Raw genomic sequence first — 453,964 nt, 5'->3', positions numbered from 1 at the left:
CGCACCGCGACCCTGGAGCCCGCCGAGCTGCGGGCGGCCGGCTTCGCCGACGGGATCCTGGTGCTGTTCCGGGTGCGGGCGGGGCGGCTCGACGAGTGGACCCAGCGCCCGTCGACGCCGGTGCTGGCGCGCAGATACCTCAGCGCGACCCCGCCGCAGTGGCGCGCCTTCGCCGAGCGGGCCGCCGAGCTAGCGAGCCGCCTGCAGCACGAGTGACCACAGGCCGTCGAGGTCGTCGACGGTGTCCGCGGGCACGAACGGGTCCGGGTCGTCGCGGTGCGCGGCCGCGCCCGGGTAGCCCGCGTTCGTCACGAGCACCGGGCGCATGCCCGCCGCCCGGGCGCCCTGGTGCTCGCGGCTGCCGCCGTCGCCGACGTACCAGCACTCCCCCGGCGCCACCCCGAGCCGCCGCGCGGCGGTGGCGTACAGCCGCGGCTCCGGCTTGCGGGCGCCCTCCTCCCACGAGAACACGGTGGCGTCGATGAGCGGCGCGTACGGCGTCCCGGCCCACCCCTGGCACAGCTCGGCCCCGCAGTCGCTGAGCACCCCGAGGCGCAGCCCCCGCCCGCGCAGGTCCGCGAGCACCTCGAGCGCCCCGGGGCGGGGGCGCCAGAGCGGTACCGCACCCGCGTGATGGGCCTCGACGGCCGCGTCGAGGCTCGCCTCGTCCGGCTCCGCGCCGCAGCGGCGGGCCATCTCGGCCAGGATCGAGCGGGTGCCGCCGTGACGGCCCGTGATGCGTTCGGTGAACGAGGTCCCCATCGCGGTCCAGAACGGCTCGGGCGGCACCCCGAGCGCGGCCGCGGTGACGTAGGCCGCGTCGCGCCGGCCGGCCTCGATGCCGGGGTCGGTGAGCGTGCCGAAGAAGTCGAAGACGACCGCGCGCATCAGCCCACCAGCCGGGCGCGCAGGGCGCCGAGCTGCCGCTCGGACAGGCCGTGGGCGAGCAGGTAGGCGTCCACGTCCCCGTGCCGCTCGTCGACGCGCTCGAGGGCGGCCAGGATCGTGCCCGGGTCCGCCTCGCCGGGCCGGTCGCGGCAGACCGCGGAATACGCGTAGTCCTCGGCGATCACGTCGTCGGGCACGCCCGCGACCCGCAGCAGCAGCGCGACCAGGATGCCCGTGCGGTCCTGGCCCGCGGCGCAGTGCACGAGCACCGCGCCGGGCGGGGCGTCGGCCACGGCGGCGACCGCGGCGGCGGCGCGCGGGGCGTTGCCGATCACGCTGAGCCGGTACACCTCGGACAGCGGCGCCAGGTCGGCGAGGTCCCGGGCCGGGTCGTTGTCGGGGTCGACGAAGGGCAGCGGCCAGTACATCGCGTCCCCGGCGAGCGCGCTGGGCCACCGCGCGGTCTCCTCGCCGGCCCGCAGGTCGATGGTGCGCACGACCCCGTGCGCGCGCAGGGCCGCGACCCCCTCGGCGGTGAGCCGGTTGAGCGAGTCGGCCCGCACCAGCGCGCGCTCGCGCACGGTGCGCCCGCCGGCGGCGGGCAGCCCGCCGAGGTCACGGACGTTGCGGCAGTCGGGCCAGTGCAGGCGCATGGCCGACACCTTAGGCGCTATTGATAGGTGACGGTGACCATCTGCAGCGTGATCTCGGTCTTGGGCCGGCCGCCGCCGGCGCCCGGATCCTCGGCCCCGATGCCGCCCGCGGCGACCTGGTCGACGATCTCCATGCCCTTGGTCACGGTGCCGAGCATCGTGTACGAGGGCGGGATCTGCGTGTTGTCCTTGTAGTTGACGAAGAACTGGCTGCCGTTGGTGCCCGGCCCGGCGTTGGCCATGGCGACCGTGCCGCGCTTGTAGGGGGCGCCGAGGTTCTCGTCGGCGAACTGGTAGCCGGGGCCGCCGGCGCCGGTGCCGGCCGGGTCGCCGCACTGCAGCACCCAGATGCCCTCGGTGGTGAGCCGGTGGCACTTGCTGCCGTCGAAGAAGTGCCGCTCGGCGAGGTAGGCGAAGCTGCCGGTCGCGCAGGGTGCCTTGGCCCCGTCGAGCCCGATCTCGATCGTGCCGAGGTTCGTGGCGATCCGCATCGTGGCCGGGCCGGTCTTCGGGGTGGCGGGCGGCGTGCCGAGGTCCTTGCCGTTCGCGCTCGGCTCCCCCGGCGAGTAGACGCACGATCCGGGCCGGGCCGGGGCCTGGGACCCGGCGGACAGCGCGCGGCCCTCGGCCGGCGTGAAGGAGACGGTCTTCGTGGCGCACCCGGCCAGCAGCAGGGAGGCGGCGGCAACGACGGTCACGGCTCGGCGGCGCACAGTCACCTCGTCACCCTATGCCAACGGGGCGCGCCGGTCCCCGCGACGGGGACCGGCGCGTCCGACGCGACGGTCGGCTCAGCTCACGGAGCAGGTGGTGCCGTTGAGCCTGAACGCCGTGGGCCTGGCGTTCGCCGAGTTGTTCCAGTTCGCGAGGAACCCGAAGTCCACCGACCCGCCGGCGGCGATGGTCTTCGTGTAGTCGGCGTTGGTGACGGTCACGTTCGCCCCGGACTGCGTGTTCACGCCGCCCCAGATCTGCGTGATCGTCTGGCCGTTGGCGAAGGCCCACTGCAGCGTCCAGCCGTTGACGGCGGCGGACGAGGTGTTGGTGATCTTCACCGCGGCCTGGAAGCCGCCGCCCCACTGGCCCGTCACGCTGTACGCGACGCTGCACGCGCCGGCGGGAGCCGACGAGGAGGCCGACGGGGACGTGGACGCCGAGCGCGACGGCGACGCGGAGGCCGACGCCGAGCGCGACGGGGAGGCCGACGCGGACGGCGAGCGGGAGCCGGACGCCGACGGCGACGCCGAGTAGGACGGCTGGGGGCCGGTGCGGTCGCCGTAGATGATGCCGCGGCCGTTCGTGCCCAGGTACACGCGGCCGAAGATCCGCGGGTCGCCGGTGATCGCCTCGCCGATGTTGCCGTACTGGTGCTGGTCGTCGTTCACCCGCAGCCAGGAGGCGCCGGCGTCGTCGGAGCGGAAGACGCCCTTCTTGCCCTCGACCTGGCCGACGATGAACACCGCCGGGTTGGTGCGGCCGGGCGCCGCCTTGCCGAAGCCGACCGCCTGGGCCGCCGTCGCCGTGGTGAGCTTCGTGAACGACGCGCCGCCGTTGGTCGAGCGCAGCAGCCCGCCGGTGTCCCCGGCCAGCCAGACCTCGCCGGTCGCGCCGGCCACGGCCTTGAACTTGGCGGTCGTGGGCAGGCCGGTCGCGGCGGTGGTGAAGCTGGCGCCGCCGTTGTGGCTGACGTAGAACGAGCCGCCGGAGTAGCCGTAGAACGTGTTCGGGTCGACCCGGTCGGACTCGACGATCGCGTTCTGCGGGATGCCGGCGGACTGGGTCCAGCTGTTGCCGTAGCCGACGGAGTACACCACGGCGCTGTCCTTGGGCGCCCACAGGAAGCGGGAGCCGTCGGCGTTCGCCGCGATGGTGCCGCCCTCGTTGATGCCGCCCGGCTCGGTGCCCTGGAACCAGTTCGCGCCGCCGTCGGTGGAGAACGCGGCGTGGCTGTCGCTGGGGCGGTCCGAGTCGGTGAAGTTGCCCGCGCGCACCAGGACGCTCGGGTTGAGCTCGGCGTAGTCGAGGCTGGTGGTCGAGGTGAACGTCGGCTGCTTGAACATCGCCGCCGGCACCGCGTCGAGGTTGGTGTGGCGGAAGCCGCCGATGTCGCCGAGGGCCGAGATCAGCGGGGCGCCGGCCGGCGGGCTGATCAGGTCGAGCACGGCGGTCTCCTCCAGGCCCGGGGCCATCGGCTTGATGGTGATCTGGCCGCCGGTGTCCCAGGTGGTGAGGTCGGTGCTGCCGTAGATGGTGGCGCCGGTGCCGTACATGAAGCGGTTGGAGTTGAACGGGTCGATCTCGACGGACTCGTTCATCCAGCCGAGCTTCGGGGTGACCTCCGGCGGCTGAGGGTTGGTGCCGAAGTCGAGCCACGGCGACCGGGTGATGTCCATCTTGTAGCGGAAGCTGCGGTTCGGGTAGCTCGTCCAGTCCCAGATCCGGGTCCAGGTCGCGCCGCCGTCGGTGCTGCGGAAGAAGATGGCGTCCGGCCACCACGACACCTGGGTGGCGACCATGATCGTGTTCGGGTGCTGGCGGTCGATCGTCAGGCCGCTGTAGCCGAAGTAGTCGTCGGAGCTGCTGGACGGGATCGGGCTGATCTGCGTCCAGGCGCCGGTGGCGGTGTTGTACTTCCACACGTCGCCCTTGGCCCCGTCGTACGGGCCGCCGGTGTCGGACGTGGAGATGTACAGGTAGCCGCCGGAGGTGTCCAGGACGCCCTTGTGCGCGATGTACCCCGTCGGCTGCCCGGCCAGGCGGGACCACGTGGTGCCGCCGTCGGTGCTGCGGTACACCGTGTTCTGCTTGTCGGCCACGCCGACGTAGATGGTCTGCGTGGTGCTGCCGGCCGAGCCGGTGCGCTTGTCGAACGTGACCCAGACGATGCCCTGGTTGTCGGTCAGGTAGCCGTTGGGGTCGCTCGGGTCCTGGGCGTAGTTGCCCGGGTTCGGGAACGCGGTGACCTTGGACCAGGTGACGCCCGAGTCGGTGCTGCGCCACAGGCCGTTGCCGCTGGGCGCGCCGAGGTACAGGATCGAGTTCTTGTTCGGGTCGATCGCGAGCCGCTCGCCCTGGCCGCGGCCCGGCATGTTGCCGCCGAGCTTGAACGGCAGCGGCGTGGTCTGCCAGGTGACGCCCTTGTCGGACGAGCGCAGGATCGCGCCGTTGTTCGGGTCCCAGGAGTTGGTGTACATGCCGGCGGCCACGTAGACCTTGTTCGGGTCGACGGCGTCGGTGGCCAGGCTCACGACGCCGTTGTAGCCCCAGTTGTCCTGCCCGACCCAGTCGAGCAGCGGGACCCAGCGGTTGGTGGTGGTGTCGAGCCGGTACGCCCCGCCGATGTCGGTGCGGGCGTAGACCAGGCCCTGTTGCGACTGGTTGAAGATGATGCCCGGCACGAAGCCGCCACCCTCGATCTGCACGTTCTTGAAGGCGTACGGGTCGGCGGCAGCGGCATCGGCGGGCCGCACGGCGGTCTGGACGGCGACGCCGATGGCCGCGACCGCCACGGCCGCCACGGCCGCGGCGCCGAGCCGTTTCGGTCTGGTCCCGTTGAGTCCAATTGGCATGCGCGGATGGTGGGATCGGCCACTCTTGCGGGTCAACGCGCCCCAGGTCGGAGGCTGGTCAAGCGCTTCGACAGGATGAAACTCTCACGCGGTTGCTAAGTTGGCCCGGATGAGCAACCTGCGGCCGTTGATCGCGCTCGCCGTCGCGCTGACGGCCGGCGGTGTCCTGCTGGCGACCGTGCACCGAAGCCCGGAGGCGCCCCGGGCCACCTCGGCACCGGCACCGGCGCCGACCCCGTTCGCCGCCCCGGTGTCCGTCAGCGCCGAGCTCCCCGACGGGGCCGACTACACGCCGCTGTTCTACGCGAGCGCCGAGGTCTCCGTCGGCACGGCGCCGACGCCGGACGGGTCCGCGGACCGCCTGATGCTGCGCGCCAAGGCCGGCGACCGCGAGCTGCACCGGCTGGCGAAGGGCCGCTACGCGCAGTTCCTCGGCTTCACCGCCGCCGAAGGGCAGCTGTACTGGGCCGAGAGCTCCGCCCTGGCCGACGGCGCCTACGAGACCCGGCTGTGGCGCGCCCCGCTCGACGGCCCGGCCGCGCCCGTCTCGCTCACCGGGGACATGGGGGCCGCGGTGTTCTTCGATTCGGAGTACGACCTCGTGATCGCCGACGGCCGCGTGCACTGGGTCGCCGCCCCGCCCGACGACGGGGCCCGCACCGAGCTGCGCAGCGTCGCCGTCACCGGGGGCCCGGTCACGACCACCTCGTTCGAGGGCCGGTTCCGGCACACCACCTGGCCGTGGCTGCTCTCCGTCGACGACACCGCCCCGCTGACCCTGGCCAACCCGCGCACCGGCGAGCGGAGGGTGGTCACGAAGGCCGCCGCCGAGCAGGTGGTGTGCACGCCGGTCTGGTGCCGCTCGATGGTGACCGCGGCCGGCGACCGGTTCCTGTTCGACGCGCGCCACCCGGACGGCTCGGACCGCCGGCGCATTCCCGGCGACCTGACCGCGATCACGGTGGACAACGCGGTGGCGGGCCGCTACGAGATCTTCACCACCTACCGCGACGAGCGCAGCGCGCTGGTGGCGTACGACCTGCAGACCTCGGCGCTGCTGACGCTGACGGCGGACACGGGCGTGTCGGCGACCCGGGCCGGCGTGGTCTGGTGGCACGAGGGCGACGCCTGGAAGTCGGTCGACCTGCGCTAGACCGGCACCGCGCCGGCAGGCCGCCGGCGGGCAGGGTCAGCGGGCTGCGAGCACCGCGGCGAGGGCGAGGGCGCCGGGCAGCGCCTGGACGAGCAGGATGCGCCGGCTCGCGGTCGCGGCCCCGTAGAGGCCGGCGACGATGACGCAGACGAGGAAGAACACCTGGAACGCGAGGCTGCCGGCGACGAGCCCGTAGACCAGCCCGGCGACGAGGAACCCGTTGTAGAGGCCCTGATTCGCGGCGAGCGCCTTGCTCGCGACCGCGAACTCCTCGGTCGTGCCGAAGGCCGCCCGGGTCCGCGGGGCCGTCCACAGGAACATCTCCAGCACCAGGAAGTACAGGTGCAGGAGCGCGACGATTCCGACGAGGACGTCGGCGGCGATCTTCACGTCAGCGAGGGTACCCGCACGACCGGCTTCCCGGTCTTGTGCCACCGGGCGAAGTGCGTGAGGGCCGCGGCGGCGTCGGCGAACGCGGGCGGCGGCGGCAACGTGATCGTGAACAGCCGGCCGCCGGCCGCACCGCCGCGGCGAGCAGCGGCAGGACGGTGGTGCCGACGCCCCCGGCCTCAGGGAAAGCGGATTGGACGGTCAACTTCGTGCGCGTAAGTTTGGTCGCGTGACCCGCCCGATGCGCGCGGATGCCGCCCGCAACCGCCGCCTGCTGCTCGCGGCCGCCGCCGACGAGTTCGCCGAGGGCGGGAGCGGCGCGTCGATCGCCGACATCGCCAAGCGCGCCCACCCCCTGCCGTGACCGGCCCGCACCGCGACGACCGGGAGCTCCTCGCCTGGCTGGACGACCGGCTCGCCGCCGCCGGGCGGCGCCGCACCGGCGACGTGACCGTCCCCCGGGTCCGGCCGTGGGGCACCGTCATGCGCGCCGAGACCGACCGCGGGCCCGTGTGGCTGAAGCTGCCCGCGCCGGACACGGCCTTCGAGGTGGCGCTGTACCCGCTCCTGCACCGCCTCGCGCCGGACCACGTGCTCGCCCCGCTCGCGGCCGACCCGGCGCGGGGGTGGCTGCTGCTGCCGGACGGCGGCGAGACCCTGCGGGACCGCCCGCCGGAGGAGTTCGAGCAGGTGCTGCCCCGCTACGCCGAGCTGCAGCGGGCCCTGGCCCCGGCCGCCGACGAGCTCATCGCGCTCGGCGTGACCGACATGCGGCCCTCGGTGCTGCCGCGACGGCTGGACGAGGCCCTCGCCCTCGTGGACGGCGTCGCGGAGGTGCGCGCGCGGCGCGCCTGGTTCGCCGAGATCGCCGCGGGCCTGGCCGGGTCCCGCGTGCCGGCGAGCCTCGACCACGCCGACCTGCACCCCGGCAACGTGTTCGCCGCGGACGGCCGTTGCTACGACTGGGGCGACAGCGTCGTGGGGCACCCGTTCGGCTCCATGCTCGTCGCGCTGCGCGGCGCCGGCGACCGGGCGCGGGAGGCGTACCTCGAGGTCTTCACCGACCTGGCCCCGCGCGCCGAGCTGCGGCAGGATCTGCGCCGCGCCCGGATCGCGGGCAACGTCATCCGGGCGCTGACCTGGCACCGGGCCCTGTCCGCCGACCCCGGTCACGGGCACGGCACAGCCCATGCCGAAGGGCCCGCGAGGCACCTCCGGCAGTTGCTGTCAGCGTCCGCGTGGCAGTGCCCGTAGCCGGGTCACCGCTCGTCGGAGACCTGCGTGTCCTCGGTGTCGACGTCCTCGTCGTGCCCGTGGCCGATGAGCCCGTCGACGACCGCGTCCACGGTCTGGCCGATGTAGTCGAACGCCGGCACGGCGATCTCCTCGGCCTCGTCGCGGATGGTGTGCAGGTCGATCGCTTCGTCGACCCGCGGGACTCCATGACGATCTGTAGCAGGCATACCAACCCGATATCCCGCCCCGGCCACGGCCAAACCTGTCACGGCGAAACGCCGAGCGCGGTCGCGTCCCAGGTGCCGTAGTACTGGTTCACGAACACGTTCGTCAGGCGCGGGTTGCGGTAGTTGAGCACCTGGTCGTACAGCAGCGGCAGCATCGACGCGTTGTCCATCACCTCGGCGTCGACCTGCTGCCAGATCCCGGCCGCGCGGACCGGGTCGGCGACCGTGCGCGCGTTGTCGAGCTGCTCATTGATGAACGGGTCGTCGAGCTCGGCGTAGTTGTTGTTCCCGCTGGGCAGGATCTGCCGCCCGTCGATCAGCGTCGGGTAGAACCCGGAACCGGTCGGGAAGTCGGCGGACCAGGCCGACAGGATGATCCCGTAGCCCTTCGCGTGCACGTTGTCGGGGCTGCCGACGACGGACCGGGCATACAGCGACGGGTCGGACGGGTCGATCCGCGCGGTGATCCCGACCTTCGCGAGGGCCGCCTGCACCGCCTCGGCCGTCTTCAGCGAGCGCGGGCTGCCGGTGGTGGCGATGACGGTCGAGAACCCGTCGGGCTTGCCGCACCGGGCGAGCTCCTCGCGGGCCTTGTCCGGCTGCGGCTTGCCCGACTTCGTCAGGTACGGGTCGAGCCCCTCGTCGTGGCCGGGAATGCCGGGCGGGAGCATGCCGCCCGCGATCTGCCCGCCGCCGCGCGCCGTACGCACCGCGGCCTTGTCCACCGCGTACTGCACCGCCCGCCGGCAGTGCACGTCGCCGAACGGCGCCACCTTGGTGCTCAGCGCCGCGTACTGCACGAACCCCGTCGTCGGCTGGTCCGCGTGCGCCTTGAGCCCGGCGTCGAGCAGCACCGTGGCCTGGGTCGCCGCCTGCACGCCGCCCTGGCCCGCGTCGGCGTCGAGGTCGCCGTCGAAGAGCTGCCGGTCGATCTCGGCCGGGTCGGTGCCGATGGTGAGCTCGATGCGGTCGGGCAGCGCCTTGCGCACCGGGTCGGTCGAGGCGTCCCAGGCGCCGTTGCGCACCCAGACGACCTTGCGCCCGGGGTCGATGCTGTCGAAGCGGTACGGGCCGGAGGCGACGGGCAGGTCACCGTAGCGCTCGCCGGTGTCCCTGGCCTGCGGCACGGGCGCGGCGACGCCCATCGCGAGCAGGTACGGGAAGTCGGCGAACGGCTCGGCGAGGTGGAACACGATCGTGCGGTCGTCGGGCGTGGTCACCGAGCGCAGACCGTCGCCCTGCCGGTACGGCCCCGCGTAGTGCTGGCCCTGGTCCAGCCGGTCGATCAGGTACGTCGGGCCGCCGGACAGGACGTCCTGGGCGAAGAGGCGCTCGATGCCGTACTTGACGTCCTGGGCCCGGATCGGGGTGCCGTCCTCGAACTTCACGCCGTCGCGGAGGCGGAACGTGTAGGTCAGCCCGTCGCCCGACACGTCCGGCTGGTCGGCGGCCAGGTCGGGCACGAGCGCGGTGGTGCCGGGCTCGGCGGCCGGGGTGAGCAGCGTGCGGACGTAGAGCCGCTGGAGGTTGTAGACGGCGTTGATGTAGGAGCGGGCGGGGTCCCACGAGTCGACGTCGTTGGCGCTGGCCAGGCGCAGTGTGCCGCCGGGCGTGGCGCTCGGGTTGACCACGGCGGTGAGCCCCGCGTCGAACCCCTCCGCGGCCGTGCCCGCCCCCGTGTCGTGGGCGCGCCCGGCGCACCCGCCGAGGAGCAGGACAAGGGCACACAGACCGACACGCACCGTACGGCTCATACTACCCAGAGTAGTCATGGCTCCGGTCCGCCGTGGTCCGGACCGTCGCTCCCGTCAGACTCGAGGTCCGCGGTGGTCGCGCCGGTGGGAGGGGTCGCGCACCCCGCGGCCGCCCGGCGCGCGAGACTGGACGCTCCGACGACTCCGGAGGTGCACCGTGTGGCGCGAGTTCGAGATCGGCGTGGAGGGCGGAGGGCCGTACGGCATCGCCGCCGGCCCCGACGGCGCCCTCTGGTGCACCCTGATCCACGCGGGCCGGCTCGCGCGCGTCGCGCCCGGCGGCGACGTGACGCTGTTCCCGCTGAACAACCCGGAGGCGGGCCCGGCGATCGTCGCGACCGGCCCCGACGGCGCGCTGTGGTTCACCCGCTTCCGGGACGGCCGGGTCGGCCGGATCACGCCGGACGGCGAGCAGTCCTCGATCGCCGTGCCGTCCCCGTTCGGCCTGGCGGTCGCCCCCGACGGCGCCCTGTGGACGAGCGAGCTCGACGCGGACCGGGTCTGGCGCGTCACCCCGGACGGCGGGACGACCCCGTTCGAGCTGGGCACCGAGGGCGCGATGCCGTCGATGCTCGCCGCGGCCCCGGACGGCACCGTGTGGTGCACCCTCAACCAGGGCAACGCGATCGCCCGCGTGACCCCCGAGCCGGAGGTGTTCGCGCTGCCCACGCCGGGCGCCGCCCCGGTCGGCATCACGGTCGCCGGCGACGGGGCCGCCTGGTTCGTCGAAATCGGCGCCGGGCAGCTCGGCCGGATCACCGCCGACGGCACGATCGCCGAGTTCCCGCTGCCGGACCGCGCCGCCCGCCCGCACGCGATCGTCGCCGACCCGGCCGGCGGGTGCTGGTACACCGAGTGGGCCGGCAGCCGCCTCGGCCACGTCGACGCCGCCGGGACCGGCATCCGGACCTACGACCTGCCCACCCCGGACTCGGAGCCGCACGGCCTGGCCGTCGCCGCCGACGGCGCCGTGTGGGTCGCCCTGGAGCGCGGCTCGGTCGCCCGGTTCAGCCCTGCGCGGTGACCTGCGTCGTCGGCTCCTCGCGGGGCAGCCGGACGGTGACCTGCTCCGCGAGCGGCAGCGGAGACTCGGCCTGGGGATCGGGCCCGTCGCCGTCCGGCTCGGGCACCCACCGCGGCACGACCCGGTGGACCGTGGCCAGGACGGCCGCGACGACGAGGCCCGCGGTGCCGGCGATGCCGAGCGCGCCGCCCGCGTAGGCGACGAACAGCCGCCGCCGGCTCAGGTCGTCGACCGCCTCCGTGATCACCCCGTCGGTCAGCCACAGCGCGAACAGCGCGCCGAGCAGCAGCCCGGCCGAGACCAGGGCGAGGAAGACGGTGGTGTACCTGTTCGCCGCGCCGTAGCGCACCCCGCCGTGGCGCCGCTGGGCGATGAGGATGAACAGGCTCGCCGCCGCGGCCCACGCGCCCACCACGAGCAGGGCCGCCACCGCGTCGCTGGGCCGGTGCCAGCCCGCCGACAGGGTCGCCACGCCGACGAGGGCCGAGACGACGGCCCCGCCGAGCGCGACGGGGCCGCGGGTGCTGGGCGGCACGACGAGCACCAGGGCGACGGCGACCGACGCGGCGACCGTCGTGTGGCCGCTGGGCAGGCTGTTGCCGGCCGCGACCCGGTCCACGTCGACGCCGAGGTGCGGGCGGTAGATGAGCGTCTTGAAGACCTGCGTGGTCGCGTTCGCCCCGCCGATGAGCAGCACCGCGCCGACGCCCAGGGCCACCCGCCGGCGGGCCAGGGCGATGAAGCCGATCACGATCGTGGCCGCCGCGACCGACACGACGGAGATGGTGCTGAGCGTGTCGTGCACCAGCCCGGCCACGCGGTCGTGGCCGATGCTGTTGCCGGTGATGGCGACGTAGTCCAGAAGCTGGCCATGTTCGCTGTGCACGAAAAATCGCCACACCGCCACGACGCCGGCCCCCTGCGCGACCGCCACGACCAGCAGCCACGCGGCGAGCCCGAGAGGCCACCCACGCATGGCCAGCAAGATAACCCAATCGCGCCAATTGCGCTCATCGCGATATCTCTTGTGGCGGCGATCCACCCCGGGGTCACCTGAACGGCATGCGCTCCTCCCCCTACTGGCCCGTCGTGACCCACCCGGTGCTGCGGCGCGTCCTGCCCGGGATCGCGGTCTCCGCCCTCGGCGACGGCATGTCCCTGGTCGCCGTGAGCTGGCTGGCGCTGCAGCTCGCCCCGGAACCGGCGCGCGGCGCCTGGGTCGCGGCCGCGGTGGCGGCGTACTCGCTGCCGAGCGCCCTCGGCGGCGCGGTCCTGGGGCGGTACCTGCGGCATCGCCCCGGCGCCCAGCTCGCGGGCTGGAACGCGATCCTGCGCGCGAGCGCCCTGGCCGCGATCGTCCTCGTCCACGCGACCGGTGCGCTGACGCCGGGGCTCTACGTCGCCCTGCTCGCGGTGTCGTCGCTGCTCGCGGCGTGGGGGTCGGCGGGGCGGTACACCCTCATCGCGCAAACCGTCCCGCAGGAGCACCACCTGGCCGCGAACAGCGTGATGGGGACGCTCTCGGAGGCGGCCGCGCTCGCCGGTCCGCCGCTGGCCGGCCTGCTCATCGGCTGGACGGACGCGGCCGTGGTCCTCGCGATCGACGCGGCGAGCTTCGCGGTGCTGGCGCTGACCTACCGCCTCGCCGTGCCGGAGCCCGGTGACGCCCCGCCCGCCGGCGCCGCCCGGGTGCGCCTCGGGCGCGACAAGGCCGGCCCGCTCCTGGTGACGTTCGCGTTCTTCCTCGTCTTCGGCCCGTTCTACGTCGCGCTGCCGCTGCACGTGGCCGACGACCTGCACGCCTCCGCGACCCTGCTCGGCGTCTTCTACACCGCCTTCGGCGTCGGCGCGGTCGTGGGCGGCCTGGCCACGCCATATGTGCGCCGCCTGCCGCCCTGGCCGGTGATCGTCGCGTTCGGCCTGGCGGTGCTCCCGCTCGGCCTGGGCGCGCCGCCGGCCGTGAGCCTGCCCGCGTTCGCGCTCGCCGGGCTGTGCTGGGCGCCCTACATGCCGGTGATGATGGCCCTGTTCCAGCGCACCACCCCGAAGGACCACCTGCCGCAGCTGCTGGCCACGTTCGGCTCGATCACCGTGATCGCCGTCCCGCTCGGCACGGCGGCCGGTGGCCCGCTGGTGACCGCCGTCGGCGCCGAGCGCACCCTGCTGCTGAGCGCGCTGGCGACCCTCGCCCTGGGCCTGGTCACGGCGGTGGTCTCAGGCGGCCGGCTCCGGCTCCGCGAGCGACGCGTTCGTCCAGCTCAGAGCCGCGAGGAGTTCCCCGTGTAGGTCGCCGCCGGCGGGCCCGCAGGACCGCGGCACGGGCTCGCCGCGCTGGTAGGCGCGCACGTCGCGCAGCACGTCGCCGAGGTCGCCGTGGCCGTGCACGACCGCCTCGGCGACCTCCTCGGTCAGCGGCAGCTGCCCGGTCAGGGCGCCGACCGGCCCGCCCATCAGGTCGCCGAGCGCCGAGAGCAGGCCGACCATGAACGCCGTCGGGCCCGGCCCGGCGCCGCGGCGCTCGGCCACCGTCTGGCACATGCGCGCCCGCACCACGGCGTCGGTGAGCCGGGACTCGTCGCCGTCGGCGAGGTCGGCGACCATCATGAGCGTGGCCCACTGGCGCACCTGCGGGATGCCGAGCAGCACGACCGCCTGGAAGATCGACGAGACGGGCTGCTTGAGGCCGTTGGCGGCGGCGTTCACCCCGCGCAGGATGCGCACGGCCAGCGCCGGGTCGCGCTCGATGGCGGCCACGGCCCGGTCCAGGTCGACGTCCTCGGCCGCGAGCTCGGTCAGCAGCCGGACCCGGGCCAGCCGCGTCGGGTTCAGCGCCTGGGTGGTGACCAGGTGCGGGCGGGACAGGGCGTGGCCCTGGTACAGCTGGAAGTCGTGCCGGATCGCGAGCTCCAGCAGCTCGGGGGTCTCGATCCGCTGGGCGATGAGCCGGATGCGCGGGATGCGCCGGCACTGGTCGACGATTCGAGCGATCGCGTGCCGGTCCCCGGCGAGCATGTCGACCTTCACGTAGTGCACGTGGGGCAGCAGCCGGGCGGTGTCCGGGTCGCCGGTGTAGCCGTCGATCGCCAGCCGGTGGCCCTGCCCGGTCAGCGCGGCCGCGGCCGCCACGAGCTCGTCGTCGATCTCGAGGCCGGCCAGCAGCTCGAGCCCGACGCGGCCGGGCGGGAACGGCAGCGGCAGGTCGCCGACCAGGAACTCCCGGGTGAGGTTGATGAAGCACGGCCGGTCCCCGACCAGCTCCTCGATGCCGAACGCGGTGAACGCCTCGACGATGACCCGGCTCGTCGCGGCGCTGTTGCGCACGGTGGCCTCGTGGGCGTGCGGGCCGTCGCGGAACAGCAGTTCGTAGGCGGCGACGCGGCCCTGGGCGTCGTAGAGCGCCTGACGGCCGATGTGCACGGGGCCGGTGTGACCGATAATGCTGTCCACACCAGCACTATCGGTCACACCGGGCCCAATTCAAGCCGGGCGGGCCCGCGGGGCGATGATCTGCCCGGTGTAGGCGACGGCGTCGAGGTAGGCCCGCGCGGTGTCCTCCACCGGCAGCGGCGCGGCCAGCAGCATCGGCAGGTCGGAGGCCTCGTAGGCGGCGACGAGGGAGAGCAGCTCGCCGAGCGGGCCGGTGCCGCCGACGAGCGCCTCGGTCACCTCGTGACTGAGCGACAGGCGCAGCGCGAGGTCGGCGGCGGGCTGGCCGAGCAGCTCGGCGACGGCGGAGACGAGCCCGGCGGTGAACGCGGCCTCGGGCGGCAGGTCCATCCGCCCGGCGATGTTCTGGCACATCCGGGCGCGGGTGATCGCGGCCGAGAGCTGGTGGGTGCCGGGGTCGTCCGGGCCCTCGAGGTCGCTGACGAGCATGAGGGTGGCCCAGTCCCGCAGCCGGTCGACGCCGAGCAGCAGGACGGCCTCGTGGACCGAGGACACCTTGACCGGCAGGCCGAGCGAGTCGGCGTTCGCGGCCGCCATCAGCCGCAGGCTCAGGGCCGGATCGCTGGTGACGAGGCCGACCACGCGGGCGAGCGGGATGCTGGGGCCGACGAGCAGGCTCAGCAGCTCGACCCGGGCCAGCCGCGACGGCGACAGGGCGGCGGCGCTCACGACCTGCGGGCGGCCGAGGACGTAGCCCTGGAAGTAGTCGAAGCCGAGCGCCCGGGCGAGGTCGAGCTGTTCGGCGGTCTCGAGCCGCTCGGCGACGAGCTTCACGCCGGCGTACTTGCGGCACCGCTCCACCGTCGCGGCCAGCTCCTCCGCGGGGGTCTCGAGCACGTCGATCTTCACGTAGGCGGCGAGCTCGAGCAGCGGCTCGTGGCCGAGGCCGAAGACGTAGTCGTCCAGCGCGATGCGGTACCCCTGCCGGACCAGCTCGGCGACCGCGGCCACGACCTCGTCGTCGATCTCGACGGTCTCGAGGATCTCGAGGACCACCTGCTCGGCGTCGAACGGCAGCGGCAGGTCCCCGACCAGGAACTCCCGGGTCAGGTTCACGAAGCACAGCCCGCGCCCGCACAGCGGCTCGATGCCGATCTCGGTGAACGCGGTGATGAGCACCCGGCTCGTGGCGTAGGCGCCGCGCTCGTCGGCGTCGACCGCGCCCGCGTCGCCCCGGAAGAGCAGCTCGTACCCGTGCACGTCGCCGTCCCGGGAGAAGATCGGCTGGCGGCCCACGTGCACGGCGCCGGAAGCGGGGAACATACCGCACTCATCGACCCGCCCGGCCGGGATCTGCGGATTTCCGCCGGAGCGTTACGCGGCCGGTGACGCGGCTTCGGCCAGGGCGTGAATCCGCCAGCCCGGATCGGGGAAACCGGACGCGTCGGCCACGTGGGCGCTCGCGGTGTTCGCGGGGTCGTGCAGGTAGATCGCCACCGCCCCGGCGTCCACGATCCGCCGGGCCGCCCGGGTCACGAGCCGCCGGGCCAGTCCCCGGCCGCGGGCGCGCTCCTCGGTGCCGACGGAGATCTCGGCACCGGTCGGATCGTGCGGCTTGAGCCCGACGCCGGCCAGGTACTCCCCCGTGCCCGGCTCCCGCGCGATGAGCACCTCGCCGGGGAAGGGCCGCAGCCAGTCGGGGATGCCCGGGCCGTCCGACGGCTCCCACTCCCCCGCCGGCTCCATCGCCACCGGCGCCTCGCTCCAGCGGAACACCCCGGTGAAGCAGTGCTGCCCGGGCCGCCCGACGAGGGCCGGGAGGTGCTCGCCGAGGGCCGCCTCGAGGTCCCGCGGGGCGGTGGCGGCGACGAGCGCGGCGACGGCGTCGCGGCTGGACGGCGGCACGGACAGCACGCCGTTGCCGCCCGCGTCGGTCACGCCCAGGGCCCGCTGCTCCCCGCCGTCCCAGCGGGGCTTCTCCCGCAGGGGACTGCCGACGACGAGCAGGCCCCCGGGGGACGGCCAGCTTCCGAGCCACGCGCGCAGGAACCGATCGAGCACGGTGAGAATCCTACGTCTGGGAGCGGAACTGCGCGCTCATCACGTCGGCGACCCGCTTGGTCCAGTCCGCGGGGCCGTCGACCGTCCAGTTCTCCCCCAGGGCCATGAACAGCGGCCCGCGGCCGGCCCGGCCGGCCTCGGCGGACCACTCGGCCTCGACGTCGCCGCGCCCGGCGTAGACGCCGACGTCGACCGGGCCCCCGGCGGCCGTGCAGCGGCCCCGCCCGACGGCCTTGGCGGGCACGTCGGCCGCGACGCCGACGGCCTCGTAGCCGGAGCAGGGCAGCCCCCGCCGGTCCAGGTAGTCGACGAGGGCCTGCGGCGAGGTGAACGTCTGCGGCGCCGAGTCGGCCGCGGGGGCGTGCCCCCGGTCGATGCGCCCGATCAGCACGACGAGCACGGCCCCGACGACGAGCACCCCGGCGGCGAGCGTGGCGATCATCGCCGTCGGCGGGCGGTGCTCGGGGTGCGGCCGCGGCGGGGGCGGCGGCAGCGGCTGGGTGGCGTCGCCGGCCTCGCCGTCACGGGCCCGGACCGCGGCGGCGACCTCGGCCGCCGAGGGCAGCGGCTGGGTGGGGCGCGCCGCGGCGGCCTCCGCCTCGCGGGCGGCGGCCTGGGCCGCGGCGACCTCGGCGGCCCGCGCGGCCCGGGCGGCCGCGGCGGCGAGCTCGGCCGGGGACGGCAGCGGCTGGGTCGCGGCCGAGCCGAGCTCCGGGCCGGGGCCGATGGCGGCGGCCGGTGGTTTCGCGTGGTCGAGGGGCTGGTGTGGCTGCTCGGTCACGCGAGAAAAGCTACCTCGCCCGGTGCGCGGACTCAGCACGCCGAACGGGCAGATCTGCTGCTCCGATCCGCCCCGGGGCTTCCGGGCAGGTGCCCGCACCGGCGCGGAAGCCCCGGACCCCCGCGAATGCCGCGATTCAGGCCGCCGGCAGCTCCACGGCGATCTCCTCGCCCAGCGTGGCGCCGTGCTCCAGCTCCAGGTCGTCGCCGCTCCAGAACTTGCCGGGGTCGTACCAGTTGGCCCGCCGCCCGCGCGCGAGCAGGCCCATGTCCTCGTAGGTCACGGCGACGACCTCGGCGCAGTACGCGGTCTCGAGCGCGCCGCCGGCCGGCCCGCCGCTGCGCCACGCGTGGCGCAGCTGGGGCAGCCGGCCCTTGAACCAGCGCCCGGCCAGCCGCGCGGTGGACGGGAACGGGGTGCCGTCGAGGCGGGCGACGGTCTTGAGCACCGCGTCCTCCATCGCCGGCCCGGCCTCCGGGAACAGCTGCCGCAGCCAGGCGCGCTGGCCGTAGCGGCGGCCCCAGACCAGGACGGCGTCGCGCAGATCGTGCAGCTGGACGCCGCGCTGGCGGGCGCCGGTCCACATGTCGGGCAGCGACCGGCCCAGCTCCGCGTGCCACATGAGCGGCGGCATGTCGTCGAGCACGACCGCCATGCCCACGTGGTTGACCGGGCTGTTGGTCAGCGTCTGGATGGCGCGGTCGGCGGGGGTGCGGCCGCGGAACACCCAGAGGTCGCCCGTGCGTGTCATCCGTACGGCCTCATCGAGATCGACCTTCACCGGGACTACCCTAGGGCCTCATGCGGATGAAGTGGTGGAAGGTCGTCGGGCTCGCCGGTGTCGTCGGCGTGGCGGCGACGGGTGTGCTGGTGGCCCGGGCCGAGCGCCAGCGGCGGGCGTACACCCCGGAGGAGATCCGAGAGAAGCTGCGCAACCGGCACGCCACCGCGTCCCTGGGCGGCAAGCCTGACGGCACCTCCGCAAAGGGTGGGACGAGTCGCGGCTCACGTACCAGTGCTCCCTGAGGTCACCTAATGTGGGTGGTGTGCTGCCACTGACATCCCAGACCGGCCCCGTGCGGGTCCTGTTCCTCGAAAACATCCACCCGATCGCGGTCGAGCGGATGCGCTCCGAGGGCTACGAGGTCGAGACCGTCGGGCGGGCGCTCGACGAGGACGAGCTGATCGCCAAGCTCGACGGGGTTCACCTGCTCGGCATCCGCTCCAAGACCCAGGTCACCGCCAACGTCCTGGCCTCCGCCCAGCAGCTGCGCGCCATCGGTGCCTTCTGCATCGGCACCGACCAGATCGACCTGCGCGTCGCCGCCGAGTCCGGCATCGCGGTCTTCAACGCGCCCTTCTCCAACACCCGCAGCGTGGTGGAGCTGGCGATCGCCGAGATCATCGCGCTGACGCGGCGGCTCACCGAGAAGAACGCCGACATGCACAACGGCGTGTGGAACAAGGACGCCGAGGGCTCCCACGAGATCCGCGGGCGCTCCATCGGCATCGTCGGCTACGGCAACATCGGCACGCAGCTGTCGGTCCTCGCCGAGAACCTCGGCCTGCGGGTGTACTTCTACGACACCTCCGAGCGCCTGGCGCTGGGCAACGCCGTGCGCTGCAACTCCCTCGACGAGCTGCTCGAGGTCGCCGACATCGTCACCCTGCACGTCGACGGCCGGCCCGGCAACAGCGGCTTCTTCGGCGAGGAGCAGTTCGCCAAGATGCGCCCGCGCAGCATCTTCCTGAACCTGAGCCGCGGCTTCGTCATCGACCACGACGCGCTGCGCCGCCACCTCGACAACGGCCACCTCGCGGGCGCCGCGGTCGACGTGTTCCCGAAGGAGCCCAAGGCCAAGGGCGACGAGTTCGTCTCGGCGCTGCGCGGCCTGCCCAACGTCATCCTCACGCCGCACATCGGCGGCTCGACCGAGGAGGCGCAGTCGGACATCGGCTCGTTCGTGGCCGAGAAGCTGCACAAGTACGTCGCCGAGGGCTCGACCACGCTGAGCGTCAACCTGCCGTCGCTCAACCTGCCGTCGCTGCCGGACACGCACCGCATCGCGCTGCTGCACCACAACGTGCCGGGCGTGCTCGCCGACGTGAACAGCATCTTCGCCGGCCACAAGGTCAACGTCGAGGGGCAGATCCTGGCCACCCGCGGCGAATACGGCTACCTGCTGACCGACGTCGCGGCGCAGTACCCGCAGGAGATCCTCTCGCAGCTGGCGGAGATGGCCACGACGGTCCAGCTGCGCGTCCTGTCCTGACCCTGTCCCGACCCGCTTCCGACCCGCGCCCGTCCCGGATGCGGCTTTTCATCGAGTCATTTCGATCTAAAGTCACACCCGGGACGGGCTTCGTTCACCACCGGGCGACAGCGTGCTCCCATCACCTGCGAAGGGAGCACGCATGCTCAGGGTTGTTCGCGCGGCCGCCGTGGTCGTCGTCGCCGGGGCCGGGATCGCCGTCGGCCTCGCCGGGCCGGCCGGGGCCACCCCGCCCGCAATCCCGTCCAAGGCCACGGCCCAGACGCAGCTCAACGCGCTGACCGTGGCCACCGAGGGCTCGATGAGCGGCTACAGCCGCGACAAGTTCCCGCACTGGATCACCATCAGCGGCTCGTGCGACACGCGGGAGACCGTGCTCAAGCGCGACGGCACGTCGGTCGTCACCAGCAGCACCTGCGCCGCGACGTCGGGCCGCTGGTACAGCCCGTACGACGGCGCCACCTGGACCGCCTCCGGCGACGTCGACATCGACCACGTGGTGCCCCTGGCCGAGGCCTGGCGCTCCGGCGCGAGCTCGTGGACGACGGCCCGCCGCCAGGCGTTCGCCAACGACCTCACGCACCCGCAGCTCATCGCCGTGACCGACAACGTGAACCAGTCCAAGGGCGACCAGGACCCGTCGACGTGGCAGCCGCCGTTGACCTCCTACCGCTGCACGTACGCCCGGATGTGGATCACCGTGAAGTACACCTACGGGCTGAAGCTGCAGTCCTCGGAGAAGACGGCCCTGCAGACGATGCTCAACGCCTGCTGAGCCCGGGCCCGGACGCCGGTGGGCGGCGCACCCCGCCGCCCGCCCGCGGATCGACCGGCCGCCCGCGGATCGGCCGGCCCCCCGCGGATCGACCGGCCGCGCCGGTACAGTCGCCGGGATGTCGCCCCGTGAACTCGTCGTGCTCGGCACCGCCAGCCAGGTCCCGACGCGGCTGCGCAACCACAACGGGTACTTCCTGCGCTGGGACGGCGAGGGCTTCCTCTTCGATCCCGGGGACGGCACCCAGCGCCAGATGGCCCACGCCGGCGTCGCCGCGAGCGACATCACCCGGGTCTGCCTCACGCACTTCCACGGCGACCACTGCCTCGGCCTGCCCGGGGTCGTCCAGCGCATGTCCCTGGACAACTCGCCCCATGACGTGCAGGCCTACTTCCCCGCCTCCGGCGAGGTGTACTTCGACCGCCTCCGCCACGCCACCCCGTACTACGACACCGTCGCCCTCACCAAGCACCCGATCGACGGCGACGGTCTGCTCACGCTGGCCGAGACGGCGACGTGGCGGCTGGAGGCGCACCGGCTCGACCACGGCATCGACGCCTACGGCTTCCGGCTGGCCGAGCGCGACGGGCGGCGGATGCTCCCCGAGCGCCTGCGCGAGCACGGCATCGCCGGCCCGGACGTCGCCGTGCTCCAGCGGGACGGGCGGCTGCGCGGGGTGAGCCTGCAGGACGTGAGCGAGCCCCGGCGCGGGCAGCGCTTCGCGTTCGTGATGGACACACGCCTGTGCGCGGGCGTGCGGGCGCTGGCCGAGGGCGCCGACGTGCTCGTGATCGAGTCGACCTACCTCGCCGAGGACGAGGGACTGGCCGTCGCGCACGGGCACCTGACCGCCGCCCAGGCGGCGCGGGTGGCCGCGGATGCCGGGGTGGGCACGCTCGTGCTCACCCACTTCTCGCAGCGCTACGACGACCCGTCGCGCTTCCGGCGGGAGGCGGAAGCGGTGTTCGACGGCGAGGTTGTCGTGGCCGAGGACCTGATCCGGGTCAGGATCCGCGGCTAGGTCTCCGGTCCGGCCGGTCAGTCACAGTCCGGCACAGTCCGGTCCGTCAGTCACACTCGGTGCAGATCGGCGCGCCGTTCTTCTCGCGGGACAGCTGGCTGCGGTGGTGCACGAGGAAGCAGCTCGAGCAGCGGAACTCGTCGCCCCGCATCGGCACGACCGGGACCGTGAGCTCCTCGTCGGTCAGGTCGGCGCCGGGCAGCTCGAAGCCGGCCTCGTTCTCGTCCACGTCGACGGACGCCGACTGGCCGCTGCTGCGGCGCGCGGTGAGCTCCTCGAGGCTGTCCTCGGCGAGGTCCGCGCCGACCGGGTTGCGCGGCGCGTCGTAGTCGGTGCTGATGGCCATGGCGTTCACCCTCTCTTGGTGACTTGGTTGTGTAACGAACGCCGCCGGCCCCGGATGTGTTCCCGACCGACATGAATGAATCGCGGAGTGTCCCGAATCACGCCGGCTCATGCCGACCCGGCGCCGAATCGGTCCACTGTGGACATATCAACAGCGGCAGCGCCAACGAGGCTACCTCGCCGGGTCGCCCGTGTGGGCACTTTTGCGATTCTCGGTCCGCATGTCGTCGAACAGGGCAGAAAGCCGCAGGTCGCGGCGGCGGGCCGGCCGAACGGAGGAACGCCGCGGTGGCGGCCACTACAGTTTCGCCCATGAACCTTCCCCAGCGCGCGCGTGTGGTCGTCGTCGGCGGCGGTGTGATCGGCACGTCGGTCGCCTACCACCTGGCCAAGGCCGGCATCACCGACGTGCTGCTGCTGGAGCGCGACCGGCTCACCGCCGGCACCACCTGGCACGCGGCCGGGCTCATCGTCACCTTCGGCTCGCTGTCGGAGACCTCGACGCGGATGCGGCAGTACACCCGCGACCTGTACGCGAGCCTGGAGGCCGAGACCGGGCTGTCGACGGGCCTGCGGCAGTGCGGGTTCATCGAGCTCGCCGCGGACGAGGGGCGGCTGGAGGAGTACCGCCGCGTCGCCGCGTTCAACCGGCACCTGGGCGTGGACGTCCACGAGATCTCCCCCGCCGAGGTCCGCGGGCTGTTCCCGCTCGCGCGCACCGACGACGTCCTGGCCGGGTTCTACGTCGCCGAGGACGGCCGCGCCAACCCGGTCGACGTCACGATGTCCCTGGCCAAGGGCGCCCGGCAGATGGGCGTGCGCATCCTGGAAGGGGTGCCGGTCACCGGCACCCTGCGCCGCCGGGACACGGTCACGGGCGTGCGCACCCCCTTCGGCGACGTCGAGGCCGAGGTCGTGGTCAACTGCGCCGGCATGTGGGCCCGCCAGCTCGGCGAGGAGGCCGGCGTGAGCGTGCCGCTGCAGGCGGCCGAGCACTACTACCTCATCACCGAGCCCATCGACGGCGTCTCGGCCGACCTGCCCGTGCTGGAGGACCCGGGATCATACGGGTACTTCCGGGAGGAGACCGGCGGCCTCATGGTCGGCCTGTTCGAGGGCGCCGCCGCCCCGTGGAGCGTCGAGCGGGTGCCCGACGGGTTCTCGTTCGGCACGCTCCCGCCCGACTGGGACCGCATGGCGCCCTACCTCGAGCGGGCGATGAGCCGCATCCCCGTGACCGCCACCGCCGGGGTGCGGACCTTCTTCTGCGGCCCGGAGAGCTTCACGCCCGACCTGGCGCCGGTCTTCGGCGAGTCCCCGGAGCTGCGCAACTACTTCGTCGCGGCCGGGCTCAACTCGATCGGCATCCTCACCGGCGGCGGCATCGGCCGGGCCCTGGCCACCTGGATCGCCGAGGGCCGCCCCGACGTCGACGTGACCGGGATGCACATCGACCGCCTGCGGCCCTACCAGCGCAACCGGGAGTACCGCGCCGCCCGCACCGTCGAGGCGCTGGGCCAGGTCTACGCGACGCACTTCCCGCACAAGGCGTTCACCTCCGGCCGCGACGCCCGCCGCTCCCCCCTGCACGACCGTCTCTCCGCGCTGCGCCCCTACCGCCGGGACGTCTCCGGCTGGGAGATGCCCGACGTCTACGGGTTCGAGGGATCGCCGGAGCCCACGTGGGGCCGGCCGGAGTGGTTCGCCCAGTGGGCGGCCGAGCACCGGGCGGCCCGCGAGGACGCGGTCCTCATGGACATGTCCTTCATGGCCAAGTTCCTCGTCGAGGGCCGCGACGCCGCCGCCGCGCTGGAGGAGCTGTCGGCCGGCCGGGTCGCCAACCCCGGGCGGGTCACCTACACCCAGTGGCTCAACGAGGGCGGGACCATCGAGGCCGACCTGACCGTCACCCAGCTCGACGAGGAGCGGTTCTGGGTGGTCGCCTCCGACACCGCCCACCGCCACGCGTTCGCCCGCCTGCGCCGCCACCTCGACGGCCGGCTCGCCTTCGCCGCCGACGTCACCTCCGGCTGGGCCCAGCTCAACGTGCAGGGCCCCCGCTCCCGGGAGATCCTGGCCGAGGCCTGCGGCGCCGACGTCACCCTGCCCTTCCGCGGGGCGGCCGAGCTCGAGATCGGCTTCGCGCGGGTGCTGTGCCTGCGGATCACGTACGTCGGGGAGCTGGGCTACGAGCTCTACGTCCCCGCCGAGCAGGCGGTGCACGTCCACGACCGCCTGGTGGCGGCCGGGGCCGGGCACGGGCTGCGCCACGCGGGGCTCAAGGCGCTCGCGAGCCTGCGCCTCGAGAAGGGCTACCGCGACTACGGCCACGACATCGACAACACCGACGACGTGCTGGAGGCCGGGCTGGGCTTCGCCGTGGCGCTGGACAAGGAGCACTTCATCGGCCGCGACGCCGTCCTGGCCCGCAGGGCGCGCGGGCCGCTGACCCGCCGCCTCGTCCAGGTGCTCGTGACCGACCCGAAGGCGCTGCTGCACCACGCGGAGGTGGTCCGCCGCGACGGGCGGGACGTGGGCTACGTGCGCGCGGCCTCCTACGGGCACACCCTCGGCGGCGCGGTGGGGCTGGCGATGCTCGACGCGGGAGCGGAGGCGCTCGACCAGGCGTGGCTGGACGCGGCCCCGCTGACCGTCGAGATCGCGGGCGCGACATATCCGGCGCGGGCGTCGCTGCGGCCGCTGTACGACCCGTCGGGCGAACGCGTGCGGGCCTGACCCGTCCTCCGCGCGGGTTTGCGCCCCGTGACAGGAAGGTGACGATTTCGTTGCTTTCAGTTAATGTCTCCCTACTCTCGGTGAGGTCGGCCGCGCACGGGGCGGCCGCGGACACGGGAGGTCAGGACATGCGGATCAAGCAGCTGGGCGTCGCGGCGGCCATCATCGGGCTCGGCGTCGCGACGACGTCCGGGCTCGCGGCTCCGGCCGCGGCCTCGCCCGACGGCGCGTTCACCGTCGCCGGGGTGGCGGACTGGGACCACGACGGCCACCAGGACATCGTGGTGCGCGAGAACGCGACCGGCGACCTGTGGCTCTACCCCGGCCGCTCGACGCGCGGCTACAGCACCGTCCCACGGGTCAAGATCGGCAACGGCTGGAACGGCTTCACCTTCGCCGGCATCACCGACTGGGACCACGACGGCCACCAGGACATCGTGGCGACGCAGAACGCGACCGGCGACCTGTGGCTCTATCCCGGGCAGTCCCGGCGCGGCTACTCGGCCGCCCCGCGCGTGCAGATCGGCAACGGCTGGCAGGGCTTGCGCATCGCCGGCCTGGCGGACTGGGACCACGACGGCAGCCAGGACATCGTGGCGCGCGACGAGGCCGCCGGCGACCTGTGGCTCTACCCGGGCCAGTCCCGGCGCGGCTACTCCGGCATCCCGCGGGTGCAGATCGGCAACGGCTGGAACGGCTTCACGGTCGCGGGCCTCGCCGACTGGGACAAGGACGGCCACCAGGACATCCTGGCGCGCAACGACGCGACCGGCGACCTGTGGCTCTACCCGGGCCAGTCCCGGCGCGGCTACTCCAGCACCCCGCCGGTCAAGGTCGGCAACGGCTGGACCGGCTACACCTTCGCCGGCGTCGGCGACTGGGACCAGGACGGCCACCAGGACATCGTGGTGCGCAACGACAGCACGAGGGACCTGTGGCTCTACCCCGGCGAGTCGAAGCGCGGCTACTCCCTGGTCCCGCCCGTGCGAATCGGCAACGGCTGGTAGGAGCAATTCGGCGCATAGCCCCCGGTTGTGGACACATGCTGTTGAGGTGGACGGGCGTCCGGCGCCCGTCCACCGCGGCTCGCACCACGCGATCCGCGCGGTATCGCGGGTCGCGCGAGGTGACCCGCACGCAACGCGGGCATCGGCGCCCGCGGTGACACGGGGGAGCTGGACGGCATGCGGAACAGCAGACTCGGGCCGGTGGCGGCGGTCGCGATGGGACTGGCCCTCGCGACGGCCATCGGCGGCCCGGCTTCGGCCTCGGGCGCGTACACGTTCGCGGGCGTGACGGACTGGGACGGCGACGGCAACGAGGACATCGTCGCGCGCGACCCGGGCGGCGACCTCTGGCTGTTCCCGGGCTCGTCGGCGCGCGGCGTGACGAGCGTGCCGCCGGTGACGATCGGGACGGGCTGGAACGGCCTCACCTTCGCCGGCCTGGCGGATTGGGACAACGACGGCCACGAGGACATCGTCGCCCGCAACGTCGCCGGCGACCTGGTGCTCTTCCCGGGGACCTCGACCCGCGGCGTGTCGGGCGAGCCGCCGGTGACGATCGGGACGGGCTGGGCCGGGTACACCTTCGCGGGCATCGCCGACTGGGACAAGGACGGCGCCCAGGACGTCGTCGCCCGCGACCTGGACGGCACCCTGTGGATGTTCCCGGGCCAGGCGACCCGCGGCGTGAGCTCGGCGGCCCCGGTCGAGATCGGCACCGGCTGGAACGGCTACGACTTCGCCGGGATCATCGACTGGGACCACGACGGCAACCAGGACATCCTCGTGCGCGGCACGACCGGCGACCTCAGCCTCTTCCCCGGCCAGTCCGTGCGCGGCGTCTCGGCCGAGCCGCCGGTGCAGATCGGCACCGGGTGGAACGGCTACGACTTCGCGGGCCTGGCCGACTGGGACAAGGACGGCAATCCGGACGTCGTGGCGCGCAAGACGAACAACGACCTGTGGCTGTTCCCGGGCGAGTCCATGCGCACGGTGAGCGGCCAGAGCCCGGTGCAGATCGGCACCGGCTGGTAGCCGCGGCCCGACCGGCGGGGCCGGCACCTCGCCACGCACCCGCCGCCCGGCGCGAAGCCGCACCACGCATGCGGCCACCGCGCCGGGCGGGCGGGTCAGGCGGGTCAGGCGGGTCAGGCGGGTCAGGCCGGGGCGTTCGGGGCGTTCGGGGACGAGGACGGCGCCGGTGCCGCGCCGCAGATGAAGTGCGGCTCGGCGTCGTAGCGCCACGTGAAGCGCTCCCGGCGCAGCTCCTTGCCGTCGCGGCTGAAGACCCGGAACGCCTCCTGCGTGAAGCCCGGCTCGCCCGAGGTCGGGTTGCAGTCGGCCTCCTGCAGGTACACGGTCTTGGGCGCCACCGGCTTCGTGCGGGGACCGTAGACGGTGGTGATGTCGTAGCGCTTGGTCCCGTACAGCGTCACCGTGACCGAGTCGTCGCTCGTCGCGGTGTCGATGAGGATGCCGCTCGGGCCGTCGTTGCGCACCCGCAGGTCCAGCGACGGGAAGACCACGGTCGCCTCGATCACGGCCGGGTACCGGTCGAAGTAGTAGCTGTGCGGGTGGTGCTCGACGTCCTCGAGGCCGGCCAGGTACGCGGCGTTGAAGAGGGTCGTCGCGACCTGCGAGACGCCGCCGCCCGGGCTGTTCTTGATTTTGCCGTCCTCGATGCCGGGGGCGTCCACGTAGCCCTTGGCGTGCGTGCGCTCGCCGACCCGCTGGTTCAGGCTGAACGTCTCCCCCGGCTTGATGAGCGTCCCGCGCAGCGCCTCGGCCATCGTGCGGATGTTCACCACGCGCGGCCGGCCCGGCTCGAAGTGCGTCGTGAACGTTCCCACCGGCGCGGAGACGCCCAGGGTGGCAAGCCACGCGGCGGTCGTACCGGCATGCGAGGGCACCATCGGCACCTCCACCCGTCGCGGCGTGGCCGTCGAGCGCAGCGCGTCCAGCAGGCGGGGCGCGGCGAGATCGACCTGGCTGCCGTCCGACTCCGCGCGGATGACCGGGCGGCCGCCGGAGACCTCGAAGCGGGCGTCGGTCGCGGGGATCTCGACGCGCGCGAAGGCCGCCGCGGCCGACTTGCGCAGCGCGGCGGCGTCGAGCGCGGGCACGATCGCGCCGTCCGGGCCGGACTCGAGGCGCAGGGCGGACGCGATGCCGCCCGCCGGTACCGTCACCTCCCCCCGCGGCGTGGCCAGCACCAGCGGCGCGGCGACGGCCGGGGTGGCGAGCTCGCGCACGAGCCGGTCCACGTCGGCGCGGGTGTCGTGCGGCACCAGGTCCACCACCGGGAACTCCAGCACCGGGCGGCGCAGCCAGCCGGACTCGGCCAGCCGGGCGGCGCCGAGGCGGTCGAGGCCTCGCCCCTGCTCGGGGTACACCGGAATCGGGCGCAGACCGTCGAAGCGCACGGCGGGCATGACCGGCGCGTCGCCCTGCGGGCCGAGGTGGTCCATGAGCGCGGCGAACAGGCGGCCGGCGTCGACGTGCACGACCGGCTCGACGTCCACCCCGCCGAAGGGCACGGGCGTGGCTTCCACCGCGCGGTCGACGGTCGCGGGCACGTCGAGGGTCAGGCCGACCGCCGCCGGGTCCACCACCGCCGGCTCGGTGCCGACCTTGACCGCGACCGGCAGGCGCAGGCGGGCGGCGACCCCGGCCTCCAGCGCCTGGCGGGCCTCGGCGCGGGAGCGGCCGCCGAGGTCGACGCCGAGCACGCGGACGCCCCGGTCGACGTCGTGGGCGTACGTCCGCAGCGCCGCCAGGCCGGGCACGACGACGAGCAGCGTGACGGCGATCACCAGCCGGCGGCGGCGCACGGTGCGCCGGCGGCGGGCCAGCGGCGGGACCACGGGCCGCGCCCGGAGCTCGGTAGCCATACCGACAACCGTGCCCGATTTGTACCGTTCTTACTAAAAGTCAACCTTGATGTCCCCGAAAGTGTCATACCGGCGGCCCTCCGTGAGCATGTCCGTGCCGAAGGCCGGCCCGGCTGTGCCGTCTGTGGCCTCCGCCAACGACACTGACGAGGCTCGCTGGCAGGATGTGGGGGTGCGGCAGTTCCGGACCCTGGCAATGCGGGTGCGCTCACCTGGGGCGAGCGCCGCGCTGACGCATGCCGCCGAGCGCATCGGGCTGCCGGTGGTGCAGCTGCCGGGTGACCCGGCCGGGGTCCACGGGCTGCACTCCGCCGACGGGGTGGCGTGGCGGGCGGCCGGCGGCTACCTCACGACGCTCATCGCGGGCGGTGCCGACGTGTGCCTGTCCGGGGCGTCCCCGGCGTGGTTCGCGGCGCTGCCCAAGGACGTGACCGGGCGCGACATCCGGCTCATCAGCGTCGGCGAGGCGCCGGACTTCGTGGGGCCGCGCCCGGCCGTGGCCAAGCTCGCCGACGAGAAGCACCCGGCGTTCTCCGCGGCCTGGGTCCGCAACGCCGACGATTTGCGCAACCGGCTGCGCACGGCCCGGCTCCCGGCCGACAGCACGCTGATCATCATGGACCACTGGCTCGACCTCGCCTCGGAGTACCGCGTGTTCACCATCGGGCGGCAGCCGGTGGCGTGGTCGCCGTACCTCGTCGAGGGCGAGGAGTGGAGCCCGTCGCTGCGCATGCACCGCGCCTCCTGGCACGACGAGGCGGCCGCGTTCGTCGCGCTCATGCTCGCCGACCTGCCCGCGCCGGACGTGCCGCCGACCGCGGTGATCGACGTCGGGCGCACCGAGTCCGGCGAGTTCGCGGTGCTCGAGGTGAACAACGTGTGGAGCTCGGGGCTCTACAGCTGCGACCCCGACGGCGTCCTGCGCGCCGTGCTCGCGGCCAACGATCCCGACTGCGACCCGCGCTGGCGCTGGCAGCCCGCCCCGGCCCTGGGAGCGTAGTGCGCGGTCCCGACCTCGTGACCCGGCTGCGCGTCGGGTTCCACTGGCGCGGCGGCCCCGACGTGGCCTTCGCGGACATCACGGAGTGGTGGCGCGACCCGGCGGTGCTGCGGCAGCTGCCGCCGGCCGTGGCGGCCCTCGTGCCCGGGGAGCCCACCGTGGTCCTCGGCCCCGCGTCGCGCGGCACGCTGCTCGGCGCGCTCGTCGCCGCCCACCTCGGCGTCGGCCTGGTGGAGGTGCGCAAGAACGATCGCGTGGCGCTGCACTCCGAGTTCTACACACACCGCCGCCTGCCCGGCGACTACCACGAGGGCGGCGCCGTGCTGAGCTTCCGCCGCGCCCTGGTCCGCCCGCCCGACCGCGTCCTGTGCGTGGACGACTGGGTCGAGAGCGGGGGGCAGGCCCTGGCCATCCGCTCGATGGTCGACGAGATCGGCGCGACCTGGCTGGGGATGGCCTGCGTGGTCGACGACCTGGCGGAGCGCGCCGAGATCCGCGCACGCCTGGGCGTGCGCTCCCTGCTGAGCGCGGACGAGCTCTACTAGCCCCACGGCCACCGCCTGGGCGCCTGCGCGACCATGGCGCGCAGGACAGCAACGCCGGACGGTGAGAGCCGCCGGAGCGACCGGGTGACGGGCCCCGCGGCGTGTATGGTGCCGATCGATGACAGCATCCGGTGAGCAGGGACGGGTCACGATCCGGCAGGTCGCGGAGCACGCCGGCGTGTCGGAGGCGGCCGTCTCCTACGCGCTCAACGGCCGGCCCGGCGTCTCCGAGCAGACCCGGGCCCGGGTGCTGGCCGCGGCCCGCGAGCTCGGCTGGGCGCCGAACATCGCCGCCCGCTCGCTGGGCACGGCCAAGGCCAACGCCGTGGGCATGGTGCTGGTCCGCCCGCCGCGGGTCATGGTCGTCGACTCGTTCCTGACCCAGATGCTCAGCGGCGTCGAGGCGGAGCTCAACCGCAACGACGTGGCCCTCGTGCTGCATCTGGTCGACGACTTCGCCGGGACGGTCGACGTGTACCGCCGGTGGTACGCGGGCCGCCACGTCGACGGCGTCATCATGACCGACCTGCGCCACGCCGACCCGCGCCCCGCCGCGCTGCGCGAGATCGGGCTGCCGGCGGCGGTCATCGGGGGCGGTGACGTGACCGTCGACGGGCTCGACCTGACCGGCCTCAGCTGCGTCGACGCCGACACCACCGGCACCGCCGAGGGCATCGTGCACTACCTGCGGGCGCTGCGGCACCGCACGATCTCCCGCGTCGCCGGCCCCCGCGAGCTGCTGCACACCGTCCAGCGCGACGCGGCCTACACGGCCGCGGTGGCGGCGGCCGGGGACATCGAGTACCGCTGCGTCTACACCAACTACGCCGCCGCCGACGGCATGCGGGCGACCCGCGAGCTGCTGAGCCTCGCCGAGCCGCCGACCGCGCTCGTCTTCGACAACGACGTCATGGCCGCCGCCTCGCTCAAGGTCGCGCACGAGATGGGGCTCTCGGTGCCCGGGGACTTCTCCGTGGTCGCCTGGGACGACTCCGACCTGTGCCAGATCACCGTCCCCGAGATCACCGCGGTGGTGCAGGTGCCCGCACTGCAGGCCGAGCTGACGGCGCGCGCCCTGCTGACGGCCATCGGCGGCGGCGGGCCGACGCGGCTGACCCTGCCCCCGGGCACCCTGACCGCCCGGGAGTCCACGCGGCCGCCCGGCCACGCTAAGCGCTTCAGTTGACACTGCTGAGAACGCCGACCTAGGGTTCGGGAACAACAACTTATCCGGTTCAGTCGGGAGCTTGAACATGGCCCTCCTGCGTCCGCTCCACACCGGCTGGACGGTCCGCGCCGCCGCCGAGGCACCGGTCGGGGAGACGTTCCCCGCGACCGTGCCCGGATGCGTGCACACCGACCTGCTCGCCGCGGGCGCGATCCCCGACCCGCTCCTGGACGACAACGAGGAGCGGCTGCACTGGATCGGCCGCACGCCCTGGGTCTACTCGCTGGACTTCGACGCGCCGGAGGCGGCCGACCGCCTGGACCTCGTCGCCGACGGCCTCGACACGGTCGCGACCGTCACGCTCAACGGCGTCGAGGTCGGGCGCACCGCGAACCAGCACCGGGGCTACCGCTTCGACGTCACCGGGCTCGTCCGGCCGTCCGGCAACACCCTCGACGTGCGGTTCGACTCGGCCTACGCCTACGCGGAGCACGTCCGCGACACCCTCGGGACGCGGCCGAACGCCTACCCCGAACCGTTTCAGTACATCCGCAAGATGGCGTGCAACTTCGGCTGGGACTGGGGCCCGACGGTCGTCACGGCGGGGATCTGGCAGCCGATCGGGCTGCACGCGTGGTCGACCGCGCGGCTGGCCCGGGTGCGCCCGGTGGTCACGCCCGGGCGCGTCGAGGTCCTCGTGGACCTGGAGCGGCTCGACGACCGGCCGCTGACGCTGACGGCCACCTGCGCCGGCGTCGAGTCCACCGTCACCGTGGACGGGTCCACCGCCTCCGTGGTCCTCGACGTGCCCGACGCACAGCTGTGGTGGCCGCGCGGCCTCGGCGAACCGCACCGCTACGAGCTGACCGTGACCCTGCGCGCGGACGACGTCCTCGACACCTGGACGCGGCGGATCGGCTTGCGCACCGTCGAGCTCGACACCGCGGCCGACGCCGACGGCTCCCGGTTCGTGCTGCGCGTCAACGGCGAGCCGGTGTTCGTGCGCGGCGTCAACTGGATCCCCGACGACGCGTTCGTGACCCGGGTCGACCGCGCCCGCTACGCCGAGCGCATCGGCCAGGCCGTCGAGGCGGGCGTGAACTACCTGCGGGTGTGGGGCGGGGGGCGGTACGAGAGCGAGGACTTCTATGACCTCGCCGACTCCCTCGGCGTGCTCGTCGGGCAGGACTTCCCCTTCGCCTGCGCGGCCTACCCCGAGGAGGAGCCGCTCGGCTCGCAGGTCGCGGCCGAGGCGCGCGAGCAGGTCGTCCGCCTGATGCCGCACCCGAGCCTCGTCATGTGGGTCGGCAACAACGAGAACATCTGGGGCTACCACGACTGGGACTGGCCGGACGAGCTCGAGGGGCGCACCTGGGGCGAGGGCTACTACCTGCGCGTGCTGCCGCAGATCGTGCGCGAGCTCGACCCCACCCGGCCGTACTGGCCGGGCAGCCCCTACTCCGGCGACCCGCAGCGCCACCCGAACGACCCCGCCCACGGCACCACGCACATCTGGGACGTGTGGAACACGCACGACTACCGCCACTACGCGACCTACCGCCCCCGGTTCGTGGCCGAGTTCGGCTTCCAGGCCCCGCCGACGTTCGCAACCCTGCGCCGCGCGGTCTCGGACGACCCGCTGACCCCGCACTCCCCTGGCGTCGCGCACCACCAGAAGGCGACGGGCGGCAACGAGAAGCTCGCCCGCGGCCTGGACGGCCACTTCCCGGCGCCGGAGACGTTCGACGACTGGCACTGGGCGACGCAGCTCAACCAGGCCCGCGCGATCGCGTTCGGCATCGAGCACTTCCGCTCGCTGAAGCCCCTGTGCACCGGCACCGTCATGTGGCAGCTCAACGACAACTGGCCGGTCACGTCCTGGTCGGCGATCGACGGCGACGGCCGGCGCAAGCCCCTCTGGTTCGCCCTGCGCCGGGTGTACTCCGAGCGCTTCCTCACCCTCCAGCCGCGCGACGGCGGCGTGGCGATCGTCGCGGTGAACGACGGCCCGAACGCCTGGCACACCACGGTGTCGGTGCGCCGGCTCGCCTTCGACGGCACCGGGCACGCGACGCTCTCGGTGCCCGTGGTGGTGCCGGGCGGCGGCGCGACGACGGTGGCGCTGCCCCCCGAGGTGACCACGCCGGAGTCCCCGGCCGCGGAGCTGCTGGTCGCCGACGCCGACGGCGCGCGCGCCCTGTGGTGCTTCGCCGAGGACGTGGACCTGTCCTACCCGCGGGCGGCGGTGGACGTGCGCCCGGTCCCGGCCCCGGACGGCGTCGACCTGCACATCACCGCCCGGAGCCTGGTGCGCGACCTGACCGTGTTCCCGGATCGCGTGGACCCGGCCGCGACGGTCGACGGCGCGCTGGTGACCCTGCTGCCGGGCGAGTCCACGGTCCTGCGGGTCCGCGGCATCGCCGCGGCGGCACTGCCCGACGCGTCCGTCTGGTCGGCGCCCCCGGTCCTGCGCACCGCGAACGACCTCGTCAACCCCTGACCCACCCGGCCGGACGCCGGCGTGACGGCGGCGCGGCGCCCGGGGGACGCGCCGCGGCACTGCCCGACGCGTCCGTCTGGTCGGCGCCCCCGGTCCTGCGCACCGCGAACGACCTCGTCAACCCCTGACCCGCCCGGCCGGACGCCGGCGTGACGACGGCGCGGCCGGCCCGCTTCGGGCCACTTCGTCCGATACAGTGGCAGCGCGCAAAAGCCGCAAATCGACCACGGGGGGCTCGATGATCCGCTTCGCGGCTGCTCTGGCGCTGGTGCCGGCGCCGTTGCCGGTCGCGACGCTGCCGCCCGGGCTGGTCTGGGTCGACCAGGCACCGGGCGCGAAGGGCGCGACCCTGCACTCGGTCGGCCCCGACGGACGACAGACCAGGACGCCGCTGCGGTACGCCCTCAACGCCATCGCCTGCACGAGCGACGGGACGCTCACGGGCCTCGCGACGGAGCTGGACGGCAAGCGCCTCCCCCAGGCCCCGCACCTGGTCCGGTTCAGCACCGCCGGGGCCGTCACCGACCTCGGCCCCGCCCCGGGCCGCGCCGGCCTCGCGACGGCGTACGGCGCCGCGATCGACGCCCAGGGCCGGCTCCTGGTGAGCACCGGCGACCGCCTCCGCCCGCTGCGCCTCGGCCCCGGGGCCCCGGCGGCGCTCGCGTCGCACGCGCTGCCGCCGCTGCCGTACGCCGGCGACTGGGCCACCGACCCGCGCACCGGCGAGCTGGTCGCCGTCGTGGCGACCGACGGCGTGGCCCGCGTGGTGCGGCTGCGCTGGGACGCGGCCACCGGCGTCTCCGCCGTGGACACCGAGCGGGTGCCGGGCCTGCCGCCCAGCTCCGCGTACGGCGGCGTCGCGGTCCTCGCCGACGGCTCGATCGCCGCCGTGTTCAACCGCGACGCCGGCCCCGGCGCCGGGGCGGGGACGGGCCGCGCCCCCATGACCGGCGCCCTGTTCCGCATCACCGGCACGAAGGCCGAGAAGCTCGCCGACCTCGGCCCGCTCACGTCGTCGGACGCGGCGACGTGCCCGGTCCACGCCCCGCCGACGACCGCCCCGGTCGCGGCGCGGGCGATCCCCACGACTCCCCCACCCCCGGCCCCGGTGCCGTCCCCCGTCGCGCTCGCGTAGCGGAGGTCGTCGGAGCCCGGGCCGCGCAGATGCGGCAACCGGTCCCGCGGCGCGCCGTCGTCGGCGTCGGCGTCGGCGTCGGCGTCGGTCAGCTCCGGCGCCTCACCCAGGGTGCCCCCGACCTCCCGGGCGGGATTCCGGGGCTTGGCAACCGCCGGATTTCCTACTCGAAGCGGGAGGGGTCACCGGCCCCGACGCGCAGGATCTCCGGCTCGTCCCCGGAGAGGTCCACGACCGTGGTCGGCTCGGTGCCGCACTCGCCGTCGACGACCGCGTCGAGCTGGTGGTCGAGGGCCTCCTTGATCTCCCAGCCCTGCGTCATCGGCTCGTCCTCGCCGGGCAGCAGCAGGGTGCTGGACAGCAGCGGCTCGCCGAGCTCGGCCAGCAGCGCCTGGGTGACCGTGTGCTGCGGGATGCGCACGCCGACGGTGCGCTTCTTCGGGTGCAGCAGCCGCCGCGGCACCTCGGGGCTGGCCGGCAGGATGAACGTGTAGCTGCCCGGGGTGACCGCCTTGACCAGCCGGAACATCGAGTTGGAGACCTGCACGAACTGGCCGAGCTGGGCGAAGTCGCGGCACATGAGCGTGAAGTGGTGCCGGTCGTCGAGCCGGCGGATGTCCCGGATGCGGGTGAGGCCGGGGCGAGAGCCGAGCTGGCAGCCCAGCGCGTAGCAGGAGTCGGTCGGGTAGGCGATCAGCCCGTCGTCGCGCAGCAGCCCCACGATCTGCTGGAGCAGCCGCGGCTGGGGGTTGTCCGGATGCACGTCGAAGTACCTCGCCACGGCTTCAGCGTACGTGTAGGAATACCGCATGACAGATCTGGAGGCCGTGACCGGCTGGGTCGAGGGGTACCTGCGGGCGTGGGGCAGCAACGAGCCCGCCGAGATCGGGGCGCTGTTCGCCGAGAACGCGGCGTACTACCCGGCGCCGTACGCGCAGCCGTGGCGGGGCCGGGACGCGATCGTGGCCGCCTGGCTGGAGCACCGCGACGCGCGCGGCGAGTGGGACTTCACCTGGTTCCCGGTGACGGTCTCGCCGGAGCTGAGCATCGTGCAGGGGGTCACGGGGTACGGGGCGAAGACGTACAGCAACCTGTGGCTGCTCCGCCTCGACACCGTGGGCCAGTGCCGTGAGTTCACCGAGTGGTGGATGGAGCAGTCGTAACGGCCGGGCCGGGCCTAGAACGGCAGGTCGTCATCGCGGGCCGGCGGGTTGAGCCGGCGCCACACCACCACGACGAACCCGGCCAGCATCGCCAGCATCACGATGCGCAGCGACACGAACATGATCGCGGTGTGGTTGACGGCCAGGGCCTCCTCCACGAACGCGAGCCGCTCGGCCGGGCGGGGCTCGTCGCGGGCGGCGTCGGCGAAGAGATACACGACGAGCGGGATGAGGGCCAGGCGCCAGCCGAGGTACGTCCAGTGCCGCAGCACCGTGCGCCGGTCCCGCCCGAGCCGGTCGGCGACCCGCCCGACGACGCCGAACCACACGGCGAACATCAGCAGCGTCACCCACAGCGCCATGCTGACCGCCGAGCCGACCCGGTTCACGAGCGCGAAGACGGCCTGGGACGCCGGTGACTGCAGGGTGTGCTCGGCGACGGCGTAGTCCCGCAGCACCGCGTCCTCGCGGCGCAGGACGAGCACGTCGACCACGAGCAGCACGATGTGCACGGCCGTGACGGTGAGGAAGAGCCAGGTGAACGCCCGCAGCGCGACCGGCGCCCGGTCCTCGATGACCTCGTCGTCGTCCTCGCTCATCTCCGCGAGGGCGAGCGGGTCGGCCGGCTCGGTCCGCGACTGCTCCGGGATCCGCGCCGCGCTCTGCCCGGCGGGGTCGGGCCACTCCAGCCCGTCCGGGAGCCGGTCGGGCCACCGGGCGGCGCCCTCCCCCTCGCCGACGAGCGCGGCCACGAACTCCGCCGAGGGCACCCCGCCGTGCCGGATGCAGAGGTATCGACCGTTGGTGTCGTGCCCGGGGGCACCGCACGTCACGCAAACCATCGACACAAGGTCTGCAGCCTAGTCGGGGAAATGGGGCCGTGCCTGCCCCGGAACGGCCGAACCACCCGGCTGTTCGGCTCAGATTCACGCCTCTGACCTTGACGGTTCTACGCTTCGCAGCGAGCCGATCACCCAGCGCCATTGCGCGGCCCCGCTCAGTATCGTGACGCGGCACCCGGAAATCTCCGCCGCGGCTGTCCGGATCGCTCCCGCCCGTTCGTCACCCGGATGACAAGAAAGGAACAGCCCTGATGCAGTACATGATGTTCGTCTGCAGCGACTCCGAGCCCGACACCGACAAGTCGGACGAGCCCGACATCGACGCGTGGGTCCGGGAGCACGACGAGGCCGGCCGGCGCAAGCAGGGCGCGGTGCTCGCCCCGCCGGCCGCCGCGACCACGGTCCGGGTGCGCAACCGGGAACTGCTCGTCACCGACGGCCCGTTCACGGAGACGAAAGAGGTCATCGTCGGCTTCGACCTGATCGAGTGCGCCGACCTCGACGAGGCGATCGCGATGGCCCGCACGCACCCGATGGCCCGCGGCGGACGCATCGAGATCCGCCCCTTCGCCGACTTCGAGCAGTGACGAGGGTCGCCTCGGCCGTCGCCGCCGCGGCGGCCGAGGCGCACCCGCGCATCGTGGGTGCGCTGATCCGCATGACGGGAGACTGGGACTTGGCCGAGGACTGCGCCCAGGAGGCCCTGGCCACCGCGCTGCAGCGGTGGCCGTCGACGGGCGTGCCCGACAACCCGGCGGCCTGGCTCATGACCACGGCCCGCAACCGGGCCGTCGACGTGCTGCGCCGGGCCCGGGTGGAGCGCACCAAGCTCCAGGACCTGGCCGTCCTCGGCTCACCCGAGCCGGGCGCCGCCGACACCTTTGCCGACGACCGCCTCCGGCTCGTGTTCACCTGCTGCCACCCCGCCCTGTCCCTGGAGGCCCGGGTGGCGCTCACCCTGCGCACGATCTGCGGCGTGCCCACGGCCGACATCGCCCGCGCCTTCCTCGTCACCGAGGCGACGATGACCCGCCGCCTCACCCGCGCCAAGACGAAGATCGCGCAGGCCGCCATCCCGTACCGCGTCCCGGAGGGCCCGGCCCTGACCGAGCGCCTGCCCGGGGTCCTCGGCGTGCTGTACGTGCTGTTCACGAACGGGTACAACGCCGACGGCTCCCCCGCCTTCGCCGACGAGGCCATCCGCCTGACCCGGCTCCTGCGCACCCTCGTGCCCGCCCCGGAGCTCTCCGGGGAGATCGGCGGCCTGCTGGCCCTGTTCCTGTTCCAGCACTCCCGCCGGGCCGCCCGCCGCTCCCCCGACGGCCGCCTGCTGACCCTGGAGCAGCAGGACCGCGCGTTGTGGGACCACGCGGCGATCGCCGAGGCCCGAGCCCTGCTGGACGGTGCGGGCGACGGGCCGTACGCGCTGCAGGCCCGCATCGCCGCCTTCCACACGACCGACGGCCCGACGGACTGGGCCGGGATCGCCGCCTGCTACGACCGGCTGTGGGCGCGGCAGCCCACCGCGGTGATCGCGCTCAATCGCGCCGTCGCGCACGGCTACGCGCACGGGCCCTCGGCCGGCCTCGCCCTGCTGGCGCAGGCGCGGGCCGGGGGCGGGCTGGACGGCTATCCGCACGCGGTCGCGGCCGAGGCGGACCTGGTGTCCCGCACCGGCGACCACGCACGAGCGGCTTCGCTGTTCCGCTCGGCGGCCGCGCTGGCCCACAGCCCGGCCGAGCGCGACGCGCTGCTGGAGCGGGCCGGGGCGGAGGACGCCGAAGCCTGAACCACCGCTCCCTCACGGCTGCTACCTCCCGGCCGCGGCGCGGAGGTCCTCGGCGACGGGGCCGAGCGCCCGGCGCACGCGCACCCGGGCCGCCGGGTCGTCGGCGCCGGCCGCCAGGGCGCGCAGGTCCGGCTCCAGGGCGCTCAGCGCGTCCACCCAGCGCAGCTCGGGCCGGGCGTGGAAGCGGCGGATCGCCAGCAGCGGCGCGGCCGACTCCCGCAGCGCGGCGAGCCCGCGCAGGGCGGTCGCGTGGTCGCCGTCGCGGGCGGCGCGCAGGCACTCCGCGGTGCGTTTGCGCAGGACGGCGCCGGTGCGGATGGGAGCCACGAGCGCGGCGGGCAGCACCGCGCACAGGGCCCCGGCGCCGACCGCGAGCAGGCGGGCGGCGAGCAGGGGCAGCGTGGCCGTACCGGTGACGCCGACAAGGCAGTACAGCAGCGCCAGTGCGGCCGTGACGCTCGCGGCCCACCACGCGTAGCCGAACTGGCGGAGGAGGAAGCCGGCCGCCAGTACGGCCATCAGCAGCACGACCGCGATGGACCGGTGCTCGCCGACCGCCAGGGCCAGGACCGTCGCGACCAGGGTGCCGCCCAGCGCGCCCAGCGTCCGGTGGGCGCCCCGGAGCAGGGCGTCGCCGCGGGACCGGGCGGCCGCGCCGACGGTGTGGGCGCTGATCACCGTCCACGCCCAGTGCTCGCCGAACACGGTATGGCCGATCGTGAACGCCAGCGTCAGGGCGAGCGCGGACTGCACGCCCCGCCACACGTGGATCCTCGCCGGGGCGGTGCTCGATGGTCCGGGTTCCGCGTCGGTACCGCCCAGACGCCGGCCGATCAGCGCGTACCCCTCGGCCACGAACACCGCGAGGGTCGCCCAGGCCAGGGTGTGCCACGGATGACCGCCCGGGTTCACCGGCGCGATGAGCATGCCGATGAGCGGCAGCACCAGGGCCCGGCCGAGGTGCCCGGCGGCGGGGCCGAAGGCGCGCGCGGCGGTCGCGGCGGCCACGGTGAGCACGAAGAACGCGTCGCCGTAGGCGTGGGCGGCGCGGAACAGCACCGCGAAGGCGGCGATGATGAGGGCGCCGGCCGGCACCAGCAGCAGCCGCCAAGGGCCGTGCCGCCGGCCGGAGCGGGCCGCCATCATGCTCACGGCCGCGCCCAGCACGACGATCCCGGTCTGGCGGGTCAGCGGGATGAGCGTGACGACGGTCGCGAGCACCGGGGCGAAGCCGGCGAGCGCCTGCCGGATATTACGCACCTGCTGAATATCGCAGCACGATAGGTTGGAGCGCAACCATGAGCGAGCCGGATCCCGATCTCAGCGTCGCGCGGGCCGTGCGGCGGGCCACGCAGCGGCTCTCGCGCCGGCTGCAGCTGCAGCGCGACGCCGACGGGCTGAGCCTGACGAAGATCAGCATGCTGGGGCACCTGGCGCGCAAGGGACCGCTGACGGCGGGCGCGCTGGCCGCCGCCGACCGCCTCCAGCCGCAGTCGGTGACCCGGGTGCTGGCGGATCTGGAGGCGGACGGCCACATCGAGCGGCTGGAGAACCCGGCGGACAAGCGGCAGCGGGTCTTCTCGATCACCCCGGCCGGGCGGGCGGCGCTGGGCGCGGACATGCGGGTCCGCGATGAGTGGCTGGCGTCCGCGGTGGCGTCGCTGACCCCCGCGGAGCGGGACGCCCTGCTGCGTGCGGCGGCGATCCTGGAGCGGCTCGCCGACTAGTTGATGTTGGCCCGCTCGGCGCCGATCGTGGTGTCGGGGCCGTGGCCGGTGTGCACGACGGTCTCGGGCGGCAGGGTCATGAGCCGCTCGGTGATCGAGCGCAGGATCGTCGGCTTGTCCGAGAACGATCGGCCGGTCGCGCCCGGGCCGCCCTCGAACAGCGTGTCGCCGGAAAAGAGCACGCCCTCGTCCGGCAGGTGCAGGCAGACCGCGCCGGGGCTGTGGCCGGGGGTATGCAGCACCGTCAGCGCCACTCCGGCCACCACGATCTCCTGGCCGTCGGTAAGGTGCGTGTCGGGCTCGAGAGCGGGGTGCTTCATGTGCCACAGCGGCAGATCGTCCGGATGCAGCAGGATCGGCGCGCCCGTGCGCAGCGCGACCTCGGGCGCGGCATCGATGTGGTCGTCATGACCATGGGTGCACACGATCGCGACCGCGTGGCGACCGCCGAGCGCGTGCTCGATGGCCCGGGCGTCGTGGGCGGCGTCGATGACGATCGCCTCCGTGTCGTCGCCGACGATCCAGACGTTGTTGTCGACGTCAAAGGTCTCACCGTCGAGCGAGAACGTGCCCGACGTGACCAGCCGTTCGATGCGCACCATGGGTCCAGAGCCTATGCCTCTGCCCGGATGCGCGTCGCACGAGTGGACGATGTGCAGGTCGGGTCGTACACCTACCGGGTCCTGCGCCCCGCCCGCCCCATCCGCGGCGCGGTCGTCACCCCCGACGGCGAGCTGCGAGCCTCCCGCCGCGACGCCCTGCGCATGCTGGCCCTGGCCTCACTCGCGGCCGATCGCACACTTGCCGCCCTTCCCCTGCGCGACGAGCGCGGCCTGCCCTTCGACCTGGTGCTCAACTCCCTGCCGTTCCCGGTCTCGCGCTGGTCGGACGTGCGCGCCCGGCTCGGCCCCGGCCGCCTGACGCTGCTGGCGCCCGCCCCGCAGCGCACCGCGTCCGGCTCCAAGCCGCGCCTGGAGTCGACGCGCCACGCCCTGCTGGCGCCGCTCGCCGACGTGCCCCGCGTCCGCGCGGGCGAACTCGATCTCGCTACTTTCGGATCGTCCTGACTGACCACCAGTAGGGCTCTATTGCAATCCGGTCACGGGGCGGACAGCGCAGCGGCGGTCCGGCACGATGTCCGGCGTGGTTCGCCTCTATGGACTCCTGTTCCTCATCGACCTCATCATGCTCGTGTGGGCGCTGATCGACTGCCTGTCGACGGACGAATACCTGGTGCGCAACCTGCCGAAGGTCGCGTGGGTCTTCATCATCCTGCTGTTCTCGCCGGTGGGCTGGATCGCGTGGTTCGTGGCGGGCCGGCCGCAGCAGGCGGCGACGGCCCGGGCCGGCGCGCAGTGGCGGCCCGGCAGCGGCTTCCCGGAGAACGACCGCCCGCGGGCGCGTCAACTGGCCCCGGACGACGACCCCGAGTTCCTGCGCAACCTGGCGAAGACCCGCCGCGCGGACGAGGAGATGTTCTCGAAGTGGGAGGCGGACCTGCGCCGGCGCGAGGAGGAGCTGCGGCGGCGGGAGACCAAGGACCCCGAGTAGTTGCGGCATGGCTACACAGCGTTGTCGAGGGCAAGATCGGTTAGGTCGCATGGTGTATGGTGAATAAGAAGGAACGGCCACCCACCACCGGTACCACTGTGTTGCCTGTTTCGGGCGGCCCTGCTTCGACTTGCTGAACTCGGCGGCATTTTCCGGGTGCCGGGTCGCGTCTGGGGTTGCGCGGTGACCTTCGGTTCGCGGCGCGCGGTAGCTGGTCCGGGACGCGCGGCTTTGGCTCGCGACGCGCGGCATTTGTCCGCGGTGCGCGGCCACTGGCTCGGGACGCGCGGCGTTTGGTCGGCGGCGCGCGGCTTTGGTCCGCGGCGCGCGGGATTTGGTCCGCGGCGCGCGGCCGCGCCGGGCGGGTGGCAAGGTCCCTGCCGAGGGTGCGGCCAGCGGGCTTCTTGCGCCCGCACGGCAAGGACCGGGCGGCGCGCCGGCGCGCTTGGACCTGCGGCTGCGGTCGTCGTCGGATCGCGCGCTTCGACAGATCTCCGAGACGCTCTTGGTCCCCGAGACGCTCTTGGTCGACTCGACCTCGCCGAGCGATCCGCCGGTCTCGAACGCGGCACCCGTCTCGGGCGCGCGGGACGCGCACCGGCCCCATACGGTCGAGGCGGTCGGCTGCGGATTGCGTCAGCTGGTTGCGCGGCGCGGTCGGTGCTGCTCGACGGGTGGGCGGTCGAACCCGCCGCGACGGCTACCGGTGCCGCGACTCGCGCTCCGACCGGCGCCGGCAAGCCGGCGAGGTGGCGCTACGGCGCGGGCCAGGTCCAGCGCCCGATCGCGCGCCGCCGCCCACGACGGCCACTCCCAGAACCCGCACGAATCCTGCCGAAGCGGACAGCAAGGGCAGGCGCACCGCGAGGTCGGGGGCCCACGCGGAGGTCGGGGGCCCCACGCGGCCGAGCCAGTCGGCTGCGCTTCGGGTCGGCCGATCGCTCATCGAGGCGGCCACCCGCGCCGCCGCTCGCGTTCCGACCGCGCGCCACCGCCGAAGCCGGCAGGAAGGGCGGGAGCCCCACGCGGTCGAGCCGACCGGCTGCTCGACGAGCGAACGGGCGAACCCCCCGAGACCGCTGCCGGCACCGCGCCTCGCCCTCCGACCGGCGCCGGCAAGCCGGCGAGGTGGGGCTACGGCGTGAGCTCGCTGCGCGCCACGGGGTCGAGCCGGTCGCCCCGTCGAGGCGGCCGCCGCCGCGATCGCGCTCCGACCGGCGCCGGCATGCCGGCGCGGTGGCGCTACGGTGTGGGCTCGATGCGGCTCAGCAGGTCCAGCGCCCGATCGCGCGCCGCCGCCGAAGCCGGCAGCAGCGGCAGGCGCACAGCCGGCGACGCGATCCGGCCCCGGGCGTGCAGGACCGCCTTGATCACCGCCGGATTGGGCTCCGCGAACAACGCCTCGGACAAGGCCGCCAGCCGCCCGCCGAGCGCCCGGGCCGTCGCCACGTCGCCGTCGTGCCACGCGGTGTGCAGCGTGGCGTACGCCGCGGTCGCCACGTGCGCCGACGCCAGAATGCCGCCGTGCGCGCCCAGGGCCAGCAGCGGGGAGATCACCGCGTCGTCGCCGCCGAGCACCGCGAAGCCCGGCGGGGCCCCCGCGAGCAGGGCCACCGTGGCGGCCGAGACGGCGCCGTCGGAAAGCTTGACGCCCACCACGCCCGGCATCGCGGCGATCTCCAGCAGGGCGGCCGTCGACAGCGGCTGACCGGTCCGGTACGGGACGTGATAGATCACGACCGGCACCCGCGCACTCGCGGTGACCGCCCGGAAATGGGTGATCACGCCGGCCTCGCCCGGGCGGGTGTACGGCGGGACCACCACCATCGCCACGGTGCCCACCGGCAGCGCCGCCACCTCGGCCGCGCAGGCCGCCGTCGAGCTCCCGCCGACGCCGACCAGCAGCGGGACGCCGAAGTCGCGGCACGTCGCGACGACCGTCGCGCGCTCCGCCGGCGTCAGGGTCGCCGGCTCACCGGTGGTGCCGAGCGCCACGAGACCGGCGGCGCCGGCCGACAGCACCGACTCGGCGACTTTCCGCAACGACGGCTCGTCGACCGGACCGGCGTCGGTGAACGGTGTGATCAAGGGGACGAAGATGCCGCGCAACGTCATGCGTCCAGCGTCGGGCACGGGAAGCGTCAGAACCAGTTCACGTTCGCACCGTCGAGCGTAAGATCTGATGATGCTCGACGTCCGGCGGCTGCGGCTGCTGCGGGATCTGGCGCAGCACGGGACGATCGCCGCTGTCGCCGCCGCGCACACCTACACGCCCTCGGCCGTGTCGCAGCAGCTCGCCGCGCTGGAGCGGGAGGCCGGAGTCGCGCTGCTCGAGCGCACCGGGCGGCGCGTCGCGCTCACCCCGGCCGGCCGGACCCTCGTGGCGCACGCCGAGGAGGTGCTGGCGGCGCTGGAGCGCGCCACCGCCGCGCTGGCCGCCGGACGCGACGGCCTGTCGGGACCGCTGCGCATCGGCGCGTTCCCGACCGCGATGCGCACGCTGCTGCCCTCCGCCCTGGTCGCGCTGGGCGAGGCCCATCCGGCGCTCGAGCTCAGCGTGCAGGAGCTGGACCCGGCCGCCGTGCCGCACCTGCTCCGCGACGGCACCCTCGACGTCGCCCTGGTCCACGACTACGACCTCGTGCCCATCGAGCCGGACCCGGCCCTGCGCACCCTCCCCCTGCGCGACGAGACGATCTTCGTGGCCGCCCAGCGCCCGCGGACCCTCGCCGAGTGCCACGACGAGCCGTGGATCCTCGCCAGCCGCGGCACCCTGTGCCACACGATGACCGTGCGGGCCTGCGAGGCGGCGGGATTCTCGCCACGGGTACGCCACCACGCCGACGACTTCGTCACCGTCCTCACGTTCGTCGCCGCCGGCCAGGGCGTCGCGCTCGTGCCGGAGCTCGCCGCCGTCGACGTCCCGGCGGGCGTGGTCCTGACACCGCTCGCCACCCGCCGCCGCACCCGCCTCGCCTTCCGCGCCGGCGCGGCCCGGCACCCCGCCGTGACCGCGTTCGCCCAGGCACTCGGCATACGCGGCTGAACGCCCGCCGCCGCAAACGGCGCAGACACACGCGGCCCAGCACCCCGCCGTGACCACGTTCGCCCAGGCACCCGGCATACGCGGCTGAACGCCCGCCGCCGCAAACGGCGCAGACACACGCGGCCCAGCACCCCGCCGTGACCGCGTTCGCCCAGGCACTCGGCATACGCGGCTGAACGCCCGCCGCCGCAAACGGCGCAGACACACGCGGCCCGGCACCCCGCCGTGACCGCGTTCGCCGAGGCGCTCGGCATACGCGGCTGAACGCCCGCCGCCGGAAGCGGCGCGGAGACAGCGGGTGCGGGCCGGGTGCGGCGCCGGAGCCGGGCGGGACCATGTGTCAAGGGCCACGCCCGCCGTGCCGAAGCAAGACGCCGTGACCGCCTTCACCCCCGCCGACCCGGTCCTGCACCTGCTGCGCCGGGCCACCTACGGACCCACCGCCGAGTCCGAGGCCGAGCTGCGCAAGCTCGGCGCCGCGGCCTGGCTCGAGCGGCAGCTCGACCCCGCGTCCGTCGACGACTCGGCGTGCCAGGCGGTGCTGGGGAAGTACACCCTGATCGGCAAGGACATCGCGGGCGTGCGGGCGCTGGTGAAGGCCGGCTCGATGAAGCCGGGCGCGTGGGACGTCATGCAGCAGCTCGGCACCGCGGCCGTGGCCCGGGCGGCCTGGAGCAAGCGGCAGCTGTTCGAGCTCATGGTCGACTTCTGGTCGAACCATCTCAACGTCACGTGCCCGTCCGGCGAGGTGTGGGACAGCCGGGCGCAGTACGACACCGTGATCCGCGCCAACGCGCTCGGGCGGTTCGCGGACCTGCTCAAGGCCTCGATGCGGTCTCCCGCGATGCTGTCGTACCTGGACAACCGCTCCTCGACGAAGGCCAGGCCGAACGAGAACTACGCGCGCGAGCTGCTGGAGCTGCACACGGTCGGGCTGGTGTACTCCGAGGCCGACGTCAAGGACGCGGCCCGCCTGCTCACCGGGCTGACCGTCGACCCGGCCACCGGGCTGTACAGGTTCGACGCCGCCCAGCACGCGACGGGGCCGGTGACGATCCTCGGCTGGCGGCACGACAACGCGACCGCGGGCGGTGGCGAGGCGGCCGCGCTCGCCTACGCGGACATGCTGGCGATGCACCCGGCGACCGCCGAACGCCTGGCCCGCAAGCTGTGCGTGCGCTTCGTCGCCGACGAGGCCCCGGCGACGCTCGTGGCCCGGCTCGCGCAGGTGTACCTCGACAACCGCACGGCGATCGTGCCGGTCCTGCGGGCGCTGTTCACGTCGCCGGAGTTCGCCGCCGCGACCGGGGCGAAGGTGCGCACGCCGCTGGAGGACGTGGCCGCGACCGTGCGCGTGCTCGGCATCGGCCCGTCGGCCGACATGGACAGCGTGCGGGGGCTCTACCACTACCTGGTCGACATGGGCCACGCGCCGCTGCGGTGGGCGCCGCCGAACGGCTACCCGGACGTCGCCGCCGCCTGGGCCGCCCCCTCGGGGCTGCTGATCCGCTGGAACGCGCACCTCAACATCGCGGCCGGCTGGTATCCGAAGCAGCTGGCGCGGCCGGCGTCGATGCTGGCGTACCTCGTGCCGAAGCTCCCCGCGACCCACGGCGCGTTCGTCGACGCCCTCGCCCGCCGCCTCGTCGGGCAGCCCCTGGCCCCGGCGCACAGCGCGGCGCTGCTGAGCTTCCTCGGCAAGGCCGCGACCGCCCCGCTGAAGGCGACGGACGCGGCCGCGACGGGGCGGCTGCCGCACCTCATCGCCCTGATCCTCGACTCGCCGTACCACCTCTACCGCTAAGGGACACGAGCCATGGACTGCTGCATCTCCCGCCGCGGGGTGCTGACCATCGGGGCCGGCGCCGCGCTCACCGGGCTGATCGGCGAGGGCCTGTCGACCCGGCTGGCGTTCGCGGGCACCCCGTACACCGGCGACACCCTCGTCGTGCTGTCGCTGCGCGGCGGCTTCGACGGCCTGTCGGCGATCGTGCCGATCGGCGACGCCGACTACTACCGGGCCCGGCCGGCGATCGCGGTGCCGAAGGCGTCCGTCATCGCCGGCGACGGCACGTTCGGGCTGCACCCGGCGTTCGCGCCGCTGCGGGCGCGGTGGGCGGCCGGCACGTTCGGCGCCGTGCACGCCGTCGGGCAGCCGAACCCGTCCCGCTCGCACTTCCAGGCGATGGAGGACATGGAGCGGGCCGCGGCCGGCACCTCGATCCGCACCGGCTGGCTGGACCGGATGCTCGGCGTCGCCGGCGCCTCCTATCCGATGGCGGGCGTGGCGATGGGCACGAGCGCCCCGGCGCGGCTGTTCGCCGGCCCGGCGCCGTCGGCGAGCATGCTGAGCGTCGACGGGTTCAAGCTCAACGGCGAGGACGGCAGGACCCCGATGATGGGGACCCTCGCGAAGCTCTACGACGGCGCCCCCGACCTGCTGGCCGGCCCGGCGCGGGCGGTCGGGCAGACCCTCGCCACCGTCGGCGCGCTGCCCGCCTCCACGCCGGGCGCGACCTACCCGGCCACGGCGCTCGGCAATGCGCTCAAGGACGTGGCCCGGCTGGTGAAGGCGAACGTGGGTCTCATGGCCGCGACCGTGGACTTCGGCGACTGGGACATGCACGAGGCGCTCGGGGCGCCGGCGAAGGGCCAGCGGATGTACGACCACCTGACCGAGCTGGCCCTGGCGCTGGACGCGTTCGCGACCGACCTCGGGCCCGCGTTCGGGCGGGTGACGCTGGTGACGCTGAGCGAGTTCGGGCGGCGGGTGGCCGAGAACGGCTCGCGGGGCGTCGACCACGGCAGCGGCAACGCGATGCTGCTGCTCGGCGGCGGCGTGCGCGGCGGCAAGGTGCACGGCACGTGGCCGACGCTCGCCCCGGCGGCGCTGACGGCCGGCGACCTGGCCGCGACGACCGACTACCGCACGGTGATCGGCGAGATCCTGCAGCGCCGGTGCGGTCTGGGCTCCCTGGCCGACGTGTTCCCGAACGCGGCGGCCGGCACCGCGCTCGGCGTCGTGGCGGCGCGTTAGGCCCTGTCCTGCCTAGGCGCCGAGGCGTTCCCGCAGCCAGGTCAGCATCACGTCGGCCTGGGCCTGCTGGAACCTGCGCAGCGTGGGCAGGCCGGGCGGGACGGGCCGGCGGGCGCGGTCGGCGAACATGCCGGCCAGGCCCGCGACGCACCCGGTGACGTCCGCGGGGTCGCCGCCGATGACGTCGTCGGTGATGCGCCCGCCGTACAGCCGGATGTTCAGCACCAGGCACAGCGCGTCGAACCAGGGCGGCCCGGCGCAGCCGAACGGCCAGTCGACGACGACCACGGTGCCGTCGGGGCGGACGAGGAGGTTGTCGGCGCGCACGTCGCCGTGCACGAGCGCGTCGCCGGCCAGGCCCGCGTGCCCGCGCTCGGACAGCTCCGCCAGCAGGTCGAGGTGCCGGGCCGCCCACGGGTCGAGCGTCGCCGGCGGGTCGGCGGCGATGGTGCGCCACCCGGCGAAGTCCTCCACCGTGCCGTCCTGCAGCTTCGGAAGGTTCCGCACCGGTACGGCCAGTGCCCGCAACGCCTCCAGGACCGCCGCGATCTCGTCGTCGCGCCACGGGGTGTGCGGGTGGCGGCCGTCGACGTCGGCGTAGACCAGCGCGACCCAGTCGCCGTCGTCGTGCGCGCCGAGCAGCGGCGGCGTCGGCAGGCCCGGCGGCAGCTGGGCGACGACCGCGGCCTCGGCCCGGTGCAGGGCGGGGCTGTCCGGGTTGAGGGCGGCGCCGACGGCCTTCACGAAGGCGCGGCGCCCGGTCGCGGTGACGACCCGGTCGGCGGTGCCGGGCGAGAACCCGCCCGCCTGCGAGACGGCCGACGCGACCGGCTCGCCGAGGATGGCCTCGACGGCCGCGCGCACGCCGCCGGGCAGGTCGGCCCAGCCGATGCGTACTCCCGATGCCTGCACCATGCGGTGATCGTCGCAGAGCCTTCCCGGCCGGCGACACCGATTTCCGGTCCGCCGGGCCGTCACGTGGCGCACACGGCGCGTTCGCGCGCCGGCAACCCGCGACCGGCCCGCCAAGAGACTGCCGGACGTGAATACGAGCACGTGAGGCCGGATGTCCTCCGCGGGCAGACTGACAGGGTGTGACCTGTGGCACGTTCGGGGGATTCCGGAACGGGCCACAGTCCGTAACGTCGGCCGTATCGCAGTCTGACAGCACTGAGGGGGAAATCTCCATGAGCGACTTCGACGCCGCAGACACGGGCCAGGACGTCGACTACGGCCACTACGACGCGGGTCAGGAGCACAACTCGCTGGACCAGCTGCAGCAGGCGCAGGGCTCCGAGGCCGACGCCCAGTCGCAGTTCGGCGTCTACGAGGCCGACCACCACACGGCCGTGTCCACGGACTTCTCGCAGGGGCACCACACCGAGTACGACCAGCCCGCCGCGGTCCACTACGAGTCCGACGACTACACCAACTACAGCCACGACGCGACCTCCGACGACCACGTCTTCGCGGCCGAGGGCAGCGAGTCCTCGCACCAGGCCGAGTTCAGCGAGCTCAACGCGCTGCAGGAGCGCTTCGACGGCGCGTTCGCCGAGGGGACGGAGTTCCACGGCCAGGGCGGCGAGCAGCAGCTGGGCGTCGCCGACAAGTAGGCGGCCGACCGACCTGATCCATCGGCCGGCGGGGGCACATGCCACCGCCGGCCGATTGGCATCCGCGGCCGGGGCGCGTCCGCCATACGGTCGGCTGGTGGAGGCGCTGCGGTACACCGGCGAAGACCTCGATCCCGGGTTGCCGCTGCTGGCCGCGTTCGCCGGTGCCTGGCATCCCGTCGTGGCCCTGCGCAGCCGGGAGCGGCTGGCGGGGCTCGGCTACGACGAGCCGGCGCTCGGCGCGCTCATGGCCGAGCAGGGCTGGACGACCGTCGACGTGGTGTGGCGCGAGTCGGCGACGGTGTTCCACGCCCGCAACCCGTTCCCGCCCGGCGGGGTGTACGAGGACCCGGCGACGGGGGCGGCGGCCGCGGCGCTCGGCGGCTACCTGCGCGAGCTGGGCCTGGTCGAGGCGCCCGTGGCGCTGACGATCCGCCAGGGCGACGACATGGGCCGCCCGAGCCTGCTGCGGGTGGATCTGGACGACCGGGCCGGGGTGCGGGTCACGGGCCGCGCGGTCGCCATCGCATGACACCCCATCGCATGCACCCCGTCGCAGGACACCCCGTCCCGTGACACGCCAAGAGCGTTGACCGATGGACCGCGGGAAGGGGCTGCTCCCCGCGGGCCTCGGTCAACGCTCTACGCAGCCGGGGCAGGCGGTGCCCCGGGACGCAGGACGGTTCAGCAGCTCGACGCGAAGCCGATCAGGGCCGTCGAGTTGCAGGACACGTTGATCGGCGCCTGGATCGTGGTCGACGTCTGGTTGCCGTTGCCGAAGCCGGCGTTGAAGCCGGTGTTCCAGCCGCCGCCGCCCGCGTTGACCGCCCACGCGCCGCCGTTGCCGCCGTTGCCGCCGTTGCCGTTGCCGTTGCCGCGGTCGTCGTACGAGGCCGCGTTGGCGTTGCCGTTGCCGTTGCGGTGCTTCTTGTGCTTCTTCTTGTGGTTCACGCCGTAGGCGTTCGCGTTGCCGTTGCCGTTGCCGTTGTTGTAGCCGGCCCCGCTGAACGCACCGCCGCTGCCGTTGTAGGCCACCGCGCCGCCGTTGCAGTTCGCGCTCGCGAAACCGATGATCGCGATCGAGTTGCCGCAGATGTTGACGGGCGTCTGGATGGTGGTGGAGCTCTGGTTTCCGTTGCCGAAACCAACGTTGGGCCCGCTGTTCCAGCCATCGGCGTGAGCGGCGGTCCCGGTGAGCGCGAGGCCACCCATTGCCAGCGCGGCCACCTGCACCGACCGGATGAGCCAGCGTTTCATGATGACGACCTTTCGACGAGTGATCGACGGGGAACGTCCGTCGCGATGTCCACCTAACCCGAAATGCGAGCTGCGGACGGATATTTCGCGAAATCTCGTCACGCAATGCACCCACCCGGTGACATAACGTAGTCTTTTCCGGCACGCCTGCGGGGCCGTTCGGTCAGCGGCGGCGGCGCTTGAGCAGGTACCGCACCAGCAGCACGAGCGCGACGACGCCCGCGCCGCCGAGGATCCACAGTTGGTAGCGCCGCAACTGCTCCACGTTGTTGCCCACGACGGCGCCGACGGTGACCCACATCGCCGTCCACATCACGCCGCCGATCGCGTCGCGGGGCGCGTACTGCCGCCAGGGCAGCGCGGTGGCCCCGGCGATGATCCCGTTGGTCTGGCGCAGGCCGTCGATGAAGCGCGCGACCACGATGATGTTCTTGCCCCGGGTGGCGACGAACCGCTCCGCGCGCTCCAGGCGCTGCTCGGTCAGCCCGACGCGGCGCCCGAACCGCAGCACCGCGGGCCGCCCGGCGCGCCGGCCGAGCAGGTAGCCGAGGTTGTCCCCGGCGATGGCCGCGACCAGCGTGACGACGGCGACGACCACGACGTCCGCGGTGCTGCGGTGCGCGGCCACGGCCGACAGCGTGACGATCGCCGTGACCGCGGGGGTCGGGATGCCCAGACCCTCCAGCAGCACCAGGATCGCCAGCGCCGGGTAGCCGTACCGCTCCAACTGCTCCATCGATCAAGATCCTGCCACGGGTACACTCGCAGGCGATGCCCAGCTGGTATGAATCGCACATCGACCGGCAGATCCGCGAGGCCCAGGAGCGCGGCGAGTTCGACGATCTGCCCGGCGCCGGCCGCCCGCTGCCCGACCACGGCGAGCTGTACGACGAGGACTGGTGGGTCAAGGACCTGGCGCGCCGCGAGCGCCTGCCCTCGGGCATACCGCCGACCCTGCGCCTGCGCCGCGAGGTCGAGGACCTGCCGGAGTCCCTCGGCGCCTTCCGCACCGAGGAGTCCCTGCGCCGGGCGGTGGCCGACCTGAACGTGCGCATCGAGCGCGCCCGCCGCGGCCTGATCGAGGGCCCGCCGACCCTGCTGCGCCCCCTGGACGCGGACGCCCTGGCCGCCGAGTGGCGCAGGCGTTGACAGCGACCCCGCTGAACTGTTAGTCAGTCTTCCTATTAGTTGACCTGGAGGGCTGGCTCGTGAAGATCGCGGTTGTGGGCGGCGGCTCGACGTATACCCCGGAGCTCGTCGACGGCTTCGCCCGCCTGGCCCCGTTCGCCTCGGAGATCGTCCTGCTGGACCCGGCCGCCGACCGGCTGGCCGTGGTCGGCGCGTTCGCCCGGCGCATCCTGGCGGCCCAGGGCTCCCGCACCACGCTGCGCTGGACGTCGGACGTGCACGACGCCCTGGCCGGCGCCGCCACCGTGGTCATCCAGCTGCGCGTCGGCGGCCAGCAGGCCCGCATCAGCGACGAGACGTTCCCCCTGGCCTGCGGCTGCGTGGGCCAGGAGACCACCGGCGCCGGCGGCTTCGCCAAGGCCCTGCGCACGGTGCCGGTCGTGCTGGACATCGCCCGGCGGGCCGACCCCGGCGCATGGATCGTGAACTTCACCAACCCCGTGGGCATCGTGACGCGGGCCCTGCTCGACGACGGCCACAAGGCCGCGGGCCTGTGCAACGTGGCGATCGGCTTCCAGCGCCGCTGGGCCGCGGCCCTGGGCGTGGACCCGTCGGCGGTGACGCTGGACCACGTCGGCCTCAACCACCTGACGTGGGAGCGGGCCGTCTACGTGGACGGCACCGACCGCCTCCCGGCCCTCCTGGACTCCTCCCTGGAGGAGATCGCCGCGGGCGTGCAGATCCCCCCGGCGGTGGTGCGGGCCCTGGGCTGCGTCCCGAGCTACTACCTGCGCTACTTCTACTGCCACGACGAGGTGGTGGCCGCGGAGCGCCACGAGCCGACCCGGGGCGAGCGGGTCCTGCAGATCGAGCGGGAACTGCTGAGCATGTACGCCGATCCGGCCCTGGACCGCAAGCCGGACCTGCTCTCGCAGCGGGGCGGCGCCTTCTACTCGGAGGCGGCCGTGGGCCTGATCGCGTCCCTGCACGACGACGACGGCGGCGTGCACGCGGTGAACGTGCGCAACCGGGGCTTCCTGCCCTTCCTGCCGGACGACGCGGTCATCGAGACCACCTGCCGGGTCGGCGCCGGGGGCGCGACCCCGGTCCCGGCGCCCCCGCTGCCGGCCCACCTGGCCGGCCTGATCTCCGGCGTGTCGGCCTACGAGGACCTGGCGGTGCGGGCCGCGGTGTCCGGCGGGCGGGAGCGCGTCTACCGCGCCCTGCTCACCCACCCCCTGGTGGCCCAGCACGACAAGGCGGAGCGCCTGACCGACGACCTGCTGGCCGCGAACCGCGAGCACCTGCCGTGGCTGGCATGACCGCCCGCCCCGCCACCGCCCCGGCCGGCCGGCGATGACGGCCCGCCTCTACGCCGCGGCCGACGGCGGCAACTCCAAGACCGACGTGGTCCTCGGCGACTCCGACGGCCGCGTCCTGGCCCGCGTCACCGGCCCGACGATCTCCCCGCACGTGCTGAGCTTCGAGGGCGCCCTGGCCCAGCTGTCCGCCCTGGTCGCCCGGGCCCGCCGCGAGGCCTCCCTGCCGTCGTCGATCGAGCTGTCCCACCTGGCCGTCTACACCGCCGGCGCCGACCTGCCGATCGAGGTCGACCGCCTCAACACCGAGGTCTCGGCCCTGGCCCTGGCCGCCACGACGACCGTCGACAACGACCTCTTCGCCCTCCTGCGGGCCGGCTCCGCCACCCCCGACGCGGTCGGCGTCGTCTGCGGCGCCGGGATCAACGCCGCCGGCCGCCGGGCCGACGGCGCGACCTCCCGCTTCCCGGCCCTGGGCCAGCGCTCCGGCGACTGGGGCGGCGGCCACCACCTGGCCGCCCTGGCCCTGTACCACGCCGTCCGCTCCGAGGACGGCCGCGGCCCGGCGACGGCGCTGCAACCGGCCGTGCGCGAGCACTTCGACGCCCCGACCGTCGAGGCGGTGGCCATCGCGCTGCACCTGGGCGACCTCCCGGCGTCCCGGCTGGACGAGCTCTGCGAGGTCATGTTCGCGGTGGCCACGGCCGGCGACGAGCTGGCCACCCGGGTCGTGCGCCGCCAGGCCGACGAGATCGAGTCTCTTGTCCGCGTGTGCGCGAAGCGGCTGGACCTCCTGCAGTCGCCGTACACGATCGTCCTGGGCGGCGGCGTCCTGACGGCCCGCCACCCGGTGCTGCACGACGCTCTTCTGCCCCGCCTGCACGCACTGTCGCCCCGCGCCACGGTGAACGTCCTGTCCTCCCCGCCGGTGGCCGGCGCCGCGCTGCTGGCCCTGGACACCCTGCACGGCGGCCCGTGCCCACCGGCCCTGGAGTCCGCGGTGCGAGCGGCGCTGTAGCCACCGCCGGCCCAGTGCGGCCGCGCCCGTGTCGGTTCTGGTAGCCCCCTCGCACCGGTGGAAGGATTGGTGCCCATGACCGACGCTGGACCCCTGGGCGCCGAGGAGGCCGCGTTCATCGCGGTGGCTCGCTCAGGCGACTCGGCGCGGTTCGCGCTCATCACGGAGCGCCACCGGCGTGAGCTGCAGGTGCACTGCTACCGGATGCTCGCGAACTACGAGGATGCGCAGGACATGACGCAGGAGACGTTCCTGCGAGCGTGGCACAAGCGGGAGTCGTTCAAGGGCCACGCCGCGCTGCGGACCTGGCTGTACCGGATCGCGACGAACGTCTGCCTCGACTTCCTGCAGCGGCGCCAGGACCGCACCCCCGTGCCGTCCGGGCTGCCGGACGCCGGCTCGGAGGTGCGGTACCTGCAGCCGTACCCCGACCGGATGCTCCCCGAGGACCCGCAGGACTCGGTGGTGGCGCGGGAGACGATCGAGCTGGCGTTCATCGCCGCCGTCCAGCACCTGCCGCCGCGGCAGCGGGCGGTGTTCATCCTGCGTGACGTCGTCGGCTGGCCGGCGTCGAAGGCCGCCGACGCCCTCGAGCTGACCGTCGCATCGGTGACCAGCGCGCTGCAGCGGGCGCGCGTGACGATGCGCGAGCAGCTGCCCGGCCGCCGCCTCGACTGGCGCAGCCCCGCCGCCCACGAGCTGTCGCTTGACGAGCGCGGCGTGGTGCAGGCGTACATCGACGCCCACGAGCGCAACGACCTCGACGGGCTGATGTCCCTGCTGCGCGACGACCTGCGCTTCGTGATGCTGCCCCAGGCGGGCACCTCGGCCGGCACGGCCAAGGACGCGGTGGACGGCTGGGTCCGCGGTGGGCTCTTCCGGCCCGGCCACGACGACTGGCGCTGCATCGCCACGACGGTCAACCGGATGCCGGCCGCCGCGCTGTACCTGCGCACCCCCGGCGACCCGGCGTACCGGTTGTACACCCTCGCGGTCCTGCACATCGTCGACGGGAAGATCGCCGAGCTCACCGGATTCGACGCCACCGGCAAGCCATGGCTGGGCCTGCCCCCGGCACTGTGATCGGGCAGGTCCCCCGCCGGCGTCGCCGGCGGGGGACCTGCGCGTGCTCATCGCCTCGTCTCGTACCGGGTCAGCACCACGCCGCCGGGGAACGTCCGCGTCTCCACGAGGTTCAGGTGCACCCAGCTGTCCAGCGCGGTGAAGAACGGCGTGCCGCCGCCCACCAGGACCGGGTAGGTGACCAGCAGGTACTCGTCGATCAGCCCGGCCCGCATGGCCGCCCCGGCGAGCGTCGCACCGACGATGTCCATCGGCCCGCCGTCCTCCGCCTTGAGCCGGGTGATCTCGGTGACCGCGTCGCCGGTGACCAGGCGGGTGTTCCAGTCGACCGGGCCGAGCGTCGAGGAGAACACCACCTTCGGCATGTCCCGCCAGCGGCCGGCGAACTCGATCTCCGCCGGTGTGGCGCCGGGCCGCTGGTCGGCGGTCGGCCAGTGGGAACTCATCGCCTCCCACAGCTTGCGCCCGTACAGCGCCAGGCCCGTCGCCCCCACCCGGTCGGACCACCACTGGAACAGCTCGTCGCCCTGCGACGAGTCCGCTCCCTCATCCCCACTCCAGCCGAGGTCGTCGCCGGGCGCGGCGATGTAGCCGTCCAGGGTCACATTCATGCCGAAGGTCAGTTGTCGCACCATGCCAGCCTCTCGTCGGTCGGTTGCATACGTACAGACGGGCGCTGCGCGAAAACCTCATCGGTGCGCGCCGCCGGCGGCCGGCAGTTCCCGCGCGGGCACGCCCGGCCGCTCGACCGGCGTTCAGTCCCCGGTGAACTCCGCGAACGCCTCGAGGGCGTCCGCATCCCCGTACGGCCTGGTCACGTAGTGCTCGGCCCACCAGCCGGCCTGCGGGTGCCGGCCGGCGGCGATGCGCTCGGCCGCCGCCCCGGCGTCGTAGGCGGTGCGCCGCAACTGCACGACACCGTCACCGAGCAGGGCCCAGTACGCGCCGGCCGGGCCGTAGTTCATCCCGACGCTGCCCGGGTTCACCACGCGCCGCCCCGCGGCGAGCCGGTCGAACGGCATGTGCGTGTGCCCGCACACGACCAGCCCGGCGTCGACGCCTTCCAGCACCGTGTTCCACCGGGAGATCGGCGAGTCGACGAGGACGAACTCGTCGTCCCGGCGCGGGGTGGCGTGGCAGAACAGGGTCGGGCCGAGTCCGTCCACGTCGAGCGTCACGGTCATCGGCAGGCCGGCCATGAGGTCGCGGTGCCGCTGCTCGATCAGGGCCGCGCAGGTGGCGGCGTCGGCCGCGTTGCGGCCCCCGCCGGGCTTGCCGTCGAAGGCGTCGACGAGCTCGCGCTCGCCGTTGCCATGCACCCATGTGGCACGGTCGCCGAGGCCGGCGAGCACGTCGAGGGTCTCGGCCGGCATCGGGCCCCCGGCGATGTCGCCGAGCAGGACGATCCGGTCGGCCCCGTGCGCCTCGACGTCGGCGAGGACCGCCTCGAGCGCGGGAAGGTTGGCATGGACATCGGCAAGCACCGCCACTCTCATCCCTGCAACATACGTGTGCGGCGTCCGCCGCCGCCGCGATGATGAAGGCCGGGTTAAGCGCTCTGGACATGAACAGTTAACAAACCTAATAATGGCGACCACCGTCGATGGAGGTCGCCCATGAAGCCCACCAAGCGCGCCGCGCTCATCCTCGGCGCCGCAACCCTGCTGGTCACAGGCCTGTTCGTGGCCACCAACGCGTATGCGGCCAACCTGCTGTCCAACCCCGGCTTCGAAAGCGGCAACCTGTCGGGCTGGTCGTGCACCGGCTCCGGCTCGGGCGCGGTCACCTCGCCCGTGCACTCCGGCTCGTACGCCCTCAACGGCAACGCCACCAACGCCGACACCGCCCAGTGCACGCAGACCGTCACCGTCCAGCCGAACACCGCGTACACCCTCTCCGGCTGGGTCCGCGGCAGCTACGTCTACCTCGGCGTGACCGGCGGCGCGTCCACGTGGACCCCCGCGGCCACGGCCTACACCAAGCTCACCGTCCCGTTCACCACCACCGCCGGTCAGACCTCGATCCAGGTGTACCTGCACGGCTGGTACGGCACCGGCGCGTACAACGCCGACGACATCTCCCTGGACGGCCCCGGCACCCCGCCCACGACGACCCCGCCGACCTCGTCGTCACCGTCGAAGAGCCCCTCGGCGAGCGCGAGCCCGTCGAAGAGCCCGTCCGCGAGCGCGAGCCCGTCGAAGAGCCCGAGCACGAGCCCGACCACCCCGGTCACCGGCATCCCGAAGCACGCGCTCATCGGCTACCACCACGCCAGCTTCGCCAACGGCTCCGGCTACATCCGCATGGCCGACATCCCCGCCGCCTGGGACGTCATCGACCTCGCCTTCGGCGAGCCGACCAGCGTCACCTCCGGCGACATCCGCTTCAACCGCTGCTCCGCCGCCGAGTGCCCGGGCGTCGAGTCCGACGCCGAGTTCCTCGCCGCCATCAAGGCCAAGCAGGCCCAGGGCAAGAAGGTCCTCATCTCCATCGGCGGGCAGAACGGCCAGGTCCAGCTGACCACCACCGCCGCCCGCGACGCCTTCGTCAGCTCCGTCAGCGCCATCATCGACCGGTGGGGCCTCGACGGGCTCGACATCGACTTCGAGGGCCACTCGCTCTACCTCAACGCGGGCGACAGCGACTTGCGCAACCCGACCACCCCGGTCGTCGTCAACCTCATCAGCGCCCTGAAGTCCCTCAAGGCCAAGTACGGCGCCAAATTCGTGCTCACCATGGCCCCCGAGACCTTCTTCGTGCAGCTGGGGTACCAGTTCTACGGCGGCACCACCCAGGGCGACAACCGGGCCGGCTCCTACCTGCCCGTCATCCACGCCGTGCGGGACTTCCTCACCATCCTGCACGTCCAGGACTACAACTCCGGGCCGATCTGGGGCCTCGACAACCAGTACCACACCATGGGCGGCGCGGACTTCCACATCGCCATGACCGACATGCTCAAGGCCGGCTTCCCGGTCGCCAACACCGGCCAGACCTTCCCCGGCCTGCGCGCGGACCAGATCGCGATCGGCGTCCCGGCCGCGGTCAGCGCCGGCAACGGCTACGTCGCCAACAGCGTCGTGCAGTCCGCGGTCACCTGCCTGGTCAACGGCTCCGGCTGCGGCGGCTACACCCTGCGCGGCGGCCCCTCGCCCGCGCTGCGCGGCCTCATGACCTGGTCGATCAACTGGGACCGCTACTACAACTGGGAGTTCCAGAACGCCCAGCGCCCCTACCTGAACACCCTGCCGTAGACGCTTGCCGTAGGTTCGACGGGTGAGCGCACTCGACCTGGTGACCAGCTGGCCCGTACCGACCGCCGCCGTGGCGGTCGTGGACCCCAAGGGAGTCCGCGACCGCCACGGCCCGGACACCGCCCTGCCGTGGGCGTCGGTCACCAAGCTGCTCACCGCCCTGACCGTCCTCGTGGCGGTCGAGCGCGGCGACGTCCTGCTCGACGAGCCCGCCGGCCCCGAGGGGGCGACGGTCCGTCACCTGCTCGCGCACACCTCCGGTGTCGCCTTCGACACCGACCAGATCCTCGCCGGCCCCGGCCGCAAGCGGATCTACTCCAACACCGGCTTCGAGCTGCTCGCCGACTTCGTGCTCACCCGCACCGGCGGCACCTTCGCGGAGCTCATGACCGAGTCGGTGCTGCGGCCGCTGGGCATGGGCGGCACCCGCCTCGAGGGCTCCCCCGCCGCCGGCGCCGTCGGGCCCGTCTCCGACCTCGCCCTGCTCGGCCAGGAACTGCTCGACCCCTCGCTCGTGCCCGACCTCATGCCCGAGGCGGTCACCGTGCAGTATCCGGGCGTCACCGGCGTCCTGCCCGGCTTCGGCCGCCAGGACCCGAACGACTGGGGCCTCGGCTTCGAGCTGCGCGACCACAAGTCGCCGCACTGGACCGGCGCGAACAACTCGCCCCGCACGTTCGGGCACTTCGGCAAGACCGGCACCTTCCTGTGGGCCGACCCCGACGCGGGCCTCGCCCTGGCCTGCCTCACCGACCGGAACTTCGACACCTGGGCCGCCGAGGTCTGGCCGGAGCTGTCCGACGCCGTGCTCGGCGAGCACGGCGCCGGATCAGGCTCCGGGCACCACCCGGCGTCCTAGTACCAGCCCGCCGTCGACCAGTCGTCGGCCGACCAGTAGTGACCGCTCCAGTAGTGCCCCGACCAGTAGTGGCCGGTCCAGTACTGCTCGGACCACGCCGGGTCGCTCCACGAGCCGGTCCCGGTCCACGGCGTGCCGCTCCAGGTCGCCGCCGACCACGTCCGCGAGGTGTACGGCGGCACCCACCGCTGGTTGTCCTGGTCCAGGCAGTCCCACAGCTGCAGCTGGACGCCGTTGGCGGAGCTCGAGTCGGTGACGTCCAGGCACCGGCCCGAGCCGGCGTTGATCAGCTGCCGCGCCGAGGTCACCTTCCACTGCTGCGCCGGCGTGCCGTTGCAGTCGTAGAGCTGGATCTTGGTGCCGTTCTGGTTCGCGGCCGCGGTCACGTCCATGCACTTGCCCAGCGCGCGGACGGTGCCGTCGGACTGCAGCTGCCAGTACTGCGCCGGCGTGTTGTTGCAGTCGTACAGCTGGATCGGCGTGCCGTTGTTGTTCATCCGGTTCATGACGTCGATGCACTTGCCGGCCAGGCCCGCGATCTGCCCGGTGCCGCCGGTGCCCCCGTCGCCGGTCCAGGTGTCGCCGGCCATCCGGTTGCCCATCCAGACGCCGCCGTTCCACGTCTGCTTCTGCGCGGCGAGGCTCGCCCACGCCGCGTTGTTGAACGGGCCGAAGATGGTCCGCTCGCCCGTCAGGGCCACGTTGTCGACGGTCAGGTGGTTGCCGCCGCGGGTCGTCTCCACCGAGCCGGTGCCGGTGCCCTTCGCGAACGTCTGCGTCACGCTCGGCGTGCCGAGCGCGGCCGACGCGGCCACGTTGAGCTCCTTGAAGCCCTTGCCGGTGCCCGTGCTCAGCGCCGAAGCGCCGTTGACGAGCAGCGCCTTCACCTGGTCCGGGGTCAGCGACGGGCGCTGCTGCAGCAGCAGCGCCGCGGCCGAGGACACCACCGCGGCCGCCTGCGAGGTGCCGGAGCCCTTGAAGCCGGTGCTGCCGACGCGGGCGCCCGGGTAGGTCTGGTCGACGTAGGAGTTGATGTCCCGCAGCGACACGATCGACTCGCCCGGGGCCAGCAGGTCCACCTTGCGCGACCCGGCCGAGCCGTTGGTGAACGCCGCCAGCTCGTCGTCGCCCGTGCTCACCGTCTGCTTCGTCGTCGACGCGCCGACCGCCACCACGAACGGGTCCATCGCCGGGTTCGTCAGCGCCGTGGTCGAGCTGCCGTCGTTGCCGGCCGCGATGACGACCACGATCCCGGCCTGCCACGCCTGCTCGACCGCGTACATCAGCGGGTCGACGCTGGCGGCCGACATGCCCGCCGTGCCGTACGACAGGTTGATCACCCGGATCGGGTTCGCCGGGTCGTAGTTGCGGTTCTGCACCACCCAGTCGATCGCCGCGATCATCTGCGTGACGTCGGCGGCGCCGGTCGCGGTGCCGACCTTCACCGAGGTCACCTTGGCCTTGGGCGCGAGGCCGACGGTACCGCCGGCCGGGTCGTTGCCGACCATGATGCCCGCCATGTGCGTGCCGTGGCCGAACGTGTCGAGGTAGCGCAGCTGCGCCGACTGCGACTCGAACGACAGGTCGGGCCCGTTCACGACCTGCCCGGCCGGCAGCCCGGTCACCGGCGCGATGCCGGTGTCGACCAGCGCGATACCGACGCCCTGCCCGGTCAGCGGCGCCGCCGAGCCGGTGTCGGCCCGCACGATCGACCGGACGCTCTTCAGTGTCGTGCCGGCGCTCGTCGGCCACTCGTCGGCGAGGAACCCGCCGCCGGCCTTCCTCACGGCCGTGCCATCCCCGGGCAGTGCCGCCGCGGCCGGGGTGGCCGCGGCGAACAGCCCCAGCGTCGCCATCGCGGCCGCCGCACTCCAGCGCCGGCCCGCTCTCGTTTTGCTCATCAACCATCTCCCCGTCCATGGAGCTTCCGATGATCACGATGCGCCGCCGGCAACGGAAAGTCACGGCCTGACCACGAGAACGCGCCGAACGCCCGACAGGATTTCCTCAGCGCTGTCGTACGGCCGGTGAGCTGCGCAAACGATTCGCCCGACAGATCACCAGGCCCACGCCTCGGGCCCCGGTCCCCCGTTGCCGACCGGCGGGAAGATCGCGTTCAGCCGCTCCTCAGCGTCATCGGTGAGCGTCGTGCCGAGGGCCTCCAGCGCGTGGTCGAGCTGCTCCGGCGTGCGCGGCCCGACGATCGGCGCGGTCACCCCCGGCCGGGCGAGCAGCCACGCGAGGGCGACGGTCGCCGGGTGCACGCCGAGGTCCTCGCAGAACGCCTCGTACACCTCCAGGACGTGCCGGTGCTCGGCGACCCGCGCGGCCGCGTGGGTCGTGGTCCGCCCGGCCGCGGCGTCCCGGTGCTTGCGCAGCGCCCCCGACAGCAGCCCCTGCGCGAGCGGCGACCAGGGCAGCAGCCCGATGCCCAGCGCCTGCGCCGCGGGCACCACCTCCAGCTCCACGGCCCGGGTCAGCAGGCTGTACTTGAGCTGCTCCGACACCAGCCCGAGCGAGTGCCGCCGGATCGCCGCGGCCTGCGCGCCCGCCAGGTGCCAGCCGGCGAAGTTGGAGCTGCCGACGTACACCACCTTCCCCTGCGCGACGAGCACGTCCATCGCCTGCCAGATCTCCTCCCACGGCGTGCCGCGGTCGACGTGGTGCATCTGGTAGAGGTCGATGCGATCCGTGCGGAGCCGCCGCAGCGACGCCTCGCACGCGGCGACGATGTGCCGCGCCTGGACTACCTCAAGGACGCCGAGTACCCGCCGTGGTCCCTGGACGGCCACCCGCTGTTCCTGCTGCCGACCGCCTTCACCGGCACGAAGGCCTGGATCATGGACTCGGCCGCCGGGCGCGCGCTGTGGTATCCGCCGCGCGCCCTGGGCGCCCTGTTCGCCGCCCCGCCGGCGCCCCCGGAGCCCCTGGCGGCGCTGCTGGGCGCGACGCGGGCCGCGGTGCTCGCCCTGCTGGCCGACCCCGCCAGCACCGGCGACGTGGCCGAGCGGCTCGGCCTCGCCCCGGCCACGGCGTCGCACCACCTCACCGCCCTGCGCGACGCCGGCCTGATCGTGGCGGCCAGGTCGGGCCGCCGCCTGCACTACCGCCACACGGACCTCGGCGAGCGGCTCACGACCCTGGGCTGAGCGACCGGGCGGGCGCTCAGAACTCCGCGAGGTGCCGCAGCGCCTCCTCGACCAGCGGCTGCAGGGGCACCGGCGGGTCCGCGTGCAGCCAGCGGTGCGTGGCCGCGTCGCACGCGGCCGCCACCGCCCCGCCGACCACCTCGGGCAGCAGCGACGCCGGCGGCAGCCCGAGCCGCTCCGCGATCGCCGACGACAGCGCGTCCTGCATCGCCGCCCGCACGCGCAGATACTCCCCCTGCATCGCCGGCGTCGCCAGCACCATCCGCAGCCCCGCGAACCACACCCGGTCGGGCACGTGCTCCGGCACCGCCCCGCCACCGAACTCGGCCAGCATCGCCGCCTCGATCGCGGCGCGCAGCGGCTCGCCCGGCGGCCGCGCCCGCAGCGCCGCCCCGGCCCGCTGGGCCCGGTCCACGGCCAGGGCGCAGATCGCCTCCGCCTTCGAGGAGAAGTAGTTGTTGAAGGTGCGCGGCGACACGCCCACCTCGGCCGCGATGTCCTCGACAAGCACGCCGTCGAAGCCGCGCTCCACGCTCAGCCGCAGCGCGGCCAGCGCCAGCGCCCGCCGTGTCGCCTGCTTCTTGCGTTCCCGCAGGCCCGGTTCCATCCCACCAGCGTAGCAAAACGTGCCGGATCAGCAACTTTGCGTGGTGCGCAAGAAACAACCTCAACTCGGGACGAACCCGGCCGATCACCGGCTCATGGTGCGGGACCGGCTCTGGATCGGCCTGCTCGGGCTCGGGCTCGGGCTCGGGCTCACGGCCACCGCGCCGCGGGCGGGCCGATGTGCTGCCCGGGCCGGCGTTCCCGCTCGTCGGCACCCTCTCCGCACTTGCCGGCCGGGCTGTACCCGCTGCTGGACGTCGTCATCGTGCTGCCCGGGGTGAACCTGGCGTTCATTCGCCGGGGACCTCGGCCACGCCGTGGTCGGCCGCCAGGGCCACGTGACCGCGTCGCCGCTGCCGGACCTGCCCTACCTGCTCGCCTTCAGCGCCGGCGGGGCGGCCGCCCCGCACCCGAGCGCCGGCGCCCTGGCCAGGTCCATCCCGCTGCCGATCCAGGCCTGGTCGCCGGCCCGGATGCTCATCGCCGGCCCCGCGGTCGCGGCCCCGTTCGCGCTGACGGTACCGCTGCCACATCCGACGCCCCTGTCGCGCTGGACACTCGGCGTCGGCGCGGGAACGGGTCGCCGAACCCGTCGCCGTTCGGTCAGACTGATCGGATGCCGGACGACGATGACCTGAACCCGCCGCTCGACGACGCCAACCTGTGGCTCGAGGACGTCGAGGGCCCGGAGGCGCTCGCGTGGGTCCGTGAGCGCAACGCCGAGACCGTCGCCGCGCTGACCGGCGGGGAGCGGTTCGCCGCCCTGCGCGACGGCATCCGGGCGGTGCTCGACGCCGACGACCGCATCCCGATGATCGCCTGGCACGGCGAGCGCGTCTACAATCTGTGGAAGGACGCCGGGCACCCCCGCGGCCTCTGGCGGCGCACGACGCTCGAGTCCTACCGCGGCGGCACCCCGGACTGGCAGACCGTCCTGGACCTCGACGCGCTCGCCGAGGCCGAGGGCGAGAACTGGGTCTGGCAGGGCGCCACCTACCTGCGCACCGGCCCGCTCGCCGGGGAGCACCGCTGCCTCGTGGCGCTCTCGCGCGGCGGCGCCGACGCCTCCGTGGTGCGCGAGTTCGACCTCGACGCGCTCGAGTTCGTCAAGGACGGCTTCGAGCTGCCCGAGGCCAAGAGCAGCGTGAGCTGGATCGACGCCGACTCGATCTTCGTCGGCACCGACACCGGCCCCGGATCGATGACCTCCTCGGGCTACCCGCGCCAGGTGCGGGCCTGGCGGCGCGGCACCGCCGTCGCCGACGCGCCGGTCGTGTTCGAGGGCTCCCCCGACGACGTGTCCGTCCGCGCCACCTCCGACCCGTCGGTCGACGGCCGCCGCGCGATCGTCCGGCAGGCGACGGACTTCTTCAACGCCCGGCGGTACCTGCTCGTCGACGGCGAGCTCACCGAGCTCGACGTCCCCGAGGACGCCGGCGTCGACATCCACCGCGAGTGGCTGCTGGTGCGGGTCCGCACCGACTGGCCGGTCGCGGGCGTGACGCATCCGGCGGGCACCCTGCTCATCACCCGGCTGGAGTCGTACCTGTCCGGCGACCGCACGCTCACCCCGCTCTTCACGCCGGACCCGCACACCTCGCTCAGCTACGCGGAGTGGACCCGCACGGGCCTGATCCTGGTGCTGCTGGCCGACGTGCGCAGCCGGCTGGAGCTGCTGTCCTTCGCGGACGGCGAGTGGCGCCGTCAGGTGCTCGGCACCGAGCTCGGCCAGACCGACGTGTGGACCACGAACCAGGACGCCGACGAGCAGTACCTGCTGCTGTCCAGCGGCTTCACCCTGCCCCCGACGCTGCGCCACGGCGTGCTCGGGTCGGCCGAGGGGCCCACGATCCTCAAGCAGGGCCCGGCGTACTTCGAGACCGACGGCATCGAGACCCGGCAGTTCTTCGCCACGTCGGCCGACGGCACCCAGGTGCCCTACTTCGTGGTCGGGCGCCCCGGCGCCGGACCCGGCCCGACCCTGCTGTCGGGCTACGGCGGTTTCGAGGTGTCCCGCGTCCCGACGTACAACTCGATCATCGGCCGCGGCTGGCTCGCCCGCGGCGGCACCTACGTCGTGGCGAACATCCGCGGCGGCGGGGAGTACGGGCCCGCCTGGCACCGCGCCGCCCTGCGCGAGCGGCGCCCCCGCGCCTACGAGGACTTCGCGGCCGTCGCCGGCGACCTCGTCGAGCGCGGCATCACCACCCGCGAGCAGCTCGGCGCCGAGGGCGGCTCCAATGGCGGGCTGCTCATGGGCGTGATGCTGACCCGCTACCCGGAGCTGTTCGGCGCGATCGTGTGCGCGGTGCCGCTGCTGGACATGCGCCGCTACCACCTGCTGCTCGCCGGGGCGTCATGGATGGCCGAGTACGGCGACCCCGACGACCCCGAGGACTGGGCCTACCTCTCGCTGTTCTCGCCGTACCAGAACGTGCGCGACGCCGTGCCGTACCCGCCGACGCTCATCACCACGTCGACCCGCGACGACCGGGTGCACCCCGGGCACGCGCGCAAGATGGTGGCGCGGCTGCGCGAGCACGGCAAGAACGTCACGTACTACGAGAACATCGAGGGCGGCCACGGCGGGGCGGCCGACAACGCGCAGCTGGCCTTCAAGTGGGCCCTCGCGTTCGAGTTCCTGTGGCGGACGCTCGCGCCTTAGGCCGGGGCGAGCGCCAGGTCGTCCGCCGCGATCCTGCGGCGGGTGGTGCGGCGGTAGCGGTAGACCTGCACGGCGCCGGCGATCCACAGCAGGTACTGCACCGCGAACGCCCAGCGGAACGCGGACAGCGTCGGGTGCTCGGCGCCCGGCGCCGTCCGCACGTCCAGGATCACGCCGACGGCGATGACGAGCACGATCGAGGCCGCGAACCCGCCGACGTTCACGATGCCGGTCGCGCCGCCGATGCGGTCCGCGGGGTTGAACGAGCGCGCGTAGTCGAAGCCGATCATCGAGCCGGGCCCGTTCACCGTCAGGACCAGCACCAGCACGGTCAGCAGCCACAGCGGGGCGCGCCCCGGCCACAGCAGCACCACGGTCCAGGCCAGCGCGGACGCGCCGACGATGCCGAGGACGAGGGTCGAGCGGTGGTACGGCAGCCGCCCGCAGAAGTGCCCGATCGCCGGGCCCATCACGAGGCCGCCGACGGTGAGCAGCGACAGCAGCACCGCGGCGGTGTCCGGGGCGAGGCCCTCGCCCTGGGTCAGGAACGGATACCCCCACAGCAGCGCGAACACCGAGCCGGAGAACTGCGTGACGAAGTGCGTCCACAGCCCCAGCCGCGTGCCCGGGTGGTCCCAGGAGTGCCGCAGGCCGAGCTTGCGCGGCGGGCCGCCGGCGGTCTCGGCGGCCTCAGCGGTCTCCGCGGTCTCGGGCTGGTCGCGCAGGGAGACCAGGACCAGCACGACCGCCACGGCACCCAGCCCGGCCGCGCCGAGGAACGTCGCCGTCCAGCCGGCGTGGCGCAGCAGGAGCACCAGCGGTACCGCCGACGACAGCGCGCCCAGCTGCCCCAGCATGCCCGTGAGCTGCACCATGAGCGGGTTGCGGCGGGGCGGGAACCACATCGCGACGATCCGCAGCACGCTGATGAACGTCATCGCGTCGCCGACCCCGATGAGCACCCGGGCGCCGATCGCCGTGCCCACGTCGCCGGCGAAGGCGAACACGAGCTGCCCGGCGAGCATGAGCGCGCCACCGGCGGCGAGCAGCCGGCGGGAGCCGAACCGGTCCAGCAGCACACCGACCGGGATCTGCATCGCCGCGTACACGGCCAGCTGGGCCACGGAGAGCGTGGACAGCAGCGCCGTGCCGACGCCGAGACGCTGCGCGGCCTCGACCCCGGCGACGCCGAGGGAGGAGCGGTGGAAGACGGCGACGGCGTACGCGAGGAGCCCGACGGACCACATGATGTAACGGCGCATAGCGTGACCAACGCTATCGGCCCATGGGCGGGATGCGGGGTGAGTGTGACGGCCCTCAACTGTGGGTTTGCAGACACCGCCTACGCTGTCGGGGTCTGCTTTGCCGTTTCTCGTCCGGTTGACACGCACCAGGGGAACCCCGTCATGACCGACCCGACCGCCCTGACCGAGCGCCCGATCGCGTGGGAGCACTCGGGCGACGGCGAGTTCCCGTACCACGCCGAGGTCGACGGCCGCGCGCTGACCGTGCGCGTCAACGACTTCCCGGCGGAGCCGGTCTACACCCTCATCGTGGACGGCGCGGAGCTGGCCGATCTCGACGACTGGCCGCGGCCGTGGCGGCGGCCGCCGCTCCCGACCCATCTGCTGGACCTCGTGGCCCGCCCCGTGACGGCGGAGCTGCTGGGCACCTGGGCCCGCCGCGTGTGCGGCGTGACCACGGAGCACGCCGCCGAGGTCGCCGACCTGCTGGGCCTGCCCGCCCCGACCCAGGACGAGCTGGGCCGCCTGTTCGTGCAGCCCAGCCCGCCCGGGACCGCGTGGTTGCAGCTGTTCATGAACGACCGGGCGGGCCTGGCCTCGGTGGAGGTCCGCTTCGCCGAGCCGTCGCTGACCCGGGCCGACCTGGACGCGTGCTTCGGCCCGAGCGCGAACCTGCCGCGGGTGCACTGGGACTCCCCCCACGTGACCGCGCACCGCATCACCACGCCGGACGCCCCGCTGTCGTGCACCCTGTTCGCGTCCTTCGACGAGGCCGCGGGCCCGGCTTCCCGCGCCTTCCAGATCTCGCTGCGCCGCGACCACCACTGAGCGTGCCGACCCCTTCGACGCTCCGGATCGACCGCCATGATCAGTTAGGTGGCGGAGGGTAAGCTTAGGTAAGCAAGATGAGCCCCGGCCGACCGACCCGCATGCATCCGCGAGGCCGCGGGGTCACCAGCCCAACCACGCAGCGCCCGCTCGAACAGGTCCGTCTTCGCCGCCACCCCGACCACCCCGACCACTCCGACCACCTCGACCACTTCGACGACCTCGATCCGACCACTCCGACCACCTGGGCCGCCCGGTCGCGGTCCCCGGACGAGCCCGCCGCGGTCACCAGCCGCGCAGCGCCCGCTTGATCGGGGCCGCCTTCGCCGCCGCCTCGGCCACCTCGGCCACCGGGTCGCTGTCCCAGACGATCCCGCCGCCGGCCCACAGGTGCGCCCGGCCATCCGCGACCGCCACCGTGCGGATCGTGAGGCCCAGGTCGACCTCGACGCGGCCGAAAGGCGCACCGGGCCCCGGCGCCCCGTGCCCGATCCACCCGCAGGCGCCCATGCTCGGGCCGCGGCCGACGGGCTCGAGGCGCGTGGCCACGTCGATCGCGGCGAGCTTCGGCGCGCCCGTCACCGAGCCGCCCGGCCAGACCGCGGCCAGCAGCTCGGCCAGGCCCACGCCCGGCGCGAGCCGCGCGCTGACCGTCGACTCGGCCTGCCACAGGCCCGACCAGCGGCGCAGCGCGAACAGCTCGTCGACGCGCACCGAGCCGACCTCGGCCACCCGGCCCAGGTCGTTGCGCTCGAGGTCGACGATCATCACGTGCTCGGCGCGCTCCTTCGCCGAGGCCAGCAGCTCGGCCCGGCCCTGTGCCGTCGCCGGGCGGGTGCCCTTGATCGGGCGGGTGACGGCCCGGCCGCCGGCCACCGCCACCAGCGTCTCCGGCGACGCCGAGGCGACCCACCAGCGCTCGCCGCGCAGCACGCCGCCGTAGCGGGCGCCCGGGAGGGCCGCGACACGCGCGAGCGCGGGCCCGGGGCCGGCGCCGAGACCAGGGCCGAGGCTGCCTCCGGAGCCGGAGCCGGAGCTGAGGCCGGAGCCGGGGCCGCGGCTACCGCCGGGGCCGGGGTTGGGGCTACCGCCGAGGCCGGGGTTGGGGCTGCTGGGGCTGCCACCGGGGCCAAGGCCAAGGCCGATCCCGAACGGGGCGCTGGTGTGCCCGACGAGGTTCACGACGTACACGTCGCCGCGCGCGATCGCCGCCCGCACGCCGCCGACCGCCGCCGCGTGCTCGGCCTCGGTCCAGCTCGGCGTCCACGGGCCGAGGAAGGCGACACCCCCCGGTGAACCAGCCGAAAAATCGGATATTTCCGAAACGCCCGGGGAATCGGCAGCACGGGGCGGGGCCGATTCGCGCCATGTGCATGAAGAGGCAAGTCGCCCCGAATCCGGAGAATCCGCAGCCGGGGCCGGTGCAACGTTCATGGTTCCGGGTGACGAATAGGCGACAGTTGTCCCGGGCGCGGGTGACCGGCGAGGGCCGTGCGAGTACGCCACCGCCACCAGATCCGGCACGGAGGGTGCCGGCGACGGGGTCACGGAGGGTGGCGACAGGAGGACCGAAATCCCACAGGTGAACGCGTCGGTGACGGTGGGTGACGCCGAGAGATCCGCAAAATGCACGCCGTGCGACGCGGCGAACTCGATCAGTAATTGAAGAGGGTCTCCGCCGTCCCGGGAATACCATTCAAGGCGGGAGCGCTCCCAGACGCGGGCTCTACACGCGCCGGGTAACCCGGGCGGGTGAAGATCCACTGTCCCGGGCTCATACCCGACGACCGGTCCTAGTGTGCTCATACGAAGGGTGGATTATCCCCAAGTTGTGCCGTCACATGTTCGGAATAGTGTCGTTGGCCGTAGTAGCGTGCATCACTGGTCATGTGAAGAACCCCACAGACCTCAATTGAATCTCTCAAATCGGAGACCCCCGATGCTCTGCCAGCACCAGCCCCCCTGTCCCACCGCCGAAGACACCGACCGCGAGGCCGCCCGCGTCTCCGCGAGCCACCCCGAGCAGGGGTGGAGCCTGCTCTGCAACGGCGTCATCGTCTTCGAGGACACCGGAGAGCTTCTGCCCGATTGCTCCGTGATCGAGCCTCACCGCGGCTGGGCGCCGCACACGCTGGTGGGCGCCGCGCCGCGGTAACACTCCGTAGCTACGGGGAAGTCACTCTTCGTAAGCGGAGGCTGGAGGGCAGGAGCACACCAGGTTCCGGTCTCCGTAGCTGTCGTCGATGCGGCGCACCGGCGGCCAGTACTTCGCCTCGCGCGAGGCCGCCGTCGGGTAGGCCGCCACCGACCGCGGGTAGGCGTGCTCCCACGAGTCGTCCGTCACCACCGCCGCCGTGTGCGGCGCGTTCACGAGCGGGTTGTCCCCGGCCGGCCACTCGCCCGCCGCCACCCGATCGATCTCCGCCTTGATCGCGATCATCGCGTCGCAGAAGCGGTCCAGCTCGCCCAGGTCCTCGCTCTCGGTCGGCTCGACCATGAGCGTCCCGCTCACCGGGAACGACATCGTCGGGGCGTGGAAGCCGTAGTCGATGAGCCGCTTCGCCACGTCGGCGACGGTCACGCCGCTGGCCTTGGTGATCCCCCGCAGGTCCAGGATGCACTCGTGCGCGACGAGGTGCTCCGCGCCGCTGTAGAGCACCGGGTAGTGCTCGCGCAGCCGGGCCGCCACGTAGTTGGCCGCCAGCACCGCCGTCGCCGTCGCCTTCGCGAGGCCGTCGGGGCCCATCAGCCGCAGGTACGCCCACGGGATCGGCAGGATGCCGGCCGAGCCGAACGGCGCCGCCGAGACCGGGCCGACCGGCGCGTCCGCGGCGAGGAACGGGTGCGAGGGCAGGAAGCGCGCGAGGTGGGCGCGGACCGCGACCGGCCCGACGCCGGGGCCGCCGCCGCCGTGCGGGATGCAGAACGTCTTGTGCAGGTTGAGGTGCGACACGTCGGCGCCGAACTGCCCGGGCTTGGCGAAGCCGAGCAGCGCGTTGAGGTTGGCCCCGTCGACGTAGACCTGGCCGCCGGCGTCGTGCACCTTCCCGCACAGCTCGGCGATGCCGGTCTCGTACACGCCGTGCGTCGACGGATACGTGACCATGATGGCCGCGAGCCGGTCGCGGTGCTGCTCGATCTTGCGGTCGAGGTCGGCGAGGTCGACGTTGCCGAGCTCGTCGCAGGCGACCACGGCGACCCGCATCCCGGCCATGACGGCGCTGGCCGCGTTGGTGCCGTGCGCGCTGGACGGGATCAGGCACAGGTCGCGCTCGGTGTCGCCGCGGTCGTGGTGGTACGCCCGGATCGCCAGCAGCCCCGCGAGCTCGCCCTGCGATCCGGCGTTGGGCTGCAGGCTCACGGCGTCGTAGCCGGTGACCTCGGCGAGCCAGCGCTCGAGATCGGCGATGAGGCGGCGGTACCCCTGGGTCTGCGCGTCGGGCGCGAACGGGTGGACGTTCGCGAACTCGGGCCAGGTGATCGGCTCCATCTCGGTGGTCGCGTTGAGCTTCATGGTGCAGGAGCCCAGCGGGATCATGCCGCGGTCGAGCGCGTAGTCCTTGTCGGAGAGCCGGCGCAGGTACCGCAGCATCGCCGTCTCGGAGCGGTGGCTGCTGAACACCGGGTGCGTGAGGTAGTCCGACGCGCGGCGCAGCGGCGCCGGGACCGTGTCGGCCGTGTCGAGCGCGGTGACGTCGGCGTGGGCGAGGCCGAAGGCGGCGAGCACGTCGCGCAGGTGCCCGAACGTCGTGGTCTCGTCGCAGGCGATGCCGACCCGGTCGGCGTCGACGAGGCGCAGGTTGATCCCGCGCGCCGCGGCGGCCTCGACGATCTCGCCGGCCCGCCCCGGTACGACCGCCGTCACCGTGTCGAAGAAGGCCCGGTGCTCGACGGTCACCCCGCCCGAGCTGAGCCCGGCGGCGAGGCGCACGGCCATGTCGTGGGTCCGCGCGGCGATCTCGCGCAGCCCGTCGGGGCCGTGGTAGACGGCGTACATGCTCGCGACGACGGCGAGCAGCACCTGCGCGGTGCAGATGTTGCTCGTCGCCTTCTCGCGGCGGATGTGCTGCTCGCGGGTCTGCAGCGCGAGGCGGTAGGCGGGGGCGCCGCCGGCGTCCTTGGACACGCCGACGAGCCGGCCGGGCAGGGTGCGCTCGAGGCCCTGGCGGACCGCGATGTACCCGGCGTGCGGGCCGCCGAAGCCCATCGGCACGCCGAAGCGCTGGGCGCTGCCGACGGCGACGTCGGCCCCGATCGCGCCGGGCTCACGCAGCACGCAGAGGGCGAGCAGGTCGGCGGCGACGGTGGCGATCGCGCCCCGCTCGTGGGCGAGGGCGATGAGGGCCTCGTGGTCGCGCACGGCCCCGGAGGCGCCCGGGTACTGCAGGTGCAGCCCGAAGAACGCCTCGGGAAGCTCCTCGACGGCGAGGTCGAGCACGCGCACCTCGATGCCGAGCGGTTCGGCGCGGGTCCGGATGACGGCGAGGGTCTGCGGGAGCACGTCGGCGTCGACGACGTACACCTCGGACTTCACCTTCGACGAGCGCCGCGCGAGGGTCATCGCCTCCGCGGCCGCGGTCGCCTCGTCCAGCAGCGACGCCCCGGAGACCGGCAGCCCGGTGAGGTCGGCGACGACGGTCTGGAAGTTCAGCAGCGCCTCGAGCCGGCCCTGGGAGATCTCCGGCTGGTACGGCGTGTACGCCGTGTACCACGACGGGTCCTCGAGCACGTTGCGCAGGATCACCGGCGGGGTGTGGGTGCCGTGGTATCCGAGGCCGATCATCGACACCAGGGTCCGGTTCGCCGCGGCGAGGGCGCGCAGCTCGGCCAGCACCTCGGCCTCGGACGCGGCGAGCGGCAGGTCCAGCGGCTTGTGCCAGCGGATCGAGCCGGGGATGGCGGCGGTCATGAGGTCCTCGACCGTGGAGTATCCGACGGTCTTGAGCATCCGGGCCTGCTCGTCGGCGCTCGGGCCGATGTGCCGCGCGGCAAAACTGGTCATGGGCCACACTCTCTGGGCGGATCGCGGGACAGGGGGCGAACGTGCGCTCCTCCCCCTCTGTCGCAGACTCCAGAGGTGCCAACCCGCCGCGGTCCTTTTGCCTGAGAGGTTCCGGGGAGGATTTGCCCCTTCGGCGCCGCTGCTCGTGCTGCACAGCGGTCTCTCCCGCGCGGGTATTGCCGGCACGACTACCCTACCAACAGTGCAGGACTTGACCATCGTGGCGAAGCACACGATCTACTCCGCGGTGGTCGGCTCCCGCGCCTACGGGCTCGACGGCCCGGACTCCGACACCGACCGGCGGGGCGTGTTCCAGACGCCGAGCGACGCCTTCTGGTCGCTGGACAAGCCGCCCAGCCACGTCGAGGGGCCGCTGCCGGAGCAGTTCTCGTGGGAGGTCGAGCGGGCCTGCACCCTGGCCCTGGCGGCGAACCCGACGGTGTGGGAGTGCCTGTGGTCGCCGCTGGTCGAGCACGTCACCGACGCCGGCCGCGCGCTGCTGGCGCTGCGCCCCGCGTTCCTGTCCCGCCGCGCCGCCCGCAGCTACGGCGACTACGCCCGCGACCAGCTCAACACGCTCACCTCGGTGCGCGCCCGCACCGGCGAGGTCCGCTGGAAGCAGGCGATGCACATGGCCCGCCTGCTGCGCGCCGGCGCCCACGTCCTGCGCACCGGCGAGGTCCTGGTGGACGTCGCCCCCTGGCGCGACGAGCTCCTGGCGATCCGCCGCGGCGAGCTGGGTTGGGAGGACTTCCAGTCCCTGGCGGCGTCGCTGGCGGCCGGCCTGGCCGCCGCCGAGTCGGCGTCGACGCTGCCGCAGGAGCCGGACCGGGAGGCGGTCGAGCGTTTCCTGTTCGCACTGCGAACGGCCGCGCTCGCGCGGCCCGGGCCGGTGCGGGCCGCTCAGCCCCCGGCGCCGGACGGCATCCCGGACTGGGCCGGCGCGGTGGCCGACGAGCACCCGTATCCCCTCGCCTTCGCCACGGTCAGCGGCGCCCACCTCTACGGCTTCGCATCCGTCGACTCGGACCTGGACCTGCGCGCCTGCCACCTCCTGCCGCTGGACGAGGTCGTGGGCCTGGACACCGGCCCGGACACGGTGGAGATGGGCGGCGAGCGCGAGGGCATGGAGCTGGACATCGTCAGCCAGGAGCTGGCGAAGTTCATCCGCCTCCTCCTGCGCCCGAACGGCTATGTCCTGGAGCAGCTGCTCTCCCCGCTGGTCATCCGCACCAGCCCCTTGCACGACGAGCTCAAGGCCCTGGCCCCGCACTGCCTGACCCCGCAGCACGCCCGGCACTACCTGGGTTTCGCCTCGGGCCAGTGGCTGCTGTACGCCAAGACCGGCGAGCTGAAGCCCGCCCTCTACACCCTGCGGGTCCTGCACACCGGCATCCACCTGATGCGCACCGGCGAGATCGAGCCGGACCTGCGCGTGCTCAACACCCTCCCCTACGTCCCGGACCTGATCGAGGCCAAGAAGGCCGGCGAGCACCACGCCCTGCCCGCGTCGCTGGTCGCGCCGGAGACCCTGGCCGCGGACGTGGCGCGGCTGACCGTGCAGCTGGAGTCGGCGCGGGACACCTCGCGGCTGCCCGCGACCCCGTCGGCCGCCCCGGCGCTGAACGACCTGCTGATCCGCACCCGGTTGTCCCGATGACCGGGCCGCCGCCGAGCAGGCCGCCGGAAGGGTCGCCGGAAGGACCGCCGGGCCGGGCCGGGACCATCGCCGCCTTCCACGCGGGGCTCGGGCTGCACGGGCCCACGTGGCGGGCCGCCGGCTGGGGCAGCCAGGACCTGCAGCGCGTCCGCTTCGAGGCCCTGACCGGCGCCGCCGGCTACACGGGCGGCACCGTGCTCGACTGGGGCTGCGGCCCCGGCGACCTGTACTTCCACCTCCGCGCCATGCGCCTCCCCCTGCACTACACCGGCGCCGACCTGAACCCGGCCATGGTCGAGCTGGCCACGGCCCGCGGCGTCCCGGACGTCTCGCTCCTGCCGGTGACCGAGACCCCGGCGGGCCGCCACGACTACGTGTTCCTCAGCGGCGTCTTCCAGTTCGCCGACCCGGACGACCCGCTCTACTACCTCGGCATGTTAGAACACGCGTACGACATTGCCGGGCGGGCCGTGGCCGCGAACTTCCTCAGCGCGAACCGCCCGGCGGCCGCCCGAGCGCCCGACGAGCTCTACGCCGACCCGTCGGTCCTGATGCGGTTCGCGGCCGCGCTGACCGATCGGTGGCGCATCGACCACGCCTACCACCCGCAGGGCGCGGACTTCACGATCGCCCTGCTGCACGAGCCCCCGTTCAGCCGGCGCGGCACCGGGCCGAGTTCGGGTCCACCATGAGCAGCGAGGCGTCGACGGCCTCGAAGTCGGAGCCCTTCAGCGCCTTGAGCGCGTCGAGCTGGGTGTTGCTCCACTTCGCGTCCTCGGCGCCGGTGAAGTACCACGGGGAGCCGTTGTCGGCCAGGATCGCGCCGTAGGTCTTCAGCGCCTGCGCCACCGCCCGGGCCTGCGGCGGGAACTTCGCGATGTCCACCGACGCCTTGAGCCGGAACCGGGCGCCCATCGGCGGCAGCGCGGCGTCGGTGGCATCGGACGCGGCGTGGCGGGCCGGCCAGACGAAGGCCTTGCGGGTCTTCGGCGCGGTGAAGCGGATCGCGTGGTCGATCCGGCCCGCCGCGGCCTCCTCGGCGCGGGGCAGGCCGGGCAGGATCGGCAGGCCCGCGGCGTCGGCCGAGGTCCAGCCGCTCTTGCGCAGGGCGTTGCCGCGCAGGTCGTAGACGGCGCCGGAGCCCGCCTTCCAGGAGCCGTCCGGCTGCGGCGACGCGGCGTAGAGCTCGTACGCCTTGCAGGCCGCGGTGTCCTGGACGATCACGTGCCGGTCGCCGCCGGCGTTCGCGCCGCCCTCGACGCGCGCGTTGCGCGGGATCGGGTACGGGCCGGGGTCGCTCTCGCCGGCGTACTCGAAGGTGACCTTCACCTTGGCCTGGCCGGCCGGGACGTTCGTGACGGGGATGCCGGACGTCGTGCCGAAGTCGGGGTGGGCGTGCGCGGCGGCGCCGATGCTCGCCACCCAGGCCGCGGAGTCGCGGCTCACGGGCAGCCGGGACACGTCGGCGTGCCAGACGTTGTCGGCCGGGAAGATCGTGCACGGACCGGCGGAGGAGGGCGCCGGGGAGGCGTGCCCGAGGCCGCCCCCGGCCCCGGGGAGCGCGGGCGACGCGGCCAGCGCCGGCTGGGGCGTGGCCGGGGGCGGGGTCGCGGACGGCGAGCAGCCCTGCAGCACCGATGCCTGCAGTACCAGTGCCAGACCAACGGCCGTCGTCCGCCTCATGCCGCGCGACGCTACCCGGCGGGGCGCGGCGCCTCCACCAGGTCACCCGTGCGGGCTGTTAGCATTCCCCGCGTGGCAGACCGGCAGGGTCTCGGGCCGGTGCTCACCGTCCCGAACCTCATCAGCTTCATGCGCCTGCTCGGCGTGCCATTGTTCCTGTACCTGTTCCTCGCCACCGACGCCACCGGCTGGGCGGTCGCCGTGCTCGTCATCGGCGGGCTCAGCGACTGGGTCGACGGGTTCGCGGCGCGCCGGCTCAAGCAGGTCAGCCGCCTCGGCGAGCTGCTGGACCCGCTCGCCGACCGGCTGTACATCCTGGCCACCCTCTTCGCGCTGACGTTCAAGGACGTCGTGCCCTGGTGGTTCACGATCGCGCTGCTCGCCCGCGAGGCCGTGATGGTGCTGGTCCTCGTGGTGCTGCGGATCCTCGGCCACGGCCCGCCCCCGGTGCACTACGTGGGCAAGACCGCCACCGCGGTCCTGCTCATGGGCTTCCCGATGATGCTGCTGGCGCACTTCGCCGAGTCCACGCGCTCGTGGGCGCAGCCCAGCGGCTGGGCGCTGCTGTGGTGGGGCATCGTCCTGTACTGGATCGCGGCCGTGTTCTACGTGATCCAGGCCACCGTGCACGTGCGCGCGGGGCGGGCGGTGCCGTTGAAGGCCTCCAGCTCCTCGTGACCTCGCCCCGCCGCGACGACCTGCTCGGCGAGCTGTTCCGCAACCCGCTCGACCCCGGCTACGCGGCCGCGGCCGCCCGCCGCGGCGACGCCCCCGCGCCGCGCTCCGGCCGGTGGCTGACCGCCGTGGCGATGCTGGCCATCGGGTTCCTGCTGGCGGTGGCGTACCACCAGGTGGTGCAGGCCGCCCCGGGCACCTCGAAGGCGCGCGACGATCTCGTGGCCGACGTGCGCGCCCGCCAGAAGACCGCCGACGATCTGCAGCGGCGCGCCGCCGACCTGCGCGCGCAGGTCGACCGGGCCCGCGACGACGCGCTCGCCGACGGCGACAGCGCCGCCCGGCTGCGCGACCTGGCCGCCGGGACCGGCACCGGCAAGGTCACCGGGGACGGGGTGGCGGTCCGCATCGCCGACGCGCCGCCGCAGGTCGATCCGGTCACCGGCCGCACCCAGGACGAGAACCTCGGCGTCGTGCTCGACCGGGACCTGCAGGACATCGCCAACGGGCTGTGGCAGTCCGGCGCGGAGGCGATCGCGGTCAACGGCCAGCGGCTCACCGCGACCGGCACGATCCGGGCCGCCGGCGGGGTCATCCTCGTCGACTTCCGGCCCGTGACCAGCCCCTACGAGGTGACCGCGATCGGCCCGCCGGACCTCGCCGAGCAGTTCAACGCCTCGGCGACGGCGAAGCGGTTCACGCGGTACGTCGACGAGTACCGCATGCAGTTCGGCGTGAAGAAGCGCTCGAACCTCGCCCTCGCCGGGGCGGCCGAGCCGCCGCTGCGGTACGCCCGGACGCCCGCCCCGACCCCGTCGTCGACTCCCTCTGGAGGTCCCACGCGATGATCGCCGTGATCGCCCTGGCCATCGGCGTTGCGGCCGGTGTCTTCCTCGAGCCGTCGGTGCCGCTCGGGCTGCAGCCGTATCTGCCGATCGCCGTCGTCGCCGCGCTCGACGCGGTCTTCGGCGCCCTGCGGGCCAAGCTCGACGGCATCTTCGACGACAAGCAGTTCGTCGTCTCGTTCGTGTCGAACGTGCTGGTCGCCGCGCTGATCGTGTACCTGGGTGACAAGCTCGGCGTCGGCGGGCAGCTGTCCACCGGCGTCGTGGTGGTCCTCGGGGTGCGGATCTTCGGCAACGTGGCCGCCATCCGCCGGCACCTGTTCCGGGCCTAGCCGTGGGCAAGCCCGCGAACCTCGTCATCGCCCTGCTGCTGGCCCTGCTCGGCTTCGGCGTCGCGGTCCAGTTCAAGGCCGGCGGCAGCGATGCCGAGCTCTCCTCCGCCCGGCCCGAGGACCTCGTGCGCATCCTGTCCGACCTCGACGCCCAGCAGGACCGCCTGCGCGGCGAGATCAGCGACCTCGAGGACACCCAGCGACAGCTGGACTCGGGGGCGCAGGGGCGCGACGCGGCCCTGGCCGAGGCCCGCAAACGCGCCGACGAGCTGGGGATCCTCGCCGGCACGCTCCCCGCCGAGGGGCCGGGTCTGCAGATCGACCTCACGCCGGGCTCCGAGGCCATAAAATCCGAAACCGTGCTCGACGCCATCGAAGAACTGCGCGGGGCCGGGGCCGAGGCCATGCAGATCGCGGGCGCCGGCGGGCCCGCGGTGCGGATCGTGGCCTCGACGTACTTCGTGGACGCCCCGGAGGCGGGCAGGCTCGTGGTCAACGGGACGACGATCGCCGCGCCCTATACGATCACGGTCATCGGAGGTCCGGACACCATGCGGACGGCGCTGAACATCCCGGGAGGGGTCGTGGACAGTGTCCGCCAGCACGGCGGTACGGTTTCCGTGCGCGACATGGATCCCGTGCGCGTCAACGCGTTGCACAATGCCGGTGCGCTGCAGTACGCCAAGCCCGCACAGTAGTACCCAGCCGAGCGAAGAAGGACTTGACGTGATTCCCGACGATCTGCGGTACACCGCCGAACACGAATGGCTCGCCCCCGCCGGGGATGGCACGTTCAAGGTCGGCATCACGCATTACGCGCAGGACTCGCTGGGCGACATCGTCTTCGTCCAGCTGCCCGAGACGGGTGCCGCGTTCGAGACCGGCGGGTCGCTCGGCGAGGTCGAGTCGACCAAGAGCGTCTCGGAGATCTACGCACCGGTCGCCGGCGAGGTGGTCGCGGTGAACCCGGCTCTGGAGAGCGCGCCGGAGCTCATCAACTCCGATCCGTACGGCGAGGGCTGGCTCGTCCAGCTCAAGGTGGACGACCCGGCGGCCGTCGACGCGCTGCTCGACGCGAAGGCGTACGCCAACCTGACCGCCGGCTGATCACCCGGGAATTCGCCCGGCTTTTCACCGACACCCTTGCCGCGCGTCCGGTTGACCCGTGATTTCGCGCGTGACTAGGCTCGCTCAGTCAACCGTATGCGTTCCAAGGCTTCCCATGCATCCGGCTGACCCCGACATACGACCGTGAGGTGGTTCGATGACGCGCCCAGACGACGAGTTTCCCCCACTCGACGTCACGTCCACGCTCAACCTTGGCGCCATTGAGGATGCCATCGAGGGGCCGGACAACGACATGGTGCCCACCCGCATGTCGGGTTCCCTGCCGCCCGGCACGGCGCTGCTGGCGGTGCGCCGCGGGCCGAACGCCGGTGCGCGCTTCCTGCTCGACCACGACGTGACCACGAGCGGCCGGCACCCCGACAGCGACATCTTCCTCGACGACGTGACGGTCTCGCGCCGCCACGCCGAGTTCCACCGCGAGGGCGGCACGTTCACCGTGCGCGACGTCGGCAGCCTCAACGGCACCTACGTCAACCGCGAGCGCGTCGAGGCGGCGACGCTGAGCAACGGCGACGAGGTCCAGATCGGCAAGTTCCGCCTCGTGTTCGTCGCAGGACCGCGCCCCGACGAGAGCTGAGGCGATGACGGCGTCGGCGGCCGCCTGGAACAATCCGACCCCGGGTGAGGACCTCACCCGGGGCGAGCGTCTCATGAGCATCGGCGAGGTCCTCGCGCACCTGCGCGGCGACTTCCCCGACGTGACCATCTCCAAGCTGCGCTTCCTGGAGACCGAGGGGCTCGTCGAGCCGCGGCGCACCCCCGCCGGGTATCGCAAGTACACGTGGATGGACGTGTCGCGGCTGCGCTACGTGCTCACCGCGCAGCGGGACCAGTACCTGCCCCTGCGCGTGATCCGCGAGCACCTCGCCACCATGCGTGAGCCGCTGACCGAGGTTTCGGATTCGGTACCGGCCGAGGCCCCCGCCGAGATCCGTCTCACCCGCGAGGAGCTGCTGAGCAAGGCCGGACTCACCGAGGCGGCGCTCAAGGCCCTCGAGGACCACGGCCTGCTCAAGTCCCGCCCCGGGGCCGGCTACGACGCCGACGCCCTCGAGGTGGCCACGGCCGCGGCCCGCCTGGCCGAGTTCGGCGTGGAGCCGCGGCACTTGCGCGCCTACCGGGCCGCCGCCGATCGCGAGATCGGGCTGTTCAGCCAGCTCGTGACCCCGATGACCAGGCAGAACGGCCCGGCCGGCCGCGCCCGGGCGGCCGACACGGTGCACGAGCTCGCCGCGCTGACCCAGCGCGTGCACGCCGCCCTGGTCCGCGCCGGCCTGCGCGAGATCCTCGGCAAGTAGCCCCCCTTGCGGGCAAAACCTGGGTGAACGGGACGTTTCGAACGGCGCCGGATCGGCTCCATCCGCAGGCGATCTTCACCACTCGGCACGCCGGACGGGCATCGCGAGTGGCACGAGTGCCGTGGAGTCCGTGTAACGTGCAGGGAGAGGCAAGTCGACACGGAGGCGGCAGTGCGAGAGCTGAATGTGGTCGGAGTTCGCGTGGAGCTGCCTACCAATCAGCCCATCGTGTTGCTCAAGGAGGTCGACGGAGACCGCTACCTGCCGATCTGGATCGGCGCGGTAGAGGCCACCGCGATCGCCTACGAGCAGCAGGGGGTGAAGCCTGCGCGGCCACTGACCCACGATCTGATGCGCGACATGCTCGCGGCGTTGAAGGCCCCGCTGCACGCCGTCGAGATCGTGGAGATGCGCGACAACATCTTCTACGCGGAGCTCGTCATCGGCGACAACGTCCGCGTCTCGGCCCGCCCGAGCGACTCGATCGCCCTGGCCCTGCGCGTGGGCGCCCCGATCCGCTGCGCCGACCAGGTCCTGACCGAGGCCGCCATCGTCATCCCTGACGAGCAGGAGGACGAGGTCGAGAAGTTCCGCGAGTTCCTGGAGCAGGTCCGCCCGGAGGACTTCGCCGGCTGACCCGCCGGGCACCGCGACGACAGCCGCTCTGAACGGGCTGCCTGGCCCGCTGCGTTCGCCGGCTGACGCGCCCGGGCACCCACGACGACAGCCACCCTCGACGGACCACCTGGGCCCGCTGCGTGCGCGTCGCCGCCCCGGCGGCTCCTCGACGGCATGACACCTCTCAGTAGCGACCGGCCCAGTCTCGGGCGAGTCCACCATCTCGCGGGCGGCAACCGACCAATCTCACCCAGATACCGCCCCGGCCAGCACACGCCACGCGCCACAGCGGACGAACAGCGGCCCACGAGCGGCCCGTCACCGCCCGCGGCGGATGCGGACAGCACACGGCGGCGACACGGGCAGCCACCGACCAATCTCACCCAGATACCGCCCGGCCGGCACACGCCACGCGCCACAGCGGACGAACAGCGGCCCACAAACGGCCCGCCACCGCCCGCGGCGGATGCGGACAGCACACGGCGGCGACACGAGCAGCCACCGACCAATCTCACCCAGATACCGCCCGGCCAGCACACGCCACGCGCCACAGCGGACGGACAGCGGCCCACGAGCGGCCCGTCACGGCCCGCGGCGGATGCGGACGGCACACGGCGGCGACGCGGGCGGCAGGCTGCGGATGACACGCGGCGGCAACGCGAGCGGCACAGGCGACCGGCGCGCAGTCGGACAGCGGCCCGTCCAGCCGCCACGGTGCACGGCGGCGGCAACGGCGACCGAGCTGGCAGGCAGCGAGCAGCGACCGGCCCCGGATGCCGCGCGGCAAATGGCGGCAGCGAACCAGGCGGCGGGCAGCAGACAGCGAGCGCCAGGCGGACAAGCAGCGGACGGCGGAGCGCAGACCGGCAGCGAACGGCGGGGCCCAGGCCGGTAGCGGGCCAGGCCGACGGCGGACGGCGCACGGCGACGGTCCGGGCCGCGAGCACTGAGCAGCGGCCGCCGGCGTGCAGCAGGAAGGAGCCGGACGACGGCGGTGGCGGGCGGGTGATCTCGGGCGGGGTGATCTCGGGCGGGGCGTGGGTGGCGAGCGTGGCACGTGGTTTGGTAACAATCGGGCACACGCCCGTGTGACGAGGGCGGAAACGCCTGCGCAGTTCGGTGAAGACGCTTGCCTTCCGGAACGTGGCAGGTAGCGTCGGTGGTGGGTCAACCGCAGCGTCGGGGTGCCGTCGCCGACGGTCAACCAGTGCCGCGGGTGGACGCGCGCAAGGTTTCACGCACCGGCACGCGGCGTGTCGCGGCGTTACCTCCCCGCAGACCCTCAAGGTGCGCTATAGGGTTGCGGGTGTTGACGCTGGAGGTGGGTCGCAATGCAACAGCCCCCGGATCCCGGGATACCCGGCCATGCCGCTGAGGCCGCTGAGTACGCCCAGGTGAACCCGGCCGTGGAGCACCGCACCGCGGCAGGCGCCCCGATCGGCCACGAACGCGTTGCGGGGCCCGGTACCCAGATCGACCACCGTTCACACATCGGCTTCGCGATGACCGCCGATGACACGGTGCCGAACGTCAACCACCCGGCCGCCCACGGCGAGCAGCACGGGACCGCAACCGCGGGGTTTGGAGCGAACACCAGCGACATCGGAGGCGACGTGGACGCCTTTGGGGCGAGTGCAACCGCCGGGGCCGGCTTGAGCCCCGCGAACAGCACCGGAACGAGCGCCACCGGGCCGAGCACCACCGGTCCGAGCGCCACCGGCACGGGGATCGCCGACGCCGACGACGTCGGCTACCGCGGCCCGACCGCCTGCCACGCCGCCGGGATCAGCTACCGCCAGCTCGACTACTGGGCCCGCACCGGGCTCGTCGTGCCCTCCGTGCGCGACGCCAGCGGCTCCGGCAGCCAGCGCCTCTACTCCTTCCGCGACATCGTCGTGCTCAAGGTCGTCAAGCGCCTCCTCGACGCGGGCGTCTCGCTGCAGAACATCCGCAAGGCCATCGACACGCTGCGCTCGCGCGGGGTCGGGGACCTCGCCGGCATCACCCTGATCTCGGACGGGACCACCGTCTACGAGTGCCGCTCGCCCGAGGAGGTCGTCGACCTGCTCCAGGGCGGCCAGGGCGTCTTCGGCATCGCGATCTCCGGGGCGTTCAAGGAGATCGAGGGCACCCTGTCGCACCTGCCGGCCGAGGCGGCCACGACGGGCGAGGAAGTGCCCGCGCCGCCGGCCACCGGCAGCGCCGGGGACACCTACGCCGGGGGCGACGAGCTCGCGATGCGCCGCGCCCGCCGCCGCGCCGGCTGACCGAACCCACCATCGCATCCCGAGACCCCCGTTCGCCGATCCGTGCCCTCAGTTTAGAACAGAGGTACGACACAAACGGGCGTGTCGCGAAAGGTGAGCCGGTCGTCCGTTCGCCGCCGGCTCCGCCGAGCCGGCCCCGCCCGAGGCCGCCATCTCGTGGTGTCGTCGTAAGCTCCAGGGCGTGACGTTCCGTGGCTGGCCCGCCGAGGCGCTCGAGTTCTACGACGGACTCGAGGCGGACAACTCCAAGACGTACTGGACCGCGCACAAGCGCACCTACGAGGAGCAGGTGCGCGGCCCCATGAGCGAGCTGCTGGCGGAGCTGGAGCCGGAGTTCGGCCCGGCGAAGATCTTCCGCCCGTATCGCGACGTGCGCTTCAGCGCCGACAAGTCGCCGTACAAGACCTCGTGCGCCGCCTCGTTCGAGCGCGGCGGCTACGTCCAGCTGACCGCCGAGGGCCTCGCCGCCGGCGCCGGGGCGTACATGATGGACTCGCCCCGCCTGGCCCGCTTCCGCCAGGCGGTCGCCGCCGACGCGTCGGGCCGCGAGCTCGACGCCATCGTCGCGGACCTGGCCGCCCGCGGCTGGTCGGTGACGTCGCACCAGCAGCTCAAGACCGTGCCGCGCGGCTACGACAAGGAGCACCCGCGCGCCGGCCTGCTGCGCCACAAGGGCCTCATCGCCTGGCACCAGTTCCCGCTGAAGCCCTGGCTCGGCACCGCCAAGGCGCGCGGGCACGTCGAGACGTTCCTGCGCGGCTGCCGCCCCCTGCAGGAATGGCTCGCCGCACACACGTGACCTGCGTCAGCGCCGCCCGACCGACGCCGCCAAAAGCCCGCAGGCAAAGAAAGCCCGCGGGCAAGAAAAAACCCGCGGGCACCTGAGTCAGCGGCGCTCGACGGCCGCCATCAGCACGTCGAACGGGGCCGCGGCCGCCCGGGCCGCCGCGTCGCGGTCGGCGGCCTCGCGCGCCGCCGGCTCCGCCCACAGCCCGCCCTCCAGCGCGAGCGCCGCCCGCGCCGCGTCCGCGCCCGCCTGCCAGGCGGCCTCCTCGGCCGCCGCGCGGACCAGGCTGGCCGGCCGCTCGCCGACCGGCACCTGCGGCGGGTCGGCCAGCAGGTTGCCCGGCGGCACGAACACGACCGGCAGGCCGCTGCCGAGGACGGCGGCCCGGCGCCGGGCCTCGAAGGCCGGCGCGTCGTCGATCGCCGCGCCGTAGACGGCCGCGGTGCGGGCCGCGATCGCGTGCCACGAGTGCCGCTCGCGAGCCATGGCGCGGGCCCGGGTGGCGAGGGTCTGGGCAAACAGCGGGTCCTGCAGCAGCGCCGCGACGGCGTCGGCGAGGCCGTCGGGGTCGCCGGCCGGGAAGCGGATGCCCGTGACGCCGTGCTCGACGATCGAGGCCAGGCCGCCCGTCGAGGCCACGACGAGGGCGGCGCCCGAGGCGGCGGCCTCGAGGGCCACGGTGCCGGTCGGCTCGTAGCGGCTCGGCATCACGAACGCGTCCGCGGCGGCCAGGACCGCGGCCAGCGTCGGCTGGTCGAGGGTGCCGGGGAAGGAGACGGCGCGGTGCAGCTTGAGGCGGCGGGCCTCCTCGATGAGGGTGCCGCGGTAGGGGCCGTCGCCGGCGACGACCGCGCGGGTGCCGGGGTGGCGCTCGCGGATCGCGGGCATCGCGGCGAGGAGGTCCTGCACGCCCTTCTCGCTGACCAGGCGCCCGGCGTAGACGAGCAGCGGGCCCTCGCCGGCGAAGCGGAGGCGGGCCTGGAGCACGGCGCGGGGCTCGGCGGTCCACACGTCGGGGTCGATGCCGCTGGGCACGACGTCGACGCGCTCGGCGGGGACGTCGAAGAGGTGCTGGACCTCCCAGCGCAGGTATTCGGTCGGCACGATCACGCGGCAGGCCTCGGAGCCCAGCCACCACTCGACGGAGTGCACCGAGCGGCTGGTCTCGCCCTCGAGGTAGCCCTGGCGGCGGCCCGCCTCGGTGGCCTGCAGCGAGGCCACGAACGGGATGCCGAAGTGCTCCTTGAGGGTCACCGCGGCGTGCGTGACGAGCCAGCCGTGGGCGTGGATCACCTCGTAGCCGGCCGCGGGCGCGGTGCGGATGGCGGTCTCGGCCAGCATGTGGTTGACGGCCATGGTGTGGCTGAGGTCGGTGTCGTCGGTGGACGGCACCGCGCCGGCCCGGATGACCCGCACGTCGCCGAGCATCGATGTCGCCGGGGTGCCGGGCTCGTGCCGGGTGACGACGGTGACGTCGTGGCCGGCGGCGCCCAGCGCGGTCGCGAGCGCGGCCGTTCGTGTATCACTCGAAGGGAAGTCCCAGGCGATCATCAATACGCGCATAGCGGATACCTCTCGTCGCCGACTGTCACCGTAGCGCGTTCCGACGCTTCCGCGGAGCGGCTTCGCGGGCCAATTTCACTTTTCCCGATGTTGCGGGGCATGCACCTTGCAGGTTGCAGTTTTGCCTGATGACGGTGCGTGCGTGCAGCAGAGCGGCGACCGATCGGGCGGAGAACGGCGCCCCGGTCGGGCGGTACGGCGCGTCACCCTCCGCGATCTCGCTGACCGAGCCGAGTCCGCACTCGCCCAAATGTCCCTCAACCGCGGCGAGCAGCGCGTCCACCGGCCGGCCGGCGGCACACATCGCGTCGACGTACGGCCCGAGCCACCACGGCCACACCGTTCCCTGGTGATATGCCGTGTCCCGGGCGACGACTCCGCCCCGGTGCGCACCAAGGTACCCGTACTCGCGCGGGCCAAGCGTGCGCAGGCCCAGCGGCGTGAGCAGGCTCTCCCCCACGGCCCGCAGGACGTCGTCGCGCAGGCGGGGCTCGTCGGCGCCGGGGGCGTACGGCAGGCTGAACGCGAGCAGCTGGTTGGGGCGCAGCACCGAGTCGTCGTGGACGCCGGAGCCGCCCTTCGGGTAGGGCGCGGGGCCGGCGTCGACGACGTCGTAGAGCCAGCCGTCGGGCGCGCGGAAGCGCTTCACGAACTGGGCCCGCACGGCGTCGCGGCGGCCGTGCACGACGGAGGCGTCGCGGCCGCAGCGCTCCCGCAGCGCGGCGACGGCGCCGAGCGCGTTCGCCCAGAGCGCGTTGAGCTCGACCGGCTTGCCGCCGCGCGGGGTCACGGGCCCGCGCGGCAGGTGGGTGTTCATCCAGGTGAGACCGGCGTGGTCGGCGTCGAGGACGAGCAGCCCGTCGAGGGGGTCGACGCTCACGCCGTCGCGGGTGCCCTTCGTGTACGCCGCGACGACCCCCTCCACCGCGGGCAGCAGCTCCGCGGCGAGGTCCGCGTCGCCGGTGCGCGCGATGTGCCGGTCGACGGCGTGGACGTACCACAGCGCCCCGTCGGCGTCGCCGAGCTCCTCGCGGCGCAGTCGCGCGCCGAGGCCGGCGTGGGCCCGCAGCAGCTCGCGGCCCTCGGCGGCGCGGCCGGTGTGCAGGAAGAGCCCCTCGTAGGCGGTCATGGTGTCGCGCAGGTAGCTGCCGAACCACGGGTACCCGGCGATCACCTCGGGCACGCCGTCGCGCTCGATGACGAAGGCGTCCGCGGCGATCGTGAGCAGGCGCTCGGCGGCGGTGCGCACGCCGGCCTGGCGCACGAGCCGGCGGGCGCGGCGGCGGGCGGCCTCCACCACGGCGGGGCCGTCGGGCAGCGGCGCGTCGTTGCCGAGGTCGGAGCGGGCGGTGACGGTGACGGTCTCGCCCGCGCCCAGGTCGGCCGCGAACGTCCCGGCGGCCCAGAGGTCCTCGACCGCGTTGAGGCCGCGGGCGGTCTCCTCGCGGTGGTAGGCGTCGAGATACCACTCGCCGATCGGCGTCCAGCCCGGCCCGTCGAGCGCGTACGCGTCCTGGATGTCCAGCGGGCCGTCGGCGCTGCAGCGCTCGCCGTCGGCCTCGCGCCAGGTGCACAGGGCGGTGAGGCCGAGGTGGACCCGGGCGCCGGGCGGGGCCGCGACGAGGCGGTGCACGACGGCGACGGCGTTGCGGCCGCGGACCATCGCGACCTCGCGCTCGAGCACGTATTCGCCGAACCGCCAGCGCCAGCGCGGCACGCCATCGACGATCTCGAAGGATTCGAGGTGGAGGTGGCCCTGGGGGTCGATCGCGCCGGAGCCCCACTCGTGCACCGCGAGGCGGTGCTCGGCGCCGCCGGGCAGCCGCAGCACCGGGTCCAGCGCGGCGAGCGCGACGCGGCGCTGCGGGGTGACGAGCAGCGCGTGGTACCGGCGCGTGCGCAGACCGGCGACCGTCCCGGTCGCGTATCCCCCGAGGCCGTCGGTGACCAGCCATTCCGCTTCGAATCCCGCCGGGGTGGCGCAGGCATGCGGGCCGAAGGTCATCACCGATCCGGGGGGCATGTGCCCAACTATGATCTGAACCCCCTCGTTTCAAACACGCGCCACGGCTGAATTCGCCGGAGATTCATCCTGGAACCGTGTCGGGAATCCGACGCAGCGCCGAACACGATTCATTATTGGTCTTGGGGGGCATATGGCAGCCAGCTTCGCGCGTACCCGCGCGTGAACTTTCGACGCACGTAACACTGTGGCAACGAGGGCGCCGTTGGACGACGGTGCCGCGCAATAGAGCAGGAGCCGACATGCAGGTCTGGCCGGGCAACCGGTACCCGTTGGGCGCGACCTACGACGGGCAGGGCACCAACTTCGCCATCTTCAGCGAGGTGGCCGAGTCCGTCGAGCTGTGCCTCTTCGACGACCAGGACGTCGAGGAGCGCATCAAGCTGGTCGAGGTCGACGCGTTCGTCTGGCACGCCTACCTTCCGGGGGTTGAGCCGGGGCAGCGATACGGCTTCCGCGTCCACGGCCCCTACGAGCCGCAGCGGGGCCTGCGCTGCAACCCGCACAAGCTGCTGCTGGACCCGTACGCGAAGGCCATCGACGGCGACATCGCCTGGGATCCGGCGGTGTACGGCTACGACTTCAACGACCCCGAGCGCATGTCGGAGGCCGACTCGGCCCCGTTCATGCCCAAGGCGGTCGTGGTGAACCCGTACTTCGACTGGGGCAACGACTCGGCCCCGCGGGTGCCGTATCACCACACGGTCGTCTACGAGGCGCACGTCCGCGGCCTGACCATGCGCCACCCGGACGTGCCCGAGGAGCTGCGCGGCACCTACGCCGGCATCGGGCACCCGGCGGTCGTCGAGCACCTCAAGCGGCTGGGCATCACCGCCGTGGAGCTGCTGCCCGTGCACCACTTCGTGCACGACCAGCGCCTGGTCGAGCTGGGCCTGTCCAACTACTGGGGCTACAACACGATCGGCTTCTTCGCCCCGTACCACGGCTACGCCCACCGCCACCGCGGCCAGCAGGTCCAGGAGTTCCGCGGGATGGTCAAGGCGCTGCACGCGGCCGGCATCGAGGTCATCCTCGACGTCGTCTACAACCACACCGCCGAGGGCAACCACCTCGGCCCGACGCTGAGCTTCCGCGGCATCGACAACGGGCACTACTACAAGCTCGAGGACGACGACAACCGGTACTACACCGACTACACGGGCACCGGCAACAGCTTCAACGTGCGCAACCCGCACTCGCTGCAGCTCGTCATGGACTCCCTGCGCTACTGGGTGACGGAGATGCGCGTCGACGGCTTCCGCTTCGATCTCGCCTCGACCCTGGCCCGCGAGTTCTACGACGTCGACCGCCTGTCGACGTTCTTCGAAGTCGTGCAGCAGGACCCGGTGGTCAACCAGGTGAAGCTCATCGCCGAGCCGTGGGACGTCGGGCCGGGCGGCTACCAGGTCGGCAACTTCCCGCCGCTGTGGACGGAGTGGAACGGCCGGTTCCGCGACACCGTGCGCGACTTCTGGCGCGGCGAGCCGGCGACGCTGGGCGAGTTCGCGTCGCGGATCACCGGCTCGGCCGACCTCTACCAGGACGACGGGCGGCGGCCCTTCGCTAGCATCAACTTCGTCACCTGCCACGACGGCTTCACGCTCAACGACCTCGTCTCCTACAACGACAAGCACAACGAGGCCAACACCGAGGACAACCGCGACGGCGAGAGCCACAACCGCTCGTGGAACTGCGGCGTGGAGGGCCCGACCGACGACCCGGCGGTGGCGGCGCTGCGGGCCAAGCAGCGCCGCAACTTCCTCACCACGCTCATGCTCAGCCAGGGCGTGCCGATGATCTGCGCGGGCGACGAGCTCGGGCGCACCCAGGGCGGCAACAACAACGCCTACTGCCAGGACAACGAGATCAGCTGGGTCGACTGGGAGAACGTCGACGAGCAGCTGCTGGCGTTCACGCGCGGCCTGGCGCTGTTCCGGGAGCGCCACCGGGTGTTCCGCCGCCGCCGCTTCTTCACCGGCCGGCCGGTCGCCCGGGCCGAGGGCACCCCGATCCCGGACGTCGCCTGGTTCGCCACGGACGGGCGGGCGATGACCGAGGAGGACTGGGACAACCACTTCGGCAAGGCGCTCATGCTCTTCGTCAACGGCGAGAGCATCACCGAGCGCGGCTCGCACGGGGAGCGGCACGTCGACGACTCGTTCCTGCTGTGCTTCAACGCGCACTACGAGCCGCTCGAGTTCGTCATCCCGACGCAGGAGTACGGCAAGGAGTGGGAGCTGGTGATCGCGACGGCGACGGGGCCGGCCCGCGACGGCGTGAGCTACACCGCGGGCGGCACGATCACGGTGCCGGACCGCTCCCTCGTCGTGCTGGACCGCACGGTATGAGGGTGCCGACGGGGACGTACCGCGTGCAGGTGCGCCCGGACTTCGGGCTGGACGCGACCGCCGGCCTCGCCGGGTACCTGCGCGCGCTGGGGGCCTCCCACCTCTACTCCGCGCCGCTGCTCACCGCCACCCCGGGCTCGCCGCACGGCTACGACGTCGTCGACCCGCGCACGGTGAACCCGCAGCTCGGCGGCGCGCCCGCGCTGGACCGGCTGGTGGCGGCGCTGCGGCAGCAGGGGCTCGGGCTCGTGGTCGACATCGTGCCCAACCACATGGGCCTGTTCCAGCCCGCGGCCAACCCGATGTGGTGGGACGTCCTGGCGAGGGGGCGCGCCAGCGTGTACGCGGACTGGTTCGACATCGACTGGGACGCCGGCCCGATCGTGGTGCCGGTGCTCGGCTCGCCGGCCCTGGACGACCTGCGCGTCGAGGACGGCGAGCTGCGCTACTACGAGCACCGCTTCCCGATCGCCGCCGGCACCGGGGACGGGACCCCGCAGGAGGTGCACGCGCGCCAGCACTACCGGCTCGTGCACTGGCGCGAGGGCAACGAGCGGCTCAACTACCGCCGGTTCTTCGCCGTCACCGAGCTGGCCGGGGTGCGCGTCGAGGACCCGGCGGTGTTCGAGGCCACACACGCGGAGATCCTGCGCTGGGTCCGCGAGGGCCTCGCCGACGGCATCCGCGTCGACCACCCCGACGGGCTGCGCGACCCCGGCGGATACCTGGCCCGGCTGCGCGAGCGGGCCCCCGACACGTGGCTGCTCGTCGAGAAGATCCTGGAGCGCGGCGAGCCCATGCCGCCGTGGCCCGTCGACGGCACCACGGGCTACGACGCCCTGGCCGAGGTCTGCGGCCTGTTCATCGACCCCGGCTTCCCGCAGGCGTCCGGCAAGACCTGGCAGCAGGAGTCGTACGAGCAGAAGCTGGACGTCACCCGGCGCCTGTTCACCGCGGAGCTCGACCGCCTCGAGCGCCTGGGCGGCGACCGGGCGCGCCTGGCCGAGATCGCCGCGAACTTCGACGTGTACCGGACGTACCTGCCCTATGGCGTCGAGCACCTGGAGAAGGCGGCCAAGGGCGATGTGCCCCCGCGGCTCAAGGACCCCTCCGACGAGCTGGCGGCCAGGTTCCAGCAGCTCACCGGCGCGGTCATGGCCAAGGGCGTCGAGGACACGGCGATGTACCGCTGGAACCACCTCATCGCCCTGAACGAGGTCGGCGGCGACCCCAGCCGCGTCGGCGTCGAGCCGGGCGAGTTCCACGAGGCCCAGGCGCGCCGGCACCGCGAGTGGCCCAACGGCATGACCACCCTGTCCACCCACGACACCAAGCGCGGCGAGGACGTGCGGGCCCGCCTCGCCGTGCTCAGCGAGGTGCCGGACGAGTGGCGGGCCGCCGTCGCCGGGTGGCGCGAGGCCGCCCCGCTGGACGACCCGTCGTTCGAGGCCCTCTTCTGGCAGACGATCGTCGGTGCCTGGCCGATCTCGCAGGAGCGACTGCGGCTGTACTTCCAGAAGGCCGCCCGCGAGGCGAACCGCTCGACCTCGTGGGACGAGCCGGACAAGGCCTTCGAGGACGCCGTCGAGTCGAACCTGGCCCGGGTCTTCCACGACGCGGACCTGAACCGCTCGGTGCAGGACTTCGCGTCCCGGATCACCCCGTACGGCTGGAGCAACGCGCTGGGCCAGAAGCTCGTGCAGCTGACGATGCCGGGCGTGCCGGACGTGTACCAGGGCACCGAGCTGTGGGAGAACTCCCTCGTCGACCCCGACAACCGCCGCCCGGTCGACTTCGCCGAGCGCCTCGACCTGCTCGCCGCGCTCGACGCCGCCGCGGCGGCCGGGCAACCGCTGCCGCCGGTCGACGTGTCCGGGGCGGCGAAGCTGCTCGTGGTCAGCCGCGCGCTGCGGCTGCGCCGCGACCGGCCCGAGCTGTTCGGCGACTACCGGCCCGTCGAGGCCACCGGCGCGGCGCAGCGGCACGTCGTCGCGTTCGACCGGGGCGGCGCGCTCACGGTCGCCACCCGGCTCCCGGTCGGCCTCGAGGCCGCCGGCGGCTGGCGCGACACCGAGCTCACGCTCCCGGCCGGCGACTGGGTCGACGCGCTCACCGGTCGCGGGGCCACCGCGCGCCTCGCCGACCTGCTCGCCTCCTATCCCGTCGCGTTGCTGGTGAAGGGCTGACCGCATGGAGTTCCGGGTCTGGGCGCCGTCCGCGCGCCGTGTCGTCCTGCACAGCGGGGACGCCACCATTCCCATGACCGCCGACGGCCAGTGGTGGACGGCGCAGGACCCGTCGGCCGGCCACGGCACCGACTACGGCTTCGCGCTCGACGACGCCGCGACGGTGCTGCCCGACCCGCGCTCCCGGTGGCAGCCGGGCGGGGTGCACGAGCGCAGCCGGGTCTACGACCACGCCCGGTTCGCCTGGGGCGACGCCGGCTGGACCGGGCGTCAGCTCGCCGGGAGCGTCGTCTACGAGCTGCACGTGGGCACCTTCACGCCGTCGGGGACGTTCGACGGGGCGATCGAGCGGCTGCCGTACCTGCGCGACCTGGGCGTCGACCTGGTCGAGCTGCTGCCGGTGAACGCCTTCAACGGCGAGTACAACTGGGGCTACGACGGCGTCGGCTGGCACGCGGTGCAGGAGAGCTACGGCGGCCCCGACGGGCTCAAGCGGTTCGTCGACGCCGCCCACCAGGCCGGGATCGGCGTGATCATCGACGCCGTCTACAACCACTTCGGCCCGTCCGGGGCCTACACCCCGCAGTTCGGCCCGTACCTGTCCACCGGCGCGAACACCTGGGGCCGCTCGCTCAACCTCGACGAGGCCGACAGCGGCGAGGTGCGCCGGTTCATCATCGACAGCGCGCTGCAGTGGCTGCGCGACTACCACGCCGACGGCCTGCGCCTCGACGCCGTGCACGCGCTCGTCGACCGCGGCGCGACCCACCTGCTCGAGGAGCTCGCGGCCGAGGTCGAGGCGCTGTCCGCGGCGCTCGGCCGCCCGCTGACGCTCATCGCCGAGTCCGACCTCAACGACCCGAAGCTCATCACGGCCCGGGAGGGCGCCGGCTACGGCCTGCACGCCCAGTGGGACGACGACGTGCACCACGCCCTGCACGCCCTGCTGACCGGGGAGCGGCAGGGGTACTACGGCGACTTCGGCAGCCCCGAATGCTTCAAGACGGTGTGGGAGTCGGCGTTCTTCCACGCGGGCACCTGGTCCTCGTTCCGCCGCCGCGTGCACGGGCGCGCCGTCGACCGCGCGCGCATCCCTGGGTACCGCTTCGTCGTCTGCCTGCAGAACCACGACCAGATCGGCAACCGCGCGACCGGGGACCGGCTCACCGCGACCCTCTCCCCCGGCCTGCTGCGCGTGGGCGCCACGCTGCTGCTGACCTCCCCGTTCACGCCGATGCTGTTCATGGGCGAGGAGTTCGCGGCCCGCACCCCGTGGCAGTTCTTCACGAGCCACCCGGAGCCGGAGCTGGCCGCGGCCGTGGCCAACGGCCGCCGCGAGGAGTTCGCCGCGCACGGCTGGCCCCCGGGCGACGTGCCCGACCCGCAGGATCCGGAGACGTTCGCGCGCTCCCAGCTCGACTGGGCGGGCATGGACATGGAGATGCTCGAGCTGTACCGCCGGCTGATCGCGCTGCGCAAGTCCCTGCCGGGCCTGTCGGACCCGCGGCTGGACCGCGTCCACGTCACCCACGACGACGGGGTCCTGCTGATCCGCCGCGGCGAGCAGACGGTGGTGGCCAACCTGACGGCCGACCCCCGGACGGTGCCGCTGCGCGCCGAGTGCGTGCTGTTCGCGACCGACGAGGCGGTCCTGCTCCAATCCGGCCTGGTGACCCTCCCCGCGGAGTCGGCCGCGATCCTCTGACGGCTCCGGCGGTCCGGACCCGCCGTCATCCGTACGACACGACCGATAGGCGACAGCCCCGGCGGCGCTCCCGGCAGCACAATGCGATCATGACGAGCCTCATGCCGCGCGGCGGCCGGCGCCAGGCCGCGCTGCTGGTCGCCGCGACCGTCGTGGTCTGGCTGATCGCCGGCGTGGCGGTCGCGCTGGGCGGCCGGATGTGGTGGGCGGTGGCGGCGCTGCCGATCGCGGCCCTGCTCGCCCCGCCGATCCTGCTGTTCCGGCTCAGCGGCGAGCGGATGTGGCCGACCTGGGTGGCGTTCGGCTTCGTGCTCGTGCTGCTGCTGACCGCGTACGCCGGGCCGGGCGACTGGTACCTGCGCGCCGCGGGCACCCGCACCACCGCGACGGTCCGCGAGGTGTCCTGCCCGGCCCCGACCCGCGACGCCCGCACCGACCGGTGCCTGTACAGCTACAAGCTCTACGACGCGTCCGGCGCCCTGCTGCCGGGCGAGTTCCGCGACACGGTCGAGTACGAGTACGGCAGCCCGGTCGACGTGGTCGTCGATCCGCGCGGCCTGCTCGGCCCCCGCCTCGCCGCCGACCTCGACAGCCGGGTGTTCGACGTCCTGGCGCTGGCCGGATTCGCCGGCTTCGCCGCGACCGTCGCCGCCGCGACCGCCCTCGGCCGCCGCGCCCCGCGGCGGCCCGGGCCGCAACCGCGAGCCGGGCGGTAGCCTCAGGCCGGGCCGTAGAGCGGCTCGGCGGTCAGCTGCCCGCCGGGGTGCACGAGCACCGCCAGGGTCACCCCGTCCAGGCTGAACACCGCGCGGGTCCGGGCCGGCACCGCGACGCGCTCGCCGCGCTCCAGGTCGACGGCGACCGCGGCGTCGTAGCGGTCCCCGGCCGTCAGCAGCAGCGCGCACGGCCGGTCGAACCGGCCCGCGAAGCAACCGGCCAGCCGCGCGGGAGCCGGGACCGGGATCGGCTCGCCGATCACGTCGCCGGTGTGCGGGTCCCAGCGGTGCACCGAGCCGTCCCAGTCGCAGCCCACCAGCATCTCCCGGCCCGTCGGCGCCAGGGCGAGCCCCTGCAGCGCCGGGGCGGCCGTCGGCTGGGGCGGCCGCAGGGGCTCCCCCGCCGCCGCGTCCGCGCGGTACAGCGTCCCGTCCTCGCCGCCGCCGATGAGCGTCACGCCCCCGGGCCGCAGCGCGGGCACCACGGCGCGCAGTGGCGGGCCGAGCAGCGGTGGCCGGCCGAGACGTGCGCCGGTCGCGGCGTCCCAGCGGTGCAGGCCGCCCGGGCCGGCGCCGGCGAGCACGACCCGGCCGTCCGGCAGCGGGGCCACGGCCACGTCCCACACCTCGGCCCGGTCGGCGACCGGGGGCAGCTCGGCGCCCGCGGCCAGGTCGAAGCGGCGCGGCCCGGCCACCCCGGCGGCCAGCAGCAGGGTCCGGCCGGGCAGCGACGCCGCGGCTCGGGCGAGCGCGGGCCAGGTGCCGCGGGCGGCCTTCGTGCGGGCGTCGAACAGCCGCGTCCCGCCGTCGCCGTGCGGCGCGAGGAGGGGGCCGTCCGGCGTCGCCAGCACGGCCACCCAGGCGGCCATCGGACGGGCGGCATCGATTCGCACGGGGGACTCCTCTTGACCACATGTGGGACGAGCTGGTTAAGTAACCAACAGGTTAGATAACCACTTGGTTAGGTACGCGATGAGCGATGAGCACTGATCGGCTGAGTATGACCTTCGCGGCCCTCGCGGACCCGACGCGCCGCGCGATTCTCGCCCGGCTCAGCGCGGGCGAGGCGACCGTGAAGGAGCTGTCGGCGCCGTTCGCGATGAGCGGCCCCGCGATCTCCAAGCACCTGCGGGTGCTGGAGCAGGCGGGGCTGATCTCGCGCGGGCGGGAGGCCCAGTGGCGGCCCTGCCGGCTGGAGGCCGAGCCGCTGCGGGCGGTCGCCGCGTTCGCCGAGCAGTACCGGCGTTTCTGGGACGAGAGCTACTCGCGCCTGGACGCTTATCTGCAGTTTCTTCAGGACGACATCAAGGAGCCGGACGATGAGCACTGACACGCTGGGCGTGACCGGGTTCGAACTGGACGGCGAGCGGGGGGTGCGGATCACCCGGGTCGTGGCCGCGCCGGCCGGGCTCGTGTTCGACGTGCACACCAGCCCGGAGCACCTGCCGCACTGGATGGTCGGCCCGCCCGGCTGGACCATGGGCGTGTGCGAGATCGACCTGCGGCCGGGCGGGGCGTTCCGGTACGTCTGGAGCACCGCGAGCGGCGAGGAGCTGACGATCTCGGGCGCCTTCGAGGAGATCGAGCGGCCGCAGCGGCTGGTGAGCACCGAGGCCTGGGCGGGCTGGCCCGCGACCCGCAACACCCTGACGTTCACCGATCTCGGCGGCCGGACCCGGATCACGACCCACATCGCGTACCCGTCGGCCGAGGCCCGCGACAACGCCCTGCAGAGCGGGATGCGCGAGGGCATGGACGCCACCTACGCGAATCTGGACTCGTACCTCGCGGGACAGTTCACCATGCGGCTGGAGCTGGTGCCGATCCCGGTCGCCGACATCGACGCGGCCCGGGGCTTCTACGCCGACCGGCTCGGCTTCCACGTGGACCACGACATCGAGCCCGGCAACGGCGCCCGGATCATCCAGCTGACCCCGCCGGGCTCGGCCTGCTCGATGCTGCTGTCGAAGGGCCTGCCCGGCATGGACCAGGCGCCGGGCGTCGTGCGCGGCCTGCACCTCGTCGTCGACGACGTCCGCGCGGCCCGGGATGCGCTGCTCAAGCGGGGCGTCGACGTCGGCGAGGTGCAGGACATGGGCGGCATCCTCTACGCCGGGTTCGCCGACCCCGACGGGAACTCGTGGCTGCTGCAGGAGATCCCGCCGTCCTTCGCGACCGTGAGCGAGCCCCAGGACGTGCCGGCGACGTAGGGGGTAGCGGCCGGCTCGTTATCTCGCGAGACCGCACGACCGGGCTCGCGCAGAATGGACCGGTGACCGGTTCCGCACCGCCTCGGCTGCTTCGGCCCCGGGCCCTGAGGCCCGGCGATCAGGTCGTGCTCGCTTCGCTGTCCGGGCCGCTGCCCGCGGCGTACGAGCGCAACGTCGAGGAGACCGTCGTCGTGCTCGAGCGGATGGGGTTCCGCGTGCGCCGGGCACCGCTGCTGGAGGCGGGGCGGCGCCGGTGGTGGAGCGCGGCGACGCCGGCGGAGATCGCTGCGGAGCTCAACGGCCTGCTTCGTGATCCTGAGGTTCGTGCGATCATCGCGAGCGACGGCGGCCAGACGGCGTTCGGCTACCTCGATCTGATCGACATCGACGCGATCAGGGCCGACCCGAAGCCGATCCTCGGCTACAGCGACATCTCCCTGCTGCATCTGGTGCTCTATGCCCGCGCGGGCCTGGTCGGGTTCCACGCCGACATGGCCGTTCCCGGCTTCGGCGGCCACTGGCAGACGGCGCCGGCGGCGCGCCGGGCGCAGCTCGAGCGGCTGTACGCAAGGCTGCTGACCGACACCGAGGCGATCGGTCCGCTGCCCGCGAGCCCGTCGTGGGAGTGCTGGCGCCCTGGGCGGGCCGAAGGCCGGCTGATCGGCGGGGTGATCAATCGCATCGCGCTGGTGCAGGCCACGCGGTTCGCGGTGCCGCTCGAACGGTTCGACGGTGCCGTGTTGTTCTGGGAGGAGATGGGCGGCCAGGCGTCCTACGTGTGGAGCTATCTGCAGGTGCTGCGTCACTGCGGCATCCTCGACCGGATCTCCGGCATGGTCGTGGGCGTTCCCCGCGAGATCGCCGGACTCGGCTCGCCCGAGGGGTCCCCCACGCTGTCCGAGATCGTCCTGGACGTCCTCGGCGAGCGTGACATCCCGGTGCTGGGCAACGTCGAGTTCGGACACGCCGGCCCGAACCTGCCGATGCCGGTCGGCCTCCGGGTCGGCCTCGATACGCGGCAGCGGACGTTGTCGTTGCTCGAACCGGCGGTGCGCGGCCCGCACGCGGTGACGGAGCCGCCCGCCCGAGCGCCCTCAGGACCGGGCGCCGGGCGCGGGCTCACCTGACCATCAGGCTCGGGCGTCCAGGATCTCGGCGATCTGCAGCATGCGCGGGTCGGCCGTCAGCTCCTCCAGCTTCAGCGGCAGCGGAATGCGCCAGTTCGGGTACTGCTGCGACGTCCCCGGCAGGTTGGGCTGCCGCGGTTCGCCGAGCACGTCGTACGGCGACGCGAGCACGATGCGGCACGGCGTGCGGGTCAGCAGCCGGTGCATCGCCACCACGAGTTCGGCGTCCGTGCTCGTCTCGTCCGCCAGGCCCTCCGCGCTCAGCAGGGCCAGCAGCGCGGCGCGGTCCTGGTCCGCCGCGGCCTGCTCCTGCGGCACCGGGCGGGTCAGGACGCCGGCCTCGGCGCGGGCGTGGACGTGTTCGCCGGTCAGGAAGCCCGTCGCCGTCGGCAGGTCGTGCGTCGAGATGCTCGCCATGGCGTTCGCGGGCCACTGGGCCGGGGGGATGAAGGCGCCGTCGTCGTCGCGTGTGAACCACAGGACCGCCGAGCCCAGGATGTTGCGCGCCTGCAGGGTCTGCGTGACCACCGGCTCCACGGTGCCCAGGTCCTCGCCGACCACCACGGCGCCCGCGCGGACGGCCTCCTCGATCAGGACGCCGAGCATGGACTCGGCGTCGTAGTGCACGTAGGCGCCCTGCGCCGCGCCGTGGCCCGGCGGGATCCACCACAGGCGCCACAGACCGGCCACGTGGTCGACCCGCAGGCCGCCGGCGTGCTCGAAGATGCCGCGCAGGAGGGTTCGGTACGCCTCGTAGTCCGTCGCCGCCAGGCGATCCGGGCGCCACGTCGCCAGGCCCCAGTCCTGGCCCTGCTGGTTGAACGCGTCCGGCGGCGCGCCGACCTTCGCGCCCTGGGCGATCACGTCCTGCAGGGTCCACGCGTCCGCGCCGCCCGGGTCGATGCCGACCGCGAGGTCGTGGACGATGCCGACCGCCATGTCCGCCGCGGCCGCGTTGGCGGCGGCGAGCTGCTCGGCGCAGCGGCGCTGGAGCCACACGTGGAAGGCGGCGCGCTTCGGGTCGGCCGCGGCGTACGCGGCCGGGCCCGGGCGGCGCAGCTCCTGCGGCCACTCGCGCCAGTCGACGCCGTGGACCTCGGCGAGCGCGGTGTAGGTGGCGAAGTCGCGCAGCGCCGGCTCGACATCCGAGCAGTCAGCAATGTCCGGCAGGTCGGCGGCCAGCAGCTCCAGGGCCGACCGCTTCGCGCGCCACACGGTGTCGTAGTCGATCAGGTCGGCCGAGGCCGGGCGGAGCGCGTCGACCCGCGAGCGCAGCTCGGCATCCGCCGCGCGGTACTCGGGCAGGTCCTCGACGCGCAGGTAGACGGCGTTGACGAAGCGGCGGGAGGACGGCGAGTACGGCGACGGCGGCATCGGGTCGACGGGCGCCACGGCGTGCAGGGGGTTGACCAGGATCGCGCCGGCGCCGGTCAGGGCCGCCCAGCGCGCGAACACGGCCAGGTCCGCGAAGTCGCCCACGCCCCAGGAGGCGGCGGAGCGCACACCGTACAGCTGGATCATCCATCCCCACGTGCGCGGCACCTCGGGCAGCGTGACGGGTGCGGCGGCCGGCGCGACCCCGGCGCCCCGCGGCTCGAGCAGGGCCATGACGGACCGCACGACCTCGGGATCGATGTCGACGCGCCGGTGGCCGGCGGTCTCGTACCAGGTGGCGACCCCTCGGGCCGCGGCCTCGGCGGCCAGGGACTCATCAGACATAGGCGACACCTCGCCAGTCTTACCCCAAGGCCGCGATCACGAAGCGGCGAAACGCGCAATCACGAGGCGGTGGCGACCGGGCCGGCGGCGATGCGGTCGCGCAGCACCAGGCTCGGCACCGACTCGGCGCCGACGAGCTGTAACGCCTGGCGCACCCCGCGGCCGCAGCGCACGACCGTGTGCCGGTGCGGGCGCGACGCGGCGAAGCGGACGATGTGCGCGGCCCCGGCGGCGTCGACGAAGTCGAGGTCGCTCGCGTCGAGCATGACCACGGAGTCGGACCCCGCCACCAGCTCGAGGATCGACGGCAGCGACTCCGCGTTCGAGGCGTCCAGCTCGCCGGTGAGCCGCAGGTGCGCGCCCCAGCCGCCCAGCGTGAACGCCAGCAGCGGCCCGGGGTGCACCGCCCCGATGCGGGCCAGCAGCTCCTTGCCGAACCGCCGCCGGTCGTAGAGGCACAACTTCGTCACGCGCGCGTCGCCGAAGAAGCGGTTCACCTGGTGCTCGTAGGCGAACAGGTCGGTCGGTGTCCAGGCGGGCCGGTCGGTCCAGGTCATCTCGCCGGCGAGGGCGAGCGCCGGCCACCCGGCCCGCAGCGTGCCGTCGACGAGCCGGCCGATCAGGTGGAGCATGTCCGCCACGCCGAACAGCGGGCCGCCGAAGCTCCCGAGCGTGGAACCGGTCTGACCGGTGCCGTAGTGCACGGTGCTGAGCTGCCCGGGCGCGGCCCCGCTCACGTCGGCCGCCAGCGCCCGGGCCAGGTCGCCCGAATCGGTGTCGAGGAAGATCACAGCGCGGTGACCGGCGGTGACGGCGCGTTGCGCGAAGTCGGTCAGCAGCCCGCGGATCTCGTGGTCGCTTGAGTAAGACAGCGTCCCGTGCTTGCCGCACAACGCCGTCCCAAGCTTCCGCACGGGCAACACTTTACGACGTGCATTGCCGTGCCGTGCGTGCCGAAGGCGTGAATGCCCGACTTGCTCTACTCAACCCACCGGCGTGTCACTACTCCATGAAGATGACCTTGCTCAGAGCCGCGGCGCGTCGTCCGCCTTGTCGTCGGCGAGCGCGGCCGGACCCAGGATGAGCGGGTCGGGCGTGCCGACGAGATCGGCGTCCTTGTCGGCGTAGTCGAACCGGCTCAACACGTGCCGCATCGCCTCGAGCCGCGCCCGCTTCTTGTCGTTGCTCTTCACGACCGTCCAGGGCGCGTCGGCGGTGTCGGTGTAGAAGAACATCGCCTCCTTGGCCTCGGTGTAGTCGTCCCATTTGTCCAGCGACGCGAGGTCCATCGGCGACAGCTTCCACTGCCGCACCGGGTCCACCTGCCGGATCAGGAACCGGGTGCGCTGCTCGTTGCGCGACACCGAGAACCAGAACTTGACCAGCTTGATGCCGGAGCGCACGAGCATCCGCTCGAGCTCGGGGGCCTGGCGCATGAACTCGAGGTACTCGGCCCGGTTGCAGAATCCCATGACCCGCTCGACCCCGGCCCGGTTATACCAGGACCGGTCGAAGAGGGCGATCTCGCCGGCGGCGGGCAGGTGCTGGACGTAGCGCTGGAAGTACCACTGCGTCGACTCCCGCTCACTGGGCTTCTCCAGCGCGACCACGCGGGCGCCGCGCGGGTTCAGGTGCTCCATGAACCGCTTGATCGTGCCGCCCTTGCCGGCCGCGTCGCGCCCCTCGAAGAGGATCACGAGCCGATCGCCCCGGTCCTTGATCGAGTTCTGCAGCTTGAGCAGCTCGATCTGCAGGAGGCGCTTGGTGCGGTCGTACTCCGCGCGCGTCATCCGCTCGTCGTAGGGATAGTCCTCCCGCCACGTGTCGACCGGCTGACCGTCCTTGCGCAGCAGCACCGGGTCGTCATCGTCGTCGTCCTCGACCAGGTAGTCGTCGAGCGAGAGTTCCGTCATCCTTTCGATGTACCCCAAGCCCGGGCATTTGACCACTACCGGGGCTCGAACACCGGGTCACGATGAAGATCACCGATATCCGCGGATCTGCGTGAACGCCGCCGGCCGCGAGCCCGGGCGGGCGTCCGTCCACAGTGGAGTGCCACCGTGTCGGGCGCATCACCCTGCGTCGCGAAGTGCGGGAACGCTTCATCCGAACGGCCGAGCCTCGCCGCCGACCGGCTGGCCAGGGGCTGAATCCGCCTTGCTCGATGTCATACTGCCCGTCGGTCATGGGGAGGGTGGCGCGGATGGGAAGGCATCAGACGGCGGGCGGCGCGCTCGGCGTGGTGCTGCGCGGACTGGTGCTGCTGCTCGCCCTCGGGCTCGTCGGCGGCGCCGGCTGGTACGTGCTGCACGACACGCCGACCGGTGACGACGGCGGCCAGTGCCCCACCACGCTGCGGGTCGTGACCGCGTCCTCGTTCTCCACCGTCGTCTCCGCGGCCGGCCGGACCCTGCGCGCCGACAAGGACTGCATCCGGCTCGACATCACCACCGCCGACGGGCGCCCCGCGGCCGGCCAGCTCGCCCAGGTCAACGCCGACGTGTGGATCCCCGACGACGCCAGCTGGGCCACCGTCGCGGCGCCCGGGCTCCTCGCCCCCACGGGCAAGGACAGCCCCGCGCCCACGCTCGCGACCTCGCCGATCCTCATGGTCACCGACGAGGCCACCGCGGCGCGCATCAAGGGCGGGCAGGGGGGCGGCTGGCTGGCCCTCGCCGAGCTGCTCGACGCGAAGTCCTCCGGCGTGCGCCTGGTCGTGCGCGACCCGTCGCTGTCCGGCGACGGCCTGGTCGCGGCCGGGGCCGTGGGCGAGGCGGTCTGGCTCAAGGATGGCATGGACGCCTCCTCGCTCGCGCTGAACACCACGCTGGCGGTGACCCGCACCGTGACCCACGACCTGGCCGCGACCCCGGACGAGCCGGGCGAGGTCGGGCTGGTCCCGGAGTACGCGCTGCTGCCCATCATGAATCTCGCGCAGACCCGCACCTATCTGGCGGGGGCGGACCATACGGCGCTCATGCGGTACACCTGGCTGCCCACCGCCGCGGCGGCCCGCGACCCGAAGCGCGTCGCGGCCCTCAAGCGCCTCCTCGACAGCTTCGGCCAGACGGAGGTGCGCCAGGCCATCAGCGCCGCCGGCCTGCGCGGCCCCGGCCAGGTCCGCCCGCCGTTCGAGGGCGGCTCCGCCCTGCCCGAGCCGACCGCGCCGCCGTTCGACGTGCTGGCCGCCCACCACGTGCAGCACGTCTTCGCGACCTGGGACCCTGAGGACCGCCGCAGCAACCTGCTCATCGCCGTGGACATGGCCGGCGCGGGCAACGGCGCGAGCCCGGCCGGCACCCCACCGGGCAAGCAGGCCCCGATCGACGTGCTCAAGGCCGGCTGCCGCGTGGTCGGCGACCTCATGCCGGTCGGCTCCCGCCTCGGCCTGTGGGAGATCAGCCCCGGCCAGCCCGGCGGCTACCGCAAGCTGCTGCCGTCGGACCGCCTGGACGACATCTCGAAGGCCGCCTTCACCCGCTCCGTGAACACCCTGACCACGCACAAGGCCGGCCCCGGCCTGCTGGACACGATCGTCGCGGCGTACCAGTCCGTGCGCGACGACTGGCACGACGACATGTTCAACCAGATCTTCATCCTGACCGACGACGCGAACAAGGACAGCGCGAACGCGGCCGCGATGTCGGCGATGGTCGAGAAGCTCAAGGGACTGCAGGACCCGGAGCGCCCGGTCACGATCAGCGTGGTCGTGCTGGGCAAGAAGGACGCCGCGGACCGTCTGAAGACGGCGCTGCAGCCGCTGGGCGCGTACATCGACAACGCCCAGCAGGTCGACGACGTCCAGGCCGCGTTCATCCACGTCGTGGCGGGCGGCCTGCACGAATAGCCCGGCCACGTTGACGCCCTTTGCTAGGAAGGGGCAACGTCGGCGAGCGCGCCGCCCTGGGGATCGGCGGCGCCGCTGCCGACGCGGAGGGGCCCCGCGGCGCGCATCGGTGAGCACTCACCGGCAACGGGGGCGCGCCGCGGGCCACGACGCACTGGTCGCTCCGGCCCACCGCCGGCCGGCAGCCCCACGGGCCGGCCGGTCAGGAGGGTGTCGTCGGGGAGTCCAGCCAGGCGTTGATCAACGACGTGAAGTCGCGGCCGGTCTGGCGGTTCACGAAGGCGATGAAGTCCGCGCGGGTCTTGGCCGTGCCCGCGTTCGAGGCGGCCCACGCGCGGCCCAGGGCGAAGAAGCGCTCGTCGCCCAGGGCCTTGTGCAGCTGCCGCAGCATCAGGGCCGGGCACACGTAGACGTTGTTCTCGGCGAAGCTGTCCGCCCGCGGGTGGCCCGGCGGGCCGACGCGCCCGCGCAGGTCGGCGTCGGCGGAGCGGGCCGACCGTTCCCAGCGGGCCATCGCCGCCGGGTCGGAGCGGGTGCGGTACAGCTGCTCGACGTAACTGGCCCAGCCCTCGTTGAGCCACACGTCCTGCCAGGTCGCCGGGCCGACCGCGTCGCCGAACCACTGGTGGGCCAGCTCGTGGACGAGGACGTCGGCGGCGCCGGTGCCGTGGGCCACGTCGGCGCCGACGGTCATCATCTGCTGGGTCTCCATCGCGGACTGCGACGGCACGAGGACCACGCCGGTCGACGGGAACGGGTACGGGCCGAAGCGGGTCTCCAGCCACTGGACGTACGCCGGGAGCTGCCGCAGCGCCTCGAGCTGGCCGGCGTTGTCGGAGGGGCGGGTCCACAGGGTGATCGGGAGGTCGTTCGGGCCCCTGAGCTCGGTCTTCGTGTACTGGCCGACCGCCAGCGTGGTCAGGTAGGAGGCGACGGGCGTGGCCGAGGTGTAGCGGAAGGTGGTGCCGGAGACCGGGCCGGGCGTGCCGCTCGCGACGGCCGACCAGCCCTGCGGCACCGTGACCGAGATGTCGTACAGCGCCTTGTCCGACGGCTGGTCGTTCGCCGGGTACCAGGTGCTGGCCCCGTACGGCTCCTGCATCGTCCACAGCTCGCCGCCCGGGGTCACCGTCAGGCCGAGCGGCTCCACGTCCCCGCGGTGCGAGGGCATCGCGACGGTCGTGGGGGTCCCGCTGTACCGCACCGCGAGCGTCGCCACCGCCCCCGCCGGCAGCGCCTTGTCGACGACGAGATCGCCGTCCGCGACCCGGCCCGGCACGGTGGCTCCGTCGATGCTGATGGAGCTCAGGGTGTACGCGCTGGAGAAGTCGAGCCTGACCGCATCCACGGCGTGCACGGCGCGCACGCGGATCGTGGCGGTGCCGGTGAGCGTGCGCGGCTCGGGCGCCCAGGCCAGGGCCAGATCGTAGTGCAGGACGTCGAGCGCGGGGTTGCCGTAGGCCGGGTAGATCGGGTCGGCGACCGGCGACGAGGTGCCGTCGCGGTTGCCGTGCTCCTCGACGGTGGTGCTGCGGGTGGCGCTCGGGGAGGTGGCGGGCAGGTGCTGGGCGCGCGGCGGCTGGGGCGTGCAGCCGGTGACCAGCAGCACGGCCGCCGTCAGCACCCCGAGCGCGCGTCGCATCCGACGAAGATTAGCCGCAGCCGAGGGCGGCGCGGAGGGCCGCGAGGTTGGTGCGCATGGTCGTGATGTACGTCTCCCCGTCCTCGACGCCCTCGATCGGGTCGAGCACGGCCGCCCGGGCGCCGATCTCGCGGGCCACGGTCTCCGACAGCTTCGGGCTGACCAGCGACTCGAAGAAGATCGTGGTGACGCCGCGCTCCTTCGCCAGCCGGGCCACGTCCCGCACGCGCTGCGGGCCCGGCTCCTCGTCCGGGTTCAGGCCGGTGACGGGGACCTGGGTGAGCCCGTAGCGCGCGGTGAGATAGCCGAACGCCTCGTGACTGGTGACCACGTCGTGCCGGGCGCAGTCCGCCAGTCCGCGGCGGTACTCCCCGTCGAGCTCCCGCAGCTCGGCGTCCAGCCCCGCGGCGCGCTGCCGGAACTCGCCGGCGTGGGCGGGGTCGGCCTCGGCGAGGCGGTCCGCGACCCGGCCGGCGATGGTGGCCAGCCGCGTCGGGTCGAGCCACACATGCGGGTCGGCGCCGTGCAGCGAGGCCACGGTGGACACGTCGAACGTCCTGGCCTTCTGCTGCAGGTCGGCGCCCTCGTCGACGGCGGGCTGAAAGCCTCGCAGATACAGCACCAGGTCCGCGTCCTCGAGCGCCGCGAGCTGGCTGGGCTGCAGTTCGAGGTCGTGCGGCTCGGCTCCGGCCCGGGTCAGGTTCTCCACGGCGACGCGGTCGCCGCCGATCTCCTCGGCGACGAACTGCAGCGGGTAGAACCCGGCCACGACCCGCAGCCGGCCGTCGTCGGGCTGCTCGTGCACGGCGCACCCGGCGAGCGAGACGAGGGCCGCGCAGAGCACCGCCGTCGCCCTCCACCGCATGCCCCCAGTCTTCCGGGGATGACAATCATTGTCAAAAACGCATGGGTCGGCCGCGTGTCCCCCGCGTCAGAGCAGCTCGCGCAGCGCCTCGATCAGCAGCCACACGCCGAAGATCGCGAACAGGGCCGCCGCGCCGTACTTGATGGCCTTCTCCGGCAGGTGGCGCCCCAGCTGGCGGCCGACCACGATCGCCAGGGCGTCCGCCGCGACCATGCCGACCGTCGAGCCGATCCAGGTGCCGAGCCAGCCGTGCTGGGTGGCGAGCGTGATCGTCGCCAGCATCGTCTTGTCGCCCAGCTCGGCCAGGAAGAACGACACGCCCACGGCGATGATCGCGGAGCGGGTGGTGCGCTCGGCCTTGCCGCGCTCCTCCTCCGTCAGCTTGTCGCCGCGCAGGGTCCAGGCGCCGAAGGCGAAGAACGCCAGCGCGGCCACGAGCGAGATCCAGGCGGTCGGCAGGGCGGCGCCGAGGCCGTAGCCGACGGCGACGGAGACCAGGTGGACGACCGCCGTGGCGATGGTGATGCCGATGAGCACCGGCAGGGTGCGGAAGCGGGTGGCGAACGTCAGCGCCATCAGCTGGGACTTGTCGCCGAGCTCGGCGACGAAGATGACGCCGAAGCTGATGGCGAGGGCGGAGAGGAACGCGCTCAAGGTGAAACCCTTCCCGGGACGAACCGGGAGGCGAGGGCGGACGACCTCGACCCGGCCGTCCGACTCGTGAAAACACAGCCGACAGCGAGGCCGAAAGTCTCGTCCGCTTCCGAGAACGGAAGCCGCACGGCCGGGCCTGAAACTTCCAGCGCCAGTATGTCGACCGGGCAGTTGAGGACTACTCCCCTTCGTTCATGCTCACCCTAGCGGAACGCGCGGCCCCGCACGACGTGATCACCGGCACGTCGTGCGGGGCCGCGGCGCGCTCCTCGCGCTACTTGCGCTACTTGCGCTTCGAGGGCTTCGTGATGCGGTCGGTGCCGACCTTGTCCCGCAGCACCTCGGGGACCAGCACCGAGCCGTCGGGCTGCTGGAACTGCTCGAGGATCGCGGGGACGAGCCGGCTGGTCGCCAGCGCGGAGCCGTTGAGCGTGTGCACGAACTTGTTGTTCTTGGAGCCGGGCACGCGGTAGCGGATGCCGGCCCGGCGGGCCTGGTAGTCGCCGGCCCAGGAGACCGAGGAGATCTCCTTGTACTTGCCGGTGCTGGGCATCCAGACCTCGATGTCGATGGTCTTGCGCATCGAGGCGCTCGCGTCGCCGGCCGCCAGCAGCGAGCGGCGGAAGTGCAGGCCGAGGTCGCGCACCAGGCCCTCGGCGTAGTCGACCATCTCCTCGAGGGTCTTCTCGCCGTCCTCCTGGCTGGTGAACTGGAAGATCTCGACCTTGTTGAACTGGTGGCCGCGGACCGTGCCGCGCTCGTCGGAGTGCGAGCCGGCCTTCTCGCTGCGGTAGCAGGGGGTGTACGCGTACACCCGGTGCGGCAGGCTGTCGGTCTCGAAGATCTCGTTCTGGTAGGCGCCCAGGATCGCCGTCTCCGAGGTGGGCAGCAGGAACCGGCCCCGCTCGCCCTCCTGCGCGGCGATGTGGAACACCTCGTCGTAGAACTTCGGGAACTGCCCGGCGGCGTAGCCGGCCGAGTCCAGCAGCAGGTGCGGCGGGAGCATGAACTGGTAGCCGGCCGCGAAGTGCCGGTCGATGAACCAGTTCACCAGCGCGAACTCCAGCCGGGCGCCCCAGCCGGTGTAGATCCAGAAGCCGGAGCCGCCGAGCTTCACGCCGCGCTCGTAGTCCACGAGCCCGAGGTCGGTGGAGAGCTGGACGTGGTCGCGCAGGTTCTCGATCACCGGCGGCTCGCCGTAGACCTGCACGACCTGGTTTGCCTCCTTGCCGCCGGCCACCACGTCGTCGGCGGGGAGGTTCGGCAGCACGCTCATGGCGGCGTCGAGGTCGCGCTGGGTCTGCGCCAGGCGCTCCTCGAGCTCGGCGAGGGCGGCCTTGGCGTCGCGGGCGCCGGCCTCGATGGCCTGGCCGGCGGCCTTGGCCGCGGCGAACGCGCGCGCCTCCTCCTTGCGCCGGGCCCGCTCGGCGTCGATCTCGCCGATGAGCTCGCGCCGCTGCTTGTCGAGCTCGGCGATCGCACTCAGCGCGCGGGAAACCTCGGACGGCTCGAGCCTCTTGGACAGTCCGGCCTCGACGGAGGCCCGGTCCTTGCGAATCAAGTCGATGTCGAGCATGCTGCCGCGCACCTTCGCTTCGATTTTGGGAGAAAACCCGGACGCTCAGGATGCTACCGGGCGCCCCGCAGCCATGTTCTCCACCGCGCCCATGAGCAGGTCGATGCCGAAGGAGTAGTACCGCTCGAGGTCCGGCAGGGACCGGTAGCTCTCGGCGAGGCGGACCATGTGCGGGAACTGCTGCGGGGGCAGGCCCTCCAGGTGCAGGCGCTGCCGCCGGAGCCAGTCGCCGGCCTGGTCCGGGGGCACCGCGAGGGGGCAGCCGGGCTGGGCCTGCACCAGGCCGATCGCCGCGTGCAGGAGGTAGGAGGCGACCCAGTACGCCTCCTCGAGGGAGAGCCCGGCCCGCTCCAGCAGCCCGAGCGCGTCGTCGGTGGCCCTCATGAAGCCCTCGACCTGCTGCTTGTCGGCCGCGTGCAGCAGGTCGGGCAGGCACGGGTGGGCCCGCATCGCCCGCACGAGCGCCTCGACCATCGCGCGCAGCTGCTCCGGCCAGGGGTCGGTGGCGTGGCGGTCGGCGCGCACCTCGGCCAGGACGTGGTCGATCAGGCCGAGCAGCAGCTCTTCCTTGTTCTTGAAGTGCCAGTACAGCGCCATCGGGGTGACGCCGAGCTCCTGGGCGAGCCGGCGGATGGTGATGGCCTCGAGCCCGTCGGTGTCGCCGATGCGCAGGGCGCGCTCGGCGACGGCGGACTTCGTGAGGCGCTCGGCGGAGGTCTTGGGCGGCACTTGACAACTGTACAACGTATGGGTTCTCCTCTACAACGTACATGTACGACGTACAGGTACATCGTATAGGGGGAGAGCGCATCACCATGAGCAATCGCTGGCTGGCCCTGGTCGCCGTGGCCCTGGGCACCTTCATAACCTACCTGGACAACAACGTCGTCAACGTGGCGCTCCCGTCGATCCAGCGCGACCTGCACCTGAGCATCTCGGGGCTGGAGTGGATCGCGAGCGCGTACATCCTGGTCTTCGCCGGCCTGCTGCTGGTCGGCGGCCGCGTCGCCGACGTGTTCGGCATGCGCGGCATGTTCTTCACCGGCCTGGCCGTCTTCACGGCCGCCTCGGTCGCCGCGGGCCTGGCCGGCAGCCAGGAAATCCTGATCGGATCCCGGGCCCTGCAGGGCGTCGGCGCGGCCCTGCTGACCCCGACGGCCCTGGCCCTGCTCACCGAGCTGTTCCCGGACCCCAGGGAGCGCGGGGCCGCGGTCGGCATCTGGGGCGGCGTGGGCGCCCTCGCCCTCGCGATCGGGCCGCTGACCGGCGGGTACCTCAGCCAGCACGCCTCCTGGGGCTGGATCTTCCTCATCAACGCCCCGATCGGCGTGGCCACCGCCGTGCTCGGCGCGCTGACGCTGCCCGCGGGCCGGCGCAGCAGCAACCGCAGCCTCGACCTGCCCGGCCTGGCCACGAGCGCCCTGGCCCTGTTCGCGCTGACCTATGCGCTCATCGAGGGCGAGTCGAAGGGCTGGGCCTCGGGCACCATCCTCGGCGCGTTCGCGCTGGCCGCGTTCGCCGCGATCGGGTTCGTCGTGATCGAGCTGCGCACCGAGCACCCGATGGTCGATCTCAAGTTCTTTCGGATGCGGGTCTTCAGCGGCGGCCTCGCCACCATGGGCCTCTGGGCGTTCGGCGTCTTCGGCATCTACTTCTTCACCGCGATCTTCCTCCAGAACGTCCTCGGGTTCTCCCCGACCGAGGCCGGCTCGGCGTTCGTCCCCATGGCGATCGTCATGGCGGTCATGGCCACCGTCGCGCCCCGGCTGGAGGCGCGCTTCGGCGCCGGGCCCACGGTCGCGGCCGGCATGGCGCTGATGGCGGCCGGGGTCGGCGCGCTCGCGACCGTCGGTGAGGGCGCCGGGTACACCGACCTGCTCCCCTGGTTCGTGGTGTTCGGCCTCGGCGGCGGCCTGCTGGTCCCGCTCAACAACGTGATCCTCGGCGTGCTGCCGCCGGGCCGGGCCGGGATCGCCTCGGGCATGCTCAACGTGTCGCGCGAGGTCTTCGGCCTGCTCGGCATCACGATCCTCGGCGCGATCCTGGCCAACCGGCAGGGCGCGGCGAGCGGCGAGCCGCTGCACCGGTTCCTGGCCGGCTACCAGTTCTCGCTGGTCGTGGCCGCCTCGCTGGTCGCCGTCGGGGTGCCGATCGCGCTGGTGATGCTGCGGCGCGTCACGACTGCGCCGACGCCGGCGGTCGTGGCCCCGGGGCCTGAGCTCCAGCCCGTGTGAGCGAGGCCGGAGGGGCATCCAGGGCGCAGTGCCGCCAGGGCTGCTCCTCCGGCGGCTTCGGTTCGGCCCGCGGGTTGCGGATGCTCACCGCGGCCAGGCCGCCGGCGAACACGCACAGCGCCGCGCAGATCAGCACGGCCCGGTGGAAGCCCGCGGACAGCAGGCCGGGCGAGGCGTAGGCGGCCGCGGTGATGCCCGCGGCGGCCGGGAGCACCGCGACGGCGATGAGGCCGGCCGCCCGGGCGACGTCGTTGTTCACCGCCGAGGCCATCCCGGCGTGCGTCGCCGGCGCCGAGGACAGCGCCGTGGAGGTCAGCGGGGCGACGGTGATGGACAGACCCAGACCCAGCACCAGGACCGCCGGCAGCACCTCGGTCAGGTAGGAGCCCCCGGCGTCGATGCGGGCGTAGAGCGCCATGCCGGCCCCGGCGACGACCGGCCCGAGGCTCATCTGCAGCCGCGGCCCGATCCGCGCGGCGAGGGCGCCCGAGCGCGAGGACAGCAGCAGCATCACGACCGTCAGCGGCAGCAGGGAGACGCCGGCCTCCAGCGGGGAGTAGCCGGCGACCTGCTGCAGCTGGATCGGCAGCAGGAACAGGGCGCCGCCGAGCGCGCCGTAGAGGATGAACGTGACCACGTTGGTCGCGGTGAACTGGGCGGAGCCGAACAGCCCGAGCGGCAGCATCGGGTGCTCGAGCCGGGCCTGGCGCCAGAGGAACCCGGCCACGAGCAGGGCCCCGGCGACCAGGGCGGCGAGGACGGGCGCGCTGGTCCAGCCGAGGGCCTGGCCCTCGATGAGCCCGTAGGTGACGCCGATGAGCCCGGCGGTGATCAGCGCCCCGGAGACCAGGTCGACCCGGCCGCTCGCCTCCTCGTCGCGGGACTCGGGGACGTGGCGCCAGGTGAGGTACACCACCGCCGCCGCGATCGGCACGTTGATGGCGAAGATGAGCCGCCACGACGAGGAGCCGAGCCCGACGAGCCAGCCGCCGAGGAAGGGCCCGATCGCCGTGGCCACGCCGCCGAGCCCCGACCACGCGCCGATCGCCCGGCTGCGGTCCTCGGGCCGGAACGACGCCTGCAGGATCGCGAGGCTGCCCGGGGTGAGCAGGGCCGCGCCGACGCCCTGCAGCGCCCGGGCGGCGACGAGCGTCCACCCGTCCGGCGCGATCCCGCAGAGCACGGACGCGGCCGCGAACCACACCACGCCGAAGGTGAAGACCCGCCGCCGGCCGTACCGGTCGCCGAGCGCGCCCGCGAGCAGCAGCAGCCCGGCCAGGGTCAGCGTGTAGGCGGTCACGACCCACTGCAGCACCTGCAGGCCGGTGTCGAAGGAGCGCCCGATCGCGGGCAGGGCGATGCCGACGACGGTCGCGTCGATGGAGGCGATGCCGGAGCCGAGGATCGTGGCGGTGAGCACCCAGCGGCCGGTGGCACTACCGAAGGAGAGGCGCTCGTCCGCGGTGGTGGTCATGCGCCCAACCTAGACCGTCCCGCCCGGTGCGGTCTTGCCACCACGGACGCCGGGATTCCTGGCGGGAGCGACGGTCCGCAGGTGACGCGGCCCGAGCCATGGATCAACGCCTGAGGCCCTTGACCCTGACCTTGAACGACATCGCGGGCCCGGGGGTCGGGGCGGTCTTCGTCGCCAGGGTGTAGTCCGGCGACTCGAGCTCCAGGTCGAGGCGGTGGAACAGCCGTGCCATCGACAGGGCCATCTGGACGTCGGCGAAGCTCTTGCCGAGGCAGGTGTGGGGCCCGCGGCCGTACGGCGAGTACGCCCCCGGCCGCAGGTGCTCGGCCCGTGGCTTGCCGTAGCGGGTGATGTCGAACGTGAGCGGATCCCGGAAGTACTCCTCCATGAAGTGCGGGACGGTGGTGCCGATGTAGACCGTCTCGCCCTCCCGCACGGTGTGCCCGGCGAAGGAGAAGTCGCGGGTCGCGGTGCGGATCAGGGTGACCGCGACCGGGTACAACCGCATGGTCTCCATGAGCGCGTACCGCGTCGCGGGCAGCCGCCGCACGTCCTCGTCGGCGATCGGGCCGCCCGCGAACAGGGCGTCGGCCTCGGCCTGGATGCGCGCGAGGACCTCCGGGTGCTTGAGCACCGCGTAGACGAACGCCGCCGTCGTGTTGGCCACGGTGTCCAGCCCGGCCACGTAGGGGCCGGTGAGCGTGAGCACCAGGTCCTCGGCCGGCACCAGGTGGGGCCGGTTCAGGTGGGCGTCCATGAGGTCCTCGACGAGGTTGCGCTCGCCCTCGGGGGTCTGGCCGTGGCGCGCCTTGAGCTCGGCCGCCATTCGCTCGCCGAGCTCGAAGACCCGCGCCTTGGCCTTGCGGTACTTCGGGTTGCGCAGCAGGATGCGCGGGCGCTGGCGGGTGACCAGGACGTTGAGCACGTAGAGCGTCAGCAGCCGGATGTCGGGCACGTACTCGCGCGGCGCGGCCCCGGTGAGCAGCTCGCCGAGCTGTTCGGTGACGAGGTACTGCATGCCCTGCACGACGGGCACGGTCGTGCCCGGGCGCCAGTCGCGCTCGAGCACCCGGTCGGTGATGTCGAGCAGCTCGGGGCCGCGGCCCTTGATGGCGTCGCGGGAGTAGCCCCGGCGCATGAGCTCGCGCAGCTCCTTGTGGCTCTCCCCGTCCTCGCCGGTGATGGTCCGGGTGGCGCCGTACTCGTCGATCATCCCCTGCCAGAACTCCCGGGAGCGCAGGCACTCGCGGCCCTCGCGGGAGTTCATGAACTCGGCGGCCTCGGCGCCGGCGAGGACGGTGCAGGACCTGCCGAGCAGCTTCATCCGGAAGACCGGGCCGTGCTCGCGGTACGCCTTCACGAGGAAGGCCGCGGGGTCCTTGCCCATCTCGAGGGCGCTGCCGAGAATGGGCAGGCCCTTCACCGTCGGCGTCGGCTTGACCGGCGCCTCCTCCGTGATCGTCATTCGATCGAGGTTATCGAATGGGACTGCGCTTCGATGCCCTCCGCGTTACTGATTCGTGACGAACGGCTACCTGTTATGGTCGGCCTGCGGGCCGAGAGGCGCTGCGACGGGTGCCCCGCATCCGCCACGCTCGGACCGCCCCGCGGACACGAAGGGCGCCTCCGACGCGGAGGGCACATCCCCATGCGCGACCTCACCGAGTTCGTGGCCGGCCTGCCCAAGGTCGAGCTCCACGTGCACCACGTCGGCTCCGCCGCCCCGGCGACGGTGGCCCGGCTGGCCGAGCGCCACGCCGGCAGCACCCCCGTCCCCGCCGACGCGCAGCTGCTGGCCGAATACTTCACGTTCACCGACTTCGCCCACTTCATCGAGATCTACCTGTCGGTCGTCGATCTCATCCGCGACGCCGAGGACGTGGCGACGCTGACGTACGACATCGGCGTGAACCTGGCCGCGCAGAACGTCCGCTACGCCGAGCTGACCCTGACGCCGTACTCCTCGATCGCCCGCGGCATCCCGGCCGAGGCGTACTGCGAGGCGGTCGAGGACGCCCGGGCCCGCGTGGCCCGCGACCACGGCACGCAGCTGCGCTGGTGCTTCGACATCCCGGGCGAGGCCGGCATCCCCTCGGCCGACGTGACCCTGGAGACGGCGCTCAAGCACCGCCCGGACGGCCTGGTCAGCTTCGGCCTCGGCGGACCCGAGCGCGGCGTGCCCCGCGAGTGGTTCGCGCCGCACTTCGCCCAGGCCCGCGCGGCCGGCCTGCGCAGCGTCCCGCACGCCGGCGAGTCGACGGGCCCCGAGACGATCTGGGACGCCCTGCGCCACCTCGACGCCGAGCGCATCGGCCACGGCATCGCCGCCGCGTCGGACCCCGCGCTCATGGCGTACCTGCGGGACAACGACATCCCGCTGGAGGTCTGCCCGACGTCGAACGCGTGCACCCGCTCGGTGCCGTCCCTCGCCGAGCACCCGCTGCCGGCGCTGGTGGCGGCCGGCGTGCCGGTGACCATCAACTCCGACGACCCGCCGATGTTCTCGACCTCGCTCAACCAGGAGTACCTCGTCGCGGCCACCCTGCTGGGGCTGGACGCCGACGGTGTCGCCGACCTGGCTCGGCAGGGGGTGCGGTACTCGTTCCTCGACGACACGCGCAAGGCCGCCCTGATCGCGGAGATCGACGCCTACACCGAGGCGTTCCAGCGGTAGGCGCGCACCGCCCGGGCCGTCACCCGTGGCGGCCCGGGCGGGTCAGGGCTTGCAGGCGGCGCAGGTGCCGAAGATCTCCAGCGTGTGGCTCACGTCGGTGAAGCCGTGCTCCTCGCCGACGCGGTCCGCCCAGCGCTCCACCGCCGGGCCGAGCACCTCCACCGTGCGGCCGCAGCCGCGGCAGACGAGGTGATGATGGTGGCGGTCACTGCACCGGCGGTAACGCGTGTCACTGCCCGGCACCTGCATCACATCGATCTCGTTGGTCTCGGCGAGCAGCTGCAGGGTGCGGTAGACGGTGGTGAGGCCCACGTTCGCGCCGCGCTCGCGCAGCATCACGTGCAGCTCCTGGGCGCTGTAGAAGCCGTCGACGTCGCCGAGCAGCGTCATCACGGCGTCGCGCTGCTTCGTGTTGCGGCGGACCGGGTGCGCGTCCAAGTCGTGGGCATGGTCGTTCACCCGTAGAGCTTAGCGTAGCCTTAGTGGGTTGAACCTCCCCCGGTTCGGGCGTCCGTCCTGCGTTGCGCCACCGGCGTAAGCAGGGGATCTCGATCGCGGTCCGCAACACGGCCCGCGTAGGCTGACGCCGAAACCAAACACTTGTACGTGTCATTCGCACACGGTGGGGGGAGCAAGGACGTGGCTCAACCGGAAGCAGCCGCAGCCTCGGGTGGAGGCGCGGCGGCAGCGCCTGACAAACTCGACGCCGCCGTATTCAAGATCGCGGGCGTGGTCGTGCTCGGCGCGATCATGTCGATCCTCGACGTGACGGTCGTCAGCGTGGCGATCCCGACGTTCATGGACAAGTTCGACGCCACCTACGCGCGCGTCGCCTGGACGATGACCGGTTACACCCTGGCTCTCGCCACCGTGATCCCGCTGTCCGGCTGGGCCGCGGACCGGTTCGGCACCAAACGGCTCTACATGCTGGCGCTGTTCCTGTTCACGGTCGGCTCCGGGCTGTGCGCCACGGCCGGCTCGATCGACCAGCTGATCGGCTACCGCGTGTTGCAGGGCCTCGGCGGCGGCATGCTGATGCCGATCGGCATGACGATCATGACGCGCGCGGCCGGCCCGCAGCGCATCGGCCGGCTCATGGCCGTGCTCGGCATCCCGATGCTGCTCGGCCCGATCGGCGGCCCGATCCTCGGCGGCTGGCTCATCGACGTGGCGAGCTGGCACTGGATCTTCCTGATCAACCTGCCGATCGGTGTCATCGCGCTCATCTACGCCCAGTTCGCGCTGCCGAAGGACAACACCGAGCCGTCGGAGACCTTCGACTTCCTCGGCATGCTGATGCTCTCCCCCGGCCTGGCGCTGTTCCTGTTCGGCGTCTCCTCGCTGCCGGAGACCGGGACGATGAGCGCGACGAAGGTCTGGCTGCCGATGCTCATCGGCGGCCTGCTGGTGATCGGGTTCGTCCTCTACTCGTTCAAGCCCAAGCACCCGCTGCTGGACCTGCGGCTGTTCCGCAACCGGAACCTGTCGGTCGCGTCGCTCTCGCTGTTCGTCTTCATCATCGCGTTCATGGGTGCCGGCCTGCTCTTCCCGAGCTACTGGCTGCAGGTGCGCGGCGAGTCGACGCTGGACGCGGGCCTGCTCATGGCCCCGCAGGGCATCGGCGCGATGCTGACCATGCCGATCGCCGGCATGCTCGCCGACCGGATTCCGGTCGGGCGGACGGTGCCGTTCGCGATGGCCCTCATCGCGATCGGGTTCTTCTCGTTCACCCAGGTCGGCCCGGACACGTCGTTCCTGCTGCTGGAGGGCTCGCTGTTCGTGATGGGCCTGGGCATGGGCGGCACGATGATGCCGATCATGACCTCCGCCCTCAAGACGCTGACCGGCCACGAAGTCGCCCGCGGCTCGACGCTGGTGAACATCCTGCAGCAGATCGGCGGCTCGGTCGGCGGCGCGATCATGTCGGTGATCCTCACCAGCAAGACCGGCGACGCCCCGGCGGTCCCCGGCGCGACCAACCCGCAGACCGGCGCGCCGCTGAAGATCACCGACCTGGCGGTCGCCTCGCACCACGACCCGGCGCTGGCCGAGAAGCTCGGCCCGGCCGGCCCGGGCCTGATCGACCAGGGCCTGCACTACCTCGCGGACTCGTTCGCCTCGACGTACTGGGTGGCCTTCATCCTCGTGCTGGGCACGTTCATCCCGATCGCCTTCCTGCCGCGCAAGAAGGAGGTCTCGCACCTGCTGGACGACCAGCCCGCGGGTGCGCCGGCGGTGATGATCCACTAGGCGGCGACGCCACGACCAAGCGCTGTGAGGCCCCGCGGCCTCACAGCGCTTTTGCGTAGTACACCCGGTGCCAGCCGGCCTCGGTCGCGCGGTGGGTCTCGCGGTAGCCGTGGCGCGGGTAGTAGGCGAGGTTCTCGTGCATCGCGGCGTTGGTGTAGAGCCGGATCTCGGGCACGCCGAGCGCGCGGGCGCGCTCGTCGGCGAAGCGCAGCAGGGCCGCGCCGACCCCGCGGCCCTGCGCCGCCGGGTGCACGGCGACCGTGTCGAGCAGCAGGTGATCCGGCGCCGGCACGAGCACCAGGACACCCACGGGGTCCGGGTCGGCCCCGAGCCAGACGCGCCCGGCCGCGATGAGCGCCGGGTAGTCGGCCGTCATCGGGGCCGGCGGGCGGCCGATCCGCGGGACGTAGACCGCGAACGCGGCCGCCACGACGGCCCCGGCGATCGCCGCGTCGGCCGCCGTCGCACGGACGACCGCCGTCATGCCGCCGGGACCTCGGCGACGGAGGCGAAGACCGCCCTGCCCCCGGCCCGGGACCGCGCGACCATCTCGTCCGCGCCCGCCGAGGGGCCGCCGATGCGCAGCACGCAGCGGCAGGAGCCGGCCACGAGCATCATCATGCGGGAACTCCTTCGATCAGCGCGCGGCCGCGGCCCGCCCGGGCCGCGACTTTGGCCGCGGCCGAATCTGTCACATCTCACAAGCCGGCGCCGGGCTACCGCCCAAGGCTAACGGCGGGCGGCGAGCGCGGACGGCTGGACCGGCGGCGCGTCCGGGATCCTCCGCCCCCGGCGCAGGATGGCGTACGCGAGCAGGCCGAGCGGGATGATGATCCAGCAGGAGAGCAGGCGGTACACGAGCATCGCGGCCGCCGCGGGCCCGTGCCCGGCGCCGGCGGAGACGAGCCCGGCCAGCAGCGCGACCTCGACCACGCCGATGCCGCCCGGGCTCAGCGGCACCTGGCGGACGAGCTGCACCGTGAGGTACACCGTCGCCAGCCGCACCAGGCTCACGTCGATGTCGAACGCGGCGGCGGTCGCGGCCAGGCAGGCGAAGTCGAGGCCCCAGTTGACGGTCGCGTGGACCAGGGACAGCACCCAGGAGCGGCGCGGCAACCGGCGCAGGTCGTCCCAGGTGCGCCGCACCGAGGCCTTCGAGCGGGCCACCCAGCCCCCGGCGCGCACCGGCTCCTCGTCGTCGTCGAGCACCGGCGGCGGCACCGGGCGGCGCGGCGAGAGCAGGAAATCGAGCCCGAACACGAGACCGGCGACGACCAGCATCGCGATGACGAGCACGAGCGTGTCGGTGTTGCCGGTGGCGCCGCCGCGCGGGATGAGCACGACCGCGCCGTACATGACGACGAGCGCCACCCCGGACAGCACGCCGGAGAGCACCGCGACCGCGCCGGCCGTGCGCCGGGTGGCGCCCGCCGTGCGGAACTGCCGGAACGCGAAGCCGGCCGACACCGCCGAGCCGGCGGGCAGGCTGAACGAGATCGCCGAGCGGGTGAAGGTGACGGCGATGGCCCGCGGCACCGACATCCGCACCCCGAACCCGGCGAGCAGCCGCCGCTGCTGCAGGGCGAAGTGCCGCAGCGAGGTCATCTCCGCGGCGGCGGCGAGGACCAGCCACCAGGGCCGGGCGGAGCCCAGCACGCCGAGGGTCTGGCCGAAGTCGGGCAGGTTCTTGCGCAGGGTGAACCCCGCCACCGCGAGCACCAGCAGCAGGCCGGTGACGCGCAGCACGGTCCTGCGGCGCTTGCCCACGCAATCACGATCCCACCGCCGGGTAGCGAAACGGCGAAGATCCTCAGCTCGATCTCAGTTGCGCGCATCACGTCGCGGACGCGGACGCCCCGGCGCGAGGCGAGTGGCACGCCAACGCCGGCCAGGCGCCTCAGCGCACAGCGACGATCACGAACAGCGCCGCGTAGAGCAGCGCGAACAGCACCGGCACCCACTGCTCGAGGCTGGTCACCGACCAGTAGCGCCGCTTGTCGCGCCCGGCCCCCAGAGCGTTCCACTCCGCCCGCCAGTACGGCGAAGCCGGGAGCCGTTCTTCCAGAGCCCCGATCACCCGGAACTTCGCCGAGCTGAGCTGCCGGTACGACCTGATGAGCCAGAACCACGCCACGCACTGGCCGACCAGCACGATGCAGGGGATGACCAGCAGTCCCGCGCCCCGGCTCCACAGCTGCGGCACCAGCGTGCCGGCGGCGGTCAGGGTGGCGGTGTTGACGGTGAGCAGGAACGTGTTGGTCAGCCCGCGGCGGGCCGAGAGCCGATCGGCCATCTCGACATAGATCCGGTACTGCTCGAGGACGGCCGCCTGGTACTTCTCCCCGGCGCCCGCGTAGGCGTCGCTGTCGACGGCGGTCCAGAGATCCTCGCGGATCTCGTCGATGGCGGCACTCGTCCGACGGAACCCGCCGAGAAACCGATCGATGGCGCTCATGCCCACCAGTCTCGCGAATTCACGCCACTCCTCACCCGATATCGCTCCGGCACGGCATCACTGCGGGTATAACAGGCGCGTTAACCAGGGCAAGGAAATCGGACATAGCCGCACCAACCCACACTTCTCACATCTGGTGGTCGACTGCCGATCCCAGTAACGTATCCACCAATCGTAGACGCCCCGGGAGGGCCCGAGTGTCCGACGAACGAGCCACACACTGCACGGTCAAGGCTCGTGACCGCCGCGCTATCGCGGTAGAGATCTCCGGCGACCCGGACGGCGTTCCAGTCTTCCTGCTGCACGGCATGCCCGGCAGCCGGGTCGGGCCGAGGCCCCGCGGCAGCGTCCTCTACCGACTGGGCATCCAGCTGATCTGCTACGACCGGCCCGGCTACGGGGGGTCCGACCGCAACGAGAAGCGGACCGTGGCGTCGGCCGTCGAGGACGTCGAGGACATCGCCGCCGATCTGGAGCTCGACCGGTTCTCGATCGTCGGGCGTAGTGGGGGCGGTCCGCACGCGCTCGCCTGCGCCGCGCGGCTGCCCGACCGGGTGACCAGCGCCGCCGTCCTGGTCGGCGTCGCGCCTGCCAACGCGCCGGATCTGGACTGGTACGCCGGCATGACCGACGCCAATGTCCGCGAATACTCCACCGTCGGCGCCGACTGGCTCAAGCTCGTCGAACGCGTCCGGTTGCAGGCCGACCGCATCCGCCGCGACCCGGTGAGTCTCGTCAAGTCGCTCCAGCAGCAGATGACCGACCCGGACCTGCGCGTCGTCGACGACGTCGCCATCCAGCGCCTGCTCGCTGACACCTACGCGGAGGCGCTCCGTCCGGGGCCGTACGGTTGGATCGACGACCTTCACGCGCTGCGGTCCGACTGGGGCTTCGACCTGGCCGCCGTGCATCAGCCGGTGCTGCTGTGGCACGGCGCCGAGGACAACTTCACGCCGGTGAGTCACGCGCGCTGGCTCGCCCGGAAGATCCCCAACGCCGAGATCCGAGTCGAGACCGAGACCGCCCACTTCGGCGCGGTGGAGGTCCTTCCCGAGATCCTGCGCTGGCTGATGACGTCGGCGCTGGTCGGCCCCGGGCGGCCCAGAGGCTGATCCGCCCCGGGCCGATCCGGCTAGAACGGGTGCGGGTCCAGCACCCGATGCAGATGGCGGCGCTGGTGCAGCGCGACGACCGCCGGATGGCTGTCGCCGAGCGCCTGCCCCAGACGATCGAGGACGTCCGCGAGGACCGCCTCGTCTCCGATACCGAGGGTGCGGCGGATCAGCGCCAGGTTCGCCTCGCAGCGCAACGTGTCCGGGTGATCCGGCCCGGCCACCCGCCTCTGCCGCTCGAAGACCTGGGCGATCAGGTCGAGCGCGGCGTTCGGGTCGTCTCGCTCGGCCTTGGCCACGGCGAGGTTGAGGCGCGCGGCCAGCGTGTACGGGTGGTCGGCGCCCAGGACGGACTCCATCGCGGTCGACGCCCGGAAGGCGAATCGCTCCGCCACGTCGAAGTCTTCGCGGGCCCGGGCGATGGCGCCCAGATTGCTGAGGCAGGCGAGCGTGTGCGGATGGTGGCGGCCCAGGCTGACGGAGTAGGCGGCCTCGACCTCGCTCATCTCGCTGGCCGCGGTGTCGTAGGCGACCCGGCGCCGCTGCTCCGCCTCGTTGCCGCCGACGGCCAGGATGTTGCAGGCGCGACTGAGCCGCACGGCCAGCGTGTCGGGGCTGGCCGGACCGCGCAGCTCGTTGAGCTGCTCGTAGGCGTTCTCCAGCAGCGGCGCCGCCTCCGCGGCCCGCCCGGCGCTGCGCAGTGACACCGCGAGGTTCGCCTTCGCCTCGAACATTCGCACGGTGTCCGGCAGCACCTTCTCGAACTGGTTCGCGACGAACTCCAGCAGCCGGATGGAGCCCTCGTAGTCGCCGGCCTCGCGCAGGTCCCGGCCGAGGTTGCCGCCGGCCAGCAAGGTGTTCGGGTGCAGCTCGCCGAGCACCTTGCGCCGGCCCTCGTACGCGCCGGTGTCGCCCTCCCGCGCCTGACGGAAATCGCCGGCGAGCCGATAGGAGGCGGCCAGGTTGTTCAGGGCGGCGAGCGTGCGGACATTCTCGTCGCCGAACCGATCGGACCAGGTCCGGTATGTCGCCGCGTCCCGGACCAGTGCGTCGGCGTACTTCCCGAGGGCCCGGTAGTCCGCGCCCAGGCCGCCGGCGGTCATGAGCGTGTGGGGATGCGTCGGGCCCAGCAGCTCTTCCTGCTGGGCCAGCACCGCCTCGTCGAGTTGGCGTGCCTCCTCGAACAGGCCACCGGTGCGCAGGATGTTGGCCAGGTTGAAACGCAGGTGCAGCAGTTGGCGCAGCAGTGTCTTGCGCTCGGCCTCTCCGGTGGTGTGATCGAGCATCGCGGTCCAGGCGGTGTCGATGTCCCGGCCGAGCACACGTCCGTCGGTGGTGCCACCGGTGAGCCAGACGTAGCGCAGCCGATCGATCATCAACTGGCGGACGGCCTCGTCCTCGCACTGCATCGCCCCGGAGAACTCCAGGTGCGGCCAGAGCATCCGGAAACGCGGCCAGGTGTCGGGGTTGTCGACCTCGTCCTTCGCGTCACGGGGGCGCGACGCCGCGAGAATCCGGTGCACCTGGTGTTTTGCGGCGACGAGCTCCTCTTCGGTCATCCGGCTCCGGACGACGTGCTGCAGCAGCCGGTGCACCTGGATCTGCCCGCCGGCGACGTCGAGCTTGAGCAGCGCCAGCCGGTTGATCTCCTGGACCAGCACGCCGCGGTACATCGGCTCGGACATGGCCGGGTCCAGGTCGCTGACCGCGGCGGCGAGCTCGTCGCTGTACACCAGGTCGAGCGCGATCTCCGGGGCCATCACCGAGCACAGTTGCAACAGGCGGTACGCGGCCGGGGAGCGGTCCTGCAGCCGCTGCAGCGAAAGATCCCACGTGGCCGCGACCGACCGGCTGGTCGGCGGATCGGCGAGGTTCGCCGGGCCGTGCTGCTCGATCTGACGCAGATACTCGCCCACGTCGGTGCCGGTCTCGGCGATCCACGCCCCGGCCGCCGCGACGGCGATCGGCAGGTCACCGAGCAGCTCCGCGACCCGGTTGGCGTCTTCCAGCCGGATGGTCGGCACGCGCTGACGCAGGTGAGCGATGCTCTCCCGGCGCAGGAACACCTCGACCGGCATGGCGGTGGCCCGATCGGCCCACTTCGTGTTGCGCGAAGTGATCAGCACGTGGACGCGCTCAGTGGGCAGGAACGGCACCACCCGTGGCACGTCCTCCGCGTTGTCGAAGATCAGCAGGACCCTCGGGAACGGCCGGCCTCGGCCGAGCGCGGCGACCACGGCACGGGCCGTCTCGGGGATACCGCCCTGCACCGGCAGCTCCAGCCGCTCGGCGAGGTCGGCCAGCGCGGTGTCGACGAAGTTCACGGGGTCGGCCTGAATCCACCAGACCACGTCGTAGGCATTCTTGAACCGGTGCGCGTATTCGATGGCCAGCTGCGTCTTGCCGATACCGCCCATGCCTTGCAGCGCGATCGGCATGTCACCGGTCAGCAGCGCGGTGCTGCGGCGCTGCAGCAGATTGGCCCGGATCTGACGCAGGTCCGCCTCACGACCGGTGAACTTGGTGTTGCGGATCGGCACGTTGAACACCGCCGCCTCGGTGCCGGGGAACCGCACGCCGATGTCGGCCGGATCGGGCACGGGCCGGTCGGGCGGGAACCCGACCAGGCGCAGCACCCGGTCGGCGGCCTGCTGCAGCGGCTGACCGGCGAGGAAGGCTGAGCGCTCCATCGGGTAGCTCTGCAAAGGTCGGATGTCGGCTACGTAGATCGCCAGGGCGCCCCGGGTGTCGTGCCGGTCCGGCGCGGCCATGTGCACCTCGATGTCGGCGTTCGCCTGCGAGATGATGGTGAGCTGGCGAGCGAGATGGCTGGGCGGGTTCGCCGCGTCACCGTCGGCGGGGGCCGGCGCGCTCTGCGCGTCGTGGACCCGGATGCCGGCCTCTTGCAGCAGCTTCTCGACCCACTCCGCCCACACCTGGTCGAGCGGCGAGTAGCGCAGCGACACCACCTCCTCGGCGGCCACGATCTGGCGCGCGAATCGGCTCAGCGTGCGCTGACGCAGCGGCTCCTCCATCGCCGGCATGCGCTCGACCGCGCCGTCGGTGATCTGTGCGGCGAGCGCCTCGTAGGCGGCGAGCATCGTCTTGCCCGAACGCGGCCAGTCACCGAAGGCGGCGAGCGTCTCCTCGTAGTTGTAGAAGGCGCGGTACGGAACCTCGACGGCCGACCAGTAGACCTCCCGTTCCGACTTGCTCATCCCGTCCGGCAGCCCGGCGAAACGCTCCAGCGCCACCGCCCGCCCGACGTCGGCCTTCTCCTTCTCCGCCGGGTCGACCCGCATCGCCACAGGCAGCACCCGGATGGCCCGCCTGGGCCGTGTGCGGTGCACCGAGCGGGCCACCCGTGCGGCGCCGTCGATGCCCTGCTCGCTGTAGGTGAAGCAGGTGACGAGGATGTCGGGCAGCTGCTGGGTGCAGATGCCGGCCACGTCGCTGACCCCGGTACGGCTGTCGATGAGGACGTAGTCGTACTTGCGGCGCATGTCCTCGCGCATCGCGTCGAGGAACTGCCCGCCGCCGAGCCGCTCGTAGAAGTCGTCCCAGTTCATGCCGTTGAGCTCGCGGGCGTAGTCGGAGTTCTGCTGGCCCGCGGCCAGGAAGTCGATCCCGCCGTGGCCCGGGAAGTGGTCCCACTCCAGTGAGAACGCGTGCGGCTGGACCCTCGCGTACTGCCGGTACCAGCCCTCGCCGCGCGGCTCCTCACGAGTCGTCGCCCACTCGTAAGCGCGGATCATGCCGATCACGCCGGTGGCAACGTCGATCTGCTCCTGGCGGATGAACGGCTTGAAGAACCGGTGCAGGCCCGGCGAGTCGAGGTCCCAGTCGGCGACGAGGACCCGCTTGCCGTTGGACGCCAGGATCCAGGCCATGTTGGCCAGCGCCATCGTCCGGCCCGTCCCACCCTTGAACGAGTAGAACGTCACGATCTTGCCCGGCGGCTTCTCGTTCATCGCTCCTCATTCCCGGACGTGTCGTTTCCGGACGTTCCCGGCTCCGGCCGGCCGTTGAGCCTCGGGGGCTCCTGGCGCGGACCGGACGGGGGGAACACCTCACCAGTGCTCAGGTACTCCTTGCGGGTGCCGTCGACGATCGCCGGCAGGCGGTAGGCCAGTTCGTCGATGTCCTGCACCGCCGTGACCCGGCGCGCGCCGATCCGACCGAGCCTAGCGGTTACCTCCCCGTAGAGTTCCGCACCGCGCCCGGGGTGCTCCGGGTCGTGGCGGTCGATCACCACCATGAACGTGACCCAGTCGTGCAGATGCTTGACGATCGGCGCCAGGATGTCCCCGGCGCCGGCGGCGGCGAACGTCCACGGATCGACGAGCAGCAGCGTCGGGCAGGTGTCGAGCAGCCGCACGTCGTCGTCCACCGCGGAGTCGATGAGTCGCGTCGGCAGCCCTCGCCGCTCCGCGGCGTTGGCGGCGTATTCGGCCAGGGACAGCTCGCGCATCGCCGCGAACGGGCGCCACCACTGCCGGTTCGGGCCGTACGCCGCCGGCGACCGGCCCGGCGGCAGATGCTCCAGCGTCGGCGCGAGCACCCCGACGAGGAAGGGCTTCTCCGCGTCGGCGGCCGGCGGGGTGAACCGGACCTCGTCGATGGGGACGGCCGGCGACGGACGCAGCGACGACGAGCCGGCCACGGCGACGATCTGCCGGGCGAGGCGCTCGACGACGCGCCGGTACGCCGGCTGGTACACCTTCAGCATGCACAGCGCACGCAGCCCGTTCTCCTGATACTCGGGGACGCCGTGCCCGAGCGCCAGCGCCGCACCGCGCTCGGGGATGTCGTCCCACGTCGGCAGCGGCACCCACAGCACCGGCATGACGTGCCGCTGACGCTGCCCGGCCGGCAGGGCGGCGTCCAGGCGCTGCAGAAACGCCGCTCGCTCGCGCATCGGCCAGGACTTGTTGAAGTAGTTCGGCGAGTAGAGCGCGACGAACACGTCGGCCTGCGCCAGCATCTCCCCTTGCCTGGCCTTCCAGTCCGAGCCGGGCTCGGCGAGGGCGGCGAAGAACCCGACCCGGGTGCCGGGCTCGGCGCCGATGAGCCGGGCGACCTCCGCCGACAGGTCGCTGAACAGGGTCCGCACGTTGCCGTCGGTGTCGGTCTCCTCGCGGCCGGGCAAGGGCTGGGAGTGGGCGTAGCTCAGGAAGAACCAGCAGCGCCGCTGCGGTGGGGCCGGGCTCATCCGTCCTCCTCGGCGAACGTGGTGCGCAGGCCCTCGATGCCGTCTGGCACGGCCGGCTCCACGAGGTAGTTGTGGTGCAGCTGTTGGATGTGCATCGCCAGCTTCCAGACGACGGCGTCGTAGACGTCGTCGTTGCGCGTCCGGATCAGGCCGAGGATGCCGTTGTCCTCGTACGCGGCGACATCTGCCTGCGGTAGCCCGAGAGGGGTGAAACGGTTGATCTCGGCGACGGCCTTCGGCAGCGGCCGCAGCACTCGTGCCCACCGCACCAGCAGGATCGCGGTCTCCTCGCGGTCGGGCTCGCCGGTGGCGCGACGGACCACATGCCGGCGGGTGAACACATCCCATTCCCGGGGACACCATTCACTGCCGAAGAGATAATCGGTGGACAGCAGGCAGACCATGACCTGGCAGGTGCCGGCGGCCCGCAGCACCTGTCGATCCCACCGCGCGCCACCCGCCTGGGCCAGGTCGACGAATCCCGCTACCTGCCCCGAGGACGAGCCGATCAACTCGTTGACGTTGGCGGTGAGATCGTCGTAGAAGCGCTTCACGTGCCGGTACCGGTCCTGCGGTGGCTGGGCCTGATCGACGTGGTCGGGGCGCGCATGGCTGACGAAGAAGACCGGCACCCGCTGGTCGTCACCGTCCACCTGTCGCACTCCTCGTCGCGTCCGGTCGCTGGGACCAACCATAGGCGCCGGGCACCAACGGGTCGCGCCGTCGTTGCCCGCGCCGAATCCGGTTCCCCTTCGGCCGCGGTCAATCCCCCCACCGGTCGATGGCTCCGGCAAGGGCTTCGGCGAAGCGCTCCCCCGCCGCTGTCAGAGAGCCGCTTCCCTGAAGAACGCCGAGCGCGGCCGCCGTCCAGTCGCGGTACATCCGGTACACCGGCGCTGCCGAGCGATCGCGGCGCGCCCGGGCGCGCCACATGTCGGCGACGGCGAGGTGCGCGTAGGTCCCCTGCAGCACCCCCTCCAACGGACGCGGGTCGTCGCGCCAGCCGACGGCGAAGGTTCGCCGGTCGGCCGGGTCGGTCAGGTCCTGCAGGTCCAGGATGGCGCCCAGCTTGCTGTGCTGGAACTCGTGCACCAGCATGACCGCGAGGGCGGCGCTGTCGGCTGTGTAGGCCACGCCGATCGCGCCGAACGCGTCACGAGCGGTGGCGCTGTGCATCGCCTCGTCACTGCCCGAACGCAGGGGCGTGATCGCCCGCAGCCCGGCCCGCAGGCCCTCCGCGTAGTCCGGGGCGTCGCGGTGCACGAGCGCCCAGGCCTTGTCCAGGATCGTGCTCCAGGCGCGTGCTGCCGGGTCGGTCAGGGGTGAGGCCGCGCGGCGGTCGAAGCAGTCGCGGTAGGGGTCGGCGTCCTCCAGGAGCACCGCCGCGGCGTCGAGCGTCAGCGTGCGGGCCGGCCGCCAGCCGTCGGCCCCGTCGGCGAGGCCGGGCCCCACCTCGACCAGCACCCCCGGCGCCTTGACCGTGAAGCCGTTCCGTCCGCTTGACACGACTGCCCTCGCCGGGTGCGCGGACCGCAGCACGAGCGTGCCCAGCGTCGGCAGGTGCAGACGCCCCGCGCGCAGCGCCACCGTCACGTTCAACTCCGCACCGGCCCGGACCGCGACTGCCGCGACCAGGTCGGCGAGCCGGTCAAGGTCCGCCGGAGCATCCTCTGGGCCGGGCCGCAGGCACGTCGCCAGCCAGGGGCGTATGTACGGGTGTGCCAGGACGTCGGCGACCGCGCCGGGGCTCTGCCGCTCCAGGGCGTCCATGGCCGGCCAGGCAGCGGCCGCGAGTTCGGCACCGGGCGGCAGACCGGTGCCGACGTGGGCCAGCAGCGCCCGCGTGATCGCGAGCTGAGCGGCGGCGAGTGCTCGCACGGCCGGGGCGCCGCCCGGACCGGAGCCGAACTCGTCGAGCCAGGGCGGGGGCACCTCGCCGATCGCGGCTGCGGGCCGGGTCTGGGACTGAGGCTGGGTATTCATGGTGGTGATGAGCGCCTTGAGGTCCGCGCAATACGCCGACGGGTTGTCGAATCCGGCGCCACTGCGGTAGCGGTGGGCGTAGAGACCGCCGCCGCACTGGGCGACGACGGGGCACACGCGGCACTGAGCCGCCAGCCCGGCGAGGCCGGACCGGCGATGGCGCATGGCCGCGGTGGCCAGCACGGCTTCGGCGTCATGGGCGTGCACGTTCAGGCCCGTGCCTGCCGCGCCGTGGGCCACGGTCTTCATCGAGTCCGGTTGTTCCCAGTCGCCGTCGGTCTCGATGACGACGAGGTCGCCGACATCGATGCCCAGGGCTTCGGTGCCGCTGCCGCCGCCATGACGGGTCGAGGCGATCGAGTCGAAGAGGCGTATGGGCATCGGGCGGCCGTCGTGCAGCCACCGGCGGTGCAGACTGAGCAGCCACGACGCGTAGGGCGTCGGGTCCGGGCCCGGCCTCGGCGGCGGCCGGTCCCAGGTGGCATGCGGGAGCAGCAGGTCGAGGTGTGGCGGCTCCTGGGCGGCGAGCGCCTCGTAGACCGCCACGGGATCATTGCGCAGGTCGATCGTGCACAGGATGCCCGCATACAGCGTCCGGTAGCGGGGCAGGCGCAGCACGGCCAGGCCGCGCAGGGTTTGCTCGTAGCTGCCGGCCCCGTTGCGGTAGCGGCGGCGGCGATCGTTCGCAGCCGCGCCACCGTCCAGTGACACTCCGACCTTGACGCTGTGGGACAAGAGGATCTCGGCCACGGACTCGTTCAGGCGGATACCATTGGTCTGCATGCCCAGATCGAGGACGGCGACCGGCTCGATGGTGCGGCGCAAGCGCTCCAAGGTGTCGCGCAGCCGGTCCGCTCCGACGAGCAAGGGTTCGCCGCCGTGCAGCACCACATGGACCTGGGGCAGGGCGTGCCGAGCGGCGTGTTCGGCGATCCGGTCGGCGGCGGCCTGCACAGTCTCGGCCGACATCACCGCAGGACGGTCGCGCCAGGTCTGATCGGCGTGCTCGTAGACATAGCAGTGGTCGCACGCCAGGTTGCACCGGCTATGAATCTTGAGCACGAACTGCCGCAGCGGCGCTGCGGTCCTAGATGCGCGAGCTGAAGGCGGCAACGGCCGGACTGGCCTGGTCCCGGAGACCGACGACGCGCGAGACGACTTTCGCGGTCGCCGCGGCAGGAATCTGGTGCAGCAGGCAGCGGCCGGCCTGGTTCACGGGTGACACGGTGTCGGCGCCGTTGATCGCTTCGGGTTCTTTCACAACGCATTCCCCCAGGTATCGATCGACAAGTAGGCGTAGACCTCAATGTCTGAGCCAAGCATAGGCAACACCCGACGTGATGTCACCAGCACGGACGGGTCAGTGCCGGTAAGGCGGGGCCGATTCCGGCACCGGTTACCCAGGGCTCGGCGGCTCCTGGAGCCGGCGGTGGGCGCGGGTGGTGGCCCGGCCCGATGCGGGGCGATCACCACTGTGACAGGCTGAGGGCACGGGGACGAACGGCAGTCGGACGCCGGGCGAACCTTCCGGACCGGAGGCAGGTACTGCAGCATGAGCCGACTCTCCAAAGTCGATCTCTCGGCCGATCTCTCGCGCGAGAAGGGAGAGGAGCGGCTCGTCGCGGCGCAGGAGCGGCTCCTGCGCCTGCGCCTGCTGCTCGGCGGGCAGCTCGGCGAGCACAAGATCGGGCCGCCGCTCTGCATCGTCTTCGAGGGCTGGGACGCCTCCGGCAAGGGCGGGACCATCAAGCGGCTCGTCGCGCCGCTCGATCCCCGCCACGTGCGGGTCGCGCAGTTCGCCGCGCCGACCTACGACGAGAAGCGGCACCACTTCCTGCAGCGGTTCTGGGCCGTCCTGCCCGGCTGGGGCGGCATGGCCGTGCTCGACCGGTCCTGGTACGGCCGGGTCCTCGTCGAGCGCGTCGAGGGCTTCGCCACCCCGAAGCAGTGGAAGCGGGCCTACGACGAGATCGTCGAGTTCGAGCGCACGCTCACCGCCGAGGGCATGATCCTCATGAAGTTCTGGATGCACGTCTCGCCCGAGGAGCAGCTGCGGCGGTTCGAGGACCGCGCGAACGACCCGCTGCGCTCGTGGAAGCTCACCGAGGAGGACTGGCGCAACCGCGAGCGCCGCGCGGACTACGAGGCCGCGGTCGAGGACATGCTCGACAAGACCGACCGGCCGCGCGCCCGCTGGACCGTCGTGCCCGGCGACAGCAAGCGGTACGCGCGCGTGGCCGTGCTCGAGGCGGTCTGCCACACGATCGAGACGAAGCTGGCCAAGCGCGGCTACGACCTGGACGCCGCCGGCTGAAGGCGGTTTGAAAACCCCCCGGCCAGGTGATGAAGTCGGCATGGACGACATCACCGCGCTGATCCTGGACGACCACGCCGCCTTCCGCCGGGCCTTCGCGCGCCTCGACGACGCCGAGGGCGAGGAGCAGCTCGCCGCGATCTGGGACGCGCTCGCGCTGCACCTGGAGATCCACGCCGAGGCCGAGGAGCGGATCCTCTACCCGCACCTGCTGCGCCAGCACACCGACGAGGCCGAGGAGGAGACCGACGACGCGATCCGCGACCACAACAAGATCCGCGACGCGATCGAGGCGGCCAAGGAGCACAAGGCCGGCTCCGACGCCTGGTGGAAGGCGGTCTGGGACGCGCGCAAGGAGAACAGCGAGCACCTCACCGAGGAGGAGGACGAGGTGCTGCCCGACTTCCGCAAGCACGCGGGGATGCGGCTGCGCATCGAGCTGGGCGAGCAGTGGCTGACCTTCTACGGCGAGCACCCGAGTGGCAAGGGTCTCACCTTCACCGACAAGGACCCGAAGCGGTACATCCAGGAACACAGTTGAGACAACGGGGCATGATGGCCCGGTGAAGCGAGAGCGTATTCCGGACTGGTTCGCGGCCGGCCTCATGGTGGTGGCGGTCCTGTGCACCACCGCCGCGGTCAGCGTGGCGCTGGGCGCCCGGGTGCATCCGGTGCGCGCCAGCATCGACGCGCTGCTCCTGCCCGCCCCGGCCAACGTCGGCTACGCGGCGTTCCTGGTGACCCTCGCCGCGGGCGTGCACAACCGCAAACGGATCGCGTTCTGGCTGCTGGTCGTCATCTTCTCGGTGCAGGGGTTGTACGACCTGTTCGTGCTCTCCGACCTGGGCGAGCGCGGCGCCGAGGCCCGCGAGCTGCGGCTGCCGTTCCACGGCACGACGGCCGCGGCCGTGAACCTCGGGGTGACCGTGGTCCTGCTCGCGACGCTGTGGCTGGGCCGGCCCCAGTTCGACGCCCGGGTCCAGCCGGCCAGCCTGCCCAAGGCCCTCGCCACGCTCGGCATCCTGCTCGTCGCGTTCACCGCGGTCGGCTGGGGGCTGGTCGAGCTGTTCCCGGGCTCGCTCGGGCAGGGGATCCAGCGGCTGGAGTACAGCGGGCGCATCGTCCTCGGCGGCGCGTTCGGCTTCGACGTCGGGCGCCACGGCCGGGCCCCGGGCTGGGTCAACCTGGTGCTGGGCGCCTTCGGCGCGATCGCGCTCTTCGCGGCCCTCTTCGCCCTGCTGCGCTCCCAGCGCATGATCGCCTCGCTGGACCCGGACGAGGAGCGCGCGGTCCGCCGGCTGCTGGCCGAGCACGGCGAGCGCGACTCGCTGGGGTACTTCGCCACCCGCCGCGACAAGGAGGTCATCCTGTCGCCGTCGGGCCGCTCGGCGATCACCTACCGCGTGGTCTTCGGGGTGTCGCTGGCCAGCGGCGACCCGCTCGGCGACCCCGACTCCTGGGGACCGGCGATCGAGGCGTGGCTGCAGGAGGCGCGCGAGTACGCCTGGACGCCCGCCGTCATGGGCGCGAGCGAGGAGGGCGCGACCGCCTTCGCGCGGGCCGGCCTGCGCGTGATCGAGCTCGGCGACGAGGCCATCCTGCACGTGCGGGACTTCGACCTCGACTCGCCGCGGCTGCGGCAGGTGCGCCAGGCCGTGCACCGGGTCGAGCGGGCCGGCTACACGGTGCGCATCCGCCGGCACGCCGAGATCCCCGCCGACGAGATGGGGCGGATCATCGAGCTCGCCGCCCGCTGGCGCGACACCGAGACCGAGCGCGGGTTCTCCATGGCGCTGGGCCGCCTCGGCGACCCGAACGACGGGCGCTGCGTGCTCGTCGAGGCCCACGACGCGAGCGGGCGCGAGGTGGCGCTGCTGTCGTTCACCCCGTGGGGCGCCGGCGGGCTGTCGCTGGACCTCATGCGCCGCGACCGGCAGTCCGACAACGGCCTCATCGAGACCATGGTGGCCACGCTCATGCGGGAGGCGCCGCGCATCGGGGTGCACCGGGTGTCGCTGAACTTCGCGGTGTTCCGGGCGGTGTTCGAGGAGGGCGCCCGCATCGGGGCCGGGCCGGTGCTGCGGCTGTGGCGGGCGATGCTGCTCGTGGCGTCGCGCTGGTTCCAGCTCGAGTCGCTGTACCGCTCGAACGTGAAGTACAACCCGCAGTGGCTGCCCCGGTTCCTGTGCTTCGAGGACGTGCGCGACCTGCCCAAGGTCGGGCTCGCCTCCGGCGTCGCCGAGGGCTTCGTGGTCGTACCGTCGCTGCGCACCCTGCTGCGCCGGGGCAAGTCGTCGCCGTTCGCCGCCGACCGGCGCGATCTCGTCATCACCGACGAGGAACTGGCCGCCCTCGGGGGCCCCGACGCCGCCGGGGCCGGGCCGGACCTGCGCAAGCGGCCCGAGCAGGTGCGCATCCGCATCGCCAAGCTCGCCGCGCTGCGGGCGTCGGGGATCGAGCCGTACCCGCCCGGCTTCGCCCGCACCCACAGCGCGCTGCAGATCCGGGCCGCCCACCCGGGCCTGGCCGCGGACGCGCGCACCGGCGAGCGGGTCGCGCTCGCCGGCCGGGTGATCCGCCTGCGCGACCACGGCGGGCTGTGCTTCGCCACCCTGCGGGACTGGTCCGGCGACCTGCAGGTGGTGCTCACCGGCCGGCCCGATTTCGCCGCGACCGTCGACCTCGGCGACCACGTGGGCGTCGCGGGCGAGGTGGGCACCACCAGGCGCGGCGAGCTGTCGGTCTTCGCCGACGCGTGGGAGCTGACCGCCAAGTGTCTGCAGCCGCTGCCCGACAAGCACAAGGGCATGGCCGACCCCGAGGCGATGGTCCGCCGCCGCCACGTCGACCTCATCGTGAACCCGCCCGCCCGCGAGATGGTCCGCACCCGCTCCGCCGTCACGTTCGCCCTGCGCCGGGCGCTGCACGGGCACGCGTACGTCGAGGTCGAGACCCCGGTGCTGCAGCCGATCCACGGCGGGGCGAACGCCCGGCCCTTCGTCACCCACAGCAACGCCTACGACATGCGGCTCTACCTGCGCATCGCGCCGGAGCTGTACCTCAAGCGCCTCGCCGTCGGCGGGGTCGAGCGGGTCTTCGAGATCGGGCGCAACTTCCGCAACGAGGGCGTCGACGCGACCCACAACCCCGAGTTCACGATGCTGGAGGCCTACGAGGCGTACGGCGACTACACCACCATGCGCGGGCTGGTCCGCGAGCTGATCCTGGCCGCCGCGGGCGACGAGCCGGTGCTGCGGCGCGAGTTCGCGGGGCAGGAGCGGGTGGTCGACCTGCGCGACGAGTGGCCGGTGGTGCCCGTCTACACCGCGGTGTCGGAGGCGGCCGGGGCCGTGGTGACCCCGGACTCGACCGTGACCGAGCTGCGGGAGCTGGCCGACAAGCTCTCGATCGCCTGGCTCGACGGGTGGACCCACGGGCAGCTGGTGCTGGAGCTGTACGAGCACCTGGTCGAGGGTGCGACGGTACGCCCGACGTTCTACACCGACTTCCCCGTCGACGTCTCCCCGCTGACCCGCCAGCACCGCGACGACCCGCGGCTGGCCGAGCGCTGGGACCTCGTGGCCTTCGGCATGGAGCTCGGCACGGCGTACACGGAGCTCGTCGACCCGGTCGAGCTGCGGGCCCGGCTGACCGCGCAGTCGCTGCGGGCGGCGGCCGGCGACCCGGAGGCGATGGAGCTCGACGAGGACTTCCTGGACGCGTTCGAGTTCGCGATGCCGCCCAGCGGAGGGCTGGGGCTGGGCGTGGACCGGCTCGTCATGTTGCTGACGGGACGGACGATTCGCGAGACGCTGCCGTTCCCTCTGGTGAAGCCGGGGCGCTAGAGTGGAATGAGTCCAAAATCTTTGTTCGCGCCCGCGATGGGAACAGACGGCGAATGGCCGATGAGAGCCCGACCCTGGATCTTCTCGAGCGGCTGGCGGCGGCGTCCGATCGGATGACGATCGACGCCCTGTCTCGCCAGGTCGGACTGCCCGAGCCGATCCTGCGGGGGCGGCTGGCACTGCTGGTCGCGCGCGGCTGGGTCGAGGCCGACGCCGAGGGCTCCTCCTACGCGATCGGCGTCGGGGCGCTGCGGCCGCTGGACGCCTACCTCTCCGCCGACCGCACCGCCCGGCTGGCCGGGCCGATCCTGAGCCGGCTGCGCGACCAGCTCGGCGAGTCGGTCCGGCTCGTGCGCCTCGACGGCGCCGCGATCGTCTGCCTGGCCGTGCGCGAGTCCGCCCACGACCTCGGCGGGCCGGTCGTCGGCCGGCGCTTCCCGGCCGTCTCCGTGGCCAGCGGGCGGGCGATCCTGGCCGGGCGCGACGCCGCCGAGCTCGACACGATCCTGGCCGCGGGCGTGCGGGCGCACACCGCGGACTCCGTGGTCGAGCGGGCCGAGCTCGACGCCGCGATCAGCGAGTGCCGGGCGCGCGGGGTGGCCTACGAGCGCGGCGAGGTGCTCCCCGGCGTCGGGTGCATCGCCGCCGCGGTGCGCGTGGACGGGCTGCCGGTCACCGACGCGATCAGCTGCGGGGCGCCCCTGTCCCGGCTCACCCACGACCACGCCGAGGACATCGCCGCCGGGGTGCGGCGCGCGGCCGACGACCTGGCCGCCGCCATTCTCGGGTGAAACCGGCATTTGCGGAGCTTCTTCGCTTTTAGCATGGGTGCATGGATGTCGAGCGCATCGACCTGCCCGGGATCGGCACCAGCCACGTGGTCACCACGGCGCGCGGGCGGCGGATCGGCATCGTGTCGCACCGCAGCGGCCGGCGGGACCTCGTCGTCTACGACAAGCAGGACCCGGACACGAGCGTCGTCTCGGTGGCCCTGCACGCCGACGAGGCGAACGCCATCGCGGAGTACCTCGGCACCGCCCGCATCATCGAGCAGCTCGCCGAGATGCAGCGCCAGGTCGCCGGGCTGGTCACCGAGCAGCTCGTGATCGCGCCGGGCTCGCCCTACGCGGGGCGGACGCTGGGCGACACGAGGGCCCGCACGCGCACCGGCGCGTCGATCGTGGCGGTGGTGCGCGGCACCGACGTGATCGCGAGCCCGCGGCCGGACTTCGGGCTGCGGGCGCGCGACCTGATCGTCGCGGTCGGCACCGCCGCCGGGGTCGAGGGCGTCGCGGCGCTGCTCATCGACGGGTAGGGCCGCGTGCACCACGACACCATCCTGGTCGAGCTCGGCGCCGTGATCCTCGCCCTCGGGCTGCTCGGCGCCGTGTCGCTGCGGTTCTCGATCTCGCCGATCCCGCTGTACCTCGTCGCCGGCCTCGCCTTCGGGGCGGGCGGGGTGCTGCCGCTGAACACCAGCACGGAGTTCATCGCGGCGGGCGCGAAGATCGGCGTGATCCTGCTGCTGTTCACGCTCGGGCTGGAGTACACCGCGCCGGAGCTCGTCGGCACGCTGCGCACCTGCGCACCGGCGGGCCTGGTGGACCTCGTGCTCAACGCGGCACCGGGGGTCGCGGCCGCGCTGATCCTGGGCTGGGGCCCGGTCGCCGCCGTGGCCCTCGGCGGGGTCACGTACGTGACGTCGTCCGGCATCACCGCGAAGGTGCTCGGCGACCTCGGCTGGCTCGGCAACCGCGAGACGCCGGTGGTGCTGTCACTGCTGGTCTTCGAGGACCTCATGATGGCGCTGTACCTGCCGATCCTGACCGCGCTGCTGGCCGGTGTGGGCGTGCTCGGCGGCACCGCGACCCTGGCCCTGGCCGCCGCGACGATCAGCTTCGTGCTGCTGGTGGCCCTGCGTTTCGGCACCGTCGTGGAGCGCTTCGTGGCCAGCGAGAGCGAGGAGGTGCTGCTGCTCAAGGTGCTCGGGCTGACCGTGCTCGTGGCCGGGGCGGCGGAGCTGCTGCAGGTCTCGGCGGCGGTCGGGGCGTTCCTGGTCGGCATCGCGCTGTCGGGGCCCCTCGCGCACACCGCCCGGCAGCTGCTGACCCCGCTGCGGGACCTGTTCGCGGCGGTGTTCTTCGTCTTCTTCGGCCTGCAGACCGACCCGCGCGCGCTGCCGCCGGTGCTCGGCGTGGCCGCGCTGCTCGCGCTGTGCGGGATCGTCTCGAAGCTCGTCACCGGCTGGATCGCGGCGCGGCGGGCCGGGGTCGCGCTGACCGGGCGGGTGCGCGCCGGCGCCGCGCTGCTGCCCCGCGGCGAGTTCAACATCGTCATCGCCGGGCTCGCGGTCGCGGCCGGGAGCCACCCGAAGCTCGGCCCGCTCGCCGCCGCCTACGTGCTGATTCTCGCCGTCCTCGGCCCGATCGCGGCCCGCGCGGCCGAGCCGATCGCCCGGCTCTTCGCCCGGCGATTCGCGCACCGACGAACGGCCGCATAACTCTGCCCGAAATGCGGAATTTCCACCATCCGCAAGGCTTTGCCGGAATAAGCGTGTTTGGCTCACGTCGGAGGTGCCACGGCAGCGCAGCCGTGGCGGACGACGGGGGAACATGATGCTCAAGCACAACCGGTTCACGCCCAACCGGATCCTGCCCGCCATCGGCGCGGCGACGCTCCTGGCGACGCTCGTCGGCGCGCCCGCCCACGCGGCCGGCACGGGGCACGGCCCGGGTGGCGGCGGCGCCACGTTCGGTCAGCCCAAGCACGCGCACACCAAGGCCGCCCCGATGGCGTGCCGGGAGATGACCGTGGACGGCGGCTTCGAGTCGCCGAAGCTCGGCAGCCACGACTGGATGCAGTTCGACGAGAACGACGTGCCGGGCTGGCGCACCGACGACCCGGACGGCAAGATCGAGATCTGGGGCGGCGCCATGGGCGTCGCGCCGCGCTTCGGCAAGCAGTTCGCCGAGCTCAACGCGACCGGCTCGGGCAACTCGATCTACCAGGACATCAAGACCAAGCCGAACACGAAGATCTACTGGTCGTTCTGGATCCGGGCGCGGGATACCTCCGAGGGCAAGGACGTGGACGCGACCTCGATCCACTTCGGCCGCACGCCGAAGAACGACACGAGCGTCATGGGCGTCGGCTCGGCCTTCGCCTACGCCAACTCCGCGGACGACGTGCGGTGGAAGCGGCTCTACGGCTGGTACAAGACCGGCCCGGGCCAGACCTCGACCCGGGTCACGCTGACCGCGGACTCCAGCGCGTCGACCGACGACGGCTTCGGCAACCTGGTCGACGGCCTCACCATCACCGAGAGCCCCGACTGCATGTAGCCACCCGGTCCGGTTCAGTGACGCTTCACCGGGACGCCGGTCGCTGCGCATCAGCGCATCGGCCGGCGTCTCGTGCTGTCAAGCGGGGGTGAACTTGGCGACACCGCATAAGCCACTTCTATAAGTACGTGATACGAATTGAGGTATGCCCGCAGCTCGTACCGCCCTGGATCCTGCGCGCCTGACGGTCGCCGTCGAGCGCGTGTTCAGCCTCCTGCGGCAGGGCAACCCACCGAACGACATCAGCCTCACGGCCGCCTCGACGCTGCGGCGGCTGGAGCGCGAAGGACCGCGGCGGCTCACCGAGCTCGCCACCGCGGAGGGCGTCACCCAGCCCGCCATGACCCAGCTCGTCCAGCGCATGGAGCGGGAAGGGCTGACCGACCGGGCCGCCGACCCCGCCGACGGCCGGGCCGTGCTGGTCAGGATCACCCGGGCCGGGTCCGAGCTGCTCGAGCGCCGCCGGTCGGTGCGCGCCGCACATCTCGCCGCCCTGCTGCTCGACGTGTCCGACGACGATGAGGCGCTGATCGCGGCTGCGCTGCCGGCGCTGGAGAGGCTCGCCAAGTGACCGACACCCTTGAGGCGCCCGGGGGCAGCAAGTCCGGCTTCCGGGGAGCGTTGTCGGGTGGCAAGGACCACCCGCACTACAAGTGGGTGGCGTTGTCCAACACCACCCTCGGCATGCTGATCGCGACGATCAACTCCTCGATCGTCCTGATCTCGCTGCCCGCCATCTTCAACGGCATCCACCTCAACCCGCTCGCCCCCGGCAACGTGTCCTATCTGCTGTGGATGCTGATGGGGTACATGCTCGTCAGCGCCGTGCTCGTGGTGACCCTGGGCCGGCTCGGCGACATGTACGGCCGGGTGCGCATCTACAACCTCGGCTTCGCGCTGTTCACGGTCACCTCGATCGTCCTGTCGCTGGACCCGTTCGACGGGGGCGGCGGCGCGCTGTGGCTCATCGGCTGGCGCGTGCTGCAGGCCGTCGGCGGCGCGATGCTCATGGCCAACTCGGCCGCCATCCTCACCGACGCCTTCCCGGCCGCCCAGCGCGGCATGGCCCTCGGCGTGAACATCGTCGCCGGCATCGCGGGCTCGTTCATCGGCCTGGTGCTCGGCGGGCTGCTGGCCGAATGGAACTGGCGGGCGATCTTCTGGGTCAACGTGCCCATCGGCGTCATCGGCACGCTCTGGGCGTACCGCAGCCTGCACGACACCGGCCTGCGCCGGCCCGGGCGGATCGACTGGTGGGGCAACCTCACGTTCGCCGTCGGGCTGACCGCGGTCCTGGCGGGGATCACCTACGGCATCCAGCCGTACGGCGGCCACAGCCAGGGCTGGACCAACCCGTGGGTGCTGGCCGGCCTGGTCGGCGGCGCGGCGGTCCTGGGCCTCTTCGCCTGGATCGAGCGGCACGTGGCCGAGCCGATGTTCCCGCTCGGCCTGTTCAAGGTCCGCGCGTTCGCCTACGGCAACATCGCCGGCCTGCTCGCCGCGATCGCCCGCGGCGGCCTGCAGTTCATGCTCATCATCTGGCTGCAGGGCATCTGGCTGCCGCTGCACGGCTACACCTACGAGTCCACGCCGCTGTGGGCGGGCATCTACCTGCTGCCGCTCACCGTCGGCTTCCTCGCGGCCGGGCCGGTCGCGGGGCACCTGTCGGACAAGTACGGCCCCCGGCTCTTCGCGGCGTTCGGCCTGATCATCATGGCGCTGTCGTTCGGCGGTCTGCTCATCCTGCCGACCGACTTCAGCTACTGGGCGTTCGCGCTGCTGGTCTTCTGCAACGGCCTCGGCGGCGGCCTCTTCGCGGCCCCGAACACGTCGCTGATCATGTCCAGCGTCCCGGCCCATCTGCGCGGCGCCGCGTCGGGCATGCGGGCCACGTTCCAGAACGCCGGCATGGTGCTGTCGATCGGCGTGTTCTTCTCACTCATGATCGCGGGCCTGTCGACGTCGCTGCCGGACTCGCTCAGCACCGGCCTGACCGCGCAGGGCGTCCCGGCCCCGGCCGCGGAGCAGATCGCCGGCCTGCCGCCGGTGGGCACGCTGTTCGCGGCGTTCCTCGGCTTCAACCCGATCCAGTCGCTGCTCGGGCCGCAGCTGCTGGGCACCCTGCCGGCGTCCAACGCGGCGACCCTCACCGGCCGGGAGTTCTTCCCGCACCTGGTGTCCGGCCCCTTCCACGACGGCCTGGTCATCGTGTTCTGGCTGGCGATCGGCATGGCGCTGATCGGTGCCGTCGCCTCCCTCGTGAAGCCGGCCAAGCACCAGAGCGAGCCGGTCGCGCAGTAGAAGCTCCCTCCTGTGGGAAAGGCGTCGCCCGGTTCTTGCCACGGGCCGGCGTGACGCCGCGGATGGGCCGATCACCCTGGGGTGTTGGGTGCTCGGCCCATCCGTTGTCTGCGACGACGGCGCGGTGCAGGCGCCACGACCGGGGTCGGCCAGGCGGCCGTCCTCCTACGTCACCCGGGCCGGCACCGGATCGGCAACGCGGGCGCGCTTTCGGGTATACGCCAGCGCGCCCGCGGCGATGACGAGCACACCGGCGACGTACCAGCCGGTGACGAGCATCAGGCCGACGGACGAGACGAGCGCGATGACCGGCAGCGTCTTGTTCGGCAGCAGCTTGACGGCGGCGGCGGAGCCCACGAGGTACACCAGGACGAAACAGCCGCTCGTGAGCAGCACGAGCGCGCGGGTCCCGGTGCCGGTCGCGGCGGTCACCACGAGCGACACGGCGCCGAGGAGCGCGACGAACAGCAGGCTGCGGCGGGGCACCGCGCCCGCGGCGGCCCCGCGGGCGAACCAGGCCGGCAGCGCGCCGTCGCGGCCGAGGGCGGCGCCGAGCTTGGCCGCGCCGGCGTAGTAGGCGTTCATGGTGCCGAGCGTGAGCAGGACGGCCGCGCCGGCGGCGATCGTGCGCACCTGGCCGCCGACGCCGATGGCGAGCAGCTCGGCGAGGGGCGCGCCGCCGCTGCGGCCGTCCGCGGCGAGCCCGGGGCCGAGCACCAGGGTGCTGGCGGCGGCGATCCCGAGGTACAGCACCGCCACCACGACCAGCGCGATCCCGGTCGCGCGGGGCAGGTCGCGGCCCGGCCGGGCGAAGTCGGCGGCGAGCGACGTGACCGCCTCCCAGCCGGCGAAGCCCCAGACCAGCACGGCGGCGGCGGGCCCGATCGCCCACCACCCGTGCGGCGCGAACGGGTGCAGGTTCGCCGCCCGGGCGTGCGGCAGGGCGGTGACGGTCGCCGTGAGCAGCAGCGCGATGAGCAGCGCGGCGAGGCCGAGCTGAAGGCGGCCGGAGACGCGCACGCCGCCGAGGTTGCCGGCTGTCACCACGGCCATGAGGGCGGCGGCGGTCGCGATGGTCGTGGTCGTACCGCCGCCGACGGCCGCCGCGACGTACGCGCCGCCGAAGAGCGCCGCGGCCGGCGCGCCGAGCGGGATCGCGAAGTAGAACGACCAGCCGACGACGGCCGCGGCCCGGTGCCCGAAGGCGCGCCGCGCATACGTGGCGACCCCGCCGGCGTCGGGGTGCCGGGCGCCGAGTGCGGCGAAGGTGGCGGCGAGCGGCACGGACAGCACCACCAGAGCCGCCCAGGCAATCAGGGAGGCGGGTCCGGCGGTCTGCGCGGCGAGCGCGGGCAGCGCGATGACACCGGTGCCGAGCACGGCTCCGATGGACAGCGCCGCCCCTTGGGGGACGGTCATCACCAGCAGATTTTCGCCGCGGTACCGCCGATGCCTCCAGTGGCAGGAATGCCGTTCTGCGCTAGATTTCTGCCATGGGCCGACACGTCGTGGGAGTTGCCGTCACCGCCGACATGCCGGTGTTCGAGCTGGCCGTGCCGTGCGAGGTGTTCGGCATCGACCGCGCCGACCTCGCCGACCCGTGGTACGAGCTGCGCTTCGCCGCCTCGGCCCCCGGCCGCCACGCCGCGCGCTCGGGCCTGAGCGTCGAGGCGCCGTATCCCCTGTCGTCCCTGCCCGACGCCGACACCGTGATCATCCCGGCGTTCGCGCGGGCGCGGCAGGTCGATCCGCCCGGCGACCTCGTCGCCGCGGTGCGCGCGGCCCACGAGCGCGGCAAACGGATCGTGGCCATCTGCACCGGGGCGTATGTGCTGGCCGCGGCCGGGCTGATCGACGGGCGCCGCGCGACGACGCACTGGATGAACGCGTTCGACTTCGCCCAGCGGTACCCGCGCGTCACCTTCGACCCCGACGTGCTCTACACCGATGAGGACAACGTGTTCACCTCGGCCGGCACCGGAGCCGCGATCGACCTGTGCCTGCACCTGGTGCGGCTCGACCACGGCTCGGCCGTCGCCAACGAGGTCGCCCGGCGCATGGTCGTGCCGCCGCACCGCGACGGCGGGCAGTCCCAGTTCGCCACGCCGCCGCCGCGCCCGCGCGCCCACGACGGCCTCGGCGGCGCGCTGGACTGGGCCCGGCAGCGGCTCGACCAGCCGCTGACCGTCGCCGACCTGGCCCGCGAGGCGCGACTGAGCCCGCGCACCTTCGCCCGCCGGTTCCGCGAGAGCGTGGGGACGAGCCCGCTGCAGTGGCTGGTCGGGCAGCGGGTGCGGCTGGCGCAGGAGCTGCTGGAGACCACCGACGACTCCATCGAGCGCATCGCGCACCGCACCGGCTTCGGCACCCCGGCCAACCTGCGCGTGCACTTCGCCCGGCAGACGAGCGTGACGCCGACGACCTACCGGCAGGTCTTCCACCGGTGAGTCAGCACGGGATCAGCTCGGTGCGCCGGACGCGGACGCGGGTGCCGTCCGTCAGGGTCACCTCCACCCGGCCCACCATGTCGGTGTCGCCGAAGGAGTAGATCTCCTTGCCGTCGTGCTCGGCGAGCTCCGCGTGGCTCGGCCGCAACACCCACTTCAACTCACGCGATTTGCCCGATTTGCCCATAAAGTCCACAGTAAAGCAGGAGCCCGCCCGGCGCGCCGAAGCGCGCGGGACGGGCACCCGTGGGAGTGGCCGGATCAGTCCTCGCGCGTGAGCTGGTCGCGCAGCGAGCGCAGCGCGCCGGCGAGCAGACGCGAGACGTGCATCTGCGAGATGCCCAGCTCGGCCGCGATCTGCGACTGGGTCAGGTTGCCGTGGAAGCGCATCGCGATGATCTTCTGCTCCCGCTCCGGCAGCTTCGCCAGCAGCGGCCGCAGCGCCTCGCGATTCTCGACGTTGCGCATGTCGGGGTCGTCGCCGCCGAGCAGGTCGCCGAGGCCGTTCGCGCCGCTGTCCCCGCTGTCGCCGACAGGGGCGTCGAGGGAGAGCGCGCGGTACGCCTGCCCGCAGTCGAGCCCCTCGATGATCTCCTCCTCGCTGACCCCGAGCCGGTGGGCGAGGTCGGCGACGGTCGGCGAGCGGCCGAGGTCCTGGGCGAGGTCGCCGGAGACCTTGCTGATCTCCAGGCGCAGCTCCTGCAGCCGGCGCGGGACGCGCACGTCCCAGCCCTTGTCACGGAAGTGCCGCTTGAGCTCCCCGACGATCATCGGGATCGCGTAGCTGGTGAACGCCGCCCCGCGGGTGGGATCGAAACCGTCCACGGACTTGATCAGCCCGAGGTTGGCGACCTGGACGAGGTCGTCGAACTGCTCGCCGCGGTTGCGGAAGCGGCGGGCGAGGTACTCGGCGAGCGGGATGTAGAGCTCGATGAGCCGGGCCCGGACGCGGTCGCGGTCACTGCCGGCGGGCAGGTCGCCCAGCAGCGACAGCAGCGCCTTGGCCTGGGCGTCGGTCTCCCGGTTGGCCCGGGTGCCGTGCGTCGGGGCAGGCGCCTCGGCCCGGGTCTGAACGGACTCGTGCTGTTCCACGGTGATGCTCATGGCTGACGTGGCCTTCCATTTGGGTACCGCAACGACCGGCGCCACCACGCATGTGCGTTTCGGTGGCGTGCAGGCGGGAAACCCTGCTTCGAGGGCAGGGCGCAACGCCTTGGAGAAACCCCGGTCGAATTACGCATGCAGCGCCCGTGTCTTGAGCGCCGGCGCAGACCTCCGGCGTCGCCACGCTCCGGGGAGCCGCCCCTGTCTGGACGGGCCCGGCCGCACGGGGATATACGTCACCCGGCGGGGTGGGACGTGTCCACCTTACAAGAACTTGCCGCAGGACAAAAGACGAGTGACGCGTTCGCACCCCCGATGGCCCTATTGTGGCGCCCATGACGATCGATGCCACGGTCCCGAACGTCGCCCGGATGTACGACTACTACCTCGGCGGATTCCACAACTTCGCCGCCGACCGGGAGGCCGCGGAGAAGATCCTGGCGATCTTCCCCGACACGCCGGCGGCCGCGCGCGGCAACCGGCGGTTCATGCGGCGCGCGGTGCGGTACCTGTCCCGCGAGGCCGGCGTGCGCCAGTTCCTCGACATCGGCGCGGGGCTGCCCACCCAGGGCAACGTGCACGAGCACACGGACGGGCGGGTGGTGTACGTCGACAACGATCCCGTGGCCGTCGCGCAGGCCCGATCGCTGGTCGACGGCGAGGAGCGCGTGTCGGTGGCCCTGGCCGACCTGCGCGACCCGGAGGCGCTGCTGGCCGACCCGCACGTCTGCGGCCACCTCGACCTGGGCGAGCCGGTAGCCCTCATGCTCGTGTCGATCCTGCACTTCGTCCCCGACGAGGCCGACCCGTGGTCGATCATCGCCCGGCTGCGCGACGCCCTGGCGCCGGGCAGCCACCTGGTCGTGTCGCACCTGACCCTGGACGGCGTCGACGCCTCCCCCGCCCAGCAGGGCACACAGGTGTACCGCCGATCGAACGCCCCCATCGTCCCGCGCACGCACGCGGCGATCGAACGCTTCTTCGACGGCTTCGAACTGGTCGACCCGGGCCTGGTGTGGATCGGGCAGTGGCGTCCGGCCGAGGGTGAGGATCCGACGTCGCACGGGTACGGCGCGGTCGGCCTGAAGCGCTGACCGGGGTTCTCCTGCGCGGCCGGCACCTCGTTCCGTGTGCTCCCGCGGCGCGGCTATCGCCGCGGTCGGCACCTCGTTCGGTGCTTTCCCCCTGCGCGACTGCCGCCGCGGTCGGCACCTCGTTCAGTGCTTTTCCCGCGGCGTCGTTACCGTCCGCTCGGTCGTCAGCCGGACGGTAACCGCCCCGAGCCGGGGCAGGCGCAGGGCCGAGCGAGGCGGTATTCTGGGCCCGGGCAGTGCGCCTGCCCGAGCCTTCCCCGGCCGCCCACGCCGACCGGGACCGAGGCCAAGAGGCTCCGACTCAGCGCACCGGCCCGGGCAGCGCCAAACCCTGCCCGACGGGAGGCATCAGCCGTCCGATCGGTGCGAGCGTGGGTCGACGCCGGAGGACTCGAGATGGCCGACCAGCCGCAGGACCAGACCCCACCACCCCCGCCGGAGCAGCCCTCTCCCGCCCCCGCGACCTCATCTGCTGCGCTGCCCGCCGAGCCCGGCACCGGCCCGGCCGCCCCGGTCTCCACTCCCCCGGCGGCACCACGCACCCGCCCGAGGTCCCGCTCCGGCCGCGACCGGGCCCGCCGCCGAGCCGTGCGCGCCCATGCCGCCCAGACCGGCGTCGCCTACTCGATCGCCGCCCGCCAACTCGCCGCCGCGGCCCTGTCCCCCGGCGAGACCCTGGCCAACACGGGCCGCACCGTCTACCCGGCGGCCCTGTCCCGGGACCGCTGGACCGTCGCGGCCCGCGAGGCCCGCACACCCGCCGACAAGCTGGCCACCACGAGGATCGCCGCCCGCATCCCGACGGGCCGCGCCCGGCACCTGACCGACCGCTTCCCACCCGGCGAGACGGCCGGCCTGCACTTCTACGCCGGCGACCTCCGCCCGGAGCTGCTCGCCATGGTGTATCTGGCGATCGCCCACGAGTCCCCCGGCCTGGTCCCGTCCCCGCTCGACCTCGCCTGGACCGCCGAACTCGGCGAGGAGACCGCCGTCGACACCACCTGCGCCGACCTGGACCGAGCCGCCCGGGCGCTGCTGTCGGACCGCCCCGCCGCCCGCTGGCACCGCATCGACGCCGCCCTGGCCGCGGCCCAGCACCACGCCGAACCGTCCACCCGCTACGCCGCCGACCTGCTGACCCTCGCCCACCGCCGCCTGTGCACCCCGACGGAGAACCCGGCCGGCGACCCCCAGGTCCCCCCGGCCCCCTGGCAGGGCGCCCGCCAAACCCTCGACGCCCTCCTCGTCGTCACCGAGGACGGCCACGCACCGGGCACCCGAGTCCGCAGGCCAGGCACAACCCCGCACAGCGAGGGCACGATCCTCGGCGCCCAGTGGTCGGCGACCGGCCCCCCGATCGCCTACGACATCTCCTTCGACGACGACCCCGCGACGCGAACGCTCCCGCCGGCCGACCTCGTCGTGCTCCCCGGCCAAGAGTCCGACGCCCCCGCCCTCACCCACTGAGACACGCCGCCAGCACCACCACGGCCCGGCCGGCACCGCACCGCATCGCACCCCAGCCAACGCGCCCGAACTAGCTGCCCGCGACCGACCGGCCGCGGGCTGCCCCTGCTCTTCGCGGTCGTGCCGACTGGGTCCGCCGCGAGGGACCGGACCGCCCCTCGGCTCACTGCTGGTCGCACGCAGCCAATCGGGCTGGCCACGCCGGGCGCCGGCCCTCGCCGAACGGAACCTGCGCGGCACGGATCGGCCGGGGTGGACGCGTCCGCCGCCGGGTCGGTGGCGGGATCGGTCGGGTCGGGGCGCCTTCAATGCCTGCTCCGGTGGCCGCACCGCGAGTGGCTGCGCGCGCCACTGGCCGCGCCGTCGGCGGCGGGATCGGTCAGGTCGCCGCGCCATCAATGCCTGCTCCGGTGGCCGCACCGCGAGTGGCCGCGCGCGCCACTGGCCGCGCCGTCGGCGGCGGGATCGGTCGGATCGCCGCGCCATCAATGCCTGCTCCGGTGGCCGCACCGCGAGTGGCCGCGCGCGCCACTGGCCGCGCCGTCGGCGGCGGGATCGGTCGGATCGCCGCGCTATCAGTGCCGGTGTCGGCCTCGGGCACGCCCCGGGAGCTTCGTGACGACTGCAACCGTCGGCGGATGCGTTGCCGCGCCCAGAGCGCCGAGACCGTGGGCACGATCCCGGGGCCTTCATCACGGCGGGAGGCTCAGGAACCAGCCACGTTTGTGGGCGCGGTCCAGCCGGTAGCTCGGATCCACTCGACCAGGTCCAGGGTGGCCGACTCGATCGAGCGCACCACCGCGAGGTCCGAAGGGTGCTCCGCCGCCTCCGCGAACTGGCGGAACATCGCCTTGTCCAGGTCGCTGGGAAGCACGCTCAACGGGAGAACCTCGTACCGTGCCGGGAGCCCGGCGCGCGCGCCGAACGCCGCGGCGATCTGGGGCCCTGTCAGCTCGTCGCCGACGAGCTCGACGACTCCGCCGGGCGCCTCCGCGGTGCCGAGCAGGAGCGCGGCGGCGACCCGGCCGATGTCCCTGACCGAGATCATCTTCAGGGCGACGTCCTCCGGCAGCGGCAGCCTCAGCACGATCTCCCCATGCTCCAGGCTCGGCGCCATCACGCTCGCGAAGTTCTCCATGAAGGCGGTCGGGCGAACCATCACGGCCCTCAGGCCGGACTTCCTCAGGTGCTCCTCGATCCAGTGTTTCGAGTCGTGGTGCGGCACACCCGACTCCCGGTCCGCTCCGAAGACCGAGTTGAACACGACGTGCGGGACGCCCGCCTCGACCGCCGCGTCGACGAGCGCGGTCCCGATGCGGATTTCCGCCTCGACCTCGTCGAGGCTGTTCGCCTCCGGGGTCATGAAGGAGAACGCCTCGACCGTCGCCAGCGCGGCGGCCAGCGACGCCGGGTCGTCGGCCCGGACGGCCGCCAGCTCGACGCCGCGGGCGGCCAGCGCCTGAGCCCGGTCGGACTGCGGGTTGCGGACCAAAGCCCGCACCCGCGCCTTGTGCTCCAGCAGCGCGTCGACCACCGCCCCGCCCTGTTGCCCCGTCGCGCCGAAGACTGCGATCGTGCCGGTCGGCTGTGCGCTCATCGCCGCCACCCCTCACTAGTTCATGGCATGAACGAAACTAGTTCACGCCATGAACCTCGTCAAGGTGCGGGTGAGCGGGACCTCACGGTGTGATGGTGTGGTTCGAGGTGGGCGACGAGAGGTCCGAGGTGTCCACGATGGCGGTGGCCACGCGCTCGAAGTCGCGCTGGTCGTCGGCGTCGAGGTTCCTGGCGATCTCGGGCAGGCGCTTGGCGAACTCGGCGTAAACGGCCTCACCGAGCACCTTCCCCGTGGGCGTCGCACTGAGCATGACGACCCGCCGGTCCCGCGCCGAACTTGCCCGGCCGACCAACTCGCGCCGCGCAGTGCGATCGACCAGCTGGCTCAATGCGTTCTTGGTCATACCCAACGACGCGGCGAGATCAGCCATCTGCCGCGGCTCGTTCCTGACTGCGCAAAGCAGCGTGGCCTGCGAGGGGGTCAGGTCGAACTCGGCGCAGATCTGCGCGTACTTGCGTTGAATCACAACCGAGAGCCAGAAGAGCTTGTCGCCATAGTCCACGCCGGCCTCCCCCCTGCGATGGCGAACGATCAGCCTACTCGTCGCGGGCCGGCAGACCGCCGGTCGTAGCCGACCACCACAACCTGGTGTTGTGGCGCTGACCCCGAAACACCGGGAACGAGCGCACCGGCGGCACCGACTCGAACGCCACCGCGGCCGGCCTCTACCAGGCCGTCGCGCCGCTCGCGGCCGTCCGCGTCGACGTACCCGGCCGCGAACCCCGACAACGACGCTGGCGCCAAGCCGCGCACCGCTGAGTTTCGTGGTCGCGGTGTGGCGAGCGGGTTGGCCGGTTTCACCCTGCGCGGCTTCGGCGGCCGCGGCGGCACGAGTTCGTCGGCGCTCCCACGCTCCGGCCGGCCGCTGGTCTTCGGCGGCCAGCCGGAGCCCGGCGCCCGCTGTCGGCCCCGCGGCGCCGGCGGTTCCGGCGTCCGCGGCGCCGGCGGTTCCGGCGTCCGCACCCGCGGTCGGCTCCCACTCCCGCCGATGGCATCGCATCCGCGTCGCGCCCAGGTCGGCGTCCACGTGCACGGCAGCGGCACCGCGGCGTCCGCACCCGCACCGGCGTCGGCGGCGGCATCGCGACGGCGGTGCCGGCGGCTCCCACGTCGGCGGTCCCGCGCCCGCGTCGATGGCGTCGGCATCCGCATCGCGTCCAGGTCGGCGTCCGCGTGCGCGGCGGCGGCACCGCGACGGCACCCGCACCGGCGTCGGCGGCGGCATCGCGACGGCGGTGCCGGCGGCTCCCGCGCCGGCGGCCCCCGCGCCCGCGTCGATGGCGTCGGCATCTGCGTCGCGTCCACGGCGGCGTCCATGCGCACGGCAGCGGCACCGCGCGGTCCGCGTCCGCGTCCGCACCGGCGTCGGCGTCGGCGTCGGCGTCGGCGTCTCCCACGCCCGCACCCGCAACCAGCGACGGCGGCGGCTCCTGCGCTCGCACCCGCACCCGCACCCAGCGACGGCGGCGGCTCCTGCGCCCGTGTCGATGGCGTCGGCATCCGCGTGCGCGGCGGCGGCACCGCGACGGCGGCGTCGGCTCCCCCGCCCAACCGCGGTAGCGCGTCGGCTCCTACGTCCGCACTCCCAACCGCGTCGGCATCGGCTCCACACCCGCGCCCGCAACCGGCGTCGGCGCCCACCTCCGCAACCGCAACCAGCGTCGGCGGCGTCTGCGGCTCCCGTGCCCGCGACGGCGGCGTCGGCTCCCGCACTGCACCGCGTTGGCGCGTCGGCTTCTACGTCCGCAATCGCAACCGCACCCGCGTCGACGGCGACTCCCGCGCCCGCGTCGATGGCGTCGGTATCCGCGTGCGCGGCGGCGCGGCGGCGCGGCGGCGTCGGCGTCGGCGTCGGCGTGCCGCAGGCTCGGATACCGGAAACCGTCGACTGTCGGCCGCCACGTGAGCTGGGGCGCGGCGGGCGCGGCGGGGCTCGGGCTCCTATCGGCGTGGTCGTCAGACCGGGAGGCGGTCGTCGGCGTCGGATGGGAGTGGGGTGCGGGTGGGGGCGACGGTGAAGGTCAGGCCGGTCCCGTCCGCGGTGGTCGTGATGGTTTCGCCGGGGTTCAGGGTGCCCTGCAGGAGGCGGGTGGACAGCTCGTTCTCCAGTTCGCGGCGGATGGTTCGGCGCACGGGGCGGGCGCCCAGCACTGGGTCCGTGCCTGCCGTTGCCAGGTAGCGGCGGGCCTCGTCTGTCACGAGCAGGGTGATGCCGCGGGAGTCGAGTTCGAGGGCTACTCGCGTCAGGTGCTGGTCGACGATCGTCAGGAGGTCGTCCGGCGTCAGGGGGTGGAAGACCAGGATGTCGTCGATGCGGTTCAGGAACTCCGGGCGGAAGTGGCGGCGCAGGTCGCGGGCGAAGGTCGACTGGGACGAGGACATGTCGACGGCGGAGCGCACGACCGGTGCGATGCGCGAAGGAGCCGGAGCGGTCCGAGCGGGAGGAGCCGGAGCGTCCGGGGCCGAAGTGGGAGCAGGGGCAGGAGCAGGAGTGGCCGCTGGAGCAGGAGTGGGAGTCTGTGGCGCGTGCGCCGGGGCGAAGCCGGCCGGCGTGGTGGCCGTGCCCAGGTTGGTCGTCAGGATCAGGATGGTGTGGCGGAAGTCGGCGCGGCGGCCCTGGGCGTCGGTCAAGTGGCCGTCCTCCAGGATCTGCAGCAGGGCGTTGAACACGTCCGGGTGGGCCTTCTCGATCTCGTCGAAGAGGACGACCGAGAAGGGGCGGCGGCGGACCCGCTCCGTCAGCTGGCCGCCCTCGTCGTGGCCGATGTAGCCGGGTGGGGCGCCGACCAGGCGGGAGACCGTGTGATGGTCGTGGTACTCCGACATGTCCAGCTGAATCAGGGCCTCCTCGGTGCCGAAGAGGTGCTCGGCCAGAGCCTTCGCCAGGGAGGACTTCCCGACGCCCGACGGGCCCGCGAGGATGAAGGACGCCGTCGGGCGCTTCGGGTCGCTCAGGCCCGTCCGGGAGCGGCGCACCGCGTCGGCCACGGCTCGCACGGCGTGGGCCTGGCCCACCACCCGCGTGTGCACCGAGCGCTCCAGGCCCAGCAGGCGCGTCGCCTCGTCGGCGGACAGGGCGCCCACCGGGATGCCGGTCCAGGTGGCCAGGACCTCCGCGATCCGGGCGCGGTCCACCACGGGGGCGCAGGCCAGGGCCGCCCGCGCGCCGGACTCGTCCAGCAGGTCGATGGCCTTGTCCGGCAGGCGGCGCTCCGGCACGTAGCGGTCGGCGAGCGTCACGGCCGCGCGCAAGGCGTCGTCCGTGTAGGTCACGCCGTGGTGGGACTCGTAGCCGGGGCGCAGGCCCCGCAGGATCGCGATCGACTCGGGGACCGTCGGGGGCTCGATCGTCACCGGCTGGAAGCGGCGGTCCAGGGCGCCGTCCTTGGCGATGTACCGCCGATACTCCTCCGTCGTCGTCGCGCCGATCGTCTGCAGCTCGCCACGGGCCAGCAGCGGCTTGAGCAGCGCCGCGGCGTCGATGGCGCCCTCGGCGGCGCCGGCGCCGACCAGGGTGTGGATCTCGTCGATGAAGACGATGACGTCGCCGCGGGTGCGGATCTCCTTGATGACCTTGCGCAGGCGCTCCTCGAAGTCGCCGCGGTAGCGCGAGCCCGCCACCAGGCCGCCGAGGTCCAGCGAGTAGACGCTGCGGCCGGTCAGCGCGGGCGGCACCGAGCCGGCGACGATGCGCTGGGCCAGGCCCTCGACGACGGCGGTCTTGCCCACGCCGGGCTCGCCGGTGAGGATCGGGTTGTTCTTGCGCCGGCAGGTGAGGATCTGCACGACCCGCTCGATCTCGGCGTCGCGGCCGATCACCGGGTCGAGGGTGCCGTCGCGCGCGTCGGCGGTCAGGTCGTGGCCGAACTGGTCCAGCGTCGGGCTCGCCGGGCGCGGCGACGAGCCGGAGCCGGCCGGGCCCAGGGCCGACGGGTGGCCGGTCAGACCGTCCATGACCTGGGCCCGCAGCGCGTTGGGGGCGGCGCCGAGGCGGATCAGGACCTGGGCGGCGGTGCCCTCCCCCTCGCGGATCAGGCCGAGCAGGAGGTGCTCGGTGCAGACCCGGTCGTGGCCGAGCCGCAGCGACTCGCGCAGGGCCAGCTCCAGGATCTTCCTGGCGCGGGGCGTGAACGGGATGTTGGCGACCGGGGCCTGCGCGCCCAGGCCGACGAGCTCCTCGACCTCGTGGCGGGCCCGCTCCAGGCTGACGCCGACGGCGCGCAGGGCCGCCGCGCCGAGGCCGTCGTGCTCCATCAGCAGGCCCAGCAGCAGGTGCTCGGAGCCGAGGTAGTTGTGGTTGAGGGTGCGGGCCGACTCCTGGGCCAGCACGACGGCGCGGCGGGCCGAGTCGGTGAAACGCTCGAACATAGGGCATCGACGCCTTCCGGCGGGCAGCACCCGCCCTCGACACGAAGGTGGATGCGCTGAGTCGAAGCCTCTTGGCCGTCGCGGAGGACAGCGCGGGTAGGCGCCCTACCCGGGGAACTGGCAACCACGATAACGCCACATGACGGCAAACCCGTTCCGCTGAGAGCGAAGCGAGGTGATACAAGAATCCGGTGACGGCAACGACGCTGTTCCAACGCACCGCGGGCCCGCTCGGCGCGCCCTTCCTGCTGCTCGGCGGGTCGCTGGGCAGCAACCTCGACATGTGGCGGCCGCAGCTGACGCGCTTCGGCGACCGGCTGCGCGTGGTGCGCTTCGACCACCGCGGGCACGGCGGCTCGCCGGTCCCGCCGGGCCCGTACCGCATCGAAGACCTCGGCCGCGACGTCCTCGCCCTGCTCGACCGCCTCGGGATCGAGCGGGCGAGCTACTGCGGCCTGTCCCTGGGCGGCATGGTGGGCATGTGGCTGGCCGCCAACGCCCCGGAGCGCATCGAGCGCCTGGTGCTGATCTGCACCTCGGCCCACCTGCCGCCCGCCGGGAGCTGGCTGGACCGGGCGCGGCAGGTGCGGGCCGTGGGGATGCAGCCGGTCGCGGACGCGGTGCTCGGCCGGTGGTTCACGCCCCGCTTCCGCGCCGCGCTGCCGGCCCGGGTCGCGCCCTACCGGGCGATGATCGCCGCCTGCCCGGCCGAGGGCTACGCGGGCGGCTGCGAGGCGATCGCCGCCATGGACCTGCGCGCCGACCTGGACCGCATCGCCGCCCCGACCCTCGTGATCGCCGGGGCGGACGATCCGGCCACGCCGCCGGAGCACGGTGAGCTGATCGAGCGCCGGGTCCGCACCAGCCGTCTCGTGGTGGTACCGAACGCCGCCCATCTGGCCAACGTCGAGCAGCCGGAGGCGATCAGCCAGCTCATCGCCGATCACGTGATGGACTGATACACCGCCAGGGTCCGGTCGGCGATCGCCGCCCAGGAGAAGTGGTCCACGGCCCGCTGCCGACCGGCCCGGCCGAACGCGGCCGCCCGCGCCGGGTCCTCCAGCAGCGCCGTCATCGCGTCGGCGAGGTCGGCCACGAACCGGTCGGGGTCCAGCGGCGTGCCGGAGCCGTCCGCGACCTGCTCGATCGGCACCAGCAGCCCGGTCTCGCGGTCGGCGACGACCTCGGGGATGCCGCCGGTCGCGGTCGCCACGACCGCCGTCTGGCAGGCCATCGCCTCGAGGTTCACGATGCCCATCGGCTCGTAGATCGACGGGCAGACGAACAGGGTGGCGTGCGTGAGGACCTGGATGACCTCGCGCTTGGGCAGCATCTCCTGCACCCACACGACCCCGGAGCGGGTCGCCTTGAGCTCGTCGGCCAGGGCGGTGACCTCGGCCGCGATCTCCGGCGTGTCGGGGGCGCCGGCCAGCAGGACGATCTGGGTGTCCGCCGGCAGCGACCGGGCGGCGCGCAACAGGTACGGCAACCCCTTCTGCCGCGTGATCCGCCCGACGTAGACGACGCTGGGCCGCTGCGGGTCGATGCCGAGGCGCTCCAGCACGTCGGTCGCCGGGTCCGGCGCGTACTGGGCCGTGTCGATGCCGTTGTAGACGACGTGCACCTTGTCCGGGTCGACGCCGGGGTAGGCGCGCAGCACGTCGGCCTTCATCCCGGCGGACACGGCGATGACGGCGTCGGCGGCCTCGATCGCGGTCCGCTCGCACCACGACGACAGCGCATACCCGCCGCCGAGCTGCTCGGCCTTCCACGGGCGCAGCGGCTCGAGGCTGTGCGTGGTCACCACGTGCGGCACCCCGTGCAGCAGCTTGGCGACGTGCCCGGCCAGATTCGCGTACCAGGTGTGGCTGTGCACGACGTCGGTGCCGGCGCACCCGGCGGCCATCTCCAGGTCGACGCCCATGGTGCGCAGGGCGGCGTTGGCCCCGGCCAGCCCCGCGGGGTCGGCGTACCCGGTCACCCCGGCCTCGGCGCGCGGCGCTCCGAAGCAGTGCACGCGCACGTCCAGCGGGGCCGAGCGCAGGTTGCGAAGCTCGCGGGCCAGATACTCCAGGTGCACGCCGGCGCCGCCGTAGACGTCGGGCGGGTATTCTCGGGTGAGCAGGTCTACTCGCACGCCCCAAACACTAATTGCTGTTCGTCTGGCGCAACACGCCGGACACGTTTAGCGTCTGGCCCATGGCTGCCAAGAACGTCCTCGCGATCGTCCTCGCCGGAGGCGAGGGCAAGCGGCTCATGCCCTTGACCACCGACCGGGCCAAGCCCGCGGTGCCGTTCGGCGGCATCTACCGCCTGATCGACTTCGTGCTGTCCAACCTGGCCAACGGCGGCTATCTCAAGATGGTCGTGCTGACCCAGTACAAGTCGCACTCGCTGGACCGGCACGTCACGAAGACCTGGCGGATGTCGACGCTGCTGGGCAACTACGTGACGCCGGTGCCCGCGCAGCAGCGCCTGGGCCCGCGCTGGTTCGCCGGCTCCGCCGACGCCATCTACCAGAGCCTGAACCTCATCAACGACGAGCGGCCCGACTACGTCATCGTCTTCGGCGCGGACCACATCTACCGGATGGACCCGGAGCAGATGGTGCGCCAGCACATCGAGTCCGGGGCGGCCGCCACGGTGGCCGGCATCCGCCAGCCGCTGTCGACCGCCGACCAGTTCGGGGTGATCGAGGTCGGCGGGGGCGGCCGGCAGATCAGCGCCTTCCGCGAGAAGCCCAAGGACGCCCGGGGCCTGCCGGACAGCCCCGGCGAGATCTTCGCCTCGATGGGCAACTACGTGTTCACCACCGACGCGCTCATCGACGCGGTGACCCGGGACGCGCAGGACGCGTCCAGCAAGCACGACATGGGCGGCAACATCATTCCGTACTTCGTGGAGAAGAACGACGCCGCCGTCTACGACTTCAGCACGAACGTGGTCCCGGGCAGCTCCGAGCGCGACCGCGGCTACTGGCGCGACGTCGGGACGCTGGACTCGTACTACGAGGCCAACATGGACCTCATCTCGGTGCAGCCGGTCTTCAACCTCTACAACTACGACTGGCCGATCTACACCGGGAACAGCCCGTGGCCGCCGGCCAAGTTCGTGCACGGCTGGGGCGAGCGCGTCGGCCGGGCGATCGGCTCGATGATCTCCCCCGGCGCGGTCATCTCCGGCTCGCTGGTGGAGAACTCGGTGGTCTCCCCGAACGTGAAGGTGCACTCCTGGGCCCACGTCGAGGGCTCGGTGCTCATGGAGGGCGTCGACATCGGGCGGCACGCCGTGGTGCGCAACGCCATCCTGGACAAGAACGTCGTCGTGCCCGAGGGCGCCGAGATCGGCGTCGACCTCGAGCGCGACCGTGAGCGGTTCACCGTTTCCGAGGGCGGCATCGTCGTGGTGGGCAAAGGTCAGCGCGTCGAGCCGTAGCTTCCCGTGCAGCAACCGCGACAATTCGATACGGTGAGGATCATGGGCAATCCCCCTGAGGCGCTCAAGACGGAGATCGCGACCACAAAAGCGACCGAAACGGAGATCGCGCTGTCCGAGGAACCGGTCGAGCCCCAGGAGACGGCCGAGTCGCCGGCGGCGTCCTTCCACGCCCCGGCGGTCGGAGTCGGCCAGCGGTTCCCCATCGAACAGGTCACGCCGCAGATCGAGGGCGGTCGCTTCGCGGCCAAGGCCGTCGTCGGCGAGGCGGTGCCGGTCTCCGCGGTGTCGTACCGCGAGGGCCACGCGATGATGGGCTGCAACGTCGTGCTCATCGCGCCCGACGGCACGCAGCGGCCGTTCAACCGGCTGCGCCCCGGCCCGGCCGGCACCGACTCCTGGCTCGGCGAGATCCGGCCCGACGCGGTCGGCGCGTGGCAGTTCGCCATCGAGGCGTTCAGCGACCCGTACCTCACCTGGCACAGCGCCGTGTCCAAGAAGATCGCCGCCGGCCAGGGCCTCGAGGACCTCGCCAACGACCTGGCCGAGGGCGCGGCCCTGCTGCGCGAGGCGGCCGCGGACATGCCCGGCGAGGAGCGCGGGCGGGTCCTCGGCGCGGCCGGCGCCCTCGACGACGCCGACATCCCGCTGTTCGCGCGGGTGTCGCCGGCGCTGGGCCTCACCGACGTGCTGTGGCGCCACCCGCTGCGCCAGCAGGTGACCCGCGGCGACGCGCTGCCGCTGTGGTGCGACCGGGAGCGGGCGCTGTTCTCGGCCTGGTACGAGTTCTTCCCGCGCTCCGAGGGCGCCGTCGTGGACGAGCGCGGCAAGCCGGTCAAGCACGGCACGTTCGCCTCCGCCACGCCGCGCCTGGCGCAGGTCGCGGCGATGGGGTTCGACGTCGTGTACCTCCCGCCGATCCACCCGATCGGCCGCAGCAACCGTAAGGGCCCGAACAACACCCTGGTCGCCGGCCCCGAGGACGTCGGCTCCCCGTGGGCGATCGGCGCGGCCGAGGGCGGGCACGACGCCATCCACCCGGACCTCGGCACCCTCGCCGACTTCAAGGCGTTCATCGGCGCGGCGCACGGCGCCGGCGTGGAGATCGCCATGGACCTGGCGCTGCAGTGCGCGCCCGACCACCCGTGGGTCACCGAGCACCCGGAGTGGTTCACCACCCGCGCCGACGGCACCATCGCCTACGCCGAGAACCCGCCGAAGAAGTACCAGGACATCTACCCGCTCAACTTCGACAACGACCCCGAGGGCATCCGCGCCGAGATCCTGCGCGTGGTCCTGCACTGGGTCGAGCAGGGCGTGAAGATCTTCCGGGTCGACAACCCGCACACGAAGCCGGTGGGCTTCTGGCACTGGCTCATCGGCGAGGTCAAGGCGGTCGATCCCGACGTGCTGTTCCTCGCCGAGGCGTTCACCCGCCCGGCGATGATGCACGGGCTGGGCAAGGTCGGCTTCACGCAGTCGTACACGTACTTCACCTGGCGCGTCGAGGGCTGGGAGATCCGCGAATACGTCAACGAGCTCATCGCGGCCGCGGACTACATGCGCCCGAACTTCTGGCCCAACACGCCCGACATCCTGCCCGTGCACCTGCAGCAGGGCGGGCCGCCGATGTTCAAGATCCGGGCCGTGCTCGCCTCGCTGCTGAGCCCGTCCTGGGGCATGTACGCGGGCTTCGAGCTCTTCGAGCACCTGCCGCGCCCGGGCGCCGAGGAGTACCTGGACAACGAGAAGTTCCAGCTGCGCCCCCGCGACTGGGAGGCCGCCGAGCGCAACGGCGAGTCCCTCGCGCCGTACCTGCGCCGGCTCAACACCGTGCGCCGCGAGCACAAGGCGCTGCAGCGGCTGCGCAACACGGTGTTCCACGGCATCGACAACGAGCAGATGCTGTGCTGGTCCAAGCGCGACCCCGAGACCGACGACACCGTCCTCGTCGTCGTGTCGCTGGATTCACACAACGTGCAGTGGGGTAACACGACACTGGACATGCCCGCGCTCGGTTTCGACTGGCACGAGCGGTTCACGGTGCGCGATGAGATCACCGGCGCGACCTTCGACTGGGGACAACACAACGCCGTCCGGCTCGACCCCTACTACGAGCCGGCCCATGTGTTCACGGTGCATCGTCACCGGTGATGCGTCACCGATGACGACGGGCAGCAAGGTAGGTACTACATGAGCGACACAGTCGAGCACCCGTCGTCCAGCGACTTCGACCAGGCGCGGGTCCTGCCCGCCGACGATCGCTGGTTCCAGCGGGCCGTGTTCTACGAGGTGCTGGTCCGGGCCTTCGCCGACTCCAACGCCGACGGCTCCGGCGATCTCAAGGGACTCATCGGCCAGCTCGACTATCTGCAGTGGCTCGGCGTCGACTGCCTGTGGCTGCCTCCGTTCTACGACTCGCCGCTGCGCGACGGCGGGTACGACATCCGGGACTTCTACAAGGTCCTGCCCGAGTTCGGCACCGTCGATGACTTCGTCGCCCTGCTCGACGCGGCCCACAAGCGCGGCATCCGGGTCATCACCGACCTGGTCATGAACCACACCTCGGACTCGCACCAGTGGTTCCAGGAGTCCCGGCGCGACCCCGACGGCCCGTACGGCGACTACTACGTGTGGTCCGACACCGACAAGGCCTACTCCGACGCCCGGGTCATCTTCGTCGACACCGAGGAGTCCAACTGGACCTTCGACCCGGTGCGGCGGCAGTTCTTCTGGCACCGGTTCTTCTCCCACCAGCCGGACCTCAACTACGCCAACCCCGAGGTCCAGCGCGAGATGATCGACGTGCTGCGGTTCTGGCTGGACCTGGGCATCGACGGCTTCCGGCTCGACGCGGTGCCGTACCTCTTCGAGTCCGAGGGCACCAACTGCGAGAACCTGCCCGAGACCCACGAGTTCCTGCGCCGCTGCCGCAAGGTCATCGACGACGAGTTCCCCGGCCGGGTCCTGCTCGCCGAGGCCAACCAGTGGCCGGCCGACGTCGTGGAGTACTTCGGCGACGGCGACGAGTGCCACATGGCGTTCCACTTCCCGCTCATGCCCCGCATCTTCATGGCCGTGCGCCGCGAGTCGCGCTTCCCGATCTCGGAGATCCTGGCCCACACCCCGCAGATCCCCAGCAACTGCCAGTGGGGCATCTTCCTGCGCAACCACGACGAGCTGACCCTCGAGATGGTCACCGACGAGGAGCGCGACTACATGTACGCGGAGTACGCCAAGGACCCGCGGATGCGCGCCAACGTGGGCATCCGGCGCCGGCTCGCCCCGCTGCTGGAGAACGACCGCAACCAGATCGAGCTGTTCACCGCCCTGCTGCTCTCCCTGCCCGGCTCCCCGGTGCTGTACTACGGCGACGAGATCGGCATGGGCGACAACATCTGGCTCGGCGACCGCGACGGCGTGCGCACCCCGATGCAGTGGACCCCGGACCGCAACGCCGGCTTCTCGCAGGCCAACCCGGGCCGGCTCTACCTGCCGGCGATCCAGGACCACGTGTACGGCTACCAGTCGGTCAACGTCGAGGCGCAGCGGGAGAGCTCCACCTCGGTGCTCAACTGGACCCGCACGATGCTGCAGGTCCGCCGCCGCCACGAGGCCTTCGCCGCCGGCGAGTTCCGCGAGCTGGGCGGCTCCAACCCCTCGATCCTCGCCTTCGTGCGGGTCCACGGCGACGACGTCGTGCTGTGCGTGAACAACCTGTCGCGGTTCCCGCAGCCGATCGAGCTGAACCTGCAGAACTGGGCCGGATACACGCCCGTCGAGCTCACGGGGCACGTCCAGTTCCCGGCGATCGGCCAGCTGCCGTATCTGCTGACCCTGCCGGGACACGGTTTCTACTGGTTCCAGCTGACCGCGCCGGTAGAGCAGAGCTGACTGAGAAGGCGATGAGGATGGCCATGACGACTCTGCCGTACACCGACTGGCTGCCGCATCAGCGGTGGTACGCGGGCCGCACCCGCACCCTCACGAAGGCCGAGCCCGCCCTCGTCACGCACCTGCCCGACGGACTCGACCACGTGTTGCTCGACGCGCACTACGAGGACGGCGGGTCGGAGCGGTACCAGATCTTCGTCGGCTGGAACCTCGACGTGGCCGCGGAGCTGTCGGCGGCGGCCCTCATCGGCTCCGACGGCGACCGCACCGCCTCCGACGCCCTCTACGACGAGCACTCGGCGCAGCGGATCCTCGCGCTCATCGACACCGGCGCGGTCGTCGACGGGGTGCGGTTCGTGCCCGAGCCGGGGGTCGCGCTGCCGGTCGACGCGCCCGCGCGGATCTCCGGCGCCGAGCAGAGCAACACGTCGGTCGTCTTCGACAGCGCCGCGATCCTCAAGGCGTTCCGGCGCGTGACCACCGGCATCAACCCCGACCTGGAGCTCAACCGCGTGCTGGCGCGGGCCGGCTGCCCGAACGTGGCCCGGCTGCTGGGCGCCATCGAGAGCGACACCCCCGACGGCGAGCACCTGGCGCTGGCGATGGTGACGGAGTACGCCCAGAACTCGGCCGAGGGCTGGGCGATGGCGACCACGAGCGCCCGCGACCTCTACGCCGAGCACGACCTGAACCCCGAGGAAGTGGGCGGCGACTTCGCCGGCGAGTCCGCCCGGCTGGGCGAGGCCGTCGCGCACGTGCACAACACCCTCGCCGCGGAGCTCGGCACGCAGGCCGCTCCCCCGCCGGTCGAGGCGATGCTGGCCCGGCTCGACAGCGCCGTGAAGGTGGTCCCCGACCTCGAGGCGCTGGCCGGCGACATCGCGGCCCTGTTCCGCTCGATCGGCGACGAGCCCGTGCGCACCCAGCGCATCCACGGCGACCTGCACCTCGGCCAGGTCCTGCGCACGCCCGAGTCCTGGCTGCTGATCGACTTCGAGGGCGAGCCCGGCGTGCCGGTGCACGAGCGCCGGAAGCCCGACTCGGTGCTGCGCGACGTCGCCGGCATGCTGCGCTCCTACGAGTACGCCGCCTACCAGCTGCTGCTCGGCCAGGAGGACGACGAGGAGCTCGGCCGACGGGCCCGGCAGTGGGTCGACCGTAACCGTGACGCGTTCTGCGACGGCTATGCTGCCGCGGCGGGGTACGACCCGCGCGAGGACCGGGCTTTGCTGCGCGCCTACGAGCTGGACAAGGCGGTCTACGAGAGCGCGTACGAGGCGCGGTACCGGCCGAGCTGGCTGCGGATTCCCCTGCAGTCGATCGAGCGCATGGTGAACGGTTCCGACCTGACGACAAGGTGAGCACCCCTATGAATCTCGACGACCTCATCGCCGGCCGGTCCCACGACCCGCACGGCCTGCTCGGCGCGCACCCCGGCACCGACACGACGGTGATCCGGACGCTGCGCCCGGCAGCCACGGACGTGGCCGTGGTCACCGGCGGCGAGCGATACCCGATGACGCAAGTGCACAGCGGCGGCGTGTTCGAGGTCGAGGTCCCCGGTGTCGTCGACGACTACCGCATCGACGCCGACGGCACGGTCGTCGACGACCCGTACCGCCATCTGCCGACCCTCGGCGAGCTCGACCTGCACCTCATCCAGGAGGGGCGCCACGAGCGGCTGTGGACCGTCCTCGGCGCGCAGGTGCGCCCCGGTGGCGTCGCCTTCGCGGTGTGGGCCCCGAACGCGCGCGGCGTGCGCGTGGTCGGCGACTTCACCGGCTGGGGCGCGCACGACGGGCTGCCGATGCGCTCGCTCGGCGGCAGCGGCGTGTGGGAGCTCTTCGTCCCGGACGCGCAGGCCGGCCAGAAGTACAAGTTCCGGCTCCTGACCCCGGACAACGACTGGGTGGAGAAGGCCGATCCGCTCGCCCAGCACACCGAGGAGCCGCCGGCCACCGCGAGCGTCATCTACAGCTCGCAGTACGACTGGAAGGACGCCGACTGGGTCGCCTCCCGCGCGGAGCGGCGCGCGCACGAGGAGCCGGTGAGCATCTACGAGGTGCACCTGGGCTCGTGGCGGCCGGGCCTGTCGTACCTGGAGCTGGCCGACCAGCTCACCGAGTACGTCAAGGAGATGGGCTTCACGCACGTGGAGTTCCTGCCCGTGATGGAGCACCCGTTCGGCGGCTCGTGGGGCTACCAGGTCACCGGCTACTACGCCCCGACCGCGCGCTTCGGCTCGCCGGACGAGTTCCGCCACCTCGTCGACCGGCTCCACCAGGCCGACATCGGCGTGATCCTGGACTGGGTGCCCGCGCACTTCCCCAAGGACTCGTGGGCGCTCGCCCGGTTCGACGGGACGCCGCTGTACGAGCACGGCGACTGGCGCCGCGGCGAGCACCCGGACTGGGGCACCCTCATCTTCGACTTCGGCCGCAAGGAGGTGCGCAACTTCCTCGTGGCGAACGCCCTGTACTGGTGCGAGGAGTTCCACGCCGACGCGCTGCGGGTCGACGCGGTCGCCTCGATGCTCTACCTCGACTACTCCCGCGAGCACGGGCAGTGGGCGCCGAACCAGTACGGCGGCCGGGAGAATCTCGACGCGATCTCCTTCCTGCAGGAGGCGAACGCGACCGTCTACAAGCACCACCCCGGCATCATGATGATCGCCGAGGAGTCGACGGCCTGGCTCGGCGTCACGCGCCCCACCGACGCCGGCGGGCTCGGCTTCGGCTTCAAGTGGAACATGGGCTGGATGCACGACACGCTGACCTACGTCAGCAAGGACCCGATCTACCGCCAGTACCACCACAACCAGATGACGTTCGCGACCGTCTACGCCTGGAGCGAGAACTACGTCCTGCCGATCAGCCACGACGAGGTCGTGCACGGCAAGGGCTCGCTCGTCGGCAAGATGCCCGGCGACCTGTGGAAGAAGGTCGCCAACGCGCGGGCGCTGCTGGCCTACATGTGGTCCTTCCCCGGCAAGCAGCTGCTGTTCATGGGCTGCGAGCTCGGCGACGAGCAGGAGTGGTCCGAGGAGCGCGGCCTGGACTGGGGCCTGGTCCAGGACCCGCTGCGCGGCGGCCTGCAGAAGCTCGTGCGCGACCTGAACGACGTCTACAAGCGCACGCCGGCGCTGTGGACCCAGGACACCTCGCCCGACGGCTTCCGCTGGATCAACAACGAGGACTCCGGCGGCAACGTCTTCTCCTACCTGCGCTGGGGCGGCGACGGCTCGGTCGTGGCGGTCGTCGTGAACTTCGCGGCGCACCCGCACGAGGGCTACCGCATCGGCCTGCCCTTCACCGGCCGCTGGCAGGAGATCCTCAACACCGATGCCGACGTGTACGGCGGATCGGGCGTCGGCAACATGGGCTCGGTCGAGGCCACGGGCCAGCCCGCGAACGGGTTTCCCGCCTCGGCCGAGATTCGGATCCCCCCGCTGGGTGCCCTCTGGCTGAAGCTGGGGTAGGCGGTCGTACGCTGCGTGCATGAGCGTGGATTTCCGCGACACCATCACCATCGCGGCCCCGGCCACGATCGCCGGCGACATCATGAAGGCGGTCCAGGAGTGGCCCTCCTGGACCGCTTCCGTGTCCCATGTGGACCGTGCCGCGTCCGGACCCCTGACCGTGGGCGAGACCGTGGGCGTCACCCAGCCGAAGCTGCGTCCCAGCACCTGGACCGTGACGAAGGTGGACGCGCACGGCTTCGAGTGGTCCTCGGACTCGGCCCCGGGCGTGCGCAACGTCGGCGGGCACTGGGCCATCGACAACGGCGACGGGACGTGCACGGCCGAGCTGACGCTGTCCTTCGCCGGCCCTCTGGCCAGGGTCGTGACCCTGTTCTACAGCGGCCTCATCCGCCGGTACATCCGGATGGAGGCCGAGGGCCTGCGCAAGGCCGCGGAGGCCGCCGCGCAGGGATCGTGACGCGTTCCCGCTCCGGAACCGGACACCGTCCAACCGGGTGCGACTACACTGCGTAGTGTCATGCGCACACGAACAGGAATCGCCGTGGTCGTGGGGGCGGCGCTGCTCGTCGGGCTCGCCGCGATGCGGTCGGCCGTCGGGCTGCCGCCGCCGATCGACCCCTCGGCGTCGCCCTCGATGGCACCGCCGTCGGCGTACCCGTCGCCCGTCGTCTCCGGGCCGGGGGCGCAGGCGGTCGACTGCTCGGCGATTCCGCGGTACGGCACCGGCGTGCTCCCCGCCGACGCGGGCGGCGAGTTCATCCCGTACGGCGCGAACGCCATCACCCGGTGCGACACCCCGATGACGACCCCGGCCCCGACCGTCGCCCCGCCCGAGGTGCTCACCAAGGACGTCGACAGCTTCGTGCGGCTGCTCAACAGCCTGCCCGCGCCGCAGCCGGACCAGGCGTGCCTGCGCGTCGCCTTCCCCACCCAGCTCAGCTATGTCATCACGTTCGAGCCGGCCACGCGGAAGCGGCCGCTGGTGATGGTGGTGGACCGCAACTGCGCGGCCCTGATGATCACGGAGAACCTGTCGAGCCGCGTGCGGTCCTACGCGCAGCTGGACCCGATGCCGCTCTTCGAGCAGCTGTTCGCGGCGCAGGGCCCCGCTCAGCGCTCGGGGTCCAGGGCCACGACGCGGTAGGAGCCCTCGGGGGCCGAGTGCTCGGGCGCGGGGCGGCTCGGGGTGTGCGAGTGCACCCGCCCGCCCGACGGGCCCCGGCGGGAGATCACCGGGAACGCCACGAACCGGATCGGGTCCGCGGGCGGCACGAGGCGGCCCGAGCCCCAGCGCACCCACAGCGCCTCCCGCCCCGCGGCGGCCTCGGCGGCGAGCTTGTCCAGCGTGCGCCGGCGGTCGGCGTGGTCCACCTCGACCACCAGCGGCGGGCCGCCCGGGCGCGCGATGCCGACGTCGACGACCGAGAACTGCTGCTCGTAGGGCGGGGGCAGCGGCACGACGCTCGCCGCCCGCCGGTAGGCGCGCCAGCCCCGGCCCACGGCCCACGCGACGGTCGCGGCGATGAGCAGCTCGGTGACCTCGTCGGTGCCGCGGTCGGCGAACGTCAGCAGGTCCAGGTGCTCCTGCAACTCGGCGGCGGCGTCCATGGCAGGAACCCTAGACTGCCGGTGGTGGCACCCGAAAACATCCGCCGGGCCTACGCGCGGCACAAGCACCGCGCGGGCGGGGACTGGCACGCCCGGGTCAGCGTCGGCGGGAGCGTCGTGGTCGAGGACGACGACGAGCGGGTCATCCGCGGGTACAGCGTGCAGAAGCTGGCCCTGGCGAGCGCCCTGCTGGCCAAGGCCGACCGCGGCGAGCTGGACCTGGGCCGGCGCGTCCGCCTCGAGCGCCGCGACGTCATCGGCGGTTCCGGGGTGTACCACCTGCAGCCCGTCCACGGCGACGAGCTCACGGTCGCGGGCGTGCTCACCGCGCTGCTGCTGGTGTCCGACAACACCGCGGTGCGGCTGTGCGGCCGGCTCGTCCCCGGCCCCGAGGTCAACGAGATCCTGGCCTCGCTCGGCCTGACCCGCACCCGGGTGGAGCCCACCGCCGCCGACCCGGCCCGGTTCCTCCTCGGCACCACGACCGCCCGCGAGACCCACGACCTGCTCGCGTGCCTGGCCGCCGGGGCGCTGCTGAGCGCGGCGAGCACCGCGTTCATGCTGGGCGTCCTGCGCGCGCCGGCCGGCTACCACGACGGCGTTCGGCGGGACCTGAGCGGCCCCGACCGTGCCCGCGTGGCCACGAAACACGGCGCCGACCGGGACGCGACGGGCGCCGCGCGGCACGAGGCGGGAATCGTCTTCAGCCCGGCCGGCGCGCCCACGGCCGTGTACGCCCTGTTCGCGGACGCCCTGGGGGACGCCGCCGACTACGGGCCGACGCATCCGGCCGTCCGGGCCCACGCCGCGCTGGGGCGGATCCTGCTCGGGAGTTGCTAGGTTCGGTCTATGTTGCAGCGGTACCGCGAGCAGTCGCGCTTCAGCGACCCCGGCCGGTTCGGCGAACTCCTCGACGAGCTGCCCGATGACGTGGCGGGGCTGATGGCGGTGGTGCGCAACGTGCTCGTGCACTACCGGGCGGCCGGGATCGCGTTCGACGGGGCCCGGCTGGCCGAGATCGACTCGCGCTGGGCCTCGCGGATGCTCGCGCTGGACCAGCAGCGCTTCCCCGTGCCGCTGGCCGAGCCGCGGCCCCAGGCACAGCGGGTCGTCGGCTGCTGCCGCGACTTCACGCTGCTCACCATCGCGGCGCTGCGCCGGCGCGGGGTGCCCGCGCGCAGCCGGGTCGGGTTCTCGCCGTACTTCGCCGACGACTGGAACTACGACCACGTCGTCGCCGAGTTCTGGAACGGCACCCGGTGGGTGCTCGCCGACGCACAGCTCGACCCGGCCGACCACCCGTTCAACACCGCCGATCTGCCGCAGTTCATCACCGCGGCCCAGGCGTGGACGGCGCACCGGCGGGGGCTGATCGACGCGGACCGGTACGGGGTGGATCCGGCGCTGCCGTTCCACGGCCACCAGTTCCTGCTCGACTCGGTGCTGCTCGAGGTCGCGCACCGCCACGGCGACGAGGCGCTGCTGTGGGACCAGTGGGGGGCGATCACCGACCGGACCGCGGACGAGCTGGCCGAGCTGCTGCTGGCCGCCGACCGCGGGGACGCCGGCGCGGCGCGGGTGCTGGCGCGGCGCTACGAGACCGACCCCTCGCTGCACCTGAGCAACCGGGTGCACTGCATGAGCCCCAGCGGCTTCGACGGCTGGGTCTCGATCTAGCCGGAGTGCACGACCCGGCCCTTGCCGCCCGTCTTCGCGGCGTACATGGCCTGGTCCGCGTCGTGCATGAGCGCGTCGATGGGGACCTCGCCGTCCCACAGGCTCACGCCGATGCTCGCGTGCGGGGTGATGACGCAGTCGGGGCGGTAGGTCGCCGGCTCCTGCAGGTCGGTGCAGAGCCGGTCGGCGACGAGGTAGACGTCCTCGGCCGACTCGACGCCGTCGAGCAGCACCGCGAACTCGTCGCCGCCGAGGCGGGCCACGGTGTCCTGGGCGCGCACGCCCGCGACCAGCCGCTCGGCCACGACGGTGAGCAGGAAGTCCCCGGCGTTGTGCCCGTAGGCGTCGTTGACCTGCTTGAAGCCGTCGAGGTCGATGAGCAGCATGGCGACCGGCAGGCCCGCGGCCGCGTTGGGGCGGGCGGCGGCGATGCGCTCGCGCAGCAGGGCTCGGTTGGCCAGGCCGGTGAGGCCGTCGTGGGAGGCGCGGTGGTGGACCTCCTCGAAGGCGGCCCGCAGCACACCCAGCGTCTCGTTGAGCGAGCGGCCCATCTGCCCGACCTCGTCGCCCCGGTCGAGCTCGACGCGGCGGCTGAGGTCGCCGCGGGCGACGCGGGCGAGGACGTCGACGACCTCGCGCAGCGGCCGGGAGATGGCGCGGGCGGTGAGCACGGCGAGCAGGATCGCGGTGAGCGCGCCGGCGGCGAGCAGGGCGGCGGTGAGCTGGGTGTTGCGGATGCCGTTGACCTTGGCCCGGCGGGCGCCGTCGGCGACGGCCTCGACGAGCTGGTCGAGGAACGAGTTGGCGCGGTCCTTCACGGCGCGGGCGATGGCCTCGGAGCGCACGAGCACGACGGAGGCGGCCTTGCGCTGGTCGCCGGCGTCGGCGGCGTCGAGGGCGGCCTGGCGCGCGGTCCGCCACATGGTGACGGTGGCGGCGAACGCCTTGAGGCCCGACAGCTCGTTGCGCGGCAGGTCGAGGGCGCGCAGCTCGGCGATGCGGGCGTCGATGTCGCGGTCGGAGTCGACGATGACCTCGGCGTAGGTGTCGCGGTAGAAGCCGGGGTCGGACAGGATGTAGGCCAGGACGGCCTCGAGCTCGGCGCCGACGGCGGAGCGCACGTCGGTCATCTTGTCGACGGCGACGACGTTGACGCGGTAGTCGCGGTCCTGCTCGGCGACGAGCCGCTGGAGGTTGACGAGTCCCACGACGCCGGATGCGGTGAAGATCGCGGTCACGACGAGGGACACGCTGACGATCTTCGTGGCGATCCGCAGATCCGCCACCCGTCGCCGCACGCGTCCGAACACGGTCACCACATCGGCATCCCGGGCCACGGATCAAGCCGGCCAGCTGGTCTCGATGCGGTGCAGGACGGTAGCGGTGTCGGCCCCCTTGATCCAGTCGGTCATGCCGGACCAGAAGGTGCCGGCCCCCACGGCGGCGGGCATCTGGTCGGAGCCGTCGAAGCGGAACGTGACCCCGGGGTCGGTGAGCAGGCCGGCGGAGAGCTTCTCGATCGGGTTGGCCAGCACGTTCTTGTCCAGGCCCGTGTTGGGGCCCACGACGCCGCCGGTCCGGGCGCGGCTGTCGGCGAAGGCGGGGGTGGCGAGGTACGCGGCGACCGCCTGGACCTCGGCGCGGTCGGCGAACGCGGCGGCGAAGTCGCCGGCGCCGAGCACGGGCCGGCCGGCGGCGGGGTCGACCGGCGGCAGGTAGAAGGCGTAGAGGTCGCCGTCCTCGGCGACGGTGGCGTTGGCCGGCCACCAGTTCATGTAGAACGACGCCTGGCGGTGCAGGGCGCACTGGCGCTGCAGGATCGGCAGGCCGCCCTCCTGGTAGGCGGTGCCGGCGATGGACTCGACGCCGCCGAAGCCGCCGTTGACGTAGCGGGGGTTGCGCAGGATCGTCCCGACGCGCTCGAGCGCCTCGACGACCCGCGGGTCGTCGAACGGGATGCGGTGCTCGACCCACTGGTCGTAGACGGCGGGGCCGGCGGTGCGCAGGAGGGTGTCCTCGAGCCAGTCGGTGATGGGCCAGCCGGTCGCGCCGCCGGACTCGATGCCGGCGCACCAGGGCTTGACGCCGGTGGCGGCGATGCGGTCGCTGAGGGCGATCAGCTCGGCCCAGGTCTGCGGGACGGTGTAGCCGTGCTCGGCGAAGTACTTCGGGGAGTACCACACGAGTGATTTCACGTTGCCGTCCAGCGGGGCGCCGTAGAGCACGCCGTCGACGACGCCGTAGCGCTTCCAGTCGGCGGGGTAGTAGCGCTCGACGTCGGCGGCGACGTCCTTGCCGGCGGGCTTGAGCCGGCCGGTGCGCGCCATGGCGGCCAGCAGGCCCGGCTGCGGGAAGATCGCGAGGTCGGGCACGCGGCCGGCGGCGACCTCGGCCGGCAGGGTGGCCTCGAAGTCGGCCCGGCCGGTGTAGTCGATGGTGATGCCGGTGCAGGACTGGAACGCCTCCCAGGCCTGCGCGAGCTTGTCGGCCTCGACGCCGCGGATCGAGGAGCTGATGGTGACGGTGGTGCCCTCGTGGCCCCGGTACCCGGCGAAGGGCGCGCAGGCGGCTTCGGCGGACGGGCTCCCGGCGTCGGTGCCGGCGCACGCGGCGAGCAGCGCCACGGTCGCGGTGATCGCGGTGGCGCGCAGTACCCCGGCACAACCCATGAAAGCAGCATAAGCGCCGAAATGCCGCTAAACGGGCGGCCGAAGAAGGTGCAACCGAGACGCCCGAACAGCCGAAAAAGGTTGTCCGGTCGGTACGGACATACCGGCTGATACCCGCCCAACAGTGGGTGAGATAGGTGGTGAGGAATGTCACGAGCAGGCCACAGCGCGTGGCATCCGGCCTAGCGTCGCCAACGGCCCCGCTTGGGGCGACATATCGAAATCATCCGCTTTGCCCGGTACTTCGGGTCAGCGCCGCCCACACGGGGCGCTCCCACCCGAGACACGCGAGAGTGCACCGGGCCGTCCCTGGAGCCGACCTGAACGCACATCAGCCGCTGCACCGCATCGCAGCGGGCACCGCAGCCCTTGCCCTTTCCGCCGTCTGGCTCGGCCCCTCCGCCGCCGCGGCCCAACCACCGAATCCGGCATCGACGCAGACGAAGGCATCCGAGACGGTCCTGACCGGCTCCCCCGCCCCGACGCTCGCCGAGCAGGAGGCCCTGCTCGCCGCCTACGAGCGCGTCGACCGCGCCCACCGCGACCACTACGTCACGCTCGCCGCCTCGGCGCGCGACGCGGCGGTCGCCCCGGCCCCGCCGCCCGCCCCGGCGCCGACCAGGACGACGCAGAAGCAGCCGTCGAAGACGACGAAGTCCACGTCCTCGTCGAAGACGACGAAGTCCACGTCGTCGAAGCAGACCACGACGTCGGTGGCGCCCCCGTCGGGGGCCGCGGGCACCGTGGTGAACTTCGCGCTCGCCCAGGTGGGCAAGCCCTACGTGTACGCCAAGGCGGGCCCGGACGCCTACGACTGCAGCGGTCTCGTGATGGCCGCCTACGCCCGGGTCGGCATCAAGCTGCCGCACCAGAGCGAGCAGATCGCGGCCCGCGGCCGTCAGGTGCCGTCCGGGCAGTGGATGCCGGGCGACGTCATCCACACGTCCGGGCACGTCGCCATCTACATCGGCAACGGCAAGATGGTCGAGGCGGCCAACCCGTCGGCGGGCATCCGGGTCGCCCCGGTGCGCGGCGGCACGGCGTACCGCTTCCTGTAGAGCATCGGCCCCGGTGGGCGTTTCCCCTCAGGAGGGCGCCCACCCGGGCCGATCGGCCACACGGCGGCCTTCGCGGCGCTGTACGAGGTCGCGTGCGGGTAGGTCACCCACTCGATCGGGCTTGATCGGACCCTGACTCAGTCCAGGCCGCAGGAGGTCGAGTCGGTCACCGGGGTGACCTCGATGTCGTAGTGGCCGGGCGTGAAGCGGGCCGACATCGTGACGGCCGTGCAGTTGAGGCGGGAGTCGCTCCTCGTCGTCAGCGCGCGGCTGATCCACGCCAGGACGGGCTGGGTGTAGGGGGCGTTCGCCGGCACGGCCGATCCGGCGCAGCTGTACAGCCGCTGCAGAGCGTCGCTGCCGAACTCGGCGCCCGGGTCCGCCGAGAGGTCGCAGCCGACCTCGTAGAGCGCGTTGCCATCGTGCGAGACGCGGGCGAAGAGCTTGCCGCCGGGGACCCCGACCGGCATGAACTCGGTCGCCGTGCGCTCGACCGTGCCGTCGTCGAGCAGGCTGATGCCGCTGGCCTCGAGCCAGCGCTCCAGCGTGACCGGCAGCGTCCGGCCCGGCACGCAGGTGAGCTTGACGCCGTCGGGGCAGGTGGCGGCCGGGGTGGGGCGGGCCGGGGCGGCCTCGGCGGACTCACGCGCGGCGACGGACTCGCGGGCTGAGCGCAGGTCCAGTCCGATGTAGACGGCGGCACCGATGAGGATCAGCAGGGCGAAGGCGACGGAGACGATGAGGATCGTCCAGGACTGTTTCGGCGGAGCGGGCGGTTGCTCATCGACGGTCACGCGGGTCTTGATACCACGCCGCGCGCGATCGTGGGGGGCAGCGCCCGCAGGCGCAGGAGCGCACCCTGGACGCGCTCGCCCGGACGCTGGACGCGCTCGGCGGCGGCACCGTCCCGACCTGCGCGGCGTCCTCGTGCCGGCGCGCAGGCCGGCGAACCGGGCGGGAGTGGCGCCGCGGGCCGACACTTGAGGCATGTATGTCATCAAGGAGCGCTTCTTCGACATCGGCGACGACTTCGACGTCACCGACGACCACGGGCGCAAGGTGCTGCACGTCGACGGCAAGGTGCTGAGCCTGCGCGACCGGCTCGTCGTCGAGGACCCTGCCGGCAACGAGGTCGCCTCCGTGCATCGCAAGCTCATCGCGCTGCGCCCGACGTACCAGATCGAGATCGGCGGCGAGGAGGCCGCCGAGGTGCGCAAGAAGCTCTTCACGCCGTTGCGCGAGAAGTTCACCATCGACGTGCCCGGGCCGGACGACCTGACCATGGCCGGGAACCTCTTCGACCACGAGTTCACGGTGGAGCGCGGCGGCCGCGAGGTGGCCCAGGTCTCCAAGCGCTGGCTGACGATCCGCGACAGCTACGCGGTGAACATCGCCGACGGCGAGAACCACCTGCTCATCCTGTGCGCCGTGCTCGCCCTGGAGCTGGCGATCCAGCGCGAGAAGGACGACAACGGCTGATCGCGGCGCACGGCCCGCGGCCTACCGGGCGAACCGGAGGCCGTCCATCAGCAGGTCCAGGACCCGGCCGCCCTGGGCCCGGCGCTGCGGCTCCGACACCCACAGGGAGACGGAGCTGAGCGCCACCAGCACGTCGTAAGGGTCGACGTCCTGCCGCAGGCCCGAGCCGGCGCCTGCGGCCAGGAGTTCCGCCAGCGCCGACTCCATGCGGGCCCGGCTCTGCGCGAAGGGCTGCCCGCCCGCGGCGATGACCGTGCGCAGGGCCTCCGCCAGGCCGCGCTTGGTCGCCGAGTAGTCGATGAAGGCATCCATCCAGGCCCGCAGCGCGGCGTCGGGGGCCAGGTCCGCCAGCAGGCGCGGGGCGGACTCGCAGAGGCGGGTGAGCTCCGCGCGGTACACCTCCTCGATCAGCGCCTCCCGGGTCGGGAAATGGCGGTAGAGGGTGCCGATGCCGACGCCGGCGTCGCGGGCCACGCGCTCCAGGGTCACCTCGTCGCTCGGCTCGTTCGCGAAGGCCCGCAGGGCGGCCTCGAGCAGGCGGTCGCGGTTGCGCTGGGCATCGGCCCGCAGGGGACGGGCGGGGTGCGTCACGTCACACTCCAGAGGCGAGTCAATCGGAGGCACCTCCGGTTATGGTTTGGAACATCTGGAGGCTCCTCCGCTTGAGATGGTACCGACAGGAGCGGAACATGACCATCAGCACACCGTTCGCCTGGGACTCGACCGCGTCCCAGGTGCTCGCCGACGTCGACCTGAGCGGGCGCCGCGCGGTCGTCACCGGCGGCGCGTCGGGGATCGGCGTCGAGACCGCCCGAGCGCTGGCCGCCGCCGGCGCCGAGGTGACCCTCGCCGTGCGCGACACCGCCGCGGGCGAGCGCACCGCCGAGGACATCACCGCGACCACGGGCAACAAGCGGCTGTTCGTGGCGCCGCTCGACCTGGCCGACCAGGCGTCGGTGCGGGCGTTCGCCGGGGCGTGGGACGGGCCCCTGCACATCCTCGTCAACAACGCCGGCGTCATGGCCCGGCCGCTGGGCCGCTCCCCCGAGGGCTGGGAGCTGCAGTTCGCCACCAACCATCTCGGGCACTTCGCGCTCACCACCGGGCTGCTGCCGGCGCTGCGGGCCGCGCACGGCGCCCGGGTCGTGTCGGTCTCCTCCAGCGCGCACCTCTTCTCGGCGGTGGTGTTCGACGACATCCACTTCGAGCGGCGCGAGTACGAGCCGTGGCTCGCCTACGGGCAGTCGAAGACCGCGAACGTCCTCTTCGCCGTCGAGGCGACCCGGCGCTGGTCCGGGGAGGGGATCCTCGTCAACGCGCTGCACCCCGGCTCCATCCGGACGAACCTGCAGCGCTACGTCGACCCCGCCGAGCTGCAGCGCATGCGCGAGCAGACCGGCGGCGCCGCGCCGCGCTTCAAGTCCGTCGAGCAGGGTGCCGCGACGTCGGTCCTGCTCGCCGCGTCGCCGCTGCTGGAGGGGGTCGGCGGGAGGTACTTCGAGGACTGCGCCGAGGCCGGTCCCCACCAGCCGGGCACCCGCACGGGTGTCGCGGCGCACGCGCTCGACCCGCAGGCCGCCCAGCGCCTGTGGGACGTCAGCGTCCAGGAGGTCCAGCGATGAGCGGCTTCGGATTCGAGTCCACGGCGGCCGAGGTCCTCGCGGGCGTCGATCTGAACGGCCGGCGCGCGATCGTCACCGGCGGGGCGTCGGGGATCGGCATCGAGACCGCCCGCGCCCTGGCCGGGGCCGGGGCCGAGGTCACCCTCGCGGTGCGCGACACCGCCGCGGGCGAGGCGACCGCCGCCGACCTCATCGCGTCGACCGGCAACAAGGCAGTACACGTGGCGCCGCTGGATCTGGCCGACCAGGCGTCGGTGCGGGCGTTCGCCGAGGCGTGGGACGGTCCCCTGCACATCCTCGTGAACAACGCGGGCGTGATGGCCTCGCCGCCGGGCCGCACCGCGGAGGGCTGGGAGCTGCAGTTCGCGACCAACCACCTCGGGCACTTCGCGCTCGCCGCCCGCCTGCTGCCGGCGCTGCGGGCCGCGGGCGGGGCGCGCGTGGTCGCGGTCAGCTCGGCCGCGCACCTGCGCTCCCCCGTGGTGTTCGACGACATCCACTTCGAGCGCCGCGAGTACGACCCGTGGCTCGCCTACGGGCAGTCGAAGACGGCGAACGTGCTCTTCGCCGTCGAGGCCGACCGGCGCTGGGCCGGCGACGGGATTCGGGTCAACGCCCTGAGCCCCGGCGGCATCCGCACCAACCTGCAGCGCCACGTCGACGTGGACGAGCTGGTCCGGACCGCGACGGCGGCCAACGGCGGGGTGCCGATCCGCTGGAAGACCCCGCAGCAGGGCGCGGCGACCTCGGCGCTGCTGGCCGCGTCCCCGGCCGTGGACGGCGTCGGCGGAGGGTACTACGAGGACTGCCGCGAGGCCGAGCCCAACCGGCCGGGCACGCGCACCGGGGTCGCCGCCTACGCGCTGGACCCCGAGGCCGCCGCCCGGCTCTGGGACATCTCGGCCGCCGCGACTCACATCACCTGGTAGCGGCTCAGCGGCTCGACCAGGGAGCGCTCCTCGTAGGACAGGTGCGACAGGAGCGTGTCGGTGAGCAGGTCGACCGCGGCGCGGACCTCGGCGATGCCCTCCGGCCGCGCGACCATCGCCACCAGCGCCGCGTCGACCCGCTCGAGGACCTCGGCGATCACGTGGTGCTCCGCCTCGAGGCGGTCGACGACCGGCACGAGCCGGGGGTCGGCCGCCCGCAGGCGCGGGAACAGGCTCATGTCCTCGATCGTGTGGTGGGTGGTGACCACGCGGCAGTAGCTCTCGCAGTACGTGCCGAGGGTCCAGTTGTTCTGCCGCATGGCCATCGTGTTGATCATCGAGCGGGCCCGGCCGAGGTCGAGGGCGCCCGCCGCGACCTGCTCCACGAGGTCGCGCACCTGGGCCAGCTCCTGCCGCAGGTGGTCGTGCACGTCGATGAGGTGCTGGCCCGACGCGCGCTGGCGCGCGCTGTAGCGCACGGTGAGGTCACTCTCGGGGCCCTCCGGGCGCTCGGACTCGTCCCACAGCCGCTCGCTCGACAGCCGGGTCCCGTCGTCCGCCGTGGGGGTCGCGAGGGTCTCGTTGTACGCGCGCACCGGCGCGGCTCCCGGCGGCGCGACCTCGATGACCTCCATGACCTCGTCGGCCGCGGCCGCCGCGGCGCCCTCGGCCGCCTCGGGTGCGCGATTCGCGCCCGGGCGGGCGCGCTCGGCGGTGACCAGCTCCCGGACCGCCGGCGCCACCTCCATGGCGAAACGCTCCAGGTCCTCGTCGCCGCCGGCCTGCACCATGAGGATGAACGCGCTCATGCCCTCGGTGACCGCGAGCTCGGCGAGCTGCTCGACCCAGACCTTCGGCGGGCCCTGCAGGAACTCGCGGCCGTCGCCGCGGAAGGTGCCGGCGATGTTGTAGAGGCGGCGCACGTCCTGCGGCTGCCGGCCCGCGGCCTGCGCGGCCTCGTCGATGCGCCGGTTGGACTCGGCGAGCCGCTCCGGCGGCACGTACGGCGAGCTGGGCAGCCACCCGTCGGCGAGCCGGCCGGTGAGGGCGAGCGCGCGCGGCTTGATCGCGCCGACCCAGATGCCGATGTCGTGCGCCGCGCCGGGGCCGGGGTGCGCGCCCCGCAGCCGGTAGTACTCCCCGTCGACCCGGGCCGAGCGCTCCTCGCTCCACAGCGCCCGGATGACCGCGATGCCCTCCTCGAGCGCCCGCAGCGCCTGGCCGGGGGTGCGCCGCTCGACGCCCATCCCCTCGATCGCGTCCCAGAACGCGCCCGCGCCGAGGCCGAGCTCGACCCGGCCGCCGGTGAGCAGGTCCAGGCTGGCCGCGGCCCGGGCGAGCACCGCGGGCGGGCGCAGCGGCAGGTTGGCGACGTTGGGGAACACCGTGATCCGCTCGGTGTGCGCGGCGATCACCGACAGCTGGGTCCAGGAATCCAGGAAGCGGCCCTGGTACGGGTGGTCCTGCAGGCTCGTCAGGTCCAGCCCGAGCTCCTCGGTGCGCACCGCGAGCCGCAGCGCCTCGACGGCGTTGGCGGCCTCGGCGGGCAGGAAGGTCCCGAAGCGCAGATCGTGGCCATAGTCGGTCATGCAGATAATATGTCACACAGATGGTTCACGATCCAAGCGGAGTGGTGCAGAACGCTTCGATCGCGTCGAGGTGCACCGGCTGCAGCCCGCGCCGCGGGTCCGGCCGGATGAGCAGGGCCCGGCCGTCCCGCACCAGCTCGTCGCGCAGCGGGCCGGGCCCGGGCACCTCCACGTCGTCGGTCCACACCAGCCGGCGCCCCTCGCGCAGCACCGTGCGGGCCGCGGCGAGCTTCGCCACCGAGAAGTCGGGCACCTCCCCGAACGCCCGATCCAGGCCCGGCAGCTTGAAGAGGCGCTCGATCTCGCCCGGCCACGCGCACCACGTCGAGCACCAGCGCACCTCGGCCACGCCGTCGCGGTGCAGCCGGCGGATGCGCTGCACGAGCGCGGGCGCCCAGCGCAGCCGCCACTCGGTGCCGAGCGCGTGCGCGCGGCCATGGAACGGCGCCGCGCCCCAGCCCGGGCGCTTCACGTTGATGACGCCGTCGACGTCGAGCAGCCACACCGGCGGCGGCTCGCTCCACCGCTCGTCGCTCAGGTCCGGCATGAGGGGAAGGTACCGCCTCCCGGCCCCCGCACCAATGGGCCGATTCGGGCAACGGCTCGATAAATGCATTGTGCGGGCGGCCCGCAATGCGTACGGTATTCATCAGCACCGAGACGAAGAAACGGGAAGAAGGAGGAAGCCATGCAGCGGCGCCGCGAGCTCGAAGCCAAGCGCGCCATCGGCGACCTTGCCCTTCCGGTCGCCGGTTATGCCTGTATGACCAGCGATGACGCCTCGGGCCGGTGGAGCGGCTAGCAGCCCGCTAGCGACGCCTCCGCCGCCCTCCCCACCGGGGACCGGGCGGCTTTTTCGTCCCCTCACTCCACCATGCACGACGACTCGTGAATGGGCGTCCGAACGCGCCCCGGTGCATTCGTGCAATTGACAAGTACACAGTGGAATGGCACACGCATGGTGGTTTCTTGTGTGCCGCGTGGCGGGCTGCCCCGCCGGCGGCGCCATGGGCTTGTGGCGCAGCGGTAGCGCATCGGTCCGGCAGACCGAGGGTCAGCGGTTCGAATCCGCTCAGGTCCACTCATGCCGTCGTAGCTCAGTGGAAGAGCAAGGCCCTGTCGAGGCCGAGGTCGCCGGTTCGAACCCGGTCGACGGCGCGCTGGTGTGCATGCCCTCGTAGCCCAACGGCAGAGGCACGACGTTGAGGACGTCGACGGTGCGCGTTCGAATCGCGCCGGGGGCACTTCGCGTGTGTGTGACGCGGGTAGGGCCGGGGCGTGGATTCGAGTCCCCGTCCGCGCCTCGACGCGCCGCCGGCTCAACGGGTAGAGCAGCCGACCAACGGCAGGGCAGACGGCTGTTCACCGTCCAGGTCCCGGTTCGAATCCGGGCATCGCAGCCGCACCACCCTGTCCGACGGGACCGGCCGCGTCAACGGGGGCCGGCCGGTCCCGTCCCTCACGCGGGCGCGCCGACGCTGGAGAGTCGGGGCTGGCTGTAACCCAGCTGCTGTTGCTGAGGGGGTTCGAATCCCTTCGCCCGCACGCCTTGCCTTCGTAGCTCAGCGGAGAGAGCGCCAGGTTCCGAACCTGAAGGCCGCTGGTTCGAGTCCAGCCGGAGGCACGCACGGCCATATGCCCGAGTTGGTCCAAGGGGCTCGACTGCAAATCGAGACATGCCGGTTCGAATCCGGCTGTGGCCTCGACACCACCCCGCGTGTTGCCATCCACTGTGGACTGTTCACCGCAGGCGGAGCGTTGGCCGCTCGGCCGCCCCTCATAAGGGCGGAGTGCCCGGATCGACACCGGGGCCTGCGACGGTGGTTGCCGGCGCCGAGCGGATATGTCCGAACGCTCCGCATCCGGACATATCCAGGCGCGGCTGGGTCAGGCCGGCGGGGCGTTCCACAGGCGCAGGGACGGGGCGTCGTGCTCGTGGCCGAGCACCGAGATCGTCGCCGTGCCGAGGCTCAGGTGAGCGCCGAACGTCACGGGCTGCTCCAGCCACCGCGCCGCCAGCGCGCGCGACGCGTGGCCGTGGCTCACCACCGCCACGTCGCCCAGGACCAGCATCGGGCGGAGCTTGGCGATGAAGCGGTCGATCCGGATCGTCACCTGCTCCGGGGACTCGCCCCCCGGGCAGCCGTCGCGCCACAGGTCCCAGTCCGGCGACTCGGCGCGGATCTCGGCCGACGTGCGGCCCTCGCAGGTGCCGTAGTCCCACTCCGCGATGTCGTTGTCGATCTCGGTGACGACCAGGCCGGCCAGCTCGGCGGTGCGGCGGGCCCGGCGGCGCGGGCTGCTGATGACGGCCACGAAGGCGCGGTTGGCCAGCGCGCGGGCCAGGGACCGGGCGCCGTCCTCGCCCGCGGCCGTGAGATCCAGGTCCGTCGTCGAGGTGTGCCTGCCGGCGGCGCTCCACTCGGTCTGCCCGTGCCGTATGACCACGATCTCGCCCATGCGCACATTGTGCCGGTTGCGGCCGCGCCGTGCTCGCGAACCCGCGCGACCGCGGCCCACGTGGGCGATCGGCGGGCGGCGCACTACGCTGCAGCGCGTGGACGGGGTACTGGTGCTCTGGGATGTGGACCACACGCTGGTCGACGTGGACGGGCTGGGGCGGGAGGCCTACAACCTGGCCTTCAAGCGGCGGTTCGGGGTCGCGCCCGCGCATCAGCCGCCGATGGCCGGGCGGACTGACCTGGCGATCGCCAAGGACATGCTGCGCCTGAACGCGGTACCGGTGACCGTGGGGAACCTCGAGGACCTGCGCGCGGGGGCCGAGACGGCGATGGACGAGCTCGCGCACCTGCTGCCGGTGCGGGCGCGGGCGCTGCCGGGGGCGGCCGAGGCCGTGGCCGAGGTCCGCACGCGCACGGTGCAGTCGCTGCTGACCGGCAACGTGCGGCACATCGCCGAGGTGAAGCTGGCGCCGTTCGGGCTGGCCGAGCACCTGGACCTCGAGGCGGGGGCGTACGGGTGGAGCCACGACGTGCGCGCGGAGCTGGTGGGGATCGCGCGGCACAACGCGCACAGCCGCAACGGGCGGCACTTCGACCGGGTGGTGCTCGTCGGCGACACGCCCGAGGACGTGGTCGCCGCGCTGACCAGCGGCGTCGGCGTGGTGGCGGTGGCGACGGGGCGGTACACGCGCGGCGAGCTGGAGACCGCCGGAGCCCACGAGGCCCTCGACGACCTGGCCGACCTGGACCGGGTCCTCGACGCGATCATGCGTGCCGCGCGCTAGGGCGGTGCTCGTAGGGCGTCGACAGCACGACGGTCGTGCGGGTCGTGACGTTGGCGGCGGAGCGGATCTCCTGCAGCAGCCGCTCCAGGGCGAGCGGGTTCTCCACGCGCACGAGCAGCAGGTAGAAGTCCTCGCCGGCCACGGAGTAGCAGCTCTCGATCTGCGGCAGCTTGGCCAGCCGGTCGGGGGCGTCGTCGGGCTGGGACGGGTCGAGCGGCCGGATCGCGACGAAGGCGGTCAGCGAGAGGCCGAGCGCGTCGTGGTCGACCTTCGCGGTGTACCCCTTGATGACGCCGCGCTGCTCCAGCCGCCGCACCCGCTGGTGCACGGCCGACACCGACAGCCCGACCCGCTCGGCCAGGTCGGTGTAGGACAGGCGGCCGTCGACGGCGAGGGCCGCGACGATCGCGCGATCGGTCTCTTCCACGTGCGAACCCTAACCTGCCGGGCAAGCGGTTACAGCGATCGGGAGATCACCACCCGCTGGATCTGGTTGGTGCCCTCGAAGATCTGCAGGACCTTGGCCTCGCGCATGTACCGCTCGACGGGGTGGTCCGACACGTAACCGGCGCCGCCGAGCACCTGGACCGCGTCGGTGGTGACCCGCATCGCGGTGTCGGTGCAGAACAGCTTGGCCTTGGCCGCCTCGGCGGTGTGCGGGAGCCCGGCGTCGCGCAGGCGGGCGGCGGCAAGGTACAGCGCCCGGGCGGCGGCGATCTGCGTCGCCATGTCGGCGAGCATGAACCCGACGCCCTGGAACTCGGCGACCGGCCGGCCGAACTGCTCGCGCTCGCGGGCGTAGGCGGCGGCGTAGTCCAGCGCGGCCTGGGCGAGCCCGACGGCGCAGGCGGCGATGCCGAGCCGGCCGCCGTCCAGCGCGCTCAGCGCGATGCGGAAGCCGCCGCCCTCCTCGCCGATGAGCCGGTCGGCGGGCACGACGGCGCCGTCGAAGACGAGCTGGGCGACGGTCGAGGAGCGCAGGCCCATGGTCTTCTCGGGCGCCTGGGCCTCGACGCCCGCCGTGGCGCCGTCGACGAGCAGGCAGGAGATGCCGGCCGAGCGCCCGTCGGTCTGCGGGCCGCCGGTGCGCACGAAGACGTTGTAGAAGTCGGCCTGGCCGGCGTGGGTGATCCAGGCCTTGGTGCCGCGCACGGTCCAGCCGTCCGGCCCGGCCGTGGCCCGGGTCTTGAGCGCGGCGGCGTCGGAGCCGCTGTGCGGTTCGGAGAGGCAGTAGGCGCCGAGCTGCTCGCCGCCGAGCATGTCGGGCAGCAGCTGCTTGCGCTGCTCGTCGGAGCCGAAGGCGGCGAGGGGGTAGCAGGCGAGGGTGTGCACGGAGACGCCCTCGGCCACGGCCAGCCAGCGGGCCGCGAGCTCCTCGAGGACCTGCAGGTAGAGCTCGTAGGGCACCCCGGCCCCGCCGACCTCCTCGGGGTAGGGCAGCCCGAGCAGCCCGGCCCGGCCGAGGACCTTGAACAGCTCGCGGGGGAAGCGGCGCTCGGCCTCGAACTCCTCGACGCGCGGCGCCAGCTCGCCGTCGGCGATCTCCCGGACGAGCCCGATGAGCGCCGCGCCCTCATCCGACAGGAACGGCCGTTGCACAGTCACAGGATCACCAGCTCCGTGCCGATGGTGTTGAGCCGCTCGACGCCGTCCTCGGTGCACACGACGATGTCCTCGATCCGCGCGCCGTGACGCCCGGCGAGGTAGATGCCGGGCTCGATCGAGAACGCCATGCCGGGCTCGAGCGGGGTCTCGTTGCCGGCCACGATGTAGGGGTCCTCGTGCCCGTCCAGGCCGATGCCGTGGCCGGTGCGGTGCAGGAACGCGTCGCCGAAGCCGGCCTCGGCGATGTGCCGGCGGGCCGCGGCGTCGACGGACTCGGCGGTGACGCCGGGGCGCACGGCCGCGACCGCGGCGCGCTGGGCCTCGTGCAGCACGGCGTAGTAGGCGGCGAAGTCCGCGGGCGGCTCGCCGACGCAGTAGACGCGGGTGGAGTCGGAGCAGTAGCCGTCGGGCATCGCCCCGCCGATGTCCACGACGACCGGCTCGCCCGCGCGGATCACCCGGTCGGAGACCCCGTGGTGCGGGCTGGCCCCGTTGGGCCCGGCGGCGACGATGGTGAACTCGACGGTGGCGTGCCCGGCCTCGCGGATGGCGGCCGCGATGTCCGCGGCGACCTCGGCCTCGGTGCGCCCGGGCCGCAGCCACTCCCCCATCCGCCCGTGCACCGCGTCGATGGCCCGCCCGGCCCGGCGCAGCGCCTCGACCTCGGCCGGGGTCTTGCGCAGGCGCAGGCCGCGCAGGACGGCGCCGGCGAGGGCCTGGTCCGCGTCGGGCAGCGCGTCGCGCAGGGCCAGGACCTGCTCGGCCCACATGCGGTTGCCGAGCCCGACGGTCTTGGCGCGGTCGCCGAGGAGGTCTCGCACGATGTGGTACGGGTCGCTGCCGTCCTCGTGATCCACGAGCCGCACGCCGACGGACTCGGCCGGGGACGCCTCGGCCGCGGGGCGCTCCAGGCGCGGGACGATGAGCACCGCGTCCCCGTCGGCGGGCAGGACGAGTAGGGTGAGGCGCTCCAAGGCGTGCGCGTCGTAGCCGGTCAGGTAGCGAAGGTCCGCGCTCGGGCCGATCAGCAGGGCGTCGAGCCCGGCCTCGGCCGTGGCGCGCCGGGCGGCGGCCAGCCGGTCGGGGGAATACAGCTCCACACGCACAGCTTAACGTTCGTTTGGTTTCTGTGTGACCCGTGGGACTCCGGGCGGCAGGGCGATCCCGGCGGACAGGGTGATTGATCTACGAAGGTGGCGTAGTCTGAGCGCGAAGCTTGAGTAAGGGCCCGACCTCCAGAGACGAGCCGCGCATCTCCATGAGCCGCCCAAGCGCGCCGACGCCCGGCGAACGGGTCGCCGACCCGTTCGTGCACGAGGCGTTGCTCTACGAGGGCGTCGTGGGCTTCCTCGACGGCACCATGAAGTTCATCTACGAGGGGTTCTCCCTCGACGAGCCGACGATCGTCGCCGCCACGCCCACCAACGTCAAGCTCCTGCGGGAGCGGCTGGGCGCGTTCGCCGAGGGCGTCGAGTTCCTCGACATGACCGAGGCCGGGCGCAACCCGGGCCGCATCATCCCCTGGGTGCTGTGCCGGTTCATGGACCAGCACCCCGGCCGCCGGGTGCGCATCGTCGCGCAGACGGTGTGGCCCGAGCGCACCGCCGAGGAGTACCCCGCCTGCCTGCAGCACGAGGCGATGGTCAACGTGGCACTGTCCGGCCGCGACGTGACGCTGCTGTGCCCGTACGACCTCGCCCGCCTCGACCAGAAGCGCATCGACGACGCCCATCGCACGCACCCGGTCATGGTCGACGACAACGGCCGCTACCCGTCGGGCACCTACGACCCCTACGGCGCCGTCGACGCCGGCAACGTGCCGCTCTCCGAGCCCCCGGCCGGCGCGACGACGATGCGCTTCGAGCTCGAGAGCCTGGTCGACGTGCGCCGCCGGGTGGCCGAGGCGGGGCTGGACGCCGAGCTGGTGGCGGATCGGATCGTGGACCTGCAGAGCGCCGTCAACGAGCTCGCCACCAACAGCATCCAGCACGGCGGCGGCTCCGGCACCCTGCGCACCTGGTACGACGAGCGCCGCGTGGTCTGCGAGGTCCGCGACTTCGGCCACCTCACCGACCCGATGATCGGCCGCCTGCGCCCCCCGCACGGCCGCGGCCGGGGGCTGGTGATGGTGCACTTCCTGGCCGACCTGGTGCAGCGACACACCAGCACGACCGGGACCACCACCCGGATCCACGTTCTGCGCTAGCCTCCCCAGGGTGGACCGCCCTCTGCTGCTGATCGACTCGGCCAGTCTCTACTTCCGCGCGTTCTTCGGCGTGCCCGAGGCCGCCGCGAAGGCCCCGGACGGCACCCCGGTCAACGCCGTGCGCGGGTTCCTCGACATGCTCTCCACGCTCATCAAGGGCCGCCGCCCCGACCGGATGGTGTGCTGCCTCGACGAGAGCTGGCGCCCGGCCTGGCGGGTCGCGCTGCTGCCCTCCTACAAGGCGCACCGGCTCACCCCGGCCGGCGGCGAGGAGGTGCCGGACGCGCTGTCGGCCCAGGTGCCGATCATCCTCGAGTTCCTGGCCGCGCTCGGCATCACCGCCGTGGGCGCGCCGGACTTCGAGGCCGACGACGTCATCGGCACGCTCGCCCACCGCGAGCCCGGCCCGGTCGAGGTGGCCACCGGCGACCGGGACCTGTTCCAGATCATCGACGACGACAAGCCGGTGCGGGTGCTGTACTGCGGGCGCGGCGTCGCCAAGCTCGAGGTGCTCGACGACGCCGGGGTGCACGGCAAGTACGGGGTGCCGGCGGCCGGCTACGCGGACCTCGCGGCCCTGCGCGGCGATCCGAGCGACGGGCTGCCCGGGGTCACCGGCGTCGGCGAGAAGACCGCGGCCCGGCTCGTGGATCGCTACGGCAGCCTCGAGGGCATCCTCGCGGCGCTGGACGACCCGGGCTCGGGCTTCGCGCCGGGGCTGCGGGCGAAGATCGAGGCCGGCCGGGAGTACCTCGCGAGCGCGAAGGACGTCGTGGCGGTCTCGCGCGCGGTGCCGCTGCCGCCGCTTGCGACCAAGCTGCCCTTGGCGCCGGCCGACCCCGACGGGCTCATCGCCCTGGCCGAGCGCTGGGGCCTGGCCGGTGCCACCAAGCGGATCGTGGACGCCCTATCAGCTTGACCCGTCAGCCTGAGACGCGCACCGGCTCCACGCGCCAGATCCGGTCGCAGTAGTCACGCACGGTCCGGTCGGAGGAGAAGAACCCGCACCGGGCCGCGTTGAGCACCGACATGCGGGCCCAGCCGTCCTGGTCCCGCCATGCCCGCTCGACCTGCTCCTGGCTGTCGAGGTAGCTGCGGTAGTCGGCCAAGGCCAGATACTCGTCGCGGCCGAGCATCGCGTCGACGACCGGCGCGAAGAGGGACCGGTCGCCCTTGGCGAAGGTGCCGCCGGCGATCAGGTCGATGGCCGCGCGCAGGTCGGGGTCGGTCTCGTAGTACGCCCGCGGGTTGTAGTCCCGGCGCAGCTCGGCCGCGTGGGCGGCGTCGAGGCCGAAGAGGAAGAAGTTCTCGGCCCCGACCCGGTCCCGGATCTCGATGTTCGCGCCGTCGAGGGTGCCGACGGTGACGGCGCCGTTGAGCGCGAGCTTCATGTTGCCCGTGCCCGACGCCTCCTTGCCGGCCAGCGAGATCTGCTCGGACAGGTCGGCGGCCGGGATGATGACCTGGGCCTTGGTCACGTTGTAGTCCGGCTGGAGCACGACCTTGAGGTGGCGCGACACCGCCGGGTCGGTGTTGACCGCCTCCGCGACCGCGTTGACGAGCCTGATCAGCAGCTTCATGGAGTGGTACCCCGGGGCGGCCTTCCCGCCGAAGAGCACGGTGCGCGGCACGACGTCCAGGCCCGGGTCGTCCCGCAGCCGGTTGAACAGCGTGATGACGTGCAGCAGCTTCAGATGCTGGCGTTTGTACTCGTGGAAGCGCTTGATCATCACATCGCACAGCGCGTCCGGGTCGAGGATCACCCCGGTCGACTTCTCCACCAGCGCCGCGAGGCCGACCTTGTTCGCGCGCTTCACGCCCCGCCAGCGCTCCAGGAACGCCGGGTCGTCGGCGGCCGGCACCAGGCCCTCGAACCGGTCGAGATCGGTGATCCAGCGCTCGTCGCCGAGCCGCTCGGTCACCAGCTCCGACAGCCGCGGGTTGGCCAGGCGCACGAACCGGCGCGGGGTGACCCCGTTGGTGACGTTGTGGAACTTCTGCGGCCACAGCTCGGCGAAGTCGCGCAGCGTCGTCTCGGTGAGCAGCTTCGTGTGCAGCTCGGCGACGCCGTTGACCGCCGCGGAGGCGACGACCGCCAGGTGCGCCATCCGCACCCGCTTCTCCGGCTCCTCCTGGATGATCGAGAGCCGGCGCATGCGGTCGCGGTCGCCCGGGTACGTCGCCTCGACCTCCTGCAGGAAGAAGTAGTTGATCGCGTAGATGATCTCCATGTGCCGGGGCAGCAGCCGCTCCAGCACCGCCACCGGCCAGGTCTCCAGGGCCTCGGGCAGCAGCGTGTGGCAGGTGTAGTTGAAGGTGCGCCGGGTGATCGACCACGCCAGGTCCCAGTCCAGCTCCTGCTCGTCGACGAGCAGCCGCATGAGCTCGGTGACGGCCATGACCGGGTGGGTGTCGTTGAGCTGGATGACGACCTTGGCCGGGAACGCGTCCCAGCCGGAGTTGCGCAGGCGGTACCGGCGGATGATGTCGCGCAGCGAGCACGCGACGAGGAAGTACTGCTGCTTCAGACGCAGTTCGCGGCCCTGCTCCGTGCTGTCGTCGGGGTAGAGCACCTTGGAGATGTTCTCCGCGCGCGTGATGTCCTCGACGGCCTCCTTGTACTGCCCGGCGCCGAACCGCGACAGGTCGAACGACTCGCGGCTGGCCCGCGCCTGCCACAGCCGCACGATGTTGACGGTCTGCGTGCCGTAGCCGGGCACCAGCATGTGGCTGGGCTCGCCGCGCACGGTCTCGGCGGGCGTCCACTGCCGCCGCAGCCCGCTCGGGTCGTCCAGCGCGGGCGCGGTGGTGCCGTAGAACCCGACCCGCTGCCGGTCGTCGGGGGCGGAGAACTCCCACGGGTTGCCGTAGAACGTCCAGTCGTCGGGCCGCTCGACCTGGGCGCCGTCGCGGAAGCCCTGCTTGAAGATGCCGAACTCGTAGCGGATGCCGTAGCCGACCGCCGGGATGTCCAGGGTCGCCATCGAGTCGAGCAGGCACGCGGCGAGCCGCCCCAGCCCGCCGTTGCCCAGCCCCGGCTCCACGTCGTAGCTCTCGAGATCCTCGAGGCTCGTGCCGAGCCTCTTCGCGATCTCGCGCGCGAACCGCTCGGTGCCGGTGTAGAGCAGGTTCTGCCGCAGCTGCTTGCCGAGCAGGTACTCGGCGGAGAGGTAGTACACGAACCGCGGGTTGGCCGCGTAGTGCGCGGCGGCGGTCTTCGCGTACCGCTCGATCAGCCGGTCCCGCACGGTGAGCGCGAGCGTGTGGTACCCGTCGGCGCCACTGGCCGACTCGAGGGTGGTGCCACGCCGGTAGTACAGGTTGCTGATGAGATCCCGCTCGAACTCCTCGAGCGTGCTGCCGACGGAGCGCAGGTCGGGGCGGGGCCGGGCATCGGTCACTGTCCTAGTATCCGCTTTCGGCCGGTCGGCTCGCGGGAGTTCACGGTCCCGCCCACGGGCTGCCCGGCAGGTTCGCCATCGTCAGGCGATATGTCAGACGCTTCGCGATCCGACATATCGGACTTTTCGCCCGACAGGCGACATGTCGGCATTCAACGACGTGGGCCGGCGCTACGAGACGGCCCTCGGCCGGGAACGGCGACAGCACGGCCGCCCGGGGCGGCACCGCCGTCGCCAGGGGCGGCGACCGGACCACGGCGCGACGCCGTCGCCGTCGCCGGAGCGGGGCGGCGGCTGGGGCGCGGTGGCGGCGGCTGGGGCGCGGTGCTGCGCCCCCATCGGGGCGGCGACTGGCGCGCGACACAACGCCATCACCACAGGGCGGCACGGGGCGAGGACTGGGGCGCGGCGCACGATTTCCGCAGCACATCGCAGCTCGCCGCCGCACTCCGCGTAGGCCGGGCCGCCGGCCGTAGGACCGCAGCGGGAAATGGACACGCAGAATCGTTCTTCCTTGTCCGATAAATCGGACACCCGCGGTTTATCCAGCGACGAACAGCGATGCGAAATCCAGACAACAATGCACGCTCAGCGGCCGCGCCGGCGACGGGCGTCCGCGACGCCGTTGGCCGCCCGCGCCGCGAAACCCTGCCCCGGCGCCTTGCCGCCCGGCGCCGGGGCCGCGCTCGCGCCGGAGCCGGTGGCGCCGCCGCCGAAGATCGGGCCGGCCCCCTCGCGCATCGCGCGGCCGGCGGCGATCTTGTCGCGCACGGCGGCCGCCTCGGCCTGCTCGCGCTCCGAGGGGACGGCCATCACGGCGCTGGCCAGCGCGACGACCACGACCAGGACGAAGAGCACGATCGGGGCCAGGAACCAGTTGACGTCGACGCCCGGCACGTTGTCGGTGCTGTGCGTGAGGTGGACCCGCATGGCGTACATGCCGGTGTAGTGCATGCTGCAGACCGCCACGCCCATCACGGCCGCCGCGGCGACGGTCGCGAGCATGCCGCGCACGGCGATCGTGAACCACAGGGCCACGGTCGCGGCGACGATCGCGATCGCGTAGGAGGCGACGAACAGGCTCGTCCGGTACTCGAAGCTGCCGTTGATGTGCATCGCCTTCATGCCCGTGTAGTGCATGAACGCGACCGAGACGCCGGTGATCGGGCCGCCGACGAGCACCTTCCACAGCTTCGGCCGGCCCAGACCGACGATGAACAGCCCGATGCCGACGGTGATGACCGCGATGAAGAAGCTCGCGATCGTGATCGGCACGTCGAAGCGCAGCGGGCTGTCCTGCACGCTGAAGCCGACCATCGCCATGAAGTGCATGACCCAGATGCCGGTGCCGCCGATCGACCACGCGGCGAGCACCAGCAGCCAGGCGCGGCGTCTGCCCGTGGCGATCCGGGCCCGCGCGGTGCTCACCAGGCCCAGCAGGGAGCCCAGGAATGACATGGCGAAGGCAAAGATCGGCGTGATGGCGCCGTACGTGAAATGGTGCAATTGACCCATGATGTCCTCCGCCCAAGAGACGCGCGCAGATATGCACCGCGAACCGGCGAGAGCAGCATTGCGGATCCGAGCGATTTTTGCGAATACACCTCACGTGCGAAAACCGGAAAACTATCCCATTACGCTATAGGCAAGCACGCCGCGGGTGACGGCCGTCATCGCCTGCCGTGCCGTACGCCGGACCGTCTCCGGCGCCCCGGAGGCGTCGGTGAGCTGCCCGAGCAGATCCAGCACCTGCCGTGACCAGCGTACGAAGTCGCCGGCCGGCATATCGCCCTCCAGCCCGTGCACGCTGCCGAGCACCTTGGTGAGGGATTCGCCGCGGGCCCAGCGGTACATCGGCCACGCGAACCCGAGATCCAGCTCCCGGGTCAGCTGCAGGCCCCGCGAGTCCTCGTCGTCGCGCAGGTCGGCCCAGAGCTTCAGGGTCGCGTCGATGGCGTCGGTGACCTCGCCCCGCGGTACCGATGCCCGGTCTTCCGCCTCTCGGCGGGCCTCGTAGACGAGCACGCTGACCGCGGCGGCCAGCTCGGCCGGACCGAGCTTGTCCCACACCCCGCGGCGCAGGCACTCGGCGACGAGCAGGTCGGTCTCCGACCAGATGCGGGCCAGCATGCGCCCGGCGTCGGTGACCCCGCCGGCCTCGGAGAGGTAGCCGCGGTCGGTGAGCAGCCCGCAGACCCGGTCGAAGGTGCGCGCCAGCGAGCCGGTGCGGGTGGCGACCTTGCCGCGCAGGCCCTCGGTGTCGCGCTCGAGGCGGTGACGGCGCTCGGCCCAGCGCGCGTGCTCCTCGCGCTCGGGGCACCGGTGGCAGGGGTGGCGGCGCAGCGACGCGCGCAGCGACTCCAGCTCGTGGTCCTCGGCCGCGGCGGCGTTGCGGGACCGGCCCGGCCGGCCGCGCTCCGGCGGGGCGAACTCGACCCGGCGCAGCTGGGAGGCGAGGTCGCGGCGGTCCTGGGCGGAGCGGTAGTTGAACTGCCGCGGCACCCGCACCCGGCCGAGCGGCTCGACGGGCTGGGTGAAGTCGGCGCCGGAGATGCGCCCGGCCCAGCGGTCCTCGGTGAGCACGAGCGGGCGCGGCTCGCCGAAGCCGCCGGTGCCCGGGTCGATGACGATCGCCAGGCCGGAGCGGCGCCCGGCGGGCACCCGGATCACGTCGCCGGAGCGCAGCCGCTCCAGCGACTCCAGCGCGGCCGCCCGGCGCTGCTGCACGCCCTGGCGCGCGATCGCCTTCTCCCGCTCGGCGATGGCCACGCGGATCGAGAAGTACTGCTCGAAGTCCCCGAGGTGGCAGGCCATCTCCCCGGCGTAGGTCGCCATGGTCTCGGTGTTGCGCTGCACCTGGCGGGCCAGGCCGACCACCGAGCGGTCGGCCTGGAACTGCGCGAAGGAGCTCTCCAGCAGCTCGCGCGCCTCCGCGAACCCGACGCTGCCGACGAGGTTGACGGCCATGTTGTACGACGGGCGGAAGCTCGACTTCAGCGGATACGTGCGCGTGGAGGCGAGCCCGGCGACATGGCGGGGATCGATCTCCGGCGCCCACACCACGACGGCGTGGCCCTCAACGTCGATGCCCCGGCGCCCGGCCCGGCCGGTGAGCTGCGTGTACTCCCCCGGCGTCAGGTCGACGTGCGCCTCGCCGTTGAACTTGACCAGCCGCTCGAGCACCACGCACCGGGCCGGCATGTTGATGCCCAGCGCCAGGGTCTCGGTGGCGAAGACGGCCTTGACCAGCCCGCGGACGAACAGCTCCTCGACGACCTCCTTGAACGCCGGCAGCATCCCGGCGTGGTGGGCGGCGAGCCCGCGCTCGAGGCCGTCGAGCCAGTCCCAGTACCCCAGGACCTGCAGATCCTCGCTCGGGATGTGCTTGGTGCGCTCCTCGACGATGGTGCGGATCTCGGCGCGCTCGTCCGGCCCGGTCAGGCGCAGCCCGGCGGCGAGGCACTGCTGCACGGCGGCGTCGCAGCCGGCCCGGCTGAAGATGAATAGGATCGCGGGCAGCAGCCCCTCGCGGTCGAGCCGCTCGACGATCTCCGGGCGGTAGGGGCCGGTCCAGCGGCCGCGTTTGCCGCGGCGCAGGTCGCCGCCGGCCAGTTCGACGCGGCGGAGCATCTCGCGGTGGTACCGCAGCAGCTCCGGATGCACGTCGTGCTTCTGCGCCGCCTCGGCGTCGTGGAACAGGTCGAACATCCGCTTGCCCACGAGCATGTGCTGCCAGAGCGGCACCGGCCGGTGCTCGCTGACGACCACGGACGTCTCGCCGCGCACGGTCACGAGCCAGTCGGCGAACTCCTCGGCGTTGGAGACGGTCGCGGACAGCGAGACGAGCGTGACGGACTCGGGCAGGTGGATGATCACCTCTTCCCACACCGCGCCGCGGAACCGGTCGGCGAGGTAGTGCACCTCGTCCATGACCACGTAGGAGAGGCCCTGCAGGGTCGCGGAGCCGGCGTAGAGCATGTTGCGCAGCACCTCGGTGGTCATGACCACCACGGGCGCGTCGCCGTTGATCGCGTTGTCGCCGGTGAGCAGGCCGACCCGCTCGGCGCCGTAGCGCTCGACGAGGTCGTTGTACTTCTGGTTGGACAGCGCCTTGATCGGCGTCGTGTAGAAGCACTTGCGCCCCTGCCGCAGGGCCAGGTGCACGGCGAACTCGCCGACGACCGTCTTGCCGGCGCCGGTGGGGGCGCACACCAGCACGCCCGTGCCACGCTCCAGCGCCGCGCACGCCTCGGCCTGGAAGGGGTCGAGGACGAACGACAGCTCCTCGGCGAACTCGGTGAGCGCCGGCTGCCGCGAGGCGCTCGCGGCTCGCTGCCGAGCGGCTGCATAGCGGTCGGCTGGGCTCGTTCCACTGTCCTCAGTACCGCTCACGCTGTCGCCTCCGCAAGCTCCGGCGACAGCGCAAGCCCCGCCCTGTGCCTCTGGTTCGCGGCCACTCCGCTTCGCTCCGTACCGCTCACGCTCCCAAGGCTAGGCGAAGCAAGCCCGGATCCGCTCCTAGGTATCGTGCTGGCGTGCCGGAAAGCGACGAGTTACCCACTTCCCGACGGCCGATCGAGGCGGTGCTGCTGGACTTCCACGGGACACTTGCGCAGGTCGAGGACGCGGTTCGGTGGGTGACCAAGGCCGCCGAGAGCCTCGGCAACACCATCGATCGCGGCAAGGCGACCGTGCTCGCCGACCGGCTCACCACCGCCGGGCGGGCCGGCGGCCCCAAGCCGCAGCGGGTGCCCGCGCACCTCGCCGAGGTGTGGGCGGATCGCGACCTCTCCGCGCACGCGCACCGGGCCTGCTTCACGGGCCTGGCCGCGACCGTCGACGAGGAGCTGGCGACGCCGCTGTACGACCGGCTGCTGCTCGCCGACGGCTGGGAGCTCTACGCCGACACCGTGCCGACCCTGCGGGCCCTGCGCGCGGCCGGGGTGCCCGTCGCGGTGGTCAGCAACATCGGCTTCGACCTGCGCGAGCTCGCCGCCGAGCTGGGCTTCGCCGACCTGGTGGACGCGTTCGTGCTCTCCTACGAGGTCGGGCGGGTCAAGCCGGACCCGGCCATCTTCTGGAACGCGTGCGCCGCCCTGCGCGTCGACCCCGAGCGGGCGCTGATGGTCGGCGACACCCCGGCGGACGCGGGCGCCGCGGCGGCCGGCTGCTCGGTGCTGGTCCTCCCGGAGAGTGAACCGGGCAAGGTGCACGGACTGGGAGGAATCCTGCGGCTGCTGTAGGGGGCCGGTCCGGGGTGGCGATTGAATTCCGGCCGCGCCGGGAAACAGTGTCGCAACACCGCCTCTGAGCTTGTCGCGATGGTGTTCGGCGACGACAGTGCAGGCAACGACACGAATTCTTTCTGCGGAGGTACGTCATGCCGTTGAACCGCTGGGACCCCACGAGCGCCCTCGCCCGCCTCGAGCAGGACATGGGCGACGCCGCACAGCACGCCCACGCCGCGTCGGTGCGCACCGCGACCGACGGTGACGATCTCGTCATCACGGTCGAGGGCATCGACCCGTCGAACGTCGACGTCCAGGTCGCCGGCGGGCGCCTGACGATCAAGGGCGCGGGCGGCAGCAGTACCGCGGAGAGCCACGACGCCGGCGGCGCGCACTTCTCGTCGTCCTCGTCCAGCTCGTCCTCGTTCTCCCGGAGCTTCTCGGTGCCGCAGGACGTCGAGCAGTCGGACGTGTCCACCGAGCCCTCGGGCAACGGCGTCAAGGTGCGCATCCGCAACGCCGCCTGAGCGCTCAGGCCAGCAGCGTGAGCGCTCCTGGTACACACGACATGGTCACGGGGAGTGGACAGATCCGCTCCCCGTCGGCGTATGCGGTGATCCCCGCCCCGTCGAGCCTGACCTCCTTGGCCCGGTGCGTGCTGACCCGGCGGTCGCGCACGTGCGTGCCCTTGAGCACCTTCGGCCGCAGCCGCATGAGCGTGAGCCGCCCGAGCGGCTCGGCGACGACGACGTCGAGCAGCCCGTCGGTGGGGTCGGCCCCGGGCGCGATGCGGAAGCCGCCGCCGTAGGACTCGGTGTTGCCGACCGCGACCAGCACGGAGTCGAAGACGGTTTCCGCGCCGTCGAGGCTCATCGTGTACCGCCTGGGCCGCAGCGCCACCAGCTCCTCGACGATCGCCCGGTTGTACCGCTGCGGCCCCTTCGGCCACCGCATGCGATTGGCGCGCTCGTTGACGAACGCGTCGAACCCGGCCGCGAGCACCGCCCCGAACCAGGCCCGCGTCCCGTCGTCGCCCTCCAGCCACACCAGGTCGATCGCGCGCCTCCGATCGCCGCGCAGCGCGTCGGCCACGTTCGCGGCGGCCTCGAGCGGATCGCCCGGCAGCCCCAGCCGCACCGCGAAGTCGTTGCCGGTGCCGGCCGGGACGATCCCGAACGGCGTACCGGTCCCGGCCACGGCCTGCAGCCCGAGGTGGACGGTCCCGTCGCCCCCCATGGCCACGAGCGCGTCACACCGCCCCTCGGCAACGACCCGGCGAGCCTGCTCCTTCGCCTCGGCGGCCGCGCTCGCGCCGAGGACCTCGACACTCGCCCCGTGCGCGCCCAGCCGCTCCAGCACCGCGGGAAGCAACGCCGCCCGGCGACCCTTGCCGGCGGTGGGGTTGACGAGCAGCGCGATGTTCACGGGCGAGACTGTAAACGTTCAACGACCCACCCGCGATCAACCGCCACGCCACTTCTCGCCGCACCGCTTCCTTGCCGCTCCCCGCATCAACCTCACCGCACCGCTCCCTTGCCGCCCCCGCATCCACTCGCCGCACCGCTCCCTTGCTGGCCCCCCATCGACCTCGCCGCACCGCCGCGCTTCCGTCCGCTTCGACTCGACTGCGCCGCTCCTTGAGGCCGCCCACGCCACTGCATCCCCCGGGCCGCACCGCCGCACACCGCCACCCGCGTCGCCACGTCGCCACCCGCCTCGACCTCGCAGGCCGCCGGAGCTCCTGGCTCGGGGCGACCGACCTGCCCTTCCGCACCTTGGACTTCAGCCGCTTCGCCTCCCGCCAGCGCGGCCACGCCCTGCCCCGCACCCCCGCACAGCGCGGCCACGTCCTCCCCCGCGCCGTCGCACAGCGCGGCCCCCCTCCGCCGAACCCCGCAAGCGCGGCCACGCCTTCCCCGCGCCCGGGCGCGCCGAGGCCACGCCTTCCCCGCCGCCCTCGCACAGCGCGGCCACCCCCACCGCCGCACCCCCGCACAGCGCGGCCACCCTTCCGCCGCACCCCGCAAGCGCGGCCACGCCCCGCCCCGCGCCCGGGCGCGCCGAGGCCACGCCCTCCCCGCCGCCCCCGCACAGCGCGGCACGCCCACCGCCGCACCCTCGCACAGCGCGGCCGCCCCCTCCCGCTCCCGGGCGCGCCGCGGCCCTCGGCCCGCCGAATCCGGATATCCCGCCCGTCGGGGTATAAATCCGAAAAGTCGCGGCGCGGAGCGCCCGACTTTTCGCGCAACAACAGCGCCCCGGTCTCGAAAGACCGGGGCGCCGTGAGCCGAGCCGAACAGAGCGCTGTCTACGTGAAGTCGTCGTAGCGGCTGTCCAGCGGCCTGGGCTTGTCGACCGCCGTCGGAGCCGCCACCGGGGTCGGGGCGTCGATCTGGTCGTAGCCGTCGATCGGGCTCGCCGCCTCGACCGGTTCGACCTCGTAGTCGTCCAGCGAGGAGACCTCGTCGTCGCCGATGCCCGCGTACGACGGGCGGTTGCGGTTGCGCCGCTTGTCGTTGACGAGGGCGAAGACGACGGCACCGAAGTACAGCACCGACATGCACAGGGCCAGGAACGTCATGCCGAACGGGTCGGCCGTCGGCGTCGCGACCGCGGCGAAGACGAAGAAGATGAAGACCGCGATGCGCCACCAGCCCAGCAGCCGCTTGCCCGTCGCGATGCCCGCGATGTTGGCCAGCATGATGCCGAGCGGGAACTCGAAGGCGACGCCGAAGACGGCCATCATGCCGGTCACGAAGTCGACGTACGACATCGCCTCCAGCATGATCTGGGTCTCCGGGTTGACAAAGCCCACGAGGAACTCGAGGCCCTTCGACACCACGATGAACGCCAGCACCGCGCCGCCGGCGAACAGCGGCGCGGCCAGGCCGGCGAACACGTAGGCCCAGCGGCGCTCGTTACGGTGCAGGCCGGGCGCGATGAAGGCCCAGAGCTGGTACATCCAGAACGGCGCCGACACGATCAGGCCGACCCACAGCGAGATCTTCAGCTTCAGCAGCAACGGATCAGTGACTTTCAGGGCCACGAACCCGCACCGCCAGTCGGCCGGCAGGACCCCGTTGTTGTGCTGCAGTTCGAGTTTCTGGGCGAGCTGGCAGTACGGCTCCTGGAGGATTGCCAGGACGTGCCCCGAGAGCAGGTAACCGACGATCATGCCGAGCACGATCGCGATCGAGGCTCGGAAGAGCCGGGTCCGCAGCTCCCGCAGATGCTCCAAGAGCGTCATGGAGCCATCTGCGGCGCGCTCGAAGTTCGACGGCTGCTTATCCCGCCGCCGGGCGAGGATGCTCACGACCGGAGCGCGCCTCAGCGCTCGCGAGCGTGGTCAACCGGGTCGACGCGCGGGCTCGGGGAGGCCTGGTTGTCGGCGATCTCACCCCGCAGCGGCTCACGACCCGACTGCGCCTCGGCCTTGGCGTCGACGTCGTCGTCGGCGAGGCCCTTGGTCTCCGCCTTGATGATCCGCATCGAGCGGCCGAGCGAACGCGCCGCGTCGGGCAGGCGCTTCGCGCCGAACAGCAGGATCAGCACGACCACCAGGACGATGATGTGCCACGGCCTAACCGCACCCATGTGAAGCCACCTCACTGTATTTGAGCTGCCGCACCCATCGTACTGACCACCGGAGGGTGAGGGCAGAGGCCGGGGTTTGCGGGATGGAGTCCGGCCGCTGAAGTCCTGACGAGTGTTGACGCCGATCCGCCCGATCGTCAACCATCCGACCGGACAAAGGTGCACTTTGCCCGGGTTTATCTGCCAGGATTGTTAACTGTTCTCAATCACCCGCTGCTTGGCGGCCTGCTGGGCGGCCATGGCCTCCAGCTGCGGCATCATCTGCTCGACGGTCTGCTGGAGCGTGGCGAGGCGCGGCTCGACCCGGCGCTGGCCGTCCTCCAGGCGCGCCTGCATGGCCCGCGCCGCGTTGTCGAACGCGCGCAGCCGGCTCATGACGCTGAGCGCGACGACGATCAGGACGATCAGCGCGAGCAGGACGATGCCGCCCGAGATCCACCACAGCACGTGATCGACCTTAGTGCACGTAGGCCGCCAGCGCCGCGTTCGCCTCGGCGACGACCGCCTCGGCGAGCGCGGCCGGGGCCACGACGGTGACCTCGGCGCCGAGGCGCAGCACGAGCCGCCGGGCCCAGTCGAGGTCGGAGGCGCGCAGCGAGACCGTCCAGTGCTCGCCGGGGCCGCGCTCGACCGTCTCGCACGGGTACTGCTCGGTGATCCACCGCGCCCCCCGCCCAACGCGCAGGGTCACCAGCGGCAGGTCCGGCGTCGGGGTGAACAGCGTGCCGGTGCGGGTGTCGGTCGGCCGGGCCCGCGGCGGCACCTGCGCGGCCTCGTCGAGCTCGGTGGAGGCGTCGATGCGGTCGACGCGGAAGAGCCGGACGGCCTCGGCGCGGCGGCACCACGCCTCCAGGTAGGCCCACCGCCCGACGACCAGCACGCGCATCGGGTCCACGACGCGCTCGGTGGTCTCGTCGCGGGTGGCGGTGTAATACGTGATCCGCAGCGCCCGCCGCCGGTCGACGGCCCCGCGCAGCTCCTCGAGCCGGTCGGAGGCGCCGGGGAGCCGCACCGCGACGGGCGCGTCGGCGAGATCCCCGGCCGCGTGCTCGATCTTCGCGAGCGCCCGGTGCACGCCGTCCCCGGCGGTGACGCCCGGCGTCTCGGCGAGCATGCGCAGGGCCACGATGAGCGCGAGCGCCTCGTCGGGCGTGAGGCGCAGCGGGCGGCCGATGCCGGCGTCGTAGGTCAGGGTCACGCTGTCGCCGACGAACGCCATGTCGATGAGGTCGCCGGGGCCGTAGCCGGGCAGCCCGCACATCCACAGCAGCTCGAGGTCCTCGCGCAGCTGGCGGTCGGTGATGCCCTGGTCGGCGGCGGCCTCGGCGATCGTGATGCCGGGGCGGGCCTGCAGGTAGGGCACCAGGTTGAGCATGCGCGCGAGGCGCTCCGCGGAGTTCGTCACGCCGGCACCCCGACCTGCGAGCCGGCGGGGTCGTAGGCGGCGGCGATGGCCCGCAGCCGGCGCACGACGCCGTCACGCACCTCGGGCGGGTCGAGGACGACCAGATCCGCGCCGTACCCCACCAGCCACTCGGCGAACAGATCGGCGTCGGAGTAGCTCAGGGTGAGCCGGTCCCCGTCGGGCCCCGGCACGCACTGCTCGGCCCAGCGCCGGACCCCCGCGGCCTTCTCCGGTCGCACGAGCACGGTGGCGCGCCCGACCCGCTCGACGGGCCCCGAGAAGCCCGCGACCTTGGCGATGAGGTCGGTCTTGGGCGGCTCGTAGGCGCCGCGCCGGCCGATGCGCCGCACCCCGCTGACGATCCGCGACAGCCGGAAGCAGCGCTCGGCGCCCCGGTCGAGGTCGTGTCCGACGACGTACCACCGGCCGCGCCAGCACACCACGCCCCACGGCTGCAGGCGGCGCACGCCGGCGGCGTCGCGCTCGGGGACCTCGTAGGAGAAGGTGACCGCCTGCCGGTCCCGTACCGCCGCCGTCAACGGCTCGAAGGCCGGATCGACGGTGACGACGGCCTCGACGCCGAGGGTGGCGTGCGGGTCCACGTCGATGCCGCCGGCCCGCAGCTTGGCCAGGCCCGAGGACGCCGCCGCGGCCAGGCCGGTCTGCTGCCACAGCCGCACCGCGATGCCGACCGCGGCCGCCTCGTCCGGGGCGAGCGGGATGTCGGGCAGCGCATACTCCCGCCGGGCGATGCGGTAGCCCTGCTCGTTGTCGAAGATGCTCGCCGTGCCCATCTCCAGCGGCACGCCGAGCTCGCGCAGCTCCGACTTGTCGCGCTCGAACTTGCGCTGGAACGCCTCGTGGTCGCGCTCGTCGTTGGGATCGTGCTCGTAGCCCGGCACGATCGCCGCGATCTGCTCGGCGGTCAGGAAACGGCGCGTAGCGAGCAGGCAGATCACCAGATTCACCAGGCGCTCGGTTCGAGTCCGCGACACGCAAGCGAACCTACCAGCCCGAACGCCTGTTCTGCGCCAGCCCCGCGGTGCGCGTTCACACCGTCACCACAGCAGCGCGCTGTGTCGCTGCGTTACTGTGTGCGCCGTGATTCGCTGGCGCTGGGGAACCGTTGTCGACACCCGCCGGGAGTGGCACGGGAGTCTCGAGCTCGACGTCACCGTGGAGGCTCGCCGCCCCGGGGATCCGGCTTCGGTACGGGCCCTGGCCTACCCCGCCCTCGTCGGTGTCCCCCGCGCGGGTGACCGGGTGCTGCTCAACCTCAACGCGCTCGCCCTCGGCCTCGGCACCGGCGGCTACGCGCTCGTCGTGGCCCTGCCGGACCGGCTGCCCGACGACGTGGACGTTCCCGGGCACGTGGTCAAGGCGCGGTACACCCCGCTGCAGGCGATCGTCCTCGCGGCCGACGAGGAGGCCTCGCCCCTGCGCGGGGAGCTGGCCGGCGCCGTGGACCTCGGCGGCATGCCCGTGGTTGTGGCGGACCTGCACTCGGCCCTGCCCGCGGTGCTCGCCGGCGCGCTGGCCGAGCGGCCCGGGCTGCGCGTCGCCTACGTGATGACCGACGGCGGCGCCCTGCCCGCCTGGTTCTCGCGCACCCTCGACGGCCTGCGCCCCCGGCTCGCCGGCACCGTGACCACGGGCCAGTCCTTCGGCGGCGACCTCGAGTCGACGAACGTGCACAGCGGCCTGCTCGCCGCCCGGCACGGCCTGCACGCGGACCTCGCGATCGTCACGCAGGGCCCGGGCAACCTCGGTACCGGCACGAGCTGGGGCTTCTCGGGCGTCGCGGCCGGCGAGGCGGTCAACGCGGTGCACGCGCTCGGCGGGCGCCCGGTCGCGGCCCCGCGCATCTCGGACGCCGACCCGCGCCCGCGCCACAACGGCGTCTCCCACCACAGCCTGACCGCCTTCGGCCGCGTGGCCCTGGCCCCGGCCGACCTCGTGATGCCCTCGGACCTCTCCCCCGCGCTGGCGGGCCCGGTGCGCGCGGCGCTGTCCGCGCTGTGCCCGCCGCACACGCTGGTGGAGGTTCCGTCGGCGGACCTGGCGCGGCCGCTGGGCGAGTTGCCGGTGAAGCTGTCGACGATGGGCCGCGACCTGAGCGCGGACACGGCGTACTTCCTGTCGGCGGCCGCCGCGGGCCGCTACGCCGCGACGCTCACTGCCTGACGCGAGCAACGGTCCGCGCCCCCGCGGACCCGGGTCAGGCTTTGGCGAGGGCCGCGTTCGCCACCGACCGCAGCTGCGGCAGGTGGTCCGCCTCCGGGGCGGCCGCCACGACCAGGTAGACCGCCACGATCGCCTTCCCCCGCCGGGTCAGCAGCGTCTTGGACTTGTCGCTCAGCGCCGCCTCCCCCACGCCGCCGACGGCCTCGAGGGACACGATCGTCGTCCAGAGCTTCTGGGCCTGGCCCGCGTCCGTGAACGTCAGGGCCACCACGGTCACCTGGTCGCCGGCCGGGCTGGCGAAGGGGCACATCCGGGCGCGGGCGTTGAGGCCGAGGGTCTGCACCGCCTGGCCGTACTGCGCCACGGCCGCCGCGCCGTCGCCCGGGCTCGGCTGGACCGGCAGGCCCGTGGACTGTTTCACCTGGTCGGCGCCGATCAGGCCCTGGCAGCCGTCGGAGTTGACCACCGGGGGCAGGGTCGGGGACGGCAGCGGCTGGTGCGAGACGTCCGGGGCGCCGGTCGGGCCGGCCGGCAGCGGGGTGCGCTTCGGGCCGTCGTCGGTGCACGCGGACAGCAGCGCCGCCAGGGCGACCAGCGCGGCGAGGCGGCGGGTGCGGCCGCGGGTCATGCGTAGATCACGATCAGGGTGAAGCCCACGATGATCACGATCAGGATGGTGGCGAGCAGCCAGGTCGGGTACTTCGGGCCGACCGTGCGGTTGCGCTCGACCTCCTCGCGGATGCGCTGGAGCCGCCGGCCGAACCGGTTGGTGGCCGGGCGGTCGGGGTTGAAGTCGGCCCCGAGCTTCTTGGGCCTCGGGGGCTGGTGGTCCGGCAACTCATCCATAGCGCGGGCCAGCCTAATCCCCCGAGGGCCGCAACGTCACATGCTCGCGATCAGCCGGTCCACGCGCTCGTCGTAGGCGCGGAACGGGTCCTTGCACAGCACGGTGCGCTGTGCCTGGTCATTGAGCTTCAGATGCACCCAGTCGACGGTGAAGTCGCGGCGGCGCTCCTGGGCGTGGCGGATGAACTCGCCGCGCAGGCGCGCCCGGGTGGTCTGCGGCGGGGTCTCCTTGGCCTCGAAGATCTCGAGGTCCGTGGCGACCCGGTCGACCGATCCGCGCTTCTCCAGCAGCCCGTAGAGGCCGCGGCCGCGGCGCAGGTCGTGGTAGGCGAGGTCCATCTGCGCCACCCGCGGGTGGGACAGGGGCAGGTCGTGCTTGGCCTGGTACCGCTCGATGAGGCCGAGCTTGGTCACCCAGTCGACCTCGCGCTCGACGTCCTTGTGGTTGCCGGTCTCCACGGCGTTGAGCACGCGGCCCCACAGGTCCATGACCCGCTTGGTGGCCGCGTCGGCGCCGCGGCGGTCCAGGAACTCGGTCGCCTTGTCGAAGTACTCCTGCTGGATCTCCAGCGCCGAGATCTCCTTGCCGCTGGCCAGGCGGACCCGGCGGCGGCCGGTGATGTCGTGCGACACCTCGCGGATGGCCCGGATGGGGTTCTCCAGCGACAGGTCCCGCATCGCCACGCCGGCCTCGATCATCCGCAGCACGATGTCCGCGGTGCCGACCTTGAGCAGCGTGGTGACCTCGTTCATGTTCGAGTCGCCGACGATGACGTGCAGGCGGCGATACCGCTCCGCGTCCGCGTGCGGCTCGTCGCGCGTGTTGATGATGGGCCGGGACCGGGTGGTCGCCGACGAGACGCCTTCCCAGATGTGCTCGGCGCGCTGGGACAGGCAGTACACGGCGCCGCGCGGGGTCTGCAGCACCTTGCCGGCGCCGCAGATGAGCTGGCGGGTGACCAGGAACGGGATCAGGATGTCGGCCAGGCGGCCGAACTCACCGTGGCGGCTGACCAGGTAGTTCTCGTGGCAGCCGTAGGAGTTGCCGGCGGAGTCCGTGTTGTTCTTGAACAGGTAGATCTCGCCGGCGATGCCCTCGTCGTGCAGCCGGCGCTCGGCGTCGACCAGCAGGCCCTCGAGAATGCGCTCGCCGGCCCGGTCGTGGACCACCAGGTCGGGCACGGAGTCGCACTCGGGGGTGGCGTATTCCGGGTGCGAGCCCACGTCGAGATACAGGCGCGCGCCGTTGCGCAGGAAGACGTTGCTGGAACGGCCCCACGAAACGACGCGCCGGAACAGATAGCGGGCGACCTCGTCCGGCGACAGGCGGCGCTGTCCCCGGTAGGTGCACGTGACCCCGTATTCGGTCTCAAGGCCGAAAATTCGCCGGTCCATGTAGAGACATTAGCCGCCTGAACGCCGATTCGAACCTATTGGGAGCGGAGACTTTCCGTATACCTCTGACAGGTGGCGTAGTCGGGCAGCGTGCCCTCCGCGAGGCGCTGCTTGAGCGTCGGCGCCTTGGCGTCCTTCGCGGACAGCTGCGGCTGCTCGACGGGCCAGGCGATGGCCAGGTCGGGGTCGAGCGGGTGCAGGTCGTGCTCGCCCGCCGGGTTGTACGTCTCCGACACCAGGTAGGTGAGCGTGGCGTCGTCGGTGAGCGCGCAGAACGCGTGGCCGAGGCCCTCGGAGAGGTAGACCGCCCGGCGGTCCACGTCGTCGAGCTGCACGCCCTCCCAGCGGCCGAATGTCGGGGATCCGACCCGGATGTCCACGACCACGTCGAGCACGGCGCCGCGGACGCAGGTGACGTACTTGGCCTGGCTCGGCGGCACGTCGGCGTAGTGCACGCCGCGCACCACGCCGCGGGCCGAGACCGAGAGGTTGCCCTGGGCCAGCCGCAGCGGGTGGCCGATCTCGGCGGCCAGGTGGTCGAAGCGGTAGAACTCGGTGAACAGGCCCCGAGGGTCCCCGTGCAGAACCGGGGTGATCTCCCAGGCGCCGCCGATCGAGAGCTGTCGGATCTTCACGTGCTCACTCCAGCGTGTCGGTCGTGGTGGCGGTGCGTTCGTACGGTGCGGGCGTGGTGTCTCAGTGCTGCCAATCGAGGAGGTTGAGCAGATACTCGCCGTATCCGCTCTTGCGCAGCGGCTCGGCCAGCTCGCGCAGGCGCTCGTCGTCGATCAGCCCCGCGCGCCAGCAGACCTCCTCCACGCAGCCGACCTTGAAGCCCTGCCGTTCCTCGATCACGCGCACGAACTCGGCCGCCTGGACCATGGTGTTGAACGTGCCCGTGTCGAGCCAGGCCGTACCCCGGTCGAGCACGCCGACGTGCAGTTCACCCCGTTCGAGGTAGGCCGCGTTCACGGCGGTGATCTCGAGCTCGCCGCGGTCGCTGGGCTTGAGGTCGCGCGCGATCTGCACGACGCGGTTGTCGTAGAAGTACAGCCCGGGCACCGCGTAGCGGGACTTGGGCCGGATCGGCTTCTCCTCGATCGAGAGCACCCGCCCGTCGGGGGCGAACTCGACCACGCCGTAGTCCTCCGGGTTGGACACCGGGTAGGCGAAGACCCGCCCGCCGATGAGCGAGGCGTTGTCGGCGAGCCGCTGGCCGAGCGCGCCACCGTGGAAGATGTTGTCGCCCAGCACCAGCGCCACGCTCTCGTCGCCGATGAAGTCCGCGCCGATGATGAACGCCTGGGCGAGGCCCTCCGGGCGGGGCTGGGCCGCGTACTGCAGGCTGAGCCCCCACTGCGACCCGTCGCCGAGCAGCCGGACGAACTGGTCCTGGTCCTCGGGCGTGGTGATGACGAGGATCTCCCGGATGCCCGCCATCACCAGCGTGGTGAGCGGGTAGTAGATCATCGGCTTGTCGAAGACAGGCATCAGCTGCTTCGACACGGCCTTGGTCAAGGGCCACAGACGTGAGCCGGTCCCACCGGCGAGGATGATGCCGCGCACCCGGCCACCGTACGGGAAGCATCCGGCCGGGGTCGACCCGGACGTGCCCAGGGTCGACCGGCGCAGCAGCGGCGTTCCACTAGACTCTCGAACCCGTGAGAATCCTCGTCACCGGCGGTGCCGGTTTCATCGGCTCGCATTACGTGCGCACCCTGCTCAGCGGCGGGTATCCCGCGTACGCGGGCGCGGCCGTGACCGTCCTCGACAAGCTCACCTATTCGGGGAACCGGGAGAACCTCGCCCCGGTCGAAGGCGACTCCGCGCTCACGTTCGTGGAGGGCGACATCTGCGACGCGACGCTCGTCGGCGAGCTCATGCCCGGGCACGACGCGGTCGTGCACTTCGCGGCGGAGTCGCACGTCGACCGCTCCATCCTCGGCGCCGGGCCGTTCGTGACCACGAATGTGCTGGGCACCCAGGTGCTGCTCGACGCGGCCCGCGCGGCCGGGGTCGGGCGGTTCCTGCACGTGTCGACCGACGAGGTGTACGGCTCCATCCAGGAGGGCTCCTGGACCGAGGAGTGGCCGCTCGCGCCGAACTCGCCGTACTCCGCCTCGAAGGCCGGCTCGGACCTGCTGGCGCTGGCCTACCACCGCACCCACGGGATGGAGGTGGTGGTCACCCGGTGCTCGAACAACTACGGCCACTACCAGTTCCCCGAAAAGGTGATTCCGCTCTTCGTCACCAATCTCATCGACGGCGGGACCGTCCCGCTCTACGGCGACGGCGGCAACATCCGCGACTGGCTGCACGTGTCCGATCACTGTGCGGGCATCCAGCTCGCGCTCGAGAAGGGCCGGCCCGGCGAGGTCTACAACATCGGCGGCGGCCGCGAGCTGACCAACCGCGAGCTGACCGAGGTCCTGCTGGCCGCCACCGGACGGGACTGGGACTCCGCCGTGCGCTACGTCGAGGATCGCAAGGGCCATGACCGGCGGTACTCGCTGAGCCACGACAAGATCAGCAACGAGCTCGGCTACGCCCCGCAGGTCACGTTCGAGCAGGGCATCGCCGAGACGGTGGCCTGGTATCAGGACAACCGCGCCTGGTGGGAGCCGCTCAAGGCCCGGGCGGCGCTGTCCTCATGACCGGTCCGCAGCGAAGCGGAGGACGCGCGACCCGGTTCCTTGTCACGGGCGCGGGCGGCATGCTCGGCCGCGACCTGCTGGCCGTGCTCGACGGCCGGGACGTGACCGCCGCGACCCGGGCGGAACTGGACATCACGGACGCCGCGAAGGTGCGCTCGCTCGTCGAAGGCCACGACGTGGTCATCAACGCCGCGGCCTGGACGGACGTCGACGGCGCCGAGGCCGACGAGGCCGCCGCGACCGCGGTCAACGGCGCCGGCGTGGCCGCCCTGGCCGCCGCGTGCGCCGCGACCGGGGCGCGGCTGGTGCACGTCTCCACCGACTACGTGTTCCCGGGCGACGCCACCGAGCCCTACGCCGAGGACGCCGCGACCGGCCCGATCAACGCGTACGGCCGCAGCAAGCTCGTGGGCGAGCGGGCCGTGCTCGACACGCTGCCCGAGTCCGGGTACGTCGTGCGCACCGCCTGGCTCTACGGCACGACCGGCCGCAACTTCGTGCTGACCATGCTGCGCCTGGCCGCCGAGCGCGAGTTCGTCGACGTCATCGACGACCAGGTCGGGCAGCCGACGTGGGCGCGTGACCTGGCCGAGCGCCTGGTGGCGCTGGCGGACGCGGACGCCCCCGCCGGTGTCTACCACGGCACCGCGAGCGGCCGCACGTCGTGGCACGGGCTGGCGGCGGCCACGTTCGAGCTGGCCGGGCACGACCCGGCCCGGGTGCGCCACACCACCAGCGCGGCGTTCGTGCGCCCGGCGAAGCGGCCCGCGTTCAGCGTGCTCGGGCACGAACGCTGGTCGGCGGCCGGGATGCCGCCGATGCGGGACTGGCGTGCCATGCTGCAGGACATGATGCCCGGAGTTGCCCGGTGAAGCTCACGATCGTCACCGGCCTGACCGCGCTCGCGGTGCTCGCCTTCATGGTGGAGCTGCTGCGGCGGCGGCAGCTGCAGGAGAAGTACGCGATCCTCTGGCTGGTCGTCAGCGTCGTGATGCTGCCGCTGGCGTTCTTCCCGTTCATCACCGACCGCACGGCGAAGCTGCTGGGCATCGCGTCCGGCGTGAGCCTGGTGCTGTTCCTCGGCATCGTGTTCCTGCTGCTGGTGACGGTGCACCTGAGCTGGGAGGTCAGCCGGCTGGAGGAGGAGACCCGCACGCTGGCCGAGGACCTGGCCCTGCTGCGCAGCGAGCTGGGCCGGCCCCGCCCCCAGGACGAGATCCCGCACGAAGCGATCAGCGCTCAGGAAGCGGGTTTCGATGATCAACGGTAAGAAGGTCCTGATCATCATCCCGGCGTGGAACGAGTCGGGGTCGATCGCCGACGTCGTGCGGGAGGTGCGCGGCGAGCTGCCGTCGGTCGACATCATCGTGGTCGACGACGGCTCCGGCGACGACACCGCGATCAAGGCGGCCGAGGCCGGGGCGATCGTCGCGAAGCTGCCGTTCAACCTGGGCGTCGGCGGGGCGATGCGCACCGGGTACCGCTACGCCCGCGACCACGGCTACGACGTGGCGATCCAGGTGGACGCGGACGGGCAGCACGATCCGCGGTACATCCCGAAGCTCGTCGACGCGCTGGACGAGCACGATCTGGTGATCGGCGCCCGGTTCGCGGGCGAGGGCGGCTACAGCGTCAAGGGCCCTCGCAAGTGGGCGATGAAGATGCTGTCGTCGGTGCTGTCGAAGCTGTCCCGCACGCGCCTGACCGACACGACGTCCGGGCACCGCGCGTGCAACCGGCGCACGATCGAGTTCTTCGCGCACTGGTATCCGGCGGAGTACCTCGGCGACACGATCGAGGTCCTGGTGCGGCTGGCGCGCAACGGCTACAAGATCACGCAGATCCCGGTCGCGATGCGGCCGCGGATGGCGGGCACGCCGAGCAATTCGCCCGTGAAGGCCACGATCTACCTGGGGCGCGCGTTTGTCGTGCTGCTCCTCGCGATGATCCGCGCCTGACCTCGCACGACGTGCAGGGCCGGTCTCCCGCTCCGGGTGACCGGCCCTTGGCGTGTCGCGTGCGGCTGCCGCGCGTTTCGTGCTTCCGGGTGGAGCTGGTGCGTGGTTGCCCCGTCTGGGGTGCTTCGCCACCGATGGCGTCCGGCGTCCGGCCTGGTCGCTCCGGTTCGGCGGGCGGGGCCGTTGCCGTCCTCCGGCGTTCCGGCGCCGGCCCAGGGACGCTGCGCGTTCCCGCGACCCAGCCCTGCGCCCGGCCGGGCCGTCGCCGGCGTTCCGGCGACGGGCCGGGGCCGAGGTGGCCCCGTCCGTGAACGCGTCGGGTCCGGCTATTCGGCTTCGGGCTTCTTCTTGTCCTCGTCGTCGGGGGTCGCCAGCTCGCCGGGCTCGTCGGGGCTCGGGGCCGGGCCGCCCGACGCGTTGTCGGCGGGCGTGCTCGGAGACGCCGGCGGCTGCGGCTTGTCCTCCAGGCCCTCCTCGACGTCCTGGCTGCCGGCCGAGGTGTCCTCGAGGATGGCGGTCAGCGCCAGGCCGGTGAGCCGGCGGAAGGTGCGGCCCGGACGGTTGCGGTCCAGCACCGCGACCTCGAGCTGATTGGCGGCCAGCTTGCGCGGCTGGCCGCCCTCGCCGCCGACGCTGCCCAGACCCTCGACCGCCAGCCGCAGGGCCTCAGCGAGCGTCTGGTCGGGCCGCAGGCGGCTTTTCACCGCGGTGGCGATGGCGTCCGACTGCCCGCCCATGGTCACCATGCCCTGCTCGTCCTGGACGGAGCCGTCGTAGGTGATCCGGTAGAGCTCGTCGTCCTCGGCGGTGGCGCCCGCCTCGGCGACGCAGATCTCCACCTCGTAGGGCTTCTGCTCCTGGGTGAAGATCGCGCCGAGGTTGCGGGCGTAGAAGTTGGCGATCTGCCGGCCGGTCACGTCGCCGCGGGCGTAGGAGTAGCCGTGCAGGTCGGCCAGGCGCACTCCGGCGGAGCGCAGGGCCTCGAACTCCGGGTAGCGGCCGACGGCGGCGAACCCGATGCGGTCGTAGATCTCGCTGACCTTGTGCAGCGCGGTCGAGAGGTTCTCGGCCACGAACAGCACGCCGCCCTCGTAGCTGAGCACCATGACGCTGCGGCCACGAGCGATGCCCTTGCGCGCGTACTCCGAGCGGTCCCGCATGATCTGCTCGGGCGAGGCGTAGAACTGCATGGCCACGGTGGCGGGTTCTCCTTCGGCTGGTTGGTGGGCGTTCGGGCCGGTGGGTGACTCGAGCTTCTGGGTGACTCGGGCTTTTGAGTGGATCGGGCTTTGGGTGGATCGGGCCGCTCGGCGACTCGGGCCTTCGGGTGGCTCGGGCTTTGGGTGGCTGGGGCCGGGCCGGTGGGTGACTCGGGCCGGTGAGGGGCGGCCCGAGTCGGTGCCGGCTAGACCCCCGGGTTCTCGGAGCGCTCGGCGATGATCTGCTCGGCGGCGGCGCGGGTCTCGTCGTCGCCGAGGCGGCGGGTGCCCTCGACCGTCGCGGTCATGATCACCGGGAAGATGTTGCGCAGGAGGTCGGGGCCGCCGGTCGCGGTGTCGTCGTCCGCGGCGTCGTAGAGCGCCTCGATGGCCAGCTTCACGGCCTCGTCGGTCGTCACGCCGGGCCGGTAGCGCTTCTTGAGCGACGACTTGGCGAACAGCGAGCCGGAGCCGATCGAGTCGTAGCCGCGCTCCTCGTAGACGCCGCCGGCGACGTCGAAGCTGAAGATGCGCCCGGCCTTGTCGACGCTCTTGGCGTCCACGTCGAACCCGGCGAAGAGCGGCACCACGGCCAGGCCCTGCATCGCGGCGCCGAGGTTGTTGCGCACCATGCTGGCCAGGCGGTTGGCCTTGCCCTCCAGCGAGAGCATGCTGCTCTCGATCTTCTCGTAGTGCTCCAGCTCGACCTGGAACAGCCGGATCATCTCGAGGCCGAAGCCCGCCGTGCCGGCCATGCCGACCAGCGAGTAGGCGTCGGCGGCGAAGACCTTCTCGATGTCGCGCTGGGCGATGAGGTTGCCCATCGTCGCGCGCCGGTCGCCGCCCATGAGCACGCCGTCGGAGCACGCGATCGCGACGATCGTCGTCGCGTGGGCGCTCACGTCGGCCGCCATGCCCGGCGGCAGCGGACGCCGGCCGGGGAGCATCTCCGGCGCCACGTGCGACAGGAACTCGGTGAAGGACGAGCTCCCGGCGGCGTGGAACGCTGCGGGCGGGCGCCCTGAGTGGTCAAGACCCGACGGCAACGGAGCCCCTCCTTGGTTGCTGGTGATCGACTGTGGTGGGCCAACAATACGCCGCGGCACGGCCGGATCGCGCGGCGCCACAACGCTGTGGGCGAACAGGCGGTGCGTCGTGCGGACCGCTCCCCTGCCCGGGCACGTCAGGGCCGCTCCGTCCCGCCGCCCGAGCGACGAGCCCGAGCTGTTGAGCCGGGCGTCCGAGGCCTCCGAGCGATCCGGCAGCGTGGCCGCGAGCCGGACGAGCGCGCCCCGCAACGGGCGCCGCCCGCCCGGGGTTCCGGGCGGGCGGGCTCGTGTGCGGCTACTCGCCGCCCTTTTGCACGTATCCGCGGACGAACTCTTCGGCGTTCTCCTCGAGCACGGAGTCGATCTCGTCGAGAAGGTCGTCGACGTCCTCGCCGAGCTGCTCGACCCGTTCGGCTGTCTCCGGGTTCACCTCAGGCGCGGCGACGTCCTCTTCCTCGTCGCGACGCGACTTGCCGGACTGAGACTGCCCGCCCGTATCCCTCGTAGCCATGACTCATCCTCCTCGGGGGGACCACCAAACGAACCGCTGCATCGAACTTACCCGGAAGTGATCGCTTCGAGCAGATCCTTGGCGCTCGGGCATTTGTCGAACAACGCGCCGACATGTTTCTTGGTCCCCCGCTCGGGCTCCATCATCGGCACCCGGACGAGCGACTCACGGCCCACGTCGAAAATGACGGAGTCCCAGCTGGCCGCCACCACCTCGGCGGGGTATTTGGCGAGGCAGCGGCCGCGGAAGTAGGCCCGGGTGTCGTCCGGCGGCTCGACGATCGCGCGCTGGACCTCTTCCTCGGTGAACAGCGTCGTCATCGAGCCGCGGGCGACCAGGCGCTGGTAGAGGCCCTTCTCCGGGCGGACGTCGGAATACTGCAGGTCGACGAGCTGCAGCTTGTGCGAGCTCCAGCCGAGCGACTCGCGCTCGCGGTAGCCCTCCAGCAGCCGCAGCTTGGCCACCCAGTCGAGCTCGCCGGCGCACAGCATCGGGTCGCGCCCGAGCTTGTCCAGCGCGTCCTCCCAGCGGTCGAGCACGTCGAGGGTGATCTCGTCGGCGTCGTCGCCCTCGCGGCCCTCGACGAACGCGCGGGCCCGCTCGTAGAAGGCCCACTGGATGTCCAGGGCGGTGAGCCGGCGGCCGTCGCGCATGCGGATGAGGTGCTTGAGCGACGGGTCGTGGCTGACCGACTTGAGCTCGGTGACGGGGTCGGCGATGCCCAGGTCGGCCGAGAGCACCTTCTCCTCGATCATGGCGAGGATCAGCGACGTGGTGCCGACCTTCAGGTACGTCGAGATCTCCGACAGGTTCGCGTCACCGATGATCACGTGCAGGCGGCGGTACTTGTCCGCGTCGGCGTGCGGCTCGTCGCGCGTGTTGATGATGGGCCGCTTCAGCGTGGTCTCCAGGCCGACCTCGACCTCGAAGAAGTCGGCGCGCTGGGAGATCTGGAAGCCGGGGCCGGTGCCGTCCTGCCCGATGCCGACCCGCCCGGCGCCGCACACGATCTGCCGCGTGACGAAGAACGGCGTGAGGTGCGTGACGATGTCGGCGAAGGGCGTCTGCCGGCGCATGAGGTAGTTCTCGTGCGCGCCGTAGCTGGCGCCCTTGTTGTCGGTGTTGTTCTTGTACAGGTGGATCGGCAGCGTGCCCGGGATGGTGGCGGCGCGCCGGGAGGCCTCGGCCATCACCCGCTCGCCGGCCTTGTCCCACAGCACGATGTCGCGGGGGTTGGTCACCTCGGGCGTAGAGTACTCCGGGTGGGCGTGGTCCACGTAGAGCCGCGCGCCGTTGGTCAGTATCACGTTCGCGAGGCCGAGGTCCTCGTCCGCGAGCGCCTCCGCGGGATCGTAAAGAGCACCCGAATAGGTGAACCCGCGGGCGTCGCGCAGCGGCGACTCCTCCTCGTAGTCCCACCGGGCCCGGCCGTTCTTGGAGAGCTCGGGCCGCGCCCCGTAGGCGTTGACCACCTGGGAGGACGTGACCATCGGGTTCGCACCCGGCTGGCCGGGCACGGACACGCCGTACTCGACCTCGGTGCCCATCACGCGCCGCACACTCATGAGACAACCCTAGTCGTATCGTCGGCGACCCGGCCCACTCGGACGGGCCAGCTTGCCAGCAAGCTTAAGCGGGCGGTGACCTCTTGGTCACCGCCCGCTCATAGATGGATCACCGTTTACAGGTATTGGCCGGTGTTGGTGGCCGTCTCGATGGAGCGGCCGGCCTCGGCGCCCTTGCCGCCGGAGACGAGCGTGCGGATGTAGACGATCCGCTCACCCTTCTTGCCGGAGATGCGGGCCCAGTCGTCGGGGTTGGTGGTGTTGGGCAGGTCCTCGTTCTCCCGGAACTCGTCGACACACGAGTCGAGCAGGTGCTGCAGGCGAACACCCTTCTGCCCGTTGGAGAGGAAGTCCTTGATCGCCATCTTCTTGGCCCGGTCGACGATGTTCTGGATCATCGCGCCGGAGTTGAAGTCCTTGAAGTACAGGACCTCCTTGTCGCCGTTGGCGTAGGTCACCTCGAGGAAGCGGTTCTCCTCGGTCTCGGAGTACATCCGCAGCACGACCGCGTCGATCATGGCCGCCACCGTCGCGTCGGGCGAGCCACCGTGCTCGCTGACGTCGTCGCTGTGCAGCGGCACGTCGGTCAGGATGTACTTCGAGAAGATGTCCTTCGCCGCCTCGGCGTCCGGCCGCTCGATCTTGATCTTCACGTCGAGCCGGCCGGGGCGCAGGATGGCCGGGTCGATCATGTCTTCCCGGTTGGATGCGCCGATGACGATGACGTTCTCCAGGCCCTCCACGCCGTCGATCTCGCTGAGCAGCTGGGGGACGATCGTGTTCTCCACGTCGGAGGAGACACCGGAACCGCGGGTGCGGAACACGGAGTCCATCTCGTCGAAGAACACGATGACGGGCGTGCCCTCGCCGGCCTTCTCCCGAGCGCGCTGGAAGATGAGCCGGATGTGCCGCTCGGTCTCGCCGACGTACTTGTTGAGCAGCTCGGGACCCTTGATGTTGAGGAAGTAGCTGGTCTGCCGCTCCTCGCCGCGCCGCTCGGCGATCTTCTTCGCCAGCGAGTTGGCCACCGCCTTGGCGATGAGGGTCTTGCCGCAGCCGGGCGGCCCGTAGAGCAGCACGCCCTTCGGCGGGCGCAGCTTGTGCTCCCGGAACAGCTCGGCGTGCAGGAAGGGCAGCTCCACCGCGTCGCGGATCATCTCGATCTGCGAGGAGAGTCCGCCGATGTCGTGGTAGTCGACGTCGGGCACCTCCTCCAGGACGAGCTCCTCGACCTCACTCTTCGGGATCCGCTCGTAGGCGTAGGCCGACCGCGGCTCGATCATGAGCGAGTCACCGGCGCGCAGCGGCGCGTCGGCGATGGTGTGCGCCAGGTGGACGATCCGTTCCTCGTCGGCGTGCGAGACGACGAGGGCCCGGTCACCACCCTCAAGGACCTCCTTCAACATGACGACCTCGCCGGCTCGCTCGAACCCGAGCGCGTCGACGATGTTCAGGGCGTCGTTGAGCAGGACCTCCTGGCCTCGGCGCAGCTCCTCGACCTCGATGGCCGGGGAGACTGCCACGCGCAGCTTGCGCCCGCCGGTGAACACGTCGACGGTGCCGTCGTCGTGGCGGGCGAGGAAGACGCCATAACCGCTCGGCGGCTGTGCCAGGCGGTCAACCTCCTCCTTCAGCGTCACGATCTGGGCTCGGGCCTCCTTGAGGGTGGCCACGAGCCGCTCGTTGTTTTCGGTCAGCCGGGCAATCTGCGCCTGCGCTGCGGCGAGCCGCTCCTCGAGCTGTCGCACGTGTCGCGGGGTCTCCGTCAGCTTGCGCCGCACCAGGGCGAGTTCCTCCTGAAGAAACGCGACCTGCGTGGAGAGATCGTGGGCGTCCTTCTCCCATCGTGCGGCGCGCGTCTCCGCGTCGTCGCTGCGTGCCACGTCCCACCTCCCCGGGGGCTTTGAACGTTGTGCTCTAACACTAACTGCTGATCGGCGGTTCAGTCCCCCTCGAACACGTGCGCCACAGGGTGTTTACAAATCCGGGATGCGCGAAGGGCCCTATCCAGTACCCTTTCCGGCCCTCTGCGGCGTGTGTCACGGCCCCGTGCACGGTTTCGCCGGGGTCGGGTAGCGTCAGGCCGGTGAGCGTGGAGACCACCCAGGACGAGCTGCAGGTTTGGGTCGACCAGGACCTGTGCACCGGCGACGGGCTGTGCGTGCAGTATGCCCCGGAAGTCTTCGAGTTCGACGTCGACGGCCTGGCCTACGTCAAGGGCGCCGACGGCGAGCTGCTGCTGGCGCCCGGCAGCCGGGTCGGCGTGCCCGCCCACCTGCGGCTCGAGGTGATCGACGCGGCCAAGAAGTGCCCGGGCGAGTGCATCCACGTGCGGCGCGCGGCCGACGACGCGCCCGTCGCGGGTCCCGAATCCGAGGGCTGAGCTGCGGTTCTGCTCTTGGCACCGCGGAGTCGCAGGGGCCGGGCCAGCGCAGCTGGGCCCCGCCCCGAGTCGCGCGGGAGCAACGGTCCGCAGGTGACGCGGTCCGGGCCATGAATGAACGTGAATGAAATGCGTTACAGCATCGGCTTGCCGACCAGCGAGCTGACCAGGCGCGCGAACTCCTCCAGGCGGGCGATCTGACCCGCGCCGCCGTCGTCGAGGGTCTTGCCGAAGCGCAGCGCGTCGTGCCGGATGACCGAACCGGCCTCCTCGGCCGCCACGTTGGCCTCGTCCAGCGACGTGAGCAGCAGATACACGTCCACGCTGTCGACGCGGTGCGTGCCGTTGGGGTTGCGGCTGATGCGCCGCCGGCAGCCGACCTCGGTCACCGCGGACAGGGCCACCACCCGCAGCGACGAGGTCATCGAGCCCGGCGGCGCCTCCTCCGGAGGGATGTCCTCGCCGTGCCAGAGGATCAGCCGGTTGCCGTCGCAGACGACGACCTCCTGCCAGACCCCGTTCACGTCGTTGACGAAGCGCTCCAGCGTGAATCCGAGCACGCTCTGGCCGCGCAGGACGCCGGCCATGGCGTCGAGCGCGATGTCCGGATCGCGCAGGTATGCCCGGGCCGCCGACTCCAGGTCCGGATACGGCGACCAGTCGGGAAAGACCGCGGGTAGGTCACTGAAGCTCGGTCGGCTCATGCGCTTCGGCCTCCTCGTCTGCCCGTGCGGCCGCGGCGGCCGCCAACCGCCGTGCCGCGTACGCCTCGGCACCCTTGCTCGGCTTGCGCCGGCGCGGCGGCGCGGTGACGCCCGGCGCGAGCTTGCGGGCGCTGACCAGGAAGGCCGTGTGCGCGATCATGCGGTGGTCCGGCCGCACGGCCAGCCCCTCCGCGTGCCAGTCCCGCACCAGACTCTCCCATGCACGAGGTTCGGTGTACCCACCATCCTCGCGCAAGGCCTCCACCAACTCCGACAATTGGGGCGTGGTCGCCACATAGCCGATGAACACCCCGCCGGGGATCAGCGCCCGCGACACGAGCGGCAGGATCTCCCACGGGGTGAGCATGTCCAGGATTATCCGATCAAACCCGGCATCTTCGCAGCCGGCCACGTCACCGACCCGCAGGGTCCACCCGGGCTGCGGCCCGAGGAAGGCCTCGACGTTGCGCCGGGCGATCGCCGCGAAGTCCTCGCGCATCTCGTAGGACGTCACGCGGCCCTCCGGCCCCACGGCGCGCAGGAGCGAGCAGGTCAGCGCGCCGGAGCCGGCCCCGGCCTCGAGCACGCGGGCGCCCGGGAAGATGTCGCCCATGGCCACGATCTGGGCGGCGTCCTTCGGGTAGATCACCTGAGCGCCACGGGGCATCGACAGCACGTAGTCGCTCAGCAGCGGGCGCAGGGCGAGGTAGGCGGTGCCGCCGGTCGAGCTCACCACGCTGCCGTCGGGCGCGCCGATGAGCTCGTCGTGCGCGAGCCGCCCCCGGTGGGTGTGGAACTCCTTGCCCGGCTCCAGCACGATGGTGTGCATCCGGCCCTTGGGGTCGGTGAGCTGGACCCGGTCGCCGGGGACGAAGGGGCCCCTCCGGACGGCGGACGGGTTCTGGGCGGGGCTTTCCACGGTCACGTGCTGTTCCTCCGGACGGTCGGCCTGCGCGGCCTCCGGGTGGGGGCCACGAGGGAGACGAGCTCGGCGCCGCGCAGGACGCCGTGCACATCCTCCCCGGTGACCACCAGGTAGTCGCCGCCCGGGTCGTCCCTGATCGCCGTGAGCAGCTCGGCGCCCCGCAGATCGCCTGGGAGCACGTGCTCGCGGTCGATGCGCCGGGTCACGTCGCCGAGCGGCACCCAGGGCCGCCGCTCGGCCGGCACGGCCCGGGCCGAGGCGCCGTGGACGAAGCCGATCAGGCTGCCCGCCGAGTCGACGGCGGCGACGACCGGCCGGCGCTCCTCATGCTCGCTGAGCGCGGCGATCCGGTCGGCCTCCGACAGCGGGGTCGAGGCGGTGAGGGCCACCACCGGCCGGGCCAGCTCGCGGGCGCTGAACGGGGGCAGGTTGCCGACCGCCTTCGCGTGCCGGATCGCCTGGCCGGCGCCGACCCACATGGTGAGCGCGACCAGCAGGGTGAACAGGACGCCGAAGTACCCCTTGACGAGGGGCGAGAACAGCAGGAGCACGGCCACGGCGGCGGTCGCGAGGGCCAGCAGCCGGCCGACCCAGCCGGCCACGAGCCGGCCGGTGTTGGGGTCGCCGGTGAGCTTCCACACGAGCGCCTGCAGGGCCCGGCCGCCGTCCAGGGGCAGCCCGGGCAGGGCGTTGAACACGGCGACGACGATGTTGGACAGGGCCAGCTGGAACGCGAAGGTCTCGGGGATGCCGCCAGGGGGCAGGACGGCGGCGGCGCCGGCCGCGAGCAGGCCGAGCACGAGGGAGACGGCGGGGCCGGAGAGGGAGACGTACAGCTCCACGCCCGGCCGGGGCGCCTCGCGCTCCATCTCGGTGTAGCCGCCCAGCATCTCCAGCGTGATCCCCCGCACACCGATGCCGCTGTGCCGGCTGGTGACCGCGTGGCCCAGCTCGTGCAGCAGCACCGAGACCAGCAGGCAGACGACGAAGCCGAAGCCGATCGCGAGGCCGGTGGTGGGGGTGAGGCGCTCGGAGCGGGCCGAGAGGTACTGGCCATAGGTGATCGTGATCAGGGCCGCGAGCAGCAGCCAGGACGGCGCGAGGGAGACCGGCACCCCGGCGATCCGGCCCAGCGGGATTCCCGATCCGCGCTCCCGGGGCTGCGGGCGGGCAGCCGGCGTCGCCGGCGCGGATGCCGTGCGGTGTTCGTCCATTGCCCCCGATGCTACGGGTTCGGCGGTTCGCGGCGCGTTTTCTGTCGTACCCCCCGTTTAACCTCTTGGTCATGACGGTGCCCGTTACCTCCGCCCTGCCAACCCTGTCGCCGTCGCGCGCCGCGGACTTCAAGACGTGCCCCCTGCTCTACCGCTTCCGCAGCATCGACCGCCTGCCCGAGCGCCCGACCGCCGACCAGGCCCGCGGCACCCTGGTGCACGCGGTGCTGGAGGTGCTCTTCGACAGCCCGGCCGGGGACCGCACGCCCGAGCGCGCGGCCGAGCTCGCGGCGCCGCAGTGGGCCCGGCTGGTCGAGGAGGAGCCGGAGCTGGCGTCGATCTTCGCCGGCTCCCCGCTGACGCTGGACGAGTTCCTCGCGGAGGCCCGGGAGCTGCTCGGGGGGTATTTCTCCCTCGAGGACCCGAATCGGCTGGAGCCGGCCGACCGCGAGGCCTACGTCGAGGCCCAGGTCGACGGGCGGCTCGTCATCCGCGGGATCATCGACCGGCTCGACGTGTCGCCGGCCGGGGACGTCCGGGTGGTCGACTACAAGACGGGCGGCGCGCCGCGGGAGGCGTTCGAGGCCCGGGCGATGTTCCAGCTCAAGTTCTACGCCCTCGTGCTGTGGCGCACCCGGGGCGTGGTGCCGCGGGTGCTGCGGCTGATGTATCTGCGCGACCGGGAGGTCTGCGACTTCGCCCCGGACTCGGACGATCTCGAGCGGTTCGAGCGGACGCTGCTGGCGCTGTGGGAGGCGATCGCGGCGGCCACGGCCGCGAAGGACTTCCGGGCCAAGCCGTCGCGGCTGTGCGGGTGGTGTGCGCATCAGGCGCTGTGCCCGGCCTACGGCGGGACTCCGCCCGCGTTTCCGGCCGGGGCCACGGATTCGGGGTCGGTGGTGGTGGAGCGGGACTGACTCGCGGGGACGGCTGCCCCGTGCGCGCCGGCGGGCGCCTCGCCGTGCGGCGCGGGGCCGGGCCGGCCGGCGGTTCGCCAAGGCCGCCGATCTGCCGACCTTCGCGCACGCCACCGGCACCCACGGCGCAGATGCGGTGCCTCACCCTCGCGACCAACGCGACCGTCCGCTGGTCCACCGAGCACCACGGCCTCGGCGTGGCCGCCCTCCGTAGGGCCGGCCGCGACGTTGACGACGAGGTCCTGGCGCACATCCGGCCGAGGCTGCTGCGACGAGCGGCTGACCCGTTGCGGGCACTGTGGTTTCAGGAACTGGGCTGGGGCTGTCCGGATGAAGCTCGCCGGTGCGCGGACGGGGCAGGTGCCCCGGGCAGGAGGCCCTCGAGCAGGTCGAAGGCGCGGTCGACGTGCGGCTGCAGCGGCGTGCCGGGGGCCGCTCGCCATGATCCGATGGCGTGCGCGAGCACACCCCAGCAGGTACGCGCGACGAGGGAGGCCTCCTCCGGGGCGACGCCGCGAGCGATCAGCAGATCGGCGATCAGGCCGACGAGGTGGGCTTCCTTCGCGGCGGCGCGCTCCCGCACGGCCGGTGTCGCGGCGGCGATGGCGGCCAGGCGCTCGCCACCCTCCCGGTTCGCCTCGAGCGGCGGGACGATGCGGTCGACCGTCCGGCGCATCGCGGGCCACGGCGCGACGTCGGCCGGCACCGACGCGAGCGCCTCGCTCACCCACTCGGTCAGCCGCCGCTCGCCATCGAACAGCACCTCGCGCTTGTCCGGGAAGTGCCGGAAGAACGTGCGCTCGGTCACGCCGGCGAGCGCCGCGATCTCGGCCGTGGTGACCGCGTCGAACCCGCGCGCGGCGAAGAGCTTGAGCGCCGCGTGCTCCAGCCGCTCTCGTGCTTCCTTCCCACTCCTCGGCATGGAGGCAGCCTACCGCACGTAGTGGCAGTCACTGACACAACGTGTTAGCGTCAGTCACTGACATCGAGGGGGCACCTATGAGCACGGTCGAGTCGCGCGCCGTCCGATTCCACACGACCGGCGAGCCGCTGGACGTCCTGCTCGCGGAGCGGACCGAGGTCGCCGACCCGGGCGAGGGCAGGATCCGCGTCCGCGTCGCCGCCACCGGGCTGAACCCCGCCGACTGGGAGCTCTGCCGCGGCTTCATGCCGGGCGCACTTCCCCGCGGCATCGGCTACGACGTGGCCGGCACGGTCGACGCGATCGGCGCCGGCGTGGACGGCGTCACGGTCGGAGACCTGGTGTTCGGGGTGTCGGACTTCGCCGCGCAGCCGAGCGCCGGGGCGGCCGACTTCGCGATCCTGAGCCTGTGGTTCCCCGTCCCGTCCGGGCTCGATGCGGTGCACGCGGCCACGCTGCCGATGGTGCTGCAGACCGCGGTCTGGACCCTCGAGCTGATGGACGTACGGCCTGGTCAGCTCGCGCTGATCCACGGCGCCGGCGGCATGGTCGGCTTCGCGGCCGTTCAGGTCGCGTTGAGCCGCGGAGCCCGGGTGATCGCCACCGCCGGGCCGACGTTCGCACCCGACCTCGAGAGGTTCGGCGCGGCCGTGACGCCGTACGGCGCGGGAATGGTGGAGCGCGTGCGGGCACTGGCCGACGGGCCGGTAGATCACGTCCTCGACGCCTCGCGCCCCAACGCCGGTGCCATCGCCGACCTCATCAAGATCGCGGGCGACCCGAAGCACGTCGTCACCATCAGCAACCACGACGAGGCGCGGACGCAGGGCGCCCGCGTGAACATCGACGAGCTCATGGCCGGCGGCGGCCTCCCGTCGTCCGGCTTCCTGCCCGACTACGCGGCCCGGGCGGCCGCCGGCGCCTTCACGCTGCCCATCGCCGCCACCTTCCCGCTCGACGACTGGCGCGCCGCCGCCGAGCTCAGCCTCTCGGGCGCCCCGCACGGCAAGGTCGTGCTGATCCCCTGAGCCCGCATCTCATCTGGGGCTGTTACGGCCTATGCGAACTTACACGCCCTTTCAGAGCCTATGACCGAATTGATCGAGATGCTCCAATTGGCGGTCGCCGGGCGGGTCCGCCTCGCGGGGATGGCGGCGGGGCGTTGCGGATGAGAGCGTCTCATCCCTGAGGAGGAGCCCCCGGCAGCTGCGGCGTCTACCGTCGATGGCGTGGGTCGGGTCAGGGAGTTTCTGGGGCGTCGTGGGGACCCGTTCGCCCAGGACATCGTGCTTGCCCTCGTGCTGGTGGGCATCAGCACGCTGTTCGAGTCGCTCGCGCAGCGGGCGTTCGGCGTCGTCGACCTGCCCGCGCAGCTCGTCTACGACGGCATCGGGATGGTCGCCGTCGCGCTCCGGCGGCGGGCGCTGTGGGCCGCCATCGGCTGGACCTCGCTGCACGTCCTGGTGCCAGTCGCCGGGCGGCTGGACCTGGTCGACGGCGGGCTCGCGGTCATCGTCGTCACCTACACCGCCGCGGCGTACCTTCCCGTTCGCCGGGCCGTGCTCGCCGCCGTCGCCATGTGGGTGCCCGGGATCACGCTGGCCCTGGCGTTCGGGCGGACCGGGGCCAGCGCGTTCTATCCGGACGCCAAGATCTTCCTGATCTTCAACGTCATGAGCGCGCTCGTCTGCTTCAGCGTCGGGCGCAGCGTCGCCACCCGGCGGGCCTACATCGCCGCGCTCGAGGACCGGGCCCGGACCGCCGAGAACACCCAGCAGGCGCTGACCGAGAAGGCCGTCGCCGAGGAGCGGCGGCGGATCGCCCGGGAGCTGCACGACGTCGTCGCGCACCACGTCAGCGTCATGGGGGTGCTCGCCACCGGGTCCCGGCGGATGCTCTCCCGGGATCCCGGTGCCGCCGACGAGGCCCTGGCCACCATCGAGGAGACCGGGCGGACCGCGTTGCGGGAGATGCGGCGGCTGCTCAGCGTGCTGCGCACCGAGGCCGAGCCGGCCGGGGAGCTGGCGCCGCAGCCGGGGCTGGCCGGCATCGAAGGGCTGGTCGAGCAGATCCGGGAGGCCGGGCTGCCGGCCGTCCTGCGCGTCGACGGGGAGCCGGGGATGCTCGATCCCGGGGTCTCGCTCACGCTGTACCGCATCGTCCAGGAGGCGCTCACCAACGCGCTCAAGCACGCCGGCGCCGCCACGGTCGAGGTCCGGCTCACGTTCACGCCCACCGAGTCCACCGTGGAGATCTGCGACACCGGGCGCGGGCCGCAGCTCGGCTCCGCCGCCGTCGGGCACGGGCTGCTCGGGATGCGGGAGCGGGTCATGCTCTACGGCGGAACGCTGCGCACCGGGCCCCGGGCCGGCGGCGGCTATCGTGTGCACGCACGGATTCCGATCGAGCTACCCGCAGAGAGGCAGTTGGCGAGTTGACTCAGGCGCGACCGATTCGGCTGTTGCTGGCCGATGATCAGCCGCTGCTGCGGACCGGGTTCCGGATGGTGCTGGGCGGGGAGCCCGGCCTCGACATCGTGGCCGAGGCCGGGGACGGGGTCGAGGCCGTCGAGCTGGCCCGGCGGCTGCTGCCCGACGTGGTGCTCATGGACATCCGGATGCCGCGCATGGACGGGGTCGCGGCCACCCGGGCCATCGTCGAGGCCAAGCTGCCGGTCCGGGTGCTGATCCTCACGACCTTCGACCTCGACGAATACGTCGTCGGGGCGCTGCGGGCCGGGGCCAGCGGGTTCCTGGCCAAGGACGTTCCCGCCGACGACCTGGTCATCGCCATCCGTACCGTGGCCGCCGGCGAGGCCGTCGTCGCTCCGCGGATCCTCAAGCGGCTGCTCGCCAAGTTCGCCGACGCGCTGCCCGACCCGTCCGCCGAGCCGCCGCACGACCTGCGGGTGCTCACCGACCGGGAGCGGGAGGTGCTCGTCCAGCTGGCCAAGGGCCTGTCCAACGCGGAGATCGCGCGGGCCCTGTCCGTGAGCGAGACGACCGTCAAGACGCATGTCGGGCACGTGCTCACGAAGCTGGGCCTCCGCGATCGGGTGCAGGCCGTCGTCCTCGCGTACGAGACGGGACTGGTCCGGCCCGGCTCCTGAGGTCGTTCTCGGGGACGAGGGAAGCGGGCCGGCGCGGTCCTACCGTGAGGTGGTCAGGACAGGGGCACCACCTCACTAAGGGGACTGAGCGTGACCACGAACGTCACGACCGGCAACGGCATCGCCGCTCGCGCGGTCGACGTGTGGAAGGTGTACGGCAGCGGCGAGGCTCAGGTCATCGCGCTGCACGGGGTGAGCGTCGAGCTCGAGCGCGGGCACTTCACCGCGATCATGGGGCCGTCGGGCTCGGGCAAGTCGACGCTGATGCACACGCTCGCCGGGCTGGACTCGGTCACGCGCGGGGACATCCTCATCGGCGACACCCGCCTCACGGGGATGTCGGACAAGGCGCTCACCGACCTGCGCCGGACCAAGGTCGGGTTCATCTTCCAGCAGTTCAACCTGCTGCCGACACTGACCGCCGAGGAGAACATCCTCCTGCCGCTGTCGATCGCGGGGCGCAAGCCGGACCGCGCGTGGTACGACACCGTCATCAAGACGGTCGGGCTCTCCGACCGCCTCGGGCACCGGCCCAGCCAGCTCTCCGGCGGCCAGCAGCAGCGGGTCGCCTGCGCCCGGGCCCTGGTGTCGCGGCCCGAGGTCATCTTCGCCGACGAGCCCACCGGCAACCTCGACTCACGCTCGGGCGCCGAGGTGCTGGCGTTCCTGCGCAACTCGGTGCGCGACTTCGGCCAGACGATCGTCATGGTGACCCACGACCCGAACGCGGCCTCCTACGCCGACCGGGTCATCTTCCTCGCCGACGGCCGCATCGTCGACGAGCTGCGCGAACCCACCGCCGAGACGGTCCTGGACAAGCTCAAGGGCCTCGACACCGCGCCGGGCCACCTGGCCGACGAGGTGGTCTGACGCCATGCTGAAGGCGACCCTCAAAAGCCTGCTGGCGCGCAAGCTGCGGCTGACGCTGTCGACCCTCGCGGTCGTGCTGTCGGTCATGTTCGTGTCCGGCTCGCTCGTGCTGACCGACACCCTCGGGCGCACCTTCGACAACCTCTTCGCCAACATCTACACGTACACCGACGTGCAGGTCTCGGCGAAGGCCGCGGTCCGGCCGCAGGGCGGCGGCGGCAGCGACCCGAGCACCCCGTTCCCCGCCTCGACCGTCGACAGGGTCGCGGCCATGCCCGGCGTGGCCAAGGCCACCGGCGGCGTGTTCCTCAACGGCGCGACCCCGATCGGCAAGAACGGCAAGGTGGTGGTCAACCAGACCGGCCAGCAGTTCGGCGGGAGCTGGCACGGCGAGGACGACCTGGTGCACCTCTACCAGGGCCGCGGCCCGTCGGCCGACAACGAGATCGTCATCAACAACGGGCTGGCCGTCACGGCGAAGATCAAGCTGGGCGACTCGATGGACGTCATCACCCGCGACCAGCACCGGGCCACCTACACCGTCGTGGGGTTGATGCGCTACGCCGGCGGGCGGGACTCGATGGCCGGCGAGAGCGAGGTCTTCTTCACCACCGCGAAGGCCCAGGAGTCGATGCTCGGCGCGGCCGGGCAGTTCAACGCCATCGACGTCAAGGCCGCGGCCGGGGTCAGCGACGAGCAGCTGCGCGACACCGTCAAGGCCGGCCTCGGCGACCAGTTCGTGGTGCAGACCGGCAAGGAGCTCTCCGAGCGGAGCAGCAAGGGCATCAAGGACATCCTGCGGTACTTCAACTACGTCCTGCTCGGCTTCGGCGCCGTCGCGCTGCTCGTGGGCGTGTTCCTGATCCTCAACACGTTCTCGATCATCGTCGCCCAGCGCACCCAGGAGCTCGCGCTGCTGCGGGCGATGGGCGCGGCCCGGGGCCAGATCCTGCGCTCGGTGCTGCTCGAGGCCGTCATCATCGGCGTGATCGGCTCGCTCTTCGGCTTCCTGGTCGGCCTCGGCCTCGGGGCCGGCGGCGCCCGGCTGTTCGTCGGGCTCGCCGACGGCGCCCAGGTCGCCAGCCTCGGCTTCCCGATCTCGGCGATCGTCGCCTCGTTCGTGATCGGCATCGGCGTGACCATCGTCGCGGCCCTGATGCCGGCGCTGAAGGCGGCCCGGGTCGCCCCGATCGCGGCGATGCGCGAGTCGGCCACCCCTGACCGCCCGCTGACCAGGCTCACCGTCTCCGGCGCGATCATCACCGCGCTGTCGGCCGGGGCGCTGATCTGGGGCCTGACCGGCGCCGGCGGCGGCACCCTGGCGCTGGTCTTCGGCGGGGTGCTCGGCGTGCTCATCGGCGTGGCGCTGCTGACCCCGATCATCTCCCGGCCGCTCGTCGCCGCGCTCGGCGCGGCCGTGTCCTGGTCGGTGCCGGGCAAGCTCGGGCGGCGCAACTCCTCGCGCAACCCGCGCCGCACCGCGATCACGGCCGGCGCGGTGATGGTCGGCATCGCGATCGTGACGGCGATCAGCACCATCTTCACCTCGCTGTCCACGGCGCTTGGCGACACCATCGACAAGGACCTCGCCGCCGACGTCGTCGTGCTCGGCATGCAGACCAACGAGATCCCGCCGGTGCTCACCGACGAGCAGCTGCAGCGGATCGAGCGGCTGCCGGACGCGCGGACCGTCGCCGCGTTCACGCTCGACATGGTGGACGTCGACGGCGAGCAGCAGTACGCGGCCTCGTACCTCGACCCGGCCGCGGCCGGCACCGTGCTCAAGCTCAAGGCGGACGAGGGGCGCATCGACCGCCTCGACGCCGGCGAGTTCATGGTCGACCGCAGGACGGCGGACGCGCGCAAGCTCAAGCTCGGCTCGACGGTCGAGATGACGTTCGCGAAGGGCCAGCGCAAGACGATGACGCTCGTCGGCATCACCGCGCCGTCGAACGTCGGCGCCGGCCTCGTGGTCGACTACGCCGACGCGAAGGCCGGCTTCGCCTTCCCGCAGGCGTGGCAGGCGTTCATCTCGGTGCGCGACGGCGCGTCCGTCGCCGCGGTCAAGGACGCCGTCAACACCGTGGTCAAGGACAACCCGCAGGTGCAGGCGTACACCAAGGACGAGTACATCAGCAACAACCAGCAGGGCTTCGACTTCGCCCTGGTCATCGTGCAGGTGCTGCTGTTCGTCGCCCTGGCCATCTCGGTGCTCGGCGTCATCAACACGCTGCTGCTGTCGGTCATCGAGCGCACCCGGGAGCTGGGCCTGCTGCGGGCCGTCGGGCTGCGGCGCGGGCAGACCTGGCAGATGGTGACGACCGAGTCGATCGTCATCACCGTCTTCGGCACGGTGCTGGGCCTGGCCGTCGGGGCGGCCCTGGGGGCGGCGATCGTCACGGCCCTCAAGGACGTGCTCGGGTTCGGCGCGGTCACCCTGCCGTGGGGGCTCATGGTGGTGTACTGCATCGCCTCGATCGTCGTCGGCGGCATCGCCGGGCTCATCCCGTCGATCCGGGCCGTGCGCCTGAACGTCCTGGGTGCCATCGCGTACGAGTAGATCCTGCTCCGGCCGCGTGTCTGAGCAAGCTGTGCGGTCCCGGGTCAGGGTCAACCCCGACCCGGGATCCGGGCTGCTCCCCCACTCCAATATCCGTGGCGGCGTCTACCCGCAGGCGGACGTTTTCCCCTCCGGCCGCCGAGACGATATGGGCACACCATTCACCAGGGGGAATCATGACTGCATCGGTTGCGACGCGCACCGAGGTGGCCGCGCGGGCGGTCGACGTCTGGAAGGTCTACGGCTCCGGCGAGGCTCAGGTCAACGCCCTCGCCGGCGTGTCGGTGGAGCTGGAGAAGGGCCGCTTCACCGCGATCATGGGCCCGTCGGGCTCGGGCAAGTCGACGCTGATGCACTGCCTCGCCGGCCTCGACGCCGTGACGCGGGGGCAGGTGTACGTCGGCGACACGAAGATCACCGACCTGTCCGACCGCGGGCTCACGAACCTGCGCCGCAACAAGGTCGGCTTCATCTTCCAGCAGTTCAACCTGCTGCCGACGCTGACCGCCGAGGAGAACATCCTGCTGCCGCTGTCGATCGGCGGGCGGAAGGCCGATCCGGCCTGGTACAACACCGTCATCGACACGGTCGGCCTGCGTGACCGGCTCTCGCACCGCCCGAGCCAGCTCTCCGGCGGCCAGCAGCAGCGCGTCGCCTGCGCCCGGGCCCTGGTCTCGCGGCCCGAGGTCATCTTCGCCGACGAGCCCACCGGCAACCTCGACTCGCGCTCGGGCGCCGAGGTGCTGGCGTTCCTGCGCAACTCGGTGCGCGACTTCGGCCAGACGATCGTCATGGTCACGCACGACCCGGTCGCGGCCTCCTACGCCGACCGCGTCGTCTTCCTCGCCGACGGCCACATCGTCGACGAGCTGCACGCGCCGACCGCCGACGCCGTCCTGGACCGGCTCAAGCGCCTCGACAAGGCGGCCTGACCCTCATGCTGAAGGCCACCATCAAGAGCCTGCTGTCGCGCAAGCTGCGGCTCGTGCTCTCCGGGCTCGCGGTCGTGCTCGGGGTCATGTTCGTGTCGGGCGCGTTCGTGCTCACCGACACCCTCGGCCGCTCGTTCGACAGCCTCTTCGCCTCGGTGTTCTCCGGCACCGACGTGCAGGTCAGCAAGAAGGCGCCGCTGGCCGGCGGCGGCTTCGACGGGCCCGAGCAGGCCGCCACCGGGATGCCGGCCGACCTCGTCGACACGATCAGGTCGGTGCCGGGCGTCGCCGGGGTGACCCCGCAGGCCGCCGCCGCCGGGGCCCGGGTGATCGGCAAGAACGGCAAGGTCGTCACCACGTTCGGCCCGCCCCGCCTCGGCGAGAACTGGACCGGCGAGTCGGACCTGCTCAAGCTGCGGCAGGGGCGGGCACCGAGCGCCGACGACGAGATCGTCGTCAACGCGGAGCTGGCCAAGGCCGCCGGGATCAAGGTCGGCGACGACGTCGGCGTGCTCACCCTGCAGCCGAAGAAGACCTTCAAGCTCGTGGGCATCTTCGGGTACAGCGGCGAGCGTGACTCCATCGGCGGCTCGCTCGAGGTCATGTTCACCACGCCGGTCGCCCAGGAGCTGATGCTGGGCCAGAAGGGGGTGTTCAGCAGCATCGACGTCAAGGCGGAGCCGGGCCTCACCCACGAGGCGCTGCGCGACCGGGTCGCCGCCGCGCTCGGCGACGGCTACCAGGTCAAGACCGGCAAGGAGCTGCAGGACGCGACGACCAAGGACTTCAAGGCGGGCCTGGGCTTCTTCAACAACATCCTGATCGGCTTCGCCGGGGTGGCGCTGTTCGTCGGCACCTTCCTGATCCTCAACACCTTCTCGATCATCGTCGCGCAGCGCACCCGGGAGCTGGCCCTCATGCGGGCCCTCGGCGCCAGCCGCGCCCAGACGCTCGGCTCGGTGCTCACCGAGGCGGTCGCCATCGGGCTGCTCGCGTCGGTGCTCGGGCTCGCGGCCGGCATCGGCGTCGGGGTCCTGCTGGCCTGGCTCTTCGGCAACCTCACCGGCGTCGCGCTGGCCTCGGTCGGCGTGCCGGCCGCCGCGGTCATCAGCGCCTTCGTGGTCGGACTGGTCGTGACGGTGGTGGCGGCGGTACTGCCGGCCCTGCGCGCCAGCCGCATCCCGCCGATCGCCGCCCTGCAGGAGGTGGCCACGCCCGACCGGCCGCTGACGAAGCTCACGGTCAGCGGCGCGCTCGTCGGCGCCGCCGGCGGCACGCTGCTCGGGCTCGGCCTGGCCGGCAAGGGCGGCGGCAACACGCCGCTGTGGCTGATCCTCAGCGGCGTGCTCGTGACCTTCATCGGCGTCGCGCTGCTCACCCCGCTGCTGGCCCGCCCGGTGGTCGGCCTGCTCGGCCGGCTGTTCTCGTGGTCGGTGCCGGGCAAGCTCGGCCGGCTCAACTCGGGCCGCAACCCGCGCCGCACGGCGATCACCGCGGCCGCGCTCATGGTCGGCCTCGCGCTCATCACCGGCGTGAACGTCATCCTCGCCTCGGCCAAGTCGAGCCTGAACCAGCAGGCCCAGAAGGACGTCACCGTCGACCTCATCATCTCCGGCGACGGCGACCAGAACGGGCCGGCGACGTTCGACCCGGCCGTGATGGACTCGGCCGCCCGGATCCCCGGGGTGTCGAGCGCGGCGGCGGAGTACTGGGAGTACGGGCAGGTCGGCACCGAGCGCGCCAGCGTCTCGGCGGTGTCGGACGTGGTCGCGTGGGCGGGCATGTTCAAGCTCGCCGCGCAGCAGGGCACGCTCGCGTTCACCGGCAAGAACCAGGCGATCGTCGACCCGGACACGGCGAAGCGCCGCGGGCTGGCGGTCGGGCAGAGCGTGGACATGCGCTTCACCCGCGGCGAGGTGCACCACGTGACGATCGTCGGCATCTACGCCAAGAGCAACGTGGCCGGCGGGATCATCGCGTCGCCGGACGTCATCGCCGACTTCCGGGTGCAGCAGCCGTCGTGGGGATACCTGAAGGTCGCGCCGGGCACCGCCGTCGCCGACGTCCAGCGGCAGGTCGACACGCTGCTCAAGGACAACCCGGAGGTGTCGGTGGCCAACCGCGCCGAATACGTGGCGGCGCAGTCGGCCCAGTTCGACCAGCTGCTCACGATGATCCAGGTGCTGCTGGCGCTGGCGATCCTCATCGCGGTGCTCGGCATCGTCAACACCCTGGCGCTGTCGGTGCTGGAGCGGACCCGCGAGCTGGGCCTGCTGCGGGCGATCGGCATGCGGCGGGCGCAGACGATGCGGATGGTCACCGTGGAGGCCGTCGTGATCTCGGTCTTCGGCGCGCTGCTCGGCCTGGGCGTGGGCGTCGGGCTCGGCTCGGCGGTGGTGCGGGCGCTCAAGAACGAGGGCTTCACGCAGATGGCGTTCCCGTGGACGCAGATGGGGACGTACCTGGTGCTGGCCGCGCTGATCGGCGTCGTGGCCGCGGTGCTGCCCTCGATCCGGGCGGCCCGGGTCAACGTCCTGCAGGCGATCGCGCACGACTGAGCTTGCTCATCGGGGGTGGACGCCCGCGGCCTCGGGGCCGCGGGCGTCTTGCCGTCAGGCGACGAGCTTGCGCAGGTAGTCGACGTCGACGTCGCGCAGCGAGCCGATGAGCGTGACGCCCTCGGGGTCGAGATCCACCTCGCACGGTACCGCCAGCACGGCACACCCGGCCGCCCGCGCGCTCTTGATCCCGTTGGGCGAGTCCTCGACCGCGACGCAGTTGACGGCCTCGGCCCCGACCAGCGCGGCGGCGGTCAGGTAGGGCATCGGGTGCGGCTTCGTCTCGTCCACCTCGTCCCCGGCCACGACGGCGTCGAAGTGCTCGGCCCCGATCGTGAGCAGCGCGACATCGACGAGATGCCGGTGGGTGGCCGTGACCAGGGCCAGCGGCACGCCGGCCGCCTTGAGCGCGCCGAGCAGCTCCTTCGCGCCCGGCCGCCACGGCACCCCCATCCGCAGCAGCTCCTTCACCCGCTCCTCGAGCCAGACGACGGACTCGTCCATGGCCTCGCGGGTGGCGGGCAGGCCGAGGTCGTCGTGGAGGATGCGCATGGACTCGGCCATGTTCGTGCCGACCATGTCGCGCCGGGCCTGGGCGGACAGCGGGCGGCCGTGGTGGGCGGCCAGTTCCGTGAGGCCTACCTCCCAGATCTTCTCGCTGTCCACGAGGGTTCCGTCCATGTCGAAGAGCACCGCCTGCATCGCCACGGTTTCGGATCCTGCCTCCCCCGGGTTTCGAGTCGGGTGATCGGCGGCTGTTCCGTGCGCAAACTCACGGGAGCGGCGACGATAAGTCGGGCGCTCCGCGCCGCGACTTATCGGATTTATGTCGCGTTGGGCGAAAAATGCGACATGCGCAGCATGTCGGTTTCGACCGGCCGGACGCGGGACGTGGCGTGCGGCGCCGGAGCGCGTGCGCGGTCAAGGCCGACACGCCGCAGAACGCGGGACGTGGGGTGCGGCGCCGGAGCGCGTGCGGGGTCGAGCCGGACACGCCGCAGAGCGACGTGCCAGGTCAGTGAGGCTCGTGGGCGTGAGGTGCGGCCCGCTCGGTGGTGGGCGGCCCGGTCAGGAGCTTCGGATGGCGGCCAGGAGCTGTGCGGGGGTCAGGGAGCCGGGGGCCTTGCCGGTGCGCGCCGCGTCCACCACCAGGCGGCGGGCCGTCTCGTTGGCCGGGGCCGGGACGCCGTGCAGGCGGCCCAGGAGGACGATCTCGCCGTTGAGGTAGTCGGCCTCGACCGTGCCCGTGCGCCGGGTCAGGCTCTGCCACGTCGAGCCGCCGCCGCGCACGCTGCCCGCCACCGGGACCAGCTGGAGGATGTCGCCGCGCCGGGCCTTGTCCTCCTCCAGGGTGGCGAAGTCGATGCCCGCGGCCTGCAGGACCGTCTCGCCCTCGGCGCGCAGGATCGCGGCGGGTTCGTCGGCGCCTTCGGCCTGGCCGCACAGGGCCTCGACGGCGTTGCCCAGGTTCATCAGCAGTTTCGCGTACTTCTGGCGCATGATGTCCGGCCGCGGCTGGGACACGAAGCCGGCCTTCGTCAGGTGGGCGGCGATCTCCCGGCCGGTGTCGTCGACGCCGCCCGGGAAGCGGCCGATGTCGAGGATGCCGGGGACCGGGGCGCACTGGGCCACGACGACGCCGGGCTCGAGGTGGGCCGACGGGAGCATGACGCAGATGGCGTACACGTCGGGGAACAGGCGCAGCGCCGCGCGCTCGTTGGCCACGCCGTTCTGCAGGCACACGACGGGCACGTCGCGCGGGAGCTGCTCCAGGACCGCCTGGGTGTCGTTGCTCTTCACGGCCAGGACCGCCACGTCGCCGGGTTGCCAGTCGACCTCGGCCGGGGTGGCGTGGGCCGGCAGGTGGTGTCTGGAGTCGCCGGCGGCCTCGCGCAGCAGCAGGCCGTCGCGGCGGATGGCGTCCAGGTGGGGGCCGCGGGCGACCAGCGCCACGGCCGCGCCCGAGCCGGCCAGCCGGCCCGCGACCACGCCGCCGACCGCACCCGCTCCGATGATCACGAATCGCACGCCCCCGACGGTACCCATGGAACCGGCCGTCGCCACGTACGACCGTCCTTCGTAGTGGTCAGCCCGGCTGGCACGAATGGGGGACTCCTCCTACGAGATTGGCTAGTAGTGTTCCTCGCATCTGATCCACCCCCTTTCCGCTAGAGCACCGAGAGGAATATGACGATGAGCGAGTACGGCGACTTCTCCATGGGCCAGGAGTCCAGCGAGCTGGAGCAGATGCACCAGGCCTCCGGCGGCGAGCAGGACTTCCAGTCGCAGTTCGGGGTGTTCGAGGCCGAGCACGAGGCGGCCGAGTCGACCGACTTCGAGACCGGCCGGCACGTCGAGTTCGAGGGCGCGGACGGCAGCCGCTACGAGTCGACCGACTTCACGAACTACTCGCACGACACCGAGGAGTCGGACCACGTCTTCGCCGCCGAGGGTAGCGAGTCGATGCACAGCGCCCAGTTCTCCGAGTTCGACGCGCTGCGCGCGCAGCTCGGCAGCAGCTTCGCGCAGGGCACGCAGATCAGCACCGGCGGCGACGGGTTCTCGATCGCCGGAAACTGACGACCCGTCGCGCCGCGCGGGCGCCGTGCCGCATCAGCCCCGGCCGGCGCCCGCGCGGCGCCGCGCGACGGCCAGGAGCGGTGGCGGTCCGTTCTTGCCACCGCGGAGGCCGGGATTCCTGGCGGGAGCGACGGTCCGCAGGTGACGCGGGCCCGAGCCATGAGCTTTTCTACAACGCCAGGAGCGTGCGCTCCAGGATCGCCAGCACCGGCGGGGCGGTCAGGGTCACACCACAGAGCGTGACAATGGCGGCGCGCGGGAGTGGGCGCAGGGGGCGGGGCGGGTCCAGGAGGCGGTGCATCCGCTCCAGGGCGTCGCCGCCGTGCAGGGGCAGGCCGGGCGCCGGCCCCGCCGAGCCGGCCATCGCGGCCAGGGCCCGGGCCAGGTCCACGCGCCGGGCGCTGCGCGCCGCGGTGTCGTCCGCGCACAGCTCGACCAGGCGGTCGACCTGCCGCGCGCCGAGGCGGAAGCAGGGCGCCCACGGGAACGCCTGGGCCAGCATCCGCATCCAGCGGGTCGCCTCGAAGTGGCGGCCCTCGTGGTGGCCGCGCTCGTGGGCGAGCACCGCCGACAGCTCCGGCGCGGCCAGGCGGTCCACGGCGGCCGACGTGATGACGATGTCGGCGGCGCGGCCGGGCAGCCGCGGGCCGGGCACCAGGTACGCGGCCGGCTCGGGGTGCGTCACCACGGTCGCGCCCGGCACCTGCCGGCCGGTCCCCGCGGCCCGCACGAGCAGCCGCAGCCGGCTGCGCAGCGTGCGATGGGTGGCGTACAGCCGCCCGGCGCTGAGCGCCAGCCGCGCCCCGAGCGCCAGCAGCACCACGAGCCCGGCGAACGCGATGGCCCGCGCCCGGTGGTGGTCGTGGCGGCCCAGCAGCGCGTCGAGGCACATGTGCCAGGCCCCGGCGGCGAAGTCGTGCGCGCAGTCCCAGTAGAGCAGCAGCGTCAGCGCGGCCAGCAGGGCCGAGGCGAGGATCGCGGCGCTCAGCACCAGCCAGGCCGCGACGCCCAGCCGCGGCGAGCGGCTCACCCACGCGGCCGCGGCCAGCCGCGGGGCGCCGAGCGTGGCCAGCGCCAGCGCGAACCCGACCAGCAGCAGCGGGCTCATCGCCCGGCGATCTTGCGTTCGTAGGTGCTCAGCGCCGCACGCAGGGCCGCGGCCTCGTCGAGGGTCATCCGGCCGACGAAGTGCGTGAGGGCCTCGAGGCGGTCGCCGCTGTCGACAAGGACCTCGTGCATGGTCCGGGCCACGTACTGGTCGCGGGTCAGGGCCGGGCTGTAGCGGTAGGCGCGGCCGTCGGGCTCGCGGGTCAGCCAGCCCTTGCGGAAGAGGGTGTCGAGCACCGTCATCACCGTCGTGTACGCGAGCTCGCGGTGCCAGGTCAGCTCCGTCATCGCCTCCCGGACGGTGGTCGGCCGCTCACGCTGCCACAGCAGCTCCATGAGCGCCGCTTCCAAGTCCCCGAACCCCTGCACCGCAGCCCCTCCCCTGGCCCGCCCAACTATGGCGAATCGTACCCACGGGCCGCCCGTGCGGAAGTCGGCCGCGGGGCCACATCCTGGGAAGTGGCTACCGGCGCGGTTGCCGGCGAGCCGTAGGGTGCCTGCATGCAGGTGACTCAGTCCGCGAAGCTGGCCAACGTCTGTTACGACATCCGCGGGCCGGTCATGGCCGCCGCCAAGCGCATGGAGGCCGACGGCCACCACATCCTCAAACTCAACATCGGCAACCCGGCGCCGTTCGGCTTCGAGGCGCCCGAGGAGATCCTGCAGGACGTGATCCTCAACCTGCCGGCCGCGCACGGCTACGGGGACTCCAAGGGGCTGTTGTCGGCCCGGCGGGCCGTGGTGCAGTACTACCAGCAGAAGGACGTCACCGGCGTCGACATCGAGGACGTGTACCTGGGCAACGGCGTCTCCGAGCTCATCGTCATGTCGCTGCAGGCGCTGCTCGACAACGGCGACGAGGTGCTCATCCCCTCCCCCGACTACCCGCTGTGGACGGCGTCGGTGTCGCTGTGCGGCGGCCGGCCCGTGCACTACGTGTGCGACGAGTCCAACGACTGGATGCCCGACGTCGAGGACATCGCGGCGAAGGTGACCCCGCGCACCAAGGCGATCGTGGTCATCAACCCGAACAACCCGACCGGCGCGGTCTACAACCGGCAGATGCTGGAGCGCATCGCCGAGGTGGCCCGGCGCCACGACCTGATCGTGTTCTCCGACGAGATCTACGACAAGATCCTCTTCGACGGCGCCGAGCACGTCTCGACCGCGGCCGTCGCGCCGGACCTGCTCACGATCACGTTCAACGGGCTGTCCAAGGCGTACCGGGTGGCCGGCTTCCGCACCGGCTGGATGGTCCTGGCCGGGCCGAAGGCGCACGCGACGAGCTACATCGAGGGCCTCGACATACTGGCCAACATGCGGCTGTGCCCGAACGTGCCGACCCAGCACGCGGTGCAGACGGCCCTGGGCGGCTACCAGTCGATCAACGACCTGGTGCTGCCCGGCGGGCGGCTGCTGGCGCAGCGCGACATCGCCTGGAAGATGCTCAACGACATCCCGGGCGTGTCGTGCGTGAAGCCGCAGGGGGCGCTCTACATGTTCCCGCGCATCGACCCCGAGGTGCACCCGATCAAGGACGACCTGCGCTTCGCCCTGGACTTCCTGAAGGCGGAGAAGGTGCTGGTCGTGCAGGGCACCGGGTTCAACTGGCACCACCCGGACCACTTCCGCATCGTGACGCTGCCGCGGGTGGCCGACCTCGAGGACGCGGTGACGCGGCTCGGGCGGTTCCTGAGCACCTACGTGCAGGACTGACGCGGCGCATCCGGGCGCTGCGGCGCCCGGATGCCGCACGTTGCCGACACCACGCCCGGCGCGGGACAAGTCGGAAAAGCCGGCCGGTTCGGCCGCGAACCGGCCGGCATGTCGTCCGGAACGCTCTACCAGGCCCCGGTCGCCGACGGGCCGGCCTGGCCGCCCCGGCGTCGCAGGTATTTCTCGAACTCGTGCGCGATCTCGTCGCCGGACAGCGGCTGCAGCCCCGCGTCGCCGGAGCGCTCCTCCAGCTCCCGGACGTATTCGGCGAGCTCCGCGTCCTGCTCCGCGGCCTGCTTGAGCCGCTCCTCCCACTCCGCGGACTCCTTGGCCAGGTCGCCGGTCGGCACCGGCAGGTCCAGGATCTCCTCGAGGCGGTGCAGCAGCGCCAGGGTCGCCTTCGGGCACGGCGGGTTGTTCGCGTAGTGCGGCACGTGCACCCAGAACGACACGGCCTCGAGGTCGGCGCGCACGCTCGCGTCGTGCAGGACGCCCACGATGCCGGTCGGGCCCTCGTAGCGGGTCGGGATCAGGCCGAGGCGCTCGATCGTCTCGGCCGAGGCGCCGGACGGGGCCGAGCCGCTCACCGGCAGGGGCCGCGTGTACGGCACGTCGGCGAGCAGCGCCCCGAGCAGCACCACCCGGCTGACCTCGAGGGAGTGGCACACCTCGAGGATCTCGTCGCAGAAGGTCCGCCAGCGCATGCTCGGCTCGATGCCGCGGATCAGCACGATGTCGCGCTCGGCGTCGGGCGGGCTGGCCACCGAGAAGCGGGTGGTCGGCCACTCGATGCGCCGCGTCTCCCCGTCGGCCATCACGACCGTCGGCCGGTTGACCTGGAAGTCGTAGAAGTCCTCGGGGTCCAGCGAGGCGATGGTCTCGGCACTCCACTCCTGCTCGAGATGCTCGACCACGGCGGTCGACGCATCGGCGGCGTCGTTCCACCCTTCGAACGCGGCAATCGCGACAGGGGAGCGCAGCACGGGCAGGCCGTCGAACTCGGTCACGGGTCCCAGCCTACGTGGATGCCCGCGCAATGGCTTGTTGGCCGCGCTGGGGAACCCAGATGAGAGTGGATACCCACCGCGACCGGGCCCGGGTGAGATGTCACGCCCAGTAGCAGGCGACTCAAGATCTCTCGGTAGCATCCGGGAATGCCAAACGGTCGCAGGTCCTGGCTGCTCGCCTTCTCGGCGTTCTTCCTCGTCTTCGGTGCCTGGTGCTTCGCGGCCCCCTTCGACGGGCCGGCCGACGAGGTTCAGCACACCATCCGGGCCGCCGGGGTCGCCTCCTTCGACCCGGGGCAGATCTTCGCCCGGCCGGCGACCGTCCCGGACGCGTTCGAGAAGCCCGGCATGGGGGCCTACCAGCGCGTACCGGTCGGTATGGACGCCCACGCCGTGTGCTTCGGCTTCAAGCCCCACGTGTCGGCGGCCTGCGCCGAGGGGCTGCGGGGCGGCCCGATCGGCGAGGTCAGCACCAGCGCCGGGCGGTACAACCCGCTCTACTACTTCGCCGTCGGCGTGCCGCTGCGGCTGTGGCCGAACTGGGGCGGCCTGGTCGTCGCCCGGCTGATCAGCTCGGCGATCTGCGCGGCCCTGCTGGCCTCGGCGTTCGTGTCGCTGCTGCGCTGGTCGCGCTTCGGGCTGGCGGCGGCGACGCTGCTCGGCGTGGCCACCCCGATGCTGGCCCACCTGGCCGGCGGCGTGAACCCGAACTCGGTCGAGATCGCGGCCGGCATCGCGTTCTTCGCCGCGGGCATACCGCTGCTGCTGGAGCCGCCCGACCTGGCGAACAAGCGCTCGCTCGTCACGCTACTGGGCATCAGCGCGGTGCTCCTGCTGACCCTGCGCTCGGCCGGCCCCGCCTGGTTCGCCTTCGCCTTCTTCGCGCTCGCGGTGCCGGTGCGGTGGAAGTGGCTGCGGGAGTACTGGGGGCTGCTGCGCGTCAAGCTGTGGACCGGCGGCGTGATCCTCGCCGCGGTGCTGTCCGCCGCGTGGATCGTCGGCATGAAGACCGGCGAGCTCGTCCCGCCCCCGCCCGGGCTGTACTCGTACAAGACCGGCGAGGCCATCGCGATCTACGCGAACAGCTGGTGGGTGTACATCGAGGGCATGATCGGCGTCGCGGGCTGGTTCGACGTGCTCATGTGGGCGCCGTTCTACGTGGTCTGGGCGCTGCTCGTGGGCGGGCTGGTCTTCCTCGGCGGGATCTTCGGGGACTGGACGACGCGGTGGCGGTACCTCGTCATCCTCCTCGGCGGCGTCGCGCTGCCCGGCATGCTCCAGGTGAGCCAGGCCAACATGACCGGTTTCATCATCAACGGGCGGTACATGCTGCCCCTGCTCGCCGGCCTGCCCCTGCTCGCCGCGTGGACGCTCGAGCGGCGGCTGTTCGACGCCGGGCAGTCCCGCACCCTGACCCGCACGATGATCATCTTCCTGCTGCCGATCCACTTCGTGCTGCTCGTCTGGGCGATGGTGCGCTGGCAGCGCGGCCTGCCCAACAACGCCGGCGTCGGCTGGTTCAACCCCCTCGCCGGCAAGTGGCACCCGCCGACCGGCTCGATCACCCCGCTGCTGATCATGGGCGTGGCGCTGCTCTTCCTCGCCGTGGTGTTCTGGCGCGTCCCCCACGAGGAGGCGCCGGCCGCCCAGCCGGCCCCGAAAAGTGATGCAGGCGGTGACCTCCTGACGACGGAAGTTCCCACCCAGCGGGAGATCGGTACCGATACGTGGCGGGAATCGCGTCTGCCCGGGGCGGATTCGACGCCGGGCGCCCGATAGCCTCTGGGGTATGCCGGATCTGCTGAAGACCCTCGCTGAGCGCGTGCTCCTCGCCGACGGCGCGATGGGCACCATGCTCCAGGCGGCCGAGCTCACCCTCGACGACTTCGAGGGCCACGAGGGCTGCAACGAGGTGCTCAACGTGACCCGCCCCGACGTCGTGCGGCAGGTCCATGAGGAGTACTTCGCGGCCGGGTCCGACGCCGTCGAAACCAACACGTTCGGGGCAAACCTGGCCAACCTCGGCGAATACGGCATCGAGTCGCGCATCCGCGAGCTGTCCCAGGCCGGCGCCCGCCTCGCCCGCGACGCCGCCGACGCCCACAGCACCCCCGAGCGGCCCCGGTTCGTGCTCGGCTCGATCGGCCCCGGCACCAAGCTGCCCACGCTCGGCCACGCCCCCTTCGCCGCCCTGCGCGACGCGTACTTCGACAACGCCGCCGGGCTCATCGAGGGCGGCGCCGACGCGCTGATCATCGAAACCTGCCAGGACCTGCTGCAGACGAAGGCGGCGATCATCGGCGCCCAGCGGGCCTTCGAGTCCACCGGGCTCACCGTGCCGATCATCTGCCACGTCACCGTCGAGACGACCGGCACCATGCTGCTGGGCTCGGAGATCGGCGCCGCGCTCACCGCCCTCGAGCCGCTCGGCATCGACCTCATCGGCCTCAACTGCGCCACCGGTCCCGCGGAGATGAGCGAGCACCTGCGCTACCTCGCCCAGCACGCCCGCATCCCCGTGTCGGTCATGCCGAACGCCGGCCTGCCCCAGCTGACCGCGAACGGCGCCTACTACCCGCTCACCCCGGACGAGCTCGCCGAGGCGCTGCAGCGCTTCGTGCTCGACTACGGCGCCGGGCTCGTCGGCGGCTGCTGCGGCACGACCCCCGCCCACATCAACGCCGTCGCGAACCGGCTCGGCGCCCAGCATCCGGTCGCCCGCCGCCCGCAGATCGAGCCGGGCATCGCCAGCATCTACCACCACGTCCCGTTCCACCAGGACGCCAGCGTGCTCATGGTCGGCGAGCGGACCAACGCCAACGGCTCCAAGGCGTTCCGCGAGGCGATGCTCGCCGCCGACTACCAGACCTGCGTCGAGATCGCCCGCCAGCAGGCCCGCGACGGCTCCCACATGCTCGACCTCAACGTCGACTACGTCGGCCGCGACGGCGCCCAGGACATGCGCGAGCTCGCCGGCCGCTTCGCCACCGCCTCCACCCTGCCGATCATGCTCGACTCGACCGAGCCCGAGGTCATCGCGGCCGGCCTGGAGATGCTCGGCGGCCGCTGCATCGTCAACTCCGTCAACTTCGAGGACGGCGACGGCCCCGGCTCCCGCTACGCCCGGATGATGCCCCTGGTCAAGGAGCACGGCGCCGCCGTCGTCGCGCTCACCATCGACGAGGAGGGCCAGGCCCGCACCGCCGAGTGGAAGGTCCGCGTCGCCGCCCGGCTCATCGACGACCTCACCACGACGTGGGGCATGCACGTCTCCGACATCCTCGTCGACTGCCTGACCTTCCCGATCACCACGGGCCAGGAAGAGGTCCGCCGCGACGGCATCGAGACGATCGAGGCGATCCGGGAGATCGCCCGGCTGTACCCCGGGATCAACTTCACCCTGGGCATCTCCAACGTCTCGTTCGGCATCAACCCGGCCGCGCGCCAGGTGCTCAACTCCGTCTTCCTGCACGAGTGCCAGGAGGCCGGCCTCACCAGCGCCATCGTGCACGCGTCGAAGATCCTGCCGATGAGCCGCATCCCCGACGAGCAGCGCGAGGTCGCCCTCGACCTCGTCTACGACCGCCGCCGCGAGGGCTACGACCCGCTGCAGCGCTTCATCGAGCTCTTCGAGGGCGTCGACGTCGCCTCGGCCAAGGCCTCCCGCGCCGAGGAGCTCGCCGCCCTGCCCCTGCAGGAGCGGCTCAAGCGGCGGATCATCGACGGCGAGCGCAACGGCCTCGAGGCCGACCTCGACGAGGCGCTCACCGGCCTGAGCGCGCTCGCCATCATCAACGACGTCCTCCTCGACGGCATGAAGACCGTCGGCGAGCTCTTCGGCTCCGGGCAGATGCAGCTGCCGTTCGTGCTGCAGTCCGCCGAGGTGATGAAGACCGCCGTCGCCTACCTCGAACCGCACATGGAGAAGTCCGACGACGACGCCGGCAAGGGCCGCATCGTGCTGGCCACCGTCAAGGGCGACGTGCACGACATCGGCAAGAACCTCGTCGACATCATCCTGTCCAACAACGGGTACGAGGTCGTCAACATCGGCATCAAGCAGCCGATCTCCGCGATCATCGAGGCCGCCGAGGAGAAGCAGGCCGACGCCATCGGCATGTCCGGCCTCCTCGTCAAGTCCACGGTGATCATGAAGGAGAACCTGGAGGAGATGAACGCCCGCGGCGTCGCCGAACGCTGGCCGGTGCTGCTCGGCGGGGCCGCCCTCACCCGCGCCTACGTCGAGGACGACCTGCGCGCCCTCTACCACGGCGACGTGCACTACGCCCGCGACGCCTTCGAGGGCCTCGCCCTCATGGACCGGGTCATGACCGCCAAGCGCGGCGGCGCGCCCGTCATCGACCCCGAGCGCGAGGCCGCCCTGGCCGCCCGCCGGGAGCGCCGCGCCCGCACCGTCGAGGTCCGCGAGGACCTGCCGGCGCTGGACGACGCCTCGGTGAAGTCCGACATCGACTACACCGCCCCGGTGCCGGTCGCCCCGTTCTACGGCACCCGGGTCGTCAAGGGCATCCCCCTCGCCGACTACGCGGCCCTGCTCGACGAGCGGGCCACCTTCCTCGGCCAGTGGGGCCTGCGCGGCGCCCGCGGCGGCGCCGGCCCCTCCTACGAGGAGCTGGTCGAGACCGAGGGCCGCCCCCGGCTGCGGTACTGGATGGACCGCCTCGCCTCCGACCGGGTCCTCGAGGCCGCGGTCGTCTACGGGTACTTCCCCTGCTACTCCGAGGGCAACGACCTCGTCGTGCTCGACGAGAACGGCCACAGCGAGCGGGCCCGGTTCTCCTTCCCGCGCCAGCGCCGCGACCGCCGCCTGTGCATCGCCGACTTCTTCAAGCCCCGCGACGCCGGCGAGCTCGACGTCATCGGCATGCAGCTGGTCACCGTCGGCCAGCCGGTGTCGGACTACACCGCGAAGCTCTTCGCCGAGAACGCCTACCGCGACTACCTCGAGGTGCACGGCCTGTCGGTGCAGCTGACCGAGGCCCTGGCCGAGTACTGGCACAAGCGCGTGCGCGAGGAGCTCGTCCTGCCCGGCGGCCACCCGATGGCCGACGAGGACCCGAAGGACCTCGACGGGCTGCTGCGCACCGACTTCCGCGGCTGCCGGTACAGCTTCGGCTACCCGGCCTGCCCCGACCTGGAGGACCGCGCGAAGACGGTCGCCCTGCTGCGGCCGGACCGCATCGGGGTGTCGCTGTCGGAGGAGTTCCAGCTGGTGCCGGAGCAGGCCACCGACGCGATCATCGTGCACCACCCCGACGCGTCGTACTTCAACGCCAAGTAGCACCAGCTCATGGAGAAGCCGGCGCGCCCGGGCGCGCCGGCCTCTCCGCCGGCGACGGTTGCCGTTGCCGCGAGCCAGTTCCGGCGAACACGTTGCGCACGGCATCCTAGGAGGCTAGGTTGAGCCCTATGACCATCAATCCGGGCGCGGCGGAGTTCCCGCATCGGCAGATCGGGGCCCAGATCCGCGCGCAGATCCAGCGCGGCGACTGGGCGCCCGGCGAGCGACTGCCGTCGATCCCGGCGCTGGCCGCGCAGTACGGGGTCGCCAAGCAGACCGTCCAGCGCACGATCGACCAGCTGCGCATCGAGGGCCTGGTGATCACCCGGCCGGGCTCGGGCACGTTCGTGCGCGGGACGAAGCGGCGCATGAACCGGCTCTCCCGCGGGCGGTACGGGTCGCAGCGCGGCTACCACGCGGAGCTCGCGGCCCGGTACCGGCAGCACCTCATGATCGTCGCGCAGATGCCGGCGCCCGCGGAGGTCGCGGAGGCGTTCGGGCTCGACGCCGGGGCGCCGCTGCTCGTGCGGCGGCATCTCGTGCGGACCGGGGACTCCCCCGTCGAGGTCGGGGCGTCCTGGTTCCGGCCGAACGACGTGCGCGGGACGTCGATCGAGCGGCCCGACGTGTTCGACCGGCCGCTGTTCCAGGAGGTCGAGGAGGAGCTCGGCCGCCGCTACGCGAGCGCACGCGACCAGGTCAGTGCCCGGCTGCCGTCGCGGGAGGAGGCGGAGCTGCTGCAGATCCGGCCCGACACGCCGGTGCTGGTGCTGCTGCACGTGGCGTACGACGACGATCACAAGGTCATCGAGGTGGCTCAGGCGGCGTGGCCGGGGCCGATGACGCAGCTGACCGAGGAGTACCGCATCCCGGCCCCCCGCCCCGGCCTGCCCGACGACGAGCCCGGCCTGGCGCTGGGCTGACCACGAGTGCCGATCGGACGCGATTCGCCGTGCGCGCCGGGCGAGCCGGCCAAGGTGCTGCCGGCTCCCTAGACCGGCTTGGCCTTCTGGGGCTGGAAGGTCTCGTGGCGGGCCAGCATCGCCACGAACTCGGCGATCTTCCGCTCGCGGGTCTCGGCCCGCTTGACGGCGTTGAGGCGGTAGACGAGCGCGAACCGGTTCGCCTTGGTGAGCACGTCGAACATGGCCTGGGCGGCCGGCACCGCGGCGATCGCGGCCAGGAGATCGGCCGGCACCTCGGCCTGCGACGGCGGGGCGTATGCGGCCGCCCACCGCCCGTCGGCCTTGGCCGCGTCCACCGCCGCGCGCCCCGCCGGTCGCATCCGGCCCTGCTCCTCGAGCCGGGCCACGTGCGCGACGTTGCGCTGCGACCAGGAGCTGCGGGCGGTACGCGGCGTGAAGCGGATCCAGGAGTGCTGCTCGTCGCCCTTGCGCGCCTGCCCGTCGATCCAGCCGACGCACAGCGCCTCGTCCACCGCCTGCTGCCAGGTCAGCGTGGTGATCGTCCCGCCCTTGCGGGTCAGGGCCAGCCAGACCCCGGCCGACACCGCGTGGTGCTCGGCCAGCCACGCCCGCAACGCCTCGGCGTCGGCGACGATCAGCTCCTGCAGTTGCGCTCCCGGCATCCCTGCAGGCTAGCGGCGCCGGCCACGAAGCTGCGCGACCGGCGCCACACCTTCCTCAGGTGATCGGGTCCGGGGCGGCCGTCGCGGCCGGGGCCGGGGACGTCGGGGCGTCGGTGATGCGCGGGTCGCCCTCGTCGGCGAAGTAGTCGTCGCGGGTCGTGTCGTCGCCGCCGTCCGTCACCGACGAGGCGCGCAGGATCAGGGTCACGATCGCCGCCACGGCCAGGTTCACGACCACCGCGACGAAGCCGACGTAGATGGTCTTCTTGGTGTCGAAGCCCCACTCGCTCAGCGGGAAGGCCGAGCCCGCGAAGTGCCGGTGGGTGGTCGGGTTCACCACCTGGTAGAGCATCCACAGGCCCAGGCCCATGCCGGCGACCCAGCCCACGACCAGGGCGCCGCGGTGGAACCACCGGGTGAACAGGCCCAGGGCGACGGCCGGGAGGGTCTGCAGGATGATGACACCGCCGATGAGCTGCAGGTCGATCGAGAACTGCGGGTCGACGAAGACGACGAAGAGCAGGGCGCCGAACTTGACCAGCAGGCTCATCACCTTGGAGACCGTGGCCTCCTGGGCGGGCGTGGCGTCGCGCTTGAAGTACTCGCGATAGATGTTGCGCGTGAAGAGGTTCGCGGCGGCGATGGACATGATGGCCGCCGGGACCAGGGCGCCGATGCCGACGGCGGCGTAGGCGACGCCCGCGAACCAGTCGGGGAAGATCTTGTCGAACAGCAGCGGTACGACGGTGTTGTTGTCGTTGGTGCCGTTGGCGTTCTTCAGCGGGGTCACGCCCGCGGCGATGGCCGCGAAACCGAGCAGCGCGATGAGGCCGAGCAGGAAGCTGTACGCCGGCAGCGCCGACATGTTCCGCTTGATCACGTCGCGGTTCTTGCTGGCGAGCACGCCGGTGATGCTGTGCGGGTAGAGGAACAGGGCCAGCGCCGATCCGAGGGCCAGCGTGAAGTATTGGATCTGGTTGTCGCCGTTGAGCAGGATGCCGTCGGCGGGCGACGGCGTCTTGGCGAACTTCGCGTCCGCGGCGTCGAAGATCGCGCCCCAGCCGCCGAGCTTCGCGGGCAGGTAGAAGACCGCGACCAGGATGACGACGTAGATGAGGATGTCCTTCACGAACGCGATCAGTGCCGGGGCGCGCAGGCCGCTGGAGTACGTGTAGGCGGCCAGGATCGCGAAGGCGATGATGATCGGCAGGTGCCGGGCCAGGGTGCCGGACCCGGTGACGCCCATCGTCTTGAGCACCGACTCGATGCCGACGAGCTGCAGCGCGATGTACGGCATCGTCGCCACGATCCCGGTGATCGCGATGACCAGGGCGAGCGTCGGCGACTGGAACCGGGCCCGCACGAAGTCGGCCGGGGTGACGAACCCGTGCCGGTGCGACACCGACCACATCCGCGCGAGGACGAGGAACACGAGCGGGTAGATGATCACCGTGTACGGCACCGCGAAGAAGCCGGCCGCGCCCGAGGCGAACAGCAGGGCGGGCACGGCGACGAACGTGTAGGCGGTGTACAGATCGCCGCCGACCAGGAACCAGGTGACCCAGCCGCCGAAGCTGCGGCCGCCGAGACCCCACTCGTCGAGGTGGTTGAGCGTGTCGGGGCGGCGCCAGCGGGCCGCGACGAAGCCCATCGCGCTCACGGCGAGGAACAGCACGACGAAGATGACGATCTCGGTGACATGATCACGCCACATGGCCGCTCACCGCCGCTTCGTCATCTGGTAGACGAGCGTGGTCACGCCGACGCCCAGCAGGATGAAGGCGAGCTGGAGCCAGTAGAACCGGGGGAAGCCGAGGATCCGGGGTCCGTCGGCGTTGAACACGAAAGTCAGCAGCGGTACCACGATCGGGATGACCAGCAGCCAGTTCCACGGGCTGCGGTCACTCGCCGGGGCCTTCCGCTCTTCAGGACCGGTCACGGCAGACCTCTCCTTCGACGGGGGTGTCCGGACCTGGGCGGCAGGTCCGTAATGATCGACGTAACCTGATCCCCGCCGCTCGCCGAGGGCCCGCGGGCCACGAATCGGCGAACGGTACGAACGATGCGCCTAACGGGCAAGCTCCAATTCGGTGGCGTTGGCCCCCGTGACGACCACCCCGACGGCTGAGCCCATGAGCCCGCGATGCGCGAGCACCGCCGCGAGGGCGGCCGCGCCCGCGCCCTCGGCCTGGGTGCCGGCGAGCCGGGCGAGCAGCCGCCGGGCGTCGCCGATGGCCGCGTCGCCGAGCAGGACGAAGTCCGTGAGGTGCTCGCGGAGGATCGCCTGCGGGCCGGCGAAGCCCCGTCCGGTGGCCAGTCCGTCGATCTCGGTGAGGTTCGCGCGGTGCTGGCACGTGCCCGCCCGCCACGAGTCGTGCGCGGCGGGCGCGGCCTGGGACTGCACCGCGATCACCCGGCAGCCGGGCGCGAGCGCGGCGGCGACGAGGCAGGCGGCCGCGGCGCCGGTGCCCGAGCCGACGGGGACGACGAGCGTGTCGAGCTCGGGGTGGCGTTCGAGGAATTCGCAGTACAGCGTGGCGACCCCGGCGATGAGGGCCGGCTCGTCGCCGGGGCTGACCAGGCGGCCCGGCAGGCTCCCGGCGTGCGCCTCGGCCTCGCCCATGTTCGCGCCGTGCCGCACGACCGTCGCGCCCAGCGCCTCGACGGCCCGCACGCGCAGCTCGGCGGCGTGGGCGGGCATGACGATCGTGGCCCGGCGGCGGTACTCGCGCGCGGCGTAGGCGATCGCCCGGGCGTGGTTGCCGGTGGAGTAGGTGACGATCGGGTCGTCGCCGTCGAGGGTCGCGAGGAGGTTGAGGGCGCCGCGGACCTTGAAGGCGCCGGTGGGCTGGGTGTTCTCGTGCTTGACGACGACCCGGCGGCCGGCGGCCTCGTCCAGCAGCGGGTAGGACCAGGACGGGGTGGGCGGGAGGTGGCGGTTGACGATCTTCCGGGCCTCGAGCACGTCGCGCATCGTGAGCATGGGGCGAGCTTCCCGCGGTACGACATATTGGTCCAATGCTTGTTGGCTTGTTTTCTCATAGACATCATTGATGCGTGCTCGATGTGACGCGCCTGCGGGTGCTCGTGGCGGTGGCCCGGCACGGGTCGGTGACGGCGGCGGCCGAGGCGCTGCACTATGCGCAACCGTCGGTGAGCCACCACCTCGCCCGGCTCGAAACGGAGACCGGTGTGCGGCTGCTGCAGCGGGCCGGCCGCGGGGTGCGGCTGACGCCGGCCGGGCGGCTGCTGGCCGAGCGGGGCGAGGAGATCCTGGGCCGTCTCGACGCCGCGGAGGCGGAGCTGGCCGAGCTCAGCGGCCTGCGGGCCGGGCGGGTCCGGCTGGCGGCGTTCCCGTCGGCGCTGGGGTCGTTCGTGCCGCGCGCGGCGGCCCGGTTCACGGCCGCGCATCCGGGCGTGGTGCTCGAGTTCGTGGAGGCGGAACCGCCCGCGGCCCTGGCCCTGCTGCGCACCGGGGAGGCCGACCTCGCCGTGGTGTTCGACTACGGCTCCGCCGACGGCGAGGTGCGGCTCACGCCACTGTTCACCGAGGGCTGCACCTGGTGACGCGGCCCGGCGCCGAGGGGCCGCTGGAGTCCTTCGCGCACGCACGGTGGATCGCGGGCTGCGCGCGGTGCCGGGAGAGTCTGGTGCGCCGGTGCGCGGCGGCCGGGTTCGCGCCGGACATCGCGTTCACGACCGACGACTACGTGGCGGTGCAGGCGCTGGTCGCGGCCGGGCTGGGCGTGACGATCCTGCCGTCGCTGGCGCTGCGGGCCCACCGGTCGGCGGCCGTGTCGACGGCACCGCTGGCGGGCGAGGGGCGGCGGGTGAGCGCCGCGGCGTACGGCGTTCCCCCGGACCCACCCGCGACCGCGCGCCTCCTGGAGTTCCTGGTCACAGCGGGTGACGAGGAGATGCGCAGCGTCACGCCCGACGCGTGAACGCATCTCGCGGGTCGTCTGCGGGCACGCCCGCGAAAGGTTGCGGCGGCCGGCCACCGTCCGACTGGTGGCCGGCGCCGCCGGCTAGAGGCGCACGCCCAGCAGGGCGTCGACCGCGGAGGCCATGATCGCCGGGGCTTCGCGGTCGTCGCCCGCGTCGGCAAGCGTCGCGTCGACCCAGGCGTCGACGGCGGCCAGGGCGCCGGGCGCGTCGAGGTCGTCGCCGAGGCGCTCGCGCAGCTGGGCGACGAGCTCCGCGCCCGACGGGCCGATGCCCGCCCGGGCCGCCTCCCGCCAGCGCGACAGGCGCTGCTGGCCGGCCTTGAGGACGTCGTCGGTCCACATGCGGTCGTTGCGGTAGTGGTCGGCGAGCAGGGCCAGGCGCACCGCCATCGGGTCGACGCCGTCGCCGCGCAGCCGGGACACGAAGACGAGGTTGCCCTGGCTCTTGGACATCTTCTCGCCGTCGAGGCCGATCATGCCCGCGTGCACGTAGTGGGTCGCGAACGGCGCCTTGCCGGAGAGGGCCTCGGCGTGGGCGGCGGAGCACTCGTGGTGCGGGAAGAGCAGGTCGTTGCCGCCGCCCTGCACGTCGATGGTGTCGCCGAGCAGGCTCTGGGCGATGACCGTGCACTCGATGTGCCAGCCGGGCCGGCCGGGGCCGAGCTCGCCGCCGTTCCAGGCCGGCTCGCCGTCGCGGGCGCCGCGCCACAGCAGCGGGTCGAGCGGGTCGCGCTTGCCGGGGCGCTGCGGGTCGCCGCCGCGCTCGGCCGCCAGGCGCAGCATCTCGGTGCGGGACAGGTTGGACTCGGAGCCGAAGCCGGGGGCCGTGGCGACGGAGAAGTACACGTCGCCGGTGCCGTCCTCGAGGGGGTAGGCGTGGCCGGAGGCGATGAGCGAGGCGACCTTGCGGGCGATCTGCGGGATGGACTCGACCGCGCCGACGTACCGCTTCGGCGGGATGATCCGCAGCGCCTCCATGTCCTCGCGGAACAGCGCCGTCTCGCGCATGGCGAGCACGATCCAGTCCTCGCCGTCGCGCTCGGCCCGCTCCAGCAGCGGGTCGTCGATGTCGGTGACGTTCTGGACGTAGTCGACCTCGTGCCCGGCGTCCCGCCACACCCGGTTGGCCAGGTCGAACGCGATCATCGTGGCCGCGTGCCCGAGGTGGGTGGCGTCGTAGGGGGTGATGCCGCAGACGTACATGGTCGCGGGGCGGCCGTCGAGCTCGACGGGGGCGATCTCCCGGCGCGCCGAGTCGAACAGGGCGAGCGGCGCGGCGTCGCCGGCGGGGCGGGGCAGCGTGGGCAGCGCCGGTGCGGTCCAGGAGTCCATGACCAACAGCGTATCCGGGGTCATGCTCGCCGAGGGATGTGACGATCGTTGCCCTTGCGCTTGCACTTCCCGTCGCTGGAAGGGGTTCACTGGTGCCCATGACGACGGGCGTCCCGATCGGGGAGTTCTCGCGGCTGAGTCATCTGCCCGCGAAGACGCTGCGGTACTACCACGACATCGGCCTGCTCGTGCCGGCCGAGGTCGACGGGGAGACCGGGCACCGGCGGTACCACCCGGGCCAGGTCGGCGACGCGCACCTCATCCGGCGGCTGCGCGGGCTGGACCTGCCGCTGGCCGAGATCCGCACGGTGCTCGCCGCGCCCGACGCCGGGGCCGGGACGCTGCGCCAGCACCTGGACCGCATGGAGGCGGAGCTGGCGCGGACCCGGGACGTGGTCGCCTCGCTGCGGCGGCTGCTGGACGCGTCGCCGCCGGTGACGGTGCTGTACCGCACCCACGCCCCGGCGCCCGTCCTGCGCGTCGCGGCCCGGGTCGCCCGCCCCGACGTGGGGACGTGGTGCGGGGCGGCGTTCGGGGAGCTGTTCGGGGTGCTCGCGCGGGCGGGCGCCGACCCGGCCGGCCCGGCGGGCGCCACCTACTCGCCCGAGTTCTTCGAGCAGGACGCCGGGCAGGTTTCCGCCTTCGTACCGGTTGTGCCCGGCGCCTTCGCCGGTGACCCGCGCCTGGGCACGCTGCCGGGGCGCCGGTATGCCGTGGCGGTGCACGCGGGGCCGTTCGGCGACTGTGACCTCACGTACGGGGCGCTGGGGGCGCACGTGGCGGTGCACGACACGGCGCTGGCGGAGGTGATCGTGGAGCAGTACCTGGTCGGGCCGCAGCACACGGACGACGAGGAGCGGTTCCGGACCGAGGTGTGCTGGCCGGTCGCCTGAAACGGCGGCTCGGGCGCCCGGAACCCGGGGCCGGTTCCGCCGGCAGCACCGGCCGCTCTCGACCGCCGACCGGCCGCACACCGACGGCCGGCTGGTCGTGTCCAGCACAGCGACCGGCCGGGCGCGACGCCGTAACACCGGACGAAAAGTCCGACACTCCGTGATCGGACTTTTCGGACTTATACCCCGTCAGGAGATAAATGCGATATGTCGTGGCGCGCCAGCGCCCGACATATCGGTCGCAACCGAACGAAGGAGCGCGCACCGCCCATGTCTCACCTCGAGCTCGCCAACATCACCGTCGACTGCACCGGCAGCGCCAAGGACCTGGCCGCCTTCTACGCCGGCCTCCTCGGCCGCGACCTGAACCCGGGCGCGTCCGAGTTCTTCGCCACCGCCGGCCACTCCCCCACGCTCATGTTCATCCGCGTCCCCGACCGCACCCCCGGCAAGAACAGCGTCCACCTCGACCTGCACACCGACGACCTCGCGGCCGGCGTCGAGCGGGCGGTGGCGCTCGGGGCCCGGCACGTGGGGGACTTCGACGAGTACGGCACGGCTTGGGCCACCCTCGCCGACCCCGAGGGCAACCTGTTCGACATCGGCCGCTCGCCGAAGGCCTGACTCGGGCATATACGAAAAATCCGATATGTCGGGCGCGCCAGCGCCCGACATATCGGTGCAGCACACGGGCAGGGCTAGATGGGCGGCCAGGGAATCGCGTGGCGGTCCTCGTCCGGCGACGGGAACGTGCGGGCCCGCAGCAGCGCGTCGATGCGCACCCAGATCATGGCCACCTCGGCCGGCGTCAGGTGCTCCGCGAACGTCTCGGCGAGGCCCGCGGAGTACTGCGCCCGCAGCTTCTCCAGCACCTCGATCCCCTCGTCCGGGATCGGCTCGCCGGCCCAGCCCCAGATGATCGTGCGCAGCTTGTCCTCGGTGTGGAAGCAGATGCCGTGGTCGACGCCGTGGACCTTGCCGTCCAGGGTGTCGATCACGTGGCCGCCCTTGCGGTCGGCGTTGTTCGCGACCGCGTCGAAGAGCGCGATGCGGGCCAGCCGCGGGTCGTCGGCGTGGGCGAGGACGAAGGGGCGGCCGCGCTCGTCGCGGGCCGACATGATCCGGCGCCAGTCCTTCGGGACCTTGTTCGCGGGCACGAACCCGAGGAGCAGGTCGTCGCTCTGCCGGTCCTCGTCGATCCAGAGCTGGCACATGCCCGGGCCGAGCGGGCCGTCGCGCAGCAGGGTCGGCGGGACGATGCCCCAGCCGGTCGCCTCGGAGAGCAGCCAGGCCGAGTACTCCCGGCCGGCGAGGGTGCCGTCGGGGAAGTCCCACAGCGGGCGCTCGCCGCTGACCGGCTTGTAGACGCACCGGGCCACGGTGTCACCCAGGGTGATGACGCAGCGCAGGGTGGCGTTGGAGGCGTCCATGAGCCGCCCCTCGAGCTCCAGCTCGCCGTGGCGCAGCAGCTCGAGCGCCTCGTCCTCGGGCAGGGCCGGCACGCCGGCTACCGGCGGTAGCCGTTGTGCCGCGGGCAGAGGTGCCCGCGGGCGTCGAGGGGCTGGCCGCACAGCGGGCACGGCGGGCGGCCGGAGGCGACGACGCGCTTGGCCCGCTCGATGAACGCCTTCGTGGCCGCCGGTGTCAGCCGGACCCGCAGGCGGTCCCGGTCGGCGGTGGCGAGCTCCTCCTCCTCGTCATCGCCGGGCTCCTCGGTCTCCTCGTCGCCGACCGCGATCGCCTCGATGATGACCGTGGCGCTGTCGACGTCGAACTGCAGGCCGAGGGTGCCGACGCGGAACTCCTCGTCCAGCGGGGTGTCGAGGGGCTCGTTGTCGGCGGTCTCCACGACCGATTCCGCGGCGAGGTCCACGCCGAAGCGGCGGTGGGCCTCCTGCAGCAGCTCCTCGAGCTTCTCGGCCAGCAGGGAGACCTGCACCTTCTCCAGGGCGACGCTGATCAGCCGGCCGCCGCCGCGGGCCTGCAGGAAGAAGGTCCGCTCCCCCGGCGCACCGACGGTGCCGGCAACGAACCGCTCCGGCGGCTCGAATGCATGCACGTGGTGGCTCATGCTGTCACCTCCGCTTCGCTCCGGCGCCAGCCTGAGCTGAATCAATGCGCATGATGAGCGGCCTCTCCGTCTCGCCGCGAACCGCTCATGGTGAGAACTCTATCCAGTCGTGGCGGCAACCGCCGCAGGCGGGCACAAGATCACACCGAACCGCCCGAACCGCCCCCGACCGCGGCATCCGAGGACGGCTCGCCCTCCGTCTTCTCCGGGGGCTGGAACCCGGACAGATCGCCGCCGGTGTCGTTGAGGCGCAGGACGAAGGAGCGCAGCGGGGTGTACCGGATGACGGTCACGGACGCGGGCTCGACCGCGAGGCGCTGGAACAGGTCCAGGTGCATGCCGAGCGCGTCGGCCGCGATCGCCTTGATGATGTCGCCGTGGCTGCAGGCCAGCCAGACGGCCTCCGGGCCGTGCGAGGCGGCTATGCGGGCGTCCCAGGAGCGGACCGCGGCGATCGCCCGGGCCGACATGGCGGCCATCGACTCCGCGTCGGGACCGGGGAAGACGGCGGCGGAGGGGTGGGCCTGCACCGTCGCCCACAGCGGCTCCTTGGCCAGCTCCTTGAGGGGGCGGCCGGTCCAGTCGCCGTACCGGCACTCGATGATGCCCTCGTCCTCGACGACGTCGGTCACGTCGGGCAGGGCGAGGGACAGGGTCTCGCGGCAGCGCGGCAGCGGGCTGCTGACGACGGCGGCGAGGGGGAGCTTGGCCGCGGCGAGGCGCTCGCCGACGGCGACGGCCTGGGCCCGGCCGACCTCGTCCAGCGCGACGGGCTGGTGCCCGGCGAGGACGCCGGTCGCGTTGGTCGTGGTCCGGCCGTGGCGCAGCAGCAGGACGGTGGTCACGAGCTCAGCCCCGCCCGCTCCCACGCCTCGGCGAGCTGGCGGATGACGCCGATGGAGTAGTCGGCGTCGCCGAACACGATCGTGGAGATCTCCGTCACCCCGGCCTCCTGATACGCCTGCAGCCGCTCCGCGACGCGCTCGACGGGCCCGAGCAGCGAGGTGCGGTCGATGAACTCCAACGGTACGGCGGCGGCCGCGTCCCGGTGGCGCTTGGCGAGATAGAGGTCCTGGATCTCCTTGGCCGCCTCGCCGTAGCCCATGCGGGTGGCGAGGGCGTTGTAGAAGTTCTGCTCCCGCGAGCCCATGCCGCCGACGTAGAGGGCCGCGTAGGGGCGCACGAGCTCGGCGCACATGGCGATGTCGTCGCCGAAGACCACCGGTACCGATGCCGCCACCTCGAAGCCGTCCATCGTCTTGCCGGCCTTGGCCCGGCCCGCGGCGATCGAGCCCAGCGACTCGCTCGCGTATTCCGGGGAGAAGAAGATGGCCAGCCAGCCGTCGGCGATCTCGCCGGTCAGCTCGAGGTTCTTGGGGCCGACGGCGGCGAGGTAGACCGGCACGTGGTCGCGGACGGGGTGCAGGATGAGCTTGAGCGCCTTGCCGGGGCCGTCGGGCAGCGGCAGCGTGTAGAACTCGCCGTCGTAGTCGACGAGCTTGCGGGTCAGGGCCAGGTTGACGATGTCGACGTATTCGCGGGTGCGCTTGAGCGGCTTGGCGAAGCGCACGCCGTGCCAGCCCTCGGAGACCTGGGGGCCCGACACGCCGAGACCGAGGCGGAACCGGCCGCCGGAGAGCTTGTCGATCGTGGCGGCGGTCATTGCCGTCATGGCCGGGGTGCGGGCCGGAATCTGGAAGACGGCGGAGCCCAGCTCGATCCGCTCGGTCTGCCCGGCGATCCACGCGAGCATGCTCGGCGCGTCGGAACCGTAGGCCTCCGCCACCCATACGCAGGAGAAACCGAGCCGGTCGGCCTCCTGGGCGATGGCCAGATGACCGGCCGGGTCGTTCCATGACGACAGGTAACCGAGGTTCAACGCAAGCCGCACAACTGCCTCCCGCAGGTCCCCCGTGCGACCCTGCACGGTGCGGCACCAGGGTAGCCTGTGCCGCGGCCAGGCCCGGCCTCCGCTACGTTGGCGCCATCCGGCCGTATCGTTCCATGCATGCAACAGCGACCGCTCGGCCGTAGCGGGCTGGCGGTATCCCGGCTGGCCCTCGGCACGATGACATGGGGCCGTGACACCGACGCCGACGACGCGGCGGCCCAGCTCAAGACGTTCCGCGACGCCGGCGGGACGCTGCTGGACACCGCGGACGTCTACGCCGACGGCGAGGCCGAGTCGGTCATCGGTGCCCTGGTCGGCCGGCTGGTACCGCGCGATGAGCTGGTCATCGCGACCAAGGCGGGCCTGCGCCCGGGGATGACCCGCCGGCGCGACGGCTCCCGCGGCCACCTGCTGAGCGCCCTCGACACGTCCCTGCAGCGGCTCGGGACCGACCACGTGGATCTGTGGCAGGTGCACGGGTACGACCCCGACACGCCGCTGGAGGAGACCCTCTCGGCGATCGACACGGCGGTGAGCAGCGGCCGGGCCCGCTACGCCGGCGTGTCGAACTTCTCCGGCTGGCAGACCGCCCGGGCCGCGACCTGGCAGGGGGCGTGGCCGGGGCGGGCGCCGCTGGTCTCCACGCAGGTGGAGTACTCGCTGCTGGAGCGGGGCATCGAGCGCGAGGTCATCCCGGCGTGCACGGCGCTGGGCATCGGCATCCTGCCCTGGTCGCCGCTGGGCCGCGGGGTGCTGACCGGCAAGTACCGCACCGGCGTGCCGGCCGACTCGCGGGCCGCGTCGCCGCACTTCGAGCGGTTCGTGGCGCCGTATCTCGACGACCGCTGCGCCGGGATCGTCGAGGCGGTCGCGACCGCGGCGGGCGGCCTCGGCGTGTCGCCGCTGGAGGTGGCCCTGGCGTGGGTGCGGGACCGGCCGGGCGTGGTCGCGCCGGTGCTCGGCGCGCGCACGGTGGGGCAGCTGCTCGGGGCGCTGCAGACCGAGGAGATCGTGCTGCCGCGGGAGATCCGGGCCGCGCTCGACGACGTGTCGGCGCCCACCTCCGGCTACCCCGAGCGGCAGACGTAGACGCGGCGCATACCCTGGTCGGACCATGCTGCGCCGACTGCTGACCCTGGCCGGCGTGCTGCTGCTCACCGCGTGTGACACCGGCGCGCCCGTCAGCCACCCCGACGCCACGATGCCGACCCCGACCTGGGCCCCCGCGCCGTCGGCGAGCCCTGCCGGGACGACGATGCCGGTGCCCGAGCGCCCGACCGGGGTCGCGATCGGCGCGACGGTGGCCGCGATTTCCGAAAACGCCGCATTTGTACTGCCTGAGGCCGCCCGATCCCCGATCGCCGGACCGCCCCGGGGCGTGGTGAGCGTCGCCGGCGGATTCCGCGTGGTCGCCGGGTCCGCGGTGCACAACCTGCCGGGCGGGGCGACGTGGGCGCTGCCGGCCCCGGGCGGGGCGATCGCCGTGCCCCGCGACGCCGACTGGACCGCCGTCGCGCTGCCCGACCGCGGCGATGTGATCATCCTCTCGGCCGACGGGGCGGTGCTGCGCACCATCGGCACCGGCGGGCGCCCCGCCGCCCTGGCCGCGGACGGCTCCCGCATCGCCGTGCTCGACACGTCGGAGTCCTCGATCACCGTGTTCGACGCCGCGACCGGCGCGCGGCAGGAGGCGCTGCGGGCCGGGGACGGGGCCGTGACGGTCGCGGCCGTCGGCGGCGGGCGGTTCGCGGTGATCGACGCGCGCGACGGGGAGCTGCTGGTCTTCGACACCGGGCCGCTGATCCTGCGCCAGCGCTACCCGGTGAAGGGCGGGGCGTGGGCGGCCGCGTACGACGGGATCCGGGGTGTGCTCTGGGTGACGCTCACGGCGCGTAACGAGGTGGTGGGCTTGCACCTCGGCGGTGGGACGCCGCGGGAGGTCGGGCGGCATCCGACGGTACGGCTGCCGCTGGCGCTTGCCGTCGACCCGGCCTCGGGGGCGCTGGCCGTCGCCGGGTCGGACGGCACCGGGGCGCAGGGGCTGGTGCAGCGCATTGCCGCGTAGCAGTATCGGTGCATGGACTACGAGTACGTGCCGCTGCGGTTGCCGTCGAATGTCGACCGGATGACCGCTAACGCACAGCTGACGATCCAGGCCGAGTACGGCGGCTGGGAGCTGGCGCGGGTCCGGCTCTACCCGGACGGCTCCCGCCAGGTGATGCTCCGCCGCCGCGTCACCAGCAGCACGCTCCCGGGGCTCAGCACGTAGTTGAACGCCGGCGTTCCGCATTCGCGCGACGGAACGTGACATTGTCGCCGCCACCCTGCTCCTGCGCAGGGTACGCCCGGCCCCAAGCTCGCGAGCGCGTGAGCCTTCCCGCCCCGGGCCTGACCTTCAGGCCAGCCGGGCGCAGGAGGCGATGAGCCGGGCCTGGTCGTCGAGGCCGAGGATCTGCAGGTGGGCCAGCCGGTTGCGGGCGGCCTTCAGCCGGCGGCTCGCCTCGCGCCAGACCTGCTCGTCGGCGGTCGGCAGCTCCCGGACGACGAAGAACAGCTGGCCGACCTCGATCGGGGCCGGATCGCCGGGTGTCCGCCCGGCGGCGGTGTCGACCCTCGCCGCACCGAAACGCTCGACCAGCGCGCGCACCAGCACCTGCCGTTTCGCCTCGATCCACGGCAGGAGAACCCGCGACTGGGCCGCCCACACGCCGTGCTCGACCACGGACGGCACCGCGGCCTGCGCGTGCGGGCTCGGGCACGGCTCGTTCTGCCACAGCTCGAGGTGGCCGTCGTCCCAGAGCCGGCCCGCGTCGCCGTGCGGGAATCCGGCGCCCGCCGCCAGGAGCACGGCGGAGTCCGGCGGCGCCGGCGGCGCGGCGAACTCGCCGTCCTTGATCGTCGCGACCAGGGTGTGCGGGTCGCCGTCCCACGCCCGGACCAGATACTGGGCCAGGTCGAGATCCCAGCGGGCGATCTCGACGATGGTCTCCAGGCGCACGTCGCGCAGGATGCCCCCGCCCCCGTGCCCGTCGGCGATCGGGGCGAGCCTGCCGGCGACGTCCCAGCGGGTCAGCCGGCCCCACCACCACACCGCCTCGAAGGTGACGTCGGCGGCCTCGACGCCGAGCGACGGCAGGATGTCGCGGGTGCCCACGGCCACCACCCGGGGCCGCCGAGCCGCGGGCCGCGGCCGGGACGCGAGCGTCAGGCGCGTCAGCAGGTCGGCGACGGCGGCCGCGGCGGGAGCGTCCGGGCCGGTGCAGTCCAGCACCGCGGTGCGGGCCGCGGCGTCCTCGTGGTCGAGCAGGTCCCCGACGACCACGGGCAGATCGTCGCCGAACACCAGGCATCGCGCGAGCCAGCGCAGCGGGGTCAGGCCGGGTTCGAACGGGGCCGGGCGCCGCGGTTCCTCGCCGGCCACGTACAGGTTGCGCACGATCGCGCTCAGCAGTCCCTCGACGAACGACGGCTCCGCGGCTCGCTGGGACGGCAGGACGACGGCGACGTGCCGCCCCCGCTGAACCTCCTCGGTCACCTGCGTGACCAGCCGATCCGGGCCCGGCAGGCGCCACACCGATCCGTCCATCTCAGGCCGCCGCGGCCAGGGCTTCGGCGACCACCGAATCGAGAATCCAGCCCGACTCCGTCGACTGGGCGACGTCGAGGAGTTTCATCCGGTCCAGGAAGACGCCGGCGTCGCCGAGGATCGGATCGAGGTCGGCCCGGCTGAACGCCACCATGCGCGGCCGATCGCCGGCCTCGCTGCTGTTCTCCGCCCACGCCCGGGCGACCGGACGGAGGTGCTCGTCGATACCGACGTCGTCGAGGAACGTGCGGGCCTGCTCCCGGGTGGCGAACGGGTGCCGCAGCCCGTTGAGGACGTCATCGGTCGAGCGGCCGCTGTTGACCTGCTCGGCGGCGCGCTCCAGCAGCATCGGCCAGCCCGACGTCAGCTCGTGCACGGTGCGGCGCAGCGCGACCGTCTCGAATGGAAAGTCGTGCCAGGCGCGCAGGGCGTCCACGGACCAGCGGCCGAGCCGGACATGCAGGAAGGCCTCGCCGGTGGGCTCGGCCAGCGGCTCGGCGGTCTGCAGCCGCACCACCATGATCACCCGGACGGTGACCCGGTCCCGGATCAGGTCGGCCGTCTCGGCGATCAGCGCGGCAAGATTCGTATCGGGCCGGTGGTCGGCCTCGACGAGCAGGATGCGGTGGTCCTTGCCGCCGCCGAGCTGGCGGTGCAGGTCGGCCAGCGGAGTGCGGACGAGGTGCAGCTGCTGCTGACTCGCCATCCGCTCCAGCACGGCGGCGACCCGGCCGATGCCGAGCGCCGTCGTTCCGGACACCACGGCGACCTTGTACTGACGTCCGGCGCGGCGCACGCGTGACAAGGTGTGCGACTTGTCCTCGTTCTCCCCGATCAGGTCGGCGAGGTCGGCGTCGGTCAGCGGCGATCGCTCCCACTCCTTGCCGATCACCATCCGGCTCATGTTGGGGTTGTACTCGTACGGCAGCTCGAAGTGCGTCGAGGCCTCCCGGAGTTCCTGGTCCAGCGTCTTCTGCGTGCCGAGCAGCGCCACGACGTTGGGCGAGCGGATGCCGTAGAACTCGCCGTTGCGGTGCAGGACCCCGAGGCCGACCATCTCGTCGAGGTAGCGCACGAAGTCGCGGCTGGTCATCTCGTCCTCGGCGAACCCCGTGGGCCACGACGCGGCGCAGTAGGTCCGCAGGTCGTCGACGGAGAACGTGCTGCCGGGTTGCCCGTCCTCCAGGCTCAGCACCGTCACGACGAGCGCGATCACGCGGTACCGGGTGTCGAGGTTGATCGTCCATCTGAACCGTTGCGCGATCAGCTCGCGTACGGCCCGGTTGGCGTACACGCCGTCCACGTCGTCACTGGTGATGACCACCCGGCCCGGCCGGCGCACCGCACGCCGCTGCAGGTCGTCGATCAGTGCCTCGCAGAAGATCTGCACCAGGCTCGCCTGGTAGTTGGTCAGCGCCGCGATCCGCCAGACCAGGTCATCGGACTCGAAGTCGTAGCCGATGGCCCGCATCGGCCGTTCCACGAGCTCCCGGACCTCCAGCGGGCGGAGCGGGCCGATGAGAATGTCGGCGCCGCCGTGCGCGACCGGGGTGTTGGACAGGTCGTAGAACCGCTGCACCTGATGCAGGCCCGCGAACACCGGCTTGAAGCGGCGGCCGTACCGCTCCATGAGGTTCTTGAGGCGCTGGAACGTGCGGAACTGACCGGTGCCGTTCTCGTCCGCCACGGCATCGGCCGCCAGGAACATGTCGGCCTCGTCGAGCAGCAGCAACAGGCTGTTGGCCTCGTCCCGGTCCAGCCATTCGGCGATGCCCTGCGACACCCGGTCGGGTCGCAGGTTGTGCTGGTTGCCCGGCAGCACGCCGAGCTGGCTGAGCGGGCGGATCAGCAGGCTCCACAGCTCTTCGGGTTTGCGGCCCTCGCCGATCGACTCGGACTTCAGGTCCAGATAGAGGGCGACCCGGCGGCCGGTGCGGCCCGCGACCGCCGGCTCGGTGTAGAGCTTCTCGATCCGGCGCAGCAACGCCGACTTGCCCAGCTGCCGGCCGCCGTAGACGAACATCGACCCGGACGCCCGCTCCACGGCCTCCCGCTCCCGTTCGCGGCCGACGAACACCTCGCCGGGCACGTCACCGCCCGCGAACGGCGTGTACGGGTTGATCGACGTGAACGGCAGCGTCACCTCCTGCGTGGCCCGGAACCCGGCCTCCTGCCGGGTGGCGAGCCAGCCGATGACCGCCTCGTCGATGACCAGCGTGGGCGAGCCCTTGCCCGACGTCGGGATGCTGTGCTGGCGCAGCCTCAGGCGCTGCTCGACGGACATGATGCCGAAGTACAGGATCAGGTTCGCCGACGTTCGGCTCCGCTCGGGCACCAGGTCCAGCAGCCGGCCCGGGGTGGTGGACCGCTCGAAGACCAGGGTGACGGTGTAGCGGCCGTTGGCCTGGGTGCCGAGCTGCGGCACGTACGACCCGTCCAGCGGCCGGGCCCGGACCTCGTACGCCGCGATGCGGGTCCGCGGGGCATCGGTCACGTCCTGGAACGAGTTGTTGTGGCTGATCGGGTTGAGCCCGAGCATCCGCAGCACGTCGGCGAGGGCGTTGCGGAACCGCATCTCACCCTTCTCGCCGCGCTCCCGTTTGCGGACGTAGTACAGGTGGTACAGCTGCTTCCACGCGCTGAGCCCCTCGCGGAGGCTGCCGACGGTCGGCCCGTGTCCCCCGAAGCGATCGATGACGCTCTGCAGGGCCGCGTCCTGCGGGTGTTCGTGGGGGCCGGCCTTCGCGGCCGCCTCGGCGGCGTGCTCCACCACGGCGGGAAAGAACTCGTCGAAGTCGCTGCGCTGCCCGGTGGCCACCTCCTCCGGCAACGGCACGCCGCTCTTGAGGTTGGTGATGAACTCCTCGGCCGTCACCTCGTCGTTGCGGTCCAGCACCCGCCGGACCCGGTCCAGTTCCTCCTGCGGCGCGGGCAGTCCGGCCAGCCGGGCCTCGAGTTCCGCCCGGTACTTGGCCAGCGCGTCGGCGGCCTGCTCCGTGATCTCCGCGAGCGGCGCCCGGGCCAGGTCGTAGCGGTCGACCGGGGCGGTGCGCCAATCGTCGAGCTCACTGTCGAGGAACCGCGCCTCGAGGTCCAGGCCGAGCGAGCGCAGTTTCGCGATCGCGACGTCGGCGGCCTTGACCGCGGTGACGTGCTCACGGCCGAGTGCCTCGGCGCGCCGCTCGACGGCCTCGGACTCCTCACCTGCGAGCAGGTCACGCGCGGCGCGGACGTTGCCCCGGTCGAGGAACCCGCCGACCGCCTCCTCGATCGTCCGCCCGTGCAGGGCACCATCGAGGTGATGTGGCTGCAGCGGCTCGGTCGGGTCGCCGCCGGCGTCGCGGTCGATCTCGTACACCAGCCGCAGCGCCTCGCGCCGGACCTCCCGGAGGGTGCTTGTGCCCGCGGTACCGGGCTCCTGGCCGATCCACAACGCCAGGCGGTGCAGCGCCGTCTCCCCGACCGTGTGCAGGGCCGGTGGTGGCACGTAGGTCTCGGCCGCCCGGCGCAGCGCGTCCGTGTCGAACAGTTCCTCCGGCCGGCGGGCCTGCCGCAGCTTCGCGGCGACCGCGAGGGCCTCGACCAGCAACCCGCGGACCTCGTCGATGAACTGCAGCAGGCGTGTCCGGGCCTTCGCCTGGATCGGCTGCTTCAGCTGCTGCGGCGAGCTCAGCGCCTGGTCGGCCGCCGTGATGAGCGCGTTGACGGTCGCGGCGTTGGCCAGGAGGTAGGCGACGTCCTTGAGGCCGTCGAGGCGCGGGTCGTCGCCCGTCACCGCCGACGGACCGGCGGCGGCGAGCTGCGTGAGGTCGACCAGCGCTCGTCCGAGCCGCTCGTTGTCGCGAACCAGGTAGTGCAGCACGTTGCTGGCGCGCGGGAACACGACGTTGGCCCGGCTGAGCAGATCCTTCGTCGCCTGAGCTTGCGGCGCCAGGGCAGCCCAGCGTTTGAGCAGGTCGTCGTACCCGCCCTCGCCGGAGGACGTCCGCCGTCCGCCGTGGTTGACCGCCTCCACCGCGACCGCGACGACGGTCCGGAGGGGCGGGTGCTGGATGTCGGCGCGCTCCACCAGCCGCGGCAGGCCCACGGGCGAGTAGCCGGCGTCGAGGCCGAACCGCAGGCACGCGGCGAGCAGAACCCCGGCCTCGTCCATGCCCTCCGGGAGCTCCTCGGGCAGCAGGTCGGGCAGTGTTCCCTCGAGACCGCCCGCGTCGCAGCGCATCGCCGCGGCGAAGAAGGCGAGCACCCGCTGGCGGACCCGGGACTGGTGGTCGGCCTCGGCGGTCAGCCAGGCCAGATCCTCCCGGCCCTGGTTGAGCAGATCCACGATCACGGCCGGCCAGACGCCGGGGTCGTGCGAGTGCGCGTGGGCCTCGCCTTCGCCGTCGCCGGGCACAGGCTCGACGGCCCGTTGCTCGACCGCCTCGCTGCCGGCGTCCACCGGGGCCGGCGTGACCGATGCGGGCTCCGGTTCCATCTGCGGCTCGGAGATCGGCACCGTGGTGTCGGCCGGGAGCCGTGGGCTCGGCGGCGTCACGTGCGGGGGCATCGCCGGTGGAGGCGGGGTGGGTCCGGACAGTGGGGCGGTCAGGCCGGCGAGGTCGATCAGCTCGTCCGGGTCGCCACCGAGCTGGATGAGCTGACGCCGGGCCTCCTCGAGGATCGCCCGGCGGCGCTCGGCGAGGGCCTCCTCGGCGCGTCGGCGGGCCTCGGCCGCCAGGAGTTCCTGCTCCGCGTCCTCCAGCGCCAGGCGAGCCGAGCTCAGACTGCCGCACCCGGTCGCCGTCAGCCGCGCCACATCTTCGAGCAAGGACCCGACCGCGGAGAACCACCGCGTGGGCTCGTCGAGCACGCCGGCCGCCGGCTCACCCGCGGAGACCCGGCGCCCGGCGGTGGCGAGCGCGAGCACGACCGCCGACTGCCGTCCGTCAAGCTCGTCGATGCGTCGGCGCAGGGTGCGCAGCGAGTCCAGGCGTCGGACGGAGGGCTCGTCCAGGTCAACCGGTTCCATCCGCCAACGCTATGGGCGGGCGGCGCGGACAGGCATCGACGGAAGCCTCGGGTCAGGCGCCCTGCCGACGGCGTCGCACCGCCGAACGGCCGCGGTACCGCGCCGGACGTGCCACGCACTCCGGGTCCGCGTCAGCCCCGGAGCTCGTCCCGCCCGGTGGCGGCGTTGGCGTGCGCGGCCTACGGTCCCTCGAGGAGCACCACCGCGGCCCGCCGCGACCCCGTCGTGCCGCGCCGGCTCGCCGCCTGCACCGCCTCGGTCGCCGGTGACGTCGTCCCCTTCCTGGCCCTGCTACTTCCTGGCGCTGCGCGGCGGCCGGTCTGCTCGCCGCCCTGGCTCCGGCGGTCCGCCGGTCTCGCTGCGGGCGAGCACGTGGGCCGCGCCGCCCGTCGCCGCGCCGATACCGCGACGGCCCCGTGCCGCCGGAAGCCGCGGGTGTCGGTCAGGCCGCGGTGCTCCTACAGTCCCCCGGCCGTGCCCGTGGTGGTCGCGGCCGGCCGGCTCGGGGTCCACGTGGCCGACGCCGTCACCTTCACCACCTGCCGGGCCGGCGGCGAGCCCCTCACGCGTCGGCCGCGCCCCTGCGCCTGCCGCGTCGACCGGCCCCGAGGTGCCGGCCGGACGTCGCCGTCCCGGGTGCGCAGGTCTCCCGGGCGCTTCCAAGGCCCCGCGCGCCGCCGGCCGGCCCGTGTGGAGGACAACCCGGCGCGGCCCGGCATCCGTCCACTCTGGATGGTCGCCGGATGCACGGTGGCACACGGGGCGTCGCGGGGCGAGCCGTTCGCCTGTTGTCCTTGCGGTGAGAGCCCGCACGATCCTCTCGGCCGCCATTCTGGCCGCGGCCGCCAGCTACGCCGAGATGTCGGTGGTGAGCCGGGCCTACGCCGCCTGCGACGTGGGCATCAACGCGGGCGCGAACAACGCCTTCCTGGTCTTCATCGCGATGCCCGTGCTCTGGGTCGTGCAGACGGCGCTCGTCGCCGGCAGTGCCCCGCTACCGTCCCGCCTCTCCCCCAGCCGGACGGTGACGACCGCCGCGACGACCGCGCTCGCGCTGGCGGTCCTGGCCGTGGTGGCCTATGGCTTCTTCTTCTGGGCCGGCCTGCCACTGACCGACGCGGTGAGCTGCCCGGACGGCCACGAGCCGGCCTGGTGGCCGTCGTGGCTCCCGCCCGCGCCGCACCCCTACTATCGCTGACACACGGCCCGGCGTGACCCCCGGACCTCTTGGCCGCGGCCCACGCCGCACCCTTGCTGTCCGGCGCATCCGCAGGACCCGCCCCGGCCCCCGCGCACCCCTGCTGTCCGGCGCATCCGCAGGACCCGCCCCGGCCCCCGCGCACCCCTGCTGTCCGGCGCATCCGCAGGACCCGCCCCGGCCCCCGCGCGCCCCTGCTGTCCGGCGCCGACGGGCTGGCAAGCGGCTCGGGCCTGGCCATCCGCGGAGCTGGCAGCGTCCGCCCGGGCTCCGACAGGCTCACAGATAAGGGCGGGGTGACCATCCGCGGACCTGGCAGCGTCGGCGCGCAGCGCCGAGCGGTGTCTGGCGGGAGCGACGGTCCGCACCCCGGCGAACCCGAGCCATGCCCTGGCAGTTGACCGCGGCTCTCAACGGTCACCGGCTCTTCTGCGCGCCGAAGCATCGACGTGAGCGGGGCCAGGGCCGGGGCGGAACTGGTTGCCGCCCCGCACCCCGCGCCAGACTCTGAAACCCGGCCGCCACCGCCGACACGGGCGCACCCGGCACCGTCCCAGAGAATCCCCCGGAGCCCTCGGCGCGACGACAGCCGGGGCCGGGCGGCGCGGCGGCCCCGCGGTGCAAGCAGGCCGCGGGGGCGCCGTCGGCGTCGTGCCGGGGTCTACTCGGTCGTGCTCTTCTGCGACGGCTCGTCCGCGTCGTCGTCCTCGGTCAGGTCGTCGTCCAGCTCGGCGAAGGCGTGCTCGTCGAGCCGGTCGACGACCCGGTCCCCCGCGGCCAGCGCGAACGGCCCCGCGCCGTCGTTGTCCTCGTAGGTCTCCGGGTCGAGCGGCGTCTCCACCTCGGCCACGATGACCACCCCGTCGAGCGACTCGAGCTCGGGAATGTCCAGCGCCCCCAGCGACCCGTCGCCGGCCTGCATGAGCTCGAGGACGGCCTCGCCGACGGTCTCGACCGCGGCGCTGTCGCCGTCGCCCGGGTTGGCGCGCCGGGCCGCCTCGGCCACCGCGAGCAGGGCGCCGACGCTCGGGATGCGGTAGTCGCGGCGCTGGCGCACCGAGATCACCCGCGGGTGGGGGTCCTCGGCCTCGGCCCCGTCGACGATCCCGACGCCGAACTGCCGGTCGGCCTCCTCCGGGTCGATCGCCTCGACGTCCCACGGAGTGACCTCGCCGAACTCGTCGAGCAGCAGCTCGTCGTAGCTGTTGGAGGCGTTGTTGAGCTCCACGTAGGCGCGCCACACCTCGTCGTCGTCGGCCCGGCCGCCCGCGGCCTTGACCGCGGCAAGGTGCTCGCGGGCCGCCGCGATCACGCGCTCGAGCGCGGCGTCAAGCTCCGCGTGCCGGTCGGTCATGATGAGATCCCCCTGAGAAAAGATGAGTTAGGACTGCTGCAGGAACCGGTCGAGCACTCGCACGCCGAACTGTAGTCCCTCGACGGGTACGCGCTCGTCAATGCCATGGAACAACGCGCCGAAGTTCAGGTCGTCGGGAAGGCGCAGCGGCGAGAAACCGAAGCAGCGAATGCCCAGCTTGGCGAACTGCTTGGCGTCGGTGCCGCCGCTGAGCATGTAGGGCACCGCGATCGCGCCCGGGTCCTCAGCCCGCAGCGCGGCGGACATCGCCTCGACCAGCGCCCCGTCGAACGTTGTCTCGAGCGCCGCCTGGCGGTGGATGTATTCCAGCTCGATGTCCGGCCCGACGATGCGCCGCAGCTCCTCCTCGAACAGCTCCGACTGGCCCGGCAGCGTCCGGCAGTCGATGGTGGCCGAGGCCCGGCCGGGGATGACGTTGTCCTTGTAGCCCGCGGCGAGGCGGGTCGGGTTGGCGGTGTTGCGCAGCGTCGCGCCGATGATCATCGCGATCGGGCCGATCTTGCCGACGGCCGCCTCGGGGTCGTCGAGGTCGAGCTCGATGCCGAGGATCTGCGAGACCTGCTCCAGGAACGCCCGCACGGTCGGGGTGAGCACGACCGGGAAGCGGTGCGTGCCGACCCGCGCGACGGCCTCGGCCAGCGCCGTGACCGCGTTGTCGTCGTTGATCATCGAGCCGTGGCCGGGCCGGCCCTTGGCGTGCAGGCGCAGCCAGTCGATGCCCTTCTGCGCGGTCTCGATGAGGTAGAGCCGCTGGTCCCCGCCGACGCTCACCGAGAACCCGCCGACCTCGCCGATCGCCTCGGTGACGCCCTCGAAGAGCCCGGGGTGGCGATCCACCAGGTACTGCGCGCCGTAGGTGCTGCCCGCCTCCTCGTCGGCGACGAACGCGAGCACCACGTCCCGCGGCGGCTTGCGGCCCTCGCGCCGCATCCGCCGGACCAGCGCCAGGACCATGGCGTCGAAGTCCTTCATGTCGATCGCGCCCCGGCCCCACAGGTAGCCGTCCTTGATCTCGCCGCCGAACGGGTCGACCGACCACTCGGAGGCATCGGCCGGCACGACGTCGAGGTGACCGTGGATCAGCAGCGCGTCCCGTGCCGGGTCCTCACCCTCGAAGCGCGCCACGACGCTCGCCCGGCCCGGCTCGCTCTCGTAGATCTCCGGCTGGAAGCCGACCTCGGCGAGCTTCTGCGCCACATACTCGGCCGCGACCCGTTCCCCGGTGCTCGTGTCGAGGTCGCCGGTGTTCGTGGTGTCGATGCGCAGCAGGTCCCGGCAGATTTCGATGACTTCGTCGGCGGCGGGGTCGGTGGCGTCCATGAGGAAGTCATATCAGGCGGGGCCGACAGTTTTCCGCGTGGTCCGGCGACGACTACCCAGAGTCGCCGCCGGACCACCCTGAGGTCCTACCAGCCGAAGCCGGCCGCGTAGGTGAGCGCGGCGAGCACCGCCTGGCCCGACGCGTTCGGGTGGAAGTAATCCCAGGTCGAGACCTGCGAGAGGGTGAACTGGTAGCCGAACACGGCCCCGCCGTCGTACTTGCAGTTGGCCCCGTAGGCGGTACAAGCTGAGGCGAGTTGCCCGTTGAAGTCGGCGACGCGCTGGCGCACCCGGTCCCGCCGGGCGGCGTCGGCCGCCGCCGTGGACGAGGGGTTGGCGAGCATGGACTGACACACGCCGAAGAGCGACCACACGCTGCGCGCGGACGAGCTGGCGCTGCCGACCTGCCAGAGGCGCTTGATGTCCGGGATGCTGATGAGCTGGATCTTCGCGTCCGGCAGCCCGGCCTTGAGCGTGCCCAGCGCGGAGTCCAGCGACGAGCGGAACGCGGCGACGCTGGTCATCGACGCCTCCGAGCTCGTGCAGGCGTCGTTGGCGCCGATGAGGATGGTGACGTACGCCGCGCCCTGGCTCACCACCGTGGCGGCCTGCCCGGGCATGTCGGCGACCTTGGCCCCGGACCTGGCGTCGTTGAAGCTGTGGCCGTTGATCGCGGGGTTCACGGCCCTGATACGCAGGTACTGGCTGTTCACGGCGGAGTCGCTGCCGGTACTGAACGATCGGCTCGGGCAGTCGACGTACCACCCGCAGGCGTTGAAGCCGCGGCTGATCGAGTCGCCCATCGAGGCGATGGAGCCGGGTGGCGGCCCGGGAGCCGCGTTCGCCGGGGCGGCGGTGCCCAGCTGCGCGGCGAGGATCACGGCGGCGGTGAGAGCGGCGAGGGCGGCGAACCCCCGCCAGGTCGGCGACATGGCGGCCCCTTCCATTCGACATTGACGAGTGCGAATGGATGGTACCGACGAGTAACCTGCGGTTTCAAGAAGTTGACGCCCGGGTACATCGGCAACCGTGAGCGGACTCCCATTGCCGCCCCTCCCGGGCGCGCCCGACGACGAGCACGACGCCATGGGTCGCAGCATGATCGACCTGCTGGACGAGGAGCACGAACAGCTCGACCGCCTGTGCGCCCGCGCCGAGACCGAGCCGGCCGCGTCCGACGTCCTCGTGGCCACCCTGGCCCGGCACCTGTCGGCCGAGGAGCAATACCTGATTCCGGCGGTTTCCGCGGTACTGCCCGAAGGCCCCGACATCGCCTCCCGCGAACTCGCCGCCGACGCCGAACTGCTCGCGGCCCTGCGCCGCCTGCACACGTCCGCGGACAAGGCCGCCCTGCGAGCCGTCACCGACCACGTGCGCTCGCACACCCACACCGCGGCCGAGCTCCTGCCGGCCCTGCGCTCGCGGTGCACCTCGGAGGAGCTCGTACGCCTGGGCAACCGCGTGGAGATCGCGCGCTCGGCCGCCCCGACCCGCCCCCACCCCGGCACCCCGTCCACCCCGCCGCTGAACAAGCTCGTGGACCCGGCCCTGGGCGTGGTGGACAAGGTGATGGACGTCCTGACCCGCCGTACGACCTGGGAAGAAGACCTCTGAGAACCAGACGTTTATCGATCACCACCCACGGGGTAAACCCGACGTAGACGCGAGGCGACCGGCTCCCCCCTCCGGTCGCCTCCGCGCGTCGGCCCCCCGATTCGTCAAGATCCGGGGTGACCGTGTAAAGTCTCGCGTGGCCGTTGAAGCGGAGCCGGAAGGCACCGAGTACAATTGGCCAGCCGGTCGAAGTGGCGGAATGGCAGACGCGCTAGCTTGAGGTGCTAGTGCCCTTTATCGGGCGTGGGGGTTCAAGTCCCCCCTTCGACACCCCATCGTTGCATCCGTGCGACACCTGACGCACGAGGGTTCGAGTGCCTTGCAGCACTCGAACGCAGCATCCGCGCCACGGCCCGCACCCACTCGCGAAGGCGGGTGGGATTCATGACGCGCACCGTTCCGGCGCTGATTCCGTCCGCGGCTCCGCCTCCCCTACTCCGGCACCCACCGCTCGCCGCCCAGCAGCGCGTGTTGCCGATGCCACCGCTGCAACCCCGGCGGAGCCGGTCGACGGTTTACGGGTTCGCGGCGGTGGACAAGGCGGGCAGGATCACCGGCAGCACGGTCTTCCGGGCGTTGGGCTGGCCTCCCCACACGCGGCTGCAGGTGCGCGAGGACCACGGCTTCGTGCTGGTCCGCCGGGACCCGTGCGGGGTGCTGAGCCTCAACGAGGCCGGCCATCTGCATCTTCTGGAGCCGGTGCGGCGATGGTGTGATCTGCGCCCCGGCGATCGCGTGTTACTGGCCGCGGAACCGGACCGGCAGCTCTTGGTGATCCATCCGCCTGCAGCGCTCGACGCGATGATCACCCGGGCGCACGAGGTGATCGGTGGTGACGCGGCATGACCCACTCACCGACGTTGGCCTCGCCCGGCGTTGCGGAGCTGGAGGCGGCACGGTTGCTGCTCGACCGGCTCGGCGTGTCACCGGCTGACCTTCTCGGCCTGGCGGCAGCCCGGGAACCCGCACCGACATTCGGCGAGTACATTCCCGTCGTTGCGAAGGCCGTGCCCGACGGCAGCCGCCGGGCGTACAGCAGCTACTGGAACCGGATTCTCGAGCGTTGGCACGACCGGCGGCTCGATGACATCAAGCCCTCCGAAATCGAGCAGCTGGCCGAAGACGTCAAGGCCAACGTGGTCGTCCGCCGCAACGCGCGTGGCGGACGAAGCGCGGCGGAGGGCCTCATCACGGCGCTGCGGTGTATCTACAGCCGGGCCACGGCGGACGGGCATATCCAGAAGGGCAATAATCCTGCCCTGAAGGTCGCGAAGCCGCGCCGGCTGGAAAGCACGCGGCGCGCGCTGACCGACTCGGAGCTGATCCAGATCAACGAGGTGACAGCGAGCACCGGCGACGATCCGGCCCTGGACAGCTTGCTGCTGCGGCTGCACACGGAGACGGCCTGCCGTCGAGGTGGTGCGGTCGCGTTGCGCCCAGTGGACCTTGACCCGGGTCAGTGTCTGATCATGCTGCGTGAGAAGGGCGGCACGGTGCGGTGGCAGCCGGTGTCACCGACGCTGATGGAACACCTGCAGCAGCATGCGCGGGATCGACCGTCGCCGCCAACCGAGCAGCTGCTGCGGTACAGGAAGGGCAACCCGATCACCGATCGACGCTATGACCACCTGTGGGCGCGGGTGGGCCAAGAACTGCGGTGGGTGGAGACACAGCAAGTCACCGCGCACTGGCTGCGGTACACCACGTTGACGTACGTGGAGCGCAATTTCGGCTATGCCGTTGCGCGTGCCTATGCCGGCCACGCCTCGAACGGTGGGGGCTCGGCGGGCGTGACGGCGACGTACGTGCGCGCCACCCTTCAGGAGATCGTCAGAGCTCTCGCCGCGCTTACCGGTGAGCCGCATCCGTTGCTGTAGTTCGAGCGTCGAACGTCTCGATGACGCGTGGTGGCCTGCTCGCAACTGGGCGGGCCACCACGGTGACACAGGGTGGTACGTGGTGACACCTTCTCCACCGCAGAAAATCGCGGCAGCATCGGGGCGTCGCCTCCGGTAGCGGGGCGGCGACGACGTGATCGCAGCTGCGGGGGCGGGTCAACGAGGATGTTCCACGAGCGTGACATCAGCACCACGGCTCCAGGCCTACCCATGGCCCGGCTGGCCCGACGGCCTGACGACAGCAGCTCGTACTACGTCGTCACCGCAGTCGACGCTCGAGGGCGGCTCGCCGACCGCTCCGGACTGCAGGCCCTGGCCTGGACATCCGGCCATCTGATCACGATCGAGGTCTCCCCGGCGATGGCAATCGTCAGGGGGTCCGCCGACGGGCCGCACGCGATCACCCGGCAGGGTCACCTCCGATTGCGGGCCTCGGCACGGCACGCGTTGGGTCTCGCAGCGGGCGACAGAGTGCTCCTGGTCGCGCGGCCCGGACATGACCTGCTCATCGTCTACCCGATCCCCGTGCTCGACGAGATGCTGCGGCGGCATGACCTTCTTCCCGGTGACGGTGGTCGAGGATGACGGCACGCAAACGCGCTGAGCTGGACACGGTGCGGGTCCTGTTGACGCAGCTGGGGATCACGCCGGAAGAGCTACTCAGTAATCCTGCTCCGCGCGAGATGCCGACGTTCGCCGAGTACATCGACCGGGTCGCGGAGGCCGTGACACCCGGTACGCGCAATGCGTACGGGTCCTACTGGCGACGAATTCGGGCGGTGTGGGGCAGCCGCCGGCTTGACGAACCCAGCCCGCTGGAGATCAAGGCGCTGTCGGAGCAGGCGAAGGCGTCGGCCGTCGTGCGGGCGAACTCTCGTGGCGGCCGGACCGCGGCCGAGCACGTCATCTCCTCGCTGCGGTGCCTGTATCAGCACGCCGTTGCCGACGGCCTCCTTGCCGAGGCCGACAATCCCGCGGCGCGCGTCGCCAAGCCACGGCGCCTGGCCAGTGCACGCCACGCGCTCACGGATGCGCAACTCGCCGAGATCGTCACGGTGTCGGCAACGACCGGCAACGATCCCGAGCTCGACAGTCTGCTCATCCGGCTGCATACCGAGACGGCCTGCCGCAGAGGCGGCGGCCTCGCCCTGCGGCCGGTCGACCTGGACCATGGGCAATGCCTGATCCGGCTCCGCGAGAAGGGCGAGACCGTCCGCTGGCAGCCGGTCTCCCCCACGCTCATGCAGCACCTGATGCTGCACGCGGAAGAACGTGGTGACGGTGAGCCGCACGGCCAGCTGCTGCGCTACCGCGACCGTCAGCCGATCACCAGCCGCCGGTACGACCACCTGTGGGTTCGGGCGGGCCGGCACCTGCCGTGGGTCGCCACCCAGCAGATCAGCACGCACTGGATCCGGCACACGACACTGACCTGGGTCGAGCGCCACTTCGGATATGCCGTCGCCAAGGCGTTCGCCGGCCACACCGGCCGCGGCGACGCGGGCACCACCGCCACGTACGTCCGCGCGGATCTGCATGAGGTCGCTCGAGCCACCGCCGCGCTCACCGGCGAACAACACCCGCTTGCCGCACCGCTGCCAGCACCAGACGGTGGCACCTTGTGGCACCTCCCAGCCCGATGAGGCGACGAGCATCGTTGCGAGGGATCTGTCAACGACCTCAGGCAACAACAGAACGGGGGACGAACCGCATGACGCGCTATGCCGTCGACGTGCAACGCAGCGAACTTCACGCCGTCTGGAGGGTCGGTTTCGCCGACACGACGCAGATGGTCGCGGCCCTGCCTCCCGAGGTAGCAGCCCACGAGGCCGAATCGCTGGCGGCGGCAATGACCAGCCTGTCCACCGCGCTCTGGCGCCGCTACACGCACCCGTCCACAGCAACACGCGGCGACGAGGACACCGGCGAAGGCCGGCAACGGCGCGAAATGCGAGCCCTGGTCGGTGATGTGACGTCCGCGGTCCGGAGCCCGAACCTGCCCATCGACAATATGCTCATCGTCTCGTACGACCCGGTCGAGGAGCAGGCCCATCGAGTTGGCAGAGCACTGCACGCGATCGGTTCAGAAGCTCTTGCCGACGCGGTCTTGGACGACATCGAGTTCGAGCTGGCGGCTGTCGCCGATGCAGAGGCAGGCAGCCTCGTCGGCAGGGCCCAGCACGCGATCTCCCTGACCCGCCAGGAAGCCTCACCCGCACAGGTCGCCGCGGCCGATCGGCTCCTGCACCATAGCCTCCTCAACCCGCGTGAACTGCTGCAGTCCGTCGACCCGACATCTGCGGCCGTCGCCGCGGCACATTGGCTCCATGCCGCGGCGGAGGTCGTCTCGGAACACCTCGGTATCTCACCGGTCGCGGTCATCCAGGAAGCCGACACCATCGAAGCGACTCCACAGGAAACCCCTGTCGCAGTACTGGACCTGATGAAACGCCAGATCTCACCGCAGCACGTCGTCACCGACCTCATCCGAGACGCCATGCTCGTCGCAGAAGGTTTGCGGCCCAAGACGGCCACCAGGAATGTACGACGCCGAACAGGAGCCGCGTCGGCGCAGCCGATGCGGCTCACACCGCTCGACCCACGGCGGCCGGCTCAAGGCCTCCTCGAAGACCTGCTCGCGGGCATTCGCGGTTGCTGGCTCGTCTACCCGCAATGCGTCGACTACGACAACCTTGGCGACATAACCGAGTCTCAGATCGACGAGATGTTCGTAGCCGAGGTTCGCATACGAGCCTCCCAACTACAGAGCCGACTCGACTGAGCAGGGACCGTCGACCGACCGGGTGAAGGGAATCGAACCCTCACAACGCACCAGACGCTCACTTTAAGTACTGGCGCAACGACTCTATCCGGCGGAGCACCGCCTCCGGTTGAGGGGACTCGAACCCCCAAGACGCATAGTGCCGACCTGCAACGATGGTAAGCAAGCTGGTGAAAGCATGTAAAGAACGTTGACTTTGTGCAGGTAGCGGTACCTAGTGCTCCCCTCGTTGTCCCACGGGAACACGGACGATCATGGTTGATGTTAGCCGCGTCACGTTACGGAAAGTGACGGCGTTCGGCATGGAAGCTCGCGTTGTGGGCATCCGCCCCGATTGAGGCGGCTCGCCATGGCGTGCGCGTCACCTTCAACCACACGCCAGCGCTCGCCAAGAACGCGTCCGGGTCAGCCGAGCCCCGGGAAGCGACATAGGTGCTCGCTGATGACCGTAGCTAGCGTGAAGCGCGCGGGCCACCGCGGCGGCCACTTGCGTCGACCACTACATTTGCTCGAGAAAGAATTATCCCCACGGGCCTTTCCAGGGATTCGGGACCCGGAAAGCCCGAGTGTGCCCTCTCGGAACATGCCAGCCCCACCACAACTCATTGATGCCACGTCTCCACCAATAGAGCCGCCACCTCCAACGGAACGCGACCCCAAGGCAGACCAGAAGGACTGCTATCACCGCATATAGCGCAAACTCAATCACCTTCGGATTGGACCTTAAGAAAATCGGGGCGATCATCAACGCTACAACAGCAAAGCCCACGAATCCCATGACCTTGAAGGGAGGCTTCGGGGCGGCGGGCGGCACCGGCTCGTCTACCTGCCCGGCTTCGGCGCTCTCAGGTGCTGCGGGCGCGGCGGGATGCAAGACGGCCACCGCTTCAGGGACGACGCCTTGCTCAACCCATTCGGTTAAGAGCGGCCGGTCAATCAGGATCGTACCCGTCTTTTCGATGAAATCACGAGCCGCGGGTGTCAGACTCTGCGTGGTGGTGACAAGTACCATCGCGGCCGGGGTGTAGTCGGCGGTGGCGCCAGCAAAGAAGTTTCGGACATCGCTAACGTTCACAGCGCTTGTCACTTTGTAACGCTTGCACTGTATAGCCACGGTCGTTTCCCCGGACTTTGCAACTACATCGACCGCTCCGTCACCTCGCCCTACCGGTGTTCCGGCATGCGCACCCACGACCTCAACATCGTCCCAGCCAGCTTCCCGGAACAGAGCTGCGACATACTCCTCGAATTCCCGGCTGTCGTACAAGTCGACTTGACTCATTGATGGAGGTGGCTCACTGTCGGCGATCTCCGATGGCGGCACCCCAGCGGGTGGCCGAAGGGGCGGTATCGGCATTCGCCGACGCTTGAACCGATCCCACCACGCCTCAACGCTCTCGAAAGCGCGTCTGCTGGGGGTGTCCATCCCCCTATCAACGGTCCGGTCTAGTCGCTCAACGGCAGCCCTGACCTCGTCGAGTCCACGACTGAGGTGGAAGACGCCAGTCCCAACGTGATCCAGCATTCCGGTGTTCCGCCGGATCACCTCCGCGACCGCCGGACTCTCGTTCAAAATAGCGGTGATCGCGTACATCTGAAAATACGCAGCGAGCGCTGCGTATGCGGCCGCACTCTGCGGATCTGGCGCCGCACCGGGTCTGGGTGCGACCTCGGTTGGGCCAGGAAGAAGCCTGCGTGCAGCGTTGGCATAGTCGGCGGCGAGGTTGGCGGCGGCTTCCGCAGGCTCAGGAGTCACCCCGCCATTATCGGGGCCGCCTCACCGCACAAAAGGTCATGGATGGCTGATTTCGCTGCGACCGTGGACCCGCTCAGAGGGACCACACTCCTCGGGTTCGGCGCCGGTGATGGGCGTGGCCGGGAGCCCTAACGGCTAATCGGAGCAGTGCGGGCATACTTCGGGCTCATGTTCGGCCCGCCGCAACAGGCCGGAGACCTGCGTGAACGATGTTCCCCGATATCGGTGACACGATCGCGTCCACCCGCGGCCGCTCGTGTCAGTCGTCGCGCAACTCACCTGCGTGGAACCGTCGGACCACCTCGTCGACCGTGTCCTCACGGAAGACGCGATGGCTCCCTACTCGCTGAATCACGAGGCCGTGCCGCCCGGCATCTCCCCAGGCCCGCACTGTCTGATCTGTGATCCCCAGGACTTTGAGCCGCTCGAACGCCTCTCCGAGCTTCAGCCAACGCGGCTCCTCAGCCTCGGCCACAGTCCACCTCTACATCGCGCTCATCACCGGCCCGGTCATTTTCGCAGGCTGCCGGAACGAACCCGCCAGCCGGCCGCCCGTCCCGAATGTTGCTCATTGTGGCGAAGCCGACCCATAAAGTAAAAACTATGAAAACTATGAAAGCTATGTAATTGTGGGGTCATGCAAATGACGAGTGCCGCGCCACCGGCCAGCTGGGCGCCGCCCGCAGACTGGCCGACCAGGCGTAATGCCGTCGTGGTCACGCCGTCCGAGCCTTCTCGGGGCCCCGGTACGAGCCGTGGCGATGCCTACGCGAAGCTCGCCGGAGCGGACCGTCCCGGCTTGACTGCTGCAGTCGGGCTGGACGCGGACCTCGCGCGCGCTATGCGCAACACCGCGGTCATGCGGCAACTGTTCTACGTGGTTGTCCTGCTGGTGGCCCTGGCCGGGCAGGTGTCCGGCGCGGTCGAGGCACTGGGCATCCCGATGATCTGGGCGATCCCCGCGGTCGGCGCGCTGGAGCTCGGCGGCATCGTGGTCCTGGCCAACGCCGACGTCCGCCGCCGCCTCGGTGAGCGGGCCGTCGCCTCCCGCATCCTGTCGGCCGCCATCGCCGCGTTCGCGGTCGCGTTCAACTGGATGGCGCACGACAACAAGCTGCTCGCCGGGTTCTTCGCCGGGATGTCCGCGCTGGGGTACCTCGTCTGGCTGATGCACACCGAGAACCAGCGCCGCGACCGGCTGCGGGCCAAGGGCGACCTGCCGCCCACCACTCCCGCCTACGAGGTCGTCGGGCACTGGGTCCGTCACCCGTGGCTCACCCTGCGGGCCAAGAACCTGGCCAAGGCCGACTCGTCGCTCGGGCTGTACGCCTCCATCGCCGCGGCCAAGGCCGAGAAGCGCAAGGAGCAGCGCACCGCCGCCATCGCCAAGGTGCTGCACCGCAAGATCCGCGCGGCGGTCGACCCCACCACCGCGGACATCGCCGTCGCCGTGTACGACCTCGACCAGATCGCCGTGCGGCTCGCCGACGGCGCCGACTACGACGGGCTGACCGCCCTCATCGCCGCCGACCTGTCGATTGACCAGCTCGTTGGTGCCGGGCCCCAGGTGGCGGCCGATCTCGACGCATGCGAGGAGTCGCCGGTGGATAGTGACGCGCCGGTGCACTATGACGAAGCAGTCGCGTCGTCGCAGGGTGGCGAACTGCCGGCAGCGCTGCAGGTGCAGGAGGTGATGTGGGCCTTTTGGCGACGCCGTCTCGACGAAGGGGGACCGGTGCCCATCGCGGCCGAACTCGATCGGGCGGTGCGCCAGGACAAGCCTGCCAACTACGCCAGCAAGGTCCTGAAGAAGTGGCTGGACGCCGGGCGGATCACGGTGGAGCAGTACGAGGCGGCCGTGAGCGGGCGGAAGCGGCCTCGCCAGCGCCAATCAGCCGCTTGATCGTGGGACGCGGCATCGGCTGGCCGGCGCATCGAGGTAGACAACCGCGTAAACGCGTATCAATATCATTGGTGGAACGGGGGTTCAACGTCATGACCGGTGATCCGCAGATGCGTCGCTCAGCTCCGACGGCCGCACGACTGGACCTGCGGTGCCCGACATGCAGGGACACGGATGCCGTCGGCAGGACCGCCGAGCTCTACGCTGCGAGCAGGACGACGACAACGGTCCATGCGCGGTACCGGGATACCCGAGACGCTGGCGTGATCAGTGGCCGGGCAACCACGACCACGCACCTGACGGCGAAGCTCGCGCCGCCGCCGAAGCCGCTCCCCTGGTTCGCCGTGACGGCCGCAGCGGCGGGTCTGCTGATGCTGACACTGCCGTGCGGCGCTGGGCTGCTGCTGACCGCCGATATGTCCACGGCGCCGGTCCCGGCGCTGCTTTTGCTGTTCGTCGTACTCATTGGCGCGTTGGGCGGTGCGGTTGTCGCCACCGTCGCGCTGTACAGGAGTCAGCGGGCGGCGCTTCCGGCGTGGTCGCGCCGCCGGGCCGCCTGGGAGCGGCAGTTCTACTGCCAGCGCTGCGGGGTCCGGTTCGTGCCTCCGGCCGTCGCCCCGTCTCGCCAGTAGCGCCTGCCGTTCGGCGGCTCACCTCCCTCCCATAGCGACGCCGCGTGCGTAGCCCGGCGCCCGGAGCCGCATCTCGATTGAACCTTCGGCTCACCTCTGACCGGGGTGGCATGGGACCGTCGATCTTCACGTAGGTGGCGGCCCGCCGGCCGTCGACCCGATGCGCCCGGTTGTGACTGAAGTGTCCACGCCTTCGTCACGCCGAAGCGTGGATCGGCTGTGGCGGTTCACGACGGCGTCACGAACGGCATCGCGTCAGATGGTCTCCGATTCTCGACACTCCTTTGAGCCGCGAACCTGACGCTTTCCTGCATCGCCGGTGTCGGTTGTCCTATTTGCCATCTGCACAACCGCGCCGAGCGGGACGCGATGACCGTCAACGGCGTCGTTCGGACCGTCTCGGCCCGGTCATCCGGATCACGACGCTGGCGTGATCACCACCGTCACGTGCTGGCATCGGGCATAGCCGCCCGGCGCAGTCGCGACACAGTCGTGTGTGCAGCTGTGGTGCACGTCAGGACGCCCGTGCGTTGGCACCGGTTGGCACCGGTTGTCGCGTTCACGTCGTGGTGCGGCCACGGCAGGGTCGAGCAGGTGATCACCGCTTGTTCGTGCGCGGTGTATCGCGGCCGGCGACACCGGCAGGGCTGCACGCACACGCAGTCGAGGGCGAGGTTGGTTCGACGCGACGGAGGAACGATGGAGCACAAGCCGACCGAGGCGACACCGTCTGTCGATGACACGCGAGTCCAGGGCTCCGAGGACTCGGCGGTGGCGAAGCATCGCAGTGCCGATGCGGGGCGGGGCAGGCACCGGCGGCCACGCCGCCTGTGGCGGTTCGGGTGGCCGTTTGTCGGCGGCCGTCGATGACGACGGTGTCGCAACCGGGTAGTGCCGCTGTCGTCAGCCGTCAAGCCGACAGCGCGACGGTGCCGGTGACGGTGACGGTGACGTTGTGGCAGATCACCCGCGTGGTGCGCCGCCACCTGGAGCGCACGGTGCTCGGCCCCGCCGGGCTGAGCCTGCCGGACTACGCAGTGCTGCAGCTGGTGGGCGCCGCTCCTGGGGCGAAGACGTTGGACGTCGGCCGTCGGGCGGGGATGGCGAAGGCGACGCTCAACGGGATCGTCGGCAGGCTCGAGGCCCGCGGGCTGCTCGCACGCCGCCCGGCTCAGGACAAGCGCGTCGTGCAGCTCGGCATCACGCCGGACGGACGCGCGGTGCTGCGGCAGCTGCGCCGTGAGGCGGCTGCGGCTGAGACGACGCTGCTGACCCGGTCGGCGATTCCCGCCGAGTTGCGCCGGCTGGTGGTATCGGTAGACGCACTGATCGCCGACGGACGCGACAGCGTCGCTGATGATGCCTCAGTCACCATCCCGGTAGACGCCACTGGCGCGATCGATCACGCCGACCCGGCCCGCAGCGCCTTGGCCGCCGCGACCATGCCTCCGCCGGAGCGACTGCCGTGACCGGCCGGACAGTCTTGCCCGGACCGCTGCGCGACCTGCTCGCCGGGTACGACGGCATGGCCCAGACCGCGCTCGGGCAGCCGGCCGCGACCGACATCGACTTCGCCGCACTCGATCCGCTGCTGCACCACCATCTCGAGGCACCCGGCCCGGATGCACCGCAGACCGCCTCGATGGCACGGCTGGCACGGCATGTCCTGTCCGTGGTGGCTGAGGTCGTGCGTGCACCAGCGCACGGCTGGTCGGGTGCGGTGCACGGCGGTCTGCTCGCCGCGACGCTGGACCTGCTGGCGCGGGTCCGGGCGCGCCATCCGGACCTTGTGGTGTACCTGACCCAGACGGGTCACGGTCACGTACGGCAGGCCGTGACGACGCTCGGCCTGCCGGTGCAGATCGTCCGGCACGGCACGAACGGTGCGATGAACCTGCTGCACCTGACCGCGGCGCTGCGCCGCAACGCCAGCACCACGGCGCCGGCCCTGGTCGTCGCATCCGTCGGCACCCCGGCGACCGAAGCTGTCGACGATGTCATCGAGATCCGGGCGGCCACGGCCACGCACCCCGAGGCGGTGCACGTCCATGCCGACGCGCCACTGGCCGGTTGGCATCGAGGGCTCCTCGACGCAGCGGCGGCGACCCGGGCGGGATTCGACCTCACTGATGGCGCTGACAGCGTGGTGCTCGCCGGGCAGTTTCTCGGCACCCCGCGGCCCTCGGCCGTCCTGCTGCACCGGACGCAGCCCACCTCCATCGGCGAGACGTACTCGGACCGACTCGCGCGTGGTGTCGATGCAGCGCCCAGGCGGCTCGGCACCTCGCTCGGCGCGGACGGTGCAGCGGCGGCGGTCGTGCAGCTGTGGCACGCCGTCAACGTCATCGGTGTCGACGGGCACGCAGCGCGGGCCCGACGCGCCCGCGCCTTGGCCCGGTACACGCTGCGCCGACTCCAGGAGACCAACTGGTCGGCGTGGGCGCACCCGGACGCGCTGACGGTGCTGTTGCAGCCACCGTCAGTGCGGCTGCGGCAGCGATGGTCACTGCCGGTCGACGACGGTTGGGCCCGGATCGTGTGCATGCCCGGCCGCACCGAGGCCCACATCGATCAGTTCCTCGCCGAACTCGCCCGGGACCAGCCACCGCCGCAGCGCGCCACCGTACCCGGTCCATCCGCCGGTCCCGGCCGGCCGGACGCCGCACGCCGGGCCCGGTAGCCCGATCCCTGATCGTCCGTGGCACGCCACGAGGCGGTCCCAGTCCACCGAAACCGTCCATGGGGGATGTTCACATGCTGATGTCCAGACGCCGACTGCTCGCCTCAAGCGGTGCCGTGGCCCTGACCGCTGCCGTCCCGGCCGGGCTGCTGAGCGCCACGCCAAGCCTGCTTGGGCTGTCCGCCACGCCGGCGTACGCGGTACCACCGCCCATTGATCCGCCGTTGCCCTACACCGGGCAGCCGCCGGCCGGTGAGGACCTGTGCTTCCTACCGGCAACGGTCCAGCTGGAGCTGCTGCGCCGGCGCAAGGTCAGCGCCGTCGAGCTCACCCGGGCACACCTGGCCCGGATCACCCGGATCAACCCGGCCATCAACGCGTTCGTCTACCTCGTGCCCGCCGAACAGGTCCTCGCGGCCGCGGCCGCCGCCGACCAGCGCTACCGGCGCGGCACGCACCGCCCCCTGGAAGGGCTCCTGATCGGGATCAAGGACCTCTTCGACTACGTCGCGGGCATGCCGAACTCGTTCGGATCCAAACCGTTCCGCGATCTCGCATTCGTGCCGCCGTTCACCAGCGTCTACGTGCAGCGGCTACTGGACGCGGGCGCGATCGTGGTCGGCAAGACCGCCACCGCCGAGTTCGGACACAAAGGCACGACCGACAGCCTCGCCTACGGGCCCACGTCCACGCCGTGGGACCTGAACTACAACGCGGGCGGGTCCAGCGGCGGTTCAGCCGCCGCGGTCGCCGCGTACCTGGTCCCGCTGGCGCAGGGGTCCGACGCCGGCGGCAGCGTCCGCATCCCCGCCGCACTGTGCGGCGTCGTGGGGTTCAAGCCCAGCCAGGGGCGCATCCCGCAGGACGCGCCGCCGCTGCCGCACACCCCGATGCTCACCCCTGGGCCGATCGCCCGGACCGTCACCGACACCGCGTTGCTGATGCAGGTGATGGCCGGCCCGAGCCCGCTGGACGCGTTCAGCCTCCTGGACACCGAGCAGTACCTGCGCACGCTCACCGGCCGGGTCCGCAACCTCTGCATCGCCTACTGCCCCGATCTCGACGTGTTCCCGCTCGATCCGCGGGTCCGGCAGACGGTCGACGCCGCGCTCGACACCATCCGCGCCGCCGGCGTCCACATCGACACCGTCTCCCTCGGGCTGCACCAGCTGCAGGTCCATCCGCTGCACTCCGGCACCGGCCGCCCGGCGACGCAGCGGGACCTGGCCGACCTGTGGCTCATGCAGCAGTCGGTGCTCTACGCCCACGGCCGCGACCTGTTCCTGGTCGAGGGCGTCGGCGTCGACCTGCTGGCCGACGACATCGCCGAGCATCTCGCGCCGGAGTTCGCCGAGATGATCCGCCGTGGTGATGCCACCAGCGCCGCGGCATACCGGCACGGCGACTTCCTGCGCATCGCGGTCCACGCCGCCTTCGAACGGACCCTGGCCCGCTACGACGCGATCCTCTCCCCGACCGTCGCCGCGCTCGCCGTCCCCAACGCCGCCGACGGCGGCACCCTCGGCCCGGCGGACATCGGCGGTGTCGCGGTCGACCCGCAGATCGGCTGGTGCCTGACGTACCCGGCGAACTTCTCCGGCCACCCGGCGATCTCCATCCCCGCCGGGCAGCACGGGCACTTCCCCGTCGGGATGCAGCTCATCGGCCGCCGCGGCCACGACGCCGCACTGCTCAACCTCGCCTACGCCATCGAACGGCGCCGGCCCTGGGCCACCGACCTCCCCCGCCACTGACCACTTCCACCGGATCACGTGCACTCCCACGGAGGACACCAATGTCAGGCATCGCCAGCAGCCAGCTTGGCCTGTTCCACTTGCACCGACCAGAGGTCATCGCCGACCCCACCGGCTTCTACGCGCAGCTCGTCACTGAGCAGCCGGTGCTGTTCGACCCGGTCGCCCACACGTGGCTGGTATCCCGGCACACCGACGTCCAGCTGCTGCTCGCGCACCCGGCGGCGTCGGTGCGGATGGACCACACCACCGCCCTGGCCCGGTTCCCCGGCGCCGGGTTGCAGGCCGCGTTCGCCGCCCTTGACCTGCACGTGTCGTTCGTCGACGGCGCCCAGCACAGCCGTATCCGCCGGGCCCTGAGCGAGCCCGTCCAGGTTCGCCACGTCCGCACCCGCCTCGCGGGCCTCATCGACGATGCGGTCGGCGCCGCGTTCGCTGACCTCGCCGGCCTGGAGCTGCTCGACGTCGTGCCGGCGATCGCGGCCCGGGTGCCCATCGACGTCACCCGGCAGATGCTCGGCATCCCCGGCGACGTGGACACCGCCACGATCCGCCGATGGTCCCTCGCCTGGGGCGACATCGTCGCCGCCCCCGGCCATGTGCCGACCCGCGACCGCGACGCCGTGCTGCGCACCGTCGCCGAGCTCATGGAACACCTGCAGCACCTGGTCACCGTGCGCGAGCAGCACCCGGGCGACACGATGATCGACGCGCTCATCGCCGCGGTCCACGGCGGCGCGCTCAGCCGCGACGAGCTGCTGGCCAACGTGCTCATGCTGGTCACCGCCGGGAACGAGACCACCACCAACCTGATCTCTGCAGTGGTGATGGCGCTCGCCGACGACCCCGGTCTCTGGTCACTGCTCCAGGACGAACCGGGCCGCATCCGCGACGTCGTCGAGGAACTTGGACGGCTCCATCCACCGACGCAGTACACCGCCCGCAGGCTCCTGGAGCCGGTCGAGCTGTCCACCGGCGACGTCCTGCCGGTCGGCGCGAGCGTCGCGCTCATGCTGGCCGCGGCCAACCGCGACCCCGCCGCGTTCGACTTGCCCGACCAGCTGCAGCTGGGCCGGGCCGGGGCCAGGGGGCTCACCTTCGGCCACGGACCGCACCACTGCTTCGGTGCGTCGCTGGCCCTGCAGGAGGTCGTCGTCGTGCTCCAGCACGTGACCGCCGTGTACGAGCAGCTGCGCCCGGTGTCAGGGCGGCATTGGCGGCTCAACGCGAACCTCCGCGGTCTCGCCAGCCTGCCGATCACGGTCACCGCGCGGGCAGGAGCCGGCCGATGACCCCGCCGCCCTCCAACGTGTCCGGCACCGTCCACGACCGGATCTGGCAGCACGCGCAGGCTGCACCGGACACGGTCGCGGTCGTTGACGACGACGGCACCACCCTCACCTACCGGGAACTGACCGACCGCGCCGATGCCGTCGCCCGGGACCTGGCATGGCTCGACGTCACCACCGAACAGGTCGTCGGGGTCTGCTGGCCCCGGTCGGTCGACGGCTTGGTACGGGTGCTCGGCGTCCTACGCGCCGGCGCCGCGCTGCTCTGCCTGGACCCCGACTGGCCCGAGCAGCGCCTGCGCCACATGACCGCCGCCTGCGCGGTGCAGCTGGTGCTCGACCGCTGGTACGGCCTGCGCGTCCTCGACGTCCAGCAGCGACCCGCGGCCGCGGTCCTGCCGATGGTGCACGGGCCGCTGTGCTACGCCGTGTTCACCTCCGGCTCGACCGGCACCCCGAAAGGGGTCCTCGTCGAACACCCCGGCGTGCTGAACATGGCGGTCGAGCTCGCCCGGATCTTCCAGGTCGGACCGGGCACCACCGTGCTGCAGTTCGCGAACTGGTCCTGGGACGCGGCGATGTGCGAGATCCTGATGACCCTCACCGCCGGCGGCACCCTCCTGCTCGCCCCACCAGCGGTCCGGGGCGGCGGCCCCGACCTGGCCGACCTGCTCCGCCGGCACGCCGTCAACGTCGTCACGCTCACCCCCTCCGTCCTCGACGCCCTCCCCACAGCAGACCTGCCGGCCCTGCGCACGGTGGTGTCGGTCGGCGAGCCGTGCCGTCCCGCGCTCGTCGCCCGCTGGAGCACCCCGGACCGCCAGGTGTTCAACGGGTACGGCCCGACCGAGACCACCGTGGCCGCGACGGTCGCGGCCTGCACGCCCGGCGCGGATGTCCACATCGGCACCCCGCTGCCGAACGTCACAACGCGGGTCGTTGACGAGCACGGTCACGAGGTCGTAGCTGGGAATGCCGGTGAGCTGCTGATCGGCGGGATCGGCGTCGCCCGCGGCTACGCCGGAAACGTCGCGGCGACGGCAGCCCGGTTCACCACCGATGCACAAGGTCGCCGCTGGTACCACACCGGTGACCTCGTCGCGCGCCGACCGGACGGCGCCCTCGACTATCTCGGGCGGGCTGACGACCAGATCAAGATTCGCGGGCATCGGATCGAGCTCGGCGAGATCGAACACGTCATCGCCGAACTCCCGGCCGTCCGCTCCTGCGCCGTCACGACCGTCGCCGACCAGCTCGTGGCGTTCGTCGTCGCCGCCGAAGACACGGACACCGCTGCCGGACCGTCAACGAGCCCGGCACCCGATCCCGATCATCTGCCGGACCTCGTGCTCGCGCACGCGCGAACCCAGCTGGCCGCATTCGCCGTGCCGAGCACCGCGGTCGTGGTGCCGGCGCTGCCGCTCACCGCCAACGGCAAACTCGACCGCGACACGCTGACCGCCTGGGCCGCCGCACGCATCGCCGCCCCGTCCGCTGCCGCGGCCGACGCCCCGGCAGCGGACGCCACGCTGCGCATGGTGTTGCAGGTCGTCACACATGTGCTGGACCTGCCCGTCGACCCCGACACCGACTTCATCGACGCCGGTGGGCACTCGCTGCTCGTCGCGCAGCTGTGCGTCGCGCTCAGCGAGGCCTTCGGCCGGGACGTGCCCTACCTGACCGTCGCGATGCACCGCACGCCAGCCGGTCTGGCGGCCGCGATCGACGCGACGACCGGCCCCGTCCACCCCCACCCGGCCATCGGAGGTGCGTCATCGACACGCGGCTAGCAGACCCGACCACCTCCTTGCCCGTGGCGCCCGGTGTCCACCTCGCGGTGCAGGACACCCCCGGACAGGAACCCGCCACGGTGCTCCTGCACGGGCTGGCCAGCACCCACCACTGGTGGGACCTCGTCGCCGACCTCCTGCCCGGACGGCGGGTACTGCGCTGGGACCACCGCAGCCACGGCCAGTCCACCATCCCCACCGGCCGTCACACCGTTGAGGACCTGGCCACGGATGCCGCCGCCGTCCTCGACGCCGCCGGGCTGCAACAGTGCATCGTTGCCGGGCACAGTCTCGGCGCCGCGGTCGGACTCCGACTCGCCGCCGACCGGCCCGACCTGGTCGCCGCCCTGTGCTGCGTCGACGGAGGGCTCTTCGACCCGCAGACGATATTCGGCCGCAGCTGGTGGGACGCCCAGCCAGCGATGCGCCTGGACCGGCGCATCGCGCCCACCGAATCCATGCTGACCGCCTGGGCGCTCGGCGTCGGCCTGCCGGCCGCAGCGGTTCCCGCGCTGCTCGCCAACTACCAGCCCGACCCGAGCGATCCACGCCGGGTCCGGCTCAGGCTGCCCGCCGAGCACGAGGGGCCCCTCGCCCACAGCCTGTGGTCGCAGCGGCCCGCCGACCTACTTGCCCGTGTTGACGTCCCAGTCACGGCCGTGCTTGCCCGCACCGCCGACCGGGCCGCGGCGGCTATTCGGCGCCGGGCGCTACGCCACACCCTCGACGGCGCCGGGCGCACCGTCACCGAACGGTGGATCGACGGAGGGCATGACCTCCCGCTCGAACAACCGCACCAGGTCGCCGCCGCGATCCTCGACCTCATCGAACACGCGGCACTCGCTGTGCCCGCGGTGGTCGTCCGGATGTCCGCATGAGTACCGCGAAGCGCGGCGGGGCCGGCACCGTCGCGGACCTGCGCAGCGACACCGTCACCAAGCCGACCCGTGGCATGCGCGCGGCGATGGCCCGGGCGGACGTCGGCGACGACGTCTACGGCGAGGACCGCACCGTCCGAGCCCTGGAGGAGCGCGTCGCCGGCATGCTCGGCCACGAAGCCGGTTTGTTCCTGCCCAGCGGCACTATGGCCAACCAGGTCGCCGTCCAGGCCGTCGTCCCGCGCGGCGGCGAGGTCCTGTGTGCCGCCGACGCCCACTTCGTCAGCTATGAGGCCGGTGCCGCCGCAGCACACGGCGGTATCTCTACCCGCACCTGGACCACCGAAGACGGCCTCATCGACGTCGACACCATCGCCGGAATGATCCACCCGGCTGGGTCCTTTGCGAACCAGACGTCCGCAGTCGTCGTCGAACAGACCGCGAACCTGCCCGGCGGGCTCATCCACCCGCTGCAGCGGCTCACCGCCCTGCACCAGCTGGCCGCTAGCACCGGCGTGGCCCTGCACTGCGACGGCGCCCGGCTCTGGCACGCCCACATCGCCACCGGCACGCCCCTGCCTGCCTACGGACGGATCTTCGACACCGTCTCGGTCTGCCTGTCGAAGGGGCTCGGCGCCCCCGTCGGCTCCGTCATGGTCGGCTCCGCCTGGCTCGTCGCCGAAGCCCGGCGCCTGCGGCAGCGTGCCGGCGGGGCCATGCGCCAAGCCGGCGTCCTCGCCGCCGCAGGCCTGTACGCACTGGACCACCATGTCGGCCGGCTCGGTGACGACCACCGGCGGGCACAGCGCCTCGCCGCGGAGCTTGCCCACACCGGCGTGGTCGAAACCGGCCGAGTACACAGCAACATCGTCGTGCTCGACCTCCACGAAACTCGGTGGACCGCAGCCGCACTCGTCGCCGCAGCCGCCGGACGGGACGTGCTCAGCGTCGCCATTGCCCCTCGCCGGGTACGCCTGGTCACGCATCTCGACGTCACGGAACGCCACGTAGAGCGGGCCGTCCGCGTCTTCACCGACCTGCTCGGAAGGCATCCGTCTCGTGAAGAGGGCAAGCAGCGGCGACCCGGGCGGTGACGCCGTAGCGACGAATCGGCCCAGGACGAACCGCGTTGCAGAATTCGCCCGTATTAGCGCTTCGTTTTTGAACGCCCTCGCGGCCCACATGCCGCTTGTGGACGACACCTTCACCTGCGCCGAATCATCGGCAACCCGTAGGCCGGCAGCATGCCCGACGTCGACCGGGTCGACGGGCGCGAACGTGCTCGGCTGCACGCCGCTGGACGCCGTCCCGGTGCTCTGCAGCGCAGTGACACGTGCGGAGCCGGTTGACATGCCAAGTGCCAGAGGTGCACCGGTTCGCGTTCGCCGCCCGCCGAGCGCAGCCACGGATGGTCAAGCATCGTCGGCACTCTGTGTGCCGGTACTCCGCAGTTCATGAACAGGTCCGTTCATGGTCCACGTGCATGTAGATGACGCATGATCTCTCCTGAGGCTGATGCTTACCCCTGCCAGCGTCACCGACGCCGGCGGAGGGTCACCTCGCAACGCTGGCAGCCGTTCCTCCACAAGGGGCCGCACCGAGTTGCGAGAAGTACGGCGAACGCGCGTGTCTCGCGCGCGTGTGGAGCGAATCGGGGGGTGCGTCTCATGGCAGTGCACGAAGCGCCGGGTTCGGGTGGTGGTGTCGCATGACGGGCCGCCAGTTGCCCGAGCGGTTGCCGACTCTTGAGGAGGTCGGCGCGATGACACCTGGGCAGCGGATCTTTCACTTCCGCAGTCTGCGCGGATACTCCCAGGCCGACCTGGTCGGCCGCATGCGGCTGGTCGCTGCACGGTATCGCAGGTGCGGGGTCGACCGGCGGCAGATCTCGCGGTGGGAGAACGGTACCCACACTCCGGATCCGTACAGCCGCCATCTGCTCGCAGAGGCATTGGGCGTCACGGTCACCGATCTGGGCCTCTCGCCGAACCCCTACTTCAGATAGCGTCCCGTACGTCTCGGACGCGAGCGGCCCGCCTGCAGTGGACGGCTGCGACCGGCGATACGCCCCGCTACCAACCCGCCGGCGGCGCAGGGACCGCGGGATCCGTGCCGACCTCGGGCGGATGCCGGCCCGAGGCCGCGCAAGCCTGGTGGGGCGAGCCTGCGCTCGTCACAATGCCGGTTCGATGTGGCCGTGCCGTAGGCGCAGCACCCGATTTGCGGTGTCGAGCAAGGGTCCATGCGGGCTGTCGGTGAACAAGACCGCGGTGCCCGATGCGGCGAGCGCCCGAATCAGCTGCCGGACCCTTGCGATGACCGGCGGTGCCATGCCCTCAGTGCACTCGTCCAGCAGCAGAACTCGCGGATGCCGAGCTGCGGCACAGGTCACTGCGAGTATCTGTCGCTCACCGCCGGACAGGGCGTCAACCTGCTGGTGCGCGCGGTGATGCAACCATGGCGTCAGCATGGTGAGCTCGGCGGCGAGCTGCGATGCGTCAACGCCGGCAAGGCGAAGCTGGTCAGCGACCGTAATCGACGGGATCGGCATTCGGCGCTGAGGCACGGTGCCGAGTCCTGCGCGGGCGCGCGTGGCGGCGGTCAGGGCGGTGATGTCGTCGCCGGCCAGCTGAATTCTCGATGGCGGCCATGCCCGCAGCGTGCCGGCTACCGCATCGACGAGCGTGGTACGGCCGGCGCCGTCGACGCCGGACACGGCGACGACTTCACCAGCAAAGACGCGGAGGTTCAGGCCGTGGAGCACGTGATGACTTTGGTAGCCGACGTGCAGGTCGACGAGGCGCAGGACCGGCTCGCCAGCCGGTTTGTCGAGAGACTCGCTGGCAGTCGACGGAACGGGCACTCCAGCCGGCGACGCGGTCGATGGCACAACAGCCGGCGCGGCCGCCGTTGCGGTGCTCACCGCGGCCGGCGGGCTCGTGACCAGGTGCCTGCCCCGGTCCAGGACGGTGACCGTGTCGGCGATGGCGGTCACGAGTCTGTCGCTGTGGTCGGTGAAGACGACCGTCGTGTCGGCGGCCATGCCAAGGAGCCGCTGCAGGAGGTCTGTGATCTCCCGATCGTCGAGGCCGGCACTCGGCTCGTCCAGGACGAGGAGGCGCGGACGGGGGGCGAGCGCGATCAGCAACTCCAGGATGCGACGCCGCCCGTACGGCAGTTCGCCGGCGAGGTGCTGCCCCGCGATGCCGGCATCGTCAAGCAATTCGGTCGCTACCTTCCGGGCCGCGCCGAGCCGTACGCCGCGCAGCGCGAGTGCGACGTTGTCCGCTGCGGTGAGCGAGTCGACGACGGCGGGATATTGCCACGTGCGGCTCATGCCCAGCTTCGCGCGACGATGCAATGGCAGGTGGGTGACGTCGCGGCCGTCGAAGATGATGCGCCCGGTGGTGGGCCGTCCGGTGCCAGCGACGAGGCCGAGCAGCGTGGTCTTGCCCGCACCGTTCGCGCCGACGATGCCGTGTCTCGAGCCTGCGACGATGCGCAGGTCCACCTCGTCGAGCACGGTCGCGCCACCGTACCGGTGCGTCACCCCACGTACATCGACGGTGATGCCGTTCATTGCCACCTGCCGGCCGGGGTGCGGGCATCTGGTTCAGCGGGCCGGCGGCGGCGGATGGCGGCCCGGCCGGCGGCGGCCGCCAAGAAGAGGCAGCCGAGCAGCGTTGCGGCGTGCCCGGCCAGGACGCTCGGGGCGAGGAGGTCTCGGGTGGCGACGATGACCACGGCGCCGAGCAGGGCGCCGGTCTGCGTTCGGGTGGTGAGCAGCGCGGCGAGCAGCGCGAGCGCGGACACGACGAAGCCGCCGTCGCTGGGGGCGATGGTGTGGCGGGTTGCGACGAGGAGTGCCCCGGCAGCACCGGCGATCGCGGCCGCGATGACGTAGGCGAGCATGAGGTGCCCGCCGGTGGGGTGGCCGGCGGCGCGGGTTCGTGGTTCGTGTTCGGCGGCGCCGCGCAGCGCGAGCCCGAAGCGGGTCCGCAGGAGCAGTGCGAGCGCGGCGGTGACGGCAATGGTGCAGGTGAGCGCGTACAGGTAGAGGTAGCCGTTGCGGGTGATGGGTTCGGTGCCTGGCCATAGGGTGACCGGGCCGACGATGCGCCCGGCGTCGCCGCCGGTGATGGGTGCCGCCCGGCTGGCGAGGGTCTGCGTGAGCACCCCGACGGCTACGGTGGTGATCAGGAACGTGGTGCCTCGGGTACGGGTGGCGAACACGCCGACAAGCGCCGCAGCGGCTGCGGCGACGGCCACGGCGACCAGGATCTGCGCCGGGCCGTTGGTCGTGAGGGTGCGGCTGGCGGTGGCGGCCGTGTAGCCGCCGATGATCAGGTAGGCACCCTGGCCGAGGCTCGGCAAACCCGCCACGGTCGTGAGCAGGTGGGTGGACGTGGCGAGCAGGCCGAGTACGAGGGCGTAGGAGCCCAGCGAGATGGTGTATGCGTCCAGCAGCCAGGGTGCGGCGACCGCGCCCCCCACGATCAGCGGCAGCGCCGCCCGGCGAGCCGCGACGGAGGTCGTGGTGCTGATCCGGGCTCCGGCTTGTGCGACGGTCATGTGATCCGCGCCTTTGCCCGCTGCCGACCGGCTCGCCACGAGAGCCCGACCAGCAGCAGCACCGCCAGCAGGAACGGTGCGGCGGCGGGCCAGGCGACGACGACGGTGGTCTGTATCTGCCCGACGACGAGGGCAGCGGCCAGCGTGCCGCGCATGGAGCCGAGGCCACCGGCCACGATGATGATCAGCGAGAGGGTCAGCATCGTGGTGTCGAGTCCGGCGGCGGGACCGAGCACGGGAGCGCCGAGGACACCGGCCACCGCAGCGAGCGCGCCCCCGGCCATCATGACCACCTGGCGGACGCGCCGTGGTTCGACACCGAGCGTGGCCGCGTACGGCGGGTCGGCGGCGACCGCACGAACGAGGATCCCAGGCCGGCCGCGTTCCACGGTCATGTACAGCGTCACGGCCACCGCCGTGGCCACGGCGATCAGGGCCAGCCGGTATGTCGGATACGACTGTCCGAAGATCGTGAGCGACCCGGCCAGGCCCGGCGGTGCCGTGACCGTCCTCGGCTGCGCGCCGTAGCCCGTGGTGAGGGCGTCGACGAGGATCAGGCCGATGCCGATGGTGGCCAATGCCTGGTTCAGATGGTCAGGGAGGTGGCGGAGGAGCTCGGCGAGTCCGCCACCGGCAGCCGCGCCGGTGACGAGCCCGATGAGCAGTGCCGCAGTAAGGCCGATCCAGGTGCCGTCGGCCGCGAGCCACCAGGCCACGCAGGTGCCTGTGAGGTAGAGCGCTCCGTGGCTCAGCTGGAACACCCCGGCGACGCCTAGAGACAAACTGAGCCCGGCTGCGACGCAGTACAGCAGCAATCCGAACGCGACGCCGTCCAACGCCACGATCACGTCGCTGCCCATCAGCGGCTCCTCCGCCGGGTCGCAGCCTGCTCAGCCGCTGACGGTGGCCAGGTCTGCGGTGATGACCGTGTTGGCGAGGCCACCCTCGGATGTCTGAACGCGCCGGACGCACCAGCGCTGGACCGGCGTGTGGGTAGTCGGGCTGAGCTTCCAGCTGCCCCGGGGGCTGGAGACGTCGCCGATCTTGCCGATCGCTGCGTTGATCGACTCCGAGGTGCCATTGGCCCCGGCAGCTGCGACAGCCTTGTCCAGCAGCGACCCCGCGGCGTACATCGTCTCGACGTACAGATTCGGTGCAACGCCGCCGTTGGCCGCCTTGTACGCCGCGACGAACTGGGCGTTGCCGGGGCTGGGCAGCGTCGGGTCGTAGGTAGCGATGGTGGTGATGCCGGTCGCGGCCGGGCCTGCCGCGGCCAGTGCGGCGCCTTCGGTCAGGAACGCCGGGCCGTACAACGGCAGGCCGACGCCGAACTGCTGGTACTGCTTGACGAAGGCGATCGCCGGGGCGCCGGCGTAAAATGCATAGACGGCCTTCGCTCCCGAGTCTTTGATCTTGGACAGCCACGGCCCGAAGTTGCCGTCGCCCGGCCACGGGGTGTAGGTCGGTTGCCCGCCGGGGTTGGCGAGCGCGCCGCCGGCGGTGCTGAACGCCGAGACGAACCCGCCGATCTGGTCCTTGCCGCCCTGATAGTCGGGCCCGATGACGTAGACGGGCCCGTCGACGTTCGCCTTGACGTAGGGGCCGGCCGCCTTGCCGTAGTCGGTCGACGCGAACGAGGTGTGCCAGGTGTACGACACGTCCTGCAACGTGGTCGGGCGGCCTCCGGTGCCGACGAACGGGACCCGCGCGGCGGCTGCTGGCGCGGCGACGTTGACGACCGCGTCGGCGTTGGCGACGCCGACGATCACGTCGACGTGCTCGGCGGTGATGAGCCGGTCGGCAGCAGCCCGGGCGGTCGGTCCTCCGTCACCCTCGTCCGCCTCGACGGACCGGACGGTACGCCCGCCCACCTTGCCGCCGTGCTCGCGCAGGTAGGCGGCCCAGCCGTTGAGCATGTCCTTGCCGATGGCCTGATATGGGCCGGACTTCGGCACCACCACGCCGATGACCAACTCCTCAACCCTGCCACCTGTGTCGGGCTTTCCTAGGCTCGATCCGGAGCATCCGCTGAGCACCGCGAAGGTAGCTACCGCGGCGACTGCATGGATTTTTGTGCGAAATCGCATGGTTATTCCTCCCCGTGAGGCTTTGAGAACTGCAAATTGCATACTGCGAATACTGGTTGCGGCCGGACATGAGCAGGAACGCTCCATCAGACGGACGACCTTGACCCCCACGCGGCCGACCTATTCATCTGATTGGCTGATGTCACTCTGTGGCGCGAATGCGAGCATGCCGCCATGGGGTTGAGCAACGGGGCCTGCACATCGCTGCAGGAGCTCGGACCGGGGGTCTTCGCATACGTGCACGCCGACAGCGGCTGGGGGCACAGCAACGCCGGTCTGGTGTCCGCCGGTGACGCCGCGCTGCTCGTCGACACCCAGTACACGCCGGCGATGACCCGGCACATGGTCGCCGTCATGCGCGAAGCCGGCATCCCGGACCCGACGATCGTGGTCAATACGCACGCGAACGGCGATCACTGCTGGGGCAACCAACTGTTCCCCGGCGCCGAGATCATCGCCTCGACGGCGACAGCCGAGGCGATGCCGCACGACTTCCCGCCCGGCATGATGCGCAAGTTGCTCAGCGCCGAATTCGCTAGCACGCCGGCCGGGCGGTATACGCAGCTGCATTTCAGCGACTTCGACTTCACCGACGTCGTCGTCACCCCACCGACCATCACGTTCACGGGCGTCACCAGCGTGCACGTCGGACCAAGGCGAGTCGTGCTGCACGAAGCCGGACCCGCGCATTCCGAGGGTGACGTCTTCGTCCACGTGCCCGATGCCGGCGTCGTGTTCGGCGGGGACCTCCTGTTCGCCGACCACCCGGTCATGTGGGCCGGGCCTCTCGAGAACTGGATCGCCGCCTGCGACAACATCCTGGCGACCGGGGCGACCCAGGTCGTACCCGGTCACGGCCCGATCGTCGGCCCCGAAGGGGTGCGCCGCTTCCGCGGATACCTCGAGCACGTTCTCGGTGAGCTCACCGAACGATTCCACCGGGGCATGCCGTACTGGGCTGCGGCCGCGGACATGCCGCTCGGGCCGTACGAGCATCTGCCGCTGCGCGAGCGGCTCGTCGCGACCGCGGCGGCGACCTACCATCACCTCGGCGCGCGGAAGGCCCCGCCCGCGGAAGTGCTCGACCGCATGGCCCGGGCCTATTTCGATGCGGCGTAAAAGCATCCCAGCCATCAGCTGCGCGCCGCCATCTCATCGACCGGGATCAGCATCATGACGCGGAATCCGGCCCCGCGGAGTGTGGTCAGGGCCACGATCTCGATCATCCTAGGTTCGTCGAAAAACGGCACGTGCATGAGCCGGCGGTCGCCGTCCGGATGCAGGTGCACCTCCGCCTCCTCCTCCCAGAGCCGGCGTGCATCGGCGCTGCCCGCGAGGACTCGTTGGATGATCTCTCGCAGCCGCGCGTTGTCGGGATGCCGAGCGCTCGCTGCCCGCAACTGCGCCAGCATCGGCCTGGCCCAGTCACGCTCCCAGTCGACCAACTGGATTTTGCTTTCTTCATACAAGAACGGCCACAACATGATGTTCGACTCGTACCGCATATGCGGAAACCACCGAACATGGTGCTCGTTGCTGTATAGACAGTCCCATGCGTCGTCGGAAACGTACGCGGGCCACGGCTGCGCGTTGACGATCGCGCGCAACGAGGCGAACTTGGAGCCGAGCGGCACAATTCGCGGCGGGTCTGGCTCCTGGCCCGTCACCAGCATGTGGAGCACGGCACGTTGTTCCGCCGTCAGCAGCAGCGTTGCCGCCACACGGTCAAGAAACGCCGGGGAGTAGGTGCCGGGCTCGCCCCGCTCCAGGTTGGCATACCACCGAGTTGAAACACCGACTCGGTGAGCGATGTCTTCCTGGCTGACCCGGCGCTTGTCCCTGCCGCGTTGTGCATAGACGAGGCCTGGAACCGCGCTCGGGTCAAGCGCTCGCCGCCACTTCGGCAGCAGCTGACGAAGCTGCTCACCGGGCGCGAATTGGGCCGCACCAATCACGGTCTGATTCACAGTCCCCCGCCTTTACGTACGCACCGTTGTGTCGGCATGCCGGCACCAACGTCCCAAGGGACGGGGCCTGCGCAGCAGGTGCCGCGTATCGCAGGTGGCCTCGCAGACATCGTTCGCTGCTCCCTCGCCGATCTACTCAGACGCCGTCCGCGGCAACCCGCGGACGATCTCCGACGCGAGTGCGCGGAACCCGCCGCAGGTGAAACCAAGCCGCTGAGGCGTACTGATCTGCAGGCGCCCCGGGCAAGACAGCGGCGCCTCACCTGCCACAGCTCCGGCCGGGCGCCGGCCGTTGCCGCAGGTGGCAGCAGGGTGGCGCCCCGCGGGAAGATCTCCCGCTCTGTACTACTCCAGCCTGTTGGCGGTCCGCTACGACCAGTGTTGACGCGCATTATCAACGCGCAATACGCACGCGCAGAACGGAAGCAACGGAGTGTGACCGGCTTTCTGCCCTTCGGAGCCCCATACGAACACCCGCCGGGCCGGACAACAGGTTCGATCTGCCGGTATCGCTGACGGGCAAGCCCCGTGCAGACATCGATGTCGATTACAGATTGTGACTTCTCGTGAAGAAGTGTTTAACGAGGTAGCGGCTATGGTGTGTGGTGTTGAACACTGTCGTTTGCATCGGAACTGTCCGGTCCCAACGAAAATGGGACTGCGCAGCGTCAATGGAGCAAAACGGTCAGCCGCACACGACACACCGAGTCGGCCCTACCCATACGGAGCAAGGTTGGACTTCAACGACGTTGAGACACTCGGCGATCTGGTCCGCAATCCGTGGGACGTCGGTATTCTCTTCACCCTGAGAAGCAAAGGATCGCTCCGGTACACCGAACTCGGCGCCGAGCTCACGGCGTGGAGTGGCCGACGGCCCAGCGACAGTGCGTTGACCCGCAGCCTGAAGCGCCTCGATCACCATGGTCTCGTCACCATAGACGAGGATGGCTCCGACCGGCCGCGATACATGATCACGCCACCCGGCACACGGCGAGTTGATCAGCTCGGCCGGGTCATCGGAGCGTTGCACCGGACATCGGCCAGGCCTTCGACACAGCGCACGGTACCGGCCGCACACGTTACGATGGCGCCTCGGCAGCGATCTGCAGCCAGTTGCCCTGATTCGGCTTCCGCAGCAGTTGCACAGCGGCCGATGTCGCAGCCGGTGACGATATTGCCGGACTCGACGACGCCCGGAGCAACAGCTCAGACGAGCCTTCGTTCAGGCCAAGATAGGGAGAGCAACGTGGTGGCTCCTACAGGCATCGACACATCGAAGGCACATCCAGCGCGCCGCTACGACTACTGGCTCGGCGGCAAGGACAACTTCGCGGCCGACCGCGCAGCCGGCGACGCCATCGCCGCGGCGTTTCCCACCGTTCGCCTGGCATGCCTGGAGAATCGTGCCTTCCTCAAGCGCGCAGTTGAGTTCGTCGTCCGCGACTGCGGCATCCGGCAAATCCTCGACATTGGCACAGGAATTCCAACCAGTCCCAACACACATGAAATCGCGCAGGCTATCGACCCGAGCAGTAAGGTCGTCTACGTCGACAATGATCCCATCGTTCTGACGCACGCTCGCGCGCTGCTCGTCAGCGCATCGCCCGGCTCAACTGCTTACATCGACGCGGACGTCCGCAGCCCAGACCGAATTCTCAACGACCCCCAACTGCGTCAGACCCTCGACTTCCGTGAACCAATCGCCCTGATGATGATCGCGGTCCTGCACTTCATCCCCGACGCTGAACTGCCCGTGCGTCAACTTGTGCAGGCCCTTCCAACCGGCAGCTACGTTGCGGTCACCCACGTCGCGACCGACCTTGTCAATCCCGAGGTCGCCGCAAAGCTCGAGGCAGCGAGTCAAGGCAGCGGCATCGACACTTACGGGCGCGACCGCAGCCAAGTTGCGGGGTTCTTCCAAGGACTCGAGCTGATCGAGCCCGGCGTCGTGCCCATCACTGAATGGCGCGATGAACGGTCCGAACCACGGCCAGACCCGTACGACATCGGCATTTGGGGTGCAGTCGGCCGCTTGCTGTAGCCGGGCCGACAAGATCGGCTCCCAGCCGACTGCGCCCCAGGGAGCCGCAGCTACACGAACCCGCACCCACTCGCATCGAAAATGTACCGCTGGATTGCGGAGCGGCTGCGGAAGAAGTGTTGATCGCCCCGTGCGGGGGACGCCATCAGACCTGCCGACCATGACACCGATGACGACGTTCGCACTTTCTCTGCCAGGCGAATCAGCTCGACCACCGGCGACCGCTTCGCCGCCGAAATCACGACGCAGCGCCTGCAAACGAACCAAGACGGCTTCCTGAGACTGGCGCTGCTTCAGAGCACCTTGCATGCGACCTCGCGATCGCATTCCCCGACGCGCAGCGCAGCCAGTGGGCCAGCGCGCCGCTCGTCGGCCGCGTTCAGCTCATCCGCGATCCTGCAAGCGCCTTTCTGCCGATCGGAAGTACGAGTTCCTGAACCGGACGATTCATGAACTAGTACAGGCTGCCGGAATGATCGCGGCCATCGACGGTTCGGCAGGAAAGCCTCCGCGGCCACTTCGGCAGCAGCTCATGCAATTGCTCACTTGGCGCAGAAGGCGCCGGTGGCGCACAGGAAGTGACAGTTCCGGAAGTGCACACTTCATGAACTCCGCGCCTCCTGGCACTCCGTCAGGCAATCACGCAGGCTCTGCAAGGCCCGGTACGGGGGCGGACGAACGCGGGACGATAGACCGATGACGTACGCAAATCGGGCAAACCAAGCAGCCCAAAACGGCCAAAGGCTCTTCTCGAAAGAAGGTGCAATGAGTCAGCGATCGGTATTGATCACCGGCGGTAGTTCTGGTATCGGCCGGGCTACAGCATTGCGGCTCGCCAGCCAGGGATACCGGGTCGCTGTGACATTCCGCACTAGCGAGCCCCCAGACGGTGTCCTAGCGGTCAAATGCGACGTTGCGGATCCCGCTTCCCTGGAAGCTGCGTTCAAGGAGGTCGAAGCGGCCCACGGACCGGTTGAAGTGCTCATCTGCAGCGCCGGGACCATCGCTGACCAGCTTCTTCTCCGGATGACGCCCGATCTTCTCGACCGCGTGCTCGGCACGAACCTGGTCGGCCCGATTCTGGCCGCACGCCTCGCCGCCCGGAAGATGATGATCAAACGGTGGGGAAGGATTATTTTCGTCAGCTCGGTCGTCGGCATGCGGGGTGAAGCGGGCCAAGTCAACTACGCCGCCGCCAAAGCCGGCCTGATCGGCGCAGCACGATCGATGGCACGCGAATTGGGCAGCCGTGGCATCACCATCAATGTCGTCAGTCCCGGCCTCACCGACACCAACATGCTGCGATCCACGATTGGTCCGGAGAAGGCAGCACAAATGGCTGCCGAGCTACCCGTTCCGCGCGTCGGGACCCCCGACGAGGTTGCCGCAGCGATCGCCTTCCTCGCCAGCGACGACGCGGCATACATCACCGGCGCCATCCTTCCAGTTGACGGCGGCGCCGGCATGGGCCACTAACCTTCGGCCGTGAACTGCGGTGCTCGGTTACTGGGCGCTTACGACTTCGGTGAGCCAGTTTCATCCTGCCTAGCGGCTGGTCTCGACGCGATATACGGCGAGGAGGGCCTTTACGATCGTGGTAGGTCGGCGCGGGCAGCAGCGGAGCTTGGTCCGGATCTTCCAGGTCTTGAGGGTGGCGATCGCACGTTCGCCGCAGGCTTGGAGCTTCGCGTTCGCCTTGTTCACTGCCGGGACGTCATTGGAGCCGGTCCTCTCACGTTGTCGCGAGCAGGCCAGGCAGCCACAGCCGCGATGCGGGGGACATCGACGGCGGTCGCCCGGCGTGGCAGCAGTAGGTTCATAACGCGCCTGCGCGGGGCCGGCCGGTGATGACGAGCAGATGGGTGCCGGGCGGGGTGTACCGGGCGGCGAGCAGTCCGGCCAGTCCTGCCGCGCCGGCCGGGCTGGCCGGGCTGGCCGTGACGTGCGTGGCGGCGAGTCGGCTGCGCCGGTCGCCGCGGCGAGCTGCCGGCTGGCGGTGACCGCGTCCTCGTGGCCGCCGTCGATGTGGATGATGTCGGCGCCGAAGGCGCGGGCCGCGGCGTGGTCGCCCCAGCCGGCCGGCTGCACGATCGTGGCGCGGATACGGTCCCGCCATGCGGCGGCGGCCATGGCCAGGCCGTACCCGCCGGTGGACCCGACCGTGATGCTGCGCCAGCCGTCGCGGGCGGCGGCGTCGAGGACCGCGGACGCCGCGCGCCTGGTGTGGCTGCCGGCGTAGTTGTCCGCCAGGTCGGCGACGGCGAGCTGCTGGTCGGGGCGGAGACCGGGCACCGTGGCCAGGAATGGGGCGGCGGCGTGGATGACGGGCATCGGGAGCGGTTCCTGTTCAGGTTGAAGGGGTGATGCCGCCCGGCATCACCCGGGCAGACGGGCGGGATAATGCGTCGGCGATCGACGGCTGGGGCTCGAGGACCCGGTTCGTGGTGTGCTGACCGTGCTGGCCGTTAGCGGCGGAACGTCCCGGGCCGCCACATCGGATGCAGCGCCGGACCGTTCGGGATCGGTATCGGATCCCACGCCGTGTACCCGTGCCGCTCGAACAGCGCCCGGCTGCGTGGCCCGGGCGCCTCCAGGTAGGCCGGTGTCGCCTCCAGGTCGAGCCGGGCATGGTGGTGGCGCAGCAGGGCGCTGCCCATGCCCTTGCCCTGCCGGTCCGGGCGGACGGCCAGGAACGCCAGGTAGTGGTGCGGTCGGTAACTGGGGTGCAGCGCGCGGGCCGCCGTGTCCAGGGCCAGGAACCGTCCCGCAGCGTCGCCCATGGCCTGGGCGAGGCGCGCATCGTGGTCCGGGACGTCCATTTCCAGCAGCCGGCCGACCGGCCACCACAGTGCGACGGCGTCGAGGTCTTCGGTGGCGTCGACCTGGCCACGCCGGAGAAAGAGTTCGGCGAGGATGCCGAAGCGGGCGGTGCAGACGGCTCGGCGGGTGGCACGGTCAGGGACCAGCCACGAGGCCAGGTCCCCGTCAAGGTAGCCCTCGGTGAGGGTGGCGGTGACAGCGCCGGTCGCATCGATCGACGGCGTGTGGATGCCGAAGTCCGGCCGGGCGGCGGTCATCGTGTCGGTGCTCCTGCGCCATCGACCGGGTCGGTGCCGGCCGCGGAGGGGAATTCGTACAGCCAGTACTGCTGCTCATCGATACGCTGCGCCCGCACATCGCCGGAGAGGCGGTGCAGCATGAGCCGGACCACGCGGGCCATGTGCCGGACCTCGTCGGTGCGGGTGCAGAAGTCCAGCGCGATGAGGCCGTTCTGCGCGGCGGCGGTGTGGTACATCGCGGTGACGAGCTCGCCGAACGCCGTGGCCGCTCGGGCGTCGGCCTGGGTGGCGACGAAGCCGCAGTACCAGATCCGCCGCTCGGCGTAGTGCTGCGGCCAGTGCCGGGCGAAGTACGGCGGCGAGATGAGCGGCACCGCGTTCAGGTCGTTGGTGTAGATCGACAGTCCGCGAATGCTGTCGTCGTCGCCCACGTACAGGTACTTGGCGATCCGCGGGTCGCCCATCACGTCGTCGAACTCGTGGCGGTACATGAGGTGGCGCTGCACGGCCAGGGCGTTGAGTTCGGCGAACGCCTCCGAGTACAGCGTCCACGCCGCTTCGCGCAGGTCGCCGCAAACACTGTCGACGATCTTGACGGTCATCAGGGGCACCCGGCCGTCGGTGTGTGCGTGTCGCTGGTGTAGGTGCTGGCCAGGATGAGCTGGGCCAGCGATCGATACAGGCGAGTGGTCATGTCGGTCCTTGCTGAGGTCGGATGTCCGTGTGTGGCCGGCTGGGGTGTGCAGGGGGCCGGCCCTGGCCGCTGCGGGTAGCACGGCGGCCAGGGCCGGAATCGCGCTACTGCAGGTCCGGGAACTGCAGCTTGAGCGTGTTCACCCGGTGGCGGGTGGCGTCGTCGAGCGGGACGGCCGGCGCGCAGGTGCACGGCAGCGTTGTTGCGCGTTGGTCAACTTGGCCAGGGTCGGGGGCGCCGTAGCGTCCGGGTGGTCCCAGAGCCAGGGCTGTGGTGACCGATGTGATGCACAGCAACGGCCGGTTGGCAGCGCCCGGTGAGGCGCTCGGCGTGCAGCATGTGCTGCGGCGAGCCAGCCTGGGCACAGATCGATGCCTTCCGTGGCCGGCTGGTGCCGAACGAGGGTGGGCCGGTGGGCTGGCAGGCGCGTCGCCGCTGCCGGCTCGGCGGCCCGGGGCGGGATCACGGGCGGGCCTCCTGCGGTTGCGGGGTACTGACTGGTTGGGCGGTGCGCTGTGCTGGCCCGGTGTTGCGGCTGCTGCGGGCGGGGTGGCGGGTGCCTGGTGGGGTGCGGGCGATGACGGCGTATCCGGCGGCCTTGGCGGGTTCGGCGAGTTCGTCGCCGTCACGGTTGAGGTCGGGCCGCCAGTGGCTGATCGGCACGAGGCCGGGCGGGACGAGGTCGAGGCCGTCGACGAGTGCGGCGACCTGGTCGAAGGTGCGGGCTTGGAAGGTCCCGTGCCGGCCGGGCGGCAGCGCGTCGAGCTTGGCGCGAACCTCGGCCGGAAGCGGGTCAAAGGTGGTGTGCGAGATCGCGACGTGACTGCCTGGCGGTAACCCATCCAGCAGGGCGCGGACGAGGTCGGCCGGGTGCTCGTCGTCGGGGATGAAGTGCAGGACGGCCAGGATCAGCAGGCCGACCGGCTGGTCGTGGTCGAGGCTGCGCAGAGCGGGGCTGGTGAGGATGTCGTGCGGGTTGCGGAGGTCGGCTTCGAGGTAGTCGATGGGCGCGCAGCCCTCGCCGGGGGTGAGCAGCGCACGGGCGTGGGCCATCACGATCGGATCGTGGTCGACGTAGACGATGCGGGTGCCCGGCGCGTATCGGTGGGCGAGGTCGTGCACGTTCGGTGGTTTGGGGATGCCGACGCCGATGTCGATGAGTTGGCGGACGCCAGCCTCGGCGACGAGGTAGCGCACGGCGCGGTGCATGTAGCGGCGCAGTTCGTGTACAGCGGTGCCGATGTCCGGGAACGCCTTGGTGAGGGCCTCGGCGGAGGCGCGGTCGTCGTGGAGGTTGTCTTTGCCACCGAGTAGGAAGTCGTAGCGAGATGCGGTGCGGGGGCCGTCCGGCAGGACGTACGGGGCGGCGGGCTGGTCTGGCCTGGAGGTTGTCATGGTGTGTCCTGGAGGGCGGCGACGAGGTACGGGATGGTGTCGGTGTGGGCGGGGATGCCTTGGAGGGCCAACGCCACGTCGACGCGGAGGTGTTCGTGTTCGCTGAGGCAGGGGTCGGTGGCGTGGTAGGCGGCGCGGTGGCGGTCGCTGCGATGGATGAAGCCGCGGTTGGCCCGCTGCCACCGCTGTTCGCGTTCCTCCGTGCCGGCATCAATCTCGGTGGTGGTGTGGTGGGCGCCGTAGGTGATCGCGACCCGTGTCATGACGGCGACGGCCTGTTCGTGCTGGTGGCAGTCCCCGAAAAGGTGCATCAGGTCCGTGCCGGCGAGCAGTCCGGTGAGCCGTTGTTCGGGGTCGGCCGGGTCGAGGTGCTCCAGGGCGTCGTGCCAGGCTGCGGTGGCGTGTTCGCGGGCTTCGGTGCAGTGTCCGGCGGCGTGCAGCGCGGCGGCATGCTCGAGCTGGGCGCTGATCGCGGCAGGAGGGGCGCCGCGGTCGATGCAATGCTCGCTGGCCTCGGCGGCGGCTGCGATCGCCTCGGTGTGCGCGCCGTACAGCGTCGCGGCCTGCACGAACATGGAGATGAGCGCGGTCCAGCCGGTGCTGCGGTCGGGGTCGAGGGCGTCGGCGGCGTGTCGGGCGTAGCGGCCCCACGGCAGGACCGTGTCGTCGCGTTCGTCGGGGAAGTGTTCGACGGCGTTGGTGAGGTGGCAGAGGGCTACCTGGGCGAGGCCCTTCGACGGGGGGCTGGTCGTCGGGTCGTGGTCGGCGAGGTGCGCCCGGACGGCGGCCACTGCCTCGTCGAGGCGGTGTTGCTCATACAGGGCCATGATGTGGCGCATCGCCCGCTGGTGCGGGATGTCGGCTGCGGCGGCGAGGTGCTTGGCGCACCGCTCGTGCGTGCAGGTCACGCTGGCGTGGAAGGTGCGGGTGTGGTCGAGCATGGCCAGCAGCGACTCCTCGAATGCCACGAACCAGCCGGCCACAACCTTGTGCTGGCTGTTGAAGTACGGGCCGTCGAACGACGAGTCGTGGCCGAGGGCGTCGAGGCCGTCGTGGCGGTGGCAGCCGTCGAACATCGCGGACGCGTCCAGGTAGTACGTGACGCCGGTGACGTCGCGGTCGGTGTTGACCTCCCGGTAGGCGGTGAGCGCGGCGGCTGCCTCGGTGAGCGCGTCGTCGCAGCACCCGGCGCGGTGCAGCCGCCTCGCCAGCCACATCCGCACGGCGACGACCTCGGCGATGGTGGCGCGGCCGGTGAGCGCGGCGAGGGCGGAGCGACAGGCGTCGATCCCGGCCTGCGCATAGTCCTGCCGGTTGGCGACGACGAGCGCGAGCCGAGTCGCGGCGGTGATGTGCTCGGTGCTGTTGTCGGGGACGGCGGGGGTGGCGCGGTGGGCGTACCCGGCCCAGGCTGCGGCGTCCGCGGTGCGCCGCTCGTCGGCGCCAGGGAAGAGCACGAACCGGGACGCGACCCGGATCAGCGCGACGTCAGGTGCAGCGGTGGCCGGGTCGTGGCCGGACAGCAGCGCGGCGTAGAACCGCGCGCCGAGCGCACCGTCGTGGACAGCCGGGCAGTCCGGCCGGGCGCAGGGCTCCCCGGCGTAGTGTTGCTCGGTGTGGGCTTGGAATGACGGCGGCAGGGTGCTGAGCAGGTGGCCGCTGTCGGCCTCGAACGCCAGCAGCGCCACGGCCGCCAGCACGGCCGGATGCCGGCCGAGGCGGGCCGCGAGTGCGGTGGCGGCGTCGTGGCGGTGGCAGGATTCGAGGGCCATGTAGATGCCGATTGCGGCGCTGGTGTCGTCCGCGCTGGTGTCCGGGCCGGTGTCGAAGATCGGTTCGATCGCGGCGAGACCCTCGTCGGCGGCGTCGGCGCAGCGGCCAGCCGCAAGCATTTCCGAGGCCAGCCAGACGTGGCGCTGCCGGGCTCCGGCGGTTTCGCCGCGCGCGGCGGCGACCTGGATGCCCTCACGCCGCACCACGAGCGCGTCCTCACGCAGGCCAGCCCGCAGCAGGGCGTGGGTGAGGGCGTCGACACCGACCTGCAGCGTGTCCGGGTCAGGGCCGTCCGCGTGCAGCTGGTGCGCGGCGGCGTAGGCCCAGCGGGCCCACGCCAGCGGCTCCGGGACGGCGGCCGGGTTGGCGTCGACCGCCTGCACGTACCAGCCGACCGCGTCGATGAGGTCCTCGTGCGCGGCGGCGGTCTGCGGGTGTTCGTGCCGCAGGTAGGTTTTCACCATCAGTGCCGCGGCCTCGGCTGCGCGGCGGTCTGCGAGCAGTTGCTCTGCCCGGTCGAGGGCACGGCGGCCGGTCAGCCGGAGCCGCACCGGGCGGCGGGAGCGGCCCATCAGCGCACCCCGTCCTGTCCGGTTGTGGCCGTTGCCGTGGAGTCCTGGCGGGTGCAGACCGGACGGTGCTGGATGATCTTGGCGGGGATCGTGACGGCGATCGCGTCGTCGCTGCTCGGCGATGTGAACTGGGCCAGCGTGCGTACGGCGACGGCATCCTCGAAGCGGTCGCAGGCGAGGAGCATGGCGACGAGTTGCAACATGATCCGCAGCGTGTCGGGGCTGGTCGGGTCGTGGCGGCTGATCCAGTCCTGCCAGGCGGCCTGGGCCTGCCGGATGGCGTCTTCGCAGCGGCCGGCCGCGTGAAGCTGGTCGGCCAGTTCCATCCGCTGGATCAGGTGGGCGTCGATGTTGCCGTAGTCGAGGTGCAGCTGGATCAGGTCCCGGCGCACGCGGTTGGCCTCGTCGAACCGGCCACGCGCGTACAGCACGCTCGCTAGGTTCTCCATCGCGGCGAGGGTGGTGGCGTGACCCGGTCCGTACCGTGCGCGTGCCGCCCGGTGTGCGTATCCGGCCCAGGCCACGTCGTCGGGCACGAGGTCCGGGGTCGGTTCGGCGAGCCGGGAGTACACCATCGCCGCCTCGATGAGCAGCTCCTCCGGCGGCGCTGTGGCCGGGTCGAGCCCGCGCAGGACATCAGCCAGCACCTCGGCGGCCGGTCCAACCGCATCGATCTCGGCGAGCCGCTCGGCAAAGATGATGTTGTCCCGGTTGCTCTGCTCAGCGGTCGTCATGGGCGCACCATCCCGGCGGGCATCGCGCTCCCCGGCGACCCGGGCCGCTGGCCCGCCGGTCGGGGCCGCGGACCTGGTGGCCGGACATGCCGGGTGGCTACACACCTGGCCGGGATGCCAGGTGGCGGCGTGCTCGCCGGGACCCTGTTGCCACGCCGCCGACAGGTGCGCGTACCCGAGGGCATTGCGCAGGTCACCGTGAACGTTGCCCGGCACCGTCAGGGCAATGGTTTGGGCGGCCAGGTCGTGCTGGTGGCAGCCGTGCTGCATCGCGGCGACCGACCGCACCAGCACCGCCGTATCACCGTCCAGGATCGGCTGGCGTTCCGTGATCGCTTCGAGCAGGGCGGCGGCTTCGCGGAGCGCTTGCTGGCATTGCCCGTCCTCGTGCAGCGTCCGAGCGAGATGCAGCCGCAACGCGTCGGTGCTGATGCGCTCGGCCGGCAGCAGCTCCATAAGCTCCTGCTCGATCAGGATCATCGCGGCTCGGTCACCGGCCCGGTCCAGGGCGGTCACGTACGTCTCCACCGCCACGGCGATGCGGGCGTGACCGGGCGGGAACACACGTCGGCTGTTGTCGTAGGCATACCGCGCCCAGGGCAGCACCGCACCCACGTCGTGCGCGCCGAATGCCGCGGCGTAGGCGATAGCCGCCTCGACCAGGCACTCTTCCGGCTGCACCGTTGCCGGATCGAACCAGGACAACCCATCGGCGAGCAGCTGCCCGGCCGCGGCCGGGCGGTCCTGTGCGACGTGGTCTTTCGCGGCCTCGACCACTGCCCTGATCGCAGCCCGGACCCGGTGGTCGAACCGGCCGGCCGCCCGGCGGGCCAGGTCGATGCCGGTGCGTGGGCGACTGCCGCCGCGAGGCCGCAGGCTGACCCCGGCCAGGTCGAGGGCCCGATACACGATGCCGTAACCGCACTGCAGGTCGGCGGCGATCCCGCGCACCGTCCGGCCGCCACGGTAGCGGTCAGCGATGTCCGAGTACACTTCCTCGGCACGCCACCACCCGAGTTCCCGGTTGGCCGAGCCCGGCTGGCTGCTGTCCGCGGCGGTGGTTCCGTCCGGTGCTGCGGTCTGCGGGTTCTGGTGGCGCAGGACGGTCATTCGTGAGTCGCTCTCTTGTCGCGGTTGGAAGGCGCCGCGGACGTGTGCCGGGGCGTCTGCGGAGTGGCCGGCGATGTCGGGCGTCACAGGTCGCCGGCCCAGGTGACGCCGCTGATCGTCTGTTGCGGCACGAGAACCAGGTCGGGGCCGGCGGACGTGCTGCCCCGGTTGGCGGCGAGGAGACCGGCCATTCCGTGCGCCCGATGCGCCGTCGGTGTGGGATCCGTATGGGTGCCGGTCTGGGTCGGGATGTGCTGTGCCGTGGCGGTGTGGTCGGTGCCCGGCCGGCGCGGTGTGGTTGGTGGTGTCGCGTGGGCCGAGGTACGGGGCGTCTCGAGCCGCCCCGGTGATGCCGGCGGCATCACTTCGTCGAGGGTGGCCGCCGGGTGTTGCGGGTGCGCGGGGCCGAGGTCGCGGGTGAGTGTCGCGTGCCAGTCGCCGAATCTGCCCGCCGCGACCAGCTCCGGTACCGGCAGACCATGGCGGCGCAATGCCACCAGCAGGCCGGCCCGGCCCGGAGGATCGGCGGGACGGGTGGATAGTGGATGCGTGTTGGGGGTCATGCCGGCTTCCACGGGACGTGCGCCACCGCGGCGAACAGCCCGGCAGGGACTTCGGCTTGGTCGACCGGCCAGCCCGTCTCGGCCAGCCAGTCCTCGAGGTCGACGCTGCGGTGCAGGTGGAGCTGCGGCACGGCGGTGTCGGCGGCGATAACCGCGTCGCGGGTGACGGCGTCGTACGGGTCCGCGACGAACGCGGTGATGACCATCCGGCTGCCTGGTGCAAGCCGCCGACGGAGCACGTCGAGCAGGTGCAGGGCCTCGAAGCGGGCCAGGTGGTGCAGCGCCATCGACAGCACCACGAGCACCGGTTCGGCGAAGTCCAGGACCTGACGCTCAACGAGAGCGTCGAGCAGTGGGGTTGGCACAGACAGCCCTGCATGCACCACGATGCTGCGCTGGTCTTGACGGTCAGGCCGGCCAGCCGGGCGGTGCGCGCGCAGGCGGTCCTGTAGCAGGTAGACGGCGATGGGGTCCTGCTCGACGTACACGGCCGTGACAGGCGCCCCGGCACGGTGGTACAGCGGCTCGTCACGAGGCGGGATCCCAGCGGCCAGGTCAAGCACCTGCTGCAGGCATCCCTTGTCCAGAGCATCATGAACGGCCTCCCGGCGGAAGACCCGGGCAGCACGGGCCAGCATCGGCAGACGCGGGGCTGCGGCGGCCAGCGCGGCGGCGACGGCCCGGTCCGGGCCACAGCCGGTCGCGTCGCCGAGCCACACGCCCACGACACGGGGTGCGGCGGCCCCCGTCGTGAGCCGGTCACGGCCGGGGCGGTCCTGGGCGACCAGGACCTCACGGAGGTCGACCTCGAGGTCCAGCACAGCACCGATGTGCTCGACAACCGCGGCGTGGGGGTCGGCTTCCCAGCCTGAGAAGTGCCCGGGGTTTCCGGGGTTTCCAGGGGTCATGGTCAGGCTCCGCGGGCCGGGTCGATGAACAGCGGCGCGCAGCGCATCGGCCAGCACCGGGCGGCACCGTCGAGGTCGGTCGGCGGGCGGCAGCAGCACCCGGCGGCGCCCGGCAGCCAGCTGGTCTGTCGGCGACCCGCCGTGTCCACCGCCTCGTGCAGCAGCAGGCGTCCGCTGGCCGCATCGACGGTAACCACGACCGTCGTCGTGGCGTCGGTGATCCGGAATCCGATACCGGGGCGATCGTGCGGACCTGTGTGCCGGCCGGTGGCGGTGAGTTCGGGCAGTGACGCGAGGACCCGCAGCACTGCTGCGCGCTGGTGGGCGTCGAGGTTACGGATCCCGGCGAGGTCGGCCAGGACGGCGACCACTGCGGCCGGGCTGCTGCCGGTGCCGGCCGTGCGGGCGGCGACCCGCGCCGCAAGCACGCCGGCGTCGGCCGGGACCGGATCACCGACCGGCGACGGCAGCTGGCCACGCTGGTACCTCGTCACCACCGGCGAGATCCGCTCCAGCGCGCCCCTCGCTGCCGAGACGCCCGCCGCGACGGGCAGCCACGCGCGGCGTTCGGCAACCACACCGGATCCGTCCGGGGCCACCCACCGCACCGACTCCGACACAGCCACACCGCTGAGCGACTCCGTCCGTCGCTGCACCCGCAAACACGCAGTCCCGCCCGGCCACGCGCCGGACGCGGCGCCGGCTGCGGTGTCGACCGGTAGGGCGTCGAGGCGTTGCGCGAGCCGTGCCAGCTGTGCCTGCGGCGTCAACGCCGACGCGGCCGGTCGCGCAGCGGCTCGGGCCGGCGCAGTGGTAGCTCCTGGTCCGACTGCCCAGCCGGATGTGGCGGCGGCCAGGATGGCCGCGGTCAGCAGGGTCGCGGCCCGGGCGGTGCGCGGCTGCCGGGGAGACCGCGGGCCCCTTCCCGGTCTCGCGGTCTCCCCGGCGTGCACGCCACGGCGCTTGGTTTGCAGCGGCCGGCCGTGGCGCGCGGGTGGAACGATCAGAGGGTGCTGCGGTGGCTGGTTCATGATCAGGCTCCGCGGGTCGGGTGGGTGGTCAGCGGCTCGCGGCGCAACGGCCACCACGGCGTGCCGTTCGGCAGCCGTCCGCCCGGGCGGCCGCTGGTGTAGCCGTGGCGGTGCATCAGCCATCGCGTGGCCGGATCGAGCGCTACCGCGTGGCCGGTCAGCCGTTCGGTGTCGAGGTCCTGGTGGTGCCGGTGCAGCAGCGTCCACACACGCACGGGGCTGACCACGTCGGTTTTGGTGGCCATGACCAGCAGCAGGTGCCCATCGCGCGCCGGCGCCGAGGTGCGCAGGATCGCCTCCAGCGCTGCGCAGCGCTCGGCGTAGACCGGGTCGACGGAGGAACGACGCAGTGTTGCCAGTGGCGGCAGGGGGCCCTGGTCGTCTACGGCGGGGGTCCAGACGGCGAGGGCTGACCGGTCGTCGAACATGTCCACCACACCGCCGTGCTCGAGGAGATGCTCGATGAGCAGCGTCAGGTCGGTGCCGAGTTGGTTGGCGGTGGCCGTGTCCGGCGCCAGCCAGCGCATGACCCGGTGCCCGGTGAGGTGCTCACGGACGGTATCGGCGGCCAAGAGGGCGTTGCCGCGGCCTGGGGTGAGGGTCACGATGTCCGAGAGCTGACTCACCAGCAGCGCCGTGGAGAGCCGCAGCGATGCGCTCATGCGCTGCTCCAGCCGTGCCGCGGAGTGATCAAATCGACGGACCCCGCCGCTCCCACGCCGTCTGGCGGCCGCACGAGCCACTGCACGGCGAGTCCGTCAACCACCGGGTCGACGTGGTGCGGCTGGTAGCCGGCCGTGGTGTAGAGCTGGTGCCCGGCTGGGTCCATCGCAACCGCGACCGCGGGGATGCGTGCTGCGTCGAGCGTCGCATGCTGGTGGGCGAGCAGCTGCCGGGCGACACCGTCGCGCCGGGCGTCGGGGTCGACGCCCAGGGCGAGCAGGAACGCTGCTCCCGGCCACGCAATGCGCGCGGGGGACGGCAGGGCCGGGGGCAGCAGTCTGGTGGGGTGGTGGGGTCGTACGGCGGGTCGCAGCAGCGCAGCGAATGCGTGGAGCACGGTGTCGGTGGTGTCGCTGAGCGCGGCGGGACCGGCGGCAGAAGGGACAGGATCGAGCTCGTCGAGCGCCCGGTTGAACACGGTGTCGGCTGCGGAGTCGCTGTCAGCGGGTTGAGCCGCGTGAGCAGGCGTGGTGCTGGCCACCCCGGTTGGCAGCCAGATCGCTGCGCCAGCGCCGTCGCTGCGCAAGTGCACCATGCCATGGATTACGGCCTCGGCGGCCAGGGCCGTGCAGATCTGGCGCAGCATGCGTTTGCGGGCGGCGCGGCCAGGTGTCAGCAGTGCGCCAACCGCACTGTCCGCGAGTGCCGACGCCAGTACGTCACCGACAGCGGCGGCATCGTGTAGCTGCGCCTGCTGCACCGACACGGGCGGCCTGTTCATCGGCGCTGTCCTGCAGCGGGCCCGGTCGACGACGGCGCGGCCAGCACGACCTGGTCACCAGCCACTGCCAGGTGTGCGTCGGCGCGATCGACGGTGGCGAGCAGGCCGGCGAGCCCGAGCGCCGCATCGGTTGTTGCGACGATCCCGGCAGCGGCCAGCCTCCGCTGCGCGTCTCTGGTTTGTGCAGCGTCGGCCGAACGGACGTGCCTGCCGCCGGCGGGAGCACCGAGGTACGCCTCGATCGGGGACGCCGGCCATGCCGTCGGCGGTTGTGCAGGGGCATGACCAGCCGGGCGAGGGCTCCCGACGGCATCGCTGTTGACCGGCCAACCAGTCGCGGGTTGGGCAGTGACCGCGGTCAGGATGGTGGGCCAGCCCATCAGCCGCAGGGCCCCGTCGAAGCCGGGGCACAAGACGTCCAACGGCATCCACAGCGCGGCGGGCGGCTCGGGCAGACCGCTGAGCAACTCCACGGCGAACATGGCCAGGGCCAGGTGGCCGTGGTTGCCGTATGGGCCTGGCACGTTGACGTCGGCGGCGCCGGTCCTCGAGGCGTGGCGCTTGCTCGCCGCCACAGCGTCCGCATACGTGCCGTCGATGAGCTCACCGTCGGGGCCGAACCGGCCCGCACCGTCCGACGCCGACGGCATCGCAAGCGGTTTGCGGCGGTAGACGGGGACGAACACGGTGACGTCGATGCCAGCGATCGCAGCCGCGATCTTGACAGCGGTGCTGTACGCGTCGCAGCAGGCACAGTCCACGCACACTGCGAACACGGCCCGGTCCCGGTGTGCCCGCCGCGCGGCGTCGATCGCCCGGCTGGCCAGGGCGGTCATGCACCGTTCGGCCACCGGCGCTGCCAGCGGCGGAACCAGCACCGTTGCCCTGACCGGCAGGCCGGGGAGGTCGCGGAGGGTAACGGTGGGTGTGGCGGTGAACAAGGACGGCCTCCATACACGTCGACTGCAGCTACGAAGTGGGCGCTTTCCGTATCGGCTACTGGGGTCGGCGCCTGGGTGTGGTGGCGGTTGGTGTGCTGGGTGGTGACTCGTATCTGTGGCACAAGGCCGGTGCATGACCGGTTCCGCTGCGGTCACCAGATGCCGTACCGTCCTGGCTGCCATGCGGCGGTCGCCGCATCCATTGCAGTGCCAGCCCAGCCGCGGGTTGGTCCACCCGGTGCAGCTGGTAGCCAGCCGATGCCAGCAGTCGGTGCCCGACGGGGTCGACGGCGATCGCGTACGCCGTGGCGGGGACGTCGTCGAGGTGGCGGTGGTGGGCATCGATCAGCTGCCGGGCGACGCTGTGACGGCGTGCGTCTGGGTGGACGCCGATGGCGAGCAGGTACGGCGGCGGGGTCGAGGCCTCGCGTACGACCACGCTGGGGTACAGCACGGTGGCAAGGGTGTTCAGGCCGGGAGCGTCGGGGGTGGCGGCGTGCAGCTCCAGCAGCGCCGTGTCGATGGCGTCGTCCGCGGTGTTCCCGCCGTGTGACGCGCGCTGCGGGCCGCTGCGAGCCTGGAAGGGTCGTGGCTGCCCAGCGGGCAGCCACAGGGCCGCTCCCGCACCGGTGTCCTGGAGGTACACCGCCCCGTGCATGGTTGCCCAGCCCGCCAGCACGCCGAAGCATCGGCGCAGCGCCGCCGTGCGGGCAGCGCGGTCCGCTGCTACCAGCACGCGCAGTGACGTGTCGGCGAACGCCGTGGCCAGCACGTCGGCGACGGCCTTGATGCCGGCCGCGTCCGCCGCCGGCACGCGCCGGATGTCGGCCTGCGCTGGGACTGTCGTGGCGGGCGTCGGCTGGTGTGCGTCGGTCATGGCAGCAACTCCCGCCAGGTGTGGGCGCGGCTGAGCGGATGACGGGCGGGGTACTCGCCGCGCTGCCAGGTACGAGCGAGTTGATGCAGCCGGGCGAGGTCGTCGCCGAGGCGGACTGACCGGGGCACGCCTCGGCAGAGTCCGTCGTGGCGGTGGTCCGGTCCGGTGAGCCAGTCGACGCTGAACCGCGCCGGTGCTCGGCTGCCGGGGCTGACCGGTGTGCGGTAGGCGCGCCATGCCTGCTCGGTGCGGCGAGCCGCGGCGTGGTGCTGGCCGCAGTCCTCGAGCATCGCGGCCAGTTGCAGCAGCATGGCGACGCTGCCGAGGTCGGCGTCGCCGTGCTGTCGCCGCCACCGCTGCCATGTCCGGGTGAGGCCGGTGATCGCGACGTGGCAGTACCCGGCGACGTGCTGGGCGATCGCCAGGTCTACGTGGGCGGCGAGCACGCCGGTATCCGCGGGGCCGTCGCGGTCGGTAAGCTGGTCGACGAGCTGCTGTCGCAGCTCGATCGCGGCATGGTCGTGGTGGTAGCCGGCCAGGTTCCGGGCGAGGGTTCTGGCGGTGTGGATCGTGCGCGCGTCAGCGGCGCCGTACATGGCGGTGGCGGCCCGGTGGGCGTAGCGCGCCCAACGCAGGCTGTGCCAGTCTCCGTGCTCGTGCACACCGAGGGTGTCGGCGTACAGCCTCGCTGCCGCGATCAGGTCGGCCTGCGGCGGGGCTGTGCCGGGGTCGACGTCGAGCAGCGCGGCCCGCAGGATTGCCAGGGCCGGTTGCCGGCGGCCCTGCGCCAGCTGGGCCTCGGCGAGGGTGGTCAGCGATCGGATCGCGCATGCTGGCACCCGCTCGGCCGCGCGATGCGGGGTTGCTGGAGGCTGGCTGCTGGTCATCGCGGTTCTCCGTCCTGCTGCCGTCGTGGACGCTGGTGGCGTGGCGTCGGCGCGTCTTGTTGTCGGTGTCGGCCCTTGGGCCGCATCTGGACGTGGGCGGCGTGCAGCACACGGTGGGCGGTGCCGTAGGCGCAGCCCATCTGCCGGGCGACCTGGCGGATGGACAGCCGATCGTCGATGTAGAGCCGCACCATCTGTTGCTGGATGTCCGGCGCGTCCCACGACGGCCTGCCGCTGCCGCTGCCGCTGCCGCTGCCGGTCGCGGTGGTGGCAGGCGTTGTCAGCGGCGTTGGCCGTCCTGTTGGCGTGGCGTTCATGGCGCCTGCGTGGTCAGGCCGGCCAGCGCCGCGAGCTGGTCGCGCAGTGCTGGCTCGTCGTGTTCGGCTGTGGTCACGCTGAGCGCGACGCGGCCGTGGTCGAGGATCTCGATGCGGTCGGCGAGTTGCGCGACGAGGTGGAGGTGCTGCTCGGCCAGCAGTACGGCGATCCCGGCATCGGCGAGGACGCCGAACGTGGCCGCGAGCTCGGCGACGATGACGGGGGCCAGTCCTTCGCTGGGTTCGTCGAGCAGGAGCAGCCGGGGGCCGGTGAGCACCGCGCGGGCAATGGCAAGCATCTGCTGTTCGCCGCCGGACAGCTGGCCCGCCCGATGTCCGAGTCGCTCGCCGAGCCGGGGAAACAACGTGAGGGTGTCTGTGACGCTCCACCGCCGCGGCGCATCCGCGACGGGCGGGCGGGTGGCGGCGCTGTGCAGGTGCTCGGCGACGGTGAGGCCGGCGAACAGGCGGCGGTGCTGTGGCACGATGGCGATGCCGAGGGCGGCGGCGCCGCCCGGGTCGGCGGGCACGGGCCGGCCGGCCAGGTGCACGCTGTGTTGGGTGCGGGTCCGGTGCAGTCCCGCGATGCTGTTGAGCAGCGTCGACTTGCCCGCGCCGTTACGGCCGAGCACGCCGACGATCTCGCCCGAGCCCGCATGCACCGTGACCTGGTGCAGCACCGGCGCGCCGCCGTGGTCGGCGTCCAGATCCTCCACGGTCAGTAGCTGCGGTCCCGTCGTGACGTGGTGGCCGGGGCGGGCGGGTCGGGACGGGGCAGCGTTGTGCACGTCGGTAACGCCGAGGTAGGCGTGTTGCACCGCGGCGTCGGCCCGGATCGTGGCCGGGTCCGCGGTGCGCAGGTGCCGGCCGCGGTCCAGGACGGTGACCGTGGTCGCGGCCCGCCAGACGAGGTCGAGGTGGTGGTCGATGAGTAGCACGGTGACGTTGCCGGGCAGGGCGGCCAAAAGTTCGGCGAGCCGGTCGATCTCAGGCTGGTCGAGGCCCGCGGAGGGCTCGTCGAGCAGGAGCAGCCGGGGCCGGCGCGCGAGGACGGTGGCCAGCTCGAGGACCCGCTGCCGGCCGTACGGGAGCTCCCCCACCCGGCGGTCCGCGTCCGGAAGTAGCCCGGCCTGGTCGAGTATGACGGCGACCTGGTCCAGCCGACCGGCGCGTGCGGGGATGGCCAGTGCGATGGTCTCTGCGACGGTGAGCGGTGCGGGCAGCGCCGGGTGCTGGTAGGTCCGGCCGATCCCGGCCCGGGCCCGCCGTGCGACACCGTGCCCGGTGATGGTGCGGGCGTCGACGATGATCCGGCCGGCGCTGGGGCGCACCGTGCCGGCGATCAGGTTGACGACGGTGGTCTTGCCGGCCCCGTTCGGGCCGATGACCGCGTGTTTGGCCCCGGTATCGACGGTGAGGGTGAGCTCGTCGAGGGCGGTCAGGCCGCCGTATCGGCGGGTCAGCTCGTGCAGCTCCAGCATCGGTTACGCCTCCGCTTCGGGTGATGCCGGCGGCGTCACGGCCGGGCCGGCTGGGGCTGCTGGCGTGCGGCGGCGTAGGCGGACGGCGGTTTGGCGGGCCGGGCGGGCGTAGGCGACGATGAGGAGCAACGCGCCGAGCAGCGCGATGCCGTGCCCGCCGGTGATCGCGGCCCCGGCGAGGTCCCGGGTGGCGACCACGGCGATGGCGCCGAGGACCGCGCCCCACATCCGGCCGGCGCCGAGCGCCGCGGCAAGGAGCGCCACCGTCGCCATGTCGAACCCGAAGTCGGCCGGGCTCACATAGCGGTGCGCGGCGCTCAGCAGCGCCCCACCAGCGCCCGCGAGGGCGCCGGCGATGACGTACCCGGCGGTGAACTCGGCGGTGACCGGGTGGCCGAGCGCGGCCATCCGCGGCTCGTGGGCGGCGCAGCCACGCAGCAGCAGGCCGAGCCGGGAACGCAGCAGCCACCACACGCCGACCGCGGCGATGACGAAGACTGTCAGGGCGTACCAGTACAGGTAGCCGTCGAGGGTCAGCGGCGGCAGGCCGGGCAGCGTGACCGGGGCGACACTGACGCCCTCGTCGCCACCGGTGACAGTCCGCCACTTGTTTGCGGCGGTCACGGCGAGCTGGCCGATGGTAAAGGTCACCATGAGGAACACCGGGCCGCGGGTGCGCAGCGCCAGCGGTGCGGTGACGGCCGCGGCGGCGGCGCCGGCCGCGACCGCCGCGGCGAGCTGCGCCGGGCCCGACGTGACACCGACCTGGGCGAGCAGGACGGCGGTGTAGGCGCCGACGCCGAGGTAGGCGGTCTGGCCCATGCTGGGTAGCCCCGCGACGCCGGTCAGCAGCTGGGTGCTCATCGCCAGCAGCGCGAGGATGATCGCGTTGGTCGCGAGGCTGACGGTGTACGCGTTCAGCAGCAGTGGCAGGGCGGCGGCGAGCAGCCCGGCTGCAGCGAGCGCGGTCACCTGGCCACGTCGGCCGCCGCGCCTGCGCTGCGAGGGCTCGGCGGTCGACGTCACCATCGTCGGGGCTGCATCGGCGGCCGTGGCCGAGGCATGGGTCGAGGCGGTGGTCATGCGGCCCTCACAGTGGTGGGGCGGCGCAGGATCAGCGCGGCGAGCATGGCCAGGCCGAGGGCGAACGGGGCCGCGAGGGGTGCTGCGGCGGCGCCGATGGTCTGCACACCGCCGACGAGCAGCGCGGCGGCGGCGGTCGCGGGGACCGAGCCGGTACCGCCGATCACCACGACGGCCAGGCAGGCGACCAGCATGGTGGTGTCCACGCCCGGCGCCGGGCCGAGGTATGGGGCGCCGAACACCCCGCCGACAACGGCGAGGGCACCGCCAGCCGCGAACGCGGTCATGGTGACGCGGCTGGTCGGGATGCGGGTCGCGGCGGCCATGTCCGGGTCAGCGACAGTCGCGCGCAGCAGCACCCCGACCCGGCTGCGCACCACGATCAGGTGCAGGCCGGCGCCGATGAGCACCGCCACGGCGGGGAAGAGCAGCCGATACACGGGGTAGCCGTGGACGCCGACGGTGATACTGCCGGCCAGGGCGGTCGGTGGTGGGGTCGGCAGCGGCGCGCCGCCGGTCCAGGTCGTGTAAACGTGGTCGAGCAGCAGCGCCACGCCGAGGGTGACCATGGCCTCGGTCAGGTGGCCGTAGCGGCGGACCGGACGTAGCGCGGCGTGCAGGGCGGCGCCGCCGCCGGCGCCGAGGGCGGCACCGGCGGCGAGGGCCAGCCCGAGGGAGAGCAGGCTGCCGTGGGAGAGCAGGAACGCCAGGTAGGCGCCGGTCAGGTACATGGCGCCGTGGGCGAGGTTGAGCACGCCCATCACGCCGTACATGAGCGTCAGCCCCGACGCCACCACGAACAGCAGCGAGCTGAGCGCCGCAGCGTTCAGGACATCTACGAGCGTCACGGTCACCTGGTGGCTCCCCTCCCCGGTGTGCGGATCAGGCGCCGGGACGGCGGCCGACGGTGGTGAACATCAGGTAGGCGAAGCCGAGCGTGTCCGGGGACGTCATCCCGTCGCGCAGGGTCTCGAGGTCCGCCGCGGTCATCCCAGCGGCCAGCAGCGCCGCCTCCCGCTGCCGGGAGTTGCTGGCGTGCAGCAGCAACCCCGGCTCCCCGCCCCGGCACAGCGGGGTGTAGGCGGTGGCGGTGATGTCGGTCAGGCCCGCGCGGCGCATCGCCGCCGGGGCGGTCCGTGCCCACGACGGGTCGACGCCGTGGTCCTGCGCGATGTCGGTCAGCGCCGTCTGGAACGCCGCGAACGCGTCACGCACCGACGGCGGGGCGTCGATGAGCATGTCGCGCCAGGTGCAGTCCCAGTCCGACACGACGATCACGCCGCCGGGTTTGAGCAGCCCCACCAGCCGGGCCAGGATCTCCTCCCGGTCCGGCAGGTGCATAAGGACCAGTCGGACATGGATCAGGTCGAATCTGGCCGGCTCCAGGTCCACGGTGCGGATGTCGCCGGTGACGATCTCGACACCGGGAGCGGGCTGCACGTGGCGCGGGTCGAGGTCGACCGTGACGACCGTGCCGGTCGGGCCGACCCGCCGGGCCAGCTGCGCGGCGATGGTGCCCCGGCCGGGCCCGATCTCCAGCGCCCGCCAGCCGGGCCGGACACCGATCCGGTCGATGACCTCAGTGGTGTGCGGGTCGAGGATGTCGGCCAGGAGCTCGACCTGGCGCGCGGCCTCGTCGGTGGCGTTGTCGAACATATACGCCGGCGGTGTGCCGGTCGGTGTGGCTGCGGTGGCGTTCACGAGGTCTCCCAGGGGTTAGTTGCCGAGGGTGGTCAGCGGTTGGACAAGGATGTTGGCTCGGCCGCGGCCATCGGCGCCGACCTTGCGCAGGTAGTAGGTCTGCACCGGGCTGTGGTCCTTGGAGAACCGCCACGCCCCGCGCGGGCTGTCGATCTGGCCGAGCTTGCCGATTGCCGCGTTGATCTGGGCGGGCGTCGCGCCCGGCCCGGCCGCGGTCGCGGCGGCGTCGATCACCGCGGCGGCGTCGTAGCCGGTCACGTTGAGCAGTCGCGGGCTGGCGTTGTACGCCTTCGTGAACGCGGTGGAGAACGACCTGTTCGTCGGATTGTCCAGGTCAGCGGCGTAGTTGAGCGAGGTCTGGATGCCGTCCGCGGCGGCGCCTTCGGCCTCGAGGATCGACTCGTCGGTGAGGAACCCGGCGGCGAACAGCGGTACTTTGCCGCCCAGCACCTTGGCGTACTGCTGGACGAATCCGACTGCTGGTGTGCCGGCGTAGAACGTGAAGACAGCCTTGACCTTGGTCGGGTCGATCTTGGTCAGGTACGGGACGTAGTCCGTCACCGGCGGGGTCCACGGCGTCCACGTAGGCTTGCCGCCCTCGTTGGCGACCACCCCGCCCGCGGCCTTGAACGCGTCGACGAACCCGCCGATGTTGTCGTAGCCGCCCTGGTAGTCGGGGCCGATCACGTAGACCGGGCCGTCGATGGTGGTTTTGACGTACTCCGCGATCGCGGCACCGACCTCCCGTGACAGCCACGAGGTGTGCCAGATCCACGGCAGCTTGTCCGCGGCGAGCGTCGATGGCCGGCCGCCGGTGCCGACGAACGGGATCTTCTTCTGCGCGACCAGGTCCTGCACGCTTAGCGTCGTCTCTGCGGTCGCCCCGCCGGCCAGGATCGTGGCGCGGTCCTGCTCGATGAGCTTCTTTGCGGCGTTCGCGGCGGTCTGCTTGCCGTCGGCCTCGTCCTGGACGACGAGCTTCGCGGGCCGGCCGCCCAGCCGGTTGCCGTGCGTGTCGAGGTAGAGCTGGAAGCCGTTGAGCAGGTCGGTGCCGCTGGCCTTGTACGGGCCGGTCTGCGGCACAAGGTAGCCCACCACCAGCGGGTCGCTGGCGTTCGGCTTTGGTGTCGACGTGTCCACCGCGGAACCGGCGCAGCCGGTCAGCGCCATCGCTGCGGCCAGCAACCCGGCGGCCGCGGTCCAGCGGCGTCGTCGGTACCTGTCGTGCATGTCGTGCGCTCCTCAGGATCGGGTAGGGGCTGCCGGGCGACCGGCCCGGCCCCGGCGCGTGGCGAGCGCGTGCTCCACGAGCAGCACGAGCACGTTCCGCACGTCGTGGTGGTTGCGGGCGTCGAGGTGGTGCAGCGGCACGGTGTCGGCGATCTGCAGCGACAGCCGCAGCTCGCCGTCACCGAACGTCGGGGCGTGGTCGAATCGGTTGACCGCGACGACGTACGGGACGGATCGATGCTCGAAGAAGTCCAGAGCGGCGAAGCAGTCCGCGATGCGGGCGGGGTCGATGAGCACGACCGCGCCGATCGCGCCGTGCAGCAGCTCGTCCCACATGAACCAGAACCGTTGCTGCCCTGGTGTGCCGAACAGGTACAACACCAAGGTCGGGTCGAGGTCGACGCGGCCGAAGTCCATCGCCACGGTCGTGGTTTGCTTGTCCGGCACGGCGCCGATGTCATCGACATGCGTGCTGGCCGTCGTGATAGCTGCTTCGGTCGTCAGCGGCGTGATGTCGGAGATGGCGCCGACGAGGGTTGTCTTGCCGACGCCGAACCCGCCCGCGATCACGATCTTGACAGCGGTCGCCGTCCGGGGTGTGCCCGTGCGGTCGGCGGCGATCGTCATCTGGCAGGTGTCCTCGCCGCTGGCTTGAGGGCTTCACCCGCCGCCGCGGCGAGCCGGTTCATCTCGTAGCCGACCTGACCGATGTCGGAGTCGTGGCCAGCGACAACGGCCAAAATCCATAGGTCGTTGACCGTGTCGACGAAGAGATAGCCACCCTGGTACTCGATGAGGGTGCGCGTGACGAGGCCCCGGCCGAGGACCTTCGCCGTGGCATTGGCCAGCGACGACATGCCCGACGTGCTCGCGGCCAGGGTTTCGGCGACGTCCTGCTCCAGGTGATGGTGCGCCTGCAGCATGCCGTCCGCCGACGCTGCAATCGCTCCGCGAACACCCCGCAGTCGGCACACATCGTCCAGGAGAAAGCCCCAGTCCGTCGACGAGAACCTCGAGTCGTGCTGCTGGCTCATGGCGATGCCTCCACAACGTGAGCGGGCTGAACGGGCAGGGAGCGGGATCGCCGGCTGCTTTGGAACCCGGCGAGCTGGTGTCGCATGTGTGCGGGGTCGCGGCGAATCGGAGCTGCGTCAGCGGTGGCCTGCGACGCGGCCGGAAGCACGTCGTGGAAGTGACGGCCTCGTTGCCGGATCGGCAGATTGGAGTCGGTGAATGTCAGGACCGGTGGCTCCGCCGGCGCGGCTGGGAACGGCACGGGGGATTCCAGCCACGGCTCAGGCCGGCGGCTGGAGACTTCGTCGAAGATTGGCGTCGGCATCGTCGCCGCGAGCCGTTCACCCAAGTCTGATCCGCTGGGCTCAATGGCCAGCGGACTCCACGTCGCCGCTGGCGGGTCACTCGGCGGTCGCTGCCGTGGCAGTTCACGCGTCTGCTCGCCCGTTGCTGCCAGGAGTCCGGCCGGCGGCAGCGCCAAGTCCGGCCGCACCATGAACAGGTGCGTCGGCACGGTGATGTCCACCCTGGTACCAGCCCGCTGCTCAGTGCGGAACGTGACTTCGAGGTTCAGACGGTGTGCGAGGGTCGCCGCTACCGGGATCCCCATATGCCGGGCGGCGTGCTCGTCAAAGGTCCCCGGCGTGGCGAACTTGGCACGGACCTGGGCGAGCGTTTCCGGACTCATGCCGAAACCCCGGTCGGCGATCTGGATATGCAGCAGATCACCGGTCGCCGCGGCGTGCAGCAATACTCGCGATTCGGGCGGCGAGTAGTGCGTGGCGTTGTCCAGCAGCTCCGTCAGCAGGTTCACCAGGTCGTCGACCGCTGGGCCGTCGATGAAGATCCGGTGGTCGCTGATGTGCTCGTCGATCCGCTCGTACTGCTCGATGACCTGTGCCGCCGCGCGGACCACGTCGGTCAGCGACACAGGCTGCGGGCGGCCCTGGCTGTACTGCCCGGCCAGGACGAGCAGGTTGGCGACGCGTCGGCGGACGCGGGTTGCGGCCGTGTCGACGCGGTACAGGCCGGCGAGCACCTCAGTGTCGACCTGATTCCGCTGGACAACGTCCAGTTCACCGGCCACGTCGTCGACCTGACGTTTCAGCCGCCAGGCCAGCGACGCCACAATCGTCGTGGCCGACGCGCGAGCGGCGGCCTGGCCGGCTGCCAGACCCGCCGCGGCCTCAGCGACGGCGTTGAACGCGGCCGCGACCTGGCCCACCTCGTCCCGGCCGTCCACAGGGATCGGTGTGGCCGCTGCCGCCACCAGCTCCCGGACGGCATCACGATCCGCGTGCCGCGCGTCGATGTCCGCGACGAGGCTCGGCAACCGGTTGTGCGCAACATCCGCCGCCTGCAGACGAAGACCGTTCAACGACCGGCTCATCGACCGGACCGCAACCATCCCGATGCCGGCCGTCAACGCCAGCACCAGCAACACGACCGCTGCGACCAACGCCGCCGACTGCCGCGCCGCATCGCGCTGGGCCGTGACCTCGTCCAGGATCTGCCGATCGATCGCGGCCTCGACGGCATGCAGCAGATCCATCCGCGCCGCCATGGCCGTAGACCAACCGGCCGCGTCCCCCGCGAGCTTCAGACGGTCGCCCGGCGGTGTCCGCGTGGCAATGCCCTGATCACGCTCCGCGCCGATCACCGCCGGGCCGTTCACGTCCGTGTTGAGCTGCGCCCGCCACCCAGGCGGCGCCAGAACCTGGAAGTCCGTCACAGCCTCACCAGACATGCTGGACGCGCCCACGATCTCCTGCTGCAGGGCCGGCGTGACCACCCCTCCGGTCAGGGCACGGATCACCGCAACCTGCAGCAAGCCCTGTGCCTCGATCGCCTGGGACAGGGCTGCGGCCGCCCGCAGCTCGTTGCCCGTCGCCGCCGGCACACCGATCTGACTCAGCGACGCCCGGAACGTGAGCAGGTCAGCAACGAGCGCCCGATACCGGAACAGGATCACGCTCGACACAGCCCGCGGGTCATCCTGCACCTGACGGCGCAGCGCCGACAGGTCATCCAGACCGTCACCGATCCGGTCCAGCACCAGCCGCACGTCCGGCGACACACGGACGCCGCTGCGGTGCACACGGAAGTCCGCAGCCGCCGCATCGGTGTCCTGAACCGCCGAGCGGTACGCAGCGGTCGGCCGGCCGTCGCCAACCCCCGGCGCGAACACCAGCGCAGCAGCCGCCCGCTCGTGATGCAGCCGCGCGACCAAGGCGCCGGCGTCGCCGCCCAACGCCACCGCACGCCGGGACTCCTCAGCCCGTTGCCCCGCGCTGTAAGCGTCAAAGAACACCAGCGCCGCGAGGACGACAACAGCGACGACCGGAATCGTGAGAATGATCGAAAGCTTGGTCCGGATGGCACGGTTGCGAAGCCAGCGGTTCGTCGAACGGCCCTGCGCACTCATGACCTAACCGCCACCACTGGAATCCCACAGGACTGCGCATCAAGTCGTGCGGTCCACTGGCGCGGCCATGGTCCGCTGCTGGCGTCCGACAGCTCGCCGGCGACGCGCCTGGCAACACAGGGATACGCCACACCCTTACAGGACGGATGCTGGCAACTGCCGCTTTCGCCAGGCGCATGCGAACGCATCAGGTCCTGCGCCTGAATCCGCAGCGTGGTGTCGATCGCAGGATGCTCGGCCGCCTGGCCGATTCCAGCGTCGAACGTGGTGTTCACGGCGGTCTCCTCCGAATGGGAATTCCTGCCTGCTCGCGGGCCGCGTTCCGATCGAGGCGACATTCGATCGGAACCGCCGCGACGTCCATCGACGGACAACGTGCTGCGACATAACGATCACCCGTCGGCAGGCGGCTGGGAATACCGACTTAGGGTCCGACTTGCTGTACCGACTTGTTGTCCGACCGGCATCTGAGCTGCGTGTTTACACCGGGGGGCACGCGGTTCCACGCTCGGCTATCGCGGAGCCGGGGTTACATTGTGGTCACCCGGAGGGTCGCCGAGCGGCCGTCCGGCTCCTCGCGACCGTTGGAGGCTGCCGGTGACCCGCCCGAGTCCATTGATCCGCCGGCGATGGCTGGGACAGGAGATCCGACGGCTGCGCGAGGAACATGACATTGCCGCAGAACCGCTGGCCCGGGCGCTGGGTTTTCCGCGTCAGCAACTCAGCGCGCTCGAAAACGGGCGGCTCGGCCCGGACATCGACCTCGTCAGTGGCATCTGCGAGTACCTCGGCGTGGGCGCCAACCGCCGAACGGCGATCATGGACGCAGCGACGGACGGCTGGGCCCGCGGTTGGTGGACCACCGATGTCGACCGGATGGGACCGCGGCAGGCCATCTACGCCGACCTGGAAAGCGGTACGGACGCCATCTCCGAGTACGCCATTGCCCTGATCCCCGGTCTGCTGCAGACGGCCGCGTTCGCGGACGCGCGAGTGCGGTGCGAACCGACCCGGCACGGCGATCACTTCGACCCGGCCGCCGCTGTCGCCGCCCGTACGACCCGCCAGCAGCTGCTCCTCGCACCGGATGGCCCCCGCTACGACGTCGTGCTCGACGAGGCCGCCATCCACCGATGCGCCGCCGAGCCGCACATCGTCGCCGAGCAACTGCGCCACATCGTCGCCGTATGCTCGCGGCATCCGACCGTCACGGTCCGGGTGTTGCCGATCGGCGCTTCGATCAAGGGCCACAGCGCGCCTCGCTCGGCGTACTCGATCTACCGCTACCACGACCAGCAGCGCTCGATTGCCGTCGCGGTCGACACCCTCACCGAAGACCTCATCCACACCGAGCCGGCCCAGATCGACCCGTACCTGCACCTGCATGCACGGCTGAAAGCCGCCGCGCTGGATCCCATACCGAGCCTGCACACGCTGTCCGCAGCCGCGCAGGATCTGACACCCACGCAAGGAGCAGCAGCATGACCACCACCGCCGCATACACCGGCTGGCGCAAGTCCACCTACAGCGACGACGGCAACTGCGTCGAGGTTGGCCATTCCGACAGCGGCTCGATCGGCGTCCGGGACTCCAAAAATCCCTTCGGACCCATCCTCGACTTCGACCAGGACAGCTGGGCCGCGTTCACCCGGCACATCCGCACCGGCCGCCTCGACCGCTGACCCGGTGCTGCGGCCAGCCAAGTCAGAACAGTTCGATCCTGTGGAGGCGCCCGGATGCCGCGTCATCCCGAAACCGAGGTGGCACCGAACACGCGGTTCGCCGCGGCCCGCGAACGGCTGGTCTCCGCACGGTGGCCGGACCGGCCGATGTCCCGGCCGGAGGTCGCCGACGCGGTGAACGCCGCCCTCGACCGACTGTTCCCCGGTCAGGACATGCGTGCGCACTACGTCGACTTCCGCTGGATCGGCAAGATCGAACGTGGCGAGCACCGCTGGCCGGCACGGGAACGCCGTGCCGCCCTTCGCCACGTCCTGCACGCCTACACCGACGCCGACCTCGGGCTGTTCCCGACCCGACGCTCACCAAACGCGCCGGCGACGCTCCCACCCCCCAGACGACCGCCGGCGATCCTGGACGAGCAAACTGGGGCCGGCATCGACACGCTGGACTCGGTCGAGGTATGGCTACGCCGGCTCGACGGCATGGCCGCCACGGTCGGCGACGGGATTCCAGTCGACTCGTTCGAGCACGTCCGCCGGCACCTTGACATCCTGGAGCGACTGCAACGAGACGGCGTCCGACCTGACCTAGCCCGGGCCGACGCGCGCTGGTCGGAGTTCCTGAGCTGGCTCGCCGACAACACGGGTGAACCGGGCGGCGCCAGCTGGCTGCAACGTGCACACCGACAGGCCACTGCCGCAGGCGATCCCGTGCTCAGCGCCTACACCCTGATGCGGCACAGCCAGCACGCGCTCGACGGCGGTGACGTCCGCACCGCGATCGCCCTCGCCCGCCGATCCCTCACCCATGGCCCGGTACCGACCAGAACGCACGTGCTGTGCCTGAGTAGGCTGGCCGAAGCGTTGGCCGCGTGTGGCGACGACGCGGCCACCACGGTCGTCACGCAGGCCCGCCGCGGCATCCGCGGCGCCGGCATCGACCCAACCGAGGAGTTCGCCAACCACTGCGACCTGCGGTACGTCACAGCGGTCGACGCCCGCTGCCGCCACCTGCTCGGCGACACCAGCTCCGCCGCCGCGATCCTTGAGGAACTCCTTGCCGACCAGGAACCAGGTGCGCTCGACGCTGGCATGTGGCACGCCCACCTCGGCGAGTGCCACCAGGCCACCAACCCGGAACGCGCCGCCCACCACGGCAACCTGGCCCTGCAGCTCGGCGCACAAGCCGGCTCCTACCGGCCCGTCCGCGCCCTCCAACCGCTCGCCGTGACCCTACGCCGACACCGCGGCCTGCCCACCGTCCAGACCTTCCTGGACGCGCACCGCCAAGCCGTCGCCAGCCCGGTGCCAAGATAGGCCAGTGGATATGTTCCCGACCGCCACGACCGCCGACATCGCTGACCGCGCCCCCAATGTGGCCATCCTGCCCATCGGCAGCTTCGAACAGCACGGCCCGTTCCTGCCCCTGGCCACCGATTCGATCGTCGCCGCAGCCATCGCCGGCGCGGTCGCCGCCCGCTACAACGTGCTGCTCCTGCCGCCGGTCACGATCTCGTGCTCCCACGAACACGCCGCCTGGCCCGGCACCGTCAGCATCAGCCACCACACCCTGTCCGCCATCATCGACGACATCCGCACCTCGCTGACCGGCAGCGGCATCACCAGACTCGTCATCGTCAACGGCCACGGCGGCAACTACGTGCTGAGCAACATCGTCCAAACCGCCAACGCCGCCACACCACGATCCATGAGCCTGTTCCCCACCAGAACCGACTGGGACACCGCCCGAACCGCCGCGCACCTCGAGACCGACGCCCACCACGACATGCACGCGGGCGAGTTGGAAGTCTCCGTCCTCCTGCACGTACGACCGCAGCTCGTTGGCCCTGGTTACCGCGACGGGGATCATGCCGCCGACGAACGGTCGATGCTGCTCGTGGATGGCATGCGTGCATACACCGAAACCGGCGTGATCGGCAAACCCTCCGCGGGAACCCCTGAAAAAGGCGAACAGCTACTGGCCAGCCTGGTCGCATCATTCCAGCAGCACCTCGCCCACCTGACCAGCCAATGACCGATCGGATGCGGACAGTCGCTGGCGGTACACACAAGCCGGCGGCAACCGATAGGCTGATATCGCTGAGTCCGTCCCGAACCGGAGCGGTCGAGGCGTCCGGCAGCGTCGGCGCATCCTGAGGGGAGGGCAGAGGCCGATGCCACGTCATCCCAATGCGGTGATCGTCCCAAACCCCAGGCTACGCGAAGCCCGCCTGCGCGCTCCCTCGCCGGTGCGTGCCGGGCAGAGCATGTCCCGTGCTGAGCTCGCCGACGCCGTCAACAACGCCCTCGACCAGCTCTACCCCGGCCGGGACCTCACCGCCCACTACGTCGATGCCCGCTGGATCGGCAAACTCGAACGCGGCGAACACCGCTGGCCCAGCGACGAACGCCGCGCCGCCCTCCGCCACGCCCTCGGCGCAGCCACCGATACCGAACTCGGCCTCTACATCCCGCGACACACCGAAGGTCTCGTCGGCGGCGGCACCACCCCACGAACGCCCGGGAGCGGGGTCTCGGGCAGCATGAGCCTACGTCCCGCCGGCGAAATGTTAGACGACGATCCGCGAGTCTCTGAGGTGCTCACCGGTGAAATAGCGCGTCTTGAGAGCGGCGAGTACGACGACTGGAACAGCTTCTCCGTAATCACGAGCATGCTTGCCCAGCAGCGGCAAGCGGTTGCCCCCGCAGCCCTGCTGAGCCTCGTGGAGGCACACCGTGATTGCCTACTGACCTTGTTCCGAAAAGCGGAAGGGGATCCGGCGGCGGCCGCCATCGGCGCTATGGTCGGTGAAGCATCCATCGTCGCGAGCCGGCTGTGGAGCGCACAGGGAAACCGATCCACGGCCCTCGCCCGTTGCGCCTACGCACGGACGCTCGCCGAGCGGCTTGGCAACATCCGGCTCGGCGCGACCGCCCGGATCTTCGAGAGCAACCTGCACTCCGGAGCCTCCACACTGATTCATGCCGACGGCAACATCATGACCGGGCTGCGGCTGCTGGACGAGGCCGCCGCCGCAGCCGAGCACCTCAGCTGCGCCGCACAAGCCAGGATCGCCGCGGAGCAGGCGCAGACCTATGCGGCACTGAACATGCGGAGCGAAACCGAAGCCGCGCTGGACCGAGCGCGGCAGGCAGCTGGCGGGATCACGTCGTCCAACCGAACCGGCCTCTTCAGCGACTGGAACCCCTCGCGCCTGGATGTATACGAAGGCACATGCCGCATCTTGCTCAGAGAACCCGAAGCCGCCATCCTGCACCTTGAGCGAGCGTCGGCAGTCCTTGACCATGATCCAGAAAACGCGAACGTGGCGCTTGCCGCTCACGTCGATCTCGCCAGCGCACACGCACTGACCGGTCATCTGGACATGGCCTGCACCACGCTCGGCGACGCCTACGAACGGCTTGTGCGGATCGGAAACCTTCGGGGCATCTCTCGTGCCCGGCGCGCCCGTGAGGGACTGAGTCGATGGAACGCCGAACGCGCCGTTCAGGAGCTGGACGAGAGGATGGCCGCGGTCTAGGGATGGCGGCTGAAGGTCACACCTCCTGGACCAGGGAAGCGATGGTTGCGACGACCAGGTCGGGCTCGAGTGCGTCCAACACCGCATCCGGACCGTAGCTCGAGAGTTCTTCCCGGCTTGCCCGATGTGCAACCACTACAGCTCGGAAACCTGCGCTTCTCGCGCACGCGATGTCGTTCGGCGCGTCTCCGACCACAACAGTCCGGTGCGGCACCACCGCCGCTCCATACTTGCTTTGGTAGCGGCGCGCGACGACGGCGGGAAGACGGAACCGGTCTCGTTCGTCGGAGCCGTATCCCCCGATTTCCAGATCTAATTCGCCCCGAAGGCCCAGTGATTGGATCTTGATCTCGGCCGCCACTCGCAAGTTCCCGGTGAGCACCGTCTGCACGAAGCCTCGCCGGTGCAGCTCGGCGATACTGTCTGCGACGCCGGGATACAGCGGCTGAACCTGAGCAAGCTCGTCGCGGCCCGCTTCCATGACGTCCGCGAGAACCTGGTGGAAGCGTGCGACGCCAGCTTCGGCTTCGGCGGATGCGATACCGGAGGTAATCGCAGTATCGATCACGATGGACTCGTCGGTGTAGCCGTGGACCTTCTTCTCTGGGAAGGTCACGGCCGCCTCGTCGATCCCGTACGTTCGGGCGACAGAACGGCGCAACCAGCGAAGATCTGCCGGAATCAACGTGCCGTCAACGTCCCAAACCACAAGGCCAGCATCCCGATGCTCCACCGGCCCATCGTCGCACAATGAGCCGGACGAAGTCCTCTGGCCGCTCCCGGTTACCCCGCACGGCCGTCGCGCCGGGCACGTCTCTCCGCCAACACCTCACGGTTGAACGTCGTGACCGACCACCCAGCGTCAACGGCCAGCTGGCCGGAGGTGCGTGCAAGGATCCAGGTTCCACCAGGGATGAGCCCGTATCCGTCCATCATCGCTTGAGCGCGCCGTCGATGGCACACGACCCTTCGTTCATCGGCGCCTGGCGTGTGCTCCTTGTTCGCCACCGCCGTGCATGAGCGTGCGCCACGCCACCAACGGGCCGCCCACCCGCGGCACGTTTCGTGAGGGCCGTACCGCGGCTGCTTGCGGACCCCGCGCCGGAACGACTCGCCGGAACCATGTCTCCGCACGGGGGCACCGTTTCGGCTGCTCAATGCCAGGTCGGACACTAAGTCGGTACAGCAAGTCGGACCCTAAGTCGGTATTCCCGGCGCGGCCTGAATCGGAGATCGTAGTCGATACGTCGTAACGACGACTGCAGCAGTCCAAGCCGGCCACGACGTACGGGTCAACGCGCGCCGTTCGCCGTTTGTGGACGCTCACATGGGCGAGCGGCCCAGTGTGGCGGTAGGGGTGGATCTTCCCGGTAAGCCGGCTCACGCCCAGTTGTGCCAGCAGCTCGTTGTGGTCAGGGTCCTCGGCGGCTGTTGCACGAGCCCGCCGGAGTTCGGTGAGCAGATCCGCGGGGACCTCGCGGGATGGGGGCAGTCATCGGCGGGTCGGTGACCACGTCGTTGACTCCTTTCGCGAGTGGTTTTGGCACGGGCCGCAGGTGTCCGCGGGCGACTATGGCACCGCGGAGGATGCCGACGGATAGGCATCCAGCTGCAGTTCGTGGCGTCAGGTCGTGTGCAGGATGGCGTCGAAGATGTCGGCGTCGGTTTCGCGTTGCCATTCTGGCAGGTCGGGCCAGTCGGCGGTGTAGGACGGCTTGGGGTCTGGGATGTGCCGCAGGATTTGGGCGATCCAGCAGAGGGCGACGAAGCGGCCTTTCTGCTCGCGGGTGAGTCTTGATGCGGCGCCGTCGGAGAGTTCGGCGAAGGTGTGGATCTGGTGTTCGACGGCTGCTGCGGCGGCGCGTTCCCAGTCCGGGGTGTCCTGCCAGGGTGTGATGTAGCCGGGTTTGGGTTGACCGGGGAAGTGGTTGCGGACGCCGGTGATCCAGGCTTCGCGGAAGCGTTGTCCGGGTTCGGCGGTGGTGGTCACAGGGTTCCTCCGGTCAGTGCGGTGATGTGTTCGTCGAGGCGTCGGACGTGTCGGTCGGTGTGGAATGGCGCGAGGTGGTGCTGCAGGTCGTGTAGGCGGTTGCGGATGACGGCTGAGTGGGTGGTGCGGGCGGTTTCGACGGCGGCGCTGCCGTAGTGCACGATTTGGGTTGGGTCGCCGCGCAGGGCGCCGACGGTGGCCAGGCTGGTTAGGGCGCAGCCGTAGCGGCGGGCGGGCAGCGGGCCGGCGAGCATGCCGGTGAGGATCGGTTCGGCGCGGTCGGCTTCGCCGAGGCGGAGCAGAGCGCTGGCCCGATCTTCCTCGAGGCGGCTGCCGTCGAAGCGCAGCCATCCGCCGTTGTGGACCGGACCGGGCTGGTCGTGGACGGCTTCGGCGGCGTCGAGCGCGGCGAGAGTGGCGCCGAGCTGGCCGGTCGCGGCGTGTGCCTGGGCGAGGACCGCACTGATCCAGTACCGGGTGGACAGGGCGGAGTCGCCGTGGCGGGAGATGGCGGCGGCGTGCTGGAGCATGGGGATGGCGTCGGTGTCGTGGCCGCCGAACATGCAGACGTAGGCGTGCCGGGTGAGGGCGCAGGCCCAGAGGTCGGCGGCGTCGGCTTCGCGGGCTGCGGTGGCGGCGAGGGTGTAGCAGTGGGCGGCGTCGAGGTAGGCGCCGGTGTCGAGGCTGATCTCGCCGGCGAGCTGGAACAGGCTGGCGAGTGTCTGGCACAGGGCACGCCGCGCGCCGTCGCCCGGGGTGGCTCGCAGGTGCTCCAGCAGCACGGCCAGTTGGCCGTGCACGACGTCGGCAAGGTGTCGTTTCGTGTCGGCCGCGGTGAACTGCCGCCACAGGGTGTCAGCGGCCGTGCCGTACTCGTGTACCGCTGCGGAATCATGCCGGAACGCGCGAGGGTCGCCGGCGGCGAGGCGCTGCCAGTCCGCTGCGGGGCTGCCCGCGGCCAGGGTTGTGGCGGCGGCGGTGGCCAGGCGCAGCAGGTTGCGGCGGTTCATGTCCCAAGTCTCCCCGACGCCTGCTCGGTTTGCCGAGCCCTGACCTTGCTGGTCCTGCCGGAGGACCTCGGTGGTGACCGTGCTGGGTGTCACAGGGCGGATCCACAGCAGGTCGTCGGGGACGGCCAGGATCGCTGCCCAGGCGAGGAGTCGGCCGATGTCGTCGACTCTGGTGAGGCCGCGCTCGATGCGGCTGAGCTGGCTTTGACTGATCCCGAGCCAGACTGCTGCGGCGTCTTGGCGGATCGGACGGCCGTGGTAGGGGTGGGTGCGGTAGGCGGCGATGAGCGCGCCCATGTCCCGGGCGGCGAGGGCGTCGCGGATGCGGTCGGTCTGCCAGAACTCGGCCGGCACCCGGGGCGGCCGTTCGGCGAGGACCCGAGCGCTAACGGTGCAAGCGCCGCACCGGCCGGTCTGGTTACCGGCGGCCAGTGCCGTCCCGCAGGAGCAGTACCGCGACACCATCGCGCTCACCTCCACCGACACGGCTCGGATCGGTATCGGTCACTGTACGCGCCAGGCTGATTATGCGTGGCGTGCATATCGAATATGCGGAGGACGACATGCCGTGTCGGGCTCGGCTGTCTGAGGCTGGAGGTCGTCAACGCGAGTGTCGGCCGTCGATGGCGGTACCGACCTGAGAGGAGTTGCAGATGCGTAACAGCGGGATGGGCCCGTCGCTGGTGGGCGGGTCGGCGGAGCAGCAGGCGCCGGCCGCGGGCCGGTTCGAGCTCGATGTGCGCCTGGTCGAGTCGGGCGAGCTGGACCGGGTGCTGCTGGCCAGCACCGACGATGGCTGCGACACGCAGAAGAACGGCGACTGCTAGACCGGCGCAGCCGGGGTGGCTCGTCCGGCTCGGCTCGACGGTTCCGGACGGGCCACCCGCACCACGCAGGGCCATGGTCAGCGGGGGGATGAAGGGGGACGTGGATGCGTCGGTACCGATCGCCGTACTGGCCTGCGGAGGGCGCGTTGCTGCGCGCCAGCGTCCATGCCCCGGGTGCAGGTGCCGGACATCCGTGGCCGGGCCTCGATGAGCGTGCGTCGGGGCCGTGGTGCGAGTGGCTGCGTCAGGTGTGGAAGGACCCGCAGATCGCGGAGGCGGTGACGCTGGCTAGTCCGGTCCTGGCCGAGCAGGTGCGGGCCGCGGTCGACGGTGGCGGGCTCGATGCGGTGCAGGGGCGACGCGTCGCGGTGTCGCTGGCCCGCTATCTGGTGCGGATGCGGGGCCGGGCCACACCGTTCGGGCTGTTCGCCGGCGTCGCTGCGATGCCCCTGGCTGAAACCGGCGCGGTGGTGTGGAGCAACCGGCATCGGCTGCGGGTACGGGCTGACGCCGCCTGGCTGGCCGAGGTCGTGACGCGGCTGGAGTCGGATCCGCAGCTGTTGCCACGGTTGGCGGTTGTCGCGAACGGCTTGGCGGTGGTCCGCGGCGGCCGGGTCATCGTTCCCGCCCGGTCGGCGGGGCGGCAGTCCAGCCGGGAAGGTGTGGCGGCGTCGGTGGTCCACAGCGAGCCGGTGCAAGCCGTGCTGCGAGCCGCTCGCACTCCGATCGTCGTCGACGACCTGATCGGCAGGCTGTTCCCGGAGGATGCCTCGGCGGCATCGGTGATGCTGCGGGAGTTGGTGGCCGTCGGTGTGCTGGTCACGAGCCTGCGACCCCCGTCGACGACCAGCGATGGCCTGGCCCATGTGCTCCACGAACTCGGCCAGGTCCACGCGACCGCCCTGGCCGAGGTCGCTCCGCTCGTGCGGACGTTGCGCCAGGCCCACGCCCGGCTGGGCGCGGCGCAGCGGGCCGACTGGCTCGACGGCTCCAGCCGATCCGCGACGGAAGCGCGACTGCGACGCGCGGCCGACACACCGCAGCCGCTGATGGTCGACGTCCGGCTCGGATCGGCGGTGACCTTGCCCCAGCGGGTCGCGGCCGAGGCCGCCGCGGCGGCCGGGGCGCTGCTGCGGCTGGCCCCGAACCCGCACGGCGACCCAGGCTGGCGTGTCTATCGGCAGCGGTTCCTGGACCGCTACAGCCTCGGCGCTGTCGTGTCGCTGCTGGACCTGGTCGACCCGGCCGCCGGGCTCGGCTTCCCCGAGCACTTCACCCGACCTGCCGCAGCCGAAACGCGCGCCGAGCTGTCGGCCCGCGACGAGCTGCTGCTGCGGCTGGCACAACAGGCCGCGCTGGACGGCGTCACCGAAGTCGTCCTCGACGACACGACACTGGACGCCCTCGCCGGTGACGAGGCGATGCAGCCCCGGCCCGTGCCGCACCTCGACCTGTGCTTCGACGTGCGGGCCGCGTCCATGGCGGCCATCGGCGCAGGCACGTTCACGATCGCGGTCACCGGTATCGGCCGTACCGGCCTGGCCACCAGCGGCCGGTTCCTCGACGTCGTCCACGACGATCTCCGGCAGGCCGCGGCGCACGCGGCGCGGCTGCCGGTCGCGGTCCGCGACGCCGTCGCGGTGCAGCTGTCGTTCCCGGCGCTGGACGCGCGGGCCGGCAACGTCCTGCGGGCCCCGCGGCTGCTGCCCGACCTGCTGCCGGTCGGTGAGCACCATCCCGGGCCCGGCCTGCTCGATCTGCGTGACCTTGCCGTCACCGCCGACCTCGACCGGTTCTACCTGCTGTCGGTGTCGCGGCGGCGGGTCGTCGAGCCGGTCATGGCCAACGCTGCCGCCCGGCACGCCATGCCACCGCTGGTCCGGCTGCTGGCCGAACTGTCCCGGGCCTGGAGCACGCCCGTGTCGCTGATCAACTGGGGCGCGGCCGACGGCCTGCCGTTGCGGCCGCGGCTGCGCTACGGGCAGGCCATCCTGTCCCCGGCCCGGTGGCGCATCGCCGCAGCCGACCTACCCGGCCCGGCCGCAACCAACGCGGCCTGGAACGCCGGCCTGGACGTCCTCCGCGACCGGCAACGTCTGCCCGTCTGGATCATGGTCGGGACCGGCGACCAGCGGCTGCGGCTGCACCTGGACGACCCGATGAGCCGTGCGCTGCTCCGCGCCCATCTCGACCACGCCGCCGGGCCGGTCGTGCTCGCCGAGGCAGCGGCCCCGCACGAATACGGATGGCTCGGCGGCCGTGCACACGAGGTCCTGCTCCCCCTCACCACGGACAGCCCGCCAGCGCCGCCACCCGCGGTACTGCGGGGCCGCGGCCCACTACGCCCGCACGACCCAGCCGAAACCGCACTGCCAGGCGGACCGGTCCTCACCGCGAACCTCTCCGGCCCGCCGGACCTGCTCGACACGATCCTGACCGGCCATCTGCCGCAGCTGCTGGCCGCCTGGGAGGCGCCGCCGATGTGGTGGTTCATCCGCTACCACGACCCGGCACCGCACCTGCGGCTCCGGCTGCACAGCACCGACTACGGCCAGACCGCCAGCCGCGTCGGGACATGGGCAGCCGACCTGCACCGGCAAGGACTCATCAGCGACCTGGCCCTCACCACCTACCGGCCGGAAACCGGCCGATACGGCCACGGCCCGGCCATGACCACGGCAGAGGCATTCTTCGCAGCCGATTCCGCCGCCGCGGTTGCCCAACTCAACGCCGGCGCCGGCCTCGATCCGGCGCAGCGGCAGGCGTTGACCGCTGCCAGCCTCGTCGACCTCGCCGCCGCCGTGCTCGGCGACCATAAGGCCGGGCTGCGCTGGCTGATCGAGCACCCAGAACTCGCGACCGCCCGTCCGCAGGATCGCGTCGCCCTCAGGCACACACGCCACCTCACCGACCCGGACGCCGGCACTTCGGCCATCGCCGCGCTGCCCGGCGGCGCCGCAATCCAGGCGAGCTGGAGGTCCCGGCGCAAGGCCGCCGCCGCATACACCATCTGCCTCGACGGCACGACGCACCTGTCACCCTCGTCGGTGCTCACCGCGCTGCTGCATCTGCACCACGTCCGCGTCCACGGCCTCACGCCCGGCATGGAGGCCCGGACACACCGTCTGGCCCGCGCCGCCGCCCTCGGCATCACCGCCCGCACCAGGGAGCCGGCGTGAACCCGCCGTGCATCGATGAGGCGACCCGGGCCGCCGCGGACGGGGCATCCGCCCGTCTCAGCGAGGCGCTCGCCGACCCCGCCGCCGATCGTGACCACGACGCCGAGCTCGGCGGCCGACGCTGGCACGGCCAGTCGCTGTACCGCGGCGCCGCCGGCGCCGCCATCCTGCACGGCGTCCGCGCGCAGGCCGGTTACGGCCCCACCGGCCGGGTACAGGCATGGCTGAGCGAGGCCACCCGCGAAGACGTCAGCGTCGCCTCGACCGCCGGGCTGTGGTTCGGCGCCCCAGCGATCGCCTTCGCGATCGCGACCGCTGCGCCCGGTCAGTGCCCGCAGACCATGCAGCAGCTCGACACCGGCATCGCCCGCCTGACCCGTACCCGGCTGGACGCCGCCGAGGCCCGCATCGCAGCCGCCGCCCGGCCAGCCCTGGCCGAATACGATCTCGTCCGCGGGTTGACCGGACTGGGCGCCTACCTGCTGCACCGCGACCCACACGGCGACCTCACCCGCGCCGTCCTGACCTACCTGGTGCGACTCACCGACCCGGTCCCGGCCGGAGACGACCTCGGGGTCGCGGGACCGGGCTGGTGGAGCGGCGCGGTCCCGTCCGGCGAACCCGCCGCCCGCTACCCGGGCGGACACGTCGACCTCGGCATCGCCCACGGCATCAGCGGCCCTCTCGCCCTGCTCGCGCTGGCGATGCGCCGCGGCATCACCGTCCCCGGCCACGCCGAGGCCATCGACCAGATCTGCCGCTTCATGGACCGCTGGCGGCAAGACACCACCGCCGGGGCGTGGTGGCCCGAACGCATCGGCCTGGCCGAGCTACGCGCAGGCAGCCCCCGGGCGCAGGGCCCGGCCCGGCCGTCCTGGTGCTACGGCACGCCAGGCATCGCCCGCGCGCAGCAACTCGCCGCGATCGCGCTCGGCGACACCACCCGGCAGCGCGCCGCCGAACTGGCCCTCGCCCGATGCCTGCACGACCCCCGCCAACTCGCAGCGATCGTCGACGCCCGGCTGTGCCACGGCTGGGCCGGCCTCACCCTCACCGCCTGGTACGCGGCCCACGACGCCGCCACCGACGAGATCACCGCCCGCCTGCCGCCGCTGCTGCGGCAGCTGACCATGCTGGCCGAACACCTGCCGGCACCAGGCCGGGCCGGGCTCATCGACGGCGACGCCGGCGTCGCGCTCACCCTGCACACCCTCACCACGGCAACGGCAGCGGCCGCCGCGTGGCCCGCCTGCCTGCTCATCACCTGACCCAACGACGAAAGGTCGAACCTGTGCCCGATCCCTCCGTTGGCGGCTGGCGTCAGCTCAACCTCACCTTCGACAGCTGGCAGGCCGCTGAACGCGCCGCCGCCGAACACCTCGGACCGCTGCTCATCAGCGCCGACGACGACGGCACCCTGTCCAGCTGGTGGTACATCCGCAAAGGCCCCACTTGGCGGTTCCGGCTGCAACCAGCCCACGACGCCGACCCCCACCAGCACATCGAGCAGCTGCTCAAGGAGCTCACCGCCGCCGCAGCCAGCGCCGGGCTGCGCGACTGGGCCGCACCGATCTACGAGCCCCAAACGCACCGGTTCGGCGGCGACCCCGCCATGGCGATCGCGCACGCACTGTTCCACGCCGACAGCCGCCACCTGCTGCAGCACCTCAACACCGGGCCCGACCATCGCCGGGAGCTCGGTCTCATCCTCGCGGCCCGGCTCATGACCGGCGCCCGGCAGGACTGGTACGAACAAGGCGACATCTGGCAACACGTCGCCGACCACCGCATCACCACGGCCGCCCCGCCCGACCTGACACCGGCAGACCTGGCCGCGGTCCGGCGGCTGCTGCTGGCCACCGCCGACACCGATGCCAGCCCACTGCACACCGCACCCAGTTGGCCGGCCGCCTTCGAGCGGGCCGGCGCCGAACTCGCCGATCTCGCCGACCGCGGCCAGCTGACCCGCGGTCTACGCGCGGTCCTCACCAACCACGTGCTGTACCTGTGCAACCGGCACGGCATCGCCGCCGCCGACCAGCACACCCTCGCTACCGCCGCCAGCCACGTCGTCTTCCAGCATGAACCCGAGAGTGACCGGCCCACCCCCACGCAGCCCGGCACTACAGTCGCCCCGGTGACCACCGACACCACCACCGACGACCAGCAGCTGCGCGACGGCCTCGCCGACCACATCCGCGACCGCGGCACCTTCCGCACCCCTGCAGTCGAGCGGGCGTTCCGCACCGTGCCACGGCACCTGTTCCTGCCCGGCGTGCCGCTGCCCACCGCGTACGGCACCCAGCCCGTCGTCACCAAACGCGACAGCGACGGCGCGTCGATCTCCTCGGCGTCCAAACCGAACCTGGTCGCCGCCATGCTCGAACAGCTCCAGGCAAAGCCCGGACAACGGGTGCTGGAGATCGGCGCCGCGACCGGCATCAACGCGGCCCTGCTCGCGGAACTGACCGACCCGTCCGGGACCGTCGTCACGATTGAGCTCGACGACGACCTCGCCGCCGGCGCCCGCGCCGCCCTCGACCGCGCCGGCTACCCACACGTCACCGTCATCTGCGGCGACGGCACCCTCGGCCACCCAGCCGCCGCCCCCTACGAGCGGATCATCGTCACCGCCGAAGCGTTCGACATCGTCGAAGCCTGGTGGGACCAACTCGCACCCGGCGGGCGGCTCGTCGCCCCGGTCCGGCTGCACGGCAGTGGCCTGACCCGTTCCCTCGGCTTCGCCCGCAACGCCAACGGGAGCCTGACCAGCACCGAAGCCGAGGTATGCGGGTTCGTGCCCATGCGCGGCGCCACCAGCACCGAAGACCGCTACGTCCAGCTCGCCGACAACGTCGTCCTGCGCCTCGACGCGATCGACCAGCCCGACGACGCCGCCCTCGCAACCGCCCTACGCCACCCCGCCCACCAGCACCGCACCGGCATCCACGTCGATGACCACGAACCCGCGCAGCACCTCGACCTGTGGCTGCTCACCCACACCGACCAGCCGTTCGGCCGGCTCTCCGTCACCACCGCCGCCCGCAGCCTCGGCCTGGCCGACCCGGCCCGCCGCTGGGCCGGCGCCAGCCTCTACCACGGCGGCACCATCGCCTACCTCACCGCTAACCCGACCACCGACACCCGCGACGAACTCGGCATCACCGCCCACGGCCCCGACGCCGACACGCTCACCGACGCCCTCACCGCCCTGCTCCACCAATGGGCCCAGGACCGGCCAGCCCAGCCAACCGTCACCGCCCAGCGCACCACCCCAACAACCCCAACCGAACGCGGCCCCGGCCAGTTCGCCCGCACGCACACGCAGTTCAGCATCACCTGGTGACCCCACCGCCGAGACGCCGGCCGCCAGCCCACATCGAGTTGGCGGCCGCCCGGGAGGACACACCGATGCCCACGATTACCCACCATCCGCGCCGCTCAGCACGATCGACGAACTCCTAAAGCTGCACTTCCCGCTCCTGCCCCGCACCCGGCCAACCTGCCGCCCCCTGCAGACGCGCATCGCCCACGTCGAAGACGTTGTACGGCAGGCGCAGCAACCGGCCGCGGACACCCTGCTGCGCGCCGCCGAAGCCCACAACTTCGCCGCCCTCATCGCCAGCGACTGCGGCCTGCCCGACCTCGCCCGTACCCTCTGCCTCCGCCAGCACGCCGCGATTCGCCCCGCCGCGCCGGTCGGCATCGCCCACGCCAAACTCACCCTCCAACCCTTGATCAACCTCGCGCGGCTCCACACCCACGCCGGCGACGGCACCACCGCATACCAGCTGCTGCACGCCCTCTTCCAGGCCGTCCAGGCCCGCACCCCCACCATGGTCGACGCCGACGTCCGCCTCGACGGCGCCCAGCTCGTCAACGACGCCGACCATCCCGAACTCACGCAATGGCTCTGGACAATGCTGCTCGCCGACGGCACCCGCGCCCTGGCCCGCGCCGGCCGCTGGGACGAGGCCGCACAGCACGCCGAACAACACCACGGCGTCGGGACCCGGCTCTTCGACGGCCGGCAGGTCGCGATCATCGCCGCCCACCCCCAGACGGCGCTCGCCATGCTGCACGCCACCGACACACCCACCCCGTGGGAACGCGCGGTCGCCGCCTGCCTCACCGCCGCCTGCAGCATCCGCCTCCAGCAGGACACCGACGCGGCCGTCGCGGCGATGATCGACGCCTACCACGCCGCCGCACTCGAGACGACCGACCCGGTGTTTCAGACCCGCCTCGCGCTGACCGTCACCGCCTACGCCGCCGGCCACACAACCGAAGCCCCGCTCGTCACGCAGGTGCAGCGCACCGCCCAGGACACCACCGACGCCTACATCGCCCGCGACATCCTGACCACCGCCCACCTGCTCCCCCTCACCGCCAGCACCATCGACAGGCTCGCCGACACCGTCCGCCGGGCCGGACTCGGCACCGGCACCGTCCCGCAGCCCCTCCTGGACCGCCTCCTCCACGCGACCGAACACGCTGAACGCCTCATCACCACAGCTGCCAGGTCCAGCACGTGACGAACCAGATGCCGCCACGTAGGCGACCCGAAGAGGCTTCCGATGCGGCACGGATCCCCGCGCTGGCTGCACCGGCGGCCACCTACGCGCCCACGATGGACAGGCGCCCTCGACGACACACGTCCACCGGACAGCGCGGTGCTGCCGCCGGCGTCATCGGCGTGTCACCCGCGCGCGCTCCGGCGCGTCGGACACACGTTCGATCAGCGGCGGCGTGGCCGGCGCCGCCACCACTCGCGGCCGCATAGCCTACGTAAACGTCGCCGGCCTCGGGTGGCCGGTATGGATCGAACGGAGTGCATCATTGGGTGAGTGGACGGTGCCGAGCCCGCGGCTGCGCAGGACCGTCGGCAGCACGGTGGATGTCACAGCCGGCGAAGCGGCGGGCGTGCTGACGGTCGGGCGCGGCCCCGACGGCGGCCTGTGCCGGATAGAGCTCCGGGCGGGGGTTCACGGCTCGATGACGGCCGGGCTCGCTGACGCCCTCGCCACGGCCGTCACCATCGGTCTGCAACACGGCGTCCCGGCGGCCGCGTTCACCGACGTGCTGCGCCGCGCCGCCCTCGGCGGCACCGCCGCGGAGCACACTGCGCTGCTGGTCGAGACGTTCGCCGCGACGAACTCCGCCGACACGTCCAGGCCGGCCATGCGGCGGTAGTCGACCAAGGTCACCAGCTGTCCATACTGCAGGCAAGCCGGGCAATTGCTCGTGCCGTCGATTTCCATCGCCCCGACAACGCCATGATCGACCAGCTGGACGACCCGGGAGTGCTGGACGTCGCGGTGGACCTATCCCGCAGGCGCGTTCACCGACGACAGCCAGTCCGTAGACGCGTGTCCAGAGACCGATTTGCGGCCATCCTGTCGGGCAAACCGCCACATGTGGCGAGGTTCGCATCTGGCTGGCCAGACAGTTCGAGCAGCGCTGGACCTAGGCCGTGTTTCATAGGCGGGCTCAGAGCCATTCGTTGATGGCGGTGATGTGCAGGGTGGCCAGGTAGCGCACCGCGAGCTTGTCGTACCGCGTCGCGACCGCACGGTGGCGCTTGAGCCGATTGATGCCGCACTCCACCGCGTGCCGCTGCCGGTAACGAATGGGGTCGAAGGCAGGTGGGCGGCCACCCTTCGACCCCAGCTTGCGCCGGTTGGCGTCCTGGTCGGCCTTGGACGGGATCGTCGCCTTGATCCCGCGCCGGCGCAGGTAGCGGCGGTTCGGCCGCGACGTGTACGCCTTGTCAGCCAGGACCCGGTCCGGGCGGGTCCGCGGCCGGCCACCACCCAGCCGCGGCACCCGAATCCCGTCCAGCACGACCGTGAACTGGGGGCTGTCCCCGCGCTGCCCAGCGGTCAGCACGATCGACAGCGGCTTCTGCCCCTGCTCGCACCCCAGATGAATCTTCGTGGTCAGCCCGCCGCGGGACCTGCCCAACGCGTGATCGGCCGGCTCCTGCCCGGCCTCGCCGCCGTCGCCGCCGGGCGGCTCATGCTGCCCGGCGCCGTCACGGCGCGCACCGCCCGCGTGCTGATGCGCCCGGGTGATCGTGGAGTCCACGCTGACATCCCAGGTGATCAAGCCGACCGCGTCCGCGCGGGCCTGCAACCCGGTGACGATCCGCTGCCACACCCCGGCCCGCTGCCAGCGGCGGAACAGCCCGTACACGGTCTGCCAGGGCCCATAGCACTCCGGCACGTCCCGCCAGGGCGAGCCCACCCGGACCCGCCACCGGATCCCATCGATGAGCTGCCGTTTACTCCACTTCGGCGGCCGGCCTGGCTTCTTACCCCTCGGCAGCAACGGTTCCAGCGTGGCCCACTGCGCGTCGGACAGGTCGAACCGCCTCGTCACCGCTACGCTGGCCACGAGGTCTCCGGTGTTCTGGTCTTCTTGGTCGAAGAACCATCTACCGGAGACCTCGCCATCTATCGATCAACGGCGCGCCGGAACTACCTCACACCGCTGCCTTTGAAACATGGCCTAGACGGTCTATTCCAAGGGTTCAGTGGTCGTAGGCGATCAGGGACCGCATGACGGGTTGGCCGGTGTGCCAGTTGTGCCAGATCGCTGCGGTCATGGCCAGGACGCGTTGCAGGATGCGGACGGCTGCACCCGCGGGGGTGCGGCCGCCGTGTTGTTCGAGGTCGAGTTGGCTTTTCAGGGTCTGATTGACCGACTCGATGTTCTGCCGGACGGTGCGTAGCAGGAGCCTGCCGGGGCGGGCTGCCTCGTTTCGGTACGCGGGTCGGATGACGTCGATAGCTGTTTCGTTGAGCCAGGTTTCGGTGGCTCGGTCGCGGTAGCCCTTGTCCACGACCAGGATCAGTCCGTCGGGATGGTGGAACATGGCCGGTTGCAACGAGACCAGGTCGATGAGGACGTCGCGTTCGTCGGTCCTCGGGTTGGTCAGAGCGAACGCGACGGGCAGCCCGTGGATGGTGGTGACGAGGTGCAGGCGCAGGCCCCAGAACCGGCGGGAGTGCGAGGCGCAGTAGCCGTACCCGGCCCAGCCGGCGAGGTCGGAACGTTTGACGGTCTCCCGGGAGGTGCCGCACTGCACCGGGGTCGAGTCGGCGATGCGGATCGGGTGTTGCCACAGGTCGGTGTCGGCGGCGAGGGCGGCGATGCAGTGCGCGATCTGGGCGATCAGGGCGCGGAGACGCTTGTTGTATCCGGGTTGTTTGGGCAGGTACGGGAGCAGATGTCCGATGTCCTTGCGGGCTCGGCGCAGCCAGCGGATTTCGTTGTGGTGGCCGAGCAGGGCTTGCAGGACGGCGACGGTGATCAGTTCCGCGTCGGTGATCTTCGGTGCGATGCCGACCTTCGGCCGGTAGGGGTTGAGCTGCGGTGCAGCCTTCAGTTCATCATCGACTTTCACGTAGAGTGCGGTGGCGAGGGTGTCCAGATCGACGTGCACGTGGCCTCCAGGTCATCGTTGCTTCGCAACGTCGATCCTGGAGACCCTCGCCTTCGTTCGCAGCCCCGTACCCCTTGGAATAGATCGTCTAGAGCTCAATGTGGTAGCGGGCAAACAGCTCCGCAACGAACGCGTGGACGGCGGCTGAAGCCTCGTCGGCGCTGGAGGCGAGTTCATAGCCGCCGAAGCGGAAGACCTCGTAGCCGGCCAGCCTGAGACGTCGATCTTCCCTCATCATCTCGGCATACTTACGAGGGCTCGGGCGCCCCTGCTCGTCGCAGTAGTGCTGCTTTCCATCGATCTCAATCACGATTCGCTGGTTTTGGGGTAAGAGCATTAGAAAGTCCATCCGCTGCCGGGCCAACGGTCCCGGCGTTGCCCGCTGACGGGCCGTGTAGGGATCGTAGTGAAGGTAGACCTGAGGAATAAGCGCCGGCACTTTCTCGAACGGGTGACGTCCATAGAGAGCACAATATTCCTTGAAAAATAACTGCTCCGGCGGCGAGTCGCGGTCCAGTGAATCGTACAAACGCGCGTAGAGCAGCCGTCCAGGGTAAACAAGATCGTCGGTCGGCCTCCCCTGGCTTTCACACCACCACTTCACGAGCGCGGCCCAGCTCAGCCCCTCCGGAGGCAGCAATCGGTCGTAGACCAGGCAGTACTGGGCGTTCTCAACAATCTCGATCTCATTGTTGACCGCGTCCCGTAGAACCAGTTCGGGCTTCAGGCCGTTCGCCGCAAAGATCAAATTCTTGAAGCTTCCGTCGACGCCACGTACGGCACATCGACGCAGCAGCTCCTGCAACGGTTCCGACCTGTAGTCCTCAAGAACACGTGCCCCAAGCACGACCAAACGGTGCAACTCCCACCCTTTGATGCGCTGGCGCACATACCACTTCTTGCCCGAATACGCCTCGTCGGAGGTTCCGGGCTCGAGGCCGTACCTCTCGCCGACCTCAGGAAGCTCGGCGTAGTGCACCTGGTGCAGCGCCTCGGCGATAACGTCGATCAGGTCAACTGCTCGTACAGGATCGGTCATTGCACGAGCCTAATTCCGTTACTCTCGGGCCCAGAATCCGAACACGTGAACAAAGCTGCGACTACCCTGTGGTTCCTGCTCGACCTGCACCGCGACGCCCGCCTTACGCCAGTCCCCGTCGAGTTCAGCGGCTTCGGCTGGTTCCCCCGATCCGCATTGGCCGGCTGGCCAGCCGGGCAGACTGACCCACAGATGGCAAGGGCCCTCGCCAAGCTCGGCGCCCGCCTCAAGGCCGCGAGCGGTGCCGGGATCCCTGATGCCAGCCGGTGACGGGCCCCACCGGTCGGCCGCATCTGACAAGCGGGAGCCGCCCGAGCATGCGGCCGGCGTGCACTTGGTGCCGGTCGACGTGTCGCTGCTCTACACCCGATCCAGCGAACGAGCGACGGAGATGCTCGTGGGGCTGCGCCGGGGCGGGCTCGCGGCCGGGGAATGGGACTCGCCGGGAAGCTCGAGCCCGGCGAGCCAGCCGAGGTCGGCGCGGCCCGGGAGGCGTTCGAGGAGATCGGGTTGCTGCTGCCGCCCGCCGAGTTGCGGCTGGCGGCGGTGGCACACTGGCACCCGCCGGACGGCACCCCTCGGATCGGATTGTTCTTCCACTGCACCGCCGATCCCGGCCGGCACGGCCGGCCCGTTCGGTGGAGGGAAGGGGCTGGATGCACCACTTCGGTCTTTCTGCGCCATCCGAAGATGTACTGCCGCGGCGGGCGTGTCACCGCTCGCAAGGGATAGAGGTAGGACAGGGCCGGCCCGGCGGCAGGGTGTCTCCTACCGGGAACACCGCCTCCTGCAGCACGGCAGCCGCTGTGCCGGCCCCTGCGTAGGCATACAGAGCTCATCCAGATACTGCCGGAAACAGCACGATCTGGTGTTCGAGCTGGTACCACCCGCCCGGGCGCCGCGCTCGCTGAGCCGATGGCGATCTCGGTGGTCTGGCCGCTCCCCGGTCGACAACTTGAACTCCGCCGGGCACAGCGTTGAGGACGACCGCGCCGTCGCGGGACCGCGCTGTACGGAGCATCGTGGTGTGCTCTTGCGCCGGTGATGGCATCGGCGAGCGCCAAGGTGTTCGGGTCGCTTGTGTGCCCGAGTCGGCCGGTCATCGTGAGGTGGGCGCCGGTGTGGACGCTCACGTAATTGCTCTGGTCGCCGCTCGTCGTACCCCAGGCAGATCGCGGGTGTCATGGCGGCTATCGAGCCACCGATGAGAGCGACTGGCAGACCGACCTACCCGCCCCACGTACCTCCTCCTCGCTGCTGCTTTCTCTGCCCGCTCGTCGCGGCCCCGTCGCGGGCGCGACGAGCGAACTGCTGGCGAACGCCATGCCTCGCAGACGGGGGACGACGAGCGAGCGGTAGGCCAATTACCTCCCGCGCCTGCCGACTGCCATCACCACGCCTCACCGATTGGCGGGTGTTGCATCGAGACCTGTGCCCATCGGGCGCAATCGCCATATTGAGACGTTGTCGGACTGGCAAACAAGCAACGTGCGTGTGGCGATGCATTGCGGCGCGGCGGAAATATGCTCGGCGCGGCCGACCACCTGTACGGCGCCGGTGTGCGCGTCTAGCCGGGCGATCAGGGATTGACCAGGGCCGCGGCTGACGATCAGGACGCCGGCCCCGGTGCGGAGGGCCGGGGACCACGTGTTTGTCAGGAGGCCGATTCGGCCTGTCGCGGTGTCGACGACAGCGGTGTCGAGCTGTGCGACATCGCCTTCAGTGTGTGGCCGCGTGGCTAACATCTGGTGGTCGTCGAGCGGGGTGAGACCGGTCCATCCGTTCAGGTGCCACAGCTCACGGCCCGTGTCGGGCTCTAGCGCAGCGATATCACGGCGGGTCCCGGCGCAGAGGACGGGCTTGCAGAATCGTATGGAAGTGCCGTCCGGCTCGTCGGTCCGTTGCCATAGCCGGCGTCCGCTTACTAGGTCGAACACGGCGTTGCTTTGGTGTCGGTCAGGACCGAGGTGGTAGGCGAGCAGCCGGTTGCCGCTGATGTCAAACCCGTCAACTTCGCCGGGGTGGTCCAGTTTGGCTGTCCGTACGATTTCCGCGGACTCGGCGCTGCGGATGCGGAGTGCTCCGTCAGGGCTGAGCTCGGCGACCTCGACGTTGGCGATTCCTGCGAGGACGAGCTGCCGAGCGGTGCCTGGAGCGGTGTCGAGCGACCATCGCACTGTCCCCGCATGCATGTCGATGCCGGATAAGTTTGGGCTGGAGGTGCGTGGCTGTGTTTGAGGCTCGCCGTCCGGTTGCGAGGCTTCCGCGACCAGGACGGCGGACGGTCCGGTGGCTCCGTAGATCGCCGGTATGTACCCAGTGCGGCGCCATGCTTGCGTGCCTGTAGTGATGTCGAGCCCGACCAGTGCCGCCGTCGGGGGGTCTGTGGGCTCCTGTGTGGCCAGCACCAACCGTTCGTCATCGATTGCGGTGATGTGCGTGGCGGGAGGGACGGGTTCGGCCCACCGCTTGATGCCGGTTGGTATCTGATACGACTCGACGAACGCCTGTGCTGCGTCAGATCGGCGCACGAGGTAGACGAAATTCCCGTGGATGCGGATGTCGCCGACGCCAAGCCCGGGTAGCCGCGTCATCGGTTCAAGGGACAGCGGTCGCAGGTCGCTGGTGAGGCTCCCGAGCAGGCCCATCAGCACCAAGGCGATTCTCAGCCGCTGCCAGCGCGGCCGCCGGTGTTCGGGCCGGGGCCACGACGCGGGGGCGGTGTCGAGTTCGATCACGATGGACGGCGGCACGTCATTGAGGGTGGCACGCAGTGGGGCGAGCCGCGGCACCGGGGATGCGAGGAGCGTCCTGAATCCGGCTGTGGCGATTGCGGGTTCGGTCACGGCGGCGAACTAGGCGATCGAACATGGTCGTTCTGCTTCTCGTGTTATGTAGTCCGGAGCTGATCTGGAGTCTGGACTTGGATGGGAGGCGTTTGCCGGAGGCACGTCTGGTCGGCCCGCTTCACCGTTAGTCGGGCCGTTCGGCGGTGCGATCCTGGTCAGCACCGCTCGAGACCCTGGCCGGCGTACACGCGATGCGGGGTGTGGCGGCACGAGCCGGTGGACTGCTGCGCGGCAGTCCACCGGCTCGATGCGGTTTTGCCACCGCTGGGCTGTCTTCTCGCGAGGAAGTTGATCTTCAGTCCGTCGCGGGAGCATGTTTGGCGGCGGAACGTCCGGTCACGATTCCGAGAGTGTGACCCGGTTTGCGACCGAGATGAATCGAGCAGGGATCAGCACACGCCGGGCGGGTTGTGGGAACTGCCTCTGCTGTGGCTGCTGTTGACCGACTGGAGCGTCGTCTGGCCGGACGAGGAAGTGGCCTTGTACCAGCCGGTGGCCTGCGTGTAGTCGTCGTAGTTGTACGTAAAGCCGCACAACAGTCCCTCGCGAGTCAGGAACGCGTTCGCCTCGCAGTAGGTGTGATTGGCGCACGAGACGGTGGAGCTCCGGTTGGCGCCCGTCACTCCATCCATCGAGTTGTGCAGAACCGACGTGACGGAGAACGCGTACGGGATGAAGTTGCAGTCCATCAGCGCCACCGCTTCGACGGTGAACGCATATTTCCCCACGCTCGTCTTCGTGGGGCCTGCGCTCACGAACGGCTGCGAGGGCTTCAGGGTGCAGCTCTGCCCGCCGGGCGGGTCGACAGGACCGGGTTTGGCGGACGCGGGACCAGCGGCGGGGAATGCCGCCAGAACCGCAATGAGCATGATTGTAGCGGGTCGCCACAGCCTCACAATGCCTCCCGTGGTTGAGTGCTGCTGACGGGAGGTAGCCAATCGTATTTTATCGATCTACGTCAACGTGCTTTTGGTCGTTGTGCAGCATCAGCAAATACGGCCAAAACTCGTGGAAGCCGCATACCGATGGGCTCATCGGGATGCGGCAGACGGAGACTTTTCGCTGCATATGGGAGTGGGTGCCATATCCACGCTCACGTGTATGGAGCCGCCGAAGTGGACGGCGCGGCCTGGCGGGATCCGTGGTTTGCAGGTCGCGGGCGCACCGTTGACGATCTCGGGGACGCCTGCAGCAGGCTCACGCCGCAGCCGTACGGAGAACGCACTGCAGTCAGGCTGACCGCGCCGATGGCGGCACGGCCCACCCGTTTACACCCTCGCAGAGGCCGTCCAGCTTGGCCCGTGCTCGTCTATTACCCTATCTGAATGTGTCCGCGCCGAAGGATTGCATGAGCTCCTCGTGTCACGTCTCAATCCATTTACGTGAAGCGATCTCATTGGCCGATAACAAGCAGTGAACGGGGACCGCGAAGCCGTCACGATCCGAATGGGTGCTGTCCAGATCTCCAGCCTGGTGGGGATGCGCAAGACACATCCCTGCAGGCCGTGGGTGGCGCTGGGCATCGGCATCCCCATCGCCGCGGAGTGTTGCATTGGATACCGCTTCTATTTCGCTTCACGCAGAGACAACACTAGCATCGCGCACGGCAACCTCTGCGTCCGATGCCAGCCAGCCCATGGCCTTGGCAAATGCAAGGGATGCATCAATGGCACCTTCGGTGAAGCCGGAGATTTCCGTATACTGGCCAGTCAGGTCATCGTCGATGACGAAAGTTTCTTGGGCCGTCCGCCAAACAATAATTCTTGGATCGCCGGCCGCTCTGGGCAAGTATGATTCCCTGAAGGTCTGCCGCGGGTTACGACTGTAGCTAAACCATCCATAGCTCATACGCTTCTCGTTTCACAACCGGCCGCCATCTCCTGATCCTACATCGACCCAGGGGCCATCTCGAAGTGCAGCGCCGTCGTCCTGTCTCGACAAACAGGTTCGTGCCGCTATCCTCACCAATCGACCGCCCGGTGATAGGGTCGCAGATCTGGCACCATCGGAGCGCGCGCCAACCCCCAGATCCGGATAGACCGATCCTGGCATCAGGAAGGTGGCGGTTTCATGGTCCCTCCGCCGGCGCCCTCTACGGCGGCCATGACGGACGTAATGGCTCTGGCACCCATCCGGTGATCGACTGATCTGATGGTTTGATCGTTCCCTTGTGGAGCTTGTTGCCACGTTGTTCCCGCATCTGCATGGCGTGGTGGTGGACCGGGTCGTGTTGGCGGAGTCGAGCGTTCAGGTGGAGGCGCGTTGCGTCGCGTCGGCGGCATCGTGTCCGAGCTGCCGCAGGGCGTCTGTGAGGGTGCATAGCCGGTATCGGCGTCGGTTGGCCGATCTGGCGATCGCTGGGCGGCGGGTGCTGATCCGGCTGCTGGTGCGTAGGTTCTTCTGCACCGATGCCGGCTGTGACCGGAAGATCTTCGCCGAGCGGGACGTGGTGGAGCGGCTGTCGCCGATTTTTGAAAATTGGATCTGACCCACTTTTCGTGATCGGGATTGACCCGTCATGCGAGGAGGATTCGTTTGCGGAGGAGGTCGAGGTTGGCTCGGCCGTACATCTGGCGCTTGATCATCTTGATGCGGTTGACGTGGCCTTCGACCACGCCTGAGCTGTAGGTCATGGTCAGTCCGTTGACGACGGCGTCGTAGTCGCGGTGCAGGCCGGCGGTGAACGATCGGAGGTCGGGCTGGTCGCAGGCTTCGACCGCTGCGATCCAGTCGTTGAGTCGCTGCCCTTGCCGGGCGGTCAGGATCTCTGCGAATGCAGCGATGTGGGTGGCCAGGGTGTCGAGGTGCGGGCAGGCGGCACGCGCTTGTGCAAGCTGTTCGCGGTCATCTTTGGCGAGCCGGTCCGGGTGGGTGAGCAGCCAGCTGGTGAGCTGGCGGGCCTTCGGCGGTCGTCGTGGCGCCGGTGGCCGGCCGGTAGCGGCTCGCAGCGGACGCAGGTAGGTGCGCAGGGTGGTGGCGCTGCCGTGGTAGCCGCGCTCGCGCAGCTCGGCGAACAGCGTGACGGCGTTGGTGACGCCATCGGCCAGGCGTTGACGCAGGTAGCCGGCGTGTTCGTCGAGGACGCGCGGACGTCCGGGATGGGGCTTGCCGAGGAGTTCGTGGACGCTGTCCGCGCGGGCGAAGCGGCGCACGGTTCCCCGGGCCAGGCCGAGCTCACGGGCGATCGCCCGGATCGTGGCGCCGCGCGCGAGCAGTTCCTGGACCTGTTGAAAGCGCTGCCGGGTGCGAGGACCCAGCAGTCCCTGCTCGGTCCGGTCGACGGCTGTCACCACGAGGACCGGCGCAACGGTCTGTTCCGTGTCGGGAACCGCGACCACGGGTTCGGCGGGTCCGGTGGGTTCGGCGGGTCCGGCGGGCGCTGCGAGCAGGCAGCGCAGGTGCCGGGCGACGGTCTTTTCGGCGTGCTCGCCGAGGTTCTTCCACAGGTGCCATCGGTCAGCGACCTGCACCGCGTCCGGTGCGCCGGACCGGGCGCCTTCGGCATAGCTACCGGCCCGGTCCCGGCAGATCACGCGGACTGAGGGATGCGCGGCCAGCCAGCGTTGCAACGTTTCGGCTCGCCGGTCGGGGAGCACGTCGATGGGGCGTCGGGTGTCGACGTCGATCAGCACGGTCGCGTAGTGGTGACCCCGGCGCAGCGCGAAGTCGTCAACGCCGAGCACGCTCACCTCGGCACCGTCGGGATCCGGCAGCGCGCGGATCAGCCGCAGCATGCTGCTGCGGCCGACCGTGAGGCCCAGCATGACGGCCAGCCGGGCACCCGCACGTCCGGCGAGGGCAAGCGCGATCGACTCCAGCGTGCGCCGCATGAGCGGGCTGCGACGCGTCCACTTGCTGGTCAGGCCAGGGATCTGCTCCGCGAACGTCAGGGCCGGGCAGGAAGCCACATCGCAGAAGAACCGGCGGACCCGTAGCCGCAACTCCACTGCGGTACCCGCCACCGAGGCGTCGGTTAAGCGACGCTCGTAGCGGCTGTGCATCCTGCGCGACCCACGACCACACTGCGGACAGGCAGCCCGCCGGGACCGCGCTCGCACCCGCAACTGCAGCCCAGACGGCCCTCGCTCAACCTTTTCAACAACCACTGCCGCGAGGTGCGGCAAGACCACGGCAAGATCGGAAACCCGCACGGCGGCCGACCATACACAGTGGACAACACAACGATCCGGGTCAGTCTCCCATCACGAAAAGCGGGTCAGATCCAGATCCAGTCTTCAGGAATCCGCGACAGCGGCGCCAGAGACGCCAGGCACGTCGGGCAGACGGATGCACGCCGGGTCGGTCATCGCTCGCCCAATCGCAGCGGTGCATCGCGGGCTGGGGACCAGCGGCACCGTGGTCGAAGCTTGTCTTGCTCCGGCCGGTGCCGCTGGTCGGCCGGTTACTTGCCGTGCTGCGGTCCGGTCAAGGCGGCGACCCGCCACAGCGCGGACCCGCCGTAGTCGTGCAGTGTCCCGAGCCTCGGGCCTGGCTCGGGCCAGCAGGACGATGGAACACCAGCGAGCGCCCGCGTCAGCCGCGTTGGCGACCTCGACGGACAACTCCGCGATCCGGTCGGCATAGGTAGCCGCGCTATCACTGACGATTTGCCCGGCCTCGTCCCACAGCATCGCGAAGACCCGCGAGGCGACCGCAGTCAGGTAGAGACCACGGACCTCCGCGTCGGCGACCAGGTGTCGCGCTACCTGCCCGTCAAGCAGGGGGGAGCCGACCTTCGCGAGGATGCCAGCCGCGCTGACCCGCAGGACCGGCGAGCCCGTACGAGCCCACTTCGTCAGCGCCGCGACGCTCGGCGTGTCCCTCGACACTAGGGCCGCGATCGTCTTATCCACCGCGTGCGACGTTTGCGTCGATGCCAGTAGGCCGTACCGCTGTGCCCGCACGCTCATCGCGATGTCGGAAGCCACGTCAGGAACGCCCGCCGCTACGAGCGCCGAAACGGCGCCGACCAGCAGTTGTCGACGGTCCATATCGTCACCAAGCACTCTCTCGTACGCCCGGATCACATCCGGTGTCACGCTCCGCGTGCCGCACTCGACGTTACCGAGGTGGCTCTTGGAGTAGGGCGTACGCGCAGCCATGCCGGACAGGGTGATGCCAGCCGCCTCGCGGGCCTGCCTCAGTGTTGCGCCGAGATCATCCACCGTCCAGGTGCCTTCCGCTTGAAGCCAGATGAAGACAGCTACACCGTTCCATGTCACCTGTCGTGAGGATGACACTACGGAGGCCAATCGACCAACCGCCCATCAGCGACGGAGGCGACATGCGCGTTCGGCTATGGACTGGCGACGGCTTCGGCACGGGTGCACGTGCGGCGTCCGGTGGCGCGCAGGGCAGAGCAAGTGCCTGGGCGAGCGCACGCCGTTCACGGGATCGCAGGTTCCTCAGCCACCAGGCCGCCCGCGGACCACGGGGGTGAAGCTCGACCCCATCGACGGAGAACAGTCCCCCTTGCGAGTGACGGCAAGCGCATCATCGCGCTCGAGCAGCCATCACTGATGACCGCCCACAGGCTGCGGTTGACGCCCGCAAGTCCGCCGTGACAAAGCTAAAGCGATTTCGCGACGTGCTGGAGGCGAAGTACTTCACTCCCCTCAGCGAGCCGTCAGTACTAGTCCTCCGAATCCCGGACCTGGGCGGCGCCCAACCGGCCGAAGTGACGCCGTCCAAATAGGAGGACCCCGCCAGCCCCCCCCTCTCAAGGCGGGGGGTCTTCGACAAATCGTCCATTCGGGCTACTGCAACCCGCAATGAGACATGCCACGAATGCGTTTCAAATAGTGCGCGATAATTTAATTGACACATGTAAATCTAAGGCTAATGTTCGTAGCAGCTCCGATGCATACTGCTCGGGCGAGTCATGGAGGTTCACATGTTCAGACGGAAGCTCTGCGCACTGATCATCGGATCAGTGCTCGGCGCCGGGCTCGTGGGCGTGCCGGCTGCCGCGGACCCGCACGACAACAAAACCCGCCAAAGCGGGGTCGAGACGCCGACGGGGCCGCAGGGAACGCCGATCGCGTCCGTCACGGTGAAGGCCGACTCGATCAAGGGCAACAAGAGGGCGGAAGATCTGACCTGCCTCGCCTACTGGAGTCCTTCGCCGCAGTACTCCGCCAGCAACAACACGATCCACTACGGCATCTGGATCAGCTGCAACTACGTCGCCGCAGTCAGCCTGAAGGTCCAAATCTTCGTGAAGGAGGCGGCCGGCGGGTACATGGCCGCGGACAGCCCCATCACTTCAAACCAGGTCTCACAGTTCCCCTCAGTCGGCGGCCATACGGCATGCTTCCCCGGCAGCTCGGGCCAGTGGATGGCGAAGTTCTGGGGCACGGCAGCCGTGTCGGGCAACTTCCTTCCCTACCCCTCGCTCAGCCCGGCGCCCACCTTCCCCTGCACGTAGTCCATACTTACCCATGCCTCAGAACATATACTGGCGCACGAGTAGGGGCGAGCCACCAACGAACGGTTACGCCCTAGTTCTGGGAATCCAGGACGACGCTCTTCACGTCATTCTGGACACCCCGACTCCCGATGGCCCGGCCGATTCCTGGCCCGACGTGACGGTGACGACCGATCAAGGCGAGACGCTTCAGTGGCGTAGTACCACTGGAGTCGGAACCGGAGGCATCGGCGGCCGGTATATCCACGTCGCCGTATTCGAGCCGCCTCCGCCAGAGTGCGAGGTCTTGACCGTAGCGGTCGCGATCGGCGATGTGCCGATACTCACTGTCCGCGCACTTCCGTTACGTACCTCTAGTGAGCCGTAAAGCGAGACCGTGAACGCGGAATGGCCTCCGGCGGCCCGTTTGCCAGAGGCCATTCTGTTTACAGCGAAGCCGCCAACGGCCTGGGACCTGGGCGGGGCTTGAGGGTAGTGGCATCGGTCCGCCGGGATCGCCGTGAACCCGCTCTGGTGAGAGGAGTCGAAGGTGACACCCGAGGATCTGATCGCTGAATACGCCCGAATCTCCAAGCGATTTCAGCAACGGATCGCAAGCCCTGATGAAGCCGGAACGTGGTTTAGCCTGGCAACGAACGCCTCCTGGCTTGGCGGCTACAGTGAGACCTGCGTCGGCGTGCTCTTTACTCGTCCGACACTGACCACCTACGACTCGTGGTGGTACGCGGCCTCATGGAAAACCGCGGGTATGAGCAAGGAAATGCAGCAGATCAACCGGGTTGCTGCAGGCTGGATGGACCGACTGGACGACGTGGATTTATTCATCCCCGGCGATTCCTTCCAGCATGGTCGCTGGCGGATGGGCTTTGACGATAGCCAGCTCACCCCGGGCTTGCGCGCTTTGCTTGCAGCCGACCAGGAGACCCTGACGTGTCAGGTTAAGGCGCGTGTCGAGTGGGCACTAAATGGGCGAGACGACGCGATTGCGTACTCCTACTTTGTCGACCTTGAAGATGCCGCGGCTTTGAGTAGGGCGGCGTTTCTTTCCGATCCACCGTGGAAGCGTCCCGCAGTCGACTTATTCGCCCTGATGAAATGGAAGATCTCGCCCAACCCTGACGCCCACGGCGCCGTCACTCCGCACGTACGGCTGCTCGGGCGTGACGACGCACGTGCTGCAATCCTTGACCGAGAAAGGGCGTATGGCGCATCTAGCAAGACTGGCTACGCATGGAAAAGCCGCAAGGTCGATTTCGACCATGCCTTCGGGAAACGTGCGCCGCAGCTCCCGGCCGTCGGGCTCGACCTCACGCACGCGTTGGGGGCGGTGCCACGCCCCCAACTGCCCTGAACGTTGCCGGCTCCGCTCTGAAGGGTGGGACAAGTAGCGCCGAAGATCAGTGACAACTGTCGCTGACAGAAGTGGGCGAGCCCCCTGTTCAGAGGAACCCGCTGGTGACAGGTGCAACTGAACGTCATAGAAGGACGAACGAGCAAGCGAGCAGGGGTAGATCGAACCGATTCCGATCGACCCCGGGACGCGGCCTGCGCTGCAGCGCCTTACGCTCACAACGCGGGCGGTGCACGAAGGTCGCCGCAGGTAGTTCCCGATTATTGCCACATGGCCCTAACATGGGGGCATGGAGTTCGGTCGTTCCGATCAGGTCGGTTTCGTGGCCGCCGCTGGCCTGCTGCGCGGAAAGATCCTCAGCGGCGAGTACCTGCCGGGTACCCAGCTGCCGTCAGAGAAGGATCTATGCCACATCGTCGGCTGCGGCCTCGACACCCTCCGCGACGCCCTCGCCGTACTGAGCCGGGAGTTGCTCATCGCCAAGCGTCGCGGCTACCGCGCCGTGGTGTGCGTACCGCCCGATCGGGTGGCCATCGCGCTGGCGCCAGGCGATCACGTCACGGCATGGATGCCCACCCTGCCCGAGGCTGCGGCGCTGCGCTGCCGCCCCGAAATGCCCGTGATCACGGTGGCCGGGGCGGGCGGCACCACGGAGCGATACCCGGCCGACCAGGTCGAACTGATCGCGCCCCTGCCGTCGCTACACCCCTGACCGGCACCACACTCCGGTGGAACTCCGCGACGCGGTTGGTGTCGCCTCCGCGCCGGCCCTGCGCGAAGCCCTTCGCAGACGGCGCCCCTTGGCGGGGAGGGGATCCGCCTGGCATCCTGATTATCGAGACCGGCATCTTCCCCCGTGGATGCCGGTCTCTTGTCTTCGCTGCCCGGCGGCGCGGTCGGATGCATCGCGAAGCTAGGCCGGTCAGGTGCGGGTGTTGTAGCCGACGGCCCAGACCTGCCGGTCACGTGCGATCCGGGTCCGGCGGGGTCCCGGGCGCGCTCCCGGACGAATGGCGTCGACGATGTCGGCCTCGGGGCGGGCCAGGTACGCGATGACGGCGAGGAGCCCGTCGACTCGGTCGGCGAGGTTCGCCACGGTCGCGTCTCCGGCAGCGCCGCGGACGTCCGGCCCGTCCAGGGTCGGCCGTTGCCCGTCGGTGGTGGCGAGGGCGGTGGCGCGGAAGTCGGCGAGGGCCTCCGTCAGTGAAGGCCGGTCCAGATAGACCGGGATCGGCAGCATCGCCTCGAGCCCGTCGCCGGCGTCGAGGAGCAGCCGCAGCTCCGGCCGGCCGGTCTTGGCGTCATGCTCCAGGTGCGCCCACAAGCCCTGGCCCGGAAACTCGGGATGCCCGCCAGGCACATAGACACACCACGACGGCAAGCCCGTGACGTCGTCCAGCGTCAGCGCGTCAGGCACTGTGGACAGCAGCCGGTGCAGCAGTCCGGGCTCGACCAGGTAGACCGCCCGGGAGTACCGCCACGCGTACAACGCCGCCACCTGCGCGACCGGCGCCCGCGCCGCCACCCCGAACCCGACGGAACTCCGTCCCGCGAGCGCGACCGCCGTGCTCGCAGCCATCGGCAGCAGACACCACTGCGGCCACACCACCGGCGGCTGCTGCCGCCACGCATCCAGCTGCCGCCACGCGTCCGGGAACCGCCGTAGAACCTCGCGTTCCAGCGCATCGGCGTGCCGGAACGCGTCCCGCGCCACCGCCTTGTCCGCCGGCGCGATCACCTGACTGGCTTCGTCGGTGAGTTAGGGGCCCGTTTGTCGGTGATTTCGGGTCCCACCGTTTCGTGGCCGATTCTTGTGTGCGTGGGTTCGGGGCCCACCGACGGACGTTGATCTGCGCCTTGTCGGTGCGGTCGGACGGTGTGGCATTCCGGCTGTTCCACTTTGCTAGGTTCGGGTGCTTGCGTGATGCGCTGGAGGAGGTGTGGGTGAGGACCTTGTACGTAGTCACGCATCCGGAGGCAACGCACCACGTCGATGGGCTGGTCGGCGGATGGTTTGACTCTGACCTCACCGGCCAGGGCCTTGCTCATGCGGGGCAGATCGCAGATGCGTTGGCTGGTCGACTTCCGAGTCACGGTGTGGTCGAGGTGTTCTCGTCCGACCTGCTGCGGGCCCGGCGTACGGCCGAGGTTGTCGCAGACCGGCTCGCGGTACGGGTGGTGTTCGACGCCGCTCTGCGCGAGAAGTCGTTCGGCGAGGCAGGCGGACGGCCGAAGGCGTGGCTGGAGGAACGGTTCGTACCACCGCCGGCCTCCGGCGAACGGCTGCGTCATGACGAGGGCGTGCCCGGCGCTGAGACGAGGTGGGAACTGGCCGTGCGAGCCTACGCGGCGCTGGACCGCATTCTGCAGTCGAAGGCGGAGCATCAGGTCGTAGTGACCCACGGGGGCACGGCCACGTTCCTGCTCGCGGCGTGGATCGGCATGCCGATCGGCGCGGCGGGCCTGGTGGGCTTCCAGTTCTCATCCGGGGGAATCACCTTGCTGCGTGAGGACGACCGCGTCCACAGTCGCAGGGTCGTCCAGCTGAACGACGTTGGCCACCTGACCTGACGCTGGGTCGGCGGGCCGGTGCAGGCGAGCGCGGCACGCGGTGAACTGCGTTTTGTTCGCCAGTTCGGGTCCCACCTTGATCGGGCGGATTCGATGTTCACCAGTTCCGGGCCTACTCGTGGCGATGGGAGCATCGGCGGGTCTGGACGGGAGCCCGCCGATGTCACCGATGTCGAAGGTCGACCTGTTCGCGGCGATCCGATTGGACTCCCGAGCTGGCCTATCCGTGCGTGGTCTGGCCCACCCCACCAGCCACGACATCTCAGCACTGCCACCGCCCGACGCCGCCGCCGTCATCACCCGCCCGGATGCTGAACCGCCCTTCGAACCCGCGCCTAGCAACCCTCACCACCGCAGAACGTGGTTCCCAAGATCACCGACATTGATCGAGGAAACCCCACCCAACCCGGGCCCGAAAGTCGCGAACATCTGGGCCCCGTTCACACGAACGAAGCCACCTGACCATCCTCGCGGGCGGCACCATGCGAAGTGGTGCGTCACGTTCCCGCTCGCAGGCGTCTGCCCCGCCCGGCGATGACGGTACTGCCGGTGCTGGAGTGTGCGTCACGGCCGGCGCTCCAGGTCAAGGCCAAGTGCAGCCGCGCGCAGCCGGGCCGGGCGCTAGAGCACCAGACGGATGAGCCGGTGTTGCGCGGCCGGGAGCTCAGCGCCGGTCTTGATCGCACACGCCGTCACCTCGGTCAGCCCGGCGTCCGGCGCCAGCCCCCGATACCAGGTGCTGACGTGACGGTGCAGGGCCAACCCGACCGACAGCCGCTCACGCGTCGGGGCAGCGACCCGCCCCCAGCCCGGCCATACGGCACGGATCGCCTCAGCGACTTGGTCGGCGAGCGCCTCGTCGACATCGGCCCGCACGTGCTCGACCACCGCCGTGGCCGCTAGGTGGGCAGCCAGCTGCCAGACCCCCGCGCACCCCGGGCCACGCCCTGACGTGCCACCTATGCCGTCTTGGCCCGGCGTGCGGCCCATGCATCGTCCGTCACCAGATGCGCCGCCCACGGATCTTCCACTGCTGGCCGCGGCGACACCGGCCGAAGATTGCGCTGGTCGGTGCCGTGCGTGCGCCGCACCGTCGGCCAGCTGTCCGGTAGGCCGAAGTCCGGCACCGCGCCGGGCTGCGGGCCGGGCTGCGGGCCGGCGATCGCCGCGAGGGACGGCGGCGGCATCGGAACCCACATCGGCGCCTGCGCACCGCCCCGCCGCCGGGTCACGCTGACCTGGATCTCATGCAGGCGTAACCGGCCGCGCCCCGCGCCGAGTCCATGGAACCGGTGCCCGATCGCCTCCACCACCAGGTCCGGCCCCGGCCACACCCTCGCCCCGGCCGTTGGCCCGACCACGACCAGCACACAGCCCGCCTTCCGAGCCCGCGCCTGCAGCCGGCTCGCCATCGCATCCGGCACCGCCGCCGTCGGGTACACCACCAGCAGATCCACACCCGCGATCAGCGCCGCAGCGACCCGCGCCCAGTCGTTGCCAGGATTGGGGATCAACGCCACCCGCCCCAGATCCACCGCAAACTCGATCGCCGCCGTCGCCGCGAAGGTCGTTCGCTGCCCCACAATCGCGGCCCACGCGCCAGCGCCATGCGCCGCGCCGAGCACGCTCAGCAGCAGCGATCCAGACCCGGCCGCCGCCACCACACTGCCACGGCGCAACCCGCCACCCAGCACCGGCTCCAGCTCGACCGGAACCGGCAGCGCGTGCCGAGGATCGACCGTGCCCCCGCGGGGCACCTCCGCACCGCGCTCGAGCACCGCCAGCGACTCCGCAGTCGACGACCGGGTCGCGGCCGCACGCCGCACATCGGCAAGCACCGCCGCCACATCGTCCGGACGGTCGATCCGGCCACCCCCCCGACCAGACCTGCCGCAGCCGCGCCCGGCCTCCGCCAGGCACGGACGCGCCCCGATCGGCCCCCTCGGCCAGCGCTGACGTAGACACACTCCCCCTCACCACACGCACGAGCACAGCAGCACGAGATGAAGGGGGAAGACATCACCGCAGCCGCCTTTTCGTACGAATGTACCAACAGCGGCGGGACGGCGGCGAGAAGGTTATCCACAACCCCGTGCGGCGGGGCTGTGGATAACCATGTGGGCATTGACGGTACTCAGTGTGAGCTTGTCGCCGAGCAGCGTCCAGTCCTGCCAGGACACTGGACTGCGGACCTGAGCCCAGGGTCGGCCACCGGAAATGATCCGCTCGCGGGTGACTTCAACATCACGGAGCCGCCTGCCGGCGGCCTGCAGGTGCGGACACCTCGAGGTCGCGAGCACGCGACATCGCTGATGCATACCGGCGGGTGTCACCACATGTCCTTCCTCCGTGACTACCACCCAAGCAAGCTCGGGCAAGAGCTCACCGCAGACCTGGCACAACCAGCCGGTCTGGCAGTCCCGCAGGCGGTCCCCATGCAAATGCCGGAACCATGCCCGGCCCGCAGCGACCACGGTGATCCACGGCACCGGCAGACCACCGAGCAGAGGCCGCGGCCAACCCGCCGGATTCGGATCGGCCGCGTCACGCCGTCGAGCCGCGCGCCACAACGGCATCTCCATGCCCATCGCGACACACTGCGCCGTCGCGCACACCACCCACCCGTTCGCCTCGTCGAACAACAACGGCCGGGCGCACTCCAGACAGGGCAGACCGTCCAGCGCGCGCGGCGCCGTCACCGGACCGTCCGCACAGACATACCGTCACAACTAACGCGACCCTCCAGCAGACGTCAACCGAGTCACCGCATGGTCTGAAACTCGCTCTGATGCGAATGTCGCCGAAACCGGGCGGAGTCCGACCTCGCCGGTGGCCGGTTCACATTGCACAACCACCGAGCGGGTCTGGCACGGCGGCTCCACGTCGGCACAGCGGTCCGCAGTTCAGACGGCCGTGCGCCCAGTCTTCGCCCTGCTGTCTGAATGCCGCCGGTGTAGTTCGGTGACCTTGACCATCCTGGCCTTGACCAGGCAAAAGAACCGGCAACAGTGGTGTCAGTTCTCACTGAACTTGATCCGTTCTCACTGAAACTGGACCTGCCTCGATCCTTCTCAGTGAATCTGATCTGAGCGCCGTCCGCGCCGTCCGCTCGTCCCCAGCCCTGTTCTCAGGCGTCTGCGCGGGGTTTGCCCGATTGCTGGATGCCTGTCCGGGATCTTTGGCGGGATCCTCGGGTGAGTGGTATCGGTGGGGAGGGTGGCGTGGCGGCTGAGCAGGGACATCTGCGACGGCGGGCTATGGCGGTGGTCGGCGGGGGTCTGCTGGTGGCGGCCGGCGTGACGGCGGCGCTGGCGAACTTCGTGCCGTGGTACACGGCGGCCGGGCTCGGTGCGCTGTCCGGTGCGGCCGGCCTGTACGGCGGCGTCATGCTGCAGCGCCGAGCCGAGGCTGCGGCGCGTGAGGCGGCGTGGCGGGCCGCAGCGACGCCGGGCCCGGACAGCGTCGGCGACCCGTCGGACGGCGAGGGCGTCGTTGGATTGCTGTGGCCGGCCCGGGCGTTGGTGCCGTACAGCGTGTCGCATAAACCGGTCCTGTCGCGGGTGACGCGGTGGGTCGAGGGCCGCGGCGACGTGGTGGAGGCGGTGCTGTACGTCGACGGCGCGGCCGGTTCGGGCAAGACCCGGCTGCTGGTGGAGGCAGCCGAGGACGGTGCCGCGGTGTGGGGTTGGGCGCGGCCCGGGTGTGGCGTGGCGGCGGTCAAGGCGGCCGCCGGCCTCAGTGGCGCGACGGTGCTGGTGCTGGATGACGCCGAGACGCGGTCGGACGTCGCCGCGACCGTGACGGCGTGGGCGCGGGCCGCCGCGCCTGGGGTGCGGGTGGTCGTAGCCGGGCGGGTCGACGAGGTGTGGTGGTCGCGGTTGCGGGCGGAGCTGCCAGCCGAGGTCGTGGCGGTGTTGCCGTTCCGGGCGCAGGTGACCATGCCGCCCTTGGTGGCGGCGGGCGGCCGGTCGCAGCGGCAGATGTTCGCACGGGCGTTGCGGTACTTCACGGCGGACGGCGCGGCCGTGCCGGAGGCGGTGTGGACGCCGGTACACCCGCCACCGTCGGTGGCGTTGCTGCACGCCGGGGCGGCCTGGGCCGCGCATACGGCGGCGACCGGCCCGGTGCACGCCGGCGCGGTGGTGGCGGAGGTGTTCGCGGTCGAGCGGGTGCGATGGCAAGCCGCGGCGGCGCGGGCCGGACTGGACCGGCTGCCGCAGGTGGTGTTCGAGCAGGCGGTGGTGCTGGCGGCACTGGTCGGCGCCGCCGACCCCGGGGCGGCGCGGGCGTTGCTGTTGCGGCTGCCGGCCATCACCGCGGTGGAAGATGCGGACCGCCTGGCGGACTGGCTGCGCGGACAGTACTGGCAGCACGAGCCGGACTGGCTGGCACCGCATCTGCCGGCGATTCTGCTGGAGCGCTATGCGGCCGCTGTGGTGGCCGGGACACCGGCGCTGGCGGCGGCAGTCGCGGGAGCGGCGGCGAACGACCCGATCCGCGCCGAGCGGCTGCTACTAACGCTGACGCGAGCTGCACAGCACGACGATCGAGCGCAGGTGGCGATCACTGCGGTACTGCGCCACGACCCGTACCCGCTCATCGCCGCGGCAATTGCCGTCGCGAGCCGGATGAGCGGCCCTCTGGACCCGCTGCTCGCCGACCACCTCGCGGACTCCGACCGCCGACCACTGACCGCGGCGCAGCTGCTCGAGCTGTTCGAGCGGATACCGCAGCACGCCCGGCGGCAGCTGCTCGCAACGACCACCGTCGCCCTCCTGCGGCTGTACCTGACAGATCCGGACGTCGACCCCAACGCCGTCAAGACCATGGCCAGCCGCAGCAAACTCGCCAGCGTGCTGTATGACCAGGGCCGCTACGCCGAAGCTGAGACCGAACACCGGACAGTGCTAGAAGCCCGTACCCGGGTGCTCGGGCCCGAACACCGCGACACCCTGGTTAGCCGCGCCAACCTTGCCGCTGTGCTGTACGACCAGGCTCGCTACGCCGAAGCCGAAACCGAATTCCGAACCGTATTGAAAACGTGGATCCTTGTGGAGGGCGCGGAGCACCGTGACACCCTGGCCAGCCGGAACAACCTTGCCGCTCTGCTGTACGACCAGGGTCGCTACGCCGTTGCCGAGGCCGAATACCGGACCGTACTCGAAACCTTCACCCGCGTGCTCGGCGCAGAACACCTCGATACTCTGGCGGCCCGCGGCAACCTCGCCCTCGTGCTGCACGGCCAAGCCCGCTATGCCGAAGCCGAGACCGAACACCGGACCGTAGTCGAAGCCTTCACCCGGATACTCAGCGCGGAACACCCCGACACTCTGACCAACCGCGGCAACCTCGCCAATGTGCTCCGCGACCAGGGCCGCTACGCCGAAGCCGAAGCCGAATACCGAACCGTACTCGACGGCCTCACCCGGACGCTCGGCGCGGAACACCCGGACACCCTGGCGAGCCGGAACGACATCGCCAACTTGCTGCACGACCGAGGCAATCCCGATGCCGAGGCCGAATACCGGACCATACTCGAAGCGCGTACCCGGGTGCTCGGGGTGGAGCACCCCAGCACCCTGGCAAGCCGCGGCAACCTTGCTAACGTGCTGTATGACCAGGGCCGCTACGCCGAAGCCGAAGTTGAATACCGGACCGTAGTCGAAGCCCGCACCCGAGTGCTCGGCGCCGAGCATCCCGACACCCTGACCTGCCGGGACAATCTCACAACGGTGCTGCGCGACCAGGGCCGCTACGCCGAAGCCGAAGCCGAACACCGGACCGTACTCGAAGCCCTAATCCGGGTACTTGGGGCCGAGCACCCCAGCACCCTGGCAAGCCGCGGCAACCTTGCTAACGTGCTGTATGACCAGGGCTGCTACGCCGAAGCCGAAGCCGAATACCGAACCGTACTCGACGGCCTCACCCGGACGCTCGGCGCCGACCATCCAGACGCCCTCACCGCCCGAAACAACCTCGCGACAGTGTTGCGCGTTCAGGGTCGGGCGGGCGAATTCGGCGTGACGTTGCCGCACCCGCGCAGCGCAGACACTGAAAAAGATCAAAATCGTTGAAACGGAAGTGCGCTGGAGCGCCTCACTCAAACTGATCCGCCGCTGCTCCTGGACACGTACTGGATCAAATTCGCTGCGAACCAACACTAAGTGTCGGTTCTCAGTGAAGCTGATCCATTTCCATTCATTGTGATCTCAGGACTTGATCCAGTCACTGGAGTTGATCCGCGCGTCCTGTGCGGGAGCACCCATAGATCCGGGGTGCTCCGGGCTGAGGAAAACGACCACCTCGTCCGCGGAGTCGGGAACCGGCTGGGCCGCACGCCAGCCCTGGCGTGTGTAGAAGCCGATCGCCTGCGGGGAGGTCGTCCAGGTCAACAGCCAGGCCCGGCAGTCGGGCGCGGTGGCGAGGGTGGCGTCGAGGAGCCGACCGCCGACGCCGCGGCCCTGGGCGGCCGGGCTGACCGCGACCTCGTCGATCTCGAGCGCACCGACGAGCAGCTCGTCGACGCGGTCGGGGCCGAGCCGGTCGCGTACCGTGCCGTAGGCGCGGTTGGTCGGGAACGGCGGCTGGGTGGGCCAGGCGGTGGTGAAGCCGATCCAGCAGCCGTCGAGGTGGGCGACGACGGCACGGAAGCCTGGTCTGTGGGTGTCGTCGGTGAGGCGGGTGCGGAACTCCTCGACTCGGGTTTCGTCCTCGTGCCAGGGCGGCTCGGTGAAGACGTTGCGGTACAGGTCGACGAACCGTTGCGCAGCACGGCGGGTCGCCGGGCCGTCGTACGTGCTCAGGGCGAGCGAGGTCATGGAATCCTTTCGGTCGGGTCGGCGGCCGTCCTCGCCGGGGGTGGTTCAGGGCAGCGTCTGGCGGACGCGGCGGGCCGGGTTGAACGTGTAGAGCTCAAGGATGTCGGGCGGGTCGGCGAGCCCGGGGCCGCCGGCGCGGATCCAGGTGTCGATGGCGTCGGCGGCGTCAGCCTGGTTGACGAGTCCGAGCCAGACGGGCCGGCCACCGGCCTGGCGCCCGGCGGCGGAGGGCTGCACGACGATGACGTTGGCGTAGTCGCAGGCGTCGAGGCAGTCGCTGGTGCGGACCCGGGCGGTGCCGTCGAGTCCTTTGCGTAGCCGCGCGAGTTGGGTGGCATGGTCGAGCCCGGGGACCTTCGGAGTGCCGCCGCAGCAGCCTCGGCAGACGGTGACCGTGCACCCGCCGTCGCCGGGCGAACTGCCGCGGCCAGCCGTCCCGGGATTTCCGCGGCGGCTCATGCGGCGGCGCTGCGTGTGGCGCGCCGCCAAGCGGCGTCGGTGAGCAGGCGCAGGCCGTTGAGGCCGACGATCACGGTGGAGCCCTCGTGCCCGGCGACGCCGAGCGGCAGGGGTAGGTGACCCAGCAGGTCCCAGGCGACGAGGACGGTGATGAACACGGCGGCGATGACGAGGTTCGTGGCCACCACGCGCCGGCCGCGGCGGGATAGCGCGATCAGCGGTGGCAGGGTCGCGAGGTCATCGCGGACGAGGACCGCGTCGGCGCTGGTGAGGGCCAGGTCGGAGCCGTGCCGGCCCATCGCGACACCGAGATCGGCGGTGGCCAGGGCCGGGGCGTCGTTGACGCCGTCCCCGACGAGCATCACCCGCCCGCCCTGCTGCTGCAGCGCACGGACCCGCTCGACTTTGTCCTCGGGCAGCAGCCCGGCATGGACGTCCGTGATACCGGTGCTGGCGGCCAGACTGCGTGCGGCGCCGGCGTTGTCGCCGGTGAGCAGCACCGGCGGGGTGCCGGTCACCGTGGCCAGGGCCGCGACGGTGGCGGCGGCCTCGGGACGGATGTGATCGGCGAGGACGACCACGCCAGCCGGGCGGCCGTCGATGACCACGGCGACCGCGGTGCGGCCGGCGTCATGCGCGTCGGCCACGACCCGGCGCACCTGAGCAAGGGTCAGGTCGTCGGCCTGGGCTGGGCCGGTGGCATCGAACAGGGCGGGCTTGCCGGCCTGGACATGGCTGCCGTCGACGCTTGCCTCGACCGCGTGACCCGGCGCGGACCGGAAGCGGTCCGCGGACGGGAGCTGCAGGCCACGGTCCCGCGCGGCGGCGACGATGGCCGCGCCGAGGGGATGCTCGCTGTGCATTTCCACGGCGGCCACGAGACGCAGCAGGCCCTCCTCGTCCAGCCCGGTGCTCGGGGCGGGATGGACGTCGGCAACGCGGATCGCGCCGGTGGTCAGGGTGCCGGTCTTGTCGAACGCGACGACCGTGGTGTCGGCGAGCTGTTCCATGACGACGGCCGACTTGACGAGCACGCCATGCCGGCCCGCGAGGGCGATCGCGGACAGCAGCGGCGGCATGGTCGCGAGGACCACCGCGCACGGCGAGGCGACGATCATGAACGTCATCGCCCGCAGCAGGTTGGACTGCAGGTCGGCACCGAACAGCAGCGGAATGGTGAACAGGGCGAGGGTGGCCACGACGACGCCGATGGAGTACCGCTGCTCGACGCGCTCGATGACCAGTTGGGTGCGGGACTTCGTCGCCGACGCCTGCTCGACCATGGCCACGATCCGGGCGATGACCGTGTCGCCCGCCGCACGGTGGACCCGGGCGGTCAACGCACCGGTGCCGTTGAGGGTGCCGGCGAACACCTCGTCACCGGCCGTCTTCACCACCGGCAGCGACTCCCCGGTGATGCTCGCCTGATCCACCTCGCTGTCCCCGGCCACGACGACCGCGTCAGCACCGATGCGCTCACCGGGGCGGACCCGGATCAGGTCACCGACGACCAGGACCGCGGCGGGAACCAGGGTTTCGGTCCCGTCAGCGTCGAGGCGGGTCGCCTGGTCCGGGGCGAGGTCAAGCAGCGCTCGGACGGAGTCGGCGGTGCGGGCGGTGGCGAACGCCTCGAGCGCGCCCGACGTGGCGAAGATGACGATGAGCATCGCCCCGTCGAAGACCTGACCGATCGACGCCGCCCCGATCGCGGCGACGATCATCAGTAGGTCGACGTCCAGCGTCCGTTCCCGCAGTGCCCGAAGGCCGGCCAGGGCCGGTTCCCACCCGCCGGTGACGTAGCAGGCCAGGTACAGGCTCCACCACACCGGCGCCGAGGCTCCGGCCAGTTGCGCCAGCCCGCCCGCGGCGAATAGCACGGTGGCGATCGTCGCCCAGCGGATCTCCGGGAGGGCCCACATGCGCCCGGCGAGGCGTCGTGACGGGGCGGCGGGCACGGCCGGCGGTGTGGCGGCCGGTCGGGTCGAGGTCAAGGTCACGAGAAGCAACAATACCTGCGTAGACATGCAGATAGCCAGGCAGCTGAGCAGACAGATTACGGGCGATGCCGCTACGCTGGTCGGGTGCACACCGAGCTGCCCGATTTCCGGATGCCGAACGACGAGCAGGTTCACTTGGCCGCCGAGGGGTTCCGGCTGCTTGCCGACCCGACCCGCATCAAGATCCTGTGGGCGCTACTGCAGGGCGAGTCGTCGGTGGCGTGCCTGGCCGAGCTCGTCGGCGCGGCCCCGACCGCGGTGAGCCAGCACCTCGCCAAGTTGCGGCTCGCCGGGCTGGTCAAGGGGCGCCGGGAGGGCACGTTCGTGCACTACTCCGCCGCCGACGCCCACGTGCGGGCTCTACTCGCCGAGGCGCTGTTCCATGCCGACCACGCCGACCAGGATCTCGCCGACCACACGGGCCCCGAACACGTTCCGCATCAGCACGCGGTCGCGCCGCGGGTATCCGCCCAACCCAACTTCACCAGTAACAATGCCGTACGGTAATTAATTTGTTACGGCAGGTACGCTACTGATCGTGACAGATAAAGATCAAGTTGAACGTGGCCACCACGCCGCACTCCTCGCGTTCCTGCCCAGGGCCCGCCGGGTCGAGGCGCACTCGCTCGCCCAGGACCGGGACGCGCTACTCGCGGTGGCGCACGTGACGATGCAGGTTGGCTTCGATCGAGTTCGGAACACGCAGGTTCTGATCCAGGAGCTGCCGCCGGAAGAGGTGGTCGAGTCGGCCGCTGCCCGGCTGCGGCCGCTGATCCTCGACGAGGACCCGACCCACTGGGGCAAGTTTTTCAAGGCGGTCGGCTACTTCCTGCACGCCGCGCAGGTGCCGCCACCGGTGCTGGATCAGCTCAAGGGCCTGAAGGCGGAGTGGGCGGCGATCAAGCCCCGCAGCGAGGTGCTGCGCGCGTACGAGGTGCACCTGTCGACGGAGGGTTCGGCCGAGCCGGAGCGAGTGACCGACAACGTGCTGGGGTTCGCGTGGCTCTACGGCGACGTCGTGCACAGCGACGCGGACCGGCTCGCCCGGACCCGGTCGTTCGGAGTGAGAGAGCGGTTCCGGGCCGCGGCGCCCCTGGTGGCCCACATCATGGTGCTGACCATCGCCACCCTCAACTTCGCGCGCATCCTGCACGCCCAGGGTTGGCTGCCCGTCACCGACGAGGTCTTCGACACGCCTGTGGTCGTCTCCGACACCACCTTCCGCCATGAAGGCCAGATCTATCTGGGCGAACCGCGTACCGGCGACGACCCAGTGGTCGTGCCGCCCCCCGGGCAGGACCTGGGCGAGGAGTGGGTGCCGTTCCACCAGATGTTCGGCCCGGATGCGGACGCCGCCAACCGCGCCGACGGTGGCGTCGCGCCGCCCGCCTCCACCGACACGGCCTGAGCGCACCGTCGGGGCGTGCCGGAAAGCCGGGTGCGCGGCAGTCCCTGACGGTCGTACCCTCGGTGTCCGTGGATGACAACGAACAGCGGGAGTTCCGCCAGCTCCTGGGCCTGTTTGCCGATACCGACGCGTTGGTGCAGCGGATTCGCGGCGTCGAGGTCGAGCGGATCGAGCCGCAGCCCGGCAGCCCGCTCGCCGGCGACGATCGCCGGGCCGGGATGTTCGGCGCGAGCGGGGCGGCGTGGAACCACCTCGTGGTCGCCGTCGACCACCTCAGCACCCTGCTGGCCGCGACCGTCGGCCGCGGCAACGCCGGCGATGTGGCCCTGCATCTGCACCTGTACGACCAGTTCACGCTGCTCCGCGCGATGATCGAGAACGCGTCGGCGGTGCTCTGGCTGCTCGGACCCGCGTCCCGCGCCGATCGGGTGCTGCGCCGGCTGCAGTTCGCGGCGGCCGACATCCGCAACAACGAGGCCGTCAAAATGATCCTGCAGCAGCCCGGCCGCAAGACGAAGGACCAGCGCCTCGAGGAGGTCCGTGTGATCGCCTCGGCTTGCGGGCTCGACCCGAAGTCCGCGCTGCGCGGCCCGGGCTACGAGGACATCGTGCGCGCCGCCGGGGAGGCGACCGAGATCGGCGGCGACCTGGCCGTAGTGCTGTGGCGTGCCTGCAGCGGCCTGGCGCACGGCGACTTCTGGGCGTCGATCACGCTGCCGGGCGCGGCCCGGCTCGCCTCGACCCGGACCGGGATGGCGAACCTGGAGCTCAGCCCGAACGTCAGAGGGATGTGCACCGCGTTGCTGGCAGCGAAGATCCTCATCGTCGAGGCGTTGCGCCTGTATGAGCGGCGATGCACCCCCGCGCTGCTGGCGGCTGCCTGAGCTGCGGCCGCGCTCCGGTGATCGTCCCCGCTGCGATCGCAACGATGGTGATCGCTTAATCTTCCCGGCACCGACTGGGGAGGTTCCGTTTGCAGGCGCAGGTTGCTTCGCACGGCCGGTCGACCGGGTTCGACCGCGGATTTGAGCTGAGCGTGTTCGACGCCGGCGGAGCCGCCCGGCGGGTGGACCTGGCGCACGCCAGCGGCCTCGTGATCGAGCAGCTGGCCCCCGTCCGTGCGATGCCTACATACCGTGGCCAGCGCAGCAATCAGGGGCTGTGGTGGCTGGCCACCACTGCGCGGCACGTCGGCTACGAGTCGTGGCTGGAGCGCGATCACCTGACGCTGCTGGACTTCGACCCCGCGGTGGTCGGCGTCGCGGCGCAGCCGTTCTGGCTGATGTGGCAGCACGACGGCCGGCCACAGTCGCACGCGCCGGACTTCTTCGCCCGGCTCGCTGACGGCGGCGGCGTGGTCGTCGACGTGCGGCCGGCCGGCCGGGTCCGGCCCCGCGACGCCCTGGCGTTCGAGGCGACCCGGCAGGCGTGTGACCTGACCGGATGGCAGTACCGGCTGGTCCATGAACCGGACCCGGTGCGGATGGCGAACGTGCGCTGGCTGGCCGGATTCCGGCACCCTCGGTGCCGACGCACGGACCTGGCCGCGGCCGTGACCGAGGTGTTCCGGGAACCGCTCGGACTGCTCGCCGGTGCGGGTCGGGTCGGTGACCCGCTCGTCTGTCTGCCGAACGTGTACCACCTGCTGTGGACGGGTGTCCTCGCCACCGACCTGGCCGTGCCGCTGTCCGAGCGTTCCCCCGTGCAGGCGGCCAGCGGATGACCGCGAGCGGGCGGACAGTGCTGCAGGTCGGCGACCACGTGCTCTTCGACGGTGCACCGCTGAGGGTCGTCGGACTCGCCGGGACGAGCGTGCGGCTGGCCGACGAGACTGGCGCCGCCCAGGTGGTGCTGCTGGGGTACCTGCTCGCCTCGCCCGGCTTCGCGCTGCTGGGCGCTCCTACGGCGGCGCCGCGGCTCGAGCCGCTCGGGCTGATCGACGGGCTGCCGGAGGCGGTGACCGCGCGGGCCCGCGCGTGGGAGCGGCACGTCGTCGAGGTGCAGACCGGCGTGCCGCCGGGCGCTCCGGCCGGCGCGCTGCCACGGCTCGGGTACGACCCGGCCAGCTGCAGCGTGGCCGAGCGGGACGCGGCCAAGGCCGCCGAACTTACCGCGGCCGGGCAGCCGACCAGCGCGGTCACCGTGAAGCGGATGCGGCTGCGCTACCGCGACGGCGGCCTATGGGGTCTCATCGATCACCGCGCCACCCGGGAGTCCTCGCCGTACGGCCGGGTCGACCCTCGGGTTGTCGCGGCTGCCCGGGCGGTGATCGATGCCGAAACCCACGCGTCGACCGGTACCCGCACCAGGATGCGGCGGCGCGTCGAGCAGCAGCTGGCCGCCGAGCACGGACCTGGCGCGGTGCCGATGCCGTCGAACGCGACGTTCTACCGCCTGCTGGCCGGGCTGTCCGCTGGCCGGGCACACGTTCGGGACGGCGACGACCCGGCGCACCCAGGCCAACCGGCCCGACCGGCCGTTCACCCGGACCGTCGCCGTGCGTCCGGGCGAGCTCGTCCAGCTCGACACCACCCCGCTGGACGTCATGGCGCTGCTCGAGGACGGTGTCCCGGGCCGGGTCGAGCTGACGATCGCGTTGGACGTGTGCACCCGCACGATCTGCGCGGCGGTGCTACGCCCGGGCGGGACGAAGGCCGTCGACGCCGCGCTGCTGCTGGCCCGGATGCTGGTGCCGGAGCCGATGCGGCCGGGCTGGTCGGCCGCGCTGCACATGGCCGTCTCCCGCATCCCGCACGCCCGGCTCCTCGACCTCGACGCCCGGCTTGAGCATGCGGCAGCGAAGCCGGTGATCGTCCCGGAGACCGTGGTCACCGACCGCGGAAGGGTGTTCGTCTCCGACACGTTCGTCCGCGCCTGCCAGCGGCTCGGGATCTCCGTTCAACCGGCCCACCCCGGCACCCCGACCGACAAGGGCCACGTCGAGCGGACCTTCGCCGCGATCAACACCCTGTTCTGCCAGCACGTCGCCGGATACGTCGGCTCCAACGTCACCCACCGTGGCGCCCGCCCGGCCACCGACGCGGTCTGGACGTTGCCGCAGCTGCAGGACCTCCTCGACGAATGGATCATCGCCGGGTGGCAGGCCCGCCCGCACGACGGCCTGCGCGACCCGCACGCCGGCGGCCGGCCGCTGTCCCCGAACGAGATGTTCGCCGCCGCGATCGCCGCGACCGGCTACATCACCATGCCCTTGACCCGCGACGACTACCTCGAACTCCTGCCCGTGCAATGGCGCGCCATCGGCGACCACGGCGTCCAAGTCGACTACCGGCACTACGACACCGCGGCGTTCAACCCCTTGCGCGGCCAGCCCTCCGGCGTGCTCGGCAAAGGCAACCGGTGGGAAGTCCACTACGACCCCTACGACCTGTCCCACGTCTACGTCCGGGACCCGCGCACCCACACGTGGATCGCCGCACCGTGGACGCACCTGCCGATGATCGGCCAGCCCTTCGCCGACTTCACCTGGCGCGCCGCCCGCCAGCTCGTCGCGGACCGGGGCGGCGACGACCACGACGAGACCGCGGTCGCCGCGGCCCTCGACAATCTGCTCACCCGCGCCACAGCCGGTCCCGCCAGCACGCCAGCCGCCGCGCCGGGCCGAGGGTCGGTCAGACCGGCGCGGCAGCGGCGCACCGCCGCGCGCACCCGCGCGAGCGGACCCAGCATCCCCGAAACCGTCATCGAACCGCCCGCGGCCGACCTCGACGACGGGACCGACGACGTCCAGCCGTATTCGGCGGTCACGCCGTTCGCGGTCTTCGAGGCCGGCGACGAAAGGACCTACCGATGAACGCGGCCGCCGCCCCGACCGACCCGCCCGGTCCTGCCCCGCACACCACCCGCGAAGGCTGGGCCGCGTTCGTCGCGCAGCAACCGCCACGGCTCGACCTCCTCGACGCCGAACGGCTCGCCGAGCTCGACCAGGCCGATCGGGACGCCTACGACGAACGGCGGCTGGCCTACCACGCCCGCCTCGTCGTGGTCGCGACCCCGATGATCGACCAGATCGTCACTGCCGGCCGGCGGCTCGTGCTGCTCAACCGCGGCCAGGACACCGCCCGCCGCGGCCTCGTCGTCACCGGCGCATCCGGCACCGGCAAGAGCACCGCGATCAAACAGCTCGGCAAACACCACGAACTCCTCGCCCGGCGCCGGCGCACCGCCCCCGGCCCGTTCCTGCCCGTCGTGCACGTCACCGTCCCGCCCGCCGCCACCCCGAAAGTCCTCGCCGCCGAGTTCGGCCGGTTCCTCGGCCTGCCCCTGCCCCGCAGTCTCAACCAGGTCAATATCACCAACGCCGTCTGCGACCTGCTCTGCGAGCTCGGCACCGACCTCGTCCTCGTCGACGAGATCCACAACCTCGACCTCACCACCCGCGTCGGCGCGGAAAGCTCCGACCAGCTCAAGTACCTCGCCGAACGGATCCCCGCCACGTTCATCTACGCCGGCATCGACGTCGAACACGGCGGCCTGTTCACCGGCACCCGCGGCCGGCAGATCGCCGGCCGGTTCGCCTCCGTCGCCACCGCCGCCTTCCCGTACGGCAGCCGGCCCCAACGCGACCAGTGGACCGCCCTCGTCAGCGCGCTCGAACACACCCTGCGCCTGTACGCCCACACACCCGGCCCGCTCGCGCGCCTCGCCGGGTACCTCCACCAGCGCACCGGCGGCATGATCGGCAGCCTCTCCCACCTCATCCGCGGCGCCGCCATCGAAGCCATCTTCGACGGCACCGAACGCATCACCCGCGCCACCCTCGACCGCGTCATCCTCGACCACGCCGCCGAACACCCGCGCACGAGCCCCCGGGCCAAACGCGCGAACGCCGCATCGGTCGGCACCGGGTGACCGCGCCCGGCAACGGCACCGTGCCCGTCCCCCGGTGGCACGAGCCAGCCCGGCCGCTGCCCATCCCCACTCAGCCGCTGCCCGACGAACTGCTCATCTCCTACCTGCGCCGGCTCGCCGCGAACAACCACATCACCGTCGCGATGCTCATCAACCACCTCGGCTGGCGACGGCAACACCCCAACACCCGCGCCGGCGGGACCCGCGGGAACCATTCCGACCTCGTCCTCAACGACGCCGCCCTCAACCGGCTCTCCATCTACAGCGGCTCGACCACAACCACACTGCGTCGCGCCACCCGTACCCACGCGCTCGACACCGACGACCCAACCCCGGCCACCGACTGGACCGCCCTCCACAGCGCACGCCTCGCGAGGCCCTGCAGCCGCTGCGCCGCCACCCGCGGCGTCCATGTCGAGGCCACGATCGCCCTCGCGGAGCAGCAACCCGCCATCTGTATCGAACACCGCGTCGCCCTCGCTGACCCGGGCGCCGACCTGCCAGAGCAGTCGCTGCAGCGCTTCCCGGAAGTCCTGGCCGCGGCGCAACGCCACCTCCGGCTACGGCGCCGACGCCACGCGACGTTCCGGTACGCCTACACCACCGCGGCGCGACTGACCCGCAACTGGCGCCCCTACGCCCCAAACCTACGAACCGCCCCCGAGGCAATCAGCGTGCGCTGGCAGGCCCGCGCCGCACACCTCAACCGGCCCGACACTGACAATCTGGTCCGCTACCCCGAAACCATCTCCCTCGCCGACCTCCTCAGCACGCTGCCCTGGCCAGCCGACGCCGCCGAAATCCTCACCAAACCAATCATCGCCGCCCCCGTCCATCTCCTGCTCCAAGCCGCCCACGCCCTCAACCACCCCACACCACGCGAGCTCCTCGAACGGGGCCACCCACTCTGCCGGTGGGCCGGCGTCCCGCTACGCCCGGGCTACTGGTGGAACGAACAAGGACCCGAACCCGACCGGACTGCGTACTTCACACTCACGCGAGCCAAAGCAGCGCGACCCGCTGAAAAAAGATCAGAACCACCGAGATGGAACCCGCCAAAGGCGTCTCAGCCAAGTTGATCCGTACCTGCTCCCCAGCAGCAACCGGATCAGGTTCATTGCGAACCAACAAGTGGGTTGATGGGAACCACGGTCCTGTACGCGCCAGGCTGGCGGGTCGAATCTGCCGTTTTCGATCGCGACGGCACCGGCGAGCGTACCTGGAACCGTGCTATCGACTCGGATGGCGTCGAGTACTGGCGGACCACCAGCGGATTGCAGGAACTGCTGCACCGCCACGGACTCGACATGGGCGACCTCACCCTGGCACAGGCGCCCCCGCGGCTGACCGATCCGGACGACGCCTGCGAATGACGTCGTCCGACCGCACCGGGCTGCCGGCCCGCGTGGCCGCGATGCTGGCCACCCCAGGGCCGCCGCCGACCGCCAGCGGCTGGTCGTACGAGCTGAAGTTCGACGGAAGGCGACGGGTTCCCGAAATCCTGCGGGTCCTCCCGATGGAACCCATCGCGCACTTCGACCTTTGACGTGGCGAGTACCGCAGGTTCCCGTCAGGCGATCCGCCGCCTCGAGACCCATATCGGTCTCCGTGAGCTGGTTCTGTGTCGCATCTCGTAAAGTGATGCATCGGCCAGCGACCGACGCCACGTGGTCCGCTGCCGTCCACAGGTCGGATCATGTGCCGTCGCGGAGGTCACCGTCGCCCTGGACAATGCCATCACCGACGTCACTCGGCGGCGACTTCTCGCGGGTCTGCCGCAGGTCTGTGCCCGGGCGCCGAGCGGTCGCCGGATGTTCCTTGAGCCACAGCAGACCTTCTGGAGCGGTGCACTACCAGAGCCGGACTTCTTGGCCCGACTGTACGACCTCGAGGCGCTGCCGAGCCACGATTCCCGCTACACCACCGCGTTCCAGGACTTCGTGCAGCACCGCATGGCTAACGACGACTGGGACGACGACTGGGTCTTCACCGATCGCCGGCTCGGGCTGGCCGACAGTGACGAGAAGCTGCTGCTGTTCCTGGCCGAAATGCTGCACCCTGCTGTCCGAACTGATCTAGACGAGGTTGAACGGATTCGCGACTTCGTGAACGGTGTGCTCGTCCACGATGGCTACGAGCTCGTGCAGGTCACCGCGATCAGCGGCGCTCCGGTCTTCGCTCCGCGCCGCATCGGGGCCGGGGTCCGCGGGACTATGAAGAACCTCATCTTTGCCGCGATCGGCCCGAAGCCGAAGATCGTCATCACCGACGCTCTCAACAACGACCTGCGGATCACCGGCAACGTCCAGAACTGCCTCATGTACGACCGGCCGCTGCCCGCCCACGGCCTCACATGGAGCGACCTGACCTCCTGGTGGGCTGAGCAGCAGGGCATGGGCGGCGCATCCGACCACGATGTGTCTCTCAGCCTGTATCAGCGTCTCAACGCGTCGCTCGGCGACAACGACGCCGAGCGACGGATCCTGCGAACCTACACCAACCGTTACGTCCGCCTCGGCCCGGACATCCCGGCGCTGATCCCGCAGGTGTATCTGCACTACGACCCGTACACCCGCAGCCAGTACCCGCCCGGACAGGCGCCCTTGCAGCGGCAGCGCATGGACTTCCTGATGCTCCTGCCCCATCACGCCCGGGTGGTCATCGAATGCGACGGTCCGCACCACTACGCCGACGACGATGGCCGCGCCAGCCCTCGGCGGTACGCCGACATGATGGCCGAGGATCGCGAGTTGCGGCTGGCCGGCTACGAGGTCTACCGGTTCGGCGGCGTCGACCTCGTCGACCACTCCTCCACGGCCGAGCGCCTTAACACCTTCTTCGACCGGCTCGCCGCTCGGCACGCCAACTGACCACCACTCGCGAACGCAACACATACTTCCGGCTGAAAGTCCACTGTGGATGCGCGGGAAGTCGGATCGATAGGCTGCTGATGCCTGCCGTCGGGTTCGGCGAATGGGTGCCGCGGGGTGGCTACGGCATGATCGGATCACGTCCGTGCGCTGGAGCGGCAGCCGCGAGGTAGTGCATGGCCGTGCTTTTCGACAGACCGAACAGACGCATCAGCATCAGCGGGTCGGCTGACTGGGTCGCCTCGTACAAGATGCGGTCGGCGCGCAGCTGTGCGGGGCCGAGCCCGAGCGGCGGGAAGTGGCGCACGATCGCGGTGCGACTGATTTGTGGGTTGAGCGGGTCGAGGGCGGTCAGCCGAGTCACAAAGAGATACGGGTTGGTACTCGTGGGCCACCTCCGCATGCGCTCCCGTAACCATGCGCCGATCAGGTCTTTAGTGGTCTCGTCAATCACGAGGTGGTGGGTCCGGCCGCCGCGGCGATGGATGGTGAGTCGCCATCGCACCCGGTCGAGGTGGTCGAGGCGGATGTCGCGGAGTTCCTCGACCTGCAGGGCGTGCAGTGCCACAAGCGCGACGACGGCTCGGGCCATGGTGTTGGGAACCCGGTCGAGCAGGCCGCGGAGCCGGTCGGACGGGATCGGCCGGACGAGCGGTCGAGCGTGGCGGCCGCGGACGTTGCGGGTCGGGTCGGTGAAGATGCGCCGACGATGGCGTAACGCCTGGAACAGCGATCGCAGGCCGGTGCGCTGGAGTTGGATGGAGCCGCGGGGATGGGCGGCGAGCGCGGCGTCGATGTCGTCGCGCGTGATCGCGGTGAGCGACGGGAACAGGGGCGCCCAGTCGATCAGCACCGGCAGGGTGTGATGCAGGTAGATGTGGACGGCAGCCCAGGACCGTGGTGGGGTGCCGTGGGGTCCTGGGGTTCGCAGAGATTGGGTCCAGGTGGCGACGTCGGCCTGGTACGCCGGCGGGACGGCGGCTTGGAGGCGGCGGGCGGCGCGCTCGTGCGCGTCCGTGCGTGGCTGCCGGTCGTCGATCAGCAGGCCGTGCGTGGCGAGGAACTGCACCACCCGGGCGGCGGCACCGGCGCGGTGCTCGCGTGCGGCGTTGACGACGTCGCTGCGGCGGATCGGTGCTGCGGTCCCGAGCCAGGACGCGATCAGGCGCAGCACGCGCAGGGCGTCGCGGCGGGCCCGGTCCGGCCAGCGGTGCGCTCGTGCGGCCACGGGCGCGGCGGGAAGTCGCTCGGACGGCCACAGCGGCGCCAGCATGTCCTCCGGGTCGTCGCGGAACTCGCCGCGGATCTGCTCGACGTACCACCACAACAGCTCCCGGCCCTCGGCGAACAGGAACGCCATCCGCTCTCGGGGTCCGGACCCCCGGGCGCCTTTGCCGCGCACCACGAACCGGCCCCACTGGCCGAGCTCCCAGTGCACGTCGCCGATGCGCACGGCGCACAGTTCGGCCGCACGGACCCCGGACAGGTAGGCGATCTTCGCCATCACGTAGTCGCGGACCGCGACGTGGTACTTGCGCGCCTGCGGCAGCGCGGCCCGCCACGCGGCGAAGAACTCGAGCATCGCCCGCCGCGACGGCGGCACTCGCAGCCCGAAGTCGCCGCGATGCCGGGGCCGGTTGAACGTGTCCACCGGCGACACCACGGCGGCGCCGAACCGTTGCATGATCTCGCCCGCGTACCGCTGCTCGAGGAACGCGAAATAGCTGTCGATGTTCAGCAGCTTCTTGCGCATCGTCGCCGGAGCCCGCCGGCCCGGGCCGACGAAGTACTGATCGAGCCGGCCCGGCGTCAGTTGCCACGGCACGCACTCGTAGAAGTCACAGACCTCGATCACCGGGCGGATCAGCTGCTGCAACGTGGTCCCCGCCAGCCCGGCGACGTCCCGCGCCCACGTGTACTCCGCCAGGCTGTCCTGGTACAGCGCCTGCTCGTCCTGCGGGCTGCTGCCCGACCGGGCCCGCCGCTGCAAGGTGACGACGTCGGCCAGTCCGCCCGGCTCCGCCCGCGGACTGCTTGCGCGCCCCGGCCGCCGGGCGGCCGGCACGGACCTCACGTGCACCACGAATCCGTGATATCGGCTACCAGCTCTCGGAATCCAGGAGGAGCTCGCGGATTCACCCGTCGGTGCGCCACCGCTGAATCACACTGCTGTAGTTCTCGATCATCCCTTTGCACAGGTCAGGGGCGGTCGTAGCGTCGGGCGCATGGGTGTGGTCGGAGCGTGGGAGACCCGAGATCGCCGATGGCGGGTGGAGGTCGGCGGCGTCGGCGCCATCGCGTGGTATCGGCTCATCGGTCCAGACGGCGATGCCAGGAATCTGCCGAGCCTGAGCGCCCTGAGCGCCGCTCTTGGAGCGGCTGGCCTCGACCTGGCCGAGCTGCGCGAGGCCCACGGCGTCGACACCGCCGCCTGATTCTGGGTCGTCCATCGCCGGGCGGATCGCCACTGAGCCGGAGCTGCAGGGACGACGCCGCAGGGGAACGGCACACGCCGTCACCTGCCGTTGGCGTCGGCCGTCCCGCGCGGCCTCCGACCACCGCCCACCCCCGGTCGGGTGCACGGTGCGCTGGCAGGTCTTCGGACTCGCGGGCCTGACCTTCCGGTCGCCTACTGACCGTCGCTTCCCAGACCCCTTCGGGTCCAGTGCTTCGTTGACGGCGTTCGTTCCCACTTACCGCTGCGGGGCAGTCCCGGAATCACACCGGGTTCCCTGTTGCCACGACCAACCTCACCGAGGCCCGGCCTGACCAGGTGCGGGCAACACCGCATCTGGGTGGCATCGAGAAAGCGAAACACCAGATGTCGTGTCGGCGTGTCGTCATCGCCACACCCGGTCGGTAGGGATTGACGCCGCGACGCCACATCGACAGACTGACGGTCACAACTGCATAGCCGTGCGTTGATGGGGGAAGTCCGGTTGAAGTCCGGCGCTGGCCCGCAACGGTAGACGACCCGCACACCCGTGGTGGTCGTGAGCCCGAGTACCTGTCTGCGCGCGTTGGTTCTGTACCTCCCTACCCGTCGTGGCCCACGGGTCGGAGCCGCCGGGCATCCCGTTTCCGTCCGGTTTCTCTCGACTGCCAGGGCCGGAAAGGCACCGCCTGATGGCAGTCCGCCGGCACCGCGCACGCACCCTCCTCACCGGGGTGCTCACCGCGCTCGCTCTCTCCACCGTCCTGCTCAGCGTCGCCACCGCGCCTGCCGCGGCCGCCACCCCGCCGACCCTCAACCGGCCCGACGCGGCCGCCGGGTGGCTGGCCCGCCAGCTCGTCGACGGCGAACGGTTCGAGGTCGTCTTCGACGGCGTCGCCTACCCCGACCAGGGCCTCACCATCGACGCCGTCCTCGCGTTCGCCGCTGCGAAGGTCGCCGACACCAACGCGACCAAGGCCACTACCTGGCTCGCCCGTCCGGAGATCCTGACCGGATACATCGGCGACGGCACCGAGGCCTACGCCGGCGCCACCGCGAAGCTCGCCCTCGCCGTGCAGGTGCGCGGCGGGAACCCGGCCGCGTTCGGCGGCGTCGACCTCATCACCCGGCTGCGCGGGCTGCAGGCGCCGTCGGGCCGGTTCTCGGACCGGTCCGCGTTCGGTGACTACAGCAACCAGTTCACCCAGGCGTTCGCGCTGCTCACGCTGGGCCGCACTACCGGCGGGGCGCCTGCCTCGGGCGCGGCCTACCTGGCCGGCACGCGGTGCGCGGATGGCGGGTACCCGCTCTACTTCGACCAGCCCACCTGCACCAGCGACGTCGACGCGACCGCCCTGGCTGTGCAGGCGCTCCTGGCCGTCCACCGCCCCGCCGACGCCGCCCCGGCGATCGCCTGGCTGGTGTCGAAGCAGGCCGCCGATGGCTCCTTCAATAACGGCTCCGGTGTGGTGAACGCGAACAGTACCGGTCTGGCCGCGCAGGCCCTCGCCGTCGCCGGCCGGCCCGTCGCCTGGCTGAAGGCCCGCGGCTTCCTGCTGACCTTGCAGGTCCGCTGCACCGGCCCCGCCGCCAATCGCGGCGCGATCGCCTACACGACGGCCGGGTTCGACCCGGCCACCGCCGTGCGGGCCACCGCACAGGCTGTCCCCGGCCTCACCGGGTCCGGGCTGGCGACCCTGTCCGCCGCCGGGGCCCGCCCGGCCGCGCCCGTGCTGGCCTGCCCATGACCACTGTCCATGTTGGAGGGACGATGAGGTCTACCCTGCGCCGCGCCCTGTCCACCGCCCTCGCCGCCCTCGGCGTCACCGGGGCCCTCGTGCTCGCCGAACCGGCCCCCTTGGCGGCGCACGCCGCGGCGTGCGCCCCGTCGACCGGCGTGACGGTCGTCGTCGACTTCGGCTCCCTCGGCGGCGGCGTCGTTACCAGCTGTTTCGCCGGTGACCCGGCGACCGGGCTGGCGTCGTTGACCGGGTCCGGGTTCACCGTCACCGGCACCCAGCGCTGGGGCCTGGCGTTCGTGTGCCGGATCAACGGCCAGCCGACCGCGGCGACCGAGCCGTGCGTGAACACCCCGCCCGCCTCGGCGTACTGGTCGTACTGGCACGCCACCCCCGGCGGCGCCTGGACCTACAGCAGCCTCGGCGCCTCCTCCTACAACCCGGCGATCGGCACCGTCGAAGGCTGGCGCTTCGGCTCCGGCCAACAGCCTTCCATCACCGCCCCCTGACCATCACCCATTCGACCCGGGCGCGGTGCCGCGGCACGACCTGCCGCGGCACCGCATCCCCGGCCCCACCCGGGAAGGCAACCCCTCGACATGCGTCCGCGCCCCTCCCGCAGCGCCGCTGCCGTCCTCGCCGCCACGCTCACCGCCGCGCTCGCCGCCACCGCGGGCGCTCTCGCCGCGCCGAGCCCGGCGCAGCAGGCGGCGGCCCGGGACGCGGCGACGTGGCTGACCACCCAGCTCGAGGACGGGGTGCTGACCAACTTCGGCATGCCCGACATCGGCCTCACCATCGACGCCCTCCTCGCCCTGCGCGCGACCGGCGTCGCCCCCGCCGTCGCGGACCACGTCGCCGACCAGGTCGCCGCGAACGCCGCCGCGTTCTCCTTCTACGAGATCGACGGCGACGGCGACGGCGACGGCGACCTCGACCGGATCGTCGACGCCGGCTCCACCGCGAAACTCCTCCTCGCCGCCGAGGCAGCCGGGCGGGACCCGAAACACTTCGGCGGTCTCGACCTCGACGCCCAGACCCGCGCCCTCATCGCCACGTCCGGCCCGCACCAGGGCCGGGTCCGCGACACCACCCCCGAGGTGTACGGCGGCGACGCGTCCAACACCTTCGACCAGTCCCTCGCGATCCTCGGCCTGACCCGCTCCGGCGGCGCCCCCGCCGACACGATCACCTACCTGATCCGGCAGCAGTGCCCGGCCGGCGGGTTCCGGCTCAACCCCGACCCGGCCGGGACCGCGTGCAGCAGCGACGACGTCCCGGACGTCGACTCGACCGCGATCGCGGTACAGGCCCTCCTCGCCGCCGGTCTCGCCCCCGGCGCCGCCACCGCGGCGGCGAAGGGTGTTGCCTGGCTGGAGGCGAAGCAGGCGCCGGACGGCTCGTTCGTCAACGGGCCGCAGCAACCCGATCCGAACCTGCCGTCGGTGGCCAACAGCAACAGCACCGGCCTCGCCGGTGAAGCCCTCGCCGGCGCCGGCGCGACCACCGCTGCCGGCAAGGCCGCCACGTGGGTCGCCGCGCTTCAGCTCACCACCGGCACGGACAAGGGCGCCCTCGCCTACTCCGCGACCGCGTTCGCGGCCGGGGCGATCGACGACATGACCCGCGACCAGTGGCGCCGCGCCACCGCCCAGGCCCTCCTCGCCCTCGTCCAGATCCCGCTCGGCGACATCGGCAAACCCGGCACCGGATCACCGTCCGCCTCGGCCAGCCCGTCGGCGTCACGGTCCGCGTCGCCGAGCCCGTCGGCGAGCGCCACGGTCAGCCCGTCGCCCACCGCGTCGGCGAGCAGCTCACCGTCGGCGTCCGCGTCGAGCGCATCCCCGACGGCGACCGCGACCACGACGGCGCCGGGCGGGAACCTGCCGGTCACCGGCGACCCGATCGTGCGGATCGTCGCCCTCGCGATCGTGCTGCTCGCCGCCGGCATCGTGCTCGTCGTCGTGGCGCGGCGGCGCCGCACCCCATGACCCGCCCACTCCTCCTCCTTCGGGCGGCGGCCGCGATCCTCGTCGCGGCCGCAGCAGGCGTCGCCGTGCCCGCCGCTCCGGCGATGGCGGGGACGTCCGGGTACTGCCCGGACAGCTCCGGGGTGACGGTGGTGGTCGACTTCCACGAGCTCGGCGGCGGCGTGGTCATCCGCTGCGCCCCCGGCGCCCAGGACAGCGGCCTCACCGCGCTGCAGCATGCCGGGTTCACCGTCGCCGGCACCACCCGCTGGGGGCTGGCGTTCATCTGCCGCATCGAGGGCAAACCCACCGCCGCCACCGAACCGTGCATCGACACCCCGCCCGCCACCGCCTACTGGTCCTACTGGCACGCCCCCAACGGCGGCACCTGGACCTACAGCCAGCTCGGCGTCAAGAACCGCACCCCACCCCAAGGTTCCTTCGACGGCTGGTCGTTCTCTAAGAACCACACCGAAGGCACCGCCCCCACCCCCGGCGCCACCCCCACCCGGCCCGCACCCCCACCCCCGCCGGCCACCACCAGCCCACCCCAGTCGACCGGTGGCGCCACCAGCGGACCGACCCGCGGCCCCGGCCCGACGACCCCCGCCGCCACCACGGGGCCGGCCGCGTCCACACCGGCGCCGAGCGATACCGCCACCGCGCTCGGCCCGCAGCCGTCCGCCTCCGCCACGGCGGCGACGGCGACCGCGACGGCCCCATCGCCGGCGAGCGCCCCGCCCGGGGACGTGGACGCGGTGCGGACCGCGGCCGGGGTGCCCGTCGGCACCCTCGCCGGGATCGGGCTGCTCGTCGTGCTGGCCGCGGTCGGCGGGTTCACGGTGTGGCGCCGCCGCCGCGCCGGACCGGACACGTGAAGGTGATGGTGGTGCTGCCGCGGGCGGTGCATCCGGGGGCGTGGTGGCTGTGGGCGCTCGGCCTGGCCACCGCGGCCAGCCGCACCACCAACCCGATCATTCTCGCCCTCATCGCGACCGCCGCCGGCATCGTCGTCGCCCGGCGCCGCTCCGACGCGCCGTGGGCCCTCGCCTTCCGCCTCTACCTCATCCTGGGCGGGCTGATCGTGGCCAGCCGGCTGCTGTTCCGGATCGTCTTCGGCGGCGGGGGCGGCACCCACATCCTGGTCACCCTGCCCGGGGTCCCGCTCCCGGCGTGGGCCGCCGGGATCCGGCTGTTCGGGCCGGTCGCCGCCGAAGAGCTCCTCGGCGGCCTCTACGACGGGCTCCGCCTCGCCACCATGCTCGTGTGTCTCGGCGCCGCCAACGCCCTCGCCAACCCGAAACGGCTCCTCAAGCTCGTCCCCGCCGCACTGTATGAGGCGGGGACGGCGGTCATCGTCGCGTTGTCCGTCGCGCCGCAGCTCGCCGAGAGCGTCCTGCGGGTCCGCCGTGCACGACGGCTGCGCGGCGGCGCCGGGAAAGGTGTCCGGGCGCTGCGGGCGATCCTGCTGCCCGTTCTCGCCGACGCCCTCGACCGGTCGCTGACCCTGGCCGCCGCGATGGACGCCCGCGGCTACGCCCGCGCCGGCAGCACCCCCCGCCCGATCCGGCTCGCCGGTGGCGCTCTGGTCGTGGGTGGGCTGCTCGGCGTGTGCGTCGGCGTCTACGGGCTCCTCGACGCCACCACCCCTCGCCCGCTCGGCCTGCCCCTGCTTGCCGCCGGAGGCGCGGTCGCCGCCGCGGGCCTGCTTCTCGGCGGGCGGCGCGTCCAGCGGTCGCGGTACCGGCCCGACCCGTGGCGGCTCCCGGAAACCGTCACCGCCCTCGCCGGCATCGGCGCGGGAGCCCTGCTGTTCACGTCCGCCGCGGTTGACCCCGCGAACCTTTACCCGTCGCTGAGCCCCCTCGCCTGGCCGCAGCTCGGCGTGCTGCCCGCTCTCGCCGTCGTCCTCGCCGCGGCGCCGGCCTGGCTCACCCCGCCCCCACAGGCCGGCACTCCCGCCGAGCCCGCCCCGGTCGCTGACCGCGATCGTGCCGAGGTGACCGCGTGATCGACTTCGACCGGGTCACGATCACCTACGCCGGCGCCAGCGGGCCGGCGCTGCGCGACGTCACGCTCCACGTCGGGGAGGGCGAGCTGTGCCTGGTCGCCGGCACCACCGGCACCGGCAAGTCGACGCTGCTGCGCGCGGTCAACGGCCTGGTCCCGCACTTCACCGGCGGCACCCTCGCCGGTCGGGTCGTCGTGGCCAGCCGCGACACCCGCATCCACCCGCCCCGCGAGCTCGCCGACCTGGTCGGATACGTCGGGCAGGACCCGCTGCACGGCTTCGTCACCGACACCGTCGAAGAGGAACTCGCCTACGGCCTCGAACAGCTCGCCGTCCCCGCCCCCGCCATGCGCAAACGCGTCGAGGAGACCCTGGACCTGCTCGGCATCGCCGACCTGCGGGACCGGCCGCTGCGGGCGCTGTCCGGCGGGCAGCAGCAGCGGGTCGCGATCGGCGCCGTCCTCGCCGCCCACCCCCGCGTCGTCATCCTCGACGAACCCACCTCCGCCCTCGACCCCGCCGCAGCCGAGGACGTCCTGGCCGCGATCACCCGCCTCGTGCACGACCTCGGCATCACCGTCCTGGTCGCCGAGCACCGCCTCGAACGGGTCGCGCACTACGCCGACCGGCTGCTCTACCTGCCCGGCGACGGCACCGTCGCCGACGGGCCACCCGCCGAGGTCCTCGCCGGGGCCGCGGTGGCACCGCCGATCGTCGAGCTCGGCCGCCTCGCCGGCTGGGACCCGCTGCCCCTGTCCGTCCGCGACGCCCGCCGCCAGGCCGCCGGCCTGCGGGCCCGTCTCGCCGACCGGCAGCCGCCGGCCCGGGCAACGGGCAATGACCGGCCCGTGGCCCTGCACGCTGACGGCGTCATGGTCCGCTACGGCCGCCACGTCGCCGTCGCCGGCGTGACCCTCGACCTGCACACCGGCGAGGTCGTGGCGCTGATGGGCCGCAACGGCTCCGGCAAGTCGTCCCTGCTGTGGGCGCTGCAAGGGTCCGGCCCACGGCAGCGCGGCACCGTACGGGTCGGCGGCGACGACCCGGCGCAGCTGGCCCCGGCCGTCGCGCGCCGCCGGGTCGGCCTCGTGCCGCAGACCCCGGCCGACCTGCTCTACCTCGACACCGTCGCCGCCGAATGCGCCGCCGCCGATCACGAATCCGGCGCCCCGGCGGGCACTTGCCGGGCGCTGCTGGACGACCTCGCGCCCGGCATCCCCGGCGACCGGCACCCCCGCGACCTCTCCGAAGGCCAGCGCCTCGCCGTCGTCCTCGCGATCCAGCTCACCGCCGCGCCGCCGGTCCTGCTGCTCGACGAGCCGACCCGCGGCCTGGACTACACCGCCAAACAACGGTTCGCCGCGATCGTGCGCCGCCTGGCCGGGGCCGGGACCGCGGTCGTGGTCGCCACCCACGACGTCGAGCTCGTCGCCGTCCTCGCCGACCGGGTCGTGGTCATGGCGCAGGGTGAGATTGTCGCCGACGGCCCGGCCGCCGACATCGTCGCCGCCTCGCCGACCTTCGCCCCGCAGGTCGCGAAGATCCTGCACCCCGCCCCGTGGCTCACCGTCGCCGACGTCGCCGAGGCTCTGTCGTGAGCCGGCCCGTACGGATCCGGGCCCGCGCCGCCGTCGTCCTGGCCCTGGCGTCGGCGGCGGGGCTGACGGCGTTTTTCTGGCCGCTGTTCGTCCCCGCCCAGCCCGAGGCCGTCGCCCGCACCGCCGAAGCACCCCTCATCTTCATCGTCCTGCTGCCCGTCCTGGTCGCGGTCATGGTCGCCGAACTGACCGGCGGCGGCCTCGACACGAAGGCTGTCGCGATGCTCGGCGTGCTCTCGGCGATCAACGCGGCGCTGCGGACGCTCGGCGCCGGGACCGCCGGCATCGAAACCGTCTTCTTCCTCCTCGTCCTCGCCGGGCGGGTGTTCGGGCCCGGGTTCGGGTTCCTGCTCGGCTCCACCTCGCTGTTCGCGTCCGCGCTGCTCACCGCCGGCGTCGGGCCGTGGCTGCCGTTCCAGATGCTCGCCGCCTCGTGGGTCGGTCTCGGCGCCGGCCTCCTCCCCCGCCGCATCACCGGCCGGGCCGAGATCGCGCTCCTCGCCGGGTACGCCGCGGTGTCCGCGTACGCGTACGGGTTCTGCATGAACATGTGGTTCTGGCCGTTCAGCCCAGCCGCCGACACCCAGCTCTCCTACATCGCCGGCGCCCCGCTGCTCGACAATCTGCACCGCTTCGTCCTGTTCACCATCACCACCTCATCGCTGGGCTGGGACACCGGCCGCGCGATCACCAACAGCCTCGCCGTCGCCGTCCTCGGCACCGCCGTCCTCGCCACACTGCGCCGCGCCGCCGGGCGTGCGGCATTCGACGCGCCCGTCGCGTTCAGCAACACCGCCGATCCAGCCACAGAGTCCCCTGCTGAGACCGGCCCGGACCCCCGCAGCGTCACGACACAGCGTGCTGGACCGCATCCCGGGCCGGTGCAGCCACGTTGAGCCGCATGCCGGCGTCGGTGACGGCGACCTCGACGCCGAGGCGCTGCCACAGGTCGAGGATGGCGGCCTCCGCGACGTCGAGGGCCTGCTGTTCCTGGTCGCCGAAGGCCGTGGCAGGTGCGAGGGCGGGCTGCCTGGCCAGCGCGTCGGTGACCTGCTGCCATACCGGGCCGAGGTAGAGCCGGACCGCGGGATGCTCCTCGACGCCGCGGAAGACGCTGGCGTGTCCGATCGACTCGACCTCGGCCTGAGCCCGGCCGAGCAGGTTGATGACACCGTCGGTGGCGTGCACGAGGTCGTTCCAGAGTTGTTCGAGGGGTATCTGCCAGGTGCGGTACTGGTCGACGAGGTCGGGCCAGCCCGGGTAGACGCGGTCGTCGAGGGCCGCGTGCACGGACAGGGTGTAGCCGAGGTCGTTGAGCCGAGCCAGGGTCAGCGGCTGCGTGGTGCCGTCGTCGAGGGTGACCGTGGCGGTCTGGGTGAGCAGGGCGCCGGCCAGCCGGTCGCAGCGCAGTTCCTCGAGGGCACGGTAGGCGATCTTCCGTGCCTCGGCGCAGCGGCTGTTCGGCGAGGTGGTGAGATCGGTCCCGCAGGTCGCGCGGAGCCGGCCTGACACCGGGTGCATGAACTCGTGCAGGAGCAGCCACAGCAGATGCCCGGGCGTGACGTCCGGATCCGCCAGCAGACCCGCGTCGACGATGATCTCGACCACGGACCCGTCCGCGGTCATCACGATGTTCTTGGCCGCGGCGATCCCGCCGACCCGTTCCGGGTCGTAGCTGCCGAAGTTCGGTAGCTCGCCGCGGGCCGCCGCGTCGAGGACCGCGGCGACGAAGTCGTCGACCACCCGAACTGTGATCGCGATACCCGGCAGGTGCAGGGCCGTCGCCAGCTCGGTCATACATCGGTGGGCCAGCGGCACGAACTCGGCGGCCCGGCCCGGATCACCCACGACCACCAGCGGAAAGTCCGTCTGCACAGCGAACATCCTTCGACCAGCTACAACGCCGACAGCCGCGGGGGCGGCCGTCGCCAGCCGCACGCGTGGGCTGTCCCGAATGCGGGTCACCTTACAGCGGGGGTACGACAAGTTTCGCCGGCCGGACACGAACGGGCGGCGCGCCGTCCTCCCACCCACGCACCGGGTGAGGACGGAGGGCAGCGGCCATGTGCCGCCTCGGCAGGCTCGTGGCCAGCGCTAGGCGCGTCGCGTTGCTGGAGCCAGGTGCTGCCTGGTTCAGGTGCTGTCGCTCGGCGCGGCAAGCCGTGCAGACCAGCGTTCCTCCACACGACCCAGCTTCCAGACCGCGATCGCGACGACCCACGCGGCAACGAACAGCCCGACGATGGCGTAGCCGGCGTAGTCGAGCGGGATGTCGGCGATCGCCGCCAGGGGCCCGGAGGTGATGCCGGCCTGCTCGGCGAGGACCCCGATGAGTTCGATCGTGCCGATGATGAGCGCGACGGCGACGGAGATCGACGTGATGGTGATGTTGTAGAAGACCTTCCGGACGGGTTTGGCGAAGGCCCAGCCGTAGGCGGCGTTCATGAAGACGCCGTCGATGGTGTCCATGAGGCACATCCCGGCGGCGAAGAGGATCGGCAGCACGAGGATGGCGTAGAAGGGCAGGTTGAACGCGGCCGCCCCGCCGGCCAGGACGAGGAGGCCGACTTCGGTGGCGGTGTCGAAGCCGAGGCCGAAGAGCACGCCGATCGGGTAGATGTGCCAGGGCTTGCGGACGGATTTGGTGAGGCCGCCGAGGATGCGGTTCATGAAGCCGCGCTTGTTGAGTTGGTCCTCGAGGGCCTGCTCGTCGTAGTCCCCGGCGCGCATGCGGCGGAAGACGCGGATGATGCCCAGCAGGACGACGAGGTTGAGGATGCCGAGTATCCACAGGAACAGCCCGGACACGGAGGCGCCGATGACGCCGGTGACCGAGTGGAGTTCGGAGTCGTCGTTCTCGACCTGCCCGGCGAGGGTCTTGACGCCGACGGAGAGCAGGAACGCGAGCGCGAAGACGATGGTGGAGTGGCCGAGGGAGAACCAGAACCCGACGGACAGCGGCTTGCGGGTGCCGGGGATGCCGGTGTTGTCGGCCATGAGTTTGCGGGTGGTGTTGTCGACGGCGGCGATGTGGTCGGCGTCGAACGCGTGCCGCAGGCCGAAGGTGTAGGCGAGCAGGCCGACGCCGACCGTGAAGACCGGGTGGTCGCCGCCGAGAGCGAAGTGCTCCGGGGCGACGAGGCCGAAGAGCACGCCGAAGCCGATGACGTGCAGCAGGACGATGAACGCGGTCATGCCGCCGAGGGAGCGCCAGTCGGCGCGGGTGAGGCTGCGCCGGAACCGGGTGAGCCCGGACCCGTCGACGGCCATGGTGTCGGGGGAACCCATGGGCACCTTCTTTGAAGACGAGGAGCGAACGCGAGCAGCCGACCACTGCCGCACTGTTGCAACTTACTGGCAAATGCTTCACAGTGGCAGTGGTGAAGCGAGACGATCGCGGCCGGCTCCGGGTCGAGGTGCTGATCGTGGGGGCCGCGCGACGGGGTGGTGTACTACCGGCCAGTCGACGGCGAGCTGCCCGCGGGCGTGCATCCGGACACGGCGGCCGCGGCGTTGGCGGCTTCGCTCGTGGACGCTCGGCCGGTGGCCGTGCCGGTCGGGCAGGGCGGCGCCCAATGCGATGGTCCTCAGCCTGTCTGGGCGCCGCCACCCTTGACGATTCTGCACTCCACCTCGTGGCGCTACACCGACGAGGCCGTGGTGCTCACCTACGTGGCGGTCTTCGACGCCGTACCGGCACCGGATGCAGTCCCGCTCGGGCCGCACGGCATCGCCCGCTCCGGTGACCCGGCTGCGCCGAGCCCGCCGGTGGTCTGCCGCGACGCCGTCGCCACGCATGCGCTGCGGCATCTGGCCTGGTTACGCCGCACCGACGAGGTCCTGGCCACCGCGCTCGCCGGGCTTCCCGAGCTGTGGCGGGCGCTCGGCGGGTATCTGCCCGGCCTGGCCGGCGAACTACCGCCGGTCGCGCCGGCCCAGGTGTCGGGCTAGCCGACTGCGGCAAGGTGGACCGCGGCCACGGCGACCAGACCGGCCCCGAAGACGGTGATGCCGCCCGCGGCGAGGACCGGCGTGACCCGACCGGCCAGCCGCAGGGCCGTGCGCGACCGGGCGCTGCGGGTGATGAAGGTACGGCCGGCGACGGCGAGGACACCCACGGTGAACAGCACGACGGCCATCCCGACGCCGAACGTCAGGACCAGCAGCAGCGCAAACCCGCCCCGACCGAGGAACAGGCCGGTGGCGAGGACAAGGAACGCGCCCGGGGACGGGGTCAGGCCGCCGGAGATGCCGAGCAGCAGCAGCCCGGGCCGTTTCGCTGGCCCGTGATCGTGATCATGCCCGTGGTCACGGTCGTGGCTGTGGTCGTGCGGATGACCGTGCGAGTGCAGATGGGCATGGTGGTGATGGTGGTCGTGTTCGTGGCCGCGTAGGTGGCGGCGCAGCATCCATATGCCGGTGGCGAGGACGAGGACGCCGGCGGCGATCTGCAGCCAGGTGGTGAGCTGTTCCATCCGCACCAGGCTGGACAGTGACAGGAATGTCCAGGCCACGCCGATGACGAGGACCGAGAGGGTGTGCATGACGGCGACGGAGCCGCCGAGCCAGGCGGCGTCGCGGATCCGGCCGCGGGACCCGGCCAGGTAGGCCGCAGCGAGGGTCTTGCCGTGCCCGGGCGTCACGGCGTGCCCGGCGCCGGCCAGGAACGCGACCGCGAACGCGAGGGGGGTGATGCCGGGTGTGTGGATGAGGTCCTGGAGCCGGTCCGACAGGGACGCGGCCCAGGCGGTGAGCCCGTTCATGCCGTCACCTGCCGGCGGCGCATCCGGCGCGCGACGACGACCACCGCGGCCGCGGCGAGCAGCAGCCCGCTGAGCACGGCCGCGAGTTGCACAGCAGCGCTGCGGCCCAGTCCGGCGCCGTCTGCTGGTGGTGCCCCGACCAGCGTCCAGGCGTGGGTGTCGGTAGCCCCTTGGTAGACCGCGCGCTGGCCGCCCGGTCCGGTGGCCAGGGTCTTGTAGGCCGGGTTCAGGTCGGTGAGCATCCGCACCGCGACGGTGGCGGTGGCGACCGGCCCGGGACAGGTGTAGTCGGTGGTCGCGCCCTTCAGCTGCAGGAAGTCGATCGGCTGGGCGACCGCGCCGGGGCACGGCGCCGAGCCGTCGGTGACGGTGATGCGCTGCAGGAGGTAGCCGGTGAACCGGTCGGACGCGGCGATGACGGCCGGATCTGCGGCCTGCACGTCGACGGTGCCGTCGGATTGCACCCGGTTCGCGGGCAGCAGCCCGAGGGAAACGCCGAGCAGCGTGAGGTCGTCCGGGCCGCCGACCCGCCACCGGACGTGGACGACGTCGGGCCGCTGCGCGTCGAGCGTCACCACCACCGTTTGCGGGTCGCCGAACGGGTGCGCCGCGGCCGGGCCGGCCGGCAGCAGCACAGCCCCGGCGACGAGCACGGCGACGGCCGCCGCGAACGGGCGAATGCCGATGCGTAACACGGCAGTGAGTCTGTCGACCGGCCCGCACCTGCGCAGGGTGCGGCCGGTGATCGGCAACAGTCGGCCGCGTGAACAGTGCACGGCCGGATCTGGACGGGCTAGCCGGCCGGCGGCGCGGCCGGGGCGTGTTCGATGAGCAGGGTGAGCTCCTGGACGAGGTCGTCCATGGACTGGCCGGTCTGCGCGCGGACCAGGCCGAGGGCGAGCTCCGCGAGGAGGCAGAACGCGCGGGCCTGGTCGGCGGGCGTGGCGAAAGCGGCGAGGAGGGCCTCGGCGCCGCCAAGGTCACCGCGCGCTCGTGCGGCGATGACCCCGGCGGCGCGCTGGACCGCCTCGGCCGTGCGGGCCGGCGACGGTACGCTCATCCGGCTACACGGCCGGCGCCGCGGTCGCGGCCGCGTACCGGGCCTGCACGTCGGCCCAGTTGACCAGGTTCCACAGCCGGTCGACGTAGTCCGGGCGGACGTTCTTGTACTGCAGGTAGTACGCGTGCTCCCACGCGTCGAACACCAGCAGCGGCGTGGAACCCTGCCCGACATTGCCGTGATGGTCGTACACCTGCTCGACCAGCAGCCGCCGGCCGAGCGGCTCCCAGGACAGCACGCCCCAGCCGGAGCCCTGCACCAGCTTCGTCGCCGAGGACAGCTGCCCGGCGAACGCGTCGAACGAGCCGAAATGCTCGTCGATCGCGGCGGCAAGGTCGCCGTCGGGGCGGTCGCCGCCGTCGGGTGACAGGTTGTTCCAGAAGATCGAGTGCAGGACGTGCCCGGACAGGTTGAACGCCAGGGTCTTCTCCAGCCCGACCAGGCGGCCGAAGTCGCCCTTCTCGCGCAGCTCGGCGAGCTGGTCGAGGGCGTCGTTGGAGCCCTTCACATAGGCGGCGTGATGCTTGTCGTGATGCAGCTCCAGGATCTGCCCGGACATGGCGGGCTCGAGAGCGCCGTAGTCGTAGGGCAGATCTGGCAGCGTGTAGACGGCCATGCGCAGTCCTTCCGAGGGTTCTGCAACTCTGTGGTTTCTGCCACCATATTGCAATAAGGTTCCAGCCGTGCATGACGGGAGGGTGATGCGGACCGCTGACGAACGCATCGCCGCCGCGCTGACCGTCATCCGCACCGCCGGCGGCCGGGTGACCAGCGCCCGCGGTGCGGTCCTGCGCGTCCTGGCTGCCGCAGCCCACCTCAGCGCTGCTGGCGTCCACGCCCGGCTCGCCGCCGGCGGGTTGCCGGCCGATCTGTCCACCGTGCATCGGGTCCTCAACGCGCTCACCGACGTCGGCGTGGTCCACGTCGTGCCGGTCGGCGGCACGCTCACCTATGGGCTCGCCGACCGGCCACACCACCACACCGTCTGCCGCCGCTGCGGCACCGTCCGCCAGCTCCCACCGCCAGCCGTCGCAGCCGTGATCGAGGCCGCCACCGCCAGCGGGACGTTCACCACCGACCTCGAGGGACACGACGGTGGCGTCGTCGTCTACGGCGCCTGCACCACCTGCCCGGACGGACCCGCCCGTTGACCACCGCGCCGTCCCGGCTCGCACGCCATCTGATCCCGACGTCGGGGCCGACCCGGCTGCTGGCCGCCGCAAACCTGGTCTTCACCCTCGGCAGCGGCATGTACCTCACCGCCGGCGTGCTGTACTTCACCGAGGCCGCCCATCTGCCCGCCGGCCATGTTGGACTCGGACTCGTCATCGCCGGGCTCGTCTCCCTCGGGCTGGGCATCGCCGTCGGGCACCTCGCCGACCGGCGCGGCGCCCGCGGCGTATACGCCTGGGCGTTACTCGTGCAGGCATCCGCGACCGCCGGGTTCGTGTTCGCGCACGACTTCTGGCCGTTCGTCGCCGCAGTGAGCGTCGCGACCGGCGCGAAGGCCGCAGGCGTCGCCGCGCGCAGCCCGCTGATCCGCCGCCACGGCGGCGAACGGCCCCAGCAGTTCCGGGCCTACCTGCGCGCCGTGACCAACGTCGGCGTCTCGATCGGCGCCCTGTTCGCCGGGTGGGCCGTCCAGGTCGGCACCGCCGCCGCCTATAACGTCATGGTGTGGGCGACCGCGGCCCTGACCGCAGCCTCAGCGTCCTTCCTGGTCTTCCTCCCGCCGACCGCGGTCTCCACCACAGCCAGGCCGCGGTGGATCGCCCTGCGCGACCGGCCCTACCTGCTCCTCACCGCACTCGACGGCATCATGGCCATCCAGTTCAAGGTCCTCACCGTCGCCATCCCGCTCTGGCTCGTCACCGACACCGCAGCCCCACGCTGGCTGATCTCGGCGACGATGCTCACCGGCACCCTCATGGTCATCGCGCTGCAAGTCCGGGCCAGCCGCAACGTCACCTCGCTCCCAGCAGGCGCCGCCGCATACCGCCGGGCCGGGTTCGCATTCCTGACCGCCTGCTGCCTCGTGTCGCTGACCACCGGCATCCCCGGCTGGGCAGCCGCCACGATACTGATCGCAGCAGTCGTCGTACACACCATCGGCGAGCTCTGGCACGCCGCAGCCGGGTTCGAAGTCTCCTTCGCGCTCGCGCCCGAGCACGCCACCGGCCAGTACCTCGGCGTCTTCGGCCTCGGCGCCGGGCTCGCCGAAGCCTTCGGACCGGGCCTGCTGATCTGGCTGTGCGTCGAATGGGGCCGCCCCGGCTGGTACATCGCCGGGGCGATGTTCGCCGTCACCGGAGCGGCGGTGCCCCCGGCCGTCCGCTACGCCCAGCGCCGCCACGACCCAGAACTGCACCAGGTCACCAGCGCGGGCACAGGTGCATCGGCGGCATGCTCACGGACATGAACGACAATCTGCGAGTAACTCCCCAATTCCAGGAGTCCGAACGCGATTGTCAGAGGAATCTGCAGATTTCCACGATCGTCGAACCTCCCCCGGACGGCCCTATGCACCAACGCTTGTGACACCTGATTCGCCGCTTCCATCCGCACGGAACCCATCGAATCTCCAGTTGCATCCGAGCGATCATTCGGACCGCGGGAACCGATCTGGCCGTGCATTCGCGGGGCGGACACGACATCACGAACGGATTCCCGGAGGTCCGGGAAGTCGTCTTCGCGCTGCGCGGCCGGCGCGTGGTGCTCGACGGCGAGCTCGTCGCCGTCGACCCGGCCACGTCGCTGCCGTCCTTCGCCCGGCTGCAGCGCCGCGTGCACGTCGGCTCGCCCCGCCCGGCCCTGCTGGCCGCCGTCCCGGTCCGGCTCGTCGTCTTCGACGTGCTGCACCTCGACGGGCACCCGACGATCCAACTGCCGTACCACGAGCGGCGGGCACTGCTTGAGCAACTCGGCCTCGACGGGGACCGGGTGTGGGTCCCGCCCGTGTTCGACGACGCCGTCCATGCTCTCGACATGGCCCGTCGCGGCTTCGAAGGGATCGTGGCCAAGGCCAACGACGGGCGCTATCTGCCCGGTCGGCGCTCGCCGAGCTGGCGCAAGCACGTCTTCGTTAGCAGCTGCGACGCGCGGGTCGTCGGGTTCCGGCCCGGCACCGGCCGCCGCGGCGGCGTGATCGGCGCGTTGCTGCTCGCCGCCGAAACGTCCGACGGTCGGTTGCGCTACATCGGCAGCGTCGGCAGTGGCCTGTCCAACGGCGAGCTGCGGCACCTCGTTCAGCTGCTCGGCCCGCTGCGCCGCGCTACCCCCACCGTCATCGACGTGCCCCGCGCCGAGGCCGCCGCCGCAACTTGGGTGGAGCCGGTCGTCACCGCCGAGATCGCGTTCAAGACCACCACCGACGACGGCCGACTCCGGCATCCGGTCTGGCGCGGCGTCCGCACCGACCTCACCGTTCCCGGCCCGCGCCAGCACCCGGCCGGCCGGCTGCCGGCCCCACTCGAGGTGATCGGCGCGATGAGCACGCCCGACGGCGCCTGGCGCATCGAGGTGATCCGCCAGGCACATCGCGGATGGTGCCGGCTCGTGCACTGCGCCGACGTTGTCGACGACCTTGACATGGATCAGGCCCTGCAGCTGCTCACCGTCGCCGGCGTCGATGTGGCAACACTGTCAGAGATCGGCACCACAGCCGCCTGACCACACCGATCCGGGCCGACCATCCGGCGCTGGCCTCTAGGGCTGCCGCGGCCGAACCGTGCAGCCAGCCCCACGGACTCGGTCGCGGCTGTCGATGCCGCGGCTGCCCGAGCCAGCCGACTCGGTATCACCAGATGTTCCTCGCCAACCAGCCAACCCTCCAGCCGGAGTGGCAGCGGGCGAGCGCCCCGCCCAGCCGCTGCGACGATCTACCATCGACCATGCAGGGAGGTGGCGATGAACGCCGGACGCTTCGACGGTGACCTCCAGCCCTGGAGCACCGACCAGGGCGCGGAGTACGACCGCGCCATCGGTGCGCTGCGTGCCCTCGCCGCGGCCTACAACGCCCGGATCGCCAGAGCCGAACCGTCCGACGACATCACCCAGCTCCGCGGCGCACGAGCCCAGATCGTTGCGCAGCAACGCAACCTCGCCCCCGGCGACCACGCCGCGATCGCCCGGATCCTCGCCGACAGTCCGGCGCTGCTGCGCGACCTGCGGTCCGCGCCGCTATGACCGCCGACCTCGATCGCGACCGCTACGTGCTGCCGCTCGACGAGGCCGAACGGATCTTCACCGACGACATCGTTTCCGACCGGCTCACCGGTACCCCGCAGCAGCTGCCGGTCGCGGTGTTCGTCGTCGGCCAGCCCGGCGCCGGGAAATCCGTCGCGCAAGCCGCCGTCCTCGCCCAGCTCGGACGTACCGACGCCGTCGCGATCGACGTCGACGACCTGCGCACCTACCACCCCCGCTACGAGCAACTGTCGCTCGCCGACGACCGCACCGCCGCCGCCTACACCCAACGCGACGCCCAACGCTGGCTGCGCATGTCCATCGCCGAAGCCACCAGCCGCCGCTACGACATCGTGCTGTCCACCACCTTCGCCGACCCCGGCCACGCCGAAGCCCTCATCAACCGCTTCCGCGCCCTCGCCTACACACCGCAGGTGGCCATCCTCGCCGTCCACGAGCTCCACAGCCGCCTCGGCGTCCTGGACCGCTACCAGGCCGACCGGGCCCTACTCGGCTACGGCCGCTACACCCCGCCCGACTACCAGCGCACCGCCTACACCGGCCTGCTCGCCACCGCCGACCGGATTGACCAGCACCGCCTGGCCGACGTCGTCCACGTGTATCAGCGCAACGGCCACGAGCTCTACCGCAACCAGCTCATCGACGGCCTATGGCAGCAACCACCAGCCACCCGTACGGCCGTCGAGCAGGGCCGCGCCGCCAGCCTCGCCAGCACTGGCACGACCGACCTGTTCACTCGTGCCGCGGCACTCGCCCCGACCCTCCCCGACGAGTTACGCCCCGACCTCGCCCAACTGCTCGCCGACGCCACGGCCGCAACCCTGCGCGACGTACGGCAGCTCGCCGACACGATCGCCACGAGGGCGGACCACTCCAGCGGCCCGGCTCTCGGCACAACCCTCCCAGCGCCGCAGGCCGGCAGCCGAAGCCACCACCACAGCGACCCGGCACACCTGCACGACCGCTTCGCTCCGGGCGAACCATCGAGTGCCGTCCACGCCGACGAACACGAACTCGGTTACTGACACCACCGCCCGGCCGATCGCGCGCGTTCGCGTCGCTGTCTGCCAGCAACGCCGTCAGGGTGGGCCGTACGTCAACCATCCCGCGTCGCCGTAGGGCCAGCTGAACCGTACGCATGGCGGGCTGTGTCGGTGGCTTCGCGGGAGGCATGGGCACGGTCGGTGCACACCCGTCGGCCGTGCACGGCTGGCTCGCGGTGCGGTGGCCGGTCACGGTCCCGCCCGGTCTGGCCGTCGTCAAGCCGGCCGGACCGGCCAGCGTCGTGCGCGCACTGCTGCGGTGGCCGGCTTGACACCGGCTGCGCCCGGACGGGCCTTGCGTGCCGTCCCCGCCCCGGCGAGCCGCTGAGCACGGCGCCGGGGCCCCGCACTGCATTGTGGAGGTCCGGCACGCATGATCATCGATGAGAATGTGCGCAACGTGCTCGCCGCGCTGTCCTGGTTCGTCGGCTACGCCCCGCCGCCGGATGCTGCGGGCGTGCTGCAGGCGCATGACCTTCCCGTTACCGCCTGGGCATTTCCCGAGAACCAGCCGTTCCCGATCGGCGACGCCTCGAGCGTGGGCGACCTGGCCGCGTTCGGCCAGGCGCTGCGCGACCGCGCCGAGCAGACCGGACTGCACCTGCTGGTCCGGGGTGATCAGGGCTGGCCGGCCGGGACCGGCTGCGATGTGCTGCCGTGCCTGTGGGTGCGGGGTGACCCGCAGGTCGCCCGGCTGGTGCAGCGGGCCGTCACGCTGACCGGGAGCTCCGCGCCCAGCGAGTACGGGCTGTTCGTCGCCGAGCAGCTCACGACCGGCCTCGCGGCCGCCGGGTGGACCGCGGTGACCGGTGTGCGGCTCGGCGCGGACTACGCGGTCACCTCCGCGCTGCGCACAGCGGCCGTCGTCCGGCCGGTCCTGGTCAGCGGTGCCGGTCTCGACGGCGACCTGCCCTACGTCTACGAGCGCATCGCGGACACGGCAGCCCGCCGCGGGGCCCTGATCAGTCCGTTCCCGCCCGGCTGCCCGCCCAGCGACGCCCGCTCGGCGGTCGTCGCCTCGCTGCTGGGCACATTGACCGCCGCGACAGTGGTGGTCGAGGCCCGCCGCGGCGACCCCGTCCTGGCCTGTGCCGCAGCCGCGGCCGCATCCGGGCGGCCGGTGTGTGCGGTGCCCGGGCACGTCGGGTCGATGCTGTCGGCCGGTTGCCACGACCTGCTCGCCGCCGGCGCGGCGCATCTGGTCACCGATGCCGCGTCGGTGCTGGCCGCGCTCACCGCGCCGAGTCCCGGCCGCCCGGCCGGCTTCGACAGCGGCGAGCTGTACCGGGTCTCCGGTACGGCCGGATGGGACGACGGGTGGTGGCACGCCAAGACCGTCCCGCCGTTCTACGTGGCCTCCGACTCCCACCACAACGCCGCCGACCAGGCGTTCCAGGTGCTGTTCACCGCGCCGAAGCCCGGCGCGACCCTCACCGCCGGCGTGTACGGCCCGGACGGCACCTACCAGGCCGTCGAGGTCTCCACCACCACCTGACCCTGGCCGCCTCCGCCCACCGCGGCGAAGCGAAGCCCGACCAGATGCGGATCGCTGCGGTACGGCCGACCGGTCGTACCGCAGCCCTCGCCGGCCGGGCAGCTGCCCGCAGCGCGGCGGCCCGCGCCGCCACCACCGCCCGTCTAGGGCACACGCCCTCGTCGATTCACGACCAAGGACACCACCATGACCATGAACGCTGGCGGGCCGTTCCCCGCCGACCAGCACATCATCACCGGATGGGGCGTCACCTGGCCGCCGCAGCTGCCCGCTGGGCCGAATGCTCCGCTGCCACTGGAGCCGAGGTCACCAACCACAACGTGCCCGACGGCGTCGTACGCCGCAGTGCCGCCCGGCTCACCCCGGCCGGCCGCGCGTTGCTGCACGCGGCACTTGACACGGGCACGGTGACCGTCCGCACGGCAACGCGCATCGTTCGGCTGGCGTGGACGATCGCCGACCTCGCCGGCCACGATCATCCGGACCGCGACGACATCGCCGAAGCCGCGGCGCTGGCGATGCCGGAGCACGGCTGACAGCAGCGTCGGCAGACCCGCCGCAGCACGGAGTGCTGGATTCGCAGGTGTCACCAGACCGTGTCTGTCCGGTATGCCGCGAGACGTGGCGACGGGCCCGCGGGCGCGGCCGTTGCGTGCCGTGCTGCCCTGCCGCGCTTGTACCGTCCCGGGCCTCGCCCGGCAAGGCACGCCGGCCAGCCACGCATCGGCATCACGGCAGCGGCGCACGCGTGGCTGGTCACAGCGATGGCCGACGGCCTTGCCGGGCCACGGCCTGCCGGGCCGGTGCGCGCATCGGGTCAGCACGGCCCGGCCCGGCGCGATCACCGCGGGACCGGCCGCCCCGTGCCGAGCGGCCCATGGACGCCACGTCGCCAGCCGCTCGCGCATCTGTCGTTGCGAAGGAGTGTTCCGTCGATGTCAGTTTCCACACCGCAGGTCTTGCGCGGCCCGGAAGACCTCTTGGGCATGGTGCCCTACCTGGTCGGCTACCACCCCGCCGACAGCATCGTCGTGCTGTACGTGCAGTCGGGCAGCCGGGTCCGGGCGGTCCACATCTTGTCGCTGGCCGCCCCGGTCGCGCGCGCCGTCGACGAGGTCCGCGACGCCGCCCGGCGGGCGGGGGCCGAGTACGTCCTGGTCGTCGGGTACGGGCCGCTGCCGGCCGCGAGCACCGTCACGGCGCTCATCGCGGGTATCACCGCATCGGTGCCGGTCGGCTACTCGTGCTTCGTCGCCGACGGCCGCTACTACTGCCTGAAGCCCGGCTGCGGCTGCGCGGCGGTCACCGGGATCCCGTTCGACCCGCGAGCCACCGCGGTTGCCGCTGCCGCTGCCGTACGCGGCGAGGTGGCCCTGCCCTCCCGTGAGGACCTGCTGGCGCTGACCGCACCCGATCCCGCGGCCCACATCGCGGTGCGCACGGCGATCCGCCGCACGCTGCGGCAGGCGCTGGCCGACGACACGCGGCCCGCTCCTACGGACACCGACCTGCGCCACGACGAGTTGCTGGACCTGGCCCGGGCGGACCGGCGCCTCACCGACGCTCAGGTGGCCCGCCTCGCGGTGCTGCTCGACGACTGCACGGTGCACCGCGCGGCCTGGTACGCCACCGATCAGCAGATGTGGCAGCGCAACCTGTGGCTGGATCTCACCCGCCGCGTTCCGGACCGCTACGTCGCCGTGCCGGCCGCGCTGGCGGCGTGGTGCGCCTGGCGGCGCGGCGAAGCCCACCTCGCCTTCGCCGCCGCCCAGCGGTCCCTCCAAGCCGACCCGGGCAACCGGCTGGCCGCCATGATCTGCACCGCGATCCACGCGAAACTGCCCCCGAACGTCGTGGCCGAATGGCCGCCCGCCGCCGGCGACGACCACCTGCTCTCCTCGGTGGGATAGCGCCCTGCATGCGCTCGCGGGCCCGGCCGCCACGGTGGCCGGGCCCGGTCGGGCCGCATCCGACGGCGGATGCGGCGCCGATGCGCACCGGCGATGCCGGCTCCCCGGCCTGCCGAGCGCGGCACCCATCTCGCCACCCCACACCGGCCGCCGTCGGCGCCGGCCGCCGCTTCGCTCGTGTGTCGCGCCGGACCCCGACCCGGTGACGCAGCCGAGCGGCCAATCGGCCACAGGCGAGCCGCAGCGCACCACCAACCCATGCCAGCCGTCGATCAGCGCCAACGTTGATGAGGGAGCGCCCGATCATGACCAACACTTCCAAGCCGCAACTGCGCAGCCCGCACGACGTGCTGGGCACCGTGCCGTATCTGCTCGGCTATCACCCCTCCGACAGCATCGTGACCCTCTACGTGGCATCGTCCGGGCGGGTGCTGGCGTGCACCAACGTCGCCCTGCACGTTCCGACATCCGACGCCGTCGACAAGATCCGCGACGTCGCCAGCCGCACGGACGCCGAACTCGTGTTCATCGTCGGCTACGGTCCGCTGACCGAGGCATGCGCCGTCACCGCGGTCGCCGACCAGGTGGACCGGCACGTCCCGGTCGGGGTGACCTGGCTGGTGTCCGCCGGCTACTACCACTGTCTGGTCCGCGGCTGTGACTGCGGCGCGCTGGGCGGCATCCCGTTCGACCCCCGGGCGACCGAGGTCGCCGCGTACGCCACCGTCCGCGGCGAGGTGGCCTTGCCGTTTCGTGACGACCTGCTGGCCCTGGTCGAGCCAGACCCCGCCGCGCAGGCCGCCGTCGACGAAGCCATCCAGCGCCGGCCCAGCCGTCACAGCTGGACCGCGGCCGACCTCAACGAGCTGCTGGAACGGGCGATGCTCGACCAGCGCCTCACCGACGACGAGGCCGCCCGTATGGCGATGCTGTTGCAGCACATCCCGCTGCGCGACGCCGCCTGGGAAGCCACCAGCCGGGAAATGTGGCAGCGGAATCTCTGGTTGGACCTGACCCGGCGGCTGCCGGAACGGTATGTGCCGGCGCCCGCCGCGCTGGCGGCATGGTGCGCGTGGATGCGCGGCGAGAACCCGCTCGCGCTCGCCGCGGCCCGCCGCGCCGGCCGCGCGAACCCGTCGTACTCGATGCTGCAGCTGGTCGTCACGTCGATCCTGTCCAAGATTCCCCCCACGCAGCTCGTCCCGGTGTGGCCGATGCCCCGCGAGCCGCACGACGCCGATCAGGCGTGACCCTGCTGCACCAGCCGGTGCCCGGGCTGCTGGACGTTCCCATGCCGTCCCGGCGAACCCGCCGGGTCTGATCCAACCGATATTCGCACCCCCTTGCTGGCGGCCGGACCCGCCATCCGTCGCAGGCCCAGCCGCGACGGAGGGCCGGGGATCACCCTCATGATCCTCAATCGGCCGCCGGCAGGGGCATGCTGGAAGCGAGGAACCACGATGGCATCACGCACCTTGCCGAGCCTGACACCGACCCTGCCGCCCCGTGACGAGCGGGGAACGTTCGTCGTCATCGCCGGATCGTCGTACATCGCCTACGCCGTCCACGGCGAACCCGCGCGTCTGGCCCGCCGCACACTCAACCCGGACGGGTCCCGGACCCTGCACCACGTAGGTGCCCCGTTCGCCCGGCTCAACCTCGCCGTCGACGGCGGCCGGTGGCGAGCCGACCACGAGGCCTACGCCGACACCGCCGAGCACGAGTGCCGCCGCTGCGGCACCCCCATCATCCTCATCGGCGACGCCTGAATGTCCGTGGACTACACGACGACCGCCGGCGGGCTCAGCATCTGCCCGCCGAACCCCGACGCGGCACAGGTCGGCGTCCACCAGCCCCGACGGCGCCGCTGCTCATGACCAGCCAGACCACACCGCCTGGCGCGGATGACGCACCGCAGCCGACGCACGAGCTGGCAGCGCACGCCCGCACCCAGGCCACCGATGCCGACCACGCCCCCGTACCGGCCGCCGGCCCTCCATCAGCGCCGCGCACCTTCCGGGTGATCGCCACCGTCACCGTGCACGCCGCCTTCGACCTGCGCGACCCGTTCGCCCGCTACGGGGTATTCCAGGCCCTCGTCGAACAACTCGCCGCGACGCCGGTGCACATCGACACGCCCGACGGGCACGCAACCGCACAGGTGCGGCTCGTCACGGCGGTGTCCTGACCCGTCGCGGCTGTCCGGTCCTGTGGCCGGCGATCATCGCCGGCCCGGGCCGGCATGTTGAGCCCGGCCCCGCGCGGGGGCGGTTCGGTCGCGGCAGTGGGGCCGTCGCCGCCCTGCCGCGCTTCTACCGTCCCCGCCCTTGCCCGGCAAGGCGCGCCGGCACGCCGCCGGGCGCACACCACGAGCCCGCAGGCGTCACATCCGACCGTTCGGCGGACCGGCCGGCCACGGCTGGCTGCGCTCGTGGGGACGGTCCGCGCCTCGGGTCAGCGCGACCCACCGGCGCGACCAAGCCTGGGCCACCCATTGCACTGCCCGCCGACCGGCCGGCTCGGCGTCGCCGCCCGCCGGGCCTCATCCAAGGAGCACCCGTACATGCACAACGCAACCAGGCCGCTGCGGCTGCGCAGCCGCGAGGACTTCCTGGGCATGCTGCCCTACCTGCTGCAGTACCACCCGTCCGACAGCGTCGTCATCGTCCATCTCACCGCCTCGGGCCGGGTGGTCACCTACGCCGACGTCGCACTGGACACGCCGCCTGCCGTCGTCGCCGACAGCGTCCAGCAGGCGCTCGCCCATACACGGACCGCCACAGTCATGATCATCGGGTATGGGCCGGTGACCGCCGCCAATGACGTCGCCGCGATCGCCGAAGTTCTCGACCGGTACGTGCTGGTCGGCGCCGTCGGCATCGTCTGCGGCGACGCGTTCTACTGCCTCACGGCCGGCTGCCGCTGCGACGCGGTCACCGGAGTCCCGTTCGCCCCCCGCTCGACCGCGATCGCGGCCGCGGCGACGGTCCGCGGCGACGTGGCGTTGCCGTCGCGCGCCGGCCTGCTGGCCCTGGCCGAGCCCGACCCCGCCGCCCAGGCCGGTGTCGCGGCAGCCATCGCCCGGATCCCGGTCGGCGATCACCCGACCCGCGCCGAGCTCGACGCGCTGCTCGAACAGGCGATGCTCGACCGGCGGCTCACCGACGACGAGGCAGCCCGCATGGCCTGGCTGCTGCAGCAGGTACCGCTGCGTGACGCGGCCTGGCACGTGACCAGCCACCAGATGTGGCAGCGCAACCTGTGGCTAGACCTGACCCGCCGTGTACCCGACGCCTACGTGAGCGCCCCGGCCGCGCTCGCGGCGTGGTGTGCCTGGATGCGCGGCGAGACCACCCTCGCCCTGGCCGCGGCCCGCCGCGCCGCCACGGTCAACCTGAACAACCCGATGCTGCGGATCATCGTCGCCTCGATTCGGGCGAACATCCCCGCGGACCAGGTGGTCCCGGTGTGGCGGCTGCCCGACGCGTCGCGCAGCGGACGCCCGGCATGACCCGCCCTGCGAACCCGCCCCGCCGCCACGGCGGTGCGATCGCTCAAGCTGCCGACTCCCCGGCCGGCTTCGGCGGCGCCGTCGTGCTGGCCACCGCCGACGACACCATCCGGACCCGGATCCGCCGGTGCGCCGCCGAGACCGGCGTCTACCTGGCCGACTATCACGACATCGGCCCCGTCCGGCACGGACAGCACACAGCGCTGCTGCTGCTCGGCGCCGACCTGGCCGCCACGGCCGCCAGCCACGCCTCATCGCCGGCCAGCCGGACCGTGGTCATCGCGGCGCGCCGGGCCGACGACGACGTGTTCGCCACTGCGGCAGCGCTGCACGCCACCCTGATCTCCATGCGCTCGGGCGACGTCGCGTGGCTGAACGACCAGCTGCGGACGGCCGCGGCTGCCGTCCTCGACAGACTGACCGGTGCCGGGTTCCGGATCGGATACACCGACCACGACCTCGGCCGCCGCTTCGGTCACCTACCCGCCATCGAGGTGAGCCGGTGGCGCCAGCACGAACGGCAGGCCGTCCATGTCAGCCTCGAAGCCATCGCCCGCGACGCAGCAACGGCCGGGCAATCGTCCACAGTGGAACGGAGCAACTACCGGACGCTGCGCCGACGCTACCCCGACCTGTGGACAGATCTTCGCTCCGCCGATGGCACCGCGCTGGGGGCATTCGTCACCGACCTGCCACCTGATGTCGTCGACGTGCTCTGCAGGCTGCGCCAGGACCACCCCGTGCTCGACGAGGCCGACCTCGCCGACCTCGAGCGGCGCGACGTGCGGGCATCGTGGCGGCAGACGGCCCGCGTCGACGTGTACCGGATGCTCGGCGGCACCAGCCGACAGGTGTGTGACGGCCTCGACAGCCGCACCGTTGACCGGCTGTGGTGGGCCGTCGTCGGCGGCACCGGCGCCTGGCCCGACCACGACGGCCACCAGGTCCACTGGGACTACCGCCGCCTCGTTCCGGCATTCGCCGCCGCACTGATGTCCGCCCGCCGACATACCCGCCTGCCGAACCGCCAGTACACGATCAACCAGGTCGGCCCACGCGGACGCGGGCGAGCCCGATGGCAGGTCATCTGCACCGGGTCGGTCGTCGCGGTGACGGCCGACCGCCACGCGGCCTGTTTCGCCGCCTGGATCCATCACCGCTCGACCAGGCCGCGGACAACGCGCGACCCCGCGCGCACCCCGGCACCGTCGTAGCCCGCGGCCGCGCCGAAACACACAGCACCGACGCGACCCGGCTGCTGGCCGTAGCCGGCGGGCCGACGTGCTGCGGCACAGGGCGCCCCGTCCGGGCCCGCCCAAGCAGGCCCTGCCGCGCGTACCGCCGCAGCAACCCTCGTTGTCACCGTCACCACCGATCCGGCGGCGGCCTTCCGGTCCAAGCCGCCGGCTGAGGTCGCCGCCGGCCTGCCGTCGAATCTCAGCATCCCAGCGTCCAGCACGCGCATCCACCGCGGCGGGCTGCGCATCTGCCGGCGCCGCTGCTGCTTGCGGGCGCGCTGCACGCCGCTCGGCCGCCACTGGCACGCCCAGACGTAGCCGCCCTGCCGGGCAGCGGCCTGTTGCCGGACGCCCCCGTCGGCATCTGCCCAAAGCAGCCCAACGCCGAACCTGCGCACGGCCAGCGACCCATCAGCCTCCGCCGCCCCGGCTTGCCCCCGGCATCCCTCCCATCGCTCCAGCCAGACCAGCGGAAAGGAACCCGCATCATGCCCAGCAGATCGCCCGTCCGCCGGCGCTCCCACGCCACCACGGTCACGCCCCCCTCCGGCAACGCCGAGTTCCGCGTCGACCCAGCCGCCCGTGACCGCCTCGTGGACCGGCTCGTCGCTGACGCGCTACGCAACGGCGGCACCCCGACGCCGGACCGCAGCAGCGAAGGCTACGTGCGCACCCCACAGGACCTGGCCGACGAGCTGTGCAACGTGCCCTACACCGATCTGCGGTTCCTGCCCGCCGGCGCGCGGGTGTTGGAACCGTCCGCTGGCGACGGCGCGCTTGTCGCGGCGATCCTGCGCGCCAACCCGCGCGTGCGGGTGGTCGCGATCGAGCCGAACCCGGTCCGGGCCGCGGTCTGCGCGGCCAGCCACCCGGGACCCGACTCGCCGGTGGAACTGCACCAGTCCACGTTCGAGCAGTACGCGGCCAGCGCCGCCACGCAGCGCACCGTGTTCGACGCCATCGTGATGAACCCGCCGTTCGCGCTGCCCGACTCGCCGAACCTGTGGTTCGAGCACCTGCGGCCGGCCTGGCACCTGCTGCGTCGCGGTGGCTGGCTCGTCGCTGTCGTGCCGGCCAGCCTCGCCTACCGCGGCGATACGCTGCACCGCGACGCCCGGCTGTTCATCGACCACCATGGCAGCCACGAACCGCTGCCCGGCGACGCGTTCGCCGAGTCCGGGTCCGACTTCGCGTGCCGCGTCGTGCGGCTGACCAAGCCGATGCGCACCGACGCACCCGAATACCTGCTGACGGTGCCGCAACAGCCGCCAGTGTCGGTCGACACGCCCCAGTTCACCGCCGCGGCGGCCGTGTCGATGCCGGTGCAGGTGCGCTACGACAGCTGGACCGGGCGGGACCGCGTCCTGCGCTACGAGGGCCGATGCGCGCAGTGCCGGTGGCTGTTGTGGGGCTTCGACGACGGCGACAACGACCCCCGCGGTGTGCTCGGCCCATTCAGCGCGGGGTACAGCCTCGACCCGGGCGAGTGCGGGCTGGCCGGGCCCGAGATCGGGCTGTGCCCCGGCTGCGCCAGCACCGGCGAGCGCTACCGCTCCGCCTACCGGCGCGCCCGCCAGCACTGGAGCACCCCGAAACCGTAGCGACCTGCCAGAGCTGATCCCGGCCTGCGGTGCCGGCCGGGTGCGGTTGCTGGCCGCCGATCCTGGCCGACCACGGCTGGTCCCGCAAGACCCACCCGGTCACCCGCCGCCGGGCGTGCAGCCACGGCGGCGGGTGGGTCCTGACGGGCCGGCGCCGATCGGCCGGCCCGGGCGGATCGGGCCAGCACCACCCATCGGCCGCGCACCGCGCGGCACGGGCGGTGACCAACATTTTCGGCTCCCCGTTTTGGAGGAAGCATCGTGAGCACAGCAGTCCTGCCCGCCCCGCCGCTGGACAACACCGACGTCGACGCGCCGCCCACCGCCGACCTGCTCGAGATCGGCGAGCCGTCCGAGGACGGCGCCGACATCGAGGAATTCGAGCCGACGGAGGACCTGGAGCAGACCGAGGACGGCCCGGCCGGCGAGGAAACCCGTGACGCCGCCTCCGTCCTGCCGAAGCTCGTCGCGGAGTACCTCGACGCGCGTGAACTGCTCGACGACCCCAACAACCTGCGCAAGAACCTGCGCGAAAGCCTCGGTCTCACCCCGGAGCCACTGTCCGACGACCCCGACTTCGACGAACTGCGCACGCTCGTCGACGGCGACCTGGAGCAGCTGCCGGCCGGTGTGCGGCAGCTGGCCGAGCTCAAGGCGTCGATCGAGGAGGTCGGCGTGCTACAGCCGCTGGTGGTGATCCCGGCACCCGGCCGCGACGGCGCCTGGCAGATCGTCATCGGCCACCGCCGCAAGTACGCGTCGATCCTGGTCAAGAAGTTCCAGGTGCCGTGCCTGCTGGCCACCGACTATGACGAGGCGAAGCGGATCGTGGCCCAGCTGGTGGAGAACGTCCACCGCGTCGGCCTCACCGCCTCCGAGGAGGCGGAAGCCTTCGAGCAGCTCACGCTGCTGGCCTGGTCGACGGAGCGGATCGCCAAGCTGCGCGGTGTGCCGGAGAAGACGGTGGTGCACACGCTCAAGCTGCGCAAGCTGCCCGCGGCCGTGACCGCCAAAGTCGACGCCGGCCAGCTCACCCTGGCCGAGGCGGCCGATCTGGAGCAGCTCGCCGACGACCCGAAGGCCACGGAGCGGGTACTCATGGCTGAGTCGGGCTGGAAGTTCCGCCAGGCGCTGGCCGGCGAGCTGGCCAGGCGCGCGGCCGACCGGGCCAAGGAACTGGCCAAGGCGCAGCTGGTGGTCGACGGGGTGAAGGTCACCGCCAAACCGGCCGGGTTTGGCTACACCGGCACCGCCGTCGACGCCCGGCACCTCGTCGACGGCGACGGCAAGCGGATCGACCCGCAGGTGGCGCGGACCTTGCCGGGGTTCGCCGCGTTCGTGGAGAAGGTCGGCAACGCCGCCAACACGGTGGTGTACTGCACGGACCCGGACGCCTACGGCTACAAGAAGGTGGAGCGCACGTACGGCCGGCAGCTGTCGGACGAGGAACTCGCCGAGAAGCTGGAGCGTGAGCGCGTCCACGCCGAGTACATCGCCGCGCTCGAGGTCGCCAAGGGCGTACGCCGGGAGTTCATCACGACCACCTACGGGCCGGCGAAGGCGGCGAAGCGGCTGTTCGTCGCCGCGCTGCGCCAGGCCGTGACCGGAGCGCGGCGCATCACGCTCGGCGACATCGACGGGCTCTACGGCGCGCTGGGCGGGGTCGGCGACGACGTGCTGGCCACCGCCGGTGAGGACCGGCTGCGCCGGTGCCTGGTCGCGAAGTGGATCTGTGGCCAGGAGCGCAACGTCGCACTGGCCGCCAGGGACGGCGCGTGGGGCTTGGACCGTGCGGCGATCACGGAGTGGTACGCACAGCTCGTCGCCGACGGCTACCCCCTCGCCGAGGCCGAGACCACGCTGCTGGAGTCCCTCACCCAGGAGGAGGACCCCGACGACGAAGACGAAGACGACGACCCGGACGCCGAGGGCATCGACGACGTCGGCGGCGGGGCGGACGACGAGGGCGAGGACGGCGACGGCTCCACGGCCGACGAGGACGAGGACCTCGCCGACGCCGCCGGCGACATCGCACTGGAGATGACCGCCGCCAGCTCCGGCGAGCCGGACGTCCCGGACGAGGCAACCAACCTCGACACCGTCGCCGGCGAAGGTGCCGCCCAGCCCATCCCGGCAGACCTCGACGACGGCCTCGACGAACGGGGCGGAGAGCTGGCGGGCGCGGCGCTGATCGGCGTCGGCTGACCGCCGATTCGCTGCCGACCGGCGACGGCGGGAGCACCTGCACACAGCAGGAGCTCCCGCCGTCGCTGCGTCTTCGCGGAGCCTCACATGACTCTCACGCTGACTGACCTGTTCTGTGGTGCTGGCGGCTCGTCCTCGGGTGCGGAGCTGGTGCACGGGGTGCTGACCGTGATGGCCGCCAACCACTGGCAGCGCGCCATCGACACCCATCAGCACAACCTGCCGCACGCCGGCCACGACTGCGCCGACATCTCCCAGGTCGACCCTCGCCGCTACCCGGCCACCGACCTGCTGTGGGCGTCTCCGGAATGCACGAACCATTCCCAGGCCAAAGGTATCCGGGCGGCCGACCGCATCCCCGACCTGTTCGGCCAGCCCCTGCCCGCCGACGCCGCCGAGCGCTCCCGGGCCACCATGTGGGACGCCGTGCGGTTCGTGGAGGCCAAACTCCTCGCTGGCCGGCCCTACCTGGGCTTCGTCGTGGAAAACGTCGTCGAGGTCGTCAAATGGCTGCCCTACCGGGCGTGGCGCATCGCCCTGGAAGACCTCGGCTACTGCCTGCACACCGTCTACCTCAACTCGATGTTCGCGCTGGCCGGCGGGCCCGGCGCACCGCAGTCGAGGGATCGCTGGTACACGATTGGGCACCTGGCAAGCCTCGGCCGTTGCCCGGACCTGCGCCGCTGGACCCGCCCGGACGCCACCTGCGAACGGTGCGGGATCACCCAGAAGCCGATCCAGGCATGGAAGCACCCCGACCGGCCCTGGGGCCGCTACGGCAGCCACGGCCAGTACGTGTGGGCCTGCCCCACACCCGACTGCCGCGGCCACCGCGTCTACCCGCAGGTGCTGCCCGCCGCGGCAGCCATCGACTGGAGCCTGACCGGCACCCGCATCGCCGACCGCACCACCCCGCTGGCGGCCAAGACGATGGCCCGCATCGAGGCCGGGCTCACCCGTTACGCCCGGCCGCTCATGGTGCCCACCGGCGGCACCTGGCGCACCACCGCCACACCGGTGGACAGCCCGATGGCCACCCGCACCACCCGCGAGAACGACGCTGTGGCCATCCCGCCAATCCCCGGCCAGCAATCACTGGGCGTGGCGGTTCCGCCGCTGGTGGTCGGCCTCGAGGGGCGCGCCACCGTCGCGCACGTCCGGCCGGTCGACCGGCCGCTGCGCGCGCAGACCGGCCGCCACCAGGACGCCCTCGTGATCCCGATGCGCAACCACGGCGTCGCCCGCCCGGCCAGCAGCGCTGCCCTGCCGACGGTCACCGCCGCCGGCAACCACCACGGCCTGCTCACCTGGCCCGAGTTGCTCGTCCCGTACTACGGCACCGGCGTGGCCCGGCCCACCGGCCACCCGATGGGCACACTGTCCACAGTAGACCGGTACGGGGTGCTCGCCGGCGGTGCGGCGGCGTCGCTGTCACCGCTGGACTGCTTCTTCCGGATGCTCGCCCTGCACGAGATCCAACTCGGGATGGCGTTCGCACCCGAGTACGTCATCCTCGGCACCCGCCGCGAACAGGTCCGCCAGGCCGGCAACGCGGTCACCCCACCGGCCGCCCGGGACCTCATCGCCGCGCTCGTCGAAACCATCACCGGCCAGCCCCCGCAGATCCACGACCACACCCGCGACCTCGTTGGAGCGACCGCATGACCAGCACCGCATCCGACGACCCGCAGGACGGGCGTCATCCCGACACCTGCATCGTCGACGAGCTCACCGCCTACCTCAACAGCACCACCGACCCGTCCGGCGCCGACGTCGTCTCACTGCTGTCCCAGCTCATCACCGGCAGCGGCCGTCCACTGCTCAACGAGACCTGGGACTTCACCGCCGACGTGAGCGAGGACCGGCACGGGCTGCTCACCGGCACCGTCACCGCCGGGCCCTACACCATCCGCGTCACGCAGCCGACCACCGGCATCGGCGACCTGCACGTCGCCATCACCAGCGCCGCCACCGACACCGACCGCGACGACTGGGGCCTCGCGGTCACCGTCGACGACCGGCCCGTCCTCGACCCAATGACTTGCACCTGGCGCAGCACCGTCCCACCCGACCTCCAACTCACCGAGGAGACCCGCCGATGACCCGCAGCACCCAGACCGACGCGTGGCGGCTGATCCGCGCCTGCGCCGACGTCACCGCCGGCCGGCTGACCGGCCGCTGCCTGCGCGCCGTCTACCCGGCGCCGATCCCACCCGGCGCTCTCGCCCCGGACGCCGCCCGCCAGCTGCACGACAGCATCTACCGCACCGGCGACACACCGGCCGGGCCGGACAGCATCTGGTACGTCGTGTCCAGCGACGCCACCCCGGTCGCCTGGCTCACCCGGAACGCCACCGTCATCACCCCACCGGCCGACCGGACCAGCTACCAGCTGGACCACCAGACCAAGGCCGTCGCAGCACTGTCCCAGCTCACCCGCCGCGCGCTGCAGGAACTCGCCGTGCTACGCGACGTGCGCGAGGGACGCGTCCACGACCAGTCGCCCTACCCGGTCCCCAGCCCGCTGGACCCGTTCGACACGCGCGTGCTGGCCGCCCACCCGGCCGACCCGACGCTGACGTTCTGGACGCCCATCGGCGCCGACCTGGACACCTCCCGCACGCACCTCGCCAAGCTCACCGGCGTACCCGCCGGAGTCGAGCCGCTCATCGTGGACACCTTCGGCTACGGCGACTACGGCCGTCACCGCGAGGTGTTCGACCTGCCGGTGCTGTGCACGATCGAACGGCTCGCCGCGCAGCAGCACCTGCCGGCCGACGTAATCGGCGACTGGCTCGACCTCGCCGGCGCTTCCCGCGGCAACCCCACCCCGGAGCAGATCGAGGCCGCGTTCGCCGACGCCTTCGCCGGGATCCACGACACCCGCCGCGGCTTCGCCGGAACCGAACGCGACCGGCGCGGGTGGACCGCCGCCCTGGACGCCGCCGGGATCCCAGCCAGCCTCTTCCACCTCGACGCGTTCACCAACCACCTGTTCGGCGCCGACGCGCACGAGGTCCGCCTCCACGACGGCCGCATCGCCGTCTTCCGCCGGCCCTGACCCAGCCTCCACCAGCCGTCCACAAACCTGTTCGCTTCGACACCGGCCGACGTTCGGCGAGTCCCGGACCGGCTGTGACCGATCACATCCCCGGTTGGCCCAGCGCCGCACCGACGCTGGGCCGCCCCACTTGCTGCAAGGAGCACACCATGCCCGTCCCGACCGACACCGCCTACCGCGTGCGGCGACCGCTCACCGCCGCCGAGCTCGAGAGCATCCGCGGCCGCATCGACGCCGCCACCGACACCACCACCCTGCTCGTGGCCGCCGTCATCGGCGTGTTCGACGCGCTGCTGGCCGACCTCGGCCAGACCTACCCCGGCACCGGCACCACCCCGCAGCAGCGGATCGACCCCCGCCAGTACGCGATCCCGCAGACGCAATGGACCGCGATCGCCGACGCGGTCACCAACCGCGCCCACGCCTGGGGTGGCGGCATCACCATCGGACTGGACCTGGTCAACCTCATGCCCTCCGCCTACGACGACCCCACCGTCCCGGCACCGTGGCTGAGCGACCAGGACCACCGCCCCCAGGTGTACCGCCTGGAGGTCAGCCGCGAGGCCGCCGACGAGATCGCCGCCTGCGAAACCCACCTGCAGCATCTCGCCGCCTTCTACGGGCCCAGCTCCGACACCTACCAACAGGCACTGTCCAGCTGGCACCGCCAGCTCGCCACCCTCTTCGCCACCAGCCTCGGCGCGACCAGCCTCGTGCACCGCGACGGACCACTATCGCTGCACCTGAGCGGCCTCGTCTTCGGCGTCATCTTCCACGGCGAGCGCCGCACCTGCCTCGCACCCGGCTGCCACGCCGAAGCATCCGGCCGCACCAGCGCGGACGACCCCGTCGTGTGGCGGCCCCGCTACGACGGCGCGACCGTCCTCGACCACCCGCACATCCCCAGCTACCCGCTGGACGCACCGCAGCCCGGCACCTGGTCCCTGCACTCCTGACCCACCGGTCCCGCCATCCCCGGCCCCGACATCCCAGTTCTGACAGCCGGTCCGGACGCACAACTCGACCTTCGTGGAGGCACACATGGGCTACACACACTCGTGGCGCTGCCAGCCCGACAGCGGCTGGTACGCCGCCGCCTGGCCGCAGCTGTTCACCGACACCCGCCGCATCCTGGATGCCGTCACCGCGGCCGGGTCGCGCCTGGCCGGACCCGACGGCACCGGTGCGCCATGGCTCGACCCGGATGGTGGCGTCGCCTTCAACGGCGTCGTCGACCAGGCCTGCGACGCGTTCCACCTTGACAGCCCTGGGCCTGGCCGGCGGCAGTGGCGCTTCTGCAAAACCAACGCCGAGCCCTACGACCTGGCTGTGACCGCTGTCCTGCTACGCGCCCACCTGCTGCTGCCCAGCACCTTCCGCATCGGCAGCGAGGGCAGCTGGGATGGCGACTGGGGGCCCGCCCGCGACCTCGTCTGGCGACTGTTCCGCCTCGCGGTCCTGGCTGACCCGCTGGTCGACACCACCGAAGGCATGTTCTGAGCCGACACCGCGATTCGCGCCGAGATGACGGCGACTGGCTGACCTGCACCGCCCGCGGCACCCCGCACCGTGCTCATCGAGGCCGGCATGAGCCTCGTCGGACTCCTCCAGGCCCACGCCGCGCACCGCTGCGGCGCGCCACCGTCCGGACCCGCCGACGTGCAGCACTGCAGGCACCTAACCAGCATTTCCCAGCACCTCGCCAATCGCCCGGCCCGCGCCACGCGGAGCCGGGCGATTGGCGTTCCCAGCCCAATTTCCCCGAAGGAGCGACAGCACATGCCGATCACCATCACCCATACCCACGCCGACGGCACGATCCTGACCGGTTCCCGCAAAGGCGACGGCGTCTGGGAGATCGTCAAGCACCACGGCTTCCGGTACTCCCGCGACGTCGGCATCTACATCCGCGGCAGCCGCGATCAGGACGCGCAACGGTGGCGCATCGACGCCGCCGCCAACGCGCTGCGCGAACGCGGCCGCGAGGTTATCATCGACATCGACGACACGTGGCGGCCCGCCGCCGAACGCGAAGCCGCCCGCAGCGACCGCGCCGAGGAGCGCGCCGACCGGCTCGACGAACGCGCCAGCATGGCCGCGTCACGCCGCGACGCTCGGCAGGCCGCCGCGGATCGCACCCTCGACGGCATCCCGCTCGGGCAGCCCATGATGCCCGGCCACCACTCCTACCCGACCGACCGCAACCGCCGCGAACACGCCTGGAACAACATCGACCGGGCCCTCCAGGAAGACCGCTACGCCAACCACCTCGCCGGCCGCGCCGCCGGCGCGCGCGCCAACGACGCCGCCAAAGACAACCCGCGGGCGATCATGCGCCGGATCGAGCGGCTGCAGGCCGAGCAACGGCAACTGCAGCGCACCCTCACCGACATCCAGGACCGGCCTGGCAGCGAAAGCTACCGCGAACGCGTCCAACGCGACCTCGACCGCATCACCGAGGACATCACCCACCAGCAGGCCAAGCTCGCCCAGCGGGCCGCGTCCGGCGAGTTCGTAGCGTGGGGACCGGACAACCTCGCCAAAGGTGACGCGGTGCGGGTCGGGCAGTTCGGCTGGTACAGGGTCACCCGGGTCAACCGCAAGAGCGTCAGCCTGGACAGCGACCGGTGGCCGCAGCGGATCACGTTCGACGAGATCTTCGGCCGCCGCCGCGACGGCCTGCAATGGGACACCCCGAACGGCGAACCGTGGCCCGTCGACCTCGCCGTCAAGGTCGCCCGGTGGGCCCAGCATGTGCGCCGTGCGGCCGCGGCCGGCTACAACGCCGAGGCCCAGGTCCACTCGATGCATGTGCGGTGGGCGCAGCGGCTCGTCCACGGCCTCGACCTGACCGCGTCCGACGCCGAGGTCCAGGCCTTCACCCCGGCCGAGGACGACGCGGGCACCCTCGCCGACCGGCGCCGGCTCGCCGCCGCCTACCACGGCGTGTTCGAACGCCTCGAGGCCGGCGAACCGGTGCCGGACATCGTCGCGTCGCTCGACGTCGACGAGCAGGAGCCGGTGTGGCGGATGCCGGCCGGTGATCCGGTCGACCGCCACCCCCAGCAACTGCACGCCGGCGACATCGTCGCCGGTGTCTGGGACCACGGGCCGAGCGGGCGGACGCTGTGGCCGTACTTCGCCGGGCCGGTCGGCAACGTCAGCGACGTCGAGCACCGCCGGGAACGCGGCGACTGGGTCACCGTCACCCTCACCGACACCAGCAGCCGCGAGTTCCAGACCCACCAGTGGCTCGCCGTGCACTGCCCTCACTCCAGCGAACCGACGGCCCGACCGCCGGCCGGGCCCAGCGGCCGTGTCTGCACCGCAGACCCGACGCCCAACGCTGCCACCTGAAATACCGGCGCCAAACCCTCTGACCGCCCGCGCCCCACCAGACCCCTGGCGCGCCGCAGGCGGTCCTGTACCACTCTGGAGGTACCTCGAAATGCCAGCACACACTTGCGCCGCCGGCAAGCGGTTCAGCTGCGACCCAGCCCAGCCGCCGCGCGCCCCGGGCACCGACGTCGACCGTGCAACCCGGCTCCCGGCGATCGCCGGGCCGACCGGTGCGGAACGGTGACCCGCCATGGTCCGTCCTGCCGAAACGGTGGTCGCCGGGCAGGCGCTCAGCCCAGCCAACGCCCCGAGCCCGATGCCCACGTCACGGGCAGCGCTGCTCCGCGCGGCGCTGCGCTACGCGGCGGCAGGCATCGCCGTCATGCCGTTGCACACGCCGCACCAGACCGAAGGATGCAGTTGCCGCGACGGGGCCGAATGCGGCTCGCCCGGCAAACACCCGCGGCTGGAACATGGCGTCCGCGACGCCACCACCAACCCGGGCCTGCTGCGGGCCTGGTGGCGGCGCTGGCCCGACGCGAACGTCGGCCTGGCCACCGGCACCGTCCTCGACGTGTGCGACATCGACACCAACGACGGGCTGCGCGCTGTCCTGGACCTGCTCGACGTCGTGCGCCCGGCCGGGCCGCTGGTGCGAACCGGGCTCGGCTGGCATCTGTGGTTCACCGCGTCCGCGCTACCGTGCCGGGTCGGGATGCTGCCCGGCGTCGACTGGCGCGGCCACGGCGGCGGCGTGGTCGCACCACCATCGCTGCACGTCATCGGCCGCCGCTACACCTTCCAGCAGCCGCGGACCAGTGCCCCGCTGCCAGAGTGCCCGCCGCCGCTGCGCCGTCTCGTCCTGCCCCCCACGCCTGCACCAACCGCCATCGCGGTGGACACCATCACCGATCCGGACCGCTACACCCGGGCTGCGCTCGACGGGGAACTCGCCCGGATCCGGGCCGCACCTCGGCCGGTCATCCGCCACGGCCAGCGCATCATCGCCGGCGGCCGTAACAACGCCCTGCACCTGGCCGCGTTCCGGCTCGGGCAACTCGCCGACCGCGGCGGCCTCGACGAGGCCACCATCTGGGCTCGGCTGACCGACGCCGCGCTCGACGTCGGGCTCACCCCGGCTGAAACCCGCCGCACCATCGCGTCCGGCTGGCGGGCCGGCCGACGCCGGCCCCGCCGCTGACCAGCCGCCCACCGCGGCATCCGGTGACCCGGCCGCTGCGGTCAACACCGCCAACGGTGCCGCCCGAACCCACCGCCGCGTCAGCCGACGCGGCACCCCCGAGGGCTGTGCCCGCCTTGCCGAGGCAGGCACAGCCCTCATCCGTTCCCAGGGGAGGAACCCCCGGTGCTGTCCACTCCCGACCCGCCCGACCTGGAACCCGACGCCTACACCATGCCGATCTCCGCGCAGCCGACCCCGGGCGAGTATGGCGTGCACACCTTCGGCCGCGAGATCTCCACCCAGGTCGCCCGGCTGCTCGGCGTCCACGTCGACCCGCCGATCTACCGGGAGAACCGCTGGCACCGGCGGCCAGTGCCGCACGCGTCCACGTTCGAGCTGACCATCGCCACGCGCGCCACCCACACCGTGCTCGTCACCATGTTCGAGGTGACCCGGCCGCTGTCGCGCGGGCCGGTCACCGCCTACACCATCAGCCTCGACGGACAGCGGCTCCCGTTCGAGCTGACCTCCTACCGCGACGTGGCCTGGCAGCTCGCCCGCACCATCTGGACCGCGGTCAGCGACACCGACTCCGCCGCCGCACGCGCCGCCGTCGACGCAGCCCACGACCCGCCGCCCCCGCCGAACAGCACCACGTAGGCGGCTACCGCCACCCCCGGTGCGCAAACATGTCGGCCCGGCACGCCAACACCGCGCCGCTCACCCCGAGGCGAACCGCAAATGCCTCACCCAGCCCACGCCACGGCGAACGGTGCCACGCACCCACCGGTACCGGCGCGGCTCCGGATGCCGCACCAGCGGGCGACCCCGGTGGCAGGTGGCGCCACTGCTGAACGGACCCAGGTCAGCCCACCCGGGCCGAGGGCGCTAAGCCCGCGTGGAAAACATCTTGGCGAGCGTGTCTCGCTCCGCTCGACGCCAAGATCTTTTCCCCGTCCGGGCTTGCACCCCCGGCCCATGGGCGGGCTCTGACCAGCCCGTCAGCGCGGCACCCCGGCACCCGGATCACCCCCCGATCCGGTCAACACCCCGGGGAGGCGCACCCAGCACACCGGATAGGAGCACCGACATGCAGTTCACGTTCATCTTCGAGGGCAACCTGGCCGAGGACCCCGAGCTGCGCTTCACCCCCGGCGGCAAGACCGTCACCAAGCTGCGCGTCGGGCACAACACCCGCCGCCGCAGCGCCTCGGGCGAGTGGACCAACGGGCCGACCATGTGGGTCACCGTCACCGCCTGGGAGGGCCTCGCCGAACGCGCCGCCGAGTGGCGCAAGGGCGACACCGTCGTCGTCAACGCCCGCGACGACCTCTCCGTCTGGGCCTACCTCAACCAGGCCAACGAGAAGCCCGGCGGCCAGCTGCAGGTCACCGCCGAGAACCTCAGCCTCTCCGCCCGCTTCGACGGGGCCACGTCGACCCGCGCCGACAAGACCTCCGCCCGGACCTCCGCCTTCGAGGACCAGTGGCCCACCGAGGACGAGACCCGCGAGCTGGAGCCCACGTTCTAGCACCGCACCGCGCGGGGCCGGCCCGGCGGCCGGCCCCGCGCACGAATCGCCTCGTCCCACCACCTCGACCGTGGAGCACCCACCATGATGCAGCCGCTGTTCACCGTCCTCATCGAAGGCACCCTCACCACCTCACCGACGGCCGGCGTCACCCGCGACGCCCGCGAATACGTCCAGTTCGAGATCGTCCACCGCCGCCAGTACCGCGACAACACCGGCAAGCAGGCCGACGCCAAACCCATGTACTTCGACGTCCTGTGCTGGGGCGACGTCGCCACCCGGGCCCGCAACCTCAGCCGCGGCGACGACGTCATCGTCGAAGCCGGGCAACTGCTCGCCTACACCAACGACGACGACCTGCCCGCCCTCAAACTCTTCGCCCGCAACCTCTCCGTCAGCATGCGCCGCCGCGATGCCCACCCCGGCCCCGCACGGCCCGCTCGCCGCGCCGACCTCATCACCACCGCAGACGGCGAGCAGTACACCGCCGACGCCTACCCCGACACGCTCACCGACCGCGAACGCGTCCACCACTGAGCACACCAGGGCCACGGCCCGGCCATGCGCCCCCAACGCGCCTTGGCCGGGCCGGCCCGCCCGCCGCCACCGCAGCCGACCCGCCCGCCGCCACACCCGCAGGACGCGACCGGGCGGCCACACCCGCCACAACGCGCCGCCGGCGGCGATCCTTTACCGCGAGACGCCGGTAGCCCATCACGGCGGCCAGTACGTCGCCTCCTGGCGCAGGGCCGTCGCCGACGCCTGGCGCCACCCGTCACCCGAGGTCTGTGACGACGACCGGCCCTACGGCGTGTGGATCGGCGCGCCCGACCGCCCGGACGAACAGGTCCTCGTCTGCGTCTCATGCGGCCTGGACTGCACCTGACACCAGTCCGTCCGCACCCGCGCAACCCGGCAGTCCGCACCGACCGGTCGCCGCCGCATCACGGCGCAGAACGCGGCCCACCGCCACGACCGGCGCACCGGACCATCCTGCACCGTCACCCCACCAGCACCGGCTTGGAGCCCGCCTGTGAAACCGTCACCGCCCCGAACCGACCTCGTGCTCGTGCTCGCCCGCGTCGACCAGCACGGCATCGCCGAACTCGTCGGCACCATCTGCTACCGGTACGCCGCCAACGTCGATGCCGCAGCTCCTGCTCGGAGGCGGCGATCCGCGCGACGGCTGGAGTCGCAAGGGTTCCGGTACGCCGCGCCGGGCGACCTGCTCAACCCGCACTTCGACAACGCCGACGGCGTCTACGACCGCTACGCCGACCTGTGCGTCCGCGCCAGCATCGACAGCGGCGGCATCACCGACGACCAACGCTGCTGGGGCTGGCGGTACGAATACCGGCCCCTGGCCGTCGACCTGCCCAGAGCCGCGTCCATGACCACCATGCTGCGCCGCATCGGCCGGCAACTCGACTCCCTCGACGCGCAGTTCGGCCGGCCCGCCACATTCGCCGACTACCTCACCCGATTCGCCACCGCACTCGGCATCACCGGCTACGCCGTCTACAGCCAGCAGCTGCGCGCGGACGGCACCCACTGGATCTGGCTCGACGCAGACGGCATGCGTTCCTGGGTTGCCCACCACGAGCCGCCGATCCCCACCCCATGGCCATGAACCATGGCACCGCATCCCGAGCCCTGGCCCAACACGACGGCGTACCGACCCACGTGCCCACGCAACCCTGACCGCGAGGTGATGATCATGTCAATGCCACCAGCCAAACCCGGCGCCCGAGTCCAGCTGATCCGCTGCTCCGACCCGCACACCTTTATCAAGCCCGGCACGCTCGGCACCGTCACACTCGTCGACAGCGCCGGCACGACACACGTCCGCTGGGACAACGGCATCCAGCTCGGCCTCGTCAACGGTGAAGACGCCTTCGTCATCATCGACACCGCGCCAGGCGACGGATCCTGAAGCCAGTCACCAGCACCGGCACCGGCACCGCCTGCCGGTCCGGCCGACCCGTTCACCACGACCACACTCACCGGCCAACCAGCGGATCGGCACCGCATGTGTCGACGACGCCCATGTCAGGTACGGACCGGCCGACGCGTTGGCATGGGCCCTGCTGCGACGTCGCGCAACGCAGCGTTCGCTCCCACCGATCAGCTCGGCGCCGCGGCGGGTGCCATCCGAGCAGCCATGCGCCCGGAACAGCTCGCCGGCCTCCGCTGCCAGCGAACACTGCCGCGCCGGCGGGAGGACCAATCCGCACCGAACCGAGGCACAGCGTGGCTGCGGCGTGCTGCACGCGCCGCAGCCACAGTCACATCCGGGAGATCAAGCCCATGCCTACAAACAGGCCCACTGCACCGCACCCAGGCGGGCCAAGTGTCCTGCACGTCGTGCAGTACAGCGGCGGGATCGGATCCTGGGCGGCCGCGATGCGCGTGGCCGCCGAGCATGGCACCGACCGGCTCGTCCTGCTCATCGCCGACACCCGAGTCGAGGATCCCGACCTATGGCGATTCGTCGACGACAGCGCCGAACGCTTCGGCGTTACCCCCGTCGTTGTCGCTGACGGCCGAACCCCATGGCAAGTCTTCGCCGACCAACGTTTCATCGGCAACAGCCGCGTCGCCCCGTGCTCGCACCATCTGAAGCAGAAGCCGTGCCGGGCGTGGCTCACCGCCAACGCCGACCCGGCGACCACGATCCTCTACGTCGGCATCGACTGGGCCGAGCAGCACCGCACACCGGGCATCGAACGGGGCTGGAAGCCGTGGACCGTCCGGTTCCCGATGTGCGACCCGCCGTACCTGACCAAAGCCGAGATGCTCGACTGGGCCCGCGCCGAAGGCATCGAGCCGCCCCGCGCCTACGCCGAGGGGTTCAGCCACAACAACTGTTTCGGCGCGTGTGTCCGAGCCGGCCAGCGGCAGTGGCGGCACCTGCTCGACGTCGCGCCCGACCGGTTCGCTGCGGCGGAGGCCGAGGAGGAACGCCTGCGCTCCGCCCTGGGCGACGTGGCGATCCTGCGGGAACGGCGCAACGGCGTCAGCCGTCCCCTGCCGCTGCGGGAACTGCGCCGCCGCGCCGAACTCGCCCCGACGGTTCGGCGCGAGGCGACGCCTCGCTGACCGCAGGTCGCCGGTGCGTGCTGGCCGTGCCAGCGCCGCAGCATCACCAGCGGCGCAGACGTGGCGGCTGGCTGCTCGTGGCGTCTGTCCGGGGCTGACCTGCCGCGCTGCCGGGGCCGGACATCACGGTGGCGGCGGAGACGCCGCTGCTGAGGACCCAAGGTCAGGCCACCCGAACCGGGGACAGCTAAGCCCCCAACGCAGAACATCTTGGCACCCATGTCTCGCTCCGCTCGACGCCAAGATCTTCTTTCTGGGGGCTTGCGGCCCCGGCCCTGGCGGCCTCTGACCAGGCCCGTCAGCGCGGCACACCGACGCCCCGGGATCGCCCGATCCGGCGCACACCAGGTGAGCCGCACCCGGACCGCCCGATGGGAGCCCACCGCATGTCCTCCACCGCCGGCAGCGAGCGCGACAGCCAGCCGCCATCCATCACGCCGCCCGACCGCGACACCTCGACCACGCCCCCGGCCAACCGGCCCGCCGCAACGCCGGCCAGGTCGACGACGCGAACCACCGCGCGCCCGCGGGTCGCGGTCGTCGGCGGATCGCTGAGCGGCCCCACCACCGCACTGCTGCTCCTGCAGGCCGGCATCGACGACGTCACCGTCTACGAGGCCGTCCCGGCCAGCGCCCCGCAAGGCGGCGGCCTGATCGGCCTCGAGCACTCCTCCCTCGACGTGCTCGACCACCTCGGCATCCCCCAGGACGAGTTCGTCCGCTACGACTCCGAGGCCGTCATGCACATCACCCTCTGCCAGCGCCGGCCCGGGCAGGTCCAGCGCCACCTCTACGCCGGCCGCAACTCCACCTGGACGCTGCTGCACACGGCCCTGTCACGCCGCCTGCCCGCCGACGTCCTGCGCACCGGCGCCCGGGTCACCGGCCTGTCCGCCGAGCACGACCGGCCGCTGCTGCACTTCGCCGACGGCGACACCGCCCCCGCCGACCTGGTCATCTTCGCCGACGGGCGCTCCTCGACCGGGCGGCGGCTACTGGACCCGCAGCGGCGGCTGCACTACGCCGGCTACGTCGCCCACCGCGGCCAGACCGACACCACCCAGCCGGGCCTCGCGGACTTCGTGCGCTTCGAACCCTCCGAGCACAGCGGGATGCAGTTCAACGTCGCACCGATCCCCGGCGGCGCCGACTGGACGTTCTACCTCCCCGCCACCCCCGCCCAATACGCAGACTTCTTCGGCGCCCCGCCGACCCGGCGGGTCTTCGCCCTGCCGCACCACATCACCGCAGCGGCCCGCACCGAGGTCGACGCCCACGCCGAGCGGTACCTGCCCGACGACCAGGCCGCCCTCGTACACGCCACCACCACCAGGATGGCCGCCCCGGTCATGGACATCGAACCCCCGACCCAGATGGTGTGGCCCGTCGGCGCCGGCCACGCCGTCCTGATCGGCGACGCCCTCGCCCCGGTCCGCCCGCACACCGCCCGCGGCGCCAACAACGGCATCGAACAAGCCTGGGGCCTCACCGCCGCACTCACCCAGCACCGCAAATACCACGCCGACCTGACGACCGCCCTCGACGGGTGGCAGCGCCGCCACCTGCCCGCCGCCGTCGCCGCCGTCCAGCTCGGGCCCGAACTCGGCCGGCAGTACGGCCTCGGCACGGTCTGAGCCAACCCGATTCGGTCGGCCCGCGAGCCGCGCTGTCAGCACCCGCTGCAGCCGGCGCCGCGGGCCGACCCGATCAATGCACCACTGCCACCACGGCACCCGCCGTCATGTCGACGCGCGGGCCATCTGCCACGCCCGGTCACCAACCGGTGACCCGAAAGGACCCCTCATGAGCGCTTGGATCGTCAGTCGCGACCACCTCGACCTGCTCATCACGGCCGCCCTCGCCTGGGGCCTCACCTCCACCGATGAGACCGACGACATCGGCAGAACCCTGTGGCGGGAGAACCTCGCCAGCGTCGCCTACCGCTACCCGTCCGACCGCGACGGCACCCGCCCCGCCCCTCACGGTTTCCGCGACCGCGACGTCGACACGTACCAGTTCCGGCCCTACCCGGGCCGCGTCGACCCCGACGTCGTCACCGCCGCCGCGGCCTCCCTCGAGTACCAGTCGTGCGAACACCCCGGCTGGCCCGACAGCGCCGCCCGCCGCTGGGTGCACGAACTGCACGCGGCCGCCACGGTTCGCATCCCGGCCTACCTCGCCCAGTACGGGCCGGTGGACCCGCACAGACAAGGCCGCGGCGAGTGCGGCTGGTACGTACTCGTCGACCTGAAGGGTCGACGACAGATCCGCTCCGGCGACGGCTGGAGCGTTCCGGACCGCGGCGTATTCGAGCGGGCCGCGCCACTACGTGTCACGCCACAGCGCGCCCATGACGACGCCAAAGCACCACCGCCGGTGAACTGACCGGACGTAGGAGCCGCGCGCCCGGCCCTAGGCCGCTGGACCGGTTGCGCCGACCATGCCGACCTGCCCGCCAAGTAACGCCACCACCGCCGACACCACCCTTCGAGATCGCTGGAGCACCGATGACCACCGACCGCACCGCCTACCTCGTCCTGGCTTCCCTCGCCACACCCGGCAACCGCGAGCTCGGCAGCCTGATCCGCCGCACCGGCCCAGCGCAAGCCCTCGACCACGTGCTGCACGGCGCAGGCATCAGCCAGCAACTCACGGCGGCCGTCGACGCATCCCTCAAGCCGAACGACCGCACGCCCACCGTCGTGGACCACATCGCCGACGACATGCTGCGCCGCGCCGACCGGCTCGGCGCCCGGATCATCACCCCGGCCGACGACGAATGGCCGCCAGCCCTCGCCGACCTCGCCAACATCAACCACGACCCCAACCCCGTCCACCGCGACACCGACCCGCCGCTATGCCTCTGGCTCCGCGGACCACTGCGGCTCGACCAGACGCTGCAGCGGTCCGTGTCCGTCGTCGGAGCACGAGCGGCCACCGAGTACGGCGCGTACGTCACCTCCGAGTTCGCCTACGGGCTCGCGGAGCGCGGCTGGACGGTCGTATCGGGCGGAGCGCTCGGTGTGGACGTGACCTCGCACCGCAGTGCGCTGGCCGCGGCAGGGGCGACAATCGCCGTGCTGGCGTGCGGGGTCGACCGGGCGTACCCGGCGGCCAACGCGGCGATCCTGCAGCAGATCGGCGACGAAGGGCTGCTGGTCACCGAGTGGACGCCCAGCACCCAGCCGCAGAAGGCCCAGTTCCTGGCCCGCAACCGCATCATCGCCGCCGCGACCAGAGGCACCATCATGGTCGAGGCCGGCTCACGCAGCGGGGCGCGCAACACCCTCGCCTACGCCCGGCTGCTGCAGCGCGCTGCCATGGTCGTACCCGGGCCGATCACCTCGGCGATGTCCGTCGGCTGCCACATCGAGCTGCGCCAACCGGACACTGTCCTGGTAACCCGGGTCGAGGAGATCATCGAGGAGATCGGCAGCGTCGCCCAGCCGTCCCCAACGGGACACCATCACGACGAGGTCCTCGACGCGCTGCAGGCACGCATCCTCGACGCGGTGCAGCCACACCGCGCCACGCGGGCGGAGCAGATCGCCGCGACAGCCGGGGTCAGCGACCGCGACGCCAAGCGAACCCTGCCACTGCTGGCCGAGCTCGGACTCGTGGTAGCGGGCCCGAACGGCTACCGGCGCGCTGGCGGACCGCCCGCTGTGCACCGTGAGGGCGACTGACGATCCACCCGCGTGCACCGTCGCGCCGAGCCGTCACCCACGGTTCGGCGCGACGGTCACGCCGCACCTGCCGAAGACGCAGCACCACACGCGCCGCACCCCGCACCCGGCGCCAGCCCCGGGATCCGCCGGGGCTGCAACCTGTGCAAGGGAGTTCTGTCCATGTCACCCACCGACCGGCCCAAGCGCCTGGCGGAGCCGGACTTTCAGGTCACCTACATCAACGGCCCGATGCCGCCATGCTCGCTGCACTGGGAACTGGACAAGGTCGTGGTCGAAGCCGCCTACGACGGCAAGACCGCGTACGGGCCCTGGGCCTACATGTGCGCGCGCTGCTTCATCGACCACGGCATCGGCCTGGGCACCGGACGCGGCCAGCGCCTCCTGCCCGGCCCCCGACCTGCCGCAACGGACACGGCGACGTAACCTGCCGCCGCCGAACGAGCAGCAGCGCCGGCGTCGACCTGCCTGCAGCGGCGGACGAGCTGCCGTCCAGCCCGGCGACGCCGATGTGCAGCACGGCGCCGCCCGGCCGGCGTGGAGCACGGCAGGGCCGGGCGCGGACCGGAACCACGCCCAGCAGCCCCAAGGGTTGACCAGCCAGACCGGCACCTGGCAAGCACCGCCCCCAACGGCCCGGCCCGGCTTGCTCCGCAGCGCCGGCCGCTGCGCTGCCGACCCGCCGCGGCCTGGCCTGCGGCCTGCCTGCCCAGGCACCGGCCGACCGGTCCCACCCAGGACCGCCAGCGCGGCACCGCCCCGCACCACCGGGCCCGCCGCACCCCACACACCGACCAGGAGGTCACCGCCGTGCTCCACCACCTCGACGTCGCCCAGCAGGCCGAGCAGCCCGACATCCGCCGCGGCCGCGGCACCACCCCCTACGTGCCCTACGGCGCCAAGCAGGACTTCCGCCTCGACCGCGACGCCGACCTCGCCGAGCTGCGCATCATCAACGGCTACCGCGACCCGAAGCCGACCCGCGACTGACGTTGTCCCCGGGCCGGCCTCCACGTCCCCGGAGGCCGGCCCGCCAACACCGGCCCCAGCCGACCGAACCCCGCTCAGCACAGCCTCGTCGCCGGTTGCACAGCCCCGTCGCCGGTTGCACTGCGCCGCGTCCGCGCTGGCGGCTCGACCATGCCAGACACGGCAGCTAAACTGAGCCGTTGTCGGCCAAGCGCCTTCGGGCGGGGCTGGTTTTCGGAAATGGCGGCCGGGGTGTGCGAACACTCCACGGAGTGATCCCCGGCCGCCGCCTCAACATCCCGCGGCGGGACACCGACGTCGATAGGACCACCACGCCGTGCTGACCAAGCTCATCCGCGGCCACGAGTGCACCGACCGCCCTGGCGTCGCCGAACTCCTCGGCCGCAGCATCCAGACTGTCTTCAACCTCGCCGCCGACCGGGCCGCCACCGGCTTCCCCGAACCGTGGCACACCGACACCACCGGCCGCGGTGTGCGCACCCGACCCGACGGCAGCAAAACCGGCCGCGAGTGGTACCGCATCACCGACATCACCGCGTTCAAACCCGGCTACCTCGCCCGAGCTGCTGCGGCCGGCCAGGCTCGCAGCCATGACATGCAGCTCGACGTCGAACCCGATGCCCTCCTCGACCCCGCCGCGTTCGCGAAACTGCTGCGCATCACGCGTGGCACGTTCAGCCGCTACGTCGACAACAGCAAACCCACCTGGCACGCCTACGCCGTCGCCGCCCGCCACGCCACCCTCGACGGCCACCATCTCATAGCACGAGCCATCGCCGACCACGGACGATGGCTCATCGTGGACGGCCCCGAAGAGTTCGAGCTCGGCCCAGACATTCACACCGTCTTCGCCCGCTACAGCGGCACCTGGCAACCCAGCCTGCCCGGCTACACCTTCACCATGCCAGCGCGCGACGCCCTGACCACCCTGCTCGCCGGGGACGACTTCTACCTGCCACCACCCGACGACCGCCAAACCGGCAAAGGCGGAATCCGACGGCGCTGGCTCGGCGCCTCCGCCGCCACCTTCATCCAGCACCGCCGCGGCTCCACAAGCCAGCCCCGGCAACTGCGGCCGGCAGCACCGCCACCCCAGCCGTAGCCGGCCCTGCCCGTCGGTCGACGCACCGCCGTCGCGATGACGCCAGCGAACCGGGGGTGCAAGACGCCACCGGCGAGCGCCATCACCGAACCGGTGCAGCATCCCGTGGACCCCGGCCCGCCGGGCTCGCTGTCCGCAGCTCCCGCGGGACTCGGGCCGGGGCCCAGCTTCGCCGGCCCTGGCCCTGCGACTACGCGGTTCGTCACGCACGCACCACCACCGCCGGACACCCGCCCGCCGGCGCCCCAAGGCCGCCGCGGGTACTCGGGGCTCCGCCCCGAACGAAAAGCTTCGCCTCGCCGGCGGGGCAGACAACAGGATGGCCGAAAACCCCGACCGGCCCGCACGGTCCGAGGATGACGCCTCGCGCTCCGGTCCATCCCGCCACCTGACCCCAAGGGGTATGCCACACCGTGCGGCCGGGTGCAAACGAGCAAAAAGAGCACTCGTTTGCACCCGACCACCCGGCATGGCAAATCAAAGATCAGGCGACGGGATGGACCTCCACACGAGGCTCAATGTTGGCGAAACCTGCCGCTACGCGGCAGACAAACCCCAGCCCCACCAGCACAAACGTCACATCAGCCCTGTTCAACAGAATCAATGTGATGTATCATTGTATTAGGTCGTTCGCACCGGCCGAATCCGAAAACCGCACCGCACGCGAAGGAGAACCAGCGTGACCCTCGCACTCACCACCGCCGACCTCATCGCCCTCGGCGACGTCGCGATCATCGCCCACGACCTCGGCGAACCCGAGGTCTACGCCGCCGCCCTCGACCGCATGCACGACCTCGGCTGGGGTCGCTACGCCGAGCTGATCCCCGCCATCCTGAACGGCGACACCCCGCCCAACCCCGACGAGTTCCCCGAGTACTACGCCGGACCCGTCACCGTCACCGCCGACGACCTGTGCACCTTCCACGGCGAGCCGCCGTTCTAGCCGACCTCACGGCGCCGGGCCACCAGCCCGGCGCCGCCCGGCACCCAACGGCCAGTCACCCGCGAAAGGGCACCCACGATGCTGCGCAGACGCCACAGCGTCGCGCCGGTCGGCGCCACCGTGACCTATCACGGCACCGTCGCCGCACTCACCGGCCGCCGCTTCACCATCACCCGAGCCGACACCACCACCGGCCGCGCCCGCTACGAACTTTCCGACAGCGTCGGGCCACTCCTGGACAACGTCCACGCTGAGTCGTTCACGCTCGCTCCGGCAGAGCGCCCCGAGCCATGGGAGGCGCGCCTCGAGGCCATCGACCGCGCGGCCGCCGCGAACGACGAAACCGTCATCATCGCCCCGTACCTCGCCGAGGTCCGCGCCCTGCTCGCCCGAGGCGAGCAGCGCAACGCGCGTGATGCCGCCCGCGCCCTCGAACACCACCTCGGACTCCGCACCGCTCCCGGCACCCACCGCCGCTAAGCCCCCGGCCGGGCGGTGCCGCGAACCTCTGCCGCCGCCTGGCCGGGCCTCACAGGATAATGAAGGCGCCGTGCGGGGCAACCTCCCGCACGGCGTCCGCCGACCGCACCCCGCCAAGGAGACCACCCCATGTCCCCGCCGCCCGAGCCGGCCCGCGACAAGATCGGCAGGACCGTCGCCGTCATCGGCTACGCCACCGCCGCTGTCGGTCTAGTCGCTGCCGTCGCCGGTGTCGTCGCGTTCGTCCTGGCGTTCCGCTACCGCTGACCGCTCACCCCGCGCAGCCCGACCGCCGCCTGAGGCGCCCCGCCGCCCGGCAACCGCCGCCCGCACCGCCCCTGACGGAGCCCGGCCCTGCGCCGCCCGCACCGCGTCCACCGTCATCCCGACCGAATCCGCCGCCCGCTCCACGCCACCGAACACGGTAACCGCCGCCGCAATCGCGACGTCCGCCGCGACGCCCGCCGCCGCCAACCGATCGGTCGCGTCCGCGACCCGCCGCACCGCCGCCAACTCAGTCGCGTGACGCTGGCGCAGCCGCTCGACGTAGTCATTCGTGCCCTGTCTCGCCATGCACTCACGCTACGTCCAAAGAGCCCCTACGCGCCACCTACAAGAATGGTTCGTGGTCGATCTAACAACACTTCTCTTGCCATCGCCAGGTATGCGCAAGGTGGTTGACGTGGCGTTTCTCGCCCCACGCCCCAGGTCACCCTCCTCTCTGGCACACAACCTTGCATTCACAATGTCGCTGGTACGTGCTGCGGAGCCGTACGCTCGGCTCATGCTCTCCGTCACCAAGATTCATCCCGGTGCCGGAGTGAACTATCTCCTCACTCAGGTCGCCCCGGGAAAGCACGATTTTCGACCAGCGCCGAACAATTCCGGGCTGGCCTACTACGCAGACTCAACTGCGTACGGCGAGGCGCCCGGATGGTGGACCGGGCAGGCCCAAGAATTGTTCGGTGTTGGCCCAATCGTGCAACCGAAGGAATTGCAACTCCTCATCGGGGAGGGCAAGCACCCCATCACCGGGAAGCAGTTGGGCCGGCTGTGGCGACGGTTCGAGCCGCTGACCGACAGCCGCCGCGAGGAGCTCGCCGAGCAGGCGCTCGCCGCGTTGCCTGACGACGCCACGCACGAGCAGCGGTTCGAGGTCTGGTTGGATGTGTGGACGGCGCCGGAGCGGCGGCCGGTGGCCGGTTTCGACGTCACCGTGTCGATGCGCAAGTCCGAATCGCTGCTGTGGGCCTTCGGCAACGGCCAGGTCAAGGCGCAGGTGATGGCTGCGCACCACGCCGGGATCCGGGCGGCGGTGGCGCACCTGCGTCAGCACGCCGCGTTCACCAGGCTGGGCACGAACGGGGTGGCGCAGGTCGACACCGACGGCCTGGCCGTTGCCGTGTACGACCACCGGATGTCGCGGGACAAGGACCCGCAGGTGCACTCGCACATCGTGGTCTCGGCCAAGGTCGCGGTGACCGGCTCGGACGGTGAACGACGCTGGTACGCCTTGGACGGCAAGGCGGTTTACCAGGCATCGGTGAGCACGCGGATCGTCTACGAGCGGGCCGTGGAGGTAGAGCTCGGCCGGCGGCTCGGCGCCCGCTACGCCGCCCGTCCCGGCTCGACGATCCGGGAGATCGTCGGGATCTCCCCGCGGGCGATCCAGGTGTACTCCAAGCGGCGGACCGCGATCGAGTCGGAACTGGCGGCCGAACCGTCGGCCGGTTCGGCTGGTATGTCGATGCGGCGGTGGCGGCGCATCGCGCAGGTCGCGACGCTACGAACCCGGCTGCGCAAAGATGGCGCTGAGTCGACCGCGGAGGCGGTGCAGCGGTGGCGCGCCGAGGACTCCCGGCACGGTCTGGACACCGCCGCAGAGGTGCGGGCGATCGTCGCCGGCCGGGTCCGCAACGCCACCGCCGAACTCGCCGCCCGCGCCCTCGCCCGAGCCCGCCGCGGTCTGCCACGTGGTGGGGTGCTGACAGAGCTCGACGTCGACGCCGCCGTCGTCCGGCTCGGGGTCAGCGACGAGGAACAGCGGGCGGAAATTCTGTCCGAAGCGGTCCGCCGTGACCCGCAGCTGGCGGTGGCGCGGGCGTTGCGGGACCTGTCCGCCGACCGGGGGGTGTTCGGTCTGGATCACCTCGAGCTGGCGGTCGGCCGGGTCCTGCACATCGCCCCGGGCGAGAACACCCGGACGGACTGGTCGCGGGTACATCGCCTTGCCGTGCACGCCACCAACCAGGGCTGGGGTGGCTTGCGGGTGCTCACCCCGCCTGCGCTCGTGCAGTGGGGGCCGACACTGCTGCGCACCAGCGACCGGCAGTCCATCTACACCCGGCACCGGCAGCTGCGCCTCACCACCGAAGCGGTCCTCGACGTCGAACGGCAGGTCCTCAGCTACGCCGCCCGGCTCGGCGCCACCCCCGCCGCACCGGACCTGCTCACCGCGGTCGCCGAGGAACTGAGCCTGTCCGACGACAAACACGCTGCCCTGGTCCACCTGCTCGGCGACGACCACCGCGTTGCCGGGGTCGTCGGCCCCGCCGGGACCGGGAAGACCTATCTGCAGCGCGCTGTCGGCATCGTCGCTGCACGCGCCGGCATTCCCGTGCTCGGCCTGACCGTGTCGCAGAACGCGGCCGAGGTGCTCGCCGCGGAAGCTCGCCAGGACGGTGCGCCCGGGTTCCGGACCGAGAACATCGCGATGTGGCTGCACGCGCAGCACACCCCGCCGAAGGACAGCCGGTCCGGGCAGTGGGACTTCAAACCGGGCCAATGGCTGATCATTGACGAGGCGTCCCAAGTCTCCTCCACCGACCTCGCCGAACTCGTCCGGCTCCTCGACGCGGTCGGCGGGAAACTCATCCTGGTCGGCGACCCGGCGCAGATCTCCGCGATCGGCCCCGGCGGGCTGCTGCGCCACCTCGCCGGGATCGGCCGCACCGTCGAACTGCGCGACATCAACCGGTTCCGCGAACCGTGGGAAGGACCGGCGTCGCTGCGGCTGCGGGCCGGCGACACCACCGTGCTCCGCGAGTACGACCAGCGCGGTCGGATTATCGCCGGCACCGACGAACACCTCACCGAACGGCTCCTCGCCGGCTGGCTCGCCGATACCCTCGACGGCCGCGACGCGCTCATCCTGGTCGAGACCGAGGCCGAAGCCGCCGATCTCGCCGCGCAGGCCCGCGCGATGCTCATCCGCGCCGGCGCCGTCAGCCGGGGCCGCCGCGTCGATCTCCGCGACGGCACCAAAGCCTCCGCCGGGGACATCGTCGTCACTCGCCACAACGACCGCCGCCTCACCACCGACACCGACCCCGACTTCACCATCGCCTCCGCCTTCGGACTGGGCGAGCGTCGGGCGGGAAAGTTCGTCGCCAACCGCGACCGCTGGCAGGTCCTGCACGTCGGCCGGCACGGCACGCTGCAGGTACGCAACGTCCGTACCGGCGACGGCATCGTCCTGCCCGCTGACTACGTCGCCGAACACGTGCAGCTCGCCTACGCCGCGACGGTCGACTCCGCGCAGGGCCGCACTGTGGACACCGCCCGCGCGCTCATCCGCGACGGCATCACCCGCGCCAAGCTGTACGTCATGGCCACCCGCGGCAAGTGGCTCAACCTGCTGTACGTGCTGACCAACCCGGAACCACCCGAACCGTACGGGGCCGAACCACCACTGTCCGGGACCGGTCTGCTCGCCGAGGTCCTGCGCACCGACGACGCCGACCGCACCGCGACCGAGACCGAGCAGACACTCCTCGCCGAACACGACGCCCTGCACACCTGGGGGCCCACGTTCGAGGACCTGCTGGGACGCGCGCACGCCGCCCGGTACATCGCCATCGTCGCCCGCCTCGACCCGGCCGCCGGCGCCCGGCTGCGGCACGACCCGGCGATGAACGTCGTGGCGTACAAACTGCGGGCGCTCGCCGACGCCGGCTACGACGATGCGCGGATCCTCACAGCCGCCGTCAAGCGGCGGGAGCTGCACAGCGCCGACAGCGTCGCCCAGGTCCTCGCCTACCGCCTGGACGGCATCTTTCAGAACCTTGTCTACGACCCCCGCCGGGCGCTGGCCGCCAACCCGTCACACAGGTACACGTCCCGGGTGCCCGACCTCACCGGCGTCCACCCCGACGTCGCAGAAGCGCTGCGCCAGGTCGCCGCCATCTCCGACCAGCGCGTCACCGCCCTCGCCGAGCTCGCAGCCGAGCAGCCGCCGGCGTGGACGGCGCCGCTCGGGCCCGTCCCGGCCGACGCTGACGAGCGGCGCGTCTGGCTGGATCGGGCTGAGGTAATCATCGCGTACCGCGACCGCTACCAGCACTCCACCGACGAGCCGATCGGCGCCGAGCCTCCCGAGCGGGACATCACCCGTTCGACCGCCTGGCACCGCGCTCAACTGGTCCTCGGACCCGCAACCCTCGCCGGTGAAATCCACGCGGCCGGTGTCGTCCGTATGCGCCAGTTCCTCGCCGCGCTCCGCGACGCCGACGCCCGCGAGCCCGACGACGTCGCCGACGACCTGCGCACCGCCCACCTCGACCTCCTCGACGCCCGCGACACCGTCAGCGACCTCCGCACGGAAATCGCCGTCGCCCAACACGACCGCGACCGGGCACAGCGGCCGTCATCTGCACAACGCTGGTGGCGAGCTGGACCACCCCGGCCGGCGGCCGCTACGGCGCCTGTCGCAGCGGTTCCAGCCGCTGTGGCACAGCATCGCGTCGACCGGCTCCGGGCCGCTCTGGGCACCGCTGAGGCACGCGTCGTGCAGCTCGCGACTCGAGTCAAGGAGCTCGAGCGGCAGCACACGGCGTGGCTCGGCTGGTACACCGAGACGCTGCCCGCGCGGTACGCCGGTTATCTCGCCAACGCCGAACGCGCCCGCCGCATGCAACGCGTCGTGGGCAACGTCAAAGACGTCCTGGATCGCGTCCGCGCCACCAACAGCCGGGTGCGGGCCGTGGACGCCACCCGACCGTCGCCGCACAAGCGCCTGATGTTGCCGCGGCTCGACGACGCGTCCGGCGCCGCGGCGACGCGTGTCGCCGAACTTGCCAGTGCGGCTGACACGCTCACGGCACATCCGGTCGACGAGCCCGACCTGGACTGAACGCGCCTGCCAGCGTGACACCGCCTACCTCGCACGAGGCACTCCATGTCATGGCAGCTTTGTCCGGACGTGGTGCTCTCGGATCGTGGCACGCGATGGCACCCGTTCACACGTATTGACCCGTCGCGGGCACCGATGGACGGAGGAAGCCTCACGGATGTGAGACCGCTACCGCCGTTGCCACGTCCACCGACCACTTCCTTCGTCAGCGTCCACACCTGCCGGGACCTGGCGGGAAGTCCTCGATGTCGCGAGTGACCCGGCCCAGCGCGCTCACCGCGTTCGTCGATGAGTCATTCATTCACCGGCAGGGTCATCCGGGCGTCTACCTCCTGGCCGCGGTCCTGGTCGAAGGCGGTGACCTGAAGGACGCGGTGCAGGCTGCCCGGGCGTCGGCCGCCGGACACGAGTTCCACGCGACGCGCCTGCACCGCCTCGGGCATTTGGGGGTCGTGGAGGCGATGCTGGACGTCGTCGCGCAGTGGGCGGGCTGGACCGTGGTCGTCGCGCACACGCCGATCGAGCAGCATCGTGAGGCGGCCCGGCAGAGTGCGCTGCAGCGCCTGTTGCGGTACCTGGACGGGCAGAAGGTTAGCGATGTCGTGCTCGACCGGCGGGCGGACCCTGCACAGGCAGCCGTCGCCCAGCGCAGCGGCCAGCGGCTCGCTGACCCGGAGCACCGCGATCTGCGCACGTTCCGGCATCTGGTGCGCGGCGGGGAGATCTCCAACCGGATGCGGCTGGTCCACCGGGATGACGTATCCGAACCTGGTCTGTGGATGGCCGATGCGGTCGCGTGGTCCACTCGACGGGCACTCGCGTCGAGCGAGCCGCAGTGGCTGTACCGGGTGATCGACGCGACGACGGTGCTGCACGCGCAGACCGGTGTCGTGTTGACGATCAGCGACGACGGGGCCGCTCTGCCCGATGGTGATCGCGGCCCCCACAGGTGGGCCCAGCGAGATGCGATCTCCGCCCAGCCCATGTTGTCGTCTCCTGCAGGATATCGCGCGCCCGCGGCCAGCGCCCACCCACAGCCCGTCGGCCGGTACATGGCCTCGGTGCTGCGGCAGGTGGCCGCCGCGTCCTCCCGGGTCGAGGCCGCCGGCCTGGTGCGCGAGGTGCAGCACCTACGCGCCCAGATCGACCGGCTGACCCGTGTCGTGACCGCCGGCGGCGGCGTCGCCGCCGGGCCAGACTCCGGAGGGGTCACACACGAGCCGATGGATGAACGGTCAGCGCATCGGCCGGGACCCCACGAGCCGGACCTAAGCTGAACGCCGCCGACGCACGTTCAGCCGCAGCGGCCGGGCCAGTACGCCGCGCGGCCCGGTGCGGAGAGCGCCGTCCGGCTCCACGCGTTGCTCACCACGAACTCCAACGGCGCCGTGCGGTGACCGTGAATCGAATGGCCAGCGCCTGGGATGACCACCACGGAGACTTGGCTGCCCGCCGGGTAGTACGGCCGTTCCCGGGCGCAGACCTGCGCCGCGGTACTGCATGGCAGCGCGGCATCGTCGCACGACAGCGCGTCGTGATCCCCGACGATCAGCAACACCGGGGCGGTGATGTGCCGGCTGTAGAACGGATCACGGGCAAGGCCCATCGTGGCTCGCTCACCCGTCGTTCCCGTCGCCTTCGTCCGCTCGTCGCGATTGATGACGGAGCGGTCCGCGCCGGGCAGATAGTAGAAGTCGAGACCACGGGTATCGGTCTTCGTCGTGACGTACCCGTCGGGCATCGGGTCGCCGGCGAACACCTGATCGTCTCCGGCGGGGTGCAGCCCGGCGGCGATCACGGCCTGCTGCGTCGTGTTGGGCTCATGCAGATAGCCAGTCAGGACCAGGGCGTCGACGTCGTGTTGCGTGGCTGCCTCGACCATCCACACGGCGGAGCCGTAGGAATGCCCAACGCCGACGACGCGCGTGTATCCGAAGGGTGGCTGCCGCAGGCGCTGCACCAACTGGTGCGCCACATACGCCTCGGTCTCGGCGGTGACCTGCTCAGCCGGTGGCCGGTCGCTGAGCCCGACGCCGACCCGGTCGACGTTGTAGACCGCGGTGCCGGCATCCGCCGCCGCCCGCACATACGAGCGGCCCTCGCTGGGCAGACTGTCCCAGTAGGTGTGATCGTAGGTGAACCCGGACATCAGGACCTGCACCGTGGCGGTGGGCCGCGCCGGCCGGCACAACCAGCCCGCCACCCGGTACCGGGCAGCGGCATCGGGCGTCAGCGCGACCCACGAGTCGAGGCGCTGACACGGTACAGCGTGCGCGTGCGCCGTATCGGGGGTACACACCAGCATCGCGGTGACGAGCAGCGGCAGGACGAATAGCAGTCCGTGCAGCCAGCGCCACACGCTCGTGCGTGTCGCGGCGCCAACGACCTGAGCACCGTGCATTTTCGGACTCCTTCGTCGCAGCAGTGAAGGGATGTCAGGCGAGTTCCACCTCGGCCGGTGCCGGATCATCCGACGGTGCCGCCTCCTGCGCGCGGGACGGCGACGTGATGCGGCCGGGGTCGGTGAACGGCCGAGGGGCTGCAGCAGCGGCGCCGCTCACCGCTGCGGTTCGGTCTGCGACGTCGGCGCGCAGACCGGCGATGCCGTCACGGACTACCGCGGCGTGCTGCCGTTCGACGTGTCGGTCCAGGGCGGCGTAGAGCGCGCTCTCGCGCTGCAGGGTGCTGCGCCAGAACGGTCCATCAGTCGGCCGGTTGGCGGCCAGCAGCTCGGGGTCGGTCCGGCGCACGACGTCAGCGCCCGGCGCAAGGATGGGATTGAAGCGATCCCGGGTGTGCGGCTGCGCGGCGGTCACCGCGGCGATGTCGGCGGGATGTCCTGCGGTGAGCCGGTCGGTCTGCCGATCGAGCAGCAGCCAGTGTGTCGCGTCCTCCGCCGGGCTGCCAAGACGGATTTCGCCCAGCATCAGCTGCGCGATGGGACTCGCGGCGTAATGCCGCCACGCGACCTGATCGGCCACGTCGCGTACGCCACCGTCGTCCAGGCGCAGCAGACCCTGTTCGAAGTAGATCGCCACGTAACGGTCGCCGCCGCGATACCCGAGGAAATCGGCCAGCACCGGCGGGGCTTCGGCCGGCAAGACGACCGGCTCCCCGGGCTGCGGCGCGGCCACGCTGAACGGCGCCATCACCGACACCGGGCCGGTCGAGCAGCCGCCGACGCGCTCGCCGACGTGGTCGCCGATCGCCGTGGAGGCAGCGGCCGGCGTCGTCGGGATCGGTGCGCTGGCCGGCGCTGCCAGCGCTCGGCGGCTGCAGGCCGCGCCGGGCTGGGCGGGGCTTCGCGTGGGCGGCGAGCGCGGCGAAGGGCCACGAACGTGGCACCACCCGCGCCGAGCACGGCAGGCGCGGCCAGGAGCGGGCCGGCTGCCCCGAGCACGACGGCGGTGACGGCCGTCGAGATCACAGCCGGTGCGGTGCGCCTCCAGCTGGGCAGCAGGACGATGCCTGCCGTGGTGCCCGCGAGGGTCACTGCGGCGAGGAGCACGGACAACACGCGCAGCAGCGGGCCGACGCCGACGTTGGTACTGACGCACGTGCCCGCAGCAAGGACGGTGAACCCGGCCTGCGCCAGCAGGTTCCGCCGTGGCCGGCCAGCCGGTGCCCCGGGTTTGGACAGGAGCGCAGGCAGGGCTCCTCGTATGGCGAGGGCGTCCCCGAGACGTACGGCGCCGGCGACGAACGTGATCCCGGCGCCGCAGGTCAGCAGCAACGCGACGGCCGCGGCCGCAGGTCCGGCCGCCTCACCAATCCCGCGGCGCAACAGCGTGATGAACGGTGCCGGCGTGCTCGCCGCGTCTGGGCCCAGCACGCCGATGGTGACCGTGGCCAACGCGAGGTAGAGCACGCCGACGATGGCGACAGCAGCAGCGGCGACCTTGGGCAGCGTCCGCTCCGGCCGCACCACGGCGTCGGTCAGGTGCCCGCACGCCTCCCATCCAGAGAACGCGATGAACAACACCGCCATGGCCCGACCGACCGGCACCGGACTGGCCGGCACCAGTGAATGGAGATTCGCCTGGTTCACATGCGGAGCAGCGCTGACGACTGCGGCGGTCAGCAGCACCAGGAGTGCGCCGACAAGGCACAGCTGCAGTCGTCCCGAGGTGTGCAGACCGAACAGGTTGGCGGTGAAGACCACAGCCAGGATGCCGCCAGCCACCGCGAGCGCGGCGCCGTGACCAGCGCCAAGCGCGGTCGCTGCGTACTGGCCGCCGATCAGGGCAGCAGCGCAGGCCGCAAGCGGGGCCGCGCAGTAGAAGCACCACCCAATGACCGCGAACGCGCGAGGTCCGAACGCCATCTCCGCCAGACCCGCAATGCCACCGGCCTGCCGGTGCCGAACCGCCAGCGCCGTGAACGTGGCGGCCAGCGGCACGCTCGCGGCGACGAGCGCCGCCCAGGCGAGCAGTGAGCCAGCGCCGGCCACCGCGGCGGCGAGGGCCGGCAATGTAAGCACGCCCGGCCCGAGCAGTGCTCCGACGTAGAGGGCAGTTGCCTGGACGGGACCGATGCGCGCGGTCACCGCGCGGCCCACGATCGCAGGAGGTCATTCACCACCCGATCGTTGGCGCATCGCCCGATAGACCAACAGGCGCCACCCGGTACCAGCCCGTGCCATGACCAAGTCGCAGCGGGTATCTACCACCCAGGTCCGGCCGCGGTGACGTTGCGGATCGTCGATGCCCCGGCCGACCTCGGAGCCTGCCGACGCCCTTGCCGACTGAACGCCCCGTGGGCAGCTACCAGGTGTTGAGTTGTCGCCGCGACCAGCGTCCGACCAGGTGAGTGACCGCTGCCGCATCGCAGTCGACCACCCGGGGCCCGAGCTCTACCAGCGTTGGCCCGTCTGGACGGTACAGATCACCAGCCGACAAGATCGGCAGCGTCGAGTCCTGCGTCCTCGGCCGCGCGCACCATCGCTTGCCGTACGACGTCGCGCACCTCAGGCACCGGCAGCGAGCCACGGCCGACGACGCCGATGTCGAGCCTCGAGAGGTGCGTCTTGTGCGTCGTGCCGAACGCGGCAAGGTCGACCAGGTCGACGAGCCGGAAAATCCGTTCACCGCCGGAGTTCTGCCCACGCTCATTGATGACGAACAGGCCCACCCGTGGCCGGTCGCCGGGATCGCCGTCCGGCCGATCAGCCAAGGCGAGGGGAAGCACGTCGAACGCGACCTTCCACGCAGTGATAAAGAAGTCTGCGATCTCCGTGTGGGACAGCCGCCGAGCGACCGGACTGTTGGGCTGACACGGCTCGCTCTGGCAGCCGTCGAAGTCGAACTCGATGTCGACGATGCTCGTGAGGTGCTGCGCCCGCATAAGGCTGGGCATGAGGAACTGCAGCGTTCCGCGGAGGGCGGGCCGGCCGTCGGCTGCGGGGATCACGCATCCGTAGGAGGCACCCCAGCTGTCGTTGAGGGCGAACTGGTCGTCACGCGGCCGCCACCGCAACTCAGGCGGCACCACGGTCCGCTCGGCGGCCAAGGCCGCGATGATGGCCGTCATCTCCGGCTTGGCTAGTTCAGCGGTGAGCCGCCGTCGACCCGCTGCCGTGAGCCGCGGGTCCTGCTGGGTGAACGGGATCTGCGCGATAAGTCGCAGCCGAAGGTCCAGAGCGTTCTGCGAGTTGAAGGAAGCGTCGGCGTTGCCGGCGTTGTTTGGGTCGAACGCGAGATTCGGGACCCAGCTCCACCCACCGTCCCTTGTTCGGCACATCGTGCCCCCGTGCCAGGATCCGCTCTCCGTCGGCACCTGATCGACGGCTGGGCCGATGTAGCGCTCGTCGCCGCCAGCGGTGTGGGCTGGCAAGCCGACGCCGTGCACTCCGCCGCCCGGACGGCCCACACCGATTCTCGCGATCCCATTCCACAGGTCGGCAGTGATGACGACCGCCGACCGGCCCCATATCGCACAGATGACCGCCGGATGACCGCAGCGTGCACCCCGCAGGTGCTGTACGACACCCGGTCCAGCTTCGAATGCCTCCCCGCTGGGCAGGCCGAGGAAGGACGCACCGCCCGCGGCGTCGTACGCTTCCTCGAACGCCTGCTTGACACCCGGTACGCCGTCGCCCACACGAGGGCCGGTCCTGGCTGAGCCAGACAGCGCCGCGTGCAGCAGCTGGGCAGTGGCATGGTTGAGCTGGCCGGTCGCCTCCAAGCGTTCAACGACCGCCGAGAGTTCGGCAGTCGCATCACGGAACGCCTGAACAAGCAGGTCGGGCAGCCGGGTCGTCAAGTCGCCGAGCTCGTGCAGCGCCGCGCGTGTGGCCGTATCGAGCTCGGCCTCGCGTTTGGCCTTCCACTCGCGCAGGACCTCGACCGGATACCGGCTTCGGGTACGCACATCATCGATGATCTTGTGGTGGCGACCACAAAGGAGCAGAAGGTTCTCAAACGCCTCACGGTCCTGGACAGCCTCACCACCGCGCGGGCCAGACGAAACGGCGCCAACAATGTGCGCGACCTCGCCAACGAACACCGGCTCACCGCCATCGACGACAACAACCGGCTCATCACACTCGGGCGCGTAGCAATGCCCGCGGCTTAGCCCATACAAGGCCCGCCGGACTCGTTCGGGGATTGCGCCCCGCGCGTCAACCACGCCGTGCAGCCTAACCCTTGTCGTTACTGACGCCGGCCTACGCGCCGGGCGCCGCCATGACCGCGAATGCTCACCGCAGCGGCGTCTGGCGCTTGTCCCACGCTCTGCTCATGAGAGCCTCGATGGCTCGGTCAGCCCGGGCTTCGTCGATGCGAACCACGCGGCGGCATGCGTCACCTACGTGGATGCCGAACGTGTCCGTCCAGGCCGCGCATTCGGCACCCAAGATGAAGATCATCGCGTTCAGGGCATGGGTGCGGCCGGTGTACTTGGCAACCTCAACGTCATGGGCGTCCTGGATGGCGACGAGCGCGTTGCGGGCGACGTTCCAGTAGGTCTTCGTCGCCGTGCGCGAACTCTCCGAGAGCGCGGCCGAGCAGGTTCAACCGCTGTAGGTTCTCACCACGACTGGCGGACCGCGCATGAGAGTGCTGGGTGCTCGCAGGCTTTCTCACCCTGTGGCGGCTGCAGACTCTCACGATCATGGCGGATTCCTCCGCAGTGGTGACCTTCCAGCGCGGGAGCGCTGGCAGGCCAGGCGAGGCGGCAAGCGTGCGACCGGCAACTGCGGAGCGTCACGGTAGTCGATCCGGCGACATACTTAGCATAGATATGAGTCACCGGACGACACGACGGTGCAGATGAGCGCCATAGTTTACTGGCAGAGACGGGACCGAACTTGGGTACTGAGATCACGCTTGACGTGGGCGGCGTTGCGGTCACATACAGTAAAAACCATCGCGGAATTGATCATGGATCGATTTTTCAGGAGCAGGACCGAAAGGCTGTCAAAAGCGACCAGATCAACTACGACTGGTACGAAGAAAATGACGAGAACCCCGAATCCCACGAGATGGCGTTCACGCGACCGCTGAGACACGTCGCTCCGCGCCTCGAACTTCTCGGCTTCAACTTGGAGCGCGTCCGACGCGAGTACGGCGTGATCGCGTCAAAATGGAAGGGGGAAAAATTCTACCTTCGTGACGGTGAAGAAAAATCTCCTCCGATCGAACCGATGAGCTTTATAGAGTTTATGAATTTTGCTATCGCACACCCTATAGGCAGTCTCGACGACACTTTCGTCTCGCCGTCTTCAGGTCATGAAAGTGCAGCGCAGATACAGGTCCGATTCAAAGGAAAGGGGATCGAAAGGATACCGGCATACGGACTCTCCTCATCTCCATCCTTTTCGGAGCGAGAATTCTTTGTCAGATTGATAAATATCCTCCATCCCTACTCGGTCTTGCGAATTTTGGCGGAGGCTGAGGCGAATAAAGACGCCGCTGTGGTCTGGCAGTATGGTCCCCTCGCGGAGGCCGGATGGGCGGCTGAGCGGGAATTCTTTCCCAACGCCCGACGGACCGAGACATTCCTGATTGCTACCGAAGGTAGCTCCGACGTCCACATTTTGAGGCACGCTCTCGCGTTATTGCGGCCCGAGGTGGCGGATTTCTTCCGTTTCATCGACGTCAGCGAGAGTCACCCTTTCTCGGGCACTGGGAGCTTGGTAAAGTTCGCAGAGGGGCTCGCGAAAATAGACGTTCACAACCAGGTCCTCTTCGTGTTCGACAACGATGCTGAAGGACTCGAAGCGCATCAACGTCTGTCGACGTTGAGGTTACCTGGGAACATGCGCAGCGTAATGCTGCCCCAGCTTGAAGAGTTTTGCTCATTTCCCACCCAGGGCCCCGAAGGGGTCCATCACACGGACATCAATCGCCGCGCGGCCGCAATTGAGTGCTACCTTGATCTAAACGCAGGGAACCATCCGCCAGCAAAGATTCGTTGGACGAACTATAAGAAGAATCTAGACACCTACCAAGGCGCACTCGAATTCAAAGAGGGGTATTACAAACAATTTTTGAAGCAAACCAGGGAGAGTCTAGACCGTGGCACATATGACGTTCGCAAGATCGAGGCTGTGCTCGACTACCTCATTGCAGAATGTGTTGCGATCGCGGTCGACCAATTTGATCAAACCGACGTTGAACCCCTGAATCTGTTCTGAATCTTGAAAGACCGTCCGTGGGCTCGGGCGCAGCGGCCTATACGGCGAAAACAATACTGGGCGCCGAGCTGCTAGGTTCGCCAGGCGCACAGTCGCCGTTATCCGGTCTCAGAAATCATGGCGAATGACCATGCGGTGAGCTCGCTCGCGACAAGTAGATGGAGACGAACAAGGCGGTCCCGGCTCGGGCTGTCGCGTCAACAAGATGCGACCTGGCTCGATGTCCCAAGCATCCTGTCATCGGTCGGTGCCCGTGAGCTGGACTTCGACAGGTACAGCGAGACGCGGTCGGTCAGGATTCTCGGTGATGTTGGTGGATTCGATGCATCAACCGGTGCCGACGGATGACCATAACCGGTCCCACCCACAGGTCACCCGCCTGCGCGGCCGTGACCGTGAGTCACCACCTTGGCCGCACCGCCAGCTTTTGGCCTGAACCTGGGCGCACCGGATCGCGGCTACTTCCGTGCACCTGATCTTGGTCGACGCCAGGCCGGCGGCAGATCCAGGCTCCTCTGCTACTGCTCGTCGAACCAGCGAAGGGTTCGCGCGACATCGGCGAGGGGTCGTTCCGGTGCGCTGTTGGATACGCAGCGTTCGGCGGCCCGTACCCACGCGAACGGGAACTGGGCGGGCGAGTTGAGGATGCTACGTGCGATGTCGTTCGGCAGGGCAACATCGTCGACACGAGCGGCTGCGTACGGACCGCACGCTGTCAGTAGGCTGAGATGCGCGGCTGTCGGATGTTGCATCATCCGGGTTGAGATCGCGCTGGTGGCCGGCCAGCCGACTGTTCCGAGTGATGCTACGGCGGCCAGTTGCTCGCCGGAAAGCATCGGCAAACCGTCCGCCGCCTCGGTGTGATGGGCGACCAGGAGTGTCGCCTCAGTTGAGGACGCTGCCATTGCCGCCAGCGTGCTTGCGGCGAGTCGTCGCCCCTGGCCGCTTCGGCCAAGTCTGCTGGAGCTGCGCAGGAGCGCGTCGACCATTGTCGCCGGCAGGTCCGTCAACGCGTTGTTGAGCAGCTCGATACTCTCGCCGACAACGGAGTCTTTGGCGACTGCTACCAGTGCCAAGGCCCAAGTGGCGCGTGACAGCAGGTCATCGGCTGCGCTGTACTGGTCGTGCCACCACTGGGCAGTGCCGCGGTTGTAACGGGTTTCTTGGAGTAGCCGACCGTAGTCGGGTTCTGGCCCTAGTGCGGCGGATCCTCCTGTGATGTCGCCTCCGGTCCGCCACCGGCTGTTGGAGACGAACGCGCCGATGATCGCAATTTCGGCGGCGAGCCAGCATGGCCCGATGGTGTCGCGGAGTGCGCGAGCGGTGTTCCCCCAAGGGGACGTCGTTCCGGCCTGCCCTTTCCGAAAGGCCATGGCGGCCTGGATGCGATCGAACCTTGGGTCGCGTTTCTTGAGGCGCTGGATCGCTGCCTGGCGTTGGGCGGCTGTCAGGGTGTGATCACCGGCGATGTCGGAGGTTTTACGTGCTTCGTTGGCTCGGGCAAGTTGTAGGAAGTTCTGTGGGCGTAGTACTCGTAGGAGATCGGCCGCGTAGCCGTAGCCGGTGACGGTAGCGTCGGAGCAAGCCCCGGACAGGACGGCCTCGATGAGCTGCTGTTCTGCAGCGGATCCGATAGGTGGGTTGACGGCGGCGCTTAGCGCAGCCTCGGCAGCGCCTGGCGCGGTAAGGTCGAGCTTGACGATGGTGTCCGGGCCGAGGTCGTTTCCGCCGAAGAAGTGCGCGCCGACGCGCAGCCAGGCAATCTCAGCCCGGGTGCCGATGGCCTGTTCCATGTGGGGTCGCCACCATGCCTTAAGGTGTTCGGCGGCGGCCGTCAGCTTCGCAAGGAGTGCGATGCGCTCTTCGGCGAGGTTGTCGGAGGGGTCGGTCTGCACAGTGTGTTGGAGGTGCTCGGCGAGTTGGGCGCCGCCGCGGTCGAGCGCGAGGGTGGGCATGTCGAGATCGTTGCGGATGGTGTGAGTGATCAGCCGGACGCTGAGATCATCGGTGAGGACTTTGGTGGCGCGGTTCTGCGCCCGTTTACGCTCGGAGAACACACCGTCGACGAGGAGAGCCCAGGCCCCGGTGCGGATCTGGCCGGGGTGGGCGTTGGTTTCGAACGCCTCCTCGAGGCCGTCGGTAAGGGTGCTCAGTTCGTTCTCGTTGGCGCAGCCAGCGTAGAAGCGGCAGGTGTTGAGCCAGTATGGGCGGGTGATGAGTTCCTGGAGAACTTTGTCGCGGGGTATCGCGGCACCGCCGGCGAATTTGTAGAGATACGTCGCGGCGAAGTATTCGCGTACCGGCTGCACGTCGAACTCGAATGTGCCCTGGACCTTGCTGGTCAAGGCCCACACGCGGTCGGTGACCGCGGTGAACAGGTCGTCGACGATCGAGTTGTCCTTCTCCTGAACGTATAGATAGTCGTTGATGAGTCGCTTGATGGTCTTGGTGGGCAACCGCCCGTCGCTACCGGCGGACTCGGCCAGGCACTGTACGTGCCAGCCGAGGTAGGCGGTGATCTCTTCGAGGTCGCTGCGGTGACGCCGGACCAGCGGATCCTTCGATTCCCGGTCGAGAAAGATCTCCATGTACGAGCGATAGAGGGCGGTGCGGGCCGACGGCAGCGAGTCACCGCGCGCGTGGATGAGATACAGCAGGATCGACAATTGCATCGGGTTGTCGGCCAGCTGCGCGATGTGTGCCTCGGCGGACCGGTGGTCGAAGATCGTCTGTAGCGCGCGTCGGTCGCGTCCGCGGACGTTGTGGACGTCCGCCCATTTACGCAAGTAGGCGGTGCGTAGCGTCGGGCTCAGGCGCACCAGTGAGATGGTTTCGAACCGCTCGTGGGAGGGCTCAGGCAGCCCCGACGCGTTCGGGCGGGTCGTTACGATCAACTGCGGCATGACGGCGCCGCGACCGAGTCGGCTGGCGAAATCGTCGATCTCCGTGACGATTCTGGCCCGGTTGCGCACCTGCCCAACCTCATCGAGGCCATCGAGGACGACCAGCATGGGAAATCGGTCGAGGACGTCTTGGACCATCTCGACGGTAACGGTGCGGTCGCCGCTGCGCTTGTGCAGCAGATAGGCCAGGAACGAATCGAGGGCGACATCCTTGCGGGGCTTACGAGCCCTATCGAAGGCCGGGCCGCCGTGGTCGGACAGAGGCTCACCACCCTCCATCCAGTCGACGTAATCGCGCAGATCCACCCGGATCGGCAGCCGCGCCTCCCGGGTCGTCAGCCGGGTCGGCTGCGCGGCGAGAAACGCCGTCTCCTCCAGATACACCGCGCGGTGGACCTGGCACACGTACTGGCCGAGGGTCGACTTGCCCTGGCCCGGCTCACCGATGACCAGGGTCAGCGGCTGCGTCGCTCGCAGCAGATAGGCCGCGGCCCCGCGCAGGTCGACCCGATCGAGCGGCCCGGGCATCTCGCCGGTCGGAACGTTGGCCGGCTTCAGCCCGGCCGCCACGGAGGGGCGACTCAGTCGTTTCGCTTCCACGTCGATGAAGAGGTTCGCCAAGCTCTGGGTGTCAAGGTCGACCTGCTTAAACTTGATCTTCGAGTCGTCGCTCCACTGCGTCGAGATGACTTTCATCAGCAGCTCGAAGATGTCCTTGTCCCGGCTACGCCGCCGATCACCCTCGATCATGTAACGGACAAGGTCATGCCCGGCGAGCATGTCGGCGTAGGACCATTTGAGTTCGTCGGGGGCTAGGTCAACTCGGGCGTCCAGGTCGGCCTGCCACCAGCAGGTCATCGGGATGCCGAACGCTTTCGAATGCGCGGCCAGCCTCTCGTCGAGCTTGTCCATCGTGCCACGCTTCGGCGTGGCGGTGCCCGCCACACATGTCATCAGGTAGTAGGCATCGGCGCCGGCGGCGACGAGGCGCCTGATGTTGTCCGCTTCTTCCTTGATCGCGTTGTCGAGCCAGGTAACGGGAGTGCGTATCCGCGTCTTGCTCCACTTCACCTGAAAAATCACCCGACGTTCGCCGTCGTGTTGGACAGCGTCGCGGCCACCGTCCTTCTGACCGACCGGGAAACACTGGACGCCGGGCAACTCTCGCACCAGCAGCGCATTACACAACTGCTGAAACCGCTTCTCACCGAGGCGCTCGTACAGGTACTTCCACGAGTCGTTGATCGTGTCGAGTGCCATCGAGTCCTTCAGCGCCGTCGAGGTGGGGGCAGGGCCCGCCGCGGGACAGCGGCAGCCGCCGATCCAGTATCGCATCACGTCATGAACACTCACCGCACGCGACGGGGTCGGAGCGACTCGCGAGACTGGCCGACGGCGTGCCCCGAGCGTCGTCGCGTGCTGCTCTCTCAGCGGGTTGATCAGCGTTAGCCTCACAGCCGATACCAAAGTCCTGGAGCTATGGCGGTTGTGTCCCCCGACGCCGACGAGAGACGGACGGACCTTGGCCGGTAGTGTTCCCGGCGCGGGCATCTACCTGGGCAGAATCAGCGCCCTGAACTGGGCGCAGGACGCATGCGCACCTCTGCTCGACGAGGCGCTCGCCGCGCGGAACCCTGCCGCCCTATCCCGGCCCGCCGACCACGGCCGGGGACTTCGAGGAGAAGCTCAACCCGAGCATGGACGACTTCGCCGAAATGTACGCGCGGTACGACGCCACGGAGTTCCTCAACGCCTCGCTCATCGTGCCGGTGGACTTCACCGGCCTGATCAAATTTCCCGCGCAGAGCATCTACGACGACGTGACGAACGTGTTCAGCGCGCAGCGGCTGCGCGCAGCGATCGCCCCGATCGCCGCCGAGGTCGGCCTGCCCGCCGGCCTGCCGAGCGGCCCGATGACGCTGACCACCGCCATCAACGACCCGCCACCTTCTACGTGGCACTGTTTCAGCAAGCGCCGAGCATTCCCTGCGACATGGCTGCCCGCTGACCTACGTCTAGCAGTCCGGCCACGCCCTACCTGCTCGACGGTCAGCCCGTCTTCGACGCGCCAGAGTTCAACGACCATGCCGCCTGCTAACGGCGCGGAACAACCGGGCGTAACCGCGCGCCGCCGGCCCCCACGCGGCAGGCGCCAGAAGAGGAAGCCAGGCCGCGATTGAGAATTTAGTCCAGGCTAGAAAAGTCCAAGTCAACAACGATGTCTAGCACTGATATGTTCGATGCGTCACAGAAACTCTTGATGAGCTCCCAGAGTGGGTTCTCGAAATCGCGCCGGTTACGCAGCGAAACCCTCGGTACGCCCTCCTCGGGATCGTCTATGTCCAGCTCTACAAAGTTCCCTTCCTCCAGGAACTTCAGGTGCGGGTAGAGGCCACGGTAACCGACCCCCGCCCGAGCCTCCAACTCATGAATCTGCATCCTAATCTTGGATCGATTCCCCCACTGGCTCTTGCCCTTCTCAAGTATGATTGCGAGAATTCCTCGATGCTCCCGAGGAAGATCTGCCAGCTGCGCTGCAAATGCGCGCATCTCCTGCGCAAGAGCTGGAAGCTCGACCGGACGGTTCGGCAAGTCAATGAAATCAGCAAGACGACTTAGGCTGAAGGCGCCATGAGCTTGTTGTTGCTTGGTCAGATCCTGTACCGCATCTGCCAAGCGGGCTATGGCGGCTTCGCCAAACCTAGACTCATGATCCTTTTTTAATTGCCGCAGTTTGGCAACAGTGTATTCAGGCGCATCCGTAACCTTGTGGTGCACGTAACAAAGAAATAGAAGATTTTCCGCGGACCGTCGCTCCTCATCTGTCTGGGAAGCGTTGTAGCGCGGACCCCCACGTTCCGCCGCCTCGATATGAGCAAGCTGGGCTATATAGATGCCCGCATCATTGATTATCCGGGCGGTGCAGTCAGGATAGGCGCATTCATTTCCGGAGTGCAGATAGAGGGTCCGGAGCGTCTCTTGGGTTGGCTGCAAACGTGGCATACGCCCATCATCTCGCAGGAAGGCTCCTTGCTGCGCACCCTTCCCCGAATAGGATTCGCGTTTGCGCCGGAGTGCACTCACGTCGGCTGCCCGGATCCGGAAGCGCAGCGCCAGCGGAACCGCCACGATCGACGCTACGCAGCGTTACCAAGGGCGCGGGAGGCAGTCCGCCAGCAGCCCCCGGCGGCACCCATGGGAAGCGTCAAGCCCGTCCGGATAACACTGATCCATTGAGACCCGCCAGATTGCCTGAGATGTATTCCAGGCATACGTGTACATATCGGGCCTCTGCCGCCACCGTGCACGAGAATCCGTCGGGAAGCCCGCCAGCTGTCCGAGAATCCGCCAACCTCACGGAGACCGGACAAGCCGTACGCGGGTCGCTCTCGTGATCTTGGCGGAACCGCCACCCCGGCCGCCAAGATCGTGGGAATCCGCCATCCGCGGTGAGAACCTACAACCGCAATCACGGAATAATGCGGCGAATAGCCGCAATCTGGGCACTCCACGAACTGAGATTGCTGATCTTGACGACGTCGCCGGTGTGGGGCGCCTGGACGATGAGCCCTTGGCCTATGTACATGCCGACGTGGCCCGGGCGAGTGCGGGTGCCTTGGCTGCCAGGGATGAGAACGAGGTCGCCGGGGCGGATGTCGTTGAGGGATGCCACGGCGGTGCCTGTGCTCACCTGGCCGCCGGTGGTGCGGGGGATGCTGATCCCGGCCGCCCGGTAGGCACCCTGCATGAGGGATGAGCAGTCGCATTGGTGTGCGGGGATGCCTGAGTGGGCGGCGGTGCAGTCGCCGCCGTAGTGGTAGGGGGTGCCGAGTTGTTGCAGGGCCCAGCCGATCGCGGTGACGACTGCCGCTGGGGTGTCGGCGGGGAGGGTGAAACCGTCGGGGAGGCCGGCGCCGTCAACGTCGATGCTGCCGTCGCCGCCATCGATGGGGCAGTGGAGGTCGGTGATGCCGAGTTGGCCACTGGGGTCGCCTCCGACTGCCGCGACGACCTGGACGGCGTCGTCCTCGAATTCGGCGTATCGGTCCGGGTAGGCGGAGCGCTGGACGGCCTGTGCGGCTTGCGCGAGGGGCAGCTGTTCCCAGTTCGGGATCGTGAGGAGCTTGTCGTAGAACTTGCCGGCCGCGTATCGGGGATCGAGCAGTTGCGCGGCGGTGCCCCAGCCCTGGCTTGGGCGTTGCTGGAACAGCCCGACCGAGTCGTGGTCGGTGACCTCGGCGGTGTTGACCAGCGAGGATTCCGTCATCGCCGTGGCGACGGCGACGACTTTACCTCGGGTCGGGATGTTGCGTTCGGCGCCGACGGCGACGATGACGGCGGCGTTGTGGACTTGGTCAGCGTTCCACCGGCCCACCTGTCGGCCGCTGCTGGCCGTGGCGTTGGTCGGGGCATCAGACGTGTCGGTTGTGGCGTTCGGGTCTTGGTTGGAGGTGGCGGTTGCCGCATTGGTGGTGCAGGCGTAGGCGTTGTCCGGGGTCAGGATGGCCGCGAGCGCGCCGCAGCCGATGACGACGGCCGCGACGACGCCGAGGACGACAAGGACCCATCGGGTGCTGGTGCGGCGCTTCATGGTGTGGTTCCGGGTTCGACGTCGTCGACGAGCCAGCTGCTGCTGGCGTGAAGGATGGTGACCTTGACGTCGCCGCTGGTGACGGGCACGAGCACGACGGCGCCGGCTGGCGTCGCGGACAGCACTCTCGGCGCCGTCGATCCGGTCGGGGTGGCTGCGCCGGGCGGCGTGGTCGGCAGAGCAGTCGGAACTCGTGCGGGGTCGACGGTGGCGAGGGCCTGTGCATAGCGCAGGGTTGCGAGCGGGACGAGGTCAGCCAGCCACGCCGGGGGGTCGATGGTCGGCCGGCCCCAGAGCTGGATGAAGCGGGTCGCCGCGTCGATGGCCGCCGGATCGATCGGTGCTTCGGGTGCCGAGGTGGTGGCGTCGGCAGAGCGTGTCAGGTCGGTGCGTTGGTTGGACGCTTTCGGCATGGGGTTCTGCGTGTTGGGCGCGGTCGGGCTGCATCCTGCGACAGCCGTGACTGCGGCTGCTAGCAGCAGTGCTATCGCGCGTGCGCTCCTCATGGCGCCTCGTCCGGCGCTGCTGCCGGCGGCCAGCCGCCGGCTGCCTGATCGACGCTTTGTCCCAGTTCGTAGACGGCACGCCGCAGGTCGGTGAGCGCGGTGTCCTGCTGGTGCCATCCGATGGTGCGCAGGCGCCGTATCTGCTGCGTGATGTCCGCAACGAGCGGGTCGACGTGGTCGGCCAGCGCGCGGAGATCGATAGCCGGTTCGTCGCTGCGTGCGGCCGGGAGATGCGTTACCGGCCCGTCTGCGTGGCGCAGCTGTGATCGTGCAGTCGTGACGTGGCCCATCAGGTGTCCAGCTCCGCGGCGCGGTCACGCTCTAGCGCTGCATACTCTTCCTCCAGCTCGCGGTCGTCAGCTGCGAGCTGCTCGATGAGTGCGCGGTCGCGTTGCTCGCGCAATTCGTCTTCGCTCATGGCGGTGTCCTTCTGTTGGCCGGGTTCGTTGTCGTTGCGCCGCTCTGCTTCATCGCGGGCGTCGCGGTAGGTTTCGATCCGGTTGTTGATCCACGTGCTGGTGTCTTTGATCCCGATGCTCAGGTCACGGACTTCGTGCTCGAGGGCTGCCCAGCCGGACTCTGTGGTGACGAGGGCGGGCCGGGTCACCGCTGATCACCTCCGGCGCGAGCTGCTGTCTCGGGCGGGTCTGGGTCCACTTCGCCGCCGGCGGCCGCGCGGACGGCGTTGGCCGGGCCGGGCGGGAGCGGGCGCTCGCGGCCGTCCGCTTCGGCTGTGTCGAGTGCGGTGTCGCGCCAACCGGGTGGCCAGTGCAGGTCGACCCGCCGGTCGGTGTGTTCGCCGTTGCGGCAGCGGGTGGGTTCGTCCCAGTCGCGGATGCGGGCGCGGGCGCGGGCGAACGCTTCGAGCCAGCGCAGCGGGGCGTCGCCGGTGGCGCGTGGGTCGTAGGCGACGTGCCAGCTCGCGGCGAGCGCGGTGAGCTCGTCGACGAGTGCTGGGTGGCGGTGCCAGCAGGCGGGAAGTTCTTCGGTGAGTTGGTATCGGTCGCTGATCCAGGCGACCCAGTCGATCAGCCAGACCCAGACGTTGGCGGCGGTGGGACGGTCGAGCAGCTGCCAGCGCAGGTCGGCCGGGGCGCCGGACCGGATGGTCGGGCCTGCGGCGGCGCGGATCTCCTCGCGGAGCTTGAAGTGGTCTTCGGCAAGGGCTGCCACGGTGTCGTGGAGCTCGGCGAGGCCGCCGGTGAGTAGCGCGACGGTCTCCAGTGCGTTGTCCATCGGATCCGGGGTCACGCGCTCGTTGGGCTGTGGCTGGCCCGGGTTGCCCGGGTTGGTCGAGGGTGTCGTCATGGTGTGGCTGCCTTGGCGAGTCGGGCTTGGAACGCGTCGCGGTCGGCGGTGCGTTCAGCGGCGTCGGGGCGCTCGTACCAGGCCGGTACGGCGAGTTCGACCGGGCGGAGGTTGCCGACGAGGGCGAGCGCCCGACCTTCGGGCAGGCTGCGCAGTTCGGCGAGGTCGACGAGGTTTTCGCGGCGGACGCTCTCGGACACCGACGCGCGTCCGCCGCCCCACGAGTGCGAGGAGGAGACCTCCTGGACCTGCCCGGCCAGTGCCTGGGCGTCGCGCAGGCCCTGCACGTCAGTGGAACCGCCGATCAGCAGCCGGGCGTTCGCGGACGCGTCGATGGACCGGCCGGCCTTATCGCCCCAGCGTTCGATGAGCTGCTGGGTGTTCTGGCAGTAGATGTCCACCGCGATGCCCGAGCCGCCACCTTCGGTCATCAGCGACGGCAGCGACCCGAGGGGTGCGACGTTCGCGATCTCGTCGCCGACGAAGTACAGACACGGTTCGATACGTCCGCCCGGTGCGGTGAGCGCGATGCGTTTGGCCTGGTACAGGAGGTCTTCGGTGACGGCGGTGAGGAGCGGCGCGATGAGGGCTTGGGCGTCGCGGGTGCCGACGAGGTAGAGCGTGCCGGACTGGGCGAGCCAGTCGGCGGCATGGAACTGCTGCCCGCGCGGTGGGCTGCACGCGGCGAGCACCCGCGGGTCGTTGAACGCGTCCAGGGCGCCGGACACGACGCTCTGGATGGTGTCGCGGGCCCGGCCGGTGGTTTCGCGGTGCCGGGCGAGCCGGTCGGCCCAGCTGTGGATGCCGTGGTGGCGCAGGATCCGTTCGGGCCGTGCGTTGGACGGGTTCTGGCTCCAGGCCAGGACGTCGACCATCGTGGCGTGTTCGTCGAGCGCGGCTGCGCGCAGAATCCCACGGATGAGACTCGCAGCCTGGTCCTGGAAGTATTTGCCATTTTCGACGTTGTCGGCGCCGACGCCGGAGCCGCTGGCGAAGCCCTGGGCGCGCAACATCGCGACGATCGGGTCGTCGGCCCCTTCGATCGGTGACCAGCGGATTCTTGGCACGCCGGGGATCTCGCCCTGCGGTTCGAAGACGTGGGTCGGGCCGATCCGGGCCCGGTGTTCGAAGGTGACGGCGGCGACGTCGAGGCGGGTGCTGGTGGAGATGACCGCGCCGCGTGCGTCGAGCACTCTGGGGATGACGAACCTGGTGGTCTTGTTCCCGAATCTGGCGACCGCCGTGGCGAGCAACGTGTATTCGTTGGCGAGGAAGAGCGGGCTTCCGGTGACGGCGTCGTTGCCGAGGAACCGGCCGACCTCGAGCGGGTCGTGGCGGCGGGCGGTTTTGGCGGCGGCAGCGGCGGGGGTGTCGCGGTCGCGGATGGTCAGGCCGGGCCGGACGATGTCGGTCCGGGCGAGGACCGCGTTGGCGGACAGGAGTTTGCGGGCGTCGCTGGTGCGGGCGAATCCGGGGCGGCGGCGATGCCGCAGCAGCAGCCATGTCACGGCGGCGAGGCTCGACAGGTGGTGGGCGAGCAGGAACGTCCAGATCGGGTAGAGCACCCACGGTGGTGGCTGGTCGGCTCGGGCCCGGACGGGCCACGCGTCGGCCGGGTGGCGCAGGTGCCCGGCAAGGCGCAGCGCGATCGCCGGCGCGTCGGCGGGGGTGCTGTCCGGCCAGGTGGCGTGGGTGAGGATGCCGCCGAGTTGTCCGGCCAGCCACAGCGTCCACATGGTGGCGCCGGTGACCACGGCGAGGAAGGCGAGCATGCCGAGCCGGACCACGATGTCGGCGCGGGACAGGCCCTGGCGGGGCATCCCGTGCCCGGGTGCGGACAGCGGTGGGCGTCGCATCAGTCGGCCCCCCGTCCCGCCGTCGGCAGCTGCGCTGCGCCAGTGGTCCGGCTTGCCGGCTCGCGGCCGGCGTTCGGGGAGACGTGACCGGTGAACGCGGCCTCGATGCGGGCTTCGGCGTCGTCGGTGCGCGCATCGGTGGCGGCGATCGCGTCCATCTGGCTGTCGGTGTGCACCATGCCGCGTTCGATCGAGGACAGTTGGTGCCGCACGACGTAGGAGCGGGTGCCGATCTTCCACAGCCCCACGCCTTGGCGCAGGAATCGCAGCAGATCGGTTTCGACGTTGGTCGCGCCGAGGAACTCGCGGGCCGGTTCCAGCGAGCCGGGTTCTTGGCCGTAGCTGATCCGGACACCGGAGTCCTCGATCAGGCCGCGCGCGATACGCACGGCCTCGCTGTCACCGTCACCGATCGCGGCGAGGTCGGAGAAGCGGTGGAACGCCAGGACGTTGCCGATGCCCAGGGCACGGGCGAGTTTGAGCTGCTCGCGCATGCGCCGGATCAGCGGCAGATGCCGCGCGATCAACGCGAACTCGTCGTAGATGCACAGCCGCGATCCTGCGTCCGGCCGGGACAGCTCGGCTTCCAGCCATGACTGTGCGCAGGTCATGGCCATGGCGGTGAGCTGGTCGGAGGCGCGGATGTCGCGCAGGTCGAGCACGGCGCCGGGCTCGTCGAAGTCCAGCCGCGCGAACGCGGTGGTGTCGTCGCCGTCGAAGACACCGCCGATCGCGCCGCGGATGAGCCGCTCCAGGGCGAGCCGGACCCGGCGTGAGTCGGCGATGAACGTGTCGAGGGGGTAGGCGAGGTCCTGCAGGCGGTGCTGCCAATGCTCGGGTTCGCCCATCGCGGCGAGCACCCGGGACAGGGTCGGGGTGCCCTGCCGGTCGGGGCTGGTCCCGTCGTCGGTGCGCACCACGGCGTCCACGGCGTACTCGACGAGGGAGCGTTCCGCCTCGCTCAGCGACCCGCCGAGCTGGATCTCCAGCAGCCCTTCCAGCAGCAGCAGCCGGCGGGTGCGTTGGACCTGCAGCCACTGCGGCACCGACATGCCCGGCTCGCGCCGGATCCCGGCGAGGGGGTTCATGACGATGCCACGCCCGGGTCCGATCCGCAGCGGGGTGATGCCGCAGAGCCTGGCGAGCTCGGCGTACTCGGAGCGGATGTCGGTGACGTAGAACCGCTGCCCGAACGGCACCCCTCTGAAAGCCAGGGTCTTCAGCAGCGAGGACTTCGCGGTGCCGATCCGGCCGGTGACGACCATGTTCGGGGCGCTGAGCAGTTTCGCCCGGTACAGCTCGTGCAGGCTGAACGTGAACCCGGAGCGGGAGTAGACCTCGGTGCCGATGAGGGGCCCGTCGACGGGCAGGCCGCCGTCGGTGACGAACGGGTACACCGAGCACAGCTGCGCCGAGGTCGTGACCAGGGGCGGCAGCCGCAGCAGCGATCCGGGCCGCCCGGCCGCGGGTCCGTAACTGCCGCGGCGCCCAACCGGCGGCGGGCCGGTCAGCTTGGCCTCTTGCGCGGCGAGTGCCTCCTGCTCCCGGCGGAGCGCGGCGAGGGCGCGGGCGGCGTCCCGGCTACGGGCCCCGTCGGCGATGAGGTCGCGCAGCGACCCCTCGCGGCGCACCCTGGGGCGTTCCTGCCGGTGGCGGGTCATGCGGACCACCCGCGCAGCGGCTTCAGCCCTCGGGCGAGCGGCAGCGCACCGGCGGCGAAGCCCTGGTCTTGCTCGCCGTACAGGGTGACGGCTTCGCAGCCGGCGCGGGACAGCACGCGTTTCGCGGCCCGGGTGTGCCGGTCCAGCTCGTCGGGGGTGTCGGCGGTGACGGTGATCAGCAGCTGGTAGCGGTAGCGGACGTGACCGGCGGCCTGCTCCCGGTCGATCTGCAGGACCGCCTTGGCCTCTTCGTCCTCCCGCGCGGTGCGCACCAGGCGGAGCTTGCGTTTGGTGATCTCGTCGCCGGCGGTGGCGACCTGGTCGCGGCGGGCGGCGAGTTGCGCCAGCGCGGCGGGGACGGGCTGGGCGGTGAGGGTGACGGTCCGCCGGCCGCTGCCGCGGGTGTAGAGCGGGGTGAGCCAGGTCCCACCGACCGGCTGGCGGGGCATCTGCGCCACCCACAGCGTGCGGGACAGCCCGGAGTCGTGCCGGTAGGTGTCCCAGCCGACGGTCTCCGCGGCGAGCGGCCCGGCCAGCCGCGGTTCGACGCCAGGCGCCACACCTGCCTCGGCGGGCATCCCGGCGTGGCCGGTGGTGCTGCTGCCGCGCAGGTCGACGGCCTCCTGATCGGCCGGGTCCCATTGGGTGCGCAGCACTGCCGCGTACCGGCGGGGGCTGAGCCAGCCGTGGGTGCTCACCCCGGCCTCGGCGACGGTGGCGGCGATCCCGGCGAGGCGTTCCAGGATCACCACGCCGATCGCGGTGTCGGTGCCGCCGGCCGCGTCGATCTCCCCGGACATCCTGGCGATGTCGAACACGACGACGAGGAACGTGTCGTGCCGCTGCCCGCTCGGCGCCGCGGCCGCGGTCAGTTCGGCGAGGGACCGGTAGGCGGTGCTGCTCGTCTCGACGGCCCGGGTGGCGAGGTAGCGCTGGGCGCGGTTGCCGGTGTCGGGCACCGTGCGGGTCGTCAGCGACCACCGCACCAGCCCGGAGTCGGCGTATTCAGAGCCCAGGATGTTCAACGCTTGGGCCCAGTCGGTGAGGCGGCGGGTCTGGTCGTCCGGATCGGCGAGGACATAGTTGCCGCCGGTACACGCCAGGGCCGCGGTGACGGTCTTCTCCGTGCGGTGGTACAGCAGGCCGACCTGGGTCACACCGTCGGCGGCGACGGCGGTCAGCCACCGATACCCGGCGGCCGCGCCTGGCAAGTCGAGCAGGTCACCGCCGTTCGCGGCGAAGATCCCGCCGCGGTAGCGGTCCTGCCGGGTCACCTTCTGCACCAGGGCACCGGTGATGACCGGCAGCCACTCAGTGATCCGGCGGCCTTTCAACCGCAGCAGCGCCAGGACGACGAGCAGCACCGCGATACCGAACATGGCGACGGCCGGCCATTTGTGCCCCGCGGCGAGCAGGTTGATGCCGATCATCGCGCAGATCAGGCCGACGACGACGCCGCCGATCTGCGACCAGGTGAACCCGAGCACCGCGCCGCGGGTACTGCGGGGCGGAAACGTGAACCTCGCTGACATCGATCCCCCGTCGTCTCAAAGCCGTACCGGACTGCTGTCGTTGCTCGCCGAGAGGCGCCGCCGACCTGCGGCGGCGGCCCCCGCGACTCCACGGCGGCTACACCGCGACCACCGCGAGTTCCTCCGCTGAACCGGCCGCCGCGCCGCCGCCTCCGCTGGACGGACCCGCGCTGGGTCCGCCGCCGCCGGACGGGGTGCCGCCGCCGGGGCCAGGCTCAGGAGGATCGGGTGGTGGGTCTCCGGCGCCGGGTTGGCCTGGGTCGCCGTCGGGGTCCGGTCCGCCGGGCGGGCTGCCGGCAGGGCCGAGCCCGACCGAGTCCGGGCTGCCCGGTAGTCCGCCGGAGCCGGCGGCGCCGTCGCCACCCGCCTGGGCGGCCGCACCGGTCTGCTCGCCGTCAGTCTGTTTGGCGCCGGTCGGTCCGGCGCCGGCTCGGTCTGCCGCGGCGGGGTCGACGCCCGTCGGGTCGGCGCCGTTGCCGCTCGCTGACGCGGCCACGGCGTCCGGCGACAGCGGCACGGCACCGCTGTCTCCGGTCTGCCCCGGCGCAGTGAGCTCGCCGGAGCCGAGGTCGTGCCGGGCGCTGCGGGCGGCGCCTTCGGTGTCTGCGGCCTCCCCGGCGTGTGGCTGGCCGGCCGCCTCGGCAGTCTCGGGCTCCGCACCGTCGGTGCTGCCGGTCGCCGGGCCTCCGGCCTGGCTCGGATCACCGGGACGGCCGCCGTCCTGGCCGGTCTCCACGGCCTTGGTGGCGTCGTCGACCGGCCCGTCCTCGAGGCCGGCTACCTGCTCGAGCCCGCTGCCCGGATCTTCATCGCCGCCTCCGTCGCCTGCGTCGCCGCCCTCGTCGGGTTCGATGTCGCCGCCCGTCTGGCCGGGGTCGGTGGGCATCTCGGCGATGTTGGCGTCCATGAGCTCCGTCGCGTCGCCGCCGCCGTTGCGGCCGCCGAGGCGCTGCATGGCGGCGTCAGCTCCCCGGGTTGCCAGGTCCCCGATCCCGGCCGCGGCGGCGGTGACCAGGCCGCGGCTGTTCACATCGGACAGGTACGCGTCGAAGATCGACGTCAGGCGCAGCATGATGCCGGGGCACAGGACCATCAGCCAGATCAGCAGCACCGCCTGCAGCACGGTGGTGAAGTCGTCGCTGCCGTAGGCGGCGCGGGTGCCGTAGATCCAGAACAGGGTGATGAAGAACTTGCTCGCCGCGAGGGCGTTGACGGTCCAGAACCAGGTGCGGGCCCACGGCCGGGTCTCTTCCTTGACCTGGCCTGACATGGCCATCGCACCGAGCAGGGCTGCGCCCGTGGTGAGCAGCCCACGGAAGGTCATCATGATGAACAGCAGCGCGAGCCCGATCAGGGCGAAGATCGCCACGACGAGCACCAGCGCGCCGGCGCCCGCCTCCCCGGCGAGGGCCGTGAACGCCGTCAGCCACAGCGACGCGTCCCAGCCGGTGTCGGCGTTGTAGTCGATCAGGGCGTTGGTCGCCTCGTCCCACGCGGCGACGACGGTCCACGCGATCCCTCCGGCGAGGGTGATGCCCAGAATGGCCCGGACGAGCCCGCCGAGGGTGGCGACCGGGCCGGGTCCTTGCACCCGCAGCCCGTTGATGATCGTGGCCCAGATGAAGTAGATGAAGACGAGCACGATGAGGATGCCGGCGGCGGCGTTGTAGCTGAAGAAGAACGCCTCGTCCGGTGAGCCGATGCTGGTCTTGGTCAGGACCATTTTCGCCAGCAGGGACAGCATGTAGCCGACGGCTTGGACGAAGAAGTCGGTGAGGCCGGAGATGCCGGTGCGGATTCCGGCGGCGACCGCGTCTTTGAGCGCCTTCTCGATGCGGCACTGCTGGTCCAGGGTGTCGCAGCTGTCGCCGGCGGCACCGACGATCTTCTGCGGGCGCAGCGCCTGCAGCAGCGCGGGCGCGGCGGCGACGCACCGGTCGTGCAGGGCGGTCCAGGCGTCGGCCTGGTCGGGGTGCGCGGTTGCCTGGTCGGTGAACAGGGCGCATCGCACCAGGTCCGTGCTGGGTGCGGTGCCGCTCGGGACGTCGGCCAGGACGGACGGGGTCCCGGTGGGCGGCCTGGTGTTGAGCGTCAGGGTGACGGCCTGGCAGACGGCGTATTCGTCGGCGGTGCGGGTGACGCTGCAGGCGGTCGTCCAGTGTGACGGCGCCCCCTGGGGTGGTGTGGCCGTGTAGCGGACCCATCGCAGGCACCAGCGCTGCGCGCCGACCGGCGCCTCACCGATACAGTCCGACGTGTCCGGTCCCTGCCCGGGCGCGGACGGCGACACCGTCGGCGATGTTGTGGGTGGCGCGGCGGGACTGGACGGATCGGCCGCCGCCACGCCAGGGGTGAGCAGTGCGAGCAGCACCGCCGCTGAAAGGGCTCCGCCGGTGAGGATGCCCAGCACACGGGTCCAGCCGGTGCCGCCCCGTGCTGCGCGGCGGGAGGTGCTACGCGGCGCTGGCGGACGGTCACTCGTGCGGCTGGCCCGCGTCCTGACGATGTCCGACGGGGCGACTGGCTGCGGCGGTTCGCCGGCGGCACCGGCCTTTGCCGACGGCCGCTGCCGGCTCGGCGACGCCAGGCGGCGACGGATCCGGGCCAGCTGAGTTCGGGCTCGGCGCGGCAGATGGTCCCGGGTGCGATGTTGCGCCTGCGATGTTGCCGAGTCCCGGGTCGCCGACATCGGTCGGCCCGGCCACCGGCTAGCGCCGTGGTGGATGATCACCATCGCCAGCACCGCCACCGCGACGACGGCTCCCCATACCGCGACGAAGCCGCGCGGCCGCTGACTGGCGGCCGACTTCCAGTGGTGCACCGGAGCCGGCCGGTTGGACGCGGTCATGACAGCGGGACCCAGCTGTCCGGGCCGAAGACCTTCGCGAGCAGTCGCGCGTCCTGCTGGCTTGCGGCGGTGTCGAGTGCGCCGGGCGGGGAGGCCGGCACGGGAGCGGCGATGGCCGCGATGCGCCATCCGTCGGGGGTGAGCTGCATGGTCAGGTCGTGCAGCATCCACCCGGCGGCGAGTACCGGCCCAGATGCGTTGCCGGTGCTGGTGGGCCCCAGGGTGGGGCTGCCGGTCGGGCTCGGGGGCAGGGTGGCGCCAGGCGTCGTGATCGGTGGCGTCTCGGTTCCGGTCCCGCCACCGGGGTTCCCGTCCACGTTGGGGGCGGTCCCGAGCAGGACCAGCACGTACGTCTGCACGTCGACCTTCGCACCGACCGGCAGGGCGGTGGTGTCGGAAGCGTGGGCGGCCCAGACCCGCACCGTCGTGCTCTGCTGGATCGCGCCCACGGCGTCGCGGGGCACGGACGGGACGAGTTGGTCGGCGAGGCCGGCCGCGTTGGCGGTGCACAGGCGGCCGGCGAATGCGAGCGCCGCGCTGTGTTCGAGGGCTCCGGCGGCGGTCAGGACGGTCTCGAATCGTGCGGCGGCCTCGCCCGCGCCGCGTGCGGTCACCGGATAGCCGACGGGGACGCCATCGACCAGACGCACGCCCGCGGCGCCGGCGCGTGCTGCCGGGCCGTCACCGCCTGCCGCGCCTGGAGCCAGGATCCACCGGTCCGTCGCGACGCCGAGGACGAAGACCAGCGCGTACAGCAGCAGCGCGGTGCCGAACCGGCGGCCCGTCGACGGGCCGGCGTGGGCCGGTTTGTAGGCGGCGCCCATCACGCCGCCGCCGTGAGCAGCCAGGCGATGACGCTGGTCGCGGACCCGACGATGAGGGCGACGAGACCGGCCTTCCACATCATCGACTTGCCGCGGTCGCTGATGATGTGTGACCCGAAGATCGGCCCGACGGAGAACGCGATGGCGCCGGCAGCGATCCCGCACACCGCGGCGACGATGCCCAGGAACAGGGCGGCGTTGCACAGCTGGTAGAACAGGTCGCTCTTGGGGACGGCGGCGGGGTCGGGGTGGACCTTGTTCCAATCGAATCCGCCGCCGGGATCGGTGCCGCCGGGCGGGGTCGGTGTGGGCGCGAGCAGGAGTTGTGGACCGGTGTGGGTCAGCGTTGCAGTGATCCACGCCCCCGCGTAGGACAACATCAGTTGGACTCCTTGTCGGCTACGCCGTCGCTGCGCGGCCGGCCGCTGTGGCGGCCGGCGCGTCGGCGTCGGCGGCGTCGGCGCTGGCCCTGGATGGGCCGGCGGTGGGCTTGCTTCGCCTCAGGCAGGCGGCGGCTAGTTCCAGCAGGGCGTGTCGCGCGGCGCGGCGGGTACGGCGCGGATCGACCGGCTCGGGCCGGGCCAGGTGTGGGTCATACGGCACCTCGACGACATGTCGGACCAGCTCAGCGGTCTGCCGGCCCAGCGCCTTCGCTTCCCGTGGCGGGTTCGGCACGGTCACCACGACCGCCAGCACCGTGCGGTCTACGACGTCGCCCAGTTCGGCGGCGCGCAGTTGTGCCAGCAGGCGCTGGGTGTGCCGCAGACTGTCCACCGCTGCGC

Annotated in this window: 410 protein-coding genes, 8 tRNA genes, 8 pseudogenes and 2 riboswitches (2 of these 428 only partly in view); of the genes and pseudogenes, 229 read left to right on the top strand and 197 right to left on the bottom strand. The window is 71.8% G+C overall.

Annotation, left to right across the window (positions count from 1 at the left end; genetic code table 11):
• Nucleotides 1-216, top strand: partial view of a hypothetical protein gene (locus tag ACQP2P_RS17870; protein ID WP_433617423.1) — the end only. It extends 684 nt beyond the left edge of the window; the window shows 216 of its 900 coding nt (coding positions 685-900); its start codon lies off the left edge, out of view; it ends in the stop codon at nucleotides 214-216.
• Here ACQP2P_RS17870 and ACQP2P_RS17865 read toward each other — a convergent pair.
• The 4 genes from ACQP2P_RS17865 to ACQP2P_RS17850 form a co-directional block, all read right to left on the bottom strand.
• A complete protein-coding gene (locus ACQP2P_RS17865; RefSeq protein ID WP_433617422.1) occupies nucleotides 190-888 on the bottom strand; it encodes an HAD family hydrolase in 699 nt (232 codons plus the stop codon). The genes ACQP2P_RS17870 and ACQP2P_RS17865 overlap by 27 nt on opposite strands.
• On the bottom strand, nucleotides 888-1,541 hold the full coding sequence (locus ACQP2P_RS17860) for a tyrosine-protein phosphatase (RefSeq protein ID WP_433617420.1): 654 nt from the start codon (nucleotides 1,539-1,541) through the stop codon (nucleotides 888-890). The genes ACQP2P_RS17865 and ACQP2P_RS17860 overlap by 1 nt, the downstream gene beginning before the upstream one ends.
• Nucleotides 1,542-1,558: 17 nt before the next feature.
• Nucleotides 1,559-2,260, bottom strand: a complete 702-nt coding sequence (locus ACQP2P_RS17855; RefSeq protein WP_433617418.1) for a peptidylprolyl isomerase — start codon at nucleotides 2,258-2,260, stop codon at nucleotides 1,559-1,561.
• Between the two features lie 72 nt (nucleotides 2,261-2,332).
• Complete coding sequence (locus tag ACQP2P_RS17850) at nucleotides 2,333-5,110, bottom strand: cellulose binding domain-containing protein (protein ID WP_433617416.1); 2,778 nt, start codon at nucleotides 5,108-5,110, stop codon at nucleotides 2,333-2,335.
• Between the two features lie 109 nt (nucleotides 5,111-5,219).
• Between ACQP2P_RS17850 and ACQP2P_RS17845 the strand changes: the two genes are divergently transcribed.
• Nucleotides 5,220-6,263: a hypothetical protein gene (locus ACQP2P_RS17845; RefSeq protein WP_433617415.1), complete on the top strand. Its 1,044-nt coding sequence runs from the start codon at nucleotides 5,220-5,222 to the stop codon at nucleotides 6,261-6,263.
• Between the two features lie 36 nt (nucleotides 6,264-6,299).
• Here the strand turns inward: ACQP2P_RS17845 and ACQP2P_RS17840 are convergent, their stop codons facing one another.
• Nucleotides 6,300-6,653, bottom strand: a complete 354-nt coding sequence (locus tag ACQP2P_RS17840; protein WP_433617413.1) for a DUF1304 domain-containing protein — start codon at nucleotides 6,651-6,653, stop codon at nucleotides 6,300-6,302.
• Nucleotides 6,654-6,882: 229 nt separating this feature from the next.
• Here ACQP2P_RS17840 and ACQP2P_RS17835 point away from each other — a divergent pair, with 229 nt between their 5' ends.
• Both ACQP2P_RS17835 and ACQP2P_RS17830 read left to right on the top strand, forming a co-directional pair.
• On the top strand, nucleotides 6,883-7,017 hold the full coding sequence (locus tag ACQP2P_RS17835) for a hypothetical protein (RefSeq protein ID WP_433617411.1): 135 nt from the start codon (nucleotides 6,883-6,885) through the stop codon (nucleotides 7,015-7,017).
• Nucleotides 7,014-7,907, top strand: a complete 894-nt coding sequence (locus tag ACQP2P_RS17830; RefSeq protein WP_433617409.1) for an aminoglycoside phosphotransferase family protein — start codon at nucleotides 7,014-7,016, stop codon at nucleotides 7,905-7,907. The genes ACQP2P_RS17835 and ACQP2P_RS17830 overlap by 4 nt, the downstream gene beginning before the upstream one ends.
• Before the next feature lie 5 nt (nucleotides 7,908-7,912).
• Here ACQP2P_RS17830 and ACQP2P_RS17825 read toward each other — a convergent pair whose 3' ends face one another.
• Together ACQP2P_RS17825 and ACQP2P_RS17820 are read right to left on the bottom strand one after the other, a co-directional pair.
• Nucleotides 7,913-8,116, bottom strand: a complete 204-nt coding sequence (locus ACQP2P_RS17825; RefSeq protein ID WP_433617407.1) for a hypothetical protein — start codon at nucleotides 8,114-8,116, stop codon at nucleotides 7,913-7,915.
• A gap of 38 nt (nucleotides 8,117-8,154) precedes the next feature.
• A complete protein-coding gene (locus tag ACQP2P_RS17820) occupies nucleotides 8,155-9,870 on the bottom strand; it encodes an ABC transporter substrate-binding protein (RefSeq protein WP_433617406.1) in 1,716 nt (571 codons plus the stop codon).
• A 157-nt stretch (nucleotides 9,871-10,027) separates the two neighbouring features.
• Here ACQP2P_RS17820 and ACQP2P_RS17815 point away from each other — a divergent pair, with 157 nt between their 5' ends.
• Nucleotides 10,028-10,894, top strand: coding sequence for a Vgb family protein (locus ACQP2P_RS17815; protein WP_433617404.1), 867 nt, complete (start codon nucleotides 10,028-10,030; stop codon nucleotides 10,892-10,894).
• Here the strand turns inward: ACQP2P_RS17815 and ACQP2P_RS17810 are convergent.
• Nucleotides 10,878-11,870 carry a phosphatase PAP2 family protein gene (locus tag ACQP2P_RS17810; RefSeq protein WP_433617402.1) on the bottom strand — a complete coding sequence of 331 codons (993 nt, stop codon included), beginning with the start codon at nucleotides 11,868-11,870 and terminating at the stop codon, nucleotides 10,878-10,880. The genes ACQP2P_RS17815 and ACQP2P_RS17810 overlap by 17 nt on opposite strands.
• Nucleotides 11,871-11,956: 86 nt before the next feature.
• Between ACQP2P_RS17810 and ACQP2P_RS17805 the strand changes: the two genes are divergently transcribed.
• Nucleotides 11,957-13,180 carry an MFS transporter gene (locus ACQP2P_RS17805; protein WP_433617400.1) on the top strand — a complete coding sequence of 408 codons (1,224 nt, stop codon included), beginning with the start codon at nucleotides 11,957-11,959 and terminating at the stop codon, nucleotides 13,178-13,180.
• On the opposite strand, the gene ACQP2P_RS17800 is transcribed toward ACQP2P_RS17805, so the two are convergent.
• The 5 genes from ACQP2P_RS17800 to ACQP2P_RS17780 form a co-directional block, all read right to left on the bottom strand.
• Nucleotides 13,109-14,341 carry an EAL and HDOD domain-containing protein gene (locus tag ACQP2P_RS17800; RefSeq protein ID WP_433617398.1) on the bottom strand — a complete coding sequence of 411 codons (1,233 nt, stop codon included), beginning with the start codon at nucleotides 14,339-14,341 and terminating at the stop codon, nucleotides 13,109-13,111. The genes ACQP2P_RS17805 and ACQP2P_RS17800 overlap by 72 nt on opposite strands.
• A gap of 30 nt (nucleotides 14,342-14,371) precedes the next feature.
• Nucleotides 14,372-15,604 (bottom strand): EAL and HDOD domain-containing protein, encoded by a 1,233-nt coding sequence (locus ACQP2P_RS17795; RefSeq protein ID WP_433617396.1) that lies wholly within the window; start codon nucleotides 15,602-15,604, stop codon nucleotides 14,372-14,374.
• A gap of 51 nt (nucleotides 15,605-15,655) precedes the next feature.
• Nucleotides 15,656-16,342, bottom strand: coding sequence for a GNAT family N-acetyltransferase (locus tag ACQP2P_RS17790; protein WP_433617394.1), 687 nt, complete (start codon nucleotides 16,340-16,342; stop codon nucleotides 15,656-15,658).
• Nucleotides 16,343-16,352: 10 nt separating this feature from the next.
• Complete coding sequence (locus ACQP2P_RS17785; protein ID WP_433617392.1) at nucleotides 16,353-17,123, bottom strand: hypothetical protein; 771 nt, start codon at nucleotides 17,121-17,123, stop codon at nucleotides 16,353-16,355.
• 136 nt (nucleotides 17,124-17,259) lie between these two features.
• Nucleotides 17,260-17,904 (bottom strand): hypothetical protein, encoded by a 645-nt coding sequence (locus ACQP2P_RS17780; RefSeq protein WP_433617390.1) that lies wholly within the window; start codon nucleotides 17,902-17,904, stop codon nucleotides 17,260-17,262.
• 20 nt (nucleotides 17,905-17,924) lie between these two features.
• Here ACQP2P_RS17780 and ACQP2P_RS17775 point away from each other — a divergent pair, with 20 nt between their 5' ends.
• From ACQP2P_RS17775 to ACQP2P_RS17760, 4 genes are all read left to right on the top strand, one after another.
• On the top strand, nucleotides 17,925-18,149 hold the full coding sequence (locus ACQP2P_RS17775) for a hypothetical protein (RefSeq protein ID WP_433617389.1): 225 nt from the start codon (nucleotides 17,925-17,927) through the stop codon (nucleotides 18,147-18,149).
• A gap of 20 nt (nucleotides 18,150-18,169) precedes the next feature.
• The gene (serA, locus tag ACQP2P_RS17770; protein WP_433617387.1) at nucleotides 18,170-19,396 is read left to right on the top strand and encodes a phosphoglycerate dehydrogenase; all 1,227 of its coding nucleotides are present in this window, start codon (nucleotides 18,170-18,172) and stop codon (nucleotides 19,394-19,396) included.
• Between the two features lie 142 nt (nucleotides 19,397-19,538).
• Nucleotides 19,539-20,171 carry an HNH endonuclease family protein gene (locus ACQP2P_RS17765; RefSeq protein ID WP_433617385.1) on the top strand — a complete coding sequence of 211 codons (633 nt, stop codon included), beginning with the start codon at nucleotides 19,539-19,541 and terminating at the stop codon, nucleotides 20,169-20,171.
• Between the two features lie 118 nt (nucleotides 20,172-20,289).
• Nucleotides 20,290-21,192, top strand: a complete 903-nt coding sequence (locus ACQP2P_RS17760; protein ID WP_433617383.1) for a ribonuclease Z — start codon at nucleotides 20,290-20,292, stop codon at nucleotides 21,190-21,192.
• A gap of 46 nt (nucleotides 21,193-21,238) precedes the next feature.
• Here ACQP2P_RS17760 and ACQP2P_RS17755 read toward each other — a convergent pair whose 3' ends face one another.
• Entirely contained in the window at nucleotides 21,239-21,532 is a 294-nt protein-coding gene (locus ACQP2P_RS17755; RefSeq protein ID WP_433619178.1) for a DUF4193 domain-containing protein, read from the bottom strand.
• A 317-nt stretch (nucleotides 21,533-21,849) separates the two neighbouring features.
• Between ACQP2P_RS17755 and ACQP2P_RS17750 the strand changes: the two genes are divergently transcribed.
• From ACQP2P_RS17750 to ACQP2P_RS17740, 3 genes are all read left to right on the top strand, one after another.
• The gene (locus tag ACQP2P_RS17750) at nucleotides 21,850-24,273 is read left to right on the top strand and encodes a GcvT family protein (protein WP_433617382.1); all 2,424 of its coding nucleotides are present in this window, start codon (nucleotides 21,850-21,852) and stop codon (nucleotides 24,271-24,273) included.
• Nucleotides 24,274-24,401: 128 nt separating this feature from the next.
• The gene (locus ACQP2P_RS17745; protein WP_433617380.1) at nucleotides 24,402-25,280 is read left to right on the top strand and encodes an FG-GAP repeat domain-containing protein; all 879 of its coding nucleotides are present in this window, start codon (nucleotides 24,402-24,404) and stop codon (nucleotides 25,278-25,280) included.
• 177 nt (nucleotides 25,281-25,457) lie between these two features.
• Nucleotides 25,458-26,312 carry an FG-GAP repeat domain-containing protein gene (locus tag ACQP2P_RS17740; RefSeq protein WP_433617378.1) on the top strand — a complete coding sequence of 285 codons (855 nt, stop codon included), beginning with the start codon at nucleotides 25,458-25,460 and terminating at the stop codon, nucleotides 26,310-26,312.
• A 122-nt stretch (nucleotides 26,313-26,434) separates the two neighbouring features.
• On the opposite strand, the gene ACQP2P_RS17735 is transcribed toward ACQP2P_RS17740, so the two are convergent.
• Nucleotides 26,435-28,168 (bottom strand): VanW family protein, encoded by a 1,734-nt coding sequence (locus tag ACQP2P_RS17735; RefSeq protein WP_433617377.1) that lies wholly within the window; start codon nucleotides 28,166-28,168, stop codon nucleotides 26,435-26,437.
• Nucleotides 28,169-28,340: 172 nt separating this feature from the next.
• Between ACQP2P_RS17735 and ACQP2P_RS17730 the strand changes: the two genes are divergently transcribed.
• From ACQP2P_RS17730 to ACQP2P_RS17710, 5 genes are all read left to right on the top strand, one after another.
• A complete protein-coding gene (locus ACQP2P_RS17730) occupies nucleotides 28,341-29,168 on the top strand; it encodes an ATP-grasp domain-containing protein (RefSeq protein WP_433617375.1) in 828 nt (275 codons plus the stop codon).
• On the top strand, nucleotides 29,168-29,713 hold the full coding sequence (locus ACQP2P_RS17725) for a phosphoribosyltransferase family protein (protein WP_433617373.1): 546 nt from the start codon (nucleotides 29,168-29,170) through the stop codon (nucleotides 29,711-29,713). The genes ACQP2P_RS17730 and ACQP2P_RS17725 overlap by 1 nt, the downstream gene beginning before the upstream one ends.
• A 118-nt stretch (nucleotides 29,714-29,831) precedes the next feature.
• Nucleotides 29,832-30,899 (top strand): LacI family DNA-binding transcriptional regulator, encoded by a 1,068-nt coding sequence (locus ACQP2P_RS17720; RefSeq protein WP_433617371.1) that lies wholly within the window; start codon nucleotides 29,832-29,834, stop codon nucleotides 30,897-30,899.
• A gap of 67 nt (nucleotides 30,900-30,966) precedes the next feature.
• The gene (locus ACQP2P_RS17715; RefSeq protein ID WP_433617370.1) at nucleotides 30,967-33,381 is read left to right on the top strand and encodes a glycoside hydrolase family 2 protein; all 2,415 of its coding nucleotides are present in this window, start codon (nucleotides 30,967-30,969) and stop codon (nucleotides 33,379-33,381) included.
• A gap of 238 nt (nucleotides 33,382-33,619) precedes the next feature.
• Nucleotides 33,620-34,516 (top strand): hypothetical protein, encoded by an 897-nt coding sequence (locus tag ACQP2P_RS17710; RefSeq protein WP_433617368.1) that lies wholly within the window; start codon nucleotides 33,620-33,622, stop codon nucleotides 34,514-34,516.
• 163 nt (nucleotides 34,517-34,679) lie between these two features.
• On the opposite strand, the gene ACQP2P_RS17705 is transcribed toward ACQP2P_RS17710, so the two are convergent.
• Complete coding sequence (locus ACQP2P_RS17705; RefSeq protein WP_433617367.1) at nucleotides 34,680-35,297, bottom strand: L-threonylcarbamoyladenylate synthase; 618 nt, start codon at nucleotides 35,295-35,297, stop codon at nucleotides 34,680-34,682.
• A 28-nt stretch (nucleotides 35,298-35,325) separates the two neighbouring features.
• Between ACQP2P_RS17705 and ACQP2P_RS17700 the strand changes: the two genes are divergently transcribed.
• Nucleotides 35,326-35,679, top strand: a complete 354-nt coding sequence (locus ACQP2P_RS17700; protein ID WP_433617365.1) for a nuclear transport factor 2 family protein — start codon at nucleotides 35,326-35,328, stop codon at nucleotides 35,677-35,679.
• Nucleotides 35,680-35,693: 14 nt separating this feature from the next.
• Here the strand turns inward: ACQP2P_RS17700 and ACQP2P_RS17695 are convergent, their stop codons facing one another.
• The gene (locus ACQP2P_RS17695) at nucleotides 35,694-36,512 is read right to left on the bottom strand and encodes a hypothetical protein (protein ID WP_433617363.1); all 819 of its coding nucleotides are present in this window, start codon (nucleotides 36,510-36,512) and stop codon (nucleotides 35,694-35,696) included.
• Nucleotides 36,513-36,772: 260 nt separating this feature from the next.
• Between ACQP2P_RS17695 and ACQP2P_RS17690 the strand changes: the two genes are divergently transcribed.
• Nucleotides 36,773-37,108 carry a YciI family protein gene (locus ACQP2P_RS17690; RefSeq protein WP_433617362.1) on the top strand — a complete coding sequence of 112 codons (336 nt, stop codon included), beginning with the start codon at nucleotides 36,773-36,775 and terminating at the stop codon, nucleotides 37,106-37,108.
• Nucleotides 37,105-38,310, top strand: a complete 1,206-nt coding sequence (locus tag ACQP2P_RS17685; RefSeq protein WP_433617360.1) for an RNA polymerase sigma factor — start codon at nucleotides 37,105-37,107, stop codon at nucleotides 38,308-38,310. Before ACQP2P_RS17690 ends, ACQP2P_RS17685 begins: the two co-directional genes overlap by 4 nt.
• Before the next feature lie 21 nt (nucleotides 38,311-38,331).
• On the opposite strand, the gene ACQP2P_RS17680 is transcribed toward ACQP2P_RS17685, so the two are convergent.
• A complete protein-coding gene (locus ACQP2P_RS17680) occupies nucleotides 38,332-39,570 on the bottom strand; it encodes an FUSC family protein (protein WP_433617358.1) in 1,239 nt (412 codons plus the stop codon).
• Nucleotides 39,571-39,608: 38 nt separating this feature from the next.
• Here ACQP2P_RS17680 and ACQP2P_RS17675 point away from each other — a divergent pair, with 38 nt between their 5' ends.
• Nucleotides 39,609-40,037 carry a MarR family winged helix-turn-helix transcriptional regulator gene (locus ACQP2P_RS17675; RefSeq protein WP_433617357.1) on the top strand — a complete coding sequence of 143 codons (429 nt, stop codon included), beginning with the start codon at nucleotides 39,609-39,611 and terminating at the stop codon, nucleotides 40,035-40,037.
• Here the strand turns inward: ACQP2P_RS17675 and ACQP2P_RS17670 are convergent.
• Entirely contained in the window at nucleotides 40,034-40,639 is a 606-nt protein-coding gene (locus tag ACQP2P_RS17670; protein WP_433617355.1) for an MBL fold metallo-hydrolase, read from the bottom strand. The two genes, ACQP2P_RS17675 and ACQP2P_RS17670, sit on opposite strands and share 4 nt — an antisense overlap.
• Nucleotides 40,640-40,666: 27 nt before the next feature.
• Here ACQP2P_RS17670 and ACQP2P_RS17665 point away from each other — a divergent pair, with 27 nt between their 5' ends.
• Complete coding sequence (locus ACQP2P_RS17665) at nucleotides 40,667-41,104, top strand: hypothetical protein (RefSeq protein ID WP_433617353.1); 438 nt, start codon at nucleotides 40,667-40,669, stop codon at nucleotides 41,102-41,104.
• A 67-nt stretch (nucleotides 41,105-41,171) separates the two neighbouring features.
• A complete protein-coding gene (locus ACQP2P_RS17660; protein WP_433617352.1) occupies nucleotides 41,172-41,588 on the top strand; it encodes a PLD nuclease N-terminal domain-containing protein in 417 nt (138 codons plus the stop codon).
• A 1,242-nt stretch (nucleotides 41,589-42,830) separates the two neighbouring features.
• Here ACQP2P_RS17660 and ACQP2P_RS17655 read toward each other — a convergent pair.
• Complete coding sequence (locus tag ACQP2P_RS17655) at nucleotides 42,831-43,703, bottom strand: dihydrodipicolinate synthase family protein (RefSeq protein ID WP_433617350.1); 873 nt, start codon at nucleotides 43,701-43,703, stop codon at nucleotides 42,831-42,833.
• A gap of 70 nt (nucleotides 43,704-43,773) precedes the next feature.
• Between ACQP2P_RS17655 and ACQP2P_RS17650 the strand changes: the two genes are divergently transcribed.
• The 3 genes from ACQP2P_RS17650 to ACQP2P_RS17640 all read left to right on the top strand — a co-directional run bounded on the left by ACQP2P_RS17650 (nucleotide 43,774) and on the right by ACQP2P_RS17640 (nucleotide 47,671).
• Entirely contained in the window at nucleotides 43,774-44,634 is an 861-nt protein-coding gene (locus ACQP2P_RS17650) for a LysR family transcriptional regulator (RefSeq protein WP_433619176.1), read from the top strand.
• 376 nt (nucleotides 44,635-45,010) lie between these two features.
• Entirely contained in the window at nucleotides 45,011-46,438 is a 1,428-nt protein-coding gene (locus tag ACQP2P_RS17645; RefSeq protein ID WP_433617348.1) for a DUF1800 domain-containing protein, read from the top strand.
• Between the two features lie 12 nt (nucleotides 46,439-46,450).
• On the top strand, nucleotides 46,451-47,671 hold the full coding sequence (locus ACQP2P_RS17640) for a DUF1501 domain-containing protein (protein ID WP_433617346.1): 1,221 nt from the start codon (nucleotides 46,451-46,453) through the stop codon (nucleotides 47,669-47,671).
• 12 nt (nucleotides 47,672-47,683) lie between these two features.
• Here ACQP2P_RS17640 and ACQP2P_RS17635 read toward each other — a convergent pair whose 3' ends face one another.
• Nucleotides 47,684-48,586, bottom strand: coding sequence for a phosphotransferase family protein (locus ACQP2P_RS17635; protein ID WP_433617345.1), 903 nt, complete (start codon nucleotides 48,584-48,586; stop codon nucleotides 47,684-47,686).
• A gap of 272 nt (nucleotides 48,587-48,858) precedes the next feature.
• On the opposite strand from ACQP2P_RS17635, the gene ACQP2P_RS17630 reads away from it, so the two are divergent.
• The gene (locus tag ACQP2P_RS17630) at nucleotides 48,859-49,284 is read left to right on the top strand and encodes a hypothetical protein (RefSeq protein ID WP_433617343.1); all 426 of its coding nucleotides are present in this window, start codon (nucleotides 48,859-48,861) and stop codon (nucleotides 49,282-49,284) included.
• A 73-nt stretch (nucleotides 49,285-49,357) separates the two neighbouring features.
• A pseudogene (locus tag ACQP2P_RS17625) lies at nucleotides 49,358-49,816 on the top strand (PhzF family phenazine biosynthesis protein); the annotation flags it as partial.
• A gap of 152 nt (nucleotides 49,817-49,968) precedes the next feature.
• Here ACQP2P_RS17625 and ACQP2P_RS17620 read toward each other — a convergent pair.
• Nucleotides 49,969-50,541: a chaplin family protein gene (locus ACQP2P_RS17620; RefSeq protein ID WP_433617341.1), complete on the bottom strand. Its 573-nt coding sequence runs from the start codon at nucleotides 50,539-50,541 to the stop codon at nucleotides 49,969-49,971.
• 163 nt (nucleotides 50,542-50,704) lie between these two features.
• Entirely contained in the window at nucleotides 50,705-51,277 is a 573-nt protein-coding gene (locus ACQP2P_RS17615; RefSeq protein WP_433617339.1) for a DedA family protein, read from the bottom strand.
• A 35-nt stretch (nucleotides 51,278-51,312) separates the two neighbouring features.
• Between ACQP2P_RS17615 and ACQP2P_RS17610 the strand changes: the two genes are divergently transcribed.
• The 4 genes from ACQP2P_RS17610 to ACQP2P_RS17595 all read left to right on the top strand — a co-directional run bounded on the left by ACQP2P_RS17610 (nucleotide 51,313) and on the right by ACQP2P_RS17595 (nucleotide 55,089).
• Nucleotides 51,313-51,690 carry a DUF1992 domain-containing protein gene (locus tag ACQP2P_RS17610; protein WP_433617338.1) on the top strand — a complete coding sequence of 126 codons (378 nt, stop codon included), beginning with the start codon at nucleotides 51,313-51,315 and terminating at the stop codon, nucleotides 51,688-51,690.
• A 59-nt stretch (nucleotides 51,691-51,749) separates the two neighbouring features.
• The gene (locus tag ACQP2P_RS17605; protein WP_433617336.1) at nucleotides 51,750-52,991 is read left to right on the top strand and encodes a 6-phospho-beta-glucosidase; all 1,242 of its coding nucleotides are present in this window, start codon (nucleotides 51,750-51,752) and stop codon (nucleotides 52,989-52,991) included.
• Between the two features lie 34 nt (nucleotides 52,992-53,025).
• Nucleotides 53,026-54,006, top strand: coding sequence for an N-acetylglucosamine kinase (locus ACQP2P_RS17600; RefSeq protein WP_433617334.1), 981 nt, complete (start codon nucleotides 53,026-53,028; stop codon nucleotides 54,004-54,006).
• A 75-nt stretch (nucleotides 54,007-54,081) separates the two neighbouring features.
• Nucleotides 54,082-55,089 (top strand): RNA polymerase subunit sigma-70, encoded by a 1,008-nt coding sequence (locus tag ACQP2P_RS17595; protein ID WP_433617332.1) that lies wholly within the window; start codon nucleotides 54,082-54,084, stop codon nucleotides 55,087-55,089.
• A 47-nt stretch (nucleotides 55,090-55,136) separates the two neighbouring features.
• Here the strand turns inward: ACQP2P_RS17595 and ACQP2P_RS17590 are convergent, their stop codons facing one another.
• Complete coding sequence (locus ACQP2P_RS17590; RefSeq protein WP_433617330.1) at nucleotides 55,137-55,724, bottom strand: dihydrofolate reductase family protein; 588 nt, start codon at nucleotides 55,722-55,724, stop codon at nucleotides 55,137-55,139.
• Nucleotides 55,725-55,844: 120 nt separating this feature from the next.
• On the bottom strand, nucleotides 55,845-56,585 hold the full coding sequence (locus ACQP2P_RS17585) for a metallophosphoesterase family protein (protein WP_433617328.1): 741 nt from the start codon (nucleotides 56,583-56,585) through the stop codon (nucleotides 55,845-55,847).
• A 120-nt stretch (nucleotides 56,586-56,705) separates the two neighbouring features.
• On the opposite strand from ACQP2P_RS17585, the gene ACQP2P_RS17580 reads away from it, so the two are divergent.
• A complete protein-coding gene (locus tag ACQP2P_RS17580; protein WP_433617326.1) occupies nucleotides 56,706-58,343 on the top strand; it encodes a chitinase in 1,638 nt (545 codons plus the stop codon).
• A 22-nt stretch (nucleotides 58,344-58,365) separates the two neighbouring features.
• Nucleotides 58,366-59,202, top strand: a complete 837-nt coding sequence (locus ACQP2P_RS17575) for a serine hydrolase domain-containing protein (protein ID WP_433617324.1) — start codon at nucleotides 58,366-58,368, stop codon at nucleotides 59,200-59,202.
• Here the strand turns inward: ACQP2P_RS17575 and ACQP2P_RS17570 are convergent.
• Nucleotides 59,199-61,103 (bottom strand): S8 family serine peptidase, encoded by a 1,905-nt coding sequence (locus ACQP2P_RS17570; protein WP_433617323.1) that lies wholly within the window; start codon nucleotides 61,101-61,103, stop codon nucleotides 59,199-59,201. The two genes, ACQP2P_RS17575 and ACQP2P_RS17570, sit on opposite strands and share 4 nt — an antisense overlap.
• 156 nt (nucleotides 61,104-61,259) lie before the next feature.
• Nucleotides 61,260-61,949: pseudogene (locus tag ACQP2P_RS17565) on the bottom strand (aldo/keto reductase); the annotation flags it as partial.
• A gap of 93 nt (nucleotides 61,950-62,042) precedes the next feature.
• Between ACQP2P_RS17565 and ACQP2P_RS17560 the strand changes: the two are divergent.
• Nucleotides 62,043-62,351, top strand: coding sequence for an ArsR/SmtB family transcription factor (locus tag ACQP2P_RS17560; RefSeq protein ID WP_433619174.1), 309 nt, complete (start codon nucleotides 62,043-62,045; stop codon nucleotides 62,349-62,351).
• 16 nt (nucleotides 62,352-62,367) lie between these two features.
• On the opposite strand, the gene ACQP2P_RS17555 is transcribed toward ACQP2P_RS17560, so the two are convergent.
• Both ACQP2P_RS17555 and ACQP2P_RS17550 read right to left on the bottom strand, forming a co-directional pair.
• Nucleotides 62,368-62,958, bottom strand: a complete 591-nt coding sequence (locus tag ACQP2P_RS17555) for a TetR family transcriptional regulator (RefSeq protein ID WP_433617321.1) — start codon at nucleotides 62,956-62,958, stop codon at nucleotides 62,368-62,370.
• Nucleotides 62,959-63,107: 149 nt separating this feature from the next.
• Nucleotides 63,108-63,251: a hypothetical protein gene (locus tag ACQP2P_RS17550; protein WP_433617319.1), complete on the bottom strand. Its 144-nt coding sequence runs from the start codon at nucleotides 63,249-63,251 to the stop codon at nucleotides 63,108-63,110.
• Nucleotides 63,252-63,295: 44 nt separating this feature from the next.
• Between ACQP2P_RS17550 and ACQP2P_RS17545 the strand changes: the two genes are divergently transcribed.
• Both ACQP2P_RS17545 and ACQP2P_RS17540 read left to right on the top strand, forming a co-directional pair.
• Complete coding sequence (locus ACQP2P_RS17545) at nucleotides 63,296-63,595, top strand: hypothetical protein (protein WP_433617318.1); 300 nt, start codon at nucleotides 63,296-63,298, stop codon at nucleotides 63,593-63,595.
• Nucleotides 63,574-65,622 (top strand): prolyl oligopeptidase family serine peptidase, encoded by a 2,049-nt coding sequence (locus ACQP2P_RS17540; RefSeq protein WP_433617316.1) that lies wholly within the window; start codon nucleotides 63,574-63,576, stop codon nucleotides 65,620-65,622. Before ACQP2P_RS17545 ends, ACQP2P_RS17540 begins: the two co-directional genes overlap by 22 nt.
• Here ACQP2P_RS17540 and ACQP2P_RS17535 read toward each other — a convergent pair.
• Nucleotides 65,619-66,884 (bottom strand): MFS transporter, encoded by a 1,266-nt coding sequence (locus ACQP2P_RS17535; RefSeq protein WP_433617314.1) that lies wholly within the window; start codon nucleotides 66,882-66,884, stop codon nucleotides 65,619-65,621. The genes ACQP2P_RS17540 and ACQP2P_RS17535 overlap by 4 nt on opposite strands.
• A 144-nt stretch (nucleotides 66,885-67,028) precedes the next feature.
• On the opposite strand from ACQP2P_RS17535, the gene ACQP2P_RS17530 reads away from it, so the two are divergent.
• Entirely contained in the window at nucleotides 67,029-67,694 is a 666-nt protein-coding gene (locus ACQP2P_RS17530) for a hypothetical protein (RefSeq protein ID WP_433617312.1), read from the top strand.
• A gap of 285 nt (nucleotides 67,695-67,979) precedes the next feature.
• Here the strand turns inward: ACQP2P_RS17530 and ACQP2P_RS17525 are convergent.
• Nucleotides 67,980-68,690, bottom strand: a pseudogene (locus ACQP2P_RS17525) (chorismate-binding protein); the annotation flags it as partial.
• A 153-nt stretch (nucleotides 68,691-68,843) separates the two neighbouring features.
• A pseudogene (locus tag ACQP2P_RS17520) lies at nucleotides 68,844-68,972 on the bottom strand (aminodeoxychorismate component I); the annotation flags it as partial.
• 661 nt (nucleotides 68,973-69,633) lie between these two features.
• On the opposite strand from ACQP2P_RS17520, the gene ACQP2P_RS17515 reads away from it, so the two are divergent.
• Entirely contained in the window at nucleotides 69,634-69,849 is a 216-nt protein-coding gene (locus tag ACQP2P_RS17515) for a DUF5999 family protein (protein WP_433076258.1), read from the top strand.
• 21 nt (nucleotides 69,850-69,870) lie between these two features.
• Here the strand turns inward: ACQP2P_RS17515 and gcvP are convergent, their stop codons facing one another.
• Nucleotides 69,871-72,696 carry an aminomethyl-transferring glycine dehydrogenase gene (gcvP, locus tag ACQP2P_RS17510; protein ID WP_433617311.1) on the bottom strand — a complete coding sequence of 942 codons (2,826 nt, stop codon included), beginning with the start codon at nucleotides 72,694-72,696 and terminating at the stop codon, nucleotides 69,871-69,873.
• 79 nt (nucleotides 72,697-72,775) lie between these two features.
• A riboswitch (glycine riboswitch) is annotated at nucleotides 72,776-72,874 on the bottom strand.
• Nucleotides 72,875-72,907: 33 nt separating this feature from the next.
• Here gcvP and ACQP2P_RS17505 point away from each other — a divergent pair.
• From ACQP2P_RS17505 to ACQP2P_RS17495, 3 genes and pseudogenes are all read left to right on the top strand, one after another.
• Nucleotides 72,908-73,573 (top strand): annotated as a pseudogene (locus ACQP2P_RS17505) (nucleotidyltransferase domain-containing protein); the annotation flags it as partial.
• A gap of 48 nt (nucleotides 73,574-73,621) precedes the next feature.
• Nucleotides 73,622-74,356 carry a nucleotidyltransferase domain-containing protein gene (locus ACQP2P_RS17500; protein ID WP_433619172.1) on the top strand — a complete coding sequence of 245 codons (735 nt, stop codon included), beginning with the start codon at nucleotides 73,622-73,624 and terminating at the stop codon, nucleotides 74,354-74,356.
• Nucleotides 74,353-75,048: a class I SAM-dependent methyltransferase gene (locus ACQP2P_RS17495; RefSeq protein WP_433617309.1), complete on the top strand. Its 696-nt coding sequence runs from the start codon at nucleotides 74,353-74,355 to the stop codon at nucleotides 75,046-75,048. Before ACQP2P_RS17500 ends, ACQP2P_RS17495 begins: the two co-directional genes overlap by 4 nt.
• Here ACQP2P_RS17495 and ACQP2P_RS17490 read toward each other — a convergent pair.
• Entirely contained in the window at nucleotides 75,008-76,039 is a 1,032-nt protein-coding gene (locus ACQP2P_RS17490; protein WP_433617308.1) for a hypothetical protein, read from the bottom strand. The two genes, ACQP2P_RS17495 and ACQP2P_RS17490, sit on opposite strands and share 41 nt — an antisense overlap.
• A 129-nt stretch (nucleotides 76,040-76,168) precedes the next feature.
• Between ACQP2P_RS17490 and ACQP2P_RS17485 the strand changes: the two genes are divergently transcribed.
• The 10 genes from ACQP2P_RS17485 (at nucleotide 76,169) to ACQP2P_RS17440 (ending at nucleotide 84,001) form a co-directional block, all read left to right on the top strand.
• Complete coding sequence (locus tag ACQP2P_RS17485; protein WP_433619170.1) at nucleotides 76,169-76,717, top strand: CDP-alcohol phosphatidyltransferase family protein; 549 nt, start codon at nucleotides 76,169-76,171, stop codon at nucleotides 76,715-76,717.
• Nucleotides 76,714-77,562 (top strand): DUF881 domain-containing protein, encoded by an 849-nt coding sequence (locus ACQP2P_RS17480; protein WP_433617306.1) that lies wholly within the window; start codon nucleotides 76,714-76,716, stop codon nucleotides 77,560-77,562. Before ACQP2P_RS17485 ends, ACQP2P_RS17480 begins: the two co-directional genes overlap by 4 nt.
• Nucleotides 77,559-77,891: a small basic family protein gene (locus ACQP2P_RS17475; protein ID WP_350613529.1), complete on the top strand. Its 333-nt coding sequence runs from the start codon at nucleotides 77,559-77,561 to the stop codon at nucleotides 77,889-77,891. The genes ACQP2P_RS17480 and ACQP2P_RS17475 overlap by 4 nt, the downstream gene beginning before the upstream one ends.
• Nucleotides 77,892-77,893: 2 nt before the next feature.
• Entirely contained in the window at nucleotides 77,894-78,589 is a 696-nt protein-coding gene (locus ACQP2P_RS17470; RefSeq protein WP_433617304.1) for a DUF881 domain-containing protein, read from the top strand.
• 28 nt (nucleotides 78,590-78,617) lie between these two features.
• Nucleotides 78,618-78,998, top strand: a complete 381-nt coding sequence (gene gcvH, locus ACQP2P_RS17465; protein WP_433617302.1) for a glycine cleavage system protein GcvH — start codon at nucleotides 78,618-78,620, stop codon at nucleotides 78,996-78,998.
• A gap of 157 nt (nucleotides 78,999-79,155) precedes the next feature.
• On the top strand, nucleotides 79,156-79,596 hold the full coding sequence (gene odhI, locus ACQP2P_RS17460) for an oxoglutarate dehydrogenase inhibitor Odhl (RefSeq protein WP_350613525.1): 441 nt from the start codon (nucleotides 79,156-79,158) through the stop codon (nucleotides 79,594-79,596).
• A 73-nt stretch (nucleotides 79,597-79,669) separates the two neighbouring features.
• Nucleotides 79,670-80,317 (top strand): transcriptional regulator FtsR, encoded by a 648-nt coding sequence (ftsR, locus tag ACQP2P_RS17455; RefSeq protein ID WP_433619168.1) that lies wholly within the window; start codon nucleotides 79,670-79,672, stop codon nucleotides 80,315-80,317.
• Nucleotides 80,318-80,488: 171 nt separating this feature from the next.
• Nucleotides 80,489-80,953, top strand: a complete 465-nt coding sequence (locus tag ACQP2P_RS17450) for a bifunctional nuclease family protein (protein ID WP_223093836.1) — start codon at nucleotides 80,489-80,491, stop codon at nucleotides 80,951-80,953.
• A gap of 1,709 nt (nucleotides 80,954-82,662) precedes the next feature.
• The gene (locus ACQP2P_RS17445; RefSeq protein ID WP_433619167.1) at nucleotides 82,663-83,202 is read left to right on the top strand and encodes a MerR family transcriptional regulator; all 540 of its coding nucleotides are present in this window, start codon (nucleotides 82,663-82,665) and stop codon (nucleotides 83,200-83,202) included.
• Nucleotides 83,203-83,383: 181 nt separating this feature from the next.
• Nucleotides 83,384-84,001 carry a DUF2461 domain-containing protein gene (locus tag ACQP2P_RS17440; RefSeq protein WP_433617300.1) on the top strand — a complete coding sequence of 206 codons (618 nt, stop codon included), beginning with the start codon at nucleotides 83,384-83,386 and terminating at the stop codon, nucleotides 83,999-84,001.
• An 87-nt stretch (nucleotides 84,002-84,088) separates the two neighbouring features.
• Here ACQP2P_RS17440 and ACQP2P_RS17435 read toward each other — a convergent pair whose 3' ends face one another.
• Both ACQP2P_RS17435 and ACQP2P_RS17430 read right to left on the bottom strand, forming a co-directional pair.
• Nucleotides 84,089-85,552 (bottom strand): glycosyltransferase family 4 protein, encoded by a 1,464-nt coding sequence (locus ACQP2P_RS17435; protein WP_433617298.1) that lies wholly within the window; start codon nucleotides 85,550-85,552, stop codon nucleotides 84,089-84,091.
• Between the two features lie 25 nt (nucleotides 85,553-85,577).
• Nucleotides 85,578-87,575, bottom strand: a complete 1,998-nt coding sequence (locus ACQP2P_RS17430; protein ID WP_433617296.1) for an amylo-alpha-1,6-glucosidase — start codon at nucleotides 87,573-87,575, stop codon at nucleotides 85,578-85,580.
• A 242-nt stretch (nucleotides 87,576-87,817) separates the two neighbouring features.
• Here ACQP2P_RS17430 and glgX point away from each other — a divergent pair, with 242 nt between their 5' ends.
• The 4 genes from glgX to ACQP2P_RS17410 all read left to right on the top strand — a co-directional run bounded on the left by glgX (nucleotide 87,818) and on the right by ACQP2P_RS17410 (nucleotide 94,530).
• Nucleotides 87,818-89,923, top strand: a complete 2,106-nt coding sequence (gene glgX, locus ACQP2P_RS17425) for a glycogen debranching protein GlgX (RefSeq protein WP_433617294.1) — start codon at nucleotides 87,818-87,820, stop codon at nucleotides 89,921-89,923.
• Nucleotides 89,920-92,109 carry a malto-oligosyltrehalose synthase gene (locus ACQP2P_RS17420; RefSeq protein WP_433617293.1) on the top strand — a complete coding sequence of 730 codons (2,190 nt, stop codon included), beginning with the start codon at nucleotides 89,920-89,922 and terminating at the stop codon, nucleotides 92,107-92,109. The genes glgX and ACQP2P_RS17420 overlap by 4 nt, the downstream gene beginning before the upstream one ends.
• 4 nt (nucleotides 92,110-92,113) lie before the next feature.
• Nucleotides 92,114-93,814, top strand: coding sequence for a malto-oligosyltrehalose trehalohydrolase (treZ, locus tag ACQP2P_RS17415; RefSeq protein ID WP_433617291.1), 1,701 nt, complete (start codon nucleotides 92,114-92,116; stop codon nucleotides 93,812-93,814).
• Between the two features lie 89 nt (nucleotides 93,815-93,903).
• The gene (locus ACQP2P_RS17410; protein WP_433617290.1) at nucleotides 93,904-94,530 is read left to right on the top strand and encodes a hypothetical protein; all 627 of its coding nucleotides are present in this window, start codon (nucleotides 93,904-93,906) and stop codon (nucleotides 94,528-94,530) included.
• A 2-nt stretch (nucleotides 94,531-94,532) separates the two neighbouring features.
• Here the strand turns inward: ACQP2P_RS17410 and ACQP2P_RS17405 are convergent, their stop codons facing one another.
• Nucleotides 94,533-95,423 (bottom strand): WD40 repeat domain-containing protein, encoded by an 891-nt coding sequence (locus ACQP2P_RS17405; protein ID WP_433617289.1) that lies wholly within the window; start codon nucleotides 95,421-95,423, stop codon nucleotides 94,533-94,535.
• An 86-nt stretch (nucleotides 95,424-95,509) separates the two neighbouring features.
• Here ACQP2P_RS17405 and ACQP2P_RS17400 point away from each other — a divergent pair, with 86 nt between their 5' ends.
• The 3 genes from ACQP2P_RS17400 (at nucleotide 95,510) to ACQP2P_RS17390 (ending at nucleotide 97,867) form a co-directional block, all read left to right on the top strand.
• Complete coding sequence (locus tag ACQP2P_RS17400; RefSeq protein ID WP_433617288.1) at nucleotides 95,510-95,860, top strand: ArsR/SmtB family transcription factor; 351 nt, start codon at nucleotides 95,510-95,512, stop codon at nucleotides 95,858-95,860.
• Nucleotides 95,850-96,740: an SRPBCC domain-containing protein gene (locus ACQP2P_RS17395; RefSeq protein WP_433617286.1), complete on the top strand. Its 891-nt coding sequence runs from the start codon at nucleotides 95,850-95,852 to the stop codon at nucleotides 96,738-96,740. Before ACQP2P_RS17400 ends, ACQP2P_RS17395 begins: the two co-directional genes overlap by 11 nt.
• A gap of 125 nt (nucleotides 96,741-96,865) precedes the next feature.
• On the top strand, nucleotides 96,866-97,867 hold the full coding sequence (locus tag ACQP2P_RS17390; RefSeq protein WP_433617285.1) for a S66 peptidase family protein: 1,002 nt from the start codon (nucleotides 96,866-96,868) through the stop codon (nucleotides 97,865-97,867).
• A 3-nt stretch (nucleotides 97,868-97,870) separates the two neighbouring features.
• On the opposite strand, the gene malQ is transcribed toward ACQP2P_RS17390, so the two are convergent.
• The 3 genes from malQ to ppk2 form a co-directional block, all read right to left on the bottom strand.
• Nucleotides 97,871-99,586 (bottom strand): 4-alpha-glucanotransferase, encoded by a 1,716-nt coding sequence (gene malQ, locus ACQP2P_RS17385; RefSeq protein WP_433617283.1) that lies wholly within the window; start codon nucleotides 99,584-99,586, stop codon nucleotides 97,871-97,873.
• A gap of 59 nt (nucleotides 99,587-99,645) precedes the next feature.
• On the bottom strand, nucleotides 99,646-100,500 hold the full coding sequence (locus ACQP2P_RS17380; RefSeq protein WP_433617281.1) for an MEDS domain-containing protein: 855 nt from the start codon (nucleotides 100,498-100,500) through the stop codon (nucleotides 99,646-99,648).
• A 111-nt stretch (nucleotides 100,501-100,611) separates the two neighbouring features.
• Nucleotides 100,612-101,499 carry a polyphosphate kinase 2 gene (gene ppk2, locus ACQP2P_RS17375; RefSeq protein ID WP_433617279.1) on the bottom strand — a complete coding sequence of 296 codons (888 nt, stop codon included), beginning with the start codon at nucleotides 101,497-101,499 and terminating at the stop codon, nucleotides 100,612-100,614.
• Between the two features lie 290 nt (nucleotides 101,500-101,789).
• On the opposite strand from ppk2, the gene ACQP2P_RS17370 reads away from it, so the two are divergent.
• The gene (locus tag ACQP2P_RS17370; RefSeq protein WP_433617277.1) at nucleotides 101,790-103,433 is read left to right on the top strand and encodes a substrate-binding domain-containing protein; all 1,644 of its coding nucleotides are present in this window, start codon (nucleotides 101,790-101,792) and stop codon (nucleotides 103,431-103,433) included.
• Between the two features lie 202 nt (nucleotides 103,434-103,635).
• On the opposite strand, the gene ACQP2P_RS17365 is transcribed toward ACQP2P_RS17370, so the two are convergent.
• The 5 genes from ACQP2P_RS17365 to ACQP2P_RS17345 form a co-directional block, all read right to left on the bottom strand.
• Entirely contained in the window at nucleotides 103,636-105,075 is a 1,440-nt protein-coding gene (locus ACQP2P_RS17365; RefSeq protein WP_433617276.1) for a M1 family metallopeptidase, read from the bottom strand.
• Nucleotides 105,076-105,085: 10 nt separating this feature from the next.
• Nucleotides 105,086-105,940, bottom strand: coding sequence for a metal ABC transporter substrate-binding protein (locus ACQP2P_RS17360; RefSeq protein WP_433617274.1), 855 nt, complete (start codon nucleotides 105,938-105,940; stop codon nucleotides 105,086-105,088).
• A gap of 66 nt (nucleotides 105,941-106,006) precedes the next feature.
• Nucleotides 106,007-106,594 (bottom strand): TMEM165/GDT1 family protein, encoded by a 588-nt coding sequence (locus tag ACQP2P_RS17355; protein WP_433617272.1) that lies wholly within the window; start codon nucleotides 106,592-106,594, stop codon nucleotides 106,007-106,009.
• A 283-nt stretch (nucleotides 106,595-106,877) separates the two neighbouring features.
• On the bottom strand, nucleotides 106,878-108,170 hold the full coding sequence (gene serS / locus ACQP2P_RS17350; RefSeq protein ID WP_433617270.1) for a serine--tRNA ligase: 1,293 nt from the start codon (nucleotides 108,168-108,170) through the stop codon (nucleotides 106,878-106,880).
• 45 nt (nucleotides 108,171-108,215) lie between these two features.
• Nucleotides 108,216-108,899, bottom strand: coding sequence for a TetR/AcrR family transcriptional regulator (locus tag ACQP2P_RS17345; protein WP_433617269.1), 684 nt, complete (start codon nucleotides 108,897-108,899; stop codon nucleotides 108,216-108,218).
• Between the two features lie 86 nt (nucleotides 108,900-108,985).
• Here ACQP2P_RS17345 and ACQP2P_RS17340 point away from each other — a divergent pair, with 86 nt between their 5' ends.
• The gene (locus ACQP2P_RS17340; RefSeq protein ID WP_433617267.1) at nucleotides 108,986-110,404 is read left to right on the top strand and encodes a DHA2 family efflux MFS transporter permease subunit; all 1,419 of its coding nucleotides are present in this window, start codon (nucleotides 108,986-108,988) and stop codon (nucleotides 110,402-110,404) included.
• Here the strand turns inward: ACQP2P_RS17340 and ACQP2P_RS17335 are convergent.
• Together ACQP2P_RS17335 and ACQP2P_RS17330 are read right to left on the bottom strand one after the other, a co-directional pair.
• Nucleotides 110,346-111,878: an MFS transporter gene (locus tag ACQP2P_RS17335; RefSeq protein WP_433617265.1), complete on the bottom strand. Its 1,533-nt coding sequence runs from the start codon at nucleotides 111,876-111,878 to the stop codon at nucleotides 110,346-110,348. The genes ACQP2P_RS17340 and ACQP2P_RS17335 overlap by 59 nt on opposite strands.
• Nucleotides 111,879-111,981: 103 nt before the next feature.
• A complete protein-coding gene (locus tag ACQP2P_RS17330) occupies nucleotides 111,982-113,343 on the bottom strand; it encodes a cytochrome P450 (RefSeq protein WP_433617263.1) in 1,362 nt (453 codons plus the stop codon).
• A gap of 183 nt (nucleotides 113,344-113,526) precedes the next feature.
• Here ACQP2P_RS17330 and ACQP2P_RS17325 point away from each other — a divergent pair, with 183 nt between their 5' ends.
• Nucleotides 113,527-114,552, top strand: coding sequence for an adenosine deaminase (locus tag ACQP2P_RS17325; RefSeq protein WP_433617261.1), 1,026 nt, complete (start codon nucleotides 113,527-113,529; stop codon nucleotides 114,550-114,552).
• 42 nt (nucleotides 114,553-114,594) lie between these two features.
• Here ACQP2P_RS17325 and ACQP2P_RS17320 read toward each other — a convergent pair whose 3' ends face one another.
• On the bottom strand, nucleotides 114,595-114,942 hold the full coding sequence (locus ACQP2P_RS17320; protein WP_433619165.1) for a Fur family transcriptional regulator: 348 nt from the start codon (nucleotides 114,940-114,942) through the stop codon (nucleotides 114,595-114,597).
• Nucleotides 114,943-115,191: 249 nt separating this feature from the next.
• Here ACQP2P_RS17320 and ACQP2P_RS17315 point away from each other — a divergent pair, with 249 nt between their 5' ends.
• Entirely contained in the window at nucleotides 115,192-116,802 is a 1,611-nt protein-coding gene (locus tag ACQP2P_RS17315; protein ID WP_433617259.1) for a DHA2 family efflux MFS transporter permease subunit, read from the top strand.
• Nucleotides 116,803-116,842: 40 nt separating this feature from the next.
• Here the strand turns inward: ACQP2P_RS17315 and ACQP2P_RS17310 are convergent, their stop codons facing one another.
• The 4 genes from ACQP2P_RS17310 to ACQP2P_RS17295 all read right to left on the bottom strand — a co-directional run bounded on the left by ACQP2P_RS17310 (nucleotide 116,843) and on the right by ACQP2P_RS17295 (nucleotide 119,257).
• On the bottom strand, nucleotides 116,843-117,286 hold the full coding sequence (locus tag ACQP2P_RS17310; RefSeq protein ID WP_433617258.1) for a GNAT family N-acetyltransferase: 444 nt from the start codon (nucleotides 117,284-117,286) through the stop codon (nucleotides 116,843-116,845).
• Nucleotides 117,283-117,423, bottom strand: a complete 141-nt coding sequence (locus ACQP2P_RS17305; protein WP_433617256.1) for a hypothetical protein — start codon at nucleotides 117,421-117,423, stop codon at nucleotides 117,283-117,285. The genes ACQP2P_RS17310 and ACQP2P_RS17305 overlap by 4 nt, the downstream gene beginning before the upstream one ends.
• Nucleotides 117,424-117,531: 108 nt before the next feature.
• Nucleotides 117,532-118,569 (bottom strand): lysylphosphatidylglycerol synthase transmembrane domain-containing protein, encoded by a 1,038-nt coding sequence (locus ACQP2P_RS17300; RefSeq protein WP_433617255.1) that lies wholly within the window; start codon nucleotides 118,567-118,569, stop codon nucleotides 117,532-117,534.
• Nucleotides 118,570-118,699: 130 nt separating this feature from the next.
• Entirely contained in the window at nucleotides 118,700-119,257 is a 558-nt protein-coding gene (locus ACQP2P_RS17295; RefSeq protein ID WP_433617253.1) for a RipA family octameric membrane protein, read from the bottom strand.
• A 197-nt stretch (nucleotides 119,258-119,454) separates the two neighbouring features.
• Here ACQP2P_RS17295 and ACQP2P_RS17290 point away from each other — a divergent pair, with 197 nt between their 5' ends.
• Nucleotides 119,455-120,369, top strand: coding sequence for an alpha/beta fold hydrolase (locus tag ACQP2P_RS17290; protein WP_433617251.1), 915 nt, complete (start codon nucleotides 119,455-119,457; stop codon nucleotides 120,367-120,369).
• Nucleotides 120,370-120,389: 20 nt separating this feature from the next.
• On the opposite strand, the gene fxsT is transcribed toward ACQP2P_RS17290, so the two are convergent.
• The 5 genes from fxsT to ACQP2P_RS17265 form a co-directional block, all read right to left on the bottom strand.
• Nucleotides 120,390-124,340: an FxSxx-COOH system tetratricopeptide repeat protein gene (fxsT, locus tag ACQP2P_RS17285; protein WP_433617249.1), complete on the bottom strand. Its 3,951-nt coding sequence runs from the start codon at nucleotides 124,338-124,340 to the stop codon at nucleotides 120,390-120,392.
• Nucleotides 124,337-125,581 carry a TIR-like protein FxsC gene (locus tag ACQP2P_RS17280; RefSeq protein ID WP_433617248.1) on the bottom strand — a complete coding sequence of 415 codons (1,245 nt, stop codon included), beginning with the start codon at nucleotides 125,579-125,581 and terminating at the stop codon, nucleotides 124,337-124,339. The genes fxsT and ACQP2P_RS17280 overlap by 4 nt, the downstream gene beginning before the upstream one ends.
• On the bottom strand, nucleotides 125,578-126,234 hold the full coding sequence (locus tag ACQP2P_RS17275) for a TIR-like protein FxsC (protein ID WP_433617246.1): 657 nt from the start codon (nucleotides 126,232-126,234) through the stop codon (nucleotides 125,578-125,580). Before ACQP2P_RS17275 ends, ACQP2P_RS17280 begins: the two co-directional genes overlap by 4 nt.
• A 109-nt stretch (nucleotides 126,235-126,343) precedes the next feature.
• The gene (locus ACQP2P_RS17270; protein ID WP_433617244.1) at nucleotides 126,344-128,626 is read right to left on the bottom strand and encodes an FxsB family cyclophane-forming radical SAM/SPASM peptide maturase; all 2,283 of its coding nucleotides are present in this window, start codon (nucleotides 128,624-128,626) and stop codon (nucleotides 126,344-126,346) included.
• A 25-nt stretch (nucleotides 128,627-128,651) separates the two neighbouring features.
• Nucleotides 128,652-128,780 carry a hypothetical protein gene (locus tag ACQP2P_RS17265; RefSeq protein ID WP_433076352.1) on the bottom strand — a complete coding sequence of 43 codons (129 nt, stop codon included), beginning with the start codon at nucleotides 128,778-128,780 and terminating at the stop codon, nucleotides 128,652-128,654.
• A gap of 336 nt (nucleotides 128,781-129,116) precedes the next feature.
• Here ACQP2P_RS17265 and ACQP2P_RS17260 point away from each other — a divergent pair, with 336 nt between their 5' ends.
• From ACQP2P_RS17260 to ACQP2P_RS17220, 9 genes are all read left to right on the top strand, one after another.
• Nucleotides 129,117-129,878 (top strand): polyphosphate kinase 2 family protein, encoded by a 762-nt coding sequence (locus tag ACQP2P_RS17260; RefSeq protein WP_433617242.1) that lies wholly within the window; start codon nucleotides 129,117-129,119, stop codon nucleotides 129,876-129,878.
• Between the two features lie 40 nt (nucleotides 129,879-129,918).
• Entirely contained in the window at nucleotides 129,919-130,419 is a 501-nt protein-coding gene (locus ACQP2P_RS17255; RefSeq protein WP_433617241.1) for a hemerythrin domain-containing protein, read from the top strand.
• A 64-nt stretch (nucleotides 130,420-130,483) separates the two neighbouring features.
• The gene (gene lysX / locus ACQP2P_RS17250) at nucleotides 130,484-133,723 is read left to right on the top strand and encodes a bifunctional lysylphosphatidylglycerol synthetase/lysine--tRNA ligase LysX (RefSeq protein ID WP_433619163.1); all 3,240 of its coding nucleotides are present in this window, start codon (nucleotides 130,484-130,486) and stop codon (nucleotides 133,721-133,723) included.
• Between the two features lie 53 nt (nucleotides 133,724-133,776).
• On the top strand, nucleotides 133,777-134,514 hold the full coding sequence (locus tag ACQP2P_RS17245; protein WP_433617239.1) for an IclR family transcriptional regulator: 738 nt from the start codon (nucleotides 133,777-133,779) through the stop codon (nucleotides 134,512-134,514).
• A gap of 41 nt (nucleotides 134,515-134,555) precedes the next feature.
• Complete coding sequence (locus ACQP2P_RS17240) at nucleotides 134,556-135,038, top strand: cation:proton antiporter regulatory subunit (protein ID WP_433617237.1); 483 nt, start codon at nucleotides 134,556-134,558, stop codon at nucleotides 135,036-135,038.
• 6 nt (nucleotides 135,039-135,044) lie between these two features.
• Nucleotides 135,045-136,223 carry a cation:proton antiporter gene (locus ACQP2P_RS17235; protein WP_433617235.1) on the top strand — a complete coding sequence of 393 codons (1,179 nt, stop codon included), beginning with the start codon at nucleotides 135,045-135,047 and terminating at the stop codon, nucleotides 136,221-136,223.
• A gap of 112 nt (nucleotides 136,224-136,335) precedes the next feature.
• Complete coding sequence (locus tag ACQP2P_RS17230) at nucleotides 136,336-137,064, top strand: hypothetical protein (protein WP_433617233.1); 729 nt, start codon at nucleotides 136,336-136,338, stop codon at nucleotides 137,062-137,064.
• Nucleotides 137,065-137,209: 145 nt separating this feature from the next.
• On the top strand, nucleotides 137,210-137,635 hold the full coding sequence (locus ACQP2P_RS17225; RefSeq protein ID WP_433617231.1) for a MarR family winged helix-turn-helix transcriptional regulator: 426 nt from the start codon (nucleotides 137,210-137,212) through the stop codon (nucleotides 137,633-137,635).
• Nucleotides 137,632-139,365, top strand: a complete 1,734-nt coding sequence (locus ACQP2P_RS17220) for an MFS transporter (RefSeq protein WP_433617229.1) — start codon at nucleotides 137,632-137,634, stop codon at nucleotides 139,363-139,365. Before ACQP2P_RS17225 ends, ACQP2P_RS17220 begins: the two co-directional genes overlap by 4 nt.
• A gap of 165 nt (nucleotides 139,366-139,530) precedes the next feature.
• On the opposite strand, the gene ACQP2P_RS17215 is transcribed toward ACQP2P_RS17220, so the two are convergent.
• Nucleotides 139,531-140,784: an amino acid permease gene (locus ACQP2P_RS17215; RefSeq protein ID WP_433617228.1), complete on the bottom strand. Its 1,254-nt coding sequence runs from the start codon at nucleotides 140,782-140,784 to the stop codon at nucleotides 139,531-139,533.
• A gap of 74 nt (nucleotides 140,785-140,858) precedes the next feature.
• Here ACQP2P_RS17215 and ACQP2P_RS17210 point away from each other — a divergent pair, with 74 nt between their 5' ends.
• Nucleotides 140,859-141,812, top strand: coding sequence for a GlxA family transcriptional regulator (locus tag ACQP2P_RS17210; protein WP_433617226.1), 954 nt, complete (start codon nucleotides 140,859-140,861; stop codon nucleotides 141,810-141,812).
• 1 nt (nucleotide 141,813) lies between these two features.
• On the opposite strand, the gene ACQP2P_RS17205 is transcribed toward ACQP2P_RS17210, so the two are convergent.
• Together ACQP2P_RS17205 and ACQP2P_RS17200 are read right to left on the bottom strand one after the other, a co-directional pair.
• Nucleotides 141,814-141,963 carry a hypothetical protein gene (locus ACQP2P_RS17205; RefSeq protein WP_350613430.1) on the bottom strand — a complete coding sequence of 50 codons (150 nt, stop codon included), beginning with the start codon at nucleotides 141,961-141,963 and terminating at the stop codon, nucleotides 141,814-141,816.
• Between the two features lie 110 nt (nucleotides 141,964-142,073).
• Nucleotides 142,074-142,916, bottom strand: coding sequence for an RNA polymerase sigma factor SigF (locus ACQP2P_RS17200; RefSeq protein WP_433617224.1), 843 nt, complete (start codon nucleotides 142,914-142,916; stop codon nucleotides 142,074-142,076).
• Between the two features lie 335 nt (nucleotides 142,917-143,251).
• On the opposite strand from ACQP2P_RS17200, the gene ACQP2P_RS17195 reads away from it, so the two are divergent.
• Both ACQP2P_RS17195 and ACQP2P_RS17190 read left to right on the top strand, forming a co-directional pair.
• Entirely contained in the window at nucleotides 143,252-144,010 is a 759-nt protein-coding gene (locus tag ACQP2P_RS17195; RefSeq protein WP_433617222.1) for an SAM-dependent methyltransferase, read from the top strand.
• Nucleotides 144,011-144,406: 396 nt separating this feature from the next.
• Nucleotides 144,407-145,477 (top strand): hypothetical protein, encoded by a 1,071-nt coding sequence (locus ACQP2P_RS17190; protein ID WP_433617220.1) that lies wholly within the window; start codon nucleotides 144,407-144,409, stop codon nucleotides 145,475-145,477.
• Between the two features lie 706 nt (nucleotides 145,478-146,183).
• Here the strand turns inward: ACQP2P_RS17190 and ACQP2P_RS17185 are convergent.
• The 3 genes from ACQP2P_RS17185 to ACQP2P_RS17175 form a co-directional block, all read right to left on the bottom strand.
• Complete coding sequence (locus ACQP2P_RS17185; RefSeq protein WP_433617218.1) at nucleotides 146,184-147,074, bottom strand: NmrA family NAD(P)-binding protein; 891 nt, start codon at nucleotides 147,072-147,074, stop codon at nucleotides 146,184-146,186.
• A gap of 82 nt (nucleotides 147,075-147,156) precedes the next feature.
• The gene (locus ACQP2P_RS17180; RefSeq protein ID WP_433617216.1) at nucleotides 147,157-147,597 is read right to left on the bottom strand and encodes a MarR family winged helix-turn-helix transcriptional regulator; all 441 of its coding nucleotides are present in this window, start codon (nucleotides 147,595-147,597) and stop codon (nucleotides 147,157-147,159) included.
• 1,454 nt (nucleotides 147,598-149,051) lie between these two features.
• Entirely contained in the window at nucleotides 149,052-151,463 is a 2,412-nt protein-coding gene (locus tag ACQP2P_RS17175; protein ID WP_433617214.1) for an ATP-dependent Clp protease ATP-binding subunit, read from the bottom strand.
• Between the two features lie 191 nt (nucleotides 151,464-151,654).
• On the opposite strand from ACQP2P_RS17175, the gene pcaD reads away from it, so the two are divergent.
• A complete protein-coding gene (gene pcaD, locus ACQP2P_RS17170) occupies nucleotides 151,655-152,422 on the top strand; it encodes a 3-oxoadipate enol-lactonase (protein ID WP_433617212.1) in 768 nt (255 codons plus the stop codon).
• On the opposite strand, the gene glgA is transcribed toward pcaD, so the two are convergent.
• Nucleotides 152,407-153,600 carry a glycogen synthase gene (glgA, locus tag ACQP2P_RS17165; RefSeq protein ID WP_433076386.1) on the bottom strand — a complete coding sequence of 398 codons (1,194 nt, stop codon included), beginning with the start codon at nucleotides 153,598-153,600 and terminating at the stop codon, nucleotides 152,407-152,409. The genes pcaD and glgA overlap by 16 nt on opposite strands.
• Before the next feature lie 62 nt (nucleotides 153,601-153,662).
• On the opposite strand from glgA, the gene glgC reads away from it, so the two are divergent.
• From glgC to ACQP2P_RS17130, 7 genes are read left to right on the top strand one after another with little or no spacing between them, the layout of a single operon-like run.
• On the top strand, nucleotides 153,663-154,898 hold the full coding sequence (gene glgC / locus ACQP2P_RS17160; RefSeq protein ID WP_433617210.1) for a glucose-1-phosphate adenylyltransferase: 1,236 nt from the start codon (nucleotides 153,663-153,665) through the stop codon (nucleotides 154,896-154,898).
• Nucleotides 154,899-154,940: 42 nt separating this feature from the next.
• The gene (locus tag ACQP2P_RS17155) at nucleotides 154,941-157,052 is read left to right on the top strand and encodes an alpha-1,4-glucan--maltose-1-phosphate maltosyltransferase (protein ID WP_433617208.1); all 2,112 of its coding nucleotides are present in this window, start codon (nucleotides 154,941-154,943) and stop codon (nucleotides 157,050-157,052) included.
• Between the two features lie 39 nt (nucleotides 157,053-157,091).
• Nucleotides 157,092-158,792, top strand: coding sequence for a maltose alpha-D-glucosyltransferase (gene treS / locus ACQP2P_RS17150; RefSeq protein WP_433617207.1), 1,701 nt, complete (start codon nucleotides 157,092-157,094; stop codon nucleotides 158,790-158,792).
• A gap of 23 nt (nucleotides 158,793-158,815) precedes the next feature.
• Complete coding sequence (locus tag ACQP2P_RS17145) at nucleotides 158,816-160,153, top strand: maltokinase N-terminal cap-like domain-containing protein (RefSeq protein WP_433617206.1); 1,338 nt, start codon at nucleotides 158,816-158,818, stop codon at nucleotides 160,151-160,153.
• A gap of 8 nt (nucleotides 160,154-160,161) precedes the next feature.
• The gene (glgB, locus tag ACQP2P_RS17140; protein ID WP_433617205.1) at nucleotides 160,162-162,270 is read left to right on the top strand and encodes a 1,4-alpha-glucan branching protein GlgB; all 2,109 of its coding nucleotides are present in this window, start codon (nucleotides 160,162-160,164) and stop codon (nucleotides 162,268-162,270) included.
• Nucleotides 162,271-162,289: 19 nt separating this feature from the next.
• On the top strand, nucleotides 162,290-162,730 hold the full coding sequence (locus ACQP2P_RS17135) for an SRPBCC family protein (RefSeq protein WP_433617203.1): 441 nt from the start codon (nucleotides 162,290-162,292) through the stop codon (nucleotides 162,728-162,730).
• A gap of 60 nt (nucleotides 162,731-162,790) precedes the next feature.
• Entirely contained in the window at nucleotides 162,791-163,417 is a 627-nt protein-coding gene (locus ACQP2P_RS17130; RefSeq protein WP_433617201.1) for a hypothetical protein, read from the top strand.
• Here ACQP2P_RS17130 and ACQP2P_RS17125 read toward each other — a convergent pair.
• Nucleotides 163,384-163,881 carry a hypothetical protein gene (locus ACQP2P_RS17125; RefSeq protein ID WP_433076401.1) on the bottom strand — a complete coding sequence of 166 codons (498 nt, stop codon included), beginning with the start codon at nucleotides 163,879-163,881 and terminating at the stop codon, nucleotides 163,384-163,386. The genes ACQP2P_RS17130 and ACQP2P_RS17125 overlap by 34 nt on opposite strands.
• A gap of 24 nt (nucleotides 163,882-163,905) precedes the next feature.
• On the opposite strand from ACQP2P_RS17125, the gene ACQP2P_RS17120 reads away from it, so the two are divergent.
• Nucleotides 163,906-164,721, top strand: a complete 816-nt coding sequence (locus ACQP2P_RS17120; RefSeq protein WP_433617199.1) for a serine hydrolase — start codon at nucleotides 163,906-163,908, stop codon at nucleotides 164,719-164,721.
• A gap of 9 nt (nucleotides 164,722-164,730) precedes the next feature.
• Nucleotides 164,731-165,558: a transglutaminase-like domain-containing protein gene (locus ACQP2P_RS17115; protein ID WP_433617198.1), complete on the top strand. Its 828-nt coding sequence runs from the start codon at nucleotides 164,731-164,733 to the stop codon at nucleotides 165,556-165,558.
• Here ACQP2P_RS17115 and ACQP2P_RS17110 read toward each other — a convergent pair.
• Together ACQP2P_RS17110 and ACQP2P_RS17105 are read right to left on the bottom strand one after the other, a co-directional pair.
• Nucleotides 165,555-166,856, bottom strand: coding sequence for a diguanylate cyclase domain-containing protein (locus ACQP2P_RS17110; protein WP_433617196.1), 1,302 nt, complete (start codon nucleotides 166,854-166,856; stop codon nucleotides 165,555-165,557). The two genes, ACQP2P_RS17115 and ACQP2P_RS17110, sit on opposite strands and share 4 nt — an antisense overlap.
• A 42-nt stretch (nucleotides 166,857-166,898) precedes the next feature.
• Entirely contained in the window at nucleotides 166,899-168,227 is a 1,329-nt protein-coding gene (locus ACQP2P_RS17105) for an ABC transporter substrate-binding protein (RefSeq protein WP_433617194.1), read from the bottom strand.
• Nucleotides 168,228-168,520: 293 nt separating this feature from the next.
• On the opposite strand from ACQP2P_RS17105, the gene ACQP2P_RS17100 reads away from it, so the two are divergent.
• Nucleotides 168,521-169,285: a C40 family peptidase gene (locus ACQP2P_RS17100; protein ID WP_433617192.1), complete on the top strand. Its 765-nt coding sequence runs from the start codon at nucleotides 168,521-168,523 to the stop codon at nucleotides 169,283-169,285.
• Between the two features lie 137 nt (nucleotides 169,286-169,422).
• Here the strand turns inward: ACQP2P_RS17100 and ACQP2P_RS17095 are convergent, their stop codons facing one another.
• The gene (locus tag ACQP2P_RS17095; RefSeq protein ID WP_433617190.1) at nucleotides 169,423-170,079 is read right to left on the bottom strand and encodes a hypothetical protein; all 657 of its coding nucleotides are present in this window, start codon (nucleotides 170,077-170,079) and stop codon (nucleotides 169,423-169,425) included.
• Nucleotides 170,080-170,272: 193 nt separating this feature from the next.
• Between ACQP2P_RS17095 and ACQP2P_RS17090 the strand changes: the two genes are divergently transcribed.
• Nucleotides 170,273-170,764, top strand: coding sequence for an LURP-one-related/scramblase family protein (locus ACQP2P_RS17090; RefSeq protein WP_433617188.1), 492 nt, complete (start codon nucleotides 170,273-170,275; stop codon nucleotides 170,762-170,764).
• A gap of 21 nt (nucleotides 170,765-170,785) precedes the next feature.
• Here the strand turns inward: ACQP2P_RS17090 and ACQP2P_RS17085 are convergent, their stop codons facing one another.
• On the bottom strand, nucleotides 170,786-171,355 hold the full coding sequence (locus ACQP2P_RS17085) for a TetR/AcrR family transcriptional regulator (protein WP_433617187.1): 570 nt from the start codon (nucleotides 171,353-171,355) through the stop codon (nucleotides 170,786-170,788).
• A 98-nt stretch (nucleotides 171,356-171,453) separates the two neighbouring features.
• Between ACQP2P_RS17085 and ACQP2P_RS17080 the strand changes: the two genes are divergently transcribed.
• Nucleotides 171,454-172,386 (top strand): SDR family NAD(P)-dependent oxidoreductase, encoded by a 933-nt coding sequence (locus ACQP2P_RS17080; RefSeq protein ID WP_433617185.1) that lies wholly within the window; start codon nucleotides 171,454-171,456, stop codon nucleotides 172,384-172,386.
• Nucleotides 172,383-173,315 carry an SDR family NAD(P)-dependent oxidoreductase gene (locus ACQP2P_RS17075; RefSeq protein ID WP_433617183.1) on the top strand — a complete coding sequence of 311 codons (933 nt, stop codon included), beginning with the start codon at nucleotides 172,383-172,385 and terminating at the stop codon, nucleotides 173,313-173,315. The genes ACQP2P_RS17080 and ACQP2P_RS17075 overlap by 4 nt, the downstream gene beginning before the upstream one ends.
• Here the strand turns inward: ACQP2P_RS17075 and ACQP2P_RS17070 are convergent.
• Both ACQP2P_RS17070 and ACQP2P_RS17065 read right to left on the bottom strand, forming a co-directional pair.
• Nucleotides 173,300-174,904: an LLM class flavin-dependent oxidoreductase gene (locus ACQP2P_RS17070; protein ID WP_433617181.1), complete on the bottom strand. Its 1,605-nt coding sequence runs from the start codon at nucleotides 174,902-174,904 to the stop codon at nucleotides 173,300-173,302. The two genes, ACQP2P_RS17075 and ACQP2P_RS17070, sit on opposite strands and share 16 nt — an antisense overlap.
• A 25-nt stretch (nucleotides 174,905-174,929) precedes the next feature.
• Nucleotides 174,930-175,451, bottom strand: coding sequence for an HAD domain-containing protein (locus ACQP2P_RS17065; protein WP_433617179.1), 522 nt, complete (start codon nucleotides 175,449-175,451; stop codon nucleotides 174,930-174,932).
• 462 nt (nucleotides 175,452-175,913) lie between these two features.
• Between ACQP2P_RS17065 and ACQP2P_RS17060 the strand changes: the two genes are divergently transcribed.
• From ACQP2P_RS17060 to ACQP2P_RS17030, 7 genes are all read left to right on the top strand, one after another.
• Nucleotides 175,914-175,985 (top strand) — tRNA-Ala (locus tag ACQP2P_RS17060).
• Between the two features lie 5 nt (nucleotides 175,986-175,990).
• A tRNA-Asp gene (locus ACQP2P_RS17055) sits at nucleotides 175,991-176,062 on the top strand.
• A 13-nt stretch (nucleotides 176,063-176,075) separates the two neighbouring features.
• Nucleotides 176,076-176,148 (top strand) — tRNA-Leu (locus ACQP2P_RS17050).
• Nucleotides 176,149-176,212: 64 nt separating this feature from the next.
• Nucleotides 176,213-176,312: transfer RNA gene (locus ACQP2P_RS17045), tRNA-Asn, on the top strand.
• Nucleotides 176,313-176,367: 55 nt separating this feature from the next.
• Nucleotides 176,368-176,449: transfer RNA gene (locus ACQP2P_RS17040), tRNA-Tyr, on the top strand.
• Nucleotides 176,450-176,455: 6 nt separating this feature from the next.
• Nucleotides 176,456-176,528: transfer RNA gene (locus tag ACQP2P_RS17035), tRNA-Arg, on the top strand.
• A 5-nt stretch (nucleotides 176,529-176,533) separates the two neighbouring features.
• Nucleotides 176,534-176,607 (top strand) — tRNA-Cys (locus ACQP2P_RS17030).
• Nucleotides 176,608-176,791: 184 nt separating this feature from the next.
• On the opposite strand, the gene ACQP2P_RS17025 is transcribed toward ACQP2P_RS17030, so the two are convergent.
• On the bottom strand, nucleotides 176,792-177,364 hold the full coding sequence (locus ACQP2P_RS17025) for a histidine phosphatase family protein (RefSeq protein ID WP_433617177.1): 573 nt from the start codon (nucleotides 177,362-177,364) through the stop codon (nucleotides 176,792-176,794).
• 97 nt (nucleotides 177,365-177,461) lie between these two features.
• On the opposite strand from ACQP2P_RS17025, the gene ACQP2P_RS17020 reads away from it, so the two are divergent.
• Nucleotides 177,462-178,151 (top strand): HAD family hydrolase, encoded by a 690-nt coding sequence (locus ACQP2P_RS17020; protein WP_433617175.1) that lies wholly within the window; start codon nucleotides 177,462-177,464, stop codon nucleotides 178,149-178,151.
• On the opposite strand, the gene ACQP2P_RS17015 is transcribed toward ACQP2P_RS17020, so the two are convergent.
• Genes ACQP2P_RS17015 through ACQP2P_RS17005 form a run of 3 tightly spaced genes read right to left on the bottom strand, consistent with a single transcriptional unit; the run spans nucleotide 178,132 to nucleotide 180,856 of the window.
• On the bottom strand, nucleotides 178,132-178,578 hold the full coding sequence (locus ACQP2P_RS17015; protein ID WP_433617174.1) for an Lrp/AsnC family transcriptional regulator: 447 nt from the start codon (nucleotides 178,576-178,578) through the stop codon (nucleotides 178,132-178,134). The genes ACQP2P_RS17020 and ACQP2P_RS17015 overlap by 20 nt on opposite strands.
• Before the next feature lie 29 nt (nucleotides 178,579-178,607).
• Nucleotides 178,608-179,756 (bottom strand): acyl-CoA dehydrogenase family protein, encoded by a 1,149-nt coding sequence (locus ACQP2P_RS17010; protein WP_433617172.1) that lies wholly within the window; start codon nucleotides 179,754-179,756, stop codon nucleotides 178,608-178,610.
• Nucleotides 179,753-180,856 (bottom strand): M24 family metallopeptidase, encoded by a 1,104-nt coding sequence (locus tag ACQP2P_RS17005; protein WP_433617170.1) that lies wholly within the window; start codon nucleotides 180,854-180,856, stop codon nucleotides 179,753-179,755. Before ACQP2P_RS17005 ends, ACQP2P_RS17010 begins: the two co-directional genes overlap by 4 nt.
• A 158-nt stretch (nucleotides 180,857-181,014) precedes the next feature.
• Between ACQP2P_RS17005 and ACQP2P_RS17000 the strand changes: the two genes are divergently transcribed.
• Nucleotides 181,015-181,962: an anti-sigma factor RsbA family regulatory protein gene (locus tag ACQP2P_RS17000; protein WP_433617169.1), complete on the top strand. Its 948-nt coding sequence runs from the start codon at nucleotides 181,015-181,017 to the stop codon at nucleotides 181,960-181,962.
• 10 nt (nucleotides 181,963-181,972) lie between these two features.
• Nucleotides 181,973-182,881, top strand: a complete 909-nt coding sequence (locus ACQP2P_RS16995; protein WP_433617167.1) for a 5'-3' exonuclease — start codon at nucleotides 181,973-181,975, stop codon at nucleotides 182,879-182,881.
• A gap of 4 nt (nucleotides 182,882-182,885) precedes the next feature.
• Here the strand turns inward: ACQP2P_RS16995 and ACQP2P_RS16990 are convergent, their stop codons facing one another.
• The 3 genes from ACQP2P_RS16990 to ACQP2P_RS16980 all read right to left on the bottom strand — a co-directional run bounded on the left by ACQP2P_RS16990 (nucleotide 182,886) and on the right by ACQP2P_RS16980 (nucleotide 189,755).
• On the bottom strand, nucleotides 182,886-185,363 hold the full coding sequence (locus ACQP2P_RS16990; RefSeq protein WP_433617165.1) for a glycogen/starch/alpha-glucan phosphorylase: 2,478 nt from the start codon (nucleotides 185,361-185,363) through the stop codon (nucleotides 182,886-182,888).
• Nucleotides 185,364-185,951: 588 nt separating this feature from the next.
• Nucleotides 185,952-186,878, bottom strand: coding sequence for an MHYT domain-containing protein (locus ACQP2P_RS16985; protein WP_433617163.1), 927 nt, complete (start codon nucleotides 186,876-186,878; stop codon nucleotides 185,952-185,954).
• 111 nt (nucleotides 186,879-186,989) lie between these two features.
• The gene (locus ACQP2P_RS16980; RefSeq protein WP_433617162.1) at nucleotides 186,990-189,755 is read right to left on the bottom strand and encodes a DEAD/DEAH box helicase; all 2,766 of its coding nucleotides are present in this window, start codon (nucleotides 189,753-189,755) and stop codon (nucleotides 186,990-186,992) included.
• 143 nt (nucleotides 189,756-189,898) lie between these two features.
• On the opposite strand from ACQP2P_RS16980, the gene ACQP2P_RS16975 reads away from it, so the two are divergent.
• Nucleotides 189,899-190,606, top strand: coding sequence for an HAD family hydrolase (locus ACQP2P_RS16975; RefSeq protein ID WP_433617161.1), 708 nt, complete (start codon nucleotides 189,899-189,901; stop codon nucleotides 190,604-190,606).
• Nucleotides 190,607-190,743: 137 nt separating this feature from the next.
• Entirely contained in the window at nucleotides 190,744-191,118 is a 375-nt protein-coding gene (locus tag ACQP2P_RS16970) for an Hsp20 family protein (protein ID WP_433617159.1), read from the top strand.
• A 4-nt stretch (nucleotides 191,119-191,122) separates the two neighbouring features.
• On the opposite strand, the gene ACQP2P_RS16965 is transcribed toward ACQP2P_RS16970, so the two are convergent.
• The 6 genes from ACQP2P_RS16965 to ACQP2P_RS16940 all read right to left on the bottom strand — a co-directional run bounded on the left by ACQP2P_RS16965 (nucleotide 191,123) and on the right by ACQP2P_RS16940 (nucleotide 196,585).
• Nucleotides 191,123-192,016, bottom strand: coding sequence for a diacylglycerol kinase (locus tag ACQP2P_RS16965; protein WP_433617157.1), 894 nt, complete (start codon nucleotides 192,014-192,016; stop codon nucleotides 191,123-191,125).
• Nucleotides 192,017-192,899: 883 nt separating this feature from the next.
• A complete protein-coding gene (gene tatC, locus ACQP2P_RS16960) occupies nucleotides 192,900-193,838 on the bottom strand; it encodes a twin-arginine translocase subunit TatC (protein WP_433617155.1) in 939 nt (312 codons plus the stop codon).
• 80 nt (nucleotides 193,839-193,918) lie between these two features.
• Nucleotides 193,919-194,185, bottom strand: coding sequence for a Sec-independent protein translocase subunit TatA (gene tatA, locus ACQP2P_RS16955; RefSeq protein ID WP_350613357.1), 267 nt, complete (start codon nucleotides 194,183-194,185; stop codon nucleotides 193,919-193,921).
• Between the two features lie 192 nt (nucleotides 194,186-194,377).
• Nucleotides 194,378-194,632: a hypothetical protein gene (locus ACQP2P_RS16950; protein ID WP_433617153.1), complete on the bottom strand. Its 255-nt coding sequence runs from the start codon at nucleotides 194,630-194,632 to the stop codon at nucleotides 194,378-194,380.
• A 10-nt stretch (nucleotides 194,633-194,642) separates the two neighbouring features.
• Nucleotides 194,643-195,560 carry a helix-turn-helix transcriptional regulator gene (locus tag ACQP2P_RS16945; protein WP_433619161.1) on the bottom strand — a complete coding sequence of 306 codons (918 nt, stop codon included), beginning with the start codon at nucleotides 195,558-195,560 and terminating at the stop codon, nucleotides 194,643-194,645.
• A 26-nt stretch (nucleotides 195,561-195,586) separates the two neighbouring features.
• On the bottom strand, nucleotides 195,587-196,585 hold the full coding sequence (locus tag ACQP2P_RS16940; RefSeq protein ID WP_433617151.1) for a helix-turn-helix transcriptional regulator: 999 nt from the start codon (nucleotides 196,583-196,585) through the stop codon (nucleotides 195,587-195,589).
• A gap of 106 nt (nucleotides 196,586-196,691) precedes the next feature.
• Between ACQP2P_RS16940 and ACQP2P_RS16935 the strand changes: the two genes are divergently transcribed.
• The gene (locus tag ACQP2P_RS16935) at nucleotides 196,692-197,774 is read left to right on the top strand and encodes a DUF3866 family protein (protein WP_433617149.1); all 1,083 of its coding nucleotides are present in this window, start codon (nucleotides 196,692-196,694) and stop codon (nucleotides 197,772-197,774) included.
• A 34-nt stretch (nucleotides 197,775-197,808) separates the two neighbouring features.
• Here ACQP2P_RS16935 and ACQP2P_RS16930 read toward each other — a convergent pair whose 3' ends face one another.
• The 5 genes from ACQP2P_RS16930 to rfbA all read right to left on the bottom strand — a co-directional run bounded on the left by ACQP2P_RS16930 (nucleotide 197,809) and on the right by rfbA (nucleotide 201,581).
• A complete protein-coding gene (locus ACQP2P_RS16930; protein ID WP_433617147.1) occupies nucleotides 197,809-198,402 on the bottom strand; it encodes a hypothetical protein in 594 nt (197 codons plus the stop codon).
• Nucleotides 198,399-198,620, bottom strand: coding sequence for a hypothetical protein (locus ACQP2P_RS16925; RefSeq protein ID WP_433076461.1), 222 nt, complete (start codon nucleotides 198,618-198,620; stop codon nucleotides 198,399-198,401). Before ACQP2P_RS16925 ends, ACQP2P_RS16930 begins: the two co-directional genes overlap by 4 nt.
• A 36-nt stretch (nucleotides 198,621-198,656) precedes the next feature.
• Entirely contained in the window at nucleotides 198,657-200,015 is a 1,359-nt protein-coding gene (gene pafA, locus ACQP2P_RS16920) for a Pup--protein ligase (protein WP_433617145.1), read from the bottom strand.
• A gap of 35 nt (nucleotides 200,016-200,050) precedes the next feature.
• Nucleotides 200,051-200,650, bottom strand: a complete 600-nt coding sequence (locus ACQP2P_RS16915) for a dTDP-4-dehydrorhamnose 3,5-epimerase family protein (protein WP_433617143.1) — start codon at nucleotides 200,648-200,650, stop codon at nucleotides 200,051-200,053.
• Nucleotides 200,651-200,711: 61 nt separating this feature from the next.
• The gene (gene rfbA / locus ACQP2P_RS16910; protein ID WP_433617141.1) at nucleotides 200,712-201,581 is read right to left on the bottom strand and encodes a glucose-1-phosphate thymidylyltransferase RfbA; all 870 of its coding nucleotides are present in this window, start codon (nucleotides 201,579-201,581) and stop codon (nucleotides 200,712-200,714) included.
• A 95-nt stretch (nucleotides 201,582-201,676) separates the two neighbouring features.
• On the opposite strand from rfbA, the gene rfbB reads away from it, so the two are divergent.
• The 4 genes from rfbB to ACQP2P_RS16890 are packed head-to-tail and all read left to right on the top strand — an operon-like array spanning nucleotide 201,677 to nucleotide 204,627.
• Nucleotides 201,677-202,669 (top strand): dTDP-glucose 4,6-dehydratase, encoded by a 993-nt coding sequence (gene rfbB / locus ACQP2P_RS16905; RefSeq protein WP_433617140.1) that lies wholly within the window; start codon nucleotides 201,677-201,679, stop codon nucleotides 202,667-202,669.
• Nucleotides 202,666-203,541 (top strand): dTDP-4-dehydrorhamnose reductase, encoded by an 876-nt coding sequence (rfbD, locus tag ACQP2P_RS16900; protein ID WP_433617138.1) that lies wholly within the window; start codon nucleotides 202,666-202,668, stop codon nucleotides 203,539-203,541. The genes rfbB and rfbD overlap by 4 nt, the downstream gene beginning before the upstream one ends.
• Nucleotides 203,538-203,939, top strand: coding sequence for a DUF2304 domain-containing protein (locus ACQP2P_RS16895; RefSeq protein WP_433617136.1), 402 nt, complete (start codon nucleotides 203,538-203,540; stop codon nucleotides 203,937-203,939). The genes rfbD and ACQP2P_RS16895 overlap by 4 nt, the downstream gene beginning before the upstream one ends.
• Nucleotides 203,926-204,627 (top strand): glycosyltransferase family 2 protein, encoded by a 702-nt coding sequence (locus ACQP2P_RS16890; RefSeq protein ID WP_433617134.1) that lies wholly within the window; start codon nucleotides 203,926-203,928, stop codon nucleotides 204,625-204,627. Before ACQP2P_RS16895 ends, ACQP2P_RS16890 begins: the two co-directional genes overlap by 14 nt.
• Nucleotides 204,628-204,953: 326 nt before the next feature.
• On the opposite strand, the gene prcA is transcribed toward ACQP2P_RS16890, so the two are convergent.
• The 5 genes from prcA to arc all read right to left on the bottom strand — a co-directional run bounded on the left by prcA (nucleotide 204,954) and on the right by arc (nucleotide 210,834).
• Nucleotides 204,954-205,823, bottom strand: coding sequence for a proteasome subunit alpha (gene prcA, locus ACQP2P_RS16885; RefSeq protein ID WP_433617132.1), 870 nt, complete (start codon nucleotides 205,821-205,823; stop codon nucleotides 204,954-204,956).
• Nucleotides 205,824-206,032: 209 nt separating this feature from the next.
• Nucleotides 206,033-206,872, bottom strand: a complete 840-nt coding sequence (gene prcB, locus ACQP2P_RS16880) for a proteasome subunit beta (RefSeq protein WP_433617131.1) — start codon at nucleotides 206,870-206,872, stop codon at nucleotides 206,033-206,035.
• Nucleotides 206,873-207,170: 298 nt separating this feature from the next.
• The gene (locus tag ACQP2P_RS16875; RefSeq protein WP_345129507.1) at nucleotides 207,171-207,386 is read right to left on the bottom strand and encodes a ubiquitin-like protein Pup; all 216 of its coding nucleotides are present in this window, start codon (nucleotides 207,384-207,386) and stop codon (nucleotides 207,171-207,173) included.
• A gap of 47 nt (nucleotides 207,387-207,433) precedes the next feature.
• A complete protein-coding gene (dop, locus tag ACQP2P_RS16870; RefSeq protein WP_433617129.1) occupies nucleotides 207,434-208,951 on the bottom strand; it encodes a depupylase/deamidase Dop in 1,518 nt (505 codons plus the stop codon).
• Between the two features lie 116 nt (nucleotides 208,952-209,067).
• Entirely contained in the window at nucleotides 209,068-210,834 is a 1,767-nt protein-coding gene (gene arc / locus ACQP2P_RS16865; protein WP_350613321.1) for a proteasome ATPase, read from the bottom strand.
• 209 nt (nucleotides 210,835-211,043) lie between these two features.
• Between arc and ACQP2P_RS16860 the strand changes: the two genes are divergently transcribed.
• Nucleotides 211,044-211,334 (top strand): ferredoxin, encoded by a 291-nt coding sequence (locus ACQP2P_RS16860; RefSeq protein ID WP_433619159.1) that lies wholly within the window; start codon nucleotides 211,044-211,046, stop codon nucleotides 211,332-211,334.
• A 134-nt stretch (nucleotides 211,335-211,468) separates the two neighbouring features.
• Here ACQP2P_RS16860 and ACQP2P_RS16855 read toward each other — a convergent pair whose 3' ends face one another.
• The 3 genes from ACQP2P_RS16855 to ACQP2P_RS16845 are packed head-to-tail and all read right to left on the bottom strand — an operon-like array spanning nucleotide 211,469 to nucleotide 214,177.
• The gene (locus ACQP2P_RS16855; protein WP_223094089.1) at nucleotides 211,469-212,038 is read right to left on the bottom strand and encodes a hypothetical protein; all 570 of its coding nucleotides are present in this window, start codon (nucleotides 212,036-212,038) and stop codon (nucleotides 211,469-211,471) included.
• Complete coding sequence (locus ACQP2P_RS16850; protein WP_433617126.1) at nucleotides 212,016-212,963, bottom strand: tRNA (adenine-N1)-methyltransferase; 948 nt, start codon at nucleotides 212,961-212,963, stop codon at nucleotides 212,016-212,018. The genes ACQP2P_RS16855 and ACQP2P_RS16850 overlap by 23 nt, the downstream gene beginning before the upstream one ends.
• Nucleotides 212,960-214,177 carry a site-2 protease family protein gene (locus ACQP2P_RS16845; RefSeq protein WP_433617124.1) on the bottom strand — a complete coding sequence of 406 codons (1,218 nt, stop codon included), beginning with the start codon at nucleotides 214,175-214,177 and terminating at the stop codon, nucleotides 212,960-212,962. The genes ACQP2P_RS16850 and ACQP2P_RS16845 overlap by 4 nt, the downstream gene beginning before the upstream one ends.
• Nucleotides 214,178-214,248: 71 nt before the next feature.
• Here ACQP2P_RS16845 and ACQP2P_RS16840 point away from each other — a divergent pair, with 71 nt between their 5' ends.
• On the top strand, nucleotides 214,249-215,094 hold the full coding sequence (locus ACQP2P_RS16840; protein WP_433076487.1) for a RecB family exonuclease: 846 nt from the start codon (nucleotides 214,249-214,251) through the stop codon (nucleotides 215,092-215,094).
• 304 nt (nucleotides 215,095-215,398) lie between these two features.
• On the opposite strand, the gene ACQP2P_RS16835 is transcribed toward ACQP2P_RS16840, so the two are convergent.
• Nucleotides 215,399-216,016, bottom strand: coding sequence for a TetR/AcrR family transcriptional regulator (locus ACQP2P_RS16835; protein WP_433617122.1), 618 nt, complete (start codon nucleotides 216,014-216,016; stop codon nucleotides 215,399-215,401).
• 77 nt (nucleotides 216,017-216,093) lie between these two features.
• On the opposite strand from ACQP2P_RS16835, the gene ACQP2P_RS16830 reads away from it, so the two are divergent.
• The 7 genes from ACQP2P_RS16830 to ACQP2P_RS16800 all read left to right on the top strand — a co-directional run bounded on the left by ACQP2P_RS16830 (nucleotide 216,094) and on the right by ACQP2P_RS16800 (nucleotide 226,045).
• Nucleotides 216,094-217,044: an NADP-dependent oxidoreductase gene (locus tag ACQP2P_RS16830; protein ID WP_433617120.1), complete on the top strand. Its 951-nt coding sequence runs from the start codon at nucleotides 216,094-216,096 to the stop codon at nucleotides 217,042-217,044.
• A 201-nt stretch (nucleotides 217,045-217,245) separates the two neighbouring features.
• Nucleotides 217,246-218,454, top strand: a complete 1,209-nt coding sequence (locus ACQP2P_RS16825; RefSeq protein ID WP_433617118.1) for a sensor histidine kinase — start codon at nucleotides 217,246-217,248, stop codon at nucleotides 218,452-218,454.
• A gap of 65 nt (nucleotides 218,455-218,519) precedes the next feature.
• On the top strand, nucleotides 218,520-219,125 hold the full coding sequence (locus tag ACQP2P_RS16820; protein WP_433619157.1) for a LuxR C-terminal-related transcriptional regulator: 606 nt from the start codon (nucleotides 218,520-218,522) through the stop codon (nucleotides 219,123-219,125).
• Nucleotides 219,126-219,215: 90 nt separating this feature from the next.
• On the top strand, nucleotides 219,216-219,995 hold the full coding sequence (locus ACQP2P_RS16815; RefSeq protein ID WP_433617116.1) for an ABC transporter ATP-binding protein: 780 nt from the start codon (nucleotides 219,216-219,218) through the stop codon (nucleotides 219,993-219,995).
• Nucleotides 219,996-219,999: 4 nt separating this feature from the next.
• A complete protein-coding gene (locus tag ACQP2P_RS16810) occupies nucleotides 220,000-222,555 on the top strand; it encodes an ABC transporter permease (protein WP_433617114.1) in 2,556 nt (851 codons plus the stop codon).
• A gap of 176 nt (nucleotides 222,556-222,731) precedes the next feature.
• A complete protein-coding gene (locus ACQP2P_RS16805) occupies nucleotides 222,732-223,487 on the top strand; it encodes an ABC transporter ATP-binding protein (protein WP_433617112.1) in 756 nt (251 codons plus the stop codon).
• A 5-nt stretch (nucleotides 223,488-223,492) separates the two neighbouring features.
• A complete protein-coding gene (locus tag ACQP2P_RS16800; protein ID WP_433617110.1) occupies nucleotides 223,493-226,045 on the top strand; it encodes an ABC transporter permease in 2,553 nt (850 codons plus the stop codon).
• A 54-nt stretch (nucleotides 226,046-226,099) separates the two neighbouring features.
• Here the strand turns inward: ACQP2P_RS16800 and ACQP2P_RS16795 are convergent, their stop codons facing one another.
• On the bottom strand, nucleotides 226,100-226,738 hold the full coding sequence (locus ACQP2P_RS16795; RefSeq protein ID WP_433619156.1) for an HAD family hydrolase: 639 nt from the start codon (nucleotides 226,736-226,738) through the stop codon (nucleotides 226,100-226,102).
• 375 nt (nucleotides 226,739-227,113) lie between these two features.
• Complete coding sequence (locus ACQP2P_RS16790; protein ID WP_433617108.1) at nucleotides 227,114-228,073, bottom strand: ketopantoate reductase family protein; 960 nt, start codon at nucleotides 228,071-228,073, stop codon at nucleotides 227,114-227,116.
• A 165-nt stretch (nucleotides 228,074-228,238) separates the two neighbouring features.
• Here ACQP2P_RS16790 and ACQP2P_RS16785 point away from each other — a divergent pair, with 165 nt between their 5' ends.
• Nucleotides 228,239-228,625, top strand: a complete 387-nt coding sequence (locus tag ACQP2P_RS16785) for a hypothetical protein (protein ID WP_433617106.1) — start codon at nucleotides 228,239-228,241, stop codon at nucleotides 228,623-228,625.
• Nucleotides 228,626-228,794: 169 nt separating this feature from the next.
• On the opposite strand, the gene ACQP2P_RS16780 is transcribed toward ACQP2P_RS16785, so the two are convergent.
• Nucleotides 228,795-229,733 carry a M56 family metallopeptidase gene (locus ACQP2P_RS16780; protein ID WP_433617105.1) on the bottom strand — a complete coding sequence of 313 codons (939 nt, stop codon included), beginning with the start codon at nucleotides 229,731-229,733 and terminating at the stop codon, nucleotides 228,795-228,797.
• A complete protein-coding gene (locus tag ACQP2P_RS16775; RefSeq protein WP_433617103.1) occupies nucleotides 229,730-230,101 on the bottom strand; it encodes a BlaI/MecI/CopY family transcriptional regulator in 372 nt (123 codons plus the stop codon). Before ACQP2P_RS16775 ends, ACQP2P_RS16780 begins: the two co-directional genes overlap by 4 nt.
• A 132-nt stretch (nucleotides 230,102-230,233) precedes the next feature.
• Between ACQP2P_RS16775 and ACQP2P_RS16770 the strand changes: the two genes are divergently transcribed.
• Entirely contained in the window at nucleotides 230,234-231,448 is a 1,215-nt protein-coding gene (locus tag ACQP2P_RS16770) for a pyridoxal phosphate-dependent aminotransferase (RefSeq protein WP_433617101.1), read from the top strand.
• A gap of 125 nt (nucleotides 231,449-231,573) precedes the next feature.
• Here ACQP2P_RS16770 and ACQP2P_RS16765 read toward each other — a convergent pair whose 3' ends face one another.
• Nucleotides 231,574-232,455, bottom strand: a complete 882-nt coding sequence (locus ACQP2P_RS16765) for a PAC2 family protein (RefSeq protein WP_433617099.1) — start codon at nucleotides 232,453-232,455, stop codon at nucleotides 231,574-231,576.
• A gap of 147 nt (nucleotides 232,456-232,602) precedes the next feature.
• Between ACQP2P_RS16765 and ACQP2P_RS16760 the strand changes: the two genes are divergently transcribed.
• The 3 genes from ACQP2P_RS16760 to ACQP2P_RS16750 all read left to right on the top strand — a co-directional run bounded on the left by ACQP2P_RS16760 (nucleotide 232,603) and on the right by ACQP2P_RS16750 (nucleotide 238,680).
• Nucleotides 232,603-234,234, top strand: a complete 1,632-nt coding sequence (locus ACQP2P_RS16760) for a hypothetical protein (RefSeq protein ID WP_433617097.1) — start codon at nucleotides 232,603-232,605, stop codon at nucleotides 234,232-234,234.
• 10 nt (nucleotides 234,235-234,244) lie between these two features.
• Nucleotides 234,245-237,757, top strand: a complete 3,513-nt coding sequence (gene metH / locus ACQP2P_RS16755; RefSeq protein WP_433617095.1) for a methionine synthase — start codon at nucleotides 234,245-234,247, stop codon at nucleotides 237,755-237,757.
• 128 nt (nucleotides 237,758-237,885) lie between these two features.
• Entirely contained in the window at nucleotides 237,886-238,680 is a 795-nt protein-coding gene (locus ACQP2P_RS16750; protein WP_433617093.1) for a GntR family transcriptional regulator, read from the top strand.
• Nucleotides 238,681-238,748: 68 nt separating this feature from the next.
• Here the strand turns inward: ACQP2P_RS16750 and ACQP2P_RS16745 are convergent, their stop codons facing one another.
• The 4 genes from ACQP2P_RS16745 to ACQP2P_RS16730 form a co-directional block, all read right to left on the bottom strand.
• Nucleotides 238,749-239,345 carry a YdeI/OmpD-associated family protein gene (locus ACQP2P_RS16745; protein ID WP_433617091.1) on the bottom strand — a complete coding sequence of 199 codons (597 nt, stop codon included), beginning with the start codon at nucleotides 239,343-239,345 and terminating at the stop codon, nucleotides 238,749-238,751.
• Between the two features lie 55 nt (nucleotides 239,346-239,400).
• Nucleotides 239,401-241,059: a monocarboxylate uptake permease MctP gene (gene mctP, locus ACQP2P_RS16740; protein WP_433617089.1), complete on the bottom strand. Its 1,659-nt coding sequence runs from the start codon at nucleotides 241,057-241,059 to the stop codon at nucleotides 239,401-239,403.
• A gap of 6 nt (nucleotides 241,060-241,065) precedes the next feature.
• Nucleotides 241,066-241,284, bottom strand: coding sequence for a DUF3311 domain-containing protein (locus tag ACQP2P_RS16735; protein ID WP_433617087.1), 219 nt, complete (start codon nucleotides 241,282-241,284; stop codon nucleotides 241,066-241,068).
• Nucleotides 241,285-241,413: 129 nt separating this feature from the next.
• Nucleotides 241,414-242,328 (bottom strand): threonine ammonia-lyase, encoded by a 915-nt coding sequence (locus ACQP2P_RS16730; RefSeq protein WP_433617085.1) that lies wholly within the window; start codon nucleotides 242,326-242,328, stop codon nucleotides 241,414-241,416.
• 74 nt (nucleotides 242,329-242,402) lie between these two features.
• Between ACQP2P_RS16730 and ACQP2P_RS16725 the strand changes: the two genes are divergently transcribed.
• Both ACQP2P_RS16725 and ACQP2P_RS16720 read left to right on the top strand, forming a co-directional pair.
• Nucleotides 242,403-242,912 (top strand): LysR family transcriptional regulator, encoded by a 510-nt coding sequence (locus tag ACQP2P_RS16725; RefSeq protein WP_433617083.1) that lies wholly within the window; start codon nucleotides 242,403-242,405, stop codon nucleotides 242,910-242,912.
• The gene (locus ACQP2P_RS16720; protein WP_433617081.1) at nucleotides 242,909-243,289 is read left to right on the top strand and encodes a LysR substrate-binding domain-containing protein; all 381 of its coding nucleotides are present in this window, start codon (nucleotides 242,909-242,911) and stop codon (nucleotides 243,287-243,289) included. The genes ACQP2P_RS16725 and ACQP2P_RS16720 overlap by 4 nt, the downstream gene beginning before the upstream one ends.
• Before the next feature lie 84 nt (nucleotides 243,290-243,373).
• Here ACQP2P_RS16720 and mshC read toward each other — a convergent pair whose 3' ends face one another.
• Nucleotides 243,374-244,624: a cysteine--1-D-myo-inosityl 2-amino-2-deoxy-alpha-D-glucopyranoside ligase gene (mshC, locus tag ACQP2P_RS16715; protein WP_433617079.1), complete on the bottom strand. Its 1,251-nt coding sequence runs from the start codon at nucleotides 244,622-244,624 to the stop codon at nucleotides 243,374-243,376.
• Nucleotides 244,625-244,722: 98 nt separating this feature from the next.
• Here mshC and ACQP2P_RS16710 point away from each other — a divergent pair, with 98 nt between their 5' ends.
• Together ACQP2P_RS16710 and ACQP2P_RS16705 are read left to right on the top strand one after the other, a co-directional pair.
• Nucleotides 244,723-245,517, top strand: a complete 795-nt coding sequence (locus ACQP2P_RS16710; RefSeq protein ID WP_433617077.1) for a MerR family transcriptional regulator — start codon at nucleotides 244,723-244,725, stop codon at nucleotides 245,515-245,517.
• A gap of 270 nt (nucleotides 245,518-245,787) precedes the next feature.
• Complete coding sequence (locus ACQP2P_RS16705) at nucleotides 245,788-246,141, top strand: VOC family protein (protein WP_433617075.1); 354 nt, start codon at nucleotides 245,788-245,790, stop codon at nucleotides 246,139-246,141.
• A gap of 74 nt (nucleotides 246,142-246,215) precedes the next feature.
• Here the strand turns inward: ACQP2P_RS16705 and ACQP2P_RS16700 are convergent, their stop codons facing one another.
• The 4 genes from ACQP2P_RS16700 to ACQP2P_RS16685 form a co-directional block, all read right to left on the bottom strand.
• Nucleotides 246,216-246,947, bottom strand: a complete 732-nt coding sequence (locus ACQP2P_RS16700; protein WP_433619154.1) for an SCO1664 family protein — start codon at nucleotides 246,945-246,947, stop codon at nucleotides 246,216-246,218.
• A gap of 77 nt (nucleotides 246,948-247,024) precedes the next feature.
• On the bottom strand, nucleotides 247,025-247,588 hold the full coding sequence (locus ACQP2P_RS16695; protein ID WP_433617073.1) for a DUF3090 domain-containing protein: 564 nt from the start codon (nucleotides 247,586-247,588) through the stop codon (nucleotides 247,025-247,027).
• A gap of 140 nt (nucleotides 247,589-247,728) precedes the next feature.
• Nucleotides 247,729-248,433 carry an MSMEG_4193 family putative phosphomutase gene (locus ACQP2P_RS16690; protein ID WP_433076539.1) on the bottom strand — a complete coding sequence of 235 codons (705 nt, stop codon included), beginning with the start codon at nucleotides 248,431-248,433 and terminating at the stop codon, nucleotides 247,729-247,731.
• On the bottom strand, nucleotides 248,430-249,479 hold the full coding sequence (locus tag ACQP2P_RS16685) for an LLM class F420-dependent oxidoreductase (protein ID WP_433617070.1): 1,050 nt from the start codon (nucleotides 249,477-249,479) through the stop codon (nucleotides 248,430-248,432). Before ACQP2P_RS16685 ends, ACQP2P_RS16690 begins: the two co-directional genes overlap by 4 nt.
• Nucleotides 249,480-249,596: 117 nt before the next feature.
• Here ACQP2P_RS16685 and ACQP2P_RS16680 point away from each other — a divergent pair, with 117 nt between their 5' ends.
• Genes ACQP2P_RS16680 through ACQP2P_RS16670 form a run of 3 tightly spaced genes read left to right on the top strand, consistent with a single transcriptional unit; the run spans nucleotide 249,597 to nucleotide 251,748 of the window.
• Nucleotides 249,597-250,568 (top strand): aldo/keto reductase, encoded by a 972-nt coding sequence (locus ACQP2P_RS16680; RefSeq protein ID WP_433617068.1) that lies wholly within the window; start codon nucleotides 249,597-249,599, stop codon nucleotides 250,566-250,568.
• Between the two features lie 25 nt (nucleotides 250,569-250,593).
• The gene (locus ACQP2P_RS16675) at nucleotides 250,594-251,544 is read left to right on the top strand and encodes a YncE family protein (protein ID WP_433617067.1); all 951 of its coding nucleotides are present in this window, start codon (nucleotides 250,594-250,596) and stop codon (nucleotides 251,542-251,544) included.
• 12 nt (nucleotides 251,545-251,556) lie between these two features.
• On the top strand, nucleotides 251,557-251,748 hold the full coding sequence (locus ACQP2P_RS16670) for a DUF5703 family protein (RefSeq protein WP_433617065.1): 192 nt from the start codon (nucleotides 251,557-251,559) through the stop codon (nucleotides 251,746-251,748).
• A gap of 126 nt (nucleotides 251,749-251,874) precedes the next feature.
• Here ACQP2P_RS16670 and ACQP2P_RS16665 read toward each other — a convergent pair whose 3' ends face one another.
• Both ACQP2P_RS16665 and ACQP2P_RS16660 read right to left on the bottom strand, forming a co-directional pair.
• Nucleotides 251,875-253,053 carry a hypothetical protein gene (locus ACQP2P_RS16665; RefSeq protein ID WP_433617063.1) on the bottom strand — a complete coding sequence of 393 codons (1,179 nt, stop codon included), beginning with the start codon at nucleotides 253,051-253,053 and terminating at the stop codon, nucleotides 251,875-251,877.
• A gap of 13 nt (nucleotides 253,054-253,066) precedes the next feature.
• On the bottom strand, nucleotides 253,067-258,076 hold the full coding sequence (locus ACQP2P_RS16660) for a hypothetical protein (protein WP_433617061.1): 5,010 nt from the start codon (nucleotides 258,074-258,076) through the stop codon (nucleotides 253,067-253,069).
• Between the two features lie 799 nt (nucleotides 258,077-258,875).
• Here ACQP2P_RS16660 and ACQP2P_RS16655 point away from each other — a divergent pair.
• Nucleotides 258,876-259,274, top strand: a complete 399-nt coding sequence (locus ACQP2P_RS16655; protein WP_433617059.1) for a hypothetical protein — start codon at nucleotides 258,876-258,878, stop codon at nucleotides 259,272-259,274.
• Between the two features lie 661 nt (nucleotides 259,275-259,935).
• Here ACQP2P_RS16655 and ACQP2P_RS16650 read toward each other — a convergent pair.
• From ACQP2P_RS16650 to ACQP2P_RS16640, 3 genes are all read right to left on the bottom strand, one after another.
• Nucleotides 259,936-260,628, bottom strand: a complete 693-nt coding sequence (locus tag ACQP2P_RS16650) for a hypothetical protein (protein ID WP_433617057.1) — start codon at nucleotides 260,626-260,628, stop codon at nucleotides 259,936-259,938.
• Between the two features lie 27 nt (nucleotides 260,629-260,655).
• Complete coding sequence (locus ACQP2P_RS16645; RefSeq protein ID WP_433617055.1) at nucleotides 260,656-261,969, bottom strand: M20/M25/M40 family metallo-hydrolase; 1,314 nt, start codon at nucleotides 261,967-261,969, stop codon at nucleotides 260,656-260,658.
• Between the two features lie 86 nt (nucleotides 261,970-262,055).
• Nucleotides 262,056-262,901 carry an SGNH/GDSL hydrolase family protein gene (locus ACQP2P_RS16640; protein ID WP_433617053.1) on the bottom strand — a complete coding sequence of 282 codons (846 nt, stop codon included), beginning with the start codon at nucleotides 262,899-262,901 and terminating at the stop codon, nucleotides 262,056-262,058.
• Between the two features lie 97 nt (nucleotides 262,902-262,998).
• On the opposite strand from ACQP2P_RS16640, the gene ACQP2P_RS16635 reads away from it, so the two are divergent.
• The 7 genes from ACQP2P_RS16635 (at nucleotide 262,999) to ACQP2P_RS16605 (ending at nucleotide 268,263) form a co-directional block, all read left to right on the top strand.
• Nucleotides 262,999-263,583 (top strand): hemerythrin domain-containing protein, encoded by a 585-nt coding sequence (locus ACQP2P_RS16635; protein ID WP_433617051.1) that lies wholly within the window; start codon nucleotides 262,999-263,001, stop codon nucleotides 263,581-263,583.
• Between the two features lie 185 nt (nucleotides 263,584-263,768).
• A tRNA-Leu gene (locus ACQP2P_RS16630) sits at nucleotides 263,769-263,853 on the top strand.
• Between the two features lie 114 nt (nucleotides 263,854-263,967).
• A complete protein-coding gene (locus ACQP2P_RS16625; protein ID WP_433617049.1) occupies nucleotides 263,968-264,429 on the top strand; it encodes a hypothetical protein in 462 nt (153 codons plus the stop codon).
• The gene (locus tag ACQP2P_RS16620) at nucleotides 264,426-265,460 is read left to right on the top strand and encodes a tyrosine-type recombinase/integrase (protein ID WP_433617047.1); all 1,035 of its coding nucleotides are present in this window, start codon (nucleotides 264,426-264,428) and stop codon (nucleotides 265,458-265,460) included. Before ACQP2P_RS16625 ends, ACQP2P_RS16620 begins: the two co-directional genes overlap by 4 nt.
• 231 nt (nucleotides 265,461-265,691) lie before the next feature.
• A complete protein-coding gene (locus tag ACQP2P_RS16615) occupies nucleotides 265,692-266,066 on the top strand; it encodes a hypothetical protein (RefSeq protein ID WP_433617045.1) in 375 nt (124 codons plus the stop codon).
• Nucleotides 266,063-267,124, top strand: a complete 1,062-nt coding sequence (locus ACQP2P_RS16610) for a tyrosine-type recombinase/integrase (RefSeq protein WP_433617043.1) — start codon at nucleotides 266,063-266,065, stop codon at nucleotides 267,122-267,124. Before ACQP2P_RS16615 ends, ACQP2P_RS16610 begins: the two co-directional genes overlap by 4 nt.
• A 68-nt stretch (nucleotides 267,125-267,192) precedes the next feature.
• On the top strand, nucleotides 267,193-268,263 hold the full coding sequence (locus ACQP2P_RS16605; RefSeq protein ID WP_433617041.1) for a hypothetical protein: 1,071 nt from the start codon (nucleotides 267,193-267,195) through the stop codon (nucleotides 268,261-268,263).
• A 520-nt stretch (nucleotides 268,264-268,783) separates the two neighbouring features.
• Here ACQP2P_RS16605 and ACQP2P_RS16600 read toward each other — a convergent pair.
• From ACQP2P_RS16600 to ACQP2P_RS16590, 3 genes are all read right to left on the bottom strand, one after another.
• A complete protein-coding gene (locus ACQP2P_RS16600; RefSeq protein ID WP_433617040.1) occupies nucleotides 268,784-270,019 on the bottom strand; it encodes a restriction endonuclease in 1,236 nt (411 codons plus the stop codon).
• Nucleotides 270,020-270,278: 259 nt separating this feature from the next.
• Nucleotides 270,279-270,494 (bottom strand): hypothetical protein, encoded by a 216-nt coding sequence (locus ACQP2P_RS16595; protein WP_433617038.1) that lies wholly within the window; start codon nucleotides 270,492-270,494, stop codon nucleotides 270,279-270,281.
• 35 nt (nucleotides 270,495-270,529) lie between these two features.
• Entirely contained in the window at nucleotides 270,530-270,739 is a 210-nt protein-coding gene (locus tag ACQP2P_RS16590; RefSeq protein ID WP_433617036.1) for a hypothetical protein, read from the bottom strand.
• A 79-nt stretch (nucleotides 270,740-270,818) separates the two neighbouring features.
• Between ACQP2P_RS16590 and ACQP2P_RS16585 the strand changes: the two genes are divergently transcribed.
• From ACQP2P_RS16585 to ACQP2P_RS16540, 10 genes are all read left to right on the top strand, one after another.
• Nucleotides 270,819-271,922, top strand: coding sequence for a hypothetical protein (locus ACQP2P_RS16585; protein ID WP_433617034.1), 1,104 nt, complete (start codon nucleotides 270,819-270,821; stop codon nucleotides 271,920-271,922).
• Nucleotides 271,923-272,185: 263 nt separating this feature from the next.
• Entirely contained in the window at nucleotides 272,186-272,554 is a 369-nt protein-coding gene (locus ACQP2P_RS16580; protein ID WP_433617032.1) for a hypothetical protein, read from the top strand.
• 866 nt (nucleotides 272,555-273,420) lie between these two features.
• On the top strand, nucleotides 273,421-274,023 hold the full coding sequence (locus ACQP2P_RS16575) for a MarR family winged helix-turn-helix transcriptional regulator (RefSeq protein WP_433617030.1): 603 nt from the start codon (nucleotides 273,421-273,423) through the stop codon (nucleotides 274,021-274,023).
• Entirely contained in the window at nucleotides 274,020-275,234 is a 1,215-nt protein-coding gene (locus ACQP2P_RS16570) for a hypothetical protein (RefSeq protein WP_433617028.1), read from the top strand. Before ACQP2P_RS16575 ends, ACQP2P_RS16570 begins: the two co-directional genes overlap by 4 nt.
• An 80-nt stretch (nucleotides 275,235-275,314) precedes the next feature.
• Entirely contained in the window at nucleotides 275,315-276,988 is a 1,674-nt protein-coding gene (locus ACQP2P_RS16565) for an amidase (protein ID WP_433617026.1), read from the top strand.
• Between the two features lie 80 nt (nucleotides 276,989-277,068).
• Nucleotides 277,069-278,280: a cytochrome P450 gene (locus ACQP2P_RS16560; RefSeq protein WP_433617025.1), complete on the top strand. Its 1,212-nt coding sequence runs from the start codon at nucleotides 277,069-277,071 to the stop codon at nucleotides 278,278-278,280.
• Nucleotides 278,277-280,067 (top strand): non-ribosomal peptide synthetase, encoded by a 1,791-nt coding sequence (locus ACQP2P_RS16555; RefSeq protein WP_433617023.1) that lies wholly within the window; start codon nucleotides 278,277-278,279, stop codon nucleotides 280,065-280,067. Before ACQP2P_RS16560 ends, ACQP2P_RS16555 begins: the two co-directional genes overlap by 4 nt.
• A gap of 23 nt (nucleotides 280,068-280,090) precedes the next feature.
• On the top strand, nucleotides 280,091-280,945 hold the full coding sequence (locus ACQP2P_RS16550; protein ID WP_433617021.1) for an alpha/beta fold hydrolase: 855 nt from the start codon (nucleotides 280,091-280,093) through the stop codon (nucleotides 280,943-280,945).
• Nucleotides 280,946-281,019: 74 nt separating this feature from the next.
• The gene (locus ACQP2P_RS16545) at nucleotides 281,020-282,039 is read left to right on the top strand and encodes a threonine aldolase family protein (RefSeq protein ID WP_433617019.1); all 1,020 of its coding nucleotides are present in this window, start codon (nucleotides 281,020-281,022) and stop codon (nucleotides 282,037-282,039) included.
• A gap of 614 nt (nucleotides 282,040-282,653) precedes the next feature.
• Nucleotides 282,654-282,950 (top strand): helix-turn-helix transcriptional regulator, encoded by a 297-nt coding sequence (locus ACQP2P_RS16540; RefSeq protein WP_433617017.1) that lies wholly within the window; start codon nucleotides 282,654-282,656, stop codon nucleotides 282,948-282,950.
• A gap of 168 nt (nucleotides 282,951-283,118) precedes the next feature.
• Here ACQP2P_RS16540 and ACQP2P_RS16535 read toward each other — a convergent pair whose 3' ends face one another.
• From ACQP2P_RS16535 to ACQP2P_RS16520, 4 genes are read right to left on the bottom strand one after another with little or no spacing between them, the layout of a single operon-like run.
• The gene (locus ACQP2P_RS16535; RefSeq protein ID WP_433617015.1) at nucleotides 283,119-284,525 is read right to left on the bottom strand and encodes an ATP-binding cassette domain-containing protein; all 1,407 of its coding nucleotides are present in this window, start codon (nucleotides 284,523-284,525) and stop codon (nucleotides 283,119-283,121) included.
• Nucleotides 284,522-285,517, bottom strand: a complete 996-nt coding sequence (locus ACQP2P_RS16530) for a branched-chain amino acid ABC transporter permease (RefSeq protein WP_433617013.1) — start codon at nucleotides 285,515-285,517, stop codon at nucleotides 284,522-284,524. The genes ACQP2P_RS16535 and ACQP2P_RS16530 overlap by 4 nt, the downstream gene beginning before the upstream one ends.
• Nucleotides 285,514-286,377 carry a branched-chain amino acid ABC transporter permease gene (locus tag ACQP2P_RS16525; RefSeq protein WP_433617011.1) on the bottom strand — a complete coding sequence of 288 codons (864 nt, stop codon included), beginning with the start codon at nucleotides 286,375-286,377 and terminating at the stop codon, nucleotides 285,514-285,516. The genes ACQP2P_RS16530 and ACQP2P_RS16525 overlap by 4 nt, the downstream gene beginning before the upstream one ends.
• 30 nt (nucleotides 286,378-286,407) lie before the next feature.
• Complete coding sequence (locus tag ACQP2P_RS16520) at nucleotides 286,408-287,490, bottom strand: ABC transporter substrate-binding protein (protein ID WP_433617009.1); 1,083 nt, start codon at nucleotides 287,488-287,490, stop codon at nucleotides 286,408-286,410.
• Nucleotides 287,491-287,778: 288 nt separating this feature from the next.
• Here ACQP2P_RS16520 and ACQP2P_RS16515 point away from each other — a divergent pair, with 288 nt between their 5' ends.
• The gene (locus tag ACQP2P_RS16515) at nucleotides 287,779-288,723 is read left to right on the top strand and encodes an MBL fold metallo-hydrolase (protein WP_433617007.1); all 945 of its coding nucleotides are present in this window, start codon (nucleotides 287,779-287,781) and stop codon (nucleotides 288,721-288,723) included.
• A gap of 14 nt (nucleotides 288,724-288,737) precedes the next feature.
• On the opposite strand, the gene ACQP2P_RS16510 is transcribed toward ACQP2P_RS16515, so the two are convergent.
• Complete coding sequence (locus ACQP2P_RS16510) at nucleotides 288,738-289,571, bottom strand: helix-turn-helix transcriptional regulator (protein ID WP_433617005.1); 834 nt, start codon at nucleotides 289,569-289,571, stop codon at nucleotides 288,738-288,740.
• A gap of 733 nt (nucleotides 289,572-290,304) precedes the next feature.
• Between ACQP2P_RS16510 and ACQP2P_RS16505 the strand changes: the two genes are divergently transcribed.
• Nucleotides 290,305-291,612 (top strand): SAM-dependent methyltransferase, encoded by a 1,308-nt coding sequence (locus ACQP2P_RS16505; RefSeq protein WP_433617004.1) that lies wholly within the window; start codon nucleotides 290,305-290,307, stop codon nucleotides 291,610-291,612.
• 765 nt (nucleotides 291,613-292,377) lie between these two features.
• A complete protein-coding gene (fabG, locus tag ACQP2P_RS16500) occupies nucleotides 292,378-293,088 on the top strand; it encodes a 3-oxoacyl-ACP reductase FabG (protein WP_433617002.1) in 711 nt (236 codons plus the stop codon).
• 69 nt (nucleotides 293,089-293,157) lie between these two features.
• On the opposite strand, the pseudogene ACQP2P_RS16495 reads toward fabG, so the two are convergent.
• The 26 genes and pseudogenes from ACQP2P_RS16495 to ACQP2P_RS16370 form a co-directional block, all read right to left on the bottom strand.
• Nucleotides 293,158-293,319: pseudogene (locus tag ACQP2P_RS16495) on the bottom strand (IS5/IS1182 family transposase); the annotation flags it as partial.
• 312 nt (nucleotides 293,320-293,631) lie between these two features.
• Nucleotides 293,632-293,943 (bottom strand): annotated as a pseudogene (locus tag ACQP2P_RS16490) (hypothetical protein); the annotation flags it as partial.
• Between the two features lie 134 nt (nucleotides 293,944-294,077).
• Nucleotides 294,078-294,689 (bottom strand): GNAT family N-acetyltransferase, encoded by a 612-nt coding sequence (locus ACQP2P_RS16485; RefSeq protein ID WP_433617000.1) that lies wholly within the window; start codon nucleotides 294,687-294,689, stop codon nucleotides 294,078-294,080.
• Nucleotides 294,686-295,273, bottom strand: a complete 588-nt coding sequence (locus ACQP2P_RS16480) for a hypothetical protein (protein ID WP_433616998.1) — start codon at nucleotides 295,271-295,273, stop codon at nucleotides 294,686-294,688. The genes ACQP2P_RS16485 and ACQP2P_RS16480 overlap by 4 nt, the downstream gene beginning before the upstream one ends.
• Before the next feature lie 554 nt (nucleotides 295,274-295,827).
• Nucleotides 295,828-296,760, bottom strand: coding sequence for an SAM-dependent methyltransferase (locus tag ACQP2P_RS16475; protein ID WP_433616996.1), 933 nt, complete (start codon nucleotides 296,758-296,760; stop codon nucleotides 295,828-295,830).
• Complete coding sequence (locus ACQP2P_RS16470; protein WP_433616994.1) at nucleotides 296,757-299,105, bottom strand: hypothetical protein; 2,349 nt, start codon at nucleotides 299,103-299,105, stop codon at nucleotides 296,757-296,759. The genes ACQP2P_RS16475 and ACQP2P_RS16470 overlap by 4 nt, the downstream gene beginning before the upstream one ends.
• Nucleotides 299,105-300,616 carry a hypothetical protein gene (locus ACQP2P_RS16465; RefSeq protein ID WP_433619601.1) on the bottom strand — a complete coding sequence of 504 codons (1,512 nt, stop codon included), beginning with the start codon at nucleotides 300,614-300,616 and terminating at the stop codon, nucleotides 299,105-299,107. Before ACQP2P_RS16465 ends, ACQP2P_RS16470 begins: the two co-directional genes overlap by 1 nt.
• 138 nt (nucleotides 300,617-300,754) lie before the next feature.
• Nucleotides 300,755-300,949, bottom strand: a pseudogene (locus tag ACQP2P_RS16460) (hypothetical protein); the annotation flags it as partial.
• Between the two features lie 83 nt (nucleotides 300,950-301,032).
• On the bottom strand, nucleotides 301,033-301,512 hold the full coding sequence (locus tag ACQP2P_RS16455) for a hypothetical protein (RefSeq protein ID WP_433616993.1): 480 nt from the start codon (nucleotides 301,510-301,512) through the stop codon (nucleotides 301,033-301,035).
• Nucleotides 301,509-302,477: an SAM-dependent methyltransferase gene (locus ACQP2P_RS16450; protein WP_433616991.1), complete on the bottom strand. Its 969-nt coding sequence runs from the start codon at nucleotides 302,475-302,477 to the stop codon at nucleotides 301,509-301,511. The genes ACQP2P_RS16455 and ACQP2P_RS16450 overlap by 4 nt, the downstream gene beginning before the upstream one ends.
• The gene (locus ACQP2P_RS16445; protein WP_433616989.1) at nucleotides 302,423-302,998 is read right to left on the bottom strand and encodes a hypothetical protein; all 576 of its coding nucleotides are present in this window, start codon (nucleotides 302,996-302,998) and stop codon (nucleotides 302,423-302,425) included. Before ACQP2P_RS16445 ends, ACQP2P_RS16450 begins: the two co-directional genes overlap by 55 nt.
• Nucleotides 302,999-303,453: 455 nt before the next feature.
• A complete protein-coding gene (locus ACQP2P_RS16440) occupies nucleotides 303,454-304,113 on the bottom strand; it encodes a hypothetical protein (protein ID WP_433616987.1) in 660 nt (219 codons plus the stop codon).
• Entirely contained in the window at nucleotides 304,110-304,880 is a 771-nt protein-coding gene (locus ACQP2P_RS16435; protein ID WP_433616985.1) for a hypothetical protein, read from the bottom strand. Before ACQP2P_RS16435 ends, ACQP2P_RS16440 begins: the two co-directional genes overlap by 4 nt.
• An 11-nt stretch (nucleotides 304,881-304,891) precedes the next feature.
• Nucleotides 304,892-305,836 carry a hypothetical protein gene (locus ACQP2P_RS16430; RefSeq protein ID WP_433616983.1) on the bottom strand — a complete coding sequence of 315 codons (945 nt, stop codon included), beginning with the start codon at nucleotides 305,834-305,836 and terminating at the stop codon, nucleotides 304,892-304,894.
• A 55-nt stretch (nucleotides 305,837-305,891) separates the two neighbouring features.
• On the bottom strand, nucleotides 305,892-306,713 hold the full coding sequence (locus ACQP2P_RS16425; protein WP_433616981.1) for a hypothetical protein: 822 nt from the start codon (nucleotides 306,711-306,713) through the stop codon (nucleotides 305,892-305,894).
• Complete coding sequence (locus ACQP2P_RS16420; protein ID WP_433616979.1) at nucleotides 306,710-307,600, bottom strand: hypothetical protein; 891 nt, start codon at nucleotides 307,598-307,600, stop codon at nucleotides 306,710-306,712. Before ACQP2P_RS16420 ends, ACQP2P_RS16425 begins: the two co-directional genes overlap by 4 nt.
• Nucleotides 307,597-307,917: a helix-turn-helix domain-containing protein gene (locus ACQP2P_RS16415; protein WP_433616977.1), complete on the bottom strand. Its 321-nt coding sequence runs from the start codon at nucleotides 307,915-307,917 to the stop codon at nucleotides 307,597-307,599. The genes ACQP2P_RS16420 and ACQP2P_RS16415 overlap by 4 nt, the downstream gene beginning before the upstream one ends.
• The gene (locus ACQP2P_RS16410) at nucleotides 307,914-309,398 is read right to left on the bottom strand and encodes an ATP-binding cassette domain-containing protein (protein ID WP_433616975.1); all 1,485 of its coding nucleotides are present in this window, start codon (nucleotides 309,396-309,398) and stop codon (nucleotides 307,914-307,916) included. Before ACQP2P_RS16410 ends, ACQP2P_RS16415 begins: the two co-directional genes overlap by 4 nt.
• Nucleotides 309,399-309,401: 3 nt before the next feature.
• Nucleotides 309,402-310,370, bottom strand: a complete 969-nt coding sequence (locus tag ACQP2P_RS16405; RefSeq protein ID WP_433616973.1) for a branched-chain amino acid ABC transporter permease — start codon at nucleotides 310,368-310,370, stop codon at nucleotides 309,402-309,404.
• Nucleotides 310,371-310,477: 107 nt separating this feature from the next.
• A complete protein-coding gene (locus ACQP2P_RS16400) occupies nucleotides 310,478-311,335 on the bottom strand; it encodes a branched-chain amino acid ABC transporter permease (protein ID WP_433616971.1) in 858 nt (285 codons plus the stop codon).
• A gap of 28 nt (nucleotides 311,336-311,363) precedes the next feature.
• Complete coding sequence (locus ACQP2P_RS16395; RefSeq protein ID WP_433616969.1) at nucleotides 311,364-312,182, bottom strand: methyltransferase domain-containing protein; 819 nt, start codon at nucleotides 312,180-312,182, stop codon at nucleotides 311,364-311,366.
• 15 nt (nucleotides 312,183-312,197) lie between these two features.
• Nucleotides 312,198-313,412 carry an ABC transporter substrate-binding protein gene (locus ACQP2P_RS16390; protein ID WP_433616967.1) on the bottom strand — a complete coding sequence of 405 codons (1,215 nt, stop codon included), beginning with the start codon at nucleotides 313,410-313,412 and terminating at the stop codon, nucleotides 312,198-312,200.
• A gap of 12 nt (nucleotides 313,413-313,424) precedes the next feature.
• Nucleotides 313,425-314,039, bottom strand: coding sequence for a GTP-binding protein (locus tag ACQP2P_RS16385; RefSeq protein ID WP_433616965.1), 615 nt, complete (start codon nucleotides 314,037-314,039; stop codon nucleotides 313,425-313,427).
• A complete protein-coding gene (locus ACQP2P_RS16380; RefSeq protein WP_433616963.1) occupies nucleotides 314,036-314,446 on the bottom strand; it encodes a roadblock/LC7 domain-containing protein in 411 nt (136 codons plus the stop codon). The genes ACQP2P_RS16385 and ACQP2P_RS16380 overlap by 4 nt, the downstream gene beginning before the upstream one ends.
• Nucleotides 314,443-316,851 carry a sensor histidine kinase gene (locus ACQP2P_RS16375; protein ID WP_433616961.1) on the bottom strand — a complete coding sequence of 803 codons (2,409 nt, stop codon included), beginning with the start codon at nucleotides 316,849-316,851 and terminating at the stop codon, nucleotides 314,443-314,445. The genes ACQP2P_RS16380 and ACQP2P_RS16375 overlap by 4 nt, the downstream gene beginning before the upstream one ends.
• Nucleotides 316,848-317,126, bottom strand: a complete 279-nt coding sequence (locus ACQP2P_RS16370; protein WP_433616959.1) for a hypothetical protein — start codon at nucleotides 317,124-317,126, stop codon at nucleotides 316,848-316,850. Before ACQP2P_RS16370 ends, ACQP2P_RS16375 begins: the two co-directional genes overlap by 4 nt.
• A 322-nt stretch (nucleotides 317,127-317,448) precedes the next feature.
• Between ACQP2P_RS16370 and ACQP2P_RS16365 the strand changes: the two genes are divergently transcribed.
• The 5 genes from ACQP2P_RS16365 to ACQP2P_RS16345 all read left to right on the top strand — a co-directional run bounded on the left by ACQP2P_RS16365 (nucleotide 317,449) and on the right by ACQP2P_RS16345 (nucleotide 322,075).
• Nucleotides 317,449-318,336, top strand: a complete 888-nt coding sequence (locus tag ACQP2P_RS16365; RefSeq protein WP_433616957.1) for a helix-turn-helix domain-containing protein — start codon at nucleotides 317,449-317,451, stop codon at nucleotides 318,334-318,336.
• Nucleotides 318,333-318,533 (top strand): DUF397 domain-containing protein, encoded by a 201-nt coding sequence (locus ACQP2P_RS16360; RefSeq protein ID WP_433616955.1) that lies wholly within the window; start codon nucleotides 318,333-318,335, stop codon nucleotides 318,531-318,533. Before ACQP2P_RS16365 ends, ACQP2P_RS16360 begins: the two co-directional genes overlap by 4 nt.
• Before the next feature lie 174 nt (nucleotides 318,534-318,707).
• The gene (locus tag ACQP2P_RS16355) at nucleotides 318,708-319,850 is read left to right on the top strand and encodes a hypothetical protein (RefSeq protein WP_433616954.1); all 1,143 of its coding nucleotides are present in this window, start codon (nucleotides 318,708-318,710) and stop codon (nucleotides 319,848-319,850) included.
• Between the two features lie 4 nt (nucleotides 319,851-319,854).
• Nucleotides 319,855-320,568: a creatininase family protein gene (locus ACQP2P_RS16350; RefSeq protein ID WP_433616952.1), complete on the top strand. Its 714-nt coding sequence runs from the start codon at nucleotides 319,855-319,857 to the stop codon at nucleotides 320,566-320,568.
• Between the two features lie 139 nt (nucleotides 320,569-320,707).
• A complete protein-coding gene (locus ACQP2P_RS16345) occupies nucleotides 320,708-322,075 on the top strand; it encodes a helix-turn-helix domain-containing protein (RefSeq protein ID WP_433616950.1) in 1,368 nt (455 codons plus the stop codon).
• Between the two features lie 16 nt (nucleotides 322,076-322,091).
• On the opposite strand, the gene ACQP2P_RS16340 is transcribed toward ACQP2P_RS16345, so the two are convergent.
• The 3 genes from ACQP2P_RS16340 to ACQP2P_RS16330 form a co-directional block, all read right to left on the bottom strand.
• A complete protein-coding gene (locus tag ACQP2P_RS16340) occupies nucleotides 322,092-322,808 on the bottom strand; it encodes an HAD family hydrolase (protein WP_433616948.1) in 717 nt (238 codons plus the stop codon).
• Nucleotides 322,809-323,699: 891 nt separating this feature from the next.
• Nucleotides 323,700-324,065, bottom strand: coding sequence for a hypothetical protein (locus tag ACQP2P_RS16335; RefSeq protein ID WP_433616946.1), 366 nt, complete (start codon nucleotides 324,063-324,065; stop codon nucleotides 323,700-323,702).
• Nucleotides 324,062-325,429 (bottom strand): helix-turn-helix domain-containing protein, encoded by a 1,368-nt coding sequence (locus ACQP2P_RS16330; protein WP_433616944.1) that lies wholly within the window; start codon nucleotides 325,427-325,429, stop codon nucleotides 324,062-324,064. The genes ACQP2P_RS16335 and ACQP2P_RS16330 overlap by 4 nt, the downstream gene beginning before the upstream one ends.
• Nucleotides 325,430-325,728: 299 nt before the next feature.
• Between ACQP2P_RS16330 and ACQP2P_RS16325 the strand changes: the two genes are divergently transcribed.
• The 4 genes from ACQP2P_RS16325 to fxlM all read left to right on the top strand — a co-directional run bounded on the left by ACQP2P_RS16325 (nucleotide 325,729) and on the right by fxlM (nucleotide 332,427).
• On the top strand, nucleotides 325,729-325,902 hold the full coding sequence (locus ACQP2P_RS16325) for an FxLD family lanthipeptide (protein WP_433616942.1): 174 nt from the start codon (nucleotides 325,729-325,731) through the stop codon (nucleotides 325,900-325,902).
• A gap of 248 nt (nucleotides 325,903-326,150) precedes the next feature.
• Nucleotides 326,151-329,081 (top strand): lantibiotic dehydratase, encoded by a 2,931-nt coding sequence (locus ACQP2P_RS16320; RefSeq protein ID WP_433616941.1) that lies wholly within the window; start codon nucleotides 326,151-326,153, stop codon nucleotides 329,079-329,081.
• The gene (locus ACQP2P_RS16315; protein ID WP_433616939.1) at nucleotides 329,078-330,349 is read left to right on the top strand and encodes a lanthionine synthetase C family protein; all 1,272 of its coding nucleotides are present in this window, start codon (nucleotides 329,078-329,080) and stop codon (nucleotides 330,347-330,349) included. Before ACQP2P_RS16320 ends, ACQP2P_RS16315 begins: the two co-directional genes overlap by 4 nt.
• A 23-nt stretch (nucleotides 330,350-330,372) precedes the next feature.
• Nucleotides 330,373-332,427 carry a methyltransferase, FxLD system gene (gene fxlM / locus ACQP2P_RS16310; RefSeq protein ID WP_433616937.1) on the top strand — a complete coding sequence of 685 codons (2,055 nt, stop codon included), beginning with the start codon at nucleotides 330,373-330,375 and terminating at the stop codon, nucleotides 332,425-332,427.
• Between the two features lie 115 nt (nucleotides 332,428-332,542).
• On the opposite strand, the gene ACQP2P_RS16305 is transcribed toward fxlM, so the two are convergent.
• On the bottom strand, nucleotides 332,543-332,794 hold the full coding sequence (locus tag ACQP2P_RS16305; RefSeq protein WP_433616935.1) for a hypothetical protein: 252 nt from the start codon (nucleotides 332,792-332,794) through the stop codon (nucleotides 332,543-332,545).
• A 21-nt stretch (nucleotides 332,795-332,815) separates the two neighbouring features.
• On the opposite strand from ACQP2P_RS16305, the gene ACQP2P_RS16300 reads away from it, so the two are divergent.
• Both ACQP2P_RS16300 and ACQP2P_RS16295 read left to right on the top strand, forming a co-directional pair.
• Nucleotides 332,816-333,616 carry a hypothetical protein gene (locus ACQP2P_RS16300; RefSeq protein WP_433616934.1) on the top strand — a complete coding sequence of 267 codons (801 nt, stop codon included), beginning with the start codon at nucleotides 332,816-332,818 and terminating at the stop codon, nucleotides 333,614-333,616.
• A gap of 358 nt (nucleotides 333,617-333,974) precedes the next feature.
• A complete protein-coding gene (locus tag ACQP2P_RS16295; RefSeq protein ID WP_433616932.1) occupies nucleotides 333,975-334,274 on the top strand; it encodes a hypothetical protein in 300 nt (99 codons plus the stop codon).
• A gap of 297 nt (nucleotides 334,275-334,571) precedes the next feature.
• Here ACQP2P_RS16295 and ACQP2P_RS16290 read toward each other — a convergent pair whose 3' ends face one another.
• From ACQP2P_RS16290 to ACQP2P_RS16280, 3 genes are all read right to left on the bottom strand, one after another.
• Nucleotides 334,572-335,462 (bottom strand): IS5 family transposase, encoded by an 891-nt coding sequence (locus ACQP2P_RS16290; protein ID WP_433619152.1) that lies wholly within the window; start codon nucleotides 335,460-335,462, stop codon nucleotides 334,572-334,574.
• A gap of 151 nt (nucleotides 335,463-335,613) precedes the next feature.
• The gene (locus ACQP2P_RS16285; protein ID WP_433616930.1) at nucleotides 335,614-336,528 is read right to left on the bottom strand and encodes an IS982 family transposase; all 915 of its coding nucleotides are present in this window, start codon (nucleotides 336,526-336,528) and stop codon (nucleotides 335,614-335,616) included.
• An 88-nt stretch (nucleotides 336,529-336,616) separates the two neighbouring features.
• Nucleotides 336,617-337,567 (bottom strand): hypothetical protein, encoded by a 951-nt coding sequence (locus tag ACQP2P_RS16280; RefSeq protein ID WP_433616928.1) that lies wholly within the window; start codon nucleotides 337,565-337,567, stop codon nucleotides 336,617-336,619.
• A gap of 45 nt (nucleotides 337,568-337,612) precedes the next feature.
• Here ACQP2P_RS16280 and ACQP2P_RS16275 point away from each other — a divergent pair, with 45 nt between their 5' ends.
• Complete coding sequence (locus tag ACQP2P_RS16275; protein WP_433616926.1) at nucleotides 337,613-337,837, top strand: hypothetical protein; 225 nt, start codon at nucleotides 337,613-337,615, stop codon at nucleotides 337,835-337,837.
• A gap of 162 nt (nucleotides 337,838-337,999) precedes the next feature.
• Nucleotides 338,000-338,299 (top strand): NUDIX domain-containing protein, encoded by a 300-nt coding sequence (locus tag ACQP2P_RS16270; protein WP_433616924.1) that lies wholly within the window; start codon nucleotides 338,000-338,002, stop codon nucleotides 338,297-338,299.
• Nucleotides 338,300-338,967: 668 nt separating this feature from the next.
• Here ACQP2P_RS16270 and ACQP2P_RS16265 read toward each other — a convergent pair.
• From ACQP2P_RS16265 to ACQP2P_RS16255, 3 genes are all read right to left on the bottom strand, one after another.
• Nucleotides 338,968-340,413, bottom strand: coding sequence for a hypothetical protein (locus tag ACQP2P_RS16265; RefSeq protein ID WP_433616923.1), 1,446 nt, complete (start codon nucleotides 340,411-340,413; stop codon nucleotides 338,968-338,970).
• A gap of 392 nt (nucleotides 340,414-340,805) precedes the next feature.
• Complete coding sequence (locus ACQP2P_RS16260) at nucleotides 340,806-341,285, bottom strand: hypothetical protein (RefSeq protein ID WP_433616921.1); 480 nt, start codon at nucleotides 341,283-341,285, stop codon at nucleotides 340,806-340,808.
• A gap of 706 nt (nucleotides 341,286-341,991) precedes the next feature.
• Entirely contained in the window at nucleotides 341,992-342,264 is a 273-nt protein-coding gene (locus ACQP2P_RS16255; RefSeq protein ID WP_433616919.1) for a hypothetical protein, read from the bottom strand.
• 322 nt (nucleotides 342,265-342,586) lie between these two features.
• Here ACQP2P_RS16255 and ACQP2P_RS16250 point away from each other — a divergent pair, with 322 nt between their 5' ends.
• Nucleotides 342,587-342,904 carry a transposase family protein gene (locus tag ACQP2P_RS16250; RefSeq protein ID WP_433616917.1) on the top strand — a complete coding sequence of 106 codons (318 nt, stop codon included), beginning with the start codon at nucleotides 342,587-342,589 and terminating at the stop codon, nucleotides 342,902-342,904.
• Nucleotides 342,905-342,932: 28 nt separating this feature from the next.
• On the opposite strand, the gene ACQP2P_RS16245 is transcribed toward ACQP2P_RS16250, so the two are convergent.
• Entirely contained in the window at nucleotides 342,933-344,474 is a 1,542-nt protein-coding gene (locus ACQP2P_RS16245; protein WP_433619150.1) for an ISL3 family transposase, read from the bottom strand.
• Between the two features lie 177 nt (nucleotides 344,475-344,651).
• On the bottom strand, nucleotides 344,652-345,638 hold the full coding sequence (locus ACQP2P_RS16240; RefSeq protein WP_433616915.1) for a helix-turn-helix domain-containing protein: 987 nt from the start codon (nucleotides 345,636-345,638) through the stop codon (nucleotides 344,652-344,654).
• A gap of 671 nt (nucleotides 345,639-346,309) precedes the next feature.
• Here ACQP2P_RS16240 and ACQP2P_RS16235 point away from each other — a divergent pair.
• The 3 genes from ACQP2P_RS16235 (at nucleotide 346,310) to ACQP2P_RS16225 (ending at nucleotide 348,906) form a co-directional block, all read left to right on the top strand.
• Nucleotides 346,310-346,843, top strand: a complete 534-nt coding sequence (locus ACQP2P_RS16235; RefSeq protein WP_433616914.1) for a hypothetical protein — start codon at nucleotides 346,310-346,312, stop codon at nucleotides 346,841-346,843.
• Between the two features lie 529 nt (nucleotides 346,844-347,372).
• Nucleotides 347,373-348,194: a hypothetical protein gene (locus ACQP2P_RS16230; protein WP_433616912.1), complete on the top strand. Its 822-nt coding sequence runs from the start codon at nucleotides 347,373-347,375 to the stop codon at nucleotides 348,192-348,194.
• A gap of 289 nt (nucleotides 348,195-348,483) precedes the next feature.
• Complete coding sequence (locus tag ACQP2P_RS16225) at nucleotides 348,484-348,906, top strand: GntR family transcriptional regulator (RefSeq protein WP_433616911.1); 423 nt, start codon at nucleotides 348,484-348,486, stop codon at nucleotides 348,904-348,906.
• A gap of 210 nt (nucleotides 348,907-349,116) precedes the next feature.
• Here the strand turns inward: ACQP2P_RS16225 and ACQP2P_RS16220 are convergent, their stop codons facing one another.
• The gene (locus ACQP2P_RS16220; RefSeq protein ID WP_433616909.1) at nucleotides 349,117-349,932 is read right to left on the bottom strand and encodes a hypothetical protein; all 816 of its coding nucleotides are present in this window, start codon (nucleotides 349,930-349,932) and stop codon (nucleotides 349,117-349,119) included.
• Nucleotides 349,933-350,111: 179 nt separating this feature from the next.
• Here ACQP2P_RS16220 and ACQP2P_RS16215 point away from each other — a divergent pair, with 179 nt between their 5' ends.
• Nucleotides 350,112-350,765 (top strand): histidine phosphatase family protein, encoded by a 654-nt coding sequence (locus ACQP2P_RS16215; RefSeq protein WP_433616907.1) that lies wholly within the window; start codon nucleotides 350,112-350,114, stop codon nucleotides 350,763-350,765.
• Between the two features lie 621 nt (nucleotides 350,766-351,386).
• Here the strand turns inward: ACQP2P_RS16215 and ACQP2P_RS16210 are convergent.
• The 3 genes from ACQP2P_RS16210 to ACQP2P_RS16200 form a co-directional block, all read right to left on the bottom strand.
• Nucleotides 351,387-351,653, bottom strand: coding sequence for a hypothetical protein (locus tag ACQP2P_RS16210; RefSeq protein ID WP_433616905.1), 267 nt, complete (start codon nucleotides 351,651-351,653; stop codon nucleotides 351,387-351,389).
• 71 nt (nucleotides 351,654-351,724) lie between these two features.
• Entirely contained in the window at nucleotides 351,725-352,603 is an 879-nt protein-coding gene (locus ACQP2P_RS16205) for a hypothetical protein (RefSeq protein WP_433616904.1), read from the bottom strand.
• A 240-nt stretch (nucleotides 352,604-352,843) separates the two neighbouring features.
• The gene (locus tag ACQP2P_RS16200) at nucleotides 352,844-353,464 is read right to left on the bottom strand and encodes a hypothetical protein (protein ID WP_433616902.1); all 621 of its coding nucleotides are present in this window, start codon (nucleotides 353,462-353,464) and stop codon (nucleotides 352,844-352,846) included.
• A 522-nt stretch (nucleotides 353,465-353,986) separates the two neighbouring features.
• Between ACQP2P_RS16200 and ACQP2P_RS16195 the strand changes: the two genes are divergently transcribed.
• Entirely contained in the window at nucleotides 353,987-356,839 is a 2,853-nt protein-coding gene (locus ACQP2P_RS16195; RefSeq protein ID WP_433616901.1) for a tetratricopeptide repeat protein, read from the top strand.
• 135 nt (nucleotides 356,840-356,974) lie between these two features.
• Here the strand turns inward: ACQP2P_RS16195 and ACQP2P_RS16190 are convergent, their stop codons facing one another.
• The 3 genes from ACQP2P_RS16190 to ACQP2P_RS16180 are packed head-to-tail and all read right to left on the bottom strand — an operon-like array spanning nucleotide 356,975 to nucleotide 359,961.
• On the bottom strand, nucleotides 356,975-357,583 hold the full coding sequence (locus ACQP2P_RS16190) for a GNAT family N-acetyltransferase (protein ID WP_433616899.1): 609 nt from the start codon (nucleotides 357,581-357,583) through the stop codon (nucleotides 356,975-356,977).
• A gap of 45 nt (nucleotides 357,584-357,628) precedes the next feature.
• Entirely contained in the window at nucleotides 357,629-358,042 is a 414-nt protein-coding gene (locus tag ACQP2P_RS16185) for a (2Fe-2S) ferredoxin domain-containing protein (RefSeq protein WP_433616898.1), read from the bottom strand.
• Complete coding sequence (locus tag ACQP2P_RS16180; RefSeq protein WP_433619148.1) at nucleotides 358,039-359,961, bottom strand: heavy metal translocating P-type ATPase; 1,923 nt, start codon at nucleotides 359,959-359,961, stop codon at nucleotides 358,039-358,041. The genes ACQP2P_RS16185 and ACQP2P_RS16180 overlap by 4 nt, the downstream gene beginning before the upstream one ends.
• Nucleotides 359,962-360,123: 162 nt before the next feature.
• Here ACQP2P_RS16180 and ACQP2P_RS16175 point away from each other — a divergent pair, with 162 nt between their 5' ends.
• The 10 genes from ACQP2P_RS16175 (at nucleotide 360,124) to ACQP2P_RS16130 (ending at nucleotide 369,189) form a co-directional block, all read left to right on the top strand.
• Complete coding sequence (locus ACQP2P_RS16175) at nucleotides 360,124-360,546, top strand: ArsR/SmtB family transcription factor (protein ID WP_433616897.1); 423 nt, start codon at nucleotides 360,124-360,126, stop codon at nucleotides 360,544-360,546.
• Nucleotides 360,547-360,694: 148 nt separating this feature from the next.
• Nucleotides 360,695-361,447, top strand: a complete 753-nt coding sequence (locus ACQP2P_RS16170; RefSeq protein ID WP_433616896.1) for a hypothetical protein — start codon at nucleotides 360,695-360,697, stop codon at nucleotides 361,445-361,447.
• 68 nt (nucleotides 361,448-361,515) lie between these two features.
• The gene (locus ACQP2P_RS16165; protein ID WP_433616895.1) at nucleotides 361,516-362,331 is read left to right on the top strand and encodes a hypothetical protein; all 816 of its coding nucleotides are present in this window, start codon (nucleotides 361,516-361,518) and stop codon (nucleotides 362,329-362,331) included.
• A gap of 89 nt (nucleotides 362,332-362,420) precedes the next feature.
• On the top strand, nucleotides 362,421-363,170 hold the full coding sequence (locus tag ACQP2P_RS16160) for a TnsA-like heteromeric transposase endonuclease subunit (RefSeq protein WP_433616894.1): 750 nt from the start codon (nucleotides 362,421-362,423) through the stop codon (nucleotides 363,168-363,170).
• Nucleotides 363,171-363,944: 774 nt separating this feature from the next.
• Entirely contained in the window at nucleotides 363,945-365,261 is a 1,317-nt protein-coding gene (locus tag ACQP2P_RS16155; RefSeq protein ID WP_433616893.1) for a Mu transposase C-terminal domain-containing protein, read from the top strand.
• On the top strand, nucleotides 365,258-366,319 hold the full coding sequence (locus tag ACQP2P_RS16150; RefSeq protein WP_433616891.1) for an ATP-binding protein: 1,062 nt from the start codon (nucleotides 365,258-365,260) through the stop codon (nucleotides 366,317-366,319). Before ACQP2P_RS16155 ends, ACQP2P_RS16150 begins: the two co-directional genes overlap by 4 nt.
• On the top strand, nucleotides 366,316-367,398 hold the full coding sequence (locus ACQP2P_RS16145; protein WP_433616890.1) for a TniQ family protein: 1,083 nt from the start codon (nucleotides 366,316-366,318) through the stop codon (nucleotides 367,396-367,398). Before ACQP2P_RS16150 ends, ACQP2P_RS16145 begins: the two co-directional genes overlap by 4 nt.
• 60 nt (nucleotides 367,399-367,458) lie before the next feature.
• Entirely contained in the window at nucleotides 367,459-367,692 is a 234-nt protein-coding gene (locus tag ACQP2P_RS16140; protein ID WP_433616888.1) for a hypothetical protein, read from the top strand.
• On the top strand, nucleotides 367,689-367,865 hold the full coding sequence (locus tag ACQP2P_RS16135; protein WP_433616887.1) for a hypothetical protein: 177 nt from the start codon (nucleotides 367,689-367,691) through the stop codon (nucleotides 367,863-367,865). Before ACQP2P_RS16140 ends, ACQP2P_RS16135 begins: the two co-directional genes overlap by 4 nt.
• A gap of 121 nt (nucleotides 367,866-367,986) precedes the next feature.
• Nucleotides 367,987-369,189, top strand: coding sequence for a hypothetical protein (locus ACQP2P_RS16130; RefSeq protein WP_433616885.1), 1,203 nt, complete (start codon nucleotides 367,987-367,989; stop codon nucleotides 369,187-369,189).
• Nucleotides 369,190-369,310: 121 nt separating this feature from the next.
• On the opposite strand, the gene ACQP2P_RS16125 is transcribed toward ACQP2P_RS16130, so the two are convergent.
• Entirely contained in the window at nucleotides 369,311-371,272 is a 1,962-nt protein-coding gene (locus ACQP2P_RS16125) for a hypothetical protein (RefSeq protein WP_433616883.1), read from the bottom strand.
• 142 nt (nucleotides 371,273-371,414) lie between these two features.
• Here ACQP2P_RS16125 and ACQP2P_RS16120 point away from each other — a divergent pair, with 142 nt between their 5' ends.
• The 8 genes from ACQP2P_RS16120 to ACQP2P_RS16085 all read left to right on the top strand — a co-directional run bounded on the left by ACQP2P_RS16120 (nucleotide 371,415) and on the right by ACQP2P_RS16085 (nucleotide 379,837).
• Nucleotides 371,415-371,624, top strand: a complete 210-nt coding sequence (locus ACQP2P_RS16120; protein ID WP_433616882.1) for a hypothetical protein — start codon at nucleotides 371,415-371,417, stop codon at nucleotides 371,622-371,624.
• Between the two features lie 138 nt (nucleotides 371,625-371,762).
• A riboswitch (cobalamin riboswitch) is annotated at nucleotides 371,763-371,962 on the bottom strand.
• Between the two features lie 353 nt (nucleotides 371,963-372,315).
• Nucleotides 372,316-373,371, top strand: coding sequence for a peptidase (locus ACQP2P_RS16115; protein WP_433616880.1), 1,056 nt, complete (start codon nucleotides 372,316-372,318; stop codon nucleotides 373,369-373,371).
• A gap of 23 nt (nucleotides 373,372-373,394) precedes the next feature.
• Nucleotides 373,395-373,871, top strand: coding sequence for a hypothetical protein (locus ACQP2P_RS16110; RefSeq protein ID WP_433616878.1), 477 nt, complete (start codon nucleotides 373,395-373,397; stop codon nucleotides 373,869-373,871).
• Nucleotides 373,872-373,961: 90 nt separating this feature from the next.
• Nucleotides 373,962-375,353 carry a cell wall anchor protein gene (locus tag ACQP2P_RS16105; RefSeq protein WP_433616877.1) on the top strand — a complete coding sequence of 464 codons (1,392 nt, stop codon included), beginning with the start codon at nucleotides 373,962-373,964 and terminating at the stop codon, nucleotides 375,351-375,353.
• Nucleotides 375,350-376,210: a hypothetical protein gene (locus tag ACQP2P_RS16100; RefSeq protein ID WP_433616875.1), complete on the top strand. Its 861-nt coding sequence runs from the start codon at nucleotides 375,350-375,352 to the stop codon at nucleotides 376,208-376,210. Before ACQP2P_RS16105 ends, ACQP2P_RS16100 begins: the two co-directional genes overlap by 4 nt.
• A gap of 5 nt (nucleotides 376,211-376,215) precedes the next feature.
• Nucleotides 376,216-377,343 (top strand): CbiQ family ECF transporter T component, encoded by a 1,128-nt coding sequence (locus ACQP2P_RS16095; RefSeq protein WP_433619146.1) that lies wholly within the window; start codon nucleotides 376,216-376,218, stop codon nucleotides 377,341-377,343.
• A complete protein-coding gene (locus tag ACQP2P_RS16090; RefSeq protein ID WP_433616873.1) occupies nucleotides 377,340-378,941 on the top strand; it encodes an ABC transporter ATP-binding protein in 1,602 nt (533 codons plus the stop codon). The genes ACQP2P_RS16095 and ACQP2P_RS16090 overlap by 4 nt, the downstream gene beginning before the upstream one ends.
• Entirely contained in the window at nucleotides 378,938-379,837 is a 900-nt protein-coding gene (locus ACQP2P_RS16085; RefSeq protein ID WP_433616871.1) for an ECF transporter S component, read from the top strand. Before ACQP2P_RS16090 ends, ACQP2P_RS16085 begins: the two co-directional genes overlap by 4 nt.
• Here the strand turns inward: ACQP2P_RS16085 and ACQP2P_RS16080 are convergent.
• Both ACQP2P_RS16080 and ACQP2P_RS16075 read right to left on the bottom strand, forming a co-directional pair.
• On the bottom strand, nucleotides 379,788-380,816 hold the full coding sequence (locus ACQP2P_RS16080; protein WP_433616869.1) for a hypothetical protein: 1,029 nt from the start codon (nucleotides 380,814-380,816) through the stop codon (nucleotides 379,788-379,790). The genes ACQP2P_RS16085 and ACQP2P_RS16080 overlap by 50 nt on opposite strands.
• A 258-nt stretch (nucleotides 380,817-381,074) precedes the next feature.
• Nucleotides 381,075-382,229 (bottom strand): HoxN/HupN/NixA family nickel/cobalt transporter, encoded by a 1,155-nt coding sequence (locus ACQP2P_RS16075; RefSeq protein ID WP_433616867.1) that lies wholly within the window; start codon nucleotides 382,227-382,229, stop codon nucleotides 381,075-381,077.
• A 324-nt stretch (nucleotides 382,230-382,553) separates the two neighbouring features.
• On the opposite strand from ACQP2P_RS16075, the gene ACQP2P_RS16070 reads away from it, so the two are divergent.
• On the top strand, nucleotides 382,554-382,892 hold the full coding sequence (locus ACQP2P_RS16070; protein WP_433616865.1) for a hypothetical protein: 339 nt from the start codon (nucleotides 382,554-382,556) through the stop codon (nucleotides 382,890-382,892).
• Here ACQP2P_RS16070 and ACQP2P_RS16065 read toward each other — a convergent pair.
• The 4 genes from ACQP2P_RS16065 to ACQP2P_RS16050 form a co-directional block, all read right to left on the bottom strand.
• Nucleotides 382,889-383,704 (bottom strand): cobalt transporter, encoded by an 816-nt coding sequence (locus ACQP2P_RS16065; RefSeq protein WP_433616863.1) that lies wholly within the window; start codon nucleotides 383,702-383,704, stop codon nucleotides 382,889-382,891. The genes ACQP2P_RS16070 and ACQP2P_RS16065 overlap by 4 nt on opposite strands.
• Nucleotides 383,701-384,399, bottom strand: a complete 699-nt coding sequence (locus tag ACQP2P_RS16060) for a hypothetical protein (protein ID WP_433616861.1) — start codon at nucleotides 384,397-384,399, stop codon at nucleotides 383,701-383,703. Before ACQP2P_RS16060 ends, ACQP2P_RS16065 begins: the two co-directional genes overlap by 4 nt.
• A 98-nt stretch (nucleotides 384,400-384,497) precedes the next feature.
• On the bottom strand, nucleotides 384,498-384,764 hold the full coding sequence (locus ACQP2P_RS16055; RefSeq protein WP_433616859.1) for a superoxide dismutase: 267 nt from the start codon (nucleotides 384,762-384,764) through the stop codon (nucleotides 384,498-384,500).
• Nucleotides 384,765-384,768: 4 nt separating this feature from the next.
• On the bottom strand, nucleotides 384,769-385,380 hold the full coding sequence (locus ACQP2P_RS16050; protein ID WP_433616858.1) for a superoxide dismutase: 612 nt from the start codon (nucleotides 385,378-385,380) through the stop codon (nucleotides 384,769-384,771).
• 67 nt (nucleotides 385,381-385,447) lie between these two features.
• On the opposite strand from ACQP2P_RS16050, the gene ACQP2P_RS16045 reads away from it, so the two are divergent.
• The 37 genes from ACQP2P_RS16045 to ACQP2P_RS15865 all read left to right on the top strand — a co-directional run bounded on the left by ACQP2P_RS16045 (nucleotide 385,448) and on the right by ACQP2P_RS15865 (nucleotide 421,387).
• Nucleotides 385,448-385,915: a transcriptional repressor gene (locus ACQP2P_RS16045; RefSeq protein WP_433616856.1), complete on the top strand. Its 468-nt coding sequence runs from the start codon at nucleotides 385,448-385,450 to the stop codon at nucleotides 385,913-385,915.
• Nucleotides 385,912-387,183, top strand: coding sequence for an MFS transporter (locus tag ACQP2P_RS16040; RefSeq protein WP_433616855.1), 1,272 nt, complete (start codon nucleotides 385,912-385,914; stop codon nucleotides 387,181-387,183). The genes ACQP2P_RS16045 and ACQP2P_RS16040 overlap by 4 nt, the downstream gene beginning before the upstream one ends.
• 209 nt (nucleotides 387,184-387,392) lie before the next feature.
• On the top strand, nucleotides 387,393-388,433 hold the full coding sequence (locus tag ACQP2P_RS16035) for a non-homologous end-joining DNA ligase (RefSeq protein WP_433616853.1): 1,041 nt from the start codon (nucleotides 387,393-387,395) through the stop codon (nucleotides 388,431-388,433).
• A gap of 237 nt (nucleotides 388,434-388,670) precedes the next feature.
• Complete coding sequence (locus tag ACQP2P_RS16030; RefSeq protein ID WP_433616851.1) at nucleotides 388,671-388,949, top strand: hypothetical protein; 279 nt, start codon at nucleotides 388,671-388,673, stop codon at nucleotides 388,947-388,949.
• Nucleotides 388,946-389,995 carry a zeta toxin family protein gene (locus ACQP2P_RS16025; RefSeq protein ID WP_433616850.1) on the top strand — a complete coding sequence of 350 codons (1,050 nt, stop codon included), beginning with the start codon at nucleotides 388,946-388,948 and terminating at the stop codon, nucleotides 389,993-389,995. The genes ACQP2P_RS16030 and ACQP2P_RS16025 overlap by 4 nt, the downstream gene beginning before the upstream one ends.
• Nucleotides 389,996-390,141: 146 nt before the next feature.
• Nucleotides 390,142-390,285 (top strand): hypothetical protein, encoded by a 144-nt coding sequence (locus ACQP2P_RS16020; protein ID WP_433616849.1) that lies wholly within the window; start codon nucleotides 390,142-390,144, stop codon nucleotides 390,283-390,285.
• A 101-nt stretch (nucleotides 390,286-390,386) separates the two neighbouring features.
• On the top strand, nucleotides 390,387-391,508 hold the full coding sequence (locus ACQP2P_RS16015) for a DNA-processing protein DprA (RefSeq protein ID WP_433616848.1): 1,122 nt from the start codon (nucleotides 390,387-390,389) through the stop codon (nucleotides 391,506-391,508).
• Nucleotides 391,509-391,552: 44 nt separating this feature from the next.
• Nucleotides 391,553-392,044 carry a hypothetical protein gene (locus tag ACQP2P_RS16010; protein WP_433616846.1) on the top strand — a complete coding sequence of 164 codons (492 nt, stop codon included), beginning with the start codon at nucleotides 391,553-391,555 and terminating at the stop codon, nucleotides 392,042-392,044.
• 399 nt (nucleotides 392,045-392,443) lie between these two features.
• The gene (locus tag ACQP2P_RS16005; protein ID WP_433616844.1) at nucleotides 392,444-393,418 is read left to right on the top strand and encodes a DUF4192 domain-containing protein; all 975 of its coding nucleotides are present in this window, start codon (nucleotides 392,444-392,446) and stop codon (nucleotides 393,416-393,418) included.
• A 305-nt stretch (nucleotides 393,419-393,723) separates the two neighbouring features.
• Nucleotides 393,724-394,668: a DUF4192 domain-containing protein gene (locus tag ACQP2P_RS16000; protein WP_433616842.1), complete on the top strand. Its 945-nt coding sequence runs from the start codon at nucleotides 393,724-393,726 to the stop codon at nucleotides 394,666-394,668.
• Nucleotides 394,669-394,878: 210 nt separating this feature from the next.
• Nucleotides 394,879-395,187 carry a hypothetical protein gene (locus ACQP2P_RS15995; protein WP_433616840.1) on the top strand — a complete coding sequence of 103 codons (309 nt, stop codon included), beginning with the start codon at nucleotides 394,879-394,881 and terminating at the stop codon, nucleotides 395,185-395,187.
• A 104-nt stretch (nucleotides 395,188-395,291) separates the two neighbouring features.
• Nucleotides 395,292-395,606, top strand: coding sequence for a hypothetical protein (locus ACQP2P_RS15990; protein ID WP_433616839.1), 315 nt, complete (start codon nucleotides 395,292-395,294; stop codon nucleotides 395,604-395,606).
• Between the two features lie 375 nt (nucleotides 395,607-395,981).
• A complete protein-coding gene (locus tag ACQP2P_RS15985) occupies nucleotides 395,982-396,929 on the top strand; it encodes a DUF4192 domain-containing protein (protein WP_433616837.1) in 948 nt (315 codons plus the stop codon).
• The gene (locus ACQP2P_RS15980; protein WP_433616835.1) at nucleotides 396,926-398,143 is read left to right on the top strand and encodes a hypothetical protein; all 1,218 of its coding nucleotides are present in this window, start codon (nucleotides 396,926-396,928) and stop codon (nucleotides 398,141-398,143) included. Before ACQP2P_RS15985 ends, ACQP2P_RS15980 begins: the two co-directional genes overlap by 4 nt.
• 512 nt (nucleotides 398,144-398,655) lie before the next feature.
• Nucleotides 398,656-399,768 (top strand): class I SAM-dependent methyltransferase, encoded by a 1,113-nt coding sequence (locus ACQP2P_RS15975; protein ID WP_433616834.1) that lies wholly within the window; start codon nucleotides 398,656-398,658, stop codon nucleotides 399,766-399,768.
• 261 nt (nucleotides 399,769-400,029) lie between these two features.
• Nucleotides 400,030-401,973 carry a ParB/RepB/Spo0J family partition protein gene (locus ACQP2P_RS15970; protein WP_433616833.1) on the top strand — a complete coding sequence of 648 codons (1,944 nt, stop codon included), beginning with the start codon at nucleotides 400,030-400,032 and terminating at the stop codon, nucleotides 401,971-401,973.
• An 87-nt stretch (nucleotides 401,974-402,060) separates the two neighbouring features.
• Entirely contained in the window at nucleotides 402,061-403,638 is a 1,578-nt protein-coding gene (locus ACQP2P_RS15965; RefSeq protein ID WP_433616831.1) for a DNA cytosine methyltransferase, read from the top strand.
• Nucleotides 403,635-404,075: a hypothetical protein gene (locus ACQP2P_RS15960; protein WP_433616830.1), complete on the top strand. Its 441-nt coding sequence runs from the start codon at nucleotides 403,635-403,637 to the stop codon at nucleotides 404,073-404,075. The genes ACQP2P_RS15965 and ACQP2P_RS15960 overlap by 4 nt, the downstream gene beginning before the upstream one ends.
• Nucleotides 404,072-405,034: a hypothetical protein gene (locus ACQP2P_RS15955; RefSeq protein WP_433616829.1), complete on the top strand. Its 963-nt coding sequence runs from the start codon at nucleotides 404,072-404,074 to the stop codon at nucleotides 405,032-405,034. The genes ACQP2P_RS15960 and ACQP2P_RS15955 overlap by 4 nt, the downstream gene beginning before the upstream one ends.
• 149 nt (nucleotides 405,035-405,183) lie before the next feature.
• Nucleotides 405,184-405,990 carry a hypothetical protein gene (locus ACQP2P_RS15950; protein ID WP_433616827.1) on the top strand — a complete coding sequence of 269 codons (807 nt, stop codon included), beginning with the start codon at nucleotides 405,184-405,186 and terminating at the stop codon, nucleotides 405,988-405,990.
• An 85-nt stretch (nucleotides 405,991-406,075) separates the two neighbouring features.
• A complete protein-coding gene (locus ACQP2P_RS15945) occupies nucleotides 406,076-406,534 on the top strand; it encodes a hypothetical protein (RefSeq protein WP_433616826.1) in 459 nt (152 codons plus the stop codon).
• Between the two features lie 87 nt (nucleotides 406,535-406,621).
• Nucleotides 406,622-408,391: a DUF3560 domain-containing protein gene (locus tag ACQP2P_RS15940; protein ID WP_433616824.1), complete on the top strand. Its 1,770-nt coding sequence runs from the start codon at nucleotides 406,622-406,624 to the stop codon at nucleotides 408,389-408,391.
• Nucleotides 408,392-408,623: 232 nt separating this feature from the next.
• On the top strand, nucleotides 408,624-409,574 hold the full coding sequence (locus tag ACQP2P_RS15935; RefSeq protein WP_433616823.1) for a bifunctional DNA primase/polymerase: 951 nt from the start codon (nucleotides 408,624-408,626) through the stop codon (nucleotides 409,572-409,574).
• Nucleotides 409,575-409,739: 165 nt separating this feature from the next.
• Complete coding sequence (locus tag ACQP2P_RS15930; protein WP_433616821.1) at nucleotides 409,740-410,216, top strand: hypothetical protein; 477 nt, start codon at nucleotides 409,740-409,742, stop codon at nucleotides 410,214-410,216.
• A gap of 430 nt (nucleotides 410,217-410,646) precedes the next feature.
• Nucleotides 410,647-411,087: a single-stranded DNA-binding protein gene (locus tag ACQP2P_RS15925; protein WP_433616820.1), complete on the top strand. Its 441-nt coding sequence runs from the start codon at nucleotides 410,647-410,649 to the stop codon at nucleotides 411,085-411,087.
• A gap of 84 nt (nucleotides 411,088-411,171) precedes the next feature.
• The gene (locus ACQP2P_RS15920) at nucleotides 411,172-411,624 is read left to right on the top strand and encodes a single-stranded DNA-binding protein (protein ID WP_433616818.1); all 453 of its coding nucleotides are present in this window, start codon (nucleotides 411,172-411,174) and stop codon (nucleotides 411,622-411,624) included.
• 496 nt (nucleotides 411,625-412,120) lie between these two features.
• Nucleotides 412,121-412,717: a hypothetical protein gene (locus ACQP2P_RS15915; RefSeq protein ID WP_433616816.1), complete on the top strand. Its 597-nt coding sequence runs from the start codon at nucleotides 412,121-412,123 to the stop codon at nucleotides 412,715-412,717.
• Nucleotides 412,718-412,804: 87 nt separating this feature from the next.
• Nucleotides 412,805-413,020 carry a DUF4314 domain-containing protein gene (locus ACQP2P_RS15910; RefSeq protein ID WP_433616815.1) on the top strand — a complete coding sequence of 72 codons (216 nt, stop codon included), beginning with the start codon at nucleotides 412,805-412,807 and terminating at the stop codon, nucleotides 413,018-413,020.
• Between the two features lie 431 nt (nucleotides 413,021-413,451).
• Nucleotides 413,452-414,186, top strand: coding sequence for a hypothetical protein (locus tag ACQP2P_RS15905; RefSeq protein WP_433616813.1), 735 nt, complete (start codon nucleotides 413,452-413,454; stop codon nucleotides 414,184-414,186).
• Between the two features lie 386 nt (nucleotides 414,187-414,572).
• Nucleotides 414,573-415,820: an FAD-dependent monooxygenase gene (locus tag ACQP2P_RS15900; RefSeq protein ID WP_433616812.1), complete on the top strand. Its 1,248-nt coding sequence runs from the start codon at nucleotides 414,573-414,575 to the stop codon at nucleotides 415,818-415,820.
• Nucleotides 415,821-415,989: 169 nt separating this feature from the next.
• The gene (locus tag ACQP2P_RS15895; RefSeq protein ID WP_433616811.1) at nucleotides 415,990-416,571 is read left to right on the top strand and encodes a hypothetical protein; all 582 of its coding nucleotides are present in this window, start codon (nucleotides 415,990-415,992) and stop codon (nucleotides 416,569-416,571) included.
• A gap of 122 nt (nucleotides 416,572-416,693) precedes the next feature.
• Nucleotides 416,694-417,872, top strand: coding sequence for a DNA-processing protein DprA (gene dprA / locus ACQP2P_RS15890; protein ID WP_433616810.1), 1,179 nt, complete (start codon nucleotides 416,694-416,696; stop codon nucleotides 417,870-417,872).
• Nucleotides 417,873-418,034: 162 nt separating this feature from the next.
• Nucleotides 418,035-418,298, top strand: a complete 264-nt coding sequence (locus ACQP2P_RS15885) for a hypothetical protein (RefSeq protein WP_433616808.1) — start codon at nucleotides 418,035-418,037, stop codon at nucleotides 418,296-418,298.
• 384 nt (nucleotides 418,299-418,682) lie between these two features.
• Entirely contained in the window at nucleotides 418,683-418,862 is a 180-nt protein-coding gene (locus tag ACQP2P_RS15880) for a hypothetical protein (protein ID WP_433616806.1), read from the top strand.
• Nucleotides 418,863-419,178: 316 nt separating this feature from the next.
• The gene (locus tag ACQP2P_RS15875) at nucleotides 419,179-419,964 is read left to right on the top strand and encodes a hypothetical protein (RefSeq protein ID WP_433616804.1); all 786 of its coding nucleotides are present in this window, start codon (nucleotides 419,179-419,181) and stop codon (nucleotides 419,962-419,964) included.
• A gap of 679 nt (nucleotides 419,965-420,643) precedes the next feature.
• On the top strand, nucleotides 420,644-420,907 hold the full coding sequence (locus ACQP2P_RS15870; protein ID WP_433616802.1) for a hypothetical protein: 264 nt from the start codon (nucleotides 420,644-420,646) through the stop codon (nucleotides 420,905-420,907).
• A gap of 78 nt (nucleotides 420,908-420,985) precedes the next feature.
• Complete coding sequence (locus ACQP2P_RS15865; protein ID WP_433616800.1) at nucleotides 420,986-421,387, top strand: hypothetical protein; 402 nt, start codon at nucleotides 420,986-420,988, stop codon at nucleotides 421,385-421,387.
• A gap of 210 nt (nucleotides 421,388-421,597) precedes the next feature.
• Here ACQP2P_RS15865 and ACQP2P_RS15860 read toward each other — a convergent pair whose 3' ends face one another.
• A complete protein-coding gene (locus tag ACQP2P_RS15860) occupies nucleotides 421,598-421,960 on the bottom strand; it encodes a hypothetical protein (protein ID WP_433616798.1) in 363 nt (120 codons plus the stop codon).
• On the opposite strand from ACQP2P_RS15860, the gene mobF reads away from it, so the two are divergent.
• The gene (gene mobF / locus ACQP2P_RS15855) at nucleotides 421,959-426,518 is read left to right on the top strand and encodes a MobF family relaxase (RefSeq protein WP_433616797.1); all 4,560 of its coding nucleotides are present in this window, start codon (nucleotides 421,959-421,961) and stop codon (nucleotides 426,516-426,518) included. The two genes, ACQP2P_RS15860 and mobF, sit on opposite strands and share 2 nt — an antisense overlap.
• A gap of 245 nt (nucleotides 426,519-426,763) precedes the next feature.
• Nucleotides 426,764-427,795, top strand: coding sequence for a hypothetical protein (locus ACQP2P_RS15850; RefSeq protein ID WP_433616795.1), 1,032 nt, complete (start codon nucleotides 426,764-426,766; stop codon nucleotides 427,793-427,795).
• A 17-nt stretch (nucleotides 427,796-427,812) separates the two neighbouring features.
• Here the strand turns inward: ACQP2P_RS15850 and ACQP2P_RS15845 are convergent, their stop codons facing one another.
• From ACQP2P_RS15845 to ACQP2P_RS15825, 5 genes are all read right to left on the bottom strand, one after another.
• Nucleotides 427,813-428,919 (bottom strand): alpha/beta hydrolase, encoded by a 1,107-nt coding sequence (locus ACQP2P_RS15845; protein ID WP_433616793.1) that lies wholly within the window; start codon nucleotides 428,917-428,919, stop codon nucleotides 427,813-427,815.
• Between the two features lie 34 nt (nucleotides 428,920-428,953).
• Entirely contained in the window at nucleotides 428,954-429,667 is a 714-nt protein-coding gene (locus ACQP2P_RS15840) for a hypothetical protein (RefSeq protein ID WP_433616791.1), read from the bottom strand.
• Nucleotides 429,667-431,064, bottom strand: coding sequence for an APC family permease (locus tag ACQP2P_RS15835; protein WP_433616790.1), 1,398 nt, complete (start codon nucleotides 431,062-431,064; stop codon nucleotides 429,667-429,669). Before ACQP2P_RS15835 ends, ACQP2P_RS15840 begins: the two co-directional genes overlap by 1 nt.
• A gap of 338 nt (nucleotides 431,065-431,402) precedes the next feature.
• Complete coding sequence (locus ACQP2P_RS15830; RefSeq protein WP_433616789.1) at nucleotides 431,403-433,145, bottom strand: hypothetical protein; 1,743 nt, start codon at nucleotides 433,143-433,145, stop codon at nucleotides 431,403-431,405.
• Nucleotides 433,146-433,215: 70 nt separating this feature from the next.
• Nucleotides 433,216-433,383: a hypothetical protein gene (locus ACQP2P_RS15825; protein ID WP_433616787.1), complete on the bottom strand. Its 168-nt coding sequence runs from the start codon at nucleotides 433,381-433,383 to the stop codon at nucleotides 433,216-433,218.
• Between the two features lie 441 nt (nucleotides 433,384-433,824).
• On the opposite strand from ACQP2P_RS15825, the gene ACQP2P_RS15820 reads away from it, so the two are divergent.
• The gene (locus ACQP2P_RS15820; RefSeq protein WP_433616785.1) at nucleotides 433,825-435,153 is read left to right on the top strand and encodes a HEPN/Toprim-associated domain-containing protein; all 1,329 of its coding nucleotides are present in this window, start codon (nucleotides 433,825-433,827) and stop codon (nucleotides 435,151-435,153) included.
• A 518-nt stretch (nucleotides 435,154-435,671) separates the two neighbouring features.
• Here ACQP2P_RS15820 and ACQP2P_RS15815 read toward each other — a convergent pair.
• Entirely contained in the window at nucleotides 435,672-439,394 is a 3,723-nt protein-coding gene (locus tag ACQP2P_RS15815) for an NACHT domain-containing protein (RefSeq protein WP_433616783.1), read from the bottom strand.
• A gap of 359 nt (nucleotides 439,395-439,753) precedes the next feature.
• Here ACQP2P_RS15815 and ACQP2P_RS15810 point away from each other — a divergent pair, with 359 nt between their 5' ends.
• On the top strand, nucleotides 439,754-440,236 hold the full coding sequence (locus ACQP2P_RS15810) for a hypothetical protein (protein WP_433616781.1): 483 nt from the start codon (nucleotides 439,754-439,756) through the stop codon (nucleotides 440,234-440,236).
• Nucleotides 440,237-440,240: 4 nt separating this feature from the next.
• Here the strand turns inward: ACQP2P_RS15810 and ACQP2P_RS15805 are convergent, their stop codons facing one another.
• From ACQP2P_RS15805 to ACQP2P_RS15745, 13 genes are all read right to left on the bottom strand, one after another.
• The gene (locus ACQP2P_RS15805) at nucleotides 440,241-441,185 is read right to left on the bottom strand and encodes a hypothetical protein (RefSeq protein ID WP_433616779.1); all 945 of its coding nucleotides are present in this window, start codon (nucleotides 441,183-441,185) and stop codon (nucleotides 440,241-440,243) included.
• A gap of 340 nt (nucleotides 441,186-441,525) precedes the next feature.
• Nucleotides 441,526-442,647, bottom strand: a complete 1,122-nt coding sequence (locus ACQP2P_RS15800) for a C40 family peptidase (RefSeq protein ID WP_433616777.1) — start codon at nucleotides 442,645-442,647, stop codon at nucleotides 441,526-441,528.
• The gene (locus tag ACQP2P_RS15795; RefSeq protein ID WP_433616776.1) at nucleotides 442,644-443,060 is read right to left on the bottom strand and encodes a hypothetical protein; all 417 of its coding nucleotides are present in this window, start codon (nucleotides 443,058-443,060) and stop codon (nucleotides 442,644-442,646) included. Before ACQP2P_RS15795 ends, ACQP2P_RS15800 begins: the two co-directional genes overlap by 4 nt.
• Nucleotides 443,061-443,149: 89 nt before the next feature.
• A complete protein-coding gene (locus ACQP2P_RS15790; RefSeq protein ID WP_433616774.1) occupies nucleotides 443,150-443,443 on the bottom strand; it encodes a hypothetical protein in 294 nt (97 codons plus the stop codon).
• Nucleotides 443,443-443,760: a hypothetical protein gene (locus ACQP2P_RS15785; protein WP_433616772.1), complete on the bottom strand. Its 318-nt coding sequence runs from the start codon at nucleotides 443,758-443,760 to the stop codon at nucleotides 443,443-443,445. The genes ACQP2P_RS15790 and ACQP2P_RS15785 overlap by 1 nt, the downstream gene beginning before the upstream one ends.
• A complete protein-coding gene (locus tag ACQP2P_RS15780; RefSeq protein ID WP_433616770.1) occupies nucleotides 443,757-444,461 on the bottom strand; it encodes a hypothetical protein in 705 nt (234 codons plus the stop codon). The genes ACQP2P_RS15785 and ACQP2P_RS15780 overlap by 4 nt, the downstream gene beginning before the upstream one ends.
• Nucleotides 444,458-446,317, bottom strand: a complete 1,860-nt coding sequence (locus tag ACQP2P_RS15775; protein ID WP_433616768.1) for a type IV secretory system conjugative DNA transfer family protein — start codon at nucleotides 446,315-446,317, stop codon at nucleotides 444,458-444,460. The genes ACQP2P_RS15780 and ACQP2P_RS15775 overlap by 4 nt, the downstream gene beginning before the upstream one ends.
• Complete coding sequence (locus ACQP2P_RS15770; protein ID WP_433616766.1) at nucleotides 446,317-447,978, bottom strand: hypothetical protein; 1,662 nt, start codon at nucleotides 447,976-447,978, stop codon at nucleotides 446,317-446,319. The genes ACQP2P_RS15775 and ACQP2P_RS15770 overlap by 1 nt, the downstream gene beginning before the upstream one ends.
• Nucleotides 447,975-449,510, bottom strand: a complete 1,536-nt coding sequence (locus ACQP2P_RS15765; RefSeq protein ID WP_433616764.1) for an SCO6880 family protein — start codon at nucleotides 449,508-449,510, stop codon at nucleotides 447,975-447,977. Before ACQP2P_RS15765 ends, ACQP2P_RS15770 begins: the two co-directional genes overlap by 4 nt.
• Before the next feature lie 97 nt (nucleotides 449,511-449,607).
• The gene (locus ACQP2P_RS15760) at nucleotides 449,608-451,800 is read right to left on the bottom strand and encodes a hypothetical protein (protein ID WP_433616762.1); all 2,193 of its coding nucleotides are present in this window, start codon (nucleotides 451,798-451,800) and stop codon (nucleotides 449,608-449,610) included.
• Nucleotides 451,801-452,354: 554 nt separating this feature from the next.
• Nucleotides 452,355-453,185, bottom strand: coding sequence for a hypothetical protein (locus ACQP2P_RS15755; RefSeq protein ID WP_433616761.1), 831 nt, complete (start codon nucleotides 453,183-453,185; stop codon nucleotides 452,355-452,357).
• The gene (locus ACQP2P_RS15750; protein ID WP_433616759.1) at nucleotides 453,182-453,562 is read right to left on the bottom strand and encodes a hypothetical protein; all 381 of its coding nucleotides are present in this window, start codon (nucleotides 453,560-453,562) and stop codon (nucleotides 453,182-453,184) included. The genes ACQP2P_RS15755 and ACQP2P_RS15750 overlap by 4 nt, the downstream gene beginning before the upstream one ends.
• 19 nt (nucleotides 453,563-453,581) lie before the next feature.
• A protein-coding gene (locus ACQP2P_RS15745; protein ID WP_433616757.1) for a cellulose synthase operon protein YhjQ/BcsQ crosses the window boundary here: on the bottom strand, nucleotides 453,582-453,964 show its end. Its footprint extends 697 nt past the window's final position; the window shows 383 of its 1,080 coding nt (coding positions 698-1,080); the start codon falls outside the window, past its right edge; it ends in the stop codon at nucleotides 453,582-453,584.

This window comes from Dactylosporangium sp. CA-139114 (genome assembly GCF_050955725.1).
In the GTDB taxonomy this organism is placed as follows: Bacteria; Actinomycetota; Actinomycetes; order Mycobacteriales; family Micromonosporaceae; genus Dactylosporangium.
This window is presented reverse-complemented; position numbering and strand designations above follow the sequence as displayed.

Excerpts from the sequence above, each read along its gene's own strand:
- ACQP2P_RS17865 (WP_433617422.1), bottom strand. The coding sequence starts at position 888 with ATGCGCGCGGTCGTCTTCGACTTCTTCGGCACGCTCACCGACCCCGGC.
- ACQP2P_RS17860 (WP_433617420.1), bottom strand. The coding sequence starts at position 1,541 with ATGCGCCTGCACTGGCCCGACTGCCGCAACGTCCGTGACCTCGGCGGG.
- ACQP2P_RS17850 (WP_433617416.1), bottom strand. The coding sequence starts at position 5,110 with ATGCCAATTGGACTCAACGGGACCAGACCGAAACGGCTCGGCGCCGCG.
- ACQP2P_RS17845 (WP_433617415.1), top strand. The coding sequence starts at position 5,220 with ATGAGCAACCTGCGGCCGTTGATCGCGCTCGCCGTCGCGCTGACGGCC.
- ACQP2P_RS17825 (WP_433617407.1), bottom strand. The coding sequence starts at position 8,116 with ATGCCTGCTACAGATCGTCATGGAGTCCCGCGGGTCGACGAAGCGATC.
- ACQP2P_RS17820 (WP_433617406.1), bottom strand. The coding sequence starts at position 9,870 with ATGAGCCGTACGGTGCGTGTCGGTCTGTGTGCCCTTGTCCTGCTCCTC.
- ACQP2P_RS17810 (WP_433617402.1), bottom strand. The coding sequence starts at position 11,870 with ATGCGTGGGTGGCCTCTCGGGCTCGCCGCGTGGCTGCTGGTCGTGGCG.
- ACQP2P_RS17805 (WP_433617400.1), top strand. The coding sequence starts at position 11,957 with ATGCGCTCCTCCCCCTACTGGCCCGTCGTGACCCACCCGGTGCTGCGG.
- ACQP2P_RS17795 (WP_433617396.1), bottom strand. The coding sequence starts at position 15,604 with ATGTTCCCCGCTTCCGGCGCCGTGCACGTGGGCCGCCAGCCGATCTTC.
- ACQP2P_RS17775 (WP_433617389.1), top strand. The coding sequence starts at position 17,925 with ATGCGGATGAAGTGGTGGAAGGTCGTCGGGCTCGCCGGTGTCGTCGGC.
- ACQP2P_RS17765 (WP_433617385.1), top strand. The coding sequence starts at position 19,539 with ATGCTCAGGGTTGTTCGCGCGGCCGCCGTGGTCGTCGTCGCCGGGGCC.
- ACQP2P_RS17760 (WP_433617383.1), top strand. The coding sequence starts at position 20,290 with ATGTCGCCCCGTGAACTCGTCGTGCTCGGCACCGCCAGCCAGGTCCCG.
- ACQP2P_RS17750 (WP_433617382.1), top strand. The coding sequence starts at position 21,850 with ATGAACCTTCCCCAGCGCGCGCGTGTGGTCGTCGTCGGCGGCGGTGTG.
- ACQP2P_RS17745 (WP_433617380.1), top strand. The coding sequence starts at position 24,402 with ATGCGGATCAAGCAGCTGGGCGTCGCGGCGGCCATCATCGGGCTCGGC.
- ACQP2P_RS17740 (WP_433617378.1), top strand. The coding sequence starts at position 25,458 with ATGCGGAACAGCAGACTCGGGCCGGTGGCGGCGGTCGCGATGGGACTG.
- ACQP2P_RS17735 (WP_433617377.1), bottom strand. The coding sequence starts at position 28,168 with ATGGCTACCGAGCTCCGGGCGCGGCCCGTGGTCCCGCCGCTGGCCCGC.
- ACQP2P_RS17720 (WP_433617371.1), top strand. The coding sequence starts at position 29,832 with ATGACAGCATCCGGTGAGCAGGGACGGGTCACGATCCGGCAGGTCGCG.
- ACQP2P_RS17715 (WP_433617370.1), top strand. The coding sequence starts at position 30,967 with ATGGCCCTCCTGCGTCCGCTCCACACCGGCTGGACGGTCCGCGCCGCC.
- ACQP2P_RS17710 (WP_433617368.1), top strand. The coding sequence starts at position 33,620 with ATGATCCGCTTCGCGGCTGCTCTGGCGCTGGTGCCGGCGCCGTTGCCG.
- ACQP2P_RS17700 (WP_433617365.1), top strand. The coding sequence starts at position 35,326 with ATGACAGATCTGGAGGCCGTGACCGGCTGGGTCGAGGGGTACCTGCGG.
- ACQP2P_RS17690 (WP_433617362.1), top strand. The coding sequence starts at position 36,773 with ATGCAGTACATGATGTTCGTCTGCAGCGACTCCGAGCCCGACACCGAC.
- ACQP2P_RS17675 (WP_433617357.1), top strand. The coding sequence starts at position 39,609 with ATGAGCGAGCCGGATCCCGATCTCAGCGTCGCGCGGGCCGTGCGGCGG.
- ACQP2P_RS17670 (WP_433617355.1), bottom strand. The coding sequence starts at position 40,639 with ATGGTGCGCATCGAACGGCTGGTCACGTCGGGCACGTTCTCGCTCGAC.
- ACQP2P_RS17665 (WP_433617353.1), top strand. The coding sequence starts at position 40,667 with ATGCGCGTCGCACGAGTGGACGATGTGCAGGTCGGGTCGTACACCTAC.
- ACQP2P_RS17660 (WP_433617352.1), top strand. The coding sequence starts at position 41,172 with ATGTCCGGCGTGGTTCGCCTCTATGGACTCCTGTTCCTCATCGACCTC.
- ACQP2P_RS17655 (WP_433617350.1), bottom strand. The coding sequence starts at position 43,703 with ATGACGTTGCGCGGCATCTTCGTCCCCTTGATCACACCGTTCACCGAC.
- ACQP2P_RS17650 (WP_433619176.1), top strand. The coding sequence starts at position 43,774 with ATGCTCGACGTCCGGCGGCTGCGGCTGCTGCGGGATCTGGCGCAGCAC.
- ACQP2P_RS17640 (WP_433617346.1), top strand. The coding sequence starts at position 46,451 with ATGGACTGCTGCATCTCCCGCCGCGGGGTGCTGACCATCGGGGCCGGC.
- ACQP2P_RS17635 (WP_433617345.1), bottom strand. The coding sequence starts at position 48,586 with ATGGTGCAGGCATCGGGAGTACGCATCGGCTGGGCCGACCTGCCCGGC.
- ACQP2P_RS17630 (WP_433617343.1), top strand. The coding sequence starts at position 48,859 with ATGAGCGACTTCGACGCCGCAGACACGGGCCAGGACGTCGACTACGGC.
- ACQP2P_RS17620 (WP_433617341.1), bottom strand. The coding sequence starts at position 50,541 with ATGAAACGCTGGCTCATCCGGTCGGTGCAGGTGGCCGCGCTGGCAATG.
- ACQP2P_RS17615 (WP_433617339.1), bottom strand. The coding sequence starts at position 51,277 with ATGGAGCAGTTGGAGCGGTACGGCTACCCGGCGCTGGCGATCCTGGTG.
- ACQP2P_RS17610 (WP_433617338.1), top strand. The coding sequence starts at position 51,313 with ATGCCCAGCTGGTATGAATCGCACATCGACCGGCAGATCCGCGAGGCC.
- ACQP2P_RS17600 (WP_433617334.1), top strand. The coding sequence starts at position 53,026 with ATGACGGCCCGCCTCTACGCCGCGGCCGACGGCGGCAACTCCAAGACC.
- ACQP2P_RS17595 (WP_433617332.1), top strand. The coding sequence starts at position 54,082 with ATGACCGACGCTGGACCCCTGGGCGCCGAGGAGGCCGCGTTCATCGCG.
- ACQP2P_RS17590 (WP_433617330.1), bottom strand. The coding sequence starts at position 55,724 with ATGGTGCGACAACTGACCTTCGGCATGAATGTGACCCTGGACGGCTAC.
- ACQP2P_RS17585 (WP_433617328.1), bottom strand. The coding sequence starts at position 56,585 with ATGAGAGTGGCGGTGCTTGCCGATGTCCATGCCAACCTTCCCGCGCTC.
- ACQP2P_RS17580 (WP_433617326.1), top strand. The coding sequence starts at position 56,706 with ATGAAGCCCACCAAGCGCGCCGCGCTCATCCTCGGCGCCGCAACCCTG.
- ACQP2P_RS17570 (WP_433617323.1), bottom strand. The coding sequence starts at position 61,103 with ATGAGCAAAACGAGAGCGGGCCGGCGCTGGAGTGCGGCGGCCGCGATG.
- ACQP2P_RS17560 (WP_433619174.1), top strand. The coding sequence starts at position 62,043 with ATGGACTCGGCCGCCGGGCGCGCGCTGTGGTATCCGCCGCGCGCCCTG.
- ACQP2P_RS17555 (WP_433617321.1), bottom strand. The coding sequence starts at position 62,958 with ATGGAACCGGGCCTGCGGGAACGCAAGAAGCAGGCGACACGGCGGGCG.
- ACQP2P_RS17550 (WP_433617319.1), bottom strand. The coding sequence starts at position 63,251 with ATGAACGCCAGGTTCACCCCGGGCAGCACGATGACGACGTCCAGCAGC.
- ACQP2P_RS17540 (WP_433617316.1), top strand. The coding sequence starts at position 63,574 with ATGCCGGACGACGATGACCTGAACCCGCCGCTCGACGACGCCAACCTG.
- ACQP2P_RS17535 (WP_433617314.1), bottom strand. The coding sequence starts at position 66,884 with ATGCGCCGTTACATCATGTGGTCCGTCGGGCTCCTCGCGTACGCCGTC.
- ACQP2P_RS17530 (WP_433617312.1), top strand. The coding sequence starts at position 67,029 with ATGACCGACCCGACCGCCCTGACCGAGCGCCCGATCGCGTGGGAGCAC.
- ACQP2P_RS17515 (WP_433076258.1), top strand. The coding sequence starts at position 69,634 with ATGCTCTGCCAGCACCAGCCCCCCTGTCCCACCGCCGAAGACACCGAC.
- gcvP (WP_433617311.1), bottom strand. The coding sequence starts at position 72,696 with ATGACCAGTTTTGCCGCGCGGCACATCGGCCCGAGCGCCGACGAGCAG.
- ACQP2P_RS17495 (WP_433617309.1), top strand. The coding sequence starts at position 74,353 with ATGACCGGGCCGCCGCCGAGCAGGCCGCCGGAAGGGTCGCCGGAAGGA.
- ACQP2P_RS17490 (WP_433617308.1), bottom strand. The coding sequence starts at position 76,039 with ATGAGGCGGACGACGGCCGTTGGTCTGGCACTGGTACTGCAGGCATCG.
- ACQP2P_RS17485 (WP_433619170.1), top strand. The coding sequence starts at position 76,169 with ATGCGCCTGCTCGGCGTGCCATTGTTCCTGTACCTGTTCCTCGCCACC.
- ACQP2P_RS17475 (WP_350613529.1), top strand. The coding sequence starts at position 77,559 with ATGATCGCCGTGATCGCCCTGGCCATCGGCGTTGCGGCCGGTGTCTTC.
- odhI (WP_350613525.1), top strand. The coding sequence starts at position 79,156 with ATGACGCGCCCAGACGACGAGTTTCCCCCACTCGACGTCACGTCCACG.
- ftsR (WP_433619168.1), top strand. The coding sequence starts at position 79,670 with ATGAGCATCGGCGAGGTCCTCGCGCACCTGCGCGGCGACTTCCCCGAC.
- ACQP2P_RS17435 (WP_433617298.1), bottom strand. The coding sequence starts at position 85,552 with ATGCGCGTATTGATGATCGCCTGGGACTTCCCTTCGAGTGATACACGA.
- ACQP2P_RS17430 (WP_433617296.1), bottom strand. The coding sequence starts at position 87,575 with ATGCCCCCCGGATCGGTGATGACCTTCGGCCCGCATGCCTGCGCCACC.
- glgX (WP_433617294.1), top strand. The coding sequence starts at position 87,818 with ATGCAGGTCTGGCCGGGCAACCGGTACCCGTTGGGCGCGACCTACGAC.
- ACQP2P_RS17420 (WP_433617293.1), top strand. The coding sequence starts at position 89,920 with ATGAGGGTGCCGACGGGGACGTACCGCGTGCAGGTGCGCCCGGACTTC.
- treZ (WP_433617291.1), top strand. The coding sequence starts at position 92,114 with ATGGAGTTCCGGGTCTGGGCGCCGTCCGCGCGCCGTGTCGTCCTGCAC.
- ACQP2P_RS17410 (WP_433617290.1), top strand. The coding sequence starts at position 93,904 with ATGACGAGCCTCATGCCGCGCGGCGGCCGGCGCCAGGCCGCGCTGCTG.
- ACQP2P_RS17400 (WP_433617288.1), top strand. The coding sequence starts at position 95,510 with ATGAGCACTGATCGGCTGAGTATGACCTTCGCGGCCCTCGCGGACCCG.
- ACQP2P_RS17395 (WP_433617286.1), top strand. The coding sequence starts at position 95,850 with ATGAGCACTGACACGCTGGGCGTGACCGGGTTCGAACTGGACGGCGAG.
- malQ (WP_433617283.1), bottom strand. The coding sequence starts at position 99,586 with ATGTCTGATGAGTCCCTGGCCGCCGAGGCCGCGGCCCGAGGGGTCGCC.
- ppk2 (WP_433617279.1), bottom strand. The coding sequence starts at position 101,499 with ATGACGGAACTCTCGCTCGACGACTACCTGGTCGAGGACGACGACGAT.
- ACQP2P_RS17370 (WP_433617277.1), top strand. The coding sequence starts at position 101,790 with ATGGGAAGGCATCAGACGGCGGGCGGCGCGCTCGGCGTGGTGCTGCGC.
- ACQP2P_RS17365 (WP_433617276.1), bottom strand. The coding sequence starts at position 105,075 with ATGCGACGCGCGCTCGGGGTGCTGACGGCGGCCGTGCTGCTGGTCACC.
- ACQP2P_RS17360 (WP_433617274.1), bottom strand. The coding sequence starts at position 105,940 with ATGCGGTGGAGGGCGACGGCGGTGCTCTGCGCGGCCCTCGTCTCGCTC.
- serS (WP_433617270.1), bottom strand. The coding sequence starts at position 108,170 with ATGCTCGACATCGACTTGATTCGCAAGGACCGGGCCTCCGTCGAGGCC.
- ACQP2P_RS17340 (WP_433617267.1), top strand. The coding sequence starts at position 108,986 with ATGAGCAATCGCTGGCTGGCCCTGGTCGCCGTGGCCCTGGGCACCTTC.
- ACQP2P_RS17335 (WP_433617265.1), bottom strand. The coding sequence starts at position 111,878 with ATGACCACCACCGCGGACGAGCGCCTCTCCTTCGGTAGTGCCACCGGC.
- ACQP2P_RS17330 (WP_433617263.1), bottom strand. The coding sequence starts at position 113,343 with ATGACGATCACGGAGGAGGCGCCGGTCAAGCCGACGCCGACGGTGAAG.
- ACQP2P_RS17325 (WP_433617261.1), top strand. The coding sequence starts at position 113,527 with ATGCGCGACCTCACCGAGTTCGTGGCCGGCCTGCCCAAGGTCGAGCTC.
- ACQP2P_RS17320 (WP_433619165.1), bottom strand. The coding sequence starts at position 114,942 with ATGACGCTGCTCGGCGACGTCGACGGCTTCTACAGCGCCCAGGAGCTG.
- ACQP2P_RS17310 (WP_433617258.1), bottom strand. The coding sequence starts at position 117,286 with ATGACGGCGGTCGTCCGTGCGACGGCGGCCGACGCGGCGATCGCCGGG.
- ACQP2P_RS17305 (WP_433617256.1), bottom strand. The coding sequence starts at position 117,423 with ATGATGATGCTCGTGGCCGGCTCCTGCCGCTGCGTGCTGCGCATCGGC.
- ACQP2P_RS17295 (WP_433617253.1), bottom strand. The coding sequence starts at position 119,257 with ATGAGCGCCATCGATCGGTTTCTCGGCGGGTTCCGTCGGACGAGTGCC.
- fxsT (WP_433617249.1), bottom strand. The coding sequence starts at position 124,340 with ATGAACGAGAAGCCGCCGGGCAAGATCGTGACGTTCTACTCGTTCAAG.
- ACQP2P_RS17280 (WP_433617248.1), bottom strand. The coding sequence starts at position 125,581 with ATGAGCCCGGCCCCACCGCAGCGGCGCTGCTGGTTCTTCCTGAGCTAC.
- ACQP2P_RS17260 (WP_433617242.1), top strand. The coding sequence starts at position 129,117 with ATGAGCCGACTCTCCAAAGTCGATCTCTCGGCCGATCTCTCGCGCGAG.
- ACQP2P_RS17255 (WP_433617241.1), top strand. The coding sequence starts at position 129,919 with ATGGACGACATCACCGCGCTGATCCTGGACGACCACGCCGCCTTCCGC.
- lysX (WP_433619163.1), top strand. The coding sequence starts at position 130,484 with ATGGTGGTGGCGGTCCTGTGCACCACCGCCGCGGTCAGCGTGGCGCTG.
- ACQP2P_RS17245 (WP_433617239.1), top strand. The coding sequence starts at position 133,777 with ATGGCCGATGAGAGCCCGACCCTGGATCTTCTCGAGCGGCTGGCGGCG.
- ACQP2P_RS17240 (WP_433617237.1), top strand. The coding sequence starts at position 134,556 with ATGGATGTCGAGCGCATCGACCTGCCCGGGATCGGCACCAGCCACGTG.
- ACQP2P_RS17230 (WP_433617233.1), top strand. The coding sequence starts at position 136,336 with ATGATGCTCAAGCACAACCGGTTCACGCCCAACCGGATCCTGCCCGCC.
- ACQP2P_RS17225 (WP_433617231.1), top strand. The coding sequence starts at position 137,210 with ATGCCCGCAGCTCGTACCGCCCTGGATCCTGCGCGCCTGACGGTCGCC.
- ACQP2P_RS17215 (WP_433617228.1), bottom strand. The coding sequence starts at position 140,784 with ATGACCGTCCCCCAAGGGGCGGCGCTGTCCATCGGAGCCGTGCTCGGC.
- ACQP2P_RS17210 (WP_433617226.1), top strand. The coding sequence starts at position 140,859 with ATGGGCCGACACGTCGTGGGAGTTGCCGTCACCGCCGACATGCCGGTG.
- ACQP2P_RS17200 (WP_433617224.1), bottom strand. The coding sequence starts at position 142,916 with ATGAGCATCACCGTGGAACAGCACGAGTCCGTTCAGACCCGGGCCGAG.
- ACQP2P_RS17195 (WP_433617222.1), top strand. The coding sequence starts at position 143,252 with ATGACGATCGATGCCACGGTCCCGAACGTCGCCCGGATGTACGACTAC.
- ACQP2P_RS17190 (WP_433617220.1), top strand. The coding sequence starts at position 144,407 with ATGGCCGACCAGCCGCAGGACCAGACCCCACCACCCCCGCCGGAGCAG.
- ACQP2P_RS17185 (WP_433617218.1), bottom strand. The coding sequence starts at position 147,074 with ATGAGCGCACAGCCGACCGGCACGATCGCAGTCTTCGGCGCGACGGGG.
- ACQP2P_RS17175 (WP_433617214.1), bottom strand. The coding sequence starts at position 151,463 with ATGTTCGAGCGTTTCACCGACTCGGCCCGCCGCGCCGTCGTGCTGGCC.
- glgC (WP_433617210.1), top strand. The coding sequence starts at position 153,663 with ATGGCTGCCAAGAACGTCCTCGCGATCGTCCTCGCCGGAGGCGAGGGC.
- ACQP2P_RS17155 (WP_433617208.1), top strand. The coding sequence starts at position 154,941 with ATGGGCAATCCCCCTGAGGCGCTCAAGACGGAGATCGCGACCACAAAA.
- treS (WP_433617207.1), top strand. The coding sequence starts at position 157,092 with ATGAGCGACACAGTCGAGCACCCGTCGTCCAGCGACTTCGACCAGGCG.
- ACQP2P_RS17145 (WP_433617206.1), top strand. The coding sequence starts at position 158,816 with ATGACGACTCTGCCGTACACCGACTGGCTGCCGCATCAGCGGTGGTAC.
- glgB (WP_433617205.1), top strand. The coding sequence starts at position 160,162 with ATGAATCTCGACGACCTCATCGCCGGCCGGTCCCACGACCCGCACGGC.
- ACQP2P_RS17135 (WP_433617203.1), top strand. The coding sequence starts at position 162,290 with ATGAGCGTGGATTTCCGCGACACCATCACCATCGCGGCCCCGGCCACG.
- ACQP2P_RS17130 (WP_433617201.1), top strand. The coding sequence starts at position 162,791 with ATGCGCACACGAACAGGAATCGCCGTGGTCGTGGGGGCGGCGCTGCTC.
- ACQP2P_RS17125 (WP_433076401.1), bottom strand. The coding sequence starts at position 163,881 with ATGGACGCCGCCGCCGAGTTGCAGGAGCACCTGGACCTGCTGACGTTC.
- ACQP2P_RS17115 (WP_433617198.1), top strand. The coding sequence starts at position 164,731 with ATGTTGCAGCGGTACCGCGAGCAGTCGCGCTTCAGCGACCCCGGCCGG.
- ACQP2P_RS17105 (WP_433617194.1), bottom strand. The coding sequence starts at position 168,227 with ATGGGTTGTGCCGGGGTACTGCGCGCCACCGCGATCACCGCGACCGTG.
- ACQP2P_RS17090 (WP_433617188.1), top strand. The coding sequence starts at position 170,273 with ATGTATGTCATCAAGGAGCGCTTCTTCGACATCGGCGACGACTTCGAC.
- ACQP2P_RS17080 (WP_433617185.1), top strand. The coding sequence starts at position 171,454 with ATGACCATCAGCACACCGTTCGCCTGGGACTCGACCGCGTCCCAGGTG.
- ACQP2P_RS17075 (WP_433617183.1), top strand. The coding sequence starts at position 172,383 with ATGAGCGGCTTCGGATTCGAGTCCACGGCGGCCGAGGTCCTCGCGGGC.
- ACQP2P_RS17070 (WP_433617181.1), bottom strand. The coding sequence starts at position 174,904 with ATGACCGACTATGGCCACGATCTGCGCTTCGGGACCTTCCTGCCCGCC.
- ACQP2P_RS17065 (WP_433617179.1), bottom strand. The coding sequence starts at position 175,451 with ATGCCGGACCTGAGCGACGAGCGGTGGAGCGAGCCGCCGCCGGTGTGG.
- ACQP2P_RS17025 (WP_433617177.1), bottom strand. The coding sequence starts at position 177,364 with ATGGGCGAGATCGTGGTCATACGGCACGGGCAGACCGAGTGGAGCGCC.
- ACQP2P_RS17000 (WP_433617169.1), top strand. The coding sequence starts at position 181,015 with ATGAGCCGCCCAAGCGCGCCGACGCCCGGCGAACGGGTCGCCGACCCG.
- ACQP2P_RS16985 (WP_433617163.1), bottom strand. The coding sequence starts at position 186,878 with ATGGGTCAATTGCACCATTTCACGTACGGCGCCATCACGCCGATCTTT.
- ACQP2P_RS16970 (WP_433617159.1), top strand. The coding sequence starts at position 190,744 with ATGCCGTTGAACCGCTGGGACCCCACGAGCGCCCTCGCCCGCCTCGAG.
- tatC (WP_433617155.1), bottom strand. The coding sequence starts at position 193,838 with ATGACGCTCTTGGAGCATCTGCGGGAGCTGCGGACCCGGCTCTTCCGA.
- tatA (WP_350613357.1), bottom strand. The coding sequence starts at position 194,185 with ATGGGTGCGGTTAGGCCGTGGCACATCATCGTCCTGGTGGTCGTGCTG.
- ACQP2P_RS16945 (WP_433619161.1), bottom strand. The coding sequence starts at position 195,560 with ATGCTCAACCTGGTGCCCTACCTGCAGGCCCGCCCCGGCATCACGATC.
- ACQP2P_RS16930 (WP_433617147.1), bottom strand. The coding sequence starts at position 198,402 with ATGACCCGCGGCCGCACCCGCCGCCTCGCCGCGCTGGTCGCCCTGGCG.
- ACQP2P_RS16925 (WP_433076461.1), bottom strand. The coding sequence starts at position 198,620 with ATGGATGAGTTGCCGGACCACCAGCCCCCGAGGCCCAAGAAGCTCGGG.
- pafA (WP_433617145.1), bottom strand. The coding sequence starts at position 200,015 with ATGGACCGGCGAATTTTCGGCCTTGAGACCGAATACGGGGTCACGTGC.
- rfbD (WP_433617138.1), top strand. The coding sequence starts at position 202,666 with ATGACCGGTCCGCAGCGAAGCGGAGGACGCGCGACCCGGTTCCTTGTC.
- ACQP2P_RS16890 (WP_433617134.1), top strand. The coding sequence starts at position 203,926 with ATGATCAACGGTAAGAAGGTCCTGATCATCATCCCGGCGTGGAACGAG.
- ACQP2P_RS16875 (WP_345129507.1), bottom strand. The coding sequence starts at position 207,386 with ATGGCTACGAGGGATACGGGCGGGCAGTCTCAGTCCGGCAAGTCGCGT.
- dop (WP_433617129.1), bottom strand. The coding sequence starts at position 208,951 with ATGAGTGTGCGGCGCGTGATGGGCACCGAGGTCGAGTACGGCGTGTCC.
- ACQP2P_RS16855 (WP_223094089.1), bottom strand. The coding sequence starts at position 212,038 with ATGAGCCGACCGAGCTTCAGTGACCTACCCGCGGTCTTTCCCGACTGG.
- ACQP2P_RS16845 (WP_433617124.1), bottom strand. The coding sequence starts at position 214,177 with ATGGACGAACACCGCACGGCATCCGCGCCGGCGACGCCGGCTGCCCGC.
- ACQP2P_RS16840 (WP_433076487.1), top strand. The coding sequence starts at position 214,249 with ATGACGGTGCCCGTTACCTCCGCCCTGCCAACCCTGTCGCCGTCGCGC.
- ACQP2P_RS16835 (WP_433617122.1), bottom strand. The coding sequence starts at position 216,016 with ATGCCGAGGAGTGGGAAGGAAGCACGAGAGCGGCTGGAGCACGCGGCG.
- ACQP2P_RS16830 (WP_433617120.1), top strand. The coding sequence starts at position 216,094 with ATGAGCACGGTCGAGTCGCGCGCCGTCCGATTCCACACGACCGGCGAG.
- ACQP2P_RS16820 (WP_433619157.1), top strand. The coding sequence starts at position 218,520 with ATGGTGCTGGGCGGGGAGCCCGGCCTCGACATCGTGGCCGAGGCCGGG.
- ACQP2P_RS16810 (WP_433617114.1), top strand. The coding sequence starts at position 220,000 with ATGCTGAAGGCGACCCTCAAAAGCCTGCTGGCGCGCAAGCTGCGGCTG.
- ACQP2P_RS16805 (WP_433617112.1), top strand. The coding sequence starts at position 222,732 with ATGACTGCATCGGTTGCGACGCGCACCGAGGTGGCCGCGCGGGCGGTC.
- ACQP2P_RS16800 (WP_433617110.1), top strand. The coding sequence starts at position 223,493 with ATGCTGAAGGCCACCATCAAGAGCCTGCTGTCGCGCAAGCTGCGGCTC.
- ACQP2P_RS16785 (WP_433617106.1), top strand. The coding sequence starts at position 228,239 with ATGAGCGAGTACGGCGACTTCTCCATGGGCCAGGAGTCCAGCGAGCTG.
- ACQP2P_RS16780 (WP_433617105.1), bottom strand. The coding sequence starts at position 229,733 with ATGAGCCCGCTGCTGCTGGTCGGGTTCGCGCTGGCGCTGGCCACGCTC.
- ACQP2P_RS16770 (WP_433617101.1), top strand. The coding sequence starts at position 230,234 with ATGCAGGTGACTCAGTCCGCGAAGCTGGCCAACGTCTGTTACGACATC.
- ACQP2P_RS16760 (WP_433617097.1), top strand. The coding sequence starts at position 232,603 with ATGCCAAACGGTCGCAGGTCCTGGCTGCTCGCCTTCTCGGCGTTCTTC.
- metH (WP_433617095.1), top strand. The coding sequence starts at position 234,245 with ATGCCGGATCTGCTGAAGACCCTCGCTGAGCGCGTGCTCCTCGCCGAC.
- ACQP2P_RS16750 (WP_433617093.1), top strand. The coding sequence starts at position 237,886 with ATGACCATCAATCCGGGCGCGGCGGAGTTCCCGCATCGGCAGATCGGG.
- ACQP2P_RS16745 (WP_433617091.1), bottom strand. The coding sequence starts at position 239,345 with ATGCCGGGAGCGCAACTGCAGGAGCTGATCGTCGCCGACGCCGAGGCG.
- mctP (WP_433617089.1), bottom strand. The coding sequence starts at position 241,059 with ATGTGGCGTGATCATGTCACCGAGATCGTCATCTTCGTCGTGCTGTTC.
- ACQP2P_RS16730 (WP_433617085.1), bottom strand. The coding sequence starts at position 242,328 with ATGCTCACGATGCGCGACGTGCTCGAGGCCCGGAAGATCGTCAACCGC.
- mshC (WP_433617079.1), bottom strand. The coding sequence starts at position 244,624 with ATGGACTCCTGGACCGCACCGGCGCTGCCCACGCTGCCCCGCCCCGCC.
- ACQP2P_RS16710 (WP_433617077.1), top strand. The coding sequence starts at position 244,723 with ATGACGACGGGCGTCCCGATCGGGGAGTTCTCGCGGCTGAGTCATCTG.
- ACQP2P_RS16705 (WP_433617075.1), top strand. The coding sequence starts at position 245,788 with ATGTCTCACCTCGAGCTCGCCAACATCACCGTCGACTGCACCGGCAGC.
- ACQP2P_RS16700 (WP_433619154.1), bottom strand. The coding sequence starts at position 246,947 with ATGGACGCCTCCAACGCCACCCTGCGCTGCGTCATCACCCTGGGTGAC.
- ACQP2P_RS16695 (WP_433617073.1), bottom strand. The coding sequence starts at position 247,588 with ATGAGCCACCACGTGCATGCATTCGAGCCGCCGGAGCGGTTCGTTGCC.
- ACQP2P_RS16680 (WP_433617068.1), top strand. The coding sequence starts at position 249,597 with ATGCAACAGCGACCGCTCGGCCGTAGCGGGCTGGCGGTATCCCGGCTG.
- ACQP2P_RS16675 (WP_433617067.1), top strand. The coding sequence starts at position 250,594 with ATGCTGCGCCGACTGCTGACCCTGGCCGGCGTGCTGCTGCTCACCGCG.
- ACQP2P_RS16670 (WP_433617065.1), top strand. The coding sequence starts at position 251,557 with ATGGACTACGAGTACGTGCCGCTGCGGTTGCCGTCGAATGTCGACCGG.
- ACQP2P_RS16660 (WP_433617061.1), bottom strand. The coding sequence starts at position 258,076 with ATGGAACCGGTTGACCTGGACGAGCCCTCCGTCCGACGCCTGGACTCG.
- ACQP2P_RS16650 (WP_433617057.1), bottom strand. The coding sequence starts at position 260,628 with ATGACCGACCGGCACGCGGAGCTTGACGCCGCGCTCGAGCGCGTGATC.
- ACQP2P_RS16645 (WP_433617055.1), bottom strand. The coding sequence starts at position 261,969 with ATGGACGCCACCGACCCCGCCGCCGACGAAGTCATCGAAATCTGCCGG.
- ACQP2P_RS16640 (WP_433617053.1), bottom strand. The coding sequence starts at position 262,901 with ATGTCGCCGACCTGGCGGGGGTTCGCCGCCCTCGCCGCTCTCACCGCC.
- ACQP2P_RS16625 (WP_433617049.1), top strand. The coding sequence starts at position 263,968 with ATGACGCGCACCGTTCCGGCGCTGATTCCGTCCGCGGCTCCGCCTCCC.
- ACQP2P_RS16620 (WP_433617047.1), top strand. The coding sequence starts at position 264,426 with ATGACCCACTCACCGACGTTGGCCTCGCCCGGCGTTGCGGAGCTGGAG.
- ACQP2P_RS16615 (WP_433617045.1), top strand. The coding sequence starts at position 265,692 with ATGGCCCGGCTGGCCCGACGGCCTGACGACAGCAGCTCGTACTACGTC.
- ACQP2P_RS16610 (WP_433617043.1), top strand. The coding sequence starts at position 266,063 with ATGACGGCACGCAAACGCGCTGAGCTGGACACGGTGCGGGTCCTGTTG.
- ACQP2P_RS16605 (WP_433617041.1), top strand. The coding sequence starts at position 267,193 with ATGACGCGCTATGCCGTCGACGTGCAACGCAGCGAACTTCACGCCGTC.
- ACQP2P_RS16575 (WP_433617030.1), top strand. The coding sequence starts at position 273,421 with ATGACGACGGTGTCGCAACCGGGTAGTGCCGCTGTCGTCAGCCGTCAA.
- ACQP2P_RS16565 (WP_433617026.1), top strand. The coding sequence starts at position 275,315 with ATGTCCAGACGCCGACTGCTCGCCTCAAGCGGTGCCGTGGCCCTGACC.
- ACQP2P_RS16555 (WP_433617023.1), top strand. The coding sequence starts at position 278,277 with ATGACCCCGCCGCCCTCCAACGTGTCCGGCACCGTCCACGACCGGATC.
- ACQP2P_RS16545 (WP_433617019.1), top strand. The coding sequence starts at position 281,020 with ATGCGCGCGGCGATGGCCCGGGCGGACGTCGGCGACGACGTCTACGGC.
- ACQP2P_RS16540 (WP_433617017.1), top strand. The coding sequence starts at position 282,654 with ATGACGGGCCGCCAGTTGCCCGAGCGGTTGCCGACTCTTGAGGAGGTC.
- ACQP2P_RS16535 (WP_433617015.1), bottom strand. The coding sequence starts at position 284,525 with ATGAACGGCATCACCGTCGATGTACGTGGGGTGACGCACCGGTACGGT.
- ACQP2P_RS16530 (WP_433617013.1), bottom strand. The coding sequence starts at position 285,517 with ATGACCGTCGCACAAGCCGGAGCCCGGATCAGCACCACGACCTCCGTC.
- ACQP2P_RS16525 (WP_433617011.1), bottom strand. The coding sequence starts at position 286,377 with ATGGGCAGCGACGTGATCGTGGCGTTGGACGGCGTCGCGTTCGGATTG.
- ACQP2P_RS16515 (WP_433617007.1), top strand. The coding sequence starts at position 287,779 with ATGGGGTTGAGCAACGGGGCCTGCACATCGCTGCAGGAGCTCGGACCG.
- fabG (WP_433617002.1), top strand. The coding sequence starts at position 292,378 with ATGAGTCAGCGATCGGTATTGATCACCGGCGGTAGTTCTGGTATCGGC.
- ACQP2P_RS16485 (WP_433617000.1), bottom strand. The coding sequence starts at position 294,689 with ATGACCGCCGCCCGGCCGGACTTCGGCATCCACACGCCGTCGATCGAT.
- ACQP2P_RS16480 (WP_433616998.1), bottom strand. The coding sequence starts at position 295,273 with ATGACCGTCAAGATCGTCGACAGTGTTTGCGGCGACCTGCGCGAAGCG.
- ACQP2P_RS16475 (WP_433616996.1), bottom strand. The coding sequence starts at position 296,760 with ATGACAACCTCCAGGCCAGACCAGCCCGCCGCCCCGTACGTCCTGCCG.
- ACQP2P_RS16470 (WP_433616994.1), bottom strand. The coding sequence starts at position 299,105 with ATGGGCCGCTCCCGCCGCCCGGTGCGGCTCCGGCTGACCGGCCGCCGT.
- ACQP2P_RS16455 (WP_433616993.1), bottom strand. The coding sequence starts at position 301,512 with ATGACCCCCAACACGCATCCACTATCCACCCGTCCCGCCGATCCTCCG.
- ACQP2P_RS16440 (WP_433616987.1), bottom strand. The coding sequence starts at position 304,113 with ATGAGCGCATCGCTGCGGCTCTCCACGGCGCTGCTGGTGAGTCAGCTC.
- ACQP2P_RS16425 (WP_433616981.1), bottom strand. The coding sequence starts at position 306,713 with ATGACCGACGCACACCAGCCGACGCCCGCCACGACAGTCCCAGCGCAG.
- ACQP2P_RS16420 (WP_433616979.1), bottom strand. The coding sequence starts at position 307,600 with ATGACCAGCAGCCAGCCTCCAGCAACCCCGCATCGCGCGGCCGAGCGG.
- ACQP2P_RS16415 (WP_433616977.1), bottom strand. The coding sequence starts at position 307,917 with ATGAACGCCACGCCAACAGGACGGCCAACGCCGCTGACAACGCCTGCC.
- ACQP2P_RS16410 (WP_433616975.1), bottom strand. The coding sequence starts at position 309,398 with ATGCTGGAGCTGCACGAGCTGACCCGCCGATACGGCGGCCTGACCGCC.
- ACQP2P_RS16390 (WP_433616967.1), bottom strand. The coding sequence starts at position 313,412 with ATGCACGACAGGTACCGACGACGCCGCTGGACCGCGGCCGCCGGGTTG.
- ACQP2P_RS16385 (WP_433616965.1), bottom strand. The coding sequence starts at position 314,039 with ATGACGATCGCCGCCGACCGCACGGGCACACCCCGGACGGCGACCGCT.
- ACQP2P_RS16380 (WP_433616963.1), bottom strand. The coding sequence starts at position 314,446 with ATGAGCCAGCAGCACGACTCGAGGTTCTCGTCGACGGACTGGGGCTTT.
- ACQP2P_RS16375 (WP_433616961.1), bottom strand. The coding sequence starts at position 316,851 with ATGAGTGCGCAGGGCCGTTCGACGAACCGCTGGCTTCGCAACCGTGCC.
- ACQP2P_RS16360 (WP_433616955.1), top strand. The coding sequence starts at position 318,333 with ATGACCACCACCGCCGCATACACCGGCTGGCGCAAGTCCACCTACAGC.
- ACQP2P_RS16345 (WP_433616950.1), top strand. The coding sequence starts at position 320,708 with ATGCCACGTCATCCCAATGCGGTGATCGTCCCAAACCCCAGGCTACGC.
- ACQP2P_RS16325 (WP_433616942.1), top strand. The coding sequence starts at position 325,729 with ATGCGTAACAGCGGGATGGGCCCGTCGCTGGTGGGCGGGTCGGCGGAG.
- ACQP2P_RS16280 (WP_433616928.1), bottom strand. The coding sequence starts at position 337,567 with ATGACCGATCCTGTACGAGCAGTTGACCTGATCGACGTTATCGCCGAG.
- ACQP2P_RS16270 (WP_433616924.1), top strand. The coding sequence starts at position 338,000 with ATGGGACTCGCCGGGAAGCTCGAGCCCGGCGAGCCAGCCGAGGTCGGC.
- ACQP2P_RS16260 (WP_433616921.1), bottom strand. The coding sequence starts at position 341,285 with ATGCTCATTGCGGTTCTGGCGGCATTCCCCGCCGCTGGTCCCGCGTCC.
- ACQP2P_RS16255 (WP_433616919.1), bottom strand. The coding sequence starts at position 342,264 with ATGAGCTATGGATGGTTTAGCTACAGTCGTAACCCGCGGCAGACCTTC.
- ACQP2P_RS16235 (WP_433616914.1), top strand. The coding sequence starts at position 346,310 with ATGTTCAGACGGAAGCTCTGCGCACTGATCATCGGATCAGTGCTCGGC.
- ACQP2P_RS16225 (WP_433616911.1), top strand. The coding sequence starts at position 348,484 with ATGGAGTTCGGTCGTTCCGATCAGGTCGGTTTCGTGGCCGCCGCTGGC.
- ACQP2P_RS16190 (WP_433616899.1), bottom strand. The coding sequence starts at position 357,583 with ATGACCTCGCTCGCCCTGAGCACGTACGACGGCCCGGCGACCCGCCGT.
- ACQP2P_RS16185 (WP_433616898.1), bottom strand. The coding sequence starts at position 358,042 with ATGAGCCGCCGCGGAAATCCCGGGACGGCTGGCCGCGGCAGTTCGCCC.
- ACQP2P_RS16180 (WP_433619148.1), bottom strand. The coding sequence starts at position 359,961 with ATGTGGGCCCTCCCGGAGATCCGCTGGGCGACGATCGCCACCGTGCTA.
- ACQP2P_RS16150 (WP_433616891.1), top strand. The coding sequence starts at position 365,258 with ATGAACGCGGCCGCCGCCCCGACCGACCCGCCCGGTCCTGCCCCGCAC.
- ACQP2P_RS16140 (WP_433616888.1), top strand. The coding sequence starts at position 367,459 with ATGGGAACCACGGTCCTGTACGCGCCAGGCTGGCGGGTCGAATCTGCC.
- ACQP2P_RS16135 (WP_433616887.1), top strand. The coding sequence starts at position 367,689 with ATGACGTCGTCCGACCGCACCGGGCTGCCGGCCCGCGTGGCCGCGATG.
- ACQP2P_RS16120 (WP_433616882.1), top strand. The coding sequence starts at position 371,415 with ATGGGTGTGGTCGGAGCGTGGGAGACCCGAGATCGCCGATGGCGGGTG.
- ACQP2P_RS16115 (WP_433616880.1), top strand. The coding sequence starts at position 372,316 with ATGGCAGTCCGCCGGCACCGCGCACGCACCCTCCTCACCGGGGTGCTC.
- ACQP2P_RS16110 (WP_433616878.1), top strand. The coding sequence starts at position 373,395 with ATGAGGTCTACCCTGCGCCGCGCCCTGTCCACCGCCCTCGCCGCCCTC.
- ACQP2P_RS16105 (WP_433616877.1), top strand. The coding sequence starts at position 373,962 with ATGCGTCCGCGCCCCTCCCGCAGCGCCGCTGCCGTCCTCGCCGCCACG.
- ACQP2P_RS16100 (WP_433616875.1), top strand. The coding sequence starts at position 375,350 with ATGACCCGCCCACTCCTCCTCCTTCGGGCGGCGGCCGCGATCCTCGTC.
- ACQP2P_RS16095 (WP_433619146.1), top strand. The coding sequence starts at position 376,216 with ATGGTGGTGCTGCCGCGGGCGGTGCATCCGGGGGCGTGGTGGCTGTGG.
- ACQP2P_RS16075 (WP_433616867.1), bottom strand. The coding sequence starts at position 382,229 with ATGGGTTCCCCCGACACCATGGCCGTCGACGGGTCCGGGCTCACCCGG.
- ACQP2P_RS16065 (WP_433616863.1), bottom strand. The coding sequence starts at position 383,704 with ATGAACGGGCTCACCGCCTGGGCCGCGTCCCTGTCGGACCGGCTCCAG.
- ACQP2P_RS16055 (WP_433616859.1), bottom strand. The coding sequence starts at position 384,764 with ATGAGCGTACCGTCGCCGGCCCGCACGGCCGAGGCGGTCCAGCGCGCC.
- ACQP2P_RS16050 (WP_433616858.1), bottom strand. The coding sequence starts at position 385,380 with ATGGCCGTCTACACGCTGCCAGATCTGCCCTACGACTACGGCGCTCTC.
- ACQP2P_RS16030 (WP_433616851.1), top strand. The coding sequence starts at position 388,671 with ATGAACGCCGGACGCTTCGACGGTGACCTCCAGCCCTGGAGCACCGAC.
- ACQP2P_RS16025 (WP_433616850.1), top strand. The coding sequence starts at position 388,946 with ATGACCGCCGACCTCGATCGCGACCGCTACGTGCTGCCGCTCGACGAG.
- ACQP2P_RS16020 (WP_433616849.1), top strand. The coding sequence starts at position 390,142 with ATGGGCACGGTCGGTGCACACCCGTCGGCCGTGCACGGCTGGCTCGCG.
- ACQP2P_RS16015 (WP_433616848.1), top strand. The coding sequence starts at position 390,387 with ATGATCATCGATGAGAATGTGCGCAACGTGCTCGCCGCGCTGTCCTGG.
- ACQP2P_RS16010 (WP_433616846.1), top strand. The coding sequence starts at position 391,553 with ATGCGGATCGCTGCGGTACGGCCGACCGGTCGTACCGCAGCCCTCGCC.
- ACQP2P_RS16005 (WP_433616844.1), top strand. The coding sequence starts at position 392,444 with ATGTCAGTTTCCACACCGCAGGTCTTGCGCGGCCCGGAAGACCTCTTG.
- ACQP2P_RS16000 (WP_433616842.1), top strand. The coding sequence starts at position 393,724 with ATGACCAACACTTCCAAGCCGCAACTGCGCAGCCCGCACGACGTGCTG.
- ACQP2P_RS15995 (WP_433616840.1), top strand. The coding sequence starts at position 394,879 with ATGGCATCACGCACCTTGCCGAGCCTGACACCGACCCTGCCGCCCCGT.
- ACQP2P_RS15990 (WP_433616839.1), top strand. The coding sequence starts at position 395,292 with ATGACCAGCCAGACCACACCGCCTGGCGCGGATGACGCACCGCAGCCG.
- ACQP2P_RS15985 (WP_433616837.1), top strand. The coding sequence starts at position 395,982 with ATGCACAACGCAACCAGGCCGCTGCGGCTGCGCAGCCGCGAGGACTTC.
- ACQP2P_RS15980 (WP_433616835.1), top strand. The coding sequence starts at position 396,926 with ATGACCCGCCCTGCGAACCCGCCCCGCCGCCACGGCGGTGCGATCGCT.
- ACQP2P_RS15975 (WP_433616834.1), top strand. The coding sequence starts at position 398,656 with ATGCCCAGCAGATCGCCCGTCCGCCGGCGCTCCCACGCCACCACGGTC.
- ACQP2P_RS15965 (WP_433616831.1), top strand. The coding sequence starts at position 402,061 with ATGACTCTCACGCTGACTGACCTGTTCTGTGGTGCTGGCGGCTCGTCC.
- ACQP2P_RS15960 (WP_433616830.1), top strand. The coding sequence starts at position 403,635 with ATGACCAGCACCGCATCCGACGACCCGCAGGACGGGCGTCATCCCGAC.
- ACQP2P_RS15955 (WP_433616829.1), top strand. The coding sequence starts at position 404,072 with ATGACCCGCAGCACCCAGACCGACGCGTGGCGGCTGATCCGCGCCTGC.
- ACQP2P_RS15950 (WP_433616827.1), top strand. The coding sequence starts at position 405,184 with ATGCCCGTCCCGACCGACACCGCCTACCGCGTGCGGCGACCGCTCACC.
- ACQP2P_RS15945 (WP_433616826.1), top strand. The coding sequence starts at position 406,076 with ATGGGCTACACACACTCGTGGCGCTGCCAGCCCGACAGCGGCTGGTAC.
- ACQP2P_RS15940 (WP_433616824.1), top strand. The coding sequence starts at position 406,622 with ATGAGCCTCGTCGGACTCCTCCAGGCCCACGCCGCGCACCGCTGCGGC.
- ACQP2P_RS15935 (WP_433616823.1), top strand. The coding sequence starts at position 408,624 with ATGGTCCGTCCTGCCGAAACGGTGGTCGCCGGGCAGGCGCTCAGCCCA.
- ACQP2P_RS15925 (WP_433616820.1), top strand. The coding sequence starts at position 410,647 with ATGCAGTTCACGTTCATCTTCGAGGGCAACCTGGCCGAGGACCCCGAG.
- ACQP2P_RS15920 (WP_433616818.1), top strand. The coding sequence starts at position 411,172 with ATGATGCAGCCGCTGTTCACCGTCCTCATCGAAGGCACCCTCACCACC.
- ACQP2P_RS15910 (WP_433616815.1), top strand. The coding sequence starts at position 412,805 with ATGTCAATGCCACCAGCCAAACCCGGCGCCCGAGTCCAGCTGATCCGC.
- ACQP2P_RS15900 (WP_433616812.1), top strand. The coding sequence starts at position 414,573 with ATGTCCTCCACCGCCGGCAGCGAGCGCGACAGCCAGCCGCCATCCATC.
- ACQP2P_RS15895 (WP_433616811.1), top strand. The coding sequence starts at position 415,990 with ATGAGCGCTTGGATCGTCAGTCGCGACCACCTCGACCTGCTCATCACG.
- dprA (WP_433616810.1), top strand. The coding sequence starts at position 416,694 with ATGACCACCGACCGCACCGCCTACCTCGTCCTGGCTTCCCTCGCCACA.
- ACQP2P_RS15885 (WP_433616808.1), top strand. The coding sequence starts at position 418,035 with ATGTCACCCACCGACCGGCCCAAGCGCCTGGCGGAGCCGGACTTTCAG.
- ACQP2P_RS15865 (WP_433616800.1), top strand. The coding sequence starts at position 420,986 with ATGCTGCGCAGACGCCACAGCGTCGCGCCGGTCGGCGCCACCGTGACC.
- mobF (WP_433616797.1), top strand. The coding sequence starts at position 421,959 with ATGCACTCACGCTACGTCCAAAGAGCCCCTACGCGCCACCTACAAGAA.
- ACQP2P_RS15860 (WP_433616798.1), bottom strand. The coding sequence starts at position 421,960 with ATGGCGAGACAGGGCACGAATGACTACGTCGAGCGGCTGCGCCAGCGT.
- ACQP2P_RS15850 (WP_433616795.1), top strand. The coding sequence starts at position 426,764 with ATGTCGCGAGTGACCCGGCCCAGCGCGCTCACCGCGTTCGTCGATGAG.
- ACQP2P_RS15845 (WP_433616793.1), bottom strand. The coding sequence starts at position 428,919 with ATGCACGGTGCTCAGGTCGTTGGCGCCGCGACACGCACGAGCGTGTGG.
- ACQP2P_RS15840 (WP_433616791.1), bottom strand. The coding sequence starts at position 429,667 with ATGGCGCCGTTCAGCGTGGCCGCGCCGCAGCCCGGGGAGCCGGTCGTC.
- ACQP2P_RS15825 (WP_433616787.1), bottom strand. The coding sequence starts at position 433,383 with ATGATCTTCATCTTGGGTGCCGAATGCGCGGCCTGGACGGACACGTTC.
- ACQP2P_RS15810 (WP_433616781.1), top strand. The coding sequence starts at position 439,754 with ATGGACGACTTCGCCGAAATGTACGCGCGGTACGACGCCACGGAGTTC.
- ACQP2P_RS15800 (WP_433616777.1), bottom strand. The coding sequence starts at position 442,647 with ATGAAGCGCCGCACCAGCACCCGATGGGTCCTTGTCGTCCTCGGCGTC.
- ACQP2P_RS15795 (WP_433616776.1), bottom strand. The coding sequence starts at position 443,060 with ATGCCGAAAGCGTCCAACCAACGCACCGACCTGACACGCTCTGCCGAC.
- ACQP2P_RS15790 (WP_433616774.1), bottom strand. The coding sequence starts at position 443,443 with ATGGGCCACGTCACGACTGCACGATCACAGCTGCGCCACGCAGACGGG.
- ACQP2P_RS15780 (WP_433616770.1), bottom strand. The coding sequence starts at position 444,461 with ATGACGACACCCTCGACCAACCCGGGCAACCCGGGCCAGCCACAGCCC.
- ACQP2P_RS15775 (WP_433616768.1), bottom strand. The coding sequence starts at position 446,317 with ATGCGACGCCCACCGCTGTCCGCACCCGGGCACGGGATGCCCCGCCAG.
- ACQP2P_RS15770 (WP_433616766.1), bottom strand. The coding sequence starts at position 447,978 with ATGACCCGCCACCGGCAGGAACGCCCCAGGGTGCGCCGCGAGGGGTCG.
- ACQP2P_RS15765 (WP_433616764.1), bottom strand. The coding sequence starts at position 449,510 with ATGTCAGCGAGGTTCACGTTTCCGCCCCGCAGTACCCGCGGCGCGGTG.
- ACQP2P_RS15750 (WP_433616759.1), bottom strand. The coding sequence starts at position 453,562 with ATGTTGTCCTACGCGGGGGCGTGGATCACTGCAACGCTGACCCACACC.